The organism is Stenotrophomonas maltophilia, assembly GCF_025642255.1.
Lineage (GTDB): Bacteria > Pseudomonadota > Gammaproteobacteria > Xanthomonadales > Xanthomonadaceae > Stenotrophomonas > Stenotrophomonas maltophilia_P.
On record NZ_CP106759.1, the window covers coordinates 620,735 to 1,068,154 of the forward strand.

The window sequence follows — 447,420 nt, forward strand, 5'->3', positions numbered from 1 at the left end:
TCAACGAAGTGGACGAGGAAGGCTTCGAGGTCGCGCTGATCCCGCATACCGTGGCCAACACCGCCTTCTCCGCCTCCGGCGTGGGCAGTGCGGTGAACCTGGAAATCGACCTGGTCGCCCGTTATGTCGAACGTCTTGTTGGCGGGCACCTGCAGGGAGGCGCAGCATGAACTTCGCGCCGATCCCCGAGATCCTGGAAGACATCCGCCAGGGCCGCATGGTCGTCATCGTCGATGACGAGGACCGCGAGAACGAAGGCGACCTGATCATGGCTGCCGAGCTGGTCAAGGCCAGCGACATCAACTTCATGGTTACCCATGGCCGTGGCCTGGTGTGCCTGCCGTTGACCCGCACCCGCGCCGCCGACCTGGGCCTGGCGCCGATGGTGCAGGCCAACACCGCGCAGTTCCAGACCAATTTCACCGTCAGCATCGAAGCGGCTGAGGGCGTGACCACCGGCATCTCCGCCCATGACCGCGCGCATACCATCCGCACCGCGGTGAAGCCCAACGCGCGGCCGTCGGACCTGCACCAGCCCGGCCACATCTTCCCGCTGATCGCCCAGCCGGGCGGCGTGCTGACCCGCGCCGGCCACACCGAGGCGGGCGTGGACCTGGCCATGCTGGCTGGGCTGGAACCGGCCGGCGTGCTGGTGGAGATCCTCAACCCGGACGGCAGCATGGCGCGTCGCCCGGAGCTGGAAGTGTTCGCCCGCGAGCACGGCCTGAAGATGGGCTCCATCGCCGACCTGATCGCCTACCGCCTGGCCACCGAGAAGACGGTCGAGCGCGTTGATGAGCGCGACATCGATACCGAGTTCGGCCCGTTCAGGCTGGTGACCTACCGCGACCGCATCGCCCACGACCTGCACTTCGCCCTGGTCCGCGGCACTCCCGACGCTGGCACGCCTACGCTGGTGCGCGTGCAGGTGGAGAATCCGCTGGCCGACCTGCTGCACTGGCGTCGTGACGATTTCGGCGTGGCCGCCACCGACGCGCTGCGTGCGATCGCCGCCGAAGGTGCCGGCGTGATGGTGGTGCTGTCGGCGCCGCGCGATGGCGAGGCGCTGCTCGCGCGCCTGCGCCAGCAGCCCGCACCGGTGGTGCCGGGCAAGGACAAGGATGTGGGCCAGTGGCGCCGCAATGGCGCCGGTGCGCAGATCCTGTCCGATCTGGGTCTGGGCAAGCTGCGCGTGCTGGGCACGCCGCGCCGGCAGATCGGCCTGGCCGGCTATGGCCTGGAAGTGGTGGAGACGGTGGCCCTGTAACGGTCGCCCCGTGGGGTCGGAGCCCGCGGTGCGGGATCCGACCCCGGTAGCGCCGGGCCATGCCCGGCGGATGCCAGGCCCCCGCCAACCACGGCCGGGGCCCATCCACGCTAGAATTACCCCTTAATCGAGTCCCCCAAGCCGCATATGAGCCACTACGAAGGCGATCTTCGCACTCCCGAGTCGGCGCGCTTTGCCATCCTGGCCAGCCGCTGGAACGCCCGCATCACCGATACGCTGGTGGCCGGCGCGCGCCAGAGCCTGGCCGGCAACGGCATCACCGAAGCCAACATCGACGTGATCCGGGTGCCGGGCGCCTGGGAACTGCCGCTGGTCGCCGCACGCCTGGCCGCCGCCCATGAACACGCCGCCATCCTCACCCTCGGCTGTGTGATCCGCGGCGACACCCGTCATTACGAACACGTGGCCGACCGCTGCGCCGAAGGCCTGATGCGCGTGCAGCTGGATTTCGGCGTGCCGGTACTGAACGGCGTGCTGGCGGTGGAACGCGTGGAAGATGCCGAGGCCCGCGCCGGCGGCAGCCACGGCAACAAGGGCGAGGAAGTCGCACTCGCCGCATTGGAAATGGTCAATCTTCTGGAGCAGCTGCCATGAACAAGAACACCCAGGGCAAGCCCTCCGGTAAACCCGTCCGCCGCGATGGCATTGATCCGGTGCTGCGCTCGCGCGCGCGCCGTCGTGCCGTGCAGGCCGTCTACGCGTGGCAGATCTCCGGCGGCAACGCACAGTCGCTGATCGCCCAGTTCGCGCATGAGCAGGCCCGCGAGATCGCCGATCTGGCGTACTTCGAGGCGCTGATGCACGGCGTGCTCGACAACCGCACCGACATCGACGAAGCGCTGGGCCCGTATCTGGACCGTGGCATCGAGGAAGTCGATGCCATCGAACGCGCGGTGCTGCGCCTGGCCGCGTACGAGCTGCGCTACCGCCTGGACGTGCCGTACCGCGTGGTGATCAACGAGGCCATCGAATCGGCCAAGCGCTTCGGCTCCGAACACGGCCACACCTACGTCAACGGTGTGCTGGACCGCGCCGCCGTGGAATGGCGCAAGGTCGAATCGGGCCACTGACCCGATCGCTGTAGAGCCGTGCCCTGCCTGGCTTGCCGCGCAGGGCAGGGCTGCGTCCGGTAGTGTGGCGCGTGATCGAACTGCAGCCGCGCATGGCCCGGCTGCTACATAAGAGCAGAACGCCCCATGTCCCTGGCCGAATTCGCCCTCATCGACCGTATCCGCGCCCGCACCGCCGAGCGCGATGACGTGCTGCTCGGCATCGGTGACGATGCCGCGCTGCTGCAGCCGCGCGCGAATGAACAGCTGGTGGTGACCGCCGATACACTCAACAGTGGCGTGCACTTCCCGGTGGAGACGCCGGCCTTCGATATCGGCTGGAAGACGCTGGCGGTCAATCTTTCCGATCTTGCGTCGATGGGCGCGCGACCGGCCTGGTGCACCCTGGCGCTGTCATTGCCGGAAACGTCCGAAGACTGGATCGAGGCATTCGCCGATGGCTTCTTCGCATTGGCCGACCAGCATGACGTCGCGCTGATCGGGGGTGACACCACGCGCGGACCGCTGTCGTTGTCTGTCACCGCAATGGGCCAGGTGGGCCGTGGTCAGGCCCTGCGCCGCGACCGTGCACAGGCCGGCGATGACATATGGGTCAGTGGCACGCTGGGGGATGCGGCAGGTGCGCTGCGCCTGTGGCAACAGGGGGCGCTGAACGTGGCCACGGCCACGTTGCTGGCCGATTACGAACGCCTGCGCGTGCGCCTGCTGCGGCCGACGCCGCGTGTCACCCTCGGCCTGCGCCTGCGTGCCTTCGCGCATGCGGCAGTGGATGTGTCCGACGGACTGCTGGCCGATCTGGGCCACATCGCCCGCCGCAGTGACGTGGCAGCGCATGTCGATACCGATGCGTTGCCGATCTCGCACGCGCTGCGTGAGCTGCTCGGCCGCGATGGCGCGCGCGACTGTGCATTGCGTGGCGGAGACGACTACGAGCTGTGCTTCACCGCGGCCGCCGATCAGCGCGACGCACTGCATTACCTCGCCGAATCGCTGGACCTGCCGCTCACCCGCATTGGCCGCATCGCCGAAGGGCAGGGCGTGCACGTGGATGGCGAAGTGGCCGACGGTGGTTATCAGCACTTCGCCTGACGAATGAGAACGCCGGGCATGGCCCGGCGCTACCGTCCTGACACGGACGGCGTTCATGCACAGGGCGGCGCCTCATGCAGGAGGCAGCACCTTGCCCGGGTTGAGGATGCCATCCGGGTCCAGCGTGGCCTTGATCGCGCGCATGGTCGCCAGCGTGGCGGGAGTGAACGCCTGCGCCATGAAATCGCGCTTGGCCAGGCCAATGCCATGTTCACCGGACAGTGTGCCGCCCAGCGCCAGCGTCAGCGCGAAGATCTTCGGCAGCGCCGCATGCGCTCGCGCGCTCTCATCGGCATCGTCCGGGTGGTACAGGATGTTGACATGCAGGTTGCCGTTGCCGGCATGGCCGAAGGTGACGATGGTCAGGCTGTACTCGCCTGCCAGCGCCTGTACCCCGGCAACCAGGTCGGGAATGCGCGATACCGGCACCACCACGTCTTCGTTGATCTTGCCGGGTGCAACGCTGCGCAGCGCGGGCGACAGTGCCTTGCGCGCCGCCCACAGCTGGTCGCGTGCGCGGCCCTCCATCGCTACGTCCAGTTCCATCATGCCGTCGCCTTCGGCAGCGCTGGCCAGCGCCTGCAGCAGGTAGGGCAGGGTGTCGTGGTCGCCATCGGCCTCGACCAGCAGCATCGCGCCGGCCTCCGGTACGTCGGCGCCATTGAGGCGCAGCAGCTCCAGGCTGCGCGCGTCCATGAACTCCAGGCGGGTCGGTACCACTGGCTGCGACATCAGCCGCGATACCGCGGCGGCGGCGGCATCGGCATCGCGGTACAGCACGCGCAGTCCGGCCTGCGCGACCGGCAGCGGCGTCAGCTTCAAGGTAGCTTCCACGATCAGCGCCAGGGTGCCCTCGCTACCCACCAGCAGGTGGGTCAGGTCGTAGCCGGTGGCATCCTTGGTATAGGCACCACCGCAGCGGATCACCTCGCCGGTGCCGGTGACCGCGACCAGCCCCAGTACGTTGTCTCGGCTGGTGCCGTACTTCACCGCGCGTGGGCCACCGGCATTGCAGGCGAGATTGCCGCCGACGCTGCAGATCTCCGCGCTGGACGGGTCCGGCGCCCAGAACAGCCCATGCGGTGTCAGCGCCTGCTGCAGGGCGCCGTTGAGCACGCCAGGCTGCACCACCGCGCAGCGATCACCGGCACGGATCTCGACGATGCGATCCATGCGGGTGAACGACAGCACGATGCTGCCCGGCAGGGGCACCGCCGCCCCGGTGGTGCCGGTGCCCGCGCCACGCGCGACCAGGGCCACGCCGTGCACGCGGCAGGCGCGGACCAGCGCCTGCACCTGTTCGGTGTCGGCCGGCAGCGCGACGGCGGCGGGGCGTTGCCGGCGCCATGAGTTGTCCTGCGCATTCGCCTCCAGCGCGGTGTCATCCATGCGCCAGCCCTCCGTGCCCAGCAGGGCGGACAGTTCGGCAACCAGGGCAGCGGGCAGGGCAGGGCTCATGTTGGATCTCGTGGAACAACCGGTACGGAGTGGATGGCCTTACAGGCGGCTTCTGCGCCGGGCATCGGCACGGCAGCGTGGGTGATGATCGAGGGCATCAGCAGTCGTCCAGCCGGAATGCGTCGCGCAGCCAGTGCAGCTGTGGCGGTTCGCCGCTGGCCTCGACCACGTCGAAGCGGCAGGGCGCATCGGCCAGTGCAGGATGCGCCTGCAGGTACAACTGTGCGGCCTGTACCAGGCGCCGGCATTTGCGGGGGTCGACCGAGGCGGCAGCGCCGCCGAAGTCGCTGCGCGCGCGGTACCGCACCTCCACGAAAACCACGGTACCGGCGTCGTCCATCACCAGGTCCAGTTCACCGCTTCGATAACGGACATTGCGCGCGCGTGGCTGCAGCCCGGCCTGTTGCAGGTGCAGCTCGGCGGCGGTTTCCATCGCCGAGCCCCGCTGCGTGCGCTCAGCGACCACCGACGATCGGCATCGGCCGGCCGCCGCTGAAGGTCGACCACGCCGGCTGGCGCAGGATGTTGCCATTGCCATCGAGGAACAGGGTGCCGGTGGCGCCTTCCAGGCCGCCTTCGTTGGCCAGCTTGTCCAGATAGCTGCTGATCTTCCACGCGTCGGCGCCGAAGGCGAACAGGCGGCCGGCGGCACCGCGCGCGCTGGGCAGCGTGCTGGCGACCTGGCTGGCCGACGGCAGGCCGGAGACACTGCGCACGTTCCAGGCTTCATTCGGGTAGACGATGCCGTCCAGTGCCACGTCTTCCTCCACCTTGCCGCTGCCGATGGTCAGCTGGGACGTACCGACGCGGGTGGCGCCGCCGACACCGGCCAGCGCCAGCTGCGGCGCAAGCAGCCGCGCCTGCGGAGCGCGCACGGCGAGAAACACAGCGTCGACCTGGCCGGCATTGCGCACCTGGGCGCCGACATCGCCCACCGCTTCAGGGACCGATACCGTGGCGGCCACCTGGCCACCGCGCTGGGTGAAACGCTGGGAGAAGGCCGCGGCGGCGCGGCGGCCGGTATCGTCGCTGCTGCTGATGACCAGGGCGCGATTGCGCTCACGGCCGCGCAGGTATTCGGCGGCGACGATGCCGTCGTCTTCCGGGGCGAGCGAGAAGCCGGCGCTGCCGGCCGGCGGTGAATCCTTGCCACGGTTCAGTGCCAGCACCGGCACCTGCAGCGGCTGGCGGCCGTATACCGCATCCACTTCATCGCGGCCCAGCGGGCCGACGACGAAGTCGGCACCGGAGGCCACTGCCTTGTCGTAAGCAGCCAATGCACCGGCCGGCGTGCCGGCGGTATCGAAGAAATTGATGTCCGGGCGGCGGCGCGATTCGCCGTAATAGGCGGCGAGCAGGCCATCGCGCACCGGCTGTGCCGCGGTGGCAAGGCGGCCACTGAGTGGCAGCAGCACGGCCAGCTTCGCCGGCGGGCGGTAGCCATCGCTCATTGCCGGCGGGCGCTTGCTGGTATCGAACTGGGCGGCACCGTCGCGGTCGAACGGACGCGGAAGCGGCAGGCCGCGGGCGATCAACGCACGGCCGGCGAAGTTGTACAGCGGATCGTTGGCCGGCAGCGCGGCGGCACGGCTGCGCAGGGTGGCATCGTCGAGGGTGCCGAGCAGGCCTGAAATGGCCGCCTGGTTCTCGTTGCGCGCGCTGCCGGTGAGGCCGGCCTGCGCGCGTGCGCGGTCGCTGGCGGCGCCGAAGGCATCGCCAGTGGCCTGCAGGGCCTGGGCACGGGCGAGCAGCCAGCGCGTGCGCAGGCCGGGTGCGACGTTGTCGCCATTGTCCTTGAGCAGGGCCAACGCCTGTGCGGGTTGCTTGTCAGCCAGTGCCAGCTCGGCGCCGGTCAGCTGGTAACGCTGCAGGCTGGCACCGGACAGCTGGCGGGCGCTGAGCTGCCCCAACAGGCTGCGCGCGCGGGTGCTGTCGCCGGCCAGGTGCCACGCCCAGGCTGCATCCGCCAGGGCATTGCTGCGCGCGCTGCCGCGCAGGGTGGCCGCCAGGCCCTCCAGCTGCATCGCGGCGTCGCGCGGCTTGCCCTGTTCGATCAGCGCCAGCGCCTGGCTCTGGGCCGGCGATTCGGGCGCGCTGGTGAAGCTGGTGGTGGCACAGCCGGCCAGGAGCATCAGCGACAACGAAAGGGCGGAGATGCGTGCGGCGGGCTTGTTCATGATCGGGTCCATGCGATGAGGGCAGCGGCCTTGGCCAGGTACACGCTAGGATTCTACCCTTGCCCCGTGAGTACCGCTGAAATGAGTGTCCCCACCCTGTATGTCGTCGCCACGCCGATCGGCAACCTGGCCGATCTGAGTCCGCGCGCACAGGAGGTGCTGCGTTCGGTAGCGGCGATCTGTGCCGAAGACACGCGGCGCAGCGGCCAGCTGTTGTCCCATTTCGGCATCCAGCAGCCGCTGGTGGCGCTGCACGAGCACAACGAAGACGCCCTGGCGCAGCGACTGGTCTCGCGCCTGCAGGCGGGCGAATCGCTGGCGCTGGTCAGCGATGCCGGCACGCCGCTGGTCAGCGATCCCGGCTTCCGCCTGGTACGGGCCGCGCGCGCGGCGGGCATCCGGGTCAGCCCGGTTCCGGGTGCCTGTGCCGCCATTGCCGCGCTCAGCGTGGCCGGCCTGCCCAGCGATCGCTTCAGTTTCGAGGGATTCCTGCCGGCCAAGGCCAGCGGGCGCCGCGACCGGCTGCAGGCGCTCGCCGGCGAGGTGCGCACGATGGTGTTCTACGAATCCTCGCACCGGATCGCCGAGTCCCTGGCGGACATGGCGGCGATCTTCGGCGGTGAGCGGCCTGCGGTGCTGGCGCGGGAGCTGACCAAGCTGTTCGAGACCGTGCTGGATGGCGATCTGGCGGCCTTGCTGGCAACGGTCGAAGCCGACGAGAACCAGCGCAAGGGCGAGTTTGTGGTGATGGTGCAGGGGGCCGGCGACGACGAGGAAGCGCAGCTGGCCCATGGCCGTCGCGTCTACGCCACATTGAGCGAGCACCTGCCGCCGTCGACCGCCGCCAAGCTGGCCGCCGAGCTGACCGGCGCACCGCGCAAGGCGTTGTACGGCCGGTAGCGCCGGGCCATGCCCGGCGTGCGCGTCGCGCGGCATCGAACAGCCACCGGGCAGGAACCACCCGCGTACGGTAGAATGCGCGCTGGCGGAGCCGGCCAGACAGTCGCGTCATCCCTTGCGGGGTGCCGAGGAAAGTCCGGGCTCCACAGGGCAAGGTGCCAGGTAACGCCTGGGCGGCGCAAGCCGACGGAAAGTGCAACAGAAAGATACCGCCTACGTCTTCTTCGGAAGGCCGGTAAGGGTGAAATGGTGCGGTAAGAGCGCACCGCGAGTCTGGTAACAGACCGGCACGGCAAACCCCACCTGGAGCAAGACCAAATAGGGATCCTTTGGCGCGGCCCGCGTTGGATCCGGGTAGGTTGCTTGAGCGTTGCGGTGACGTAACGCCTAGAGGAATGACTGTCCACGACAGAACCCGGCTTATCGGCCGGCTCCGCCTCCATTCACTTTTGTAGCGCCAGGCCATGCCCGGCGGCATCCTGCCCGCCGCTCAGAAGTCGATGCGGCTTCCGGCAACAAGTACGCCCTGCGGCCCGAAGCGGCGTTCATGGATCTGCCCGTGGCCATCACCATCGATCAGCAGCACGGTGCTGGCACGGGTGCCGTAGTCGTCGCCGCGGATGAAGGCCGGGCTCAACCAGCGCTCGCGTTCCAGTCCGATGCCGGTGTCCGGCAGGTCACTGTCGGCAGGCCGGTGTTCGTCGGCCAGCGCGGTCCATAGCGGGGTCAGGTCCGGGGTCAGATCCCTTTCGCTTTGCGAAGGAGATCTGACCCCGTCTTCTTCCAGCCAGGCCGTCAGCGCGGCCATCAGCCGCTGTGTCTTCGGCCAGGGGGCATCCAGTGCACCGTTGGACATGCCATGCACGCCCGGCCCCAGGCGCTGCCGTTCGGCAGGGTGGTTGCCCAGATACTCCAGGCTGTCGCTATCGGCCAGCAGCAGGTTGAACGGGGCGTAGGCGCCGGCCACGGCCGCCAAGCGGTCGATATGCACTGCGGCCGGGTCGCGGCCACGCAGGAAGTCGGCCACCAGCGCGCCACGCGAGGGACCGGTCTGGGCGGCCAGCGGATCGCGCACATTGGTGACCACCGCCATCCGGCCGCCGGCACCGACGCCGGCCCAGCCTCCTCCGGAGCGGAGGTCGCGCCCGCCGATGACGGAGGTCTCATCCTGCCAGCGGGCCAGCGCCGCAGTGGGGCGGGCGTGGAACTCATCACGGTTGCCGGTCATCACCAGCCGCCAGCGCGGATGGTGCATCCAGCCAAGAGCAAGCAGGCACATGACGTCATTGTGCCCGGTTTGCGCAGTCTGGCGCCGCTTTCAGCCAGTTCCCGATGAATGCGGGGGCGATGTTTCACGCCCCCTGCACAGGCCTGAACTTCCGTTCAATCTCAAAAATTGAGACGGATCAGCAACTTGTGGATAAGCCTTGAACAATTCTCTAAAGGTTGCTGCAAGCCATTGATGTGGCTGGCGATTTCCCTGCGGAAAAGTTGTTGACAACCCTTCGCTCGCTGCTAAGGTGGGCATCAGAGGGAAATCCGGGTGTTTTGTGGGTTTTCGTGGTTCAATGTTTCACCGGGCGAAGGACAAGGTGCAGGCGTCGTGTTTCAGGGCGAGACGGCCATCACAGTTGACGACAAGGGGCGCATGGCGGTTCCCACCGCTTACCGCGACCTCGTCGCGCGCGCCAGCAACAACCGTCTCGTGTTGACCTACAACCCGTTCGAAGCCGGCTGCCTGTGGCTGTATGCCGAGTCCGAATGGGAGCGGGTCCGCGACGATGTCATGTCCAAGCCCAATACCCAGCGCGTCGTGCGCCTGTTGCAGCAGAAGCTGGTCGGCTCGGCCGCCCACCTGGAGCTGGACGGCAACGGTCGTATCAGCATTCCCGCCAGCCACCGCGGTGCGGTGGGCATAGAAAAGAAGGCGGTATTGCTCGGTATGGGCGACAAGTTCGAATTGTGGAGCGAGCAGGCGCATCGTGCCCTGATCCAGCAGACGTTGTCTGACGAGGATCTGGGCGATGGGTTGCTCGACCTGAAGTTGTGAGCCGGGGTGCCCGGATGCGCCCAGAAGCGCAGGCCGGTCACCTTCCGGTGTCGCAGTCGCCGGCGGTGCACCTGCCGGTCCTGTACACCCAGGTCCTGGACGGCCTGAGGGTGATCGAAAACGGACGTTATCTGGATGGCACGTTCGGTCGTGGCGGTCACGCACGTGGCGTGCTCACCCAGTTGGGGCCGGAGGGACGCCTGCTGGTCATGGACAAGGATCCGGAAGCCATCGCTGTGGCCGAGCGCGACTTCGCGCCGGACCCGCGCGTGTCGATTTTCCGTGGCAGCTTCGCCCAGCTGCTGCAGTGGAACGAGACCGCCGAAGGCCTGGATGGCGTGCTGTTCGATCTCGGCGTGTCCTCGCCGCAGCTGGACGTGGCCGAACGTGGTTTCAGCTTCGGCAAGGACGGCCCGCTGGACATGCGCATGGATCCGGACAGCGGCGAAAGTGCCGCGCAGTGGATCAACCGCGTCGAAGAGCGCGAGATCGCCGACGTGCTGTGGACCTACGGCGAAGAGCGGCAGAGCCGGCGCATCGCCCGCGCCATCGTTGCCCGCCGCGAGAAGCAGCCGTTCTCCCGCACCGCCGAACTGGCCGAACTGATCGCGTCGGTGATGCCCCGCGGCAAGGACAAGATCCATCCGGCCACTCGCAGTTTCCAGGCCATCCGCATCCACATCAACCGCGAGCTGGCCGATCTGGAGGCCGGGCTCGACGCGGCGGTGGAACGGCTCAAGCCCGGCGGCCGGCTGGCGGTCATCAGCTTCCATTCGCTGGAAGACCGTATCGTCAAGCAGTACATGAACCGTCTGGCCAAGGCGCCGCCTGCCAACCGCCGCCTGCCTGAAGCGGTCGCGTTCGTGCCGACCCTGGACCTGATCGGCGGGGCCATCAAGGCCACGGACGACGAACTGGCCGCCAACCCGCGCGCGCGCAGCGCCGTGCTGCGCGTGGCCCAGAAGCGGGAGGCCGACGCATGAGCCGCCTGCTGCTGATCATTCTGCTGGCCTCCACCGTGGCCTCGGCGATCGGCGTGGTGTTCGTGCGCCACCGCCACCGGCAGACGTTCATCGAGCTGTCGCGCGCCGAGCGTGCGCGCGATGACCTGAACATCGAATTCGGCCGCCTGCAGCTGGAACAGGCCACTCTGGCCGAAGCCAACCGCGTCGACCGCATCGCCCGTGAAAAGCTGGGCATGAAGTTCCCCGAAGCCGCCGACGTAGTGGTGGTGCGCCCATGAGCAAGACCGGCCGCAACCGTCCACGCAACGCCTTCAACCTGCGCCAGCGCCTGCGCTGGGTGGCGCTGGCGCTTGGCCTGTGTTCGGTGTCGTTGGTCGGCCGCGCGGCCTACGTGCAGATCATCAACAGCGATTTCTACCAGCGCCAGGGCGAGGCCCGCTACCTGCGCGAGCTGCCGATCAAAACCTCGCGCGGCATGATCACCGACCGCAACGGCGAACCGCTGGCGGTCTCCACCCCGGTGGCCTCGATCTGGGTGAACCCGCAGGACCTGCTGCGCGCGCCTGACCGCATTCCGGAATTGGCGCAGGCCGTGGGCATGTCGGTGGACGAGCTGAGCAGCCGCCTGTCGCAGAAGTCGGACAAGGAATTCATGTACCTGCGTCGCCGGATCAATCCGGATGAGGCAGAAAAGGTGGTCGCGCTGAAGATTCCAGGCGTGGCCGCGCAGCGCGAGTTCCGCCGCTTCTACCCGCAGGGCGAAGCGATGGCGCATGTGCTGGGTTTCACCAACATCGACGACCGCGGCCAGGAAGGCCTGGAACTGGCGTTCGACGAATGGCTGCGCGGCAAGCCGGGCGCGAAGCGGGTGATCCGCAACCGCAAGGGCGAGACCGTCGAGAGCGATCTGCTGCGTGCCGCCGAACCGGGCAAGGACCTGACCCTCAGCATCGATCGCCGCATCCAGTACCTGGCCTTCAAGGAACTGCGCAATGCGCTGGTGGCCAACAAGGCGGCCGGCGGTTCGATGGTCATCATGGACGTGACCACAGGCGAGATCCTGGCCATGGTCAACCTGCCGACCTACAACCCGAACTCGCTGACCGGTGCGTTGCCCGATTCGCGCCGCAATCGCGCGGTGACCGATCTGGTCGAACCGGGCTCGACGATGAAGCCGTTGACCATCGCCACCGCGCTGCAGGCAGGCGTGGTGACCAAGGACACCATCGTCGACACCAATCCGGGTTACATGACCCTGGGCCGCTTCACCATCCGCGACGTGCCGCGCAACAACGGGGTACTGAACGTGACCGGCGTAATCACCCGCAGCTCCAACGTGGGTGCCGCCAAGGTCGCGGCGAAGATGCCTGACCAGACCTTCTATGACGGTGTGCGGCGCTTCGGCTACGGCTCGGTACCGCACAGCGGTTTCCCGGGTGAGTCCGGAGGTGTGGTGATGCGTCCGGGCCGTTGGTCGGGAACCACCAAGACCACCATGTCCTATGGCTACGGCCTGTCGGTCACGCCGTTGCAGATCGCCACCGCGTACTCGGCGCTGGCCAACGGTGGTCGCCTGATTGCACCGACCTTCGTCAAGGGGCAGCGCAACGAAGGCCAGCAGATCATCGACGAGAACGTCGCCAAGCAGGTGGTGGCGATGATGGAAACGGTGGTCACCCAGGGCGGCGCCAAGCAGGCGGCGGTCCTGGGCTACCACGTCGCCGGCAAGACCGGTACTGCGCGCAAGGCCGGCCCCGGCGGCTACGAGCGCGGTCACTACAACGCGCTGTTCGCCGGCGTGGTGCCCGCCACCAACCCGCGCTTCGCCACTGTCATCGTCATCAATGATCCGCAGGCCGGCAAGTTCTACGGCGGCCTGGTGTCGGCGCCGGTCTATCACAACGTGATGGAAGGCACTCTGCGCCTGATGGATGTGCCGCTGGACGACCTGCAGTCGTGGCTGGCCGCGCAGCAGTCCGGAAAGATGGGGCACTCGGCCTCGATCCTGCCGGCCCCGCCGGCCGAGACCGCGCTGCCGGTCGATGCCGCCGCCGAATTCGATGCCGCGCTGCCCAGCGCGCAGGTCCAGACGCCGCCCGCCACGGGAGGCACGCAATGAGCCCTTCGATGTTGCTTTCGCAGTTGCTTCCGGACGTGGCCCTGGCGGGCCATGATCCCGTTCTGACCGGCCTGGTGCTGGACAGCCGTGCCGTACTCCCCGGCAATGCCTTCGTGGCCATCGCCGGCTTCGGCGCACATGGCCTGGGCTTCGTCGATCAGGCGCGCGCGGCGGGCGCCGGCGCGATCCTGTTCGAGCCACCGGCACCGGACGATCTGCCCGCACCGGCCGATGCCATCGCGGTGCCGGGCCTGCGCGCACGCATGGGCGCAATGGCTGACCAGTTCCACGGTGCACCGTCGCGGGCAATGGCGATGGTGGGTGTCACCGGTACCAACGGCAAAACGTCCACCGTGCAGCTGCTGGCCCAGGCCTGGCATCTGCTGGGAACGCCCAGTGGCAGTATCGGCACGCTGGGTGCCGGACTTTACGGCGCGGTCGAGCCGACCGGTTTCACCACGCCGCTGGTGCTGCAGATGCATGCCCTGCTGGCGCAGCTGCGCGACCAGGGTGCGCGTGCGGTGGCGATGGAAGTCAGTTCACATGCGCTGGACCAGGGCCGCGTCGATGCCGTGCATTACGACGTGGCCGTGTTCACCAACCTCACCCGCGACCATCTCGATTACCACGGCGACATGGCCAGCTACGGCGCGGCCAAGGCCCGCCTGTTCCATCGTCCTGGCCTGAAGGCCGCGGTGATCAACCTCGACGACGCGTTCGGTCGCCAGCTGTTCGCCGACCTGCCGGCCGGCGTGCTGCCGATCGGCCTGAGCTCGCGCGATACCGACGGCGCCGTCGTGCTCGCCGACGCGCTGCAGCTTGATGGCCGTGGCATCGCCTTCGACCTGGTGATCGAAGGACAGCGCGCAGCTGTCCGATCGCCGCTGCTGGGCCGCTTCAACGTCGACAACCTGCTGGCCGTGGCCGGCACCCTGCACGCACAGGGCCAGTCACTGCCGCGTATCGCCGAGGTACTGTCGGCGCTGCAGCCGATCCGCGGCCGCATGAACCGCCTTGGCGGCGAGCAGGGCCTGCCGACCGTGGTCATCGACTACGCGCACACGCCGGATGCACTGGAACAGGCACTGGACAGCCTGCACGGGCATCTGCAGGGCACGCTGTACTGTGTGTTCGGCTGCGGCGGTGAACGTGACACCGGCAAGCGCCCGCAGATGGCGGCCATTGCCGAGCGGCTGGCCAACCAGGTCATCGTGACCGATGACAACCCGCGTGGCGAGGACGGTGACCGCATCGTCGCCGACATCCTTGCAGGATTTACCGATGCCGGCGCGGTGACGGTGCAGCGCAACCGTGCGCGCGCGATCGGCCTGGCCGTGAAGCGCGCCGGTGCCGGCGACATCATCCTGATCGCCGGCAAGGGCCATGAGCCCTACCAGGAGATCAAGGGCGTACGCCACGACTTCGACGACACCGAAGTGGCGGCCGCTGCACTGGCTGCCAAGGCCGGTGTGTTGGCGGCGGAGGGTGCACGATGAAGCGCACCCTGCTGTCGCTGATCGCGCACTGGGCCGGCGGCGAGATCCACGGCGACGATGTCGCCATCGATGCCATCAGCAACGATACCCGCAGTCTTGGCCCGGGCAGCCTGTACGTGGCCCTGCGTGGCGAGCGCTTCGATGGCCATGACTTCGCCGCCGACGCGCAGGCCCGTGGCGCCAGCGCGCTGCTGGTCGAGCGCCTGCTGCCGGTCGAGCTGCCGCAGGTGCTGGTCGCCGACAGCGAACTGGCGCTGGCGAAGATCGCCACGGGCATGCAGCGCGACCGCAGCACCGAGGTCTTCGCGATCACCGGCAGCAACGGCAAGACCAGCGTGAAGAGCCTGCTGCTGGCCATCCTGCACCAGGTGGCACAGCACGCGCACAAGGTGGTCTATGCCAACCCGGGCAACCGCAACAACGAGATCGGCCTGCCACTGGCGGTGATCGATGCGCCGGAAGATGCCGACTACGCCGTCTACGAGATGGGCGCCGGCAAGCCGGGCGACATCGCCTACCTGACCGATATCGCCCGCCCGCGCTATGCGCTGGTCAACAACATCGCGCCTGCGCATCTCGAGCGGATGGGCAGTCTGCTCGGCGTGGCCACCACCAAAGGCGCCATCTACGCCGCACTGCCGGCCGACGGCGTGGCGGTGATCAATGCCGATGATGCCTACGGACGCTGGTTCGAGCAGCACTTCGTCGGCGTTCCGCCGCGCTGCCGCGTGCTGCGTTACGGCCTGGAACACACTGCCGACATCACCGCGCGTGACATCCGCGCCGGTGCGCAGGGCAGCCAGTTCACGCTGGTCTCGCCGATGGGCGAAGCACGCGTGGTGCTGGGCCTGCCGGGCCGCCACAACGTCAGCAATGCGCTTGCTGCCGCCAGCCTGGCGCTGGCTGCCGGCATCGACCTGGCATGGGTCGCCGCCGGCCTGGCCGACGCACAGCCGGTGCCCGGACGCCAGATCGCCCACCAGCTGCGCAATGGTGCGGTGCTGGTGGACGACAGCTACAACGCCAATCCCGGTTCGCTGGCCGCCGCCATCGATGCGCTGGCGGCCGCCCCGGAAGAGGGCTGGCTGGTGCTGGGTGACATGCGTGAGCTTGGCCCGGATGCGCAGTCGCTGCACGCGCAGGCCGGCGTCCGCGCGCGCGCCGCAGGGCTGAAGCGCCTGTATGCGCTCGGTCCGCTCAGTGCCGCCGCCGCCGCCGCGTTCGGCGAAGGCGGCCGCCAATTCGCCACCCATGACGCGCTGTCGCAGGCGTTGAAGGACGAGCTGCACGCCGGCGTGCGCTGCCTGGTCAAGGGTTCCCGTGGCAGCGCCATGGACACGATCGTCAAAGCGCTGCTGGCGCAAGGAGAGGAATCCCCGCATGTTGTATGAACTGGCTCGATGGTTGCAGCAGTTGGAGAGCCTGTTCGGGCTGTTCAACTACCAGACGTTCCGCGCCATCCTTGCCGCGTTGACGGCCCTGTTCCTGTCGCTGTGGCTCGGCCCGGCGATGATCCGCAAGCTTGCCCAGTTCAAGGGCGGCCAGCCGATCCGCAAGGACGGCCCGCAGACCCATTTCTCCAAGGCCGGCACGCCGACCATGGGCGGTTCGCTGATCCTGCTGACCGTCACCCTGTCGGTGCTGATGTGGGCCGACCTGCGCAACCGCTACGTCTGGCTGGTGCTGGCGGTGATGCTGTGCTTCGGCGCGATCGGCTGGTACGACGACTGGATCAAGATCGTCCGCCGCGACCCGAACGGCTTGAAGTCGCGCTGGAAGTACCTGCTGCAGTCGATCTTCGGACTGGCCGCCGGCCTGTTCCTGTTCTATACCGCCGATGTACCTGCCGCACTGACCTTCTACATTCCGATGTTCAAGTCGGTGGCGCTGCCGCTGGCCGGAATCGGCTTCGTGACCATCGCCTACTTCTGGATCGTCGGCTTCTCCAACGCGGTCAACCTGACCGATGGCCTGGACGGCCTGGCGATCATGCCCACCGTGCTGGTCGCCTGCGCGCTGGGCGTGTTCGCCTACGCCTCCGGCAACGTGGTGTTCGCCAACTACCTGCAGATCCCGCAGATTCCCGGTGCCGGTGAGCTGGTCATCATCTGCGCCGCCATCGCGGGCGCCGGGCTGGGCTTCCTGTGGTTCAACACCTATCCGGCGATGGTCTTCATGGGCGACATCGGCGCGCTGGCGCTGGGCGCGGTGCTGGGCACGATCGCGGTGATCACCCGCCAGGAACTGGTGCTGGTGATCATGGGCGGCGTATTCGTCATCGAGACCCTGTCGGTGATGATCCAGGTCGCCTCGTTCAAGCTGACCGGCAAGCGCGTGTTCCGCATGGCGCCGATCCACCACCATTTCGAACTGAAGGGCTGGCCGGAGCCGCGGGTGATCGTGCGCTTCTGGATCATCTCCGTCGTGCTCGTGCTGATCGGCCTGGCCACGTTGAAGGTGCGCTGACGATGAACGACCTGTCCCGCCAGGCAACACGCCTCGAAGCCATCGAAGGCAGCTACGACAAGTGGCTGCTGGGTGCGATGCTCGCGCTCACCGGGCTGGGCGTGGTGATGGTGGCGTCGAGCTCGATCGCGTTGATGAGCAGCCCGTTCTACTACCTCAACCGCCACCTGGTGTTCCTGGCGATCGGCATCGTGCTGGCGGCCATTGCCGCGCGTACCGAGCTGAAGTCCATCGAGCAGTACAACCAGGTGCTGCTGCTGGGCTGCTTCGCACTGCTGCTGGTGGTGTTCATTCCCGGTCTGGGCAGCAGCGTCAATGGTGCCCGCCGCTGGATCAACCTGGGGGTCTCCAAGTTCCAGACCGTGGAAGCGGTGAAGGTGCTGTACATCGTCTGGCTGTCCAGCTACCTGGTGCGCTTCCGCGACGAGGTCAACGCGACCTGGCCGGCGATGCTCAAGCCGCTGGGCGTGGCCGGTGCGCTGGTGGTGCTGCTGCTGCTGCAGCCCGACTTCGGTTCGTCGACCCTGCTGCTGGCGATCACGGCCGGCATGCTGGTGCTGGGCGGAGTCAACATGCCGCGCATGTCGATGCCGGTGATCATCGGCCTGGTCGGCATGAGCGCGCTGGCGATCATCGAGCCGTACCGCATGCGCCGCATCACCTCGTTCCTGGACCCGTGGGCCGACCAGCAGGGCGACGGCTACCAGCTGTCCAACGCGCTGATGGCGGTGGGGCGCGGCGAGTGGACCGGCGTCGGCCTCGGCAATTCGGTACAGAAGCTGTACTACCTGCCCGAAGCACATACCGACTTCATCTTCTCGGTGACCGCCGAGGAATTCGGCTTCATGGGCACCTGCGTCATCATCGCCCTGTTCGCGCTGCTGGTCGGCCGCACCTTCTGGCTGGGCATGCGCTGCGTGGAAATGAAGCGCCACTTCTCCGGCTACATCGCCTTCGGCATCGGCCTGTGGATCAGCATGCAGACCTTCGTTTCGATCGGCGTGAACCTGGGCATCCTGCCGACCAAGGGCCTGACCCTGCCGCTGATCTCCTCGGGCGGTTCGTCGGTCCTGATGACCTGCGTGGCGATGGGCCTGCTGCTGCGCGTGTCCTACGAGCTGAAGCGTGCCGAGCGCCGCCAGGCCGTGCGCATCGGCGGCGGCGACGATGCTGCCACCGCACCGGCCGAAGAGCCGTCCGCCCCGTCCGCGGGGGCGCTGCCGATGGGCGCGGACGCGCCTGCCGGCGCGGGCCCTGCCGTGCGTGGCACCAGCCGCCTGCAGTCCCGCGTCGAACCGACTTTCGGGAGGCTCGGATGAGCGCTGCCGACCACAACGTTCGCCCGGTGATGATCCTGGCCGGTGGTACCGGCGGGCATATCTTCCCGGGGCTGGCCGTGGCCCGCGTGCTGCGCGAGCGTGGCGTGCCGGTCACCTGGATGGGCGCCGAAGGCGCGATGGAAACCCGGTTGGTGCCGCAGCACGACATTCCGATCGACACGCTGTCCATCACCGGCCTGCGTGGCAAGGGCAAGCTGGCACTGCTGGGCGCACCGTGGCGGCTGATGCGCGCGTTGCGTGCGGCCGGCATGATCATCCGCCGTCGCCAGCCGCGTGCGGTGATTGCCTTCGGCGGATTCGCCTCGGGACCCGGTGGCATGGCCACCCGCCTGCATGGGCTGCCACTGCTGGTGCACGAGCAGAACCGCGCACCCGGCATGACCAACCGCATCCTGTCGCGCTACTCGCGCCGCCTGCTGACCGGGTTCCCGGGCACCTTCGCCAAGGGTGAAGAAGCGGTGGGCAATCCAGTGCGTGCGGAGATCGCCGCGATCGCGCCGCCGGAACAGCGTTTCGCCGATCGCCACGGTCCGTTGCGCGTGCTGGTGGTGGGTGGCAGCCAGGGTGCGCGCGCACTCAACAGCGGCGTGCCGCAGGCCATCGCAGCGCTCGGTGCCGAAGTGCCGGTGCAGGTGCGCCATCAGAGCGGCGAGAAGCTGCACGCCGAAGCGGTCGAGGCCTATGCCAAGGCGGGCGTGCAGGCGCAGATCACGCCGTTCATCGCGGACATGGCCGAGGCATTCGCGTGGGCCGACCTGGTCGTGTGCCGTGCCGGGGCATCGACCCTGGCCGAGTTGTGCGCGGTCGGTGTCGGCAGCGTGCTGGTGCCATTCCCCGCCGCCGTCGACGATCACCAGACCCGCAACGCGGAGTATCTGGTCGAGCGCGGCGCGGCGGTTTTGCTGAAGCAGGACGGAACGCTGGCAGACGGCATTGCCGCACTGCTGCGCGATCTGTCCGAAAATCCCGGCCGCCGCATGCAGATGGCGCAAGCCGCGCGTGCCCTGGCCAAGGTCGATGCCGCCGAGCGCATCGCCGATATCATTCTCGAGGAAGCTGTATGAAGAAGGCATGCCAGCGCGCCTGCCCTGCGCGAGGCCGCGCATGATCCGTCGCCTGCACGACACCAACGACCTGGTGCGCGCCTTCCCGCGCGTGCACTTCGTCGGCATCGGCGGCACCGGCATGAGCGGCATCGCCGAAGTGATGCTGACGCTGGGTTATGAAGTGTCCGGTTCGGACAATGCCGACAATGCGGCCACCCGCCGCCTGGCCGGCCTGGGCGCACGCATCATGCGTGGCCATTCGGCGGCCAATGTGCTGGGCACCGACTGCGTGGTGGTGTCCAGCGCGATCCGCGAAGACAACCCGGAGCTGATGGAGGCGCGCAGCCAGCGCATTCCGATCATGCCGCGTGCGGCGATGCTGGCCGAGCTGATGCGCTTCCGGCGTGGCATCGCCGTGGCCGGCACCCATGGCAAGACCACCACCACCAGCCTGACGGCAGCGGTGCTGAGCGAGGGCGGCCTGGACCCGACCTTCGTGATCGGTGGCCAGCTGCTGGCCGCCGGCGCCAACGCCAAGCTCGGCGGTGGGCAGTGGCTGGTGGCAGAGGCCGATGAGAGCGATGGCAGCTTCCTGCGCCTGAATCCGCTGATGTCGATCATCACCAACATCGATGCGGACCACCTGGAGAACTACGGCAACGACTTCGCCCGGGTGCAGGCCGCATTCGCCGAATTCCTGCAGCGCCTTCCGTTCTACGGGCTGGCGGTGCTGTGCATCGACGATCCGGAAGTGGCTGCACTGGCCGCCAGGACGCCGCGCCACGTCATGAGCTACGGCATGAGCCCGCAGGCCGACGTGCGCGCCGAGAACGTGGTGCAGGAGGGCTCGCGCATGCGCTTCACCCTGCGCCTGCCGCAGGGCACCAGCCAGGAAGTGGTGCTGGCACTGCCGGGCCGGCACAACGTGCTCAACGCGCTGGCCGCCGCTGCGGTCGGTTGGCAGCTGGGCGTGGCACCGGATGCAATTGCCCGTGCGCTGGAGGCCTTCGCCGGCGTCGGCCGTCGCTTCAATGACCTGGGCGAAGTAGCCACCGCCAGCGGTGCCAGGGTGCGGATCATCGATGATTACGGTCATCACCCGAGCGAACTGGAGGCGGTGTTCGCCGCTGCCCGCGGCGGCTGGGCCGACAAGCGCCTGGTGGTCGCGTTCCAGCCCCACCGCTACAGCCGCACCCGCGACCAGTTCGACAAGTTCGCTGCAGTGCTGTCCAGCGTCGACGCGCTGGTACTGAGCGAGGTCTACCCGGCCGGCGAGGAGCCGATCGCAGGTGCCGATTCGCATGCGCTGGCACGCGCCATCCGCGCCCGCGGCCGCAGCGAGCCGGTGGTGGTGGGCAAGGCCGCCGAGCTGGCGAGCGTGCTGCCGGACGTGCTGCAGGATGGTGACCTGCTGCTGATGATGGGGGCCGGCGATATCGGCGCCGTCGCCACCCACATCGCAGTGGAAGGCTTCAAGGCGGAGGGCGAGGCGTGAGCACGCTGACCTTCCCGCCGCTGCGCAGTACCGACCCGGCCGCGTTCGGTCGCGTCGCCGTGCTGCTCGGCGGTACCTCCAGCGAGCGCGAGGTGTCGCTGGATTCCGGCCGCAACGTGCTGGAGGCGCTGCAGTCGCGCGGCGTCGATGCGTTCGCCGTGGACGGCATTCCGGCCCTGGCCCGGGCATTGGCCGGCGGCGGCATCGATCGCGTGTTCAACATCCTGCACGGCCACAACGGTGGCGGAGAGGATGGCATCGTGCAGGGCCTGATGGACGCCTTCGGCGTGCCGTATACCGGCTCGGACGTGCTGGGTTCGGCATTGAGCATGGACAAGATCCGCACCAAGCAGGTATGGCTGTCGGTCGGTTTACCCACCCCGCAGTACCGGAAGGTCACTGCCGAGACCGTCCACGCACAGGCGCGCGAGCTGGGCCTGCCGGTGGTGGTCAAGCCGGCCAACGAAGGCTCCAGCGTGGGCATCAGCCGTGTGACCGACGAAGCAGGCCTGGACGAGGCGGTGGCGTTGGCCGCGCGCTACGACGGCCAGCTGCTGATGGAGCAGATGGTGGTCGGCGACGAGCTGACCGTCGCCATCCTTGGCGACGTCGCACTGCCGTCGATCCGCATCGTGCCCAAGGGCCAGTGGTACGACTACAACGCCAAGTACATCGCAGAAGATACCCAGTACCTGTGCCCGGGCCTGGACGGCGAGGCCGAGGACGAGCTCCGTCGCATCGCGCTGGCCGCGTTCCGCGCCGCCGGCTGCCGTGGCTGGGGGCGCGTGGACGTGATGCGTGACCGGGCCAGTGGCCGCTTCTTCCTGCTGGAAGTGAACACCGCGCCGGGCATGACCAGCCACTCGCTGGTGCCCAAGGCGGCCCGCCAGGCCGGCATCGGCTTCGAGGAGCTGGTATGGCGCGTGCTTGAACAGACCCTGGAGGCTGGCCACGCATGAACGCGGTGCTGCGCATCTTCGTCTGGCTTCTGGCGCTGTCGGTGGTGGCACTGCCGGTGGTGGCCGTTGTCAATGGCTGGGTCGGCGCCGAGCGCTGGCCGCTGGCGAAGCTGCGCGTGCACGGTGAATTCAAGCGCGTGCCGGCCGAGCAGCTGCAGCAGGTGCTGTTGCCGTATGCGCGTGCCGGGTTCTTCGCGGTCAAGCTGCAGGATGCGCAGGACGCACTGGAGAAGCTGCCGTGGGTGGAAAGCGCGCAGGTGCGCAAGCAGTGGCCTGACGTGCTGGAAGTGACCCTGGTCGAGCACAAGCCTTTCGCCCGCTGGGGCGAGGGTCGCCTGCTGTCCGAGCAGGGCAAGCTGTTCCCCACGCCGAAGAAGCTGGCCGACCTGCAGCTGCCCGAGCTGGATGGCCCCGACAGCCAGACCGAGGAAGTGGTCAAGCTGTACAACGATTCACGCGCGCTGTTCGCGCCTGCCGGCGTCGACGTGCGCCGGCTGACCATGGATGCGCGCGGCAGCTGGTCGCTGGTGCTGAGCAACGGCACCGAAGTGGTGGTCGGGCGCGATGACGCCCGTTCGCGCCTGCAGCGCTTCGTGCGCGTGCTGCCACAACTGGCCAACCAGGCTGCGCCGATCGAGCGCGCCGATCTCCGCTACACCAATGGTTTCACGCTGAGCTGGGGCACCCCGGCCGCGCCGGCTGACGCGCCGGCGACCCCGGCAAGAAGGACGCAGGAAAGGACATGAATCGCAAGGGTGACAAATCGCTGATCGTCGGCCTGGATATCGGCACCTCCAAGGTGGTGGCGCTGGTGGGCGAGTATTCGCCGGGCAATCCGATCGAAGTGATCGGCATCGGATCGCACGAGTCGCGCGGCCTCAAGCGCGGCGTGGTGGTGGACATCGAATCGACCGTGCAGTCGATCCAGCGTGCGGTCGAAGAGGCCGAGCTGATGGCCGGCTGCGAGATCCGTTCGGTCTACGCCTCGATCTCCGGCAACCACGTGCAGTGCAAGAACTCGCCGGGAATCGTGCCGATCCGCGATGGCGAGGTGACCTGGGGCGACCTGGACCGCGTGCTCGACGCTGCCAAGGCGGTGGCGATTCCGGCTGACCAGAAGATCCTGCATGCGATCCCGCGCGAGTACGTGCTGGATGATTCGCAGGAAGGCATCCGCAACCCGGTGGGCATGACCGGTGTGCGCCTGGAAGTGCATGCACACCTGGTGGTGTGCGCGCAGTCCGCCGCCGCCAACATCAGCAAGTGCGTGCAGCGCTGCGGCCTGCAGGTGGATGATCTGGTGCTGTCCTCGCTGGCCTCCAGCGTGGCGGTGCTGACCGCCGACGAACGCGAGCTGGGCGTGGTGCTGGTCGACATGGGCGCAGGCACCACCGACATCGCGGTGTTCGTGCAGGGCGCGATCTGCCACACCGCATCGCTGCCGATTGCCGGCGACCACGTCACCAACGACATCGCGCACATGCTGCGCACGCCGACCCCGGAAGCCGAGCAGATCAAGGTGCGCTACGCCTGCGCCCTGGCCCAGCTGGCCACTGCCGAGGAGAGCATCCAGGTGCCGTCGGTGGGTGATCGCCCACCGCGGCGCATGCCGCGCCATTCGCTGGCGCAGGCAGTGCAGGGCCGCTACGAGGAAATCTTCGAGATGGTGCAGGCCGAACTGCGTCGCTCCGGCTTCGAAGAGCTGGTGCGCGCGGGCATGGTGCTCACCGGCGGTGCATCGAAGATGGAAGGCGTGGTCGAGCTGGCTGAAGAGATGCTGCAGATGCCGGTGCGCGTGGGAATTCCGCAGCACGTCACCGGCCTGGGCGAAGTGGTCGGCAACCCGGTGCACGCCACCGGCGTGGGCCTGCTGCTGATGGGCAGCCAGATCGAGCATCCGCGCCGGCCATCGCTGCCGACCGGGCGCGCCGGCAGCATGTTCAAGAAACTCAAGACCTGGTTCCGCGGCGAGTTCTGACGCGGAACCCTTAACGCCGGGCATCGCCCGGATGCAACACCCGCAACACAACGCAACACCGGCAACACACAACCCACACAGCCGCAACGGCGGCATGCAGCAGGACGGCAGGACGCCCGAATGCCCATGCCATCGAAAGCGGATACAACGAGGACACGGACATGGCGCATTTTGAACTGATCGAAAAGATGGCACCCAATGCGGTGATCAAGGTGGTTGGCGTGGGCGGCGGCGGCGGCAATGCCGTGGCGCACATGGTCAACTCGGCGGTGGACGGCGTGGAGTTCATCACCGCCAACACCGACTCGCAGGCCATCAAGAATTGCGGTGCGAAGCTGCAGCTGCAGCTGGGCACCAACGTGACCAAGGGCCTGGGCGCAGGCGCGAACCCGGAAGTGGGCCGCCAGGCCGCCCTGGAAGACCGTGAGCGCATCATGGACGCCCTGCAGGGCGCCGATATGGTGTTCATCACCGCCGGCATGGGCGGTGGCACCGGCACCGGTGCGGCGCCGGTGGTGGCGCAGCTGGCCAAGGAAATGGGCATCCTGACCGTGGCCGTGGTCACCAAGCCGTTCCCGTTCGAAGGCCGTCGCCGCATGCAGGTTGCGCTGAAGGGCATCGAGGAACTGAGCCAGCACTGCGACTCGCTGATCACGATTCCGAACGAGAAGCTGATCACCGTGCTGGGCCGCAACGCCACCATGATCCAGGCGTTCCGTGCTGCCAATGACGTGCTGCAGGGCGCCGTGCAGGGCATCGCTGACCTGATCGTGCGTCCGGGCCTGATCAACGTCGACTTCGCCGACGTGCGCACCGTCATGTCCGAAATGGGCCTGGCGATGATGGGTACCGGCACCGCCCGTGGCGATGACCGTGCCCAGGCTGCCGCCGAAGCGGCGATCCAGAACCCGCTGCTGGACGATGTGAACCTGGCCGGTGCCAACGGCATCCTGGTCAACATCACCGCCGGCGCCGACTTCACCATGGCCGAGTTCGACGAGATCGGCCGCACCATCGATGGCTTCGCGTCCGAAGATGCCACCGTGGTGGTCGGTACCGTGCTGGATCCGGACATGCAGGACGAAGTGCGCGTGACGGTGGTGGCTACCGGCCTGAACCGCGTGTCGGCCAGCAAGAGCCAGCGTCCGGGCGAGCGTGCGCCGATCAAGCTGGTGCGCAATGCCACCACCGGCCAGCCGGAGTTCGGCGAGTTCGACACGGGTGGCGACGCGGTCTCCAAGGCCGTGGGCGGCATGGGCCTGGGCCTGCGTCGTGCCAGCAGCGATACCGCGGCAGCCTCCACCGCGTCGGCCCCGGCCTCTTCGGCCCCGGCGGCGGCGGAACTGCCGAACGATTACCTGGACATCCCGGCGTTCCTGCGCCGCCAGGCGGACTGAGCGGAGCTGCCCGGGGCTTGTCCTCCCCGGGTCGCGCCACCATGTCCTGAAGTGCGGGCGCCGGGCCAGGATAGGCCCGGCGGCCCTTCACGCGTGTCCCACCCGCGCGCCGGTGTGTCCTGCCGCCGTTTCAGCCGGGGTAGGGGAGTGCGCGTGTTAATCTAAGGTGTCACTTCCGGTCTGCCCCCATGATCCAGCAACGCACCCTCAAGAACACGATCCGCGCCACCGGCGTTGGCCTGCACAGCGGTGACAAGGTCTACATGACCCTGCGCCCGGCACCGGTCAACCACGGCATCGTGTTCCGCCGCGTGGATCTGGATCCGGTGGTGGAAGTGCCGGCCAAGGCGGAGCTGGTCACCGAAGTGACCCTGTGCACCGGCCTGACCTGCAACGACGCCAAGGTCCAGACCGTTGAACACCTGATGTCGGCTCTGGCCGGCCTGGGTGTGGACAACATCATCGTTGAGCTGTCCTCGGCAGAGCTGCCGATCATGGACGGTTCGGCCGGCCCGTTCGTGTTCCTGCTGCAGTCGGCAGGCATCGTGGAACAGGATGCGCCCAAGCGCTTCATCCGCGTGCTCAAGACCGTGGAAGTGACCGAGGGTGACAAGGTGGCCCGCTTCACGCCCTACGAGGGGTACAAGCTGGGCTTCACCATCCAGTTCGACCACCCGATGATCCCGGCCAAGCAGTCACGCCAGGAAATCGAATTCTCCACGCTGGCGTACACCAAGGAAATCTCCCGCGCGCGCACCTTCGGCTTCATGCGCGACCTGGAGTACATGCGTGAACGCAATCTGGGCCTGGGCGGGTCGATGGACAACGCCATCGTGCTTGACGAGTTCCGCGTGCTCAACGAAGACGGGCTGCGATACGCCGACGAATTCGTGCGCCACAAGATTCTTGATGCGATCGGCGACCTCTACCTCGCCGGTGGCCAGGTGCTGGGCGCCTACGAGGGCTTCAAGTCCGGTCACGCGCTCAACAACAAGCTGGTGCGCGCGCTGATGGCCGATGCCAGCGCGTGGGAGTGGGTCAGCTATGACTCGCCGGCGGTACCGGATCCGGTCGAGTACGCCACCCCGGCCTACGCCTGATCCACATAACGTTTTGAATTGAAAGGAAAAAACGCCGCCTCTCAGGGCGGCGTCCGCATTTCTGGAGGCTGCGATGGATACGACGCAGCAGGTGACGCGACTGTCGGTCTGTCGTCACGGTTTCGTGAACCTGTTGGATCGGAAGCCTGAATTTAACGTTGTTTTAACAACAATCTAACGACAGGTCCACCGGGGACCGCTAGGATGCGACCCGGCCCCCGAAATGTTTCACGCTGCGGTGACACGCGCGACGGGGAGCGGAGCAGGAGGCTCCGTTGTCCTCAGGACCGCTTCTTCGGCTTCGAAGGAACATCCTGCAGGGCTGCCAAGGCGTCGCGTAGCCCTTTGTGCGTGGCGGCTGAAACTGCGTGGGGGCCATTCCGGTTGTCGATCGCTGGGGAGCGTGAGGGAGTGGTGGACGCAGTCTTGATGGTCACCCTGGTGGCCTTCAGCCCGATGGACCGGGCCGCGTCGAGAAGCTGGGCCTCGGCAAGCCGGAACTTGGCATGCCAGACCGGGGACTCGACGAGAAAAACGAGGTGTTCCCCGTCCACATTGGCCAGCCGGCAACGGCTGCGCAGAGGTGGCGGCAACTGGGGGCGCAACTGACGGTCCAGCGCGTCGAGCCACAAGGCACGCCGCAGCGGGTTCCCGCTTTTGTCCGCCATTACCGCATCCAGTGCCGGTTTCGGCACGGAAGCGGGGCGAACGCTGGATTTCGGCTCAGACATGAAAACTCACTGATGGCATTCAAAAAGATCGTAATCAAAACGCGTGAAGGTCAGGCCAAATCGGCGCTCACGCGTTTGCGGTTCTATTTCGAGGACCGCCCCCGTGCCCTGCTGGGCAGCGTGCTCGGGGTAGGCTGCATTATCGGCTTTGCAGGCGGAATCGGCGCCAACGCGTTCAACGATTCGCGGCTGCAGGCCAAGGTCGACCGCCAGGAGGCTGAACTGGCCAAGGTCCAGCGCGATGCGCAGACCCAGGTCAACGCGTTGGCGGCCCGCCTCGGCGAGCTGCAGGCGCAGGCCACCCGCCTCAACGCCCTGGGCGAACGGCTGACCCAGATGGGCAAGCTGGAAGATGGCGAGTTCGACTTCAACGAAACTCCCGGCCTGGGTGACGGCGATGCCGGCGGCCCGACCTCGGACATCCCGGTCAAGGATGTCAACGCCGACTTACAGGTGCTGGAGCAGCGTTTCGCTGCTTCAGGCCGCCAGCTGTCGGTGATGGAATCGCTGATGTTCGATCACCAGCTGCAGCAGAACGCCGTGCCTTCGCGCATGCCGATCCGCAACAGCTATGTCACGTCCGGCTTCGGCACCCGTGCCGACCCCTTCGGCCGCGGTGCCGCCACCCACAAGGGCATGGACTTCCACGCCCGGGTCGGCGATCCGGTCATGGCCGTGGCCGATGGCGTGGTCAGCTTCTCCGGCGTCAAGGGCGGCTACGGCAACGTCGTCGATGTCGACCATGGCAACGGCTACGTCACCCGCTACGCGCACAATTCGCGCCTGGTCGTGAAGGTCGGCGATCTGGTCCGTGCCGGCCAGGAAGTGGCCAAGGCCGGTTCCACCGGTCGCTCCACCGGCGCCCACGTGCACTTCGAGGTGTGGGAAAACGGCAACGTGGTCAACCCGCGCAAGTTCCTCGGCGACGGCGGCAACACGCCGGTCGGCCGTATCAGCCGCGGCTGATTCCAGCGCCGGGCATGGCCCGGCGCCACCCTCCTTGGGGTCAGATCCTTTCGCCACGGCGAAAGGGATCCGACCCCTTTGCTCAACCCCGGTTTGCCGGATCCGGGCCGATCACGCCGCACGGGACGCTTGAAACCCCTCCCGGCCGTCCCAAGCTACAATGGGTGTTGCCATCGACAGGGCGCCAAGCGCCCTGTTTCGTTTGCGGCGGACGGATTCCCCAGGGAAGGCCGGGCGTCGTGTCCATCCAACCCGGTTCCTTCAATGATCAACAGCCTGCTTACCCGCGTATTTGGCAGTCGTAACGAACGACAGCTGCGCCAGCTCAACCGCATCGTCGCCAAGATCAATGCGCTGGAGCCGGAGATCGAGAAGCTTTCCGACGAGCAGCTGCAGGCCAAGACGCCGGAGTTCAAGCAGCGCATCGCCGGCGGTGAGGCCCTGGACAAGGTCCTGCCGGAAGCATTCGCGGTCTGCCGCGAAGCCGGTCGCCGCGTGCTCGGCATGCGCCACTACGACGTGCAGCTGATCGGCGGCATGGTCCTGCACCTGGGCAAGATCGCCGAAATGCGTACCGGTGAAGGCAAGACCCTGGTGGCCACGCTGCCGGTGTACCTCAACGCGCTGGAAGGCAAGGGCGTGCACGTGGTCACCGTGAACGACTACCTGGCCCGCCGCGATGCCGCGCAGATGGGCAAGCTGTACAACTGGCTGGGCCTGAGCGTGGGCGTGGTGTATCCGGGCATGCCGCACAGCGACAAGCGCGAAGCCTATTCCGCCGACATCACCTACGGCACCAACAACGAATTCGGTTTCGACTACCTGCGCGACAACATGGCGCTGTCCAAGGCCGATCGCTACCAGCGCGGCCTGCATTACGCCATCGTCGACGAAGTCGACTCCATCCTGATCGACGAAGCACGCACCCCGCTGATCATCTCCGGCCCGGCCGACGATTCCCCGGAGCTGTACATCCGCGTCAACCGCATCGTGCCGAACCTGGTCAAGCAGGAAGTGGAAGACGGCGAGGGCGACTTCTGGGTCGACGAGAAGGGCAAGCAGGTGCACCTGTCCGAAGCGGGCATGGAGCACGCCGAACAGCTGCTGGTCGAGGCCGGCATCCTCAACGGCGACACCGAAGGCCTGTACGCGGCGCAGAACCTGACCGTGGTCCACCACCTCAACGCCGCCCTGCGCGCGCACGCCATCTACCAGCGTGACGTGGACTACATCGTGCGCGATGGTGAAGTGGTGATCGTGGACGAGTTCACCGGCCGTACCCTGGCCGGTCGCCGCTGGTCCGACGGCCTGCACCAGGCGGTGGAGGCGAAGGAAGGCGTGCCGGTGCAGCGTGAGAACCAGACGCTGGCCAGCATTACCTTCCAGAACCTGTTCCGCATGTACAAGAAGCTGTCCGGCATGACCGGTACGGCCGATACCGAAGCATTCGAGTTCCAGAGCATCTACGGCCTGGAAGTGGTGGTGATCCCGACCAACCGCCCGACCATCCGCAAGGACAGCCCGGACCAGGTGTTCCTCAACCGCAAGGGCAAGTTCAACGCGGTGCTGGCCGACATCGAGGAATGCGCCAAGCGCGGCCAGCCGGTGCTGGTCGGTACCACCTCGATCGAAACCTCGGAAATGCTGTCCGAGCACCTGCGCAAGGCGGGCGTGAAGCACGAAGTGCTCAACGCCAAGCAGCACGACCGCGAAGCGACCATCGTCGCCAATGCCGGTCGTCCCGGCGCGGTGACCATCGCCACCAACATGGCCGGTCGTGGTACCGACATCGTGCTCGGTGGTTCGCTGGAAGCCGAGCTGCATGCGCTGGGCGAAGATGCCACCGATGAACAGAAGGCGGCGATCAAGGCCGACTGGCAGCAGCGCCACGAAGCAGTGAAGGCGGCAGGCGGCCTGCACATCGTCGGCACCGAGCGCCATGAATCGCGTCGTATCGACAACCAGCTGCGTGGCCGTTCGGGCCGCCAGGGCGACCCGGGTTCGTCCCGCTTCTACCTGTCGCTGGAAGACAACCTGATGCGCATCTTCGCCTCCGACTGGGTGCAGAAGGCCATGCGCATGATGGGCATGAAGGAAGACGACGTCATCGAAGACCGCCTGGTCAGCCGCCAGATCGAGAAGGCGCAGCGCAAGGTCGAGGCCCACAACTTCGACATCCGCAAGAACCTGCTGGACTTCGACGACGTCAACAACGACCAGCGCAAGGTCATCTACGCCCAGCGCGATGAACTGCTGGACGCCGAATCGGTGAAGGAGAACGTCGATGGCATCCGCGACGACGTCGTCTTCGACATCGTTGCGCGCTTCGTGCCGCCGAACTCGGTGGACGAGCAGTGGGACCTGCGTGGCCTGGAAGCGACCCTGGAGTCGGAGTTCGGCCTGCAGATGTCGCTGACCGACCTGGTCAAGTCGCACGAGGAACTGGACGCCGAAACCATCGCCGCCAAGGTGCAGGAGCGCGTCAACCAGCACTTCGCCGAGAAGGAAGCCAGCGTCGGCGACGAGACCATGCGCGCGCTGGAAAAGCACGTGATGCTGACTGTGCTGGACCAGAGCTGGAAGGAGCACCTGGCACGCATGGACTACCTGCGCCAGGGCATCTACCTGCGGGGTTACGCGCAGAAGCAGCCGAAGCAGGAGTACAAGAAGGAAGCCTTCGAGCTGTTCTCGGACATGCTGGAGAACGTCAAGCGCGAAGTGGTGACCCTGCTCGCCCGCGTGCGCATCCGCAGCGACGAGGAAGTGCAGGCACTGGAAGCGGCCGAGCGCCAGCAGGTCGAGGCACGCCTGCGCCAGTCGCAGTTCCAGCACCAGGACGCCGGCGGCTACAGCGCCGACGAGGAAGCGGCGCAGGTGCAGGCCGCGCAGCAGGGCGTGGCCCAGGTGCAGCGCGAAGAAGCCAAGATCGGCCGCAACGATCCGTGCCCGTGCGGCAGTGGCAAGAAGTACAAGCACTGCCACGGCCAGCTGAGCTGACCGGCCACAGAGCCCCGCGAAAGCGGGGCTCTCCCGTTCTGGGGCAGGAAAGTACGCGATCCGCGATTGCGCCGGTCCCCCTGTTGTAGGCATGCTCCCTGCATGCCTTCCCCCACCCGATCGATCCATGTCGTGGCGGCCGTCATCACCGACGCCCGTGGCCGCGTGCTGCTCAACCGTCGTACCGAGAACCGCGACATGGCCGGCCTGTGGGAGTTCCCCGGCGGCAAGCGCGAAGCGGGCGAAACCTCCGCGCAGGCCCTCGTGCGTGAACTGCGCGAGGAACTGGGCATCGAAGCCGAGGTCGGCGACTGGATCATGGACGTGCCACAGCGGTACCCGGACAAGCACCTGACGCTGGAGGTGCGGCACGTCCGCAGTTGGAAGGGCACGCCGCGCGGTCGCGAAGGCCAGGCCATCACCTGGGTCGCGCAGGACAAGCTCGGACGCTACTCGATGCCGCCGGCCGACCTGCCGGTGGTGGCGGCACTGCGCGAGCCCGACTGCTATCTGGTCACCCCTGCACCGGGTGAGGACGAGGCCGGTCAACGGCAGTGGCAGGAACGGCTGCAGCGCGCGGTCAGTGGCGGCCAGCAGCGCATCCAGCTGCGCCTGCCGCTGCAGCATCCTCGCCGTCAGGCCCTGATCGAGCAGGCGCTGCGTGCGCACCGGCGCGGGGTGCAGTGGCTGCTGAACCGCGATATCGAACTGGCGCGCTCGCTGGGTGTCGGCGTGCATCTGGGCAGCGAACAGCTGTTGTCCCTGCAGGCGCGACCGTTGCCGGATGGGCAGCTGGTGGGAGCCTCCTGCCACGATCTTGAGCAGCTGCAGGCCGCACAACGGCTGGGATGCGACTTCGCCGTGCTTGGGCCGGTGCAGGCGACCGCCAGCCATCCCGAGGCAACGCCGCTGGGCTGGGATGCGTTTGCCGCCCTGCGTGCACAGGTATCGCTGCCCATCTACGCGCTGGGTGGGATGGCACGCGGCCAGGTCGCTGAGGCGCGCCGCCATGGTGGGCAGGGCATCGCCGCCATCCGCAGCCTGTGGCCGGAGTAGAGCACGCTCGCGGGGTCAGATCCCCGCGCAGCCGGGCTCTGACCCCATTGCCGGGATCGGACCCCTAGCGATCACAATGTGATCCAGAAACAGCCGTACTGACGTCGCAGTCCCAGCACCGTCGCGGCGCGGGTGGCGCTGCCAGGCAGCGTCTGCTCAAGCCGCAGGCCTACGGGATGGCGCGACGTGGAGGGCTCGGTCGCGGATCCGGCCAGTGCAGGATCCTCGTCCTGGAGAAGGGCCTGTGCCTGCTGCGGATAGACCGGCACGACGTCCACCAGTGGCCGCCGCGCCAGCGACTCCAGCTGGCCGAGGATGCGCTGCGCGCCCGCGTCGGACACCGCCCCCCAGAGATAGAGTGAGGACAAGCGGTTCACGTCGTTGCCGGTGATGCCGGTGCGCAGGGCCTGTACCAGCTCGCTCAGGCGGCGCGGGCAGCGCGCCCCCAGCGAGTCCTGCGGCAGGTGGTTGCCGGCAGGAGCGGGAGGTGGCAGCCGTGATCGCGCGCCGATGCTGTCGCAGGGCCGGTCGGTGTAGACGCTCTGGCCTTGTGCATCGGTGCAGCGGTTCAGGCGCGAGGCCTGGCCGTGGGCAACGCCGGGCGCAGCGGACAGCAGCAGCGGCAGCAGCAGGAGTGAAATGGATCTCATCGACGCAGGGTAGCGCCGAATGCACGCGTGCAGCGTGCTTTCAGCCCCGCAGCAGTTTCAACACGGCCGTTGTCGGCTTGGCCAGGTTCAGTGTGTAGAAGTGCAGGCCCGGCGCGCCGCCTTCGATCAGGCGCTGGCACAGCTTGGCCACCACTTCGGCGCCGAATGCACGCACCGATGCCGCGTCATCGCCGTAGGCCTGCATCTTGCGGCCGATCCAGCGCGGGATCTCGGCACCGCATTGCTCGGAGAAGCGGCGCAGCTGGCTGAAGTTGGCGATCGGCATGATGCCGGGCGTGATCGGCACGTCCACGCCAAGCCGGCGCACTTCATCCACGAAGTGGAAGTAGGCGTCGGGGTTGAAGAAGTACTGGGTGATCGCCGCGTCGGCGCCGGCATCGATCTTGGCCTTGAAGTGCTTCAGGTCGGCCAGGGCATCGGAGGCCTGCGGATGTGTTTCGGGGTAGGCACCGACCTCGATGCGGAAGGCATTGCCATGTTCGGCACGGATGAAGGCGATCAGTTCGGCGGCGTAGCGCAGGTCGCCAGGAAAGCCCATGCCCGAGGGCAGGTCACCCCGCAGTGCGACCAGCCGGCGGCAGCCGATGGCGCGGTACAGCTTGAGCAGCTCGCGGATTTCCTGGCGGGTGCCGCCGACACAGGAGAGATGAGGCGCCGCCTCGAAGCCGTGGTGCTGGTTGAGATGGCGCACGGTCTCTGAGGTGTAGCTCAGGGTCGAGCCACCGGCGCCGAACGTACAGGACACGTACTCGGGCGCGTAGTCCTTCAGCTTCGCCGCGGCACGGTCGAGCTGGCTGCGCTGTTCGTCGGTCTTGGGCGGATAGAACTCGAAGCTGATGGCGGTCATGGCACGGGCGATGGCGGCGGGTGCGAACCAGTATATCGCTTCATCAAGATGGATGTGCAATGAATGTGTGAAGCGCCTGCCGCGAAGGGGGAAGGGCGGGTACCCTGTGCCACTGAATTCCTGATCACGCCGCACACCATGTCCATCGTCCTTACCGATTTCGCCCGTCCCCGCCTGTTCCCGCGCGTGCCGCGCGGCAACACCATCCAGGACTGCACTGCCGAGCAGTTCGAGGCGTATCTCAACGCACACGCACCGCTGAAGGTGCTCGACGGCTACGCGCCGTTCTGCAAGCTGTTCGTCTACGAGAACTGGACCAGCACGCGCTGCCTGACCGTGCCGGTCACCGATGCCAACCGCCACCTGCTGCGCAGCGGCTACGAAGCGCGCAACCGCGATGAGCTCCCGGTGCTGGTGCGTTGGTTCGAAGGCGTCGAATCGCCGCGTGCGAACTACCTGGTGGTGATCCTGTACAGCGCCGAGCAGCTGGCCAAAGAGGGCTCACCGATCGATGCGGACTGGGGCATCGTCGGCTGCATCTACACTGCCGAACCGGAGGAGGTGCCGATGGCGCCGATCACGATGATGCGCAATGCGCTCGGTGTGGAGGAGGGGGGTTCCGGCGTGCCGCTGGACCGTGAGGCCTACCAGCGTTCGGTGGCGTTCTGGGAGAACAACGCCAACTGGCGGCCGTAAGCCCGGTCACGTGCGTCCGGCCGCGCTCAGCCGGAAAGCCATTCCCACCACGGGTAATGGTATTCGCGGTCGATTGCCTGCCAGTGCTGGCCGCAGTGTGCACAGGCGACCATGTGGCAATCGCCCCAACCATCCTCGGCCTCCTGCAACGAGAGCAGCTGCATGTGGCTTTGTTCAATCAGGCGCCGGGGATCGAAGAACGGGTAGGTGGGGTTGAGCGCGCACAGGCAACCCTCGTGCGCCTTCCAGTAGCGCAATCGTCGCAGCGCCGCCTTCAGGTGCGCCTGGTTGCTGACCAGCATGCCGCCGAGTTCGACGGGCTGGCAGTGTCGCTCGATCAGGTCGGCGTGCGATGCCAGAGCTTCCAGCGAGGAGGGGGTGAACAACCGTGCAACCGTACGCGCGGCGTCGGTGATGCGGCTGGCGTCGCGCGACAGCAGATCCTGCAGCAGCACGTCGGCCTGTGCATCGTCGAGCCGGGGTATCGGCGCTGCGGACCACGGCCAGCGCATCAGCGGGCCTTGCCGATGGCGGCGTAATGGCCGGCCGTAAGGCGCAGCAGGTCGGCCGGCGCCAGTTCCACTTCCAGTCCACGACGCCCGGCGCTGACATGCAGGCTGGGCAACACCTGCGCACTGGCATCCAGGAACGTGCGCAGGCGCTTCTTCTGCCCGAGCGGGCTGATGCCACCGACCACGTAGCCGGTGGCGCGCTGGGCGGCGTCGGCAGCGGCCATCTCACACTTCCGGCAGCCGGCTGCTTCCGCCAACGCCTTCAGGTCCAACTGGCCGGCCACCGGCACGATCGCCACCAGCAGCTCGTGGGTTTCGGTGCTGGCCAGCAGGGTCTTGAATACCTGTGCCGGATCGAGGCCCAGCTTGTCGACGGCCTCGCCACCATACGATTCGGCGTGGGCATCGTGCACGTAGCTGCGTACGGTGTGGGCGATCTTCTCGCGCTTGAGCAGGGTGATGGCCGGAGTCATGGGCGCATCGTAGCGTGGGGCGACGCGGCTGCCTTGACCGAGGCTGTTGCCATGATCTGGTAGCGCCGGACCATGCCCGGTGGCGTGGAGATCGTATTGCCTGCGTGTCGATGAGCAGGCGCCCTGTACCCGCCGGGCATGGCCCGGCGCTACCGGCGTGCCGAATGCAGAACGGGCGCCCGAAGGCGCCCGTTCTTTCTGCTTCCGTTACCCCGGGCGCGGCATCAGTAGCGGTAGTGGTCCGGCTTGAACGGGCCTTCCACCGGCACGCCGATGTAGTCGGCCTGTTCCTGGGTCAGGGTGGTCAGCTTCACGCCGATCTTCTCCAGGTGCAGGCGTGCCACTTCCTCGTCCAGCTTCTTCGGCAGCAGGTAGACCTTCTTCTCGTAGCTGTCCTTGTTCGCCCACAGGTCGATCTGTGCCAGGGTCTGGTTGGCGAAGCTGTTGGACATCACGAAGCTCGGGTGGCCGGTGGCACAGCCCAGGTTCACCAGGCGGCCCTCGGCCAGCAGGAAGATCGCATTGCCGTTCGGGAAGACGTACTTGTCGACCTGCGGCTTGATGTTCACGTGCTTGATGCCCGGGTAGGACACCAGCGCATCGACCTGGATCTCGTTGTCGAAGTGGCCGATGTTGCAGACGATCGCCTGGTCCTTCATCGCGCTCAGGTGCTCGATGCGGATGATGTCCTTGTTGCCGGTGGTGGTGACGTACAGGTCGGCACGGCCCAGGGTCGATTCGATGGTGTTGACTTCATAGCCTTCCATCGCTGCCTGCAGGGCGCAGATCGGATCGATTTCGGTCACGACCACGCGTGCGCCGTAGGCACGCAGCGAGGCGGCGCAGCCCTTGCCGACGTCACCGTAACCGCAGACCACGGCCAGCTTGCCGGCCAGCATCACGTCCATGGCACGCTTCAGGCCATCGGCCAGCGACTCGCGGCAGCCGTACAGGTTGTCGAACTTGCTCTTGGTGACCGAATCGTTGACGTTGATCGCCGGAATCAGCAGGGTGCCGGCCTGGGCCAGCTGGTACAGGCGGTGCACGCCGGTGGTGGTCTCTTCGGAGACGCCCTTCCAGTCCTTGACCACGCGGCCCCAGTAACCCGGGCGCTCCTTGGCCACGCGCTTGAGCAGGTTCTTGATGACCTGTTCCTCGTGCGAGGAGGAGGCGGTGTTGACCCAGTCACTGCCGTTTTCCAGCTCGTAGCCCTTGTGGATCAGCAGGGTGACGTCGCCACCGTCATCGACCACCAGCTCCGGACCGGTCAGGGTGCCGTCGGCCAGGGTGAAGGTGAGCGCGTCCAGGGTGCAGTCCCAGTACTCTTCCAGGGTCTCGCCCTTCCAGGCGAACACCGGGGTGCCGGTGGCGGCGATGGCCGCAGCCGCATGGTCCTGGGTCGAGAAGATGTTGCACGAGGCCCAGCGCACGTCGGCGCCGATGTCCTTCAGCGTTTCGATCAGCACCGCGGTCTGGATGGTCATGTGCAGCGAGCCGGTCACGCGCACGCCCTTCAGCGGCAGCTCGGCCTGGTACTTGCGGCGGATCGACATCAGGCCCGGCATTTCATGCTCGGCGATGTCCAGTTCCTTGCGGCCCCAGTCGGCCAGGGTGATGTCGCGGATCTTGTAATCGCCTTCGGTGGAGAAGGTCTTGGCAACAGCGTTCATGCAGTAGCTCCGGTTGTGGGCGAGCGGGTGCTCGCATCTAGCCGGGCGCCGTTGTTACAGAGCCACCTCACCGAGCCTGGCCGGCCTCATGGGGGTCCGGTCGCAGCGCCCCTCGGGAGGGGAGAACGGCCATTATATCGCGCGCCCGGTGTTTCATCGGCGTGACCCAACCATCGGCAGATGGGCGCCTGTGCACGGACTGTTAAGGTCGGGTTTTAACGCACCCTCAGGTGGAACGATGAGCACGCATGTACGCCGCAACCGGCGCTTGACCGGCCTGGTCCTGTCCATGGCCCTGTTGGCGGTGGCCCCGCTGGCCTGGGCGGCAGCGCCGCAGCCTGCGGCGGCCCAGGCCCAGGGGGCAAACGGCTACGAGCTGCCCTCGGCCGAGCTGCAGGCGGTGGTCGACGCCCCGCGTGCGCCCTCGCTGTACCTGTCGCCGCGCCGCGATGTGGCCGCGCTGATGCAGATGCCGTCGCTGCCGTCGATCCAGGTGGTGGCCCAGCCGGAACTGAAGCTGGCAGGCCTGCGCATCAACCCGCGCACGTTCTCCGACAGCCGTTTCAGCTTCGGCGAGAAGCTGTGGCTGATGAGCGTGGCCGACGGCAGGGAGCGGCAGATCAGCGGCCTGCCGGGCACGCTGTCGATTGCCAGCCTGGCATGGTCGCCGGACCAGAAGTGGCTGGCCTTCAACCAGGTCGACGCCGCCAGCGGCGCCAACGAACTATGGCTGGTGGATGTGGCCGCCGGCAGCGCCCGTCGCCTGGTCGCCGGCCTGAACACGGTGATCGGCAGCGGCTACCAGTGGCTGCCGGACAGCCGTGGTCTGGTGGTGTTCACCCGCCCGGCCAACCTCGGCGCCGCCCCGGCCGCCGACGGCATTCCCACCGGCCCCGCCGTGCAGCAGACCAGCCAGGGCGGCGGCGTGGTGTCGATCCGTACCTATCAGGACCTGCTGAAGAACGAGGCCGACGCGCGCCAGTTCGACTACTACGCCACCACCCAGCCGATGGAAGTCAGCCTGGATGGCCGCACCCGCGCGATCGGCGCGGCGGGCATCTTCATGGGCTTCTCGGTGTCGCCGGATGGCCGCTTCGTGCTGCGCCAGCCGGTGCAGCGGCCGTACTCCTATGTGGTGCCGGTCAGCAGCTTCCCGCGCCGCATTGAAGTGATCGACCGTGCCAGCGGCCAACTGGTGCACACCGTGGCCGTGCGCCCGCTGGTGGAAGGCCTGCCGACCGGCAACGACGCCGAAGTGACCGGCGTGCGCGACATCAGCTGGCGCGGCGATGCCGATGCCACACTGGTCTGGGCCGAAGCCCAGGACGGTGGTGATCCGAACCGCGACGCCAAGGTGCGCGACGCGGTGCTGATGCAGGCCGCCCCGTTCGACAGGCCGCCGGTGACGCTGGCCCAGCTCGGCAGCCGTCTGGCCGGCATCAGCTGGGGCCGTGGCGACCTGGCCCTGCTCACCGAGTCGTGGTGGAAGACCCGCAGGACCAAGACCTGGTTGATTGCCCCGGACAACGCCGGTGCCGAGCCGCGCCTGCTGTGGGATCGTGATGCGCAGGACCGCTATTCCGATCCTGGCCGGCCCCAGCTGTCCAGCGACGATCGCGGCCGCTCGCTGCTGCAGACCAGCCCCGATGGTGGCAGCCTGTATCTGGTTGGTGCCGGTGCTTCGCCGGAAGGTGACCGTCCGTTCGTGGACCGCTTCGACATCGCCAGCGGAAAGGCCATCCGCCTGTTCCACTCGCAGGCGCCGAACTATTCGGTGCCGGTGGCATTGCTGGACAACCAGGGCAGCTCGCTGCTGCTGAGCCGTGAAAGCCCGGACGAGCCGACCAACTTCCATGTGCAGTCGCTCACCGATGCCGGCGCGGCATCGCGCGCGCTGACCCACTTCCCGCATCCGCTGCCGCAGCTCAAGGGCGTGCAGAAGGAGCAGATCCGCTACAAGCGTGCCGACGGCGTGGACCTCACGGCCACGCTGCTGCTGCCGCCGGGCTACGATCCCACGCGCGACGGCCCGCGCCCGCTGCTGATGTGGGCCTACCCGGGCGAGTTCAAGAGCGCCGCGGCCGCCAGCCAGGTCACCGATTCGCCGTACCGTTTCAACGCGATCAGCTACTGGGGCCCGCAGGCCTTCCTGGCCAAGGGCTATGTGGTGCTGGCAAGTCCTTCGATGCCGATCATCGGCGAGGGCGACAAGGAACCCAACGACACCTATATCGAACAGCTGGTGGCCAATGCCCAGGCTGCGGTGGACGAAGTGGTGCGCCGTGGCGTGACCGACCGCGACCATATCGCCATCGGCGGCCATTCCTACGGTGCGTTCATGACCGCGAACCTGCTTGCGCATACGCGCCTGTTCAAGGCCGGCATCGCCCGCAGTGGTGCCTACAACCGTACGCTGACGCCGTTCGGCTTCCAGGCCGAAGAGCGCAACTACTGGCAGGCGCAGGACGTGTATCAGAAGATGGCGCCGTTCAACTATGCGGACCGGATCAAGGATCCGATCCTGTTCATTCACGGCGTGGATGACAACAATTCCGGCACCTTCCCGATGCAGAGCGAGCGCATGTTCGCCGCGGTGAAGGGACTCGGAGGGACGGCGCGCCTGGTGATGCTGCCGAACGAATCACACGCCTATCGTGCACGCGAATCGATCATGACCATGCTGGCCGAGAGCGAGCGCTGGCTGGAGCAGACCATCGGCCCGGCAGCCTCGGGCAAGGCGAAGAAGAAGCGCTGACACGTGCATGCCGGCGGCCCCTGCGAGGGGGCCGCCCCGACGCGGTTGCATTCCACATCGGCAGCGCTGGCGTTGCATGCAGATGAAACCATTTCTGCATCGCAGCACAGCCCCCGATCTGGGATAGGCTTGGATCCAGGATCCGTTGACCGAGGCCCGTGCGTCGCCGATGAACGAGTACCGCAGCAGCATCGAGTTTGCTTCTCCCGATCTTCCGCTCCGCGATGACGTGCGCCGGCTCGGCGCGCTGGTCGGCGACCTGCTGGTCGAGCAGGTTTCGGCAACCTTCCTCGACGATGTCGAGGATGTGCGCACGCGGGCCATCGCCCGCCGCGAAAACCAGGCGCCGCTGTCGGAGCTGGCCGATGGCCTGGCCGGTCGTACGCCGCAGCAGGCCGAGACGATGGTGCGGGCATTCAGCACCTACTTCCAGGTGGTCAACATTGCCGAGCGCGTGCACCGCATCCGCCGCCGCCGCGACTACCAGCGCGCCGGTACTGCCGCGCCGCAGCCGGATGGCCTGCAGGATGCGCTGCAGCACCTGAAGGCGCAGGGCGTGACGCTGGATGAGTTGGCGCAGTGGCTGCCGCGCATCGATATCGAACCGGTGTTCACTGCGCATCCGACCGAAGCCGTGCGCCGCGCACTGCTGGAGAAAGAGCAGCTGATGGTGGCCAGCCTGGTCGACAACCTCGACGGCCAGCGCACGCCGGGCGAGGCGGCAGCGGATGCTGCACGCTTCCGCATGGCGCTGACCGCTTCCTGGCAGACCACCGACTCCTCGCCGGTGCGGCCGACGGTCGATGACGAGCGCGAGCATGTCGGCTTCTATCTGGTGCAGGTGCTGTACCGGGTGATACCCGTGCTGTACGAATCCCTGCAGCAGGCGCTGCGTGATACCTATGGCGAAGAACTGGCGCTGCCGCGCCTGCTGCGTTTCGGCACATGGGTGGGCGGCGACATGGACGGCAACCCGAACGTGGACGCCCGCACCATCCGCAGCACGCTCGATGCCCAGCGACAGGCAGTGCTGGGGCGCTACCAGAAGGAACTGCTGCAGCTGGCCAGCCTGCTCAGCCAGTCCACCGAGCGGGTGGGCGTGAGCGATGCGCTGCAGGCGCGCGTGTCGCACTACCAGCAGCTGTTGCCGAAGGTGCAGTCGCGCCCGCGGCACGCCGACATGCCGTACCGGCTGCTCAACGACCGCATGCGTGCGCGCCTGCAGGCCACCCTGGACGATGCAGAGGGAGCCTATGCAGGCCCGGACGAGCTGATCGACGATCTGCAGCTGATCCTCGACAGCCTGCGTGCCAACCGTGGCGAGCATGCCGGCGGATTCGCCGTGCAGCGACTGTTGTGGCGGGTGAAGACGTTCGGCTTCCATCTGGCGCGGCTGGACGTGCGGCAGGAATCGAGCGTGCATGCGCGCGCGCTGGCGGCGGTGCTGGGCGGCGAAGCGGCCTGGGAAGGATTGGATCCATTGGCCCGCGCAGGCCTGCTCGGCCCACACGCCAGCGGCGAGCAGCCGCTGCCGGTGGGTGACGACGAGGGCAACCAGCGACTGGATGCGGTGTTCGCGGCGCTGGCCGACGCGCGCGCGCGGCATGGCAGCGAGGCGCTGGGCAGCTACATCATCTCGATGGCACATGATCGCAGCGATGTGCTGGCCGTGCTTGCGCTGGCGCGCCGTGGCGGATTGGCTGACGAGGACGGCGCGGTGCCGCTGGACATCGCACCGCTGTTCGAGACGGTGGACGATCTCAAGCGCGGTACCGCGACGCTGCGCGACCTGCTGGCCGATCCGGTCTATCGCGCTCATCTGCGGGCACGCGGTGATGTGCAGATGGTGATGCTGGGTTACTCCGACAGCAGCAAGGACGGCGGCATCGCCGCCTCGCGCTGGGGCCTGCAGCGTGCGCAGGTGGAACTGCTGGACGTGGCGGCGGAGGCCGGCATCCGCCTGACCTTCTTCCACGGCCGTGGTGGTTCGATCAGCCGGGGCGGTGGCAAGACCACGCACGCGGTGGACGCGTCGCCACGTGGCAGCATCGATGGTCGCCTGCGCGTGACCGAGCAGGGCGAGGTGATCCACCGCAAGTACGGCATCCGCGCGCTGGCGCTGCGATCGCTCGAGCAGGCCACCGGTGCGGTGCTGCGGGCCAGTCTGCGTCCGCGTGCCGCGGAACCTCGCGAGGAGGGCTGGCGACCGGTGATGGACGTGGTCGCCGCCGCCAGCAGCGAGGTCTATCGCGCCTTCGTCGGCCAGGCCGGTTTCATGGATTACTTCCGAACGGCGACGCCGATCGATGTGATCGAGCGGATGACGCTGGGTTCACGGCCGTCGCGTCGTCTCGGCCAGGATGCGGCACTGGGCAACCTGCGTGCGATCCCGTGGGTATTCGCCTGGAGCCAGGCCCGCGCGGTGATTCCCGGCTGGTATGGCGTGGGCAGCGGCCTGCAGGCGGCGGTGGATGCCGGCCATGAACCTGTCCTGCGCGACATGGCGCGCGACTGGCCGTTCTTCCGCACCTTCCTGGACGACATCGCAATGGTGCTGTCCAAGGGCGATATCACCATCGCCGAACAGTTCTCGCGTCTCTCCGGTGACCTGCACGGGCGCTTTTTCCCGCAGATCCAGCACGAACTGGCGCTGACCCGCCGCTGGCTGCTGGCACTGATGGACCAGCAGACCTTGCTGGAGCACGATGCGCGACTGGCGCTGTCGATCCGCCTGCGCAATCCCTATGTCGATCCGATCAGCGTGCTGCAGGTGGACCTGCTGCAGCGCTGGCGCACAAGCGGGCGGGAGGACGAAGAACTGCTGCGCGCGCTGGTGGCCTGCGTGAATGGTGTTTCGCAGGGCGTGCAGAATACCGGGTGAGTGCATCCGCCGGGCATGGCCCGGCGCTACCCGCTTCGGTGGGTGCGGGGCTTGCCCCGCACGCTCTCATTCTTCAGGCGAAGGCGGATTGGACGCCAGCAGTTCCAGGTGCCGTTGCTCCATTTCCTGCCGCAGCTGGCGCCGGATCAGCGCGGCGGCCTGCCGGCGCTTTTCGTCCGAACTGGCGGGCTGCAGCGGGGGGACAGGCGTTGGCCGCCCCTCTTCGTCCACCGCCACCATGGTGAAGAAACAGCTGTTGGCGTGGCGCACGCTGCGCTTGAGGATGTCCTCGGCCACCACCTTGATGCCGATCTCCATCGACGAGGTGCCGGTGTAGTTCACCGAGGCCAGGAACGTCACCAGTTCGCCCACCGCGATCGGTTGGCGGAACATCACCTGGTCCACCGACAGGGTGACCACGTAGCTGCCGGCGTAGCGGCTGGCACAGGCGTAGGCAACCTGGTCGAGCAGGCGCAGGATTGCGCCGCCGTGGACCTTGCCGGAGAAGTTGGCCATCTCCGGCGACATCAGCACGGTCATGGACAGCTGGTGGGTTTTGAGTTCGGTCGACATGCACCGATTGTATCGGCGTGGCGCAGCTCGTGTAGAGCCGAGCCCGTGCTCGGCTGCTCTCGGCGCAGGCAAAAGAAAGCCGAGCATGGGCTCGGCTCTACAGAAAGCAGAAGGGCCGCTTGCGCGGCCCTTCGTGTTTCTTACTTCAGCTTCGCATCGGCGCGCAGGGCGGCGGCACGATCGGTCTTCTCCCAGGAGAAGGCCGTGGCGTTGACCGTCTCGCCGGCACCGTTGAGGTAGCTGAACTCCTTCGGCTTGCGGCCGAAGTGGCCATAGGCCGCAGTCTGCTGGTACATCGGGTGGATCAGGTCCAGCATCTTGATGATGCCGTACGGGCGCAGGTCGAAGTGCTTGCGGATCAGCTTCTCGATCTTGTCGTCGCTGATCTTGCCGGTGCCGAAGGTGGTGACCGAGATCGAAGTCGGCTCGGCCACGCCGATGGCGTAGGAGACCTGCACTTCGCAGCGGTCGGCCAGGCCGGCGGCAACCACGTTCTTGGCGACGTAGCGGGCAGCGTAGGCGGCCGAGCGGTCAACCTTGGACGGATCCTTGCCGGAGAACGCGCCGCCACCGTGACGGGCCCAGCCGCCGTAGGTGTCGACGATGATCTTGCGGCCGGTCAGGCCGCAGTCGCCCACCGGGCCGCCGATCTCGAACTTGCCGGTCGGGTTGATGTGGAACTTGGTGCCCTTGTGCAGCCACTTGGCCGGCAGCACCGGCTTAATGATCTCTTCGCGGACGGCCTCGATCAGGTCCTTCTGCTTGATGCCCGGGGCGTGCTGGGTGGACAGCACCACCGCGTCGATGGCGGCCACTTCGCCGTTCTCGTAGCGCAGGGTGACCTGGCTCTTGGCGTCCGGGCGCAGCCACGACAGCGGCGAGTTCTTCTTCTTGCGGATCTTGGCCTGCTGCTCGACCAGGCGGTGCGACAGGTGGATCGCGGCCGGCATGTAGCTGTCGGTCTCGTTGGTGGCGTAGCCGAACATCAGGCCCTGGTCGCCCGCGCCCATTTCTTCCGGCTTCTTGCGGTCCACGCCCTGGGCGATGTGCGGCGACTGCTTGCCGATCAGGTTCAGCACGCCGCAGGTGGCGCCGTCGAAGCCGACGTCGGAGCTGTCATAGCCGATGTCCAGGATGACCTTGCGGGTCAGCGCTTCGAGGTCGATCCAGGCGCTGGTGGTGATCTCACCGGCAACAATGGCCACACCGGTCTTGACCATGGTCTCGCAGGCCACGCGGGCGCGCTGGTCCTGGGTCAGGATCGCGTCCAGCACCGCGTCGGAGATCTGGTCGGCAATCTTGTCCGGATGGCCTTCGGAGACCGATTCGGAGGTGAACAGGTAGCTGGACATCAGGCTTAATATCCCTTGATTCGGATGGAAAGATGGGCGCGCATCATACACGGGGTGCGCCGCCTGTGCATTGTGAACCCGTACGGGTTGCCGGTGGTTAAGGTGACGTGCCCTCTGGCACAAGGCTTGGCGGGCGTCTGCAGGACACGGTGCGCAGGCAGTGTTCCACTGGCGTGCCCATTGCCGCAAGGCCGTGTTGCGGGGGGGAAGGGGCGGTTCCGGCGTTGCCGGAGCGGGACCGGCCGTCATCGTTCTGCCCCGAAACCGCCATCTGCCTGCCGCGTGCCAGGCGCAGGCTGTCGGCCAATCCGGCCGCCGGGTATCAGTGAGCACGCCATGCAGGAACTCGAACAGCGTCTGCAGCAACGCTTTCCGGAGTGGTTCCACGGCCGCCGCGGCCAGCTCGCGCGGCCACTGCTGCGCAGTGTCGGTCGCTGGTCGCGGCTGGACCGGGTGGAGGACTTCCTGCGGCGCAACGCGGACGTGCGCGGATTCGGCTTCGTGGCCGCCGGACTGGAGTTCCTGGACGGCCAGTACCAGGTGGATCCGGCCGCCCTGGCTCGCATTCCGGCCACGGGCCGTCTGCTGATCGTGGCCAATCATCCTTCCGGTGCACTCGACGCGCTGGCGCTGCTGGACGCGGTCGGCCGCATCCGCCGCGATGTGCGGATCGTGGCCAACGATCTGCTGGGCGCCATCGGCCCCCTGCAGGACCTGCTGCTGCCGGTCCGCATCCTCGGCGGCAAGGTCCAGCGCGGCAGCCTGCAGGCGGTGGAGCAGGCGCTGGCCGCCGAGCAGTGCGTGATCGTGTTTCCGGCCGGCGAGGTATCCCGGCTGTCGTTGCGCGGCATCCGTGATGGTCGCTGGCAGCGCGGGTTCGTCAGGTTCGCCCGGGCCGCCGGCGCCCCGGTGTTGCCGGTGAGGGTGGAGGCACGCAATTCGGCCCTGTTCTACGGCGCCTCGACCCTGTTCAAGCCAGCCGGCACCGCGCTGCTGGCGCGCGAGATGTTCGCGCGGCGTGGTCGGCCGCTGCGGTTGCGCGTCGGTGAACCGATGCAGCTGGGACAGGGCGACCCGGGCGAACAGCTGCTGGCGGTACGGCGCGCGGTGTATGCGCTGGGCCGCGACCTGCGCCCCGGCGAGACTGCCGGTGCCGGCCCCGAACCACTGGCCGCACCGGTGCCGCCGTCGCAGGTGGCGGCCGCCATCGCTGGCGCTGTCCGGCTCGGACAGACCGCCGACGGCAAGCAGATCCTGCTGGCCAGTTGCAGCGCCGACTCGCCGCTGCTGCTGGAACTGGGACGCCTGCGCGAGCTGACGTTCCGCCAGGTGGGCGAGGGTACCGGCCACAGCCGCGACCTGGACGCCTTCGATCCGCAGTACGAGCACATCGTGATCTGGGACGCTGCCGCGCAGCGCATCGCGGGCGCGTACCGCATCATGCGGGGCGCGCACGCGCTGGCCCGGCGCGGACTGGCAGGGCTCTACAGCGCGTCGCTGTTCCGCTATTCCGACGATGCCATCACCCATATCGCCGAGGGGCTGGAGCTGGGCCGCAGCTTCGTGGTGCCCGATTACTGGGGCAGCCGCAGCCTGGACTACCTGTGGCAGGGAATCGGCGCCTACCTGCAGTGCCGGCCCGGCATCCGCTACCTGTTCGGTGCGGTATCGATCAGTGCGGCGCTGCCGCGCGATGCGCGCGAGCAACTGGTGGCCTACTACCAGCGCTACTACGGCGGCATCGCCGGCCTGGCCGAGTCGAACCGGCCCTTCCAGTACTTCGCGGCACCGCCCAGTTTCGGCGAACTGGATGCGGGCGCAGCCTTCGATGTCCTGAGGGCCAACCTGGCCGCACTCGGGACCGGCGTGCCGACCCTGTACCGCCAGTACACCGACCTGTGCGAGCCCGGTGGCGCGCGCTTCCTTGCGTTCGGTGTCGACCCGGCGTTCAGCGACTCGATCGACGGTCTGATCGAGGTGGACCTGTGCGCGATCCGACCGCACAAGCGCAAGCGCTACCTGCGTGATGCCGGAGCGCAGGCATGAGCGCGCTGGCGACGTTGTCGCCACACCGTCGCGCCGTGTTCGTCTCCGACGTGCATCTGGGGTCGCGCCATTGCCATGCGGCCGAACTGGCCGTGTTTCTCGCCCAGCTGCGCTGTGAACGGTTGTACCTGGTCGGTGACATCATCGACCTGTGGTGGATGGCGCATCACCGCGCCAACTGGCGGCAGTCGCACAGCGACGTCATCCAGGCGCTGCATGCACTGCGTCGCAACGGTACCGAGATCATCTACATCCCCGGCAATCACGATGCCTCGCTGCGCCATGTCTGCGGGCTGATGCTGCCGGCGATGCAGGTGCGCCGTCGCGCGATCCACGTGACCGCCGACGGGCGACGGTTGCTGGTCGCCCATGGTGACGACTACGACGGTGTCACCCATTTCGGCGGCCTGCAGGAAAAGTTCGGCGACTGGCTGTACTACCGCATCCTGACCGGCAACCAGGCGCTCAACGCGGTACGCCGCCGGCTGGGCATGCGCTACTGGTCGCTGTCGGAATTCCTCAAGAAGCGCAGTGGTGCGGCCGAGCGCTACATCGAGCGCTTCGTGCAGGCCGGGCTGGACGACGTGCGCCGGCGCGGCCTGGACGGCATCATCTGCGGGCACATCCACCGTGCGGCGCTGGTCGAGCGCGATGGCCTGGTCTACGCCAACGACGGCGACTGGGTGGAGAGCCTGACCGCGCTGGCCGAAGATCATGACGGCGCGCTGCGCCTGCTCGATCACCATGGGCGGACGCTGGTGGAGCTGCCCGGCGCAGCCCGGCGCGCGGCGGCTGCCTGAGCCCAGCGGCACCGGCCACCGTCCGGGCTCTGCTGTCGCCCGGCAAAGCCGTTAGCATCGGGCCATGGATTCCTTGACCCAGATCGTTCTCGGCGGCGCCGTTGCCGCTGCCATCGCCCCGCCCGGACATCGCCGCGCGGCCCTGCTGGCCGGTGCTGCACTTGGCACCTTGCCGGATCTGGATGCCTTGTGGCTGGGCTTCACAGCCGAGGATCCCGTAGCGGTGATGGTCGACCACCGCAGCTTCAGCCATTCGCTGCTGGTGCTGCCCTGGGTGGCAGCGCTGATCTGGTGGCTGTTCAAGCGCTACGGCCGGGGGCGGGTGGCGCAGTCGCCGCTGCGCTGGTTCTGGGCCATCCAGCTGGCGCTGGTCACCCATCCACTGCTGGATGCGTTCACCGTCTACGGGACCCAGCTGTGGTGGCCACTGCGGCCACACCCGACCATGGGCTCGAGTGTTTTCATCATCGACCCGGCGTACACGGTATGGCTGCTGCTGGGCTGCGTGGTGGCGTGGTTCGGGCGCGCGCGGCCCTGGGCCGGCAAGGTACTCGGGGTTGCCCTCGTGCTCAGCACCGGCTACCTGGGATGGGGCCTGCTGGCCAAGGCGCAGGTCGACCGTGCCGCCCAGCAGAGCCTTGCGGCCATGGGGCTGGGCGATGCGCCACGATTCTCGGTGCCGATGCCGTTCAACACCCTGCTGTGGCGGGTGGTGGCGATGACCCCGAACGGTTACGTGGTCGGCGATCGCTCGCTGGTGGCCGACCGCGGCCCGATGCAGTTCGAAGGCCACCCGTCCAATGTGCAGGCCCTGCGTGAAGCGCAGTCGATTCCGGCGGTTCAACGCCTGCAGTGGTTCAACCGTGGCTTCATGCGTGCGCAGATAGTGGACGGAATGCTGGTGCTGAGTGATCTGCGCATGGGCCTGGAGCCGGATTACACCTTCAACTTCGCGGTAGCACGGCAGGTCGATGGGCGCTGGCAGGCGATCGTGCCCGAGCAGCGGCGCACGGATTACAGCAGCCCAGCGGCGCGCGCCGATGTCGGCGTCAGGCTGGCCGCGATGTGGCAGCGGATCTGGCATGCGCCGGCAGCGACGGGCGCCACCGGCGGGAGTGCCCCGGTGCACGCGGGCGATTGATCGGCAGGCGGGGATGCTGTGCCGGCGTCAGGCCGGCGGTGCTGTGCGGTTGAGCTGGATCGAGCGATGCAGGACCTGGCGCGGCGCATTGGCGATGTCGAAGCCGACGAATGCCAGCAGGAACTGCAGACCTGAAATCAGCGAAACCATGACGATCATGAGCGTACCGACCGGCGTCGCAACCTCCGCCGATGCCGATGCGATCCAGTGGTACGCGCCGAACACGCCACCGAAGGCGAGCAGTCCCAGCCCGGCGATCAGCTCCAGCGAGGCGATGGTCAGGTCGCGCAGGAAATAGTTGTAGCCGACACGCTTGAGCGTGTTGCGCACGTGCTTGAAGGCGAACTCGCCCAGTACCCGGCTGATGCGCAGGTTGCTGGTCTCGTCGGCATAGCGCGCGTCCATCGCCACGTCCTGCACCACGGCACGCACCGTGTTGAGGCGGAACAGCATGTCGGTCTCGAAGAAGTAGCGGTCGCTGATCGCATCCAGGGGCAGGTGGCTGGCAACGCGGGCGTGGATGGCGGTGTAGCCGTTGGTCGGGTCGAACACCTGCCAGTAGCCGGAAGACGCCTTGCTCATGAACGACAGCGCGAGGTTGCCGATCCGCCGCAGCAGCGGCATGCGACGGATGTGGCTGAGGTTCCAGAAGCGGTTGCCCTTGGTGTAGTCGGCGTTGCCCTCGGCGATGGGAGCGACGAAGTCCATCAGCAGTGTGGGATCCATCTGGCCGTCGCCATCGACCTTCACCAGGATGTCCATGCCCTCGGCGATGGCCGCGCGGTAGCCGGTCTTGATCGCACCACCGACGCCGCGGTTCTGCGCATGGAACAGCACCCTGACCCGGGGATCGCGCGTGCTGTCCTGGACCATCCGGCCGCTGCCATCCGGGCAGGCATCATCAACGCAGTAGATGGCGGTGACCGCATCGTCGATCGCTGCGAGCACGCCGAGCACGTGGCGGGTCACCCGGTAGCAGGGAATGATGACGGCGATCTTCGGTGGCGTGGCCGGGCGCGCGTAGGCGTTCATCTGCATCGTCCTCAGGGCTGCGGCGGTGCCGGCGGCTGCGCGGGCGCGGCCAGCATCGCGGCTGCGGGCACTTCCACCAGGTCGGCGTACATCGAACGGGGTTCGGCGACGTCGCTGACCATCACATGGTGATAGCGGTTGAACGTGGTGTTGAAGCGGTCTTCGGGCATGTCCGGGAAGCGCGCGCGGAAGTACGCCAGCTGCGGGAAATACAGCGTGTGGTTGACTGCCGGGATACCGACGCCGGACAGCAGCGCACCGTAGCGCCCTTCGACCACCAGCGCTCCGTCCGCAGCCTGCCGTGCACCGCGCGCCTGCATCGACGCCAGCACGGCGCTGCGGTCCATGTCGAAGATCGGCCGGGCCGACTGCACCGGATTGAACAGCCCGTTGGTCAGCACGTTGCCGAGCGCGGCCACCGCCAGCACCAGCGCCACCGGATGCCCGGCGAACCGCGGGCGGCGCGCGGCGAAGGCCAGCACGCCCACGCACAGCAGTGGCCATGCATCGGCCGTGGCATGCAGCCGGCTGAAACTGCCCTGGCCGAAGGCGAACTTCAGCAGGCATCCCGCCAGCAGCAGGGCCGCGAGCAGCAGCAGGCGGCCGCGTCCCAGGCGCACCCCGCCGCGCACCAGCACGATCGCGCAGCCGATGTTCAGCAGCAGGCCCAATGCCAGCAACGCACGGGTGGGCGGCACCATCGACAGTCCGGTCAGCTGGCCGATCCGCAGCGGCACCGGCAGGAAGATCCAGCAGGCGACCAGCGCGATGCCGGCGGCCAGCACCCCCAGCGACAGCCGGTGGCCGCGCGCCCAGCGCAGCACCTGCGTCCAGTCGGCGAGGACGGCGGTGAACAGCGGCAGCAGGCTGCTGAACACTGCGATCTCGCAGGCGTTGGACGGCTCGAACGCAGGCAGCGGATAGAACCCGCGCGTCATCAGGTTGGGGAACCCGTGGGTGAGCAGCGCGACCGGGCTGACGCCGCCGCCGGCGCTCTCGCGCTGGCCGGGATAGACGGTGTTGCGGACGATCTCGATCGCTTCGTGGAAATAGCCCAGGAACGCCAGCAGCGCCAGGCCGCCGGCGACCGCCGCATCGAGCAGGCGTGCCACTGTCAACGCATCGCGGCGGAAGGCCAGCACCAGCACGCCCATGGCCAGCAGCGCTGAAATGATGAAGGGCGGATAGGCCACGGCCAGCAGCCAGACCACAAGTGCGTAGGCGCTGGCGAGGATGCGCAGCCAGCGGTTGTCGATCCGCAGCCAGGCCACGGCTACCCACGGGGCCAGCGCGAACGCGCCCCAGTTGGTCGTCCACCACACCTGCACGTAGGGCGAGAAGTACAGGGTCAGCGCGACCAGCACGGCCGCCAGTGGCGGAACCCGCAGCTGGCGCAGGAACAGCGCCCAGCCGCACAGGAACGCCATCGCCATGAACATGAAGAAGAACGAGTAGGCGTTGGCCGGTGGCAGGATGAAGAAGGCCCAGTGGTACGGCTTGAACAGCAGGCCCCAGTCCAGCAGCGGAAGCGCCTGGAACGAGCGCAGCGTCTCGTGGTACGGCGAAAACGCGTTGGTCGCGCCGAAGTCGTTGGCCACCGCGATCTGCACGTAAGGGGTGTAGACCATCCACTCGTCCATGCGGATGCCCCGCGCCTTGCCGAGCAGGGGCTCGATCGGTGCCAGCCCCAGGTACTGGCTGGCCATCGCATACGACGAGGGCGTCAGTGCAAATGCGACATACAGCAGGCACAGCACCGCCACGATGCCCAGGCACAGACGGGCCTGGCGGGAGTCGAGGCCATCCAGCAGGCCGCCTTCCCGGGCGGCGAGGGGCAGCGTGCTACCCGGAGTCGTTGCGCGTGCTGTCATCAGGAATCCCTTCAGGCGCGGAGCTCGGTGGTCCCGTTGCCGCGCACGCGGAAGGGGCCGGGTCCAGCGCGCGCCCGTCCTCGACGCCAGCCCGCGACGATTCTAGCGGGTTGCCAGCCATGCGGCGCGTGGCACCGCCGCAGCGCAGCGGTACAGGCGCCGGTCAATACACCGTCGCGCGGCCCTGCACGAACGAGAAGAAGAACACGGCATTGGGATCGTTCTGCACCAACCGGAACTCGCGACGCATGCCCTCCACCGTATCCTCGTCCACGGTGCCGGCCTGCAGCAGCTGCTCGGCGGCCGACAGCAGCAGCTGCTCCCAGAACGCGATCATCGTCTTGCGCCGCGCCGGCTCGCGGTTGTCCAGGTGGATCGTCTTGATCTCGGTATGCACATCGCGGAAACCACCGGCCAGCAGCAGGTTGCCGAGCTTGGCGCCGACGAAGGGATCGCCGCCGTGGTCGTACTGGAAATCATTGAATGCCATCCAGTAACGCCAGATGTGCGGCGAATACGGATCGAGCAGGAACGATGCGTTCATCACTTCGGTGATGTAGACCGGCGATCCCGGTGCGAGTACGCGGCGCACCTCGCTGAGCACGCGGGCCGGCGAAGGTACATGCTCCAGCACCCAGCACAGGAATGCCGAATCGAAGCTGCGTGCCTCGAACGGCAGCTCGCCTGCATCGGCCTGCTGCAGGGTGTAGCGATCGCTGCACCACGGCGTGCGCGCGAGGTTCTCGCGCGCGGTCGCCAGCTGCGTTTCGCTCAGGTCCACGCCGGTCACGTGCAGGTCCGGGAAGCGGCGCAGCAGGATCTCGGTCTGCGCGCCGACGCCGCTGCCGACTTCCAGCAGGCGTCGTGCGCTGCCGTAGTCGATCTGGCCGAAGATGCTCGATTCCAGCAGGCGGGCCTGGGTCATCAGGCGCTGCTGTTCGGTGCCGGAGAACCCGTGCAGGTAGGTGGGGGAGGAAATCGGCGGTGTCATGGTCGCGGGCTCGTGGTGCGTCGTGCAGGGTCGACTGCGGGGCGTGCGGGGTCAGGCAGCCGACGGCAGCGCCGGTTGCCCGGCGATCAGTCGGTCGAAGTACTCGGTGGTCAGCGTGATCTGGCTCTGCGGATCTTCGGCGCGGTTGACCACGGCGCGGAACGCCGCATTCTCGGGCCGGTCCTTGGCGTACCAGCCCAGGTGCTTGCGCGCGATGCGCACGCCCTGCGGCTCGCCATAGAAGGCATGCAGGGCGTGCAGGTGGCCAAGCAGGATATCGCGCACTTCGGCCAGTGACGGCGGGGCCAGTTCCTCGCCGGTGGCCAGGTAGTGCGCCACCTCGCGGAAGATCCACGGCCGGCCCTGCGCCGCGCGACCGATCATCACTGCGTCCACGCCGGTCTGCTGCAGGACGAAGGCGGCCTTGCGCGGCGAATCGATGTCTCCATTGGCGATCACCGGAATGCGCAGCGCTGCCTTGATCTCGCCGATCGTGGCGTACTCGGCCTGGCCGGTGTAGTGCTGATCGCGGGTGCGGCCGTGCACGGCCAGGGCGGCGATGCCACTGTCCTCGGCGATGCGCGCGATCAGCGGCCCATTGCGGTGGTCGCAGTCCCAGCCGGTGCGGATCTTCAGCGTGACCGGCACATCGACCGCGTTGACCACGGCAGCAAGAATGCGCGCCACCAGCGATTCATCACGCATCAGCGCCGAACCGGCCCAGGCATTGCAGACCTTCTTGGCCGGGCAGCCCATGTTGATGTCGATGATCTGCGCACCATGGTCGACGTTGTAACGCGCCGCCTCGGCCAGCTGCTGCGGCTCGGTGCCGGCGATCTGCACGCTGATCGGTGCCGGTTCACCCTCATGGTCCATGCGGTGGATCGACTTGCGCGTGTTCCAGAAGCGCGGGTCGCTGATGGTCATCTCGGAGGCGGCCAGGCCCGCGCCCAGCCGTTTGCACAGCAGGCGGAACGGCTTGTCGGTGACGCCGGCCATGGGCGCCAGCACGACGTTGGGAGCAATGGTGTAGGGGCCGATCTGCATGCGCCCATTGTAGGCCGCAGGCGGTCACATGGCCGGGTCGGCGAGGCGCCGGTTCAGGCCGATCCGGACCGACCTCATGCCGTACGGGCATCAGCAGATGCTTGACGGTTGCTTCCGCCGCCCCCAGTGGCGGGTCATCGTGGGCGGCTGGGGCAGGGCTGCGTGCCCTGCATGGGCGCAGGCAGAAAAAGGCCCGGGCACCTGCGCGCCCGGGCCGGTTCATGCAGCTGCGGCGTGGACCTACCGGATTTCCACGTCGGCCGGGGTCAGCCGTGGCATCGCCGCTGCGGCGCCTTCCTTCTCGGTCGAGCGGCCCGCGAACTGGTTGGCGAAGCGCACATGGCGTGCGAACGGCGCCTCCGGCAGCTGGGCAAGGGAGGCGGCCAGCGCGCCGTTGAAGGCGTCGCCGGCACCGGTGGTATCGATCGCCTGCACCTGCTCGGCACCCACGCGGTAGTACGGCTGGGTGTCGCCGCGCAGGTTCTCATCGGCATGCGAAACGAACACGCCCACCGAGCCCAGGGTCACCACCACGGTACCGTTGCCGACCAGCTTGCGGCACAGCGCATGCAGGCTGGCACCATCCAGCGCGGCCACGTCGTTGGCATCCACGCGCTCGCCGACATGGCGGCCCAGCAGGGCGGCGAACTCGGTCTCGTTCGGGGTGATCACATCGGCCAGCTTGAGCAGGCCGATGGTCGAGGGGGCGTCGGCCGGTGCGGTGTTGAGCACGGTGGTGACACCGGCCTCGCGGGCGGCAGCCAGTGCCGCTTCGATGGTCTGCACCGGCGACTCCAGCTGCACCAGCACCACCCGGGCACCGGTCAGCAGCGCCTGTTGCTGCTGCAGGAAATCGGTGCTCAGGGCGGCATTGGCGCCCGGGCCAATCACGATGGTGTTGCGACCCCGTGCATCGACATAGATGCCGGCGGTGCCGGTCGGTTCGCTGCTGGCTTCGGCGATCAGCGCGAAACCGTCCTGGCCGGCGAGGTCGCGGGCGGTGGCACCGCCGGCGTCATCACCCAGGGCGCACACGAAGTGGGTGTCGGCGCCCGCGCGGCATGCGGCCACGGCCTGGTTGAAGCCCTTGCCACCGGGGCCGGTGCTGTAGCGGCCGGCAATGGTCGCGCCCGGTGCCGGCAGCGACTCGCACCGCCACACGTGATCGACATTGAAGGAACCGACGACAACGACACTGCTGCTCATAGGGAATCTTTTCTCGAACTAGGGTTCAACTGAAATGCGTCAGCACGCCGGCGATGGTCGCCGTCATGAAGGTGGCGATGGTACCGCCCAGTACCGCGCGCAGGCCGAACTTGGCCAGGTCGTGGCGACGTTCCGGGGCCAGGCCACCGATGCCGCCGATCTGGATTGCGATCGAGCTGAAGTTGGCGAAGCCGCACAGCGCATAGGTGGCGATCAGGCGACCTTCATTGGACAGGGTCACGCCGGCGACCTGGCCGTTCACGATCTGCGACAGCTCGGTATAGGCGACGAATTCGTTGATCACGACCTTCTGTCCGATCAGCGACCCCACGGTGGTGGCGTCGGCCCACGGAGTGCCGATCACCCAGGCGATCGGTGCCAGCAGGTAGCCGAAGATGGTCGACAGGTTGGTCGGCTTGCCGATCTGTGCGGCCAGGCCGGTCACTTCGCCGAGCCAGGTCAGCGGGGCGTTCAGCAGGGCGATCAGGGCGATGAAGGCCAGCAGCATCGCGCCGATGTTCAGCGCCAGCTTCAGGCCGTCGCCGGCGCCGGCCGCCGCCGCGTCGATGATGTTGCTGGAGGTCTTCTCCACTTCCATCTTCACCGTGCCGCGGGTCAGCGGGGTGCCGGTTTCCGGGATCAGCAGCTTGGCCACCACCAGCGTGGCCGGTGCGGCCATGATGCTGGCCGCCAGCAGATGCTTGGCGTAGAACGCCTGCTGGGTCGGGTCGCCCCCGCCGAGCATGCCCACGTAGGCCGCCAGCACGCCGCCAGCGATGTGGGCCATGCCACCGATCATCATGGTCAGCAGCTCGGACTGGGTCATCTTGGCGATGTACGGGCGCACGGTCAGCGGCGCCTCGGTCTGGCCGATGAAGACGCTGGCGCAGACGCTGGTGGTTTCGGCACCGGACACGCGCATCACCTTGGTGATCGCCCACGCCATCACCCGGACGATCGCCTGCATGACGTTCAGGTGGTACATCACGCCCATCAGCGCGGAGAAGAAGATGATGGTCGGCAGCACCTGGAAGGCGAAGATGAAGCCGTAGTTCTGGACGTCCATCAGCGAGCCGAAGATGAACTTCGAGCCCTCGTTGACGAAGCTCAGGACCTTCACGAAGCCGTGGCCGAGCGCATCGAACACGTCGCGGCCGCCGGGGACCAGGATCACCAGCGCCGCAAAGGCGATCTGCAGGGTGATGCCGGTGGCGACGAGCTTCCAGTCCACCGCGCGCTTGTTGTTGGAAAACAACCAGGTGATGCCGATCAGCACCGCCAACCCGAACAGGCCGAAGCCGATCCTGCCCAAACCTTCGACCATGTGAGTGACTCCCCTGGGGCGTCGCGAAAAACGGGAAGCCTAGTGCAGGGCAGGGGCCGGGGCAAGGAAAAGCAGCGTGCGCGCGGCCATCGGCACCGATCGGGCCAGCAACGGCAAGGGGTTGCGGTCGGCACGACGGGTAGAATGGGGCTCGATTCCGGCCCGGATGCGGGCCCGCAGCAGGAGATTCGCATGCATTACCGCCGCCTGGGCTCCACCGGCCTGCCGATATCCGCCCTGTCCTTCGGCGCCTGGGTGACCTTCGGTGACCAGATTCCGCGCGACGAGGCCCGCAACCTGGTTGCCGCGGCCTGGGACCATGGCATCAACTTCTTCGACAATGCCGAGGGGTATGCCAATGGCCGCGCCGAGCAGGTGATGGGCGATGTGATCGCCGACCTGCGCCTGCCGCGCGATGGGTTCTGCGTGTCCAGCAAGGTGTTCTTCGGCAGTGCCAAGGATCCGCGACCGACCCAGCGCGGCCTGTCGCGCAAGCACGTCACCGATGCCTGCCATGCCGCGCTCAAGCGCCTGCGGGTGGACTATCTGGACCTTTATTACTGCCACCGCCCGGATCCCGACGCGCCGATCGCCGAGACCGTGCACGCGATGGATACCCTGATACGGCAGGGCAAGGTGCTCTACTGGGGCACGTCCGAGTGGTCGGCGGCACAGATCCAGCAGGCGCTGGACATTGCCGCGCGACACAACCTGCAGGGGCCATCGATGGAGCAGCCGCAGTACAACCTGCTGCACCGCGAGCGGGTGGAAACCGAGTACGCCCCGCTGTACGCGGGGGCCGGCCTGGGCACCACCATCTTCTCGCCGTTGGCGTCCGGCCTGCTCAGTGGCAAGTACGACCGTGGCATTCCGGCCGACGCCCGGCTGGGCCGCGAGGGCATGGAGTGGCTGCAGGATCTGGTTCTGGGCGCCGATGCACAGGCGCGCCTGGCCCAGGTCCGTCATTTCAGCGCGGTGGCACGCGAGCTTGGCCACGCCCCGGCCAGCGTGGCCATCGCCTGGTGCCTGCGCAATCCACAGGTGTCCAGCGTGATCCTGGGCGCCAGCCGGGTCGAGCAGCTGCTGCAGAACCTGCAGGCCCTGGAAGTGCTGGAGCAGATCGACGCCGCCGGCTGGGCCCGGATCGAAGCCGCCTTCGTCTGACCCGCAGCATTTTCCCGCCGGGGAGTCGAGCTGTGCTCGACCCCAGGGTCGCCGCCACCCACCATTCGATTCACAAAATCTATCGAATTTTGGATTTCGATCATTAATCTCATCAATCAAATTGAGAATGGTTGTTGATTGTCAACTGAGAATCATTATCATTTAACTCGTCCCTCGCACGAGTCCAGATGCTCATGAACGCTCAACCTGTACTGCTGCGCCCTGAAACACTGACCCTCCGCGATCGTCCGGTCCGCGTCGTTCCGCCGGAAGAGGTCATCGACAGCGAAGCCCTGCTCAAGGGCCGTCGTGAAATCCTGATCCAGCACGGCGATCGCTTCTATCGCCTGCGGCACACCAGCAACGACAAGCTGATCCTGACCAAGTAACGCGGCCTGGTCGCCCGCCTCCCTCCCTCCTGCCGGGCGCCGCCCGCAGGGTGGGCGACCCGACCGCTCCCGCTCTCTCCCCCTCGGTCTACCGCGTACGCTCCGGCGTGCCGGTGGCCGGGGGTTCCCCTGCCTGACCGAACGAACCCGATGACCCGCCATACCGCCCTTTGCCTTGCTGTCTGGATGGCGCTGCCGCTGTCCGCCCACGCTGCCACCGCCGCCAGCGCCGCCAGCGCCGCGCCCGATGCGCGCGAATTCGATCGCGTGCAGGTCACCGCCACGCGCACCGAGCGCGCAGTGAGTGACGTCGCCGCGACGGTGGACGTGATCGACCGCGAGCAGATGGACCGGCACCTGGTCCAGGACATCAAGGATCTGCTGCGCTACGAGCCGGGCCTGTCGGTCAGCCGCAGCGCCGCGCGCTTCGGCCTGGGCAGCATCCGTATCCGTGGCCTGGACGGCAACCGTGTGCGGGTGCAGACCGATGGCATCGCGATGCCGACCAGCTTCAACATTGGTTCGTTCTCCAACGCCAACCGCAACTTCACCGATCTGGACACGCTCAAGCGCGTGGAGATCGTGCGCGGCCCGGCCAGCTCGCTGTACGGTTCCGATGCGCTGGGCGGCGTGGTCGCCTTCGTCACCAAGGATCCGGCCGATTACCTGAAGGATGGCAAGGACAGCTACGTCGGCCTGAAGTTCGGCTACGACGGTGAATGGAAGGGCCTGCTCGGCGGTGTCACCACGGCGTTCGGCGGCGAACACTGGAGCGGCATGGTCAACATCAACCATCGCCAGGGCCAGGAAACCGACAACAAGGGTGACGTGCGCAGCAACGACAACACCCGCACCGCCCCCAACCCGCAGGACCGCGACGGTCGCAGCGGCCTGGCCAAGCTGGTCTATGCACCGAGCGAGGACCAGCGCTTCCGCCTGACGGTGGAAGGCAACGAAGACAAGACCGAGACCAACGTGCTGTCTTCGATCGACCGTACCACCACCACCGGCATGAAGGCGCGCGACAAGCAGAACCGCACCCGCGTGTCGTTCGCGCATGAAATGGATGCGCTGGACAAAGGCTTCGCCGACAGCCTGCACTGGCAGCTGTATACCCAGCACAGCGAAACCACCCAGATCACCGATGAGGACCGTGCCAACCGCAGCCGTCGCCACCGCGAGTTCAACTTCGACCAGCGTGTGTACGGCCTGCAGGCGCAGTTCAACAAGGCCTTCAGCACCGGCAGCGTCGAGCACGCGCTGACCTATGGCTTCGAGGGTGCACGCACCGAGATCCGCCAGAAGCGCGATGGTTTCCAGGTACTGGCCAACGGCCAGACCAGCACCACCATCCTGCCCGATGCGTTCCCGGTACGCGATTTCCCGATCAGCAAGACCACCGAGCTGGGCCTGTATGCGCAGGATGAAATGCGCATGGCTGGCGGCAAGCTGTCGCTGGTGCCGGGCGTGCGCGTGGACCGCTACGAGCTGAAGCCGGAAGTGGACAACATCTTCGCCGAGGACAATCCCGGCGTGGCGGTGGCGAAGCTGACCAAGACCAGCGTCTCGCCCAAGCTTGGCATGGTCTATCGCTTCACCGACGAATGGTCGCTGTTTGCCGGTTACTCGCACGGCTTCCGCTCGCCGCCGTACAACGACGTCAATCTCGGCTTCACCAACTTCGCCTTCGGCTACACGGCCATTCCCAATCCGGACCTGAAGCCGGAAACCAGTGATGGCATGGAACTGGGCCTGCGCTTCCTGTCGCCGGCTGCCTACGTCAGCGTCAGCGGCTACTACAACGAGTACAAGGACTTCATCGAGTCGCAGTCGCTGGTCGGCACCAATGCGCAGGGCCTGATGGTGTTCCAGTCGCGCAACATCGCCGACGCCCGCATCTACGGCGCTGAACTGAAGGCCGGCGTCGACTTCGGCCAGATCAGCCCGACCCTGCAGGGCTGGGCACTGCGCAGTTCCGTGGCCTGGTCGCGCGGCGACAACAAGACCGAGGACACCCCGCTGGATTCGGTCGACCCGCTGCGCGGCACCGTCGGCCTGATGTACGACACCGATGCCTGGGGTGTCGAACTGGCCGGCACGTTCGTCAAGCGCAAGGACCGCGTCGCCTCGGCCACGGTGTACCGCCCGGCCGGCTATGGCGTGGCCGACCTGATGGCACATTGGAACTTCGCCCCGGGTGCGACCTTCAACGTAGGCGTGTTCAACCTGGGCGACAAACGCTACATCGATTGGTCCAACGTGGGTACGACGCTGTCGCCGACCAGCCGCGTGCTGGATCGCTACACCAGCCCGGGTCGTACCTTCTCCGCCAGCCTTGCCGTGTCCTGGTGACCTCATGAGCCGAGCCTTGTCCGCACGCAGGAATGACTCCATCGCCGCGCCACACCGCGCGGCATGGCCGACCCCGGCACAGCTGGCCACGCTTGGCACCGTGTTGTGTCTCTACCACGCCGACGGCAACGAGCTTGGCGGCTGGCGCCAGGCGGTGCGCGTGCATGCCTGCCAGGGCGTGGACAGCGAGGGCCTGCGCGAAAGCCTGTGCTTCCTTGACGGCCGTGGCCGCTGCGTGTGGCGCCTGTACCTGCTGCCGGACAGCGATTTCCTGGCCTGGGACCGGTTGGTGGCCGCGCTGCCGCCGGGCCCACAGCACGACAGCGACGGCAGTGTCGGTGAACGCCTGTGGCGGCGCCTGGCTGGTCATCTCGGCGGCCAGCGTTGGCGCCTGTGTGCGCTGCGCCTGCATGCCGCCGATGATGGCCGCACTCTGGCGGCCAGCCTGTCGACGCTGTCGTCGCTGGGCGCGGCCACCGCACGCCGCATCGCGCGCCTGGAAGGCGCCGAGGGCGAGCTGGCCATCGACGACTGCTGCTGTGCCGACGCCGCGCGCCGGCCGGCACCACGGATTCCCGGCGACCTGCCGCTGATCCGCCTCTGATCTGTTCCTGATGGAACGCCCGACGGCCACGGATGGCCTCTCAACGAACCTGCAACCCCGAAGGAAGATCCCGATGAAATTCCAGACAGCCAGCGTCCTGCTGTTGCTCGCCGGCAGCGGCGTGGCCAGCGCGCAGCCCTCCGACATCGCCCGCGACCACGACAGCATCCTGGCCATGCAGGGTGAGTACACCGTGGATTTCGCCTTCGACGAAACCGTGCTGCTGAAGCCGGGCTACGAGCGCGCGCCGGCGATGCGCAGCGGCGGCAATGAAATGGTCATCGTGGTCGAGGACAGCCCGAAGCGCATCGTGCTGCAACACCTGCTGCTGGACGAGAAGAGCGGCCACATCACCAAGCACTGGCGCCAGGACTGGGTCTACGAGGCCCCGAACCGCTTCGAGTTCAGTGCCGACCAGACCTGGCGGGTGCGCAGCATCCCGGCGGCGGTGAACCAGGGCGCCTGGACCCAGTGCGTGTATGAAGTGAGCGATGCACCGCGCTACTGCGGCACCGGCAAATGGACCTACACCAACAACGTGCCGAGCTGGACCAGCGACCTGAGCTGGCGCCCGCTGCCGCGCCGTGAGTACACCAAGCGCAGCGACTACAACGCGCTGGCGGTGGTCAACCGCCACACGCTCACCCCGAACGGCTGGACCCACGAGCAGTTCAACACCAAGGTGCAGCGCAACACCGACGGCAGCCAGGTGGAGATCGCGCGTGAGTTCGGCTTCAACGACTACGTGAAGACCACCGAGATCGACTTCACCCCGGCGCGCGATTACTGGAAGGCCACCGCCGGCTACTGGGCCAAGGTCCGCCAGCGCTGGGACGGTTTCCTGACCCAGGCTCCGGGCGTGCACCTGAAGACCAAGCTGGATGGGATGGCGATGATCATTCCGCTGTTCACCCAGGCGCAGGACCTGCAGGACGGCAAGCAGGTGAAGGACGCGCAGATCGACGAAGTGTTCGCCAGGTACGTGGAAAAGGCCCAGTAGGGTCGAGCCCTGCTCGAGGCCACAGCCGGATCCACGCATGGCGTGGATCTACCGCAAGGAAGGGTGCCGGGCTTGCCCGGCACGCCTCCCGGCGCGCGCCTGCGTCAGGCTTCGCGCAGGGCCAGGGCGGGCGGGGTATGCAGGATGCGCCGGGTGCCCCACCAGCCCGCCAGCAGGCTCAGCCCGATGCCGACCACGCCGCCCAGCAGCAGGCCCGGCCACGGCGGCAGCAGCGGCAGCTCGAACACCTTCTGCGACACCACCAGCCCGATCACGGCCGTGGCGCCCACCGCCAGCAGCGCGGCGAGCGTGCCCAGTGCTCCGAACTCGACCAGCACCGCACCGCGCAGCTGGCGCCGGGTCGCGCCCAGCGTGCGCAGTACCGCGCTGTCGTAGCGGCGCTCGCCGGCCGTGGCCTGCAGGGCAGCCAGCAGGACCAGCACGCCGGCCAGCAGGCTGAACACCATCACCAGCTGCACCGCCTGTGCCACCCGTTCCATCACGTCGCGCACCTGCGAGATCACCGCATCCACGTCCAGCAGCGACAGGTTCGGCTGTGCACGCACCAGTTCGCCCAGCCCGGCTGCCTGGCCGGCCGGCAGGTGGAATGCCGAGAGCAGGTTGTGCGGGGTGTCGCCCACGGCGTTCGGATTCAACAGCACGAAGAAGTTCGGCCGGAACGTGTTCCAGTCCGCCTTGCGCACGCTGGTCACGGTGAACTCGCGCTGCTGCTCGCCCACGGAAATGCCGATACGGTCGCCGGTCGAGACGCCGTAGCGTTTGGCCCAGCCGGTTTCCACCGAGGCTTCGGGCGCAGTGCTGTCCGCCTTCCAGAAGTGGCCCTCAAGCAGCGTATTGGCCGGCGGGAAAGTGCTGCGCCAGCTGAAGTTCAGTGGCCGGTTCTCGTCGTCGTCCTCGCGCGGGCCGTTTTCCCGCCCCTGGCCGTCCTGCGCCTGGTCCACGCGCACCGGGGGCTTGCCGTTGATCGCGATCAGGCGGCCGGTGGCCATCGGTTCGATGCTGGCATCGGCAGCACCCAGCGCGCGCAATGCTGCCAGCACGCCGTCGCGTTGTTCGGGCTGGATGTTGATCAGGAAGTAGTTCGGCGTGTTCTCCGGCAGGCGCTCGCGCCACTGCTGCAGCAGCCCCGGCCCGGTCACGGCCAGCAGCAGCAGCGCGCACAGCGACAGCGACAGGCCCACCAGTTGCATCACCGCCAGCATCCGGCGGCGGGTCAGGGCGGCCAATCCCAGCCGCCAGTTGCCGTGCAGGCGGTGCTGCAGGCTGCGCAGCACCTGCAGCAGCACAAAGCCGCCCAGGCCCGCCGCTGCGGCGAGAGCGGCCAGGCCACCCAGCACCCACAGGGCCAGCTTCAGGTCGCCGGTCACCTGCACGGCCAGCACCAGGCTGGCCAGCAGGGCGGCGACGTAGGCCAGCAGCGAGGCGGGCGGCAGTGCAGCGAAGGAGCGGTTGAGTACGCGCATCGGCGGCACTTCGCGCAGGCGCAGCAGCGGCGGCAGGCCGAAGCCGAACAGCAGCAACAGACCGATGCCTGCACCGGTCAGCGCCGGTGTTGCCTGTGGCAGCGGCAGGCGCTGCGGTATCAGGCTGCCCAGCACCTGTACCAGGCTTTCCTGCGCGGCCATGCCCAGTCCAATGCCGAGCAGGCAGGCCGGAACGGCCAGCATCAGCAGCTGCAGTGCCAGGCCCAGCAGGATGTCGCGCTGGCGTGCTCCCAGGCAACGCAGGATCGCCACCTGGTCGATGCGGCGCAGGGCGAAGCGGTTGGCGGCCAGCGCGGTGGCAACGCCGGCCAGCAGCACCGCCAGCAGCGCGCTCAGGCCGAGGAAGCGCCCGGCCAGATCGAAGGCCTGGCGCACGCCGCGCTGGGTGTCATCCACGCTCAGCAGGCGCATGCCCTTCACCTGTGGCTGCAGCCATTGCCGGAACGCCGCGATCCGGTCGGCCGGCCCGGCGAACATCAGCCGGTAGCTGATGCGGCTGCCGGGACCGAGCAGGCCGGTGCCGTCGACATCAGCGCGATTGACCAGCAACGTCGGCGACAGCGTGAGGAGGTCGCCGCCGGCATCCGGTTCGGCCTCGATGATGCCGGCGATGCGCAGCGTACCGGCGCCGAACTCGAGGTCATCGCCGGCCTTCAACCCCAGCGCCTGCAGCAGGCGGGGATCGGCATAGGCCTGGCCCTGCGGCGGCATGCCGGCATCGTCGATCAGCGCACCACCGGGCGTGCTGCGTACCCGCAGCGTCCCCCGCAGCGGATAGCCGGCCTGTACCGCCTTGATGCTGGCCATCTGGCTGGCATCGCCCTGGAACAGCACGGTGCCGAAACTGGCCATGCGGGTGGATGCCAGTCCCCGCTGCCTGGCCTCTTCGGCGAAGGCGGCCGGCGGGTCGTCACGACCGGCGACGCCGAGGTCGCCGCCGAGCATCTCCGCAGCGCTGCTGGTCAGTGCCAGGTTGACCCGGTTCACCAGCGTGCCGACCGCGGTCATCACCGCCACGCCCAGTACCAGCGCGGCGAACACGGTCAGCAGGTCGCCGGCCAGGGCTTCGCGGCGCAGCGCGCGCCACGCATGCCGCAGCAGGTTCATGCGCGGGCCTCGTGCGCGACCGCCTGCAGGCGGCCGTTGTCGATGCGGTGGATGTGCTGGCAGCGCTGGGCCAGGCGCAGATCGTGGGTGACCAGCACCAGCGTGGTGCCGCTGCCGGCGTTGAGCTCGAACAGCAGGTCGCTGATGTGCTGGCCGGTGCTCTGGTCCAGCGAGCCGGTCGGCTCGTCAGCGAACAGGATGCGCGGCCGGGTGACGAAGGCACGCGCCAATGCCACGCGCTGCTGTTCGCCGCCGGACAGCTGGCGCGGGTAATGGCGGGCGCGATGGGCCAGCCCGACCTGGTCCAGCACGGCGTCCACCCGCGCGCGATCCTCGCGCCCGCCCAGCTCCAGTGGCAGGGCGACGTTCTCGGCGGCGGTCAGCGCCGGCAGCAGGTGGAAGCTCTGGAAGACGAAGCCGACCTCGCGAGCACGCAGCTGCGCGCGGGCTTCCTCATCCAGGCTGGACAGTTCGTGCCCGGCCAGAGCGATGCGACCGCGGCTGGGCAGGTCCAGCCCGGCGAGCAGGCCGAGCAGGGTGGTTTTGCCGGAGCCGGAGGCGCCGACGATGGCCACGCTGGTGCCTTCATGGACCGTCAAAGTGATGTTGTCCAGTATGTGGACTTCACCCTCCGGGCCATGCACGGATTTGCCGACCTGGTCGACGGCGATGGCGACGGGCGCGCTGCGGGGGGACAGGCTGTCGATGAGGAGACTCCAATGCGCAAGACGGGATGGAGCCGGCGAGCCGGCATGATGATGGTGCTGTTGCTAGGGTTCCTGCTGTTGCCCGGGCTGGCCTGTGCCAAAGGTCCGGCCGGTACCGTCCTGGTGCTCGGCGACAGCCTCAGTGCTGCCCACAATATCCCTGCCGATGCCGGCTGGGTCAGCCTGCTGCAGCAGCGGGTCAGGCAGCAGTCGAAAACGCCGGCGCGGATCGTCAACGCCAGCATGAGCGGCGAGACCACCGCCGGCGCCCTGACCCGGCTGCCGGGCCTGCTGGCGAAGGAGAAGCCGGACGTGGTGGTGATCGCTCTGGGGGGCAACGACGCCCTGCGCGGGCTGACCCCGGCGCAGGTGCAGGGCAATCTGGAAAAGATGGTGCAGGCCAGCCAGAAGGCGGGCGCCAAGGTGCTGCTGCTGGGCATCGATGTGCCACCGAATTACGGCCCGGCGTACCGCCAGCGGCTGGCGGCCGCCTACCGCGCGCTGGCCGACCGCTACGCTGTGCCGCTGCTGCCGTTCCTGCTGGAGGGGGTGGCCCTGCAGCCGGGGATGATGCAGGCCGACGGTCTGCACCCCACCGCCCAGGCCCAGCCGAAGGTGCTCGACAACGTCTGGCCCCTGCTCAAGCCGCTGCTCTGAGCAGCGGATCGGATCTCTTGACGGAACTTCACATTGCCTCCACCGTCGATCCGGCATGTTTCACAAAGCTGAAGTTAGAGGGAATCACATGCGTCAGACGAAGGAGACTTCCGGCTTGGTGCTGGTGGTCGAAGACAACCGCAACATCTCCGAGATGATCGGCGAATACCTGGAAGGTCGTGGCTTCGAAGTCGACTATGCACAGGATGGCCTGGACGGCTACCGGCTTGCGGCGGAGAACAGCTATGACGTGGTGGTGCTGGACCTGATGCTGCCGCGGCTGGATGGCATCGAAGTCTGCCGGCGGCTGCGCAACGACGCGCGCAAATCGACGCCGGTGCTGATGCTGACCGCGCGCGATACGCTGGACGACAAGCTCACCGGCCTGGGGTTCGGTGCCGATGACTACCTGACCAAGCCGTTCGCGATCCAGGAACTGGAAGCACGCCTGCGCGCGCTGATCCGCCGTGAACGCCGCCAGGTGGGTTCGGAAGTGCTCAAGGTCGCCGACCTGGTGCTCGATCCGGTCAGCATGCGCGCCACCCGCGCCGGCACCGAACTGCAGCTGTCGCCGATCGGCCTGCGCCTGTTGACGATTCTGATGCGCGAATCGCCGCGGGTGGTCACCCGCCAGGAAATCGAGCGCGAGATCTGGGGCAACGGGTTGCCGGATTCGGACACCCTGCGCAGCCATCTGTACAACCTGCGCAAGATCATCGACAAGCCGTTCGATCGCCCGCTGCTGCATACCGTGCAGAGCGCCGGCTATCGCATTGCCGACATCGCCCAGCCGATGGCCTGAGCAGGGACCGTGCCGGTGCAGCTGCAGGCCCGGTGCGGTAGCGGACGGGCAACAGGGCAGGGGATGACCGACCGGCAGTGTCGGCGGTCATCATCCCTGCACGACCACGGCGCGGTGCGCTGCCTATAATCGCAGCGCTCTGACCGGGACCCCGCAATGCCGCACGGCCTGCCGCGCAAGATCCGTATCGCCTTCATCCTGCAGGCAGTGCTGGCCAGCCTGGGCATCCTGCTGGGCGCATGGCTGGTGTCGCTGGTCATCAAGCACAGCCTGGTCGGTGCAGCGCTGCGCGAGGAAGCGGCGTATTACTGGACGCTGCACGACGCGTCCCCCGCACAGCCTCCCCCCAATACGCAGAACATCCGCGGCTACCTGCTGGAAAGCGGCCAGTCCGCGTTGTCGCTGCCGGCCAACCTGCGCGACCTGGAGCCCGGTTTCCACGAACTGCCGGCGGATGACCAGCTGGTCCTGGTCGATGTGCGGCCGGCCGGCCGCCTGTATCTGGTATTCCTGCGCTCACGCGCGGAAATGCTGGCGTTCTGGTTCGGCATCGTGCCGGTGTTGCTGACCCTGCTGGCGGTGTATGGCGCCAGCTGGATCACCTATCGCGCGTCCAAGCGTCTGGTATCGCCGGTGAACTGGCTGGCGCGGCGCGTGTCGCGCTGGGATCCCGGTCACCCCGAGGCAGCCGATCTGGAACCGAACAAACTGCCGGCGGACATGCAGGGCGAGACCCGGCAGCTCGCCGCGGCCCTGCATTCGCTGGCCAACCGGGTCAGCGCGCATGTCGCCCGCGAACGCAACTTCACCCGCGATGCCAGCCATGAACTGCGCACGCCGTTGACGGTGATCCGCGTGGCCAGCGACATGGCGCTGGGGGATGATTCCCTGCAGCCGCGCCTGCGCCGCAGCCTGCAGCGCATCCAGCGTGCCGGGCGTGACATGGAAGCGGTGATCGACGCCTTCCTGATCCTTGCCCGCGAGGCGGATGTCGAGCCGCAGGTCGAGCTGTTCGATGTCAACGACATCGTCCGTCACGAGGTGGACAACGCCAACGAACTGCTGGGTACGCGCCCGGTCGTGGTGCACCTGCACAGCGACGGACCGGTGAATCTGCATGCGCCGCCGCGGGTGCTGCAGGTGGTGGTCAGCAACCTGGTGCGCAACGCCTGCAGCTATACCGACGAAGGCCGCATCGACGTGCATGTGCGCGACGACCGGGTGGTGGTGCGCGACACCGGCATCGGCATGTCTGCCGAAGCCCTGTCGCGCGCGTTCGAGCCGTTCTACCGCGCCGAACCCAGTCGCCCGCAGGGCACCGGACTGGGCCTGTCGATCGTGCGCCGGCTGTGCGATCGCTTCGGCTGGAAGGTCAGCCTCTCCAGCGAACCCGGGCAGGGAACCGAAGCCACGGTGATCTTCCGCTAGAGGGCTTTTGCCGGATCAGAAGCGGGCATTCCGCGGAATGCCCGGGCGGTAGCGCCGGGCCATGCCCGGCGTGCGCAGTGCCTCAGTCGCAGGTCACCTTCGGTGCCAGCGCGCGGGTCCAGATGGCATATCCGGCGGGTGTCATGTGCAGCATGTCCTCACGGAACAGCGCGCGATCAGGCTGGCCGTCGGCGCCCAGCATCGGCGTGTAGATGTCGGTGAAGCCGGTGTTGGGCAGCCTGGCCAGCGCCGCCTTGACCAGCGTGTTGGCCTCGTTGATCGCCGGCAGCAGGTGCGCCCGTGACGGGCTGGGCTTGATCGACACGTATTCCACCCGGGTCTTGGGCAGGTCGCGATGCACGCGCTGCACGAAGGCGACCACATCGTCGCGCACCTGCACGGCGCTGCGGCCGCTGTTGAGGTCGTTGTCGCCGGCGTACAGGAAGACCTTGCACGGCGCGTACGGGATCACGATCTGTCCGGCATACCAGGTGCTGTCCCGGACTTCCGAGCCGCCGAAGCCCCGGTTGAACACCGGCTGGCCGGCGAAATCGGCCGCCAGGCTGTCCCACATCCGGAATGACGAACTGCCGATGAACTCGATGCCACCACGAGGCGGCGGGGCGACCTTGTCGGCGGCGGCGAAGGCGGCCATGTCGGCGGCCCAGGCCACGTTGGAGACCTGCTCGGGAACGCGGGGCGACGGCGAGGGAACGCGTGCCAGCGCCAGCGGCGCAAGGGTCAGCAGGCCCAGCATCAGCAGAGCGGGACGGCGGTGGGACATCGTGCACTCCAGGCAGGAAGGAGGGAGCCATCATAGGAGGCGGGCGCGGCCCGCGCTTGTCCCCGGCAGGCCATTCGGCCCGGCCGCGCGGAGTATGGCCGGCGGCCTTGTGGCAAAATGGCGACTGTCTGCCCATCCCTGTGCACCCATGACTCCCTGCCGTGCGTCTGAGCGGTCGCTGCGCCGCGCCCCCGTTGCTGGATGCTCCACCCGTGGCTGACCAGTTCGGCCACATGCCGCGCGGCCCGCGCCGCATCTTCCAGGCCGCGCGCTGGTCCTGGCAGGGCCTGCGGGCTGCCTGGCTGCATGAGTCCTCGTTCCGGCTGGAGGTCTACCTGCTGGTCCTGCTGACCCCGGTGGCGATCTGGCTCGGCCAGACCCCGGTGGAGCGCGCGCTGCTGATCGGCTCGATGCTGCTGGTGCTGGCGATGGAACTGGCCAACTCCGCCATCGAGGCCGTGATCGAGCGCTACGGCAGCGAGATCCACGAGCTGGCCGGGCGCGCCAAGGACATGGGTTCGGCCGCCGTGTTCGTGCTGATGATGAACGTGCTGCTGTGCTGGGCCCTGGTCGTGGTCCCGCATGCACTGGCCGGCCGCTACGGCTGAACCCCCATTCCCCCACTGCCTTGAAGAGTTTCCATGTCCTTTGAGTTCCTCGCCGACCCCAACGCCTGGGTGACCCTGTTCACCCTGAGCGCACTGGAAATCGTGCTCGGCATCGACAATTTGGTGTTCATCTCCATCGCGGTCAGCAAGCTGCCGGAAGAGCGCCGTCCCTTTGCGCGCAAGCTCGGCATCGCCGTGGCCTGCATCACCCGTATCGCACTGCTGGTGTCGCTGGCCTACCTGGCCCACATGTCCGCCAACCTGTTCACCGTGGCCGGCATGGGCATCTCCATCCGCGACCTGGTGCTGATCGTGGGTGGCCTGTTCCTGATCATCAAGGGTTACATGGAGATCAAGGAACTGATCACCGGTGGCGAAGACGAGAATCCGGCCACCAGCAAGGCGTCGGGCGTGTTCGGCATGGTCATCCTGCAGATCGCCATCATCGATATCGTGTTCTCGCTGGACTCGGTGATCACGGCCGTCGGAATCGCCGACCACATCCCGGTGATGGTCGCTGCCATCCTGCTGTCGGTGCTGGTCATGCTGCTGGCGGCCAATCCGCTGGGGCGCTTCATCGACGCCAACCCGACGGTGAAGATGCTGGCGCTGGCCTTCATCCTGCTGATCGGCGCGGTGCTGATCCTGGACGGCCTCGACGTGCATGTGCCCAAGCCGTACATCTACGCCGCGATGGGCTTCTCGGTGCTGGTGGAATGGTTGAACCTGCTGATGCGCCGTCGCGCGCGCGACCACCACGTGCCGGGCGCCGGCGACTGGTAAAGCGTATGACCTCGAACCCCCGGCCCGGCCGGGGGTTCTGCTTTGCGGGCCACCGCGTCCGCCGGGCCATGCCCGGCGGGGGCTTTTGCCTGCAATGCCGGCGTACACCTTCACTTGTGAACCCGCATCAACAGTGTTTTCCCCGGACAAGGCTTAATCCGGTGCGGCAAAGCGCGCAGGCTACGCGCTCCCGATTCCCGCCCCCAGGAAGTCCCCCATGAAGTCCAGAGCCGCATTGCTGGCGCTTGCCGTCGGCGCCTTCGCCATCGGCACCACCGAGTTCGCCCCGATGGGCCTGCTGCCGGTCATCGCCGACGGCGTAGGGGTTGGCATTCCCACCGCCGGCATGCTGATCACGGCCTACGCCATGGGCGTGATGCTGGGCGCGCCGGTGATGACGCTGCTGATGGGACGCTTCGGCAAGCGCACCGCGCTGATGCTGCTGATGTCGATCTTCGTGGTCGGCAACCTGCTGTCGGCGCTGGCGCCGAACTATGGCCTGCTGCTGTTGTCGCGGCTGGTCACCAGCCTCAACCACGGTGCCTTCTTCGGTATCGGTGCGGTGGTCGCCGCCAGCCTGGTACCGAAGGACAAGCAGGCGGCGGCGGTGGCCACGATGTTCATGGGCCTGACCATCGCCAACATCGGCGGCGTGCCGCTGGCAACCTGGGTCGGCCAGCAGCTGGGCTGGCGCCTGTCCTTCGCCGGCACCGCAGTGCTGGGCGTGGTGGCGATCATCGCGCTCGGCCTGGCCCTGCCGGCCTCGGCACCGGGTCCGCGCCCGGACGTGCGCCGTGAACTGAAGGCGATCCTGCAGCCGCAGGTGCTGCTGGCCATGGCCACCACGGTGCTGGGCGCCGGTGCCATGTTCACCTTGTACACCTACGTGGCGCCGGTGCTGACCGAGCTGACCGGTGCCTCCAATGCCTTCATCGCGATGTCACTGGCGCTGATCGGTATCGGTTTCACCATCGGCAATGGCATCGGCGGGCGCATGGCCGACTGGTCGCTGGATGGCGCTACGCGGATCCTGCTGGCGGCGCTGGCGGTGTTGATGTTCGTGCTGCCGCTGGCCTTCATGAATCCCGTGACCGCAGCGCTGGGTGTACTGCTGTTCGGCGCGGCGACTTTCGCCATCGTGCCGCCGCTGCAGATCCGGGTGATGGAAGCGGCCACCGAGGCGCCGGGCCTGGCGTCGTCGATCAACGTGGGCGCGTTCAACCTCGGCAATGCCGTGGGTGCGGCGCTCGGCGGTGCGGTGATCAGCTCGGGCCTGGGCTACGCGGCCATTCCGGTGGCCGGCGGCCTGCTGGCGGCATCGGGCCTGCTGCTGGCGTGGCTGGGGCGTCCCCGCACTGCGGTGGCCGAAGCCTGCTGAGGGGTGTTGGATTCCGGCAGGGCTTGCAGCCCTGCACCCGCCGGATCAACGTCAACGTCAACGGCAAAAGCCTGCATTCCGTGGGTTGGCGGGGTGGGTCCGGTTGAGGGGGACGCTGTAAGTACCCCTGCGGGGCCCGGCCCATTCCCGCGATCTGTCGCAACGGCGTTCCTCTCTGGTAGGTGTCGACCTTGGTCGACACGAATGCCTGAAGAACCGGCTTTTGCTTTTGATTTTTTTCTTTTGATCTTCCCGCGGTGCGCAGGAAACCGTATGAGGCCGGGCGGGTGGGCGTGGCGGGGGTATCCGCGCCATGGATGGCGCGGCTAAGCCTCCCGGGACGGATTCACGGCGTCCCCCGCCATGCCCACCCGCCCGGACTACTCAGGCGATCCCTGAGCATGGCCACCGCGGAGGGGGCGGCGCCCGATGGCCGGTCTTTCACCCGAACCATGGCATGCTCGGCGCCAAGCCCACCCGGAACCTCCGCCATGCGCCTGTTCACCCGTGTCCTGCCCCTGATGCTGCTGGCCTCCCTGCTGTCCGGCTGCGGCTACAACGCGATCCAGCAGAAGGATGAAGCGGTCAAGGCCAGCTGGTCCGAAGTGCTCAACCAGTACAAGCGCCGTGCCGACCTCGTGCCCAACCTGGTACAGACCGTGAAGGGCTTCGCCAGCCAGGAAGAGCGCGTGCTGACCGAAGTCACCAACGCCCGCTCGCGTGTCGGCCAGATCAACGTCAACGCCGATGACGAAGCCTCGCTCAAGCAGTTCCAGCAGGCCCAGGGCGAACTGGGCAGCGCGCTGTCGCGGCTGCTGGTGGTGACCGAGAACTATCCGGTACTGAAGTCCGACCAGAACTTCCGCGACCTGCAGGCCCAGCTGGAAGGCACCGAAAACCGGATCACGGTTGCGCGTGGTCGTTACATCCAGCAGGTGCAGGACTACAACACCTACATCCGCTCGTTCCCGCAGGTGATCACCGCAAAGCTGTTCGGCTACAAGACCAAGCCGAACTTCACCGTGGACAACGAAGCGCAGATCTCCAACGCACCGGCCGTCGATTTCGGCAACGCGCCGCAGCAGCAGCCGGCGCCGCAGCCGGGCCACTGACCGATGCGCCTGGCCAATGCGCTGTTGGCCCTGCTGCTGTGGCTGCCGCTGGCGGCGCAGGCCCAGCAGCTGGCGCCGATTCCGGCGCTGGATTCGCCGGTGGTCGACACCACCGGCACGCTGGATGCCGCGCAGAAGCAGGCGCTGGTGCAGCAGGCGCTGGACCTGCAACAGCGCAAGGGCAGCCAGCTGCAGGTGCTGGTGGTGCCCACGACGCAGCCGGAGGACATCGCGCAGTACACGACGCGGGTCTTCGACCAGTGGCAGATCGGCCGCAAGGGTGTGGATGACGGCGTGCTGCTGGTGGTGGCCAAGGATGACCGGCGTGTGCGCATCGAGCCGGGCTATGGTCTTGAAGGCGCCATCCCCGATGCCATCGCCAACCGCGTCATCCAGGAATATCTGGTGCCACGCTTCCGCAGTGGCGACTACGCCGGCGGCATCACCGATGCCACCGCCGTACTGGTCGGGCTGATCGACGGCGAGTCGCTGCCGGCGCCGGTCAGTGGCCAGCGCGGGCGGGAGGCCGACGGCGGTGGCGATACCTGGATCCTGGCGTTGTTCATCGGCGTGTTCGCAGGCACGGTGCTGCGGGGCGTGTTCTCGCGGGTGCCGCGGCCGGTGCGCGGGCTGCTCGGAGGTGCGGGTGCGGCGGTTGCTGCCTTCCTGTTCACCTCCACCCTGCTGGCCAGTGGCCTGGCCGGCGTTGTCGGGCTGGTGGTGGCGATGCTGTCCGGTCATCCCGGCCGCTTTGCCGCGGCGGCAGTGGCTGGGGCGGCGGCAGCTGGGGCGGTGGGGGCGGGTTCGGGGGCGGCGGTGGTTTCGGCGGCGGTGGCGGCTGGGGTGGCGGCGGTGGCCGTTCCGGCGGCGGTGGTGCTTCGGGAGGTTGGTGATGATCCGTCGTCTTTGCCGTCATCTGTTCTCGCCCTCGGTACGACGGGCGTTTCCCCCCGCGACGCTGCAGGCGATCACCGCGGCCATCGCTGCCGGTGAGCAGCGCCACGGCGGCCAGGTGATGTTCGCTGTCGAAGCCGACCTGCCGCTGCACGCGGTCTGGCGCGGAATCACGCCGCGCCAGGCGGCGGAGCAGGCATTCGCCCACCTGCGCACCTGGGATACCCGGCACAACAACGGCGTACTGATCTACCTGCTGCTGGCCGACCACGCCATCGAGATCGTCGCCGACCGGGGCCTGAGCGACCGGGTCAGCGCGGCGCAGTGGCAGCGGGTGTGCACCCACCTGCGCGAAGGCCTGCGCGGCGCCAGTCCGGTGGATGCGCTGCGCGATGCGATCGACGAAGTCTCCAGCCTGGTGGAAGGGCACTTTCCGGCCTCGACGCGGTCGGAGGATGACGCGCTCCCGAATGCGCCGCAGATCCTGGGCTGAGCCCCGGTCCCGGGCCGGGTCGGGGCGCTAAAATACCCGTACTCCTGCCAGGCGTCTTCCATGATCTATTTCCACGACATCGACCCCATCGCCCTCTCGCTGGGGCCGATCAAGGTGCATTGGTACGGCATCATGTACCTGCTGGGTTTCACCGCCGCCTGGCTGCTCGGTCGTCGCCGGATCGCCGCCGGGCGCCTGCCCGGCGTCGATGCCAACGGATTCTCCGACCTGTTGTTCTACGCCATGCTGGGCGTCGTGCTGGGCGGGCGCATCGGTTACATGCTGTTCTACGCGCTGGGCGATTTCCTGCACAACCCGCTGCTGCTGTTCAAGGTATGGGACGGCGGCATGAGCTTCCACGGTGGCCTGCTGGGCGTGCTCGGCGCCTGCTGGTGGTGGTCGCGCAAGCACAGGCTGCACTTCTTCGACACCATGGACTTCATGGCGCCGCTGGTGCCACTGGGCCTGGGTTTTGGCCGCATCGGCAACTTCATCGGCGCAGAGCTGTGGGGCAAGTACACCGACGGCAGCTGGGGCGTGGTGTTTCCGTCCGGCCTGCCGGCTCCGCTGAACCAGCTTGACCACGCGACCCTGCAGGCGCAGTTCGCGACCGGCGCGCTGAACCAGTACGCACGCCACCCCTCGCAGCTGTATGAAGCCTTCCTCGAAGGGCTGGTGATGTTCGTGGTGCTGTGGGCGGTGTCGGCGAAGCCACGCCATCGCTATCTGGTGGGGGGGCTGTTCGCGCTGATGTACGGTGTCTTCCGCTTCGCGGTGGAATTCGTGCGCATGCCCGACAACGGCATCTACGTAGCGTTCGACTGGCTCACCCGCGGCCAGATCCTCAGCCTGCCGCTGATCGCGCTGGGCCTGGTGCTGCTGGCGATGTCGCGCCGCGCACCGGTACTGCAGCCGCAGCCGCAGCCGCTGGCGGTGGAGGGCAAGGCATGAAGGCCTACCTGGACCTGCTCTCGCACGTGCTGGAGCACGGGACGGAGAAGAGCGACCGCACCGGTACCGGCACCCGCAGCGTGTTCGGCTGGCAGATGCGCTTCGACCTCAACGAAGGTTTCCCGCTGGTCACCACCAAGAAACTGCACCTGCGCTCGATCATCCACGAGCTGCTGTGGTTCCTGAAAGGCGATACCAACATCGGCTACCTGAAGGACAACCAGGTAAGGATCTGGGACGAATGGGCCGACGGCAACGGTGATCTTGGCCCGGTGTACGGCAAGCAGTGGCGCAGCTGGGCCACCGCCGATGGTCGCGAGATCGACCAGATGCAGTGGCTGGTGGACGAGATCAGGCGCAACCCCGATTCGCGGCGGCTGGTGGTCAGCGCCTGGAACGTGGGCGAGCTCTCGCAGATGGCGCTGATGCCCTGCCACAACCTGTTCCAGTTCTACGTGGCCGATGGCAGGCTCAGTTGCCAGTTGTACCAGCGCAGCGGCGACATCTTCCTCGGCGTGCCGTTCAACATCGCCAGCTATGCGCTGCTGACCCATATGGTTGCGCAGGCGACCGGCCTGGGCGTCGGCGATTTCGTGCACACGCTGGGCGACGCGCACCTGTATTCGAACCATTTCGAGCAGGCCCGCGAGCAGCTCTCGCGCTCGCCGCGAGCGCTGCCGAAGCTGTGGTTGAACCCGGAGGTGACCGATCTGTTCGGCTTCCAGTTCGACGACATCCGCATCGACGGATACGATCCACATCCGGCGATCAAGGCGCCGGTGGCGGTGTGAGCGCGATGAAGCTTTCGATGATCGTGGCGCTGGATCGCAACCGTGGCATCGGCCAGGGCAATGCCATGCCCTGGCACCTGCCGGATGACTTCAAGCACTTCAAGGCGCTCACCCTGGGCAAGCCGATCCTGATGGGGCGCAGGACGGCCGAGTCGATCGGCCGCGTGCTGCCGGGGCGGACCAACCTGGTGCTGACCCGCAGCGGTCAGGTACCGTTCGAGGGCATGCGCGCGGTGGCCTCGCTGGACGAAGCGAAGGCGATCGCTGAAGGCGAAGGGGCCAGTGAGCTGTGTGTCATCGGAGGCGGCGAGATCTTCCGCCAGCTGCTGGACCAGGCCAGTGACCTGTACCTGACCTGGGTCGATGCCGAAGTGCCGGCCGACACCCATTTCCCGCAGGTGGACCCGCGGCTGTGGCAGGAAACAAGCAGTGAGCCGCATCCGGCCGACGAACGTCACGTCTACGCGTTCCGCTTCGTGCATTACGTGCGCCGCTGATCGCCGCACCTGTAGAGCCGAGCCATGCTCGGCTCCCTGAGGGCTCAGCCCTGCGGCGGTGTGCTGGTGCTGCTGCCGCCACCCGTACCGCCACCACCACCACCACCGCGCCGACGGCGGCGACGTGGGCCGCGGTTGCCCGGGTTGGCAGCGGTGTTTCCGCCGCCCTGTTCCTTGCCCTGTGCCGCAGCGGTAGACCGCTCGTGGGCCGGTCGCGCCGGCGGCCGGGCATTCGGAACCGGAGCAGGTACATCGCGGCCGGGCACCTGCACCACGCGCAGCTCATCGGTATCGAGCTGGATCGCGGTCAGCTTGCCGCCCCACACCGCGCCGGTGTCGATGGCGTGCACGCCCTGGGTGATGGTCAGGCCCAGCGCCGACCAATGGCCACATACGACCTTCAGGTCGCGCTCGACCCGGCCGGGCACTTCAAACCACGGATACAGTCCCTGTTCCTGCGTGCCCGGCGTGCCCTTGTCCTCGATGCCGATGCGTCCGCGCGGAGTGCAGTAGCGCATGCGGGTGAGCACGTTGATGATCGCCCGCGAACGGTCGTAGCCGGACAGGTTCGGTGCCCAGCTTGGCTTGTCGCCATACATGTTGCGGAACAGCTTGCGGTAGCCCGCGCCGTGCAGTTGCACTTCGACTTCGGCCGCATGCTTTTCGGCCATCTGCGTGGTCCATTTCGGCGCAAGGCCGGCGTGCACCATCATCCAGCCCATCTCGCGGTCCACATGCACCAGCTTCTGCAGGCGCAACCAGTCCAGAAGTTCGTCGCGGTCCTCGGCCTGCACGATGCGCAGCAGGTCCGGATTGACCTTGCGCTGCTCTTCCTCGGTGCGTGCACCGACCGCCAGCAGCGAAAGATCGTGATTGCCCAGTACGACCACGCTGTGCTCGCGCAGCGAATGCACCAGCCGCAGCGTTTCCAGGGATTGACCACCGCGGTTGACCAGGTCGCCGCAGAACCACAGGGTGTCCTGCGCGGGGTCGAAGCGGAGCTTCTCCAGCAGTCGCTGGGTCACGTCATAGCAGCCCTGCAGGTCGCCGATCGCCCACACACTCATCGTCCGGCCTCCGTGTCAGTGCAGGGTACGTGGGATGGCCAGCACGAACGGTGCGACCGGCGCGGCGAATTCGGTGCCGTCATCGGCGACCATGTCGTAGTGGCCCTGCATGGTCCCGTGATCGGTCGCCAGCATGACACCGGACGTGTAGTGGAAGTCTTCACCGGGACGCAGCCGCGGCTGCTCACCGATCACACCTTCGCCATCGACGTGCTCGACGCGGCCGTTGGCATCGGTGATGCGCCAGTGGCGCGCGACCAGCCGCGCGGCCACCCGGCCCTGGTTGTGGATGCGGATCGTATAGGCGAACGCATAGCGGCCGTCCTCCGGCACGGACTGGTCATCGAGGAATCGCGGTGCGACCTCGACGGAAATGGCGTAAACGTCAGCGTCTTCCATACCGGCAGTGTAATCAGGAGGCATTGGCCAAGGCGATGAATTCGGCCACGTCCAGCTGTTCGGCACGGGCATCGGGGCGCACGCCGGCAGCGGCGAACTGGTCGGCCGACACCACGTTGTTCAGTGCGTTGCGCAGGGTCTTGCGGCGCTGGCCGAAGGCGGCCTTGACCACTTCGGCGAAGCGGGCATGGTCACGGATGCCGACCGTGGCCGGATCATGCGGCACCAGCCGCACCACGGCCGAATCGACCTTCGGCGGTGGCCGGAACGCACCCGGCGGCACCACGAACAGCGAGGTGACTGTGCAGTAGGCCTGCAGCATCACGCTGAGGCGGCCGTAGACCTTGCTGCCGGGGCCGGCTGCCATGCGGTCGACCACTTCCTTCTGCAGCATGAAGTGCATGTCCCGGACCACGGCGGCATGCTCGAGCGCATGGAACAGGATAGGCGAGGAGATGTTGTACGGCAGGTTGCCGACCAGACGGATCGGCTGTCCGGCCGCCAGTTCGGTGAAGTCCACGCGCAGCACGTCGCGGTGGACGATGGTCAGCTCGCCCAGCGGCTCGGCGGCAGCGGTCAGCGGCGCGATCAGGTCGCGGTCGAACTCGATCACCGTCAGTGACGGATGCACGCGCAGCAGCGGCAGCGTGATCGCTCCCTGGCCGGGGCCGATCTCGACCAGGCGGTCACCGTCCTTGGGATTGACCGCCATCACGATCTTGTCGATGTAGTGGCGATCGGCCAGGAAATGCTGGCCAAGCTGCTTCTTGGCCGGGGCGGTGAACACCGGGCCGGAGGGGGAATGCGGGGAATTCATGCGCTCAGTGTACGTTGCCGCGCAAGCTGCGCACACAGCGTCGTTGCCGCCTGCAGGCTGGATGGATCGGCAATGCCGCGGCCGGCCAGGTCCAGCGCGGTACCGTGATCGACAGCGACGCGCGGGTAGGGCAGGCCCAGGGTCAGGTTCACGGCCTGCTCGAAGCCGGAGTACTTCAGCACCGGCAGGCCCTGGTCGTGGTACATGGCCAGGACCGTATCGAAACCTGCCAGCTTGCCTGGCAGGAACGCGGTGTCGGCCGGCAGCGGCCCGACCAGATCCATGCCTTCAGCGCGCAGGCGCTGCAGCAGCGGGATGACCAGATCCAGTTCCTCGCGGCCGAGGTGACCGTCTTCACCGGCGTGCGGGTTCAGGCCGAGCACGGCGATGCGCGGCGATGCCAGCCCGAACTCGCGGCGCAGCGCGGCGTGCACGGTGCGCAGGGTGTGCTCCAGGCCGGGTGCGGTGATCGCATCGGCGACCTCACGCAGCGGCAGGTGGGTGGTGGCCAGGGCCACGCGCACGATGTGATTGGCCAGCATCATCACCACCTTCACCCCGGCCTGGTCGGCCAGCAGTTCGGTGGTGCCGCTGTAGGCGATGCCGCCCTCATTGATGACCGCCTTGTGCACCGGGCCGGTGACCACGCCGTGCAGCTCGCCCGACAGGCAGGCCTGGCCGGCGCCGAGCAGGGCGCCGATGACCGCGCCGGCATTGGCCGGATCGGCGTGGCCGAAGCGGCTCGGGACGGCATTGGCCACGACGCGCAGACGCAGGTCGCCCGGGAAGCGGGCTTCTGCTTCCTCGGGCAGCAGTTGCAGGGGCAGGTCCAGCGCGGCGGCGGCTGCGCGCAGGGTATCCGGGTCGGCGAAAGCCAGCAGCCGGCAATCATCGCGCGGCTGCTGGATCAGGCGGATGCACAGCTCCGGGCCGATCCCGGCGGGCTCGCCCGGTACCAGAGCGAGCTCGGGGCGCATCGGTCAGGACTGCGGCGGCGTCGCGGTGTTTTCCGCGCGGTCACCGCTGCGGAAGCTGACGTAGGCTTCGCCACGCAGCTCCTGCAGGAAACGGTTGTATTCGTCTTCCAGCTTGCGGCGGCCGATGGTTTCGCGGACCTGCGCACGCTGGTTGTCGTTGGTCACGTCGGTCTGGCGGGTCGCCACGCGCTGCACGATGTGCCAACCGGCGTCGGTGCGGAACGGCTGGCTGACACCGCCGTCCTGCACGCTCTGGACCTGCTGGCCGAAGGCCGGACCGAACGCATCGGCCGGGAACCAGCCCAGATCGCCGCCCTGGCCCTTGCTGTTGTTGTCCTCGGACGACTCCCTGGCCACCGTCTGGAAGTCGGCGCCGCCGGCAATGCGGGCACGCAGGGTGTCGATCTTGGCCTTGGCGGCCGCATCGGTCTGGTTGTCGTCCACGCGCACCAGGATGTGGCGGCCGTGGAACTCGGTGACGGTATGGGTGCCGGCAGCGGCGCTGGAATCGCGCACTTCCACCAGCTTCAGCAGCTGGAAGCCGCTCGGACCACGGATCGGGCCAACCACGTCACCGGCATTCATCTTTTCCATCAGCTGCGCGAACGCGGCCGGGATCTCGTCCATGCTGCGCCAGCCCAGGTCGCCGCCTTCCAGTGCATTGGGGCTGTCCGAGTAACGTACGGCGGCGGCATTGAAGTCCAGCTCACCCTTGTCCAGCAGGGCCTTCACGCCGTCGGCCTTCTTCTGGCCGGTGGCGATCTGCTCGGCATTGGCGCCGTCGGGCAGGGCGATCAGGATGTGCGCCAGGTGGTACTGGTTGCCGGCGGTGGCCTGCTGCTTCAACGCGGCATCGACTTCGCCCTCGCTGACGCTGATGCGGCTCTGCGCGAAGCTCTGGCGCAGGCGCTGCACGGTGATCTCGTCACGCACCGAGGCGCGGAAGTCGTTGAAATCGATGCCGTCACTTGCCAGGCGCTGGCGCAGCGCGTCCAGATTGGAACCATTCTGCTGGGCGATGGCATTCATCGCCTGGTTCAGCTCCTGGTCGCTGACGCGGATGCCGCTGCCCTGCGCACGGGCCACCTGCAGCTTGACCAGCACCAGGCGCTCGAGCACCTGCCGGCTGAGTACGTCATCCGGCGGCAGCTGGGCCTCGCGGCCGGCGTACTGCGCCTTGATGTTGGCGATGGCGCGCTGGAGTTCGCTCTGCAGGATCACGTCCTCATCGACGACAGCGGCGATGCGGTCCAGCGGCTGCGCCTCCTGGGCAAGTACCTGCAGGGGGGCGGACACGCTGGACACCGCCAGCAGCGAGGCGAGAAGAACGGGGAAGCGCTTGGTCATGGGATCAGATTCGGATCGTAGTCGTCCCGGGTCGTCCCGGTATTGCTGGGGGGCACGAGATAGAGGTCGTCGCGGTTGTAGCCGAGGATAGCACGGCGCAGGGTGCGGTCCGTGTCCTGGCCCAGGGAGCTGAGGCCCTTCAGCACGAACTCCAGCTGGATGGAATTGTTCAGCTCGCCCTCGCGGTTGCGCACGTAGCGGCGGGCCACCGCGCGCACGGCCAGGCAGCAGCTGTCCCACTGGACGCCACCGATGATTTCCAGCGGCTTCTTGTCTTCCAGCGAGTAGTAGTAGCGGCCGACCAGGCTCCAGCGGGGGTTCAGCGGGTACAGGAACGACAGGTCGGCCTGCTTCAGCAGGTCGGTGCCGTCCGGGTTGATGCGGTGGCGGTAGGTCAGGTTGACCACGCCATCGTTGGGCATCAGGTAACGGGCGCGGAAGCTGGCCAGGTCCTCACGCTTGTATTTGGGGTCCCACTGGTAGGTCGCGCTGAGGGTCCAGCGGTCGTTGACCATGTAGTTGGCATCGGCGATCCAGGCCGACTTGCCCTTTTCCACCGGCGGGCCACCCGGCACGGCGGTCACCCGCGATTCGTCGAAGTACTGGATCTGGCCGATGGCCGCCGAGAACCGCTCGCGGCCGGTGGTCTGGTCGATGAAGCGGGTGCCCAGCGCCATGGTCAGCTGGTTGGCGTCGTTCTGGCGGTCGGCGCCGGTATAGCGCGAGTCGCGGAACAGCTGGCCCCAGCTGAAGGTGAAGTCGCGGGTATCGAAGATCGGCAGCTCGTCCTGGTTGCGGTAGGGCGTGCGCAGGTAGAACAGGCGCGGTTCCAGGGTGTGCAGGAACGAGCGGCCGCCGATGGTGGTCTCGCGGTCGAAGAACAGGCCGGCATCGATGCTGCCGATCGGCAGGCTGCGGCTGGGCGAGGTGTTGCCGCGCAGCTGCTCGGGGGTAGCGGTGGCCGGATCAACGCCCTGCGAAACCAGCACGTTGCGGCGGATGCTGTCGGCCAGCTGCCGGTCCAGGTCGTAGGCGGTGTAGCGGTAGGCCAGGGTCGGGGTCACGTACCAGGCCGCACCGCTGAACGGCAGCGACACATAGGGTTTCAGGTCCAGGCGTGCCCCGCCGTACATCCGCTGGGTCTGGCCGGTACGGGTGTACTCGAGGTCCGGTCCGGCCTCGGGGCCGTACTTGAAGTTGATGTCTTCATGGGTGAAGCGCACGGCTTCGGCGTACACGCCGGTTTCCAGCCACGACAGGACCGGCTTGTCCCAGTTGAAGTACAGGCGCGGCTGGCGGTTGTAGGCCAGCGCGCTCTCGTTGAGCGTGTAGTCGGTCAGCTGCCAGCGGTCGGCCATGATTCCGGCCGTCCAGTTCTGGCCGGTGCCGTACAGGCCAACGGTGCTCTGCAGGTTCGAGGCGGTCACGCCCACCAGGCGGTTGGCGAAGTCCTCGACGTAGCGCTCGTCGCTCACCCAGGCCAAGTTGGCACGTGCCTGCCAGTGGCTGTCCACGTTGTGGTAGCCGCTGAACATGACACGGCCGCGATCGCGGTCGCGCAGCTTGTCGTTGGGGATGTAGGCGGTCAGCAGTTCGCCGCGGCCGCCGTTGTAGAGGTAGCGGAACTCGTTGTCGAGCATCAGGCCGCGCCGGCTCATGTAGCGCGGCATCAGCGTGTCGTCGTAGTTCGGTGCCAGGTTCAGGTAGATCGGCTGGGTGTAGTCGAACCCGTTGCGCCCGGACATGCCCAGCTGCGGGAACAGCAGGCCGGTCTTGCGCCGGTCGTCGATCGGGAACTTGAAGTACGGTGCCCACAGCACCGGCACCTTGCCGATGCGCAGCACGGCATTGCGCGCCGTGCCGAAGCCCTCGTCGTTGTCCACTTCGATCTGCGGCGCCGACAGCTTCCACACCGGCTGCGACGGGTCGCAGGTGGTGTAGGTGGAGCGGTGCATCTGCCCGACCGCGCCCTGCAGGTCGACCGATTCGGCGTCGCCGTTGCCACGGCGGGACACCAGCTGGTACTGGATGTCGGTGATCTTGTGGGTGTCGCTTTCCTGGTTGCCCTCGGCGCGCTTGGCGACCATGCGGATCGACGCGTCCTGGTAGCGGACATTGCCATCGGCGATGTAGTTGCCGGACTCGGTGTCGAAGCTGAGCTTGTCGGTGCCGACGAACTGGTCGCCGCGACGCAGGGCGACGTTGCCCTCGTACTGCGGCACCGTGGTGGTACCCAGCAGCTGATCGCCCTCGATATCGGTCGGCTGCTGCTCGCGCGCGGCGCTGGCGGCGGCCTTGTCCTGGCCCGGAACCGGGGTCGGGGCGTCGGTGAACGCGGGAATGACGTCGGTTGCCGGGCACAGGCCCCAGTTGAGCGGCTTATCATCGGCCATCGCCGGCAGGCAGACGGCGATGCTCAGAGGCAGGGGAAGCAGGCGGAGGGCTCGGCGCACGCGGTTCGGATTCGGGCGAAAACGGACGGTAGCTTGCCCCATCCCTTGCATAGGGGCAATGAAGGCGGCCCGGTCGCACCGGTTCGGGTTCATCCAGCCGGGGGGGACGCCGCCGGCGACATCAGGGCCTGCACGTGGGCCACGCTGCATTCGGCCAGGGCCTGCAGGTCGTAGCCGCCCTCCAGCATCGACACCACCCGGCCGGCCGCATGGCGACGCGCCAGCGCATGCAGTTCGCGGGTGATCCAGGCGAAATCCTCGGTCTCCAGCATCAGATCCGCCTGCGGGTCGCGCAGATGGGCGTCGAAGCCTGCCGAGATCAGCATCAGCTGCGGGCGGAAGTCGTCGATGGCCGGCAGCATCTCGTCGGCCCAGACATTGCGGAAGCGGAATCCGCCACTGCCCGGCGGCAGCAGGATGTTCATCAGATTGCCCGCGCCACGGTCACGGCGCAGGCCGGAGTTGGGGAACAGGCCGGCCTGGTGGGTGCTGTAATACGACACCCGTGCGTCGTGCTGGAAGATGTCCTGGGTGCCGTTGCCATGGTGGACGTCGAAGTCGACCACCGCGATCCGCTCCAGCCCGTGGCGGTCGCGCGCGTAGGCTGCGGCGATGGCGATGTTGTTGAGCAGGCAGAAGCCCATGGCCGTGCTGCTGGTGGCATGGTGACCCGGCGGGCGCACCGCGCAGAACGCCAGCGGGTCCGCGCCCAGCATCACCGCATCCACCGCGGCCACACCGGCACCGGCAGCATGCACCGCCGCGCTGGCCGAGCCGGGCGAGGTCCAGGTGTCCATGTCCAGCTGGCGCAGGGGCACGGTCTGCGGTTGCAGCACGAAGTCGAGCAGGGCGCTGTCGTGGACCCGGCTCAACTCGCCGAACTTGGCGGGTGGGGCCTCGCGCCAGTCCAGCTGGCCGGGGAATGCGCCGCGCAGGGCGTCGAGCACGCCCTGCAGCCGTTGCGGGCATTCGGGATGGCCCGGACCGGGATCGTGCAGCAGGCAGGACGGATGGGTGAAGACCAGCATCGTACGGACTCAGCCCTGCCGGTGCTGGGGCTGCCAGAGCGCCTCGCCCTGCCCATCGGCGCGGGCCAGCACCCGGGCCAGCACGAACAGCAGGTCCGACAGCCGGTTGAGATACTGCAGCGCTTCGCTGCGCACGTTCTCATGGCGGGACAGCATCACCGTCTCGCGCTCGGCGCGGCGGACGATGGTCCGTGCCAGGTGGCAGCGTGCGGCGGCTTCGCCACCGGCGGGCAGGATGAACTCCTTCAGCATCGGCAGCGTGGCGTTGTAGTGGTCCAGCTGCTGTTCCAGTGCCGAGACATCGGCGGCATGGATCGCGGCATGGCCGGGGATGCACAGCTCGGCGCCCAGGTCGAACAGCTGGTGCTGCAGATGGACCACCAGCGCGCGCACGTCGTCCGGAAGCGGTGCGGCCAGCAGCAGGCCCAGCGCCGCGTTGGCTTCGTCGACGGTGCCGTAGGAGGCGACGCGGGCATCGTCCTTGGCTACGCGCTGGCCATCGCCCAGTCCGGTGCTGCCGTCGTCACCGGTGCGGGTGTAGATGCGCGAGAGGCGATGGCCCATGGCGCAGCTCAGTGCCGGATGTCGCGACGGGCCTGCTGGAGCTTGAGCACCTGCTCCACGGCCAGTTGCAGGGCGGCGGCCAGCGCCACGTAGATCGCCGTGGTCCGCAGGTAGGGGCCGAACCACTGTGCGTAGTTCTGCGCCCAGCCCGCCAGCGTCGGCTCGGCAACGTTGCGGGTGGTCCAGTAGAAGCCCCCCTGCGCAAGCAGGTGGCACAGCGCCACCGAGGCCACCAGCAGGAGCGCACCCTTGGCCAGCACCGGCCAGCGCGCGCCGCGGTAGTTGTGGCCCAGCAGCATGCCGCCGGCCCACAGCGAGAAGTACGCCGGCAGCAGCAGCCAGTAGCCGGGCGACACGCAGTAGTGCTGCCAGAAATCCAGCCCCGCGCTGCGGATCACGATCCAGTCGACCAGCACCGCGAACAGCATCAGCAGCGGAAAGGCCCAGCGCGTCCAGCGCGCCAGGTAGAAACCGCCGATGAAGAACACCGCCCAGGAGGCATCGGGGATCGCCGCGAAGTGGTTGACCCGGGTCGCCGCCAGCAAAAGCACGAGCACGGACAGGACGAAGGCGCGATTGGCGGTGTCGGACATGGCGGCGGGCCCGGAGCGGATTCAGCTTTCATTCTAGCCCGCCGCGCGGGTTGGCGCAGGCAGCGTCGCGTTCGGTGTACAGCCGGGGCGAGCGCGTATCATGAACGCCATGAGTGAACGACATGACGTGCTGATCGTCGGCGGCGGACTGGTGGGTGCCAGCCTCGCCATCGCCTTGGACCGCCTGGGCCGCGACGTGGGCCTGATCGAGGCCAGCCCTGCCGGTGGACTGCCGGCGGTGTTCGACCAGCGCAACCTCAGTTTCGCCGCCGCCACCGTCAACGCGCTGACCGCGCTGGGGGTAATGCGGAAGCTGGCGATGGCGCCGGGACCGATCCGTCGCATCCATGTCAGCCGCGCCGGCGACTTTGGCCGGGTGCAGCTCGATGCGGCCGATTACAACCGGCCGTGGTTCGGCCAGGTGGTGGTCGCACGTGACTTCGGTCATGCGCTTGAGGCACGCCTGCAGGAACTGCCGCGGCTGCGGCGTTACCGGCCGATGCGTTTCCTCGGCCTGGGCGGGGTGGTGGAGGGCTGTCGCCAGGTGCATGTGGCCGACGACGCCGGCGAGCGCACGCTGCTGGCACGGCTGGTGGTCGGTGCCGATGGCACGGCCAGTGCGGTGCGGGAGGCGCTGGCCATCGAGGTCGACCGCCACGATTTCCAGCAGACCCTGTTCGTGGCCCGCGTGCGCAGCCAGCGCGCGCCCGACGGCACGGCCTGGGAGCGCTTCACCGATACCGGCCCGACGGCCCTGCTGCCGCGTGGCGACCGCCATTTCGGCACGGTGCATGGGGTGGCGCGCGAAGACGCCGACGCGGTGATGGCGCTGGACGACGCAGCGTGGCTGCAGCGCCTGCAGCATGCCATCGGCTGGCGTGCCGGGCGTCTGCTGGAGTCGGGTCCGCGCAGTGCCTACCCGCTGATCCAGGTGCTGGCGCGCGCCCTGGCAGGCGAGCGCGCGGTGCTGCTCGGCAATGCCGCACAGACCATCCATCCGTTGGGCGCGCAAGGCTTCAACCTGGGCCTGCGCGATGCGCTGACCCTGGCCGAACTGCTGGAAGACGATGCAGGCGATGCCGGCAGTGATGCGCTGCTGCGTGCGTATGTGGCCCGTCGGGAAGAGGATCGCCAGCAGACGGTGGCGTTCTCCGGAGGACTGGCGCGCCTGACCAGCAATCCTGCGCCGTTGATGCGCCCGTTGCGCAGTCTCGGCCTGGTGGCCGCGCAGCGCGGTTCGGTGCAGTCGATGCTGGTCGGCGGGGCGATGGGTTTCCGTGGCGTCGTGCCGCGACTGTGCCGCGGAGAAGCCGCATGAACCGCCGCGCGCGCCTGGACGTGGTCATCGTGGGAGGCGGCGTGGTCGGTGCCGCGTGTGCACTGGCGCTGGCCGATGCGGGGCTGGCCGTCGCCCTGGTGGAGGGCCGTGAGCCCGCGCCCTGGCAGGCATCGCAGCCGGACCTGCGCGTGTTCGCCTTCGCGGCTGACAACGTGCAGCTGCTGGACCGTCTCGGCGTGTGGCCTGCGATCGTACAGGCGCGGGCCTGGCCGTATCGCCGAATGCAGGTATGGGATGCCGCGGGAGGCGAGGACCTGCTGTTCGACGCCGACCGCCTGGGGCGTCGCGAGCTGGGCTTCATCGTCGAGAACGGGCTGTTGCAGGATCGCCTGTGGGCGGCACTGCCGGCGGCCGGGGTGCAGCTGCATTGCCCGGCACGGGTGGAGGCGCTGGAGCAGGACGAGGAGGGGGTGCGACTGCGCCTGGATGACGGACGCAGGCTGGAAGCGGCCCTCGCCGTGGCCGCCGATGGTGCCGAGTCGACGCTGCGCGAGCTGGCGGGCATCGACGTGGTGCGCCACGACTATCACCAGCGTGGCGTGGTGGCCTACGTCGACAGCGAGCTGCCCAACCAGGCTACGGCCTGGCAGCGTTTCCTGCCGACCGGTCCGCTGGCGCTGCTGCCGGTGGCCGAGCGCCGCAGCTCGATCGTGTGGACCTTGCCTGACGAAGAGGCGGTGCGCGTGCTGGCGCTGGAGGAGGAGGCATTCAATCGCGAACTGACCCGCGCCTTCGCCGCACGGCTGGGCGAACTGCGCCTGGTGTCGCCGCGCGCCGCGTTCCCGCTGCGCCGCCAGCTGGCCCGCCACTATGTGGCCGGCCGCGTGCTCGCACTCGGCGACGCCGCGCATGTGGTGCATCCCCTGGCCGGGCAGGGCGTGAACCTGGGGCTGCGGGATGTCGCTGCCCTGCGGCAATGGCTGGCGCCTTCAGCCGAGCGCCGTGGCCAGCCGCGCCTGTCGCCGCAGCGCCTGCAGCGCTGGGCCCGCGAGCGGCGTAGCGACAACCAGGTGGCCGCCTACAGTTTCGATGCGATCAACCGCCTCTTCTCCAACGACGAGATGCACCTGACCCTGGCCCGTGGCCGCGCGCTGGGCTGCGTCGGCAAGTGGCCGCCACTGGTTCAGGCGTTCTGGAAGCGCGCCGCCGGCGTGTGACGACCCCGTTTGGCGGTTGATCCGCCGGTAGCGCCGGGCCATGCCCGGCGAGCGCGCAGCGCGGTTCACCGGTCCCGCCGGGCATGGCCCGTCGTTACCAGCAGCGGATCAATCAATCAGTGCGCCGGCCAGATCGGCGCTATCCAGCGCGGCAACGGGACGCCGTTCGGCGGATCATCAGGCCGGTAGCGCCGGGCCATGCCCGGCGGGATCCGTGAACCGGATCAATCAATCAGCCAGCCGGCCAGGTCGGCACGATCCAGCTTGCCGCGGCGCTTGCTGTCCAGCGCGGTGAACTCATCGGCCAGTGCAGGATTGGCCTGGGCCTCCGCACGGCTGATGAAGCCATCACCGTCGGTATCCAGCGCGGCAAAGTGGATGCGGTACTGGCCGGTCACGCTGCTGGGTTCAACCGAGCGCACCGTGACCTGGGCCTCCCCTGCGGGCATCGGGATATCGACGCTGCCGGTGACCCGTCCGGCATTCAAAGGCTGCTGGCGGATGGCTCCGCCGGTCGGACCCAGCGGTTGGCTCTGCGCGGGTGTGGGCGGCAGCTGCTGCGCCAGCACGGGTGACGTGGCCAGCAGGACAGCCAGCAGCACGGGCAAACGCGGACGGTACATGACGGACTCCTGGCAGGCGTTGACGGAAGCGTACCCGCGGCATCCTGTGCGGGCGATGACCCTGCCGCGCATCACCGCATCGGCGACGCCAGCACGGTGATCTCTTCGCGGTCGTGATAGAGCTGCTTGGCACGCACTTCCAGCGACGTGCCAGCCTGCTCCTGGAACAGGTCCAGGCACAGCCGGGTCTCGTCCCAGCGCTTCTTCATCGGCAGTTTCAGATTGAAGATGGCATGCCTGCACCAGCCTTCGCGGAACCAGGTGGCCATGCGTTCGGCAACGCGACGCGGTTGCTCGACCATGTCGCACACCATCCAGTCCAGCGGCTGCTCCGGGTGCCAATGGAAGCCATCCGCGCGCAGGTGCTCGACCAGGCCGGTATCCAGTACGTGCTGGCGCAGGGGGCCGTTGTCGATGCTCAGCACCTGCATGTGCTGGCGGGTCAACACCCAGGTCCAGCCGCCCGGTGCCGCCCCCAGGTCGGCCGCGCGCATGCCGGGTTTCACCAGTGCCTCGCGTTCTTCCGGCGCCAGCAGCGTCAGCAGGGCTTCGTCCAGCTTCAGCGCCGAACGCGAGGGGGCCTCCGGCAGCAGTTTCAGGCGCGGAATGCCCAGTGCCCACGGTGCGCTGTCGGCGGGGGCGGCCACGCAGATGAAGGCGTGGGTGCCGTCGACGAACACCACGTGCAGGCGTGGCAGCCGTGCATTGGGCTTGTCGCTGAGCTTGCCGGCCTTGCGCAGCGCCGGGCGCAATGCGTTGCCGAAAGCACGGGCGAGCCCGGACAGCGGCTTGCCGGCATCCGAATCCGGATGTTCGACCCACAGATCACCAAAGCGTGGCGCATCGGCCAGCACCTCCAGCATCGGCGTGATGCGATCGGCCGGATCCAGCTGCGGCAGTTCAGCCAGCACCACCAGCTTCTGCCGCGCGAAGATCAGGCCGCGCCACGGCAACCGCGGTGCCAGCGCGGCCGCTTCGTCGCACATGAACAACACATAGCCGTCATTGCGCTGGGTACGTGCGTAGCCGGCGAAGCCTGCCTCACCGGCGCGGAACTGCAGTTCGCCGGCCAGCTCCGGCTCGAAGCCCTGGCGGCACAGGCACAGCAGGCCGATGCCGGCCTCAGTAACGGGCGCCATCGCCTTCCCCATAGGAGCGCAGCACACTGCGCGCAGCGTCGCGGTTCAGGCCCTGCACCACCTCGATGCCGCGCTTGTTGAGCTCGCCCACCCAGTCGGCTGGCAGCGGGCCTTCGTCGAACGGGGTCAGTTCCTCTACATCGGCGGCACTGGCGCCGATCAGCAGGCGGTCGATGCCGGCCCACACCGTAGCGCCGTAACACTGGCAGCACGGCTGCGAGCTGGTGGCCAGGGTGACCGGCGACAGCACGGCATTCAGGCGCGGCGTCTGCAGGCGCTGCTGGGCCAGCATGTAGGCCATGTTCTCGGCATGTGCCAACGAGGTGGCATGCGGCATCACCCGGTTCACGCCGGCGGCGATCACCTTGTCGTCCGGACCGAACACCACGGCGCCGAACGGGCCGCCGCTGGCGTGCGCGACGTTCTGGCGCGACAGCTCGATGGCCAGCGCGACCTTGGCCTCATCGCCGGGATATCGACGATCCAGGTCGATCTGGTCGTGGATCCAGGCGGGAAGGGTCAGGTGGACTTGCGCATACAGCATCGCGGGGGTGCCTCGTGTGGGGAATCAGGAAAGGACGGCGCGCAGTGTAGCCCGCCCCTGCCTGTATCGGGTGTGGGCGAGGGTCAGCCCGGCCTGTGGCCAGCTCGCCGCACAGGCGCGCAGCGGGTGCAGGATGGGGGCGAAAGCGTGGCCGTTGACCCTGCAATCGGCTCGCACGGGCGATCGGCATTGCGTAGCGCAAACAGGCGAATGGCCAGGAATGAGCGCGCCTTCAGCAGGTCGTCGAAGGCTTCGATGCTTCGGGTGAACAGGCAGCACGGGCACGAGCTGTCGTCGTCATCGCTGCGGATGGATGCATCCACCCGCAGCGCGTTTGTGCGCCAACGGCTCCAGCATCATGGTGCGCTTGGTGTTCAGAAACACGCAAAGCGCCGGTCTGGCCCGAACTAGTCAAGGTAGCTTGTTCCGGGAGTCGCTTTGTCCTGTTTGACGAGCTTCACCTTCAGCTCCCAGCCTTCAACGCACTCCCTCCTGCCGCTGAACAGATAAAGAACTTCGCCTGCCGAAGCGTATTTCCTCATTATCGCGTTGTCTTCCAGATAGATCTGGCTGACAAAGACCATGGGGACATCATCGATGAAGCGCCAACTGGGTCCTTGCAGCCATCGAGGAGCTTCGTCCATCGAGAGAAAATGGGTGGCGATTGTTTCGATCATCCACTCCCGGGTCGGCGCGGGGACGGAGTCGATCCACTTTATGTCCGGCCTTGGATGAGGCGTCGAGAGATACTCGCCATAGACCTTCAGCATGAAGGGCTCGGACTCTCTCCCTTGTATGCCGACGCTCTTTTCCCGTTCAGCGATCCCGGAGAACGCCGCGCAGAAGATCATGAAATCCCGATCCATCTTCATGAGTGATTCCTATCAACCAAACTTCACACTGTCCTCGCCCGCCTCGTTGAGGAAGGCAGCGCTGAGGAAGTGGCCGGGGAAGACGTCGAGCATCGCCAGCGGGAAGACCATGATGGCTTAGCCTACGAGACCAGCCCGGCCAACTCCATCGCCGAAATGAACTTCAGCAGCGGGTGCTGCGTCAGAAACCAGAGCAGGGGGGAAGGGCGGTGATCATCGTTGGGGGCGCGCGGACGCCGTATCGGCGCCCGCGCGGTCGGCTCAGGCCGACCAGGTATCGCGCAGCGTCACGCTGCGGTTGAACACCGGCTTGGCTTCGGTGTGGTCGCGGCGGTCGGCAACGAAGTAGCCGGTGCGCTCGAACTGGAACGACTGCTCCGGCGCGGCGCTGGCCGCGGCCGGCTCGACATAGCCGGTGACGGTGCGGCGCGATTCCGGATTGAGGTAGTCGCGGTAGGTCCTGCCTTCCGACTCGTCGTCCGGGTTCGGCACCGAGAACAGCCGGTCGTACAGGCGGATCTCGGCCGGAACGCCGTGCACGGCGCTGACCCAGTGAATGGTGCCCTTGACCTTGCGGTTGGCCCCTTCCATGCCGGGGCGCGACTCCGGATCCAGCCAGCCGCGCAGCTCGGTGATGGTGCCGTCGGCATCCTTGATCACCTCATCGCAGCGGATGATGCCGGCACCACGCAGGCGCACTTCGCCGCCCGGGACCAGGCGCTTCCAGCCCTTCGGCGGTACTTCGGCGAAGTCCTCGCGGTCGATCCAGACCTCGCGCGCGAACGGCACCTGACGGCTGCCGAAGCTCTCGTCCTTCGGATGGTTGCTGAAGGTGAGCTGTTCTTCATGGCCTTCGGGCAGGTTGGTCAGTACCAGCTTGAGCGGGTCGACCACGGCCATGCGGCGCGGTGCGGCGCCATCGAGGTCTTCGCGCAGCGCGCCTTCCAGCACGCTGAAGTCGATCAGCGAGTTCTGCTTGCTGATGCCCACGCGTTCGGCGAACAGGCGCATTGCCGCCGGGGTGTAGCCGCGGCGACGCAGTCCCTGCAGGGTCGGCATGCGCGGGTCCTCCCAGCCGTCCACCAGCTGCTCGGTGACCAGCGCCATCAGCTTGCGCTTGCTCATCACCGTGTAGTTGATGTTCAGGCGCGAGAATTCGATCTGGCGCGGCTTGGCAGCTTCGCGCGGCAGGCCGGCATCGACCAGCGGCTGGGTCAGTGCGTCGTCATGGGCGAAATCGACGTTGTCCACGCACCAGTCGTAGAGCGGGCGATGGTCCTCGAATTCCAGGGTGCACAGCGAGTGGGTGATGCCCTCGATCGAATCGCCCAGCGCATGCGCGAAGTCGTACATCGGGTAGATCGGCCACGCATTGCCGGTGTTCTGGTGCTCGACATGCTTGATGCGGTACAGCGCCGGATCGCGCAGGTTGATGTTGCCGCTGGCCATGTCGATCTTCGCGCGCAGGGTGCGCGCACCGTCCGGGAATTCACCGGCACGCATGCGGCGGAACAGGTCGAGGTTCTCCTGGACACTGCGGTCGCGCCACGGCGAGGGACGGCCCGGCTCGGTCAGGGTGCCACGGTAGGCACGCACTTCCTCGGCCGACAGGTCACACACATAGGCCTTGCCCTGCTCGATCAGCTTCTCGGCGGCGAGATAGTAGGCCTGGAAGTAATCGGAGGCGTGGCGCAGCTCGTTCCACTCGAACCCCAGCCAACGGACATCATCCTGGATGGCGGCCACGTACTCCGGGTCTTCCTTGGCCGGATTGGTGTCGTCGAAGCGCAGGTTGCATACGCCGCTGAACTCGCCGGCAATGCCGAAGTTCAGGCAGATCGACTTGGCATGGCCGATGTGCAGGTAGCCGTTCGGCTCCGGCGGAAACCGGGTCTTGATCGCCTGGTGCTTTCCGCTGGCCAGGTCCTCGCGCACGATCTGGCGGATGAAATCGCGCTTTTCGTGGCTGTCGGCGGGGGTCTCGGGGCTGGCGGGGGTGTGCTCGGACATGAGGCTGGGCGAAAAAGGGCAGAAAGACCAACAGTCTAGCGCGTAAGGGGAAGGGCTGCCGGGGTTGCGCCCGCGCTACCGGGCGCAGGGGGGCCAGGGGTAGCGCCGGGCCATGCCCGGCGAGCGCAGCGGCGGCATTCAGCGCCCGGGCGTATGCTGGAGGCCTCTCCCGTGGAGCCGCCCCATGCACATCGTGTACAAGGCCGACAATCTGTTCGACGCCCACCTGGTGAAGCACGCGCTGGAAGATGCCGGCATTCCTGCCTTCGTGTTTGGCGAGCAGCTGCTGGGGGGCATGGGCGAACTGCCGCTGTTTGGTGTATTGAGGGTCGGCATCCCCGACGCCGCGCGGGCCGAGGCTGAAGGCATCGTCGCCGGCCTGGACTTGGGCCACGCCGCCGACGCCCCCATTTCCGATGCAGACGACATTGCCGGCCTTCCGGCGTAGGAGCGCATCATGTTGGGAATCGGACAGGGCATCCTGGGCATCGGCGCCTTCAAGCAGCGCCTGCCGCGCCCGGAAGAGGCGCTGCCAGGGCGTGATCAGCCACTGCCGCTGCACAGCAACCAGCACTTCGTGAACAGTCACCCGCTGAAGGACCGCTTTGCCGGCCTGCAGCAGATCCGTTTCGCGCTTGGCTGCTTCTGGGGAGCCGAGCGCAAATTCTGGTCGGAGCCGGGCGTGTACAGCACGTCGGTCGGCTATGCCGGCGGCGTCACGCCGAATCCCACCTATGAAGAAGTCTGCTCCGGCCTCACCGGCCACACCGAAGTGGTGCAGGTGGTGTTCGATCCGAAGGTGGTGAGCCTGGAACGGCTGCTGCAGCTGTTCTGGGAAAGCCACGACCCGACCCAGGGCATGCGCCAGGGCAACGACACCGGCACCCAGTACCGTTCGGCGATCCATGCCACCGACGAAACGCAGTCCGCCGCTGCGCTGGCCAGCCGCGAGGCCTACCAGGCGCAGCTGGACGCGGCCGGCTACGGCCCTATTACCACTGAGATCGTGTTCCCGGCGCCGGAGTACTACTACGCCGAGGACTATCACCAGCAGTACCTGGCGAAGAACCCGAACGGTTACTGCGGCATCGGCGGCACCGGGGTGAGCTGCCCGATCGGGCTGGATGTGGAGGCGCCGCGCTGACGCGCGGTGGTCCGCCTGCGGCGGGCAGAAGCGGAAAGCAACTGCCGAAGCAAAAGCCAGAGCCAAAGCCAAAGCCAAAGCGGCTCTGGGTTGCTGTGAGTAGGGCGGGGCGGTGTGGGTCGGCAGGACACGCCGTGAACCCATCCATGGGGGCTCGATGGCGCCATCCATGGCGCCAACGGTCCTGCCAACCCACACCACCCCACCTCCGACAGTTTCCCGGTGACGGTGGGCAAGAGCGTGGGTTACTGACGAACTGAAGGAAAACAAGAAGGACGCGGCCTTCGCCGCGTCCTTTTTGTTTGATCCTGCGGTGTCTTTTGTAGAGCGGAGCCATGCTCCGCTCCGAGCAAGCGAAGCGCGCGACCCGCTGTTGCTCTTCCTTCTTCCTTCCGTGGAGGGCAGCCACAGGAAACTGTCAGAGGGCGGGCGGGTCGGGTTCGCGGGAGTGTCCGCGGCATGGATGCCGCGGCCAAGCCTCCAGGGACGGATTCACGGCGTCTCCCGCGAACCCGACCCGCCCGACCCAGCGCGGCGGTTGCTTCATGCCTTTCGCGACCAAGCCCCCGCCACGAGGGGCTCAGCCGTTGGCTGGAACCCTTACAGCGCCGCGCGGATCCGCTCGCGCAGCGCTTCCAGATCCTTGGCGAACGCCTCGATACCGGTCGCCAGCTTCTCGGTCGCCATCGGATCGGCAGCCAGATCCGCCGCAAACGTCGCCGCATCGATCGGGGTCACCGCCACGCCGTTACCCTCACCGGGCACCAGCTTGCGCGGCAGCTCGCCGTGATCGGCGTCCAGCTTCTCCAGCAGATCCGGCGAAATGGTCAGGCGGTCGCAGCCGGCCAGCGCCTCGATCTGTGCGGTGGAACGGAACGAGGCGCCCATCACCACGGTCGGCGAACCACGGCGCTTGAACTCCGCATATACGCTGCGCACGAACTTCACGCCCGGGTCCTCATCGATGTTGGCCGGGGTCTGGCCGTTGGCCACGTACCAGTCAAGGATGCGGCCGACGAACGGCGAGATCAGGAACGCGCCCGCTTCGCTGCAGGCCAGCGCCTGGGTCGGGTTGAAGATCAGCGTCAGGTTGCAGTCGATGCCCTCGGCCTGCAGGATCCGCGCCGCTTCCACGCCTTCCCAGGTCGCGGCGATCTTGATCAGGATCTTCTCGCGCGGTACGCCGGCATCGGCGTACATCTGGATGAACTGGCGGGCCTTGGCCACGGTGGCGGCGGTGTCGTACGCCTGGTCAGCATCCACCTCGGTGGACACGCGGCCCGGCACCAGCGTGCTGAGCAGCGCGCCGACGCCGATGGTCAGCCGATCGGCCACCGCATGCACCACGGCCTCGCGGTCGCCGCTCTGCTGACGGCCCCAGGCCAGTTCGCGCTCGATCAGATCGGCATAGACCGGCAGGTCCAGTGCCTTCTTCACCAGGGTCGGGTTGGTGGTGCAGTCCACCGGCTGCAGGCGCTTGATCGCCTCGTAGTCACCGGTATCGGCAACGACCACGGACAGTTCGCGCAGCTGGGACAGTTTGGACGAGGTACTCATTACGGCTCCTGGTACGGGGAATCGGATCGCGCGCAGTGCGCAGCGGAGATCAGGGACGGTCGTTGTGCACTGCGGTCACGCGCAGGCGCAGCTTGCGACCACCGGGTGCAGTCCAGTCGATGCTCTGGCCGACCGACAGGCCGAGCAGGGCACTGCCGACCGGGGCCAGCACGGAAACCTTGCCTTCATCGACGTTGGCTTCGCGGGGGAAGACCAGGGTCAGGACGTGCTTCTCGCCTGAGACCCCATCTTCGCACTCCACGCGGGAATGCATCATGACGATGCCTTTGGGAATCTGGTCCGGCGCCAGCACGGTGGCCCGGTTGAGTTCTTCGGCAAGCGCGAGCGCGGCAGGCGTCTGGCTCAGCGCAGGGGCTTCGAGCATGGCCTCCAGGCGGTCCATGTCGAAGGTTGAGACAGTGATCGACGGCGGCAGGCCGCTGGCGGTGTTCATGTAAAACTCCTTGGTTGAAAACCATGCAAAAGGCGGCGCCTGCTGGCGCCGCCTGTCTGTATTGTGGGGACAAATGCGACCGGAATCGACTCCTGCCGCTCGAGGCCGGGGAGGCCGGGGTGTCAGCCGTTCAGCGCGGGGCCGGGAAGGCTGGCCGGATCGGCGGCCGTGCCATTGGCGGCTTCCAGCGTGAACAGCGCATGCGGCAGGCGCTTGAACTGGCTGGCCAGCTCCATCAGGAAGTCGTTCATCGCCGAGCTGCGGCGCCAGACCATCGCAATACGGCGGCTGGGCCGGCCCTCACCGATGAAATCGAGCAGGCGGATGTTGTTCGAGCGCGGGACGGGGGGCTGCACCGACAGGCTTGGCAGCAATGTGATGCCGACATCGGCGGCCACCATCTGCCGCAATGTTTCCAGGCTGGTGGCGCGGAACTCGGATTTCTCGTTGGCGCCGAACAGCCGGCACACTTCCAGCGCCTGGTCGCGCAGGCAATGGCCGTCTTCCAGCAGCAGCAGCTTCTGCGTGGCCAGTTCCTGCACATCCAGATGGGCGCGCTGGGCAAGCGGATGGCGACCGGAAACGGCCAACAGGAACGGCTCCTCGAACAGGAACTCGGCGTGCAGCTGGTCGTCGATCACCGGCAGTGCCAGCAGCGCGGCATCGAGCTTGCCTTCGCGCAGGCGCTCCAGCAGCACATCGCTCTTCTCTTCGACCAGCAGCAGTTCCAGTTCCGGGAAACGTTCGCGGATGCGCGGGATCACATGCGGCAGCAGGTACGGGCCCAGGGTCGGGAAGATTCCCAGGCGCACCGTGCCGGCTTCCGGATCGCGGCTGCGCCGTGCCGCTTCCTTCAGCTGCTCCACCTCGGACACGATCACCCGCGCCCGTGCAGCGGCTTCCTGGCCGGCCGGGGTCAGCATCACCTTGCGGGGGGCCCGCTCGACCAGCGGCAGGCCCAGCTCTTCTTCCAGCTTGCGGATCTGGGTGGACAACGTGGGCTGGCTGACGAAGCACGACGCGGCAGCCCGACCGAAATGCTTGTGGTCGGCCAGGGCTACCAGGTACTTCAGATCGCGTAGATTCATCCTCACATCCCAGGGATAACGGACCGGCTGGCGGCGTGGTCACCCCGCAGCTGACAATGCTCCCGGCAACCCGGGAGCAGTGGATCAGGCAGCTTCGGCAACGGCTCCGCTGCTCTTGCTCACCGACGAGCGGATCAGATGATCGAACGCGCTCAGTGCGGCGGTCGAGCCGGCGCCCATGGCGATGATGATCTGCTTGTAGGGTACCGTCGTGCAATCACCTGCGGCGAACACGCCGGGCACACTGGTCTGGCCACGGTCGTCGATGACGATCTCGCCGCGCGGCGACAGCGCCACGGTGTCCTTCAGCCACTCGGTGTTGGGCAGCAGGCCGATCTGCACGAAGATGCCTTCCAGCTCCACGCGGTGGGCGTCGCCACCGATGCGGTCCTTGTAGACCAGCCCGGTGACCCGGCTGCCATCGCCCAGCACTTCGGTGGTCTGGGCGCTGGTCAGCACGGTCACATTGCCGAGGCTGCGAAGCTTCTTCTGCAGCACCTCATCGGCGCGCAGGCTGGAATCGAATTCCAGCAGGGTTACATGCGACACGATGCCGGCCAGATCGATGGCAGCTTCAACGCCGGAGTTGCCACCACCGATCACCGCCACGCGCTTGCCCTTGAACAGCGGGCCATCGCAGTGCGGGCAGTAGGCCACACCCTTGTTGCGGTACTGCTCTTCGCCCGGCACATTCATCTGCCGCCAGCGCGCACCGGTGGACAGGATCACCGAACGTGACTTCAGCACCGCGCCGTTTTCCAGCTGCACCTGTACCAGCCCATCGTCGCCGGCCGGCACCAGCGCGGTCGCGCGCTGCAGATCCATGATGTCCACGTCGTACTCGCGCACATGCTGCTCCAGCGCGGTAGCGAGCTTCGGGCCTTCGGTCTCCTTGACCGAGATGAAGTTCTCGATGGCCATGGTGTCCAGTACCTGGCCGCCGAAGCGCTCGGCGGCGATGCCGGTGCGGATGCCCTTGCGCGCGGCGTAGATCGCTGCGGCCGCGCCAGCCGGGCCGCCGCCCACCACCAGCACGTCGAAGGCCTGCTTGGCGGCGATCTTCTCGGCGTCGCGCTTGCTGGCGTTGGTATCCAGCTTGGCCACGATCTGTTCGAGCGTCATCCGGCCCTGGTCGAAGACTTCACCGTTGAGATACACGGTCGGCACCGACATGATCTCGCGCTTCTCCACTTCCTCCTGGAACAGCGCGCCGTCGATGGCCACGTGCTGGATGCGCGGGTTGAGCACCGCGGCCAGGTTCAGCGCCTGCACCACGTCCGGGCAGTTCTGGCAGGACAGGGAGAAATAGGTCTCGAACCGGTACTCGCCTTCCAGGCTCTGCACCTGCTCGATCAGCTCGGCAGTGGCCTTGGACGGATGACCGCCCACCTGCAGCAGCGCCAGCACCAGCGAGGTGAATTCATGACCCATCGGCAGGCCGGCGAAGGTCAGGTGGATGTCCTGGCCGGGCGTGCCCAGGTCGAACGAAGGCACGCGGCCCTGGCCATCACGCAGCACCTGCAGCGAGATGCTGTCGGACAGGCTTTCCAGGGTCTGCAGCAGTTCCAGCATTTCCTGCGACTTGGCGCCGTCGTCGGCATGCGCGGTGATCTGGATGGGGCGGGTCACGCGCTCCAGATAGGTCTTCAGCTGCGACTGCAGGTTGGCGTCCAACATCGGGTCTTCTCCTGGCTTCAGGCAAACAGGGGGCGTGGCACCGCTGTAGAAGGTAGCGGACCAGCAGGGGGTAGGGGTGAACCCAAGACAGCGACCGTGGAAGGGGCTGGCTGGCCGCGACGGGCCGGCGATGGCTGTCTTGGGTTCACCCCCACGCCGGCGATGCCGCCGGCATGGAGATGGGCCTGCCGTGGCATGGGGCCACGGCGTGCCGGTGCTGCGTTAGATCTTGCCGACCAGGTCCAGCGACGGGGTCAGGGTCTTCTCGCCTTCCTTCCACTTCGCCGGGCACACCTGGTTCGGGTTGGCGGCGGTGAACTGGGCGGCCTTCAGCTTGCGCAGGGTCTCGGAGACGTCGCGGGCGATCTCGTTGGAGTGGATCTCCAGGGTCTTGATCACGCCTTCCGGATTGATGATGAAGGTGCCGCGCAGGGCCAGGCCCTCTTCCGGAATGTGCACGCCGAAGGCGTTGGTCAGCTGGTGGGTCGGGTCGCCGACCAGCGGGAACTGGGCCTTGCCGACGGCCGGCGAGGTTTCGTGCCACACCTTGTGCGAGAAGTGCGTGTCGGTGGTGACGATGTAGACCTCAGCGCCAGCCTTCTTGAACTCGGCGTAGTGGTCGGCGGCGTCTTCGATCTCGGTCGGGCAGTTGAAGGTGAATGCAGCCGGCATGAAGATCAGGACGGACCACTGGCCCTTCAGGCTGGCATCGGAAACCTTGATGAACTCGCCGTTGTGGTAGGCGTTGGCTTCAAACGGCTGGATCTGGGTATTGATGAGGGACATCATTTTTCCTCTGGGTGAAGGGAGTGGGTGAATCGACAGGAGCTAGGTTACCGGCTCAGTTGCGATAAGAACAATCCATTGATTGCATCTATTTGATAGATGCAGCCTATCAAATTGCCATGAGCCCGCACTGAACCTTGCGTCCCTCATCCTGCAACTGCCTGTGTGACAAGGAAAATCGCCAGGGACGCGTGAAGAGGGCTGATAGCCCCTCCTTATGCCCTCGGGCGAAACCTGAACGGATTCCAGCTTTTGTAGAGCCGAGCCCACGCCCGGCTGTGGATCCATGGAGCCGAGCCCACGCTCGACCGCGGATCTGTAGAGCCGAGCCCATGCTCGGCTGTTCCAGAAGCAGCCGAGCATGGGCTCGGCTCTACAATTGCGGAATGTCTTCCCCAACCCAACCCTCCCTGCGCCAGGTGGTGGCCGACGCCAGCGCCCGCCTGGGCGGCATCGACGCCCGCCACGAAGCCGAACTGCTGCTGCTGCATGTGCTGGAGCGTCCACGCAGCTGGCTGTTCGCCCATGCGACCGATCCGCTGCCGGCAACGGCGCAGGCTGCCTTCGAGGCGCTGCTGGCGCGTCGCGCCGCCGGTGAGCCGGTGGCCTACCTGACCGGCCGGCGCGGGTTCTGGACGCTTGATCTGCGGGTCGATGCGGCGACCCTCATCCCGCGTCCGGAAACCGAACTGCTGGTGGAGCTGGCGCTGGAACGCCTGCCATCGGACCGCCCGCTGTCCGTGGCCGACCTCGGGACCGGCAGTGGTGCGATCGCCCTGGCCCTGGCCAGCGAGCGGCCGCTGGCACAGGTGCTGGCCACCGATGCCAGCCCCGGTGCACTGGCCATGGCTGCGCGCAATGCCGCCCACCATGAACTGCGCAACGTGCGTTTCGCTGAAGGTGGACAGGACTGGTACGCACCGCTGCAGGGCGCGCGCTTTGCACTGATTGCCAGCAATCCGCCCTACATCGCCAGCGAAGATCCGCATCTGCAGCAGGGCGACCTGAGGTTCGAGCCGGCCAGCGCGCTGGCGTCCGGCATCGACGGACTGGACGATATCCGCCGCATCGTTGCAGGCGCGCCCGAACACCTGCAGCCGGCGGGCTGGCTGCTGGTCGAGCACGGCTGGGACCAGGGCGCGGCGATCCGCACGCTGTTCGATGCGGCCGGTTTCGCCGACGTGCAGACCCAGCAGGACCTTGAGCAGCGTGATCGGGTCACCCTCGGCCGGCGACCGGCCTAGAATGTGGGTTCTCCTGCCCCGGCAGGGCATCACCCTGGAGCTGCAAGCATGCGTACGCTGTACCCCGCCATCACCCCCTATGACGTCGGCACCCTGAAGGTCGACGACCGCCACACGCTGTACTTCGAGCAGTGCGGCAATCCGGATGGCAAGCCGGTGGTGATGCTGCACGGCGGTCCGGGCGGCGGTTGCAGCGACAAGATGCGCCAGTTCCATGACCCGGCGAAGTACCGCATCATCCTGTTCGACCAGCGCGGTGCCGGCCGTTCCACGCCGCATGCGGATCTGGTGGACAACACCACCTGGGACCTCGTCGCCGATATCGAGCGGCTGCGCGAGCATCTGAACGTCGACCGCTGGCAGGTGTTCGGTGGTAGCTGGGGGTCAACCCTGGCGCTGGCCTACGCCGAAACCCATCCGCAGCGCGTCACCGAACTGGTTCTGCGCGGCATCTTCATGCTCCGCCGCTGGGAGCTGGAGTGGTTCTACCAGGAAGGCGCCAACCGCCTGTTCCCCGATGCATGGGAGCACTATCTGAAGCCCATTCCGGTGGTTGAACGCCATGACCTGATCTCGGCGTTCCACCGTCGCCTGACCAGTGAAGACGAGGCGACCCGCCTGGAAGCAGCCAAGGCCTGGGCCGTGTGGGAGGGTGCGACCAGCTTCCTGCATGTGGATGACGACTTCATCAACAGCCACGAAGACCCGCATTTCGCGCTGGCCTTTGCCCGTATCGAGAACCACTACTTCGTCAATGGTGGCTTCTTCGAGGTGGAAGACCAGCTGCTGCGCGACGCGCACCGCATCGCCGACATCCCGGGCGTGATCGTGCATGGCCGCTACGACGTGGTGTGCCCGCTCGCCAATGCCTGGGACCTGACCAAGGTGTGGCCGAAGGCGAAGCTGGAAATCACCCCGGCATCGGGCCACTCCGCGTTCGAAGCGGAGAATGTCGACGCGCTGGTGCGCGCCACGGACAGCTTCGCGTAACGCGCCGGTAGCGCCGGGCCACGCCCGGCGGCGTTGCGATCTGTTGCCGCGGTTCGGACTCGCCGGGCATGGCCCGGTGCTACCCGTTCCCCACCTGCAGCAGACGTTGCTCCGGTAGCGCCGGGCCACGCCCGGCGGCGTTGCGATCTGTTGCCGCGGTTTGACTCGCCGGGCATGGCCCGGTGCTACCAGTCCCCTGCAAGCAGCGCGTCGGCCAGCACCTGCAGCTTCGGCGAGTGCTGGCGCGAAGGTGGGTAGATCAAAGAGAGTTCGCGGCTGCGGCCTTCATACGGTTGCAGCACGCGCAGCAGACGGCCGTCGGCCAAGGCGTCGGCCACGGCGAAATCCATTACCTGCACGATGCCGATGCCGGCGATGGCGGCTTCCACCAATGGGTCGCCGCTGTCGAACACCATCCGCGTCGGTGGCGTGAACTCGCGTAGCTGGCCGTCCTGAAGGAACTGCCAGTCCACCAGGCGGCCACTGCGCAGGTTGCGCACGGCCAGGCAGGCATGCCCCGCCAGTGCGGCCACATCGCCCGGTGCACCGCGCCGGGCGAGGTAGTCCGGGCTGGCGACGGTCACCCAGCGCAGCGGTCGCAGGGGCCGGGCGACGATGCGCTGGTCGGCGATGGTGCCGGTACGCAGCGCGGCGTCGAACCCCTCTTCGACCAGGTCGACCAGGCGATCGCTGAGCACGGCTTCGACCTGCAGTTGTGAATGGCGCTCCAGCAGCGGCGCCAGCAGGGGCACCAGCACCTTGCGGCCGAACATCGACGGCGCACTGATCTTCAGCGTGCCCGACGGCGTGCAGGGGCGATCGGCAAGCTGCCGTTCCGCGTCCTCCAGTCCGCACAGCAGTGGCGCGACCTGTTCCACAAACTGGCGCCCATCCGGGGTCAATGCCACGTTGCGCGTGTTCCGCTGCAGCAGCTTCACGCCCAGGTCCACCTCGAGCCGGCTGATCGCACGCGACAGCCCGGATTGGCTCAGGCCGAGCTGGCCGGCAGCGACGGTGAAGCTGCGTGCTTCGGCCACCTGCACCAGCATGCGCACCGCGTTGAGGTCCATCGATGATCCACTCATGCAGAAAATCATGACAGATATGGCGGGTGAGGGGTTTATTGATTCCGCTGCATCAATGAGACTGCGCTCCCCCTTCAGTCCAGACCACCGATGCCTCCCCTCAAATACCCGCGCTGGGCACTGACCCTGCTGGCCACCGCCCAGCTGATCATCGCCCTGGATGCCACCATCATCTTTGTCGCGCTGCATGACATGGGCCGCGCGCTGCAGATCAACGCGCAGCAGCTGCAATGGGTGGTCAGTGCCTACACCGTGGCCTTCGGCGGCAGCCTGCTGCTGGGCGGGCGTGCCGCCGACCTGATCGGTCGCCGCCGCTTCTACCGCCTGGGCATGCTGTTGTTCGCGGTGGCATCGCTGCTCGGCGCGCTGGCGCCGAATGCGGGCCTGTTGATCATCGCGCGCGCAGCGCAGGGCATCGGTGCCGCGCTGCTGTTCCCGGCAACGCTGGCCCTGATCAACACGCTGTATGAAGAAGGCCCGGCCCGCAACCGCGCGCTGGCGATCTGGAGCATGGCCAGTGCAGTGGGTCTTGCCTTGGGTACGCTGCTCGGTGGCGTACTCACCCAGGCCTTTGGCTGGCCGGCGGTGCTGGCGGTGATCGTGCCGCTGGCCACCGCGTGCGCGCTTGCCGCCGGTGCGTGGCTGCCGCCCGATGCTTCGCGCCCGCAGGGCCGTTCGTTCGATCTGGCCGGCTGCATCACCGTGACCCTGGGAGGCAGCCTGCTGGTGACCACGCTGGTACAGGGCCCCGAATGGGGGTGGGCGGCGCCCGTCACGCTGGGCTGCCTGGTGCTGTCGATACTGATCCTGTTCGCGTTCGTGCAGATCGAGTTGCGCAGCCGCGATCCACTGATGCAGTTCGCGCTGCTGCGCCTGCCGGGCCTTCGTGCCGCCCTGGGCCTGACCTTCGCGTTCATGAGCAGCTACGGTGTGCAGTACTACTTCATGGCGCTGTACTTCCAGGACGGCTACGGCTGGAGTCCGCTGCAGGCCGGCCTGGCATTCCTGCCGGCCACGGCGGTGTGCACCGTGGGCATCCAGCTTGCCGAGTGGACGCTGCAGCGCTGGAGCGCGCGCAGGGTGCTGGTGATCGGCAACCTGGCCGGTGCCGTCGGCATCGCCTGGGTGGCGGCGGCACTGCCGCATGCCTCGAATTTCTGGCCATTGCTGCCGGGCGTGGTGGTGTTGAGCATCGGCCAGGGCATGACCTGGACCGCGATGTGGATCGTGGCGGGTCAGGGCGTGCCGGCGGCGCAGCAGGGCGTGGCGTCGGGCATGGCGGCCACCGCACAGCAGATCGGCGGTGCGCTGGGCCTGGCGGTACTGGTGATGGTGGCCAACGCCGACGTGGCAGCTGCCGGCTCTCCGGATGCGCTGGCCGGGCTGGTGCGTGCGGAGTACGGCGCCGCAGTGTTTGCACTGCTCGGCGTGGTCATCGCGCTGGCCCTGCGCCCGGCGCCGGTCGCCCCGGCGGTCCCCGCCTGCCTGGCCAACGACGCATGATCGACCTGCAGGATGACCCGGTAGCGCCGGGCCATCCCCGGCGAGGCGCAACGCGACGGTGAATCCTCCAGTGCCGCCGGGCATGGCCCGGCGCTACCGGGCCCGGATGGCGTTACACCGATGCCAGCAGCCGTGGCTGCAACGCGCTGAAGATCCGCGCCAGCCGCTCGGCCCACGCCTGCTGCCCGGCCGCGTCGGCGATCAGGTCCTGACGGATCTCCAGTTCCACGTGCACCAGGCCGCGCCCTTCGCCGTGCACCGGTACCGCGTAGTCGCTGGTATTGCTTACCGAATACGGTTCGTTGTCACCGACCACCAGATCGCCTTCGTCGCGCAGTGCCTGCAGCAGGGCGTGGGCAAAGCGCGTGTCCTGGTGGTACAGCACGCCGGCATGCCATGGCCGCAGCGTGCCGTTCATGGAGGGAGTGAAGCTGTGCATCATCACCAGCAGGGTCGGGCGGCCGGCTTCGCGGCGCGCATCCAGTTCCGCTTCGATGCGGGCGTGATAGGGCGCGTGGATCGCGTCGATGCGCTGCTGCCGTTGTGCGGCCGACAGGCCGGCGTTGCCCGGTACCACGGTGTGATCGCTTGCTTCCGGAATCAGGGTCGGCGATGCCAGCGGACGGTTGCAGTCGATCAGCAGGCGCGAATAGGTCTGCTCGATGGCCCAGGCATCCAGCCGTTCGGCCAATGCACGCGTGGTGCCGGCGATGCCGATGTCCCAGCCGATATGGCGGTCAAGTTCGCGCTGCGGCAGGCCGAGGCCGGCCAGTGCGCGCGGTACCTGCTGCCCGGCGTGATCGGCCAGCAGCAGGTACGGCGAAGCGCCCTGCGGCCGGTGGATGGTGTAGATCGCCGGGTCGTCAGCGCCCAGCAATGCCGGCAAGGTGTGCAGGTCGGCGTCAGCCACGCGGGCGCCCGTCCAGGTGATGTTCGATCATCCACAGCCCGGCCCAGAGCTTGGCATCGAGCTCGTAGCCTTCGCCCATCTTCTGCACCAGCCACGCGGCAGCCTGCTTGAGCGGGACCTCGTGCACCGTGATGTCCTCGCTGTCATCGCCGCCGCCTTCGCCGATCCGGCGCAGGCCGGTGGCGCGCACGAAGGCGATCTTCTCGCTGCTGGCGCCTGAGGAGGTCGGGCCGATCATCAGCACTTCGGCGTGCTCGGCGGTCCAGCCGGTCTCTTCTTCCAGTTCGCGTACCGCCGAGACTTCGATCGACTCGCCGGCATGGATGTCACCGACCAGCCCGGCCGGCATCTCGATGGTCGATGCCTGCAGGGGCACGCGGAACTGCTCGACGAACAGCACCTTGTCCTCGGGGGTGACGGCGATGATGATCGCCGCCAGGCCACCGGCGTGGGTGCGTTCGCTGTACTCCCAGGTGCCGCGTACCAGCATGCGCTGGTACTTGCCTTCATAGACGACACGCGGGGCTTCGGTATTGCGCTGGCTCATGCGGGCTCGCCGGAATTGGAAAAGGAGGGAGTGGGAAGCGGGTCGGCCATGCCGGCGGCGTTGAACAGCCGGCGGCGGGTCATCGGGCCGAAGCGCAGGGTCTGGCACAGGCCGCCGAGCAGCTCCGGGTCGGCCGTCTGCCGCAGCAGGCCGGGCTGGCAGCCTTCCAGCGGCGCGTCCAGCGCGATGGTGGTCAGCTGTCGCCAGAGCAGGGCATGCTCGCGCTGCTCGCGCAGGCGCACTGCCATCTGCGCTGCGCCGCGCAGGCGCAGGAAGGGCACTTCGTCCAGGCGCTCGTACAGCACATCCAGGCTGCCGAAGTGGGCCAGCAGGACCGCCGCGGACTTGCTGCCGACGCCGCTGATGCCGGGGATGTTGTCCACCGCATCGCCGCACAGTGCCAGGTAGTCGGCGATCTGGTGCGCATGCACGCCATGCCGCGCTTTCACCCCGGCCACGCTCCAGCGCTGGTTGCGCGCATAGTCCCACTGCTCGTCGTGGTCCAGCAGCAGCTGCGACAGGTCCTTGTCGGCGGAAATGATGACACCGCGGTGGCTGCCGCGGTGCACATGCAGGGCGCTGCCGATCAGGTCGTCGGCCTCGTAGTCGTGATGGGCAAGCACGGCCAGACCGAGCGCCGCGCACAGTGCCTTGCAATGCACGAACTGGCGCTTCAGCGCCTCCGGAGCCGGATCGCGGTTGGCCTTGTACGCCGGATACAGGCGATGGCGGAAGCCGCTGTCCAGCGCCTCGTCAAAGGCGATGGCGATGTGCTGCGGACGCTCGCGTTCGAGCAGGTCCAGCAGGAAGCGCGCGAAGCCGTGCACGGCATTGGTCGGCCAGCCCTGCGCATCCTGGAACTGGTCGGGCAGCGAGTGCCAGGCACGGAACACGTAGATGCTGGCGTCGACCAGGTACAGCGCCGGCGCCGGTGCCGGCAAGGTCATGCCGGTGGCGTCCAGTCGCGCAGCAGGGCGGCTGGATCCGGACGCTCGCGCTCGGGCACGTCGGCGCGGGCGGTGCCGATATGGATGAAACCGGCGATGCGCTCGCCGTCGGCCAGCCCCAGATGGGCGTGTACGGCCGGGTCGAACGCCATCCACGCCGTCAGCCACTGGGCGCCGAAGCCCAGCGCCTGTGCGGCCTGCAGCAGGGCAAAGCAGACGCATCCAGCGGTCATCAGCTGCTCCTGCTCGGGCACCTTCGGGTCGGGGCGGGGGCTGGCCACCACCACGATCACCAGCGGCGCATGGCTGAAACGCTGGCGATCCTTCTCGAACACGGCCTCGCCGGCAGTGGGATCGCGCTGGCGGCTGCGCTCGGCCAGGAACGCGCCCAGAGTGTGACGCGCATCGCCGGCAATCTTCAGGAACCGGAACGGCACCCGCTTGCCGTGGTCGGGCACCCGCACCGCCGAGGAGAGCATGCGCAGCAGGGTCTGCGGGTCCGGCCCGGGCTCGCCCAGCTGCCGCGAGGGCACCGAGCGGCGGGCATCGAGGGCAAGCAGGGCGGCGGGGTCGGGCATGGCGTCTGAACCGGTCATCACGGGCATTTGATTATAGTCGCGGTGGTCGATGACGCCGTGGCTGCGGCGTCTGTCCCCTCACTATCAAACTGTGATGAACATCATGCCACTGGCGGCAATCGGACGCCGGCTTCCTCTCGCCTCGCGGGCCTTGCACGGCTTACGATATCCCTCTTGCCGGGCCGTGGGTCACGAGGTTTGAAGTGAGGACTGTTTCACTGTCCGTGAGGGGCGGGCCGGCCTACCATCGACGTATCGGTACATGGGGTGTGCCGGTCGTCGCGATGTCCATGTTGTCTGTCGCACCAGAGAAGGTGGGGAGCCTTCCCGAATGATGAGCGCGCCCACACCGTTGGGAACGTCGGGTCGTGACCCGGCCCAGTTCCAGCTTGCCCGTGACGCCGTCCTGCCCGCGCTGTGCCAGGCCTTCGGGGCGGCACTGGCGCGCTTCGACGACGCCCTGTTCGACCGTGCCGGCAATGCCGGCGCCTCGCAGCTGCTGTTCCTTGATGCGATGCGCGAGCTGCGCCGGCGGCGCGAGGAGATAGCGGCGGCCTTTGCCGGCCATCTGCAACGCGCCTGGGCGGCTCTGGTTGCCGGAGAGCCACTGTCGGCGGATGCGACCCTGTCCGGCCCGGCCGAGGATGGCCTGAGCCTGCTGGCCGAGCACGTGCTCGAATCGCGGCTGGCGGTGCGCAACTTCGCCACGGTGCTGCTGCGTGATTTCAAGCCGGTTCTGGCGCGGCTGGACCGCCGCCTGGGCTGGCTGGCCGGCGATGTGCCGCTGGATGCCGACCTGAACCCGATCAGCCCGGAACATCTGGGCGTGGCCATCCACGAGGCCTTCGCCGGCTGCGAACTGGCGCCGGAAGTCCACCTGGTGCTGATCAAGCTGTGCGAGCGCGACCTGCGCGCGCCGGTCGGCCGGATCTACGACAAGCTGGACGAGCAGCTCGCGGCGGCCGGCGTGATGTCGCAGATGGGCGCGGTGCGCCGCACCCCGGCGGCATCGGGCCCGCGTTCACCGCAGGGGCTGGACGATCTGGTCGAACAGCGCCCGGTGCCGGGGTTCGACAGCGATTTCAGCGATGACGAGCAGGCCGCACCGGCGTGGGCGCAGCGCTTCGCCGCGCGCTGGTCCGAGCGCCGAGGCCACCTTCAGCAGGCCGGTGGGGACGGTCCCGGCGCCGCCGGCAGCGAGGCCTATGGCCAGCAGGGGATGTTGCTGGAAGCGCTGCAGGAACTGCTGCAGCAGACGCGCCACGTGCGTGAGGACGCAACATCGGCCGCGCAGGTGGCCGTGGGCCAGCAGCGCCCGTTGAGCCAGCGCGAGATGATGTCGGTGCTGTCGCTGCTGCAGGCGACCCCCAGCGCCACGCTGCGTGCGGCGATCGGTGAGGATGGTGAGTCGCTCGCGCAGCGCCTGAAGAGCGAGGTGTTGTCCAGCGCCACCCGGCTGGGCGTCGACCCGGGCCAGACCCGCCTGGATCCGCAGGACGAGGACGCGATCGACCTGGTCGGCATGCTGTTCGACGTCATGCTGGATGAACGCGAACTGGAGGGTCGCTCGCGCGAACTGATCGGCCGCCTGGTGGTGCCCTTCGTCAAGGTCGCCATGCTCGACCGCCGCATGTTCGTGCAGAAGACCCATCCGGCGCGCAAGCTGCTCAATTCGTTGGCCGAGGCCTGCGAAGGCAACACCGGCGAGAGCCAGGCCGAGCGCATGCTGATGGCCAAGGTGGAGGAGATCATCGAGCGCCTGGTCGCCGAGTTCAACGAGAACCTGGCCATCTTCCTCACCCTGGAAGAGGAGTTCCGCGACTTCCTGGTGCAGCACCGTCGCCGCGTCGAGATTGCCGAGCGGCGCGCAGCCGAAACGCAGCGCGGCCAGGAAAAGCTGGAAATGGCCCGCACGCGCGCGGCCACCGAGCTGGATCGCCGCATAGGCGATGCCACCCTGCCACCGGCCATCGCCGAGTTCCTGCGCCAGCCGTGGCAGCACCACCTGACCCTGGCGCTGCTGCGCGAGGGCGAAGACGGTGCATCGGTCGCCGAAGCCCTGGCCCTGGGCGATGGCCTGCTGGAGGAAGTGGCCGAAGCGCGCCGGCAGATCATCGGCAAGCCCTGGCTGCAAGCCTGGCAGCCGGTGCTGGCCAAGGTGTTCGCCAGTGTCGGCGTACACGGCGATGCGGCAACCTCGGCCATCGATGCACTGCATGACACCCTGCAGGGCATCGCCGAGTCACGGCCGGAGCTGGAACGTGCGCTGCCGGAGCTGCCGCAGGTTGTCCTGCCCATGCCGCCGGTTGCGGACTCGCCGACGGTCGAACTGGGCAGCCAGGTGGATACCGACGATTTCGACAATGCCGATGCCGATCGCTTCCGCCGGATGGAGATCGGCAGTTGGCTGGACTTCGTCGACAAGGACGGCAAGGTGCAGGCCGGCAAGCTGTCCTGGGTGAGCCCGATTTCTTCCCGGCTGCTGTTCGTCAACCGGCGTGGCGTGCGCTTCTGCGTGGCTTCGCCGGAGGAACTGGCGGTGATGGTGCGGCTGGGCCGCCTGCGTGCGCATGTCGACGATGGCGCCTTCGACAGCGCCATGCAGGGCGTGATCGACCGCCTCGACCCGGGCAACGCCACCCTGCACTGAGCGGGAGCCGCCTGCTAGGATCGGGAAAACTCACCGATCAGCGGGGACCTGCATGGCCGTGGCGTTGCTGGGGATCAAGGAGACCGCGCCGGGCGAACGGCGCGTAGCGTTGACGCCGGAGACCGCGCGCAAGCTCGCCGCACTGGGCGTCACCGTCTGGTACGAAACCGGTGCGGGCGAGGCCGCCGGTTTTCCCGACGCCGCCTATCAGGACGCGGGCGCACGTGCATTCGATGACGGTCGCTGGGGCGAGATCGACATTCTTCTATGCGTGCAGGCGCCGCCGGCGCAGGTGCTGGCCCGGCTCAAGCCCGGCGCAGCCGTGGTCGGCCTGCTGACGCCGGCCAGCGATCCGACACTGGCGGCGCTGGCCAGCGAGGACCGCCTGCTGCTGTTCCCGCTGCAGCTGTTGCCGCGCACCACCCGTGCGCAGGCGATGGATGTGCTCAGTTCGCAGGCCGGCATGGCGGGCTACAAGGCTGCGCTCATCGCAGCCGAGCGTGCACCGCGCTTCTTCCCGATGCTGACCACCGCGGCCGGTACCGTGCGTCCGGCCAAGGTGCTGGTGATCGGCGCCGGCGTTGCAGGATTGCAGGCGATCGCTACTGCGCGCCGCCTCGGCGCCCAGGTGGAAGGATTCGATGTGCGGCCGGAAACGCGCGAGCAGATCCAGTCGCTGGGCGCACGCTTCCTCGACCTGGGCGTCAGCGCGGCGGGCGAGGGCGGCTACGCGCGGGCGCTGACCGAGGAAGAACGGGCCGAGCAGCAGCGGCGGCTGGCCGACCATCTGCGCAGCGTCGATGTAGTGATCTGTACCGCAGCCGTGCCGGGCCGTCCGGCACCGACCATCGTTACTGCGGCGATGGTGGAAGGCATGGCGGCGGGCAGTGTGATCGTCGATCTGGCGGCCGAGAGCGGCGGCAACTGCGCGCTGACCCAGCCGGGGCAGTGCATTGAACACCAGGGCGTGACCATCGATGGACCGCTGGGCCTGGCCAGCCGGGGTGCGACCCAGGCCAGCGAGATGTATGCGCGCAACCTGCTCAATTTCGTTGCCCTGTTCGTACGCGAAGGGCAGCTGAGCTTCGACTGGGAAGACGAACTGCTGGCAAAGACGCGCTGGCAGGCGTGAATGACATGGGGTCAGATCCCTTTGCCTCTGGCAAAGGGATCTGACCCCTGTATCCCGAAGGCCTACCGCGGCTTTGCCGGTGGCGGGTTGTCCCGCACCCAGTCGCGACGCTCCTCCGGCGTCATCCGGGACCAGCGATCGCGCAGGGCGTCGCGCTGGGCAGGGGGCAGCTGGCGCATCTGCCCGAACAGTGCGCGTGCCTGTTCACGCTGTTCCGGGCTCATGTGCTCGAACCGGCGCAGGCCACGGCGGGCCTTGTCGCGCTCTTCCGGGCTCATGGACTGCCAGCGCTGGCCATGGGCCAGCATGCGCTGGCGCTGACCGGCATCGGCGCCGTTCCAGCGGTCGCGCAGCGGGGCCAGCACCGCCTCGCGCTGGGCGGGGCTGAGCTGATCCCAGGCAGGCAGTGGAGCACCGGGAGCGGGCGGCGCGGGCGCATGGGTCTGCGCCAGCGCCGGTGCTGCAGGCAGCAGCGCCAGGGCGATCAGCAGGGGCAGGGAGAGATGTCGCAGCATGATTCACTCCATCGCCAGGTCGGTGTCGCCCAGCCACAGGTACAGATCGGGATTCTCGTCGTACAGCGCGCTGTTGTCTTCCACTGCGGCAACGGTCGGTACCGGCGCTGGCCGCGTCGGCACGTCCGGACCGGTGAACTGCACGCCGATCCCCAGCGCCACCACCAGCGAGCAGGCGCTGGCCAGCCACCAGCGCCAGCGCCCACGATGGGCTGCATGGGCGCCCTGGCGGGCCTGGCGCAAGCGCGACAGCGTTGCCGGCGACAGCGCCTGCAGAGAATGCGCATGCAGTCGCCGCAAGGCGTCATCGGAGGGCAGGGAGCGGTTCACGGGGGGTTCTCCAGATAATCCTGCAGCGCCTGCCGGGCGCGTGCGAGATGGGTCTTTACCGCGCCTTCGCTGCAGCCCATGGCGCGGGCGGTGGTGGCGCCGTCCAGTTCCTGCAGCACGCGCAGGGTGAACGCTTCGCGCTGGCGGGCGGGCAGCGTACGCAGCGCCTGCACCAGCTGCTGGTACTGCTGGTGCTGCTCGTGCGCCTGCGCCGGGGTAGGGCCGGGGTCGGCCCAGTCGATGTCGGCACCGTCGGCATCCTGGTTGTCGCGCCAGAACGGGAGGCGGAAGCGGCGTCGGCGCTGCAGGTCGATCACCCGCCGGCGCAGGATGCTCCAGAACAGGGGCGCCCATTCGCTGGCGGGCTTGTCGGCATAGTCCAGCATGCGCAGCAGGGCATCCTGCACGGCGTCCAGGGCATCCTCGCGCTGGCGCAGGCCGGCCTCGGCGAAGCGGAACGCGCGCGGGCCGATGCTCGCCAGGAACGCTTCCAGCGACGCCGGCAGGGCATCGGTGTCGGCGGTCGGGGGGACGGGGCTGCTCACCAGCACAGGGTACGGTTCCTTGCTCGGGGTCACCATCGACAACGCGTGAGCGCGGCCCCGGTTGACGAGGATGCGCGCCGGGTTCAGCCCATGGTTATGATGGGCCGACGAAGACAGAGCGGGAGCGTTGCTGATGAGTGACGGGTTCGTGGCGCTGTACATCTTCATGCTGGCCGCCATCGCCGGCCACGTGATCATTTCGCGGGTGCCGGTGATCCTGCACACCCCGCTGATGTCGGGTTCCAATTTCATCCACGGCATCGTGCTGATCGGCGCGATGGTGGTGCTCGGCCACGCACAGACGCCGCTGGAAAAGGCCTTGGGCTTCATCGCCGTGGTGCTCGGTGCCGGTAACGCCGCCGGCGGCTACGTGGTCACCGCGCGCATGCTGGAGATGTTCAGGCCGAGCGCGCCGCGGGCAGGCAAGGACGAACCGAAGGAGCCGCAGGCTTGAACATCAGCACCGTCGAACTGCTCGATTGGCTGGTCAAGGCCAGCTACCTGGTGGCCGCCACGCTCTTCCTGCTCGGCCTGCAGCGGATGGCCTCGCCGCTGACCGCGCGCAGCGGCATCCGCTGGGCCGGGCTGGGCATGCTGCTGGCCACCGCGGCCACCTTCTTCCTGCCCGACCTGCACAACGTGCCGCTTATCCTGGTCGCGCTGCTGCTGGGTGCCGGCCTGGCCTGGTGGTCGGCCGGCAAGGTCGCGGTCACCGACATGCCGCAGATGGTGGCGCTGTACAACGGCATGGGCGGTGGTTCGGCGGCGGCGATCGGTGCGGTCGAACTGCTGCGCTACGCCTTCCTGGCCCATCGCGATACCACCCATTGGAGCGAACAGGCGCTGGCCGACCTTGCCGCGCGCCAGCCTTCCACCACCGTGCTGCTGCTGGCGGTGGTCGGCGCCGCGATCGGCGCGGTGTCGCTGTCCGGCTCCGTGATCGCCTGGGCCAAGCTGGATGGCCGCCTCGACAAGCGGGTCACCTGGCCAGGGCAGCAGGCGTTGAACCTGGTGGTGGCGCTGGCGGTGGTGGTGCTGGCCATCGTCGCGGCCAGCACGCTCAGCACCTGGGCGATCATCGCCTTCTTCGTGCTGGCACTGGCACTGGGCGTGCTGATGACGCTGCCGATCGGTGGCGCCGACATGCCGGTGGTGATCTCGCTGTACAACGCATTCACCGGTCTGGCGGTGTCCTTCGAGGGCTACGTGCTGGGCAACGAGGCCTTGATCATCGCCGGCATGATGGTCGGCGCGGCGGGCATCCTGCTGACCCGCCTGATGGCCAAGGCGATGAACCGGCCTATCCGCAACGTGCTGTTCTCCAATTTCGGGGGGGGTGCAGGCGGAGAGGCACAGGCGATCACCGGCGCGCAGAAGCCGATCGAGGCGGCCGATGTGGCGGCAATGATGGCCTTCGCCGAGCGCGTGGTGATCGTGCCCGGTTACGGCATGGCCGTGGCCCAGGCCCAGCACAAGATCTGGGAACTGGCACAGCGGTTGGGGCAGCGCGGGGTCAAGGTGAAGTTCGCCATCCATCCGGTCGCCGGGCGCATGCCCGGGCACATGAACGTGCTGCTGGCCGAGGCCGGTGTGCCGTACGACCTGATCGCCGACATGGACGACATCAATCCCGAGTTCACCAGTACCGATGTGGTGCTGGTGATCGGCGCCAACGACGTGGTCAATCCGGTCGCACGTACCGATCCGGCCAGTCCGATCTACGGCATGCCGGTGCTGGACGTGATCAACGCACGCAACGTGGTGGTGATCAAGCGCGGTCGCGGGACCGGCTTTGCCGGGATCGAGAATGCGCTGTTCTACGCCGACAACACGCGCATGCTGTACGGGGACGGCGCTGAGGCGGCAGCGTCGCTGGTCAGCGAGCTGAAGGCACTCGACGGCGGGCATTGAGCTGTACCGGCAGCGCCGGGCCATGCCCGGCGCCTGCTGCGCGGGCCGCTGCGTTCGCCGGGCATGGCCCGGCGCTACCCGAATCAGGTGCGATCAGCGCGCCAGCCAGGCGCCGACGGCCACGCCGATCGCCAGCCACAGCCATTCCATCGCGCCATTGGCCAGGTTGATCAGCGTCCAGGCCAGATGCGGGCCCATGCGCAGCGAGGCGTCCCAGGGGTTGAGTCCCATCGAGCCGCCCATCCAGGCGCTGGCGATCGCCCAGTTCGCCACCGCCGCCACCAGCAGCGTGCCGGCCACCACCAGGGCCACGCGAAGACGGCCGGGACCGAGTGTGCCCAGACGCAGCATGAACACCAGTTCCAGAGCGGTCAGCACTGCCATCCAGCCGACCTGGCGGCCGGTCATCAGGGCCAGCAGCATCCAGGCGAGGGGAGCAACAACCAGGCCCAGCAGCAGCATGAAGGGCCAGAGCCAGGTCACGGTCCTGGCACGCGCGGCATTGGAGGACATCGAAGCTTCCTGAAAGTCACCCACAGGATACTGTGGTTTGCCGCGGTGCACCGGCGGGCGCAGGACGGCTGGGCTAGAATGCCGTCTTGCGTGGCCATGGCCACGGCCCCATATCGGTCCCCATGTATTCCCGTAGCAGCGAACCTGTCCACTTCGAACGCGATTGCGAGGCCGTGATGGTCCCGCAGGGCGACACCGTGACCCTGCCCGCCGGCAGCTATGGGTACATCACCCAGGCGCTGGGCGGCAGCTATTCGGTATTCGTCGAAGGCAACCTGTTCCGCATCGCCGGCAAGGATGGCGACGCCATCGGCAAGGAAGCACCCGCTCCGCTGGAACTGCCGGCCGACGCCACCGACGAACAGGTGGAGCAACTGGTATGGCAGCAGCTTCGCACCTGCTTCGATCCGGAAATTCCGGTGAACATCGTCGAACTGGGCCTCGTCTACGAGGTCGAGATCAAGCATCTGGACGAGGGCCAGCGCGAGATCGACGTGAAGATGACCCTGACCGCGCCCGCATGCGGCATGGGTGACATCCTGGTCGACGACGTGCGCAGCAAGCTGGAAATGATCCCGACCGTGGCCGAGGCCGACGTCGAGCTGGTGTTCGATCCGCCATGGAACCAGCACATGATGTCCGAGGCGGCCCGTCTCGAGACCGGCATGCTTTGACCCAGGGCCCGCAGTGACGCGGGCCCGGCACTACCCGCAACCAGAACAGGAATCCTCCGGTGTCCCAGTCCATCCCCAGCTTCGCCGTCACCCGTTCGGACCACCCGCGCAGCGCTGAAGAGCGCGCCACGATTCTGGAGAAGCCGGGTTTCGGCCTGCACTTCACCGACCACATGGTGGAAGTGCGGTGGGACAAGGACACCGGCTGGCACAACGCCAACGTGCGTGCCTATGGCCCGTTGCAGCTGGACCCGGCAGCGGCCGTGCTGCATTACGGCCAGGAGATCTTCGAAGGCATCAAGGCCTACCGTCATGCCGACGGCTCGATCTGGACCTTCCGTCCGGACGCCAACGGCCGTCGCCTGCAGCGCTCGGCACAGCGCCTGGCGCTGCCGGAACTGCCGGTGGAGATCTTCGTCGAGTCGCTGAAACAGCTGATCGCCGTGGACAGCGCCTGGGTGCCGTCGGCGGATGAGTCCAGCCTGTACTTCCGCCCGTTCATGATTGGCGACGAGGCCTTCCTCGGCGTGCGTGGCGCGCACAAGGCCGGCTATTACGTCATCGCCAGCCCGGCCGGTCCGTACTTCGCCAAGGGCGTGGCACCGGTGTCGATCTGGCTGTCCACCGAATATGCGCGTGCGGCCAAGGGCGGCACCGGCGCGGCCAAGTGCGGTGGCAATTACGCCGCCTCGCTGCTGCCGCAGCAGAAGGCCCAGGCGCAGGGCTGCTCGCAGGTGCTGTTCCTCGACCCGGTCGAGGGCAAGTACCTGGAGGAACTGGGCGGCATGAACGTCTTCCTGGTCTACAAGGACGGCACCCTGGTCACGCCGCAGCTGTCGGGCAGCATCCTGGAAGGCATCACCCGCGAGAGCATCCTGCAGCTGGCCCGCGACCGCGGCATGAAGGTCGAGGAGCGCAAGGTCAGCATCGACGAGTGGAAGGACGGCGTTGCATCCGGTGCGATCAGCGAGGTGTTCGCCTGCGGCACCGCTGCGGTGGTGACTCCGATCGGCCAGCTCAAGGGCGAAGGCTTCTCGGTGGGCGACCTCAACGCGCCGGCCGGCGAAGTGACCATGTCGCTGCGCAAGGAACTGACCGACATCCAGTACGGCCGCCTCCCGGACCGTCACAACTGGCTGGTCAGGCTGGGCTGATCCTCCCGCTAGGCTGTAGCGCCGGGCCCATGCCCGGCGGCGCTGTTCCCCGAAGGCCCGTCCCCGCGACGGGCCTTCGTCGTTTACAGGGAAGGCCGGCCGCCGATGTCGGCAAAGTCATCGGTGGACAGGACATCTGCCCAGTCAGGTTCGTGCGCGTGGCGCGAAAGTTCCTTCATCTTCACAAACCCTCGACCCGGAAAGTCTCAGATCGAACATTTCATGTTCCTGAAAAGACACTGAAAATATTGTGGTGTCCGGTTTAGGCCATTAGCGTCATCGGCACGGCGGATCGTAAGGGGGATCCGCTGGCTCGCCGGACTCCGGACCTCGCCAACGCAAGCCAGCCCATGGTTCGGGCCGGTGTTTCTGCCGATTCCGGCATTCACACCACTAGAAAGGGAAATACGATGTCCCAGGTAACGCAACCGCGTGTGCGTCGAGTGTGGGTGGTCCTTGGTGCTTCCGTTCTTTCATCGCTGCTGCTGGCCACGCCTGCGCTGGCCGGTGATGTCCAGCTCAGCGGGCTGCAGTCCGCGCCGACGCACCAGCGTTTCATCGTCAAGTATCGCGACGGCAGTGCGCCGGTGGCCAACACCACCGCCCTGGCATCGTCGCTGAAGACAGCGGCTGCGGGCCTTGCCAGCAGCCAGGGCCGCGCGCTGGGCCTGCAGCAGGTCCGCAAGCTGGCCGTCGGCCCAACCCTGGTCAGGACCGATCGTCCGCTGGACCAGGCCGAATCCGAGCTGCTGATGCGCAAGCTCGCTGCCGACCCCAACGTCGAATACGTGGAAGTCGACCAGATCATGCGCGCGACGCTGACGCCGAACGACACCCGCTTCAGCGAACAGTGGGGGTTCGGTACGTCCAACGCCTCGATCAACGTGCGCCCGGCCTGGGACAAGGCCACCGGCACCGGCGTGGTCGTCGCGGTGATCGACACCGGCATCACCAACCACCCCGATCTGAACGCCAACATCCTGCCCGGCTATGACTTCATCAGCGACGCGGCAATGGCACGCGACGGCGGTGGCCGCGACAGCAATCCCAACGACGAGGGTGACTGGTACGCCGCCAACGAATGTGGCGCAGGCTACCCGGCCTCCAACTCCAGCTGGCACGGCACCCACGTTGCCGGCACCGTCGCAGCGGTGACCAACAACAGCACCGGCGTGGCGGGTACTGCCTTCAATGCCAAGGTCGTGCCGGTGCGCGTGCTCGGCAAGTGCGGTGGCTACACCTCCGACATCGCCGACGCCATCGTGTGGGCCTCCGGCGGCAGTGTCAGCGGCGTGCCGGCCAATGCCAATCCGGCCGAGGTCATCAACCTCTCGCTGGGTGGTGGCGGCAGCTGCTCGACCACCTACCAGAACGCGATCAACGGCGCCGTCGGCCGTGGCACCACGGTCGTGGTGGCCGCAGGCAACAGCAACACCAACGTGTCTTCATCGGTACCGGCCAACTGCCCGAACGTGATCGCGGTGGCGGCCACCACGTCGGCGGGCGCACGTGCCAGCTTCTCCAACTACGGCACGGGCATCGACATCTCCGCGCCGGGCCAGGGCATCCTGTCCACTCTCAACACCGGCACCACCACGCCGGGCAGCGCCAGCTATGCCTCGTACAACGGCACCTCGATGGCAGCACCGCACGTGGCCGGCGTGGTCGCGCTGATGCAGTCGGTCGCACCGAGCCCGCTGAGCCCGGCCCAGGTGGAAAGCATCATCAAGAGCACCGCTCGGCCGCTGCCGGGTGCCTGTTCGGGTGGCTGTGGCGCCGGCATCATCGACGCCGATGCTGCAGTGGCGGCAGCGATCAATGGCGGTGGCAACCCGAACCCGGGCGGCACCGTGCTGCAGAACAACGTACCGGTGAGCGGACTGGGTGCCGCATCGGGCGCTTCGCTGAACTACACCGTCAATGTCCCGTCCGGCAGCAGCCAGCTGCGGGTGACGATCAGCGGCGGCAGCGGTGATGCCGACCTGTACCTGCGGCAGGGCAGCGCGCCGACCGATACCGCCTACACGTGCCGTCCGTACCTGAGCGGCAACAGCGAAACCTGCACGGTCAACAGCCCCGCTGCCGGTACCTGGTACGTACGGGTGAAGGCCTACAGCACCTTCTCGGGCGTGACCCTCAACGCCCAGTACTGAGCCCAAGACCCTCTCCTAGGGCACGCCCTGGCTTCGGCCGGGGCGTTTTTGCATGGGGCCGCGCGGTGGTGCGTGCCGCCGCGTCGTGGTGGGTGCCGACCTTGGTCGGCACTCCGTTCCTCAAACCGATTCGAAGCGGTTTGCGGCAACGTTCTTGCGCACGTGCTGCGGGTCGAAAATCCGCCCGTTCATCGCGATGTAGACGCCGGCCGGCAGCGACTGTACCGCGCCGATCGCGCAGCCGATGTTGAACTCCGCGTCCGAACCGCGGAAACGTGCCGGACTGAGCGCGCCGGTCATCACGATGGTCTTGTCCGCGATCGTCGCCAGCACCTTGCCGGTCTGCACCATCGAATCGGTGCCATGGGTCACCAGCACATGCCGGGTCGGCTGCGCCGCGATGGTGGCCCGGATCAGCTCGCGGTCCTCATCGTTGATGTGCAGCGAGTCCTTGCGCAGGATCGGAATCACGTTGAAGCGGAACGTCACCCCCAGCTCGCGCAGGATCATGCCGATCTGCGGATCGCCGATCTGGTAGTCCGACTTGTCGTCGAAGTAGATCTTGTCGATCGTGCCACCGGTGGTGACGACCAGGAGCTCTTCCATCATGTGCATGCGCGAAACCAGGACAGGTGCAGCGGCGCGGGGCCGGGAACGCAGATGATACGGCCCGGGAGGCGCAGCGTCAGCGTCGCCTGCCGAAGCGCGCACGCAGGCCCGGCAGGCTGGCGGCGAAGATCACGGTCAGTGCCAGGGCAATCTCGAGCAAGGCCAGCCAGCGCGTTTCCGGGTGGCTCCAGGCGCTCATCACGCCATGGCTGAACCAGCCCAGCGCCAGCACGGAGGCCCAGAACCCTGCCTTGCGCCAGCCCAGGCGCAGGGCGATGGCCAGTGCAAGCGGTGGGGCGGTGAACACCAGCTGGGTGGCCAGCCAGTGCTTGTCGTTGATGAACCAGCCTGCAAACAGCGCGGCCAGGCCCATCAGGGCCAGCAGCAGAACCGTACGCGGCGCGGCGTTCATCGGGCCAGCCGCTGCGCGATATCGGCGACGCGACGGCCCAGCGCCCGCGCCAGCACCGCCTCATCATCGGTCGGCTGCGGGTCGTCGGCCGCTCCCGCCACATGGCTGGCGCCGTAGGGCGTGCCGCCGCTGGTGGTGTGGCTCAAACCCGGTTCGGTGAACGGAATGCCGACGATCAGGCAGCCGTGATGCAGCAACGGCACCTGCATGGTCAGCAGGGTCGATTCCTGCCCGCCGTGCATTGATGCGGTCGAGGTGAACACGCCGGCGGGCTTACCCGCAAGCGTGCCATTGACCCATTCAGCACCGAGTCCATCGAGGAAGTGCTTGACCGGCGCGGCCATGTTGCCGAACCGCGTCGGACTGCCCAGCAGCAGCCCCTGGCAGTCGGCCAGATCCTGCACGCTCACGTAGGGGGCGCCATCGTCGGGCACCGGCGGCTGTGCGGTCTGGGTCACGGCCGCCACCGGCGGCACCGTGCGCAGCCGCGCCACCATTCCCGGCACCTCGCCGATTCCCCGCGCGATCTGGCGCGCCAGCCGTGCCACCGAGCCACCGCGGCTGTAGTAAAGCACCAGGATCTCGCCCATCGTGCCCAGGTCTCCTCATCGTGTGGACGCCAGTATGGCTATCCTGCGTGCATTCCGCATCGGGTACCCTTGCGCCGATGGAACCTCTGGATACGCTCAACCTATGGATGGAACGCGCGCGCGATCGTGCGCGTGCCGCCAGCTTCGGCCGCTTCCTGTGGCACCGCTTTCTCGATGACCGCCTGTTCCAGGCGGCCGCCGCACTGGCCTACACCACGGTATTCGCCCTGGTTCCGCTGGCGATCGTGGTGTTCGGCGTGCTTTCGGCCTTCCCGGTCTTCGACCGCTGGAGCGACCAGCTCAGCGACTATGTCTTCTCCAACTTCGTGCCCAATGCCGCACGCGCCGCCGAAGGCTACCTGCGGCAGTTCTCGGCCAGCGCTGGCCAGCTCACCGCGGCCGGCTTCATCGCCCTGGTCGTCTCGCTGCTGATCACCCTCAACAGCGTGGAAGAGACGTTCAACAAGATCTGGCGGGTCGGATCGACCCGGCCCAAGCTGACCCGCTTCCTGGTCTACTGGACCGTGCTGACCCTGGGCGCGATGCTTGCCGCCGCCTCGCTGGCAGTGTCGGCACGGGTACTGGCAATGCCGCTGTTCGGGACCCAGGAGGGGCGCTGGCTGGCCGACCTGTCGCTGCGGCTGGCACCGGTGCTGATCGAATTCGTCTGCATCAGCCTGATGTTCCGGGTCGTGCCGCACCATACGGTGAAATGGCGGCACGCCGTCCCCGGCGCGATCCTGGCGGCGGTGATCCTGGAGCTGGTGAAGTGGGGCATCGGTGCCTACCTGGGCAGTTTCCAGTCCTACCAGAAGCTCTATGGCACGGTCGCGTTCGTGCCGATCCTGCTGCTGTGGATCTATCTGTGCTGGGTGGCGGTGCTGCTTGGCGCATCGCTGGCATCGTCGATGGCGGCGTTCCGCTACCAGCCGGTCGAGCTGCGCCTGCCGCAGGGCTATGAATTCTATGGGCTGCTGCGCCTGCTCGGCCGCTTCCACCAGGCACGTGCCCGGGGCAGGGGGCTGGCCGATGACGAGATCCTGCGGCTGGAGCCGATGCTGACCGACTCGCTGCTGCAGGACCTGGCCTGCAAACTGGAGGCCATCGGCCTGCTGCGCCGCGACGAGCGGGGTGAATGGCTGCTCGCGCGCGACCTGGACCAGGTCAGCCTGGCCGATCTGTACGAATGCACCCAACTGCGCATCCCGGTGGCGGAGCAGCATCTGCCCTACCGCGAAGACAGCCTGGGCCAGGCCGCGCTGGCGGCGCTGGATGAACTGCGCCTGCCTCTGCGTGAGCGCCTCAAGCGTCGCGTGAGCGATATCTATCCCGATTCCGGAGACACCCCATGACCCGCACGACTCCGCTGCTGCTGGCAGTTCCATTGGCCGTGGCGCTTGCCCTGGCGGCCTGCAAGCCTGCGCAGGACACGACCCCGGCCAGCAGCCAGCCACCGGCCCAGGCTCCCGCACCGGCGGCACCGCCTGCGGCCGAGGACACGCCGGCCGAGCGTGTCACGGCCGAGTTCCCCACGTTGAAGATGAAGGCCGTCGATGGCAGCGATTACGACCTGGCGGCCCATCGGGGCAAGTGGGTGGTGGTGAATTTCTGGGCCACGTGGTGCGCACCATGCCGCAAGGAGATGCCGGAGTTGTCCGCGCTGCACGCCATGCGCAGCAACATCGAAGTGGTCGGCCTGGCCTATGAGGACATCGAGGTGCCGGAGATGCAGTCGTTCCTGACCAAGCATCCGGTGACCTATCCGATCGTGATCGTCGATCCGTTCGATCCGCCGGCGGACTTCGCTACGCCGCGGGGGCTGCCGCTGACGCATCTGATCGATCCGCAGGGCCGGGTGGCCCACAGCTTCCTCGGCCCGGTTACGGCGGCCGACATCGAGAAGCAGATCGCGGCTGCGAAGTAGTGGGTGTGCCGGCAGGGCCTGCGGCCCTGCACCCGCTACGCGCAACAGCAACAGCAACAGCAACGGCAGACATACCGTGGGGTGGCGGGGCGGTGTCGGAGTGCGGGGACGCCGCAAGTACGTCCCTGTAGGCTTGGCAGCCGCATCCATGCGGCTGACACCCCGCACTCCGACACCGCCCCACCTCTGACAGATATCTGCAATCTGATAGATCGACGCCATGCGTGGATCTACTGAAGCTCGCAGGAAACTGTCGAAGGCGGGGTGGGTCCGGTGGCGGGGGTGTCCGCGGCATGGATGCCGCGGCCAAGCCCCCATGGATGGGTTTACGGCGTCCCCCGCAACCGGGCCCACCCCGCCATCCCTCAGGAAACCTGCTTCTGCTTCTGCCGTTGCTCGTAGCGGGTGCAGGGCCGCAGGCCCTGCAGACAACCTCTACTCCTCGACCGGGAAGTCCTCGATCGGCTTCAGCACATCGTAGTGCTCGCGATGCAGCTTGCCCTTCAGATTCGGCAGCTCCGGCAGAGGCGCGTCCACGCGGGTGTCGGGCAACCGGTCCAGCAGGTTGCGTACCAGGGTCAGCCTGCCCAGCCGCTGGTCGTTGAAGTCCACCAGGGTCCACGGCGCACCTTCGCGATGGGTGGCACGCAGCATGGCCTCCCGTGCTTCGGTATAGGCGCTGTACTTGCTGCGCGATTTCAGGTCGACCGGTGACAGCTTCCAGCCCTTGAGGGGATCGATATGGCGCTCGGCGAAGCGCTTCTCCTGCTGCTCCTGGTCCACGCACAGCCAGTACTTGAACAACAGGATGCCGTCATCCACCAGCAGCTGCTCGAACACCGGGGCCTGGCGCAGGAACTGCTGGTACTCGCTCTCGCTGCAGTAGCCCATGACCCGCTCGACACCTGCGCGGTTGTACCAGCTTCGATCCATCAGCACGATCTCACCCGCCGCCGGAAGGTGCCCGACGTAGCGCTGGAAGTACCACTGTGTCGCCTCGCGGTCGGTCGGCTTGGGCAGCGCCACCACCCGGCACTGGCGCGGATTGAGGTGCTGGCTGATGGCCTGGATCGCGCCGCCCTTGCCGGCGGTGTCGCGGCCTTCGAACAGCACCAGCAACCGCTGCCCGCTGTGCTGCACCCAGCGGGCCATCGCGGTCAGTTCCAGCTGCAACGGCAGCAGAAGTTCGTCGTAGTCCTTGCGTTTGAGCTTGCCCATCGTCATGCCGCGCGGAAAGGAGGGCCCAGCCTAGCGCAGCGGTTGCTCAGGCGCCGTCGACGCCCTGCCAGCCCTGCTCGTGCGCCAGCTGCTGCAGCAGTGCCGAAAGGTCGCGGGCGAAACCGGCCATGTCGAACACGCCGCTACGCGCGCGGGCCTGTGCCAGTTCGGCGCGCAGTGCGGCCAGCGCTGCCGGATCGTTGCCGAGCGCACGGGCGGTGGCGATGAACGCCGCATCGTCGGCAACGTTCATCCGTGCCAGGCCCAGGTGATGGTTGAGGCTGCCGGCCACGCGCGCGGCGAAGGTCTCGCCCGGGCAGGTGAGTACCGGGCAGCCCGCCCACAGTGCGTCGGAGGCCGTGGTGTGCGCGTTGTACGGGTGTGTATCCAGGAACAGATCGGCCAGTTGATAGCGGGCCAGATACTGTGGATGCGGCAGCTTGGGCATGAACACCAGCCGCGCCGGGTCCAGACCCGCTGCCTGCGCCGCTGCCCGCAGGCGCGCATCGGCCTGGCCGGGGCCGGACAACAGCCATAGAACGCTGCCAGGCACCGCCGCCAGGACGGCGAACGCCCGCCCCATGCTGCGCGGGTTGAGCTTGTAGCTGTTGTTGAAGCAGCAGAACACCACGCCGTGTCCGGGCAGGCCGCACGCGGCGCGATCCGGTGCCGGCTCGAGCGCGCGGGTGTTGTCCGAGGGCTGGAACGCGCGCGGCAGGTACACCACGCGCTCGCTGTGGTGGGGCGCCAACGCCGCTGGCAGGACGAACGCATCGGCGATCACCGCATCCAGCCACGGTGCGCCGGATGTGCCGGGATAGGCCAGCCAGTTGAGTTGCAGCGGGGCAGGGCGCAGCGCCAGCACTTCCGGCGCGCCGCCACCGCCCCAGCCACGCAGGTCGAACAGCAGGTCGATGCCCTGTGCACGGATGGCGGCAGCGATGTCGGCATGGCGGCGCCCCGCCAGATCGTGCAGCCGGGTTGCCGCCTGCAGCCGCTGGCGGATGCGGCTGCCATCGTCCCGGTTCAGTGCGAACAGATGCAGCTGCAGTTCCGGGTGGCGGCCCAGCTGCTCGAGCAGGGCAACGGTCAACAACCCGGTCGGATGTGCGCCGAAGCCGTTGGAGAGGAAGCCGATCCGCAGGGCTCCCTGCGTCCGTACCTTCACAGCGGGCATCGGCCGCACCGATGCGGCCACGGCTGCGGCGCGCGTGCGGGCGCAGGCCAGTTGCTCGGCGGCGCTGGCGTCTTCGCTGAGGAAGGCAAAGGGCTCGATCGCGCCCTGCCCGGTCGCGACCGCGCCGCGCACCTGCGCGGCCAGGGCCTCCACGTCCTGCCAGTCGCACAGGCGGCGTTGCCATGCCAGTCGCTGGGCGGCGATATAGGGTTCGTCGGGCATCAGCCCATGTGCACGCCGGTACGCGGCCGCCGCGCCCTCGGGGTCGCCGGCATCTTCCAGGGCATGGCCCAGCCACAGCGCGATGCCGGGATGCTCCGGAGCGCGCGCTGAAGCCTGTCCCAGCAGCGTCGCAGCGTCGGCGTGCGCACCGGCCATCCATGCCACGCGACCCAGCCGGGCCAGTGCCTCGGGATGGTCCGGCCGCAGCTGCAGTGCACGCCGCGCGGCCTGCTCGCCTGCGCCGATGTCGCCGGCTTCCAGTTCCAGATCGGCCAGCATCACCCAGGCGACGAAGTCACCGGGCTGGCGCGCGATCGCCTGCTGCAGTTGTTGCCGCTGCTGCCAGGCCGACACGTCAGCCCGCCGACAGCTGGGCCAGGGCATCCACCTGGTGCTCGTGGCTGAGGCGCTGCAGCAGCGGGTCCAGATCGCCGGCGAGGATGTTGGGCAGGTCATACAGGGTCAGGCCTTCCACGCGATGATCGGTGATCCGCCCCTGCGGGAAATTGTAGGTGCGGATGCGCTGGCTGCGATCGCCACTGCCGACCTGCAGGCGGCGCGATTCGGCCTGCGCGGCGTCCTGGCGCTGGCGCTCGGCGTCGAGCAGCTGCGCCTTCAGGCGTTTCATCGCCTTGTCGCGGTTCGCGTGCTGGCTGCGTTCGGTCTGGCATTCGACCACCACGCCGGTCGGCACGTGGGTGATGCGGATCGCCGACTCGGTCTTGTTGACGTGCTGGCCACCGGCACCGGATGAGCGGAAGGTGTCGACCTTCAGGTCGGCGGGGTTGATGACGATGTCATCGACTTCGTCCGCTTCCGGAATGATCGCCACGGTGGCCGCCGAGGTGTGGATGCGGCCCTGCGATTCGGTGGCGGGCACGCGCTGCACGCGATGCGTGCCGGATTCGAATTTCAGCCGCGAGAAGGCGCCACGGCCGACCACGCGCGCCACCACTTCCTTGTAGCCGCCGTGCTCGCCGGGGTTGTCGGACTCGATCTCGACTTTCCAGCCCTGGCGCTCGGCATAGCGCGCGTACATGCGGAACAGGTCGCCGGCGAAGATCGCTGCTTCGTCGCCACCGGTACCGGCGCGGACTTCCAGGAACAGATTGCCCTCGTCACGTGGGTCGCGGGGCACCAGCAGCAAGGCCAGCTCCTGCTCCAGTTCCTGCAGGCGCGCCTGGGCCGAGGCGATTTCCTCATCGGCCAGCTCGCGCAGGTCCGGATCGGCGCGCATGCCCTCGGCGGCGGCCAGGTCGGCCTTGGCGCGCGCCTCGTCGGCCAGTGCGGTGGCGACCGGTTCAAGTTGGGCGAATTCGCGCGAAAGGTCGCGGAAACGGGTGTTGTCGGCGACCACGTCGGGTTCGGCGAGCAGGCGTTCCAGTTCTTCGCGGCGCTCGGCCAGCGCTTCCAGCTTACGGCGCAGGGTCGGCGTCATCGGTTCTCACGGGTGGGTGGCGGTAACCCGGCGTTGCCGGGAACAGGCGCTCGGCGGCGCGGGTCAGGTCGGCATCGCCGCTCAGCGCGGCCGCGCGCAACGCAGCGGTCGGGGGGTGCAGGAGCCGGTTGGTCAGGCCGTGGGCCAGCAGTTCCATGACCTCTTCGGCCGGCTTGCCGTTGGCCAGCTGCTGACGGGCACGTTCGAGCAGCTCGGCGCGGGTGGCATCGCCGAAGGCACGCAGTTGCCGCAGGGGCGCGTGGTGGGCGCCGGCCTGCAGGGTCTCGACGAAGCGCGATACCTGCAGGTCGATGATCGCTTCGGCTTCGGCGGCCGCCTCGCGACGGCCGCGTCGATTGTCTTCCACCGCGCGTTCCAGATCGTCCACGGTGTACAGGAAGGCATCGTTGAGCGTGCCGACCTCAGCCTCGATGTCGCGTGGCACGGCCAGATCGAACAGCAGCATCGGCTTGTGCCGGCGTGCACGCAGTGCATTGGCCACGGTCTCGCGGTGGATCACCGGTTCGCGTGCGGCGGTGGCCGAGAACACGATGTCGGCCTCGGCCAGATGGCGTTCAAGCTCGGTCAGCGGCAGGGCCACGCCGCCATGACGGCTGGCCAGTTCCTGCGCATGGGCGAGCGTGCGGTTGGCGATCAGCAGCCGCCGCACCTTGCCTTCGCTGAGGTGGCGGGCGGCCAGCTCGATGGTTTCCCCCGCACCGACCAGCAGCACGGTGGAATCATCCAGGCGGGCAAAGGCATTCTGCGCCAGGCGCACCGCGGCCGAGGCGACCGACACCGGGTTGGCGCCGACCTGGGTATCGGTGCGCGCACGCTTGGCCACGGAGAACGTCTGCTGGAACAGCCGGTCCAGGCGCTGGCCAAGCAGACCGTGGTCGCGCGCGGTTGACCAGGCATCCTTCACTTGGCCCAGGATCTGCGGTTCACCCAGCACCATCGAGTCCAGGCCCGTCGCGACCCGGAACAGGTGGCGCACGGCGTCGGCATCAGCATGCTGGTACAGGTAGCCCTGCAGGTCGCCGGCCTGGCTGCGCAGCCACTGGTCCAGCGCCTGCGCCGAATCGGCCACCGCGTACAGTTCCGTGCGGTTGCAGGTGGACAGCAGCACCGCCTCGGCGATCTGCGGGGTGTCGCGCAGCGAACCGAGCGCGCGCGGCAAGGCATCGCCGGCGAAGGCCGCGCGCTCGCGCAGTTCCACCGGCGCGGTCTGGTGATTCAGTCCGAGCACCCACAGGGTCATTGTTCAGTTGCTTGCGATAAGCTGCTGGCCATTGGACGACATTTTAAGGCCCCGATGCCGACGATGCCCGCATTGATTCGCATCCCCAGTGTTCTGCTGCTGTCCCTGGCGTGCAGCCAGGCCCTGTCGGCGGCGCCCGCCAAGCCCCCGGCGCGGGGCGCCGCCACCGAGGAACTGGCACTGGAGCCGGTGATGGCCGGCGAGTTCGCCCTGCAGGCCGGCAAGCTGGCCGAGGCGGCGCGCTGGTACCTGCAGGCCGCCCAGCGCAGCGACGGCGATGCCGGCCTGGCCGAGCGCGCGACCCGTATTTCCATGCTGGCCAACGACGATGCCAGCGCCGCCCAGGGCCTGGCCCTGTGGCAGCAGCGCGCGCCACGCTCGCTGGCCATGCGCAGCGCGGCCGGTGCGCTGGCGATGCGCCAGGGCGACGTGAAGGCGGCCCGCAGCGAGCTGCAGAGCCTGCTGCAGGACAGCGATGACCGCGGCTGGAAGTTTGCCCTGGCCGCGCTGGTCGGCGGTGGACGCGATCCGGCCGTGCCGGCGCAGGTGCTGGGCGAGCTGGTCGATGCCAACGCCATCCCGCCGAAGATCGAGGCCTGGCAGGAATTCGGTCGCCTGGCGCTGCGGATGGAAAAGCCGGAGCTGGCACGGCGCATGATCGATGAGGTGGTCAAGCGCTTCCCGGAAGAGCCGCGCGTGGCGTTGCTGCGCGCCAGCCAGCTGCAGCAGGCGGGGCAGACCGATCGCGCGCTGGCGCTGCTGCGCGAGGTCGAACCGAAGACCCGCCAGGATCCGGAACTGCGCAACGCGGTGGCCATTGCCTACGACAGCCTGAACCAGCCGGCCGCCGCCGAGCGGGTGCTGGCGGTAGGGCCGCAGGACGTGCAGACCTGGGGAATGCGGGCGTCGCTGCTGGCCAAGCAGGGAGACAAGGCGGCCCTTTCCAACCTGTACAGCGAGCTGTCGCGGCAGGCCGCCAAACCGGACCCGGCGCAGCGCCTGCTGCTGGGCAAGATCGCGGAGTATCTGAAGCGTTATCCGGAAGCGGTGCAGTGGTATCACAGCGTGCCGGGCGGCGACGAACTGAGCGAGGCCCGCCTGCGGGCGGCGAGCGCACAGGCGCTTGCCGGGCGCCAGAGCCTGGCGCTGGACGAGGTACACGCGATCCAGTCCGATGCCGGCGTGGACGATGAGGTGCGCCGCGACGCCTATCTGCTGGAAGCGGAACTGCGGCAGCGCGCCAGCGACGATGCAGGTGAACTGGATGCGCTGGCCCGCGGTCTGGCCGCTTACCCGGACGAGAATGCACTGCTGTACGCGCGTGCGTTGGCCTGGGAACGCCGTGATGATATTGCCCGTGCCGAGGCCGACCTGCGCAAGATCCTGATCACCGAGCCGGAGAACGTGCCGGCGCTGAATGCGCTGGGCTACACCCTGGCCGATCGCACCGGTCGCTACCAGGAGGCGCTGGAACTGATCGACCGTGCCCGCGTGGCCGAGCCGGACAATGCCGCCATCGTCGACAGCTATGGCTGGGTGCTGTATCGCCTGGGCCGCAACGAAGAGGCGCTGGTGCAGCTGCGTCGTGCGTGGACCCTGGCCAAGGATCCGGAGATCGCCGCACACGTCGGCGAAGTGCTGTGGGTGCTCGGCCGGCATGACGAGGCCCGCCACTTCTTCGAGGAAGCGGCCAGGCTCGACCCCGACAACCGCGCGCTGCAGCGTGCCCGCGAGAAATTCAATCCATGAGTGTTTCCCTGTTCCGGCCGCTGCTGTTGGCAGTGGCGACCGTCGCCATGACTGCCTGTACGTCGCTGGGCACCCAGAAGACACCGGCGCCGGCCGTGGTCGAGACCGTGTCGGCGGAAGCGGCACAGGCCGAAGCCGCTCGGGTAGCGGCGCTGCAGGCGCAGCCGGAGTGGTCCTTCCAGGGCCGGGTAGCGGTCAGCAAGGGCAAGGACGGTGGCAGTGGACGCATCGACTGGCAGCAGGCCGGGCGGCGCTACGTGATCGAGCTCAGTGCACCCGTGACCCGTCAGAGCTGGAAGCTGACCGGCGACAGCCAGCATGGAGGCGGTCGCCTGGAGGGACTGGCCGGCGGCCCGCGTGAAGGCGAGGACGCGCAGCAGCTGCTGCTGGAGGCCACGGGCTGGGAAATCCCGGTCAACTCCCTGCCCGAGTGGGTGCGTGGGCTGGCGGTTGCCGATCCCGCCGGCGCGGGCAAGGTCGAGCGTGATGGCGAAGGCCGCCCGCGCCGCATGCAGCAGATGGGCTGGCAGATCCAGTACCTGGACTGGTACCCCGCCGAAGCCGGGCGCCCGTCCCTGCCGCGCCGGATCGAAGCCAGCAGCGGAGACGCCAAGGTCCGCCTGCTGGTGGACCAGTGGGGGCAGGGCGCGCCATGAGCGCGGGTGCGGAGGATGCGGGCTGGTCCTGGTGGCCGGCCCCGGCCAAGCTGAACCTGTTCCTTCATATCACCGGCCGCCGCGCCGACGGCTATCACGAGCTGCAGACCGTGTTCCGCCTGCTGGATTGGGGGGACCGCATCGGCCTGCGCCTGCGTGAAGACGGCCAGGTACGTCGGCAGGGTGAGGGATTGCCGGGTGTGGACGAGGCCGACGATTTGGCCGTACGTGCCGCCCGCATGCTGAAAGAGGTCGCCAACATCGACCAAGGTGTCGACATCATCGTCGAAAAGCATATTTCGGCCGGTGGTGGGTTCGGCGGTGGGTCATCCGACGCTGCCACCGTGCTGGTGGCACTGAACCGGCTCTGGAACGCCGCTCTGGACGAGGACGCGTTGGCCGCGCTGGGCCTGCGCCTCGGCGCGGATGTGCCGGTGTTCGTGCGTGGCCGTAACGCCTGGGCCGAAGGTGTGGGAGAGCGGCTGCAGCCGATCACCCTGGCACCGGCCTGGTATGTGGTGGTCGAGCCCGGCGTTCATGTTCCGACCCCGGTCCTGTTCGCAGCCCCGGATTTGACGCGCGACAGCCCAGTGGCGAAAATAGACGACTTCGCTTCCGGGGCCTTGGTCGGGAACGCGTTCGAACCGGTGCTGCGCCGCCGCGAGCCTGCCGTCGAGGCAGCACTTGCCGCGTTGAGCGACATCGGTACCGCGCGACTGACCGGTTCTGGAAGTGGTTGTTTCGTCGAATTCGCATCGCAGACTGCCGCACAGCAGGGGCGGGCGAAGTTGCCGAAGGAGTTGCGGGCCAGGGTGGCTGCGGGCGTTGCGCGTTCGCCGCTGCTGGATGCACTCGAGCAACACTGATTTCAAATGCAGGGGCGTCGCCAAGAGGCCCAAGGCACCAGGTTTTGATCCTGGCATTCGTAGGTTCGAATCCTACCGCCCCTGCCAATGCGGCTGTGTCCGCGCCTTCAGCGCATCATCCGCGCGGGACGTGGAAACAACCGCGGTGTTGTCAGCAGCAAGGGTCCGGCATGGTCCTTGCCGCCACCGGATCCCCGCCACTCGTCCCCGCCCGAGACAATCATGATGCAAGAGTCCCCGAACCTGCTGGTCTTTTCCGGCAACGCCAACAAACGTCTGGCGCAGAACATCTGCAAGGAACTGGGGGTTCGCCCGGGCAAGGCGCTGGTCTCTCATTTCTCCGATGGAGAAGTGCAGGTGGAGATCGAAGAGAACGTCCGCAAGCAGGACGTGTTCGTGATCCAGCCGACCTGCGCACCGAGCGCGGAAAACCTGATGGAACTGCTGGTGCTGATCGACGCGCTCAAGCGCGCATCGGTAAACAGCGTGACCGCCGTGGTGCCGTACTTCGGTTACTCGCGCCAGGATCGCCGCATGCGTTCCTCGCGTGTGCCGATCACCGCCAAGCTGGCGGCGAAGATGTTCAGCACCGCTGGCGCTGATCGCGTGCTGACGGTCGACCTGCACGCCGACCAGATCCAGGGCTTCTTTGATATTCCGGTCGACAACGTTTATGCCTCCCCGCTGCTGCTGGCCGACATCTGGCGCGCCTACGGCACGGAAAACCTGATCGTGGTGTCGCCGGACGTGGGCGGCGTGGTCCGCGCCCGTGCCGTGGCCAAGCGCCTGGATGATGCCGACCTGGCGATCATCGACAAGCGCCGTCCGCGTGCCAACGTCTCCACCGTGATGAACATCATCGGTGACGTCGAAGGCAAGACCTGCGTGATGGTCGATGACATCGTCGACACCGCCGGCACCCTGTGCGCCGCTGCCGCTGCCCTGAAGGCGCGCGGTGCGCTCAAGGTCGCCGCCTACTGCACCCACGCGGTGCTGTCGGGCCCGGCGGTGGACAACATCACCAATTCCCAGCTCGACGAGCTGGTGGTGACCGATACCATCCCGCTGAAGGACGCAGCGCGGGTGTGCAGCAAGATCCGCCAGCTGAGCGTGGCGGAGATGCTGGCCGAAACGATGCGCCGCATCGCCTTCGGCGAGTCGGTCAGCTCGCTGTACGTGGACTGAGTTTTTCGTCCCTGCCGGCAACGGCAAGGACTTCCCCGGATGCTTCTGGTCGCGGAAGCATCTTCAATCGCCAAGCCGCAGGGCAAGGCAACAACCTGAGTAGTCGAAAATGTCGAAGACCCATGAAATCAAGGTCACCAAGCGTGAACTGCAGCGTAAGGGTGCGAGCCGCCGCCTGCGTCACGCCGGTGTGATCCCGGCCATCGTGTACGGCGGCAACGCCGAGCCGGTCGCCATCAGCCTGGACCACAACGAAATCTGGCTGGCCCAGCAGAACGAGTGGTTCTATGCCTCGATCCTGGACCTGAACCTGGACGGCCAGGTGCAGAAGGTCCTGCTGCGTGACATGCAGCGCCATCCGTACAAGCAGCTGATCATGCACCTGGACTTCCAGCGCGTGAACGAGAACGAAGCCCTGACCGCTTCGGTCCCGCTGCACTTCATCAACGAAGACACCTCGCCGGCTGGCAAGGCTGCCGACGTCGTGGTCACCCACGAACTGAAGGAAGTGACCATCAGCTGCCTGCCGAAGGACCTGCCGGAGTCGATCGAAGTCGACCTGGCCGACCTGGCTGCTGGCGACGTGGTGTACCTGTCCAACATCAAGCTGCCGAAGGGCGTGGAAATCCCGGCCCTGGCGCTGGGCAAGGACCACGACGACGCGATCGTCACCGCCAAGCACGGCAAGGAAGACGCTGCCGACGCTGAAGAAGCACCGGCCGCCGAGTAATGCCCCCGCGGCGCCTGCTCCGGCAGGCGCCGCCCCGGCATCTACAGGAAGATCCAATGGCAGGACTGCGACTGATCGTCGGTCTGGGCAATCCCGGATCGGAGCACGCCCGGACCCGGCACAATGCCGGGTTTCATTTCGTTGAGGCCCTGGCGGAAAAGGCAGGGGCGCGATGGAACGTGGACAGCAAGCTGTTCGGCGAGACCGCCAAGGTCGAGATCGCCGGGCAGACGGTATGGCTGCTCAAGCCTGCCACTTTCATGAACCTCAGTGGCAAATCGGTCACCGCCGCGCAGCGGTTCTGGAAGATCGAGCCCGAGGAAACCCTGTTGGCGCATGATGAACTGGACCTCCCGCCCGGTGTGGCGCGGCTCAAGTTCGACGGCGGTCATGGCGGCCAGAATGGCCTGCGTGACACCATCCGCCTGCTGGGTCACGGCAAGTTCCATCGCCTGCGCGTGGGCATCGGCCATCCCGGCCACAAGGATCGCGTGGTGGGCTGGGTGCTGGGCCGCCCGTCCAAGGACGACGACCTGCTGATCGCGCGCGCCATCGACGATGCGATCGACGTGATGCCGCTGGCCGTACAGGGCGATTTCAATGAAGCGATGAAGCGCCTGAACACCCCGAAGTAGCTGCCAACCCCGGTTGGCACCCGCAATGATCGATTGAAACAGCTTGGGAAAGCGGCGCGCGCGCTGTTTTCCCAATCAATTTCACCCCAGAGGTTGTCAAAGATGGGTATCAAATGCGGCATCGTCGGCCTGCCCAACGTCGGCAAGTCGACCCTGTTCAACGCGCTGACCAAGGCGGGCATCGCCGCGGCGAACTTCCCGTTCTGCACCATCGAACCGAACGTCGGCATCGTGCCGGTGCCGGACCCGCGCCTGAACGAGCTGGCAGCGATCATCAACCCGCAGAAGGTCATTCCGACCGCCGTGGAATTCGTCGACATCGCCGGCCTGGTCGCCGGTGCTGCCAGCGGCGAAGGACTGGGCAACAAGTTCCTCGCGCACATCCGCGAAGTCGATGCGATCACCCACGTGGTGCGCTGCTTCGAGAACGCCGACGTCATCCATGTCAACAACAAGGTCGATCCCATTTCGGATATCGAAACCATCGATACCGAACTGGCCCTGGCTGATCTGGACAGCGTCGAGAAGGCGCTGAACCGCGCCGAGCGCGCTGCCAAGGGTGGCGACAAGGAGGCCGCCGCGCGCAAGCCGGTGCTGGCCAAGCTGCAGGCTGCGCTGTCTGACGGCAAGTCCGGCCGTTCGGTGGGTCTGGACGAGGAAGAGAAGGCGCTGGTGCGCGACCTGTTCCTGCTGACCCTGAAGCCGGTGATGTACATCGCCAACGTGCTGGAGGACGGGTTCGAGAACAACCCGCACCTGGAAGCCGTGCGCGCGCACGCTGCTGCCGAGGGCGCGCAGGTGGTACCGGTGTCTGCCGCGATCGAGGAAGAACTGTCGCAGCTTGACGATGAGGATCGCGACACGTTCCTGGCCGACCTGGGCCTGAGCGAGCCGGGCCTGAACCGCGTGATCAACGCGGCCTACAGCCTGCTGGGCCTGCAGACCTACTTCACTGCCGGCGTGAAGGAAGTCCGCGCCTGGACCGTGCGCAAGGGTGCCACTGCCCCGCAGGCCGCCGCGGTCATCCACACCGACTTCGAGAAGGGCTTCATCCGCGCCGAAACCATCGCGTATGACGACTTCATCAAGTACAAGGGCGAAGCCGGTGCCAAGGAAGCCGGTCGCCTGCGCCTGGAAGGCAAGGAATACCGCGTGCAGGAAGGCGACGTGCTGCACTTCCGCTTCAACGTCTGATCCAGCGGCATCGGATCGACCCCGGACGCCCCGCCCCGAGCGGGGCGTCCGCGTTTCCGGCATCCGTCCCTGCGCTGGACAAAAATTGACCATGCTCTGAAACGCCTGCAGCGCAACGTTCGCACACACTTGTCCACATCAAACCCCCACCGCTTTCCACGCGCGGTGTGGAAAACCCAGCGTGCCGCTGTAGAGCCGAGCCCATGCCCGGCTGATGCCAGCCGAAGCCGAGCATGGGCTCGACTCTACAGAAGCTTGTCCGCGCAGCGTGGATAAATTTTCGCCACGCTTCGAAACGCCTGCGCGACAACGCTCTTACCCACTTGTCCACATCAAGTTCCCATTGCCTTCCACGCTGCGTGTGGAAAACAATCGCAGTCGTGGACAAAAAATCACCACGCATGGAAACGCCTGAGGCGCAAGGCTCTCGCCTACTTGTCCACACCAAGCCCCCATCGCTTTCCACGCGTGGTGTGGAAAACCACGGCCAACAGCAGATTCCGATTTCGGACTTGTTGCATGGTGCGCGGCGCGGTGCTGCTTCAGGCTGGCCTCTGACCCTTCCACTGACACGGTCGGCATCATGCCTGTGCGCGACCCGGAGAGTTGCTATGACGACGCGAACGTATGGGTGGGTAGTGGCGATCGCGGCCCTCGGGTTGCTTCTGGCCTACGGCTGCCAATACATGGTCGTGCGGCCTGCACGAGGGAGTGCATCAGCCCCGGAGTGCACTGCCGTCAGCCTGTTGAGTGCCATGCGCGAGCGGTTGCGACCCGAAGCGGACTTCAGCGAAAGCGGAGGTATCTACCTGGACTCTGTTGACCCGGAGGATCCAGAGGCACTGATCGCCTATGCAGCACTGGGCCGTATCTGCCGGGAGCCAGCAGGACGACGCACCGATGAGGGGCAGGCCCTTGCCAGACGGCTTGCCCGGATCGCATCCAGCTTCATCGTCGGGGGAAGGCTTGAGCCCGGTCGCTACGTCCTGACCGCGGCCACGACTGGCTCCCGGGGCGATGAAGTGGTGGCAGTGTCACCGGAACACCTTGCACTGCTGCGAAGCATGAACACCCGCACGCTGGGGAGAGCAGTGATGCTGATGGACAGCAAGCGTCCCTACGGTGATATGCATTACCTCTACATCGACATGGCCCGCGCGCTGGGGGAGCCGGTTCCGCTGGACGCGAATGGTAATGCGACGTTCGCGCCGGGGGTGATTGCCCGGTACGACGAACTGCATGGACAGATGCTTGATGTGGTCCGTGTCTTCTGGCGCTTTGCGGAGCCGGCGCAGTCTACGTCCTGAGCGGAACTGCACGCGGAAGGGGACGGAGGCCTGCGCCCCCGTCTTCCCGCCTGAGTTCAATGCAGCGGCACGCCTTACAGCGCGCTGCCGCCGAACTTGTGCGTGTACTGCAGATTGATCGTGCGGCCCACGCTGTCGAACCAGGAGACGTCGTAGTACGGGTACGCCGTGTATGTAGCGTCCTTCGGCGGCATCTTGTTGAACACGTTGACCACAGACAGAGACAGGCGCGAGTGGTCGTCGAAGCGATACTGTACCGACGCGTTGTAGCGGTACGTGGCCCTGATGTACGGGTTGTCGCCGCTGTCCCAGTCGAACACCTGGTCGTAGCTGTCCGAGGTGGGCAGCTTGCCCAGTCGCGAACCGTACACGGTGGCCGACCACGCATCTTTTTCCCACGTCACACTGACGCTGCTCTTGGTGCGCGGGATGTCGAAGCCGCTGTTCACCGCGAACTGGTCCTCGATCGCATCGCCGGTGTAGCGCTGGAAATCGTGCTTCTTCACCCAGGTGTGGCTGCCGTTGAAGATGAAGTCACCGATACCGGTCTGCAGGCGGTAGCGCAGGCCCGCATCGATGCCTGAGGTCGACTCGCGTGCCACGTTGATCGGATTCACGTGCACCCCGTACAGGCGGCCGTCGGCGGTCCGGGTCACCCGCGCCAGTGCGTCCACGCAGGTTGGTGACGTGATGTCGGCGTCGCCCAGGCGGCAGTTCGCTTCACTGGCCAGGATCGTGCGCACGTCCATGTCCTGCACCTGCCTGCGCATGTCGATGTCGAACCAATCCACCGAAAGATCCAGCCCTGCGGCCGGCGACCAGACGAAGCCTGCGCTCCACGAGGTGCTGGTCTCCGGGTCCAGCTCGCGGTTGCCGCTGCGGCTGCGGATGACGTTGCGCTCGTAGTCCGAGCAGTCGTTGGCCTGTTCGGCGCGGCAGCTGTACAGGTCCTCGGCGCTGGTCTCGTCGTTGCCGGGGCCGGCAAACACGTAGTGCAGGTCCGGGGCGCGGAAGGCCGTGCCGTACGAGCCGCGCACCAGCAGGCTCTCGACCGGGCGCCACTCAAGGCCGCCGCTCCAGGTCGCCTTGCCGATCGTGTGGCCGGAGTAGCGGTACTGGTCATAGCGACCGGCCACGCTCAGGTTGATCGTCTCGTGCAGCGGCATGCGCAGCTCGGCGGCCGTTGCCCAGCGGTTGCGCGAACCCTTGCCGTCGGAATCCTTCCAGCTGTAGTAGTAGTACTGGGTCGCCAGCGGATCGGGATTCAGCGCGTAGGCCTGCTGGCCCACTTCCACGGTCGCGGCAAAACCGGCATCGCCGCCGGGCAGGGCGAACAGCGAGCCGTTGGTCAGGGTGAGGGCGGCCGTCTCGGTGCGGGACTTCGGGGTATAGGTGGTGCGTGCGGCGATCGCGTCGTACTCGGCGCGGGTCAGCGGGCGGTACAGCCGCGACGGGTCAGCGTTGTAGATCGGGAAGCCGTCATCGTCCTCGCCCAGCTGCGGGCCCAGGAACAGGTCGTTGGCCCTGCCGGCGATGATCTGCGGCCAGCTGATCCGCGACTGGTACTGCGAATGGCTCAACGCCGCTTCGTAATCCCAGTTGCCGGCCAGGTTGCCCTTGAAGCCGGTGGTCACGCTGAAGGTCTTCTGCGTGCTGCGCACCATCGCGTTGCGCAGGCCACCCATTTCCTCGGGCGAGAACTGACGCTGCCAGAACTCGATTTCGCCGGTGGCTTCGTTGCTGAAGTAGCCCGACTCGTCGCCGTCGGCGGCCATCCGGCCCCACGACGTCACGTCGCGCATCAGCGCCAGCGTGTGGTAACCCATCTGCACGTCGGCGAACCACTGCTGGCCGTTGTCGAAGTCATAGCTCAGCGAGGCATAGCCGTTGGCGCCGCGGCGCTTGCTGAGGATGGTGCCGTAGCCGATCGACGCGTCGCTGCCGCAGTAGTAGCCGTAGCGGGGGCGGAAGGCATGGTAGGTGCTGCCCTGGTTCTGTCCGCTCAGGGCATCGCAGGTGGCCGCGCCCGGATCCAGGTAGTCATCGTTGTAGTCGGTGCGCAGGTAGGCACGGCGGGCGATGCGCGAGCCCTCGGTCGGCCCGTCCTGGGTCGAATCCTGGATGTCGCGCTCATAGGCCCACAGCGGCGTCTGCGACTGCAGCTCCACGCTGTACACCGCATTGAAGCGGCCCGCGCTGAACCCGCTGGACAGACTCATGTCGAAGGAATCGCCACCGCCCTCACTGGTGGTACCCATGCGCACGTCGACCGTGGTGCCGTCGGCCTTCTTCTTGAGGATGAAGTTGACCACGCCGGCGATCGCGTCCGAACCATAGATGGCCGAGGCGCTGCCGGTCAGCACTTCGATGCGGTCGATCATGCCCAGCGGAATGTTGGACACGTCGGTGAAGTTGCTGCGGCCCTGGAACGGCATCGGGAAATCGGCGATGCGGCGGCCGTTGACCAGCACCAGGGTGTGGTTGGGTCCCAGCCCGCGCAGGTCGACCTGCTGTGCACCCGGCGAGAAGTCGGCGCCGCTGGAGGATTGCTGGCTCTGCGTCTCGCCACCGTTCTGGGTCATTGCCCGCAGCACGTCCGGCACGGTGGTGAAGCCGCTGGAACGGATCTGTTCGGCGTCGATCACCGTGATCGGGGCAGGGCCCTCGACCTGGGCGCGCGGAATGCGTGAGCCGGTGACCTGCACCGCATCGAGCTGCCGTACCGGAGAGGAGGCTGGAGCCTGGGCCGCCGCAGAAGCAGCAAGCCCCATCAACGCCAGCTGGATCGACCACGCCATCGCCTGTCTACGCATGAGAAGTTCCCGGAAGTAATGCCGGCCCGCAGAGGAGGGGCCCATCCCCCATTCAGATTTCCGCAATGGGCGCCGGCATTTAACGCCTTTTTCATGCCCTTGACTACTGATGCCCCATCTGGCAAAGAGTGAAAACGCTTGCAGGTCGTTTCTGTTCAGGGAGATCAAGATGCGACGGTTCCATCGAAGGCTGCGTCACGTGCTTGCCGGCCTGGCAGTGCTGGTTCTCCTGGGCTCGCCGCTGGCCGCACCCGCGCAGGACCTGCAGGGGCCGGGATTCACCTATTACGAGACCGGCGATCTCGATGCCCCGCGACCGGGGCCGAGGGCGCCGGCGATGATGCTGATGGGCGGCGGAGAGTGGGTGCCGGAGGCGTTCCAGTGGTGGTTGAAGCAGGCCGGCAATGGCCGCGTGCTGATCCTGCGCGCCTCCGGCAGCGACGAGCTGCAGGAGCGTCTGCACCATGACATCGGCGGCACCACCGCCGTGCAGACCCTGGTGTTCGACAGCCGTCGTGGCGCCGACGACCCGGCCGTGCTGCGGGTGGTGGCCGCGGCCGACGCCATCTTCATCGCCGGCGGCGACCAGTCGCGCTACATCCGCTTCTGGAAGGGGACCGCACTCAACCGCGCGCTCAATGCCCACGTCCGTGCCGGCAAACCGATCGCCGGCACCAGTGCCGGACTGGCGATCCTCGGTGGCTATGCCTACGGCGCGCTTGACGGTGGCAGCGTCACCTCCGCCGCCGCGCTGGCCGACCCGATGGGCAGCGCGGTGACGATGGACAGTGGCTTCCTGCAGATGCCCTATCTGCAGCGGGTGGTCACCGACACGCACTTCGACCGGCGTGATCGTCTCGGTCGCCTGATCGTGTTCGTCGCCCGTGCCGCGCAGGACAGTGGCGACCCGGACATGATCGGCATCGGCGTGGACGAAGACACCGCGCTGTGCGTGGAGCCTGACGGACGCGCGCAGGTCTACAGCGCCGATGGTCATGGCAGGGTCTGGGTGGTCCGCCCGGGCCGTGGCGCGGACCGGCTCACGCAGGGCGAACCGCTGCGTTTCCACGCTGTGCCGGTTACCGTGGTGGCAAGCGGTGGCCGCATGCGGCTGGACGACTTCCAGGCCGACGCCGACTATCACGCAGCGGTCGATGTTGACGGTGGCCGGATTGAACTGATCCGTCGCTGACCGCTGCTGCCGGCCGCGCGCCGGCGCTTCCCTTCAGGCATCTCGTCGAGCCTGCTCGATGCCATCGCTTCCATTTCCGGAGATATCGATGAAGCTTCATCTGGCGCTGTCTGCGCTGCTGTCCCTGCCGTTGCTCGCCCATGCTGCGCCGGATGCGTCGCCCCTGCTGGTCATCCATGGCGGTGCCGGCGTCGAGCGCAAGGATCTGTCCGCCGCCGAGGAGAAGGCGGCACGTGCGGCACTCCGTGCGGCGCTGCTGAAGGGACATGCCGAGCTGGCAGCCGGTCGCCCTGCACTGGCGGCGGTCACCGCAGCGATCACCGTTCTCGAGGACGATCCCACGTTCAATGCCGGCAAAGGCGCGGTGTTCACCCACGACGGGCGCAACGAGCTGGACGCGGCCGTGATGGATGGCGCCACCCAGGCGGCCGGCGCGGTGGCCGGCGTGCAGCGCGTACGCAACCCGATCCTGCTGGCAACGGCCGTGATGCAGGGATCGAAACACGTGATGATGGTCGGGCAGGGCGCTGAGGCGTTCGCCGTCGAGCAGGGCATGACCCTGGTCGATCCTTCGTACTTCCGCACCGACAAGCGCTGGCAGCAGCTGCAGCGCGCACTGAAGGAGGAGGCCGGCGGCCAGGCCCACGCCGACCTGGAAACGGCCCGGCACTTCGGCACGGTCGGTGCGGTTGCGCTGGATGCGCAGGGGCGCCTGGCAGCGGGCACCTCCACCGGAGGAATGACCAACAAGCGCTACGGGCGTGTCGGCGATTCGCCGATCATCGGCGCCGGCACCTGGGCCGATGCACGCTGTGCGGTGTCGGGGACCGGGTGGGGCGAGTACTACATCCGCACCGCTGCCGCGCACGAGATCTGCGCGCGTATCCGCTACCAGGGCCAGTCGCCGGCGGAGGCGGGCAGGGGCGTGATCAACGAGGCGATTCCGCAGATGGGTGGGGATGGCGGTGCGATCGTGCTCTCCGCCGATGGAAAAGCGGCCACGCCGTTCAACACCGAGGGCATGTATCGCGGCTGGATCGGTGCCGACGGCGTTCCGCATGTGGCGATCTTCGCCGACGAGGCCTTGGCACTGCCCGGGCAATAGGCTTGCGTATCAAAGGGTTTGCGACGCATGTGAAAAAAAGTGAAAAAAAGCGTTGACAGGCCCCCGCTTCATCTCCAGAATTGCGGGCTCACCACCACACACCGCAACGCTTCGGCGGCACGGGATGGGGTTGAAACGGAGGGATACCCAAGCGGCCAACGGGGGCAGACTGTAAATCTGCTGGCTTACGCCTTCGGTGGTTCGAATCCACCTCCCTCCACCAGCTTCACGTTGTGGCACTTCCCGGTGCGGGAGTAGTTCAATGGTAGAACCTCAGCCTTCCAAGCTGATGGTGCGGGTTCGATTCCCGTCTCCCGCTCCATTGAATGAACTTTGAATATTATCGAGTTCATGCCATAATGCAAAACTCGCTCACGTAGCTCAGTCGGTAGAGCACTTCCTTGGTAAGGAAGAGGTCGAAGGTTCGATTCCTTTCGTGAGCACCATCTTCAGCACCACACCAGACGAATTCGAGATAAGCAGCCATGGCCAAGGGTAAGTTCGAGCGCACCAAGCCGCACGTCAACGTCGGCACCATCGGTCACGTCGACCACGGCAAGACCACGCTGACCGCCGCGCTGACCAAGATCGGCGCCGAGCGCTTCGGTGGCGAGTTCAAGGCGTATGACGCCATCGACGCCGCACCGGAAGAAAAGGCTCGTGGCATCACGATCTCGACCGCGCACGTCGAATACGAATCCCCGACCCGTCACTACGCCCACGTTGACTGCCCGGGCCACGCTGACTACGTCAAGAACATGATCACCGGTGCCGCCCAGATGGACGGCGCGATCCTGGTGTGCTCGGCCGCTGACGGCCCGATGCCGCAGACCCGCGAGCACATCCTGCTGTCGCGTCAGGTCGGCGTGCCGTACATCGTGGTGTTCCTGAACAAGGCTGACATGGTCGACGACGCCGAGCTGCTCGAGCTGGTCGAAATGGAAGTGCGCGAACTGCTGAGCAAGTACGAGTTCCCGGGCGACGACACCCCGATCATCTCGGGTTCGGCCCGCCTGGCGCTGGAAGGCGACCAGAGCGAGATCGGCGTGCCGGCGATCCTGAAGCTGGTCGACGCGCTGGACACCTGGATTCCGGAGCCGGAGCGTGCGATCGACAAGCCGTTCCTGATGCCGGTGGAAGACGTGTTCTCGATCTCGGGCCGCGGCACCGTGGTGACCGGTCGTATCGAGCGCGGCGTGATCAAGGTCGGTGACGAAATCGAAATCGTCGGTATCCGTCCGACCCAGAAGACCACCGTGACCGGCGTGGAAATGTTCCGCAAGCTGCTGGACCAGGGCCAGGCAGGCGACAACGCCGGTCTGCTGCTGCGCGGCACCAAGCGTGACGACGTCGAGCGCGGCCAGGTTCTGGCCAAGCCGGGTTCGATCACCCCGCACACCGAGTTCGAAGGCGAAGTGTACGTGCTGTCGAAGGACGAGGGCGGCCGTCACACCCCGTTCTTCAACGGCTACCGCCCGCAGTTCTACTTCCGCACCACCGATATCACCGGCGCTGCCAAGCTGCCGGAAGGCGTGGAAATGGTGATGCCGGGTGACAACGTCAAGATGACCGTGACCCTGATCAACCCGGTCGCGATGGACGAAGGCCTGCGCTTCGCCATCCGCGAAGGTGGCCGCACCGTCGGCGCCGGCGTGGTCTCGAAGATCATCAAGTAAGCCTGCAGTACCGGCGGTTGCATAGCGCTGCCGGTCGCGCGAGTGGCGGGCCGGGAACCTCGGTCCGCCTTCGCCGTCTAAGGGAAGGCAAGTTTCAAAACGTACGCCAGTAGCTCAATTGGCAGAGCAGCGGTCTCCAAAACCGCAGGTTGGGGGTTCGAGTCCCTCCTGGCGTGCCATCTGCCCACCTTATCCAGCGGCTCTTGCCGCTAAAGCAGACACACCGGATGAATAGCAAGATCGAACATTCCAAGGACACCTCCGCCAGCGGTGGAGATATCGTCAAGTACGTTGCCGCATCCCTGCTGGTGCTGGCGGGTCTGTTCGTCTGGTTCTGGTTCTCCGCCGACTCCGGTCGCGCCGCCCAGCTGGGCGCGTGGGCGGGTCAGCTGCGTGCGTTGGCGGTCGTGGTCGGTCTGGTTGGCGGTATCGGCGTGTTCATGCTGACCGGCAAGGGGCGCGACACCCGCGAATTCCTCTCCGAGTCGCGCTTCGAACTGCGCAAGGTGGTCTGGCCGACGCGCCAGGAAGCCGTTCGCATGACCTGGGTCGTGATTGTCGTGGTGCTCATCCTCAGCCTGCTGCTGGGTGGCTTCGACTTCCTGATCCAGAAACTGACTCAGTGGTTCCTGAGCCGCTAAGGAGAATTGCATGAAGCGTTGGTACGTCGTTCACGCCTATTCGGGCTTCGAGAAGTCGGTGGCGCAGGCTCTGCGTGATCGCATCGTCCGTGATGGCATGGAAGAGCGCTTCGGCGACGTCCTGGTTCCGACCGAGGAAGTGATCGAGATGCGCGCCGGCCAGAAGCGCCGGTCCGAGCGCAAGTTCTTCCCGGGTTACGTGCTGGTCCAGATCGAGACCCACGAAGAGGCCGGTATTCCGCGCATCGACAACGAAAGCTGGCACCTGGTCAAGGAAACCCCGCGCGTGATGGGCTTCATCGGCGGTACCGCCGATCGTCCGCTGCCGATCGCCGATTCCGAAGCCGAGTCCATCCTGAACCGCGTTCAGGAAGGTGTCGAGAAGCCGCGTCCGAAGGTGCTGTTCGAGCCGGGCCAGATGGTCCGCGTCACCGATGGCCCGTTCAACGATTTCAATGGTGTGGTCGAAGAAGTCAACTACGAGAAGAGCCGTCTGCGCGTCTCGGTGCTGATCTTCGGTCGTGCCACCCCGGTCGAGCTCGAGTTCGGCCAGGTCGAGAAGCAGACCGGCTGATGCCCGGTGATGCTGCCGGCCACGGGCTGGCAGCCTTCAGGTCGCCCTCCCTGTTCAGACAGGGCGCCCAAAATCTGATATAGTGCGCGGCTCCCCGCTGGGAAGCCAGCAGGACGAGGCCACCGAAAGGTGGCCTTCGGCATGATTTCAAAACGCGATGCCGGGACGCGTGATTCCCGGTCCGATGGGGAGCCTGTTGTCGAAAGGCGCTAGCACCCGGAGAGTACTCACATGGCAAAGAAAGTTGTCGGTTACATCAAGCTGCAGGTGAAGGCCGGTCAGGCCAACCCCTCGCCGCCGGTCGGTCCTGCGCTGGGTCAGCGCGGCCTGAACATCATGGAATTCTGCAAGGCGTTCAACGCTGCCACGCAGAAGCTCGAGCCGGGTCTGCCGGTTCCGGTGATCATCACGGCCTACTCGGACCGTACGTTCACCTTCATCACCAAGAGCACCCCGGCCACCACCCTGCTGAAGAAGGCCGCTGGCATCTCGTCGGGCTCCAAGCGCCCGAACACCGAGAAGGTCGGCAAGGTCACCCGTAAGCAGCTGGAAGAGATCGCCAAGGCGAAGGAACCGGATCTGACTGCCGCCGACCTGGACGCCGCCGTGCGTACCATCGCTGGCTCTGCCCGTTCCATGGGCCTCGTGGTGGAGGGTTAAGAAGATGGCACAGACCAAGCGTGAGAAGGCCATCAAGGCCGCCGTCGTTCCGGGCAAGGCTTACGCCTTCGAGGACGCGATCAACATCCTGAAGAGCGCCACCAAGGCCAAGTTCGTCGAGTCGATCGACGTTGCTGTGCGCCTGGGCGTCGACGCGAAGAAGTCCGACCAGCAGGTCCGTGGCTCCACCGTCCTGCCGGCCGGTACCGGCAAGTCGGTCCGCGTTGCCGTGTTCGCTCCGGCCGGTGCCAAGGCTGATGAAGCCCTGGCCGCTGGCGCCGAAGCCGTCGGCATGGATGACCTGGCCGAGAAGATGCAGGCCGGCGATCTGAACTACGACGTCGTCATCGCGACCCCGGACGCCATGCGCGTTGTCGGTAAGCTGGGCACCGTGCTGGGCCCGCGCGGCCTGATGCCGAACCCGAAGGTCGGCACCGTTTCCCCGAACCCGGGTGAAGCCGTGAAGAACGCCAAGTCGGGCCAGGTCCGTTACCGCACCGACAAGGCTGGCATCATCCACTGCACCATCGGCAAGGCCGACTTCGCCGAAGACGCGCTGAAGTCGAACCTGACCGCGCTGCTGCTGGACCTGATCAAGGCCAAGCCGGCCACCTCGAAGGGCACCTACCTGCAGAAGGTTTCGGTCAGCTCGACGATGGGCCCGGGCGTCACCGTCGACCAGTCGTCGCTGACCCTGAAGTAATTGTTTCAAGCGGTCACGGTACTTTCGGGTGCCGTGACCGTGACATTTGAAGGCATCGCAGGCAGCCCACCGCCTGCGGTAGCCGTCAAAGACCGCAGGCGCGGTCGTGGCAGGGCCGGCGACGGGCACGGAAGCTCGATATGGCAGGGAGTCGCCGCCGGAACAGTCATGAACGCTTAATCGATTCCCCGGAATCACCCTGCGTAGATGGTGCCCTTCTGGAGTTTTTCTGGTTCACGCACGTCTGGGTTTCCCAGGTTGGCCCACTCCAGGTCTAGAACGGCCCACCCCCCCGGAACATCATCCTGGTGTTCCCGGCGTCCAGGACGGATGCCGCACAGGACCGCACACGGCAGGAGCCGTAAGCGGAGTTCAATTGGAGGAGTGCAATGGCTCTCAATCTGTCCCAGAAGCAAGAAGTAGTCGCCGAGCTGGCAGACGTCGCCGCCAAGGCCCACTCCTTGATCGCAGCCGAATACGCTGGCACCACGGTCGCCCAGATGACCGCGATGCGCAAGCAGGCTCGTGAAACCGGTGTTTTCTTGAAGGTTGTCAAGAACACCCTGGCTTCGCGCGCCGTTGAAGGCACCGAGTTCGCCGTGGCCCAGGACCAGATGGTTGGTCCGCTGCTGTACGCGTTCTCGCTCGAGGAGCCCGGCGCTGCCGGTCGCCTGATCAAGGAAGCCGCCAAGGGCAACGACAAGCTGAAGGCTAAGGTCGTCGCCATCGGTGGCGAAGTGTTCCCGGCAAGCCACGTCGACGTGCTGGCCTCGCTGCCGACCCGCGATCAGGCCCTGGCCATGCTGGCCCGCGTCCTGACCGAGCCGGTCACGATGTTCGCCCGCGCCATCAAGGCTGTTGGCGAGAAGCAGGGTGGTGGCGAAACCGCCGCTGCCGAGCCGGCCGCCGAGACCGCCTGAGTTTCGACTTACCGTGGTTCCTGACGGAACCTCAACCCAGAAAATCATCCAAAGGTATTAATCATGTCCCTTACCAACGAACAGATCGTCGACGCCATCGCCGAGAAGTCCCTGATGGAAGTGATGGAGCTGGTCAAGGCCATCGAAGAGAAGTTCGGCGTCTCCGCCGCTGCTCCGGTTGCCGTGGCTGCTGCCGCTGGCCCGGCCGCTGCTGTTGAAGAGCAGACCGAGTTCACCGTCACCCTGAAGTCGGCCGGCGAGAAGAAGGTCGAAGTCATCAAGGCCGTCCGCGCCATCACCGGCCTGGGCCTGAAGGAAGCGAAGGACCTGGCCGAAGCCGGTGGCGTCCTGAAGGAAGGCGCTTCGAAGGACGACGCCGAGAAGATGAAGAAGGACCTGGAAGCTGCTGGCGCGACTGTCGAAGTCAAGTAAGCACTTCCTTTGCATCGTCATCGATTCTCGGCGATGCAGCCAAGGCTGGGGGCGTAAGCCCCCGGCCTTTGGTCGTTGTTGCAGGCCCGCGTACTGCGCGGGTGGAATCAGGCGGTAGAAAGCCCAACACGGGCTGCGGTCAAATCCCGGCACGCCCGCGCATCGCGCGGCAGCAGGGAAGTAGATGCAGACGAGTTGGCAGTTGGAAGTAGCGGGAGAAGGCGTGCTGGTGCCGGCAATACCAGCGACTTCCAACTGACAATTTCAAAGTTCCCTTCAGGGTCGTGGACGCACGGCCCGCACAACAAGGTGGAAGACCTCATGACGTCCTATTCGTTCACCGAAAAGAAGCGTATCCGCAAGGATTTCGGCAAGCAGCGCTCGATTCTCGAAGTGCCGTTCCTGCTCGCGATCCAGGTGGATTCCTACCGTGATTTCCTGCAGGAGAACATCGATCCGGCCAAGCGTGCCGATCATGGCCTGCACGCCGCGCTGAAGTCGGTCTTCCCGATCGCCAGCTACAGCGGCAATGCCGCCCTGGAGTACGTCGGCTACAAGCTGGGCGAGCCGGTCTTCGACGAACGTGAATGCCGCCAGCGCGGCATGAGCTACGGCGCCCCGCTGCGCGTGACCGTGCGCCTGGTGATCTACGACCGCGAGTCGTCGACCAAGGCCATCAAGTACGTGAAGGAGCAGGAGGTCTATCTGGGCGAAATCCCGCTGATGACCGAGAACGGCACCTTCATCGTCAACGGCACCGAGCGCGTCATCGTCTCGCAGCTGCACCGCTCGCCGGGCGTGTTCTTCGACCACGACCGCGGCAAGACCCACAGCTCGGGCAAGCTGCTGTACAGCGCCCGCATCATTCCCTACCGCGGTTCCTGGCTGGACTTCGAGTTCGACCCGAAGGACGCGCTGTTCACCCGTATCGACCGCCGCCGCAAGCTGCCGGTGTCGATCCTGCTGCGCGCGCTTGGCTACAGCAACGAAGAGATGCTGGCCGAGTTCTTCGAGATCAACACCTTCCACATCAACCCGGATGAAGGCGTCCAGCTGGAGCTGGTGCCGGAGCGCCTGCGTGGCGAAACCCTGGGCTTTGACCTCGCCGACGGCGACAAGGTCATCGTGGAAGCCGGCAAGCGCATCACCGCGCGCCACATCAAGCAGCTGGAAGCCTCGGGCATCGCGGCCCTGGCCGTGCCGGACGACTACCTGGTCGGCCGCATCCTGTCGCACGACGTGGTTGATGCCTCGACCGGCGAACTGCTGGCCCAGGCCAATGACGAGATCAGCGAAGAGCAGCTGCAGAACTTCCGCAAGGCAGGCGTCGATGCGGTCGGTACCCTGTGGGTGAACGACCTGGATCGTGGTCCGTACCTGTCCAACACCCTGCGCATCGATCCGACCAAGACCCAGCTGGAAGCACTGGTCGAGATCTACCGCATGATGCGTCCGGGCGAGCCGCCGACCAAGGACGCCGCGCAGAACCTGTTCCACAACCTGTTCTTCACCTTCGAGCGCTACGACCTGTCCGCGGTCGGCCGCATGAAGTTCAACCGTCGCGTGGGCCGCAAGGAAACCACCGGCGAAGCCGTGCTGTACGACAGCAAGTACTTCGGTGAGCGCAACGACGAAGAGTCCAAGCGCCTGGTCGCTGCCCATGGCGACAGCTCCGACATCCTGGACGTGATCAAGGTCCTGACCGAGATCCGCAATGGTCGCGGCGTGGTCGACGACATCGATCACCTGGGCAACCGTCGCGTGCGTTCGGTCGGTGAAATGGCCGAGAACGTGTTCCGCGTCGGCCTGGTCCGCGTCGAGCGCGCGGTCAAGGAACGCCTGTCGATGGCCGAGTCCGAAGGCCTGACGCCGCAGGAACTGATCAACGCCAAGCCGGTCGCTGCCGCCATCAAGGAGTTCTTCGGCTCCTCGCAGCTGTCGCAGTTCATGGATCAGAACAACCCGCTGTCGGAAGTGACCCACAAGCGTCGCGTCTCGGCCCTGGGCCCGGGCGGCCTGACCCGTGAGCGCGCCGGCTTCGAAGTGCGCGACGTGCACCCGACCCACTACGGCCGCGTCTGCACCATCGAAACGCCGGAAGGCCCGAACATCGGCCTGATCAACTCGCTGGCCGTGTACGCCCGCACCAACCAGTACGGTTTCCTCGAGACCCCGTACCGCAAGGTCGTGGACGGCAAGGTCTCCGACGAGATCGAGTTCCTGTCGGCGATCGAGGAAAACGAGTACGTCATCGCCCAGGCCAACGCCCTGACCGATGCCAAGAGCATGCTGACCGAGCAGTTCGTGCCGTGCCGCTACCAAGGCGAGTCGCTGCTGAAGCCGCCGGCGGAGGTCCACTTCATGGACGTCTCGCCGATGCAGACCGTGTCGATCGCGGCCGCGCTGGTGCCGTTCCTGGAGCACGATGACGCCAACCGCGCACTGATGGGCGCGAACATGCAGCGTCAGGCCGTGCCGACCCTGCGTTCGCAGAAGCCGCTGGTCGGCACCGGCATCGAGCGCGCCGTGGCGCGTGACTCCGGTGTGACCGTGAACGCCCGTCGTGGCGGTGAGATCGTGCAGATCGACGCTGCCCGCATCGTGGTCAAGGTGGTCGAGGAAGAGATCGTCGGTGCCACCGACGCCGGCGTCGACATCTACAACCTGGTCAAGTACACCCGTTCCAACCAGAACACCTGCATCAACCAGCGTCCGCTGGTCCAGGTGGGTGACGTCATCGCCCGCGGCGACGTGCTGGCCGACGGTCCGTCCACCGACATCGGCGAACTGGCCCTGGGCCAGAACATGCTGATCGCGTTCATGCCGTGGAACGGCTACAACTTCGAAGACTCCATCTTGCTCTCCGAACGCGTGGTGGAAGAGGATCGCTACACCACGATCCACATCGAAGAGCTGACCTGCGTCGCGCGCGACACCAAGCTGGGGCCGGAGGAAATCTCCGCCGACATCCCGAACGTTTCCGAGCAGGCGCTGAACCGCCTGGACGAGAGCGGCGTGGTGTACATCGGTGCGGAAGTCCGCGCCGGCGACATCCTGGTCGGCAAGGTCACGCCGAAGGGCGAGAGCCAGCTGACCCCGGAAGAGAAGCTGCTGCGCGCGATCTTCGGCGAGAAGGCTTCGGACGTTAAGGACAGCTCGCTGCGCGTTCCGCCGGGCATGGACGGCACCGTCATCGACGTGCAGGTCTTCACCCGCGACGGCATCGAGAAGGACAAGCGTGCGCGCCAGATCGAAGAGTCGGAGATCAAGCGCGTCAAGAAGGACTTCGACGACCAGTTCCGCATCCTGGAAGCCGCCATCTACATGCGTCTGCGTTCGCAGATCGTCGGCAAGGTGGTCAACGGCGGTGCCGGCCTGAAGAAGGGTGACGTCATCACCGACGCGTACCTGGACGGCCTGAAGAAGGCTGACTGGTTCGTGCTGCGCATGAAGGACGAGGACGCTTCGGAAGCCATCGAGCGCGCCCAGAAGCAGATCCAGGCGCACGAGAAGGAATTCGAGCGTCGCTTCGCCGACAAGCGCGGCAAGATCACCGCAGGCGACGACCTGGCTCCGGGCGTGCTGAAGATGGTCAAGGTGTTCCTGGCCGTGAAGCGCCGCATCCAGCCGGGCGACAAGATGGCGGGTCGCCACGGCAACAAGGGCGTGGTGTCCAACGTGGTGCCGGTCGAGGACATGCCGTACATGGCCTCGGGCGAAACCGTGGACATCGTGCTGAACCCGCTGGGCGTGCCGTCGCGTATGAACATCGGCCAGATCCTGGAAGTGCACCTGGGCTGGGCCGCCAAGGGCCTGGGCCGCAAGATCCAGGCAATGCTGGAAGCCCAGGCGGCCGTTGCCGACCTGCGCCGGTTCCTGGACGACATCTACAACCACGATGACACCAACGTGGCCAACCGTGTCGACCTGTCGCAGTTCAGCGACGAGGAGCTGCTGCGCCTGGCCCGTAACCTCACCGACGGCGTGCCGATGGCCACCCCGGTGTTCGACGGTGCCACCGAAGCGGAAATCAAGCGCATGCTGGAACTGGCCGATCTGCCGAGCAGTGGCCAGACCCAGCTGTACGACGGCCGCACCGGTGAAGCGTTCGATCGCCACACCACCGTGGGTTACATGCACTACCTGAAGCTGAACCACCTGGTCGACGACAAGATGCACGCGCGTTCGACCGGTCCGTACTCGCTCGTCACCCAGCAGCCGCTGGGCGGCAAGGCGCAGTTCGGTGGCCAGCGCTTCGGTGAAATGGAAGTCTGGGCGCTGGAAGCCTACGGCGCGGCCTACACCCTGCAGGAAATGCTGACGGTGAAGTCCGATGACGTGCAGGGCCGCAACCAGATGTACAAGAACATCGTCGACGGTGAGCACGAGATGGTCGCGGGCATGCCGGAATCCTTCAACGTGCTCGTGAAGGAAATCCGCTCGCTGGCCATCAACATGGAACTGGAAGACAACTGATCCATGCCGGCGCGGCGGCTCTCTCCGCCGCGCCGCTGGCAGTGACCTGAAAGCCCATCGACACAGCATTCCTCCTTCTGGAGAACACCATGAAAGACCTGCTCAATCTCTTCAACCAGCAGCGCCAGACGCTGGACTTCGACGCGATCAAGATCGCGCTGGCTTCGCCGGACCTGATCCGCTCGTGGTCCTTCGGCGAAGTGAAGAAGCCGGAAACCATCAACTACCGTACCTTCAAGCCGGAACGCGACGGCCTGTTCTGCGCCGCCATCTTCGGCCCGGTCAAGGACTACGAGTGCCTGTGCGGCAAGTACAAGCGCATGAAGCACCGCGGCGTGGTCTGCGAGAAGTGCGGCACTGAAGTGACCCTGGCCAAGGTGCGCCGCGAGCGCATGGGCCACATCGACCTGGCCTCGCCGGTCGCGCACATCTGGTTCCTCAAGTCGCTGCCGTCGCGCATCGGCCTGATGCTGGACATGACCCTGCGCGACATCGAGCGCGTGCTGTACTTCGAAGCCTACGTGGTGACCGAGCCGGGCCTGACCGCCCTGGAGCGCCGCCAGCTGCTGACCGAAGAACAGTACCTGCAGGCCCGCCAGGAGCACGGTGACGACTTCGACGCCGCCATGGGCGCCGAGGCCGTGTACGAACTGCTGCGCACGATCGACCTGCAGTCGGAGATGACCCGCCTGCGCGAGGAGATCGCCGCGACCGGTTCGGAAACCAAGCTGAAGCGACTGACCAAGCGCATCAAGCTGATCGAGGCCTTCCTGGAGTCGGGCAACCGTCCGGAATGGATGGTGATGACCGTGCTGCCGGTGCTGCCGCCGGACCTGCGTCCGCTGGTGCCGCTGGACGGTGGCCGCTTCGCGACCTCCGACCTGAACGACCTGTACCGCCGCGTCATCAACCGCAACAACCGCCTGCGCCGCCTGCTCGAACTGAGCGCGCCGGACATCATCGTGCGCAATGAAAAGCGCATGCTGCAGGAATCGGTCGATGCGCTGCTGGACAACGGTCGCCGTGGCCGTGCCATCACCGGCACCAACAAGCGCCCGCTGAAGTCGCTGGCCGACATGATCAAGGGCAAGCAGGGTCGCTTCCGTCAGAACCTGCTGGGCAAGCGCGTGGACTACTCGGGCCGTTCGGTCATCGTGGTCGGTCCGTACCTGCGCCTGCACCAGTGCGGCCTGCCGAAGAAGATGGCGCTGGAGCTGTTCAAGCCGTTCGTGTTCGCCAAGCTGCAGCGTCGTGGCCTGGCCACCACCATCAAGGCCGCCAAGAAGCTGGTCGAGCGCGAAGAAGCCGAAGTCTGGGACATCCTGGAAGAGGTCATCCGCGAGCATCCGGTGATGCTGAACCGCGCGCCGACCCTGCACCGTCTGGGCATCCAGGCGTTCGAGCCGGTGCTGATCGAAGGCAAGGCCATCCAGCTGCATCCGCTGGTCTGCACCGCGTTCAACGCCGACTTCGACGGTGACCAGATGGCCGTCCACGTGCCGCTCTCGCTGGAAGCCCAGCTGGAAGCGCGTGCGCTGATGATGTCGACCAACAACATCCTGTCGCCGGCCAACGGCGAGCCGATCATCGTGCCGTCGCAGGACGTCGTGCTGGGTCTGTACTACATGACCCGCTCGCTGGAAAACAAGAAGGGCGAGGGCATGGCCTTCGCCAACATCGCTGAAGTCAAGCGCGCCTACGACAACCGCGTGGTGGAACTGCACGCCAAGGTCAAGGTCCGCATCACCGAAGTGGTGACCGACGAGGAAGGCAACAAGCAGAACAAGACCTCGATCGTGGATACCACGATCGGTCGCGCCCTGCTGGCTGAAATCCTGCCGGAAGGCTTGCCGTTCGCGCTGGCCAACACCGAGCTGACCAAGAAGAACATCTCGCGCCTGATCAACTCCAGCTACCGTCAGCTGGGTCTGAAGGACACGGTCGTGTTCGCCGACAAGCTGATGTACACCGGCTTCGCCTACGCAACCCGCGCCGGCGTGTCGATCGGTATCGACGACATGCTGATCCCGGACGAAAAGCGCGGCATCCTCACCGAGGCCGAAGCCGAAGTGCTGGAAATCCAGGAGCAGTACCAGTCGGGTCTGGTCACCGCTGGCGAGCGCTACAACAAGGTGGTCGACATCTGGTCGCGCACCAACGAGCGCATCGCCAAGGCGATGATGGACACCATCGGTACCGAGAAGGTCGTCAATGCCAAGGGTGAGACCATCGATCAGAAGTCGATGAACTCGCTGTACATCATGGCCGACTCCGGTGCACGAGGCAGCCAGGCGCAGATCCGTCAGCTGGCCGGCATGCGCGGCCTGATGGCCCGCCCGGACGGCTCGATCATCGAGACGCCCATCAAGGCGAACTTCCGCGAAGGCCTGAACGTGCAGGAGTACTTCAACTCCACCCACGGTGCCCGTAAGGGTCTGGCCGATACCGCGCTGAAGACCGCGAACTCGGGTTACCTGACCCGTCGACTGGTCGACGTGGCGCAGGACGTGGTGATCACCGAGGTGGATTGCGGTACCACCGAAGGCCTGATCATGACCCCGATCGTGGAAGGCGGTGACGTGGTCGAGCCGCTGAAGGACCGCGTGCTGGGTCGCGTGGTTGCCGAGGACGTGTTCCTGCCGGGCAACGACGAAGATCCGATCGTCACCCGCAACACCCTGCTGGACGAGCAGTGGGTCGCCAAGCTGGAAGATGCCGGCGTGCAGAGCATCAAGGTGCGTTCGACGATTTCGTGCGAATCGGCCTTCGGTGTCTGCGCTCGCTGCTACGGCCGCGATCTGGCCCGTGGCCATCTGGTCAACATCGGTGAAGCGGTCGGCGTCATCGCCGCCCAGTCCATCGGTGAGCCGGGTACCCAGCTGACCATGCGTACCTTCCACATCGGTGGTGCGGCGTCGCGAGCTGCTGCGGTCGACAACATCACCGTCAAGACCACCGGCTCGGTCAAGTTCAGCAACCTCAAGTCGGTCGAGCATGCCAACGGCTCGCTGGTGGCAGTGTCGCGCTCGGGCGAAATCTCGGTGCTCGATGCCCACGGCCGTGAGCGTGAGCGTTACAAGCTGCCGTACGGTGCGACCATCACGTCCAAGGACGGCGATGCGATCAAGGCTGGCCAGACCGTGGCCAACTGGGATCCGCATAACCACCCGATCGTGTCGGAAGTGGCCGGCTTCATCCGCTTCATCGACTTCGTCGACGGCATCACCGTCATCGAGAAGACCGACGAGCTGACCGGCCTGGCCTCGCGCGAAATCACCGATCCGAAGCGTCGTGGTACCCAGGCCAAGGACCTGCGCCCGATCGTGCGCATCGTCGACGCCAAGGGCAACGACCTGTCGATCCCGGGCACCGATCTGCCGGCGCAGTACCTGCTGCCGCCGCGCTCGATCGTCAACCTGCAGGATGGCGCCCCGGTGGGCGTGGGCGACGTCGTCGCCAAGATCCCGCAGGAAGCCTCCAAGACCCGCGACATCACCGGTGGTCTGCCGCGCGTGGCCGACCTCTTCGAAGCGCGCAAGCCGAAGGATCCGGCGGTGCTGGCCGAGCGTTCGGGCATCATCAGCTTCGGCAAGGACACCAAGGGCAAGCAGCGCCTGATCATCAAGGACACCGATGGTTCGGAGCACGAAGAGCTGATTCCGAAGTACCGCCAGGTCATCGTGTTCGAAGGCGAGCATGTCACCAAGGGTGAAACCATCGTGGACGGCGAGCCGAGCCCGCAGGACATCCTGCGCCTGCTGGGTGTCGAGCCGCTGGCGGCCTACCTGGTCAAGGAAATCCAGGACGTGTACCGCCTGCAGGGCGTGAAGATCAACGACAAGCACATCGAGGTGATCACCCGCCAGATGCTGCGCAAGGTCGAGATCACCGATCAGGGCAGCAGCAAGTTCCTGAACGGCGAGCAGGTCGAACGCCAGCGCGTTATCGAGGAGAATGCCCGCCTGTCGACCCGCAACGAGCTGCCGGCGCGGTTCGATCCGGTCCTGCTGGGCATCACCAAGGCCTCGCTGGCCACCGAGTCGTTCATCTCGGCGGCGTCGTTCCAGGAGACCACCCGCGTGCTGACCGAAGCGGCCGTGCGCGGCACCTCGGACAACCTGCGTGGCCTGAAGGAAAACGTCATCGTCGGCCGTCTGATTCCGGCCGGTACCGGTCTGGCGTACCACAGCCAGCGCCGTCGTGGCGCGTCCGGCCTCACCGAGTCGGAGATGCAGACCCTGGCCGGCACCCCGGCGGCGGTCGAGGCTCCGGCAGTGGAAGCCGAGACCGAACAGGCTGCGGGCGAGGAATGAGGTGACCGGTCCGGCCGCAAGGCCGGACCCACCTTTGCGGTAACGCCCGGGGACATGCCCGGGCGGGCTTGAAGGGCAGGGCGGCGCAGGCCGTCCGACCTGGCTGTAGCGGCAGGCGGCTCCATCCGTGGAGGGCCGGTCGAACCTGAACGGGGTACATGGAGGCCCCCCAGTAACGTTCCGGGATCAGGGACGGGCTTGACAGGACGCGTTTGACGTCGTTCCTGGCAGGTTGCTACAATCGTCTGTCTCAGCAGGCCAGAATTTTGGCCTGCTTTAACATTTCCGCATCTCTGGCCGGATTTTCCGGCCACCAATCAGAAGAACCTACTGATGGCGACGATCAACCAGCTGGTCCGCAAGCCGCGGCAAGCGACCACCTACAAGAGTGCCTCGCCGGCGCTCGACAAGTGCCCGCAGCGCCGTGGCGTCTGCACCCGTGTCTACACCACCACTCCGAAGAAGCCGAACTCGGCCCTTCGCAAGGTTGCCAAGGTCCGCCTGACCAACCAGGAAGAAGTGATTTCCTACATCGGTGGTGAAGGCCACAACCTGCAGGAGCACTCCGTGGTCCTGATCCGCGGCGGTCGCGTCAAGGACCTGCCGGGTGTGCGTTACCACACCGTTCGTGGCTCGCTCGACGCCGCCGGCGTTGCCAAGCGTCGCCAGGCCCGTTCCAAGTACGGCGCCAAGCGTCCGAAGGCCTAAGGAGAGAGCACTATGTCGCGTAAGGGTAATACTCCGCAGCGTTCCGTCCTGCCCGATCCGAAGCACGGAAGCGAAACCATCGCCCGCTTCATCAACATGGTCATGCAGAGCGGCAAGAAGTCCGTCGCCGAAAAGATCGTGTACGGCGCCATGGACGTGATCACCGAGAAGAACAGCAGCGCCAACGCCATCGAGCTGGTGCAGAAGGCGCTGGACAACGTCGCTCCGGCGGTCGAAGTCAAGTCGCGTCGCGTCGGCGGTGCCACCTACCAGGTGCCGGTCGAAGTGCGTGCCTCGCGCAAGATGGCTCTGGCCATGCGCTGGCTGATCGACTCCGCGCGCAAGCGTGGTGAGAACACCATGCCGAAGAAGCTGGCTGCTGAACTGATCGACGCCTCGGAAAACCGTGGTGGCGCCATCAAGAAGCGCGAAGAAACCCACCGCATGGCCGAAGCCAACAAGGCATTCGCCCACTACCGCTGGTGAGTTTGACGGCCTTGCAAAACAGGCAGGGCAGCACCACCTAGGTGCTGCCTCGCGGTCCCAGAAGGACTGCGCCAACCCGAAGGCCGCCGAAAGGCGGCGTTCGGCCATCCGAAATCCAAGAAATCTGAGAGGCTCCCCGTGGCCCGTTCCACTCCCATCGAGCGTTACCGTAACTTCGGCATCATGGCTCACATCGATGCCGGCAAGACCACCACGTCCGAGCGCATCCTGTTCTACACCGGCAAGAGCCACAAGATCGGTGAAGTGCATGACGGCGCCGCCACCATGGACTGGATGGAGCAGGAGCAGGAGCGTGGCATCACGATCCAGTCCGCTGCCACCACCGCGTTCTGGAAGGGCATGGACAAGTCCCTGCCGGAGCATCGCTTCAACATCATCGACACCCCCGGGCACGTCGACTTCACCATCGAAGTGGAGCGCTCGCTGCGCGTGCTCGACGGTGCGGTGTTCGTGCTGTGTGCCGTCGGTGGCGTGCAGCCGCAGTCGGAAACCGTGTGGCGCCAGGCCAACAAGTACCACGTGCCGCGCATCGCGTTCGTCAACAAGATGGACCGTACCGGTGCCAACTTCCAGAAGGTCGTCGGCCAGCTGAAGGCCAAGCTGGGCGCGGTTGCCGTGCCGATGCAGCTGCCGATCGGCGCTGAAGACAACTTCAAGGGCGTCGTCGACCTGCTGAAGATGAAGGCCATCCACTGGGATGAAGCCTCGCAGGGCATGAAGTTCGAGTACAGCGACATCCCGGCTGAACTGCAGGCGGCTGCTGAAGAAGCCCGCCAGTTCATGGTCGAGACCGCTGCCGAAGCCAGCGAAGAGCTGATGGAGAAGTACCTGGGCGGCGAAGAGCTGGCCGAGGCTGAAATCATCAACGCGCTGCGTACCCGCACCCTGGCCACCGAGATCGTGCCGATGTACTGCGGCTCGGCGTTCAAGAACAAGGGCGTGCAGGCCATGCTGGACGGCGTGATCCAGCTGCTGCCGTCGCCGGTCGATGTGCCGGACGTGAAGGGCGTGGACGTCGACGACGATACCATCGAGATGACCCGCAAGTCGGATGACAAGGCGCCGTTCTCGTCGCTGGCCTTCAAGATCATCACCGACCCGTTCGTCGGCGCGCTGACCTTCTTCCGCGTCTACTCGGGCACGCTGAACGGTGGTGACACCGTGCTGAACTCGGTGAAGGGCAAGAAGGAGCGCATCGGCCGCATCCTGCAGATGCACTCGAACAACCGCGAGGAAATCAAGGAAGTTCTGGCGGGTGACATCGCTGCGGCCGTGGGCCTGAAGGACACCACCACCGGTGACACCCTGTGCGCCGTGGACGCCCCGATCATCCTGGAGCGCATGACGTTCCCGGAGCCGGTGATCTCGATGGCCGTCGAGCCGAAGACCAAGTCGGACCAGGAAAAGATGGGTCTGGCCCTGGGTCGTCTGGCTCAGGAAGATCCGTCGTTCCGCGTCAAGACCGACGAAGAATCCGGCCAGACCATCATCTCGGGCATGGGCGAGCTGCACCTGGACATCATCGTCGACCGCCTGAAGCGCGAGTTCAACGTTGAAGCCAACGTCGGTGCGCCGCAGGTGGCCTACCGCGAAACGATCACCCTGGCCGACGTCAAGTCGGACTACAAGCACGCCAAGCAGTCCGGTGGTAAGGGTCAGTACGGTCACGTCGTGATCGAGCTGTCGCCGATCACCGCTGAAGACCGTGCCGATCCGAAGCTGGCTCCGGCCATCAAGGACGACTTCCTGTTCATCAACGACATCACCGGCGGCGTGATCCCGAAGGAATTCATTCCGTCGGTCGAGAAGGGCCTGCGCGAAACCATCACCAGCGGCCCGCTGGCTGGCTTCCCGGTCGTGGACGTCAAGGTGAAGCTGGTGTTCGGTTCGTACCACGACGTCGACTCCTCGGAAATGGCGTTCAAGCTGGCTTCGTCGATGGCCTTCAAGCAGGGCTTCGCCAAGGCCAAGCCGGTGCTGCTGGAGCCGATCATGAAGGTCGAGATCGTGACCCCGGAGGATTACCAGGGTGACGTGATGGGCGACGTCAGCCGTCGTCGCGGCGTGCTGCAGGGTTCCGACACCACCGGTGACGGTTCGGCCAGCATCATCAACGCGATGATCCCGCTGGGTGAAATGTTCGGCTACGCCACTGCGCTGCGTTCGCAGACCCAGGGCCGCGCCACCTTCACCATGGAATTCGATCACTACGAGCCGGCTCCGACCAACATCGCCGAAGCCGTCATGAAGAAGGGCTGAGCCTCGCTCAGCCTCTCTTGAAACCACTTACGAACAATCAAGGTATATAACAATGGCAAAGGGTAAGTTCGAGCGCACCAAGCCGCACGTCAACGTCGGCACCATCGGTCACGTCGACCACGGCAAGACCACGCTGACCGCCGCGCTGACCAAGATCGGCGCCGAGCGCTTCGGTGGCGAGTTCAAGGCGTATGACGCCATCGACGCCGCACCGGAAGAAAAGGCTCGTGGCATCACGATCTCGACCGCGCACGTCGAATACGAATCCCCGACCCGTCACTACGCCCACGTTGACTGCCCGGGCCACGCTGACTACGTCAAGAACATGATCACCGGTGCCGCCCAGATGGACGGCGCGATCCTGGTGTGCTCGGCCGCTGACGGCCCGATGCCGCAGACCCGCGAGCACATCCTGCTGTCGCGTCAGGTCGGCGTGCCGTACATCGTGGTGTTCCTGAACAAGGCTGACATGGTCGACGACGCCGAGCTGCTCGAGCTGGTCGAAATGGAAGTGCGCGAACTGCTGAGCAAGTACGAGTTCCCGGGCGACGACACCCCGATCATCTCGGGTTCGGCCCGCCTGGCGCTGGAAGGCGACCAGAGCGAGATCGGCGTGCCGGCGATCCTGAAGCTGGTCGACGCGCTGGACACCTGGATTCCGGAGCCGGAGCGTGCGATCGACAAGCCGTTCCTGATGCCGGTGGAAGACGTGTTCTCGATCTCGGGCCGCGGCACCGTGGTGACCGGTCGTATCGAGCGCGGCGTGATCAAGGTCGGTGACGAAATCGAAATCGTCGGTATCCGTCCGACCCAGAAGACCACCGTGACCGGCGTGGAAATGTTCCGCAAGCTGCTGGACCAGGGCCAGGCAGGCGACAACGCCGGTCTGCTGCTGCGCGGCACCAAGCGTGACGACGTCGAGCGCGGCCAGGTTCTGGCCAAGCCGGGTTCGATCACCCCGCACACCGAGTTCGAAGGCGAAGTGTACGTGCTGTCGAAGGACGAGGGCGGCCGTCACACCCCGTTCTTCAACGGCTACCGCCCGCAGTTCTACTTCCGCACCACCGATATCACCGGCGCTGCCAAGCTGCCGGAAGGCGTGGAAATGGTGATGCCGGGTGACAACGTCAAGATGACCGTGACCCTGATCAACCCGGTCGCGATGGACGAAGGCCTGCGCTTCGCCATCCGCGAAGGTGGCCGCACCGTCGGCGCCGGCGTGGTCTCGAAGATCATCAAGTAATCTGTTAGACTCTGCGCCCCGATGTTGCCTGGGTAGGGCATCGGGGCGTATCAAAATGGGAAAGCAGGCACAGGATGTGCCTTGTGTTCCCCGGACCAGGAAGGGTCAAGGCCATTCAGGCGGCGTCAACAGGAGACTGTTGACAGCTGCCTGGCGTGCCATTATGCTTCTACGTCTGGGCAGGCCGGGAAACTGGTCTGCCTACGTTTTTGAGGTCTACGGATTGACCTTGTCGGCCTGCAGGAGTGCGGGCCGTCCGTATGCAGGAATTTCATGGGGCAAAGCAACCCAGAGGCTTTGTCTGTCGCTCTTTTAACGAAGGAACCTACCGCCATGGCGGACCAAAAGATCCGGATCCGGCTGAAAGCGTTCGATCATCGTCTGATCGACCGTTCGGCCAGCGAGATCGTTGAAACGGCAAAGCGGACCGGCGCGCAAGTGCGTGGCCCGATCCCGCTGCCGACCAAGATCGAGCGTTACACCGTTCTCGTTTCCCCGCACGTCGACAAGGACGCGCGTGACCAGTACGAGACCCGCACGCACAAGCGCGTGCTCGATATCGTTGACCCGAATGACAAGACCGTGGACGCGCTGATGAAGCTCGAACTGGCTGCCGGCGTCGACGTTCAGATCAAGCTGACCTGAGGACTACGACCATGACGAAGAAGTATTCGTTGGGCTTCGTGGGCCGCAAGGCCGGCATGAGCCGCGTGTTCACCGAAGATGGTCGTTCCATCCCGGTGACCCTGATCGAAGCCACCCCGAACCGCATCGCGCAGATCAAGACCGTCGAAACCGACGGCTACAGCGCCGTGCAGGTGACCGTCGGCGCGCGTCGCGCTGCCCTGGTCAACAAGCCGGAAGCCGGCCACTTCGCCAAGGCGAAGGTGGAAGCGGGTCGTGGCCTGTGGGAATTCCGCGTTGAAGACGCGCAGCTCGGCGATTTCGCCGTCGGCGGCGAAGTCAAGGCGGACATCTTCGAAGTCGGCCAGATCGTCGACGTCCAGGGTGTCACCAAGGGTAAGGGTTTCCAGGGCACCATCAAGCGCCACAACTTCCGTATGGGCGATGCAACCCACGGTAACTCGCTGTCGCATCGCGCGCCGGGTTCGCTGGGTCAGCGCCAGACCCCGGGTCGCGTTTTCCCGGGCAAGAAGATGTCGGGCCACATGGGCGCGGTGCAGCAGAGCACCCAGAACCTGGAAGTGGTCAAGGTCGACGTCGAGCGCGGTCTGATTGCGGTTCGCGGCGCCGTTCCTGGCGCGGCGGGTGGCGATGTGATCGTCCGTCCGGCGAGCAAGGCATAAGGAGAGATGACGATGGAACTCGTTATCACGGGTAGCAACAACAAGGTCTCGGTCTCCGACGCCGTGTTCGGTCGCGATTTCAGCGAAGATCTGGTCCACCAGGTCGTCGTTGCTTACCGCAACGCCGGTCGCGCCGGCACCAAGGCACAGAAGACTCGCTCCGAAGTGGCTGGTACCACCAAGAAGTCGAAGAAGCAGAAGGGCGGCGGCGCGCGTCATGGCGCACTGACGGCTCCGATCTTCGTCGGCGGCGGTGTCACCTTCGCGGCCAAGCCGCGCAGCTTCGAGCAGAAGGTCAATCGTAAGCAGTACCGTGCCGCCATGTGCGCGATCCTGTCCGAGCTGAACCGTCAGGGCCGTCTGACCATCGTGGAGGCCTTCGATGTCGAAGCGACCAGCACGAAGGGTCTGATCGCCAAGCTGGCCGGCCTGGAAGTGGGCAAGCGCCCGCTGATCGTCACCGAGGAAGCCTCCGAGCACCTGTACCTGTCCGCCCGCAATCTGCCGTACGTGCAGGTGCGTGACGTGCAGGGCCTGGACCCGGTGTCGCTGGTCGGTGCCGACACGGTCGTCATCACCGCTGACGCGGTCAAGAAGGTCGAGGAGTGGCTGGCATGAACAGCAACGAAAAAATCTTCAGCGTGCTGCGTGCCCCGCGTGTCTCCGAAAAGACCGCGCGCCTGCAGGAACTCTCCAACCAGTATGTCTTCGAAGTTTCGAACGAAGCCACCAAGGCCGATGTAAAGGCCGCGGTTGAGCAGCTGTTCGACGTCAAGGTCGAAGCCGTCAACGTGGTCAACGTCAAGGGCAAGAACAAGTCCTTCCGTAACCGTGCTGGCCGCCGCGGCGATTGGCGCAAGGCGTACGTTCGCCTGGCCGATGGCCAGTCGATCGATGTAACGGCCAAGGCCTGAGGTACATCCCATGCCATTGATGAAATTCAAGCCCACTTCCCCCGGCCGCCGTTCGGCCGTGCGCGTGGTTACGCCCGACCTGCACAAGGGTGCTCCGCACGCTGCGCTGGTCGAGTCGCAGAGCCGCTCGGGTGGTCGTAACCACCACGGCCGCATCACCACCCGTCACGTCGGTGGTGGCCACAAGCAGCACTACCGCATCATCGACTTCAAGCGCAACAAGCTGGGCATCCCGGCGCGCGTGGAACGCATCGAATACGATCCGAACCGCACCGCCCATATCGCCCTGCTGTGCTACGTCGACGGCGAGCGTCGCTACATCATCGCCCCGAAGGGCCTGAAGGCCGGTGATCAGGTGATCGCTGGTTCGGATGCCCCGATCAAGGCGGGCAACACCCTGCCGCTGCGCAACATCCCGGTCGGTACCACCATCCACTGCATCGAGCTGAAGCCGGGCAAGGGCGCTCAGATCGCCCGCGCTGCAGGTGCTGCCGTGCAGCTGGTCGCCCGTGAAGGCGTCTACGCCACCCTGCGTCTGCGCTCGGGTGAAATGCGTAAGGTTCCGGTCGAGTGCTGCGCCACCATCGGCGAAGTCGGCAACGACGAGCACAGCCTGGAAAAGCTGGGCAAGGCCGGTGCCAAGCGCTGGCGCGGCGTCCGCCCGACCGTTCGTGGTGCTGCCATGAACCCGGTTGACCACCCGCACGGTGGTGGTGAGGCCAAGGCCGGCCAGGGTAACCCGCATCCGGTCACCCCGTGGGGTGTCCCGACCAAGGGTTACAAGACGCGCCATAACAAGCGCACTCAGCAGTTCATCGTCCGCGATCGTAGGGGCTAATCGACCATGGCACGTTCACTCAAGAAGGGCCCGTTCGTCGATCACCACCTCGTCAAGAAGGTGGAGGCCGCTGCGGGCAGCAAGAAGCCGATCAAGACCTGGTCGCGCCGTTCGATGATCCTGCCTGACATGGTAGGCATCACCATTGCCGTGCATAACGGCAAGAACCACATCCCGGTTCTCGTCAACGAGAACATGGTCGGCCACAAGCTCGGCGAATTTGCCATCACCCGGACCTTCAAGGGTCACGGTGGTGACAAGAAGTCGGGCAAGTAAGGAGAGATGACAATGGAAGCGAAAGCCATCCTGCGCACTGCGCGCATCTCCCCGCAGAAGGCTCGCCTGGTCGCTGACCAGGTGCGCGGTCTGCCGGCCGAACGTGCGGTCAATCTGCTGAAGTTCTCGGACAAGAAGGCTGCCCACCTGATCAAGAAGGTGGTGGAGTCGGCTATTGCCAACGCCGAGAACAACCAGGGCGCCGACGTCGACGAGCTGAAGGTTCAGACCATCATGGTTGATGAAGGTCCGACCCTGAAGCGTTTCATGGCGCGGGCGAAAGGCCGCGGTACCCGCATCCTCAAGCGCACCAGCCACATCACTGTGGTTGTGGGCGCCGGCAAGTAAGCGGATAAGGAAAAGACCATGGGTCATAAAGTTCATCCGATTGGTATCCGTCTCGGTATTTCCAAGGACTGGAACTCCAAGTGGTACGCCAACAAGGCCGAGTTCGCTGGTTACCTGGCAGCCGACCTGAAAGTTCGCGAAATGCTGCGCAAGAAGCTGGCTCAGGCCGGCATCAGCAAGATCCTGATCGAGCGTCCGGCCAAGACCGCGCGCGTGACGATCCACACCGCCCGTCCGGGCGTGGTGATCGGCAAGCGTGGTGAGGACATCGAGAAGCTGCGCAAGGAAGTGAGCGAGATGATGGGCGTTCCGGCGCACATCAACGTCACCGAAGTGCGCAAGCCGGAACTGGACGCGCAGCTCGTTGCCGAGTCGATCGCCCAGCAGCTGGAGCGTCGCATCATGTTCCGCCGCGCAATGAAGCGCTCGGTGGGCAACGCGATGCGCCTGGGTGCCCTGGGCATCAAGGTCAACGTGGGTGGCCGCCTCAACGGTGCTGAAATCGCCCGTTCGGAGTGGTACCGCGAAGGCCGCGTGCCGCTGCACACCCTGCGTGCCGACATCGACTATGGCTTCGCTGAAGCCAAGACGACCTACGGCATCATCGGCATCAAGGTCTGGATCTACAAGGGCGAGGTCTTCGATTTCTCCCAGGTTGGCCAGGAAAAGCAGGACGACACCCCGTCGCGCAACGATCGTCACGATCGCGGCGACCGTGGTGACCGTCAGCGCCCGGCCCGTGAAGCGAGGTAACGACAATGTTGCAACCCAAGCGAACCAAGTACCGCAAGGTACACAAGGGCCGTAACGAAGGCCTGAGCTGGAGCGCCAACGCTGTCAGCTTCGGCGAATACGGCCTGAAGGCAACCGCACACGGTCAGCTGACCGCGCGTCAGATCGAAGCGGCTCGCCGCTCGATCAGCCGCTACGTCAAGCGCGGCGGCAAGATGTGGATCCGCGTGTTCCCCGACAAGCCCATCACCAAGAAGCCCATCGAAGTTCGAATGGGTTCGGGTAAGGGTAACGTGGAATACTGGGTGGCCCAGATCCAGCCCGGCCGCATGATCTATGAAATCGAGGGTGTTTCCGAGGAAGTGGCTCGCGAGGCGTTCCGCCTGGCCGCCGCCAAGCTCTCGGTCACCACCACTTTCGTGACCCGTACGGTGCGCTGATGGATATCAAAACTCTCCGTGAAAAGTCGGCTGACGAACTCAAGGCCCACCTGATCGACCTGCGTAAGGAACAGTTCTCTGTCCGTATGCAGCAGGTCACCGGCCAGCTGCCGAAGACCCACGACATCCGCCGGGTCCGTCGCGAGATTGCTCGCGTCAAGACCCTGCTCGGCAGCACGAAGTAAGGATGGCCGCTATGAGCGACAATACTGAAAACAAGACGCTGCGCACGGTCGAAGGCCGTGTCGTCAGCAACAAGATGGACAAGACGGTTACCGTCCTGGTTGAGCGTCAGGTCAAGCACGCACTGTACGGCAAGTACATCAAGCGCTCGACGAAGCTGCACGCCCACGATGCCGACAACGCCTGCAAGGAAGGCGATGTCGTCCGCGTGACCGAGATTGCTCCGATGTCCAAGACCAAGAACTGGCGCGTGGTGGAAGTCATCACGCGTGCGGCTGAATAAGGAGTCTGAATCATGATCCAGATGCAGAGCTACCTTGACGTCGCGGACAATTCGGGTGCCAAGCAGGTGATGTGCTTCAAGGTGCTGGGTGGTTCCAAGCGCCGTTACGCCGGCATCGGCGACATCATCAAGGTCACCGTGAAGGATGCGATTCCGCGCGGCAAGGTCAAGAAGGGTGAAGTGTATGACGCCGTCGTGGTGCGTACCCGCAAGGGTGTGCGTCGCGCCGACGGCTCGCTGATCCGCTTCGACGGCAACGCTGCCGTCCTGCTGAACAACAAGCAGGAGCCGATCGGTACCCGTATCTTCGGGCCGGTGACCCGTGAACTTCGTTCGGAGAAGTTCATGAAGATCGTCTCGCTCGCTCCCGAAGTGCTGTGAGCGACAGGAGATAATCATGGCTAACCGTATCAAGAAGGGCGACCAGGTCGTCGTCAACACCGGCAAGGACAAGGGCAAGCAGGGCGAAGTCGTCCGCGTCGACGGCGACCGTGTGGTCGTCGCCAACGTGAACATCGTCAAGCGCCACACCAAGCCGAACCCGCAGGCAGGCGTTGCCGGCGGCGTGGTCGAGCGTGAAGCTTCGATCCATATCTCCAACGTGAATGTGCTGAACCCGGCTTCGGGCAAGGGCGAACGCGTTGGCTTCAAGGTGCTGGAGGATGGACGCAAACTGCGTGTGTTCCGCTCCAGCGGTGAGGCGCTCGACGCCTGAGGAATGAGAAGATGACTTCCCGTCTCGAAAAGTTCTACAAGGACGAAGTGGTGCCGGCGCTGATGAAGCAGTTCGGCTACACCAATCCGATGGAAGTGCCGAAGCTCGTCAAGGTCACCCTGAACATGGGTGTCGGCGAAGCGGCCACCAACAAGAAGATCCTGGAAAACGCCGTCGGCGACATGACCAAGATTTCCGGCCAGAAGCCGGTTGTCACCAAGTCGCGTATTTCGGTTGCGTCGTTCAAGATCCGTGATGGTTGGCCGATCGGCTGCAAGACCACGCTGCGTCGCCACAAGATGTACGAGTTCCTGGATCGCCTGATCAACATCTCGCTGCCGCGCGTGCGCGACTTCCGTGGTGTCTCCGGTCGTTCCTTCGACGGTCGCGGCAACTTCAACATGGGTGTGAAGGAACAGATCATCTTCCCGGAAATCGACTTCGACGCTGTCGACGCGATCCGCGGTATGGATATCGCCATCACCACCACTGCGAAGACCGACGCGGAAGCGAAGGCGCTGCTGGCAGCGTTCAAGTTCCCGTTCCGTAACTGATCCGTCGAGGAAACCGAAATGGCAAAGACCTCCATGGTCAACCGCGACATCAAGCGGGAAAAGCTGGCCAAGAAGTACGCTGAGAAGCGTGCTGCTCTGAAGAAGATCGTGTCCTCGGTGGACGCGAGCTACGACGAGAAGATCGAAGCTGCTGCCAAGCTGGCCAAGCTGCCGCGCGATTCGTCGCCGAGCCGCCAGCGCAACCGCTGCGAACTGTCCGGCCGTCCGCGTGGCGTCTACAGCAAGTTCGGCCTGGGCCGCAACAAGCTGCGTGAAGCCACCATGCGTGGCGACGTCCCGGGTCTGCGCAAGGCCAGCTGGTAATCCCAGCCGGTCCTGCGATCAGGCGCCCCCCCCGGGGGTTCCTGAACCGGGGAGGGGAGGCATTCAGCCTCCCTTTCGCAAAAAACCCGAAGAGCCCGACGCAAGTCGGGCTCTTTTGGCGTATACTCCCGCGTCTTGCCCTGTGCAGACGGGGTTGTAGGGCGGGCCACAGGTCCGCTGCATCAAGGGACCTGGCCCGTTTCCAGGAGACAACAGATTTTCGCGAAAGCGGATATCGGTGCACTCAAAGGTACTCATATGAGCATGACTGATCCCATCGCCGACCTGCTGGTCCGCATCAAGAATGCGGCCGCGGTTGGCAAGCAGACGGTGAAAGCCCCGTCGTCCAAGATCAAGGTTGCGATCGCCCAGGTCCTGAAGGACGAGGGTTACATCACCGACCTGCGCGTTACCCAGCTGGAGAACAACAAGGCCGAGCTGGAAATCGTGCTGAAGTATTTCGAAGGCAAGCCGGTCATCGCGACCCTGAAGCGCTTCTCGCGTTCGGGTCTGCGCCAGTACCGCGGCAAGAGCGAGCTGCCGAAGGTCATGAACGGCCTGGGCATCTCCATCATTTCCACCTCCAAGGGCATCATGACTGATGCGCAGGCGCGCCAGCTGGGCGTCGGCGGCGAAGTCCTGTGCTTCGTGGCCTAAGGCGAAAGGAGTAGAACTATGTCCCGCGTAGCCAAGAAGCCGATCGACCTGGGTAAGGTTGAACTGAACGTCCAGTCGGAAAGCGTCACCGCCAAGGGCCCGAAGGGCACCCTGTCGCTGGCCAAGCCGGCCGGTATTGCCATCAACGTCGACAACGGCGTTGCCACCCTGAGCACCGAGAACGTCGAACTGGTCGCACTGACCGGTACCGTGCGTGCGATCCTGGCCAACATGGTCAAGGGCGTGTCCGAAGGCTTCGAGCGCAAGCTGGAGCTGGTCGGCGTGGGTTACCGCGCTGCCATGCAGGGCAAGGACCTGAGCCTGTCGCTGGGCTTCTCGCACCCGGTCGTGTTCGTGGCGCCGGAAGGCATCACGCTGTCCACCCCGACCCAGACCGAGATCCTGGTCCAGGGCGCGGACAAGCAGGCCGTCGGTGAAGTTGCCGCCAAGATCCGTGCGTTCCGCAAGCCGGAGCCGTACAAGGGCAAGGGCGTGAAGTACTCCGACGAAGTCATCATCCGTAAGGAAGCCAAGAAGGCCTAATAGGCGCTTCCGCTTTCATAGGAAAAACATCATGAACAAGAACATCGCCCGCCTGCGTCGCGCCAAGTCGACCCGCGCCCACATCCGTGAGCTCGGCGTCGCCCGCCTGTCGGTGCTGCGCACCGGCCAGCACCTGTATGCCCAGGTCTTCACCGCCGACGGTTCCAAGGTGCTGGCTGCCGCCAACACCACCCAGACCGACGTCAAGGAAGGCCTGAAGAGCGGCAAGAATGTCGATGCCGCCGCCAAGGTTGGCCGCATCGTCGCTGAGCGTGCCAAGGCCGCCGGCGTCGAGAAGGTTGCCTTCGATCGTTCGGGTTACCGTTACCACGGCCGTATCAAGGCCCTGGCAGAGGCTGCCCGCGAAGCCGGCCTGCAGTTCTAAGGGATCGGGGCAGGGGGCCGATGGCCCCCTGTTCGCCTGCTCGCCAGCCTGAGCGAGGCTGGACGGCGCCATTCTTCTGTAGTGGCCCACCGGAACGACGCGTCATTCCACAACCATAAGCGGCCCTGAGCCGTACATACCCAACAACCAAGGAATCAACATGGCAGAAGAGCGTCAGCAGCGGGGTCGCGATCGCGACCGTAACCGCGAAGAGAAGATCGACGACGGCATGATCGAAAAGCTGGTCGCGGTCAACCGCGTCAGCAAGACCGTCAAGGGTGGTCGCCAGTTCACCTTCACCGCCCTGACCGTGGTCGGCGACGGCGAAGGCAAGGTCGGTTTCGGTTATGGCAAGGCCCGCGAAGTGCCGGTCGCCATCCAGAAGTCGATGGAACAGGCCCGCAAGAACCTGGTCAGCGTTGACCTGAACAACGGCACCCTGTGGCACACCATCAAGGATGGTCATGGCGCAGCCCGCGTGTTCATGCAGCCGGCTTCGGAAGGTACCGGCGTCATCGCCGGTGGTGCCATGCGCGCCGTCCTGGAAGCGGTTGGCGTGAAGAACGTGCTGGCCAAGGCCACCGGTTCGCGCAACCCGATCAACCTGGTGCGTGCCACCGTGAAGGGCCTGTCTGCAGCGCAGTCGCCGGCCCGCATCGCGGCCAAGCGCGGCAAGAAGGTGGAGGAACTCAACCATGGCTAATGAGTCCAACAAGACTGTGAAGGTGCGCCTGGTGCGCGGCCTGCGTGGTGCTCAGTCGCGTCACCGCCTGTCGGTGCGTGCCCTGGGTCTGAACAAGCTCAACGATGTGCGTGAACTGAAGGACAGCCCGCAGGTTCGCGGCCTGATCAATACCGTTCACTACCTCGTCAAGGTTGAGGAGTAATCGATCATGACTCTGCGTCTCAATGAACTGAGCCCGGCACCGGGCGCCCGTACCGAGCGCACCCGCGTCGGTCGCGGTATCGGCTCGGGCCTGGGCAAGACTGCCGGCCGCGGCCACAAGGGTTCGTTCGCCCGCAAGGGTGGCGGCAAGATCAAGGCCGGCTTCGAAGGCGGCCAGACCCCCATGCAGCGTCGTCTGCCGAAGATCGGCTTCCGTTCGCCGATCGCCAAGGACACCGCTGAAGTGCTGCTGTACCAGCTGGACAAGCTGCCGGCCGGCGAGATCGACTTCGCCGCCCTGCGTGCCGCCAAGCTGGTCCCGAGCACTGCCAAGAAGGCCAAGGTCGTCGTCAAGGGCGAAGTGACCAAGGCGTTCACCCTGAAGGGTGTTGCTGCCACGGCCGGTGCCAAGGCTGCGATCGAAGCTGCCGGCGGCAGCGTAACGGAGTAAGAAAATCATGGCGCAAGCTGGCATCGGTAACCTCGCGGGCGGAATGGGCAAGTTCACTGAACTTCGCCAACGTTTGCTGTTCGTCGTCGGGGCTTTGATCGTCTATCGCATCGGCTGCTACGTGCCGGTGCCGGGCGTCAATCCCGATGCCATGCTTGCCATGATGCAACAGCAGGGCGGCGGCATCGTGGACATGTTCAACATGTTCTCGGGCGGCGCCCTGCACCGTTTCAGCATCTTCGCGCTGAACGTGATGCCGTACATCTCGGCATCGATCGTGATGCAGCTGGCCGTGCACATCTTCCCCGCCCTGAAGGCGATGCAGAAGGAAGGTGAGTCCGGTCGCCGCAAGATCACCCAGTATTCGCGCATCGGCGCCGTGCTGCTGGCAGTGGTGCAGGGCGGTTCGATCGCTCTGGCCCTGCAGGGCCAGGTCTCGCCGTCGGGCGCTCCGGTCGTGTACGCGCCGGGCATGGGCTTCGTGCTCACCGCCGTGGTCGCGCTGACCGCCGGCACCATGTTCCTGATGTGGGTCGGTGAGCAGGTCACCGAGCGCGGCATCGGCAACGGCGTGTCGCTGATCATCTTCGCCGGTATCGTGGCGGGCCTGCCGGGCGCGGTCATCCATACCTTCGATGCCTACCGCGACGGCAACATCCAGTTCATCCAGCTGCTGCTGATCGCCATCGTCGTTCTCGCCTTCACCTTCTTCGTGGTGTTCGTCGAGCGCGGCCAGCGCCGGATCACGGTCAATTACGCGCGCCGCCAGGGCGGTCGCAATGCGTACATGAACCAGACCTCGTTCCTGCCGCTGAAGCTCAACATGGCCGGCGTCATCCCGGCGATCTTCGCCTCAAGCCTGCTGGCCTTCCCGGCCACCCTGGCCATGTGGTCCGGCCAGGCGGCCAACCAGAGCAGCTTCGGCCAGGTCCTGCAGAAGGTCGCCAACGCGCTGGGTCCCGGCGAGCCGCTGCACATGATCGTGTTCGCTGCGCTGATCACCGGTTTCGCGTTCTTCTATACCGCGCTGGTGTTCAACTCGCAGGAAACCGCCGACAACCTGAAGAAGTCGGGCGCGCTGATTCCGGGCATCCGTCCGGGTAAGGCCACTGCCGATTACATCGACGGCGTGCTGACCCGCCTGACCGCAGCCGGCTCGGCCTACCTGGTGATCGTCTGCCTGCTGCCGGAACTGATGCGCACGCAGCTGAACGCCTCGTTCTACTTTGGCGGTACCTCACTGCTGATCGTGGTGGTGGTGGTGATGGACTTCATCGCCCAGGTGCAGGCGCACCTGATGTCCCACCAGTACGAGAGCCTGCTGAAGAAGGCCAACCTGAAGGGTGGCAACCGCGGCGGTTTTGCCCGCGGCTGATTCGCCTGTTATACTTTCGTCTTCCTGACGTGATGGTCCCTCCGCTTCGCGGACTCCGGCCACACAAACGAAGGGCGGCCCCCGCAGCGGTTCCGGGTGGGGGTGTGATGAGGTGGTCCCGCGCAGGAGTAGCGCGGGCGGCCCCGGGAGACCTCCCGGGATCAACCCCATCCGGCGCCGGAGCCTGGGCACACTCCCCAGGCCGGGTTCATGAAACCTCTGGTTTCACGGGCTTCCATGTAAACCGGAACCTTGTTAGTATCGCTAGTTCACTTTTTTGATCCATCCTGCCGGATTGGCGTGCCCGAGGCGCGCTGTCGGCCATCACTCAGCTGGAGAACCGCGTCATGGCGCGTATTGCAGGCGTCAACCTGCCAGCCCAGAAGCATGTCTGGGTCGGGTTGCAAAGCATTTACGGCATCGGCCGTACCCGTTCGAAGAAGGTCTGCGAAGTCGCAGGCGTCGCTTCGACCACCAAGATCCGCGATCTGTCGGAGCCGGAAATCGAGCGCCTGCGCGCCGAAGTCGGCAAGTACATCGTGGAAGGCGATCTGCGCCGTGAGATCGGCATCGCGATCAAGCGCCTGATGGACCTGGGCTGCTACCGCGGCCTGCGTCACCGTCGTGGCCTCCCGCTGCGTGGCCAGCGCACCCGTACCAACGCCCGCACCCGCAAGGGTCCGCGCAAGGCGATCAAGAAGTAAGGGACTGAGAAATGGCTAAGCCCGCTGCTAAGACCAAGAAGAAGATCAAGCGCGTCGTCACTGACGGCGTTGCCCACGTCCACGCTTCGTTCAACAACACCATCGTCACCATCACCGACCGCCAGGGCAATGCTCTGTCGTGGGCGACCTCCGGTGGCGCTGGCTTCCGCGGTTCGCGCAAGTCGACCCCGTTCGCTGCCCAGGTGGCTGCCGAGAAGGCCGGTCGTGCTGCGCTGGACTACGGCGTGAAGTCGCTGGAAGTCCGCATCAAGGGCCCGGGTCCGGGCCGTGAGTCGGCCGTGCGTTCGTTGAACAACGTCGGCTACAAGATCACCAACATCATCGACGTGACGCCCATCCCGCACAACGGGTGCCGTCCGCCGAAGAAGCGTCGCGTCTAAAGGGAGCGATAAGAAATGGCTCGTTATATCGGTCCTACCTGTAAGCTCGCCCGCCGCGAAGGCGCCGACCTGTCCCTGAAGAGCCCGGCGCGTGCGCTGGACTCCAAGTGCAAGCTGGAGCAGAAGCCCGGCCAGCATGGCGCCACTGCCCGCAAGGGCAAGCTGTCCGACTACGCCACCCAGCTGCGTGAAAAGCAGAAGGTCAAGCGTATCTACGGCCTGCTGGAGCGTCAGTTCCGCAACTACTACAAGAAGGCCTCGACCAAGAAGGGCAACACCGGCGAGAACCTGCTGCAGCTGCTGGAAACCCGCCTGGACAACGTCGTCTACCGCATGGGCTTCGCCGTGACCCGTCCGGCTGCCCGCCAGCTGGTGTCGCACCGCGGCGTCACCGTGAATGGCAAGTCGGTCAACCTGGCTTCGTACCAGGTCAAGGCTGGCGATGCCATCGCGCTGTCCGAGAAGGCTGCCAAGCAGCTGCGCGTCCAGGAAGCCCTGACCGTCGCCGCACAGCATGACCTGAGCCCGTCGTGGGTTGAAGTGGATTCCGGCAAGTTCACCGGCATCTTCAAGGCGGTTCCGGATCGTTCGGATCTGCCTGCGGACATCAACGAAGCGCTGATCGTCGAGCTGTATTCGAAGTAATTCACATTGGAGAGCCCCCGGCGACGGCCGGGGGTTCACTAGGAGAACCCGCAACATGACGGTTACCGCCAACCAGGTTCTGCGTCCTCGCGGTCCGCAGATCGAACGCCTTACCGACACCCGTGCAAAGGTCGTTATCGAACCTTTGGAGCGGGGTTACGGGCATACGCTGGGCAACGCCCTGCGTCGCGTGCTGCTGTCGTCCATCCCGGGCTTCGCCATCACGGAAGTCGAAATCGACGGCGTGTTGCATGAGTACACCACGGTCGAAGGTCTGCAGGAGGACGTGCTCGAAGTCCTGCTGAACCTGAAGGACGTGGCCATCCGTATGCACTCCGGCGACAGCGCCACCCTGTCCCTGTCCAAGCAGGGCCCGGGCGTTGTCACCGCTGCCGATATCAAGGTCGACCACAATGTGGAGATCCTGAACGGCGACCATGTGATCTGCCACCTGACCAAGGATACGGCAGTGAACATGCGTCTGAAGATCGAGCGTGGTTTCGGCTACCAGCCGGCTGCTGCGCGTCGTCGTCCGGACGAAGAAACCCGTGCCATCGGCCGCCTGGTCCTGGATGCCTCGTTCTCGCCGGTCCGCCGCGTCGCCTATGCCGTGGAAGCGGCCCGCGTCGAACAGCGTACCGACCTGGACAAGCTGGTCATCGATATCGAGACCAACGGCACCATCGATGCCGAGGAAGCCGTGCGCACCGCCGCCGACATCCTCAGCGATCAGCTGTCGGTGTTCGGTGACTTCACCCACCGCGACCGCGGTGCGGCCAAGCCGGCCAACAACGGCGTGGATCCGGTGCTGCTGCGCCCGATCGACGATCTGGAGCTGACCGTGCGTTCGGCCAACTGCCTGAAGGCTGAAAGCATCTACTACATCGGCGATCTGATCCAGAAGACCGAAGTGGAGCTGCTGAAGACCCCGAACCTGGGCAAGAAGTCGCTCACCGAGATCAAGGAAGTGCTGGCCCAGCGTGGCCTGTCGCTTGGCATGAAGCTGGAGAACTGGCCGCCGGCCGGCGTCGCCAGCCACGGCATGCTGGGCTGATAAAGCCTCCTGCTGTACCCGAAGGCTCCACCGTCAGCGGTGGAGCCTTCACCGCAAGATGCCATGACGAACCGCAGGTTCGCGGGCAGGTCGTCCAGGACGGGCGGCCAGGACCATCCGCAGTCCGTGCAGCAACGCCAGGATGGCGACAACGATCCACACAGCCACATCATTAACCAAGGAACATCACCATGCGTCACCAGAAGTCTGGCCGTAAGTTCAGCCGTACCAGCGCCCATCGCGAAGCGATGTTCAAGAACATGGCCGCCTCGCTGTTCAAGCACGAGCTGATCAAGACCACCCTGCCGAAGGCCAAGGAACTGCGCCGCGTCGCCGAGCCGCTGATCACCCTGGCCAAGGTCGATTCCGTTGCCAACCGCCGTCTGGCCTTTGCCCGCCTGCGTGACAACGAAGCCGTGGGCAACCTGTTCACCATCCTGGGCCCGCGCTACGCGAACCGTCCGGGTGGCTACCTGCGTCTGCTGAAGTGCGGCTTCCGCGCCGGCGACAATGCTCCGATGGCCTACGTCGAGCTGGTCGACCGTCCGGCCGTGGCCGAGGAAGTGGCCGAGTAATCGGACCGCTCCAACGCGACACAGTGAAAGCCCGGCATCTGCCGGGCTTTTGCGTTCTGGTAGCGCCGGGCGATGCCCGGCGTTTACGTTTCCGCTGCACTCGCCGGGCATGGCCCGGCGCTACCTGCGAAGGGAAGTGGCCCGCACCGTTCCGACGAGCGTCACCGGCAGCGGTTCGAATGGCAGGCGCGGTCGGTTACGCTTGGCGCCTGATCCATTCGAGCATTCACGATGAATCCTCTGCGCTGGCCCTTCCGCGCCCAGTTCCTGCTGGGCTTCCTGATCTGCGTGGGCCTGCTGGGCTATGCGATTTTCCTGCAGCTGAAGATGGGGCTGGAGCCGTGCCCGCTGTGCATCTTCCAGCGGCTGGCCTTTGCCGCGCTCGGCCTGCTGTTCCTGCTGGGCGCACTGCACGGCCCGTCGAACCGGCCGGGACGGGTGACGTACGGCATCCTTGCCTTCATTGCGGCAGCCGTCGGCGTCGGCATCGCCGCGCGCCATGTCTACGTGCAGATGCTGCCGCCGGAAATGGGTGCCACCTGTGGTCCGCCGCTGAGCTTCCTGCGCGAGACCATGGGCCCGTTCGAGGTGTTCCGCACGGTGCTGACCGGTACCGGCAACTGCGGCAACATCGACTGGACCTTCCTCGGACTGACCATGCCGATGTGGTCGGGCGTGTGGTTCGTGCTGCTGGGGCTGTGGGCACTGCTGGTGCCGCTGCGCAGGGTCAGGCGCTGAGTAACTGACGCGCCCCAGCAGAGCCGGGCATGGGCTCGGCTCTGCCGGGGGGCGGCGACATCGATCAGAAATCCTGTTGCAGGCTGAGATAGGCGCCGCGTCGCGGCCCCCACTGGGGGGCGAACACGCCTACGCCGCCGCCATCGCGCAGCTGATAGCTGCGATCCAGCGCGTTGACCAACGCCAGCTGTGCATGCAGCGGATGGCCGCTGTCGGGGTTGAAATCGTGGCCAGCACTGAGGTTCACCTGCAGGTAGGACGGCAGCTCGCCCCCATTGGGTACGCTTTCGGTGTCCGAGCGCAGGCCACTGCCGAACACGTAGTTGGCACCGATCCGGTTGTGTCCGGCGAAGGCATAGCTGACACCGCCCGACGAGGTCAGCTTCTGGTCGTGGTCCAGGTGGATCCAATGGTCGGCCACGTAGGCCAGGGCGTCCGGGTCGAGGTTGTACTGGCCGGTGATCACCTGGGTGCCGATCGCCTTGTTGTATGCAGCGTTGAAGTAAGCGCTGAACGGTCCGTCGCTATAGTCGGCGCTGAACTCCAGGCCGCGGATGTGGCCGCGACGATAGTTGAACGTTGAATAGAGGTAGGCGGCGCCGAACTGGCCTTCATCCTGCAGGCGGGCGACACGCCGGTCATACGCATCCACGCCGAGTGTCAGGTGCTCGCCGATCTGCTGCGAGATGCCGAGGTCGTAGTAGTCACTGCGCTCGGCCAGTGGCGTGGCGTTGCCATCACTGGGCTGCTGGTTGCTGGTGCCGTCGTACAGCGCGATGTCGTCGGAGGCGATCAGCTCGCTGGCCGGTGGTGTGAAGTAGCGCGCATAGCCTGCGTGCAGGGTGGTGCTGTCGCCGGCATTCCAGACCACGCCCAGGCGCGGGCTGAGCTGGCCTTCGGTCCGCCCGAAGGCCGTGTAGCGGTCGCCGCGCAGACCATAGTTGACCGTCCAGTTGTCTCCGATCTTCCACTCGTCCTGCACGTAGAGCGCCAGCGTGCTGGCGTGGAAAGCACTGCGGTCGGGAATCAGCAGGGGCGTGGTGCTGGCCTGCTGGCCGGCGTCGTCAACCGGGAACACCCAGCTGCTGCTGTGGGCCCGCGCGGTCTCATGATTGCCGTACAGGCCATAGCGCAGCGTGTGATCGCTGCCCAGCGGGGTGGAAATGTCGGCCTGCACGGTGTTGGCGCGGTTGCTGCGCTGGACCTGTGAAGCAACACCGCTGAACACCAGATCGCCCGCGACATCGGGATTGAACCCGACATCGCTGTAGCGTTGGCCGGCCGACAGCTGGTACGCGCTGGCGCCCAGCGTCCCCTGCAGCACCAGCATGCCGAAGCGCGTGGTCTCGCGCTGGGTCTCATCCAGCTGGCTGGAGTCGAACGTGGAGGTATCGAGGTAGCCGAACTGCGGTGTCTGGCCCGGGTTCACCGGAATCTGGAAGCGGTTGTTGGCAACGCCGGCGAACACGCTCACGCGCGTGTTCTCGTCCAGCAGATAGGTGAGGTCGGCGAACGCCTTGCCCTGGTGGGTGTCGTCGTGCAGCGGCCGGCGCGAGTTGGTCGGGTTCTCCAGGCCGACCTCGTTCTGGTCGTAGTTGCCGGTCAGGAACCAGCTCCAGCGTCCCTGGTTGCCCCACCAGGAGGCGTTGGGATTGACCTTGCCGAACGACCCGGCAGTCAGTCCGACGCTGCCGCCGTTGCCCAGTTCGGCGCCACTGCGGGTGGTGATGTCCACCACTGCGGCGGTGCGTTCGCCGAACTGCGCCGGCAGTGCGCCATCCATCAGCCGGATGCTCCTGATGGTGCGCGCATCCAGGGTCTGGCCGAAGCCGGAGATCGATTCGGGCAGCAGCACGCCGTTGATGCGGTACTGCAGGTTGGCGTGATCACCACGCACATGGACACCGCCGTAGGAGTCCTGGACCACGCCCGGGGCCTGCAGCAGCACCTGGCTGAGTGCGGCGGAGGCGCCGAGCGGCTGCTTCTGGATGTCCTCGGCGGTGATCTGGTACTGGCTGCTGCCGATGTCCGGCGACAGCGCGTTGCGGGCCTGATCGAGGTGGGCGCTGACGGTGACCGCATCCAGGTTTTTCACTGCGGGCCCGGCGTCATCCGTGGCTGCGGCAAGGGGGGGCGTGCTGGCCAGGGCCAGGGCGAAGGTGATGCTGGTAGCGAGGCGTGAGGGCTTCATGGGAAAGAGCAGGGCCTGGGGCGTGGAGGGGGCCGGTCCATGACGGTGAGTGTTACTCCGTAACAGATCATGCGCCTCTGGCGGTGCCGCCGACCATGCGGTCTGTGGCTGCTCGGCGCGTGCTTTCCCTGGCGTTCAGGCATCGGGCCGGGAGGGCTGGCCCTTTGCGGCGGCGGCCGGCTCTGCGACCATGACCGTCCCCCACCCCGGAAGTCTGCAATGAGCCTGTCCGCCGTTTCACCGGTTCCTGATCCTGCCGCAACCGCTGCGGGTGCTGCCTGGTCGCCGGAGAGCTGGCGCGGCAAGACCGCACTGCAGATGCCGACCTATCCCGACCCGGTGGCGCTGGATGCTGCCCTGCATGAGCTGAAGCGGCTACCCCCTCTGGTGACCTCGTGGGAGATCCTGGCGCTGAAGCAGCAGCTGGCGGAGGCGCAGGAGGGCAAGCGCTTCCTGCTGCAGGGCGGCGATTGCGCCGAGAACTTCAGCGACTGTGAGTCCGGCACCATCTCCAATCGGCTGAAGGTGCTGCTGCAGATGAGCCTGGTACTGGTGCATGGCCTGCGCCAGCCGGTGATCCGCGTCGGCCGCTTCGCCGGCCAGTACGCCAAGCCACGCTCGGCTGATACCGAGACCCGTGATGGGGTGACGCTGCCCAGCTACCGGGGCGATGTGATCAATGCGCCGGCCTTCACCGAAGCCGCGCGCCTGCCCGACCCGAAGCGGATGCTGCAGGCCCACGCACATTCGGCGATGACGATGAACTTCGTGCGGGCGCTGATCGATGGCGGCTTCGCCGACCTGCACCACCCCGAGTACTGGAACCTGGACTGGGTGCGGCATTCGCCGCTCGCCGCCGAGTACCAGAAGATGGTGGCATCGATCGGCGATGCCGTGCACTTCATGGAAACCCTGGCCGGTGCCCGGGTGCACAACCTCAACCGCATCGACTTCTACACATCGCACGAAGCCCTGCTGCTGCCCTACGAGCAGGCGCTGACCCGGCAGGTGCCGCGCCAGCAGGGCTGGTTGAACCTGAGCACGCACTATCCCTGGATCGGCATGCGCACGGCTGCGCTCGACGGCGCGCACGTGGAGTACCTGCGGGGCGTGCGCAATCCGATCGCGATCAAGGTGGGGCCGTCGGTTTCGCCGGACCAGCTGCTGCGCCTGATCGATGTACTCAATCCGGACGACGAGCCCGGGCGCCTGACCTTCATTCACCGCATGGGCGCGACGCAGATAGCCGAAAAGCTGCCGTCGCTGTTGGAAGCGGTCAAGCGCGACGGCCGCCGCGTGCTGTGGGTGTGCGATGCCATGCACGGCAACACCGAGAGCACCGCCAATGGCTTCAAGACGCGCCGCTTTGACAACGTGCGCCGCGAGGTGGAGTTGTCGTTCGATCTGCACGCCGCGGCAGGTACGCGCCTGGGCGGCGTGCACCTGGAGCTGACCGGCGAGGACGTGACCGAATGCACCGGTGGCGCGCGCGAGCTCACCGAGCGTGATCTTGAGCGCGCGTACCGTTCCACGGTCGATCCGCGGCTGAACTACGAGCAGTCGCTGGAGATCGCGATGGCGATCGTGCGCAAGCAGGAACAGGTGCGCTAAGGGTTTTTCGGCAGGGCTTGCAGCCCTGCACCTGCGGAGTCAACGTCGACGTCAAATGCGGGCATTCCTTGGGATGGCGGGGCAGTGTCGGAGTGCGGGGACGCCGTGAATCCGTCCATGGAGGCTTGGCAGCCGCATCCATGCGGCTGACACCCCGCACTCCGACACCGCCCCACCTCTGGCAGACGTCCACGGCTGTTGGATCCACGCCATGCGTGGATAAATCTCTGTCCGACGTCGAAATCAATCTGGGGTCAGATCCGTTTTCCGCAGGAAAACGGATCTGACCCCAAGAGCCATTCCGACAGATCCCGAGAATATGTCGAAGGCGGGGTGGGTCCGGTTGCGGGGGCGTAAGCCGCATGGATGCGGCGACCGAGCCTCCATGGATGGATTCACGGCGTCCCCCGCAACCGGACCCACCCCGCCATCCCACATGAAATCCGCTTCTGCTTCGGCTGTTGCAGTTGCAGTTGCAGTTGCTCCAGCCCGCAGCAGGTGCAGGGCTGCAAGCCCTGCAGACCAACACCCTGCTTACGAACGGCTGACGTGACGCTCATGCGCCATGCGCGAGGCTGTCCGCTGCTGTTCGAGTGGAGGTGGCAACCGTGCACTGGCAAAGCGCACAGGCATATGCATGGCCGCTGGGTCTGGCGGCACTGGTAGGCGGCATCGGCGCCTGGCTGATCCTGTGGATCTATCACCGGCTGAAAGGGCGTGATCGCCGGCGCGCGCGCATCGGTCGTGTGCTCGGTCTGCCAATGGCGACCGCATGGCCCTTGCTGCTGCTGATCCCGGCGCTGCAGGCCACGCCACTGCAGGAGCCTCTGCTGGGGCATCTGCAGCACGGGCTGCACATCGCGCTGACGGCCTGTTTCATCTGGCTGCTGGTGCGCGCGGTGGCCGCCGGCGAGCGTGCGATCCTGCGCAGTCATCCCATCGACGTCTCGGACAATCTGGAAGCCCGTCGCATCCAGACCCAGACGCGGGTGCTGAGCCGCGTGCTGATGGGCGGCATCATCGTGCTCGGTGCATCGCTGGTGCTGCTGACATTCCCGATGGTGCAGAAGATCGGCGCCGCCCTGCTGGCCTCGGCCGGTCTGATCGGGCTGGTCGCGGGCATCGCCGCCAAGCCGGTGTTCGGCAACCTCATCGCCGGCCTGCAGATCGCAGTGACCCAGCCGATCCGGCTGGATGATGTGGTGATCGTTGAAGGCGAGTGGGGGCGCGTGGAGGAGATCGGCAGCAGCTATGTGGTGGTACGCATCTGGGACGAGCGGCGGATGGTGGTGCCGCTGACCTGGTTCATCGAGAACCCCTTCCAGAACTGGACCCGGCGCAGCGCCGATCTGCTCGGCACGGCATTCCTGTGGCTGGACTACCGTGCGCCGATCGCGGCGATCCGCAGTGAACTGGAGCGCATCTGCCGCGGCGAGGCGCTGTGGGATGGACGGGTCTGCGTGACCCAGGTGACCGAAACCAGCGAGCGGGCAATCCAGGTGCGCCTGCTGGTCAGTGCACGCAGCTCCGGCGATGCCTTCGATCTTCGCTGCCTGGTGCGCGAGCGCATGCTGGATTTCCTGGCGCGCGAGCATCCGCAATCACTGCCGCAGCTGCGCGCGCGGTTGCAGCGCGAGGATGAGCTGGACATGCCACGCGCACCGCGTGCACGTACGGCAGATGTGCGTTCACCCGGGGCGGAGGACGGCGAGGCCGCGATCGCGCCGGTGGAACCGGACCCCGACCGCTAGCGCCGGGACGTGCCCGGCGAGCGCAGCGGTACCCCTCGGTCCACCGGGCAGCCCGGGGCCGATCAAGGCTCGCCAGTGTCGATCAGGGTGTCGGTTTCGAAATGAGGCGGACGACGCGCACGTGTGCGTTGCTCGTAGGCGTAGGCCATTTCGATCAGTTTCGGCTCGCTCCAGGCTGTGCCCATGAACAGCAGGCCGACCGGCAGGCCGTTGATCTGTCCCATCGGCACGCTCAGGCTGGGGTAACCCGCGACCGCTGCCACGCTGTAGCTCTCACCCGGGAAATCGTCGCCTTCGCGGCGGATGGGCCAGGCTGTGCCGGTGGTCGGTGCAACCAGCGCATCCAGCTGGTAGGCAGCCAGGACGGCGTCGATGCCTTCCGGCCCGGCCAGGCGCCGCGCATCGCTGCGCGCACGGATGTAGGCAGGGTCGGCCAGTCCGGCAGTGGCGTTGGCCTCCAGCAGCAGTTCCTGGCCGAACAGGCCCAGTTCCTGCGGCGCCTGGGCCTGGTTGAAGGCGATGAGTTCGCCAAGACTGCGCAGGGGCGCGCGGTAGGTCTTGAAGTAGCGCTCCAGCCCGGCCTTGAACTCATGCAGCAGCACGACCCGCTCGGCTTCGGCCCAGGCACCCGGGTCGGGCAGTTCCACCGGCACCACCACCGCGCCCGCACGGCGCATTTCGGCGGCGGCCTGATCGATCAGCGGTGCCATGCCACGGTATGTCAGCAGAGGGGTCTGCAGCAGGCCGATGCGTTTGCCGCGCAGGCCTTCGGGGTCCAGGCGCGCGGTGTAGTCGTAGACCGCGCGGCCGGGCATGGTGGCCGTGGCGGGGTCGGCATCGTCCCGGCCCGCGATCGCCGTCAGTACGGCCGCGGCGTCGGCGACGCTGCGCGTCATCGGCCCGGCGGTGTCCTGGCTGAAGGAGATCGGGATGATGCCTTCGCGGCTGACCAGGCCGACCGTCGGTTTCAGGCCGACGATGCCGTTGATCGCGGCCGGGCAGACGATGCTGCCGTCGGTCTCGGTGCCGATCGCCACACTGGCCAGATTGGCGGCCACCGCTACCGCGCTGCCGCTGCTGGAGCCACAGGGCGAATGGCTGAGACGGTACGGATTGCGGGTCTGGCCACCGCGCGCGCTCCAGCCCGACACCGAATCGTTGCCGCGGAAGTTGGCCCACTCGCTGAGATTGGTCTTGCCCAGCACGACCGCGCCGGCCTCGCGCAGGCGTCTTACCAGATAGGCATCGGCGGGGCGGAAACCCTGCAGCGCGAGCGATCCGGCGCTGGTGGTCATGGGCGCGGCGTTGATGTTGTCCTTCAGCAGGACCGGAATGCCATGCAGCGGCCCGCGCAGATGGCCGTCCCGGCGCTCGCGATCGCGTTCACCGGCTTCCCGCAGGGCATCCGGGTTGAGTTCGATGACGGCACGCAGGCGCGGCCCGGCGCGATCCAGCGCAGCGATGCGCTGCAGGTAGGCGTGGGTCAGCGTGGTGCTGTCCAGTTCGCCGGCCACCATGCGCGCCTGCAGGTCGGCCAGGTCGGTCTCGGCGTAGGGGAAGGGCACGTTGCGGCTCGCGGGTTCGGCGGCGTGGGCGCTGGTCGTGGCCGGGCTGCAGCCAACAATGAACAACGCGGGCAGCGCGATGAGCAGGCAGGTCAGCAGAGGCGGCAAGGACGGGCGCATGGGGCGGCTTGGTCGGCTCCAATGCCCAGTGTAGCTGCTGCTCAGTGGTGGCGCTTGCGCAGGTCGCGGGCCAGGACGTAGACCACGAGCAGGTTGATCGCCAGGATCGTCCAGGAGGGCCAGCCGGGGTGGCGGACGATGGCGAAGACATCGAAGGGCAGATACAGCGCGGCGGTCAGGCAGCCCAGCCAGGAGGCCCAGGCCCTGGCCCGCCAGAGGCCCCAGGCTTCCACCAGGTGCAGCAGACCGTAGCCGATCATCGCCGCCGCCGCCAGGTGCACGGCGTCGGGATTGATCATGTTCAGGAGGGAGGGCAGGGTGCCGTGATCCGGGTCCAGGCTGAAACGCCGGATCAGGGCATTGACCCCATCGCGGAGCGGCTGCGGACCGAGCACTTCAAGCCCGGTCGCAGCCAGCAACGCCAGCACCGCCTTGCTCGCTTCGAGCAGGGCGATGACGTGGAGGCCCGGATGCCGGTGTGGATCCGGGTTGTAGCCGCTCTGGCTCACGGTCCGGCTCAGCCGCCGCGCGAAGCCTTCTTGCGGTCGCTTTCGGTCAGGAACTTCTTGCGCAGCCGGATTTCCTTCGGAGTGATCTCGACCAGCTCGTCGTCCTCGATGAAGTCCAGCGCCTGTTCCAGCGAGTACTTGATCGCCGGGGTCAGCTGGATCGCATCGTCCTTGCCCGAAGCGCGCATGTTGGTCAGCGGCTTGGTCTTGATGGCGTTGACGGTCAGGTCGTTGTCCTTGGAGTGGATGCCGACCAGCTGGCCTTCATACACATTGTCGCCTTCAGCAGCGAACAGCTTGCCGCGTTCCTGCAGCGGGCCCAAGGAGTAGGCCGGAGTCACGCCTGGGGCGTTGGCGATCATGACGCCGTTGATGCGCTTGGCGATTGCGCCCTGTTCCTTCGGACCGTAATGGTCGAACACGTGGAACAGCAGGCCCGAACCCTGGGTCAGGGTCTTGAATTCGTTCTGGAAGCCGATCAGGCCACGGGCCGGGATCGAGTATTCCAGGCGCACGCGGCCCTTGCCGTCCGGTTCCATGTTCTTCAGCTGGCCCTTGCGGGTGCCCAGCTTTTCCATCACGCCGCCCTGGTGCACTTCTTCCACGTCCACCACCAGCTGTTCGATCGGCTCCATCTGCTGGCCGTCGATTTCCTTGATGATCACTTCCGGACGCGACACGGCCAGTTCGTAGCCTTCACGACGCATGTTCTCGATCAGCACCGACAGGTGCAGTTCGCCACGGCCGGAGACCAGGAACTTGTCGGCGTCCTCCAGCTGTTCGACCTTCAGCGCCACGTTGTGGACCTTTTCACGGTCCAGGCGGTCCTTGATCTGGCGGCTGGTCAGGAACTTGCCACCGGACAGGTCCTTGTTGCCCGCGAACGGCGAGTTGTTGACCTGGAAGGTCATCGAGATGGTCGGCTCGTCCACGGTCAGCGCCGGCAGCGCTTCGGGGGTGTCCGGGTGACAGAGGGTGTCGGAGATGGTCAGCTCCGGAATGCCCGAGATCGCCACGATGTCGCCGGCTTCAGCGGTGTCCTGCTCGATGCGCTCCAGGCCCAGGAAGCCCAGCACCTGCGCGACCTTGCCGTTGCGCTTCTTGCCTTCACGATCGATCACCGTGACCTGCATGTTCTTCTTCAGGGTGCCACGCTGGATGCGGCCGATGCCGATCACGCCCACGAAGTTGTTGTAGTCCAGCTGGCTGATGCGCATCTGGAAGGCACCTTCCGGATCCACTTCGGGCTTCGGCGCGTGCTTCATGATCGCTTCGTAGAGCGGGGTCATGTCGCCATCGCGGACGGTGTCTTCCAGGCCGGCATAGCCGTTCAGGGCCGACGCGTAGACGATCGGGAAGTCCAGCTGCTCGTTGGTCGCGCCGAGCTTGTCGAACAGATCGAACACCTGGTCGATCACCCAGTCCGGACGCGCGCCCGGACGGTCGATCTTGTTGACCACCACGATCGGCTTGAAGCCCATCGCGAAGGCCTTCTGGGTGACGAAGCGGGTCTGCGGCATCGGGCCGTCCATCGCGTCGACCAGGATCAGCACGGTGTCGACCATCGACAGCACGCGCTCGACCTCACCGCCGAAGTCGGCGTGGCCGGGGGTGTCGACGATGTTGATCCGGTTCTTGATGCCGGTCTTCTTGTCTTCCCAGGTGATGGCCGTGTTCTTGGCCAGGATGGTGATGCCGCGTTCCTTTTCCTGGTCGTTGCTGTCCATCACGCGCTCGGCGAGGACGGTACGCTCGGACAGGGTGCCGGACTGCTTCAGCAGCTGGTCGACCAGGGTGGTCTTGCCATGGTCGACGTGGGCGACGATGGCGATGTTGCGAAGATTTTCGATGGACATACGAAAGGGGGCCAGTCGGCGCCGGATTTGGAAAAAGAAGTCCAACATTATACGTCGAACTTGACGATTCGCGAAAAGCTGGATTCCGGCTCGCCCGGGAGCCCCATTCAGCTGGCCGTCGGGGCCCCGCCGGCGGCGACCCTCCAAAGCCTGAAGCGTCGCCCTGCGCCGATGGTCGAAGCCGCCGCCGCCACGAGCCGGGTGTAAACTAGGTGGCTAGACGCCTTTCCCTTTGCAACAAGGATCTTCATGTCCCTCATCGCCACTTTCGACACCACCCAGGGCCCGATCAAGGTCGAGCTGTTCGCTGACAAGGCGCCGCTGACCGTTGCCAACTTCGTGAACCTGGTCAAGCACGGCTTCTATGACGGCCTGATCTTCCACCGCGTGATCGCCGACTTCATGATCCAGGGCGGTTGCCCGCAGGGCCGTGGTACCGGTGGCCCGGGCTACAAGTTCGAAGACGAGAAGAACGGCGTGAAGCATGAGGTCGGCTCGCTGTCGATGGCCAACGCCGGCCCGAACACCAATGGCAGCCAGTTCTTCATCACCCACATCAAGACCGATTGGCTGGATGGCCGCCACACCGTGTTCGGCAAGGTTCTGGAAGGCCAGGCCATCGTCGATTCGGTCAAGCAGGGCGACGTGATCCATTCGATCACCCTGGAAGGCGACGTCGACGCCGCGCTGGCCGCACAGGCCGACCGCGTGGCCGAGTGGAACAAGATCCTCGCCGCCTGACCCCCTTCCGAGACGGCCACCCACGGGTGGCCGTTTCCCTGTTCTCCGCCGCCTGCCAGGCCCGCCGGGCCACGCCCGCGGCGTCCCATCAAACGCTTGCAAGCAAGAGGAAACCCCCATGAAAGCACCCGTTCGTGTTGCCGTGACCGGCGCCGCCGGCCAGATCGGTTATGCCCTGCTGTTCCGCATCGCCTCCGGCGAAATGCTGGGCAAGGACCAGCCGGTCATCCTGCAGCTGCTGGAGCTGCCGGTGGACAAGGCCCAGGCCGCCCTGAAGGGCGTGATGATGGAACTGGAAGACTGCGCCTTCCCGCTGCTGGCCGGCATGGTCGGCACCGACGACGCTGAAGTGGCGTTCAAGGATGCCGACATCGCCCTGCTGGTCGGCGCGCGTCCGCGCGGCCCGGGCATGGAGCGCAAGGACCTGCTGCTGGAAAACGCCAAGATCTTCACCGCGCAGGGCGCGGCGCTGAACAAGGTCGCCAGCCGTGACGTGAAGGTGCTGGTGGTCGGCAACCCGGCCAACACCAACGCCTACATCGCCATGAAGTCGGCACCGGACCTGAAGCCGGAGAACTTCACCGCCATGCTGCGCCTGGACCACAACCGTGCCCTGAGCCAGCTGTCGGCCAAGCTCGGCAAGCCGGTCGGTGGCATGGAAAAGCTGGTGGTGTGGGGCAACCACAGCCCGACCATGTACCCGGACTACCGTTTCGCCACCGCCGATGGTGCTTCGATCGCCGATGCGATCAACGACCAGGAGTGGAATGCCAACACCTTCATTCCGACCGTCGGCAAGCGCGGCGCGGCGATCATCGAAGCCCGTGGCTCGTCCTCGGCGGCTTCGGCGGCCAATGCCGCGATCGACCACGTGCGTGACTGGGTGCTGGGCAGCAACGGCAAGTGGGTCACCATGGGCGTGCCGTCCGATGGTTCCTACGGCATCCCGGAAGGCGTGATCTTCGGCTTCGCCGTGACCACCGAGAACGGCAAGTACACCCTGGTCAAGGATCTGCCGATCGACGACTTCAGCCAGAAGTACATCGACAAGACCCTGGCCGAGCTGGAAGAAGAACGCGCCGGCGTTGCCCACCTGCTGGGCTGATGCCGCGGGTGCCGGTCTGGCCGGCACGCAGCTGACAGAAACGGGGAAGCTTCGGCTTCCCCGTTTTCATATGGAGTTCCGCAGAACCGCATGATCCACCTGCATTACATCGATGACGCGCTGCTGGTGGTGGAAAAGCCCGCTGGCCTGCTGTCCGTGCCTGGCCGTAGCGCGGAGAACCAGGACTGCGTGGTGGCCCGCCTGCAGGTGCTGTACCCGGACGCGCTGACCGTGCATCGGCTGGACCAGGTCACCTCCGGTCTGCTGCTGCATGCACGGGGCAAGACGACGCAGGCCGCGTTGTCGATGCAGTTCGAGCAGCGCAGGGTGGGCAAGTGCTACGAAGCCGTCGTGCAGGGTGTGATCGAAGGTGATGCCGGTGAAGTGGATCTGCCGCTGATCGTGGACTGGCCGAACCGGCCGAAACAGAAGGTCGACCATGAACACGGCAAGCCGGCGCTGACGCGCTGGCGCGTGCTGGCCCGCGATGTTGAAGCGCAGCGCACGCGCGTGGCGCTGGAGCCGGTGACCGGGCGCAGCCATCAGTTGCGCCTGCACATGGCCAGCCTGGGTCATCCGATCGTCGGCGATGTGCTGTATGGCGCCGCACCGGCGCAGCGCGTGCATCTGCATGCGCGCAGCCTGCACTTCACCCACCCGGTGACGGGCGACGTGCTGGCGTTCGAGTCCGCCACTCCGTTCTAAGCAGGGCAAGGGGGGCGGCAGGGCTGCGCCCTGCACCTGCTACGAGCCAGGGCAACGTCAGATTCAACGTCAAAAGCGCGCTGTCCGTGGGGTGGCGGGGCGGTGTCGGAGTGCGGGGACGCCGCAAGTACGTCCCTGTAGGCTTGGCCGCGGCATCCATGCCGCGGACACCCCGCACTCCGACACCGCCCCACCTTCGGCAGAATGCCGCGATCTGATGGATTCACGCCACGTGTGGATGAAATCTGTCAGATATTGGAATAGATATTGGGTCGGATCGTTCCGACAGATCGCAGGAAACTGTCGAAGGCGGGGTGGGTCCGGTGGCGGGAGTGTCCGCGGCATGGATGCCGCGGCCAAGCCCCCATGAACGGGTTTACGGCGTCTCCCGCAACCGGACCCACCCCGCCATCCCTCAATAGTCCAGCTGTTGACGTTGCCTCTGCAGGTGCAGGGCGGCAGCCCTGCATGGAAAACCCACCCCCCTACCAAGGTAGGGCGGAACGCGCGGCAACGCGGCACTATGCTCGAACCCATGACTTCGTCTGGGAGGGCTGCGTCATGAACTACGAGGAAACCTACCGCCGCTCGATCGACGAGCCGGAGGCGTTCTGGGGCGAGGAAGCCAAGCGCATCCATTGGCACAAGCCGCCGCAACAGGTGCTCGACTACAGCAACCCGCCGTTCCGGCGCTGGTATGTGGGCGGCGAAACCAACCTCTGTTACAACGCGGTCGATCGCCATCTGGACACTCGGCCCGACCAGCTCGCGCTGGTGGCCATTTCCACCGAAACCAACAGCACCCGCGAGATCACCTACCGCCAGCTGTACCGTGAAGTGAACGACTTCGCTGCTGTGCTCCTGCGCCTGGGCGTCGGCCATGGCGACCGCGTGGTCATCTACATGCCGAACATGGCCGAAGCCGTGTTCGCGATGCTGGCCTGCGCGCGCATCGGGGCCGTGCACTCGGTGGTGTTCGGTGGTTTCGCCGCGCACAACCTTGCCCTGCGCATCGACGATGCCAGACCCAAGCTGCTGATCGCGGCCGATGCCGGCATGCGCGGAGGCAAGCTCATTCCCTACAAGCCGATGGTGGACGCCGCCTGTGCGGAAGCCGGGCATCCACCGCCGCACGTGCTGATCGTTTCGCGCGGGCTGGATCCGGCCGAGCCGCGCATCGAGGGCCGCGACGTCGAGTACGCGACGCTGCGCGCGGAAGTCGGTGCCGTCGATGTTCCGGTGCAGTGGCTGGAAGCGAGCGAGCCGAGCTATCTGCTGTATACCTCCGGCACCACCGGCAAGCCCAAGGGCGTGCAGCGTGATGTGGGCGGATACGCGGTGGCGATGGCACAGTCGATGGAGACCGTCTTCGACTGCAAGCCGGGGCAGGTGATGTTCTCCACCTCCGATGTCGGCTGGGCCGTAGGACATTCCTACAACGTGTATGGACCGCTGATCGGCGGTTGCACATCGCTGTTGTACGAAGGCCTGCCGACCCATCCGGATCCGGGCATCTGGTGGGCCCTGTGCGAGCAGTACAACGTGCGCACGATGTTCTCCTCTCCCACCGCGATCCGCGTGCTGAAGAAGCACGACGCGGATTTCATCCATCGCCACGACCTGCGCGCGTTGAAGTACCTGTTCCTGGCCGGCGAACCGCTGGATGAGCCGACCGCGCACTGGATCAATGAAGCGCTGGGCAAACCGATCATCGACAACTACTGGCAGACTGAAACCGGCTGGCCGGCCTTGACCCTGTTGCCGGGCCTGGAGATGAAGCCGGTGCGCTTTGGTTCGCCGGGCTTCCCCAACCTCGGTTACCGCATGAAGGTGATCGACGAGAACACCGGCGAAGAAGTCGCACCCGGGCAGAAGGGAGTCCTGGTGGTCACCCCGCCATTGCCGCCGGGCTGCATGAGCACGGTGTGGAACGACGACAGCCGCTTCCTGCAGAGCTACTTCAGCCATTTCAAGGAGCTGCTGTACAGCTCGCTGGACTGGGCGATCCGCGACGATGACGGCTACACCTTCATCCTCGGCCGTACCGACGATGTCATCAACGTCGCCGGGCATCGCCTGGGGACACGTGAGATCGAGGAAGCCATCTCCAGCCACCCGCGTGTGGCCGAGGCCGCGGTGATCGGCGTGAAGGATGAACTGAAGGGACAGGTGCCGCTGGTCTTCGTCACCCTCAAGCAGGGGCTGGGGGGCGAAGACCCTGCACCGGTGGTGGCGGAGATGATGGCAACGGTGACCACGTCGCTGGGGGCGGTTGCACGGCCGGCGCACGTGCACGTGGTCAACGCATTGCCGAAGACGCGCTCGGGCAAACTGCTGCGGCGCTCGCTGCAGGCGCTGGCCGAGCAGCGCGATCCCGGCGATCTGTCGACCCTCGATGACCCGGCCGCCCTGGAGGAAATCCGCCGCGCGCTGGGACGCTAGACCGGTCCTGTATTGCCGGGGCCGCGTGCAGCGGGCCGAGGCAAGGGATGCAGCGGTGCTGCACCGCAGCGTTCACCGTACCAGCGGTGCGTTAAGCTCGATGCCGGGGAGCGCGTCCGTCAGGGCGCGCAGGCATGCGCATCATGGAACGGGGGAGCTATGGCACTGCTGCACGCCAAGACGGCCGCTGGCCGCCAGGAAATCGAGGATCGTGCGCGGCGCCTGCCGGCCGCGCTGCGCTCGATCCTGCTGATGGTCGATGGTCGCCGCGATGACACCGAACTGCGCAGCCTGCTCGAAGGACTGCGGGCGCCACCCGATGCGCTGGAACAGCTGGCCGCGATGGAGCTGATCGAAGTGGTGGGGGGCAGCGCCGATGCGGTGCCGGTCGCTGGCCTCAGCAATGGCCGCGAACAGGACCCGGCGCTGTATCAGCAGCTGTACGAGGCGATGAGCGAAGCCGTGCGGCGCCACCTCGGGCTGAAGGGCTACTTCATGCAGTTGAAGATCGAGCGCTGCACCGATGCCTCGGCCCTGGAGCGCCTGTGCCCGGAACTGCTGGCGGCGGTAGGCAAGGCACGCAGCCCGGCACTGGCACAGCGCTGGTGGCAGGAAACGCAGGCATCGCTGGCAGCCGGCGATCGCGGAGTCGTGCAGGCCTGACGCAGCGCGTAGAGTGGATGGTTTCATTCCCATCAGGAGCCTCTCGTGCAGGACGACCACGACGACACCGACACCCCGGGCTGGGACGCGATCAATGCGGCGTTGGCGCCGCTGTACGCGGGCCAGGAGCCCCTGCATTTCGGAACGGCGTTGCCGTACACGCTGGGCGGCCAGGATCCCCTCGATGGCATCAGTGTCTACCGGGCGGAGGCGCCGGTACCGCACTGGCACTACATCACCTATGGCCTGTCCGAGCTGTACGCCAAGGAGAGCAGTGACGCCGAAGCAAGCGGCTACGGATTCGAGCTGACCTTCCGTCTGGCAGCAGGCGAGAGCGTGCACGCCGAACAGGCACCGCCGACATGGCCGATGAACCTGCTGCAGAACCTGGCGCGCTACGTGTTCGGCAGCGGCAACGTGTTCGAGGATGGCCACCACCTTGACGCGAACGGCCCGATTGCCCTCGAGTCCGACACCCGCCTGCGCCATCTGGCTTTCATCGCCGACCCGCAGTTGCCGGCGCGCGAGACCGCCAACGGCCGCCTGCAGTTCCTGCAGCTGGTCGGGCTGACGGATGGGGAAATGGCTGCAGTGAAACGCTGGTCGACCCGCGGGGTGCTGCACGTGCTGGAGCCGGCGATGCCCCTGTGGATCACCGATCTGCATCGGGGCGACTTGCTGGATGATCCGGCACTGGCGGCGCAGGTGCAGGCGGGCAGTGCGCGGGAGGGTTCCAGCACCGGCATGTTGTTCATTGAAACGCTGGACTGGCGACAGGTCTCGGGCGTGACCACGCTGGTGCTCGGCGCCGGCCAGGTGCCGAGCGTGCGTGAGCTGCTGCCGCTGCGCCTGCACCATGGCGCATCACTGGTGCTGGTCAGCCGTGAGCGCCAATGGGAGTTCACCCCGGCTGCGGGCGGCGGCGCCAACGACGTCGATGCCGACAGCGCGCGCTGGGCATTGGATGCACAGGGGGTCCAGGCGTGGCAGGACGTGCGTGCCGAGCGCGGGATCTACCCGCTGGGCGGCCAGTTGCAGGTCGAGGTGGTGCCGACGTTGCTGCGTGACGCCAAGGGTGCCGTGATCCGCCAGATCGGTTGAATGGTGGACACGGGGCGCCGGCGATGCCCGGCGCGGGGCCGGGACGCCGGATCGGAGCCGCCTGCGCTGCCGGCGGCTCCGTGTGCGGTCAGGCCAGGCCTTCGGCCTTCAGTGCGGCCTGCACGCCGGCATCGGCGTCCATGCGCGCCTTGTAGGCGGCCAGATGATCCAGCCCCGCCAGGTCGACCTTGGCGCCGGCTGCCCAGCGCAGGGTGATGTAGAAGTACGGATCGGCGAAGCTGCGGAATCCGGCCAGCCACGGCTTGTCCGCCAGCTGCCGGTCGGCCGTCTCGAACAGGCCACGCAGGCGCTTGCGGGCGGCCGCGCGGATCGCGTCGTACTGGCTCTCATCGCCGATGAACTTGCCCGGTGCGAACAGCGGCGAGAACGCCGGGTGCACATCGGAGTTGACGAAGGCCAGCCAGCGGGTGGCCTCGGCACGCTGGCGCGGGCTGCCGTCGCCGGCCAGGCCGGCCTGCGGGAAGCGGTCGGCGATGTAGCCCATGATGGCCGCGTTCTGCAGCAGGATGAAGTCGCCATCGACCAGCGCCGGAACCGAGCCGGCCGGGTTGATCTTGAGGAATTCCGGCCCCTTCAGGGTGTCCTTGTCGAGCAGTTCGACCTCGAACGGCTGGCCGGTCCACTGCAGGGCGATGTGGTCGGCGGTGGAGCAGGCACCGGGCTTGCTGTACAGCTTCATGGGAACTCCAGGCGGGGTGTGCGGGAATCGCCCACTATCCCAGAGCCTGCCGGCGCGCGGCAACGCTGCCGCCGGCAACAGTTTGTTACGACTGCCGGGGCTTGAGGTTCTGCACCTTATAGAAGGTGTGATCACCGATGGTGGCCACCTGGTAGGCATTGCGCCAGTTCGGGCTGGCGATGGCCAGGGCGGCGAAATGGCTGGCACCGGGAACGATCTCGCGGCGCTCGCCGGCCGGCAGCGCCCAGTTGCGCTCCGCATCGAAGGCCACGCTCATGGCCTCGCTCCAGGCCGCGTCGTTGCCCAGCTGGGTGCCGGGGGAGACGATGGTCGGGGCGAACTGCTTGCGTGCGGTCACCACCTGGCACATCGAGTCGCCCCACAGGCCGCTGTCGAGGCGGCGCAGTGCCACCTCGGCCACGGCCTGCTGGCCGCGCAGGGTCTGGTCGCGGGCTTCCAGGTATACGGTGGTGCTCAAACACAATGAATCAGCCGCCGGCTGGGGCAGCAACTGCGACAGCCAGAGAATCCAGGCCAGTTTCATATAACTCCTTGCTCCGTATGGGCCGCACCACGGGGTTCCGGCCGAAGAGAGGGCAGGAGGCGGGGTACGACTTGGCGTCATGGGGAGGCGGCCATCGGGGCCGCCCCGTGGGCGGCCCGGGAAAAGAGGATCGATGAACGATCCGGGAGGGCCGCACCGGCTCACCGGAAACTGGGTGGTGAGCGGAAAGTTGGCGCAAGGTAGGGGGGGCTGGCCGAACGCATCATGAATCGCCCGGCTTGACATTCAGCTTTGAGGTGGGTGACGGAAATCACAGTCCCGCCGCCCATTCAGGTCTGGATCAAAGGGCGGCCGCCACCCGGCTCCCCTGATCGATGGCGCGTTTGGCGTCCAGTTCGGCGGCCACATCGGCACCGCCGATCAGCTGTGCGCTGATGCCCGCCGCCTGCAGTTCGGCCTGCAGCGCGCGGTTCGGTTCCTGCCCCGCGCAGATCACCACATGATCCACCGGCAGCAGCTGTTCGCTGCCCTCCACGCGGATGCGCAGCCCCTGGTCGTCCACGCCGAGATACTCGACGCCGCCCAGCATCCGCACGCCCTTGGCCTTCAGCGTGGCGCGATGGATCCAACCGGTGGTCTTGCCCAGGCGCGCACCCGGCTTGCCGGGGCTGCGCTGCAGCAGCCACAGCCGGCGTGGCGAAGCGTCCACCTGCGGGCGGGCCAGCGAGCCGCGGGCCTCGAAGGTGGCGTCCACCCCCCATTCGGCCATCCAGCGCTGCGGGTCCAGCGACGGCGATGGGCCCTCGTGGCTGAGGAATTCCCCGACATCGAAGCCGATGCCGCCGGCACCGATGATGGCCGCGCTGGCGCCCACCTCGACCCGGCCCTGCAGTACGTCCAGGTAGCTGACGACCTTGGCGTGGTCCGCGCCGGGGAAGTCGACCCGGCGCGGCGTGATGCCGGTCGCCAGCACGACCTCGTCGAAGCCGGCCAGGCAGGTCGCGTCTGCCCGGGTACCCAGGCGCAGCTGCACGCCCGTGTCCTGCAGCTTGTGGCGGAAATAGCGCAGCGTCTCGTGGAACTCTTCCTTGCCCGGGATGCGCTTGGCCACATTGAACTGGCCGCCGATCTCGTCGCTGGCGTCGAACAGGGTGACCTGGTGACCGCGCTCGGCGGCCACCGTGGCACAGGCCAAGCCGGCCGGGCCCGCGCCCACCACCGCCACCCGCTTCGGTGTGGACGTCGGGCGGTAGACCAGTTCGGTTTCGTGCGCGGCCCGCGGATTGACCAGGCAACTGGCCAGCTTGTTCTCGAAGACGTGGTCCAGGCATGCCTGGTTGCAGGCGATGCACGTGTTGATCGTGTCGGCCCGGCCGGCGCGCGCCTTGTTCGGCCATTGCGGGTCGGCCAGCAGCGGACGCGCCAGCGACACCATGTCCGCACCGCCGTCGGCGAGAATGCGCTCGGCAACCTCGGGCATGTTGATGCGGTTGGTCGCTACCAGCGGCACCGTCACATGCGGTTTCAGCTTGGCGGTGACCCCGGCGAAGGCGGCGCGGGGCACCGAGGTGGCGATGGTGGGAATGCGCGCCTCGTGCCAGCCGATGCCGGAATTGATGATCGTCGCGCCCGCGGCCTCGATGGCCTGCGCCTGCTGCACGATTTCCTCCCAGTTGCTGCCGTCCTCAACCAGATCCACCAGTGACAGCCGGTAGATGATGATGAAATCCGGGCCGCAGGCTTCGCGGATGCGGCGCACGATCTCCACTGCGAAGCGCATGCGCTGGGAGGCATCACCGCCCCAGCGGTCCGTGCGCGTGTTGGTGCGCGGGGCGATGAACTCGTTGATGAGGTATCCCTCCGAGCCCATCACTTCGACACCGTCGTAGCCGGCTTCGCGTGCCAGCCTGGCGCTGCGTGCGTAATCGGCGATGTGCCGTTCGACGCCGCTGGCCGACAGCGCGCGCGGGGTGAACGGATTGATCGGCGCCTTGTGCTTCGAGGGCGCCACCGACAGGGGGTGGTAGGCATAGCGGCCGGCGTGCAGCAGCTGCAGACAGATCTTCGCGCCATGCTGGTGGGCGGCGGCCGTCAGCTGCCGGTGCGGACGCACTTCCCAGGGCCAGGACAGCTTGCCGCCGAAGGGTTTGAGCCAGCCGACCACGTTGGGGGCGAAGCCGCCGGTGACGATCAGGCCGACGCCGCCTTCGGCGCGCTCGGCGAAGTAGGCGGCCAGGCGCGGGAAATCGCGTGCGCGATCTTCCAGCCCGGTGTGCATCGAACCCATCAGCACCCGGTTGCGCAGCTGGGTGAAGCCCAGATCGAGCGGGGCGAACAGGTGGGGATAGGCGCTTTCGTTGGCTGGCGACATGGTCGATACGCTTGCGTACGGAAGCGCGAAGCGTGCCGCGAAACGGCGGTCGGGGCAAGGGGCGGGCGAATCGGTAGCGCCGGGCCATGCCCGGCGATGCGGCTACCCGTGGCCGCGCTGCGCGCTCGCCGGGCGTGGCCCGGCGCCACCCGCCGGCAGGGGCCGGCCGATGCCGAACCAGCCCAGCGTCACCCCGCACAGCGGGCCGATCAGCAGCGCAAAGGCCAGGGTGCCGACGCCCACGTTGCCTCCCAGCCACCAGCCCAGCAGCAGGACGCTGCCTTCGATCAGGCTGCGCACCTTCCAGATCGGCCAGCCGGTGCGGGCATGCAGGCCGGTCATCAGCCCGTCGCGCGGGCCGGGGCCGAGCCGCGCGCCGATGTACAGGCCGGTGGCCAGTGCCACCAGCAGCATGCCGGCACCGAACATCGCCACCTGCCAGACCAGGCCGACAGCCGGCGGCAACAGCCACAGGCCGAACTGCGCGGACGGACCGATCAGCAGCACGTTGAGCACGGTGCCGACACCCGGCTTCTGCCGCAGGGGCCACCACAGCAGCAGGACCAGCGCGCCGATCACGTTCGTGGCCAGGCCGAAGGACAGCGGGGTCTGCGCCGCGATGCCCTGCGACAGCACGTCCCAGGGCGCGACACCGATCGCGGCACGGATCATCAGCGAGGCGCCGAAGCCATACAGGAACAGGCCGACGATCAATTGCAGCAGGCGCAGGGGCAGGGCAGTGGGCATGGGAGCGCTCGGGGGGGGGGGAATCTGTCTCCACCGTAATCCCGAATCGCCAGCTTCCATAGATACAGATCCCGGTGAATCCCGCGCCACAGCGCGCGCGTCAGTCGTCCCAGCCTGCCAGTGCCAGCTTGCCGAGCGTGCGGCCGCTGGCCAGCCGCTCGTGCGCCGCCTGCAGGTTGGCGGCATTGATCGTGCCGAGTGTCTCGCTGAGCGTGCCACGCAGCTGGCCTGCATCGATCATGCTCGCGGCGCGGCTCAGGATGCGGTGCTGCTCGATGCGGTCGGCGGTACCGAAGCGCGATCGCGCGAACATGAATTCCCAGTGGATGCCGATGCATTTGGCCTTGTACGGGTCGCCGATGCGCAGCGCGCCGCGGGGTTCGACGATCAGCCCGACATGCCCCTGCGGCGCCAGCAGCTGGCCCAGTTCATCCCAGTAGTGATCGGTGTCGGCCAGGTTGAGCGCGATCTGCACGGCGCTGATGCCCAGTGCCTGCAGCTGCGGCTGCAATGGCTGGCGATGGTCGATCACGTGATGCGCGCCCATCTGCCGGCACCAGTCGGCCGACTGCTCGCGGGAGGCGGTGGCAATGACCGTGAAGCCGGCATGGCGGGCCAGTTGGATGGCCATCGAACCGACGCCGCCGGCGCCGCCGATCACCAGCAGGTGCTGGCCGGCGTGGCGGTGGTCGTCCAGATGCAGCGGCATGCGCTCGAACAGCAGCTCCCATGCGGTCAGCGTGGTCAGCGGCAGCGCCGCTGCCTCGGCAAAATCCAGCGTGGTGGGCTTGCGTGCGACCAGCCGCTCATCCACCAGCTGATACTGGGCATTGCAGCCGGGGCGGGTGACATCGCCGGCGTAGTAGACCTCGTCGCCGGAGGCGAACAGGCAGGCGTCCTCGCCGATGGCCTCGACCACGCCCGCCGCATCCCAGCCGAGCACCCGCGGCGTGTCCAGCGTGGCCGGATCGGTGGCGGCACGCTGCTTGCCGTCGACCGGATTGATCGAAACCGCCTGCACGCGGACCAGCAGATCGCGGCCGGCTGGCGGCAGCGGCGGCGGCAGCCGGAGATCCTGCAGGGCGGGGGCGGATTCACGACTCAGGGCGACGGCTTTCATCTCGGCTCCGGCTCGGTTTCCCGTTTCATCATAAGGTTCCTCACGTTTCCGGGGGCGCGCTGAATCTCCTTCGCCGCGCGTTCGACAGAATGTCGCCTCCGTTGCCTAAACACCGTCAAACCCTTATGGGGTGAGGGTCTTGCGGATTTTCATCATCCTGTATAGGGTTTCAACGTCGGACCGGTGGCCGGTCGGGCGCAACACTTCACATGTTACGGGACTGTTAACATGGCCTTCACCCGCCTGAGCATAATGTTCGCGGCGGTGGCGTGCTGAATCGGCTGTCTGAACATCGACGCAGTAGTGCTGGCCCATGCCTCTACCGGTTTCATACCCCCGAAATAGGAGCTGTACTCAATGAACAAGAAGATCCTTACTGCCGCGCTGCTGGGTGGTCTGGCTTTCGCCCAGGCTGCTTCTGCGCAGGAGTTCGATGACCGCTGGTACCTGACCGGTTCGGCCGGCTTCAACTTCCAGGACAGCGACCGTCTGACCAACGACGCTCCGTTCGTGACCCTGGGCCTGGGTAAGTTCATCAGCCCGAACTGGTCGCTGGACGGTGAGCTGAACTACCAGAACCCGAACTTCGACAGCAATCAGGACCTGAACTGGTCGCAGTACGGCATCTCGCTGGACCTGCGTCGCCACTTCATCAAGGAAGGCCGCGGCTGGAACCCGTACATCGTCGGTGGCCTGGGCTACCAGAAGTCGGAAGAAGAGTACCCGGCCAACAGCCTGAATGGTCCGCGTGAGCGCAAGGACGGCAACGTTGCCGCCAAGCTCGGCGTCGGCCTGCAGACCACCTTCGACAAGCGCGTTGCTGTCCGCGCCGAAGTGGCCTACCGCGCTGACTTCGACGACAAGAGCTACCACGCTGCCAGCGAAGACTGGTTCGGCGACGTGCTGGCTTCGGTCGGCGTCGTGATCCCGCTGGGCCCGGCTCCGGTCGCGGCTGCTCCGGCTCCGGCTCCGGTTGCCCCGAGCTGCGCCGACCTGGATGACGACGGTGACGGCGTCAACAACTGCGACGACAAGTGCCCGAACTCGCAGCCGGGTCAGACCATCGGTCCGGACGGTTGCCCGGTGCCGGTCTCGATCGACCTGAAGGGCGTGAACTTCGACTTCGACAAGTCGAACCTGCGTCCGGACGCCGTGGCCATCCTGAGCGAAGCCACCGAGATCCTGAAGCGTTACCCGGATCTGCGCGTTGAAGTCGCCGGTCACACCGACTCGAAGGGTACCGACGCTTACAACCAGAAGCTGTCGGAGCGCCGCGCCACCGCGGTGTACAACTACCTGACCAAGAACGGCGTGGACGCTTCGCGTCTGGTCGGCCCGATCGGCTACGGCGAGAGCCGTCCGATTGCTCCGAACACCAACCCGGATGGTTCGGACAATCCGGAAGGTCGTGCCAAGAACCGTCGTACCGAGCTGAACGTCCAGAACTAAGTTCTGACGTTTCGCCCGCAAGACACAGCAGGACCCGGCTTCGGCCGGGTCTTGTTGTTTCTGCGGCGGGAAAAGCCGGAACGGGCCTCGATGGATCGACCGTTTGTCGGCTTTTTGTCCAAAAAACCAATGAGTTGGCGCATTCATTGAAAGTGGCGCTTGAAAGCTGTCGCCGCATTGCTACACTCGCCGCGTCACCTTCCTTCCGTGGATGCCTCTCATGCTGCGCTCTGCATCGGCCGCCGTCCTGGCGCTGGCCCTGGTTCCTGCCGCTCACGCTGCGGTCGATTGCTCGGTCAACACCAGCGCTTCGCCGCTGCCGCTGCCGGCCACGACCATCGCGCCGGTGGCCGACGAGCTGTACATCCGTGGCAACCAGCTGGGCATGCCGGCCGGTGTGCTGAGCAGCAGCTACGATCCTTCGCAGTCGCTGGACCAGGTGCTGCAGCGCCTGCGCATCGACGGCTGCCAGAACATCGCCAAGGCGATTCCGAGCGCGCCGGCGGTGAAGCCGAACGATCCGGCGGCGTACAAGCCGCAGACCGAATTCGACAATACGCCGTGGCGCTTCGACATGAGCCAGAACGGCAAGCGCATGACCGCCGAGGAATTCGATGCCTGGATGAAGGCGCGTGGCGTCCGCGTGGTCAAGGCGCGCCCGGCACCGGTGGCCACCCCGGCCGCGGCCGAAGCACCGGCTGAGACCAAGCCGGTCGATAAGAAGTAACCGTCGCGGGGAGCAGAGGCTTGCGTACGCGCCGCCCACCTGCCGCCCCCGCCGCCCGCTCCCACGTCCTGCGTGGGCGCGCGGATCCGGATGCATCCAAGGGTGTGCGCCATGGCCTGGCGCGTGTGCTCTCCAAGGCCGGCGTGTGCTCGCGCAGCGAAGCCGCGCGCTGGATCGCCGAGGGCCGCGTGCGCGTCTCCGGCCGTATCGTCCGTGACCCGGAGTTTCCGATCGGCAGCCCGGCACCTCCCATCGAGGTCGATGGCCTGCCGCTGGCGCCGCCGCAGCGGCTTTACCTGATGCTCAACAAGCCGCGCGGGGTGGTGACCACCGCGCAGGACGAGCGCGGCCGTGACACCGTATACCGCTGCTTCGACGGCGCCGGCCTGCCCTGGATCGCGCCGGTCGGCCGGCTGGACAAGGCCAGTGAGGGCCTGTTGCTGTTCAGCAACGATCCGCAGTGGGCGGCGCGCCTGACCGATCCGCAGACCGGGCCGGACAAGACCTACCACGTGCAGATCGATCGGCTGCCCGATGCGGCCACGCTGGCGGCGCTGCAGGCCGGGGTGGACGACGAGGGGGAATTCCTGGCCGCCCGGGCCGTGCGCGTGCTGCGCAGCGGCGACAAGACCGCGTGGCTGGAGGTGGTCCTCGACGAGGGCCGCAACCGCCACATCCGCCGCCTGCTGGCGGCCTTCGACCTGCAGGTGCTGCGCCTGGTCCGGGTCGCGATCGGCGACCTGGCGCTCGACGATCTCGGCAAGGGCCAGTGGCGGATGCTGGAGGTCAATGACCAGCAGCGGCTGGGGGCCGCTGCACCGGGCTGAGCGTCATGCCCGCGGCCGGCGGATGCCGGTCACCGTTCCAGGCGTAGGGGGCGCCTGGTCGTCGAAATCCCGAACGGAGCCTGCCCATGTACCACTTGTCCCTCAACCGAACCCTGCGCTGTGCCGGCCTGCTGCTGCCGATCGTGCTGCTGGCCGCCTGCAGTGGCCACAAGAAAATGGCCAAGACGGAAACGCCTGCCGAAACCCCGGTGGTGGAAGTGAAAACCCCGGAACTGGATGGTCGCGGCAGTTACCGCTTCCTGATGAGCGACGGGGACAGGAAGATGACCGCCGACGAGTTCGATGCATGGATGAAGGCCAATGGCATCCGCGTCGCCCGTGGCAATGCCCAGGACGCTGCCGCCAAGCCGGTCGTGGTGGCCAGCAAGGATGAGCCGAAGGACAAGAAGAAAAAGAAATGACGCGCATGGCGCGTCATTCCGGTAGCGCCGGGCCGTGCCCGGCGAGCGCATGGCGCGGCTGTCGGGAAACCGCCGGGCATGGCCCGGCGCTGCCCTCCGGGGCGATCAACCCTTGATCACGCCCAGCTCGACGCCGATGCGGGAGAAGGCGTCGATCGCGCGGTCCAGCTGCTCGCGGCTGTGCGCGGCGCTGATCTGGGTGCGGATACGTGCCTGTCCCTTGGGCACCACCGGGAAGAAGAAGCCGATCGCATAGATGCCTTCCTCTAGCAGGCGCTCGGCGAACTTCTGCGCCAACGGTGCGTCGTACAGCATCACCGGGCTGATCGGATGCACGCCCGGCTTCACGTCGAAGCCGGCGGCGGTCATCTTCCCGCGGAAGTACGCGGTGTTCTCGGCCAACCGGTCGCGCAGGTCGTCGGCGGCAGCCAGCATCTCGAAGGCCTTGATGCCGGCGGCGACCACATGCGGCGGCAGCGAGTTGGAGAACAGGTACGGGCGCGAGCGCTGGCGCAGCAGTTCGATCACTTCGGCGCTGGCGCAGGTGAAGCCGCCCAGTGCGCCCCCCATGGCCTTGCCCAAAGTGCCGGTGATGATGTCGATCTTTTCCAGCACACCCTTCACTTCGGCCGAGCCACGACCGGTGGCGCCCAGGAAACCCGTGGCATGGCATTCGTCGATGTGCACCAGCGCGTTGTACTTCTTCGCGAGCGCGGTGATCTCGTCCAGCGGTGCAATGAAGCCGTCCATCGAGAACACGCCGTCGGTGGTGATCAGCTTGGTCCTGCAGCCGGCGGCGTCGGCGGCCTGCAGCTGCGCTTCCAGGTCGGCCATGTCGCAGTTGGCGTAGCGGAAGCGCTTGGCCTTGCACAGGCGCACACCGTCGATGATCGATGCGTGGTTCAGTGCGTCCGAGATGATCGCATCGTTCTCGCCGAGCAGCGGCTCGAACAGGCCGCCGTTCGCATCGAAACAGGCCGCATACAGGATGGTGTCCTGCTTGCCGAAGAAATCGGCGATCTGTTTCTCAAGCTGCTTGTGCAGGTCCTGGGTGCCGCAGATGAAGCGCACCGAGGCCATGCCGAAGCCGTGGGTATCCAGAGCATCCTTGGCGGCCTGGATCAGGTCGGGATGATCGGCCAGGCCCAGGTAGTTGTTGGCGCAGAAGTTCAGCACCTTGCGGCCATCGGCCAGCGTGATCTCGGCCGATTGCGGACTGGTGATGATCCGCTCGGACTTGAACAGGCCCTGGGCGCGGATGGCGTCCAGTTCCTCGGCATAGTGGCGGGTCAGGGCGGAGGAGGCGTCGGTCATGGCGTGGGCACGGCTCAGCACGGGAAACCGACGATTCTACCGGGCATCGATGGCTGGCGACCGGCGGCAGGCAGGCACCGCCATGGCCGGCACATGTTGCAATGCAATAGCAAACGGGTTAAAAAATCGTGAACCGGCCCGTTCTGGCTCCGGTTTCCCGCAACTGCCCTGCACGCCACCGCCCCCCACCGGAGACGACCATGAAGCACGCTCGTGCCTGCCTCGCCCTTGCCGCCGCCCTGACCTTGGCCCCGTTTGCCGCCAGCGCCCAGGACAGCGAATCGCCGTACAGCTGGAACGTTACCGCCGTGTCGGATTACCTGTTCCGTGGTGTGTCGCAGACCGATGAGGATCCCACCCTGCAGGCCGGTTTCACCTATACCAGCCCGGTTGGTCTGTATGCCGGTGTCTGGGGATCGGGCGTGGACTTCGGCCCGGGCGACCCGAGCGTCGAAGTGGATTACCAGATCGGCTACGGCGTCGACGCCACCGAGCGCGTGAACTTCGATGTGCTGCTGAACCGCTACACCTACCCCGGCGCCAGCGAGCTGAACTACAACGAGCTGATCACCACCACCACGCTGGATGACACCTACAAGCTGACGGTGGCCTACAGCAACGACGTGTGGAACAGCAGCACCGATGGCTGGTATTACGCGCTGGGCGGCGAGTGGGGCCTGCCGCAGGATTTCACGCTGAGCGCCAGCGTCGGCCGCAGCACCTTCGAAAAGGGCATTGCCAAGGATTACACCGACTGGAACGTTGGCGTGGCCCGTACCTGGGGTCTGTTCACCCTCGGCCTGGGCTACTACGGCACCGACGGCAACGGCCGCGACAACAGCGGCAAGCTGGCCGACAACCGGGTGGTGTTCACGGTGGCGGTAGGCCAGTAAGCGGCGCATGACATCACACGAAAAAGGCACCCCTGGAGGTGCCTTTTTCGTGTCTGGCGTCGGGCACTCTGTGGGCCGGCCAACGGCCGGGGACAAAGTGAGATGCGGGGGAATCAGGCAGTCGCGCCGGAGGCACGAGTGATCAATTCCAGCTCAGTACCACCTTGCCGGCCTTGCCTTCTTCCATCAGGTCGAAGCCCTTCTGGAAGTCGTCGATCGGCAGCTGGTGGGTCATCACCTTGCCGAGCGGGAAACCGGACAGCACCAGCTGCGTCATCTTGTACCAGGTCTCGTACATCTTGCGGCCGTAGATGCCCTGCACGGTCAGGCCCTTGAAGATGATCTTGTCCCAGTCGCAGCCGGCACCCTTGGGCATGATGCCGAGCATGGCGATCTTGCCGCCGTGGTACATGCAGTCGAGCATGTCGTTGAAGGCGCGCGGATTGCCGCTCATTTCCAGGCCCACGTCGAAGCCCTCCATGTGCAGTTCCTTCATCACGTCCTTCAGCGAGGTGTTGGTGACATTGACCACGCGCGTCGCGCCCATGTCGGCGGCCAGCTTCAGGCGGAAGTCGTTGACGTCGGTCACCACCACGTTGCGCGCACCGATGTGCTTGCAGATGCCCGCGGCGATGATGCCGATCGGGCCGGCGCCGGTGATCAGCACGTCCTCGCCGATCACGTCGAACTCCAGCGCGCAGTGCGCGGCGTTGCCGTACGGGTCGAAGAAGGCCGCCAGTTCGGACGGAATCTGGTCGGGGATCGGCCACAGGTTGCTGGCGGGCATCACCATGTACTCGGCGAAGGCGCCATTGACGTTCACGCCGATGCCGACGGTGTTCGGGCACAGGTGCGGGCGGCCGCCACGGCAGTTGCGGCAGTGGCCGCAGACGATGTGGCCTTCGGCCGAGACGCGCTGGCCAACCTCATAGCCGGTCACCGCCGAGCCAAGCGCGGCGATGCGACCGACGAATTCGTGGCCGATGGTCAGGCCCGGCTTGATGGTGCGCTGGCTCCACTCGTCCCACAGGTAGATGTGCAGGTCTGTACCGCAGATGGCGGTCTTTTCCAGCTTGATCAGGACCTCGTTCGGGCCCGGGGTCGGCACCGGGACCTCTTCGAGCCAGATGCCCTTGGCCGCTTCGCGCTTGACCAGGGCCTTCATCGTTTGCTGCGCCATCGGGGTGGAACTCATCAGGGGGAAAGCGCGGATTATAGAGGTCTGCACGGAATTCCAATGTTGCGCTGCGGGCGCGCTGGCGGAACGAAAGGCGTGCGCCGGCGGGCCGGGGGCCATGACTTCCGGGGTTCGGGACAGGGCAGGGGGGCGGGCTACAATCGAAGGTTCCACTACCAGGGGCCGCTCCATGCGCTCGAACCTGCTTGCATTCTCCGTCGTCGCCAGCCTTGGGCTGGTCCAGGTCGCCCATGCCGCCGAAGGCATGTGGGTACCGCAGCAGCTGCCGGAGATCGCCGGCCCGCTGCAGAAGGCCGGCCTGAAACTGTCGCCGGAACAGCTGTCCGACCTGACCGGCGACCCGATGGGCGCGGTGGTGGCGCTGGGCGGCTGCACCGCCAGCTTCGTTTCCCCGCAGGGCCTGGTGGTCACCAACCACCATTGTGCCTACGGCGCGATCCAGCTCAACTCCACCGCCGAGAAGAACCTGATCAAGGAGGGTTTCAACGCGCCGACCCTGAAGGACGAACTCAGCGCCGGTCCCAACGCCCGCGTGTTCGTGCTGGACCGGATCACCGACGTCACCGACCAGGCCAAGGCCGCCATCGCCGCCGCCGGCAAGGACCCGCTGGCCCGCACCCGTGCGCTGGAAGCGTTCGACAAGGCCCAGACCGCCGCCTGTGAAGCCGACGCCGGTTTCCGCTGCCGTCTGTACAGCTTCTCCGGCGGCAATACCTACCGCCTGTTCCGCAACATGGAAATCAAGGACGTGCGCCTGGTCTATGCGCCCCCGGGCAGCGTCGGCAAGTTCGGCGGCGACGTCGACAACTGGATGTGGCCGCGCCACACCGGCGACTTCTCGTTCTATCGCGCCTACGTGGGCAAGGATGGCAAGCCGGCCGCGTTCTCGGCCGACAATGTTCCGTACCAGCCGAAGCACTTCCTGAAGTTCGCCGACCAGCCGCTGGGCGCGGACGACTTCGTGATGGTGGCCGGCTACCCGGGCCGCACCAACCGCTATGCGCTGGCCGGCGAATTCAATGAAACCGCCGAGTTCACCTACCCGACCATCGCCCGCCATTACAACGAAGTGCTGGCGCTGATCGACAAGGCCGGCAAGGCCGACGCCGACGTCAAGGTCAAGTACGCCAACACGGCGGCCAGCATGAACAACGTGGCCAAGAACTACGTCGGCCAGCTGGAAGGCTTCAAGCGCATCGACGCGGCCGGGCAGAAGCGGGCCGAAGAGGCCGCCGTGCTGGCCTGGCTGAAGCAGCAGGGCGCAGCCGGCAAGCCGGCCCTGGCCGCACACGCCCAGCTGCTCAAGCACCTGGATACCAGCAAGAGTACCCGCGAGCGCGATCTGTTCGTCGGCCAGTTCAACAACACCTCGGCCGTGGGCGCCGCGCTGTCGCTGTACCGTCTGTCGATCGAACGCGCCAAGCCGGACGCCGAGCGTGAAGCCGGTTATCAGGAGCGCGACCTGCCGACCCTGGAAGGCAATCTGCGCCAGATGGACCGTCGCTACGTCGCCAGCATGGACCAGCAGCTGCAGCAGTACTGGCTGGACCAGTACGTCGCGCTGCCGGCGGCACAGCGCAACAACGAGGTTCTCAACCAGTGGCTGGGCGGCAGCGATGCCGGGGCCGTCAACGGCCTGGTGAAGAAGCTGGCCGGCACCGGGCTGGGCAGCCTCGATGCACGCCTGAAGTGGTTCAAGGCCGACCGTGCCGCCTTCGAGGCCAGCACCGATCCGGCCATCCAGTACGCCGTGGCCGTGATGCCGGCCCTGCTGAAGCAGGAAGAACAGAGGAAGATCCGCGAAGGTGAATCGCTGACGGCCCGTCCGCTGTACCTGCAGGCGGTGGCGGACTACAAGAAGAGCAAGGGCGAGTTCGTCTATCCCGATGCCAACCTGTCGCTGCGCATCACCTTCGGCAATGTCATGGGCTATGGCAAGGACGGTGTCCAGTACACCCCGTTCACCACGCTGGAAGGCGTTGCGGCGAAGGAAACCGGCGTCGATCCGTTCGACTCGCCGAAGGCACTGCTGGATGCGGTCAAGGCCAAGCGATATGGCGGCCTGGAGGACAAGCGGATCGGCTCGGTGCCGGTGAACTTCCTGTCCAACCTGGACATCACCGGTGGCAACTCCGGTTCGCCGGTGCTCGATGCGCACGGCAAGCTGGTCGGCCTGGCCTTCGACGGCAACTGGGAATCGGTCAGCTCCAACTGGGTATTCGACCCGGTGATGACCCGCATGATCGCGGTGGACAGCCGCTACATGCAGTGGATCATGCAGGAAGTGGCCCCCGCGCCGCAGCTGCTGAAGGAATTGAACCTGGCGCAGTAAGGTTCATGCTGGCGCCGCCGGGCCATGCCCGGCGGAATCCGTCTGCAATCCCGAAACCCCGCGATCCCCGTCGCGGGGTTTTTTCATGTCCCGACCGGTGCGATGCGCCGAACAGGTATCATCCCTGTTCCGCGTACTTCACAGGATGTGAACGAAACGCGGCCATCTCCTCCCCCCAGGACTCCTTGCACGCATGCGCATCCTGCTTGCCCGCCACGGCGAAACCCCGTGGAACGCCGAAGGCCGCTACCAGGGCCAGATCGACATCCCGCTTTCGCCCATCGGCGAAGCCCAGGCCCAGGCGCTGGGCGCCCGCCTGGCATCCGTGGACATCACCCGTGCGGTGGCCTCGCCGCTGTCACGCGCCCAGCGCACCGCCCAGCTGGCCCTCGGCGCCGACCGTGCCGGCACGCTGCAGACCGAACCGGATCTGCAGGAAATCGCCCATGGCGAGTGGGAAGGCCTGCTGGCCAGCGAGATCAACGAGAAGGACCCGTCGCGGTTGAAGGCGTGGCGTGAGGAACCCGATACCGTGCTGATGCCGGGCGGCGAGTCGCTGCGTCTGGTGCTCGAGCGCAGCTGGCGCGGCCTGGCACGCGCCAGCGAGGGCCTCGGGGAGCACGACACGCTGCTGGTGGTCGCACACGATGCCGTCAACCGGGTGATCCTGTGCAGGGTGCTGGGCCTGCCGCTGTCGCGGCTGTGGACCTTCCGCCAGGCACCGACCACGTTGAACCTGCTTGAAGGTCCGGACCTGGAGAGCCTGGAGGTCGTGCGCCTCAACGACTGCGCCCACCACACCCCGTTCTTCGGCGAAGCCAAGCACCGCGCCCTCTGATCCCTGTCCACATCGAACCACCCTGCTTCTGCTGGAACCGCTGCCGTGACGAACCTGCCGACCACCCTGGCCGAATGGCTGGATTACATTGAACGCCAGCACCCGGCGACGATCGACATGGGCCTGGAGCGCGTCCGCGCCGTGGCCACGAGGATGGGACTGGGCGCGCCGGCCAAGCGCACCATCGTGGTCGGTGGGACCAACGGCAAGGGCTCCACGGTCGCCTTCATCGAGGCCATCGGCCGCGCTGCAGGCTGGAAGGTGGGGGCCTACACGTCGCCGCACCTGCTGCGCTACAACGAACGCGTGCGCATCGATGGGCAGGATGCGGAGGATGCCGCTCTGGTGGCGGCATTCAACGCCGTCGAAGCTGCGCGTGGCGACATCACCCTGACCTACTTCGAGTACGGCACGCTGGCCGCCCTGCAGCTGTTCGCGGGGGCAGCGCTGGACCTGGCGGTACTGGAAGTCGGGCTGGGAGGGCGCCTGGATGCGGTCAACATCGTCGACGCCGACGTGGCCGTGATCACCACGGTGGACATCGACCATGCCGAGTGGCTGGGCGAGGACCGTGAAGCGATCGGTGCGGAAAAGGCCGGCATCATCCGCGGCTGGAAACCGGTGATCCTGGGCGAGACCGACCCGCCGTCGAGCGTGTTGGCACGGGCCTATCTGCTGGGCGCGAACGCCATCCGCGGCGGCAGCGACTACTTCTACGAGCCGATCGATGCCCAGCGCTGGCGCTGGCGCGATGTCGGCCTGCGCATGGAACTGCCGACCCCCGCGCTGGCCGGTCCGATCCAGCTGGCCAATGCGGGTGCGGCCATTGCCGCGCTGCGCGCGCTGGACCGGCCGCTGCCACGCGCGGCGTGGGCGGCTGGCATCGCCGCGGCCCGCATCAACGGTCGCCTGCAGGCATTCGATCGTGATGGGGTGCAGGTGCGGGTCGATGTGGGTCACAACCCGCAGGCGGCCGGCCAGCTGGCACGCGCGCTGAAGGCCGAAGCTGTCCCGGGCCGGACCCTGGCGGTCTATGCCGCGTTGCAGGACAAGGATGCGGAAGGCGTGGTGCAGGCGCTGCAGGAGGTGGTGGACGAGTGGACGCTGGCTGGCCTGGAAGGTCCGCGCGGACAGAGTGCGCAGCAGCTGCAGGCACGTCTGCATGGCACCGCTGCGGTCACCGCACGGGTGGCCGGCACTGTCGAGCAGGCACTGACGCAGGTGCTGGCACAGGCCCAGCCAGGCGACCGCGTACTGGTATTCGGTTCGTTCCACACGGCCGCTGCGGCCCTGCAGTGGTTGCAGCCCGCGCCCTGATCCACGTTCAGCCAACGCCGACGCCGTCCGGTCCGGCACCCGTATAATCGACCGCAACCCCCGGACAGTTGCCTGCCTCACGTGGATACGCCTCTGAAACAGCGATTGATTGGTGCCATCGTGCTGGTGGCACTCGCCGTGATCTTCCTGCCGATGCTGGTGAAGGGGCCGGCGCCGGACAGTGGCGTCGCCAGTGTGCCGATCGCAGCGCCCAATGCGCCCGCCGACGGCCAGTTCGAGACCCGTGAGCTGCCGCTGGTCGCCCCGGCCGGGGGTGCCACCGGCCTGCAGAGTGGCCAGGCCGCACCGCTGCAGGACGCAGCCGCGCCCGCCACGCCGCCGACCGTGGACACCTCGCCGGCGGTGGCTGCCGGCAACTATGCGGTGACATTCGGCGCCTATGGCAGCAAGGCCGACGCCGATGCGGTGATCGCCTATCTGAAGCGTTCGCAGCTGCCGGGCTTTGCCGAGGCGGCGACCATCAACGGCCGGCAGGCGTGGCGCGTGCGCGTCGGACCGTATGCCGATCGCGCCCAGGCCGAGGCGGCCCGCCTGCAGGCGGTGAAGATCCGCTCCGACGTCCATGCCGAGGTGATCACGCTGGATGCGCCCGCAGCTGCGGCTGCACCGGCCGCCGCTGCTGCGGCGCCGGCGGCACCGTCGGCCAGCACCCCGGCGGCGGCGTCCACGCCGTCGGCCACGGGCAACCCGGTGCGCAGCGAGAGCCTGCCGCCCAGCACGCCGGTCGCCAAGCCTGAAGCACCGAAGGCAACGGCGACGCCGGAGGCGACGAAGCCGGTCGCCAAGCCCGAGCCAAAGCCGCAACCGCAAACCCCGGCCGCGCCGGCGGCGGGCGGTGTTGGTTTCGCGGTCCAGCTGGGGGCGTTCGGCCAGGCCAACGACGCCAACGCGCTGCGCGACAAGGTGCGCGCTGCCGGATTCAGTGCCTTTGTCGAGCAGGTCCGCACCGAAAAGGGCACCCTGCATCGCGTGCGCGTCGGGCCGGTGGCCAACCGCGCCGATGCCGAGCAGCTGAAGGCCCAGGTGGCGGCCAAGGTCGGCGTGGCCGGCATGGTCCGACCGCACCCGTGATCACGCGCGCTGTCCGCCGCTGTCGTCGGCAGGAGCGGGCAGCGTGATCGACATCGTGCTGGGCGTGCTGATCGGTGCGTCGGTGCTGTTCGGCTTCATCCGCGGTTTCATCGGCACGGTGGTCGCGCTGGTGTCCTGGCTGCTGGCCGGCTGGATGGCGTTCACCTTCGGCAATGAGGCATCGCACTGGTGGGCGGCGCCGCAGCCACCCGGCACGGGTCACTATCTGGCCGGCTATCTGGGGGTGTTCGTGCTCACCGTGGTGGCGGTCGGGCTGGTCGGGCTGTTGCTGAAGGCAGCGATCAAACTGACCCTGTTGGGCGGCGTGGATCGCCTGCTGGGCGGTGCCCTGGGCCTGGTCCGCGGCCTGTTCTTCGCCAGCGTGCTGTTGCTGCTGGCCGGTTTCACCGCGTTGCCGGCTGAGCCGGCATGGCAGCAGTCGCAGGTGCGGCCGTTGCTGCAGCCGGCGGTGGCCTGGATGCAGGCCCAGCTGCCGCAGCTGGACGGCATGCTGCCACAGGCGCTGCCGCTGGACGGCCTGCTGCCGGGGGCACTGCCCTTGCCCCTGCTCGAGAATGCCCCCACCTCCTCGCAGGTATTGGGCAAGCCGGCGCCGACAGGCGATAATGGCGTTCTCAACGAGGTAGTGGCGGGCGGCGGATGGCCGCGGCCCGTGGACGTGGAGCGGGAGCCCCGGCCGGCCCCCACACTGCCCAGCAACATCGAGCCGGCGCCCGCGCGTCCGGCCCGGCCCGCGCCTGCCGCGGGCGGGACCCCAGGCCAGGCACGGCCACCTTCCTTGTAACTGGGCACAGCCCAGCGGAGACCTCGCACCATGTGTGGCATCGTCGGAATCGTCGGCAACCAGAACGTCGCCGGGCAGTTGTATGACGGCTTGACCGTCCTCCAGCATCGCGGCCAGGACGCGGCAGGCATCGCCACCGCCAACGGCAGCCGCCTGCGGGTGCAGAAGGCCAACGGCCTGGTCCGCGACGTGTTCGACGCACGCACCATGTCCACCCTGGAGGGCAGCGTCGGTATCGCCCACGTGCGGTATCCCACGGCCGGTTCGGAAGGCATGGACGAGGCGCAGCCGTTCTACGTCAATTCGCCGTATGGCATCGCCCTGGCGCACAACGGCAACCTCATCAACACCGAGGCTCTGCGCCAGCAGGTGTTCGAGCAGGACCGCCGCAACGTCAACACCGATTCGGACAGCGAAGTGCTGCTGAACGTGTTCGCCTACGAACTGGAACAGCAGCGCCAGCTCAGTCCGGAAGCCGCCATCCGCGCGGTGGCCGGGGTGCATCGTCGCTGCAAGGGCGGCTACGCGGTGGTCAGCGTGGTGCTGGGCCTGGGACTGGTTGCCTTCCGCGATCCGCATGGCATCCGTCCGCTGGTGCTGGGCAAGCGCAGCCATGCCGAGGGCGACGAGTACATCGTCGCTTCCGAATCGGCCGCACTGGACGTGCTCGGCTTCCAGCGCGTGCGCGACGTGCAGCCGGGCGAAGCGCTGGTCATCACCGCGCGTGGCGAGCTGTTCTCGGAAATCTGCGCCGAACCGGCCGAGCATACGCCGTGCATCTTCGAGTACGTGTACTTCGCCCGCCCGGATTCGATGATCGACAATGTCTCGGTGCACAAGGCGCGCATGCGCATGGGCATCAAGCTGGGCGAGAAGATCCTGCGCCTGCGCCCGGACCACGACATCGACACCATCATCCCGATTCCGGATACCTCGCGCGATGCCGCGCTGGAAATCTCCAATGTGCTCGGGGTGAAGTACCGCGAAGGCTTCATCAAGAACCGCTATATCGGCCGCACCTTCATCATGCCGGGGCAGGGTGAGCGGGTGAAGTCGGTGCGGCGCAAGCTCAACCCGATCCACCTGGAGTTCCGCAACCGGGTGGTGCTGCTGGTGGACGACTCGATCGTGCGTGGCACCACCAGCCAGCAGATCGTGCAGATGGCCCGTGATGCGGGCGCACGCAAGGTCTACCTGGCCAGTGCCGCGCCGCCGGTGCGCTTCCCGAACATCTACGGCATCGACATGCCGGCCGCCGAAGAACTGGTCGCGCACAACCGCAGCGTTGAAGAAATCGAGGCCCACCTGGGCTGCGACTGGCTGATCTACCAGGATCTGGAAGACATGGAAGCGGCCGTGAGCGAGGGCAACCCCGCACTGCGCAACTTCGACTCGTCCTGCTTCAACGGCCACTATCCCACCGGCATCGAACCGGGCTACTTCGAGCGCATCCAGCAGCTGCGTTCGGACGACGCCAAGCACAAGCGCCGCGCCTGAGGCCAAGGGCGTGGTCGAGCTGGCCGACGTCGGTGGCGACCTGCTGCGTGCCGCGCAGCAGTGCCTTGCAGAAGCCGATCCGCTGCGCAAGGTGGCCTTGACCCAGGCTCATGCCGCGGCATTCCGCGCGGGGCGGCTGAAGGTGGCGGTGGATGCGCCGCCACCGGAGCCGATCCGGATGCCGGGCAGGCCGGACCGCCTGGTACTGGTCCATCCGCGCGAGGTGCCGCGGCGTGGCCTCGGTGGCGTGGAAGGGCGCGCCGCGTTCATCCATGCCATCGCCCACATCGAACTCAATGCGATCGATCTGGCCTGGGATGCCGTGTATCGCTTCCGCGGCCTGCCCGCAGCCTTCCATGCCGACTGGGTCAGTTGTGCCGATGACGAGTCGCGGCATTTCATGCTGTTGCGTGAGCGCCTGCTGGCACATGGCCACGACTACGCCGACTTCCCTGCGCATAACGGCCTGTGGGAGATGTGCGAGAAGACCGCACATGACGGCCTGGCACGCATGGCGCTGGTGCCCCGCGTACTGGAAGCGCGTGGCCTGGACGTGACACCGGGCATGATCGACAAGCTGCGCAACGTCGGCGATGGCGAGACCGCGGATGTGCTGGAGATCATTCTGCGCGAGGAAGTGGCGCACGTCGCCGCAGGTTCGCGCTGGTATCGCTGGTACTGCGAACGTGCCGGCGTCGAACCGCGCGCACGCTTCAAGGCACTGCTGGTCGAGTTCGCAGGCGGTTACCTGCACGGTCCGTTCAACCTGGAAGCCCGCCTGCTGGCCGGTTTCGATGCCGACGAACTGGCCAACCTGGTCGAACAGGCCGGCTGACCGGCAACGCGGGAGCCCAGTCCCGCCCTGCGCGGGTGCGTCTCATGTGTTCGGCAGCACCACCCGCTTGCCATCCACGGTGGGGCGGTTGATGTAGAACAGGCCGGGACCGGGTCGATACGGCAGCTCGCTCACGCCGGCATCGGCCGCATAGGTCAGCGCGGTATCGCCCAGAGCGTCGAAATTCCAGTGTGCCGACTGCATCAGGTAGCGCCTGCGCAGCAGTGCTTCCTGGGCCGGGGTGAGGGCCTGGCCGGCCATCAGCCGGCGCGCGATCGGCAGCAGTGCTTCGGGCAGTTCCCAGCCGGCAACCGCGTTGGCATCTGCGCGCCAGCGTACGCCGGCGGCGATGGCCTGCTGCTGCATCACCTGCAGGGCCACCAGCTGGTAACGCCAGTCGATGCGCCGACGCAGCACCACTGCCGCGGTGACGTACAACACCGGCGACAGCAGCACGCTGCGGCTGCCGGCGCGGCGTTGCTGCTGCCACTGGTGCCAGACATCGACCCACACTTCCTTTTCCCCCAGCCCGAGCTGCTGCCGCCAGCGTTCGGCATCCGCCTGCGCCTCGGCGTACACCGTCGTGGCCTGAAGCTGTGCCAGCGGGGGGACCTGGTAGTCGGCCACGCCTGGCCGACGCAGCTGCTGCCGGCGTGGGCGACTGAGCAGCTTCGGTCCTTCCTCTGTCTGGTTGTAGCCACCGCCGATGTTGGCGTGCACGCCGGGCAGTGCGATCTCCACGTGCGCTGCGGCCACCCGCGTGAGCGGGTAGTGCTGGCGATGTTCGTCGCGCGCGACCAGCTGCACGACACGTCCGGCGATGTCGGCGGCGAGGGCGACGCATGGTCGCTCATCGGCTCTTCCCCCGCTTACGGCGACGACCGTGTCGAACAGGCCGATGAAGCGCAGCAGCGGCCGTGCCGGCGCGAAGCCGGCGGCGCACGCCAGCCCCGCGTCCTGCAGCAGTTGCTGCCAGCGGGCCGTATCCCAGGCCTGCAAGCGGTTGGCGGCATCGCGCGCCGCCGCCGCCCCGCGCGAGTATCCGAACAGATCCAGCTGCACGGCCTGCACGGGCCTGTGCCAGCGCGCGGACATGCTGGTCAATGCTGCCGGCAACAGCTCGTTGAGCGCGCGCTCGACCTTGGCACGCACACCGCTGGCGCCGATGCCGAAGGCCAGTCCCAGCAGATCGTCTTCGGCATCATCGCGGGTGCCCACCCCTTCCACGTAGATGGCCAGCGAGGGGAACGGCAGCGTCTCCTTGCGGCTGTCCGGATACAACCGGTGCAGCCGTGCGACGTTGGTCAGGCCATTGTCGTAGCTGCTGGTCAGCCGGCTCTGATAGGTCGAATCATCGTCGGCGCGCAGCACGGCAGGGCGGGGTTGCGGCACCTGGACGTGTCCGCGCGCCAGGTTGTGCGCGTTGTTGCGGGTGCCATCGAAGAACAGACCAATCCGCAGCACGGCGGCATCGTCATGGGTGTCCTGCGCTGGTGCCATGTGCATTCCCCGTCGTGGCTACGTCACGGTAGCGCGAAAGCGGCGTGTTGGCGAAGTGTAGCGACGCTGTTGACCTGACTGAACGCAGATGCGATCGATCACAGATCCAGATTCTCATTCCCACCGCCTATTGAATTCACACGACCTGCGCAGGCCAGATGGCCGGACCCGACACAACGGGTCGTGCTGCATCACTGCTGTTCACTTCATTCAAGGAGCGACGAAATGATGTCCAGATCGATTGGCAAGACGGCGGGTGGCCTGTTGCTGGGAATGTCGGTGGTTGCGGCCGCCGGTGCTGCACCGTTGTTCGAGCCGGTGACGGTACTCAGTCGTGCATCGGCAAGCAGTGAACCTGCGCTGGGCCGGTTGCTGGCGACGCCGTCCACGGCCGCCGTGCAGGAGGTGCGGGTCGATGCCGCTGCCACCGCGCAGCCGCAGCTGGAGTTCGAGCTGCTTGGCCAGCGGGTGCAGGCGGTACGCAGCAAGGTCGAAACGCTGCCCGACGGCGGCTCTGTCTGGTACGGCCAGCTCCGCTCCGCGTCGGGCAGGCTGCAGGCGGCCACCTCCAATGGACAGGATGACCCTGGCAATTCGGTGATCCTGGTCCGCTCCGGCGACACGCTGACCGGCTCGATCCGCAAGGACGGCAAACTCTACCGGTTGCGTCCGCTCGGCAACCGCCACGTCCTGGTGGAAGTGGATGAATCGCGGATGCCGGCCGACCACCCGGCCGACTACAACCAGTTGCCGAAGATTCCGCTGCCGGCCGATGACCGCATCGGCATTGCCCAGGCGTCTTCGGGAACGCCGGCGACCATCCGCGTACTGGTGGTGGCCACCAATGCCGCCGTCGCCGCCTATGGCGGCAACATGCAGTCGCTGGTGCAGCTGGCGGTCGCCGAGTCGAACCAGGGCTACACCAACAGCAATGTCGGCCTGACGCTGCAGCTGGCCCGCTACGAGACCACCAGTTACAGCGAATCCGGCGACTTCAATACCGATCTGGCACGTTTCCGCGGCACCAGCGACGGCTACATGGACAGCATCCACAGCAGCCGCAATACCTACACGGCCGATGTCGGCGTGCTGCTGATCAACAACGCGTCGTACTGCGGCCTGGCCTCGGGCATCGGCTCAAGCGCATCCACCGCATTCGCGGCGGTGTACTGGGATTGCGCGACCGGCTACTACTCGTTCGCCCACGAGATCGGCCACCTGCAGAGCGCGCGGCACGATCTCGCCAACGATCCGAGCACGTCGCCGTACGCCTATGGCCATGGCTATCGCTATGAGCCGTCCAGCGGTACCGGCTGGCGCACCATCATGGCGTACAACTGCACCCGCAGCTGCCCGCGCCTGAATTACTGGTCCAATCCGAACATCAGCTACAGCGGCATCCCGATGGGCACTGCCAGCACCGCCGACAACCAGCGCGTGCTGGTCAATACCAAGCACACCATCGCCGGCTTCCGGTAACCGGTACTCGGGGCGCACGACCCGGGGTCGTGCGCTGCCTTGGATGGACGGGCCTCAGGTCAGCGAATCCAGCGTCCAGCCCTGTGGGGTCACGCGCAGTACCGAGCCCTGCTCGTACCAGTCACCCAGAACGATGCGGGTGCAGCTGCGTCCGCCGGCCTGCAGCGCATGGATTGCAGGGCGGTGGGTGTGGCCGTGGATCATGGTGTCCACGCCGTGACGGATGAAGGTGGCCTCCACTTCGGCCGGGGCCACGTCGGTTACTGTCTCGAACTGCACGCGGTCGCCCTGTTTCATTTCCGACTGCCGTGCCTGGCTCGCTTCACGGGCCTTCTGTGCGAAGGCAATGCGTGCGGCCAGCGGTTGCGAGAGGAACTGCGCCTGGAAGGCCGGATCGCGCGTCTGTGCGCGGAACTGCTGGTAGGGAATGTCGTCGGTGCACAGCAGATCGCCGTGCTGCAGCAGCACGGCACGGCCGTACAGCTCGATCACGCAGGGGTCGGGCAGGATGCGCAGGCCGGCGCGGCGTGCGTAGTCTTCGCCAAGCAGGAAATCGCGGTTGCCGCGGATGAAGTACACCGGCACGCCGCTGTCGGCGAGCGTCCTCAATGCGTCCGCCACCGCATCGGCGGCGGGTGAGGGCGTGTCGTCGCCGATCCAGGCCTCGAACAGATCGCCCAGGATGTACAGCGCGTCCGCGCCGGGCGCCTGTTCGCGCAGGAAACGCAGGAACAGGTCGGTGATTTCCGGACGGCTCGGGTCCAGGTGCAGGTCGGAAATGAACAGCGTGGTCATGCCGGCATTCTAGGTCATCCCGGATGCCGGTAGCGCCGGGCCATGGCCCGCCAGCGCGGCGGCAGTGACCCTCACACCGGCAGCGGCAGCCAGGCCAGGCTGGCCGACGCCAGCAGTGCGGCGATGCCGGTGGCGGCCAGCACATCGCTGGGGTAATGCAGGCCCAGCACGACCCGCGACAGGCCCACGCCGAGGGTGAACGGCACCAGCAGCGGCGCCAGCCAGGGGTAATAGGCCAACGCCACGATGGTGAACGACACCGCGTGCAGGGTATGCCCGGACGGGAAACTGAACTCGTCCAGGGGGGCCACCCAGGCCCGGATGCGCAGATCCGCGGCATACGGGCGGGGGCGCCGGGTCCAGCGCTTGAGGCCCTTGTACAGCAGCAGCGCGGCCAGGCCGGTGGCGGCCATGTGCACCGATGCGCGCAGCCCGTCAAAGCCATCGATCGCCACCAGTACACCCATCAGCACGTACCAGAACACGCCGTCGCCGAGCCGGCTGATGATCGAGAACAGACGGCGCACGCGGCGGCGCCGGCAATAGTGGTTCGCCCGCCGGCACAGGCGTGTTTCGCTGCCGCGCAGCAGTTCAAGCGGCGTGGTGCGCATGGCCAGTCCTCCGGGTGTTCGCCAGCTCGGCCAGCAGCGCATCGAACTCGGCCACCACCTGCTGCGGATGCAGCCGCTTCATCGCCCGTGCGGCCTGGCTGCCCAGTTCGCGGCGCAGCGTGTCATCGCTGGCCAGCTGCACGGCCGCTTCGACGAATTGCTCGTCGTTGTCCACGGCGGCACCGTTCTCGCCGTTGCGCAGGTACTCACGCGCCGCGCCGTAATCGAAGGCCACCGTGGCCAGGCCGCTGGCCATGCTTTCCAGGGTCACGTTGCCGAAGGTCTCGCTGCGGCTGGGGAACAGGAACAGATCGCCGCTGGCGAAATGGCGGGCCAGCGCTTCGCCGCGCTGGATGCCGCAGAAGATGAAGTCGGGGTTCTCATGCGCCAGCTTCTCCCGTGCGGGCCCGTCGCCGACCCAGACGAAGCGTGCCTTCGGCCGTATCTGCTGCAGGCGGCGGAACGCCTTCACGGCCAGTCCGAGGTTCTTCTCGGCGGCGATGCGGCCAACGTAGATCGCTGCCAGGCCGTTGCCGTCGATGCCCCATTCCTCGCGCAGGGTGGGGTCACGCCGGCCCGGGTCGAACTGCTGGCTGTCGACCGCGCGGGCCAGCAGCCGGACGCGCTCGAAGCCCTGTTCGGCAAGGAACTGTTGGAGCTCGCGGGTGGGCACGAGGGTGGCGTCGGCCTGGTTGTGGAAGCGGCGCATCCAGCGCATCGCAGCGGCCTGCAGCCAGGCGACCCCGTAGTCGGGCAGATACTCGTCGAAGCGGGTGTGAAAGCCACTGGCTACCGGGATGCCGAGGCGCCGCGCGGTACGCAGCGCCGACCAGCCCAGCGGGCCTTCGGTAGCGACATAGATCGCATCCGGGCGCTGCTGCTGCCAGTGGCGACCGAGCCGGATCGGGGCCGGCAGGCCGAACCGCAACCCGGGATAGCGGGGCAGGGCGGCGCCGGGCACCAGCAGGGTACCGGGAGCGGAATCCAGCGCTTCACTGGCCTGGCGTGGCCGGATCAGGTCGATCTCGTGCCCGGCCGTCCGCAGGCCCTGTTCCAGTCCCTGCACGGTCAGTGCGACGCCGTTGACTTCCGGCGGATACGTCTCGGTGACGATGGCATAGCGCATGGCGGGCCTCCGGTTTCCCGGCATGCTCGGGCCTGGCGATGTAGCCGACATGACGGCTTGGCGACACAGGCATGACAGACGCGCAGGAGTGCCGGCGGCGGGGCCGGGGCCAGAAAAAACCACGGCCCCGAAGGGCCGTGGTCGTGGAGCGTCGCAGTGCGATCGATCAGAAGCGCTGCTGGTACTTCATGTAGATGAAACGACCGATGTCGTAGCCACCGTAGTACGAGAACGCGGAGTTCGGCTTGCTGTACATGATCGGGCCGGACTTCTCGAACACGTTGTTGGCGCCGACGGCGACGGTCGCATCCCACGGCAGGTTGTAGCGGAACTGCACGTCGTGGAAGGTCACCGAACCACGCTCGTTGTAGTTGCGCGAGCCCTTGTACCACGGTGCATACACGCCCGGATCGGAGCACTCGTCCGGATACAGACCGATGTTGGAGCAGGTCTCCTTCACGCCCGAGTAGTAGCGCGCGGTCCAGGTCACCCCGAAGTCACCCAGATCGTAGCCCAGCGCCAGGTTCGAGCGGACGCGGAAGGCGCTGCCGATGCCGTTGGTGACGATCGGAACGATCGAGCTGTCGTTCGAGGTGCGGTAGGTCGCACTGGACACGTAGGTGGTGGCCGAATTCACGTTGAACTTGCCGAACCGGGTGTCCAGACGGTAGCTCACATCCAGGTCGTAACCTTCGGTTTCCATGAAGCCCGCATTGCGGTTGCCGAACTTCAGGTTGGTCACGATGCCGGTCACCGGGTCACGCTGGAAGCGCGTGCAGCGCGAATCGATGCCTGCTTCGTAGCAGTCCTGCAGGATCTGGGTCGGCGTATCGGCAATGATCGTGTTGTCGATGCGGATCTTCCACCAGTCCAGCGAGGCGTTGAAGCCCTGGATGAAGCTCGGGCTCCAGACCAGGCCCAGCGTCTTGCTGGTCGAGGTTTCCGGAGTCAGCTGCGGATTGGAGCCGGAGGTGAATGGCACCGGCGTGGCATCGGTGGAGGTGTTCACCGGAGTGCCGCCCTGGCGCAGCTGGCGGAAGGTATCGGCATTGGCGATGTCACGCGCGCAACGCGCACGGACTTCGGCGCTGGAGGCCGAGGAACCGAAGCGGGTGTCGCACGGATCGCTGAACTGCGCGAAGGTCTCGGAGCCACCACCGAACAGATCGTTGATGGTCGGGGCGCGGAAGCCCTCCGCCCAGGTGCCACGCACCATCAGCGAGTCGATCGGCTTCCACTTGAAGCCGAACTTGCTGTTGAGGGTGTTGCCGAAGGTGTTGTAGTCCGAGAAACGGGTAGCACCGTTGAAGCTCAGTTCCTTCGCGCCCGGCAGATCGGCCAGCACCGGAACGTTCACTTCCAGGTAGGCTTCATTGACGGTGTAGTCGCCACCGGTCGGGCCAGCCGCGAGGTTGGTGGTGGCGCCGGTCTGGGCCAGGGCATCCGGGGTGTACTTGCCTTCTTCCTTGCGGCTTTCCACGCCGAAGGCGAAGCCGAGGTCACCGGCCGGCAGGGTCACGATGCTGCCCGCGATGCTGGCGAAGAAGTTCTTGGAGGTGGTGCGGCCCTTGGTGATCTCATCCGGGAACAGCCACGCCTGCAGTTCTTCGTTGCCATAGATGCCATCGGCAGCGGTGGTGCCGTACGGAACCAGCGGGTTCCACGGCTTGCAGACGTCGTAGGAGATCGGAGCAGCGGCAGTGCCGCACTGCACCTTGCCGGTGGCAGCGTTGAAGAAGGACGGACCTACGCCGGCCGCGACGCGACCCTTGTGCAGGTTGCCGGTCGCCACCGATTCCAGCTCGTTGCGGTTGTACTGGTAGCCCACTTCCCAGTCGAAGTAACGCTCGCCGATGTCGAACGAGCCGTCGAACGAGGCCACCGCGCGGTAGGTCTTCAGCTCGCTGGTGGTCACGCGCGGCACTTCCCAGGTGCGGCGGTTCCAGGCCACCGCAGTCGGGGTGGCGAAGCCGTGCTGGTTGCCGAACGGGTTGAAGTAGCTGTCGATCGACATGGAGCCGACACCGGCGGTGCTCGACTGCAGCGGATAGCCCGCGATCTGGCGGGTGGACTCGCGCTGGTTGTAGCCCAGCTCGGTGCGGAAGTTGACGTTGTCGGTGATCTTGAACCGGCCGTCGAAGTAGATCGAGTCGCGCTTGACCGGGTACATCACGTGCATCTGGTCGTTGGCGTTGCTCACGTCACCGGTGAAGGGTGTGGTGCTGGTGAGGTGGTAATTGGCCGGATTGGTCGGGTCCGTGCCACGGTTGAGCGAGTAGCCACAGCCTGCCGGAGGCGTCGCATTGCAGCCGGGACCGCGCACGCCGGTGAACTGGCCGTACTGGCTGATGGTGGTCCAGTTGCTGCTGTCGTTCGGGTGGCGATCGGTCATGCCGTACTGGCTGAAGCCGCGGTCACGTGCCCACACGCCCTTCTCTTCTGCATGCTCGGCCGACAGGGTCAGCGAGATGCGGTCGTTGTTCCAGCCGGCGACCACGTCGAAGCGGTCGCGCGCGCCGTCGCCCTCGCTGTACTGGCCGTGGTAGACGTTGGCGGTCACGCCGGTGACGTTGGAGCGGGTGATGATGTTGACCACGCCAGCCATGGCATCCGAACCATAGATCGCAGAAGCGCCGTCCTTCAGCACCTCGATGCGCTCCACTGCCGACACCGGCAGGGAGGAAACGTCCTGGTAGCCGGACGTGCTGATGCCCAGGCGCTTGCCGTTGACCAGCACCAGCGTGCGCTGCGTGCCCAGGTTGCGCATGTCGATGTAGGTGCCGCCCGCGTTCTCGCCTGCGGTCAGCGCGTTGGCGCGGCTGATTGCCGGGCTGCCCATCGCGGTGACGTTCTGCAGGATGTCGGCAACCGAGCTGAAGCCCTGGCGCTCGATATCGTTGCGGCTGATCGCGAACACCGGCTGGGCGGTTTCCACGTCGACCTGACGGATACGCGAACCGGTGATCTCGATACGGTCCAGGTTGGTCGGCGAAGCAGTGCTTTCGCTCTGGGCGAACGCGGGCAGTGCCGCCAGCGTTGCAGTGGTAGCCAGGGCATAGCGGATCGCCTGCCCCAGGGCGGTGGTGCGTGAAGTCATACGAGCTCTCTCTCTCAGGTCGTGCAACGGACGCCAAAAAGGGCGTCGAAGAAGCCGGAAGGTCGTGCGACCGGACCAGCGACCCGATAGTAGTCTCGTTGGTTAATGCTGTGTAAAGAGGGTGTGTCGAACAAATTAACGCTTTGCCACAAATATTCACAAAACATGAACAAAAGCAATCGCTTACGATGCCGTCGCGGATGGACCGCCAACGACGGGCTGACGCGATGCAACAGGAAAAGCCGCCAGATTGCGCAAAGTGTCACCGAATGTAACGCCGAGGCGCGCGTATTCAGGCAACGAAGGGACGGAACTGGATGCCGAGGCCGGCGATGCCGTCGGTCTCGCCGATCAGGTCGGCGCGCAGCAGCGGCCGGGCGTCGATGAACGCCTGCGGCACGATCAGCGACAACCGGTTGTCATCGGCGGTCAGTTCCAGCGGCGGCAGCGGAGCGTCCTCATGGGCACGGTTGAGCAGCACCGCCAGGCGCAGCAGCGCGGCCAGCCGCCGCGCGGTCAGCAGCAGGCGCTCGGGCAGGGCGTCGAACGCGGTCTTGCCCACGCTGCGGCGATGGCTGCGGACCAGGGCCGCCAGCATCTGCTGCTCCTGCCGCGAGAAGCCGGCGATGTCCGAGTGTTCCAGCACGTAGCTGCCATGCACGTGATAGCCGCTGTGGGCGATCATCAGCCCCAGCTCATGCAGGCGTGCCGCCCAGCCGAGCATGCGGGCATCGTCAGCGTCGAGCTTCCAGCGTTCCTGCACCTGCTCCAGCAGCGACAGGGCGGTGTCCTGCACGCGGTCGGCCTGGACGGTGTCGATGCCGTAACGGTGGGTGAGCGCAGCGACCGATTCGTCGCGCAGGTCGTTCTCGCCGGCACGGCCGACAATGTCGTAAAGGATGCCTTCGCGCATCGCGGCCTTGCTGACCAGCAGCTTCTGCAGGCCCAATGCCTGGAAGGCCGCCTCCAGCACCAGGATGCCGCCCGCGATGATCGGGCGGCGATCGCTGGACAGGCCCGGCAGCACGATGTCGTCGATCTTCTTGGCCTTGAGCAGCTCGTCGCGCAGCTGTGGCAGGGCTTCGGCGGTGATCGCCCCCTTGCTCAGCTTCATCGTCGCGCAGATCTCGCTGATCGCCTTGTGGGTGCCCGAAGAACCCAGTGCCTCCTGCCAGCCCAGCGCACGGTACTTGCTGGCGAAGGGCTGGAACTCGCGACCGATCTCGGCCAGTGCATCCTTCCAGCGCTTCTTGCTGAGCTTGCCGCCCGGAAAGAAGCGGCGGGTGCTGGCAATGCAGCCGGCCTGCAGGCTCTCGCGCTCGAGGGTCTGCATGCCCATGCCGATGATGAACTCGGTCGAGCCACCGCCGATGTCGATCACCAGCCGGCGCTCGCCCGGTTTGGGCGGCTGGGCATGGGCGACGCCCAGGTAGATCAGGCGCGCCTCCTCGCGGCCGCTCACCACTTCAATGGCATGGCCAAGCGCGGTTTCGGCGGGAACCAGGAACGACTGCGGTGAACGCAGCTGCCGCACGGTATTGGTGGCCAGTGCACGCACGCGGTGCGACGGGACATTGCGGATGCGCTGGCCGAAGCGGGCCAGGCATTCCAGTGCGCGTTGCCGTGCCGCAGCCGACAGGCCCCCCTTGCCATCCAGACCGTCGGCCATGCGCACGGTTTCGCGCAGGCGGTCGATCACCCGCAGCTGGCCGAGCGTGTAGCGCGCGATGACCATGTGGAAACTGTTGGAGCCAAGGTCGATGGCGGCCAGCAGGTCGCCATCCTGCAATGCGGGCGGAGTCGTGGTGGTATGCGGCATGGGCGAATGTTAGCCGAAGGGGCGGTGTGCTCGTCACCGCATGGCCTTCACATTTTGTCGGGGGGCGTTCGGTAGTGCCGGCCGCTGGCCGGCAAGGTCAACGTCAACGTCAAAAGCGGGTTTTCTGAGGGATGGCGGGGCGGGTCCGGTTGAGGGGGACGCCGTAAACCCATCCATGGGGGCTTGGTCGCGGCATCCATGCCGCTCACACCCCCTCAACCGGACCCACCCCGCCTTCGAAAGTTGGCCGCGGTCTGCCGGAACGACACGGGCTCTGACCCCGGTGTTCTACATTGGACGCATTGTGCCGACCAAGGCCGGCACCTACCGGGTCAGAGACCCTGCATCAACGCCATCTGCGCCGAATGCGGGGCCTCGTCGTGGGCCGGGGCACGCTTGTGATAGATGCCATCGGCATCCAGTTCCCAGGCGTTGAGGTTGTCGTCCAGGTAGTTCTGCAGGACTTCGCGGTAGACCCGCTTGGCCAGCGTCGGATCCAGGATCGGGAAGCAGGTCTCGACCCGCCGCAGCAGGTTGCGCTCCAGCCAGTCGGCGCTCGCGCAGTACAGTTCGGGCGCACCATCGTTGCCGAACCAGTAGACCCGGCTGTGTTCCAGGAAGCGGCCGACGATGGAGCGGACACGGATGTTGTCGGACACGCCCGGGACGCCGGGACGCAGGGTGCAGGCGCCACGGATGATCAGGTCGATCTGCACTCCGGCCTGCGAGGCGGCGTACAGCGCGCGGATTACCTGGGCCTCGTTGAGGGCGTTCATCTTGGCGATGATGCGTGCCGGGCGGCCCGCGGCCGCGATGCGCGTCTCGCGCTCGATCCGCGACAGGATGCCGGTATGCAGGGTGAAGGGCGACTGCAGCAGGCGCTTGAGCTTCATCTTCGAGGCCAGCCCGGACAGCTGCTGGAACAGCAGGTGCACATCATTGCCGATGTCCGCGTCGGCGGTGATCAGGCTGATGTCGGTGTACGCGCGCGCCGTACCGCTGTGGTAGTTGCCGGTGCCCAGGTGCACGTAACGGCGCAGCTTGCGGCCTTCGCGACGCACGATCAGCAGCATCTTGGCATGGGTCTTGTAGCCGACCACGCCATACACCACCTGTACGCCGGCTTCCTGCAGGCGATCGGCCAGCCCGAGGTTGGCCTCTTCATCGAAGCGTGCGCGCAGCTCGACCACCACGGTCACATCCTTGCCGGCACGTGCAGCCTGGATCAGCGCATCGACGATCAGCGAATCCTTGCCCGTGCGGTACAGGGTCTGCTTGATCGCCAGCACGTTCGGATCCAGCGCCGCCTGGCGGATCAGGTCGAGTACGGCGGCGAACGCATCGAAGGGATGGTGCAGCAGCAGGTCCTGGCGCGCCACGGTCTCGAAGATGCCATCGGTGTCGCGCAGCGTGCGCGGCGTCATCGGCGGATATTTCAGGTCTGGCTGCGCGATGAGGTCGTACAGCTGGATGATGCGGTTGAGGTTGACCGGGCCGTCGATGCGATACACCGCGTTCTCGGTCAGGCCGAAGTTCTGCAGCAGGGTACGCACGATCTCGCGCGGCATGTCATGAGCGATTTCCAGCCGCACCGCCGGCCGGTAGCCGCGGTCGACCAGTTCATCGCGCAGTGCCAGCGCCAGGTTCTCCACTTCCTCCTCGTCCACCACCAGCTCGGAATTGCGGGTCACGCGGAACTGGTAGGCGCCCTGGACTTCCATGCCCGGGAACAGTTCATCCACGAAGGTGGACAGCACCGAGGACAGGAACACGAAGTTCTGCGAGCCACCGAGTTTTTCCGGCAGCTGGATGATGCGCGGCAGCGAGCGCGGTGCGCGCACGATGGCCAGGTGGCCGGCGCGGCCGAATGCATCGGTGCCCTTCAGCACGACGACGATGTTCAGCGACTTGTTGAGGATCTTCGGGAACGGATGCACCGGATCCAGACCCAGCGGCGACAGCACCGGCATGATCTCGTTGCGGAAGTAGGCCCGCAGCCAGCGCTTCTGCCGGTGGTTCCACGAATGGCGGCCGAGCACGCCGATGCCGGCATCCATCAGGGCCGGGCGCAGTGTCTCGTTCCAGCAGCGGTACTGCTGGTCCACCAGTTCGGCGGCGCGTTCATGGATGGCGTTGAGGATGGCCTGCGGACTCATGCCGTCCGGAGCCGGCGGCAGGCCGTATTCCTGCGCGTGGCGGACGGCGGCGGCCCGGATCTCGAAGAATTCGTCGAGGTTGGTGCAGGAAATGCACATGAAGCGCAGGCGCTCCAGCAGGGGCACCTGCGGGTCCATGGCCTGGGCCAGCACGCGGAAGTTGAAATCCAGCTGCGACAGTTCGCGGTTGATGTACAGCGCCGGATCGCGCAGCGGATCGTTGTCCGGGCTCACGGGGAGAGGGAGGGATCCGAGGCTGCTCATGGCTTCATTCTTCGACGGAGGTCAGGGGGGCGGACTCGCGCGGGCGCACGTGGTCGGCATCGAAATGACAGGAGAACACCGATCCTTTGCCGACCTCGCTTTCGATCTCCAGCCGCGCATGGTGCAGGCCGAGGATGTGCTTGACGATGGACAGGCCGAGGCCGGTGCCGCCGCTCTCGCGCGAGCGGCTGCTGGAAACGCGGTAGAAGCGCTCGGTCAGCCGCGGCAGGTGGGTTGCCGGGATGCCATAGCCGGTATCGCGCACGGCCAGCACCGCGCCGTCGCCTTCGCGACGGAACTCTACGGTGATGCGGCCGTCGGCCGGCGTGTAGCGCACTGCATTGGTGACCAGATTGGAGAAGGCGCTGTGCAGCTCCTTGGTCGAGCCCTGCAGGTCGACACCGGCAAGGTCTTCGATGCTGATCTGGTGGCGACCCTGGCTGTGGGCCTCGGCTTCGCGACGCAGCGTGGCCAGCATCGGCTGCATGGCCACGACTTCCTCTTCGGTGTGCTCCTGCGACTCCAGCCGCGACAGGGTCAGCAGGTCTTCCACCAGCTGGGCCATGCGCTGGCTCTGCTTGCGCATTTCTTCAAGCATCGGGCCGGTGCCGGGGAAATCCTCCGGATCCATCATGTCCAGGTAGCCGTGCACCACGGTGAGAGGGGTGCGCAGCTCATGTGAAACATTGGCGACGAAATCGCGGCGGACCTGCTCCAGGCGCAGCAGCTTGCTGACATCACGGGCGATCAGCAGCCAGTAGTCCGACGAATACGGAATCAGGCGGAGGTTCAGGCGGATCGCTGGATCGACCGGCGAGGGCACGTCCAGGATCGGCTCGGCGTTGCGACCACCGGCCAGCCAGTGGGCCAGCGGCATCGGCTGCAACCGCTCGACAAGGGCCTCGCCCAGGTCGCCCGGGTGGTGCAGGCCAAGCAGGGCGGTGGCCGCTTCGTTGAACCACTGCACGCGCTGGCTGTTGCGGTCGAGCACCACCACTGCGTCGGGCAGCGCGGCGGCCGCGGCGCGGTAGCTGCGCAGCATGTCCAGCAGGCGCCGCTTGCGCACGCGCATTTCGACCTGGTTGCGGTACAGCAGGCGATCCAGTTCATTCCACACACCCGTGCCTTCGGCGGTATCCCAGCGCTGGCGCGCGGTCAGCCGGCGCAGCACGCTGCGCAACCGCCAGTAATGCCAGGCCAGCGTCGCCAGCGCGCCCAGTGCGACGCACAACCACAGATGGCCCGTGAACCATCCCACCAGTCCGGCGAACAGCAGTACCGCGGCGACGGTAGCCAGCGTCTTCAACCAGGCAGAGCGGATGTGGCGGGGCATTGCGGTCTCGTCGATGAGGTGCGGTGGTTCACTGCAATGAACCAAGGGTTATAGCAGAGTTGCCGGCACCGGCACCCGTGGTGCGCGATGCCGGCACGACGGGACTCAGGTGGCGGTCGAGAAGCGGTAACCCGCGCCGCGCACGGTCTGCACCATGTTCTCGGCATTGAACGGTTCCAGCGTCTTGCGCAGGCGGCGGATGTGCACGTCGATGGTGCGCTCCTCCACGTACACGCTGCCGCCCCACACGTGGTCCAGCAGCTGGGCGCGGGTGTACACGCGCTCGGGGTGGGTCATGAAGAAGTGCAGCAGGCGGTACTCGGTCGGGCCGATCGGCACCGGCTGTTCGTTGGCGAACACGCGATGCGCGGCACCGTCGATGCGGATCGGACCGACCGCCACGCTGCCGTCCTCGTCGTCTTCGCGGGCGCGGCGCATGACCGCACGGATGCGGGCCAGCAGCTCCCGGGCCGAGAACGGCTTGACCACGTAATCGTCGACGCCGGCTTCCAGGCCGCCGACACGGTCGTTCTCCTCGCCACGCGCGGTCAGCATGATGATGGGCACCTCGCGGGTCAGCGTCTCCTTGCGCCAGCGGCGCGCCAGATCCAGGCCGCTGGTGCCGGGCAGCATCCAGTCCAGCAGGATCAGGTCGGGAACACGGTCGGCGATCGCGGTCTGGGCTTCGCGGGCATCACCGGCGTGGACCGGCTCGTAGTCACCCTTGCGCAGGGCGAAGGCGACCATTTCGCGGATCGCGGGCTCGTCATCGACGATCAGGATACGTTTCTGCACGAGGGCACCGTAGGGCTCGGTTACTGGACGGGTGCCAGTAGACTACGGTTTGATGACATGTTTGTGACCATCGGGCAGGAACCGCTCCCGATTGCCACGGACCGGTCATGCAGCGCTCAGCGGCGGTCCAGATCGGGGTCCTGCACGCCCTGCCGGCGCAGCTCCAGCACGGTCGGGGTGATCGATTCGATGCGCGCGTCGACCCGGGCCCGTCCCACGTAGTCCAGTGCGGGATTGCGCTTGAGCGCCTGCAGCTGCATCAGCGCCTGCTCCGGCCGGCCGCTGAGGAAGGCGGCCTCGGCGTAGGCCTCGCTGGCACGGACGCTGTCCCCGGCCAGCTCGCTGGCACGGGCGTAGCGCTGCTGGAACACCGGATCGTTACCACTTTGCGACAGCAGCGGCCGCAGCATGGCCTGCGCGCGCTGCCCCGCCTCGCGGTTGCCCTGTTCGTTGAGGATCTCGGCGTAGGTCAGCGCGACGGGCCGACTGTTGGGATGCTCACGCAGCAGCTGCTCGAAACGGGCATTGGCCTGCGTGGCCTGGCCCGAGCGCGATTCGGCCTCGGCCAGGGCCAGGGCTACCCACAGGCTGTCCGGATGGGCCTGCAGCAGGCCGTTCAGGGTCTGCCGCGCCTCGCCGGCACCGCTGCGTCCCCCCCGCATGACCGCCAGGGCCTGGCCGTAGCGCTGGGCATCGTTCAATCCACTCTTCTGGCGTTTGCCCAGGTCGGCGTACTCGCGCTCCACCTCGCCGGTGGAGTCGGCACTGAGCACCCGCAACCGTTCACGTGCCCAGTCGAAGTCGCCGCTGGGGCCCCGGCTGAGCTGGCCAACCGGCACCCGCAGCACACTGCTTGGCAGCAGCGGGTTGCTGCCGCGCAGCAGCGGTTCGGACAGGGTCGGGTCGGCCGGGTCCACCCGTTCCCTGCGCTCGCCGCTGGGCGTGGTGGTGGTCAGCAGCACCGTGTCCTTCTTCATCTGCTCGGCGCGGGCCTTCGCTTCGCTGATGCGGGTGATGTTGACCGGGTGCGTGCGCAGGAACTCCGGCACGCTGTAGCCGCCCTCGTTGCCGCGCATGGCCGTCGACATCCGCTCGAAGAAGCCGGCCATCGCGTCCACGTCGTAACCGCTGCGTGACAGGGTGCGTATGCCCAGCCGATCGGCTTCCGATTCGTTGGAGCGGGTGTAGTTGATCTGCCGCTGCTGCATCAGGCCCATGCCCGAGCTGATCGCGGCCATGGTCGCATTGCCTGAAGAGGTGCTGTTGCTGGCCTGTGCCGCCACCACCGCCGCCAGCATGCCCAGCAGGATCGGGATCTGGTCGCGCTGGGCGCGCTCGACCCCGCGCAGCACGTGCTGCTGGGTGACGTGGGCGATTTCGTGTGACAGCACCGCGGCAACCTCGTCTTCGCGTTCGGCCGTCAGCACCAGCCCGGCGTTGACCCCGATGTAGCCGCCCAGGGTCGCGAAGGCGTTGATCTGGCGGTCCTTCATCACGAAGAAGGTGTAGGGCTGGCGCGGCTGGTCGCTGTTGGACCCCAGGCGGGTGCCCATGGTCTGCAGCCAGTCATTGACCAGCGGATCGTCCAGCAGGTAGCCATAGTTGCGCAGCTCGCGCAGCATCATCGCGCCGTACTCGGCCTGGCGGGCCGGGGTCAGCAGCTCGCCGGCCGAGGAGCCGATGTCGGGCAGCTTCTCCTGGGCCTGGGCCAGCGGCATGGCCAGGGCGAAGGTGACGGCGGTCGAAAGCAGCAGGGCTCGCAAGCGGGAGGTCCTCGGGCGGGGCGCGCCAAGCGTGGCAGGGCAGGGGGCAACCATTCGTTAATCCACAGTGTTGCGGTGGTAGCGTGGAAATTCCAGCGCACCGGTACCATATGTAGACCGTCGATCCATCGTGGAGTTTCCCGTGACAGCCCAGACCGCCGGCGGTGCCCCCGCCATCACCATCTATTCCACTGCCGTCTGCCCGTACTGCGTGGCCGCCAAGAACTTCCTCAAGAGCAAGGGCCAGCAGTGGACCGAGGTCCGCATCGACCTGGACCCGGCCGAACGCGAGAAGATGATGGCGCTGACCCGCCGCACCAGCGTGCCGCAGATCTTCGTCGGCGACCTCCATGTCGGTGGCTATGACGACATGATGGCGCTGCACCGTGAAGGCAAGCTTGAGCCGCTGCTGGCCGGGCAGGGCCAGGCATGAGCGCGGCCGACGACGGCAGCAAGGACCGCATCGCCGAGTTCACCGCGTTCCGCAAGCGCATGAACGAGCGCATCCTGGGCGAGCCGAACCAGGTGGTGCGCCGGTTCTTCGCGCTGGATACGCAGACCTACCAGGCCGGCGCGCTGGATGTGAAGACCAAGGAGCTGCTGGGGCTGGTGGCCTCGATGGTGCTGCGCTGCGACGACTGCATCAGCTACCACGTGGCCCAGTGCAAGGAGGCCGGGGTGACCCGCGAGGAGTTCTTCGAGACCTTCTCGGTCGGCCTGGTGGTCGGCGGCTCGATCGTGATCCCGCACCTGCGCCGCGCGGTCGATTTCCTCGACCAGCTCGAAGGCGGTGCCGCCGCCCCGGAAGCCCACGAGCACTGAGGGTAACGCCGGGCCATGCCCGGCGAATGACCGGACGCCCACCCGCCGGGCATGGCCCGGCGCTACCGGAATACGCGGGCAATTCTGCCTGAGCCGGGGACTGGGACCATGGTCTATTTGGGACCTCGGCCCCGGCTCAGGCATAATTGCCGGTGAAACTTCCTTTGCGCCGGCGTTTCCGGGCACGTCCGGACGGCGTTTTTTCCCCCTGTTCGGAACATCGATCAATGACGCAGAAAATTACGGTCATCCGCGGCGACGGCATCGGCCCGGAGATCATGGACGCCACCCTGTACGTGCTCGACCAGCTCAATGCCGGCCTGGAGTATGAAGAGGCCGACGCCGGCCTGGCGGCGCTGGAGAAGCACGGCGACCTGATGCCGGCGGTCACCCTGGACTCGATCGCGCGTAACAAGGTTGCCCTGAAGAGCCCGCTGACCACGCCGGTCGGTGGTGGCTTCACCTCGATCAATGTCAGCCTGCGCCGCCATTTCGACCTGTACGCCAACGTGCGTCCGGCCCACACCTTCCCGAACACCAAGTCGCGTTTCGACAACGTCGACCTGATCACCGTGCGTGAGAACACCGAAGGCGCCTACCTGGCCGAAGGCCAGGAAGTGTCGGCCGACGGCGAGACTGCCTTCTCCGGCACCCGCATCACCCGCAAGGGCTCGGAGCGCATCGTGCGCTACGCCTTCGAACTGGCCCGCAGCGTCGGCCGCAAGAAGGTCACCGCCGTGCACAAGGCCAACATCATCAAGTCGACCTCGGGCCTGTTCCTGAACGTCGCCCGTGAAGTGGCCGCGCAGTATCCGGACATCGAGTTCCAGGAAATGATCGTCGACAACACCTGCATGCAGCTGGTGATGCGCCCGGAACAGTTCGATGTGATCGTCACCACCAACCTGTTCGGCGACATCATTTCCGATCTCTGCGCCGGCCTGGTCGGCGGCCTGGGCCTGGCCCCGGGTGCCAACATCGGCAAGGACGCGGCGATCTTCGAAGCGGTGCACGGCACCGCGCCGGACATCGCGGGCCAGGGCAAGGCCAATCCCTGCGCGCTGCTGCTGGCGGCGGCACAGATGCTGGATCATATCGGCCAGCCGCAGAATGCCGAGCGCCTGCGCAAGGCCATCGTGGCGACCATGGAAGCCAAGGACTCGCTGACCGGCGACCTGGGCGGCACCGGCACCACCATGAGCTTCGCCAAGGCCATCGCCACGCGCCTGTAAGCGGTGGCTGGACCTTGTCTGGATTTCCAGCGGGGCGCCTTCGGGCGCCCCGTTGCGTTTGGGTGCCTGCGCATGCTCTGCGCAGCTTATGTGGTGTGGCGGCACCGAAAGTGCGCGCGCTGGTCGGGTACCTTGCCACGCACTACGCTGCCCAGGCCGGCGTGGCAGCGTAGCCACGGGGTCGCAGCGAGGTGATGATGGATTCGGTGTATCTGCTGGTCGCGCTTGGAGCGATCGTGGCGGGATTCGTGCAGGGACTGTCCGGCTTTGCGTTCGGAATGGTCGCCATGTCGTTCTGGGCGTGGGGGCTGGAGCCACGCCTGGCGGCTACGCTGTCGGTGTTCGGCGCGCTGGTGGGTCAGCTGGTGGCCGTGTTCACCGTGCGGCGCGGATTCAATCTGCGTCTGCTGCTGCCCTTCGTCTTCGGTGGCCTGGCGGGCATTCCGCTGGGCGTGATGGTATTGCCGCAGCTGGACATGGACTGGTTCAAGGCCCTGCTGGGCGGCTTCCTTGCACTGTGGTGCCCGGTGATGCTGATGGCCCGTTCGCTGCCGCCGATCACCACGGGCGGGCGCATCGGCGACACCGTGGCGGGCATGGCCGGTGGCGTGCTCAGCGGCATCGGCGGCTTCGCAGGTCCCGTGCCCACGCTGTGGAGCACGCTGCGTGGTTTCGGCAAGGAGGAGCAGCGCGCGGTCATCCAGAACTTCAACCTGGCGATGCTGTCGGTCACCATGGCCACCTACGTCGGCAGTGGCCTGGTCACCCGGCAGATGTTGCCGTACTTCGCTGTCGTCGCCCCGGCCATGCTGCTTCCGGCGCTGCTGGGCGCGCGGGTCTACATCGGCATCAGCGAGGCGCGGTTCCGCCAGATCGTATTGAGCCTGCTGACGCTGTCGGGCATCGCGCTGCTCGCCTCGTCGCTGCCGGCCCTGTTGGCGCGCCCGGTTGCCGGCTGAGATTCAGGCCGGCCGGAACATGCGGAAACGCTGCTCGGCACTGACGCGGAAATAGTCGGCCGGTCCACCGCCGCGCAGGATCGGGTCGGCGGCTGCAGTGTCGTAGATGCCATCGACCAGCAGTCGTGCCTCGATATGTACGGCGACCACCTCGCCGAGCACCAGCCAGCCGTTGGTGTCCTGTCCGGCGGCGTCGCGCAGGCGGACGATCTGGGTGCAGCGGCATTCCATGCTGACCGGGCTTTCTGCAACACGCGGCGGCTTGACCTGCCCGGAAGCCAACGGCGTCAAGCCGGCCAGCGTGAACTCGTCGACGTCCGGCGCGACCGCCCGGCAGCTCTCGTTCATGGCTTCGGCCAGGTCGAAAGTGGCCAGGTTCCAGACGAACTCGCCCGTCGCTTCGATGTTGTGCAGCGAGTCCTTGCGGCCCTGGCTGGAGAAACCAATGATCGGCGGTGTGTAGTTGAAGGCGTTGAAGAAGCTGTAGGGCGCCAGGTTCAACGCGCCGTCGGCAGCGCAGCTGGAAATCCAGCCGATCGGGCGGGGTCCGATGATGGCGTTGAACGGGTCATGCGGCAGGCGATGGCCGTCAGCGGGACGATAGCTGTGGAAGAGGGCAGGCATGGCGGGGTCGAAAGGGGGAGGGGAACAGAAAGGGCGCCACGAAGGCGCCCTTTGTCGTTTTCAGCCTGACCGGAATCAGCGCTGCTGAATCTTTGACAGCAGGCGCAGGAACTCGACGTACAGCCAGACCAGGGTCACCATCAGGCCGAATGCGCCATACCACTCCATGTACTTGGGCGCGCGCTGGGCCACACCGCTCTCAATGAAATCGAAATCCAGCACCAGGTTCAGCGCGGCGACCACGACCACGAACAGGCTGAAGGCAATGCCCCAGCCGCTGGAGGAGTGGATCAGCGGGACTTCGATGTTGAAGAACGACAGCACGAACGACGCCAGGTAGAGCAGGGCGATGCCACCGGTGGCGGCGACCACGCCGAGCTTGAAATTCTCGGTGGCCTTGATGACGCCGGTGCGGTAGGCCACCAGCAGGGCAGCCAGCGTGCCGAAGGTCAGCAGCACGGCCTGGAATACGATGCCCGGGAACCGCAGCTCGAACACGGCGGAAATGGCGCCGAGGAACAGGCCTTCCACCAGCGCGTACAGCGGTGCGGTGACCGGCGACCATTGCTTCTTGAACACGGTGACCAGCGCCAGCACCAGGCCGCCGATCGCGCCGCCCATGGCATACAGCTTGGCGGCCGGCAGCACCTGGCCGAAGGCCACGGTCTGGTTCCAGGCGAAGGCTGCGGTCAGCACGGTCAGCAGCAACAGGATGCCGGTCTTGTTGACGGTGCCGTTGAGGGTCATCGCCTGGTCGGGGCGGGTCACCACCGAGCCGTTGGCGAGGTCGAGGAAAGTCGACTCGGAAAGAGCCGGGTTGCCGCTGCGCATGCGCGTTCTCCGTGCGAATGAGGGATCAGGAAGGCCATCCGGCCGACGATGTCGAGCATAGCCGATGGCCACTGCCACTGCCGTGACCGCGCGCCCGGGACAGATCGCTGCGTTGACAGTTCGCCGCGTGCTTGGCGACAATGACCAACTCCCCGGGCCTGGCTCGAGGGGATTGCAAGACCGGGGTATAGCGCAGTCTGGTAGCGCGCCTGCTTTGGGAGCAGGATGTCGGGGGTTCGAATCCCTCTACCCCGACCAATCCCACGCCACGTCGGATTGGACGCCGTTCCGGTTCGGGCGCCCGTAGCTCAACTGGATAGAGCACCGGCCTTCTAAGCCGGCGGTTACAGGTTCGATTCCTGTCGGGCGCGCCATTGGCGAAGCACCGGGACCGCATCGGCGGATGTGAAGAAAGGCTTGCAAAAGCGTGAGGACTCCACCAGAATATCGGACTCGCTTCGGTGGCCCGAACTTCGGTGACGGTCTCCAGGCAAGGCTTCAAAGCTCCAGCGCCGGCAGCATCGGCGATGAAGCGAATGTTTCAGTGGTGGCTGTAGCTCAGTTGGTTAGAGTACCGGATTGTGATTCCGGTGGTCGGGGGTTCGAATCCCCTCAGCCACCCCACTGATTCAACCGCATCGGCACAGCCGACACGGTGTTGCAATAAACAGAATGCACGCTATAATGTGCGTCTGAGTTTCACGGGCCGTTAGCTCAGTTGGTAGAGCAGTTGACTCTTAATCAATAGGTCCAAGGTTCGAATCCTTGACGGCCCACCAAGACAGAAGCCACCTGGTACCCCAGGTGGCTTTTTTCTTGCCTGCAGGCCGCGCAAAGCGCATGCGAAGCACCTTGGGTCGTGGCACGCATGCATCGATCAACGATGTTGAAAAAAAGCTTGCACCCCGTGTGCGCATCAGGTCATAATTCGCGCCCCGATTTCGGGCTGTTAGCTCAGTTGGTAGAGCAGTTGACTCTTAATCAATAGGTCCAAGGTTCGAATCCTTGACAGCCCACCAGACGAAAGCCACTTGGTCCTCCAGGTGGCTTTTTTCTTGGGTGTTCAGCGGCTGCCGGACGGCTCTGCGAGTGTGCCGATGGACACCAGGCGCCTTCCTGCTTCATGCACCAGCAACGGCAGGGCCCAGCTCAGCACCAGCAGGCTCGGCACCATCACCAGGGGCGATGCCAGCTGCATGAGCGCAGGCACCAGCAGCGACAGGCGGAACACCGCGGGTGACAGCGTCACCAGGTAGCTGCGCAGCATCCATCGCCGGTGCTGCTCGACGTCGCCACGCCGGATGCTGCGATAGCCGCAGAATGATGTGACCAACCACGCCAGGCCGGTCGCAGCGAACGCCATTTTCAGTGCCAGCCAGCCCTGGGTGGTGGCGATCAGGCCGGCGACAGCGGCGCTCCCCAGCAGGATGCCGGCCAGGTAGATCCGTCCCAGCCAGCGATGCAGCCGGGGACGGTGTCGCCGCAGGGGACCGATGAACTGCGTGGCGCCGGCCAGCATGGCCAGGCTGCCGCCGGCGACATGCAGCCACAGCCAGTTGCGACGCTCCCAGAACATGCCATAGGCCTCGGCGCTGACCTGCCCGTAGCGCTGTGCGGTGACCCACAGGAAGTGCAGCGCGACTGCAAGACCGAGCAGCCAGACGAGTGTGGACCAGCCGGGCATCCGGGCCTGCAGGGGCGTGCGGAGTGGGGTGCGTTCCATCGGGGCAGACCGGGTGGCGGCAACGGCACGAGTCTACGCGCACGTGCCGGCGCCTGCGCGTGGGCGTCCGGGCTACGTATTCAGGTTTGTCATGCCTTCCGCTTTGTGCACCCGCCTGCGACAATGACCGCCTGTGCCGGCCACGCGAAAGTGGCGGAATTGGTAGACGCCCTGGATTTAGGTTCCAGTGCCGCAAGGCGTGGGGGTTCGAGTCCCCCCTTTCGCACCAGTGCCGGCCTGCCTCCGCCCCCCGCCGGGCGTTCCCGAGGCGCTTGCCCGGCCTGCGCTGGCAGTGCACGCCGAATTGGGCGAAACTAAAGGGCTGCGGCAAGCAGGCGCGTCCCGGACGCCGTCACCTTACAACCGTTTCATCCATCATCGAGCCGGAGGCCAGAGCGCCACCGGTGGCAGGAGTCAACATGCAAGCTTCGATCGAATCCATCGGCAACCTGGAACGCCGCCTGAGCTTCTCGCTGCCGGAAGACCGTCTGCAGAGCCACATCAACGGCCGCCTGGGCGAAATCGCCCGTACCACCCGCATCAAGGGTTTCCGTCCGGGCAAGGTGCCGGCCAAGGTGATCGAGCAGCGCTTCGGCGCGCAGGTCCGTGGCGAGGCGCTGGACGGCCTGCTGCGCGAAACCTTCGACGCGGCCGTGCGCGAGCACGACCTGCGCATCGTCGGCAGCCCGCGCATCGACAAGGGCGACGAGGGTGAGTTCTCCTTCGTGGCCACCGTGGAGGTGGTGCCGGACTTCGGTGACATCGACGTCAGCAAGCTGACCGTGGTGCGCCACACCGCCGAGATCACCGACGCCGACATCGACCAGATGATCGAGAACCTGCAGAACCAGCGCCGCACCTGGGCACCGGTTGCGCGTGGTGCGCAGGATGGCGACCTGGTCGCGGTCGAAACCTGGTCCCAGGCCGGCGAAGAGCGCCTGCCGGCCGAAGGCACCGAGAAGGGTTCGATCGTGCTCGGCCAGGGCATGATGTTCGAGACCATCGAAAAGGGCCTGGTCGGCCTGGCCAAGGGCGAGGAAAAGACGCTGGACGTCGATTTCCCGGCCGACTGGCGCGTGCCGGTGCTGGCCGGCAAGACCGTGCAGGTCACCGTCAAGGTTGCCGAAGTGTCCGAGCCGGTGGTGCCGGCGGTCGATGAGGCCTTCATCAAGAGCTTCGGCGTGAAGGGCGGTGATGTCGAGCAGTTCCGCAGCGACATCCGCGCCAACCTGGAGCGCGAGCTCAAGGGCGCGCTGATGAACCGCCTGCGCCGTGAAGTGGGCGAGCAGCTGATCGCCGCCTATTCCTCGGTGGAAATGCCGCCGCGCCTGGTCGAGAACGAAGCCCGCGCGATGCTGGCCCAGCAGGTCGAGCAGATCCGCCGCAGCGGCCGCAACCCGGGCGAGATCCCGGCCGATGCCCACGAAGGTTTCAAGGACGCCGCCGCCAAGCGCGTGCTGGTCGGCCTGCTGGTCGGCGAAGTGGCGCGCACCAACGATCTGCGCCTGGAGCCCAAGCGCCTGAACGAAACGCTGCGTCTGATCGCCTCGACCTACGAAGAGCCGGAGCAGGTCATTGAGATGTACCGCAACGACCCCCAGCTGATGTCTGGTCTGCAGAACCGTGTGATGGAAGAGCAGGTGATCGACTGGATCGCCGAGCGCGCCCAGCACACCGAAGAGAAGCTGTCGTTCCAGGACGCGATCCGCCAGTAAGTCCGGGCGGATCACCGTATGCCCCGCGCCCCTGCCGGCGCGGGGTTGTTTCCCCCCAAGATAGGTACCTCACGTAATGGACAACCGAACCAAAGCCCTGAACCTGGTTCCGATGGTGGTCGAGCAGACCAGCCGCGGCGAGCGTGCCTACGACATCTATTCGCGCCTGTTGAAGGAGCGCCTGATCTTCCTCGTGGGCCCGATCGACGATCACATGGCCAACGTGGTGGTGGCGCAGTTGCTGTTCCTGGAATCGGAGAACCCGGAAAAGGACATCAACATCTACATCAACTCGCCGGGTGGCGTGGTCACCGCCGGTATGGCGATCTACGACACCATGCAGTACATCAAGCCGAATGTGAGCACCACCTGCATCGGCCAGGCGGCCTCGATGGGTGCCCTCCTGCTGGCTGCAGGTGAAGCCGGCAAGCGCTATGCGCTGCCGAATTCGCGCGTGATGATCCACCAGCCGCTGGGGGGTTACCAGGGCCAGGCGACGGACATCGACATCCACGCGCGCGAGATCCTGACGCTGCGTTCGCGCCTGAATGAGATCCTGGCCCGCCACACCGGCCAGTCGCTGGAAACGATCGCTCGCGATACCGAGCGCGACAACTTCAAGAGTGCGGTCGAAGCGCAGGCCTACGGCCTGGTCGACCAGGTCCTGGAGCGTCGCCCGGATGAGTCGGTCCAGGCGGGTTGAGCCGCCTTCACGGGGCCAGGCAGGCCTCGTTCCTGCAGGGTCGGGCGGGACTGGTGTCCCTCCGGCCCTGTGCTATTCTCGAATCGAACCCCCGTTCAGCGGGTGGGGTAACTGGGTAAGCGAAGCATGAGCGAAGACCGCCAAGGTCGTTCCACGGACACCGGCAAGATCCTCTACTGCTCTTTCTGCGGCAAGAGCCAGCATGAAGTGCGCAAGCTGATTGCGGGTCCGAGCGTGTTCATCTGCGATGAATGCGTGGAGCTGTGCAACGACATCATCCGCGAAGAACTTGAGGAGAAGGCGCAGTCGGCGCGCAGCTCGCTGCCGAAGCCGCGCGAGATCCTCGAGGTCCTCGACCAGTACGTGATCGGCCAGAACCGCGCCAAGCGCACCCTGGCCGTGGCCGTGTACAACCACTACAAGCGCATCGAGAGCCGGCAGAAGAACGACGACGTCGAGCTGGCGAAGTCGAACATCCTGCTGGTCGGTCCGACCGGTTCGGGCAAGACCCTGCTGGCCGAAACCCTGGCCCGCCTGCTCAACGTGCCGTTCACCATGGCCGACGCCACCACGCTGACCGAAGCCGGTTACGTGGGCGAGGACGTGGAGAACATCATCCAGAAGCTGCTGCAGAAGTGCGACTACGACGTCGAGAAGGCGCAGCAGGGCATCGTCTACATCGATGAGATCGACAAGATCTCGCGCAAGAGCGAGAACCCGTCGATCACCCGCGACGTGTCCGGCGAAGGCGTACAGCAGGCCCTGCTGAAGCTGATCGAAGGTACCGTGGCCAGCGTGCCGCCGCAGGGCGGTCGCAAGCATCCGCAGCAGGAGTTCCTGCAGGTGGACACCAAGAACATCCTGTTCATCTGCGGCGGCGCGTTCGCCGGCCTGGACAAGGTGATCCAGGCCCGTTCCACCGACGTGGGCAGCATCGGCTTCGGCGCCAAGGTGAAGAGCGCCGAGCGCAAGCAGGAAGTGGGCAAGCTGCTGGCGGAAGTCGAGCCGGAAGATCTGATCAAGTTCGGCCTGATTCCCGAGTTCGTCGGCCGCCTGCCGGTGGTGGCGACCCTGGAGGAGCTGGACGAGCCGGCCCTGATCAAGATCCTGACCGAACCGAAGAACGCCATCACCAAGCAGTTCAAGAAGCTGTTCGAGATGGAGAACGTCGAACTGGAGTTCCGTCCGGACGCCCTGTCGGCCATCGCCCGCAAGGCGCTCAAGCGCAAGACCGGCGCCCGTGGCCTGCGCACCATCGTCGAATCGGTGCTGCTGGACACCATGTACGACCTGCCTTCGCAGGAAAACGTCAGCAAGGTGGTGGTGGACGAATCGGTGATCGAGCACAAGTCCGAGCCGTACCTGATCTACCAGACCCCGGCGGCCCCTGAACAGAAGGCCGCAGGCGCCGAGTGATTCTTCCAAGTTGTTGATTGGAAAGAATTTTAAAGGAATGCCTTGCATCTGAAAGCCGATGGCCCCATAACGGGGCCATCGGCTTTTTTTGTCTCCGGAAGATGTCCTCCCGGAGGCGGTTTTCCCCTTCCCTGGAGCCCCCATGGCCCGTTCCCCAAGTGAAACCCTCGACCTGCCGGTCCTGCCGCTGCGCGACGTAGTGGTGTTCCCGCACATGGTCATCCCGCTGTTCGTCGGCCGTGACAAGTCCATGCACGCGCTCGAACAGGCAATGGAGGCAGACAAGCGCATCCTGCTGCTCGCGCAGAAGTCCGCCGAGACCGACGACCCGCATGCGGCCGATCTCTACCAGGTCGGTACGCTGGCGCAGGTGCTGCAGCTGCTGAAGCTGCCCGATGGCACGATCAAGGTGCTGGTCGAAGGCCTCTCGCGCGTGCAGGTGACCCATGTCGACGAACGCAACGGTTCGCTGCACGGCCAGGCCGTGGAGATCGACGCTGCGGACGAGCGCGAGCCGCGCGAGATCGAGGCGATCGCCCGCTCGCTGATGTCGCTGTTCGAGCAGTACGTGAAAACCAACCGCAAGCTGCCGCCGGAGCTGCTGCAGACCCTGGCCGGGATCGACGAGCCTGCGCGCCTGGCCGATACCATCGCCGCCCACATCAGCGTGCGCTTGGCCGACAAGCAGCGCCTGCTGGAAACGCTGGCCGTCGGCGAGCGCCTGGAGATGCTGGTCGGCCTGGTTGACGGCGAGATCGACGTGCAGCAGATGGAAAAGCGCATCCGCGGCCGCGTGAAGTCGCAGATGGAGAAGAGCCAGCGCGAGTACTACCTCAACGAACAGATGAAGGCCATCCAGAAGGAACTGGGTGACCTCGACGACGCGCCGGGCGAGCTGGAAGAGCTGGCCCGCAAGATCGCCGAAGCGGGCATGCCGAAGGCCGTGGAAGCCAAGGCGCGCAACGAACTGAACAAGCTCAAGCAGATGTCGCCGATGTCCGCTGAGGCGGCGGTCGTGCGCAATTACCTGGAGTGGCTGCTGGGCGTGCCGTGGAAGAAGCGCACCAAAGTGCGCAAGGACCTGAAGGCTGCGCAGGACACACTCGATGCCGACCATTACGGCCTGGAGAAGGTCAAGGAGCGCATCCTTGAATACCTGGCGGTGCAGTCGCGGGTGAAGCAGATGAAGGGCCCGATCCTGTGCCTGGTCGGGCCGCCGGGCGTGGGCAAGACTTCGCTCGGCCAGTCCATCGCCAAGGCCACCAACCGCAAGTTCGTGCGCATGTCGCTGGGCGGCGTGCGTGATGAGGCCGAGATCCGTGGCCACCGTCGCACCTACGTCGGCTCCATGCCGGGCCGCATCGTGCAGAACCTCAACAAGGTCGGCAGCAAGAACCCGCTGTTCGTGCTCGACGAGATCGACAAGATGTCGATGGACTTCCGTGGTGATCCCTCTTCGGCGCTGCTGGAAGTGCTCGATCCGGAGCAGAACAACGCATTCAACGATCACTACCTGGAAGTGGACCTGGATCTGTCGGAAGTGATGTTCGTGGCCACCTCGAACTCGCTCAACATTCCGGGCCCGCTGCTGGACCGCATGGAAGTGATCCGCATCCCCGGTTACACCGAGGATGAGAAGCTCAACATCGCGACCCGCTACCTGGTGCCCAAGCAGATCAAGGCCAATGGCCTGAAGCCGGAGGAACTGGAAATCGGCAGCGATGCGATCCAGGACATCGTGCGCTACTACACCCGCGAGTCGGGCGTGCGCAATCTGGAACGCGAGATCGCCAAGATCTGCCGCAAGGTGGTGAAGGAGATCGCGCTGGCAGGCCCGCAGCCGGTGAAGGCCAGGAAGGGCGCGAAGAAGGCCAAGGCGCTGGTCACGGTGACCGGCAAGAACCTGGACAAGTACCTGGGCGTGCGCCGCTTTGATTTTGGCCGCGCCGAGGAAGAGAACGAGATCGGCCTGGTCACCGGCCTGGCCTGGACCGAAGTCGGTGGCGACCTGCTGCAGATCGAATCGACGCTGGTGCCAGGCAAGGGCCAGTTGATCCTGACCGGCCAGCTCGGCAACGTGATGAAGGAATCGGCTTCGGCGGCGTTGTCGGTCGTGCGTTCGCGCGCCGATCGTTTCGGCATCGACAGCGACTTCCTGCAGAAGCACGACGTGCACCTGCATGTTCCGGACGGTGCCACGCCGAAGGACGGCCCGAGCGCCGGCGCGGCGATGGTGACCTCCCTGGTCTCGATGCTGACCAGGGTGCCGGTGCGTGCCGATGTGGCGATGACCGGCGAAATCACGCTGCGTGGGCGGGTCACCGCCATCGGTGGACTGAAGGAGAAGCTGCTGGCTGCACTGCGTGGCGGTATCCGCACGGTCATCATTCCCGAAGAGAACCGCAAGGATCTGGCCGACATCCCGGCCAACGTCACCCGTGATCTGAAGATCGTGCCGGTGAAGTACATCGAAGAAGTGCTTGATCTGGCATTGGAGCGTCCGCTGGCACCGAAGAAGGCGCGCAAGAGTGCGCAGCGCGTCACGGTACGTAGCAAGGCGAAACCGAGTGGAAACGCGCGCGTCAAGCACTGACGCGCGTTGCCGAATGGCCTGAAACCCGCGTCGTTGCTGGCTTTCCAGCTTGCGTGGGGGTAGGGCCACTGGTATAAAAGCAGCACTCGCAAATGAGTGATCGCTGTTGGCGATCTCTGAATCGGCGAACCGTTTCCACATGGCGATCGCGCGCAGATGGCGTGCGGTTGCTTCCCTGTCGAATCCGCGGAACCCACCGCCAAAGGAGTTGTAGAGAATGAACAAGACCGAATTGATCGACGCCGTTGCTGAAGCTGCCGACCTGACCAAGGCCGAGTCCAGCCGCGCTGTCGATGCCGTCGTTGCTGCCATCACCAAGGCGCTGAAGGACGGCGATGCGGTCACCCTGGTTGGCTTCGGTACCTTCCAGGTCCGCGACCGTGCAGCCCGCACCGGCCGCAACCCGAAGACCGGCGACACCATCAAGATCGCTGCTTCGAAGAATCCGTCCTTCAAGGCTGGCAAGGCCCTTAAGGATGCTGTAAACTAAGCGGCTCGCTGGGGTGCTTAGCTCAGCGGTAGAGCGTCTCCTTTACACGGAGAGGGTCGGGGGTTCGAAACCCTCAGCACCCACCACAGCACCGCGGTAAAAGTTTGAGTGTGGAGCGGTAGTTCAGCTGGTTAGAATGCTGGCCTGTCACGCCGGAGGTCGCGGGTTCGAGTCCCGTCCGCTCCGCCACTTCAACGAGGCCTCCGGCCAAAAGCTGGAGGCTTTGTTTTCTCCCTGATCCTGATCGGGAAGAGAACACAAGCAGTACAACGCGGAGCGGTAGTTCAGCTGGTTAGAATGCTGGCCTGTCACGCCGGAGGTCGCGGGTTCGAGTCCCGTCCGCTCCGCCATTACATCGAGGCCCCCGGCCCAAAGCTGGGGGCCTTGTCTTCTCCCCGGCCTGTCCGGGACGAAGGCAGAAGGGTTGTCGCAAGCACGGAGCGGTAGTTCAGCTGGTTAGAATGCTGGCCTGTCACGCCGGAGGTCGCGGGTTCGAGTCCCGTCCGCTCCGCCATTGCGAAGTTCTTAAGTCCCCGTGAAAAAACTTTGAAAAAAGTGTTCATCGGGCTGGGTTTCCAGGGTGTCTTCGGATATACTGGGCGCCTGCAAAGTTTCAAGCGCGGAGCGGTAGTTCAGCTGGTTAGAATGCTGGCCTGTCACGCCGGAGGTCGCGGGTTCGAGTCCCGTCCGCTCCGCCAACTTTCAAAAGCCCTCGGCGAATGCCGGGGGCTTTTTCTTTGCGCGCATGTCGCCCTTGGCGTTTTTGGTCCCTGCGACGAAGCGGGTTACACTGCCGGGCTCGCCAATCAGGCCTTGTGATTCCTCACCATGCTGCAGAAACTCCGCGACAAGACCTCAGGCTGGATCGTCACCGTGATCCTGGGGCTGCTGATGATTCCGTTCCTGTTCGTGATCGACAACAGCTACCTGGGTGGCGTTGGCGCACAGAACGTGGCCAAGGTTTCCGCACCGCCGACCTGGTGGCGTTCCGCGCCGTCGTGGTGGCCGGTACGCATGCTGTGGCAGCACCATGAGATCAGCGCGCAGGATTTCCGCACCCGTTTCGAGCAGGAGCGCATGCGTGAGCGCCAGCAGCAGGGCGACAACTTCGACCCGCGCGCGTTCGAAAGCACCGAGAACAAGCTGGCGGTCCTGGATCAGCTGATCGACGAGCAGGTCGTGCGCCTGGTCGGCGAGCAGGCGGGTGTGGTGATTGGCGATGGCGCCGTGCGCGAGTACATCACGTCCATGCCGGCGTTCCAGGGGCCGGATGGCAAGTTCAACGAAAACAGCTACCGCCTGGCGCTGGCCGGCGGCAATCCTCCGCGTACTCCGACCCAGTTCCAGGAACTGGTGCGTGAGAGCCTGCAGCAGTCGGTGATTCCGGCCGGACTGCAGAACTCCGGTTTTGTCACCCAGGCCGAGACCGAACGCCTGTTGAAGCTGCTGGGCGAAACCCGTGATGTCGAGCTGGCTGCGCTGCCGCCGGTGCCGGCTGACACGGCCCCGGTGACCGATGCGCAGATCAAGCAGTGGTACGACAGCCATGGCAAGGATTTCCGCCAGGCCGAAACCGTTTCGCTGGAGTATGTCGAGGTCAACGGTGCCAACCTGCCGGCGCCGACGCCGGCCGACGAAGCCACCCTGCGCAAGCGCTACGAGGAAGAAAAGGCCAAGTTCACCTCTCCGGAGCAGCGCCAGGCCGCCCACATCCTGATTACCGGCGACGGTGCTGAGGCCAAGGCGAACAAGCTGGCGGCCGAGGCAAAGGCGGCCGGTGCCGACTTCGCAGCCCTGGCCAAGGCCAACTCCGAGGATCCAGGCTCCAAGGACCAGGGCGGTGACCTGGGCTGGGTGGAGCGTGGCGCGATGGTCAAGCCGTTTGAAGACGCCCTGTTCGCGGCCAAGGCCGGCGACGTGATCGGTCCGGTCAAGACCGAATACGGATACCACATCATCAAGGTGGCCGCGGTACGCGGCGGCGAAGGCAAGTCGTTCGAGGACGTGCGCGATACGCTGGCCGCCGAACAGCTCAAGGCCGACGGTGAGCGCGGTTTCAACGAGCTGGCCGGCCGTCTGGTCGATGCCATCAACAAGAGCCCGAGCGACCTGGCTGCCGCAGCCAAGGAAGTGGGGCTGCCGCTGCAGACCCTGGGACCGATCACCCGCGCTACCGCCAGCGGCATCGCCAGCGACCCGGCCGTGCTGCGCGCCGCGTTCTCGGACGTGCTGGTGCAGGACGGGACCGCCAGCGATCCGATCGCCCTGGGAGGCGCCACCAACCACAGCGTCGTGATCCGCGTCGCGGCCCACACGCCGGAGCAGGCGCTGCCGCTGGAGAAGGCCCGCGAGCAGGTGATCGCCGCGATCCGTGCCGACCGCCAGCGCCAGGCCAGCGACAAGGCGGCCGAAGCGCTGCTGGCCAAGTTGAAGGGCGGTGCCACCCTGCAGTCGCTGGCTGCCAGCGAAAAGCTGCAGCTGAGCCCGATGCCGGGCCTGCCGCGTGGCCAGCCGGTGCCGACCCCGGAAATCAACAGCGCGATCTTCAGCGCGCCGGTACCCACCGCAGGCAAGCCGACCTACGGCAAGGTCGACGTCAACGGCCGTGCGCTGGTGTTCGCGGTGAACAAGGTCAATCCGGGCGACATCAAGGACGTGACCGCCGAGCAGCAGAAGCAGCTGAAGGAACAGTTGAGCCAGATCGACGGCATGGCCGCAGCCAAGGCCTACATCGACGCGATGCGCAAGAAGTTCGTGGTGCAGACCACCGAAGCGAATCTGTAAGCCCACGGCGGGCAGAACGTAAAGGCCCGGCATTGCCGGGCCTTTTTCGTGGGCGGGTGCCCGGTAGCAGGAGGATCGCGCGGTGCTGCTGTGCGCCGGTCAGTCTTCCAGACGAAGCACCGCGCCCGGCTTGAGCACGCTGCTGCCACTCAGGCCATTCAGCGACAGCAGCGCCTTGACCGGCATGCCGTAGCGACGGGCAATGGTCCAGGCCGACTCGCCGTTGCGCACCGTATGCCGACGGCTGCGCGGACGGTCGACAGCGGCGGCGACGGTGCGGGCAACCTGCGGCGCTGGCGAGGCAGCGGGGGCAGAGGCGGGCGAAACCGAGGCCGCCAGCGCCGTCGTGCTGTCCACCACGTCGGCGGTCGCCGCTGCGACAGGGGCCAGCACCCGGGTGGTGCCCGTGGGGCGGCCACCGGCGGCCAGGGCGGGATTCAGGCGGGCGATGCGTGCCGGGTCCAGTGAGCGCTGGGCGGCCCACTGCTGGACGCTGGTGCCGGCCGGAAGGGCATGATCCTTCAGCACCGGCACGGTGCGGTCCAGCGAGGCCATGACGCCCGGCTGTTCTTCCACGTCTTCCAGCACGCACGCCAGGGCGTGAAGCTTCTCGACGTAGGCATAGGTGACCGGCGACAGTCCGGGCAGGGCCGATGGCGTGGCGTTCTGCGCATTCATGCCTGCCTTGCGCAGCGCCTGCAGCACGCGATATTCGCCAGCGTTGTAGGCCATGGTGGCCAGCCGCCAGTCGCCGCCGAACATGCCGTGCAGGGTTTTCAGGTAGCGCACCGCGGCCTGGGTCGAATCCACCGCCGACAGGCGGCCGTCGTAGCCGTTGGCCATCGGCACGCGATGGTTGCGGGCGGTGGTGGCGATGAACTGCCACAACCCGGTCGGTCCGCTGCCATTGCGGGCATTGGGCCGGTAGCCGCTTTCCACGAAGGGAATCAGCGCGAATTCGGTCGGCAGGTTGGCCTTGCGCAGTTCTTCGACCACATAGCCGAACAGGACCAGTGCATCGTCATCCTGGTTGGCCAGGCGCGAAGGGGCGTGCGCGAACTGCTTCTGCCAGCGCGGGCTGGTGGCCTCGGCGTCGCAGGTGGGTTCAGCCAGGCCATCGCGGAAGCTGGAGAAGATCTCCTGGCCATTGCGCACCGATGCAGGTGGCAGCGAAGAGGCGTCCAGGGGCAACGCAGCAGCGGCGGTGAGATTCTGGCCGATGCCAGCGCCCAGCGACTGCGCGCCTGCGGTTCCAGCCAGCCCCAGAGCGATGCCCAGGGCCAGCGGCAGACTTCGGCGCATCATGCGCGGAAGCCGTCTTTCCAATGCCGGAGACCGGCCATGACATCGACATCGTCAACGACGTCGCGCCCCAGGTGCGCCGACACCGCCGCGCGGATCGGCGCGGTGTGCACACGCAGGAACGGATTGCAGTCCAGTTCGTTGGCCAGGGTTACCGGCAGGGTGGAACGGTCATCGCGGCGCATGGCCAAAGCCTCCTCTTGGCGCTGCCGCAGGGCAGCGTTGGCGGGGTCGACATGCCGCGCGAAGACGGCATTTGACACGGTGTACTCATGGGCACAACAAAGCAGCAGTCGTGCAGGCAAGGTACCCAGCGTGCGCATCGATGCCAGCAGCTGGGACGGCGTACCTTCGAACAGGCGTCCACAGCCCAGGCTGAACAACGAATCTCCGCTGAAAAGATGTTCAGCAGTGTGAAACGCGATGTGGCTGCGGGTATGCCCGGGCACGGATAGTACGTGGAACGTCCGGCCCAGTGCCTGAACGCGTTCACCTTCGCCGACGCGTTCGGTGGCGGTGGTGATGCGTTCCTCCACCGGTGCGACCACCCGCGCGCCGGGAAAACGGGCACGCAGGGCCGGCACGCCACCGATGTGGTCGTCGTGATGGTGGGTCAGCAGGATGGTATCCACGCGCAGGCCCTGTTCGGCCAGCGCGAGCACCGGCGCGGCATCACCGGGATCGACGACGATGGCAGCGCCTTCATCATCGATCAGCACCCAGATGTAATTGTCCGCAAATGCGGGCAGGGCAGTCAGTCGCATAGAATTGGACCATGCCCGCGCTGCAGAGCACCCGTCAAGCGAGCCTGGCCCCGTGGTTCGACAGCGAGCCGGCGGCGGCCCTGCGCGTGCTGGAGCGGCAACTGCTGTTGCCACAGCTGTCGGTGCTGCCCGCACAGCCCTGGATGTGGATCGCGCCGAGCGCTGCCTGGCTGGAAGATGCGCAGCCGGGCGGGCGCGGCCTGCGCCTGTACCGCAATGGCGGCCGCTATGCCGGCGATGCGTGCTGCGGTCTGCCGCTGCCGCTGGCCACCGAAAGCGTCAATGCCATCGTGCTGCAGCACGTGACGGCCGCTGATGCCGACCAGCTGCTTGACGAGTGCGAGCGGGTGCTGATGCCCGGCGGCCATCTGTGGTTGAGCAGCCTTAATCCGTTCAGTCCGTTCCGCACCCACTGGCGCCAGCATGGCCTGACGGTGCGTACGCCGCAGCGGATCCGCCAGCTGCTGGGTCGTCACGGGCTGGACTGCGACGACATGCGCTACCTGGGCCCGCTCTGGCAGGGCGCCGGCAGTCGTGGCCGCGGGGGTTGGGCCCCGCTGCGCGCGGCCTGCCTGTTCCATGCCGAAAAACGTACGTTGGCCCTGCCCGGGCCGACACCGCTGCCGGTGCGCTGGCATGGCACCGTTGCTACCTGATTCTGGAGCTGTATTGAAAACCATCGAAATCCATACCGACGGATCCTGCCTCGGCAATCCCGGTCCCGGCGGCTGGGCCGCGTTGCTGCGCTACAAGGACCACGAGCGTGAACTGAGCGGCGGCGAAGCGCATACCACCAACAACCGGATGGAACTGATGGCGGCCATTTCCGGCCTGGAGGCGCTGACCGAGCCCTGCAACATCGTGCTGTTCACCGACTCCCAGTATGTGCGGCAGGGCCTGACCCAATGGATGCCGGGCTGGATCCGCAAGAACTGGAAGACCGCCGGCGGTGATCCGGTGAAGAACCGCGAGCTGTGGGAGCGGCTGCATGCGGCCACGCTGCGGCACCAGATCGACTGGCGCTGGGTGAAGGGGCATTCCGGCGATCCGGACAATGAACGCGTCGATACGCTGGCGCGCAATGCCGCCATCCAGATCCGCGATGCCAGCCCGGTAAACTGAGCCCATGCGTCAGATCATTCTCGATACCGAAACCACCGGCCTGGAGTGGAAGAAGGGCAACCGCATCGTCGAAATCGGCTGCGTGGAGCTGTTCAAGCGTCGCCCCACCGGCAACAACTATCACCAGTACATCAAGCCGGACTGTGAGTTCGAACAGGGCGCGCAGGAGGTCACCGGCCTGACCCTGGACTTCCTGGCCGACAAGCCCGAGTTCGCGCAGATCGCCGATGAGTTCCTGGCGTTCATCGACGGTGCCGAGCTGATCATCCATAACGCGGCATTCGACCTGGGCTTCCTCGACAACGAGCTGTCCCTGCTGGGGCCGCAGTACGGGAAGATCACTGATCGCTGCACCGTGATCGATACCCTGGCGATGGCGCGCGAGCGTTTCCCGGGCCAGCGCAACTCGCTGGACGCGCTGTGCAAGCGGCTGGGCGTGGACAATTCGCACCGTGCACTGCACGGCGGCCTGCTCGATGCGCAGATCCTGGGCGATGTCTACATCGCGCTGACGTCAGGGCAGGAAGAGATCGGCTTCGGTCTGGGCGAGGACGAGGCCGGCGCGGGTGGCGCGGTGCTGCAGGCGTTCGATGCTGCCAAGCTGCTGCCGCGTCCGCGCGTGGTCGCCACCGCATCGGAACGTGAAGCGCACGCCGCGCGACTGGAACGCCTGCGCAAGAAGGCCGGTCACGCGCTGTGGGACGGCCCGAAAGTGGAAGAGCCCGCCAGCGCGTAGACCCTCGGCGCAGGGCGCGCCTGCGGTCCGCTGGCTCAGTGGCAGCGGACCAGGATCACGCTGATGTTGTCGCGGCCGCCGCCATCAAGCGCGGCGGCGACGAGCGTATCCACGCATTCCTGTGCGCTGGCGTCGTCGAAGGCCAGCGTGCGGGCGATGCCACGATCATCGACTTCCTCGGTCAGGCCATCGCTGCACAGCAGCAGCTGCATGCCGGGACGAAGTTCGCCACGGGTGGTGGCCACGTTCAGGTGCGCCGGATCGGTCACACCCAGCGCCTGGGTGACCACATTGCGGTGCGGATGCGCGCGCGCCTGCTCCGCGGTCAGGTTGCCCTGCGTGACCAGTTCCTGCACCACGCTGTGATCCTGGCTGAGCTGGGCCAGCTGGCCGTCGCGCCACAGGTAGGCCCGGCTGTCACCGACCCAGGCCACTTCGTAGCGATTGCCCTGCACGCGCGCGGCGACCACGGTGGTGCCCATCGGCAGCGTATCGTTGCGTCGCCGCGAAGCGCGGATGATCTCTTCGTCGGCCGTGCGGATGGCCTGCTCCAGCGACGCGCCGCGGCGGATCTCGCGGACGATGGCTTCGCGCGCCAGCGCGCTGGCGACCTCGCCGCAGGCGTGCCCGCCCATGCCATCGGCCACCAGCCACACGCCCAGCTCGCTGTCACCGTAATAGGTGTCCTCGTTGAGCTCGCGGCGCAGGCCGGGATGGGTGAGATGTCCGAATTCGATCATGGTGTGCGGGGCGGAGTAGCGCGGGGGAGAGGGCATCATCACGGCGTGACCGGCATCCGGCAAGGCATGGCGGCAGGAAAATTGCGCCGCAGGCCCCAGGAGACTTGTCGGCAGCCTCACTTCCTCGTATGATGCGCGTCCCCGGTTCGCCGGGGACCACCCGGAGAGGTGGCAGAGTGGTTGAATGTACCTGACTCGAAATCAGGCAGGCGTTTATAGCGCCTCGGGGGTTCGAATCCCCCCCTCTCCGCCAGATGAAGAAGAAAGCCGCCCCCCGGGCGGCTTTTTTCGTTGTCCGGCTGGCCGCGCGCGTTGCGGGGCGGCAATGGATCTCCCCTCGGGGTGCTGCGGGTTAACATGTACGCATCACCTGCTGGAGCTCCCCCATGACTGCTGAAATCCTCGTTCCCGTGTCCTTTGGCGAACTGCTCGACAAGATTTCGATCCTGCAGATCAAGTCCGAGCGGATCAGCGACGAGGGCAAGCTGGCCAACGTGCGCAAGGAGCTGTCGGCGCTGGAGCAGACCTGGATGGCGCACCCGGCCGCGGTCAAGGACATCGCCAAGCTGCGCGGTGAACTCAAGGCCGTCAACGAGCAGTTGTGGGACATCGAGGACGACATCCGCCTGAAGGAGAAGGCGCAGGCGTTCGACCAGGGCTTCATCGACCTTGCACGCAGTGTGTATCTGCGCAACGACGAGCGTGCGCGCATCAAGAAGGCGATCAACCTGGCACTGGGCTCTGCCTACGTGGAAGAGAAGTCGTACCAGGATTACGCACAGCGCGGGTGAGATGGATCCGCCGGGCGTGGCCCGGCGCTACCGATGATCCATCGACTCAGGTGAGGTGGTCGGTCACGTAACGTTCGAAGGCGGCGATGCCGTCCTCGACCGTGATCAGTTCCATCACATCATCGAACTCGATCTTGGTGCCCCACTTGAGGTCGGCGGCCTGCTTGCCGAGATACTTGCGTGCGGCGTCGTCATAGCGGTCCACGCAATAGCGGCGATCCGAATACGGGCCGCTGCGGTGCGGGTTGCTGGCCGCGTGCAGGCCAAGCACCTTCGCTCCCATGGCATTGGCGATATGCATCGGTCCCGAATCGGGTGTCATCACCAGATTGGCGCGTGCCAGCAGCGCAGGCAGCTGCTTGAGCGTGTCCTTGCCGACCAGGTCCAGTGCCGGCGTGTGCAGCTGGGCCTGGATCGCGTCGGCCATGCTGCGTTCCAGTTCACTGCGGCCACCGCACAGCACCACCTGCCAGCCGCGCTGCGTGGCATGGTTGGCGACGGCCGCGTAGCGGTCGGCGTACCAGTTGCGGCGGACGTGGCTGGAGCAGGGCGAAATCATCAGTACCGGCCGGCCATCATCCTGCCACTGCGCCGCGGCCCACTCGAAGGCGGACTGCGGCACGGCCAGGTCCCAGCTCACGTCGGTCTGGTGCAGGCCCAGCGGCTCGCAGAAGCTGCCGATCGCATCCAGCACGTGGATGCCGGGGCGGTCCGGAATACGTTCGTTGATGAACAACCCATGCAGGTCCTTCGAGCGGCTGCGGTCGTATCCGATGCGGCGTTCGGCCGGGATGAACGCCGACAGCAGGTTCGCGCGGAAGGCCACCTGCATCTGCAGCAGCGCCTCGAAGCGCCCCGGTGGCAGCTGCTTGCGCAGCTCCTTGACGCCGGCCATGCCGCTCTTCTTGTCGTAGGCATGGAAGGTCACGCCCGGCAGACCCTCGAGCAGCTTCTGCCCGGCCTTGTCGATGATCCAGTGGATCGGCGTGTCCGGGCGTGCGGCCTGCAGCGTACGCACCAGGGGCACCACGTGGGTGACATCGCCGAGTGCGGACAGGCGCAGAAGGCACAAGGATGAGGACGCTGATGCCATGTGTTGTTAGACTCAAAGAAATGGTCGCATTCGACGCCAATGAAGCGCTGACGCCATGCCGCGAGGGTCGCGGCATCGGGGCCATTCTGTTCGACCGCGAGCGCCTGCGGCAAGCCGACATCGGCCTGTTCGCTCCCCAGCACTGGGGCAGCCGGGCCCGGCCGGTGGGCGAGGGGGGGCGTGGCAGCGCCTGGTTCGTCGACGCGCCGTTCGGCCCCAGCGTGCTGCGCCACTATCTGCGCGGTGGCCTGGTGGCCAGGATCAGCCACGACCAGTACCTGTGGCGGGGCGCCGACCGGACCCGCAGTTTTGCCGAGTTCCGGCTGATGCGGGCCCTGCGCGCGCTGAAGCTGCCGGTTCCCCGGCCGGTGGCGGCTTTCTACATGCGGCAGGGCATGCGCTACCGGGCGGCGATCCTGATGGAACGGATCGAAGGGGTGCGTTCGCTGGCCGACCGCGCGCTGGTTGCCGGACGTGGCGCGCCGTGGGAGGAGACCGGTCGGCTGATCGCCCGCTTCCACCGTGCCGGCCTGGACCATGCCGACCTCAACGCGCACAACATCCTGTTCGACAGCAACGGCCATGGCTGGCTGATCGACTTCGATCGTGGCGTCATCCGCATTCCAGCCACCGCCTGGCGGGAGCGCAACCTCAAGCGCCTGCTGCGCTCGTTGATCAAGCTGCGCGGCGAGCGCAGCGTAGAGGACGTGCAGAAGGACTACGCGCGGCTGCGCCGCGCCTATGACATGGCCTGGAACCGGGGCACCTGATGGACTGGTCGTTGCGTTTCCTCGGCGTCGGCAATGCGTCGGCGGTCGAGTTGGGATCACCGATGTCGGTGATCGAGCGCGAAGGGCGGCCGTGGTTGACGATCGACTGTGGCGGGGAAGGCCTGACCGCCTTCAAGGCGCACTACGGCCACATGCCGCAGGCGCTGTTCATCACGCATGTCCACCTGGACCATGTGGCCGGTTTCGAGCGGCTGTTCGTGGATACCTACTTCAACGCGCAGCGGCGTGGGAAGGTGCGCCTGTATGTGCCGGCCACCGTGGTGCCGCTGCTGCACAGGCGCATCGGCGATTACCCCAATGTGCTGGCCGAGGGCGGTGCCAACTTCTGGGATGCGTTCCAGCTGGTCGTGGTCGGCGACGCGTTCTGGCATGAAGGCGTGCGCCTGGAAGTATTCCCGGCACGCCACCACTGGCCGGAGACCGCCTATGGGCTGCGCCTGCAGGGCGCGCTGACCTGGAGCGGTGATACCCGGCCGATCCCGGAGATGCTGGCACGGTACGCCAGTGACAACGAGCTGATCGCCCACGACTGCGGCCTGCACGGCAATCCATCGCATACCGGGGTCGATGATCTGGAGCGCGAGTACAGCGCTGAGCTGCAGGCGCGGATGATGCTGTACCACTACGCCAGCGTGGCCGATGGTGCTGCGCTGGCCGCGCGCGGACACCGCGTGGCACAGCCAGGCCAGTGCGTGCCGTTGGCAACCCCGACCGCGCCGCACGTGCTGGCGCAGGATCCGCCGTGAATACCTCTGGCCAGCCTGCCGACGCGGCGCTGGCGGCCGAGCTGGAACATCTGGAACGCGCGCTGCACACCCCGCAGGTCCGTGGTGATCGCGCGCGGCTGTCGGAACTGCTGGATGAGGATTTCAGCGAGATCGGCAGCTCCGGCCAGTGCTACGGCCGTGCGGCTGCGCTGGCGGAGATTCCGCTGGAGCGGGCGCAGGTGCAGATCGAATCGGAGCAGTACGCCGTCTCGTTGCTGACACCAGACCTGGCCCAGGTGCGTTATCGCAGCCGCTACCACCTGGATGGCCAGCCGCAGCGCTGGGTGCTGCGCAGTTCGTTGTGGCGCAGGCATGGGCAGGGATGGCGGGTGGTATTCCATCAAGGGACGCCCGAAGCACGGTAGCGCCGGGCCACGCCCGGCGAGGGGGCCAACCAGGGTTGACCTCTTACCAGAGCGCGGCACTGCCAGAAAGGCGATGGCCCCGCCGGCTGACCTCGGCGCCCGCGTCGATCGATACCGTTGCTGCCTTCCGGCCCTGGCGGGGTTTTCGACCTAGCGTCGCGAGGGGCCGACGGGGCCACCATAGAGACGTTGGCCGCCCGGAGGCGGCCTGTTCACGGATCAGGGGAAGCAGCGCAGGGTGCGCCGGAGACCACAGCCGGACTGCACATCGGCTGGCCGATGGCAGGCGCGCATTCTAGCGCAGGCATGCGTATCGACGCCAGCGCCATGCGCTGAATCTGCTGTAACCCGCGGCGCGTATTCGCGGCCGGGCGGCGCGGGCGTTGCTAGAATCCCGGGCCAGGAGGAACGACCTCCCCCGCATCGGGAATCAATGACCAGGACGGCCTGGCCCTGCCAAGAGGAGGGCCGTCATGGCCTGGATCTATCTGTTGTTCGCTGGCCTGCTGGAAATCGTCTGGGCCGTGTCGATGAAGCAATCGGAAGGCTTCACCAGGCTCACTCCCACCCTGGTCACTCTCGCCGGCATGATCGCCAGTTTCTGGCTGCTGGCCGTGGCCATGCGCAGCCTGCCGCTGGGAACGGCTTACACGATCTGGACAGGCATCGGCGCGGTCGGTGCCTTCGTGGTCGGCATCGTGTTCCTGGGTGAACAGGTCAGCCCGATGCGGATCGGCGCGGCGGTGTTGATCGTGTCGGGGCTGGTGCTGATGAAGCTGTCCAGCAGTTGAGGCTGGGGGCAGTTTCCTGGACAACCGACTGCCCACCAAATAAAAAAGCCGCCCGATGGGCGGCTTTTTCATTCATCTGGCGGAGAGAGGGGGATTGTCGGGTGCATCCCTGCACCCGATCCCTGCGCGCGCTGCGCTTCGGGACCCGCCTTCGGCGGTCCGGATCTGCTCCTGCAGATCCGTCGAACCCCGGCGAGGCGTCTCACCCCGATGCTCTCCACCAGACAAATAAAAAAGCCGCCCGTTGGGCGGCTTTTTCATTCATCTGGCGGAGAGAGGGGGATTCGAACCCCCGAAGCGCGGTTTAGACGCTTACACACTTTCCAGGCGTGCTCCTTCAACCACTCGGACACCTCTCCGGATCCCTGCCATCGGCAAACGCCTCAGCAGGGGCGCAGATTCTAGCGGGCGGCGCGGCAGGACACAAGCACCCATTCAGGGCGCGTCGCAGGCGGAGGGGGATGGACAGGCGTGGCACAATGGAGCATCCGATGGAAGACGGTGGCCTGATGTCCTATCTCGTCCTTGCCCGCAAGTGGCGTCCGAAGCGTTTTGCCGAGCTGGTGGGCCAGGAACACGTGGTCCGTGCGCTCAGCAATGCGCTGGACAGTGGCCGGGTCCACCACGCGTTCCTGTTCACCGGTACCCGCGGTGTGGGCAAGACCACCATCGCGCGCATCTTCGCCAAGTCGCTGAACTGCGAGCAGGGCACCAGCGCCGATCCGTGCGGCCAGTGCCCGGCCTGCCTGGACATCGATGCCGGTCGTTACATCGACCTGCTGGAGATCGACGCCGCGTCCAATACCGGCGTGGATGACGTCCGCGAGGTGATCGAGAACGCGCAGTACATGCCCTCGCGCGGCAAGTACAAGGTCTACCTGATCGACGAAGTGCACATGCTCTCGAAGGCGGCGTTCAACGCGCTGCTGAAGACGCTGGAAGAGCCGCCGGAGCACGTCAAGTTCCTGCTGGCCACCACCGATCCGCAGAAGCTGCCGGTCACCGTGCTCAGCCGCTGCCTGCAGTTCAACCTCAAGCGCCTGGATGAGGACCAGATCCAGGGCCAGATGACCCGCATCCTGGCGGCCGAGGAAATCGAAGCCGACGGCAGTGCCATCGTGCAGCTGGCCAAGGCCGCCGACGGCAGTTTGCGCGACGGTCTGTCGCTGCTGGACCAGGCCATCGCCTACGCCGGTGGTGCGCTGCGCGACGATGTGGTGCGCACCATGCTGGGGACCGTCGATCGCACCCAGGTGGCAGCGATGCTCGATGCCCTCGCCGAAGGTGACGGGTCGCGCCTGTTGCAGGTGGTGGCGGCACTGGCGGAATTCTCGCCCGACTGGAGTGGCGTGCTGGAGGCCTTGGCCGAAGGCCTGCATCGCATCCAGGTGCAGCAGTTGGTACCCGGTGTTGCCGCCGCGGCTGAAGGCCTGGACGCGGCAGCGTTCGCCGGGCGGCTGCGTCCGGAGGTGGTGCAGCTCTGGTATCAGATGGCCCTGAACGGCCGTCGCGACCTGTCGCTGGCGCCGAGCCCGCGCGCGGGCTTTGAAATGGCCGTGCTGCGCATGCTGGCGTTCCGCCCGGCAGCGTCGGTGCCGCCGGTGCCGCGTTCGGTGGATGCCGCCGGCGGTGCCGCCGGGGGGCGATGCCCGGTGGTGGGGCGGGTGCTGGCAGCCAGGAAACGGCCCCGGTGGCCGCCGCTGCCGCGATCCCGGCCCGCGTGCCTGCGCAGACCGCCCCACGCGAACCCGACCCGGAGCCCGAGCCGGCGCCCGAACCCGAACCTGATCCGGCGCCTGAGCCGAAGCCGGTTCCGGTCGAAGAACCGGTGTCGCCGCCGCCGGTCAAGGCCGACGGCATCCCGGTGCCGGTGGCCGTCGATGATCTTCCGCCGTGGGCCACGGACGAGGCCGAGGCCCGCGACCAGGCACTGGCTGCGGATGTCGCCACGCCGGACGCGGCCATGGTCGCGCCCTGGCCTGAGGCGTCGCCCCCGGTCGCTGCATCGGCCGCGCCCGAGCGTCCGTTCCGTTCCGAGGGCATCGTCATCGCTCCACCTGCGCCCGTCGCGTCGGCGGAGACGGGCGCGCGGGCTGACATCGGCGAGCTGGCGACAGCGGAAGACTGGCTGGACCTGGTCGCCAACAGCGGCCTGAGCGGGCCTTCACGGCAGCTTGCGGCCAATGCCGCCTTCATCTCCTGCCGGCAGGGGACCTTGAAACTGGGGCTTTCGCCCGGATTTGAGTACCTGCGCTCGGAACGCGCGCTGGCCGCTCTTGGCGAAATGCTGGAAAAGGCCTTGGGGCACGCGCTGAAGATCGTGGTCGAGACCGTGGAAACCGAACACGTTCCGGCCGAGACCCTGCACCAGCGCGCCGATCGCCAGCGCGGCGAGCGGCAACAGGTGGCAGAGGCTGTTTTCATGGACGATCCGGAAGTGCAGGTGCTGATCCAGCAACACGGCGCCCGGATCGTTTCCGATTCCATCCGTTCTTTTGACGAGTAAGACACTATGCGCGGCAACATCGCCCAACTGATGCAGCAGGCCCAGAAGATGCAGGAGAACCTGCAGAAGGCCCAGGAAGAAATCGCCAGGATCGAAGTGACCGGCAGTGCCGGCGGTGGCATGGTCAGCGTGACGCTGACCGGTGCCAAGGAGTGCCGCAAGGTGCGCATCGACCCGTCGCTGGCCAGTGACCCGGAGATGCTGGAAGACCTGATCGCCGCAGCGTTCAACGATGCCTCCAACAAGATCGATGCCGAATCGAAGTCGAAGATGGGCTCGGCTACCGCCGGCATGCAGCTTCCGCCGGGCATGAAGCTGCCGTTCTGATCATCGGCGCGGCGCCCGCGTTGCCGGGTGCCGCGCACACCCACAAAGCCAGAAGCTGCCGTGTCCGCACCCCTGCTTGAACAATTGATCGACGCGCTGCGGGTGCTGCCTGGCGTGGGCCAGAAGACCGCGCAGCGCATGGCCTACCACCTGCTGGAACGCGAACGCGACGGCGGCCAGCGTCTGGCCGAGGTGTTGGCGCTGGCCGTAGAGCGCATCGGCCACTGCGCGCAGTGCCGCGATTTCAGTGAAACCGAACTGTGCCCGACCTGCGCCAACGGCAGCCGCGAGCGCAGCCAGCTGTGCGTGGTGGAATCGCCCGCCGACCGCCTTGCCATCGAGAATGCCACCGGCTTCCGGGGTGTCTACTTCGTGCTGCAGGGGCGTCTGTCGCCGCTCGACGGCATCGGTCCGCGCAACCTGGGCCTGGAGCAGCTGGAGCAGCGCCTTGGCGAAGGCGAAGTGCAGGAGCTGATCATCGCCACCAGCGCCACCGTCGAGGGAGAGGCCACCGCGCATTATCTGGCGCAGCTGGCGCGGGCCCGCCAGGTCCGGCCGAGCCGGTTGGCGCAGGGGCTGCCGCTGGGGGGCGAACTGGAATACGTGGATCGCGGCACGCTGTCGCACGCGTTCGGCACCCGCAGCGAATTCCGCGATTGACGGCCTGGCCCTTTGAAGGGCGGGGGTTGCCTACAATGCAGGCGACATTTCACCGAGGCCGACCATGAGCAACGAAACCCTTTTCAGCAGGATCATCCGTCGCGAGATTCCGGCCACCATCGTCTATGAAGACGAAGACGTGCTGGGCTTCAAGGACATCGCGCCGCAGGCGCCGGTGCACGTGCTGTTCATTCCGAAGAATGAAATCATTCCGACCCTGGACGACCTGCAGCCTTCGCAGGCGCACCTGATCGGCAAGCTGGCCCTGGCGGCGGCCGACTATGCGCGCCGCGAGGGCTTTGCCGAGCAGGGCTACCGCATCGTGATGAACTGCCGTGAGGATGCGGGGCAGACCGTGTTCCACATCCACATGCATCTGCTGGCCGGCGCGCCGCTGGGCCATTTCGGCGCGCCCGGGAAGTAAGCGCCCGCCGGTGCGATGCCGTGCAAGCAGAAGGCCGCCCGGTGGGCGGCCTTCTGCGTCATGCGTACCGGAGGGGTGTTACCACCAGCCCCAGCGGCCGTAGCCCCAGTACGGGCCATACGGGCCCGGGCCCCAGGGGCCATAGGGGTAGGGCACGACGTCGACCTGGCGCTGCTCCGGCCACAGGTAGATCACATCGGCCGACAGCTTCGGCAGGCGATAGTCGTACTCGCCGATGCGGGTGTTCTGGTAGCCGTCGATCTTGCCGATGAAGGTCACGTCACGGCCGGGCTCAAACACCGCCGGATCGTAGAAGCCGGAGCGGCAGGCGATGAAGCGGCCGTCGCTGGCATCGGACGAGGTGGTGTTCGGGCGGCCGGAGGCGTTGAGCGGGCGCGAGATCATCTGGAAGCAGGTCTCGCCCTGGCCGGGCTTGGTTTCGATGATGCGGCCGCCCCAGCGCACGGGCGTGCCGACCTGCTGGGTGGCGACTGAATCGCGCGGGGAGACCATGCTGAACTGTCCCTGCAGCGGCTTTGGGGCCGTGGCGCAGGCCGACAGGGCCAGCGTGGCCACAGCGGTGAGAAGGAACTTGGTGTTCATGGGGAGGCTCCGGAAGTCGGGCGATGCCTGCGCAGGTCCCGCAATAATGAAGCGAGGTCGGTGCAAGTTCCAGCGTAGCGCGCGTCGGCGAAACGCTGGCTGAGTGCCAGCAGGGCCGGATCGGGCCGGCACGCATGGACGCGACGGGCCCAGAGCAGTGCCGGCTCGTGCGGTTCGCGGGCCAGGCCGAGCCGGGCGTAGCGCCGGCCCAGGCGGTGCCAGGCGCGCAGCAGCGGGTCGCGTTCGCGCTCGCCCCGGGCCAGCAGCCATGCCATCCACAGCACGGCTGCCAACGCGGCCATCACGAAGCCTGACAGCAACTGTCCCGGCGCGATGTCGTCCAGACCCAGGGGCTTGAACAGCTGCTGCTGGCGGCGCGCATCGAAGGACAGCACCAGGTCGTTCCAGCCACGGCGCAGCCAGTCGCCCATCTGCCCCAACTGCAGCCAGCGCTGCTGCAGCGGATTGCCGGCGTCTGCCAGCAGGCGATCGTCGAGGGTGTCCAGGATGCGTTCGGGGGCGACGGCCGCCGTGGGATCGACCCGCACCCAGCCCCGTTGCGGCAGCCAGACCTCGGCCCAGGCGTGGGCATCCATCCGCCGCACAACCCAGTAGTCGCCCACCCGGTTGCGCGTGCCGCCGGCGAAGCCGGTCACCACGCGGGCCGGAATGCCTGCATTGCGCATCAGCACCACGAAGGCCGAACTGAAGTGCTCGCAGAAGCCTGCCTTGTAGCCGAACAGGAATTCATCGATGGGGTCGCGGCCGGCCACGGGCGTGTCCAGCGTGTAGGAGAAATCGGTGGTGATCCACTGCAGTGCGCGACGTACCACGGCCTCATCGTTGCTGCCCGCCTCCTGCCGCCACTGCCGGGCGAGGGTGGCGGTGCGTGGATTGAAGCCGGCCGGCAACTGCAGCGCTGCGCGTCGCAGGTAGGGGGGGAGCGCGCTGTCGAAGTGCTGCGGCGGCGCCGAGTGCAGGCGCCACCGGCTCAGCGCCGACAGCGTGCGGTCGCTGAGCAGGCTCATGTCCGCATCCAGCGTGCTGCCTTCCGGCGCACGGGTGGGCAGATCCAGTGCCACCAGCTGGCGGCGGTCGGTCGGTTCGTAGTCGATCTGGTAGTCCCAGCCGCGCGCACCGGCATCGACGATCGCGGGTGGGCGCTGCGTGCGGGCACGGTCACGGGTCCAGCGTCGGCCATCGAAGTCGGTCAACACCGGTCCTCGCCAGTAGCGCTGGTCCGGCTCGGGTACGGCGCCGAAGAACTGCACCCGCAGCGCAGGTGTGTCGTCGGCCATCAGGTCCAGCCACTGCCCCGGCTCCATGCTGTCGGACAGGCCCGGCGTGCTGACCGCGCGTTCGGGTACGCCCCACAGCGGCGTGGACAGACGCGGAAACAGCCAGAACGACGCCAGCGCCAGTGGCAGGCCCAGCGCCAGCAGCCGGCCGACGCCCTTCAGCTGGCCGCGCAACGGCAAGGCGTCGGCGTGGCCCTCGCCCTGTGCCAGGCGCTGCAGGGCCAGCAGTGCACAAAGGCCGGCCAGCGCCGCCAGCAGCGTGGTCAGCGGGCCCTGGTCCAGCAGGAAGGCGGCGAATGGCGAGAACAGCGCAAAGCCCAGCAGGCTGCGTGCATCGCGCAGGCTGCGCAGCTCGCTGGACTTGATTGCAAGCATCGCGGCGAGCAGTGCGCAGCCGGTATCGCGTCCGGGGCGGACCAGGCCCATCTGCCAGACGATGGCGGCCAGCATGCCCAGCACGAGCAGCAGGCGCACCGGCATCGGCAACACGCGTCGCCACGACAGCGCGGCCGTCAGCAGCGCAGCCAGCGCGATCACCGTGGCCAGCATCGGCGGCAACTGCAGCAGCAACGGCAGCAGCGCAAGCGCAGCGCTGGCCAGGGTCCAGGTGCGGGCGTTGCGGTCGAGCGTGGGCGCGGCGTCAGTCATGCGGCATCAGCGCCAACGCGCGCAGGCAGAGATGGTGATGGCTGGCGCCCTGTCCCGGCCCCAGTGGCGGATGCGAGGGCAGCAGCAGGGTGTAGCGGCGACCTCCGCGTTCGGCCATGTCGATCCAGCGCGCCAGGCGTGCGATGCGCGCTTCGGTCGGCAGTGGCGCCAGCGTGTGCCAGTCCAGCACGACCTCGATGCCGACCGGCTTTTCGTACTCACGGACCAGCAGGCTGTCGCGGCGCGCGGAGTGCTTCCAGGCAATGCTGCGTGGCGCGTCTCCGGCGCGGTAGGGGCGCAGCTGGTGCAGCTCTTCGCCGCTGGCGTGGGCGCGGGTGTGCAATGGATCGTTGCCGCGCTCCGGCAGCGCGGGGGCCAACGCTTCGGCCAGGGGATACACCAGCAATGGCTGTTCCGGCCACACCCACGACCACGCACGGACCAGGCCCAACGGTTGCGTGGTGGACAGGCGGATGCGCGACAGCTCCCGCCAGCCGCGACGTTCGCTGGGGACGTCCAGCTCCACTTCGCCGCGCCCCTGTGCCGGCAGCGAGGTCCAGGCCTGGCTGTCGCCCAGTTGCAGGTGCAGCCCCTGTCGTGGCCGCGGATCACGCAGCGACAGGTCCACGCGCAGCCGCAGCGGCTGGCCGGCAGGCACCGGCTCGGCGGAGATCGCATCGATCTGCACGCCCGACAACTGCAGGTGCGCGGCAATGGCGCTGGCGATTGCCGCCGCCGCCAGCAGCAACGCCAGCAGCAACGCGGGGTTGTTGTTGTAGTTCAGCGCACCCAGCAGCATCGCCGACAGCAGCGTGGCGACGAACAGGCCGAAGCGTGTAGGCAGCACGTAGATGCGGTGGCGGTTCAACCGCTGCGGCAGTGCTTCCGGCGCACGCGGGCGTGCCAGCAGCTGCAGCCGCGCCCAGCGCGAGGCCACGCTCAGTCCACCGTGACGGTCTGCAGGATCGCGCGTGCCAGCGCAGGCCCTGAGCTGGACTCGGCTTCGGCCACCAGTCGATGCCCCGCCACCGCCACGAACAGCGTCTGCACGTCTTCGGGAATGACATGGCTGCGGCCGAGCAGCAGCGCATGCGCCCGGGCTGCACGCAGCAGCGCCAGTCCGGCACGAGGCGACAGCCCTACGCGCACGCCTGCATGCTGGCGGCTGCGTGTCAGCAGGGCCTGCACGTAGTCGACCAGCGCGTCGCTGGCGTGGACCTGGCCTACGGCCTCACGCAATGCCCGCACCTGCACTTCGTCCAGTTTCGGCATCGCACGTGCGATCAGGTCGCGGCGATCGGTGCCGCGCAGCAGCTCGCGCTCGGCCTGCGGGCTGGGATAGCCCATCGCCAGCCGCAGCAGGAAACGGTCCAGCTGCGAGTCGGGCAAGGGGAACGTGCCCGACAGGTCCACCGGATTCTGGGTGGCGATCACGAAGAAGGGGTCCGGCAGCGCATGCGTCTGTCCATCCAGTGTCACCTGCTGTTCGGCCATGGCCTCCAGCAGCGCGCTCTGCGTGCGTGGTGGCGCGCGGTTGATTTCATCGGCCAGCAGCACATGGGTGAACACCGGGCCGGGATGGAACTGGAACTGGCGACTGCCTGCCTCATACACCGATACGCCAAGCACATCGGCCGGCAACAGGTCCGAGGTGAACTGCACGCGCTGGAAGCCCAGGCCCAGACTGCTGGCCAGCGCGTGGGCCAGCGTGGTCTTGCCGAGGCCGGGCAGGTCCTCGATCAGCAGATGTCCACCGGACAGCAGAGCGACGAAGGCGAGCCGCACTTCCGGAACCTTGCCCAGCACCAGCGCGTTGACCTGATCCTGGGCCTCCCGCAGGGACTGGCGCAGTTGATCGGTTAGCATGCTGGGACTGGGGGACGAAGCTGGCATGATCGTCTCTGATCTGGAATCTCCTCGATTATCCATAGAGCAATGCAGGGCGAACAGCGCGCACGGACGATTTTTCTCTGGTTATGGACGCTGGTCACAGCGGCCAAGCTGGTGGTGGCCGCGCGCCTGCCACTGTTCGTCGATGAAGCGTTCTACTGGCAGGAAGGCCAGCACCTGGCGGCGGCCTATTCCGATCTGCCGGGCCTGACCGCGTGGATGGCGCGGCTGGGCGTGGAGATCGGTGGTCATCACGTGCTGGCCCTGCGCCTGCCGTTCCTGGCGATAGGTGCGTTGCTGCCCTGGCTGGTTTCGCGCATCGCCACGCACTGGTTCGGTGCCGTGGCCGGTTGGCAGGCAGGCAGCCTTACTCTGCTGATGCCACTGTCGGCCACGCTGGGGCTGCTGGCGGTGCCGGACGTACCCATGGCGCTGGCGGCCGTGCTGTGCCTGCACGCGGGTGCGCGCCTGCTGCACAACGTGGACGCATCATCGGCGATGAAGCTGGCGTTGGGCCTGCTGATCGGTGCGCTCAGCCACTATCGCTTCATCGGCGTGATCGGCGTCGGCTTCATCGCGTTGCTGGCGTTGCCGCAGGGCCGGCGCATGCTGGCCGATCCGCGGGTCTGGGTCGCGCTGGCCATCGGTGTACTGGCCTGGTTGCCGTTGCTGGCGTGGAATGCGGACAACCACGATGCCGGGCTGAAGTTCCAGGTGGTCGAGCGCCATCCCTGGGCGTTCGAGTGGGGTGGGCTGTGGTTCCTGGTGATCCAGCCGATGCTGGTCACCCCCATCCTGTGCATCGCGATGTGGAAGGTGGCGCTGGCCGGCACGCGCAGCGGTGGTGGTGCGCGCGTGCAGTGGCGCTACTTCGGGCTGGTGGGCGGCGTATCGACGCTGGGCATCTTCCTGCTGGGGTTCTTCACCGATGTCGAGCGCATCAGTTTCCACTGGCCGCTGCCGGGCTACCTGGCGCTGCTGGTCGCGGTACCGGTGGTGCTCAATGGATGGCCGCGCTGGCTGCGCAGGACAGGGTGGTGGCTGGCAGGGCTGGGCATGGTGCTGGCGTTCGGCTACTACCTGATGGCATCCACGCCGGCACTGCGCGAGCAGATGGCCGGCAGCAAGTACTACCCGCGCAATTTCGCCGGCTGGGAGCCGTTGGCCACGGCGGTCCGCGAGGAACTGCAGCAGATGCCGGAAGGCACGCGTGTCCTGGCCGGCAACTTCAAGGTGGGGGCCGAGCTGGGCTTCCAGCTGGGCGATGGCGATATCGAAGTGTTGCCGCACCCGCTCAACGACAAGCATGGCCGCACGGCGCAGCTGGCGCAGTGGAACCTGGTGCATGCCGGTGAGCGCACCGCGCCCATGCTGCTGGTGCTGTCACCCAGCGACCAGCGGTACCGCGAGCTGCTGGACCGCTATCACGCGGTCTGCGAACAGGTGGGGCCGCTGCCGGCACCACGGATTGTCAGCAGTGACCACGGCTTCCAGCGCTTCCTGCTGTTCCGCCTGCCGGCGCAGCGCGCGCCGGGGCCCTGCGTGACGCCGGCGATGGCGTGGCTGGATGCGCCGTCCAATGGCGAGAAGGTGTCCGGCACGCTGGCGATCCGGGGCTGGGCCTTCAAGGATGGCGTCGGCCTGGCGCGCGTGGAGGTGCTGGTCGATGGCCGTTCGATCGGCGATGCACGCTACGGTCGCGAGTTCGACCTGCGCCCGGCCTGGCCGGACAGCACCGATCCGCAGCATCCGGCCGTGGGCTTCGATGCCAGCCTCGATACCTCCGTGCTGGCACCGGGCAAGCACTGGCTGGGCCTGCGCCTGTACGGCCACGACGGCAGCGTGGAAGCATGGCAGGAGCAGCCGTTCGTGGTGGAGAAGCGCTGAAGGCGCTACCCGGGGCTCAGGGCACCCGGAATCCGGCCCTGCGCAGCAGGCCGCACAGAGCGATCAGGGGCAGGCCGACCAGCGCAGTGGGATCGCGGCTGTCGATGGCTTCGAACAGGCTGATGCCCAGTCCTTCGCATTTGAAGCTGCCGGCACAGTCAAGGGGCTGCTCGGCAGCGACATAACGGGCGATTTCCGCGGCATCAAGATGACGGAAGCGCACTTCGGTCAGATCCAGCGCTGCGAAAGATTCTCCGTCCCGTGTGAGATTGAGGGCGGTGTGGAAGCGTACGGTGCGTCCGGCCATGGCCGCCAACTGCGCACAGGCGGCATCGACCGTGCCTGGCTTGCCCAGCGGCCGGCCTTCCAGATCGGCGACCTGGTCCGAGCCGATCACCCAGGCGCCCGGGTGGCGGGCGGCCACATCGGCCGCCTTGGCCGCGGCCAGGCGTACCGCCAGATCCAGCGGGGCTTCACCGCTCAACGGCGTTTCATCCACCTCCGGGCGCGCGCACTCGAACGGCAGGGCCAGCCGCTGCAGCAGTTCGCGGCGGTAACGGGAGGTGGAGGCCAGGACCAGGGTCATGCAACAATACCGGGGCAGGGTGCGGCAGTCTGGCCCGGCCTGACTGCCAGCGGCAAGCCTCATGTGGCGGGCATTTGACAGCCGCCTCCCGGATCCTTAGTATTCAGCGGCTTATGTCCGCGAACGTGCCCGAAACGCTGGATGCCTGGCGGATGGTTGTAGCGCGAAGGCGCTTCGACGGTCAGGTGTCCCTGGCTGAATTGACCCGCCTGCAGGGGTTGGTCGCAGATACCGACGGCGAGTGCGTGTACTCGCTTGAGTTCGGTCGCGACGACGTCTTGCGGGTATCCTATGTGGAACTGACCATCGACACCGCGCTGCCGCTGACCTGTCAGCGCAGCATGCAGCGATTCCTGTTGCCGGTGAAGGTGACCCAGAGGCTTGGCCTGATCCGCGACGAGGACGAGGAATCGTCCCTGCCGGAGGAATACGAGGCGTTGCTGGTGCCGGAAGATGGCCAGCTGCGTCCGCTGGACCTGGTCGAGGACGAACTGGTGCTGGCGGTGCCGGTGGTACCGCTGTCACCCGACGGTGAAGCAGTCGACAAGGACTGGGCACCGAGCGAAGAAGAAACGAAGAAGGCCAACCCGTTCGCGGCGTTGGCGGCGTTGAAGAAACAATAGCAGCCGGTTGTCGTCGGCGGCTGCGGCGAAAGCGAAAAGTGTGCTGGGCGCTGGCGTCCTGTGCGACGAAACGACGAAGCAAAACGAACCGAGTTTGGAGCAATCCCATGGCTGTCCAGAAATCCCGTGTTACCCCGTCCCGTCGCGGCCAGCGTCGTTCGCATGACGCCCTGAGCGCCAAGCAGCTGTCGACCGACCCGACCACCGGTGAAGTGCATCTGCGTCACCACATCACTGCCGACGGTTTCTACCGTGGCAAGAAGGTCATCCAGACCAAGACCTCGGCCGTCGAAGAAGATTGATGTGCCGGGAAGGCCGCTGCCCGACGGGCAGCGGCCTTTGCCTTCTTTCCCCGGGCGTGCCGGTGATCGGCGGCCCGCGCAACAGGAAACATGATGAGCAAGCGGATCTACTCGAGGATCGCGGGCACCGGCAGCTATTTGCCGGAAAAAGTCCTGACCAACGCCGACCTGGAAAAAATGGTCGAAACCTCGGACGAGTGGATCCAGACGCGCACCGGTATTCGTGAGCGGCACATTGCGGCCGAAGGCGAGACCACCAGCGATCTCGGCTACCAGGCTGCGCTGCGTGCGCTTGAAGCGGCGGGCATCGACGCTTCCCAGCTCGACATGATCGTGGTCGGCACGACCACGCCTGATCTGATTTTCCCGTCCACCGCGTGCCTCATCCAGGCCAAGCTCGGTGTGGCCGGTTGCCCCGCCTTCGACGTCAACGCGGCCTGCTCGGGCTTCGTGTTCGCGCTGAGCGTGGCCGACAAGTTCATCCGTTCCGGCGACTGCAGGCACGTGCTGGTGATCGGCGCGGAAACCCTGACCCGCATCGTCGACTGGAACGACCGCACCACCTGCGTGCTGTTCGGTGATGGTGCTGGCGCCGTCGTGCTCAAGGCCGACGAGGAAACCGGCATCCTCAGCACGCATCTGCACTCTGATGGCAGCAAGAAGGAACTGCTGTGGAATCCGGTCGGCGTTTCGGCCGGTTTCAAGGACGGCGCCAATGGCGGCGGCACCATCAACATGAAGGGCAACGACGTGTTCAAGTACGCCGTCAAGGCGCTGGACTCGGTCGTGGACGAGACCCTGGCCGCCAATGGCCTGGACAAGTCGGACCTGGACTGGCTGATCCCGCACCAGGCCAACCTGCGCATCATCGAAGCCACCGCCAAGCGGCTGGAAATGTCGATGGACCAGGTCGTGGTCACCGTCGACCAGCATGGCAACACCTCGTCCGGCTCGGTGCCGCTGGCGCTGGACGCTGCGGTCCGCTCGGGCCGCGTCGAGCGCGGTCAGCTGCTGCTGCTGGAAGCCTTTGGTGGCGGCTTCACGTGGGGTTCGGCCCTGTTGCGCTATTGATAGTGCAAGTTACGACAACGTGAAGTCTGTCGTTGCGGCCCTTCGGGGCCGTAACGCGTTTAAGGAGGTCCTGTCATGGTTGAGCCCATCGTCATCGACGGGCAGCGCGCCTGGCTGAAGCAGTACGGCAAGGGAAGCCGGGCCATGGCCCTGGGTCTGCTCAACTTCGTCGCCCACCGGTTCCAGCTGGACGCGCTGCGTCCGCCACCGCACCGGGGCGGTGACGCCGCACGCGAGGTCGAGGCCCGCCGCCTGGGTGAACTGCAGGCACAAGGGGTGAACGTGCCCGACGTGATCGGCAGCGGCCATGCCGCGCTGGTGATCGGGGACAACGGCAGCTCGTTCAACACCTGCCTGCGCGAGGCCGACGACGCCGGGCGGGACCGGCTGGTGATGGCCGCAATGCGGGCACTTGCCGAAGCACACAGCCGTGGCGCCTATTTCGGCCAGCCGCTGCCGCGCAATCTCACCTGGGATGGCGAGCGGGTCGGTTTCATCGACTTCGAGGAAGATCCGCTGGAAGTGATGGATCTGGCCGAAGCCCAGGCGCGCGACTGGCTGATGTTCGGCTATGGCGTGGCCAAGTACTACGCCGACCGGCCCGACTGCCTGCAGGCGATGATGGCCGAGGCGATCGGCACCGTGCAGGCGCCGGTACGCGAGCACGTGCACGCTGTGAGCGGCCGCCTGCAGCGCCTGGCCCGGGTCTGCATGAAGCTCGGACGCTCGGCGCGCACGCTGGCCCATTCGATCTTCATCGCGCACGGCGCCACCACCATGGGGGTGCTGATGGTGGTCGGGCTGTGCATGGACTTCTTTGCCGATGGCGAGCTGGACATTCTGCAGTTGTTCTGCTGATTGCATCCGCCGGGCATGGCCCGGCGCTACCGGAATCGTTCGCCGGGCATGGATCGGCGTTGCCGGGACCGTTCGCCGGCCCGGCATTGCCGGCGCGCTCCATACGCCCTGCATACGCGCACGTACAGACGACACGGCGGATTCACCCTTATCATGGCCCGCTTCGATTGCAACAAGCGGATGACCGCGTGACCGTATCCACCCTCGCTTTTGTCTTCCCCGGCCAGGGCTCGCAGTCTGTGGGCATGGTGGCCGAGCTGGCCGAGCTGCACCCGCAGGTGCGTGAGGCCTTCACCGAGGCATCCGATGGTGCCGGCGTCGACCTGTGGGCGCTGTCCCAGGGTGGCCCGGAGGAAATGCTCAACCGTACCGAATACACGCAGCCGGCCCTGCTGGCGGCGAGCATCGGCGTTTGGCGCGCCTGGAACGCCGTGGGTGGTCCGCGCCCGTCGGTGCTGGCCGGCCACAGCCTGGGCGAGTACACGGCGCTGGTCGCCGCTGGCGCGCTGAGCCTGCATGACGGTGCGCACCTGGTGCGCCTGCGCGGCCAGCTGATGCAGGACGCGGCTCCGGCCGGCGTGGGCGCCATGGCCGCCGTGCTCGGCGCCGAAGACCAGCTGGTGCTGGACGTCTGCGCCGAAGCAGCGGGCAGCCAGGTGGTGGTACCGGCCAACTTCAACTCGCCCGGCCAGATCGTGATCGGTGGCGATGCGGCAGCAGTCGACCGCGCGCTGGCGTTGCTGGCCGACAAGGGCGTGCGCAAGGCAGTGAAGCTGGCCGTCAGCGTGCCCTCGCATACCCCGTTGATGCGCGAGGCCGCCAACCGTCTGGCCGAAGTGATGGCCGGGCTGTCCTGGCAGGCTCCGCAGCTGCCGGTGGTACAGAACGTCGATGCCCAGGTGCACGACGGCGTGGATGCCATCCGCACCGCGCTGGTCCAGCAGCTGTACCAGCCGGTGCAGTGGACCGGTTGCGTGCAGGCCCTGGCCGCCCGTGGCATCACCCAGGTTGCCGAATGTGGCCCGGGCAAGGTGCTGACCGGCCTGGTCAAGCGCATCGACAAGGCCATCGACGGCCGTTCGCTGGCCACCCCGGGCGACTTTGAAAGCGCCCGCGAGGCATGGTCGGCCTGATCGCCCCTGTTCCTGCCGACCCTGCCAGTGGCCGCTGCACGCGGCGCGGGTGGGGCGGCTGCCCCCGTCTGAGGAAACCATCATGAGCAAGCCCCTGCAGGGTGAAATCGCACTGGTCACCGGCGCCAGCCGTGGCATCGGTGCCGCCATTGCCGATCTGCTGGCCGCCCAGGGCGCCACCGTCATCGGCACCGCCACCACCGAGTCCGGCGCTGCGGCGATCGGCGAGCGCCTGGCGGCCCACGGTGGTCACGGCCGCGCGCTGAACGTCACCGATGCCGCCGCACTGGACAGCGTGCTGGATGGCATCGCCAAGGAATTCGGCCCGATCTCGATCCTGGTCAACAACGCCGGCATCACCCGCGACAATCTGCTGATGCGCATGAAGGACGATGACTGGGCCTCGATCATCGACACCAACCTGACCAGCGTGTTCCGCACCAGCAAGGCGGTCATGCGCGGCATGATGAAGGCACGCAAGGGCCGCATCATCAACATCGCCTCGGTGGTGGGCGTGACCGGCAATGCCGGCCAGGCCAACTACGCGGCCGCCAAGGCCGGCATCATCGGCTTCAGCAAGTCGCTGGCCAAGGAGATCGGCTCGCGTGGCGTCACCGTCAACGTGGTCGCGCCGGGCTTCATCGACACCGACATGACCAAGGCACTGCCGGAAGAAGCGCGCACCGCGCTGATCAACGACATCGCCCTCGAACGCCTAGGTTCACCGGAAGACATCGCCCATGCGGTGGCCTTCCTGGCCAGCCCGGCTGCCGGCTACATCACCGGCGAAACCCTCCATGTGAACGGCGGCATGTACATGCCGTAAGCAAGGGGCGCACGGATTGCGCCGCAAGTGGTTGATCTGCGTGGATTTTTGCTGCAATGCAAGGGCGCGCCGGTTTCCACTACACTATCCCACGGCCATCGCCCTTGATGGCGACCACTTTTGAACCACAACTCCATCTGGAGCGAGATCCCATGAGCACCATCGAAGAACGCGTCAAGAAAATCGTCGTCGAACAGCTTGGCGTCAAGGAAGAAGAAGTCACCACCAGCGCATCGTTCGTCGATGACCTGGGCGCTGACTCGCTGGACACCGTCGAGCTGGTGATGGCGCTGGAAGAAGAATTCGAGTGCGAAATCCCGGACGAAGAAGCCGAGAAGATCAGCACCGTGCAGGCCGCCATCGACTACATCAAGGCCCACGTCAAGGCCTGATGTCAGACGGCAGTGCGCGTGCGGGCATCCGCCCGGCGCGCACCGCACCCCATGGGGCCGCTGTTGCGGCCCCGTGTGTTTGCGCATCACACCGAAGCAAACCGCGTTGCCCGAAAGCATCTTCGGGTCAGGAGAATCAGCAATGAAGCGTCGCGTCGTCGTAACCGGCCTGGGTATCGTCTCGCCGTTGGGCAATGATCTGGCCAGCAGCTGGGAAGGTATCACCCATGGTCGTTCGGGCATCGGTCCGCTGACCAACGTCGCCGATTCCTACCTGGAACGGTTCACCACCAAGATTGCAGGTGAGGTCAAGGGCTTCGACATCACCGCCGACAATGCACTGTTCGGCAAGTATCGGGTCAGCGGCAAGGATGCCAAGAAGATGGACCCGTTCATCCATTACGGCCTCGGTGCCTCGTTCATGGCCCTGCATGATTCGGGCCTGGAGATCACCGACGCCAATGCCGAGCGCATCGGCGCCATCGTCGGCGCCGGCATCGGCGGCCTGCTCGGCATCGAAGAGCAGACCATCGAATTCCACGAGGGCAAGAAGATCTCGCCCTTCTACGTGCCCAAGACCATCATCAACATGCTGCCGGGCCAGCTGAGCATCATCACCGGCCTGAAGGGCCCGTCGTTCTCGGCGGTTTCGGCCTGCGCCACCTCGAACCACTCGATCGGCACCGCCATGCGCATGATCCAGTACGGCGATGCGGACGTGATGGTGGTGGGCGGCGCCGAGCGCGGCTCCTCGCCGACCGCCGTGGGCGGCTTCTGCGCGATGAAGGCCATGTCCACCCGCAACGACGCACCGGAACAGGCCTCGCGCCCCTGGGACAAGGACCGCGACGGCTTCGTGCTGGGCGACGGTGCCGGCATCCTGATCCTGGAAGAGTACGAGCACGCCAAGGCCCGTGGCGCGAAGATCTATTGCGAGCTGGCCGGCTTCGGCGCCAGCTCCGACGCGTACCACATGACCGCGCCGAGCGAGAACGGCGAAGGCGCTGCCCGCTGCATGACCATGGCGTTGAAGGACGCTGGCCTGAATCCGGAACAGGTGGGTTACCTCAACGCACATGGCACCTCCACGCCGCTGGGCGACCTCGGCGAAACCATGGCGATGAAGACGGCCTTCGGCGACCACGCCTACAAGATGATGGTCAGCTCCACCAAGTCGATGACCGGCCACCTGCTCGGCGCGGCCGGCGGTGTGGAGGCGATCTTCTCGGTGATGGCGCTGCAGGACAACGTCATCCCGCCGACCATCAACCTGCATGAGCCGGGCGAAGGCTGTGACCTGGACTACGTCCCCAATGAAGCGCGCCAGGCCAAGGTCGACGTGGTGATGTCCAATGGCTTCGGCTTCGGCGGCACCAACGGCACGCTGATCTTCAAGCGCGTCTGACCGGGTTGTAGCGTCGGGCCGTGCTCGACCGGACGTGCTCCACGCACCAGGAAGCCGCCGCAAGGCGGCTTCCGTGTATCTGAATTCCCCTGCAGGCCACCATGACCCACGCCCCGCTGATCCACCCGCTGCCGCATCCGATCGATCTGCTGGCCCTGCAGCAGCAGGCGCCGGAACGTTTCCCGCTGCTGATGGAGTCCACCGCTTCCGGCACCGCGCAGGGGCGCTGGAGCCTGCTGTTGGCCGCACAGGGCGACACGCTGCGCCTGGATGCCGATGGTTGCGTGCGCGACCAGCAGGATACGGTGCAGCCCGGCAGCTTCCTGCAGGCGCTGGACCGCGCCTGGCAGCAGGCACGGCTGCCGCACGATGGCAGTCACAGCCTGCCGTTCCGCGGCGGCTGGGCCTTGATGCTCGACTACGAAGTGGCCAGCCAGATCGAGCCGGTGCTGCCGGCGCGTGCGCGCGATGATGGCCGGCCGACGGCACTGGCGCTGCGCTGCCCGGCGGCCGTGCTGCACGATCACCAGAACCACGCCAGCTTCGTCATCGCCGAAGCGGGCGAGCAGGCGCTGCTGGACTCGCTGGTGGCGCTGGCCGCGCAGGCGCTGCCGGAGGCGGGGCAGGGCTGGCAGCCGCCGCAGTCGGTCGGCGAAGACGCGCCGCAGCGCTTCACCGACGGCGTGCGCCGGGTGATCGACTACCTGCGCGCCGGCGATGTGTTCCAGGTGAACCTGTCGCGGCGCTGGAGCGCGCAGTTCGCCACGCCGGTCAGCCCGCAGGCCCTGTACGCACAGCTGCGCCGCGCCAACCCCGCACCGTTTGCCGGCCTGTTCAGTGCGTTTGGGCGGCACGTGGTCAGCTCCTCGCCGGAGCGGCTGGTATCGGTGCATGCCGGCCACGCGCAGACCCGGCCGATCGCGGGCACGCGCCCACGTTTCGAGGCTGACGATGATGCCGCGCGCATCCAGGAGCTGGTCGGGCACCCGAAGGAGCGCGCCGAGCACGTGATGCTGATTGACCTCGAGCGCAACGATCTGGGCCGCATCTGCCTGCCCGGCACCGTGGTGGTCGATGAATTGATGACGGTGGAGAGCTACGCCCATGTGCACCACATCGTCAGCAACGTCAGCGGCCATCTGCGCCCGGAGGTCACCCCCGGCGAAGTGATCGCCGCAACGTTCCCCGGCGGCACCATCACCGGCTGCCCGAAGGTGCGCTGCATGCAGATCATCAGCGAGCTGGAGCAGGTGCCGCGCGGTGCCTATACCGGGGCGTTCGGCTGGCTGAACCGCGATGGCGACCTGGACCTGAACATCCTGATCCGTACCGCCGAGGTGGACGGCCACGAGGTCAGTTTCCGCACCGGTGCCGGCATCGTGGTCGATTCGGACCCGGACAAGGAGCTGGACGAGACCCGCGCCAAAGCGCGTGGCCTGCTGCGCGCCCTGGGCCAGCAAGGGTAGGCGATCGCCCCCCGGCGGGCATGGCCCGGCGCTACCGATGCATCACCGCCGGGCCATGCCCGGCGAGCGAAGCGGGGTTGAGCGCCTCATCCGGCCATGACCCCACACCACCGGCACGGTATCCTGCACGACGGAATCGAGTTCTGAGGTAATCCATGGCGGGAGCCAAGCGCGGGTGTCTGTTCGTGGTAACGCTGCTGGTGGTGCTGATCGCGGTCGTGGCCGGCGCGGGCGCGTGGTTCTTCTACAAGCAGACCCAGTTCGCCGATGCCCGGATCTCCCCCTCCGCAGAGACCGTGGTGATCGCCAGCGGCGATGGCCTGAACACCGTGCTGCGCAAGCTGCGCGAGGCGGGCGTGGACGAAGGCCAGGACGCACAGTGGCAGCTGCTGGCACGCCAGCTCGACGCCGCCGGCAAGCTGAAGGTGGGTGAGTACGCGCTGGACAACCAGCTGACCCCGCGCGAGCTGCTGCTGCGCATGCGCGCCGGCAAGGTCCTGCAGCACCGCGTCACCATCATCGAAGGCTGGAACATCCGCCAGCTGCGCGCGGCGCTGAAGCGTGCCGATCCACTGCTGCACACCACCGATGATCTTGATGATGCGGCACTGATGCAGCGCCTGGGTTTCGGCGGCCAGCATCCGGAAGGCCGGTTCCTGCCGGAGACCTACATCTACCAGCGCGGTGACAGCGACGTGGATGTGCTCAAGCGTGCGCATGCGGCAATGGAAAAGGCGCTGGACGAGGCCTGGCAGAGCCGTGCACCGGACCTGCCGATCAACACGCCGTACGAGCTGCTGACGCTGGCATCGATCATCGAGAAGGAAACCGCGCTGGCCAGCGAGCGCCCGCAGATTGCCGGCGTGTTCATGCGCCGCCTGCAGATCGGCATGCGCCTGCAGACCGATCCCACCGTGATCTATGGCATCGGCGCGGCCTATGACGGCAACATCCGCCGCCGCGACCTGACCACCGATACGCCTTACAACACCTATACCCGTGCGGGCCTGACCCCGACCCCCATCGCCATGCCCAGCCGCGACGCCCTGATGGCCGCGGCACAGCCGGCAGCGGGGGATGCACTGTATTTCGTCGCCGTTGGCGATGGCAGTGGCGCGCACGTGTTCTCGTCCAGCCTGGACCAGCACAACGCTGCGGTAGCGCGCTACCTGCAGCAGCTGCGCCAGCAACGCACCCAGGAGACCCCGGCGCAATGAGTCCCGCGCTGCTACGCCACCCGCGTTTCGTCAGCCTGGAAGGCGGCGAAGGCGCCGGCAAGACCACTGCGATCAATGCCATCCGCGCGTGCCTGCGCCAGCATGGCCATGAGGTCGTGTTGACGCGTGAACCGGGTGGCACGCCGCTGGCCGAGCGCATCCGCAGCCTGATACTGAAGCCCGATGCCGAGATCGCCGCCGAGCCGCTCAGTGCCGAGGCCGAACTGCTGCTGGTGTTCGCCGCCCGCGCGCAGCACGTGCGGGAGGTGATCCAGCCGGCCCTGCAGCGCGGTGCCTACGTGCTGAGTGATCGCTTCACCGATTCCAGCTACGCCTACCAGGGAGGGGGCCGTGGCCTGGACCCGCAGTGGATTGCCGAGCTGGAGCGCCGTGCCGTTGGCCTGTTGCCGGGCCTGACCCTGCTGCTGGATGTGGACGTGGCGGTCGGTCGTGCGCGCGCCAATGGCCGCGACCTGTGGCCGGACCGCATCGAGAGCGAGCAGGACGATTTCTTCCAGCGCGTGCGTGAAGTGTTCCGCAGCCGCGCCCAGCAGGACCCACAGCGCTTCGCCGTGATCGACGCGGGCCAGGTGCAGGAACGCGTGGCCGCCGACGTGATCGCGCAGGTCGAGCGCTGGCTGCAGGAAGGAAAGGGCGCATGAGCACCTTCTCGCCCTGGCAGCAGCGCGCATTCGATCAGACCGTGGCCGCGCTCGACGCGGGCCGGCTGGGGCATGGCCTGTTGATCTGCGGCCCGGCCGGGCTGGGCAAGCGCGAGGTTGCACTGGCGCTGGCCGACCACGTGCTGGCGCAGGGCGATGCCGCGCACGCCACGCGCACCCGCCACCTGATCGCTGCCGGTACCCACCCGGACCTGCAGCTGGTGAGCTTCATTCCGAACAAGAGCGGCGACAAGCTGCGTACCGAGATCGTCATCGAGCAGGTGCGCGAGATCACCGACAAACTGGCATTGACCCCGCAGTACGGTGTGGCCCAGGTGGTGATCGTCGATCCGGCCGATGCGATCAACCGCTCCGCGGCCAATGCACTGCTCAAGACGCTGGAAGAACCGCAGCCCGGCCGCTACCTGTGGCTGATCAGCAGCGACCCGGCACGCCTGCCGCAGACCATCCGCAGCCGGTGCCAGCGCCTGGAGTTCAAGCTGCCGCCGCACGAGGAAGCGCTGGCCTGGTTGCAGCAGCAGGGCCACAGCGACGCCTCCGCACGCGAGGCGCTGGACGCCGCGCGCGGCCATCCCGGCCAGGCCGACAACTGGCTGCGCGAGGACGGGCTGAGCCTGCGCCGTGAGGTGGCCCGCGACCTGGAGCAGCTGGCCACCGGCAGGACCGGCGCGGTGGAGCTGGCGCAGAAATGGTGCGGTGATGACAACGCGGCGCTGCGCCTGCGCTTCGCCGCCGACCTGGCGCTGGCCCAGGCCAGCACGGACGCCTTGACCGCGCCGGAGCGATTGCACAAGCTGGCAGCCTGGTTCGACGCTGCCAACCGCACCCGCGACCTGCTGCGCACCACGGTGCGTGCAGACCTTGCGGTGGTCGAGTTGCTGCTGGCCTGGAACAAGGTGAACGAGCGGCCTGCCGCAAGGGGAAATCGATGAGTGCCAGCAACGCCCGCCAAGGCATCCTGTCCCTGGCCGTGAAGGACAAAGCCGCGCTGTACAGCGCGTACATGCCGTTCGTGAAGAATGGCGGCATTTTCGTGCCCACGCCCAAGCGCTACTTCCTCGGCGACGAGGTGTTCCTGCTGCTGACCCTGCCCGATTCCAGCGAGCGCCTGCCGGTGGCCGGCAAGGTGATCTGGGTGACCCCGGCAGGCGCGCAGGGCAACCGTACCGCAGGCATCGGCGTGCAGCTGGCAGACGGCGCTGAAGGGGAGGGCGTGCGCCACAAGATCGAGACCCAGCTGGCCGGCCTGACCAGCTCGGACAAGCCTACCCACACGATGTGAGGCAGCGCCGGGCCACGCCCGGCGGCACGCCTCGAAAACACACGTGAAGACGGATGTGAAAACTGTTGACGGCCTCTGAAAAGTTCCTATAATGAGCGGCTCAGCAACACACCGGGCGGTTAGCTCAGCGGTAGAGCATTGCCTTCACACGGCAAGGGTCACAGGTTCGATCCCTGTACCGCCCACCATGTTGCAGAACGAAAAAAGCCTCCAGCAATGGGGGCTTTTTTGCTATCTGATGATGCGTGCCAGCGTCGCTGCTGCGGCTGCCATCAGCCGTGCTGATCCAGCAGATCCCGCGCGATCATCGCCGTCGCATCCAACAGGTCGTGGCCGCTGCCGGCCTGCACCACCACCGCCAACAGACCACGGCCCACCTCGGCATTGCCGCTGGTCAGTTCCATCTCGCCTTCAAAGCACAGATCGGCCAGCCACTCGTGCGCCTGTTGAAGCCCGCGCTTGCGGGTGCGGCGAAACTCCGCCAGCAGCTTCGCCTGGCCCGCACCGTGCTCGCCGTCAGCGAGCAGGCCAATGGCGCCGCCGTGCGCAGCGCGCCACACCTCGGGCAAAGGCCGGCCGTGCTCATCCAGCATCTCGGGTGCAAACTGTGCGCAGTACATCTCGTAGCGTTTGCCTGCTGTGCTGGCCGGCACGATACCTGCCTCGGCAAGCAGGCGTTCGGCTTCGTCGAGCTGATTGAACTTCAGGCGCAGCAGAGCGGGGCGGCTCAGTTGTCGAGCCAGCGCGTGCTGGTTGGCGGCGAACCACACGGTCCAGCCCACGGTCGCGCGGCCCTCCAGTGCGGCCTTGAAGTAGTCCAGATGTTCGGCGTCCATTGCGGCCTCCTGCGTTCCCTGCGCGATTGTAGCGGGAGGGCATCCGGGCCGGTCAGTCAGCGCCGGAGAGGCAATGATTCGCCTCGCGCACCAGCTGTCGTGCGGCCACGATCAGTCCGTCGATATGGAAGGCGCCCAGCTGTTCGTCCGGGCCGCCTTCGTTGCGTGCACGATCGGCAGCCTGCAGCAGATCGAGCAATGCGGTAAGCCCAGACATCGAGCGGCGCAGCGAGGCGTGATTGCTGGCAACGAGGGTGAGGCTGTTGCACGGCTGTCCGTCATCGCCGTCGGCGCGGCTGATGGCATTGAGGTACGTGAAGAAGGCAGGCGACTGCACGGGCAGACTCTGTTCGTGCAAGGCGCACTCGATCTCGCGTGCGAGGTCCTCGGGCACGTCGGCGGCGATGTCGCCGATCAGGGCGTGCAGGCGGGGATGGACAGCGGTGCGGTTGGTCATGGCGAAACCCTCACTGGCGTGGGGCCACCTTCCGAAGCGAAGGTGGCGGACGGTGCGGGTTGGCGTACCAAGGCAAACAAACTTCAAGGGAGAAGAACGCCTGGCGGATCTTGCGATCCCCACGCACCGTCCGCCATTGACGGCAGTCGGTGCATTCTCTCAGCTGCGATTGATTTCGCAGGCCTTGAAGCTTGTTCGTTTATTCGAGACGCCAATCCCGGCCAAGGCAACTGCCCCGGCGCGGTGATCATCCGGCTGCGCAATCACATCGGTCTGTAAGGAAAATTCCCTTTCATGCCAATGCGGAGGAGGGAGATTTCGATCTGTGCGTCAGTGCACGGGCGCGCTGCGAGCAACGTCACTTCCGATGCGACGCGCTGCACGGGCTGTCGGTGCACTTCGCGACAACGCGGTACGCGCCGCGGGTTGTTTGCGTCACGCTGCGCACGATGCCCGGATCACTCGAGCAGCGTCGGGTCGGTGATATCCAGCAGCCCGGCATTCGCCATCCGCAGCTCAACCTGATGCACGCGCCTCAGATGTTCCGGGTTGCGCAGATCGAAGGGTTCGTCCAGCGCTACGATCATCGTTCCCTTGCCTTTCACGACCTCCATGGACGCCGCTTCAGGAATGAATTTCTTCGGCACGAGGTGGGGTACAAATCCCATCCAGCCCAGCCAGCGTCGATGGGGAAACAGTTGATGGAAGTGTGCGTAGGTTTCATATCCCTCTCCGTCCGGGAGTGGGGACGTAACGTCTGTCGCAACGAACACGGCGTCCAAACGGGTTGCAATGCTTCGGACGCAGGATCGAATGATTCCGGATGTGCCATCCGGACCAAACGCCTGGACGGGGGCGTTGATGCTCAGGGTAACCCTGCCGAACCACGGCCTGTAATCCAGCGTAGGACAGCCAGGTTGATCATGAGCTTTCTGGCTCAAGGCGGGAGTAATGGAAGCGCCGGCACCGCCTGAATTGGCCGCAGTTGGGTACTTTCTATGGTAGTAGGCGGCGTTCTCGGCGACTGCATCGATGAACCTTGTCTTGTCGCTTAGAGGTACCGGTCTGCCAGAGGAATCACGAAGCGCCCAGTTCTGGAAAAGGTGATGTATCTCGCCAAGCTCTTCGGTAAGTTGCAACAGTTGTCGATAGGCCGCCTCAGCACTCAGCACCTCCACCGGCACAGTTGTATCTATGAATGCGTTGTACATCTCGGGCATTGTGATTTTCTAGGGGGATGTTGGATCAACGCAGGTGCAAGTTCGCAGATCTCGTCCTTTCCGCATGATGCGGGATGCACGATCCTTCTCACCATTCCTTGTACTTCGGCTAATGCTCATCGCGACAGCAGCACAAGTGGCAGGTCAGCTACATTGCATTGTGCACGGATGCCCGAATCACTCGAGCAGCGTCGGATCGGTGATGTCCAGCAGCCCGGCATTCGCCATCCGCAGTTCAACCTGATGCACGCGCCTCAGATGTTCCGGGTTGCGCAGATCGAAGGGTTCGTCCAGCGCTACGATCATCGTTCCTTTGCCTTTCACGACCTCCATGGACGCCGCTTCAGGAATGAATTTCTTCGGCACGAGGTGGGGTACAAATCCCATCCAGCCCAGCCAGCGTCGATGGGGGAAGAGGCGATGATTGGCATAGTAGGTGTCATAGCCCTTGCCGGTTGGAAGGGGACATACAACGTCTGTAGCTACATGATCAGCAAGCATGGCGGTTGATAGCGCCGCAACGCACTGGCGTACCACCGAAGTGGCGCCTTCCGCAGAGAATGCTTCGATGGGCCTGAAGATCGTCATCGTCAGTCGTCCTGCCCATGGGTAATACTCGATGGAAGCCCTTCCAGGGGTTTTCCACTCCCTGGCGGTCATGGCAGTGGTGAGGTTGGCGCCCGCGCCACCGGCATCCGGATCATCAGGGAATTCCTGTCCGTCCTGCTCGGCATGGGACGCCAGCATCTGGACGAAGCGCTCTTCATCAGAATATGGAATTGCCCCATTCGAGCGTGAATGCTCAATCCAGCGGTGGAACGCAGGATGCACGTCCTGGAGCAATCGAACGAGCGGTTGGAGCCGGCCATAGACAGTTTGCGCGTCAAGCGTTTCAGTGGCGATCCACGCGTCTACGACAGTTCTGAACATGGGCGTCATGGTGAGTGCCTGCAGCAGAAGGAATCATCTTTGAACAGCCTGACCGCGATGTCGAAGCACTCGATCTCAAGGAAGTGCCATTCCAGCTTTGCAGGTCGGCCAAGCGCGAGAACATGTGCGCGCTGTCTATGAAACTGTCTGAGCCAGCTCTCCAGGATGGTGGGTCGAGTTCGATCAAGCTGGGCCCAGAAGCGCAACTCGCCATCATCTTCAAAGAACTGCTTGTAGTGGCCCTTGGTCTCTACCACAGTGCACTGAGCGCGCCAGAATCCATCACGTTTAGATATCGGACCTGTCACTTATGGCACTTCATGCAGCGGCTGATTGTGATCGCTTCTCCCGTTTCTGCTGGAGAAACAAGAGCTTTCCAGAAATTTGGGGTCGCGGGATTCAGTCAATGAGGGCAGGGACGTGGTCTGCGGGACGCTGCGTTGATGAGTTCAGAAACCTGCGAGAAGCGACATGCACCCTAGTAATCAGAGAACGAACGCGGAGCGGCAGGGAAGCTGAGAAGTGCGCCCTCCTGGGGGAGGAAATTGCAGGGCTCTGAACGGGACGCGCGTTCGCGCGACATTTCACACAGAAATCTAGCAGCCCGGCGCATCGTCTCCCAACCCTCCACCCGGGAGCCCCACCATGCCGCTCGCCCGCATCGATCTCCGCAAAGGCCAATCCGCCGACTACCTGCAGCGCGTCGGCGAGGCCATCTACCAGGCCATGCGCGCTGTCGGCGTGCCCGAGAACGACCGCTTCCAGATTTTCCAGGAGCACGACGCCGCCACCCTGGTCTACGACCCCAGTTACCTGGGTGTGCAGCGCTCCGACGATTTCATCTGCATCCAGATCACCTGGAACGAGGGCCGCACCCTGGAGCAGAAGAAGGCGCTGTACGCGGGCATTGCTGACGGCCTGCATTCGGCAGTGGGCATCCGCCGCGAGGACGTGTTCATCAATCTGGTGGAAGTGAAGAAGGAGAACTGGTCGTTCGGGCATGGCGTTGCCCAGTACGCGACGTGAGGCACCTGCGTCACCCTGTCGCAGGGGCAAAACCCTGAACGCGGTCCAAGGTTGCGGCGCCGCGCCGTAGAATGCCCGGGTGCACCGCCCCCGATTCCACCGCCGGTTCCAGGCCCTGGCATGGCTCGCCCTGCTGCTGGTGCTGCTTGCCCCGCTGGTGAGCCGCTGGGTGGCGCATGGCCGCGTGGCAGCGGCGGCGCCGGTGGCGGCGATGGATCATTCGCTGCATGCGCAGCACACGATGGAAGGCCATCACGACCATCATGCGATGGCGACGCCGCACGGTGAGGCCGCGAAGAATCCGCCCGCCGATCCACACGCCGACCATGAAATGGGCGTGGATTGCGATTACTGCCTGATCGCGGCGCGGTTGATCACCCTGCTGGTGGCGGCGTTCCTGCTGCTGGTGCCCTTGGCGCCGGTCTGCCGGGCGCGGCTGGGCGCTGTGCTGGCAGTGCCCGCGCGCCTGGCGGGAACCCTCGGGGCGCGGGGACCACCGGCGGCATTGGCGGGCTGAGCCGCGCGCGCGGCCGTGCATTCCCTCTGATGGAAGCCGCCAGGCATGGCCTGGCGCTACCGCGTGCGCTTTCCTTCCTGCTGCCCCGCGGTGCGGGGTGGCATTGCATGCCGTGAAAAAATGAAAAGACATCCGAAGCGCGTTGCCCTGCGTTGGGCGACGCTGCCGGCGCTGTGCGCCTGCGCCCTGCCTGTTGCACCTGCCCGTGCCGAAGCGGCGGGCCCGACCACCCTGGACACCGTACGCGTAGTCGATACCCGGCACGGTGCGCTGTCGGCCACCCCCGGCGCAGGTTCCGCGCTCGGCCTGAACGTGCTGCAGACACCTGCGGCGCTCACCGTGATCGACCGCGACCAGCTGGAGCAGCGCGGCGACAGCAACCTCAACGATGCGATCAGCCGCGCGGGTGCGATCAGCGCGATGCCGCATCCGGGCAACGGCCTCAGCGCGCTGTCCAGCCGGGGCTTCACTGATGGGGCGTCGGTGATGCGCCTGTACGATGGCCTGCGCCAGTACGGGGGCGTCGGCATCACGTTCCCGTTCGATACCTGGTCCATCGAGCGCATCGAAGTGCTGCGCGGGCCGGCCTCGGTGATCCACGGCGACGGTGCGATCGGCGGTGTGATCAACATCGTGCCGAAGAAGCCTTCGCGCGGTGCCGTCGAGAACGAGATCAGTGTGACGGTGGGCAGCGAGGACATCGCGCGCCTGGGCTTCGGCAGCGGTGGCGCGCTGACGCCCGAGCTGGCCTACCGGCTGGATGTGAGCGGCAACTACAGCGGCGGCTGGGTGGACCGTGGCCGCAACAGTGACGCGACTTTCTCCGGGGCATTGCTGTGGCAGCCGCGTACCGACCTGCAGCTGACGCTCACCCATGGGCAGGGCTACCAGCAGCCGATGCGCTACTTCGGCACGCCGCTGGTGGATGGCCGACAGTTGGACGCACTGCGCCACCGCAACTACAACGTGGAAGACAGTGACATCCGATTCCGTGACCGCTGGACGCAGCTCGATGCGCTGTGGACGCCGAACGCGAAGATGGAGTGGCGCACCCGCGTCTACCAGATCGACAGCCAGCGCGATTGGCGCAACGCCGAGGCCTATGTCTACAACCCGCGCACTGGCCTGATTGACCGCTCGGGCAACACCCAGATCACCCACAACCAGGACCAGACCGGGCTGACCTCGACGCTGCGCGTGCAGGGTGAGGTGGGCGGTCTTGCCAACAGTTTCGCGCTGGGGATGGATGCCAACCGTGCGCATTTCAAGCACACCAACAATACCTATGCCGGCAGTTCCGGTCCGGTCGATCCGTTCCATCCGGTGCCGGGGCAGTTTGCCAGCGATGCGCCGAACCTGCCGCGCTACCGCAACAGTGCCGAGCAGTACGCTCTGTTCGTGGAAGACCGGCTGGCCCTGAACGAGCGCTGGTCGGTACTGGGCGGGCTGCGCCACGACCGCGCGCGCATCGATCGTACCGATCTGATCAGCGGCCAGAAGGCATTCTCGAAGACCTACAGCAGCACCGGCTGGCGAGCAGGTACGGTATTCGCGCTGCAGCCGACGCTGAGCCTGTACGCGCAGTATTCGCAGGCGGCCGACCCGGTCAGCGGCCTGTTGATGATCAGCCCGGCCAACGGTGCCTTCGACCTGGCCAAGGGGCGTCAGGTCGAAGTCGGCCTGAAGCAGGCCTTCGACGGTGGCGAGTGGACGCTGGCGGCGTACCGGATCCGCAAGACCGGGCTGCTCAGCCGTGATCCGCTGCTCCCGGATCGTCGGGTGCAGGTGGGCGCGCAGACTTCGCGCGGAATCGAGGCGTCCTTGAACTGGAATTTCGCGCCGCAATGGACGCTCGATGCCAACGCGACGGTTCTGAAGGCCGAGTTCGAGGACTTCCTGGAAGCCACCGGTTCGCCGGCTGTGCTGGTCTCGCGCGATGGCAATGTGCCGCCGAACGTGGCAGAGCGGCTGGCCAATGTATGGGTGAGCTGGCAGTTCCTGCCCGACTGGAGCGCGGCCGCAGGTGTGCGTTACGTCGGCAAGCGTTACGCCGACAACGCCAACACCCTGGAGCTGCCGGGCTACAGCACCACCGATCTGGCGCTGACCTGGCAGGCGGCACCGCGCACGCGGGTGACAGCCCGTGTGTTCAACGTGTTCGACAAGGCGTACTACGCCACGGCGTACTACACCAGCACGCAGTGGCTGCTGGGTGCGGACCGCCGCGTCGAGTTCACCCTCGATCACCGCTTCTGAGGACGCACGCCATGTCGCTGCGATCCACTGCCAAGCGCTGGACCTACCTGGTGCACCGTTGGCTGGGCATCGGCGGATGCCTGCTGATGCTGCTGTGGTTCGTCAGCGGCATGGTGATGCTGTTCGTCGGCTACCCGAAGCTGACGCCCGGCGAGCGGCTGGCGGCGTTGCCGGTGCTGGGAGACGCGCATGGGCTGCTTGGACTGTCGGCGTTGCCAGCGGCCGTGCAGGCTGAGCCGGAAAGCGTGGCGCTGACCACGCTGCGCGGCGAGCCCGCCTATGTGGTGCGTAGTGGCAGCCACGTGGGAGCCTGGTCGGCGCGTACCGGGCAGGTCCTGCTGCCGGTATCGGCACAGCGCGCCGAAGCTTCGGCGGCGCAGTTTGCCGGCGGCCCGGCATTCGTGGGTGCGATGCGCGTGGATGAGGACCGCTGGACGCATTCGCGTGCGCTGGATGCGCATCGGCCGCTGTACCGGGTCGAGGTGGGCGGTGCGCGGCCGGGTGACCTGTATGTGTCTTCGCGCACCGGCGAGGTGGTGCTGGATGCACCGCATGTGCAGCAGCGCTGGAACTATGTGGGCGCTTGGCTGCACTGGCTGTACTTCCTGCGCATGCAGTCGGTGGACCCGGTGTGGACGTGGGTGGTGATCGTGCTGTCAGCACTGTGCACGGTGGCGGCGGTGAGCGGCATCGTGGTGGGGGTGTGGCGCTGGCGCTTCGCTGGCCACTATCGTTCCGGTGCGAAGACGCCGTACGTCGAGCCGTGGATGCGCTGGCATCATCTGATCGGTCTGGCGGCTGCGGCGTTCGTGTTCACCTGGATCTTCAGCGGGCTGATGTCGATGAATCCGCTGGGCGTATTCAGCAGTACGCGCGCGGCGATCAACACGGCGCAGTATCGCGGCGATGCGGTGGCAGTGAACGGCGCACTGGGCGAACCAGCAGCGCTGCTGGCTGCGGCCCATGATGGGCTGTTCATGCCGGTGGAGATCCAGTGGCGGCGCATCGGCGGTGAGCTGTTCGCGCTGTTGCTGGACGGGCAGGGCGATACGCGCATCGTATCCGCAGACGAAGGGCATCTCCGGATGATGCAGCTGCTGCCGGTGGCATGGCTGCAGCAGAAGGCGCAGGCGATGTCTGCCGCACCGATGCATCGGTTCGCGCTGCTGCATGCAGCGGATGCCTATTTCTATCCACGTGCGCCGGAGGCGATGAACGGCGCGGCGGTGCGCCGCTTCCCGGTGGCGGTGGCGGACTTCGGTGATGCCGAGGCGACGCGCGTCTACTTCGATCTGGCCAGCGGCGATCCACTGCTGACCCTGGGGCATCGTGAGCGTGTCGGGCGCTGGCTGTTCTACTTCCTGCACAGCTGGGACCTGTCGGCGATGCTGCGGCAGGAGACGGCCCGGCTGGGCGTGCTGCTGCTGTTGAGCACCGCCGGCACCGCGCTGTGCGCGACGGCTACGGTGATCGGTTATCGACGATTGCGGATGAAGGTCCGGCGTCGGCGCCGTTGATGCCGCGCGCTACACCCGCAGCCAGCGCGTGGACACCGCCACCAGCAGCAGCGCGATGGCCACACCGATGAATGCAGCGATCAGGCCGAAATGATTGGCGGCGAAGCCGATGAGTGCCGGGCCGGCAAGAATGCCGGCAAAGCCCAGCGTGGACACGGCGGTGATCGCCAGCGCGCCGGGCATGCGGGTCTGGTGGCCGGCCAGCGAGAACAGCGCCGGCGCGATGTTGGCGCAGCCGAGGCCGACCAGCACATAACCGGCCAGTGAGACCTGCCAGGGCGTGACAAGCGTCAGCACCAGCACGCCACTGGCCGCGAGCAGGCCACCGAACACGATGGCGCGTTCGCGTCCCACCCGCGCCACCAGTGCATCGCCGAGCAGGCGGGCCACGGTCATGGTCAGGGTGAAGATCACATAGCCGATGCCAGCCATGCGCGCATCGACGCTGCGCACGTCACTGAGAAAGACCGCGCTCCAGTCCAGCATCGCGCCTTCGCCGAGGAACGCGACGAAGGCCAGCACGCCGATGAACAGCACGATGCCGTGCGGCATGGCCAGCATCGGCGTGTCCTGCGGCATGCGCTCGCGGTGCCAGTACGACGCCGACAGCAGCATCGCCAGCAGCATCGCGGCCACGCCGATCAGCACCGATGCCAGCGGTGGCAGCTGCAGGGACAGCAGCACGGTCATCATTGCCGCGCCCAGGAAGCCGCCGATGCTGAAGAAGGCGTGGAAGCCGGACATCATCACACGTCGCGCTTCGCGCTCGACCGCCACGGCCTGCACGTTCATCGTGCAGTCCATCGCGCCTACCGCGGCACCGAACACGAACAGCACCAGGCCCAGCAGCCACGCTGAACCGGCCAGGGCCAGGCCCGGCACGGTGAGGCAGATCAACAGCGTACTGGCCACCATCACCCGGCGGCAGCCCAGCCGCGCGGCCAGAACGCCCGCCACTGGCATCGCCAGCAGCGAACCGGCACCCAGGCAGAGCAGCACCAGGCCGAGCGTGGCGTCGTTGAGGTCCGCGCGTGCCTTGGCGAACGGTACCAGCGTCGCCCACAGTGCCGTGGCGAAACCGGGAATGAAGAATGCAGCGCGGGTCGCGTGCTGTTCGGCACGCGCGCGGTAGGCAACGGACATGGGCGGTTCGGTCAGGGCGGGGTGGGGTGCACCGCAATACCGGCAGCGAGGAAGCGCGCTGCCAGTGCGGGCGGGGCTGATGTGGTCAGCACCAGGTCGTCGATCTCGTCGAGGCCGGCGATCTGCCAGTGGCCACGGGCACCGAGTTTTTCGGTGGTGGCGGCGACAATGACGCGGCTGCTGCAGGCCACCATGGCGCGCTTCAAGGTGGCTTCTTCGGCATCCATCGCCCACACACCCGTGTCGCCGTCCACCGCGCACGGGCCGGGCAGGTACACGTCGGCGCGCAGGCGCTGCACCTGGGCCAGTGCTTCAGCACCGACCGCCCCGCCGCCGCTGGCCAGGCGGCCGCCGATCAGCTGCACGGAAGTGCCTTCATGCACGCTGGCGGCGGTGGCGATCTGCGGCGCGTTGGTAATCACCGTCAGTGCCAGTTCGGGCGGCAACTGCTGGGCGATGGCCAGGTTGGTCGAACCGGCATCGAGCAGCACCACCTGGCCAGGTTGCAGCAGGGCACAGACGCGCGCGGCCAGTTCGGCCTTGTCGCCACGATCGCGGGTCAGGCGCTCGCGCAGCGGGCGCTCCTTCGGCGGCGGCAGCACGGCGCCGCCGTACACGCGCTGGCACAGGCCTTGGGCGGCCAGTTCACGCAGGTCGCGGCGGATCGAATCTTCGGAGACGGCATAGCGGCGCGCCAGTTCCGCAGCGATCACGCGGCCCTGCTGGCGCAGTTCTTCGAGGATCTGCCGGGTACGTTCGGCGGGGAGGGGGCTGGAATCGGCGTTCATGGGGTAAGTGTGCATATTCGTGCATGAACATGCAACAGCATGCATTCGGGTCGACGCACGGGAGCCCCTTCTCCCGGACGGCCCTGGAAAAGTGCGAGGTACGAGGCTTGGCCGGGCGAGCGCCGGCTCTGCAGGTTCATCACGCCGCGTAGGCGACCCAGCCCTTGAAGGTGAATCCGGCGTAGAACAGCTCGATGTCCTTGAAGCCTGCCTCCTGCAGCACCTCCACCTCCTGTTCAGGTGACAGCAGCGGCAGGCGCTCGGCGATGGCGGTGATCGCGCGCTGTGCATCCGCACGGGCAATGCCGGAGGCCTCGCCGAAGGCCGCGTAGCGCCTCAACCAGCGCAGCTTCGCCTCCGGCTCCTGCGGGACGCTGTGGTGGGCCACCACCAATGGCGCGCCCGGACGCAGCCGCCTGCGCAGTTCGCGCAGGGTATGCCGGCGCTGGTCGATATCGAGGAAGTGCAGGGTCAGCAGGCAGCTGGCGCCATCGAAGATCGTGGCCGGGGCATCCTCGATGTAGCCCTCCAGCAGCTCCACGTGGTTCATCCGTGTGTCGAGCGTTTCGCGGGCCAGCGCCAGCATCGGGCCGGCCGGATCGACTCCGAGCATGCGCCAGTGCGGGTGGGCGTCAGCGAAGGCCTTCAGCTCGAGGCCGCCACCGGCGCCGAGCACCAGCACGTGGCCGTGCTCGGGCACGTGCTCGGCCAGCAGCAGGTGGGCCATCTGTTGCAGACCGAGGAATCCAGGTACCTGCCGCAGCGGTCCCTCGTGATAGCGGGCCGCAGCCTGGGGATCGGAGAACGAAGGCATCCGGAGGCGACCTGCAGCAGGAGGGGAATTGTCACTGTAGCGCAGGCGTCAAGAGGTGCCGCCCAGTCCGCGATGCGGCTGCGGCGTGGTGCGCGCGCAGGGCTTCGCCGCCTGTCATCGTGGTGTCGTCGATGCCTCACGCCGGCTATGCAGGCCAGCGTCCACGCTTGATCGTCCCCGCCCCCACGGAGACCGACCATGTGGCTGCTTGATCATCTCTGGACTGCACGCCGGCCCGCGCCTCCGCCGCGCCCCGTTCAAGCAGAGTCCGCGCCACGCCGGCCCTGGCGCAAACGCCCCGCGCGGGCCGGCCGCAGCGGCATGGCGCCCTGGCAGAAGGTCACCGCGCCGACACGCCGTACCCGGCACTAGGCCGGGCGGTCGGCCGGATGGTTCACGCCATCGCTGACCGGGATCACGCCCAGCGCGAAGGGATCGATGCCCTCCAGGCAGGCGACGTTGTAGCCGTACTGGTCGGGGTTCGAACGCCGACGGTGGTGGGTGTAGATGCCGCACACATCGCAGAAGTAGTGCTCGGCCACATGCGTGTTGAACTGGTACAGCCGCAGATGGTCCCGCCCTCGCACCACCTGCAGCCCTGCGAGGGCGACGCTGGCGGCGATGGCGCCGCGGCGGCGGCACATCGAACAGTCGCAGCGGCGCGGGTCGACGATGCCGTCCGGCAGGTCCAGCAGCAGTTCGACCGTACCGCAATGACAGCGGGCGCTGTGCTGGGGTTGGACCGCAACACCGGCCACGGAGGTAATGCCCATCGATGCTCCTGGAAGAGGGAACGGTATGTGGAAAACGGCGTTGCAGACGGTGCACCCAGCAGCCTGAACGGGCCGTAGATGCCAGGGCGAACCCGCTTGTGGCTAACTATGCGCCCCCGGGACCACGACAGGACGCCAGTGAAAGCCGCAGGACGTTGGATGACAGGAAGTGTGATGGCACTGCTGGCACTGTGGGTGGCTGGCCTGCTGCTCTATCAGCTGCCGGGGCCGGGCTGGCTGGCGTCGGCCGTGGCGGTACTGTGGGTGCTGTCCGCCCTGTGGGCGTCCTGGCGGGTTGCCCGTGGCCATGGCACGCGACGGCTCGGCATGGCCTTCGGCGTGGCGCTGGCCCTGGCGCTGGGGTGGTGGATGCTGCTGACCCCGCGCCAGGATCGCGTCTGGGCCGATGACGTAGCGCAACGCCTGCACGTGGTCTCCTTCGATGGGCGGCATGTGGTGCTGGACAACGTGCGCGATTTCACCTGGCGCAGCGAAACCGACTATGACGCGCGCTGGGTGCGCCGCACGTACGACCTGGACCAGCTGCGTTCGGCCGACCTGGTGCTTTCGTACTGGATGGGGCCGGCGATCGCCCACACGCTGATCTCGTTCGGCTTCGACGATGGCCGCCATGTCGTGTTCTCGCTGGAGATCCGCAAGGAACGCGGGGAATCGTTCTCGGCACTGGGGGGATTCTTCCGCAAGTTCGAGATGACCCTGGTGGCCTCCGAAGAGACCGACATCATCCGCACGCGTACCAACGCGCGTGGCGAGGATGTCTATCTGTACCGCCTGCATGGCATGGACCGCGCACAGTTGAAGGAACTGTTCGCTGCCTACATCGCGCAGGCACGCGAGCTGGATGCAAAGCCCGGCTTCTACAACACGCTGACCAGCAACTGCACCACCATCGTCTTCGATCTGGCCAGGCATATCGCGCCGCGGTTGCCGCTGGACTACCGCCTGCTGCTGTCCGGCTATCTGGCCGAGTACGCGCAGGAGGTCGGGGCATTGACGCCGGGGGTGCCGTACGCAGTGCTGCATGCCAAGGGCCGGATCACCCAGCGCGCGCTGGACCTGGGTGACGGCGGCAACTTTTCCACCGTGATCCGCCAGGGCGTGCCCGGCACCGAGCAGGACCCGCAGTGATGCTCATGTCCATACTTTCCCGCTGGCAGCGCGTGCTGCCGGCGTCGCTGGCGATCTTCATGCTGCTGGCCGGCAGCGGCTGCGCGATGGTCACCGTCAAGCAGGTGAAATCCAGTGACTCGCTGGTCAACAAGCGTGCCGATGTGCTCAACACCGGCAGGCTCAGCCCGGCGGCCCGGGAAACGCTGAGTGCAGCCGGGCTGGATGAGTCGCAGTGCGAGAAGGACTTCGTGGTCTGTCGCAGCACGCTGTTGATGACCGACGATCTCAACGTCGAACAGCGGCTGTCCGCGTTGTCGGAGCTGTGGGTGAAGGCAGCGTTGGCGCTGACCCCGAAGAAGACGGCGGCGGGCGATCCACCGATGAGCGATGCCGCACTGGATGCATGGCTGGAAGCGGCGCGCTATGCCTACGCCTACCTGTTCTACAGCGGCCGTTCGCCGTCCGATCGGGCGTTCGAGGACCGGCAGACGCAGGTGCGCGACTACTACAACTATGCAGCCGAGAAGGCCGCGGTGGTTCTGTTCGTGCGGGCGCGCGCCGCCGCGCTCGCCGGCGAGGACTATACGAAGCCGATCACGGTCGGCAGCTGGTCGCTGGCCTCCAACTACCAGCAGCTGGCCCTGAAGAGCATTCCGGCGCAGCTGGTACCCGCTGGCACGGTCAGCTTCGTCGGCCTGCGCAGTACCTATCGACGCGACGGTTTCGGTGCGGAGCTGGTGATGGTGATGGACCCGCCGAAGCTGGTTGCTCCGGCGGTCTCCGCAGATGGCCCGAAGGCGGACGACGGGCAGGACGACGACAGCGATGCGCGTCGTGGTCGCCGCCATCGCCATGATGATGCGGTGCCGGAGTTCAGCGAGATGTCCTCGATCAACGTCACCGCGCTGCTGCGCTTCGAGGGCAGCACGCTGGAGGACGTGATGCGTACCCGCCGGGTCGAGCTGGACGCTTATTCGCCCGAAGCGACCGAGCGCATCACCCTGCACGGCGAGCAGGTGCCGCTGGCCGGCAACTTCACTGCCGCCTACGGCCTGTGGCTGGCGCAGAGTGGCTTCGCCCGGCAATCGCTGCGCACGCTGTTCGGCATGAGCGAGGGTATCGGTGAGCCGCACATCTACCTGATGCAGCCGTGGGATCCGAACCGCCGCATCATCTTCATGCTGCATGGCCTGGCCAGCAGCCCGGAAGCGTGGGTGAACCTGGCCAACGAGATCATGGGCGATCCCGAGCTGCGCCAGCAGTTCCAGGTGTGGCAGGTGTATTACCCGACCAACGCGCCGATCGCGCTGAACCGCTATGAGATCGCTACTGCATTCAACGACACGCTGAAGCATTTCGACCCGGATGGCAGCACGCGCGCCTCGAAGGACATGGTCTACATCGGTCACAGCATGGGCGGCGTGTTGGCCCGCCTGCTGGTGAGCGACTCGGGCGACGTGCTGTGGAACGACCTGCTGGCCAACTATGACCTGAAGGGTGAACGACTGAAGCGGGTGCAGAACAAGCTGGGCCCGCTGCTGCACTTCAAGGCGCAGCCGAATGTGGAACGGGCGATCTTCATCGCCGCCCCGCATCAGGGCACCGACATCGCCGGCAACAGGGTCGGCCGCCTGATCGGCCGTCTGGTGCGCCTGCCGCTGACCATCCTGGGCAAATTCGAGGATGTGTTCCTGGCGCTGGCGCAGGCCGAGCAGCAGGTTGACGGCACCGCCAAGCCGAAGATTCCCAACAGCATCGACAACCTCAAGGCCAGCGATCCGTTCGTGAAGGCGGCCGCACAGCTGCCGATCGAAGCGGGCCTGAAGTACCACTCGATCATCGCCCAGCGCAAACCGGAACTGCCGTTGGAGAAATCCGACGATGGGCTGGTGCCGTATTGGAGCGCGCACCTGCCGGGGGCGCTGTCGGAGAAGGTCATCATCTCCGGACACAGCGTGCAGGAATCGCCGCAGGCCGTGCTGGAGGTGCGCCGCATCCTGCACCGGGACATCGATGACGTGGACGCGGCGGCCACGCCATGACTGCACTGATCGCCGGGCCACGCCCGGCCGAATCAACCGGTGGCGTTACACCCGGCGTGCAATCAGCGTGGACAGCAGAGCCAGGCCCAGGGTGATCGCCAGGCACAGCACGTAGCCGATGTGCGGCCTGTCGTCCACGAACAGGGCAAACAGCGCGCCGGAGACGGCCAGTGCGGTGGTGACCGCCAGCGCCTCGCTCAACTGCAGCGCCGAGGTGTTGGCTCCCTGTTCGTGCGGTGCCGAAAGGGACAGGGTCAGTACCGAAAGACTGGCGTAGATCATGCCCATGCCGAAGCCGGTCAGCGTCCAGCCGATCAGAGCCACCGGCAGCGGTACCGTGCGGAACAGCACCGCCAGCGTGGCCGCGATACCGATCGCCATCAGCGGCGTTCCCGCGCGCAGCAGCTGCTGGCGTGACCAGCCATTGCGCTGGTGGCCCTGCAGCCACGACCCGGCGAACCAGCCCAATGCCCCCAGGCTCAACACCGCGCCGGCCCCGCTGGGTGACAGCCCGCGCTCGCGCTGCAGCAGCAGTGGCAGGTAGGCCTCGCAGGCGAAGAATGCCGCAGCGGCGATGCCGCGCAGGGCGATCACACTGGGCAGGCCGCGATGCACGCGCAAGGTGCCGGCGGGCAGCAGCCGCTGCACGCAGAACAGCAGCGCAAGCATCGCCACAGCGATGCACAGCACTGCCGCCATCCCTTGCTGCTGCCCGCCGAGATACAACAGCAGCGCTGCCAGCGACGCGCCGCTGGCCCAGCGCACCACCCGGCTGCGATTGCCGCTGTCGCCCGCAGGCGAGGGCTGCAGGCGTGACAGTGCAGGTCGCAGCAGCAATGCAGCGGGTAGCGCCAGCAGCGGCACGGCCAGGAACACCCACCGCCAGCCCAGGTGCTGCACGATGAGCCCGCTCGCAGCCGGGCCGATCATCGACGGCACCACCCAGCCAGCGGAGAATGCTGCGAACACCTTCGGCCGCAGCGGTTCGGGGTAGGTACGGCCGACCATCACATACAGCGAGACCGAGATCGCACCCGCGCCCAGGCCCTGCAGCAGCCGCCCGGCCACCAGTATCCCCATGTGCGTGGCCAGGCCGGCCAGCAGCAGGCCCAGTACGAAGCACGCCAGGCCCCACCACAGCGGCCGCGCGGGCCCGTGCCGGTCGGCCCAGAGGCCAGCGAGTGTCATGCCGATGACGCTGGTGGCGAGGGTCCCGCCGAAGGCCAGCGCGTACAGGCGGAGCCCGTCGAGTGCGGCGGCGACGGTGGGCATGGCTGCGGCCACCGCCAGCGCTTCGAAGGCGTGCAGCGAAACCAGGGCGACCATGCCGAGGGTGGTCGCACGATAGCGCGCGGAGAGGATGGAGGTTTCGGCAGGAGGGGCGGCGTCGGCAGCAGGTGGAGTCGGGGTCATGCGGAAAGTCTGGGAGGCCGCGCTTGTCATCCGGCGGCGAAGACCGCAGCATGACACCTGAACTATAGTTGAGGTCAAGCAATGGTGTCGCAGGAACTGAGTGTGGGTGAGGTGTCGCAGCGCAGCGGCGTGGCCGTATCCGCACTGCACTTCTATGAGCGCAAGGGCCTGATCAGCAGCCTGCGTACCTCGGGCAACCAGCGCCGCTTCAGCCGCGACGTGCTGCGCCGGCTGGCGGTGATACGCGTTGCACAGCGCGTGGGCATGCCGCTGGAGGCGGTGGCGCGTGCTTTCGAAAGCCTGCCGCAGGGCAGGGCACCGACCAAGGCCGACTGGGCCACGCTGTCCGCACGCTGGCGGACCGAGCTGGATGAGCGCATCCACATGCTGCAGCTGCTGCGTGACGAACTGACCGGGTGCATCGGTTGCGGCTGCCTGTCACTGAAGCGCTGCCGGCTGGCCAACCCAGAAGATGTCCTCGGGGAACGGGGTGACGGTCCGATGCGCTGGGGCTGAGGCCCCGGCACATCGGAGGGCACGCCAGGCTGGATCATGCATCACCAGACGGTGATCGTTTCACCGCTCAGGATGCCTTCCACCGCGCGCTGGTACGCCAGTGCCGCGCGCTGGGCGGTGACCGCTTCAAAGCCGGGGAAGTAGGGCGCGTAGGCATCCATTGATTCGACCAGCACATTCGGGCTGACGACATTGATGCGCAGCCCGCGGGGCAGCAGCTCCAGGGCCGCTGCGCGCACGAATCCTTCCAGCGCGGCGTTCACCGAGGTTGCATTGACGCCGTCGCGGATCGGCTGGGCACTGACGATGCCGCTGGTCAGGGTGATCGAGCCACCGGCGGTGAGGTGATGCTGGGCGGCCAGTGCCAGCCGTACCTGACCGAGCAGCTTGTCCTGCAGGCCGACGTTGAACCGTTCGGGCGTCATGTCACGCAGAGGACCAAAATGCAGTTTGCCTGCGGTGGAAATCACCGCATCGACCGCGCCGGTGCGGGCAAACAGTTCGTTGACGCTGGCATCGTCGGTCAGATCGACGCGCAGCGTGCCGCTGCTGCGCCCTGCGTCCAGGATCTGGTGCTGCTGACCGAGCTGGCGCGCGACGGCCTGGCCGAGCGTGCCGGTGGCGCCCACGAGAAGAATCTTCATGACGGTTCCTTGCTTGGGGGAGATGAAGCGCAGTCTGCGCCGTGACGACGCGGTTTGGTAAGCCGCGTATGATTTGCTGATTACTAATCAGGACTTAGCAATGGACATGCTGCGCTGCATGCAGGCCTTCGTCGCCGTGGCCGAGCGCGGGAGTTTCGCCGCTGCCGCCGAGCACCTGCAGGTGTCTGCGGTGATGGTGGGCAAGTACATCCAGCAGCTGGAAAGCCACCTCGGCACCGCGCTGTTGCAGCGGAACACGCGGCGGCAGCGCCTGACCGAAGCGGGTAGCGCCTATCTGGCCGGTTGCCGGCAGGTGCTGGAACAGGTGCAGCAGGCCGAGGCGGACGTGGCCGGCCTGCAGTTGCAGCCGCGCGGTGTGTTGCGGGTCAGTGCTCCCACCACCTGGGGCAGCTGCGTGCTGGCGCCCCGGTTGGCCGAACTGCTGCGTGCACAGCCGCTGCTGAACATCGAACTGGATCTGAGCAATCGGCGGGTGGACCTGATCGAAGACGGCTTCGACGCGGCGATCCGGGTCGGTCCGCTGCCCTCGGCGGACATCGTGGCGCGTCCGCTGCCTCCCTATGCGATGAGCCTGTGCGCAGCGCCGTCGTACCTTCGCCGTCGAGGCACGCCGCGGACGCCCGCGGATCTGCAGGGGCACGATTGCCTGAGCCACCTGGCGTGGCGTGGCGGGCACGGTTGGCAGCTGGCCAGTGGCGAGCATGTGGACTGGGAGGCACGGCTCACCAGCAATGACGGCTTCGCGCTGCGCGAGGCTGCCGTGGCGGGTGCCGGATTGATTCTGCAACCGACGGCGCTGCTGGCCACTGAGATCGCTGCGGGCCGGCTGAAACCGCTGCTGCGCGACCATCTGCCGGCGCCGCGGCCGATGCACCTGATCTATCTGCCGGACCGTCGCCCGCGCCCGCGCCTGCAGTGCTTCGTCGACTTCGTCATGACCACGTTGGGGCAATGAGCATCGGGGGAGATGGGGTCAGATCCCTTTGCCCCGGCAGAGGGATCTGACCCCAAGGAATCAGTCGTTTGCCGCTGACAGTTCCTGGCCGCGCACCTGTGCGGCGCGCAGCGCGGCATCCACCAGTGCCTCGAAGCCGCCGGCCTGGAAGCTTTCGATCGCAGCCTGGGTGGTGCCGTTGGGCGAGGTCACGCGGCGGCGCAGCTCGGCGGGACTTTCGCCCGCTTCATCGAGCATGCGTGAGGCGCCCAGCAGCGTCTGCACCACCAGCGTGCGTGCGGCGTCGGCGGGCAGACCCTGGGCGATGCCTGCCGCTTCCATCGCTTCGGCGAGCAGGAACACATAGGCCGGACCGCTGCCGGAGACAGCGGTGACCGAATCCATCAACGGCTCGCTGTCGATCCATACCGTGCGTCCAGCACTGGCCAGCAGGTGCTCGGCCTGGGCCCGCTGCGGTGCATCCACTGCCGGTGTTGCGTACAGGCCGGTGACGCCGGCACCGAGCAGCGCGGGCGTGTTGGGCATCGCGCGCACCACCGGCAACGTGCCGCCCAGCCAGCGCTGCAGCTGCGTGCTGGTGATGCCGGCGGCGATCGAGACCACCAGCGGTCGGTTGTCCTGCGCCAGCGGCTGCAGCGACTGGCAGACGTCGCGCAGTACCTGTGGCTTGACCGCCAGCAGCCAGGTCTGGCCCTGCGCGGCGGCCGCGCTGGCGCTGTCGTGGGTATGCACGCCGAAGTCGCTGGCAAGCGCATCGCGCACGGCGGCGACCGGCTCGGCCACGTGGATGCGCGTGGCAGGCACGCCCTGGCGGATCAGGCCGGCGATCAGGCTGCGTGCCATGTTGCCGCCGCCGATGAAGGTGATGGAATCTGCTGCCATGGAAGTCTCCTCGGAATGTCAGGCCGGCCGCGGACGGGCGCCGAACAGGGCGGTGCCGATGCGCACCAGGGTGGCGCCTTCGGCGATGGCCTCGGTGTAGTCGCTGCTCATGCCCATCGAAAGGGTATCGACCTGGGGGAAGCGGTCGGCCAGTGTCTGGAAAAGTGTGCGCATGCGCACGAATGCGTCGCGGCGGCGTTCCGCCTCCGGCCACGGCGCCGGGATCGCCATCAGACCCCGCAACCGCAGGCCAGGCTCGGCGGCGATGGCCTCGGCCAGGGCCTGGACGTCCTCTGGCGCGCAGCCGTGCTTGCTCGATTCATCATCGATGTTGACCTGGATCAGCACGTTCAGCGCTCCGCGCGCCGCCGGTCGATGGCGGGCCAGCGCAGTCACCAGCTTGGGACGGTCCACGCTCTGCACCCAGTCGAAATGCGTGGCCACCGCTTCGGCCTTGTTGGACTGCAGATGGCCGATCAGGTGCCATTCCAGGTCGAGGTGCTGCAGCGCCTGCATCTTGGCCAGCGCCTCCTGCACGTAGTTTTCGCCGAAGGCGCGCTGGCCCTGTGCAGCAAGGGCGGCCACGGCCTCGGCCGGTTGGGTCTTGGAGACCGCCAGCAGGCGCGGCGGCGCACGTCCGGCGGCCTCCGCCGCAGCGTGCAGGGTGCTCAGGATCTGGGGCAGGGCAGTGGCCACGTAACGCGTTCCAATCGATCAGGAGGCTATACTGCCGCCCGGGGAAAGATCCTTCCAGTCGAAGCCGTTATTGGGGAGTAGCCGCTCATGGATATCGCCGAGCTGTTGGCGTTTTCCGTAAAGAACAAAGCGTCCGACCTGCACCTGTCCGCAGGCCTGCCGCCGATGATCCGCGTGGACGGCGACGTTCGCCGCATCAACATCCCGGCACTGGACCACAAGCAGGTCCATGCGCTGGTGTACGACATCATGTCCGACAAGCAGCGCCGCGACTACGAGGAATTCCTCGAAGTGGACTTCTCGTTCGAGATCCCGTCGCTGGCACGTTTCCGCGTGAATGCGTTCAACCAGAACCGGGGTGCGGGCGCGGTGTTCCGTACCATTCCGTCGGAGGTTCTGACGCTGGAGGATCTGGCCTGCCCGCCGATCTTCCGCGAACTGATCCAGCAGCCGCAGGGCCTGATCCTGGTGACCGGCCCGACCGGTTCGGGCAAGTCGACCACGCTGGCCGCGATGATCGACTACATCAACAAGAGCGAATACGGCCACATCCTCACTGTCGAGGATCCGATCGAGTTCGTGCACACCTCGCAGAAGTGCCTGATCAACCAGCGCGAAGTACACCGTGATACGCATGGCTTCAACGAGGCACTGCGCTCGGCACTGCGAGAAGACCCGGACATCATCCTGGTCGGCGAACTGCGCGACCTGGAAACCATCCGCCTGGCACTGACCGCCGCGGAGACCGGCCACCTGGTGTTCGGCACCCTGCACACCAGTTCGGCGGCCAAGACCATCGACCGCATCATCGACGTGTTCCCGGCCGGCGAGAAGCCGATGGTGCGCTCGATGCTGTCCGAGTCGCTGCGCGCGGTGATCTCGCAGGCACTGTTGAAGAAGGTGGGCGGCGGCCGTACCGCAGCGTGGGAGATCATGGTGGGCACGCCGGCCATCCGCAATCTGATCCGCGAAGACAAGGTGGCGCAGATGTACTCGGCGATCCAGACCGGTCAGCAGCAGGGCATGATGACGCTCGACCAGCACCTGCAGGACCTGGTCAAGCGCAGCCTGATCACCCGCAACCAGGCGCGCGAGTACGCCAAGGACAAGCGACTGTTCGAGTAAGGCAAGGCAGAAGCGGGCCCCGGCGCGCGACCGCGCCGGCGACTCCGCGATGTTCCGACCATCGACTGAAGCCTGGCACATGCCTCCTGGGAGCCTGCCGTGAACACCACCGCCACCACCATCGATTTCACCTCCTTCCTCAAGCTGATGGCGCACCAGCGCGCCTCGGACCTGTTCATCACCGCGGGCATGCCGCCGGCGATGAAGGTCAATGGCAAGATCGCGCCGATCACGCAGACACCCCTGACGCCGCAGCAGAGCCGCGACCTGGTGCTGAACGTGATGACGCCGGCACAGCGCGAAGAGTTCGAGAAGACCCACGAATGCAACTTCGCCATCGGCCTGTCCGGTGTCGGCCGTTTCCGCGTGAGCTGCTTCTATCAGCGCAACCAGGTGGGCATGGTGCTGCGTCGCATCGAGACGCGCATCCCGACCGTGGAAGAACTGAGCCTGCCGCCGATCATCAAGACGCTGGCGATGACCAAGCGCGGCATCATCCTGTTCGTCGGTGCGACCGGCACCGGCAAGTCGACGTCGCTGGCAGCGATGATCGGTTATCGCAACCAGAATTCCACCGGCCACATCATCACCATCGAGGATCCGATCGAGTTCGTGCACAAGCACGAGGGCTGCATCATCACCCAGCGCGAAGTGGGCATCGATACCGACAGCTGGGAGGCCGCGCTGAAGAACACGCTGCGCCAGGCGCCGGACGTGATCATGATTGGTGAGGTGCGTACCCGCGAAGGCATGGACCACGCCATCGCCTTCGCCGAGACCGGCCACCTGGTGCTGGCGACTCTGCATGCCAACAACGCCAACCAGGCGATGGACCGCATCATCAACTTCTTCCCGGAAGACCGTCGCAACCAGCTGCTGATGGACCTCTCGCTGAACCTCAAGGGCGTAGTCGCCCAGCAGCTGGTGCCGTCCCCCGATGGCCGCTCGCGCAAGGTTGCGATGGAGATCCTGCTGGGCACGCCGCTGGTGCAGGACTACATCCGCGACGGCGAGATCCACAAGCTGAAGGAAGTGATGAAGGAATCGGTCCAGCTGGGCATGAAGACCTTCGACCAGAGCCTGTTCGAGCTGTACCAGGCCGGTGAGATCAGCTACGAGGATGCACTGCGGTACGCCGATTCGCAGAACGAAGTGCGGCTGCGCATCAAGCTGAGCCAGGGCGGTGACGCGCGCACCCTGTCGCAGGGCCTGGACGGCGTGGAAATCTCCGAGATCCGCTGAAGCAGCAGAGGACGGCAGCCGGGCGTCGCCCGGCGCCGCGGAAGATCACCGGGACGGCCGGATTCATGAAATCCAGTCATGACCGACTGCGGCGCAGCCGGTTCAATCCGATGGGGCCGCAGGCGTATCGTCAGCGCTCCCCCTCTGGAGCATGACAATGCAGACACGTGAACTCGGCCGCAGCGGCCTGAAGGTTTCCGCCCTCGGCCTGGGCTGCATGGGCCTGAGCCACAGCTACGGCAAGCCCGTGGAACTGGAGCAGGGCGTCGCGCTGCTGCACGCAGCCGTGGAGCGCGGGGTCACCTTCTTCGACACGGCCGAGGTGTATGGCCCGTACACCAACGAGGCCCTGCTGGGCAGGGCGCTGGCGCCGCATCGGGACCGGCTGGTGATCGCCACCAAGTTCGGTTTCAGGAATGCCCAGGCCGATACCGGGCTGGACAGCCGCCCGGAGAACATCCGTGCCGTGGCCGAAGCCAGCCTCAAGCGCCTGCGTACCGACCACATCGATCTGTTCTACCAGCACCGTGTCGATCCCAACGTGCCGATCGAGGACGTCGCCGGTACCGTGCGCGACCTGATTGCCGAAGGCAAGGTCGGCCACTTCGGGCTCTCCGAAGCGAGTGCCGCCACCGTGCGCCGCGCACATGCCGTGCAGCCGGTGGCTGCGGTGCAGAGCGAGTACTCGCTGTGGTGGCGCGAGCCGGAGCGCGAACTGCTGCCGACCCTGCAGGAGCTGGGCATCGGCTTCGTACCGTTCAGTCCGCTGGGCCGGGGCTTCCTGACCGGTACGATCAATGCAGAGACCACGTTCGAGGCCGACGATTTCCGCAACACCGTGCCGCGGTTTGCAGTCGAAGCGCGCCGGGCGAACCAGGCGCTGGTGGACCGGATCGGCGCCATTGCCGCCGCCCGCGGTGCCACCCCGGCACAGGTGGCATTGGCCTGGCTGCTGGCGCAGGCGGACTGGATCGTGCCGATTCCGGGTACCACCAAGGTGCATCGCCTGGAAGAGAACCTGGGAGCGGTGGACCTGCAGCTGTCGAGCGAAGAACGGCAGCGCATCGCGCAGGCGCTGGATGAAGTGTCGATCGTCGGCGAGCGCTACAACGCCCAGCGTGCGGCGCAGGTCAAGGGCTGATCGTGGTGGGTGCGGGCCTTGGGCCCGCACTCATCGGTCCATCATCGGCCCGCGCAGGGCATCGAGCACCGTGCGCATCGCCAGGGTCACGTGGTGGCGCGAGGGGTAGTACGCGTAGTAGCCATCGAACGGCGGGCACCAGTCGTCCAGCACCGATTGCAGGCGGCCATCGTCCAGCATCGGCAGGACCTGGTCTTCCGGCAGCCAGGCCAGCCCGCTGCCGGCCAGTGCTGCGCTGCGGGTCATGCCCATCGTGTTGAAGGTCCACTGCCCGCTCACGCGTACGCTCAGTTCGTGGCCATCCTGGCCGAAGTCCCATGGCATCAGTCCGCCATGGGTGGGCAGGCGCAGGGTGATGCAGTTGTGGCTGGCCAGGTCGTGCGGATGCGCGGGGGCGGCGTGCTGACGGAAATAACCCGGGGCACCGACCACACGCATCCGCAGCGGCGGGCTGATGGGCACGGCGATCATGTCGCGTGCCAGGCGCTCGCCGAGTCGGATGCCGATGTCATAGCGCTCGGCGACGATGTCGGCCAGGCCATAGTCGGTGGTCAATTCGATCTTCAGGTCGGGGAAGCGCTGCAGCAGGGGGGCCAGCCGTGGCCACGCCAGATACTCAGCGGCGTGGCCGGTGGCGTTGATGCGGATGGTCCCGGCGGGGCGGTCGCGGTACTCGGCCAACGCGGCCAGTTCGTGCTCGATCTCGGCCAGGCGTGGTGCCAGCGTGGCGAGCAGGCGGGCGCCAGCCTCCGTGGTGGAGACGCTGCGGGTGGTCCGGGTCAGCAGGCGCACCCCGAGCCGCTCTTCGAGGCCGCGCATGGCGTGGCTGAGCGCGGACTGGGAGACACCCAGCTGGGCGGCCGCGCGGGTGAAGCTGCCCTCGCGGGCGACGTGGACAAAGGCCTGCAGGTCGTTGAGGTTTTCGCGCGGCATGCGGGAATGATACGGCGCCGCTGCTGCCCGCTGCCGCGCAGGCTGATGCTTTCCGGGGAGCCCTCAGGCAGGGCGGCGCATCCAGCTGAACGATTTCATCTGCAACTGTCATGCGGATCGTGTCTAATACCGCCTCCCCCGCTGTCCCCCCACCCGCATGTCCCATCCTTCCCATGGCCCCGCGCCGTGCGACGACGCTGACGGCCACCTGGTCACCGCCGGTCCGTTGACTCCGCCGCCGGACAGCGCCGGTACCACCGCCGACGAGAAAGCGCTGCGCCACTCGGTGGCCGAGGACGTGCAGGGCATGGTGCTGGCGACGATGGTGGCCTCGCTGGGCCTGGCCATCTTTGCCAAGGGCGGGCTGATGATCGGCGGCATGGCCGGCATGGCCTTCCTGCTGCACTACTCCATGGGCTGGAACTTCGGGCTGGTGTTCGTGCTGGTCAATCTGCCCTTCTACTGGGTGGCGCTGCGGCGCATGGGCTGGGAGTTCACTCTGAAGACCTTTGCCGCGGTTACCGCCTGCGGCGTACTGACCGATCTGCTGCCGCACTGGATCGATTTCTCGCATATCCATCCGCTGTATTCGGCGATCGTCGGCGGCGCGCTGTCGGGGCTGGGCATCCTGTTCTTCATCCGCCACCGCGCCAGCCTGGGCGGCATCGGCATCCTGGCGGTCTACCTGCAGCGGACCCGTGGCTGGAGCGCCGGCAAGGTGCAGATGTCCTACGATGCCTGCCTGATGATCGCCGCGTTCTTCGTGCTTTCGCCGTCCAAGGTGATGTATTCGGCGATCGGCGCGGTGGTGCTCAGCCTGGTGCTGATGTTCAACCACCGGCCCGGCCGTTACATGGGCGTGTAAGCGCGCATTCCGCGTTCGCCGGGCATGGCCCGGCGCTACCGGAACCGGTACGTGGTAGCGCCGGGCCACGCCCGGCGGGTCCGGTTCAGCGGGCGACGGCCTGCAGCCAGGGCGGTGACAGCTTCAGCAGCCGCGCATGCACCGGGCAGTCTGCGGCGTGCGCACCCGGCAGGTAGCCCAGGCTCATCAGGAATTCGCCGGTGATCTCGCCGCCGGTGAAGCGGAAGGTCTTCTTGAACAGCTTCACCCAGTCAGCCTTGCTGCGTGGGTGATGCGCGTCCAGCCAGGCGGCGAAGCTGCCGTGGTCCGCACGCAGCTGCTGGATCACCTGTGCGTTGTGGATCGCGGCAAGCACCTTCAGGCGGTTGCGGATGATGCCCGGGTCCGAGAGCAGGCGCTCGATGTCCTGCTCGGCATAGGCCGCGACCCGGTCCACGTCGAAGGCATCGTAGGCTGCGCGGAATCCTTCCCGCTTCTTCAGGATGGTCTCCCAGCTCAGGCCGGCCTGGTTGATCTCCAGCACCAGCCGCTCGAACAGCTCGCGTTCGTCGCGCTGCGGGAAGCCGTACTCGTGCGCGTGGTAGTAGTCGTGCACCGGGTGGCCGGGGGCGATCAGGCAATATCCGGACAAGGCGAACTCCTGCGGTACGGGGTGGTCATTATGCGCGCCGTGACCGGCAGGTGCAGGCATCGGGGGCGGCCAGCGGCTAGAATGGCGGCATGCCCGCAACTCCCACTTCCCTTGCCGATCACCTGCTCGTCGCGCTGCCGTCGCTGCTCGACGCGACCTTTGCCCGCAGCGTCGCGCTGATCTGCCAGCACGACGAGAACGGGGCGATGGGCGTGCTGGTCAACCAGCCGTCCGAGTACACGCTGGGCGAGGTGCTGTCGCAGATGGACATCGCCACCAGCGATGGCGACCTGCAGGCGCGCATGGTGCTTAACGGCGGGCCGGTACATCCCGAGCGCGGGTTCGTCATCCACGACGATGCGCGGCCCTGGGATTCCAGCCTGACGGTGGGCGAAGGCCTGTACCTGACCACGTCGCGCGACATTCTCGAAGCAATGGCCCGCGGCGAAGGCCCGGCCAATGCCGTGGTGACCCTTGGCTGCGCCGGATGGGGCGCCGGGCAGCTGGAAAGCGAGCTTTCCGAGAACAGCTGGCTGACCGTGCCGGCCGACGCCGAACTGGTGTTCCAGCTGCCGCTGGAGCAGCGCTGGCAGGGCGCGGCCTCGCGCATCGGCGTGGATCTGTTCCGGCTCACCGATTACAGCGGCCATGTCTGAGCCGGCCGCCCTCCGTCGCGATGGCACCGTGCTCGGCTTCGATGTCGGCGCGCGACGGATCGGCGTGGCCATCGGCAGTGCCTTCGCCGCGCACGCGCGTGCCGTGGCCGTGGTCGACGTGCACGGCAACGGCCCGGACTGGGCGGCGATCGAACGCCTCATCAAGGAATGGAAGCCCGATGGCCTGGTGGTCGGCGATCCGCTGACGCTCGACGGCCAGGACCAACCCAACCGCAAGCGCGCGCAGGGCTTTGCCCGCCAGCTGCGGGAACGATTCAAGCTGCCGGTGGTGATGATCGACGAGCGCTCAAGCTCGGTGGAAGCCGCCCGCCGCTTCGCCGTCGAGCGCGCCGAAGGGCGCAAGCGCCGCCGTGATGCGGCCGCGCTTGATGCGGTGGCTGCGGCGGTGATCATCGACCGCTGGCTGTCCTCGCCGGACGACGCCACTCCCATTCCCTGACTGCACGATTCCCGCCATGACCGCCCAGCAACTCGATGCCTCCGGCCGCCTGCGCCACCTGCTGACTCTTGAGGGCCTGCCCCGCGACACCCTGCTGCAGCTGCTCGACCGCGCGGGGCAGATCCGCGACGCGGCGGTCGGCCGCGTCGGCAACAAGCGGCACGTGCTGGCCGGTTCCGCGGTGTGCACGCTGTTCTTCGAACCGTCCACCCGCACGCGCAGCTCGTTCCAGCTGGCCGCGCAGCGCCTGGGCGCCGACGTGCTGAACTTCGATGCGTCGACCTCGTCCACGCGCAAGGGCGAAACCGCCTGCGACACGCTGCGCAACCTGGAAGCGATGGGCGTGCGCGGTTTCGTGGTGCGCCATCCCGATGATGGTGCCGTGGCCGCCCTGGCCGAAGCGGCGGGCGAGGGCACCGCCCTCGTCAACGCCGGCGATGGGCGCAGTTCGCACCCCACCCAGGGCCTGCTGGACATGCTGACCCTGCGCCAGGCCAAGGGCCCGGATTTCTCGAAGCTGAAGGTGGTGATCGTCGGCGACGTGAAGCACTCGCGCGTGGCCCGCACCGACCTGCACGCACTGCGCACGTTGGGCGTGGGCGAGATCCGCGTGTGTGGCCCGCAGTCGCTGCTGCCGGACGACGAAACCCTGAAGGGCTGCGTGGTGGGCGAGGATTTCGACGCGATGCTGGAAGGGGTCGACGCACTGATGATGCTGCGCCTGCAGCGCGAGCGCATGGAAGAAGGGCTGGTGCCGTCGCTGGAGCAGTATCACGACCAGTACGGCCTGACCCGCGAACGCCTAGCCCGCGCCGGCAAGGACGCCGCGGTGCTGCACCCCGGCCCGATCAACCGCGGCGTGGAAGTGACCGGCGATGTGGCCGATGGCCCACAGTCGTGGGTGCTGCGCCAGGTCGCCAACGGCGTCGCCGTGCGCATGGCCGTGCTGGAAACCCTGCTGGGCTGAACCCCGCTCTGGCAGGTGCCAACCTTGGTTGGCATTGCTGTTGTGGTAGGTGCCAACCTTGGTTGGCACTAGCCCACCCCTGCGAAGGTGATTTCCCTATGTTCAGGGAACATGCGCCGGCCCATGCTCTTCTGCATGAACAGCACCCGCCTCCTGCTAGGCCGTCATTCCCGTGTCGGCCAGAGCTACATACTCACGACGAACGTGCATGGCCGGGCGGCACTGTTCGCCAATGAAGCCGTTGCGGTTGCCGCCATGCAGGAGTTCCAGCGTCTGGATCTGGAAGGTCTGACCCATTCGATCGCCTACGTGGTCATGCCGGATCACGTTCACTGGTTAATGCAGCTGCGCGCGGCATCGCTCGACGTTGTCATGAAGCGCTTCAAGTCGCGTACGGCCGTGCACGCAAACCGGGTACTGGGCAGGGTGGGGCGCTTCTGGCAGTCCTGCTATCACGATCATGCGATCCGCTCTGATGAATCGCTGTTCCGGCACGCAATGTATGTGATGGCGAATCCGATCAGGGCGGGGCTGGCAACGCAGCTGGGTGAGTACCCGCATGCGTGGTGTGAGTGGGAACTCGAAGGTTCCTGTGCCAAGGCGGAGTTCATGGGCGCGGACAGATAGTGCCAACCAAGGTTGGCACCCACCGGAACCTGCCTTCAACCCAGAGTGGCAACTACCAGGAGCTGCAACTCATCGCTTCTGCGCGAACAACCACGCCCACATTGCCGGGTCGGCGTAGGTGGCATCCCAGGCGTTGTGGTTACCTTGCGGATACTCGGTGTAGCGTACGTCGGCGGCGCCGGTGGCCTGGAACGCGGCGTGCAGGCGGCGGTCGTCGTCTGGTGGCACCACATCGTCAAGCGCACCATGGAAGATCCAGATCGGCGTGTGCCGCAGGCGCTGTGCAATCGCGGCATACGGATCGGCTTCGTTGGCGACCTGCTCCACGAACAGGGTCGGCCGCACCGCGCGGGGGGCCAGCACCGCGCCGCAGAGCGGCACGATCGCCGCGAAACGGCGCGGGTCATCCAGTGCGATGTTCCAGCTGCCGTAGCCGCCCATCGACATGCCGGTCAGGTACTGCCGGGCCGGGTCGGCACCGAACTCGGCGAGGGTGGCGTCGAGTGCGGCCAGGGCCACCCGGTTGTTGCGGCCGATCCATTCCTCGTGCCCGGGAACCTGTGGGAACACCACCAGCGCCGGGAAGTCGCGGTGGTCGCGCAGGTACGGGCCGAGCCCGGCGTGGGTCTGCTTCACGCCATCGCCGCCGCGCTCGCCAGAGCCGTGCAGGAACAGGATGACGGGCACATCGACCGGCGCGGCACCCTGCTGCGCCGGACCACGCGGCTGCAGGCCCGCGGGAATGAACACCTGGTAATAGGCCGTCCGGCCATCCACCTTCACCGCACGCGCCTCGAAGCGTCCGTGCGTCCGTTCGGCGGTGCTGGCGCAGCCTCCTGCCATCAGGACCAGCAGCAGCGGCAACCAGCGTGCAAGCAGACGAACCATGAGCGCGTTTCCTGATCTGGAATCGTTTTCATGGTAGTCCAGTCGCGCCTGGCCAGCATCGTGCAGCGCGTCACTCGGGCCGGGGGGCGCTGGCGACGATGTCCAGCTGCTCCTGCGCTTCAGCGTTGCCTTCGGCGGCGGCGGCCCGTACCTGTGCCAGATCCGGGTGCAGCACCACCAGCAGCGGGTTCTCGCACACCGGGCAGTCGTACTCGGTGGCGTCCTCGTCCAGCTCCATCACCATTGCCCGCGAACTGCCCTTCCATTCGCACGCGGCACAGGTATGCAGCTGGTCGCGCCAACCCGGCTGGAAGTAGTTTTCGATCGTGGTTGCCATGGGGTGTTCCAGTGGGAATGGACCCCGCGCCCCGACTGGGGGCAGGGCACAGGTCGGTCAGTGCAGCAGCACCAGGGTGGCCAGGCCGAGGAAGGTGAAGAAGCCCATCGAATCGGTCACGGCGGTCAGGAAAATACCGCTGGCCAAGGCCGGATCGAAGCCGAAACGTTTCAGGGTCAGCGGCACCAGCACACCGGCCAGCGCGGCGAACAGCAGGTTGAAGGTCAGCGCGATGGCGATCACCGCCGACAACCCCGGCGAATGGAACCAGGCCAGCACGATCAGGCCCAGCACGGAACCCAGCAACAGGCCGTTGAGCAGTGCCACCCGCACTTCCTTCCACAGCAGGGTGCGTGCATTGGATGCGCCCACCTGGCCCAGCGCCAGGCCGCGCACCATCAACGCCAGCACCTGCGTGCCTGCGTTGCCGCCGAGGCCGGCGACGATGGGCATGAGCACCGCCAGCGCCACCAGCTTGTCGATCGTGCCTTCGAAGTGACCGACCACGCTGGAGGCGAGGAAGGCGGTACACAGGTTCACCGACAGCCACATCAGGCGACGGCGCATCGCGCGCCACACCGGGCTGAACAGATCCTCGTCCTCGTCCAGGCCGGCGGCGCCCAGCGCCTGGTGCTCGGCCTGGCCACGGATGATGTCGACCACGTCATCGATGGTGATGCGGCCGACCAGAATGTTGTTGTCGTCCACCACCGGCGCGGAAATCCAGTCATGGTCGGAGAACTGGCGGGCGACCTCCTGGTCGCTCTCGCCGACATCGATCGCTGGCTGTTCGTCGTCGATCAACCGGTTGATCGGCGTGGTGTCTTCATGGGTGACCAGCGCTGCAAGCGAGACACGGCCAAGATACTGATGGCGGCGGCTGACCACGAACAGGTGGTCGGTATGGTCCGGAAGTTCGCCGCGCAGGCGCAGGTAGCGCAGCACCACGTCGACGTTGACGTCGGCGCGCACGGTCACCACGTCCGGGTTCATCAGGCGGCCAGCGCTGTCCTCGGGGTAGGACAGGACCTGCTCGAGGCGCTCGCGGTTCTCGCGGTCCATCGACTTGAGGACTTCGTCGATGACCGTGTCCGGCAGGTCCTCGACCAGATCGGCCAGGTCGTCAATGTCCAGGTCTTCGACCGCGGCGATGATCTCGTCCGGGTCCATGTCCGCGAGCAGGCTCTCGCGCACGTCGTCGCCGACGTGGACCAGCACCTCGCCGTCATCTTCCGGATCGACCAGGCCCCACACGACTTCGCGCTTTCCCGGCGGCAGCGATTCGAGCAGGTTGCCGATCTCGGCGGGGGCCAGAGTATTGACCAGGCGACGCACCGGTCCCAGCCGGCCACTGTCCAGTGCATCGGACAGCATCCGCAGTTGGCGCGCAGTCTTGTCGTGGCGTACAGCTTCAGCCATCGCAGCTCCCGCGGGATAAGAAAAGCCGCGATCCTGGCAAGGATGCGGCAACAACGGTGTTCAGCGCGTCATTATCGCAAGGGGATGTTTCAACGCATACCCCGGTGTCTGCGGCCAGCGGGGTCCATGAATTCCGCCGGGCATGGCCCGGCGCTACCGGGAAGGTACACGCGGTGGTGCGCCGGGCCATGCCCGGCGAGCGGGATGCACGGTGGTAGCGCCGGGCCACGCCCGGCGAGCGGGATGCATGCGATGGTAGCGCCGGGCCACGCCCGGCGAGCGGGATGCATGCGATGGTAGCGCCGGGCCACGCCCGGCGAGCGGGATGCATGCGATGGTAGCGCCGGGCACGCCCGGCGAGCGGAATGCACGCGGTGGTAGCGCCGGGCCATGCCCGGCGAGCGGAATGCACGCGGTGGTAGCGCCGGGCCATGCCCGGCGAGCGGAATGCACGCGGTGGTAGCGCCGGGCCACGCCCGGCGAGCGGAATGCACGGTGGTAGCGCCGGGCCATGCCCGGCGAGCGCGCAGCGCGGCCGTCAGGGCGTATCGGCCACCAGTGCCAGCCAGCGCTCGATGCCGCGACGGTCGCGCGCGGCCAGCAGCTTCGGAGCGCGGGCGCGCAGGGATGCCAGGTCGGCCTCGCGGATCGCGCGGCGGACTTCCAGCAGCGTGCCCGGATGCAGGCTGAACTCGGTCAGGCCCAGTGCCAGCAGCAGCGGCGCCATGCGTGCGTCCCCCGCGATCTCGCCGCACACCGCCACCGGCACACGATGGCGTGCGCCGGTCTCGATCACCATCTGCAGCAGGCGCAGCACCGCCGGGTGCAGCGGCGAGTAGAGTTCGCCCAGTGCCTCGTTGTTGCGGTCGGCCGCGAGCAGGTACTGCACCAGGTCATTGGTGCCGATCGACAGGAAGTCGACCAGGTCGATGAAGCTCTCCAGCGCCAGAGCAGCGGCGGGTACTTCGATCATCGCCCCCAGCGGCACGTGGTCGGCCACCATGTGCCCTTCCGCGCGCAGTTGTTCGGACAGCTTGAGCATGCGCCGGCGCACGGCCAGCAGCTCTTCGCGCGTGCTGATCATGGGCACCAGCACCCGCAGCTTGCCATAGGCCGAAGCACGCAGAATCGCCCGCAGCTGGGTGTCGGCCACTTTCGGCCGTGCCAGCGACAGGCGCACGCCCCGCAGGCCAAGCGCCGGGTTCTCTTCGTTGCTCAGGGTCAGGCCGGTACGATCCGCTTTGTCCGCACCCAGATCGAGGGTGCGGATGGTCACCGGCCGCCCGCTCATGCCCAGCGCGGCGTCGCGGTAGGTCCGGAACTGTTCTTCCTCGTCCGGCAGTTCGTTGCGCTGCAGGAACAGGAATTCCGTGCGGTACAGACCCAGTCCCTGCGCGCCGAGGGCGTGGGCCTGGGTTACGTCCTCCAGCGATTCGGCGTTGGCCAGCAGGGCGATGTCGACCTGGTCGCGGGTACGGCTGGGTTTGCTGCGCAGGCGCCCGAGCTCCCGCTGCTCGCGGGCGTGTTCCTTCAGCCGTGCGCGATAGTCACGCAGGTTGTCGGCCTGCGGGTTGACGGTGATGCTGCCGTCGGCGCCATCGACGATCAGCACGTCGCCATCGGCAACGCGGCTGAGCAGCTGCGGAACGTTGACGATCAGTGGCAGGTGCAGACTGCGGGCGAGGATGGCGCTGTGCGACAGCGCGCTGCCGGCGGCGGTGACGATGCCTACGACGCCCTGTGCCTGCAGCTGTGCCAGCTCGGACGGCGCGATGTTGTCGCAGACCAGGATCTCGCCGGCCAGCCCCTTCATCACCGGCGCACGCTCCGGCTGCAGGAAGGCGTGAATGCGGCCGATCACATGATCCAGATCGTCCATGCGGCTCTTCAGGTAGGCATCGTCCATGCCATCGAAGACCTTGGCCAGGCGGTCGCGCTGCAGGCGCAGGGCGTATCCGGCGCTGTACGGGCCGCTGCGGATCAGCTCATCCAGGCCGAACAGCAGCTCCGGGTCGTCCAGCAGCAGCGCGTGCAGATCGAGGAATTCGCCTACTTCCTGGTTCAGTGCGCCGTGCAGGCGCTGCCGAAGCTCATGCATCTCCGCGCGCGCGGCATCCACGGCGTGATGCAGGCGCGTCAGCTCGGTTTCGATCTGCTGCGGTGCCACGCGCTGTTCGGCAACGTCCAGCGCATGCGGCAGGCGCACGCGTGCACGCCCCATCGCCGAACCCCGCGCAGCGCCATGACCAGCCAGCAGCTGGACCGGCCGTTGGCCGGAAGGGAGCTGGCCGGCGCGGGCACGCGGCACGATCAGCTGTCCTCGTCGAAGCGGCGTTCGAACAGGTCGACCACCGCGTCCATCGCGGCGGCTTCGTCTTCGCCACTGATGCGCACGGTGACCGGGGTGCCCTGGCCGGCAGCGAGCAGCATCACGCCCATGATGCTCTTGGCGTTGATCTCGCGGCCCTTGGCAGCCATGGTCACGTTGCACCGGAACGGTGCCAGGGTCTGCACCAGCTTGGCGGTGGCCCGGGCATGCAGGCCCAGGCGGTTGCTGACGGTGAGTTCTCGTTCAAGCATCGTCGACTATCGCTCCATTACGGGTACCCGCCGCAGCGGTGGCGGGCAGTTGATCCAGTGCCTGTTCCGGATAATTCATCACCCGCAGCAACATCGGCAGGCTCAGCGCCGACACCCGGCGAACCGGGGTCCCCAGCCGGGCCAGCTGCCCAGCAAGGTTGGCGGGGCTGGCGCCGTACAGGTCGGTCAGGATCAGCACGCCTTCTCCACCATCTACCCGCCGCAGCGCGGCCGAGGCGAGGGGGAGCAGAGCATCCAGGTCTGCGTCGAACGGTACTTCGAAAGCTTCGGTCTTCAACGGCAGCTGCCGCAGGAGCCGGGTCGCCACGCCAAGCAGGGCGGCGCCGACCCCGGGATGTGTTACGAGGAGAATGCCACAGGTCATTACTGCACGTTAACAGGTCAAGGTGAATTGGCGATAGCCGCAGATGAGGGGCACTGTGTCCCGTATTCAGCGTCCCCCGCCTGCCGGCCCATGCCGCCTCTCCGCGGGGCGGTCGGGCGCACCCCGGCCGGGCCTCTCAATCCTGCTCGCGGTGATAGGTGGCCACGTCTTCCCAGCCCATTTCGCGGGCATGCCGGGCCATCCGTTCGGCCAGATAGACCGAGCGGTGCTTGCCGCCGGTGCAGCCGAAGGCCACGGTCACGTAGCTGCGGGTGCCGTCGCCCAGCTTCGGCAGCCAGGTGTCGAGAAACCCCATCAGCTGTGCGAGGTAGCACTGCACGTCCGGCTGGGCTTCCAGGTAGTCGCGCACGCCCGGCTCGCGGCCACTGAGCGCACGCAGCTCGGGATCCCAGTGCGGATTGGGCAGCACCCGCGCATCGAAGACGAAATCCGCTTCGGCCGGCACGCCACGCTTGTAGGCGAACGATTCGAACAGCAGCGACAGGCGGGTTGCATGGTCCAGCGTGAACTCGGTGATGATCCGGCGGCGCAGCTGGTGCACGTTGAGCGCGCTGGTGTCGATGATGGCGTCGGCCTCCTGGCGCAGCGGTGCGATCAGTTCGCGCTCGCGGGCGATCGCTTCCGGCAATGACAGACCGAGCTGGCTGAGTGGATGGCGGCGACGGGTGTCGGCATAGCGCTTGAGCACCGCCTCGTCGCTGGCTTCAAAGAACAGCACCTTGGTTTCCACGCCAGCATCGGTGGCCAGTTGCCGCCAGTTGGCCAGCTGGCTCAGATCGGCCTGGCCGCGCACGTCGATGCCGACCGCCAGCCGGCGCGGCGCGGCGCCGTCATGGTGGGCCAGCAGGCTGCGCACGAAGTCCGGCAGCAGCTGGATCGGCAGGTTGTCCGAGCAGTAGTAGTCCTGGTCCTCGAACGTCTTCAGGGCGACGGATTTACCCGAGCCGGACAGGCCGCTGACGATGATCAGGGTCGGGGCGGTGGGGGCAGCGGTGCTCATGGACAGACTCTTCGAAGGCCAGGGAAATCAGGGTGTTCGCCGTTCCAGCAGGTTGCTGTGGCGCGCGATGAACATCGCGGCCGGGTCGATGCCCTTGGTCCGCAGGATATGCAGGCGGGTGGCCGCCTCGGTCAGCACGGCCAGGTTGCGGCCGGGCATCACCGGCAGCGTGATCAGCGGCACGTCCAGGTCCAGCACATGGCGGGTACCGGAATCGCCGGTCAGGCGTTCGTAGCCATGCGGAGTGGGCTCGGTCATCGGCTTGGTTAGGTGGACGATCAGCCGAAGGTACTTGTTCTTCTTTACAGCCGTGTCGCCGAACATCTCGCGCACGTTCAGCACGCCCAGGCCGCGTACTTCCAGCAGGTCCTGCAGCAGTTCCGGGCAGGTGCCGTCGAGCACGTCCGGCGCGATCTGGGTGAATTCAGGTGCATCATCTGCCACCAGGCGGTGGCCACGGCTGAGCAGTTCCAGCGCCAGCTCGCTCTTGCCCGACCCGGCTTCGCCGGTGATCAGCACGCCGATGGAGTAGATCTCCATGAACACGCCGTGCAGGATCACGCGCGGCGCCAGCGTGCGTGCCAGGTGGTAGGAAAGATGATTGAGCAGTTCGTGGCCGCGCTTGGGAGATACCCACAGCGGCGTGCCCGACTCGTCGGCGGCCGCGCGCAGGTCTTCCGGACAGGGCTGGTTGCGGGTAATCACCAGCGCCAGCGGGTGCGACTGCATGAGCTTTTCGATCGTCTCCCAGCGCTGGCGCGGTTCCAGCGCGTCCAGCCAGGACAGTTCCTCGGTGCCCAGGATCTGCACCTTGTTGGGGTAGATCGCATTGAGGTAGCCCGCCAGCGAGGGCCGGCGGGAGACGGTGTTGCCGGCCTCGAGCTCGCGCTTCTCGCCGGATTTTCCCGCCACCCAGCGCAGGCCCAGGCGTTCGCGCTGCTGTTCGAACAGTTCGCGTGCGGTGATGCTGGTATTCATGCGGCACTCGCCGGGGGCGTGAGATCCAGGGCCTGACGCAGTGCCCGCGCGTCGCCGGCGGCGCGCAGCGCCTCGCGGATGGCGGGGGCGGAGAACAGTTCGGCCAGTTCGGACAGCAGCATCAGGTGCTGATGGGTGTAGTGGGCCGGAACGGCCATCGCGAACACCAGGTCGACCGGCTCGTCGCCCCCGAAGTCGACGGGGGTCTCCAGTCGCAGCAGGGCGCCGCGTGGGCGGTCCAGGGTCGGCGCGCGGCCATGCGGAATGGCGATGCCGCAACCGATCGCGGTGCTGCCCAGCGCCTCACGCTGGCACAGGTTCAGATAGATCTGTTCGGCATTGGCCTGGCGGCAGGCCAGCAACCCGGCCGCGGCCTTGAGGACGCTGTCGCGGTCGGTGGCCGTGCAGAGCTGGGTCTGCACGGCCGCCAGGAGGTCAGTCAGGGGCATGTCTGCGGGGAACGGTGGCGATCAGCCGCCATTGTCACCCACCGGCAGCGGTGCGTGCTGCTGTTTTTTCTCCTTGTGCTTGATCACCAGGCGGTCAAGCTTGTCCGCCAGCAGGTCGATCGCGGCATACATGGTCTGGCCGCCGGCCTCGGCGTGCAGGGTCTGGCCGGGAATGTTGAGGCTGGCGTCGACATGGTGTTCGGTCTTCTGCAGCTTGAGGGTCACCCGCGCTTCGCAGTGCTGGTCGAAGTGCTTTCCGATCCGGGCCAGCTTCTCCTCTACATAGGACTGCAGGGCCGGGGTGACTTCGACGTCTTTGCCAAACGTTTCGATGCGCATCGGGTTTCTCCTGTGTTCGGATGTGCCAATGAACCTCTCCGCCGGGCGCGGCGGTGCGTCAAGCGATTCTGACCCTTTCGTGCGAGGCGGAAATGTTCATGGCTTCACGATACTTCGCCACGGTGCGTCGCGCCACTGGAATTCCCGACGATTTGAGCAGGTCAGCCAGCTTGGCGTCAGAAAGGGGCTTGCGCGGGTTTTCGTCATCGATCAGGCGCCGGATCATTGCCTGGATGGCGGTGCTGGATGCCTCACCGCCGCCTTCGGTATCGATGCCCGACGCGAAGAAGGCGCGCAGCGGCAGGGTGCCGCGTGGGGTCCGGACATGCTTGCGGGCGATCGCCCGCGAAATGGTGGATTCGTGCAGGCCCAGTTCGGCGGCGATCTCACGCAGGGTGAGCGGGCGCAGTGCCTGTTCGCCGAACTCCAGGAAGCCGGACTGCTGCAGGATCAGGCAGCGCACCACCCGCAGCAGGGTCTCGCCACGCTGCTGCAGACCTTTCAGCAGCCAGCGCGCCTCCTGCAGCTGGGCGCGCAGGTAGCCGGCGTCGGCCTCACCGCAGCGGCGGATCATCTGTTCGTAACCGCGGTGGATGACCACCTTCGGCCCGGCATGGCCGGCCAGCGCGGCGCGCCACACGCCGTTCTGCCGCCAGACGACTACGTCCGGCACCACGTAGGTGTCCTGCGACAGCGGCGCGATCTGGGTGCCCGGGCGCGGGTCCAGCGACCGCAGCAGGGCCACGGCGGTCTCGACATCGGCCAGGGGCTGCCGGAGTTCGTGCGCCAGCCCAACCACGCCGCTGCGCGGCAGCCGCTCCAGCGGCCCGGCAGCGACCTGGCGTGCCAGGGCAAGGCCAGGTGTGTCGGCCGCCAGTACGTCCAGTTGCAGCTGCAGGCATTCGCCCAAGCTGCGTGCCGCTACTCCGACCGGATCGAAGCGCTGGATCTGGTGCAGTACGGTGAGGATCTCGTCCTCGCCGGCGTGGATCGCCGGCAGCAGGGTTTCGGCGATGGTGGACAGCGGTTCGCGCAGGTAGCCATCGTCGTCCAGGGCGTCGATCAGGGCAGCCCCGATGCTGCGGTCGCGTGCGGACAGATGCGACAGGTGCAGCTGCCACAGCAGGTGGTCGGCCAGGGTCTCGGTTTCGGCCACGCGTTCGGCCGCGCTGCCGCTGTCGTCATCGTCGTCGAAGCTGCCGCCGCTGCCGGCGGTGCTCCAGTCCGGTTCCGCCGTTGCCCAGTCGTCCTCCTGGCCGGCGTCGGCGCGTTCGGGCGGGGCGTCATCGCCGTTGCCATCGTCGCCGGCAGCGGCATCGCTCTCGTTGCCTTCGGCCCAGTCCAGCAGCGGATTGCTCTCCACCGCCTGGGCGATCTCCAGTTCCAGCTCGGTGCTGGACATCTGCAGCAGCTTGATCGCCTGCTGCAGCTGGGGCGTGAGCACCAGCTGCTGTCCCAACGATGTCTGCAGCCGAGTCTTCATGCCTGTGCCGAAGAGGGGGAATGGAACCCGGCAGCTGCGGTCACAGCTTGAACGAGTCCCCAAGGTAGACGCGACGTACGTCGGCATTGTCCAGGATCGATTCCGGCGAACCCTGGGCCAGTACGGTGCCCTCGGCGAGGATATACGCGCGGTCGCAGATTCCCAAGGTCTCGCGCACGTTGTGGTCGGTGATCAGCACACCGATGCCGCGCTGCTTGAGGTGGGTGACGATGCGCTGGATCTCGCCGACCGAGATCGGATCGACACCGGCAAACGGTTCGTCGAGCAGGATCAGCCGGGGTTGCGCCGCCAGCGCGCGGGCGATTTCGCAGCGGCGGCGCTCGCCGCCGGACAGGCTGGCGCCAAGCTGTTCGGACACATGGCCCAGCTGCAGTTCGTCCAGCAGGCTGCTCAACTCGCGCTCGCGGCCCGCCGAGTCCAGATCCTCGCGCAGTTCCAGCACCAGGCGGATGTTGTCGGCCACGGTCAGCTTGCGGAACACCGAAGGCTCCTGCGGCAGGTAGCCCACGCCCTGCTTGGCACGGGTGTACATCGGATCGCCGGTGATGTCCTTGCCATCGAGCACGATGCTGCCGGCATCGGCGGCAACCAGGCCGACGATCATGTAGAAGCAGGTGGTCTTGCCGGCACCGTTGGGGCCGAGCAGGCCTACCACTTCGCCCGCTTCGAGGGTGAGCCCGAAGTCCTTGACGACCTCACGTTGCTTATAGCGCTTGCGCAGGCCCTTGGCGACGAGCATTACTTCCGGCTCCCGGCCGGCTGCGCCGGCGTGGTGGTGGCGGCAGGCGCCTTGTTCTTGGGCGGGATAACCGTGCGCACGCGGCTGCCGTCGCCGCCGGAGTTCATCTCGCCGGTACGGGTGTTGTAGACCATGCGCTGGCCGGCGTTGGTGCCGCGCGCGCTGGTGACCTTGTAGTTGCCGGTGAGGGTGATGATCTCGGTCTTGATGTCGTAGTCGATGCGGTCGGCGAGCGCATCCATCCAGGTGCCGTCATCGAGCTGCTGCTTCAACTTCGCCTGCTTGCCGGTGAACACCACACGCACCGGCTCGCCGTCCTTGAGATAGATCTCCGCTTCGGACGAGCGCAGGTCCAGCGTGCCCTGGGTGATGATCACGCCCTGCGACAGCACGGTTTTGCCGTCGCCGGTGAGCATGCCGTTCTGTGCACCGGCATCGATGTTCATGGGCTCGTTGCGGTCGGTCGACTTCGCCTGCGCGAGGGCGGGGACAAGAAGACTGAGTGCGAGCATGGCTGCAAAGGGGATCTTCATCGGGGTCCGTTCTGCCGGTGGTGGCTGCCCGGTCAGGAGGGCAGCAGCGGGTGGGGGCTGCCGGCGCCGCGCCTGTCCAGGGACGTCGCGGGCCGGGCGGCGGAATCAGCGTCTGGGCGTGTAGCGACCCTTGGACTGGCTGAGGAAATGATACGTGTTGTTCTTCGAATCCACCTCGAACCCGACGCCGGACTGCTCCATGCCGGGGCGGGTCATGGTCACCAGGGCGTCGGTCCGGGCCCGGCTCTCCTTGGGGAACACGTCCAGGTGGTCGGTGCGGAAGGTGGTCGGCACGACGCCGGGGGCAGCCGGACTGTCACCCGCCACCTTGCCGCGCAGCTTCAGTTCGTCACCCTTGGCGCTCAGCCAGCCGGTCTCCGCGCGCAGTGTCCAGTGCCTGCCGTCCTTGTCGGGCATCTCGAACAGTGGCGTGGCGATGTTGATGGTCTGGTCGCCGCGCTGCCGCTCCAGCCGCGGCGCGCGCAGGGTGGTCGATTCCTTGCCCTGCTCGTCCAGGGCGACGATCTGGAAGTCGTGCAGGATGTAATCCACGCCGACTTCCTGGCCGCTCTGGGCCGGGCCCTTGTCGCGGTTGCGCAGCGCGGCCCAGCTGCTGAGCAGGGCCGCCAGCAGCAGGCCGATGCCGAGCACGGTGCGCCAGTTCACGGTCGGTGCGTTCATGCGCCATACCTCGCCAGGACCGACGCGACATGACCCTGCGCGGCCAGCAGAACGTCGCACAGCTCACGCGCCGCGCCGCGCCCGCCTTCGGAACGGGTCTGCCAGTGCACGCGTTCGGCGATCCACGGATGGGCATTGGCCGGCGCCACGGCCAGGCCGACCGCACCCAGGGGCGCCAGATCCGGCAGGTCATCGCCGAGGAAGGCGACCTGTTCCAGGCCGATGCCGCGCTGGGCACACAGGGCCCGCACGCTGGCCAGCTTGTCGCCCACGGCGATGTGGGTATCAATGCCGAGATCGGCACCGCGCCTGAGCGCGGACTGGCTGTTGCGCGCGGTGATCAGCACGGGGTGGATGCCGTGCTGCTGCAGCAGTTTCAGGCCCAGGCCATCCTGCACGAAATACGCCTTGCTCTCGTTGCCGTCCTGGTCGTAGTACAGCCGACCGTCGGTGAGGGTGCCGTCCACGTCGAAGCAGGCCATGCGGATCCGCGCCGCAGCGGCATGCAGGTGGGCGGGGAAGGCGGGCAGGGGGGACCAGGGCATCAGGACGTTGAACTCGATCAGGGCAGGTGTGGGGTTACAGACTGAATGGGGTCTACGGACTGTCGGTTAAACCACCCGGGCCCGCAACAGGTCATGAATGTTCAGGGCGCCGACGGCGCGGCCCTGGTCATCGACCACGATCAGGCCGTTGATCTGCTGGGTTTCCATCTGGCGGGCGGCCTCCACCGCCAACTGGTCGGCTCCGATGGTGCGGGGGTTGCGCGTCATCACATCGGCGATCTTTGCCGTGCGCACGTCCAGCGCACTGTCCAGTGCCCGGCGCAGGTCACCGTCAGTGAACAGGCCGATCAGCACGCCCTCGGCATCGACCACGGCGGTCATGCCCAGGCGCTTGCGGCTCATCTCCACCAGGGCCTCGCTGAGGCTGGCGCCGGCATCGACCCTGGGCAGATCGGCACCGGTATGCATGACGTCGGTGATATGCAGCAGCAGGCGACGGCCAAGGCTGCCGGCCGGATGCGAGCGGGCGAAATCGTCAGCGGTGAAGCCGCGCGCGTCCAGCAGGGCCACCGCCAGCGCGTCGCCCATCGCCAGCGAGGCGGTGGTGCTCGAGGTCGGAGCCAGCGCCAGCGGGCAGGCCTCGGCCGGCACGCTGACGTCCAGGTGAACGTCGGAGGCGGTCGCCAGGCTGGACTGCGGGCGGCCGGTCATGGAGATCAACACGTTGCCCTGGCGCTTGAGCACCGGCAGCAGCATCAGCACTTCGTCCGATTCGCCCGAATAGGACAGGGCCAGTACCACGTCGGCTTCGGTGATCATGCCCAGGTCGCCATGGCCGGCCTCGCCCGGGTGCACGTAGAACGCCGGGGTACCGGTGGACGCCAGGGTTGCGGCGATCTTGCGCGCCACATGGCCTGACTTGCCCATGCCGGTGGCGACCACCCGCCCGCGGCTGCCCAGGATCACCTGGCAGGCCTTCTGGAACGGCTCGCCCAGGCGCTCGGCGACCGCCTGCAGTGCCTGCTGCTCGATCTCGAACACGCGGCGGCCGCTGGCCACCAGGGCGGCCGGCTCGACGGAACGGGGGGCGGGAGGGACTCGGCCATGCGGACGCCACGCAGCGGAAGTAGAATGAGGGTTCATTTTATTAGGAAAGCCCGTTGGACGCCGACACCATCCGCAACCTGATCGAAACCGGCCTGCCTGGCGCCCGCGCCGATGTGCGGGGCGACGATGGCGTGCATTTCGAAGCGACCGTGGTCTGCGACGCCTTTGCCGGCAAGATGCCGCTGGCCCGCCACCGCATGGTCTATGCCACGCTGGGCGACCTGATGGGCGGCGCGATCCACGCGCTGGCGCTGAAAACCGTGACCCCGGCCGAAGCCGGCTGAACCGCAGAAGATCCCGAACCCCATGGCCAAGATCGTTGTGACCGGCGGCGCTGCGCTGCACGGTGAAGTGAGCATCTCCGGCGCCAAGAACGCCGTCCTCCCCATCCTCTGCGCGACCCTGCTGGCCGATGAGCCGGTGGAGATCACCAACGTGCCCCACCTGCACGATGTGGTCACCACGGTGAAGCTGCTGGGCGAACTGGGCGCCAAGGTCACCATCGACCAGGGCACGCTGTCGCGCGGCAGCGCGATCGTGGTCGACCCGCGTGCGGTGAACCAGCATGTGGCGCCGTACGAACTGGTCAAGACCATGCGTGCGTCGATCCTGGTGCTGGGTCCGCTGCTGGCCCGTTTCGGTGCGGCCGAAGTGTCGCTGCCCGGTGGCTGTGCCATCGGCTCGCGTCCGGTCGACCAGCACATCAAGGGCCTGCAGGCGCTTGGTGCCGACATCGTGGTCGAGAACGGATTCATCAAGGCTTCGGCCAAGCGCTTGAAGGGTGGCCACTTCACCTTCGACATGGTGAGCGTGACCGGGACCGAGAACGTGCTGATGGGCGCGGTGCTGGCCGAAGGCACCACCATCCTCGACAACTGCGCGATGGAGCCGGAGGTGACCGATCTGGCCCATTGCCTGATCGCTCTGGGTGCGAAGATCGAAGGCCTCGGCACCGCCCGCCTGGTGATCGAAGGCGTGGAGCGCCTCTCCGGTGGCCGTCATGAAGTGCTGCCCGACCGCATCGAGACAGGCACCTTCCTGGTGGCCGCCGCGATGACCGGCGGCAAGGTCACGGTCAACCGCGCACGTCCGAACACCATGGACGCGGTGCTGTCCAAGCTGGTCGAGGCGGGCGCCCGGATCGAGACCACCGAGGACAGCATCACCCTGGACATGCAGGGCAAGCGGCCGAAGGCGGTGAACCTGACCACCGCGCCGTATCCGGCATTCCCGACCGACATGCAGGCGCAGTTCATGGCGCTCAACTGCGTGGCCGACGGCGTTGGCGTGATCAACGAAACGATCTTCGAGAACCGTTTCATGCACGTCAACGAGCTGCTGCGCCTGGGCGCGGACATCCAGGTCGAAGGCCATACCGCGATCGTGCGTGGCAGCGAGCACCTGAGCGGCGCGCCGGTCATGGCCACCGACCTGCGTGCATCGGCATCGCTGATCCTGGCCGGCCTGATGGCCAGCGGCGATACCACCATCGATCGCATCTACCACCTCGATCGCGGCTACGAGAACATCGAAGAGAAGCTGTCTTCGCTCGGTGCCACCATCCGGCGCGTGCCATGATCCTTCGCGGAAAATTCAGCCCGCGTCGCAAGGCGCTGCTGGCGCTGGTGCTGATCGTGCTGGCGTGGCTGGGGTATGCCTGGTACGCCGATATCGCCATCACCCGCGGCATCGAGCAGAAGGACATGGACTGGAACGGTGACGGCACGGTATCGCGTGACGAGATCATCCAGTCGTTCTATGCCGTGTCGGTGAACGACAGCCAGGAAGGCAACCGCCATTGCCGCACCTTCGTCTGGCGCGGAAGCGGTGAGCAGATCCGGGTGGACTGCCGCACCGAGTTCAAACCGGCCGAAGAGAAGAAATGAAAAACGCCCGCGCAAGCGGGCGTTTTCCTTGTGCGGGGCCCGGGGTCAGAGCCCATCCCCGAGGGGATGGGATCCGACCCCGGCACTCAGTTCATCGATCGGATGGTCAGGTCCAGCGCGTCGCGGCCGCTTTCCCGCTGCAGCATGCGCGCCGGCACCGGAAACTCCGGCACGATCCAGGCGATCAGCTCCTTGTTGCCATCGGCACGCGACACCTTGGTCGCCTCGTAGCTCTTGCCGCCCACGGTGATCGATTCCTTGCCGATCACACGGTAGGTCATGTTCTTGATCCGGCCCTCGTCGACCATGCGGTAGGTCAACGGCTTGCCGGCTGCCAGGTCGCGGGCGATGGCCAGATTGATCAGCAGCGCATCCATGTCGCCGGCCTTCAGGGCGATCGGTCCGGCGCGGTCCGGCTTGATGTCGCCGGTCCAGGTGGCCTGGTTGCTGGCCCAGTTGTAGTTGGCCTGCACGTTGCGCTTCTTCACCAGCAGCGCCGAGCGGTCCTGGCTGCTGAGCGGACGCAGCTGGCCGCGCACTTCCTCGAACACGGTGCTCTGGCTCAGGTCGGCCAGCTGGTTTTTCACCTGCAGGCTGTAGCGCCACTTGTTGCTGCCTTCACTGGCCAGCGTCATGGTGCCGTTGGCCTGCATGCCCATGTAGCTGGCCAGATAGTCGGCCTTGAACGGCTCCAGGGCCATCGCCGGCAGGCTGGCCATCGACAGGGTGGCAGCGGCGATCCACGTCAGGGGGCGGGAGAGGGTGTTCATGCTCAGACTCCTTGGTATTCGATCAGGCGGAGATCGACGCGGTCTTCGCCATCTTCGCGTTGCAGGATGCGCACCGGGGTGGGGACACCGTTGGCGATCCAGAGAATGGTTTCGTTGTTGCCGCCGTTGCTGCGGTATACCCGCAGCGCGTTGTAGGACAGGTCGCCGACCTCGACGTTCTCGGTCTGCGGCGCGGCTTGGTAGTCGTGCTGGCGCACCTTGCCCATGTCGACGTAGCGGTAGTGCATGGCCACGCCCGGGCGGGCATCACGCATGATCGCCAGGTTGATCAGCAGGGCGCTCTGATCGCCGGCCTGCAGCGGAATGGGCTGCGCGCGATCCTTTTTCACATCGCCGGTCCACTGCGCGGTGCCGGCCTGCCAGTTATAGGTGCCGACGGCCTTCTTGCCCAGGAACAGGCCCTTGCGCACCGTGCTCTGGCTCAGCGGCGCATAGACGCCGCCGCGCTCCTCGAACACCGTGCTCTGCTCGATGTTCAGGCCGAGCACGCTGGCAAAGCCGCGGCGGCCCACCACCTGCATGTCCACCCGCCACTGGTTGCCGCCGGTATGGGTGACCTGCATGGTGGCATCGCCGGCTTCCTTGCCCTTGTAGAAGGCCTGGTAGGTAGCGGTGAACGGTTGCAGCGGCGGCGGTTCCCAGGCCAGCGCGGGCAGCATGGGCACGGCCGGTGCGGCTGGGGCCTGCGACGGAGCTGCCGGGTCGGCAGAGGGCTGTGCCTGGCCCCAGCCGACGCCAGGCAACACGGCAAGCGACAACAGCAGGGGCGTGCACAGCAGCGTCGTGGTCTTCATGGGGGACAGGGGCCGCAGGAGTGGGGCAGGATGCCAGCCCCGCAGTCAGCGGGGCGTGTGCAGAACGTTATCGGTTCAGGTTTCCGGCGGAATCTAGGGCCAGCGGCCTAAACAGGGGGTGACCGTCGAAGATCGCCTGTCCCTCCCGTTCAGCCAGCCGGCCATCGCACAGCAGCTGCAGGCTGGCGATCAGCAGCGGGTGTTCCACTGCCAGCACGCGCTCGGCAAGGCTCTGTGCGTCGTCGCCCGCCAGCACCGGCACGCGCGCCTGCGCAAGCACCGTACCCGCGTCGAGCTCCGGCACCACCAGATGCACGCTTGCGCCATGCTCGGCATCGCCGGCTTCCAGCGCCCGGGCGTGCGTATGCAGGCCCTTGTACAGCGGCAGCAGCGACGGGTGGATGTTGACCAGGCGACCGTTGAAGCGCTGCACGAAGCCAGCGCCGAGAATGCGCATGTAGCCGGCGCAGACGATCCAGTCCGGAGCGGAGGCGGCAACCGCGTCGCCCAGCGCCAGCTCGTAGGCGGCACGATCGCTGAATTCCTTCGGTGCATGCGCCCAGCGCCGGGAAGGATCGACCCGCTGCAGGGCCGCGGCATCGGGGCGGTCGGAGAACACGCCCACCACGTCGGCCGGCAGGCGGCCCGACGCGATGGCATCCAGGATGGCCTGCAGGTTGCTGCCGCGCCCGGAGGCGAGCACGGCGATGCGGCGGGGTGCGTTCATTACCGGCAACCCAGGCGGCTCAAATGCTTGCCGACGGAGTGTCGAACACGGCTTTCACCTGGGGGCGTAGCAGGGCGATCAGGGTGAACACCCCCAGCACCGTGCCCACCGGGGTGAACAGGCAGGACAGGCCCGCGACCACCAGGCACAGCACGTAACGGCGGCGCTGCGCCAGGCAGCGCCCGGCGTAGGCGACGAAGGCGCCCAGGGTGACGCCGCCCACCACGATCACGCTGCCGATGATGGTGAACATCCAGCCGAACATCCGCTGCTCGGCGGGCGATGAGGGCTGCCCCTCCGAGCTCAGCGGCAATGCCCCGGTCAGGGCGCTCACGCCCAGCACGATGTGGATGATGAAGATCAGCGAGAACAGTGCGATGAGCGCACCAACCACGTAGTGGCCGATGGACAGCGCCCGCAGATGGCTGGCGTCCTGCGGGCCGAATACGGGTGCCGTCAGCAGCGGCGGCGGCACCGGGTTCGAGGGGGATGGGGGCATTGCGTCCATGCGGGCTCCTCTGCAGGGGTCAGGCGATGCGGACGCGCTCGGCGCCTTCGGTGGTGACGACCTGGCCGATGGTCCAGTGATCCAGGCCCTGGGCCGTGACCGCGGCGGACACCGCCTCGACCTGGTCCGGCGCGACGATCAGCACGAAGCCGATGCCGCAGTTGAAGGTGCGCCACATTTCGCTGTCGGCGACCGCGCCTTCCTTCTGCAGCCACTGGAACACCGGCGGCAGCGTCCACGAGGCCGCCTGGATGTCCAGGCCGAGGCCGTCCGGGACCACCCGGATGATGTTCTCGGTCAGTCCGCCACCGGTGATGTGGGCCATGCCATGGATGGCATCGCCGTGCGACTTCAGCAGCGACAGGATCGGCTTGACGTACAACCGGGTCGGTGCCATCAGCGCGTCGACCAGCTTCACGCCGCCTTCCAGCTCAAGATCGGCCGGACGCCCGGCGCGGTCGTAGATGCGGCGGACCAGCGAGTAGCCGTTGGAGTGCGGGCCGGACGAGGCGATGCCGATCAGCACATCGCCGGCCGCCACGCTGGCGCCATCCTTCAGTTCGCTCTTTTCCACCGCGGCCACGGTGAAGCCGGCCAGATCGTACTCGCCCGGGGCATACATGTCGGGCATTTCAGCGGTCTCGCCGCCGATCAGTGCGCAGCCGGCCTCGGTGCAGCCGTTGGCGATGCCGCCCACGACCGCCGCGGCGGTATCCACGTCCAGCTTGCCGGTGGCGAAGTAGTCCAGGAAGAACAGCGGCTCGGCGCCCTGCACCAGCACGTCGTTCACGCACATCGCGACCAGATCGATGCCGATCGTATCGTGGCGGTTCAGCTGGTGGGCCAGCTTCAGCTTGGTGCCGACACCGTCGGTACCCGACACCAGCACCGGTTCGCGGTACTTGTTGGACAGGTCGAACAGGGCGCCGAAACCGCCCAGGCCGCCCATCACTTCCGGACGGAAGCTGCGCTTGACCAGGGGCTTGATCCGCTCGACCAGCTCGTTGCCGGCGTCGATGTCGACGCCCGCGTCACGGTAGGTGAGGGGGGAGGGGGCGGAAGACGGGGTGTTGGTCACGGGCGTCGGCGCTGGCAGGGGTTGAACGGGCGATTTTAACAGGCCGCATTGGCGCACAGGCCGTATTCGGGCAACAATTCCCCCCGGATACGTCGAGCCAATGGATGTCCTGATGCGCCGCAGCCTGATTCTCACCCTGCTTCTTGCGTTGAGCCTGCCGGTGGCCACGATGGCCCAGAGCGGCCTGCGCACCGAGGGGGATGTCGCCACCGCCAGTGGGGCCTACGAGGCCGAAGTGCCGGTCAACAGCCAGGCCGAGGCCGACCGCAATGGCGGGCTGGCACGCGCCCTGAGCGTAGTGCTGGGCAAGCTGTCGGGCGACCGCAGCGTGATGTCCCGGCCCGGCGTGGTGCAGGCCCTGCGCAATGCCAAGGATTACGTGGCCAGCTACGACTACAAGCAGGACCAGAGCGTCAGCGCCAGCGGTGCGCCCAGTTTCCGCACCCTGCTGGTGGCCCGTTTCCGCGAGGATGACGTCGATTCGCTGGTCGCCGCGCTGGGCCTGCCGCTGTGGCCGCAGCCCCGACCGAAGCCGGTGCTGTGGCTGGCCGTCGATGACGGCAGCGGCCCGCGCCTGGTCAGCGTGCAGCAGGCCAATGCCGCGCGCCCGCTGCTGAACCGCGCCATCGAGCGCGGCTACAAGCTGGGCCTGCCCAGTGGGGGCGCTGCCGAACAGGCGCTGGCCGGTGCCATCTGGCGCCAGGACAGCGCCGCCGTGGCCCGGGCCTCTTCGCGCTACTCGCCGCCGATGCAGCTGATCGGCAAGCTCTACCGTGCCAATGGCGGCTGGCAGGCGGACTGGGTGTTCGTCGACGATGGCCGTGAACTGAACAGATGGACCAGCAAGGACGCCAACGCCATGCGCGCGATGGCCGCGGGCGCCGATGGGGCGGCCGACGCGCTGGTCAAGCGTTATGCCAAGGCAGGTGTAGCCACCGGCCAGGCGGGCAGCTACCGGGTGGTGGTCACCGGCATCAACAGTGCCGATGACTACCTGCGACTGGCCGCAGGCCTGCGCGACGTGCCGGTGGTGCGCAATGTCACTCCGCTGCACGCCAGCGCGGGCCGGCTGGAGCTGACCGTGGAAATGACCACCGGCCTGGCCGGCTTCAACCGCATGCTGGGTGACAGCGGCGTGCTGGTTCCGAACGCCCCGCTGCCTGCCCTTCCGACACCGATCGATGACACCACCGGCGTGCCGGTGCAGGCGCCGGTCAGCAACGAGTACCGACTGCGATGACCCTGACGCCGGAAGCTGAAATCGCGCAGTTCCTGCGCCGGGTCAAATACATCCTGCTTGCCGGCCTGATCGGCTGGATCGTGTGGCTGCTGGCGCCGATCCTGACGCCGTTCGTGCTGGCGCTGGCGCTGGCCTGGCTGGGTGATCCGCTGGTGGACCGCATCGAGGCCACCGGGCGCTCGCGCATGACCGGCGTGGTGCTGGTGTTCGTGGCCATGGTGCTGGTGATCGTCGCCGCGCTGCTGGTGCTGGTGCCGATGATCGAAAAGCAGATCACCACCCTGGTGGCGGCCGTGCCGCAGGCGCAGGCCTGGCTGATGCAGACCGGCATTCCGTGGTTCGAGCAGAAGACCGGCCTGGAGGTGATGCAGTGGCTGGACCCGGATCGCCTGATCGAATGGGTGCGCAGCCATTGGCAGCAGGCGGGCGGCTTCGCCAAGACCTTCATGGGATATGTCTCGCGCTCGGGCTTCACGATGGTGACCTGGGTGGTCAACATCCTGCTGCTGCCGATCCTGGCGTTCTACTTCCTGCGCGACTGGGACAAGCTGGTGGAGCGGGTCGCCTCGGTCATTCCGCGCAACCACATCGGCACCATCACGGCGCTGGCGCGCGAATCCAACGAGGTGCTGGGCGCCTTCATCCGCGGCCAGTTCCTGGTGATGCTGGCGCTGGGCGTGATCTATGCGGGCGGCCTGTCGCTGGTGGGGCTGAAGCTGGGGCTGCTGATCGGCATGATCGCGGGCCTGATCAGCTTCATTCCGTACCTGGGCGCGACCACCGGCATCCTGATGGCGATCATCGCCGCGCTGGTGCAGGCGCAGGGCTTCGACCTGAAACTGCTGATACTGGTCGGCGTGGTGTTCACGGTCGGCCAGTTGCTGGAGAGTTATGTACTGACGCCGCGCATCGTCGGCGACAAGATCGGCCTGCATCCGGTGGCGGTGATCTTCGCGGTGATGGCAGGCGGCCAGCTGTTCGGCTTCCTCGGCATGCTGCTGGCGCTGCCGGTGGCTGCCGTGTCCAACGTGCTGCTGCGCTATGCGCACCAGCGCTATCGGCAGAGCGATCTTTACGCGGGTGAGAAATCGGCGATCGTGCTTGACGGTGTGGTCGAGCCGCCCCACATCATCCTCGACACGAACGACAAGGGCCCCGACCTGAAGTGATGGGTGTGCCGCAATTGCCGCTGGCCCTGCACTACCCGCGGGACCAGCGCCTGGAGACCTTCATCGGCGCACCGGATGGTGCGCTGGCGCAGCTGCGCGCGATCGCGGTCGGTGCCAGCCACGACTGGGTCTACCTGGAAGGCGCGGCAGGCACGGGCAAGACGCATCAGGCGCTGGCGATGTGTTCCAGCGCCGAGCAGGCCGGGCGGCTGCCGACCTATGTGCCGCTGGCCAGTGCGGCCGGCCGTGTGCGGGCAGCGCTGGAGGGGCTGGAGGCGCGCGAGCTGGTCGCGCTGGACGGACTGGACGAGATTGCCGGCAACCGTGAGGACGAGATTGCCCTGTTCGATTTCCATAACCGTGCGCGCGCTGCCGGCGTGACCGTGCTCTACACGGCGCAGAAGGCGCCGGGCGAACTCGGACTGGTGCTGCCGGACCTGCGCTCGCGGCTGGGCCAGTGCGTGCGGGTGCTGCTGCAGCCGCTGGACGAGGAAGGACGCGCGGCGGTGCTGCGCGAGCGCGCGCTGCGACGGGGGCTGGCCATCGACGAGGCCGCGATCGAGTGGCTGCTGTCGCACACCGGGCGCGAGCTGGGCGGGCTGATCACGCTGCTGGACTGGCTGGACCGCGAATCGCTGGCGGCCAAGCGTCGGATCACCGTGCCGTTCCTGCGCCAGGTGCTGGAAGAAGGCCGCCCTCGCTACTGAGGTTGGGGTTTGTTTTGCAGGGCTGCCGCCCTGCACCCGCCGAAGCCAGTGCCGAAGCCGGAGCAACGTCAACGTCAAACGCTGGCTTCCTCAGGGGAGGCGGGGTGGCTCAGGTTGCGGGGGACGGCGCAAGTACGTCCATGTAGCCTCGGTCGCGCCATCCATGGCGCTCACGCCCCCGCAACCTGAGCCACCCCGCCTTCGACAGGTTCCCGCAATCTGCCGGGATTGCGTACTGCACTGCTGTTGGTGGGTGTCGACCTTGGTCGACACGGTAGAGCCACGCTACGCGTGGATGCGCTTTCGCTTCGTGAGCGAAGCAACCTGCTTCTGCTTTTCTTTACTCTCTTCCGTGGCTGGACGCGCACGGAAACTGTCAGCCGCCCGGCCAGGCACGGCTTTGATTGGAGCGACCAACCACGAGGGGCTCAGCCGTTCGCGGCCAACTCAACATCCAGCGCGCGCAGGCGATCCACCGTGCCGACGTCGGTCCAGCGCCCGCGATGGTGCTGCCCCGTCATCAACCCCTGCGCCATGAAGTGCTTCTGCAGTGGCACCACCGAGAACTTCGGCGGCAGCCGCTCGCTGCCCGGCGCATCACCAATCACCGTGCGCCAGTCGGCCACGATTGAAGGGCGGTACACGCCGATGCCGGCATAGGTCAGGCACGGTCCTTCGCGGTCATGGTGCAGCAGGCCCTGTGTGTCCAGCCGGTAATCACCGTGCGGATGCTGCGTGGGGTTGTCGACCAGCACCAGATGCGCCTGGCCCCGCGGCTCGCGCGGTAGTGTGGCGAAATCGAAATCGGTCCAGATGTCGCCGTTGACCACCAGGAACGGATCCTCACCCAGTGCCGGCAGAGCATTGAGAATGCCTCCGCCGGTCTCCAGCGGGGTATCGCCTTCATGCATGAAGTGCAGGCGCACACCCCATCGGCTGCCATCGCCGAGCATCGCCGGGAATTGTTCCGCCAGCCACGCGGTATTGACCACGATATCGCGCACGCCGCAGGCGGCCAGGCGCTCCAGGTGCCAGACGATCAGCGGCTTGCCGGCCACTGCGAGCAGCGGCTTGGGTGTGTGCAGGGTCAGCGGGCGCATACGCTCGCCCAGACCGGCGGCGAAGATCAGCGCCTTCATCGGGCCATGCGCATCGGTGCGCCGAGCTCGGCCAGCGCCGGCTTGATGCGTGTGTCCAGCAGCTGCCGCAGGGGGGTCAGCTCGCGGTAGCGCGGCAGTACTTCGTCCAGATAGGTGATGAAGCGCGGCGCATCGTCCAGGTAATGACCCTTGTTGTCCCGATAACGCAGGCGGCAGAACAGGCCCAGGATCTTCACGTGGCGCTGGATGCCCATCCAGTCCGCGTCACGCAGGAAGGTCGCACGGTCGGGCACCGGCAGGCCCGCAGCGTGCGCGCGCGCGTGGTACTGCGCGAGCCACTCGTCCACACGCTGCAGCGGCCAGCTCAGGAACGCGTCCTTGAACAGGCTCACGGCATCGTAGGCGATCGGGCCCCGCACCAGATCCTGGAAATCCAGCACGGCCGGACCGTCGGCAACGGGCATCAGATTGCGCGGCATGTAGTCGCGGTGGGTCATCAGCTGCGCCTGGCCCAGTGCGTTGTCCATCAACCGGCGATGGACCAGCTGCAGGCCCTCGACCTCGCCGCAGTCCAGCTGCAGGTTGAGATGGCGCTGCAGGAACCATTCGTCGAACAGGCCGGCATCACGCTGCAGCAGGGCTTCGCCGAACTGGCCGAAGTCGGCCGGCACCGGGATCGCCTGCAGGCGCAGCAGCTGATCGATGGCGCGGCCGAACCATTCGTCGGCGTTGCGCTCGTCGAGGATTCTCGCCAGGGTCGGACCGCCGAGATCCTCCAGCAGCAGGAAGCCGGCGTCCAGATCCTGCGCAAGCAGGGCCGGCACACGCAGGCCATGGTCGTGCAGCAGGCCGCGCATGCGCAGCCAGGGGCGGGGGTCTTCCAGTCCCGGCGGAGCATCCATCACGATGTGGCTGCCGCGTGTACCGGTGACGCGCCAGTAGCTGCGCATGCCCGCATCGACCGACGCACGTTCAACCACGGCCTGTGCATCGCCAAGCTGGATACGGGCCCACTGCAGTCGCTGCGCGCTGCGCTGGGGATCGGAGGCGGGTTCGGTCATGCGGGCATATCCGGGCGCGCGGGGCGCGCCGACGTCGGGGACAGGAGGGAAAGGTGGGGCCGTTTCAGCGGCGACCGCTGAACAGGCGCAGGATCGCCAGCACGGCCACCGCGCCGACCACGGCACCGAGGAATCCAGCCGGTTCGCCTGGGGCGTACCAGCCCATGTACTGACCAAACCAGCCGGCCAGCAGGGCACCGAGGATGCCCAGCACGATGGTCAGCAGGCAGCCCATGCGGTTGTTGCCCGGCATGACGAAGCGCCCGAGCAGGCCGACGAAGAAGCCGACCAGCAGGATGTACAGCCAGCTGCTGCTGCCGAACAGACCATTCATGCGTGTGCGTTCCGCTTGAGAAGAACGCAGCCTAGCAAGGCCGGGCTGCGTCCGTCACGGTGTGCCGGATCAGCAGCAGCCGTGGTCGCCATGGCGCGTGCCGCTGTCGGCGGCCACCGGCGAACCACTGGTCTCGCCACGCAGGCTGGCGGCGTAGTGCTCGCTGATCACCTTGGACACGCAGGCGGTGACCTTCTTGCCCATCGGAATGTGCAGGAACTCGTTCGGGCCATGCGCGTTCGAGTGCGGGCCAAGCACGCCGGTGATCATGAACTGGGCACCGGGGAACTTCTCGCCCAGCATGCCCATGAACGGAATCGAGCCGCCTTCGCCCATGTACATCGCCGGCTTGCCGAAGAAGGTCTGGCTGGCTTCGTCGATGGCCTTGGTCAGCCACGGCGCCATGGCCGGGGCATTCCAGCCGGTGGAGGCCTTTTCCAGATCCAGGGTGACCTGCGCGCCGTTCGGAGGATCGCGCAGCAGCGCTTCTTTCAGCAGCTCGCCGCAGGTCTTGCCATCGGCGGTGGGCGGCAGGCGCAGCGACAGCTTCACCGAGGTCTGCGGGCGCAGCACGTTGCCGGCCGATTCCAGCGGCGGCATGCCGCCGATTCCGGTGACCGACAACGCCGGGCGCCAGGTGCGGTTGAGCACCAGCTCGGTGAGGTCTTCGTTCATCGGGCGCAGGCCATCGACCAGCGGGAACTTCTCGAAGATGGCCGTATCGACCACTTCGGCGGCACGCTTGGCCTGTTCCTGGCGCTCGGCCGGGATTTCCACGTTCATGCCGTCGATCAGGATGCGGCCGGTGTCCTGGTCCTCGATGCGCGACAGCAGCTGGCGCAGCAGGCGGAAGCTGGACGGCACCACGCCGGAGGCATCGCCGGAATGCACGCCTTCGTTGAGCACCTTGACGGTGAAGTTGCCCCCGGTGAGGCCGCGCAGCGACGTGGTGCACCACAGCTGGTCGTAGTTGGCGCAGCCCGAATCCAGGCAGACCACCAGCGACGGCTTGCCGATGCGGTCGGCCAGATGGTCCACGTAGGCGGGCAGGTCGTAACTGCCGGACTCTTCACAGGCTTCGATCAGGACCACGCAGCGCGCGTGCGGCAGGCCCTGGGCCTGCAGGGCCAGCACGGCGGCCAGCGAACCGAAGATCGCGTAGCCATCGTCGGCGCCGCCGCGGCCATAGAGCTTGTCGCCACGCAGGACCGGGGTCCACGGGCCCAGGTCGTCGTCCCAGCCGGTCATTTCCGGCTGCTTGTCCAGGTGCCCGTAGAGCAGGATGGTGTCGTCGCCGGTTTCACTGCCGGTGGCGGGAATTTCCAGAAGAATCAGCGGGGTACGGCCTTCCAGGCGGACCACTTCGACCTTCAGGCCCGGCAGCTCCTGTGCCTTGGCCCAGGTCTCCATCAGGGTGACCGCCTGTTCCATGTAGCCGTTCTGCACCCAATTGGCGTCGAACATCGGCGACTTGTTGGGAATGCGGATGTAGTCGACCAACTGCGGGACGATTTCGCTGTCCCACTTGTCATTCACGAATTGGCCGAGCTTGGCGCTGTCCATCTGAAACTCCGGTTGCATGGCTGATCCAGCCATTCTACGCCTGCGCCGGGGGTAGGGTTTTTCCTACATCACGTCGGGTATTTGGCTGGCTTTTAGAAATCCACGAAACCGATAGTCTGTGTGTATGTGGTGACGGACACTGTTCCTACCGACGGGATTGCCGGTCGGGGCGGCCAGAACCACAAGGAGTTATACGTCGTGCCTTGGTTAGTCGTGTTGAGGGCACTGGTACTGGCAATGGGGATCGCAGGGGCGCATGCCGCCGAACCGATCGACATCAACCGGGCCGATGTCCAGGCGCTGCAGCAGGGATTGACGATGGTCGGAGCCAGGAAGGCTGCGGCGATCGTCGAGCACCGGCGCAGACACGGGCCCTTCAAGCGCGTCGAGGATCTGACGCAGGTGAAGGGGATAGGGACAGTGATCGTCGAACGGAATCGACAGCGGATCACCGTAGGCGACAGGCTGTTGCCCGCGGATCCGGTACCCGGATCGGTACCGGTGCGGACCGTACCAAGGCGTTGACAACAGGAATCGTCGGGACCCGCAGGAGGCCGGTCCACCGGGCACCGCCAGGGAGGCTGTGTTCACCGACCGTCGCAGGATGCGGCACCAATCACCAGGACGGTGGCATCACAGACCTGTGGAAGGGGCTGAGATACAAGCAGGACAGACGCGGCCGCGTGCAGGATGCAACGCCACCCCCACTTCGCAGGACGCGCGGGGGAGGCAGCAGGCCGACAAGGACGTGACGATTGCCCGGTACGACACAGGGTTGTGTCGCCGGGCATTCTCTTTTGGCGCGTTCGCTACGGCGCGATGGTGTACGGTGACCGCTTCGCATGGAATGGAACCTCCGCTGGATGCGTCTGCACCGTCCGTCCCTGATGCTCTCCCTTGTCCTGGCACTGCCGCTGACCGTGCAGGCCGGGCCGCCGTCTTCGCACTCGACCGACCCGTCCGGGCCGGTGGCCGCCGAACGCGGGCCTACTGATCTCAAGCCGGGCGAATTCCTCTGGCATCCGGAGATTTCCCCGGCCGGCCCGATCGTGCTGGTCGTCAGTCTGGACGAGCAGCGCGCCTACGTGTATCGCAACGGGATCGCCATCGGGCTGACCACGATCAGTTCGGGCAAGGCGGGACACGAGACGCCGACCGGGGTGTTCACGATCCTGCAGAAGGACAAGGACCACCGCTCCAACCTCTATAACAGCGCACCGATGCCGTACATGCAGCGGCTGACCTGGGACGGCATCGCCCTGCATGGCGGCAGCCTGCCGGGGCATCCGGCCTCGCACGGCTGCGTACGGCTGCCGCAGGCATTCGCGCAGAAGCTGTTCAGCGAGACCCGGCGCGGCGATACGGTAGTGGTGGCCGATGCCAAGAGCGCGCCGATGACGTTGGCCTATCCCGCCGTACTGGCGCCGGTCAACGCGCGCGGCGAGGCCCTGCCCGAGACCGGCGACGGCAGTGTGGCGGCGGCCTGGTGGAACGACAGCGCGGCGCCGGCCGGGCAGGTCGGCATCCTGGTCAGCCTGCACGACCAGCGGCTGTACGTCCTGCGCGACGGCGTGATGATTGGCGAATCGCCGCTCAAAGCCGACGCGCTGCCAGCCTTCCAGGGCACCACGCTGTTCGTGATGGGGCAGGGCTACAGCGATGTTCCCAGCCCGCTCGATGCGAAGCAGCGCTTGCATCAATGGACGGCCTATCCGTTGCTGGGCCAGGACCGTGCGCAGGCGACCCCGGACCTGTTGGCCACGCCGTCGCTGCCATTGGCGCTGCCGGCCGATTTCGCCCGGCAGCTGTACCAGGTGCTGGTGCCGGGCACGACGCTGCTGGTGACCTCGCTGCCCGCCGTGCGCCCAAGCCCGGCTGAATCCGGCCTGCAGCCGGTCTTGGAATCCGAGCCGGCAGGGTCCACTCTCACAGGCAACTGAGTCCTGTGTCCCGTCCATGACCGCATCCCGCCTGTGCCGGCTGGCCACGCTTGGCCTGCTTGCAACCTCGGCCAGCGCACCCGCGTTGGCGCAGACGCCCGCCATCGCGACCCGTGCCGAGGATCTGGCCGCCCTGCTGGCACGTACCGCGCCGAAGGCCGATCGCCATGTGCTGCAGCTGGCGGCGCAGGCCATGCGCTGCGCCCTGTTGCGACCGGAGCTGGGCATCAGCGGCGAACGCCTGAGCGTGATCGACTATTCGCGGCCCTCCACCGAGCCGCGCCTGTGGGTGTTCGACCTGGCGCACCAGCGGCTGTTGTTCGAGGAATGGGTGGCGCACGGCCGCAACAGTGGTGAGAACCGGACCGAGCATTTTTCCAATCGCGACGGCAGTTACATGTCCAGCCTCGGTGTGTTCACCGCGCAGGAAACCTACATGGGCGGCAACGGCTACTCATTGCGGCTGGCCGGGCTGGAACCGGGCTTCAACGACCGCGCGCGCGAGCGTGCGATCGTCATCCATGGCGCCCCCTACGTGAATCCGGCGACCGCCCAGCTGCAGGGTCGGCTGGGCCGCAGCCTGGGGTGTCCGGCGGTGCGGCTGTCGGTGGCCAGGCCGCTGATCGACGCGTTGCGTGGTGGCACGATGGTGTTCGCCTATTACCCCGACCAGGACTGGCTGAAGCATTCGCAGCTGCTGGGTGGCCAGTGCGGCGCGCAGGGTACGGTCGCCACGCGCTGATGCGCGATTGCACGTGGCGTGGTGCAATGCAGGCATGGATATCGATGCGCTGCTGAAGACTCCGAGCCAGGTGATTGCCCGCCTGGATTACCGCCGCGAACGCTGGCGCAATGGCCTGGGCTGGACCCGCGAAATCCTGCGGCTGCCGGCGCACGGGGACGACTGGGCCCTGCGCCTGTCCGTGGCGGAGATCGAGCAGGATGCCGCGTTCTCCGCATTTCCGGGCGTGGAGCGCGAACTGGTACTGCTGCAGGGCAACGGTGTGCGCCTGCGCTTCGCCGATGGCCGGGTGGCGGAGGTGCTGCCGCCGCATGGTCGCGTGCGCTTTGCCGGCGAGGAGGCACTGCACGGCGAACTGGTCGATGGCACCACCCATGATTTCAACCTGATGTGGAAGCGCGGGCAGTTGCACGCCGAGCTGCTGCACCGGCCGCTGGTGGGGTCGATGTTCTTCTTCTGCGAGCCAGGCGTGGCCTGGGCGCTGCACCTGCTGGCGGGTGAGGCCGGCTTTGCCGAGGACAGTGGCTTGCCGCCGATGCAGGCAGGCGACACTGCATGGCTGGCGGCCGGCGAGCGCCAGCGGCATGCGCTGCAGGGCAGTGGCGAGCTGCTGGCGATACGGGTGAGCGCCGCGGACTGATGATTCGCATGCGCCGATGGGCATCATCCGCGCATGCGCTGGGCGCTGCCTGGGCTAATACACATCACGGCGGTAACGGCCGGCCAGCAGCAGTGCCTCCTTGCCGTCGGTACCCAGCACCTGCTCGATGACCGCATCCACGGCTGGCGCCATGCCCTGCAGGCTGCCGCAGACCAGGATCGTGGCACCTTCATCGACCCATTGCCGCAGCGTTGCCGCCTCCGCCAGCAGGCGGTCCTGCACGTAGCGGTGGCTGCCGCCGTCACGGCTGAACACCGTATCCAGACGCTGCAGCGTGCCGGCCGCCAGCATCGCCCGCAGTTCGTCACCGAAATGGAAGTCGTGCGCGGCCGAGCGCTCGCCGAACAGCAGCCAGGTGCGGTGCGCGCCGACGGCCGCGCGCTCATGCAGGTGTGCACGCAGGCCGGCGATGCCCGTGCCATTGCCGATCAGCAGCAGCGGCGCCGCAACGGCGGCACCGTGGAAGTTGTCGTTGCGGCGCAGGCGCAGTTGTACCGGCTCGCCGATGACGGCGTGGTCGCACAGCCAGGCACTGCCGATGCCGGGCGTGCCATCGGCACGCAGCTGCCGGCGCACCAGCAGTTCCACCGCACCATCGTCCATCACCGAAGCGATGGAGTACTCACGATGCGGCAGCGGCTGCAGGGCCGCCAGCAGGGCGGGCAGATCACCCGGTGGCACCAGTGAGGGCAGGTGCGAGCGTTCGACACGGGCCAGCAGCGTCTGGCCGTCCTCGAGCACCGTCTGCGGATCGAAACCCTGTGATTCCAGCCAGGCCCGCGCGCTGTGCCGCGCGTGCTGCGGGCCGATCTCGGCAATGTCGCCGGCCTGCCAGCGCACGCCGTCGATGGCAGGCGCCTGCAGGCGCAGCCAGTACACCGGTCCGCCCTGGCTGCCGGGATTGAGGTGCCGGCGTTGCAGCAGCGTCCACGGCTGATATTCGGCCGGGCTCCAGTCGGGCAGTTCGCTGGCCCCACCGGCAAGTTGTCCGAGCAGTTGCTGCCAGTGCCGCAGTGCAGCGGGATCGGCGTTGTCGACCTCGATGGCGTCGAACAGGGCATGTGCGCCGTGCTGGCGCAGCCAGTCGTCGAGCTGGTGACCGAAGGCGCAGAAGTGACCGTAGCTGCGATCACCCAGGGCGAGAACGCCGTACGAAAGATGCTGCAGCGATGACGGCAGGGCCATCACATGGCGCAGGAAGGGCACTGCATGATCGGGCGGGTCGCCTTCGCCGGTGGTACTGGCGATGAACAGTGCACGCTGGCTGCCGGCCAGCAAGGTGGCGTCGACCTCATGCAGACCGCGCACACGCACCGGCACGCCGGCACCACGCAATGCCTCGGCACTGCGTTCGGCCAGTTCGCGGGCGAAGCCGGTCTGGCTGGACCAGACCAGCAGGATCGGCGCGACGTCGCCAGAGGCAGCATCGTCGCGCGGTCGCCCACGCCACCACAGTGCGGTGCAGACCAGTGCATAGAGCGCGGTGGAGATGATGGCGATCTGCGATTGCCGCGCCGGCGGTGCGCCCTGCCACCAGGCTTCGCCGAGATGCAGTCGCAGCAGCGCCCAGCCGATCAGCGCCAGCAGGATCAGTACAAGCGCGTTGCCGAGCAGCGCGCGCGACGGCCGTGCGCTCATGCGTCCCGCTCGTCGAGCAGGCGCTGGAAGGCGCTGCTGAGAAACTCGTGCGGGCCATCCGCTGCGCGATGCAGGTAGCGTGCGGCCAGTCCTTCGCGTTCGGCCAGCGCCATGCCGTGCTCGCGGCCGAGTACGGTGAGTGCGGTGGCCCAGGCATCAGCATGCATCGCGTCGTCGGCGACCACCGTCACCGCCGCTGCAACCTGGCGTACCGGCCTGCCGGTGCGCGGGTCGAGGCTGTGGCTGTAGGCCTCGCCATCGGCCTGATAGTGATGCCAGCGATCGCCGGAGGTAGCGACCGCCTTGCCGTCCAGCGCCAGCACCCGCGGTGGTGTTTTGGCGTGCGCGTCTTCTTCCGGCGCCGATTCCACCAGCACGCGCCACCGTTGGCCATCGGGCTTGCGGCCGTAGCCGGCCAGTTCGCCACCGACCTCGATCAGTGCAGCAGCGATGCCCTGATCGCGCAGCCACGCGGCCACGTGATCGACGCCGAACCCCTTGGCGATCGCAGAGAGATCCAGTTCCAGTCCGCCGGGTTGCAGCAGCGCATCGCCGCGCCATTGCAACCGCTGCCAACCGCAGCGCTCGCGCGTGGCCTGCACGGCGGCGGCATCGGGTTGGCGGCGTTCGCCGGCATGTGCACCGAAACCCCACAGTGCCACCAGCGGGCCGATGGTGGGATCGAACGCACCGTCGCTGGCGGCGGCGATGGACTGCGCGCAGGACAGGACGTGACGGGTTTCGGCAGGCAGGGTGCACCACTGGCCTGCATCGGCGCTGTTGTAGCGGCTGAGGTCCGAGCCGGCGTCCCACGTACTCATCTGCGCGACCACATCATCCAGGCGCGCCTGGATGCCGGCGTGCAGCGGGTGCAGGTCGCGCTGGCGCGGCGCGACCAGCGACACGCTCCAGGTGGTGCCCATGGTGGTGCCGCCGAGGCGGGCGATGTCGAGCAGGGAATCGGTCATGACGGGGCGTGGCGGCTGCGATGCCGGGGCGTGCCCGGCATCGCGGTCCCCATTACTGCGGCAGCACTTCCAGCGTGGCCACGTAGCTCAGGCGACGCTTGGCGGCCTGCTTCACCGAGGTCTTGTTGTCTTCAGTGCCGGTTTCCAGCCAGTACATGCCGGCTTCCGGCCAGGTCACCTTGATTTCGCCCTTGGCGTCGCTGGTCACCTTCAGTTCGTCCTGCGCGTTGCGGTAGCGGGTGGCGCCGCGCACGATCTCGAAGGCAAGGCCAGCCGTCGGCTTGCCGTCGACCAGCACGCGGAAAGTGGCTTCCTCGCCGGCGAACAGGTCGTTCGGGTGACCGACCGCAACCAGCTCGATGCCGCGGTTGGTCGGCTTCAGTGCGGTATCGTTCGGCGCGCCATTGGTCACGAACGTCTCCACGCGGCCGACCGACTGGCTCACTTCCAGCTTCTCCGCGTCCTTGGGCAGTTCGCCGAAGGTGGCGGCGGTACCGCGCCAGCGCTTGCGCTCGCCGTTCTGTTCGTAGGTGGCGAACAGGCCGTCATTGACCGAAGCGATGCGGTAAGTGCCCTGCTGCTTCAGCTCCAGATCGAACACGCTGCGGTACTTGCCGGTCGAGGCGTTCTGCGGCTGCACGGTGCTGCCGTCCGGCGCGGTGATCACCAGCGATTCCAGGCGCAGCGGCACGTGGTTGAAGTAGAACAGGTCGTTGGAGACCGCACCATCAACAGTGATCCACGGCGCATTGCCGGCGATCACGGTCTGCGAAGGCAGCAGCCAGGCCTTGTGGGCGAGTGCGGAAAAGGGAAGGGCAGCGGCCAGAGCGGCGGCGAGGACGAGCGTGCGCTTCATGCGGAAGACTCCAGGGACGTTGGATGGGTGGGGTCAGAGCCCTTCCTGCGGAAGGGATCCGACCCCGGAGTCAAATCCCCTTCCAACGGAAAGGGCTCTGACCCCGGCTCAGGCGGTTACGGTTTGATGGCGAGGGTCACCTGGCCCAGTTCGGTGGCGCCCTGCGCCTTGCCGTTCTGTGCGGCGGTGGCCGGCCAGGTGAAGGGGATCTTCAGCAGTTCGCGGCCACCGACTTCGCGCACCGCTTCCACCACCAGGGTGTAGTTGCCCGGGGCCAGCTGCTTCAGCGCCGGCTGCTTGTCGTTGAACGACAGCGCGTGCTTGCCGGCCGGGCGGGTTGGGCCGGTCACGCCGTCCACCGGCACCTGCAGGGTGCGGCCGCTCTTGCGCCACCACTGGCGCAGGTCGGGCAGCCACTTGGTGCCATGGCCTTCGTTGTTGCTGGTCTGCTGGTACCAGACCGACAGGTTGGCCGCGACTTTCTGGTCGGCGCCTTCCAGCCACACCGCTACGTAGGGACGGTGATACTCGGCGACATTGAGCTTGGGCACCTCGACGTTGATGTCGAGCGTGGCGGCATAGGCCGGCGAGGTGGCCAGCAGGCCGCTGAGGGCGATGGTCAGGGTGACGCGCATGGGGCGGCTCCGGTGAAGGGGATTCGATGGTTCAGTGGATCAGCAGCAGGGCGATCAACAGCGGGATCATCAGGCCGAGGCCGACCAGCGGCCAGGTCATGCGCCGCTGCCGTGCATGCAGGTGCAGCAGGAACAGGCCGGTGATGCAGAACACCAGGCAGGCCACGGCGAACAGGTCCAGGAACCAGCCCCACGCCGGGCCCGCGTTGCGCCCCTTGTGCAGGTCGTTGAGGTAGGACACCACGCCGCGGGAGGTTGATTCGTATTCCACCGCGCCGGTTTCGCGATCGATGCTGAGCCAGGCGTCGCCGCCGGGTCGCGGCAACGACAAGTAGATCTCCTCGGCCGACCACTCGGCCGGGCGACCGCCGATGGCGATGCCCAGCTGCGTATCCAGCCATTGCCGGGCCGGGCGGGGGATCGGCGCGTGGCCGTCCTCGCGCGTGCCGAGCTGGCCGAGCAGATCGGCCGGCAGTTGCAGCTGCTGGTTCTGCACCTCGGGCTTGGCCTCGATCTTCGCTGCATGGTTGAGGGTCAACCCGGTCACCGCGAACAGCAGCATGCCGATCAGGCACACCGCCGAGCTGATCCAGTGCCACTGGTGCAGCGTCCGCAGCCAGAAGCCGCGGCTCTGTTGCTGTTGCACGTTGGAGGGAGCGGAACGGCTCACGACGGGATTCAGGACGGATGCGGACTGCGCATTACATCATTGATGAGAATAGCTCGCAATTGCGTATCGTTCTGTATCCCGGTACCGGCCAAGGCCGGCACCGGGCAGGGTCGCCTCAGAACTTCGCGTTGAGCGAGATCCAGTAGCTGCGGCGCTGGTCCTTGGTCGCGTAATCGTCCACGCAGCTGAACTCGCTCTGGCTGATCAGCAGGCACGACTGCGAGACGAAGTCCTTGTCGAGCAGGTTGTTGACGCGTGCGTTGACGGTCAGCCATGCGTTGGCCTTCCAGCTGCCGCCGAGGTGGAAGATCGTGTAGTCCTCGTAGACGCGGTCGTGGCTGTTGCCGGCCGCATCGAGGATCGTATCGCGGTAGCGGTCGTAGCGGCCTTCGCCGATCAGCGACAGACTGACCGCGTCGCTGACCTGCCAGTTGAGGCTGGCGTTGGCCATATGCCGGGCCGGCATGGTGCCACTGATCGGCAGTCCCTTCTGCGGGCCACTGGTCTGTTCGCTGCGGGTCCAGGTGTAGTTGCCCCGCAGCTGCAGGGTTTCCAGCAGATCGACGTGCGCGGCCAGTTCGGCGCCACGGGTTTCGGCCTTGTCGATGTTCACGCTCTGGGTGAAGGTGCTGTAGCCCAGCGAGGCCCAGCCCGGCCCGATGTCCACGCAGTAGCCGCTGCCGGCCGGAGCCACTTCGCAGTTCGGGAAGGTGCCGCCGCTGGCGATCTTGTCTTCGAACCGGTTGAAGAAGCCGGTGACGTTGAAGCCCCAGCGCTGGCCTTCGTAGTAGGCAGCCAGCTCGTAGTTGGTGCTGGTTTCCGGCTTGAGGTTCGGCGAACCCACCAGCGGCAGCACGCCCTGCCCACCGAAGCCGGTGATGCCCGGGAACAGCTGGTCCGGGCGCGGGGTCTTGTAGCCGGTGCTGACACCGCCCTTGAAGGTCCATGCGTCGCTCGCATTCCACACCAGGTAGCCGCGCGGGCTGACATGGCTGCCGAACACGTTGTGGTCGTCGTAGCGCAGGCCGAAGGTCGCCGTGAGGGTATCGGTCAGTGCCCAGTTGTCCTCCGCGAACAGGGCCCACATGCGGTGCTTCTGCCGGGTGTTGCTGCGGTAGCCGGCGCCATCCATGCCGAACACCCCGTCGACCATGTCGGTGTCGTTGTACTGTCCGCCAACGGTCAGCTTGTGCGCGCCGAAATCGAGGTCGAGCATCGTGTCGAGCACGTAACCCTCAAGCTCCATCGTGCGCAGCGGACGTGGCAAGAACGCCTGCAGGCGCGCCATCTCGCTCGGGTCGAGGGCCGACAGTGCATTGCCACGACCGGCCGCACAGTTGTTGGCGGCGCCGGTGCGGCGGCAGACGTCATTCCACAGCGTCTGCAGGTTGGCGCGCTCGTCCAGGGTCAGTGGCAGCGAACGGCCGAGGTTGCTGCTCTTGCTGTGGGTCAGCGAGGTCTGCCAGGTGCCGAAGCTGTAGCGGCCCTGATGGGTCAGCGATACCTGGTCACGCTCATAGCGCTGGTAGGCGGTGTAGCCCACGCGCGGCTGCACCACGCGGCGGGTGATGGTGCCGCCGCCATCCGGATCGGGGATGACCGCATTGCCGACGCGCCACAGGCTGGCCAGGCTGTCGAGCGTGCCGGTCTGGCCCTCGCTGTTGTCGTACTTCTGCCGCGACACGTCGTAGTCCAGCCACAGTTCGTGGTCGTCATTGACGTGGACGTTCAGGCGCACGCCCGTGTTCCAGTTGGTGTTGGCCACCGACTTGCCGCCACCTCCGAAGCCGATGCTGCGTTCCCACAGGGTGCCATCGGGCAACGGCAGCGCATCCCATTCCGGATTGGACGCCTTCGCATCGTAGTAGCTGCCGCGCACGGACAGGCCCAGGCGGTCCTTCAGCAGCGGACCACTCAGGTACACGTCGGTGCTGCGGGCATCGCCGAACTGGTCGTCCTGCTGCACGGTGAAGCCCTGGGTCAGCGCGCCGTGCCAGCTGTCCTGGTTGCGGCGGGTGATGATGTTGATGACACCGCCCATCGCATCCGAGCCGTACAGCGTGGACATCGGGCCGCGCACCACTTCGATGCGCTCGATCGCATCCAGCGGCGGCAGGTAGGAGAACTGTCCGCCACCGAAGTTGTTGGGATACAGCTGGCCGACGTTGCTCTGGCGGCGGCCGTCGATCAGTACCAGGGTGTATTCCGAGGGCAGGCCACGCATGGAGACGGTGGCGCGGCCATTCTTGTCGGTGGCTTCCAGGCCGACGTCGATGCCTTCCACATCGCGCAGCGCATCGACCAGGCTGGTGTAGGGGCGCTTGCTCAGTTCCTCGCGGCTGACCACGCTGATGCTGGCCGGGGCATCGGTGATCTTCTGTTCGAAGCCGGAGGCGGTGACGACGACCTTGTCCAGGGTCTGCGGCGCACCGGCGATCTCTGCATGGGCGAAAGCAGGGGCCGCCATCGCTGCCAGCACGGCGCTGGTCAGCAGGGGGCGGGACAGGGACGAACGGACACGATGGCGCTGGGCCATGGCAGATACCTCGAAAGATGCAGAGAGGTGCGATGCCGGGCGCGGAGCGCGCACGGCAGGCAGGGAAAGCCCGGTCAGGGGCGGCAGGGATGAAGCAGGCAGCGGCGTGTGGACGCGACCGCGCAGGCGGTCACGTCGGGCCGTGGATCAGGCGAGCGGCGGCGCCTGGCCGCGTTGCTGGCGACGCCCGGGCGCGTCGGCCCAGGGCGTGTCCGGAGCGGCCAGCGGCCAGTCCGGGCGCACACCGGGCATGGCCGGCGTGGCGGGTACGAGTTCAAGTTCGGTACGCAGCCACTGGCTGGCCAGCAGCAGCGGCGGCGCCTTCTCGGCCGCTTTTACCGGGGCGGAGGCACAGCGGCGCAGCTTGGCCGGGGCTTCTTCCTGCAACGGGCCTTCGCCGCCACGTTCTTCCAGCGGCATCTGCAAGGTCATCGCTGTGGCCGGGTGCGGCAGCAGCGGCAGAGTGCCCAGCAGCAACGCCAGCATCGCCACCCATGCCAGCAGGCTGGCCAGCGCGGGACGCTGGCCGCGCATGGCGGTGCCCATCTTGCGATGGATGAGTGGGCGAGGGCGGAGCGGGCGCAGCAAGCGGGGGTCCCCAGATGGTTTGCCGGCAACGGCCAGCATCAACGGGGCGTGATTGTAATGAGAGCTGTTAGCGGATGCAAATGAGAATGATTGCTAAAATGTAGGGGCGCGGACTGGAGTGGCTCAGACCTCGCTCCAGCGTCGCAGCAGGTTGTGATACACGCCGGTCAGCTGCAGCACCGCATCAGCGTCGCCTCCGGTCTGTCGCAGGCGCTCGATGGACGTGTCCATTTCCCACAGCAGGCGACGCTGTACATCGTCGCGGATCATGCTCTGCACCCAGAAGAACGACGCCACGCGTGCGCCCCGGGTAACAGGATTGACCTGGTGCAGGCTGCTGGAGGGATAGACGATCAGGTCGCCGGCTGGCAGCCTCACCTCGTGCTCGCCGTAGGTGTCGCTGATGATCAGCTCGCCGCCGTCGTACTCGTCCGGCGCCGACAGGAACAGGGTGCAGGAGATGTCCGAGCGCAGCTGCTCGCCGTTGCCCAGGTTCATCACTGCGCCATCGACGTGGAAGCCGTAGGTGCCGCCGCCGCGGTAGCGGTTGAAGCGTGGGGGGAGGATCTTCAACGGCAGTGCCGCAGCGAAGAACAGCGGGCTGCGCCGCAGTGCGGCGAGCACGCCGGCACCCAGCTCGGCTTTCACTGGTGACGCGTCCGGCAGCTGTTCGTTGTGCTTCACCTGCGCACCCTGGGCACCCACGGTCTCGCGGCCATCGGTCCAGTCGGCGGTGTCCAGTTGCTGGCGGACCTGTGCCACTTCATCAGCGGTGAGCACGTTGGGAATGTGCAGCAGCATGGTGTTGCCTCGTCGTTGCGCGGGGGAGCCGGGCTCCCCCGCGCCAGGACATCAGAAGCGGATGTCCGCGCTGAGCAGGAAGGTGCGCGGGGCACCCGGGGTGTAACGGTAGCCGCTCTTGTTGATGCTGGCCACGTAGGCCTTGTCGAACAGGTTGTAGCCGTTCAAGCGCAGCGAGATGTTCTCGTTGACCGCCCACGACACCACGGCGTCGTACACCACATAGGACTTGGTGAATGACGGCGTGCCGACAGCACCGTCGGTGCCACGATGCATGCCGGCGGCGTAGCGCACGCCACCCCCGACGGTGATGCCGTGGGCCAGCGTGTAGCTGGTCCAGCCGGTGAACGTATCGTCCGGCGTGTACGTCAGGTTGGTGGTGCCGTCGGCAGCGACCTTGGCGCCTTCCTTCACTTCGGTGTCGAGGTGGCTGAAACCGGCCGACACCGACCAGTTGTCGGTCAGGCGGCCCACGGCGGACAGCTCCACGCCCTTCACGCGCTTGCTGCCGGTCTGGGTCGGGTTGCCGGCCTCGTCGAGCACGGTGGTATTGATCTCGTTGTCGACGTCGGTCTGGAACAACGCCAGGTTGACGGCCAGTGCATCCTCCAGGAATGCCCACTTGCTGCCGACCTCGAAGGTCTTGGCCTTCTGCGGGTCCAGCTTGGGGTTGTCGGCGCTGCTGGTCGAGCTGCTCAGCTGGAAGTTGGCACCGCCCGGGGGCTGCTGCGAGATCGCGTAGTTGGCATACACGCTGACCGTGTCGCCCACCTTGTACAGCGCGCCCAGCTTCCAGTTCAACAGAGTGTCGGAGGCCTCCAGCGTGGGGTTGCGCAGCACGGTGCCGGCCGGATTGCTGCCGCAGGCGGGACCACTCCGGCCGCCGCAGACCGAGGCGCTGGCGTACTCGGTCTTGTAGTGGTCGGCACGCACGCCGGCAGTCAGCAGGAAGCTGTCGCCGAATGCCAGCGTGTCGAACAGATACGCCGAGGACGTGGTGGTCTTGCCGTGGGCATCGGCGCCGTTATGCGCCCAGGTCAGCCCGGTCACGTTCCAGTCCGGGTCGTACAGGTTCGCGGCAGGCCAGCTGGTGCCGCCGGTGGCCGCCTGGCCGTAGCTGTCCAGTTCTTCGCGGGTGAACTCCAGGCCTGCGCTCAGGGCATGGCCGATGGCGCCGGTGCTGAAGTCGGCCCGCAGGTTCAACTGGTCGGTCAGGATGGTGTTGCGCTGGTCCTTGAAGGTCGGCAGGCTGCGCGCGATCGTGTAGGTCGAACGGTCGGCGGGGTTGGTGTAGCCGATGTTGCCGGTCGGACGACCATTGGCGCCGAGCGCGCCGGTACCCATGAAGGCGGTGAGCAGGTAGTCCTGCTCGGTGCGGCCCCAACGCGCGGTATTGGTCAGGCGCACGCTGTCGTTGAAATCATGTTCGAAGCGGAACGTGGCCATCTTCGCGGTCACGTCGTCGTGGTCGGCACGGGTGCCGTAGAAGTTCTCCGGATCCACCGGATGCCCGGCCAGCGCTTCGAGCGTCGGCTGCGGCGTCCAGCCCGGCAGCCCCAGGGTCGGCACGCCGCCGTCGGGGACGTTGTCCTGCTTCACGTACAGCAGGTTGAGGTAGTAGCGGGTGGCCGTGCCCAGGCCGAACGCCAGCGACGGGGCCAGGCCCCAGCGCTTGTTCTGCACGTGATCGCGTCCGGGCTGGTCGCTGTCCTGCCACATCGCGTTGACGCGCAGCGCACTGGTCGCACCCAGCGACTGGTTCCAGTCACCGGTCGTCCGGCGTTGGTGGTCACTGCCCAGCGAAACGCTGGCCGACGTGGCGTCCTGCAGGGTCGCCTGCTTGCTCACCAGGTTGATGGCACCGGTCGGCGCCGAGCGACCATTGTCGGTCCCTGCCGGCCCCTTGGTCACTTCCACCTGTTCGATGTTGAACACGTCGCGCGAGATCGAGCCGAGGTCGCGCACGCCATCGACGAACAGGCTGTTGGAGGTGTCGAAGCCGCGCATGAACAGCGCATCGCCGGTGGTGGTGTTGCCGTTCTCGCCGGCATAGAAGGTGCCCACGCCCGGGCTGTTGCGCAGCGCTTCGGTCAGGGTGGTGGCGCCCTGCTGGTTGAACAGGTCGCTGGTGATGACCTGGATGGTCTGCGGGGTGTCCTGCAGCCGCTGGGTGAACTTCGGCGAGGCGACCTTGTCGGCCTTGTAGCCATGTGTGGCGTGCACGTCGATCTTGTCCAGCGTGCGGGCATTGTCGGTCGCTTCGGCGTGGGCCAGCGCGGGCAGCGTGGCCAGGCCGAGGCCGGCGGCCAGGCTGGCGGTCGCCAACGGCAGGTTGCGGAGTGGGGAGGCGTGCTTGCGGCTCTTGATCGGGTTCATGGGTCTGGGTGGGTAGCGGGACAGGAACGATCCGCCGGTGCCGGATGACGGCGCGGCAGGCAGGATCGGAAGCGGACTCGAAGCGGGATCGGAGGTGGAGGTCCGGCAAGCGCCGGACGCCCGGGCGCGGCCGGGGAGAGCGTCAGCTCAGCAGGGACGGAGGCGCCTGGCCGGGGGGGTAGTGGTAGCGCGACGGGAGCGCAGGGGCCGGGTAGGGTGACGGCGCGGTTGCCGGCACCGGTGGCGGCACCGGAAGCGGGCCACACAACCGCCGCAGCAGCGGGGACTTGATGCTCCGACTGTCATCGGGCTCGGCTTCCACCCGCGGCATGGCCTGCTCGCGGGAAGGCGTGCCAAAAGGCGCTGCGGGCAGGCTGTCCTGCGCCTGCAGCGCCGGCGTGGTGACCAGCGAGTTGCGCGACCCTTCATGCAGCGCCGACCATCCCAGCAGCAGTGCCAGCAGCAGCGCAGCCAACAGCGGCCCGCCCTTGCGGGCAAGCTGGCAGAGCGTAGCGATGGGCGCGGGCGAGGCCATGGCGCGGCGGTGGGCATTACGAAGATGTTACGTAGAGTAACAGCAACGATAATGATTCGCATCTTCGGTGTTGCGGGAGGCCCGTGTCTGGCTCCTCGCGGCCCTGTGCGCGCCTGCAGGGGCCTTCCCGGGGGCGGGTGTCGTCCCGGTCAGTCTCGGTCGTCGCGGGTCCAGATGGCGTCGTGCTCGCGCTTGACCGGGAACTTGGGGACCGGGCTGTACGCGGGGGCACACAGGGCACGGCCATCACGCACGTCGAAGCGGGCACCGTGCAGCACGCACTCGACGCTGCCTTCGGTGGTGTTGAACTCGCCGGAGGACAACTCGAATTCCTCGTGCGTGCACTGGTCTTCCAGGGCATACAGCTCGCCGTCGAGGTTGAACACCACGATCGGCGTACCGGTAACCTCGTCGAACACGCTCTTCATTTCACCCGGCAGCAGGTCGCTGCCGGCGCAGACGAAGGTCCACGCGTCGCTCATGCGGGGGCTCCCACCAGCGGCTTTTCCAGGATCTCGAAGCGCAGATCGTCGCGCTTGGGAATGCCGAAGCGCTCGTCGCCGTAGGGGAACGGCTTCTTGATGCCGGTGCGGCGGTAGCCACGGCGCTCATAGAAGGCGATCAGTTCGTCGCGCACGTCGATCACGGTCATCTGCATCACCGGCACGCCCCATTCGCGCGCGGCGTGGGCTTCGGCCGCATCCATCAGCTGCTTGCCGACGCCGCCACCCTGCTGGGCCGGATCGACCGAGAACATGCCGAAGTAGCCCTTGCCGTCGACATCGGCGACGTGGGCGCAGGCCACGAGGCGGTCCTCGCGCTCCGCCAGCAGGATGGTCGAGCGGGGCCGGTCGAGGTCGGTCTGGATGCCTTCGGCATCGATGCGGGCGCCGTCCAGCAGGTCGGCTTCGGTGGTCCAGCCGGCCCGGCTGGCGTCACCCCGGTAGGCGGAGGTCACCAGCGAGATGAGGGCGGGGATATCGGCCGACGTAGCGGCGCGGAAGGTCAGGGTGCTCATGGCGCCATTCTAGGTGGGGCGTGGGCCAGGCCGCACGCCCTTCTGCACTGGCGATGCGAGCCGGGGATTCGACCGCCGATGGAAGCACTGTCGTGAACGGAGCCTTGACGCCTTTCGATTCAGTGCGGCCCGGATTGCGCCAATTGTCCTCGTGCCGACCAATCATATTATGGAGAATCAAAATGGAGCGCGAATCACTATAAGGGATGAGGATGCGGTACCAGGTAACGATACGACGCCTCGGAATCGACAATGGGTTCTGACGGGTTGAAGGACAACCTGATGCGAGGCGTGTTGATGAACAACTTCCGGGAAAGTGACTGAAGCAGGGATTTCGATGAATACTGGATTTTTTCTGTCTGCTGTAGTGTCGCTACCGCTTCTGGCCTCTTGCGTGCAGGATCAGGATTGTGTGCTCAAGGTTGCCAATCAGGATCACGATAGTTCTGCATCTCAGAAAATACATGCTGAGATGGATAAAATCATTCGGTCCCGCCCTGTCGCTGGAAAGGGTGAGGTCAACGCGGAATTGGTGGTGTCGCAGCTCGAGCTCTCCCGGGACGGTCGAAGGGATAGAAGGATTTTCTACGTACTAACGGGTGGTGGCGGAAGTTTCTTGGCTGCTTCGACGTGTGATGCTGACGAAGGTCAGTGTGCTTCGGTCATTGTGGAGAGAATGATCGGATTCTGTGAAAGAACATAAATGTGGTGTGCGAAGTCTCGGGAGCGATTCCAGTGAGAAATTCCCCTGTGCTTGGTGGCTTTGGAAGACTGGTCGGTATTCTTGTGGCCGTGCTTTGCCTGTCAGGACTCGCAGCCTGCGATGGAAGGGAGGGGGAGGGGAGTAGGGTCATAAATAACGACCCGGGAAATGTGAGGATAAATCGATATGCGGCGTTGCTTGAGTCCGATTTCGAGGCTTCCGAAAGTGTGCCGGAAACTCAACTCTGTAGGGTGCATTTGATCGACGCTAGGCCATCATTTGATCAGGCGGGGAACGAGAAGCTGAGGATCTATTTCGTCTTGACCAACCATCAAGGTGTCGTCATGTCAGCGGACACCTGTGGACTTCCAGTCGACGAGTGTGTGGCTCTGATCTCCCGGAGGTCAAGGGAGGAATGCCGATTGCCTGATCGTTGGGCGATAGACTGAGCCCGAAGGTGATAATGACCCTCCCGCGATAACAGGGCGATACGATTTTTAGAGAACCCATGCGAGCGGCATTTGGGATTGCCGCTAAGAACGCATTACTCTGGAATTTCCGTGCCAGAGCCATTGCTTGGAGGGCAGTAAGATGTTTCCTATTACCACGGCTTTCCTAATGCTTGTTGCGACTGGCGTGGGATGCGATTGCAGATCCGGTGGCTGGGCACAAGTGGTTCAGAAGACTGAAGCGCTCGTTTTGCACAGGGAGTCATTTAGGGTGTCGAGAGATCCAGTGGGGTCTGAATACGAAGCCGCCTGTGTCAGAATTCGATTCCAGATTGATAAGCGTGGGGAGCCGATCAATGTCAGCATTGACAAGAGCTCTAGAAATAGGGCGATCGATGTTGCTGCTAGAGAAACATTGAAGAAGTTCAGGTTTGAGTTGCCTCAAAGCGATTCTGAGGGAGAATTTGCATTGGTGTTTGACTATCCGTCGAGAGATGCTCCATAAATCGAAAGTCGGAAAGTGATCCAAGATTGGCCCTTGACAGCCTATGGAATACCAGGCCACACATTGCGGGCCTTGTCCTCATTGCGGAGATCGGGTGGATTATCGCCCAGCATGCGCCGACAGCGAGTCCGGAACCTCGCTCACCATCTTCTGCTTGGCCTTCGGCAGCTCGCTGATTCACTCCAACTGCTGCTGCAGCACGGTTGGGGTCATGTTGCTACCGACGGCTGTACATCACTGTGCGTCGAATCCGCTCATGCCTGGCAGCTGTGGTCATTTCACTGGGGCTGCAAGGTTGTGATTGGTTGTCGGATCCTGTGATCGTTGTAAAGAATGTTGGAAGGGACGTGATCCACGACATCAGCTTGGAGGTCGGCGGTGGTGCGATTGATCTCGGAACAATTCCTGCCAGTGAAAGCAGGGCTGCAAAACCGGAGATCGCTGCTGATTCCTCGCTTGTTGTAACGTACTACGAGAATAATGCCCGTGTGGCTTGCTATGGAGACGTGTATTTTACGAACAATCTCTATGTCAAGGTTGAGGCGGATGGGGGTGGAGGGGTTTGCCGTATAGCGGAAGTTGCGGATTGATGTGAGCGGTGGAGTGTGTCTGGAGAATTTTTATAGTGCAGTGTCAACGTGAGGGGCGATGAAAAGCCTTGTTGAGAGTTACCCCGTTTGGGCTTCCATCATTCTAGGTGCCATGTGGATAAACGCATTTGCGGCTCACAGGATGTTGCTGAAAATCGAGCGCGAACGACCAGAAGTACTTGCTGCAGCCGGAATCATCAAGGTTGATTGGTGGCTTGGGTGCTTGCGTGGTATCGCAGTGCTTGCCCTCACTTCCAAAGGGAAGGCGCTCCATCACGGTGAACGGTGGGTGTTGAGGGGCGTCGTGATGACGTACGTCTTCTTGATTGCTTCCGGGGTATCCATGCTCGTTGGCATGTGAAAGGCGAGGTCTCAAGGCCGCTGATGGTGGAATGGTTCGGCATTACGATGAGATTGCCCGTTCCTGGCATCACTCGGCATTTCCCAGTTTCACCTCTACTGGCTTGCTTCCCACGAGCAATAAAAAACGCCGCAGTCCCCTGCGGCGTTCCCGTATTTCCCTGGCTCTGGCGAATCCTCAGCCGAGCAACTTACGTACCTTGGTCAGCGCGGTCATGAACCGCTCGATCTCTTCGTGCGTGTTGTAGAACGCCAGCGAGGCACGGCAGGTGGCTGCGACGCCGAAGTATTGCAGCAACGGATGTGCGCAGTGCTGGCCGGAACGCACGGCCACGCCTTCCAGGTCGAGCAGGGTGGCCAGGTCGTGTGCATGCGCGCCGTCGATCAGGAACGAGACCACGGCCGCCTTCTCCGGCGCTTCACCGATGATGCGCAGGCCCTCGACGCGGCGCAGCTCTTCGGTGAAGTGGGCGAGCAGCTCGGCTTCCCGCGCCTCCACGTGCTCCTGGCCGATGTCCTGCAGGTAGTCGGCGGCCACGCCCAGCCCGATGAAGCCGGCGATGTTCGGGGTGCCGGCCTCGAACTTGTGCGGGGCATCGTTGAACACGGTGCCGTCAAAGCTGACTTCCTTGATCATCTCGCCACCGCCGAGGAACGGCGGCATCGCGTCCAGATGCTCGCGGCGTGCCCACAGGGCGCCGGTGCCGGTCGGTCCGCACATCTTGTGGCCGGTGATGGCATAGAAGTCGCAGCCGATCGCGGCGACGTCGACCTTGCGGTGTGGCGCGGCCTGCGAACCGTCCACCACGGTGATGATGCCGCGCTTGCGCGCCTCACGGCAGATCTCGCGCACCGGGTTGACCGTGCCGAGCACATTGGACACGTGGGTGACCGCCAGCAGCTTGACCTCGGGGGTCATGGCCGCACGCAGCGCATCAAGGTCGAGCGCGCCATCCGGGGTGATCTCGGCCACGCGGATGGTGGCGCCGGTACGCTGCGCGACCAGCTGCCACGGCACGATGTTGGCGTGGTGCTCCATGCGCGAGACCAGGATTACATCACCGGACTTCAATCGCGGCAGCGCCCACGAGTATGCCACCAGGTTGATGGCGAAGGTGGTGCCGCTGCACAGCACCAGATCGCTGGGGCGCACGTTGAGGAAGCGCGCCAGTTTGTTGCGCGCACCTTCGTAGGCATCGGTGGCTTCACTGCCCAGGGCATGCACCGCGCGGCTGACGTTGGCGTTGTAGCGGCGATAGAACTCATCCACCGCGCCGATCACCTGCACCGGTTTCTGGCCGGTGTTGGCGTTGTCGAAATAGACCAGCGGCTTGCCATGCACTTCACGCATCAGCAGCGGGAAGTCGAGACGCACGCGATCCCAGTCAGGGGCGCTGGCGCGTTCTTCGATCGGGCGCGGGGTGGAGAGATTCATGCCACACCCGCCTCGGCCAGGGCCTTGTCCAGGCGGCGTGCCAGCTGCTCGCGCAGCGCGTCCGGCAGTACCTTCAGCGGCTCATGGCAGAACGCGGCACTCAGCAGTGCCTGCGCCTGTGCCTGCGGCAGGCCACGCGAGCGCAGGTAGAACAGCGCGTTCGCGTCGAGCTGGCCGACGGTCGCACCGTGTGCGGCTTTCACTTCGTCGGCATCGATCACCAGCACCGGCTGGGTGTCGATCTCGGCGTCGGCCGACAGCAGCAGGTTCTTGTTGGACAGGTTCGCGTCGGTGCCGTCGGCGCCTTCGCGGATCTGGATGCCACCATGGAACACCACGCGGCTGCGGTTGGCGGCCACGCCGCGCCACAGCAGCTCGCTACGGGTATCGCGGGCGATGTGGTCGATGCCCAGGCGGGTATCGACGTGGCGGCGGCCATTGCCGAGCAGCACCCCATTGGCGGTCAGCTGCGCGTTGTCGCCCTCCAGCCGTACGTTCAGTTCGTGGCGGCTGAGCGCGGCGCCCAGTTCCAGGTCCACGCGGTGATACTGCGCGTCACGGGCCAGCACCGCGTCGGTGCGCAGGATGCTGGTCTGGCGTGCACTGCCGGCCTGTACGCGCGCATGCTTGAGCACGGCATCGCGCGCAACGTGGACGTGCAGCACGGTGTTGTCCAGGTGGGCGGAGTCACCGACGCTGAAGCGGTGTTCGACCACGCCCAGGCTGGCGCCGGCACGCAGTTCGATCAGGTGGCGGTGGTGCCAGGCCAGATCGGTGTCACCGGCGACGCTGGCGAACACCAGCTGCAGCGGTGCCTCGACCTGCACGCCGTCGTCCACGCGCAGCACCGCGCCTTCATCGGCCAGGGCGGCATTCAGGCGGGCGAACACTTCGTCGCTGCGCTCGTAGCGGCGGCCGAGGAAACGCGCGGCATCCTCACCGGCGGCCAGCGCCGAGGACAGCGGTTCCAGCTGCACGCCGGCCGGCAGGCCGTGGGTGTCGCTCAGTGCGTCGCTGAGGCGGCCGTTGACGAACACCAGGCGCGGCGCGGGGATGTCTTCCAGCACGGCCACATCCAGCACCGGCGGCGACAGCGGCGCGGCGGCGAAGGCACGGCGCTCCAGCTGGCGCAGCGAGGTGTACTTCCAGGCTTCGTTGCGGGCGGCCGGCAGGCCATCACGCAGGGCCGCATCCAGCACTTCGCGGCGCGCATCGCTGCCGCAGAAGGCCTGGGCCATGGAATCAAGCAGGGCGCTCATCAGACCGCCGCCTCGGGCACGACCCGGTCCTTCAGGAAGTCATAGCCGTGCGCTTCCAGTTCCAGCGCCAGTTCCGGGCCACCGCTCTTGACGATGCGGCCGTCGGCCAGCACGTGCACCACGTCCGGCTTGATGTAGTCCAGCAGGCGCTGGTAGTGGGTGATGACCAGGAACGAACGGTCGGCGGCGCGCAGCGCATTGACGCCGTCGGCCACGCTCTTCAGCGCATCGATGTCCAGGCCCGAATCGGTTTCGTCGAGGATCGCCAGCTTCGGTTCCAGCACGGCCAGCTGGAAGATCTCGTTGCGCTTCTTCTCGCCACCGGAGAAGCCTTCGTTGACGCCACGGTGCAGCAGTTCGTCCTTCAGGTGCAGCACGGCCAGCTTCTGCCGTACCAGCTTGAGGAACTGCATGGAATCGAGTTCGTCCTCGCCGCGTGCCTTGCGCTGTGCGTTCAGTGCCGCGCGCAGGAAGTAGGTGTTGTTCACGCCCGGGATTTCCACCGGATACTGGAACGCCAGGAACAGGCCGGCAGCGGCGCGCGCTTCCGGGTCCTGGTCGAGCAGATCGACCCCGTCGAACCGGACGCTGCCCTCGGTCACTTCATAGCCGTCGCGGCCCGCCAGGACGTTGCCCAGGGTGGACTTGCCGGCGCCGTTCGGGCCCATGATGGCGTGCACCTGGCCGGGCTGGACGTCCAGCGAAAGGCCCTTGAGGATTTCCTTGTCGCCGATGCGGGCGTGGAGGTTTTCGATCTTCAGCATGGTGGGAATTTCCGTGAGGCGGGCCGCAGCCCGCCGATAAAAAGAATGCGTTGCGAGGGCAGGGCTCAGCCCACCGAACCTTCCAGCGAGACTTCCAGCAGCTTCTTGGCCTCCACTGCGAATTCCATCGGCAGTTCGCGGAACACCTGCTTGCAGAAGCCGTCGACGATCATCGACACCGCGTCTTCCTGGCTGATGCCACGGGCGCGGCAGTAGAACAGCTGGTCATCGGAAATCTTGGAGGTGGTGGCCTCGTGCTCGACGGTGGCGCCCGGGTTCTTCACCTCGATGTAGGGGAAGGTGTGGGCGCCGCACTGCTTGCCGATCAGCAGCGAATCGCACTGGGTGTAGTTGCGTGCGCCCTCGGCATTGCGGTCGACCTTGACCAGCCCGCGGTAGGTGTTCTGGCCGCGGCCGGCGCTGATGCCCTTGCTGACGATCTTGCTCTTGGTGCGCTTGCCGACGTGGATCATCTTGGTGCCGGTGTCGGCCTGCTGGCGATGGTGGGTCAGCGCGACGGAGTGGAATTCGCCGACCGAGTCATCGCCCAGCAGCACGCAGGAGGGATACTTCCAGGTGATTGCCGAGCCGGTCTCGACCTGGGTCCAGGTGACCTTGCTGCGTGCACCGCGGCACTCGGCGCGCTTGGTGACGAAGTTGTAGATGCCACCGACGCCGTTCTCGTCGCCCGGATACCAGTTCTGCACCGTGGAGTACTTGATCTCCGCATCTTCCAGCGCCACCAGCTCGACCACCGCGGCGTGCAGCTGGTTCTCGTCGCGCATCGGCGCGGTGCAGCCTTCCAGGTAGGACACGTAGGCCTTGTCCTCGCACACGATCAGGGTGCGCTCGAACTGGCCGGTGTGGCCGGCGTTGATGCGGAAGTAGGTGCTCAGCTCCATCGGGCAGCGCACGCCCCTGGGAATGAACACGAAGCTGCCATCGGAGAACACCGCCGAGTTGAGCGCGGCGAAGTAGTTGTCACCGACCGGCACCACGGTGCCCAGGTACTGGCGCACCAGTTCCGGATGTTCCTTGATGGCTTCGGACATCGAACAGAAGATGATGCCCTTCTCGGCCAGCTCCTTGCGGAACGTGGTGCCGACCGAGACCGAGTCGAACACCGCGTCCACCGCCACGCCGGCCAGCTTGGCGCGCTCGTGCAGCGGCACGCCCAGCTTGTCGTAGGTATCGAGCAGTTCCTTGGGCACGTCATCCAGCGAGGCGTACTTCGGGCCCTTCGGTGCCGAGTAATAGCTGAGCGCCTGCAGGTCGATCGGGGCGATCTGCAGCTTGGCCCAGTTCGGCATCGGCATCGTCAGGAAGTGGCGGTAGGCGTCCAGGCGCCACTGCGTCATCCATTCCGGCTCGTCCTTCTTGGCGGACAGCGCACGGATGGTGTCCTCGTCCAGGCCCGGGGGCAGCGAGTCCGATTCGATGTCCGTGACGAAGCCGGCCGAGTACTTGCGGCCGAGCTGCTCATGGATCTCGCGGTTGGGGGTGTCGTCGTGGGCGACGGTTTCGATGGTTTCGGTGGCCATGGGGGGCTGCCTACGGATCAGGAGACGACGTCGACAGCGATGGTGCGGCGCTGTTCGTCATCGACAAGGGGAAGAGGGGGCAGGATCTGCGCCAGGCTGACATCGCGCAGGGCCTCGGAGACCACGTCGTTGATCAGCCGCCAGCTGCTGCGCGCGCCGCACTTGGGCGCCATGCCGCACTGGTGGTGGTCGTGGCTGCACTCGGTCAGGGCCAGCGGCCCTTCCATTGCTTCCACCACTTCGAACAGCGAGACCTCCACGGCGGGCCGGGTCAGCCGATAGCCGCCGCGGACGCCGCGCAGGCCCTCGACCAGGCCGGCCTGTGCCAGCGGCTTGAGGACCTTGCTGACGGTGGGCGGCTCCAGGCCGGTGAATTCGGCCAGCTCGGTGGCGCTGAGCACTTCGCCCGGACGGGCGGCGAGCACGGTCAGCACGACGGTGGCGTAATCGGTGAGTTTGGTGACGCGCAACATGGGGGATGCGAGCGGTTCTTAAAGCGGACTGAAATTGTACGCTTTTCTTCGCCGGCATCCAACCCGGGCATTCAGCCGGCGCTGGGAGACCCTGGCCGGGGCCGTTCACCCGCGGTCACGATCGGGGCGACATGCTGGAGCATCGGGACGATTTTCGCAATTGCCCGGAATGGGCGAGAATCCGGGTTCCTTTCGCTGCAAACAGCCCGTGCCGATGCCGAAGAAGATCCAAGCCCGCAAGTCCGCCATCCATGGCAACGGTGTGTTCGCCGTGGCCCCGATCAAGCAGGGCGAGCGCGTGATCCAGTACAAGGGCCTGCTGCGCAGCCATGGCGACGTCGATGCCGATGACAGCGGTGACGTCGAAAGCGGCCACACCTTCCTGTTCACCCTCAACGACGACTGGGTGATCGATGCCAATTACAAAGGCAACGATGCGCGCTGGATCAACCACAGCTGCGACCCCAACTGCGAGGCGGTGATCGAGGAAGATGCGGACGGCGACAGCCGTGGTGACAAGGTGTTCATCGAAGCGCTGCGCGATATCGCCGCCGGTGAGGAGCTGACCTACAACTACGGCATCGTCCTGGCCGAGCGCCATACGGCCAAGCTGAAGAAGATCTGGGAGTGCCGCTGCGGTTCCCCCAAGTGCACCGGCACCATGCTGCAGCCCAAGCGCTGACCGGCACCGGGTACGGCCGGCCGATCGCCGGCCGCATCGCGGACATGCACCTGCCATCGACACGCGGGTCACTCCGCTTCAATGTACGTTGCCGCACGCTGGGTACTCATCCTCACCAACGGGAGTGCACCCATGGCCCAGCGCCTCAAAGGCAGACAGATCGCCATCCTGGCCACCCACGGCTTCGAGCAGTCCGAACTGATTGAACCCAAGCGCCTGCTCGAAGCGGAAGGCGCCCGGGTCAGCGTGATATCGCCGGCGAAGGAAGCCACCATCAAAGGCTGGAAAGAGAAGGACTGGGGCGAGGCGGTGGCGGTGGACATCCCCCTGAGCGAAGCCGACGCGGCAGGGTTCGACGCGCTGGTATTGCCCGGTGGCGTGATCAATCCGGACACGCTTCGCACGGATCAGGCCGCCGTGGACTTCATCCGCGACGTGGCGGCGGCCGGCAAGCCGGTCGCGGCGATCTGCCACGGCCCCTGGCTGTTGATCAACAGTGATCTGGCCAACGGCCGCGAGGTCACCTCGTGGCCGTCACTGCAGCAGGATCTGCTCAACGCCGGTGCGCGCTGGCAGGATGCCGAAGTGGTGGTGGACGGCAATCTGATCACCAGCCGCAAGCCCGACGACATTCCCGCTTTCAGCGAGGCCGTCGTCCGCGCGCTGGCTGCCTGACGATCTGCCGCTGTGTCACACCCGTGCCCGGCCGCTGGAGGCCGGGCATGGTGCTGCAGCTCGGCTCAGTTGCCGAGCAGGCCCGCAGGTACCAGGTTGCCGAGGTTCTGGTTGAAGGTGACGACCAGCTTGCCGTTCTTCACCTGTGCCGATTGCACCTGCAGCGCACCGAGCATGCCGGCCACGGCCGGATCAAGCTTGTAGATCGGTTCACGCTGCGCATAGTCGCTCAGCCAGGCATTGAGCAGCCCACGGGTACGTGAATCGAGGCGGCCGCCCTGATTGGCCGGGGTGAAATCGTCCACGCTCGGCTGCTGCAGGTGGAAGCCCTGGGTCTGGGCGTCATAACGCAGGCCGCTGCTGAGCTTGACCGTACCGAGCTTGGCCGGACTGCCGCCGGCGGTCGCAAGCGCCACGTCCATGCCCAGGTTCAGGCGTTCGCCTGCGGGAAGGCTCAGTTGCGGATGGCTCATCGTCAGCGCGATCAGGCCGCCAAGTGCATCCTGGGTACGCGGGAAACTGCCGTCCAGGTACTGCTGCACGTCGCTGGCGCCAACCGAGAGTTCGCGGCCGGAAATCGAAGGTGCGGCCTGCGCGCCGATCGCAGCGGCGATCAGGACGGTGGCGGCGGCGAGGCGGGTCATCAGGGGACGCAGGCGCATGGCGGTGACCGGAAAGGGCGGGGTGGCTACAGAGTAGCTTTGCAGGCTGAATCGAGCGTGCATGCCGTTGCAGCGGTTCAGTCCAAAGAGGGCCGCAGCTGCGCCGACTGGATCTGCCAGGCACTGCCGTCGGCGTTGGGCTGCACGCGATACCAGCCACCAAAGCGGAAGGTGCCGTCGGCGGTCACCGCGCGGACCTGCACCGGAACTTCCAGCAGCTGCGGCGGAAGCTTGCCGTCGACGGCGACCGGCGTCTGGCTGCGCAGGCGCAGGGCGCGCACGTTGTCCAGCTGGCGCAGCGCGGCGTCATCCGCCCGCCGCGGGTCGGCGGGTGGGAAGGTCCAGGCAGCGTCGCTCGCGGCGTGGTCGCGATTGAGCAGGTCGGTCATGTACCGGCTGAGCATGTCCCCGGGCGGTTCAGCGTCGTCGGCCACTGCGGCCAGCAACGGGAGGACGGTGGGTGGCCGCAGCGATGCAGCCTCATCGTCCGCGGCCGTCGGTTGCCGGTGTGCATCATCCGGTCTGGTGGCGACCGGGGCGGTGATATCCACTGCGGGGGGCGGCCGGGAACAGCCCAGCACGACCAGCGGCATCAGCAACAGCAGGGTCCTGCGCATGGTGCCTCCTCCCCGAGGCGACCTGGAGGACGGCAGTGTATCGACTACGGGGCCTTCAGCGGGAGGAGGGCAGCTGATCCAGCGCATCCAGCGCCGGCAGGACCTGGGCGGCGAGTGCGGCCAGTGCATGACCGTCGGTGTCGGCATGACGCTGCACGATGTCGCGCAGCAACTGGGTGGCGACCACCAGCGTGGCGCGCTCGTCGCCACTGAGCCCTGCGGTGCGCGGTGCCGCTTCGAGCAGTCGCATCAGGTCGCGACTGGCGCGATGTTCCAGTTCGATGGTGCAGCGCCCGGTGCACTGCAACCCGTCCTTTTCGATCGGAGTCACCGAGATCCGGTAGCGGGTGGAGGGGCTGGCCATGAGAGGTGCTCGCCGTTGCTGTGGGGGAATGTGCCCACCATAGGCAAGGCCGCCGCCGGCGGCGACGGCCGGCGCTGCACGCAGTGTTCCACCCGGTTGGACGAAGTGCGGGGGAAGCGTGGCCGCAGCCTTTGGTGGCGGGCCTGGGAGGCCGATTGCGCTGCTGGGGCAACGCTGTGTTGCGATGCCCGGCGCCGTGCCCGGAAGATGGTCGCTGCCTGCGCGGAACCGCCGGGGGCGCCAAAAAAAACGGGACGGCCTGGGCCGTCCCGTCATGCATCCGCCGAATGGCGCGCGCTTACAGCGCGGCGTCCTTCAGCTTCTTGAGCGGACGAACCTTCAGCTTGGTGGTGGCCGGCTTGGCGGCGAACCACTGCTCTTCCTTGGTGAACGGGTTGATGCCCTTGCGCTTCGGCTTGGCCGGCACATTGACGGTGGTGATCTTCAGCAGGCCCGGCAGGGTGAAGGAGCCAGCGCCCTTCTTGTGCACCGAAGAGGCGACAGCGCCTTCCAGCGAGGCCAGCACAGCGCGCACGTCCTTGGCGACAACGCCGGAGGCTTCAGCGATGTGTGCAACCAGGCCGGACTTGGTCAGCACTTCCTTGATCGGCTTCGGAGCGGCCGGCTTGGCGGCAGCCTTCGTCGCGACTTTCTTCACTGCCTTCTTCGGGGCAGCCTTCTTAGCGGTCTTTGCCATGGTTTCCTGTTCCGTGAACGGTTGGTTGTTTGGTCGGCGCCGAACCCCGTCGGCAAGCGCAATGTAGGGCAACTCTCGGGCGCCGCCAATAGCCCGGAGCGCGGAAAGTGCATGTTTTTTCATATCCAGGCCGATTCAGTACATGGCCGGCGGTAGGGGGCAGGGGCACCCGGAGGGGCAGGAAAGCGCCGGCCCTTTCGCCGGGTGGAAGTGCGAAACCGCTGAAAACAAGGGAAAAACGGCATGGCGCGGAGCTGGCGCGAAGCAACCGGAGCACGCGTGCCGGGCACGCTGCAATGCGGCAGAGCGACGCAGGCATAACGTGCGCCATGCGAGGGTGACCGTTCATCACCGCCACACAGGAGCAGCAAATGGGAATCTCGCGACACGCCACCGCGCACTGGGAAGGCGATCTGAAGTCCGGCAAGGGACAGTTGAGCACGCCGCAGAGCGGCCTGCTGGACAAGACCCGCTATGGGTTCAACAGCCGTTTCGGCGAGGAGAAGGGCACCAACCCGGAAGAGCTGATCGCCGCCGCGCACGCCGGCTGCTTCACCATGGCGCTGTCGGCCAAGCTCGGCGAGGCCGGTTTCACTCCGACGTCGCTGGATACCGAGGCGAAGGTGGATCTGTCGATGGAAGGCGGCCCACAGCTTTCGCAGATCCGGCTGAAAGTGAAGGCCGTGGTGCCGGGGATCGATGCGACGCAGTTCCGTGCCATCGCCGACGATGCCAAGCAGAACTGCCCGGTGTCCAAGGCACTGAGCGCGGTGCCCATCAGCCTGGAGGCCGAGCTGGGCTGAGGTCGGTAGCGCCGGGCCATGCCCGGCGTCCCAGGGCAACCACCCATCACCAATCAAGGGTGCCGGCGATCACCGTCTGCACCTGACCGCCGGACCAGACCTCGCCGGCCTCGTCCACGCGCAGGGTCAGGCGTGCGTCATGCCCGACCTCCCGGCCCTGGCTGACGTCGAATGCCTCGCGGCCCCGCGGCAGGGCGCCGCGCAGGTCCAGCCATGCCGCCAGCACGGCGTTGGCGGCGCCGGAGGCGGCATCCTCGAAGCGGCGCCCGTTGCCGACGAACGCGCGCACGGCCAGATCGAAGCCTTCGTTGCCGTCGGCGAATGCATAGGCGAACACGCCCATGCTGTCGGTGGATTCGGCCAGCGCAGCCACCGCGTCCCAGTCCGGGCGCAGCGCGCGCAGGGCCGATTCATCGGCAACCTGGACCACCCACCAGCTGCGCCCGCCCTGCATGCGTGCGGGCGGCAACCGACCCAGTGGCCAGCCCTTCAGGGCCGCCTGCAGGCGCGGATCGTCCGCCCGCGCGGTTTCGGCCAGCTGCGCGCGCGGGGTGCGGATGGCAATGCGCTGCTGCGCGCCTTCGCCGCTGACCCGCAGCGGCAGCGCACCGGCAATCCCGTCCTGCACCAGCAGGCCATCCACCGCCTCCGCCAGGCCCGCCTGCAGCACAGCATGCGCGGTGCCTACGCTGGGGTGGCCGGCAAACGGGACTTCCTTCTGCGGACTGAACATGCGCAGGCGATAGCTGGTTCCCGCCGTCTGCGGCAGGAACACGAAGGTCGTCTCGGGCAACCGCGTCCAGCGGGCGATGGCCTGCATGGTGTCGTCGTCGAGTCCGTCGGCATCCAGCACCACGGCCAGCGGATTGCCGGCACCGGCGCGGGGGGAGAACACATCCAGTTGCAGGAAACGGCGTGCGGACATCAGTGACAACTCCAGGAAACAATGGGACGGTGGCGCGGGGCCATGCTCCGCGAGCGCGCAGCGCGGCGAGTCGCCGGGCATGGCCCGGCGCTACCGGCAAGGCGGCATAGGGTAGCGCGGGGGGCTACCAGTGAATCTGCCCATCGATCACCGGCTGCACCTGGCCGCCGATCCACACCGTGCCCTGCGCATCGACCTGGACCTGGACCTCACCATCGCGGCCCACTTCGCGGCCCTGGCTGGCCACGTAGCCGGCGTCCGTGCCCGGCAGCGCGCTGCGTTGCCGCAGCCAGGCGCCAATCAGCGCATTGGCGCTGCCGGTCACTGGATCCTCGGGAACGTTCACGGCATCGCCGGGGCAGAAAGCGCGCACCACGAGCGCGTGCGCAGCAGCCTGTTCCGGTGCGAACACGGCCACGCCGGTGGCGCCGGTGGCATTGGTCCAGTCGCGCACGGCGGCCATGTCCGGCGCCAGGGAGCGCACGCTGGCGGCATCACGCAGGGGCAGCAGCCACCATCGTGGACCGTTGTCCCACAACTCGGCCACATGGCCCTCGGCGGCCTGGGCCAACAGCGCTTCCGGCACCGCCCCGGGAGCGGTATCCAGGTGCCGTGCTGCGGGGCTGGCGAGCTGGATCGTCGGTGCGGCAGCCGGGCCGGACACGCGCACCGGCAACAGCCCGGCGGCGCACTGCTGTACCAGGGCACCGTCGCGCGGCACGGCCAGGCCGCTGGTCACCGCTGCCCAGGCGGCACCGACACTGGGGTGGCCGGCGAACGGCAGCTCGCTGCCCGGGGTGAAAATGCGTACGTGGTAGTCGGCACCGGGCGCGGTGGGGCGGATGAAGAACACTGTCTCGGACAGGTTCAGCCAGGCGGCCAGCGCCTGCATGCGGTCGCTGGAAAGCCCGTCAGCGTCAAATACGACACCCAGTGGGTTGCCCGTGCCGGGACGGGGAGCAAAGACATCGAGCTGCAGGTAACGATAGGCGGTCATGGCGGGGATATTGGGCTTAGAATCGAAGGTTCCGCCCCCAGGGGCGGCTTCCCCACAATACACATAGCCAATCCATGTCAGCTTCCCCCCTTGTCGATCGTTGGATCGTACTGAAGTTCGGCGGCACCTCGGTGTCGCGTCGCCATCGCTGGGACACGATCGGGAAGCTGGCGAAAAAACGCGCGGAAGAGACCGGCTCGCGCGTGCTGGTGGTGGTTTCGGCGCTGTCCGGGGTGACCAACGAGCTGACCGCGATCGCCGACGGTGCGGCGGACAGCCGTGATCGCGTCGCCGCGCTGGTCGAACGCCACGAGGCATTCCTGGTCGAGCTGGGCCTCGGCCGCGAAGTGCTGGCCGAGCGTCTGGCCGCCCTGCAGGGCCTGCTGGACGATCCGCGCGCGGCCACCCGGCCGCTGGACTGGCAGGCCGACGTGCTGGGCCAGGGTGAACTGCTGTCCTCGACCGTGGGCGCGGCATACCTGCGCGCGTCCGGGCTGGACATGGGCTGGATGGATGCCCGGCACTGGCTGGATGCACTGCCGCCGCAGCCGAACCAGAGCGACTGGTCGCAACGCCTGTCGGTGAACTGCCAGTGGCGCTCGGACGCGGACTGGGCGCAGCGCTTCCGTGCGCAGCCGACCCGCCTTCTGATCACCCAGGGCTTCATTTCGCGGCACGCGGACGGTGGCACTGCCATCCTCGGCCGTGGCGGTTCGGACACCTCGGCGGCGTACTTCGGTGCGCTGCTCGGTGCCAGCCGGGTGGAAATCTGGACCGACGTGCCGGGCATGTTCAGCGCCAATCCCAAGGATGTGCCGGACGCGCGCCTGTTGACCCGCCTGGATTACTACGAGGCGCAGGAAATCGCCACCACGGGTGCCAAGGTGCTGCATCCGCGCTCGATCAAGCCGTGCCGCGATGCCGGTGTACCGATGGCGATCCTCGACACCGAGCGCCCCGAGCTTCCAGGTACCAGCATCGACGGCAATGCCGCGCCGGTACCGGGCGTGAAGGCAATCAGTCGTCGCAACGGCATCGTGCTGGTGTCGATGGAAGGCATCGGCATGTGGCAACAGGTCGGCTTCCTGGCCGATGTGTTCGCCCTGTTCAAGAAGCACGGCCTGTCGGTGGACCTGATCGGTTCGGCCGAAACCAATGTCACCGTGTCTCTGGATCCGTCGGAGAACCTGGTCAACACCGATGTGCTGGCCGCGCTGTCGGCCGACCTGTCGCAGGTGTGCAAGGTCAAGGTGATCGTGCCCTGTGCGGCGATCACCCTGGTCGGGCTGGGCATGCGCTCGCTGCTGCACAAGCTGTCGGATGTGTGGGCCACGTTCGGCCGTGAGCGCGTGCACATGATCTCGCAGTCGTCCAACGACCTGAACCTGACCTTCGTCATCGATGAGGCCGATGCCGATGGCCTGCTGCCGATCCTGCATGCGGAACTGATCGACAGCGGCGCCATGCCGGTGGAGGAAACCGAGGTGTTCGGCCCGCGCTGGCGCGAGATCGCCGGCACGGTTCGCCCGCGCGGCACGCCCTGGTGGCGCGGCCAGCGGGCACACCTGCTGCAGCTCGCCGACGCGGGCACCCCGCGCTACGTCTATCACCTGCCGACCGTGCGGGCGCGTGCCCGCGCGCTGGCTGCGATCAAGCCGATCGACCAGCGTTACTACGCGATCAAGGCCAACAGCCACCCGGCCATCCTGCAGTTGCTGGAGTCGGAGGGTTTCGGCCTGGAGTGCGTTTCGCATGGCGAGCTGAAGCATGTGTTCCAGCACCTGCCGGAACTTTCGCCCAGGCGTGTGCTGTTCACCCCCAGCTTCTGCCCGCGCAGTGAGTACGAGGCCGCGTTCGCACTGGGCGTGACCGTCACCGTCGACAACGTCGAAGCCCTGCAGCGCTGGCCGGACCTGTTCCGCAACCGCGAGCTGTGGTTGCGCGTGGACCTGGGGCGCGGCGAAGGCCACCACGCCAAGGTCCGCACCGGCGGCAAGGAGTCCAAGTTCGGCCTGCCGATCGCCCGCGTCGATGAGTTCGTCCGTGCCGCCACCGAACTGGGCAGCCGGGTGGTCGGCCTGCACGCCCACCTGGGCAGCGGCGTGGAAACCCCGCAGCATTGGCGCCTGATGTGCGATGAGCTGGCAGGCTTCGCCCGCCGCATCGGCAGCGTGCAGACGATCGACATCGGCGGTGGCCTGCCGATTCCGTACAGCGACGAGGACGAGCCCTTCGATCTGGACGCGTGGGCTGCCGGCCTGGCCGAGGTCAAGGCGTTGCACCCCGCATTCCGCCTGGCCATCGAGCCGGGGCGCTACCTGGTGGCCGAGTCCGGCGTGCTGCTGACCCATGCCACCCAGGTGGTGGAGAAGGACGGCGTGCGCCGCGTCGGCCTGGATGCCGGCATGAATACGCTGATGCGTCCGGCCCTGTACGACGCTTGGCACGACATCGAGAACCTCAGCCGCCAGGGCGGGTACGCCGAGGCGGCATTCGATGTCGTCGGCCCGATCTGCGAGTCCAGCGATGTGTTCGGCAAGCGGCGCAAGCTGCCGGTGTCCACCGCGCCGGACGACGTGATGCTGATTGCTGACGCTGGCGCCTATGGCTACGTGATGTCCAACACCTACAACCAGCGGGCGCTGCCGCGCGAGGATGTGATCGAGTGATCGCCCTGCGCGCGCTGCACCCGCCCACCGACACGCCCCGCGCCACCGCGCGGGTCCGTGCCTGACCGGATACACCATGACTGCTTTCGACAAACACCAGGTCTCCCGTTTCCGCTTCGTCCGCTGCGAATTTGCCGCGGACAGCGGCGTGGCACGTCTGGTCTACGCCTTCGATGATGGCCCCGAGATGGTGGAAACCATCACCGTTCCCGGCGCCCCGTTCGTCCTCGACCCGGCGCGCGCCGCTGCCGTGCAGCGAGCGCTGCAGCTGCTGCACCTGATCGCCGGCGTCAGCTACTACAAGGCCGGCGTGCCGGAGATCGTCAGCATCGACAGCTACGCCATCGATGCCGATACCGCGGCGCTGGTGGAAGCGATCTACCTCAACGGCCTGGGCGAGTTCGCCTACCGCAACGGCCTCAACCTGCGTGGCCGCTTCCGCCTGCCGGTGCAGGGCGAGCCGGTGCAGGCACCGGAGGTGGGCCTGCAGCCGCATGCGCTGGTCGCCATCGGTGGCGGCAAGGATTCGCTGGTCAGCATCGAAGCGCTGCGACGGGCGGGTGTGGACGAGACGGTCACCTGGATCGGCGGTTCGCAGCTGATCCGTGCCTGCGCCGAACGCACCGGCCTGCCGACGCTGAACCTGGGCCGCGCGCTGGCGCCGGAGCTGTTCGAGCTCAACCGCCAAGGGGCGTGGAACGGCCATATCCCGGTGACCGCGGTGAACTCGGCGATCATGGTGCTGGCAGCCCTGCTGCAGGGCGTGGACCAGGTGGTGTTCTCCAACGAACGCTCGGCCAGCTACGGCAGCCAGATTCCGGGCACCGGCGAGGTGAACCACCAGTGGTCCAAGGGCTGGGCGTTCGAGCAGGCCTTCGGCAGCCATGTGCAGGCGCACGTGGCCGCAGACCTGCAGTACTACTCGCTGCTGCGACCGATGTCGGAACTGGCGGTGGCCCGCCAGTTCGCCAAGAGCGACTTCTACGACGCGCATTTCTCCAGCTGCAACCGCAACTTCCATATCCTCGGCGAGCGCCCGGTGAACCGTTGGTGTGGCGTCTGCCCGAAGTGCCATTTCGTGTTTCTGGCGCTGGCCCCGTTCATGCCCAAGACCCGCCTCGTGCGCATCTTCGGTCGCAATCTGCTGGACGATGTCGAGCAGGCCGGTGGCTTCGACGCGCTGCTGGAGTTCCAGGATCACAAGCCGTTCGAGTGCGTGGGCGAAGGTCGTGAATCGCGTGCAGCGATGGCGACCCTGGCGCAGCGACCGGAGTGGAAGGAAGATGCGCTGGTGAAGCGCTTCTGCAACGAGATCCAGCCGCAGCTCGACGCGGCCGAACTGGAGCTGGCGCCGATGCTGCAGCTGCAGGGCGAGCACCGCATTCCGGCTGCGCTGTGGGAACGGGTGCGTGAAGATTTCTCAGCTTGAAGGAAAGCGCGTCGCGCTGTGGGGCTGGGGGCGTGAGGGCCGTGCCGCATTCGCGGTGCTGCGTGCACGCCTGCCGGCGTTGCCGCTGAGCCTGTTCTGTCCGGCCGCCGAAGCCGATGCGGCGCGCGCGGAAACGCAGGGGTCACTGGAGGTGCATGGCGAGCCTTCGGCCGAGGCGCTGGCCGCGTTCGACGTGGTGATCAAGTCACCCGGCATCAGTCCCTACCAGCCGATCGCGGTGGCCGCGGCGGCACGGGGCACGCGTTTCATCGGGGGCACCGCGCTCTGGTTCGCCGAGCATGCCGCTGACGACGGCATCGTCCATGACACCGTGTGCGTGACCGGTACCAAGGGCAAAAGCACCACCAGCGCGCTGGTCGCGCACCTGCTGCGTGCGGCCGGTCATCGCACCGGCCTGGTCGGCAACATCGGCCTGCCGCTGCTGGAAGTGCTGGACCCGCAGCCGGCGCCTGAGTATTGGGCGGTGGAACTGTCCAGCTACCAGACCGGCGAAGTGGCGCGCAGTGGCGCGCGACCGCAGGTGGCGGTGGTGCTGAACCTGTTCCCCGAACATCTGGACTGGCATGGCAGCGAACAGCGCTATATCGAGGACAAGCTGCAGCTGGTCACCGATGCCGCTCCGTGCATCGCCGTGCTCAATGCCGCCGATCCGCATCTGGCGGAACTGACGCTGCCGCACAGCCAGGTGGTCTGGTTCAACCAGCCGCAGGGTTGGCACATGCGTGGCGACATCGTGCATCGTGGCGAACAGGCGGTGTTCGATACACGCAATACGCCGCTGCCGGGCCGCCACAACCGCGGCAACCTGTGTGCGGTGCTGGCCGCGCTGGAAGCGCTGGGCCTGGACGCGGCGGCGCTGGCGCCGGCCGTGCAGGATTTCCGTCCGCTGCCCAACCGGCTGCAGCGCATCGGCGTGGCCGATGGGCTGACCTACATCAACGATTCGATCAGCACCACGCCGCACGCCAGTCTGGCGGCGCTGGAGTGCTTCAGCGGCCAGCGCATCGCGCTGCTGGTGGGCGGGCATGACCGCGGCCTGGACTGGACCGATTTCATGCAGCACATGGCGCACGATGTGCCGCCGGTGGAGATCGTGACCATGGGCAGCAACGGCCCGCGCATCCACGCGATGCTGCAGCCGCTGGCCGATGCAGGTCGATTCGGGCTGCATGCGGCCGTCGACCTGCCGGAGGCCATGGCGCTGGCACGCGCTGCGCTGGGCCAGCAGGGCGGGGTGGTGCTGTTGTCACCGGGCGCGCCGAGTTTTGGGGCCTACCGCGATTACGTTGCGCGCGGACGTCACTTCGCCGAGCTGGCCGGATTCGATCCGGACAGCATCAGCGCGATTCCGGGCCTGGGCATCGCCTGAGGGGGGGCGGATCCCTTTCCGCAGGAAAGGGCTCTGACCCCGGCGGGATCCCGGCCGGCAACCCGCCGGCAAATTCATCCACGCAGGCGTGGATCTACGCTTCCTCGATGAACGCGTAGTCGCCGTCAATCAACCGCTGCAGATACGCATCGAAGCCGGGCGCGATGACCGCATAGCTGTCCGGATCATGCAGGTAGCGCACCACCTGGCCGACGGAGCCACCCGGTGCCGGGTCGAAATCCAGGTACAGCATCGAGGTGCCGCCGTTGTTCATGCAGTGCGAGAAGCACAGGCGGCGATTCATCGGTACATCGGCATCGATGCCGTCGCCGAGAATCTCCGGTTCGTCGTCCAGCCATTCTTCGTAGATCGAGCGGATGCTGTCGTCCCAGTGCCGCTGATCCTCGAAGATCTGTGCGACCGAGCGCAGGTAGTAGGGGTATCCGCCGCCTTCCACGTCCGAGCCGAGCATCAGCACGCAGACCTCGCCCTCGGGATACCGGCGGAAATGCGTGCCATCCACGCGCGACAGCAGCGCAACCAGACTGTCAGGTACCTGCGGCCACTGCGCACGCAGGCGTTGCAGGTCTCCGGCGCTGGCGCCCTGGACATGCGCCCATTGCGCAGCATCGTCGGCGGGCAGGCGCGGCATCAGGCCGGACAGGAATTGATCGACAAGGTTCATTCGCAAACAGGGGCTGGGCGGAATCAGGGCGTATCCAACCACACCTGCGTCACGCCGCCAATGCAGAATGCGGACGGGAGGGGGACATCAGGCGACCCCTCTGTTTCCTTTTCTCTGGAGCAGGCGCATGAATGCATGGCGTTGCGGTGTGGCGATGGTCCTGGGTCTGGCGGCGCTGCCGGCGTGGGCGGCGATGAAGACCCAGCCGGTGGAGTGGACGCACCAGGGCACGACCTTCAGCGGGGTGCTGGTCTATGACGACGGGGACAGTGACAAGCGCCCCGGACTGGTGATGGTGCCGAACTGGAAGGGTGTGAACGCATCGGCGGTCGAGAAGGCCAAGCAGCTGGCCGGCGATGATTACGTGGTGCTGGTGGCCGATGTCTATGGCAAGGGTGTGCGGCCGAAGACCGATGCCGAGGCAGGGCCGGTCGCCACCGCGTTGCGCAACGACCGGCCGCTGCTGCGTGCGCGTGCGCTGGAGGCGGTGAATGTGCTCAAGGCACAGGCCGGCAAGGTGCCGCTGGATGCCAGCCGCATCGGTGCGGTCGGCTTCTGCTTCGGCGGTACCACCGTTCTGGAGCTGGCCCGCGCGGGCGCGCCGCTGGCCGGCGTGGTCAGCCTGCATGGTGGGCTGGGCTCGCCGCTGCCGGCGCAGGCCGGTGGAGCGCATCCCTCGGTGCTGGTACTCAATGGTGCCGATGACAGGAGCGTGACCGCGGCCGACATCGCCAGCTTCCAGAACGAGATGAATGCCGCCAAGGTCGACTGGGAATTCACCAACTACAGCGGTGCCGTGCATTGCTTTGCCGAGCGTGATGCCAACAATCCGCCGGGGTGCCAGTACAACGAACGGGCGGCGAAGCGCGCGTGGAAGGCACTGGATGAGTTCTTCGAGGAGCGCTTCGAGAAGCGCTGAGGCACCGGGTTCGCCGGGCATGGCCCGGCGCTACCACAGCACACCGCTCACGCAGGGCGCAGCGGCACCCGGTAGCGCCGGGCCATGCCCGGCGAGCGCGGTCAATGCGTGCGCTGCACCGCGTAGCGGGCCAGTCCACGCAGAGCGGCGACGGCATCATTGTCGCCCAGCCCGTCGAGCGCACGCTCGGCGCGCTCTGCGTATTCCTCGGCCCGGCGGCGACTGTAGTCCAGGCCGCCGGTGGCGTGGATCGCGGCCAGCACTTCCGGCATTGCCGACGCATCGCCTTCCTGCACGATGGTGCGCAGGCGCTCGCGGGTGGCGTCGTCGGAGTGGGCCATGGCATGGATCAGCGGCAGCGTTGCCTTGCCTTCGGCGAGGTCGTCGCCCAGATTCTTGCCCAGCTCCTCGGCGTTGGCCGAGTAATCCAGCACGTCATCGGCGATCTGGAAGGCGTAGCCCAGATGCATGCCGTAGTCGTACAGCGCCTGCTGGGTGGCTTCGTCCACGCCGCTGGCCAGCGCGCCCAGGCGGGTGCCGGCAGCGAACAGCACGGCGGTCTTGCGCTCGATCACGCGCAGGTAGGCCGCTTCGTCGGTATCCGGGTTATGCACGTGCAGCAGCTGCAGCACTTCGCCTTCGGCGATGCGATTGGTGGTGTCGGCCAGGATCCGCATCACCGGCATGCGGTCCAGCTCGACCATCAGCTGGAAACTGCGCGAGTACAGGAAGTCGCCAACCAGCACGCTCGGTGCGTTGCCCCACAGGGCATTGGCGGTGCTGCGGCCGCGCCGCAGGCTGGATTCGTCCACTACGTCATCGTGCAGCAGGGTGGAGGTGTGGATGAACTCGATGATCGCCGCCAGCTGGTGGTGCTCGGGGCCGGCATGGCCGACCGCATGACCGGCCAGCATCACCAGCATCGGCCGCAGGCGCTTGCCGCCGGCGGAAATGATGTGGTCCGCGATCTGGTTGATCAGCACGACGTCCGAGGACAGCCGGCGCCGGATCAGGGCGTCGACGGCGGCCATGTCGGCCGCAGCAAGCGACTGGATCTGGGGCAGGCCCAGGGCGGGGCGGGTGTCTTCGGTGATGGTCATGCGATCAGGCTTTCAGGCTCGTCGATGATTATAGGCGCTGCCCGTGAATTCGGGCGCAAACCGGCCTGCGGGCCTGATCTCCCCGGCCGTCCGTGACTGCCTGGCGTGAATACGTATGCAGGTGGCGCCATCCCCGGGGAGGCACCGCTAAGCTTGCGGGACTTGGTTTTCGGCCCGCTTCCGGCGGGTCCCGCATGCCCGGAGGGGGGCTGTCGATGTCGCACTATCCATGGTGGCGCGGAGCCGTCATCTACCAGATCTATCCGCGCAGTTTCCTTGACGCCAACGGCGACGGGGTCGGTGACCTGCCAGGGATCATCCAGCGCCTGGACCACATCGCCACGCTGGGTGTGGATGCCATCTGGATCTCGCCGTTCTTCAAGTCGCCGATGGCCGATTTCGGCTATGACATCGCCGATTACCGCGACGTCGACCCGCTGTTCGGCAGCCTGGAGGACTTCGACCGCCTGCTGGCCAAGGCCCACGGCCTGGGGCTGAAGGTGATGATCGACCAGGTCCTCAGCCATACGTCGATCGAGCACGCGTGGTTCCGCGAGAGCCGCCAGGATCGCAGCAATCCGAAGGCCGACTGGTACGTCTGGGCCGACCCGCGTGAGGACGGCACGCCGCCCAACAACTGGCTGTCGCTGTTCGGCGGCTGCGCCTGGCAGTGGGAACCGCGCCGCGAACAGTACTATCTGCACAATTTCCTGGTCGACCAGCCGGACCTGAACTTCCACAATCCGCAGGTGCAGCAGGCCACGCTGGACAACGTGCGGTTCTGGCTGGACCGTGGCGTGGATGGCTTCCGCCTGGATGCGATCAACTTCTGCTTCCATGACGCGAAGCTGCGCGACAACCCGGCCAAGCCCGCTGACAAGCGCGTTGGCCGAGGCTTCAGCCCGGACAACCCGTACGCATACCAGTACCACTACTTCAACAACACGCAGCCGGAGAACCTGCCGTTCCTGGAGCGGCTGCGCGCGCTGCTCGACCAGTACCCCGGTGCGGTCAGCCTGGGTGAGATCTCCTCGGAGGATTCGCTGGCCACCACCGCCGAGTACACCCGCGATGGCCGCCTGCACATGGGTTACAGCTTTGAACTGCTGGTGGACGACTACAGCGCGGCCTACATCCGCGAGACTGTCTCGCGCCTGGAAGCCGCGATGACTGAAGGCTGGCCGTGCTGGGCGGTGTCCAACCACGATGTGGAGCGCGCGGTCACCCGCTGGGGCGGCCATCCGGCCGATCCGCGCCTGGCGCGCATGCTGGTGGCGCTGCTGAGTTGCCTGCGCGGCTCGGTCTGCCTGTACCAGGGCGAGGAACTGGGCCTGGCCGAGGCCGAGGTGCCGTTCGAGGCGCTGCAGGATCCCTACGGCATCACCTTCTGGCCGAACTTCAAGGGCCGCGATGGCTGCCGCACTCCGATGCCGTGGACGGATGCGCCACTGGCCGGTTTCACTACCGGCCAGCCGTGGTTGCCGATTCCGGCCGGGCACCGGGCAGCGGCCGTCGCGGTGCAGGACGCTGACCCGCAGTCGGTGCTGGCGGCCTTCCGGGCGTTCCTGGGCTGGCGTCGCCATCAGCCCGTCCTGCAGCATGGCAGCATCCGGTTCCTTGACAGCAGTGAGCCAGTGCTGCTGTTCGAGCGTATGCTTGCAGATGAAACCCTCCTGCTGGCCTTCAACCTGTCGGGCGAGGCGGTGACCCATCCGCTGCCGGCCGGCCGTTGGCAGCAGATGGATGTGCCGGGCCCGGATGCGGGCACGGTGCAGGGTGGCGAACTCCAGCTGCCGCCGCGTGCGGTGTTCTGCGCACGACGCAGCTGATCGATTTCTCCGGTGGCGGTACTTGCGGGGACGGGGCCGAAGCGCCCCGTCCCTTTTTTATGGGCGGTGCCGTGGCTGGCGGGTCGCGCCCAAAAGAAAACCCGCTGCAGATGCGCAGCGGGTTTCCGGTCATGCCTGCGGTCCTCGCCGCCGGGCATGGCCCGGCGCTACCGATGGAGCGGTTGCCGGGCAGCGTCCGGCATTCGATGGGCGGTTGCCGGCCTGGGGCCGGCATTGCCCGGTGAGGGTCAGAACTTGTAGTTCACACCCAGCACGTAGGTGCGGCCCCACTCGATGTATTCCAGCGGGCGATCCTTGGTGCCGGCGTAGGTGCGGTACGGCTCGTTGGTCAGGTTGCTTCCCTGCAGCAGCAGGGTCAGCCCGCGCAGGGCGCTGCTGTCGCTGAAGGTGTAGCTGATCTGCGCATCGGTCACGTTCTCGCCCACCACATAACGCAGGGTGCGGTTGCCGTTGAAGTTGCCGATCTCACCGATGAAGTCCGAACGACGGCGCTGGCTCACGCGGGCCTCGAAACCATTGCGCTCGAAGTACGCGGTGAAGTTGTACACACGCTTGGACAGGCCCGGGAGGCTGATGGGATCGGTACCCACGCTGGAGGCGCTTTCCGGGTCGAGGATCTTGATGTCGCTGTCGTTGAACGTGGCACTGGCCTGCACGCCGAAGCCGCGCAGGCTGTCGGTGAGCATCTCCAGCGGGAACGAACCGGTCAGCTCGAGGCCGCGCAGGGTACCGCCCTCACCGTTCACCGGCGTGGAGAAGGTGCCGGTCGGCAGCACGGGCACCACCATGCCCGGCGGCGGCACGTAGTTGCCGAGCAGCCCGCTGAAGTCGTAGTTGTCCACCGACTGCGTGTAGACGTAGCTCTTCAGGTCCTTGTAGAAGATCGCCGCAGCGACGTAGGCCTTCTCGCCGAAGTACTTCTCATAGGACAGATCCAGCGCGGTGGCGCGCCACGGGTCCAGCCGCGGATTGCCGCCGCTGCCGCCGGGGCGACCGGTGGAGGTATCCACGCCGAACTCCAGGCCGGCGCGCATCTGGTCCACGCGTGGGCGCGCGACCTGCTTGGCTGCCGCGAAGCGCAGGGTCTGTTCGTGCGGGAACATGAAGGCCAGATTCAGGCTCGGCAGCCAGTCGTTGTACTTGCGGCCGTCGGAGTAGGGCTGCACGTTGCTGCCGGCGGGCTGCGACGCGTCCCAGTAGCGGGAGTCCGAACTCTGATCGGTGCGCTGCATCTGCACGCCGATGTTGCCGCGCACGCCGACCACGCCGATGTCGGTGTTGATGTTCAGGCGCGCCCAGGCGGTGGTGATCTTCTCCTGCACCGTCCACGACTTGGGAATCAGGTAGTCCAGGTTGTCGACCGGATCGAAGGTCATGTAGCGGGCGACCGCCGCCGGTACGTTCCAGGCCGGGATGGTACCGAGGCCGGCAAAGCCCAGGTTCACCGGATCGTACTGCAGGTCCGCCGCGATGTTGGCATCGCCCTGGGCACCGAGCAGGATGTTGCCCTCGGACTGGGTCTTGACCTTGCGGCGATCGGCATAGTTCACGCCGATGTCCAGGTCCGGTGCCCACGACGCCATCGCTTCGGGCAGGGCGATGGTCGCCGCCAGCTTGCCGCCCTTCAGGCGATCTTCCACCTTCGGCACCTTGCCGTAGCCGGACCCATAGATGGTGTTGGTCAGGAACAGGGCATCGGGATTGGAGTAGTTCAGCCCCGGGCTGATCTGCGAGAAGCCGTTCTGGCGGATCTGCACGCCGACCGTATCCAGCTGCGGCATGGGCGTGAGCTGCAGATTGTTCTCCAGGTTCAGCTCGTCACGCGTGGCCTTGGAGTAGTTCAGGTCGGCGACCAGCTTGACGCTGCCGAAGTTGAATTCGTTGTTCCAGCCGAACGCGTCGATCTTGTCCTTGCGCTTGTTGTACATGCCGCGCACCAGCGGGTACACGCCGCTGGCGGTACCACCGGTGAAGGTGCCATCGGCGTTGATCTGCGGATTGCTGATCAGCAGGCCCGGCAGGTAATTGCCGTTGTAGTTGCTGAGGTTCAGTTCGAACTGGTTGGCGGTGTCGATCTGCTCGGCTTCGGTGTGGAATGCATCGAAGGTGCTGCTCCAGCTGTTGTTGGGCCGGAACTGGATCGTGGCCATCACGCCATCGCGCTTGTTGTTGCCGGTACGGCGCAGCGCCTTGATGCCGTCGGAGAAATAGGTGCCTGCAGCAACGCCGGGACGTTTTCCGTCCGTGGTGTACTGGGTGGTCCACGGCTCGTACAGGCCGACCTGGTTTTCCTGGATCGGGTTGTCGCTGTGCGCGTAACCGATGGCGATGCCCAGGGTCTTGTCGAAGAACTGGTCGATGTAGCTGGCGCTGAAGCGGTTGCCGAACTCATCGACGTTGGCCGCATCGCCGAGCGAGCTCTTCTGCAGGCGCCCGCTGACGGCGATCACCCGGTCGGGGAAGCTGAGCGGACGGGCGGTCTGCATGTCGATGGTGCCCGACAGGCCCTGGCCGACCAGTGCCGCATCGGGCGTCTTGTACACCGTCACGCCGTTGACCAGCTCGGATGGATACTGGTCGAACTCGACGCCACGGTTGTCGCCGGTGCTGACGACCTCACGGCCGTTGAGCAGGGTGGTGGCGAAGTCCGGGGACAGGCCGCGCACGCTGATCACCTGTGCACGCCCGGCGACGCGCTGCGCGGCCAGGCCGGGCAGGCGCGAGATGGATTCGGCAATGCTGACGTCGGGCAGCTTGCCGATGTCCTCGGCGGAGATCGCTTCCACCACCGAGGTGGCGTCCTGCTTGATCGCGATCGCGTTCTCGATGCCGCGGCGGATACCGGTGACCTGCACCGTATCCAGGTTGGTGGCGGCGGTGCCGGCCGGCGTGGTGGTGCTCTGCGTGGTCTGTGCTGCCGCCAGTGACGGCGCCAGGACAACGGCCAGCGCGATGCTCAGCGCGCTGCGCTTGTGGTTCAACATTTTCCCCTCCCAGGCAATGTTGTTGTTCATTTCGAGGTCGTTCCGGCAACGCCGTGAACGTGCGACGCGGTGGCCGCTGTCGTCGCCGCTATGGTAGGCAGCGGGTTCTCCGCGGGAATCACCCTGCATACGTATTCAATGACGTTTGCAGGGTTGTAATCGCTTTCAGATCCCCGCCACGGTAGCGCCGGGCCATGCCCGGCGAACGTCACGCGGGGGCATTCATCACTCCAATGGCGTGAACCGAATGGCCTGCCCGCCGCCCGGCGCCAGCATCAGGGTCAGTGCATCGGCGCTGGTCACTTCACGCGTCTGCCGCGTGAACGCGAACGGATTGCTGCGGTAGTCCGCACCGTCGCCATCGCGATAGATTTCCGCGCGGTAGCGCACGCCCGGCTCCAGGAAGCCCAGCGACACCGGCAGCACGCGGCCATGCTCGTCGGTGATGCTGCCCAGGAACCAGTCACGGCTGTTGCGGTCGCGGCGCACGATCGTCACGTAGTCGCCCACTTCACCATCGAGCACGCGGCTCTGCTCCCAGTCCACCGCCACGTCTTCGATGAAGCGGAACGCCTCCCGATGCTGCAGGTAGTGTTCGGGCAGATCGGCGGCCATCTGGATCGGGCTGTACAGCACCACGTACAGCGCCAGCTGACGTGCCAGGGTACTGGGGATGGCCTGGCCGTGGCGGCCCTTCAGGCTGAGGATGCCGGGGGTGTAATCCATCGGTCCGGCCAGCATCCGGGTGAACACCAGATTGACTTCGTGTTCGGGCGGGTTCGGCGGCTGGCCCCAGGCGTTGTACTCCATGCCGCGCGCGCCTTCGCGGGAGATCCAGTTGGGATAGGTGCGGCGCAGGCCGGTGTCCTTGATCGGCTCGTGCGGATTCACCGACAGGTGCCGGCGCGCGGCTTCCTGCACGACATGCAGGTGGTGGCGCGCCATGAACTGGCCGTCGTGCCACTCTCGCCACAGCGGGCCACCCGACGGGTTGCGGCGGTCGACCTGGCCGTCGTCGCAGACGTAGCCGGTCTTGAACTGGTCCACGCCCAGCCGCGCATACAGGTCCAGCGCGGCGTCGAGCTGCGCCTCATAGTGTTCGATGGCACAGCCGGTTTCATGGTGGCCGATCAGGTGCACGCCCTTCTTCAGTCCATATGCCGAAAGCGCTTCAATGTCGAAATCGGGCGTGGCGCGAGTGAAGTCGAAGTCGTAGCCATTGCCCACCCACATGCCGTCCCAGCCGGGATTCCAGCCCTCCACCAGGACGCCACGGAAGCCGTGCGCGGCGGCGAAATCGATCACCTTCCTGGTCTTGGCGGTGGTCGCCGCATGCTTCGGTCCGGTCGCCCAGCTTTCGTTGTCCAGGTGCATCGACCACCACACGCCCAGGTACTTGGCCGGCTTCACCCAGCTCACATCGCCCAGTGCATTGGGCTCGTTGAGATTGAGGATCAGGTCGGACTCGACCAGGCTGCCGGCGCGGTCGGCGATCTGCAGCGTGCGCCAGGGCGTGACGAAGGGCAGGGCACGGCGCACCTTCCACCCTTCGGCCGAGGGCGAGAGCTGCGCGCGCAGGCGCTGGCCGTCGGTGCGGCGCAGCCACATGCCGGCGTAGTCCACCAGCGCAGCCTCATGGATCGCAACGTGCAGGCCATCGCGGCTGCGCAGCGTCATCGGCGTGTGCACCAGCGGGATCTCGCGCAGCGGCGTACGCTGGTAGAGATACTCGTAGTGGATCGGTTCGCCGGCGGGGATCCACCATGCTGTGGAGTCTGCCGCGATGGCGAATTCGGTCAGCTCGTCATCGATGATCGCTTCGCGCAGGTTCGGTTGCTCAGGGAACACATAGCGGAAGCCCAGGCCGTCGTCGTAGACGCGGAACACCACATCCAGCCGGCGCTTGCTGCCGGTGGTTTCGGCCAGCTGCACGGTCAGCTCGTTGAAGTGGTTGCGGGTGAGGCGGCGTTCCCCCCACGGCTGTTCCCACGTCTCATCGACGCTGCGTCGTTGCTGCCCGAGCAGGATGAAATCCCGGTCCAGGCGGCCATCGCGCAGTTCGAAGCCAAGCCTGGAATCCTCCACTACGGCTTCACCGAAGCGCTCCACCCGGTAGCGGGCGGTGCCGCCGTCCAGCACCAGGCTGACCTTGAGCACGTCGCCGGGCGATTGGACGCTGGTGATCTGGGGGGCGGCCTGCGCCAGCGTGGCCAGGCCCAGCAGCGCAACGCCCATGATTCGCGCGAACACCGCACGTACAACACTGGATGACATCGGCATTTCCCCTCCCAAGGCGCCGTTGGCAGACCCGGACCATAAGCCAGCCCGGCGGGCGTACTGCCGCGTCGGTGCATGAATACGTATGCAGCTGGACGCAGGCGACAGCCCCGCGTCTACCATGGGCCCAAGGCACCTTGAGGGAGGCGCCGCGCCCGCGCGCCGGTCACGGCTGCGCGGACCTATAAACGGTGCAGAGAGGGAGGGAGGTCGACGGGCGCAAGCCGGTCTGCCGCTTCGATGCTGAAGATCATTTGCCTGACCGCTGCCCTGGGGGCAGCGCTGGGGACGACCGCGCATGCGGCCGACCTGGAATTCGACGGCCGCCATGCGCGTGCCGAAGCGGCTGCCAAGGGCAGCTTCGTGCTGCACACGCCGAACGGCGCTGTGCCGATTGCCGCCGCGCCGATGCGCAGCCAGACCGGAAGCGTGATGTTCGACGCGCTGTTCGCGCTGGCCCAGCAGGAGATGGCGCAGGACCGGGTCGATGCGATCCGCGACCCCGCCTTTGACGAAGGACGGCCGGTGCCATGCGACTGCTTCCAGACCGGCGCCCGCTGGCCCTACGTGTGGACCCGCGATGTCAGCTTCGCCGCTGACCTTGCGTTGGCGCGGCTGGATCCGCAGCGCACGCGTCAGTCGCTGCAGTTCAAGTTGTCGGCTGCCCGTGATGGGCGCACGCCCGGCCTGTTCGTCGCGCAGGATACCGGCTCCGGCGGCAGCTGGCCGATCAGCAGCGACCGTGTGGTGTGGTTCCTGGCCGCACGCCACCTGCTGGATGATCCTGCTTTTGCCGAACAGGTCTGGCAGGCGCTGCAGGGCACGCTGGCGCAGGACCGGGCGATGGTGTTCGACCCACAGATGGGCCTCTATCGCGGCGAAACCTCGTTCCTCGACTGGCGTGAACAGACGTATCCGGACTGGACCCGGGAGAACGTGCGCTTCATCGGTGATTCCTACGCGCTGTCCACCAACGTCCTGCACTACCAGGCACTGCGGCTGGCAGAGCAGATGGCCGCGCAGCGGGGCGATGATCGCCGTGCGCAGTACAAGGCGTGGGCCGATGAACTGGCGGTACGGATCGATGCGCGCTTCTGGCGCGACGACATGGGCCAGTACATGAGCTACATCGGTGAGGCGGCGCATCCGGTGCCCTACGCCAAGGTCGACCTGCTGGGCCTGTCGCTGGGCATCCTGGCCGACGTGCTGCCCGAGGCGCGGGCGCGCCGCGCGCTGGCGAACTACCCGATGGGGCCGGCCGGCAGCCCGGTGGTGTGGCCACAGGAAGCCCAGCAGCCGATCTACCACAACCGTGCGATCTGGCCGTTCGTCAGTGCGTATTCGCTGCGTGCTGCGCGACAGCTGGACGACGCGCCGCGCATCGCCGCCGAGATCCGCTCGCTGATGCAGGGGGCGGCACTGGCCGGTTCCAACATGGAAAACTACGAGCTGGTCAGCCAGGCCGTGCATGTGGACGAAGGCGCGCTGAGCGGGCCGGTGGTCAATTCAGAGCGCCAGCTGTGGTCGGTGGCCGGCTATCTGGCCATGGTCACCGAAGGCGTGTTCGGCGTGCAGGACGATGGCCGCGTGCAGCCCAAGCTGCCGGCCGCGCTGGTGCCGGAACTGTTCGGCACACATCCCCGTATCACGTTGGAAGCCAACGGCAAGCGCTATGTGCTGGAGCGCCCGCAGAACGTGGGCGATGGCCTGCTGGTGGCCGGCAGAACCACCACGCGTGGCAGCACCACGACGGTGCAGCTGGTCGCCGCCCCGGCAGCAACCGGTTTCGCTGCCACGACTGCGGATGCCAACATGCGTGCGCCGGCCACGCCGGTTGCGCCGCAGGCCCTGCGCAAGGGCGCGGGCTGGAACGTTCCGGTGGCAGCCGATCAGGTGCTGTGGAAGGACGGCAAGGCGGTCACCGACAGCAAGGGCGTGGCGCGCATCAGCGACGATGGCCTACAGCATTGCCTCAGCCTGACCCGGCGCGCAGGCACGTTGGAATCGCTGCACAGCCCGATGCTCTGCGTCGGTCCGCAGCAGGTGCTGAAGGGCGAGGAACGCTGGCAGTTCACCTCGGCCAAGGCCGGGCAGGTGCGCCTGCGCCTGCAGTACCGCAACCCGAACGGGCCGATCAACACCGGCGTCACGGCTGCGGTCAAGCAACTGGTGCTGCAGTGCCCGGGCCAGCCATTGCAGCGGCATACGGTTGCGATGCCGCACAGCGTGGCCGTGCAGGACTCGACCTCGGCAACGTTCGCTGTGCCCAAGGGGCCGTGCACGGTCGCGCTTGAAGAAGGCTTCAACATGAGCGCGCTGCAGCATTTCGCGCACTACACCGGCGGAAAGGGCGGGCGCGAAGGCGTGCTCAACCAGGCGCAGGTGAAGGCGCTGACGCTGGCGCCGGTCGCCACGGCGGAGGACGCACGATGAACCGCCCTGCCAAACCGCAGCTGTCGTTCTGGCAGATCTGGAACATGTGTTTCGGCTTCCTCGGCATCCAGTTCGGTTTTGCCCTGCAGAACGCCAACGCCAGCCGCATCTTCGAGACGCTTGGCGCGGACATGGAGTCGGTGCCCGGGCTGTGGATCGCCGCACCGTTGACCGGCCTGCTGGTGCAACCGGTGATCGGTTATCTCTCCGACCGCACGTGGACGCGCTGGGGCCGGCGTCGCCCGTTCTTCATGATCGGTGCGGTGCTGACAACGCTGGCCCTGCTGGTGATGCCCAACTCACCTGCCTTGTGGATCGCGGCGGGCACGTTGTGGGTGCTGGATGCTTCGATCAACGTATCGATGGAACCGTTCCGGGCCTTCGTGGGCGACCAGCTGGCACCGCGGCAGCGACCGGCCGGTTACGCGATGCAGAGCTTCTTCATCGGTGTCGGTGCCATCGTCGCCAGCTTCCTGCCGTTCATCCTGGCCCACTTCGGCGTGGCCAACACCGCCGCTGCCGGCGAGGTGCCGCATACAGTGCGCTACGCGTTCTATTTCGGTGCGGCAGTGCTGCTGGCGGCGATCACCTGGACCGTGGTCAGTACCCGCGAGTATTCACCGGCAGAACTGGCCGGGTTCGATGACGCCGAGCCGCCGGCGCACCATGCCGCCGCCGCTGCGAGTGGCCCCGCACCGTGGGCGCAGGTGGCGCTGTGGCTGGGTGCAGGCGTGCTGCTGGCCGCTGTGATCGCCGCGCGCCAGGGCGACAGGATGCTCTACGTGCTGGCGGGTCTCTGCGCGGGCTATGGTGTGCTTCTTGCGCTGGCCCGTACGCTGCCGCAGGCGCACATGCTGGCGGCGATCGTGGGTGATCTGCGGGCGATGCCGGTGACCATGCGCCGGTTGGCCTGGGTGCAGTTCTTCTCGTGGTTTGCGTTGTTTGCGATGTGGATCTACACCACCGCAGCGGTGGCCGGCACGCATTTCGGCTCCACCGACCCGCAGTCGGCGGCGTACAACGAGGGTGCCAACTGGGTCGGTGTGCTGTTCGGCGCCTACAACGGCTTCGCCGCACTGGCCGCCTTGCTGATCCCGCCGATGGTGCGCGCCATCGGCCTGCGCTGGAGCCACCTGGTGAACCTGTGGCTCGGCGGGCTGGGCCTGATCTCGCTGATGTTCATCAAGGACCCCACCTGGCTGCTGCTGTCCATGGCCGGCGTCGGCTTCGCCTGGGCCTCGATCCTGTCGCTGCCGTACGCCCTGCTGTCCGACAGCGTGCCGGCGGCGAAGATGGGCATCTACATGGGCCTGTTCAATTTCTTCATCGTCATTCCGCAGCTGGTCGCCGCCAGCGCGCTGGGCTTCGCACTGCGCGAGTGGCTGGGCGGAAATCCCCTGCACGTGCTGGTGCTGGGTGGAGTGAGTCTGTTCATTGCCGGGCTGTGCGTGCTTCGCGTGCCGGCCCATCAGGAGAGTGCGTGATGCATGTGTATTCCAGAATGTCGCTGGGGCTGTCGCTGGCCCTGCTCGCCACGGCGGTACAGGCCGCATCGCGCCCGGACTACGTGGGCACGCTCGAACCGTTCGCCAGCGATGCCGTGTACTTCGTGGTGACCGATCGTTTCGTCAACGGTGATCCGTCCAACGATCATCGCGATCAGGGGGGCAGCCACCGCACGTTCGACATTCCAGTGCCCTGCCCGGACAAGGTGGACGGCAACATCGGCTACCTCGGCGGCGACTTCAGGGGCGTGCTCGACAACGCCGACTACATCCGTCAGCTCGGCTTCGGTGCGGTGTGGATCACGCCGATCGTCGACAATCCGGATGAGGCGTTCACCGGCAGCAAGCCGATCAGCTGCACCAGCACGCTGACCGACCGCGGCAAGACCGGCTACCACGGTTACTGGGGCATCAACTTCTACAAACTCGACGAGCACCTGCCCAGCAAGGACCTGGACTTTGCAGGCCTGACCAAGGGCCTGCATGGTGCCGGCCTGAAGGTGGTGCTGGACATCGTCGGCAACCACGGTTCGCCGGCCTGGACCATGCCGACGCGGCAGCCGCAGTTCGGCCAGATCTTCGACAAGGATGGAAAGCTGATCGCCGACCACCAGAACCTGCCCCCGCAGAAGCTGGATCCAAAGCACAACCCGCTGCACGCGTTCTACAACACCATCGGCCCGGTCGACAGCAAGGAAGGCTCGATCTTCGATGGCAACCTGGCCGAGCTGTCCGACTTCAACCAGAACAACCCGGCGGTGATGGACTACCTCGTCGGCGCGTACCTGCAGTGGACCGCGCAGGGCGTGGACGCACTGCGCATCGATACCATCGGCTGGCTGCCGCACCCGTGGTGGCACGAGTTCGTGAACCGCATCCGTGCCGAGCATCCGAACATGTTCATGTTCGGCGAGGCCTTCGATTACGACGCCAGCAGGATTGCCGAGCACACCTGGCCGCGCAACGCCAATGTGAGCGTGCTCGACTTCCCGCTGCGTGGCGCGCTGGAACAGACCTTCGGTACCGCCGGCAAGGGCTTCGAGACGCTGGCCGAGCCGCTGCACCTGACCGGCGGCCCCTATGCCAATCCGTACGAGCTGATGAGCTTCTACGACAACCACGACATGCCACGCCTGCAGGCCAGCGACAACGGTTTCATCGACGCGCACAACTGGCTGTTCACCGCCCGTGGTATCCCGGTGGTCTACTACGGCTCGGAAACCGGCTTCATGCGGGGCCGTGCCGAGCATGCCGGCAACCGTGCCTACTTCGGCCAGGCGCGGGTGGATGCCGCACCGCAGAGCCCGATCTTCGCGCCACTGCGGCGCATCGCCCAGCTGCGCCAGGCCACCCCGGCGCTGCAGCGCGGCCTGCAGGTGAACGAGCGCCTGCGTGGCAATGAGGCGGTGTTCTTCCGTGTGCTGCAGCAGGGGGATGTGGCACAGACCGCATTGGTGCTGTTGAACAAGGGCGACAAGGCGACGGTTTTCCAGGTGGAGCGCTACCTGCAGGCGGGCCGCTGGCGCGACGCGCTGGACGGCGGTTTGTTGCAGGTGGATGCCTCCCTGAAGGCCGAAGTGCCCGCGCATGGCGTGAAGGTGTACGTGCTGGATGCCTCCGTGCAGCAGCCAGCGCTGCAGGCAGAGCTGGACAGGGCGATGGCCGACCAGAAGGCTCGGGACCAGCGTCTGGGACGGTGAGGGCGCCGCCGGGCGTGGCCCGGCGCTACCGCTCTGGTGGGTGCCAACCTCGGTTGGCACTCCCGCTCTGGTAGGTGCCAACCTTGGTTGGCACGCTCTTCGAGCAGGCTCGACCCTACAATAGGCACCCCTCACGCCGCGCCGTACCGCCATGTCCGACCTCGCCCCGCAGACCCCGATCGAAACCCTGCTGAAGGCGGCCATGGACGGGGCGGTGCCGATCCGCGCCTTCATGGAGGCCTTCGTCGCCTCCGAGGTGCTGCTGCTGACCGGCAGCCTGGTCACCCCCGACGGCAGCGGCTTCGACCCACTGCTGTTCGACAAGCAGGGCACGCTGCACGTGGCCGTGTTCACCGATCCATCGCGGGTGGGCATCTACAGCCAGCAGGCCGAACACCAGATCCGCTGGCTGATGCTGGACGTGCTGCGCCGCGTGCCGGGGGGCTACGGCGTGGTGATCAACCCGGGTACCTCGCTGGGCTTCGAGATTTCGCCCAGTGGCGTCGGCGAGATCCTGAAGGACTTCGCCCAGGGCTGAGGCCACCCGACGGGGCCGTCCACCTGCGGGCCTTGCGGCACCCGGTCCGGTGCCCGCAGGCCGGGTTCACTGCGTAGTCCCGTCCGATCACGTCCGCTGTTTCAGCCGCGCAGCGATGATTCCCGCACCACCAGCTTCACCGGGATGCTCTGGCTCTCCACCGGCTGCCGGCTGATCGAGGCCAGCAGCCGTTCCACCAGCAGCTGCCCGGCCTGCTTGGTGTCCTGCTGCACGGTGGTCAATGCCGGCGATACAGATGCGGCCAGCGGGATGTCATCGAACCCGGTGACCGCCACGTCCTGCGGCACCCGCAGCCCGGCCTCGCGCAGTGCACGGATCGCACCGATGGCGATCAGGTCGCTGGCGGCGCAGATCGCATCGATGTGTTCGCCTCGCGCGAGCAGCGCCTGGCAGGCTTCCTGGCCGGACGCTTCGGTGGTGATGGCATCGTGCTGCAGGGCCGGTTCGGCATGCAGCCCGTGATCGCGCAGGGCTGCCACGTGACCGCGATAGCGCTCCTCGAATTCCGGGTAATGGCTGGAGGCGTGGCCGAGGAAGGCAATGCGCCGACAGCCCTGCTGCAGAAGATGGGTGGTGATGTCGTGCCCGCCCTGGAAGTTGTCGCTGCCGATCGATACCCCGGGCTGGCCGGGCAGGGCCGCACCCCAGCGCACGAAGTGGGTGCCCTGTTCGACCAGCCGCTGCAGGCGGTCGCGCGATTCGTGGTAGTCGCCATAGCCCAGCAGGATGATGCCGTCGGCCTTGTTGCTGTCCTCGTAGTCGGCCTGCCAGTCGGTCGACAGCTGCTGGAACGACACCAGCAGATCCTGCCCGTGCAGCGCGCAGGCGCGGGTGATCGAACCCAGCATCGAGTGGAAGAACGGGTTGATCAGCGAATCGTCGTTGGTCGGGTCCTCGAAGAACAGCAGGGCCAGCGTGCCGGCATTGCGCAGGCGCAGGCTGGAGGCGTTCTTGTCCACCTTGTAGTTCAGCTCGCGGGCGATGCGCAGGATGCGTTCTCGGGTCTCCGCATTGACCATCGGGCTGCCGCGCAGGGCCCGCGACACCGTCGGCTGGGAGACGCCGGCCAGATGGGCGATGTCCAGGGAGGTGGCTTTGCCTTTGATGGTCATGGGGGAAGCGCGCGAACGAATGAGTAGATGCCCCGGCATGATGCCATGGGGGCGCCATCGCAGCGCCGGCCGTCACTGCGGCCGGCCGCGCCGGGGTGTCCGGCCCGGACGGCTAAGTCATTGCCTTACAAGGATTTCAGTAGGATCTTTCGGTGTCTTTCGTCGCTTCTGGCCGGGCACGGAGCGGCGGCAGTGCTAAGATGCGGTGTTCTTGCATTCCCCCAAATTCATCGGGGGCGGCCCAGTGTCCTGCACCCCCGGCCGGGGCTGTGCTATCACTGGTCGACTGCCCCTGGACAACGGACGAAGGTACCTATGGCGCGCGGCATCAATAAAGTCATCCTGGTCGGCAATCTCGGCAACGACCCGGACGTGAAGTACACCCAGAGCGGCATGGCGATCACCCGCATCAGCCTGGCCACCACCAGCGTCCGCAAGGACAAGGATGGCAACCAGCAGGAACGCACCGAATGGCACCGCGTGGTGTTCTTCGGCAAGCTCGGCGAGATCGCCGGCGAGTACCTGCGCAAGGGCAGCTCGGTCTACGTCGAAGGCAGCCTGCGTTACGACAAGTACACCGGCCAGGACGGCGTGGAGAAGTACTCCACCGATATCGTCGCCGATGAGATGCAGATGCTGGGCGGCCGCGGTGAAGGCGGTGGTGGCGGTGGCGGCAACTACGGCGGTGATCGTCCGCAGCGCCAGCAGGCACCGCGCCAGGAGTACGGCGGTGGTGGCCAGCGTGGTGGACAGGGCGGTGGCTATGGCAACCAGGGCGGCAACCAGGGTGGCGGTTACGGCAACCAGGGCGGCAACCCGCGCCCGCAGCCGCAGCAGTCGGCGCCGCCGATGGACGATTTTGCTGACGACGACATTCCGTTCTGATCGGACGCGCGTCCGCAGGAAACAGAAAGCCCCGCCGATGCGGGGCTTTTCTTTTTTCCACGGCAGGCCGGCGTTGTGCCGCGCAGCATGGATTTTTCGTGCACCGCGTCTTGCAAAAAAAAGAATTCCTCCCTTATGGTGCAATCGATTGCATTGCTGTGAATCGTTGCGTTTGATACCGGTTGGGAGGCCGGCAGATGGATGTCCATCCATTCGATCGGACCGGCATCGGGGCTTACGCGGCGCGATGCGTTGCGCATGGCGTTCGCTGGCGGCCTTGGCCTGGCTGCGGCAGCCGTGCTGCCCTCGTTCGCCGCCCAGGCCCCACTCAAGGGCAACCTGAAGCATTCCGTCGCCCGCTGGACGTTCCCGCAGCAGTCGGTCGCCCAGCTCTGCCAGACGGTGAAGGATATCGGCTTCGCCGCCATCGATCTGGTGGGGCCGGCGGACTGGCCCACACTGAAGGCGCATGGCGTCTACAGCTCCATGTGCAACGGCGCCGAGATCAGCCTGACCAAAGGCTTTGCCGGCCGCCAGTATCACGATGCACTGGTGGAGCGCTACGCGCGGCACATCGATCTGGTGGCCGATGCCGGCTACCGCAACCTCATCTGCTTCTCCGGCAATCGTGACGGCATGGATCCGCGGGAAGGCCTGGAGAATGCCGAAGCCGGGCTGAAGCGCATCCTCGGCCATGCCGAGAAGCGTGGTGTCGTGCTGGTGATGGAGCTGCTGAACTCCAGGGTCGATCATCCCGATTACCTGTGCGATCACTCCGCATGGGGCGTCGAGCTGTGCCAGCGGCTCGGATCGGACAATTTCGGCCTGCTGTACGACATCTATCACATGCAGATCATGGAGGGCGACATCATCGCCACCATCGGCAGGCATCACCGCTTCTTCAAGCACTACCACACCGCAGGTGTGCCAGGCCGGCACGAGATCGGTGACCAGCAGGAACTGCATTATCCGGCCATCTGTCGCGCGATCCGCGACACCGGCTTCGAGGGGTATCTGGCGCAGGAGTTCATGCCTGCGGCACCCGATCCCGTCGGCTCGCTGCGCGAGGCGATCCGCCTCTGCGACGTCTGAAACGATATCCACCCAGGTGAAGTAGACCCATGGCAGACAATCATTACGACGCCATCGTTGTTGGCTCGGGAATCAGTGGCGGTTGGGCGGCGAAGGAACTGACCGAGAAGGGCCTGAAGGTCCTGATGCTGGAACGCGGGCGCAACATCGAGCACGTCAAGGACTACGTCAATGCGATGAAGGAGGCGTGGGATTTCCCGCACCGCAACCGGCCGACACAGGCGATGAAGGCCGCCTTTCCCGTATTGATGCGTGACTACGGCCTGGCCGAGAACCTGGAAGGGATGTGGGCCAATGAGCAGGAATCGCCGTACGTCGAGACCAAGCGCTTCGACTGGTTCCGTGGCTACCACGTAGGCGGCCGTTCGCTGATGTGGGGGCGGCAGAGCTACCGCTTCTCCGACCTGGATTTCGAAGCCAACCTCAAGGACGGCATTGCTACTGACTGGCCGATCCGCTACGCCGACATCGCACCCTGGTACGACCATGTGGAGAAGTTCGCCGGTATCGCCGGTACGCGCGAGGGACTGGACGTGCTGCCGGACGGTGAATTTCTGCCGCCGATCCCGCTGAACATCGTCGAGAAGGATGTGGCCGCGCGGATCAGGAAGGCGTTTGGCGGAACGCGGCACATGATCCACTCGCGTACCGCCAACATCACCCAGCCCATGCCCGAGCAGGGGCGCGTCAACTGCCAGTACCGCAACAAGTGCATCCTGGGCTGTCCCTTCGGTGCCTACTTCTCGACCCAGGCGGCGACGCTGCCGGCGGCGATGAAAACGGGCAATCTGACATTGCGGCCCTTCTCGATCGTCAAGGAAGTGCTGTACGACAAGGACCGCAAGCGCGCGCGCGGTGTGGAGGTCATCGATGCCGAGACCGGGTTGACCTATCAGTACACGGCCAAGGTCATTTTCCTCAACGCATCCTCCTTCAACTCGACCTGGATGCTGATGAACTCGGCCACCGATGTCTGGGAGGGCGGTCTGGGGTCGTCATCCGGCGAGCTGGGGCACAACGTGATGGACCATCATTTTGGTGCCGGTGCCTCCGGCCGGGTCGAGGGTTACGACGACAAGTACTACTTCGGTCGCCGCCCCTGCGGCTTCTACATTCCACGCTTCCGCAACGTCGCTGCGGACAAGCGCAGCTACCTGCGCGGATTCGGCTACCAGGGCGGTGCCAGCCGCACCGGGTGGTCGCGCGAGATCGCCGAGCTGAACATCGGTGCCGACCTGAAGGAGACCCTGACCCTGCCGGGCGACTGGCGCATCGGCATGACCGGATTCGGCGAGATGCTGCCGCACCACGACAACACGATCCGCCTGGATCCGCAGCGCAAGGACAAGTGGGGGCTGCCGGTGCTGGCGATGGACGTTTCGATGCGCTCGAACGAACTGGCGATGCGCAAGGACATGGCGGCCGATGCTGCCGAGATGCTGGAGGCAGCCGGCGTCAAGGACGTGGAGATGCACGACAACGACTACGCCCCGGGCAAGGGCATCCATGAAATGGGCACGGCCCGCATGGGCCGCGATCGCAGAAGCTCCGTGCTCAACCAGCACAATCAGGTCTGGGATGCGCCGAATGTCTATGTGACTGATGGCGCCTGCATGACCTCCAGCGCGTGCGTGAATCCATCGCTGACGTACATGGCGCTGACGGCACGGGCCGCCGACCATGCCGTACGCGAACTGAAAGCGGGGAACCTGTGATGGACCGTCGCGAACTGTTGAAGATGATCGTCGCCGCCACCGGCGCGGCCATGGTGGGCGTGCCCGCACTGGCCGCAGGGCAGAGCGCGACGACAGGATCGAAGGCCGCGTTCTCTGCCGCTGACATCAGCATGCTGGACGAGATCGCTGAAACCATCCTGCCGCGAACCACAACGCCGGGCGCGAAGGATGCCGGCGCGGGCCCGTTCATGGCGCTGTTCGTCACCGATTGCTACACCCCCCGGCAGCAGGCGATATTCCGCGCCGGCCTGGTCGATATCGACAAGCGTGCCGGTGGCCGCTTCGTGTCGCTCCCCTCGCAGGCCCGCAGCGAACTGTTGCGCACCCTGGATGCGGAAGCCCGGGCGCACGTCGTCGAGGTCACCGAGACCGGTGCCGCGGAAGAGGGGGAGGCTGCGCCGCACTACTTCACGATGATCAAGCAGCTGGTCATCTTCGGCTTCTTCACCTCGAAGGTCGGTGCGACCGAAGTGCTGAAGTACGTTGCGGTGCCGGGTCGCTATGACGGCGATCTTGCCTATACGCCCGGCACGCCGGCGTGGGGGACCAGCTGATGGGCCTCCACGCCTCGACCCTCCACCTTGATCCGGAAGCACGATGAACCGACCTCTCCTGACAGTGGCCTGCCTGCTGGGCACCGCACCCGTGTTCGCGCAGGACGGCGGCGACCCTGCGCGCGATCCGGCGAAGACCGAAGCGTGGACGCCGGTTCCCGCGGTCGTAGCGACGCCGCCAGGCCGTGCCCCCTCCGATGCGATCGTGCTGTTCGATGGCAAGGATCTGTCGCGCTGGGAGTCGGAGCAGGGCGGACCCGTGCCCTGGACCGTCGCCGATGGCGCGCTGACCGTGGTGCCCGGCAGCAAGGGCATCCGCACCAGGCAGCGCTTCTGCGATGTCCAGCTGCATGTCGAGTGGCGCACGCCCACCGCGACCGCCGGATTCGACGGCCAGCACCGCGGCAACAGTGGCATCTTCCTGCAGGAGGTGTACGAACTGCAGGTGCTCGACAGCTACAACAATCCCACCTATGCCAACGGCCAGGCCGGATCGATGTACAAGCAGGCCATTCCGTTGGTGAATGCCTCGCGTGCGCCCGGCGAGTGGCAGGCCTACGACATCATCTGGAAGGCCCCGCGCTTCTCGGCAGGCGGCGGGCTCACCTCGCCGGCCCGCATCACCGTGCTGCACAACGGTGTGCTGGTGCAGGACGACACGGTGCTGGCGGGCAAGACCGAGTACATCGGCGCGCCTTCCTACGCGCCACATGCCTGTGCGCCGCTGTACCTGCAGGAGCACGACGCCAGGGTGAGCTACCGCAACATCTGGGTGCGCGAGCTGTAGCGCACCCTCATGCCTACTTCGCCAGGTAGCTGGCGATGTTGTCGATCTCCTGCTGCGACAGCTGCGGGAAGGGGGGCATCAAGCCGCCGCCCTGCTTGATCTTGTCCTTGATCTGCGCAGGCTGAAGCCGTTTGCTGACGTCGGTGAGCGCAGGGAACGTCGGTGGCACGCCGGCGCGCTCCGCACCGTGGCAGGCCACGCAGTGCGTTGCGTAGAGCTGCGCTCCGGCAGCAGGGTCTTCCTTGCACCACGCCGCAGCGGCCAGCAGGGTGCCGCACAGCGCGACAGTCACTTTCAGAATCGTTTTCAAGCTGGGCTCCTTCGCGGGCTAGCGCTGTGCACCGGCAGGCACGCGGGCAGTCAGGTGTTCACGCAGATAGTCCGCACCGGTGCGGATGACGGTGGCTGGATCGCGGGGTTGGTCATGCTCGAGGATGTACCACTGCACGCCGGCCGTGGCGGCGGCGGGCAGGATGGCTTTCCAGTCCAGGACGCCCTGGCCCACGGCGGCGAAGCCGCCTTCATCCTCAGCCTGGCCCTTCGGGGCATTGTCCTTGGCGTGCACCGCGAACAGGCGGCCTTTGAATCTGCCCAGCATCACCACCGGGTCATGGCCGGCCCGTGCGACCCAGGCCAGGTCCAGCTCGGTCTGCAGATCGGGGCCGGCCGCGGCGAACAGCAGTTCCAGTCCGGTCGTGCCATTGACGTCGACCAGCTCGAAGTCGTGGTTGTGATAGGCCAGGCGCATGCCCTTGGCACGGGCCTGCTTCGAGAGCTGGCCCAGTTCCTTGCCCAGCGCCGTCCAGCCGGCAGCGTCGGTGGGGCGGTCTTTCTCGGCCAGATAGGGCACCACCAGCGTGGTGTTGCCGATGGCCCGGTTGAAGGCGACCACGCCATCCAGGTCACTGCGCAGATCGGCCAGCTGCGTGTGCGAGGAAATCGCCTTGATCGAATACTTGTCGAGCAGCTGCTTGAGTTCGGCAGCGCTGACATTCTGCGTACCGACTGTTTCCACGGCGCGCACGCCGGCGTCGTGGACGATCTTCAGCTGCTGGTCGAGCGAGCCGGCATTGCGCAACGTGTACATCTGCACCGCGATGGGCGTGTGCAGGTCGCTGGCATCGCGCGCGAAGGCGGGCAGGGCAACGAGCAGCAGCAGTGCAAGGCTTGCGGTCCTGCGGATACGGATGTTCATCAGGCAGTCCTCCGGGAATTCAATCGATGGCCGTCCAGGCACGTGACCTGGCGGATGCGATGACACGTGTGACGATCCGCGCCGAGCGCAGGCCGTCATCGAAGGTGGGCAGGCCCTCCGGCTGCTCGCCTGCAATGGCACGGTAGGTGTCGGCGACAAACGCTTCGAAGCAGTTGCCATAGCCCTGCGCGTGTCCGGCCGGCAAGACCGACAATCTGCGTTGTTCGGCGCTGCCGGCACCGGGCCCGCGCACGAAGCTATCCTCGCGCTGGTCGGGCCGGCCGATCCACAGCCGCTCGGCATCTTCCTGGTTGAAGGCCACGCTGGCCCTGGCGCCGTCGATCTCGAACCACAGCCGGTTGTGGCGTCCGGCCGAAACCTGGCTGACCGTCAACGAGGCGAGCGTACCCGCACTCGTGCGCAACATCGCCGTGGCGACATCCTCGCTGGAAACGGCCTGCGTCGTGCTGCCGGCGGCCGGCGTGGTGAAGCTCTGCCCGGTGACCGCGCCGCGCTCGGCGATGACGGTGGCGAACGCGGCACTGACCTCGGCGAAGCGTTCGCCGCTGACCCATTCCACAAGGTCGCACCAGTGCGAGCCGATATCGGCGAACACGCGCGAGGTGCCGCCCAGCGAGGGGTCGACACGCCAGTTGTTGCTGGCCGGATCCAGCAGCCAGTCCTGCAGGTAGCTGCCGTGGATCAGGTGCAGTGGCCCCAGCTCGCCCTGCGCGATGCGTGCGCGTGCCTCGCGGACCACCGGGTGATAGCGGTAGACGAAGGGGACCGTAGCGACCAGACCGGTCCTGGCGGCCAACGCGGCCAATGCCTGGGCGTCGTCCAGGGTGGTGGCCAGTGGCTTCTCGCAGATCACGTGCTTGCCGGCTTCCAGCGCGGCCTGCGCCATGGCGCGGTGCAGATGGTTGGGCGTGCACACATGCACGACCTGCACCTGCGGATCGCTGACCACCTCCTCGATATCGCGGTAGGCATGCGCGACGTTCCACGCCTGCGCCACCTCCTGCGCGCGCTGCGGGGAAGAGGCCGCCACGCCGCGGACCTCGGCCCCGGCCAGCAGTGCCGCGCGGCGATGCACCGCACCGATCATGCCCGTGCCGACGATGGCGATTCCAAGCTTGGACATCCGATGGGTTCCTCAGGGTGCGGTGGGAGCGGGCGCGACAGCGGGGCGGTCGCGGAACAGCAGCAGGAAGGCGATCAGCACCACCAGTGCGACGCCGGCCGGGAACAGCCAGATCTGCTGCCAGTCCGGACCCGCCGCCGTGGTGAAGTGCTCCACCACCGCACCGGACAGGAACGTGCCGATCAGCATGCCTACGCCGTACGTCGCCAGGGTGATGAAGCCCTGCGCGCTGCTGCGCGCGTCGGGGCCGGCGTGTGCGTCGGTATAGATCTGGCCGGTGACGAAGAAGAAGTCGTAGCAGATGCCGTGCAGCACGATGCCGATCACCAGCAGGGAGAACGCACCGCCCGCATCGCCGAAGGCGAACATGACATAGCGCACCACCCACGCGGCCATGCCCACCGCCAGCATCGTCTTGACCCCCAGGCGGAGGAACAGGAACGGCATGGCCAGCATCAGCAGCACTTCCGAGACCTGGCCCAGCGACTGCAGGCCGGCCGCGCCGCGCACGCCCAGGTCGTTGAGATACGGATTGGTGAAGTTGTAGTAGAACGCCAACGGAATGCAGATGGCGATGGAGGCGAGGAAGAACACCAGGTAGGAGCGCGACTTCAGCAGCCGCAGCGAGTCCAGGCCCAGGATCTGCCCCAGTCCCGCATCGCGCTGCCTGGCCAGCGGCGGTGTGTGCGGCAGGGTAAAGGCATACAGACCCAGGGCCAGCGACGCCATCGCCGCCATGCGGAAGGTCAGTTCGAGCCGATGCGCCTGCTCCCAGCCCAGCCAGCCGATCAGCACGCCGGCCACGATCCAGCCGACACTGCCGGCCACGCGCACCAGCGGGAACTGCTTCTCAGGCGACTGCATATGGCGCATCGCCACGCTGTTGGCCAGGGCCAGCGTCGGCATGAAAAGCAGCATGTAACCCATGACACAAGCGAAGAACGTGTTGAAGTCCGTCGCCGTGGATGCGAACCACATCAGCACCGCACCGGCCAGGTGCAGCACCCCGAGAATGCGCTGCGCCGCAAAGTAGCGATCGGCTATCAGGCCGACCAGGAACGGGGCGACGATGGCACCGATGGACTGGCTGAGGAAGGCGGTGGCCACCTGGCTGGCGCTGGCCTGCAGCGGGCCCTGCACCAGATACGTCCCCAGGGTCACGAACCACGCGCCCCAGATGAAGAACTGCAGGAACATCATCGCGCCCAAGCGCGACATGGCGTGCGTCATGGCTTGCCCTCCCGGGGCGGTAGTGGCTCAGAGTCCCAGCATGCGGCGCAGTGATTCCGGCGGCGTGCCGCTGCCGGCGAAGTCGTCGAAGGCATGTTCGGTCACGCGGATGATGTGGTCACGGACGAAGGCGGCTCCCTCGCGTGCGCCGTCCTCCGGGTGCTTCAGGCAGCACTCCCACTCCACGACCGCCCAGCCCGGGAAATCGTACTGCGCGAACCGGGAGAAGATCGCCTTGAAGTCGATCTGGCCGTCGCCGAGCGAGCGGAAGCGCCCCGGCCGGTCGATCCAGTCTTGGTAACCGCCATAGACGCCGCTGCGCGCGCTGGGCCGGAATTCCGCGTCCTTGACGTGGAAGATGCCGATGCGATCGTGATACCGGTCGATGAAGCCCAGGTAGTCGATCTGCTGCAGCAGCAGGTGGCTGGGGTCGTACAGCATCTTCGCGCGTGGGTGGTGGTCCACCACATCGAGGAAGCGCTCGAAGGTGGCACCGTCGTGCAGATCCTCACCCGGGTGGATCTCGAAGCACAGGTCCACGCCGCTGGCGTCGAACGCCTCCAGGATGGGACGCCAGCGCCGGCCGAGTTCGGCGAAGGCTTCTTCCACCAGTCCCGGTGGGCGTTGCGGCCAGGGATAGAAGTAGGGCCAGGCCAGCGCGCCGGAGAACGTGGCATGCGCGGTCAATCCCAGGCGTTGGCTGGCGCGGGCGGCCAGCTTCAACTGTTCCACCGCCCAGGCTTGGCGCGCGGCGGGGTTGCCGCGCTTGTCCACCGGCGCGAAGCCGTCGAACAGGCTGTCGTAGGCGGGGTGGACGGCGACCAGCTGTCCCTGCAGATGGGTGGACAGCTCGGTGATCTGCAGGCCATGGTCGGCCAGCATGCCGCTGATGTCGTCGCAGTACGCCTGGCTGCGCGCGGCCTCGGCCAGATCGAACAGATGCGGCGCGTTCGTCGGCACTTGTACGCCACAATAGCCCAGGCCCGCAGCCCAGCCGGCCAGCGTGTCCAGCCGATCAAAAGGAGGTGTTTCGCTGATGAACTGCGCCAGGAACAGCGCCGGACCCTTGAGCGTCTTCAACGTGGTTCGCCCGCGATGCAATCGATTGCATTACCCTAGCAGGGTCTCCCGCAAACCCTGTTGTGCACTGCACAGCGGAAACAAGAACTGACGCCATGGCCACCATCTACGACATCGCCAAGCACGTCGGCGTCTCCGCCGGTACGGTGTCGCGGGCGCTGTCCCGGCCGGACAAGGTGCTGCCGGCGACGCGCACGCGCATCGAACAGGCCGCCGCCGCGCTGGGCTATGTGCCCAATACGGTTGCCCGCACGCTGAAGACGCAGCGCAGCGGCAAGATCCTGGTGACCGTGCCGGACATTGCCAACCCGTTCTTCGCACAGATCCTGCAGGGTGCCGAAGACGCGGCCCAGGCCGTCGGCTACGCGGTCCTGCTGGGCGACACCCAGCATCGACCCGACCGCGAGGAGCGCTATGCGCAGATGCTCCGTCGCAACGAGGCCGATGGCCTGATCGTACTGGGCCATCGCCTGCCGCCTACCGCGCGCGCGATCGTCGAGCAGCAGGGCGCCGCCGCGCCGGTGGTCAACGGCTGTGAATTCGACCCCGCGCTGGGCCTCCCCAGTGTCCACATCGACAACGCTGCCGCCGCGCGTGCGGTGATGGAGCACCTGTACGGACTGGGACATGAGCGGATCGCCGTGGTGGGCGGGCCCCCCGACAACCCCCTGCACCAGCAGCGGCTGGAAGGGGCACGGGCGGCGGGCAGGGCGCGCGGCCGACTGCGCCAGTTGAGTGTTGTGCCGGGTGACTTCTCCGTCGAATCCGGCCATGCGGCGGCGACGGCACTGCTGGCCGCCGCGTCGGCGCCGACCGCGATCTTCTGCTTCAGTGACCAGATGGCACTGGGAACCCTGGCGGCCTGCCGGGAACTGGGCGTCCGCGTGCCCGAGGAGCTGTCCATCGTCGGTTTCGACGACCTGGCGTCGTCGCGTTACCTCACGCCGCCGTTGACGACCATCCGGCAGCCCATGCGGGAGATCGGCGACCGCGCAGTCAAACTGCTGCTCGCCATCATCGAAGGTGTCGATGTCCCGCTTCAGCAGACGCTGGACTTCAGTCTGATGCTGCGTGGCTCGACAGCGTCGCCCGGGCACAGGTGAAGGCAGCAGGCAGGAACCCCGGCAGGCCTGCGCCTGCCGGGGACGTTTCATTGCCTGTGATCGCAAGCGCTGGCCCCAACTCCATTCATTTCGGTGTCCGGAGCGTTCCACTACCATGGGCCACCCCGCCCGGACTCATGCCATGCAAGACGCCCTCGTTGCCCAGCCCCGGCCTCCCGTTGCAAGGATCGCGGCCTGGTCATTGATGCTGCTGGGGATGTGGCTGGTACTGAAGCTGGGCCTGGTGGTGACGCTGCTGTCGGGCCTGCTGGTGTTCCAGTTGACCCACCTGCTGGCGTCGACAGTGGAGCGGCGCCTGCCGCCCGGGCGCGCGCGTGCGATCGCGGTGATCGTGCTTTCGGCCGTCATCATCGGCGTGCTCGTGCTGGCCGGCATCGGCGTGGCGTCCTTCTTCCGCACCGAAACCGGCGGGCCGGATGCGCTGCTGGCGCGCCTGATGGACATCCTCAACACCTCGCGTCACCAGGTGCCGGCGCTGCTGCAGCCCTATATTCCCGAGGACATGCCGGCACTGCGTGCGGCATTGAACGAGTGGGCGGCAGAGCATCAGCGGCAGCTGGGCGTCGCCGGCACATCGGCGGTGCAGATCGGCGTGCGCGTGCTGATCGGCATGGTGCTGGGGGCGATGATCGCGCTGTACGACGAGCTTCCGCTGCCGACGATGGGGCCGCTGGCGCAGGAACTGATCGGCCGTACTGGCCGCCTGGCGACCGCATTCCGCCAGGTGGTGTTCGCGCAGGTGAAGATCTCCCTGCTCAATACCGTGTTCACCGCGATTTTCCTGCTGGGGGTGCTGCCGCTGTTCGGCGTGCACCTGCCCCTGTCGAAGACGCTGGTACTGATCACGTTCATCGCCGGCCTGCTGCCCGTGGTGGGCAACATCATCTCCAATACCGTCATCACCATCGTTGCCCTGTCGGTATCGTTCTACGTTGCGGTGGTGGCGCTGCTGTACCTGGTGGTGATCCACAAACTCGAGTACTTCCTCAATGCCCGCATCGTCGGTGGCGAGATCCAGGCCCGTGCGTGGGAACTGCTGCTGTCGATGCTGGTGATGGAAGCCGCCTTCGGCCTGCCGGGGCTGGTCGCTGCGCCGGTGTTCTATGCCTATGTGAAACGGGAACTGGTGGACCAGCGCTGGATCTGACAGTTGCCGGTGCCAGCGGGCGCCACTGCAGCGCCACGGTGGACGCTTGTGGGTGCCGCCAGCCGGCAGCTACAGTGGTCCGCACTTCAGGGGAATGGTGAATGGCCCGCAAGGTGTCGCCGATCGGGTTGCGGACCTGGGTCTGGATCCTGGCCGGGCTGTTCGTGGTGTGCACGCTGCCCTTGATGGCCATCGCCCTGGTCCAGGGCACGCTGCGCTACACCGATGCGGAGGACAACCTCCGCAGTCTGCGCCGGTTGCGGCAGACCTTTGATCTGGCCAATCTGGCCTCGGCCGAGCGCGGGCCAGCCAACAGCCTGCTCGGCAGCGATTGCGCCGATGCCGGCGAACGCGCGCGGCTGGCGGGATGGCTGGCACAGGCGCGAAGGCGGGTCGACATGGCGATGACGCAGATGGATGCCGTGATCCTGTCCGGGCCGTCCCTGCCTGACGAGCGTCGCACCCTGTTCGAGGCCCAGCATCAGCTCCGCCAGGCGCGCGGGGCGGTGGACCGGGTCGCGGCCAAGCCGGCAGACGCGCGGACGGTCGACGACGTGGAGCATGCGATCAACAGCATGTTCATGGTGACCGATCGCCTGCATCGCCTGGGTTCGGCGCAGATCAACGTGCTGGTGGCCACCGGGCGCGAAGCGGCGATTCCGGCGATCCAGGGCCAGATCCTGATGGACCTGCGCGAGCATGGCGGCCGACTGGCGTCGAATGTGATGGCACCGGTGGCGGTTCCCGGGGCCTGGCACGTCCGGCAGGTACGCGCGGCGCAGCAGACCGAGGGCCGCCTGCTCGAGCTGTGGCGACTGGCAGCCAGCCACGAGTCGGTGTTCCGCAGTGATCCCGAGCTGTCCTGGCACTGGGACATGGCACGCCGGCAGTTCTTCTCCGAGTCGCTGCCGATGATCGAACAGCTGATCGAGGACGGTCGCCGTGGACGGCCTCCGCCGTGGAGCACCGCGAAATTCACTGCGCGCTATGTTCCGACGCTGCAGTCACTGGAGGCGCTGCGCGACGGCTACCTGAGCATGTCCATCGGTCGCTTCGAACAGGCGCGGAATCGTGAGGCGACACGGCTGGCCGTGTTGTGGGCCACCGCGCTGGGCACGCTGGCGGTGCTGGGCGTGGCCCTGCGCATAGCCCACCGGCAGATCCTCAGGCCGCTGCTGCAGGCACAGGAACAGGTGGTGCAGATTGCGTCCGACGCGCCGGGCCCCGCGCAGCACGTCACTCATCCATTGGCAGAGATGCAGCGGCTGTTCGACGCGATTGAAGTGCTGCGCGAGACCTCACGTGAACGTTCCGCACTGACCAGCGAACTGCGCCAGCTGGCCGGCACCGATGCGCTGACCGGGTTGCTCAATCGGCGCGCGCTGGACGAACACGTGCAGCAGCGGCACGCCGCAGGCAACGGCATGGCGGTGGTGATCCTGCTCGACGTCGATCATTTCAAGGCAATCAACGACGGCCAAGGCCACGCCGCAGGCGACGAGGTACTGGTGCAGGTTGCGCAGCTGCTGCGCAGGTACCTGCGGCACACCGACAGCATCGCCCGCTACGGTGGCGAGGAGTTCCTTGTGCTGCTGGCGGATGGGGATCTCGGCGCGGGTGGCCGGTTGGCCGAATCGCTGCGCGTCGCACTGCAGCAGTCGGATATCGTGCTGGGCAATGGCAACGTGCTGCGTGTAACTGCCAGTTTCGGTGTGGCCGAGGGCAGTACCGATGCACTGGGCTGGCGTTCCCTGCTGCGTGCTGCCGATGCCGCCATGTATCGGGCCAAGGCGCAGGGACGCGATCGGGTAGGGATTGCCGGTGCACGCTGAGTGCCACGGCGCTGGCGACGCCGGTCATGGCGGTACATCAGGGGCAGCATGCCCCCTTGCGCCGCACTTCATCTGCATCGCACAGGGCGCGGCCTAGACTTGCAGCCTGACACTGCAGGAGCCCGCCATGTCCGTCGATCCCGCCTTGGCCAGCGCGCAGCCGGCGTCCGTGCTGGCGCGCACCGACGCCGATGCGCCACGCCCTCCGTCGCTGCGGCGCCGCGGTGATGGTCGTGTGGCTGTGCAGTGAGATCGGCCGTGGCGATGCTGGAGATTCCCACGCTGCATACCGCACGGTTGCGCCTGCGCCCGCAACGGCTGGAGGATTTCAACACCTATGCGAGCTTTCTTGCATCGCCCCGTGCGCGCGGCATGGGCGGTCCATTTGGTGAGGTCGCGGCCTGGGGACAGTTCTGTCACGACCTGGCCAGCTGGCCCTTGTTCGGCCACGGCGCGCTGATGATCGAACGGCGCGACAGCGGCGCCTGCATTGGACAGGTCGGCATCAATCACGGCCCGTTGTTTCCGGAAAAGGAACTGGGCTGGCTGTTGTACGACGGCCACGAAGGGCAGGGCTTCGCCAGCGAGGCCGCGGCCGCCCTGCGCGACTGGGCGTTCACATCGCTGCAGTTGCCGACGCTGGTGAGCTACATGGCGCCGGACAACCTCGCGTCGCAGGCCGTGGCCCGGCGGCTGGGCGGGGTGCTGGATGCGGACGCGCTGCGCAACGATCCGGACGATCTGGTGTTCCGCTACGCGCGTTGAGTTCGGACAGTAAACCCCTCGGCAGTTTGCGGAACACGGCAACGGCGTTTCATCCCGCCTTCTATGGACTCAGCGAAGCGAGGCTTCACCGGTCCAGGCACCGGGAACCGCCAGTTCGGGCGCGAGCGCATGTTCGACTGCGCGCCGCAGCAGTGCAGGGGCGATGTAATGCCGGTGCACGCCATCGATCAACGCCATGTAGACACGCCCGAAGATGTTGCGGGTCTGCACACGCGTGCCAAGGCTGATATCGATGCGGCCGTCGGTATGCCGCTGCACGCGGACACTGCTGCGGAAGCGCAGGTGGCGATCGTCGGCGCCCAGCAGTACTTCGGCATAGCGGCCATGTGCATCGACCTGTGAATCCAACACGGGATAGCGGCCCGCAAAGAGCTGCGTGTGATCGCTGCATGCCAGCGACGAGACCGGGCAGCCCAGCCGCGCGGTGCGCAGCCCCAAGGGAGCCACCAGCCAGTTGCGCACCGCCATCAGCTGGCTGACGCCGCCCGGTGGGTTGCACAGGAAGCCTTCCAGCACGTTTGCCAGCAACTGCGAAACAGGTGGCTGCTGCAATTGAGCACCGTCCAGCCGGAGCACCGTCAGATCATGGTAGTTGCTGGACTGCAGTGCTTTACCCAGCAGTCCGTCATCGCTGGGCGCGCGGGACTCGAGGGTAAATGGAAGGGGGGCACGTTCGACGAAGCCACGCAGTGGACGCAGATTGATCCGTCGCAGCGGGCCGAGCAACGCCCGGGTACGGGCGCACAGGGACGCGCACAGGCTGGGAGGTGCGGCCTGCAGCGAGAGACGCAGCAGCGGGGTGGCCGCCAACGTGGCCATGGTGGGCCAGTGCACCTCGGGAAGCACCTCAGTCAAGCTGGGAATATCAGCACCGTTGCATTGCACCTGCGCTCTTGTTTCAGCGCTCATCGCACCGGCCAGTTCGTTGCTGTGGCAAGACAGTGCGAACAGGGCAGGGTGGCCAGGATGGTTCGATACAAACTGGTGCCAGGTACCTCCGCCAAATCGAACGGTGAAAAGGCAGTCCGGTGGGATCTGGACGCGACGCAGCGAGCGCAGGAGCGCGACGGGATCGATTGCGAGCTGTGCATCGGAGGCCATCGCGAAACGCAGCTCAGCGCCTGCGCTGCCGGCGATGGCGGTGAACATGCGTGGGCCGGCGTGGCGATGGAACGGATGTCCGCCTTCGCCGACCATGAAACTGTACAGCGAGGACGCATCGCCGTACTGCAGATGCATGCCACCGAGCCGTGCAGAGGGCTCATCGAGTGCATCGATGAAGGCGGGGTGGTGGCGCTGACGCTGGCTGGCATCAGCCACCAGCGCGTCTCCGGCACCGATGCCGAGCTGTGCGATCAGTGTGACTTCAACGGGGCCGCCGCCCTCCTGAGCCGCAAGCTGTACACCTGGAAACGAGCGGCTGTCGTGGGTCGGTCCAGGCATCGGGCGGCTCCTCAGGGGGCGGGTGACTTGCGGCGTGCGCGCGCTTCGCGCTTGAGTGGGCCGCCCACCGGGCAGACTTCGGCAGCCCACGAGAACAAGGTGTTGGCAAGCCGGTCGGGCACCTGTCGGAAGTACACGTACTGGCCACGCTTCTCGCGTTCGATCAGACCTGCCTCTTCAAGGATGCGCAGATGGTTGGACAGTGCCGGCTTGCTGAAATCGAAGCGCTCGGACAGTTCGCCCGCACTGAGTTCACCGGCGCTGAGATAGGCCAGGACCTGCCGCCGGGCGGTTGAGGCGAGTGCTTCGAAGATGCGATCCATGAGAATGTGATTAACTAATTAGTTAATTAATAATCAAATCGTCACTGGGGTGTCAAGTGCGGAGGCGGGTTCGAAGCTCGCGTGCAACAGCGCCGACGTTCAGCCTTTCACTTCGGGATGTGGTATATCGTTTATCGATAAATCCACCCCGGGGCGGCAGGGCCACCCCAATACCGGAGGCCGCTTGACCGCTCGTCCCGCCCGCGCCAGACCCGCGCGAGGCTTGTTCACCCTGGCCCAGACCGCCGTGCAGGCCGTGCGGGCCATGTGCTGGCTGGGCATCCTGGCCGCACTGCTGGCCGTGCCGCTGGTCGCCTACGACCGCCGCTGGCTGCTGGATGCCGTGCATGATGCACGTACTGCCGCCGCCCACGGAGGCGATCTGTTCCTGCACTTCTGCATCGGCCTGGGCACCATCGTTGCCCTGCTGGTGCTGTGCCTGGTGTTCCTTCGACACCTCGCGCGGATGCTGAGGTCCGCTGCCCGCGAACGCCCCTTCACCCATGCCAATGCCCGGCGCCTGCAGCGCATGGCCTGGTTGATGCTGGCGATGGAACTGCTGTCGATCGTGATCGGCCTCTACGCTGCCTGGATGGGGCCTGATTTCGCCTGGATGGAGGTGGGCGGAGGCATGTCCATCACCGGTCTGGTCGCGGTACTGATGCTGTTCGTGCTGGCGCGCGTGTTCGCGGTCGGCGCGGCGATGCGCGACGACCTGGATGGCCTGATCTGATGGACCTGACCTGATGGCCGTAGTGATCACGTTGGACCGCATGCTGCAGGCGCGTGGCATGACCCTGTCCGAGCTGGCGGGGCGCATCGACATCACGCTGGCCAATCTGTCCATCCTGAAAACCGGCAAGGCCCGCGCCATCCGCTTTTCCACGCTGGATGCCATCTGCCGGGAGCTGCAATGCACACCCGGCGACCTGCTCGGCTACGACCCGACGCAGGCGCACGATGGCGGCTGAAGCTTTTGTTTTTCCCCCTGACCTACTGACGAAACGGACCCGAAATGGAATGGTTGGCTGACCCCTCGATATGGATGGGACTTGCAACCCTGGTAGTGCTCGAGATCGTGCTCGGCATCGACAACCTGGTGTTCATCGCGATCCTTGCCGACAAACTGCCGCCGCACCAGCGCGACCGTGCGCGGGTGATCGGCCTGACGCTGGCGCTGCTGATGCGGCTGGTGCTGCTGGCCGCGCTGGCGTGGATCATGAAGCTGACCGAGCCGCTGGTCACGCTGTTCGGTCACAGCTTCTCCGGACGCGACCTGATCCTGCTGGGCGGTGGCCTGTTCCTGCTGTTCAAGGGCACCATGGAGCTGCATGAGCGGCTGGAGGGCCGCAGTCACCAGGAAGACGGCAAGAAGGTCTACGCCAGCTTTGCCATGGTGGTGGCACAGATCGTAGTGCTGGACGCCGTGTTCTCGCTGGACTCGGTGATCACTGCCGTGGGCATGGTCGACAACCTGGGCGTGATGTATGCCGCGGTGACCATCGCGATGGCACTGATGCTGGTGGCCAGCAAGCCGCTGACCCGCTTCGTCAACAAGCATCCCACGGTGGTGGTGCTGTGCCTGGGCTTCCTGTTGATGATCGGCTTCAGCCTGGTCGCCGAGGGGCTGGGTTACAAGATTCCAAAGGGCTACCTGTACGCGGCGATCGCGTTCTCGATCCTGGTGGAAGCCTTCAACCAGTGGGTGCGCTTCAACCGCGAGCGCAACGAGCGTCGCCAGCCGTTCCGTCAGCGCACTGCCGATGCCGTGCTGCGCCTGCTGGGCGCCCGTCCGGCCAATGGCCACGACGATGCCAGCGAAGAAGACCACGGTGATCCGGAGGAACGCCTGCAGCCGGCCGAACACGAGATGATCCGCAGCGTGCTGGGCCTGGCTGACCGGCCTGTGTCCAGTGTGATGACCGTGCGCGCCGACGTGCAGTGGATCGATCTGGCGCGCGGCCAGGACGACGTGGTGGCGCGCCTGGTGGCGTCGCCGCACACGCGCCTGCTCGTGGGCGAGGGTGATCTGGACAGCCTGCGTGGTGTGGTGCAGAGCCGCGACCTGCTGGCCGACCTGCTGCAGGGCAGGCCGCTGCAGCTGGAAGCCAACCTGCGCCAGCCGCAGTACGTGCTGTCCAGCGCCAGCGCGTTGCAGGCGCTTGAACTGATCCGCCTGCACCCGGTACCGCTGGCGGTAGCGGTGGACGAGTACGGCAGTGTGGAAGGCCTGGTGACCGCCAATGACCTGCTGGCGGCGATCGCGGGCGATCTGGTCGATACCCAGGACGAGCGTTACGGCGTAGTGGCGCTGGACGAGGGCCAATGGGAGGCCGACGGCGCGTTGACGCTGGATGACCTGCAACGGCTGGCCGGCGTGTCGCTGCCCCGCAGTGCCGACTACATGACCATCTCCGGCCTGGTGCTGGACCAGCTTGGCCGCCTGCCGGATGTGGGCGATGCGGTCGAAGTAGCGGATGCCCGCATCACCGTACTGGCCATGGAGAAGCGGCGCATTGTCCGCCTGCGGGTGGAGCGCCTCGGGCTTCCGTAGCGTCCAGCGTGCTCGACTGCGAACTGAGCAGCCGGGCATGGCCCGGCTCTACACAACGCTGTCCGCAGCCGTCACCATGGCGGGCTCTTGTCTTCGTCCAGGAACGTCGCAGTGCTGAGTACGATTGGTTTGCTGATGGGCGTGTATGTGGCCCTTCGCCTGTTCTGGCCGCTGCGCCTGCCCGTGTGGTTGAAGGTACTGCTGTCCCTGCTGCTGGTCGCCATCGCCGTCCAGCTGCGGATCGTGGCCACGTTCTGGGGCACGATGGCCTCGCCGGAAATCCCCAAGCTGGCCATCGCCGTGCTCGCCACCGGCTCCACTGCGGTACTGCTGCTGGCACTGGTGATGCTGGTAATGGACGTGGGCCTGCTTGGCGCGTGGGTTCTGCGCAGGCCCCGTGTGACCGCAGCGCTGCGCGCGCCGTGGCTGCGCCCGGGCGCAGGCCTGCTGGCTCTGCTGGTCAGTGCCTGGGGCGTGAGCCAGGGCATGGCGGTGCCCAAGACCCGACAGATCGAGGTGGCCATTGCCGGCCTGCCTGCCGCGTTCGAGGGTTACCGCGTACTGCAGCTTACCGACATCCACGCCAGCCGCCTGCTGACCGGCGACTGGGTGCGTCAGGTCGTGGCCGAAAGCAATGCCCTGGCGCCCGACCTGGTCGTCATCACCGGCGACCTGATCGATGGCACCGTGCAGGCACGGCGCAATGACTTCCGGCCCCTGGGTGAACTGAGGGCGCCGGACGGGGTGATCGCCATCACCGGCAATCACGAGTACTACGCCCAGTACAGCGAATGGATGCAGGCGTTCCGTGCGCTGCACATGCAGGTGCTGGAGAACAGCCACGTGCAGGTGCGGCGTGGGGATGCGGCGATGACGATCGCCGGTGTCACCGATCCGGTGGCCGCGCGCTATGGCCTGCCGCTGCCCGATCTGGAGGCGGCGCTGGCGGGTGCGGATCCGGCCGCCCCGGTGATTCTGCTCGACCACCGCCCACGCAATGCGAAGGACGCGGCCGCACGCGGGGTCAAGCTGCAGCTGTCCGGCCATACCCATGGCGGCCAGATCCTCGGCATGGACCAGCTGGTGAAGCGTGCCAACGGCGGTTTCGTCTCCGGACGGTACCGCGTCGATGACATGACGCTGTATGTGAGCAACGGTGCGGGACTGTGGGCCGGCTTCCCGGCACGCATCGGCGTGCCCTCGGAGATCACCCTGATCACCCTGCGCCGCGCACCCTGAGCCGTCTGCGGTCCGCGCCCGTCGTGCAGCGGGTCCACCGTGCCGTCACCCGCGTGGTGGCACCCTGCGCACGGACCGCAGACAGGGAAACGATGGTGGCGAAGGCGAACAGGCGATGAGTGCGACACAGCAGCGCTCGATGTGGGTCGCCGGCCTGTCCACCGTGGTGGAGTGGTACGACTTTACCCTGTACCTCTATTTCGCCACGGTGCTGTCGCGGGTGTTTTTCGGCGGCGGCGAACAGGCGATGCTGGTCACCCTTGCGGGATTTGCCGTGTCCTACCTGATGCGCCCACTCGGCGCGCTGTGCTTCGGTCACCTCGGTGACCGCTTGGGGCGGCGCTGGATGCTGCTGGCCTCGATGGCGCTGATGGCTGCAGCCATGCTGGCCACCGCGCTGCTGCCTACCGCCGCGACGGCGGGCACGACGGCGGGTGTGCTGCTGCTGGTGCTGCGGTGCGTGATGGCATTCTCGGTGGGCGGTGAATACACGGGCGTAGTCGCCTATCTGCTGGAAAGCGCTCCGGCACGCCGGCGTGGATTGGTGACCTCGTTGGCCTCGGCGGCCAGCGAAGTGGGCGCGCTGCTGGCGGTGGCGATCTCCGCACTGACGGTCGCGCTGCTGCCGCAGGTACAACTGGACAGCTGGGGATGGCGCATTCCGTTCTTCGTCGGTGCTGCACTGGCGCTGGTCATCCTGATCGCGCGTTCGGGCATGCATGAATCGCCGGAGTTCGAGCGGCAGCGTCGCGAGGGCAGCATTCCTGCCACGCCGCTGCGCCACGTGCTGCGCCACCATCCGCAGGCGGTAGCGCGCACCTTCGCCATTTCCGCGCTGGGCTCGATCACCTACTACGTCGGCATCACCTATGTGCCCGCGTTCCTGCACGCACAGGGGCACGACGAGGGCGATGCCCTGTGGCTGTCGACGATCGCGGCGGTGGCCGTGATCGCCATCACTCCCTTGTGCGGTGCGTTGTCCGATCGCTTCGGCCGGCGCCCGCTGCTGTTGGGCCTGACGGTACTGGCGGCGTTGCTGCCGCTGTCGTTGTTCGGCTGGATGGCGCATACCACGCCGTTGGGTATCGCCGTTGCTGCGGTGCTGCTGGCCTGCGTGGCCGGTGGCGTGAGCGCGGTCGCGGCACCGGCCACGGCCGAGCAGTTTCCGGGCGAGGGCCGGGTAAGCGGGCTGGCACTGGGCGTGACCATGGCCACGGCGGTCTTCGGCGGTGCGACACCGTGGCTGGCGCAGTGGTGGGTGGAGCGCAGCGGCTGGGCGGCGGCACCGGGCGCGATGATCGCGCTGGTCGCATTGCTGGTGTTGCCGGTGCTGTGGACGCTGCCGGAAACGGCATCGACGCGGAAGACCCGCCCTGGCAAGCAGGGCGGATCCTAGCCGGTCACACCTTCAGCGTCTGCTCGATGTCGGCCAGCACGGCGGCGGCATCCACGCCAATGGCAATCGACTGCACCACGTGGCCGTCCCATACGCTGGGGCCGAATGCCAGGCCTTCAGGCTTGGGAATGGTCATGCCACGGGCGACGCCGTCGGTGGCCACGCGCACGCTTGCGCGCTCGAAGCGGAACAGCTCCGGGCGGGTGAGCGCGATGCAGGCGCAGCAATCGTGCACGACCATGCCCTTGTGGCCGGCCTGCAGGTAGAAGTCCACGTAATCCTGCGACAGCGCACGCACCAGTTCGGCATCGGTACCCCCGACCGCAGCCAGTTTGTCCAGGCCGTCACGGTCCATCTCGACGCGGGTGGTGACATCCAGGCCGATCGCGGTGACCGGCCATTGTGCGGTGAACACCACGTCGGCGGCTTCCGCATCGCCCCAGATATTGGCCTCGGCGGCCGGGGTGATGTTGCCGTTGACGTGGAAGGCGCCCCCCATGATGACCACGCCACGCACCAGGCCGGCGATCTCCGGTGCCTGCTGCAGGGCCAGGGCCAGGTTGGTCATGCGGCCGACCGCGACCAGCGTGACCTCGCCTGGATGGGCCCGCACCAGATCGATGATCAACTGGTGCGCAGGACGAGCGTCGGCGGTCACGTCCAGCTGTGCAGGTACCGGGTGATTGCCCAGGCCATTGTGGCCGTGGATGTGCACCGGCCAGGCTTCCGGAGTGGCATCGGGCTGCAGGGGACCCGCGGCGCCACGCGCGACCGGCGCAGTCAGCGCCCAGGCCTGCTTCAGGTACAGCGCGTTGTGGGTGGTGGACTCCACCGAGGCGTTGCCGAAGGTGGTGGTAACGCCGATCAGGTCGATCTGCGGATGCTTGTGCAGGTACAGCAGGGCCAGGGCGTCGTCGACGCCCGGGTCGGTATCGAAAATGACTTTCAGCATGTTGTTGTTCTTCTTCTTCCGTGTGGTGCGGGGGGCCCGGCGGCCAGGAGGCAGGCCGGCGCGCGCTACATTGTCCCATCTTCATGACAGGCAGGGCCATTGGCGGGGCGGCGGGCCATAATGGCGTCGATATCCATGCCGGGAGACGCCTGGTGCTGATCGTGACCCTTCTGCTGGTCCTGCTGGTGCTGGGCCTGAATCTGCTGGCGAGCTGGGTGATTCTGCGTCGGCAGGAATTGTCGTCGGGCAACCGGGCCGCGCAGGTGCTGGTGATCTGGCTGCTGCCGCTGATCGGCGCCGTCGTCTGCCTGCTGGTGGCAGCCGCCGAGGGCCCGCTCGGACTGCAGGCACGCAGCCAGGACGGCGCGATCTGGGCCAGCGATGGCGCCCACGAGGGCAATGCCCCCTCTGCGGACTGTGGCAGCGACGGCGGCAGCTGCGGCGATTGACGCCACAGGAACAGGGTCAGCCACCGCCCGCAATGCGGGCCACGCCCGGCGGGGCGACAGCTCGCTCAGGCACCGCCTTCGGTCGGCAGCGGCGCCGGTACGTTCAGCAGGCCCCCGGCCGCCACGTAGGCGGCCAGTGCCTGGCCCTGGCTGAGCAGGTGCCGTTCCATCGTGCGCTCTGCCGCGTCGGCATCACGGCGACGGAAGCACTCCATCAGCTCGCGGTGCTCGGCCAGCGACTGCGCAGTGCGTCCGGGCGTCAGCAGCTGCCGGCCGCGATGCATCTTCAGGATGCGGTGCAGGTCGTGGGTGATGCGGATCAGCCACGGATTGCCGGCATAGTGCTGCACGGTTTCGTGGATGAGGTAGTTGTTGCGGTAATACTCGGCGATGTTGCCGTCAGCCGCCGCCGCTTCCATCGCGGCATGCAGGGATTCCAGCTGGGCCACGCCCGCATCATCGATATGCCTGACCGCCTCATGCGCGCAGCGGCCCTCCAGCATGGCCATCACCGGGAACAGCTGGTTGAGGTCCTCCAGCGTCAGCCGGGTTACCCGGCTGCCGCGCCCGGCGTCGATCTGCACCAGGCCTTCGGCTGCCAGCAGCTTCAGCGCCTCGCGCAGCGGGGTGCGGCTGATGCCCAGTTCACTGCACAGCGCAGGCTCGTCGATCCATTCGCCGGGGGGCAGGCGATAGTCATAGATGCGCTCACGCACATGTTCGGCGACCTCCTCGTACAGAGGGGCGCGCTTCTTCGGGGACCGTGGAGCAGGGGCGATGGCCATTGGCAGAGTGTACCCGCTGGCGGTAGTGCCGGCCGTCAGCCGGCACGACCGGTCATCGCCTACATCCAGCCCGGCACCACGAACACCAGCCAGGCCAGCAGCGGCCCCAATGCCACCACCAGGCCGCTGTAGACCAGGAAGCGGCGGAACAGCGTCTCGCGTTCTTCCTTCGCCGCCGATGCCACGACCAGTGCACCGTTGGTGGAGAAGGGGCTGACATCGACGATGGTGGACGACACTGCCAGTGCGCAGATCACGCCGGCTGCACCCAGGTGCCCCTGCATCAGGAACGGCACCGCCAGTGGAATCGTTGCGCCGAGCACCGCCGCGGATGATGCGAATGCGGAGACGATACCGCCGACGTAGCACACCAGCAGAGCGCCCAGCAGCGGAATGCCGATGTTGGAGACCCCGTTGCCGATGAAGTCGACCGCGCCCGCATGCTCCAGCACGCCGATATAGGTCACCACGCCACAGATCAACAGAACGGTCGACCAGCTGATGCCATCCACCGCACCCTTCTGGCTCTGCGGCGAGAGCAGTGCCAGCGCCACTGCGACGGTGATCGACACCAGGCCGACGTTGAGGTTGTAGATCAGTGCCGCCACGCCCAGGCCGAGCAGGCCGACCAGGGTGAACAACCGCTCCCGGGTCAGACCCACTGCATCCAGCGCCGCCGGATCGTTGCTCAGGGTGCCGCCGCCGGCCGCCACCAGCGCGCCATGGCCTTCGATGGCGAACTGCCGCGACGACGCCTGCGGACTACCGGCCATTGCCAGTTCCGCACCGCCCGCGGTAATCGAGCCACGTCGCATCAGCGCGATGCCGCCGAAGGCGAGGAAGCAGATGATCGCCATCATGAAGTTGAAGCCGAGGCTGGTCAGGAACACTGCCATCTCGGTGACCTCCAGCCCGGCCTTCTGCACCACGCCATTGGTGATGCTGCCGTACACGCTGATCGGCGAGAAGCCGCCGGCCTGCGCACCGTGGATGACCAGCAGGCCCATCATCAACGGGTTGATGTTGTACTGCTTGGCGAAGCGCAGCGCGACCGGACCGATGATCGCCACCGCTGCCGGGCCGAGGGCGCCGAAGGCGGTCAGCACCGCGGTGACCACGAACATCACCCACGGAATGGCCACGATGTGGCCGCGCACCGCGCGTACCGCCCAGTGCACCAGCAGGTCGATGGTGCCGTTCTTCTGCGCGATGGCGAACAGGTAGGTGATGCCGACCAGGGTCAGGAACAGATCGCCGGGAAAGCCGGCGAGGACTTCCTTGCCCCCCATGCCGACCCAGACACCACCGATGATGAAGGCCAGTGCGAAGGCCACTGCGCCCATGTTGATCGGCAGTGCGGTGGCGACGATGAACATGATCACCAGACCGATGATCGTTGCGATTTGTGGACTCATGCGCCCTCCCAGACACGTGGCTCACGTACAGCGCGGATGGAGACCCGCCATCCCCGGGGTAAGGCGACGTACTGCAGTGTTGCGTGATACGTACTGCTCGAACCCGTTACTGCAGGCGCTGCAGCGCACTGCGGACCCATGCCGCAGCGCCATGCAGGCTCTGGAACTCTTCCACCGCGCGGAACTCGCAGCAGGGATAGGACGGCGCGACCATGCGTGCGAGCGCATTGCCCGGGCCCAGCTGCAGGAACACCCGCGCACCGCGCTCGAAGGCCTGCCGCATCACCTGTGCCCACTCGATGGTCTGTGCCAGCTGTGCCGACAGGCTGTGCACCGCCGTTGCGGCATCGCGCACGGGCCGTGCATCGATGCCCGCCAGCAGCGGCAGGCGGGGTGCCCGCATGCCCGAGCGCTCCAGCGCGGCGGCGAAGGGCGCCACCGCAGCCGCCAGCAGGGGCGTGTGGGCAGCGACGTGGACCGGCAACGGACGCACCTGCGCACCGAGCGCGTGCGCCGCATCGGCCAGCGGCTGCAGGGTGTGCCGGATGCCTCCCACAATGAAGTGATCCTCGCCGTTGACGATGGCGATGTGGGTACCCTGCGCATCGCACAGCGCTTGCAACGTCGTACGATCCAGGCCCAGCACCGCCAGCATGCCGGCGCCTGCCGCGCTGGCACCGTCCATCAGATGCGCGCGCTGTGCCGACAGGGCCAGGCAGCTGCCAGCGTCGAAGGTGCCGGCAATGGCATGCGCCGCCAGTTCGCCGATGCTGTAGCCGGCCACCACGGTCGGCACCGGCAATGCATCGCGCAGGGCGTGCCACTGCGCCAGACTGGCCGCGCACAGCAGCGGTTGTGCCTGCGCATTGTCGAACCGGTCCTCGGCCGCAGCAGCGGTGAACACGTCGCGCTGCAGCACCTCGCTGGCGGCGAGCAGCACGCCATGCGCGGCGTTGTTGCCGCGCACGTGATCGAACATCGCAGCATGCTGGGCACCTTGTCCCGGACAGAGCAGGGCCAGCATCACGCCTGCTCCTGCAACAGCAGGAAGACGCTGCAGGCCAGCAGATCGGCGCTGCCACCCGGGCTGAGCCGGCGTGCGACGAAGGCATCGCCGATGTCCTGCAGGCGGGGTTGCCAGCCGGCGGCAAAGGCACCGCCGGCGTCGAGGAATCCGCGTGCCTGCTGCTGGGCCCAGCGCAGTCCGGCAACACCGCCCCGATGCAGCAGGTTCAGATCCTCGACCTCTGCGACCAGATGCATCAGGGTATGGGCCAGTGCAGCTTCGCGTGGCAGCCCTGCGCCCAGCGCATGGCGCAGTGCCGGCAGGGCCAGCCCACGCAGCAGGGGATATCCAGCGGCCGCCTGCTCGCGTACGCCGGGCACGCCGTGACGGGCGCGCGCGCGCTGCCCCGGACTGTTCACATCCAGGGGCGAGGTGGCGAAGGCGTCCGCCCATTGGCAGACCGCCTGGCATACCTGTTCACCTGTCGCGGCTCGGCCCAGACGCGTGCGGCACGAGGCTGACGCTGCCACCAGCAAGCCCAGGCTGAAGATCGCTCCGCGGTGGGTGTTGACGCCGCCGGTGGCGCGCAGCATCGCCGCTTCGGCGGCCAGGCCGTGGTCGCGCAGCCGATGGAACGGCGCTTCGGCGGCGCCATCGCGGGCAACCGCAGTGAAATAGTGGCGCAGGGCAAACAGGCTGCGCAGGAACGTACCGGCATCCATGTCGTCATGGCTGCCGCTGTCGAACGGCGTGACCAGGCCGGGCTTGGGCGCACAGGCCAGCTCGGCATGCAGCGCGGCGATCGCCATGCGGCCTAGGCGTGCACTGTCGGGCGCGGTGCTGCGGCCGGCAAGGCGCGGCGCGACGGCGTTCATGCGGCCACCCCGCTGCCCTCGAATAGACGGTGGCGTGCTTCCAGGGCTGCGCCGTCAAGGCGTTTGACCAGCAGTTGACGGCTGCTGCCGGCGTACTCGCGCCAGTTCACCGCAGCGCCACGGGCCAGGCACAGCTCGCCGTCGACCCGCTGCGGATGCTGCGCTTCCCACGCCCGCAGCCGAGTCACCAGCGCATCGGCCCGTGCCGCATCCGGGACCTCCCAGAGCAGGTCGATATCGGAACGGTCATGCACATAGGGCAGGCCAGTAACGTGCTGCCAGGCGAATGCGCCGAACACACGGGCCGGCGCGAGCGTGGCGAGAGCGTGCAACGGTGCCTGCCAGGCGGGGCATACGCCTGCCGCGAGGATGTCGCTCAGTGCCGGCGGCGCCTGCCGACGCTGTACATCCTCCAGCGGCACCCGCAGTGCAAGCCGCTGTTTGCCTTCGCCCGGTGGCAACGGCACACCCAGCCGCAGGCGGGAATCGGGGTCGTCTGCCGCGCGTCGCGCGACCATTGCCGGCAATCCCTGCGCGAACCATGCGGCGAGCCGCGGTTCCTGCGCAGCCACATCGGCCAGCCAGTCGGCGTGGGCCGACAACCAGACCAGCGTGTGGCGGGCCAGACGCTCAGGCATCGCCGTTGGCCACCGCGCCCGCGACGGCAGCCGCCTGCAGGCGGCCCCCCCGTTCGGCACCCAGTGCGGCACGGTGGTCGCCGTCGGCCGGCGCGCGCAGGGCATCCAGCAAGGCCTGCGCCAGCTCGCCCGACCACAGCGACCGTACCGCACCCATCGCCACGTAGTTTTCCACTCCGGGTGCGAACACCGGCGAAGTCAGGCTCAGCGCCTGCAGCTTTTCCAGCGGTTGCTTGGTTACGCGAGCCATCGCCCGCAGGTCCATCACCCGAACCTGGGCATCCGGCAGCGCATGGATCGTGTCCGCCATCAGGCCGAACGATAGGAAGCCACCGCTGACCGACTCGCCATGGACCAGGGTCACCAGCCGTGCGCCGCGTCGCCGCGCCACGTCCAGGCATTGCGCGAGGTGGGCGAAGTAACCGTTGATGCCGAGCAGTTCGTCGCGGCGCGAAAGGCGTTGGCCTGCGGTATCCACCAGCATCACGATCGGTCGCTGCGGATGTGCGGCGGTGCTGGCGAGTACTGTTGCCGCCAGTGCCAGCGCATGATCGACACCGACTTCCAGCTTGTCAGTGGTGCCGATGACCGTGACCTCGCCATCTTCGGTACTGGCGCTTCCCGTCAGCACGGAATCGTGCACGGTTACGTCGTGGCCGCGCGGGAACAGCGCGTCAAGCAGGGGCTGCAGCGGCGCGGTCATGGCAGTTTCCTGTGGGCGGTGGCGGCGAGGAACGCGTCGGTGTCCAGCAGCGGCAGGCGCTCGGGATCATCGATTCCCTGGCGTGCCCAGATCTCCAGACCATCGCGGCAGTCCCCCCAGGCCTCTGCCCGGGCCTGCAGGGCGGCATGTCGCTGCTGCAGCGCGGCCAGCGCGGCATCGGCGTCTGCGCTGGCGGCGTCTGGCTGCAGCGCCTCGAATGCGGCCTGGGCGAATGCGTCGATGGCATCGGGAACCAGAACCTGCGCCTGGTCGATGAGGTAGCGGTGCTTGCCGCCTGTCACCCGCCATACGAGGGCACGGTCACGCGAGTCGAACTCCTCTACGCCGCGCACGGTCTCGATCACTTCCGGCCCGGACAGCGACAGTCGCCCTTCCTCGGACATGATCACCGTGGTGCAGCAGCGGGCGACGATGCCCATGCCGCCGAAGGCGCCGTTGCCGCTGCCGATGAGGGCCACCACCGGCACGCCGGTGGCGCGCGCGTCCAGGGTCGCGCGCATGATCTCGGAGATGGCGATCAGGCCCGCATTGGCTTCATGCAGGCGCACGCCGCCGGTGTCGAGCAGCAGCAGCACACCGTCGGGCCTGTGTTGCGCGGCCCGGCGCAGCAGGCCGGTCAGCTTGGCGCCATGTACTTCGCCGACACCGCCCCCCATGAATTCGCCCTGCTGTGCAGCAATCAGCACGCGCCTGCCACGCAGCGAGGCCGCACCGACCACGATGCCATCGTCGAACGCGGCGGGTTGGTCCAGCTGTGCCAGGTGCGGGCTCATGGCGCGCCGGGCCGGCCCGAGATACTCGGTGAACGATCCGGCATCGACCAGCCCGGCGATACGGGCACGGGCATCGGCCTCGTGGTAGCTGCGTCGTGGCATCGGATTCATCGCGGTTCTCCGGCGAGCAGTGTCTCCACCGCCTGGTCCAGGCGCAGGCTGACCACCGCTGGGGTGGCACCGGCATCGTTGATCGATACGCGCACGTCGCGCAGCGGATGCCGCCGGGCGAAATCACCGATGACCGCCTGCCAGATGGTGCCGAAGCCCTGCGCGGCGGTGACGACATGTACGGTCATTGCGCCGTCCTGCGCGGCAGGTTCCAGCAGGACTTCCAGATTGCCGGACGCTAGCACGCCCACCAGCACCGCGTCGTGCGGGAACCGCACCGGGGTTCTTCCGTCGAATCGATAGTCGAGGGTTTCCATCGCGTGCCCCTTACCAGTTGCGGAAGCGCTTGGGCGGGTCGTAGAGACCGCCGGACCAGCGCACCAGGTCTTTCACCGAGCGCGCGGCCAGCAGGTCACGACTGGCGTCGCGCACCGAAATGCCAAGATCTTCCGGTCGCCGGATCACGCCCCGGTCGCGCAGGTTCTCCACCATCGCGCGATCGCGGCCCAGACCGACCGTGGTGTAACCGGCCACGCCGCGGATCGCCTGTTCGCGCTCCTCCGCGGTGCGGCACAGCAGCAGGTTGGCGATGCCTTCCTCGGTCAGCACATGGCTCACGTCATCGCCGTAGATCATCACCGGTGGCAGTGGCATGCCAGCGCGTTCGGCCAGCGCCCACGCATCGAGGCGGTCAACGAACGCGGGTGCCATGTGTTCGCGGAAGGTCTCCACCATCTGTACCACCAGCTTGCGCCCGCGTGGCATCTCGCCCGGGCGTGCGGCCTGCTGGCCGGCCTTGATCCAGGCGTCGCTGGCATGACGGCGGCCGCGCGCATCCGAGCCCATGTTCGGCGCGCCACCGAAGCCGGCGATGCGGTCGCGGGTGGCGGTGGAGCTGTTGCCCTGCAGGTCGACCTGCAGCGTCGAGCCGATGAACATGTCGCACGCATACAGGCCGGCGGTCTGCGAGAACGCGCGGTTGGAGCGCATCGAGCCATCGGCGCCGGTGAAGAACACATCACCGCGCGCGGCGATGTACTTCTCCATGCCCAGTTCCGAACCGAACGAGTGCACGGACTTCACGAAACCCGACTCGATCGCGGGAATCAGCGCCGGATGCGGATTGAGCGCCCAGTGCTGGCAGATCTTGCCCTTCAGGCCCAGCGATTCGGCATAGGTCGGCAGCAGCAGTTCGATCGCGGCCGTGTCGAAGCCGATGCCGTGATTGAGCCGGTTCACACCGTATTCGGCGTAAATGCCCTTGATCGCCATCATCGCCATCAGCACCTGGATCTCGGAGATCTGTGCCGGGTCGCGGGTGAACAGGGGTTCGATGTGGTTCGGGCGCGGTGCCTGCACGACGAAGTTGACCCAGTCGGCGGGGATATCGACGCGGGGGAGGGTGTCGACGATCTCGTTGACCTGGGCGATGACGATGCCCCCACGGAAGGCGGTCGCCTCGACGATCACCGGCGTGTCTTCGGTGTTCGGCCCGGTGTAGAGGTTGCCGTCGCGGTCGGCGGCCTGCGCTGCGACCAGGGCCACGCGCGGCGTGAGGTCGATGAAGTAGCGGCCGAACAGTTCCAGGTAGGTGTGGATGGCCCCGATCTGGATCCGCCCTTCGGCTACCAGGTTGGCCAGTCGCACCGATTGCGGGCCTGAGAAGGAAAAGTCCAGCTTCGAGGCAATGCCCCGCTCGAACACGTCCAGATGCGAGGGCAGCGACAGCACCGACTGCACCATGTGCAGATCATGCACGCGGGCGGGGTCCAGCCCGGCAAGGCATTCGGCCAGGAAGTCGGCCTGCTTCTGGTTGTTGCCCTCGAGGCAGACCTTGTCGCCGGGTTCAAGCAGGGCGTGCAGCAGCTCGCCCACATCGTCGGCGGCCACTGCACGGCCTCTGCTCCAGGGCGCAGCCCGCTGCAGACGTGCCTGGCGGCTGCGTTCCAGCGTGTCCCAGCTCGGGTTCATCGACCGGCTTCCGATTGGCGTTGAGATAATTACGCCATAATTACGGAAGGCGACGCAACCTGCACCGCAGCAAAAAGAAGGGCCCGCCAATGGCGGGCCCGTTCAGGTTGCAGGCTTTCAGCGGGTCGTTCTCAGAACTTCCAGCGCAGGCTGGCGGCGACGAAGCGCGGTTCGCCGTAGTTGTTGTAGTCCAGGTTCGCCCAGTAGGTCTTGTCCAGCGCGTTGCGCACGCTCAGCGTTGCCGTCCAGTTGTCGCTGATGCGGTAGTTGGCGTTGAACTGCACGAGCGTGTAGGCCGGCTGGTTCACGGTTACCGTGCCGCCCAGCGGGTAGGGGATGTTGTAGCCCTGCACCTTGCTCTGCCATTGCACGCCGGCGCCCAGGCTCAGGCGTTCCAGTGCACCGCGCAGGCGCACCTGCGTGTTGAGCTGCAGCAGGTCTTCGGGCGGGTTGGCGTACAGCAGGTCGGTGGCGGCGCGGGTCACTTTGACATGGGTGAAGCCGGCGTTGACCGTCCAGCCCGGCAGGATCTCGCCGTTGACGTCCATTTCCCAGCCACGCGACTTGGTGCCGTTGACGCCGATGTAGGCCGAGGTGCCATCGCTGAGCGAGCCTTCCGGCACTCCCATGTCGCGCACGGCATAGTTGTCCTGCTTGGCCTCGAACACAGCGGCGTTGGCGGTCAGTCGCCCATCGAACCACTGCGTCTTGATGCCCGCTTCCAGATTCGAGCCCTGCACCGGCGCCAGCAGGTTCTCGTTGCGGTCCTTGAAGTTCTGCGGGTTGAAGATCTCGGTGTAGCTGGCATAGACCGAGAACTGCGGCGTGACGTCGTAGACCAGTCCCACGTACGGGGTCACTTCATCACTGACCTTGTAGGCCCCGCTGGTCCCGGTATACGCACCGGCCACGCTGTAGGAGCGGCTGAGGGTTTCCCAGCGGCTCAGGCGCGCACCCGCGATCAACGACAGCGGATCGGCCAAGCGCAGGCGCGCGGCCAGGTAGACGCCGCTCTGCGTGGTCTTCTGCACGCGGCGCGCGCCGGTACGGGTGTAGGTCACCTCGGAGATGTCGCCGTTCCAGTCGTACACGTTGGGGATGTAGTAGCAGCGCTCGCGGCCGCAGGTGGCCCAGTCGCGCGGGTAGTTCAGGGCAACGGTGTGGGTGGTGCCTTCCAGGTCGGACCACTGGGCACCCAGGGTGACGTCATGCTCGCGGCCGAACAGCGGGAACGTGCCGGTCAGGTAGGCATCGATGTTGCGGCGGGTGTCCTCGGAGTCGCCAGCGGCAGTGCGCAGGTAGATGCCCGCACCGGTGGCCGGATCGGGATTGCCGGTGCCGTACAGGCGCATGTTCTGCACATTGCCACGGGTGTGGGCGGTGTTGATCTTCAGCAGCCAGTCCTCGCCGAAGCGCTGCTCCAGGTTGGCGAACACCGTGCTGGTCTCGCGCTGCCAGTAGCTCCATTTCGGTGCCAGGTTGGTCGAGCGCGGCAGGTGCGCGAAGTCGCCGCGGCTGTCGAAGAACGGCACGGTACCCCAGGTCGAACCGACCGGGTTGTTGTCCTGGGTCTGGTAGCCGAGGGTGACCGTGGTGCTGTCGGTCAGGTCGCCCTCCAGCACCGCCATGCCGGCCATCTTGTTCTCCTTGTAGCGGTCGTAATAGAAATCACGATCGGTATAGGCGGCGACCACGCGGCTGCGGAACCGGCCATCTGCGGTCAGCGGCGCGGTGACGTCGGCCTCCATGCGCCGGTAGTCCCAGCTGCCGGCGCTCACCGAGAACGAGGCGTCGAAGTCCTTGCCGGGGCGCTTGCGCAGCAGGTTGACCGTGGCCGAAGGCACCCCCGCGCCGCTGAGCAGGCCGTTGGCACCGCGGATCACTTCGATGCGGTCATAGAAGGCGGTGTCGTATTCCTGGTTGGTGGAGCCGCTGTAGGTCGGAATGCCATCGACCTGGAAGTCCGTGATGGCAAAGCCGCGGGCGTAGTACAGCGGGCGCTGGGTGTCATAGAAGGACACGCTGACGCCGGTGACGTTGCGCAGCACGTCGTTGATGCTGAACAGCGATTCGTCCTGCAGGCGCTGCAGGCTGATGGCCGTGGCCGACTGCGGCGTTTCCTGCAGGGTGATCGGCAGGCGGGTGCTGCTTGAGGGCGGCGCAGCCTGGTCGGCGCGCACGCTGACGCGGTCCAGGGTCTTGGCATCGGCTGCGGCATCGGCTGCGGCATCGCCGGCGGCGAACGCTGACGGTGTCGACAGGGCCAGGGATGCGAGCAGCGCGGCCGGCAGCAGCGCGCGACGGAGCGGGCGGGTAGGGGAGTGCAGGGACATCTTGGTGGGCTCGATGCGGGAGAGTCGGAAGGGCGGCAACAGCCGGGCGGTACCCGGGGCGGCGGCTTCGGGCTGGGTCAGGTCCGTCTGGTGAGCGCGGGCGGTCCGCGCGAGGCGCAAATGTAAATCGTTCTTAACAACATTACAATTCGCCCGTGCTGGTCGATGCCTGGGACACGCACCGCGAGCCCCGGCAGAGCCGAGCTCCCTGAATGCGAACGGCCACCCGAAGGTGGCCGTCCGTAGGTGTCATCGAAGACCCGGGCTCAGAGCGCCTGCAGTTCCTCGTTGGCGTTGCGCTTTTCCTTGCCCGGCGTCGGCGCCGGCGGTGTGGCCGGTGCAGCCGTGGCATCGGCCGGCACTTCCAGGTAGGGCAGCTTCAGGGTCTGGCTGGTCATCGAACGAATCTCGTTGACCAGTGCCGCACTGTCGTTGAGCTTGCGCCCGTAGGAGGGCACGATCTCACGCAGGCGGGCTTCCCAGCCGGCCTTCATCTGCTCGGGGAAGGCCTTGGCCATCAGATCCAGCATGATCGGCGGCGACGTCGAGGCACCGGGCGAAGCGCCCAGCAGCGCAGCGATGGTGTGGTCCTTGTCGGTCACGATCTCGGTACCGAACTGCAGCACCGCACCCTTCAACGGGTCGCGCTTGATGATCTGCACGCGCTGGCCTGCGGTGACCAGCTTCCAGTCGCCCGGCTTGGCATTGGGGAAGTATTTGACCAGTTCGGCCTGGCGGTCGGCATCATTCAGCCGCGCCTGGCTCATCAGGTACTGCACCAGGTCCAGGTTGTCCTTGCCCACTTCCAGCATCGGCGCAACGTTGTTGTGGGTCACCGACGAGTACAGGTCCCACCACGAGCCGTGCTTGAGGAACTTGGTGCTGTACAGCGCGAACGGTCCGAACAGGACCACCGGCTTGCCGTCCAGCTTGCGCGCATCCAGGTGCGGCACCGACATCGGCGGCGAACCGGTCTCGGCCATGCCATAGGCCTTGACGCCATGGCGCGAGGTCACGTCCTGGCCCTGGAAGGCGAGGAACTGGCCGCCCACCGGGAAGCCGGCGTAGTCCTTTGACTCGGGAATGCCTGACATCTGCAGCAGCTTCAGCGCGGCGCCGCCGGCACCGATGAACACGAAGCGGGCGTGGGTGGTGCTCTCGGTGCCGGCCTTGAGGTCCTTCACCGTGACGTTCCAGCTCTTGTCCGCGTTCTGCCGCAGTGCCGAGACTTCGTGGTTCAGGTGCAGGCTGAAGTTCGGACTGCGCTGCAGGCCGGCGGTCAACTGGCGGGTGATCACGCCGAAGTTGACGTCGGTACCCAGTGGCATCCAGGTCGCAGCGACCTTCTGCTTCGGATCGCGGCCTTCCATCATCAGCGGAGCCCACTGCCGGATCTGTGCCGGGTCTTCCGAGTACTGCATGCCGTAGAACAGCGGGTTCTTCACCAGCGCCTGCTGGCGCTTATGCAGGTAGGCGATGTTGTCATCGCCCCAGACGAAGCTCATGTGCGGCGTGGGGTTGATGAAGTCGCTGGGCTCGCTGAGCCGGCCTTCCTTCACCTGGTGCGACCAGAACTGGCGCGAGACCTCGAACGATTCGGCGATGCCGACCGCACGCTTGGTCTCGATGCTGCCGTCGGGCAGTTCCGGGGTGTAGTTCAGCTCGGCGAATGCCGAGTGGCCGGTGCCGGCGTTGTTCCAGCCGTCGGAGCTTTCACCGGCGACGCCGTCGAGGCGTTCATAGACCTGGATGTTCCAGTCCGGCTGCAGTTCCTGCAGGTAGGTGGCCAGGGTGATGCTCATGATGCCGGCGCCGACCAGCACAACGTCGACAGGCTTGTCGTTGCTGGCGGCGGGTACGGAGCGCTGGGTCAGCGGCCAGTACAGGAACACGGCGGCAGCCAGCAGGAACAGCACGAGCAGGGCGAGCAGGGCCTTGCCAAATTTCTTCATGGGGGCGGGATCGTTGGCGGAGGGGAGGAGATCAGGATGCGCGCTGGGCAGGGGAAGGGCGTGAAGAAACAACGCCTTGCAGCATCCTTGCAGAGGATTCTACCCGGAACGGGTCCGGTTTTTGTGCAATGCATCATCCTGCCGGCGGTCGCTCCGGGGTAGACTTGTCGGCTGATTCCAGAACGACCACCGGCCACGGAGGGGCCGCGCAACGATGTCACGGATGCTGATCGTGGTGGGTGACGCCCTGCAGACGGGCGGTTCGGTCCTTACAGGTTCCCCGCATACCGATATCGAAGGGCGCGCCGTGGCGCGTGTCGGCGACCGTGTCATCTGTGCACGCCATGGTCCGGGTTCGATCGTTTCCGGCGATGCCACCCTGGTCATCGATGGCCAGCCGGTCGCCCGCGATGGCGACAGGGCCAGCTGCGGTTGCGCACTGGTATCGGGCAAGCAGCAGCGCGCCCACGTGGTGGCCGGCGGTGGAGGGCGCGCAGGTGCAGGCGCCGGAGTGGCGGCGATCGCAGCGATCGTCGCGCCGTTGTTGAAGCCGACCCTGCAGACACCCCCCTTCGCAGCGCCCGGCACCGCCGTGCGCGACGAGGACGCGCCGCAGTGCTGGGTGGCGGACCATGATGCGCAGATCGACCGTGACGTGGACGGGCGCTACTACGAAGCCTATGACGTCAATGGCGACAAGCATGACTATCCTTTCCAGGTCAGCTACCGCATCGATGTTCCGCTGCAGGCCCAGGGCGAGGTGGTGGTGTCGATCAAGGTGCAGGTGATGCCCAAGCCCGGCGTCACCGCTGCCGAGGTGGCGGCGGTCAAGGCGCGCATGGAGCGCGGCATCGATCAGTTCTGGAACGGCCGGTTCACGCTGGACGTCCATGATCCCGCGTGCGGCACCCGCAGCTTCCCGATCCGCTACGAGGTGCGGTGGGTGCAGGGCGGCAGCGACTACAGGCTGATCGTTCATCGCACCTATGACCGGGAGCAGGTGGAATTCCCGGATATCGATGTCTCCGTGTCGACCACGGCCTGGACATTCGCCCACGAGTTCGCCCACACCCTGGGCGTGCCGGACGAGTATTCGTATAACGACCCGGACGAAGAGACCGTGCGTTACGTCCGGCCCGATGGCACTCTGGATCCGGAGGTGCTGGTTGCCGTTCCGGATTCCCGTGAGCTGACCGATCCGGCGGCGACCATCATGAATTCCGTGGACTGCGCGGTGACCCGGCCGCGTCATGCCTGGAACATCGCGCGGGAAGTACGTGAACTGCTGAGCCGGGAAATCGGCCGGGAGATAACATGCACCGTCAAGTGATTTCGTTGATTGCCACTTTTGCCGCTGCCGCAGCGCTGCCGGCCCACAGCAAGGAGCTTCCTCCCATGATCGAACTTCATGCGCGCTGCGTGGACGATGCCCAGTGCCGTTTCCGTGGCGACACCCTCAACGTCGAACTGGAACTGCGCAACAGCGGCAGCGAGCCTGTGTCGCTGCCGCTGGAGTACATCCGCAGCCGTGGCCCGTCGGTCAGGGTGAAGGACAACCACTCCGAGAAGACCACGGCGTTGCGCAGCGGCATGGCCGCGGCCGCGCTGCGGCAGCAGATGCAGGAGCTGCGCGCGGGCCAGTCCCTGCGCATCGGTTTCCCGATCAAGCCGCAGGAGCTGACACGCTTCGCCCTGCGCCCGATGGATGTGACCCTGCAGTTCTCGATCAATCTGACACCCGGTTCCACCGGCGCCGAGGCGCAGGTGGTCCAGGCGCAGCTGCACGTGGTCGACGCCGACTGACCGCAGCGGCCAGCACTCCGCTTGGGGTCAACGCAGTTCGAGAATCTCGTCGCCGGTTTCGTCGATCTCGCCCGTCGGGCACCAGCCGAGATGGCGGTAGAAGCCATGCGAGCGCGAGCGCGGGTCGGCCGAGCACGCAAGGAACAGCCGGTGGTGACCGGCATCCCGGGCCAGGCTGACCACATCCTGCAGCAGACGTCGGCCGATGCCCAGATTCTCGTACTCCGGCAGCAGGGCCAGAACCAGCACCTCGCCGCTTTCGCGGTCGGCAAACCCGTAGCCGGCCATGCGCTCGCCGTCGCAGGCGATGCGTCCGATGAAATCTCCGTTGCAGATGCCTTCGGCCCAGCTCTGCGTCGTGATGCCCAGCTCGGCCAGCTGCGCGGCACTGAAGGCATTCTCGCGGGTACGCCCGCGCAGGTCGATGCAGGCGGCGGCATCGTCGGGATGGGCATCGCGGTAACGGATGGTCATGGCACTCCTTGTGACCGGGCGCTGAAGGAACTGCCCGTCTCGTTCAATCGTTGCCGATTGTGAAGTATTCGGCGGTGAAATAGCCGATCTGGTAGAGCAGGGTGGCCGCGGCCAGTCGCAGCTGTGCCCGGCTGGAGTGCAGTTTCCAGCCCAGCAGGACCACCAGCAGCATCAGCAGGGTGTGGGCCGGATACGCCGCGCCCAGCAGATGCCATCGGCTTGTGCCCTTGATCGCGGTGTCCACCAGATCCAGCAGCGTCAGCGCGCCGATCACGCCGAATATCCAGCGTCTGCGCTGCATCAGGTAATTGCCGTAGCTGCCGTAGTCGCGCAGGTCATCCGGGAACAACAGGGCGCAGAGCAGGAACCTGGTCGCGCAGTAGCAGATCACGAACAGATAGGTCTCGAACGTCCACCGGTGGACTTCGATCAGGCGGAACTCCCACCACCAGAAGGTGACCAGCGACACCAGCGTCCATGCCACCCAGCACAGATGGAGTGCCGAGCAGCCGCGTCGCTGCGGATGCTCGATGATCTGCGCAATCCCTTTCAGCAGGGTCGTGATCGACAGGCCCAGGATGATGCCCATCACCACGCGGATATGCAGGAACAGCGGATCGGTCTGCATCGGCCCGTCCTGTCATCGGATTCCGCACAGTAGAGGCATGCCCGCTGTGGACGGGATGCATACGGTGTCAGCGCCTGCGCCGCACCAGCGTCGAGGATGCCTCCAGCACCGCGCGGGTCAGCAGGGCCATGGTCTGTACATCGCCCTTCCAGTGCTGCCAGTACAGCGGCACGTCCTCCCACGCGCGCTGTCGCACGTAGACCAGGCGGCCGGCATCCAGGTGCCGCTTGACCAGCGGCAGGGGGTTCATGGTCCAGCCCATGCCGCCCAGGTTGGCCTGCACGAAGGCACGGGTGGAGGGAATCCACCAGGTCGGCGCGGTGCTGGGCAGATCGTCGCCGGCCATGCGCCGGGCAAAGCGCGATTGCATTTCGTCCTTGCGGTTGAACACCAGTACCGGTGCCTGTGCCAGCGCCTGCGCGGTCACGCCCTTGGCGAAGTGCCGTTCGCGGAACTCCGGCGTGCAGGTGGCCGCGTAACGGATGCTGCCGAGTGCATGGATCTGGCAGCCCTGCACCGGCTCGTCCAGGGTGGTCACCGCGCCGAGCACCGTGCCTTGCCGCAGCAGCTCCACGGTATGGTCCTGGTCTTCCACGCGCAGGTCGAGCGTGGTGCCGGTACCCAGTGCGAACTGCTGCGCCGCCTGCGGAAACCAGGTTTCCAGGCTGTCGTGGTTCACCGCCACCGGAATGCTGGCCTGGGGCAGATCCTCATCGGCCAGGCCCATCCGGTGCAGGGCGTCATGCTCGAGCAGGGCCGTCTGCTCGGCCAGCTGCACCAGCACCTGGCCTTCGGTGGTGGCAGTGGCGGGGGCGCCACGCTTCACCAGAAGGCGTCCGACACGATCCTCCAGCGCCTTGACCCGCTGCGAGATGGCCGAGGGGGTGACATTCAGCGACTGCGCCGCGCGATCAAAGCTGCCTTCGCGGATCACGGCGGCGAGCGCGCGCAGCTGGGCATGGTCGATGCGCATGGTATTAAGTTCCGCTAATGTTGGTTTAGTAAGTTTAGCTCGTCTTTTCTATGTTGCGGCGCGACAATGGCGCCCGTACCCGGTGCTGTCCGCCTTCGCGAGGCACCGTCCCCCCAGCAAGACAAGGCAGTGAATCCCATGTTTTCGGTCATCTCCGCCGGCACCGGCCTCGGTGCCTGGTTCTCTGGTGCAGCCACCGGCATCGGCCTGTTCGCCGTGGTCGGTGCCCAGAGCGCCTTCATCCTGCGCCAGGGCATCCTGCGCAAGCACATCGTGCCGGTGGTCGCCACCTGCGCGGCCATCGATGCGTTCTTCATCTTCGCCAGCGTGGCCGGCCTGCGCACGTTGACCTCGGCGCTGCCGTGGCTGACCTCGGCCGTGCTGTGGACCGGCGTGGCTTTCCTGGCCTGGTACGCGATGAAGTCGGCGCGCCGCGCCATTGCCGGTGGCGGTGGCATGGGTGAAGCCGACAGCGACGACGGCAGCCGCCGCGCGGTGCTGATGGCGGCGGTCGGCTTTTCGCTGATCAACCCGCACTTCTGGCTGGACATGATGGTCATCGGCTCCATTGCCGAGAACTTCGGCCACGCACGCATGGCCTTCGCGGCCGGCGTGGTCACCGCGAGCTGCCTGTGGCTGACCGCGCAGGGCCTCGGTGCACGCCTGCTGGCGCCGCTGTTCACCAAGCCCAGCACCTGGCGTGTGCTTGACGGCACCATCGCGGTGATCCTCAGCATCCTGGCCCTCACCCTGGCGGTGCGCGGGGTCCACTGACCCGGCGCACGCCCCCGAACCCACGTCCTGACTCTCTCTCCAAGGCAGTGGCAACGACGGCACCGGCAACGGTGCCGTCGTCTTTTCCGGCTCTGGCGGGACAGACGGCGCCTGCCTAGAATCCGTGTACAGGACAAGGTGTCCATCGGAGCAGGGGGAAGGATGCGCAGGACGATGTTGACGGCCGCACTGGTCGTCGTGGGTAGCGTTGCCGCGGGCAGCGCATGGGCGGTGGATCTGACGCAGTTCCTGCGCCAGGAGACCTTCACCGACATCAAGATATCGCCGGGGGGCGAGTATGTCGCTGCCACCGTGCCGATGGAGGACAGCACCGCGATCGCGGTGATGCGGCTGGCCGACAAGCAGCTCGTGGGCAGCTTCCGCCCGCCGCAGAAGAATCACGCCTACGAATTCGACTGGGTCAGCAACGAACGGCTGTTGATCGGCCTGGCCGAGAAGTGGGGCGCGCTGGATAAGCCCAATCCCACCGGCGAGCTCTACGCCATCGATGCCAACGGCAATCGCGGCGAGCTGCTGGTCGGTTACCGCGTCGAAAGCAAGGGCCCGGGTACCCGCATCCAGCCGAAGAAAGTCGAGGCGGTCGCGGCGTTCCTGGCCGATGATCTGCCCGGCGACGAACGCAACGTGCTGGTGACGGTATGGCCGTTCGCGGAGGATCCGTTCACCCGCGTCGAACGCATGGACGTGGCCAGCGGCAGGCGTGTGCGCATGGCCTCCTCGCCGGTGCGGCGCGGTGAGTTCACCACCGATGGCCAGGGCGAAGTCCGTTTCGTCCACGGGTCCGGCAGCGACAATGTCAACAAGCTGTACTACCGCGAGCGATCGGGCGACAGCTGGAAGATGATCAACGATGAGGCGGTGAGCACGCGCATCGAGACCGCGATCGGCTTCTCCGCCGATGGCAGCCTGGCGTACCTGCAGGCCGAGCAGGCGCAGGGGCCGGATGCCATCGTCAGCTGGAATCCGCAGACCGGCGAGCGCGCTGTCGTGCTGCGCGACGAGGTGGTCGATCCGTACCGCATCATCCGCCGGCCCGGCACCCATGTGCCGGTGGGCGCCCTGTTTATGGGCGACACACCACGGACCCGGTTCTTCGACGAGAAGTCGCCGGAGGCGCGCCTGTACCGCAGCCTGGAGGCGGCCTTCGGGGGGCCGGTCTACATCACCTCCAGTACCCGGGATGGCCGCGTGGTGCTGGTGGAGACCTGGTCAGGCACCAATCCCGGCGACTTCTATGTGTACGACACGGAGGCCCGCAAGGCTGATCACCTGATCAGCCGCAGCGACTGGATCGACATCGATCGCAGTGCAACGGTGCGTCCGGTGGCACTCAAGGCGCGCGACGGATTGCCGCTGCACGGCTTCCTCACCGTGCCCTCCGGCAGCGACGGACGCAACCTGCCGATGGTGGTGATGCCGCACGGTGGGCCGTTCCACGTGTTCGACAATGGCCAGTACGACCGCGAGACGCAGATATTGGCCGCTGCCGGCTACGCCGTGCTGCAGGTCAACTTCCGTGGCTCGGGGAACTATGGCCGTGCGCATGCCCAGGCCGGCGCCCAGCAATGGGGAGCCGCGATGCAGGATGACGTCACCGACGCCACCCGCTGGGCGATCGCGCAGGGGATCGCCGATGCCAGACGCATCTGCATCTACGGTGCCAGTTACGGGGCCTACGCCGCGATGATGGGCGCTGCCCGCGAGCAGGGGCTGTACCAGTGCGCGGCCGGCTATGTCGGCGTGTACGACCTGCCGCTGATGTTCGCCCGCGGCGATGTGCAGGAGCGTGACTCGGGCGTGACCTTCCTGCGCGAATGGCTGGGTGATCCGGCCAAGCTGGGCGCGGTTTCGCCGGTGAACCTGGCCACGCAGATCAAGGTGCCGGTGTTCCTCGCGGCCGGTGGCGAAGACAAGCGTGCGCCGATCCAGCACACCGAGCGCATGGAAGCGGCACTGAAGCGTGCCGGGACGCCGGTGGAAAGCCTGTACTACAAGACCGAGGGGCACGGCTTCTACACCCTGGCCCATCGCACCGAGTACTACGACAAGCTGCTCGCATTCCTGTCGCGCAGCCTGGGAGGCAAGACCGCCCAGGCATCGGCGCCGGCAGGGAAGGGCAAGGCGCCGTAAACGCAGAGCGGCGGCGGATCCACGATCCGCCGCCGCGCAGTGCAGTTACCTGACCCCGTGCATCATCCGCTTCAGCAGCGGCGCGGCGATGAAGGCCAGCAGGGCGCAGCCCAGGCCGATCCACATCAGCAGCCAGAACAGGTGCGCATACGCACCGGCCGCCGCCGCCATGTCCAGCGTGCCGCCTTCGGGCACATCGATGGCCGCCAGCTTGCCGAACAGCGCGGCAAGCGTCTCGGAGAAGGCTGTGGCCAGGAACCAGGTGCCCATCATCAGGCTCATCACCCGCGGCACGGCCAGCTGCGTTACGGCCGATAGGCCCACCGGCGACAGGCACATCTCACCACTGGCCAACAGGAAGTAGGCCAGGACCAGCCACCAGACGCTGGCCATCTCGCCGGTGGCGCCGACCTGCTGTGCGGCCAATGCGAGCGGGACGAACGAGAGCGCGCCGATCACCAGGCCCCAGGCGGATTTGACCGGCTTGCCCGGCTCCCAGCCGCGACGGTCCATCCAGGTCCAGAGGGCGGCGAAGGCCGGCGCCAGCAGCACCAGGAACAGTCCGCCCAGATAGGTCAGGGAGCCGGCGGTCTGCGGAATCACCAGGCAGTCGCGCACCAGCAGGACCAGCATCAGCGCGACGATGGCAATGAAGAACCGGCGCGGCGCGGCCGACCCCGGTCGACGCTCGGTCAGGCGCGCGCTGACCACGAAGCCCAGCGGCGCCAGCAGCAACGACAGGATCGACCAGGGCAGCGGCGTGCCGTCAGTGATCACCAGCGAGGGAACGATGTCCTTGGTCAGCAGGCGATCGGTGAACGTCACCCACGAGCCATAGGACTGCTCGTACAGGGTGAAGAACACCAGCGCCAGGAAAATCAGCACCATCAGCGCGATCATCTGCTGGCGCTGCACCGGCGTGCACTGGCTGCCGGTGAACCAGGCGAACCAGACCAGCACGCCTCCCAGCACCACCAGCATCAGCATCAACGCCAGGCTGATTTCGCCGCCCAGAGCGAACGCACCGTTACCGGCGGCCCACATCAGCCACGCCAGTGGCAGCACCGCGAGCACCGCGCACAGATAGATCAGCCATTCACGCGGCAGGCCCAGCACCCGCTGTTTCAGCGCGGCCGGCTGTGGCGGCTCGGCATGCCCGTGCAGGTACTTCTGCCCCCACAGGAACATCGCCAGCCCGGCCAGCATGCCGATGCCCGCCGCGCCGAAGCCATACTTCCAGCCATAGGCCTCGCCGAGGAAGCCGCACACCAGCGACGAGAACAGCGCCCCGAGGTTGATGCCGGCATAGAACAGCGAGAAGCCCGAGTCGCGGCGCGGATCGTCCTTGGCGTACAGCTTGCCGACGATGGTGGAGATGTTCGGCTTGAGGAAGCCCACGCCCATGATGATCAGCGCCAGCGACAGATAGGTCACCGCCAGCGCCGAGGTGTCGCGCACCACTTCACCGTTGACCCGGTATGCCGCGTGGCCTTCGAAGGCCATGCCGAGATGGCCCAGCACCAGCAGGATGCCGCCGAACAGCACTGCACGGCGCATGCCCAGCCAGCGGTCGGCCAGCATGCCGCCGAACACCGGGATGCAGTACACCAGGCCACCGTAGGCGCCAAGCAGGTCCAGTCCGGCCTTGTCGCCGAACAGGTGGTACTTGGTCAGGTACAGCAGCAGCAGCGCCTTCATGCCATAGAAGGAGAAGCGCTCCCACATTTCGGTGAAGAAGCAGACGTAGACGCCCTTGGGGTGGCCAAGGAAGTCGTCGGAAGCGGGAGCGGCAACGGTCATCGACGGCGGGCACTGCGGAAAGGGCGCGATTATAGGCCCGCCGCCGCGCCCGTGGCGGGCAGCATCAGGCCGCGCCCGGCGAGCGGGGTCACAGGTATCGCAGCCAGCCCAGGTCGCGCCGACGCGCCTTGAACCGCGCGAATGCCCGCGTCGGCGGGTACAGCACCACCGCCAATGCACAGGCCACCAGGATCAGGCCGGCGACCGAATCGAGAGCGTACAGGCTGCCGTGGGTCGGCCCCCAGAACCCGAGCGCCGCCAGATACAGCAGCTTCAGCAGATACAGATGCAGCAGGTAGAAGAACATCGGAGCCGCGCCGATGTCTGCCAGCGGCCTCAACGCCCGTGCCATCGCAGGCCACTCAAACAGGCGCAGCCACAGCAGGCCAACGCCCAGGGTCAGCAACAGGAACTGCAGTGATGGCGGATACTTGGTCACGTTGAACACGCTCATCCAGGTGCGCAGCGCGTCCTGCTGGAACTGCCAGGGCGTATCGCCATAGCCGTTGCCGAACCGCAGCAGGGCGAACATGCCCAGCGCTGCCAGCCCAGCCCACACCAGCCAGCGGTGACGCTGCGCTGGCATGCGGTCCGCCGCGAACCAGGGCCCCATCAGATAGCCGAGCGCGATCACCCCGATCCACGGCAGCACCGGATAGGACGTGCGCAGCCGGAGTGCACCGGCCTCGATCCAGTCCCGCTGGTGCAGCACCTTCCACAGCACCGGCAGCACACCGTCGCCTGCCACGCGCACGCCGTCGAGCAGGTTGTGGCCGGCCACCAGCAGTACCGCCAGCGCCAGCAGCGCCGCGCGTGGCAGCCACAGCAGGCCGGCCAGCGCGACCATGCTCAGGCCGATCGCCCAGATCACCTGCAGGTACACGGTGTCCGGAGGCAGCTGGAAGGTCCAGGCGAAATTCACCAGGGTCAGTTCCAGCACCACCAGGAACAGCCCGCGTTTGAGCAGGAACGCGGCCGTGGCCCGGCGCGGATCCGCCTGGCGCTGGCCATACAGCCAGGCCGACAGGCCGGTCAGCAGCACGAACACCGGTGCGCACAGGTGGGCCAGCAGGCGGCACGCGAACAGCGCGGGGGAGACCGTGGATACGTCCATCGGGTCGCTGACCTGGTGCTGCAGGAAAAAGGTCTCGCGCACGTGGTCGAGCAGCATCAACAGCATGACGGTGCCGCGCAGCTGGTCGATGGAGGTGAGGCGGGCCGGTGGCGGAGAGGGCATGCGGACGGCGATGTCGTTCAATCGAAAAGATATAACATATCGTTTGCGGAATGCCCAGCCGGAATGTGCCGGATGCGTCTGCTGCCTGTGCCTGATCCGTGTCCTGCCTGATCCGCTGGCGCTTGTCATGCTGCGGTGTGCTGGACTTGCCGTCCCCTGAACGCTAGCGTGGCAGGGATTTTTTGCCAGCAGGGGCTCCCATGAACCACGACGCTGCGCCCAAGCAGCTCACCTTCCGCGCAGTGGCCCTGGCCATCGTGCTGGCGGTGGTGCTGTCCGCGGCCAACGCCTACCTCGGTCTGTTCGCAGGCCTGACCATCGCCACCGCGATTCCCGCCGCAGTCATTTCCATGGGCGTGCTGCGCCTGCTGGGCGGTGGCTCGATCCTCGAGAACAACATCGTGCAGACCGGCGCCTCGGCCGGTTCCTCGATCGCCGCCGGTGTCATCTTCACCATCCCCGCGCTGGTGATCATGGGCTACTGGCCGGACTTCAAGTACTGGTGGGTGCTGGGTATTGCCGGCCTGGGCGGCCTGCTGGGCGTGCTGTTCTCGGTGCCGCTGCGCCGCTCGATGATCGTCGAAGATCCGCTGCCCTTCCCGGAAGGCAAGGCGGCGGCGGAAGTGCTCAAGGCCGGTGAGAACCCGGGTCCGGGCCTGAAGATCCTGGGCCTGTCGGCGGTGATCGGCGCCTTCGTCAAGCTGGCCGCGGAAAGCGGCATGCGCCTGATTCCCGATGCCTGGGCCACCTCGGCCTACGTGGGCAGTTCCAAGGTCACCGCGTTCATCGGCACCAACCTGTCGCCGGCGCTGCTGGGCGTGGGCTACATCGTCGGCCTCAACGTCGGCATCGTGGTGGTGTCTGGTTCGATCCTGACCTGGCACATCGCCATCCCGCTCTACCAGGCGTTCTTCATGAACACCGACCCGGCCCTGGCCGCGTCGGTGGCCGCTGCGTCCTCCACCGAGGCCGCATTCGCCATCTGGGGCGCGAAGATGCGCTACCTGGGTGTCGGCGCAATGCTGATCGGTGGCATCTGGACCCTGATTTCGCTGCGCAAGTCGCTGCTCAACGGCGTCAAGAGCGGTTTTGCCGCCGCCCGCAAGAGCGGCGGACCGGTGCTGGCGCACACCGAGCGCGACCTGCCGATGAAGTGGATGCTGGTCGCCCTGGTGGTCTTCGTGCTGCCGCTGCTGGCCCTGTACCAGGCCATCGTCGGCCAGTGGCACGTGTCGATCCCGATGACCATCATCATGATCGTCGCCGGCTTCCTGTTCGTGTCGGTCTCGGCCTACCTGGCCGGCCTGATCGGTTCGTCCAACAACCCGGTCTCGGGCATCACCATTTCCACCATCCTGTTCGCCTCGGCGGTACTGGTCGTGCTGCTGGGTGCCGATGGCCTCAAGCCGGTCGGTACCGGCGGTGCACCGCTGGGTGCGGTGGCGGCGATCATGATCGGCGCGGTGGTGTGCTGCGCTGCCGCCGTCGGTGGTGACAATCTGCAGGACCTCAAGGCCGGTTACATCGTCGGCGCTACGCCGTGGAAGCAGCAGCTGATGCTGGGCATCGGTGCGTTCTCCTGCGCGCTGATCATGGCCCCGGTGCTGAACCTGCTGGCCACCGCCTATGGCATCGGCGTGAAGACCGAGCTGCACCCGAACGCGCTGGCTGCGCCGCAGGCCAACCTGATGGCGTCGGTGGCCAAGGGCCTGTTCGGTGGCGAGCTGCCGTGGACCTTCATCGGCATCGGTGCCGTGGTCGGCGCCGTCATCATTGCCTTCGACAGCTGGCTGAAGGCGCGCAACGCGCGCTTCCGGGTGCCGGTGCTGGCGGCCGCCATCGGCATCTACCTGCCGCTGGAGCTGATGGTGCCGATCTTCCTCGGCGGCCTGATCGCTTACCTGGTCGAGCGCTTCCACAAGGTGCGTGCCGATGATGAAGAGGGCCGCGACCGCGTGCACAAGCCGGGCGTGCTGTTCGCCGCCGGCCTGATCACCGGCGAGGCGCTGATGGGCATCGCCATCGCCATTCCGATCGTGGTCAGCAGCCGCGCCGACGTGCTGGCCGTGCCGTTCCATCTGCCGGCCGCGCAGTGGATCGGCCTGGCCGTGCTGTTCCTGGTGGGCTGGCTGATCTACCGCACCGGCAAGTACGCCAAGGCGTAAGTGATGGGTCGGATCCCTTCCCGTCGGGAAGGGCTCTGACCCCGGTTTGCCGGCGGTGGCCGGGCGGGGTCAGAGCCGATTCCTGCGGAATCGGATCCGACCCCGGGTCCACCCACAAACCGCGCTACGGCGCGGTTTGCTGTTTCTGGCGGCTGCCCGATCACGGCCATGACCGATGGCCTTGGCAGCCCCGGGCTGCGGGGCCTACCATCGCCTTTTTGCCGTCCTGCGGAGATCCCGATGAAACTGCGTCATGCCCTGCTGCCACTGAGCCTGCTGGCCGCTCTGCCCAGCGTCGCCGCTGCCCGTGGCCTGGAGATCCGCGACATGGTAGCCATGGATCGCGTTTCCGCGCCGGTGCTGAGCGCCGATGGCGGCACCGTGGTGTTCGCCAAGCGCAGCACCGACGCCAACCTCAAGGCCAGCACCGCCCTGTACGCACGCAACCTGCGCACGCGTGATGCGGCACCGCCGAAGCAGATCACCCCGGCTGGCTGGAACGTCAATTCCGCCTCGCTGTCGGCGGACGGCCAGACGGTGTACTTCCTCAGTGCCAAGAACGGCAGCCAGCAGCTGTACGCACAGGCGATCAACGGCGGCGCCCCGCGCCAGCTGACCGATTTCCCGGTGGATGTGGACAGCTACCACGTCTCGCCACAGGACGACCGCGTGCTGTTCAGCGCCGGCGTGTTCCAGGCCTGCGCGTCGGACCTGGCCTGCACCGAGAAGAAGCTGAAAGAGAAGAAGGACGCCAAGGCCAGTGGCCAGGTCTGGGATTCGATGTTCGTGCGCCATTGGGATACCTGGAACGACGGCCGTCGCAACACCCTGTTCGTCGCGCCGCTGCCGGGTGCCCAGGCCGGCCCGGTCAAGGGGGCTTCAGCGCTGAGCGCCACCCTCGATGGCGATGCGCCGTCCAAGCCATTCGGTGGCAATGATGACTTCGTGTGGTCGCCGGACGGCAGCAGCGTGGTCGCCAGCATCCGCGTGGCGGGCCGCGAGGAACCGTGGTCGACCAACTTCGACCTCTATCGCTTCGATGCTGCCGGTCGTCAGGCACCGGTGAACCTGACCGCCTCCAACCCGGCATGGGACGCGGGTCCGGTGTTCAGTGCCGATGGCAAGACGCTGTTCTACCGTGCGATGAAGCGCCCCGGCTTTGAAGCTGATCGCTTCGGCCTGATGGCGATGGATCTGGCCAGCGGCAAGAGCCGTGAGATCGCCCCGCAGTGGGATCGCTCGGCGGGTGGCATCGTGCTGTCCGCCGATGGCGCCAGCATCTATACCACCGCCGATGATCTGGGCGAGCACCCGCTGTTCCAGATCGATGTCGCCACCGGCAAGGCCACCCGCCTGATCGGCGATGGCAGCGTGACCGCCGTCGATGTGGCCGGCACCAGCGTGGCGATCACCCGCAACAGCCTGAAGAGCAACGACCAGGTGCTGGTCGGCCTGCTGCCAGCCGCCGGCCAGCCGATGGGCGAGCTGCGTGCGCTGACACCGTCTGCCGGCGACGTGCTGAAGGACGTCAGTTTCGGCGATTTCGAGCAGTTCTCGTTCAAGGGCTGGAACAACGACACCGTGCACGGCTATGTGGTCAAGCCGCACAACTACCAGGAAGGCAAGTCCTACCCGGTCGCGTTCCTGATCCATGGCGGTCCGCAGGGCAGTTTCGGCAACGGCTGGAGCTACCGCTGGAATCCGCAGACCTATGCGGGCCAGGGCTACGCGGTGGTGATGATCGATTTCCACGGCTCCACCGGTTACGGTCAGGCATTCACCGATGCGATCAGCCAGCACTGGGGTGATCGTCCGCTGGAAGACCTGCAGAAGGGCTGGGACGCGGCACTGAAGAAGTATTCGTTCCTCAACGGTGACAAGGCCTGTGCTCTGGGCGCCAGCTATGGCGGCTTCATGGTCAACTGGATCGCCGGCAACTGGAACGGCCCGTTCAAGTGCCTGGTCAACCACGATGGCGTGTTCGACCAGCGCATGATGGGCTACGCCACCGAGGAGCTGTGGTTCACCGAGTGGGAGCAGGGCGGCACGCCGTACCAGAAGGCGGCGAACTACGAGAAGTTCAACCCGGTCAACCACGTGGCGGACTGGAAGAAGCCGATCCTGATCATCCATGGCCAGCAGGACTTCCGCATTCCGGTCGAGCAGGGCCTGGCGGCATTCACGGCGGCGCAGCGGCAGGGGATCGAGTCGAAGTTCCTGTACTTCCCGGACGAGAACCACTGGGTGCTCAAGCCGCACAACAGCATCCTGTGGCATGACACGGTCAACGGCTGGCTGAAGCAGCATATCGGCGAATAAGCCGGTCCGGCGCCGCCCCCCCCAGGGCGGCGCTCTGCTTTTTGTAGAGCCGAGCCATGCTCGGCTGCTCTGTGCCTCCTTTCCCGCCAACAGCAGCCGAGCATGGCTCGGCTCTACCCGAGCGCCCGCATGACTTCGAACGCCCTGATCCAGAACGACATCGTGGTCTTCGGCCTGATCGCCGCCACTTTGGGGGCCGTGTTCTGGACCGCCTCGCGGGAGCAGGGGCCGTGGAAGCGCTTCTACACCTTCGTGCCGGCGTTGCTGCTGTGTTATCTCATTCCTGGCATCTACAACACCGTCGGCCTGATCGACGGGCAGAACACCGCGCTGTACAACCCGGTCGCGCGTGACATCCTGCTGCCGGCGGCGCTGGTGCTGCTGACCCTGGCCGTGGACATCAAGGGCATCCTGCGGCTGGGGCCGAAGCTGGTACTGATGTACCTGGGCGCCTCCGCCAGCATCATGCTCGGTGCCGTGGTCGCCTTCCTGCTGATGCGCGCGCTGCACCCGGAAACCGTTGCCGGCGACACCTGGGCCGGCATGGCCGCACTGGCCGGCAGCTGGATCGGCGGTGGCGCCAACATGCTGGCGATGCGCGAAGTATTCGACGTCAACGCCACCACCTTCGGCCAGTTCGCCGTGGTCGACGTGGGTGTCGGCTACGTCTGGATGGCGGTACTGATCTTCCTCGCCGGGCGCGCCGCGAAGATCGACGCACGCAGCGGTGCCGATACCTCGGCCATCGACGAACTGAAGGAACGCATCGCGCGCTTCCAGGCCGAACACGAGCGCATTCCCAGCCTGACCGATCTGATGCTGATCGTCGCCGTTGCGTTCGGTGGCGTCGGTCTGGCGCATGCAATCGGCGCGCCGCTGGCGGCCTGGTTCAAGGCCCATGTCGGCTGGGCATCGCAGTTCAGCCTGGATGCTCCCTTCGTCTGGGTGGTGGTGCTGTCGACCACGCTGGGCCTGGGCCTGAGTTTCACCCGCGCGCGCACGCTGGAGGGAGCGGGAGCGTCACGTCTGGGGTCGCTGCTGCTGTACTTCCTGATCGCCTGCATCGGCATGCAGATGGATCTGCTGGCATTGCTGGACCGTCCGTGGCTGTTCCTGCTCGGCCTGATCTGGATCGCCGTGCACATCGTGCTGCTGTGGTGCCTGGGCCGGTTGCTGAAGGTGCCGTTCTTCTATTTCGCCATCGGCTCGCAGTCGAACATCGGCGGTCCGGCCTCGGCGCCCGTGGTGGCCGCCGCCTTCCATCCTGCATTGGCACCGGTAGGCGTGCTGCTGGGAACAATGGGCTACGCCACCGGGACCTACCTGGCGTACATCGTCGGCATTACCCTGCGTGCGCTGGCAGGGCAGGGGTGATGGGGTCAGATCCCTTTTGCGCAGCAAAAGGGATCTGACCCCGTTTCGCGGCGCGTCACGCTACCGGCAATCCACGTTCGATCAGCCAGGCTCTCGCGTCTTCGGCGTCCTGCTCGAACCGCGCCGAGTGAAAAGAAGGGCGCCGCAGGGTTCGGCGCGTCGCCACGCGCCCGTGGCCAACCGCGCCCGCGGCCTCACGCCACTGGCAACCCGCGTTCGATCAACCACGCCTTCGCGTCTTCGGCGTCCTGCTCGAACCGCGCCGAGTGAAAAAAGGGGCGCCGCAGGGTTCGGCGCGTCGCCACGCGCCCGTGGCCAACCGCGCCCGCGGCCTTACGCCACTGGCAACCCGCGTTCGATCAACCACGCCTTCGCGTCTTCGGCGTCCTGCTCGAACCACGCTCTCGTCGATCCCAATCGGTACGTATACCCCCACGCATCCATGTCGGCCATCAGCCGTGCGCTGCCGACACCGGGCAGCTGCGCGGCCAGCACGATCTGCAGGTAGCACGTGGCATCTTCCTCGGCGACCGAATCAGTGGCATCGGTATGCACCTGCGCGCGCCGCTCCGGCGGCAGCACGATCAGATGGCAGGCCTCGTGCAGCATCGAATGCACGGGCGTGTCGTCGCGCACATACACGTTGCTGGCGATGATGCCTGCTTCAGGTTCGCCCCAGTAGCTGCCGGGAATCGGCTCGCCGGCGGCGACGTGGTGCAGCTCCAGCCCATGCGCGGCAAGCAGGCGCTGTGCATCGGCGAAGGCGATATCGCCCACGCAGGTGATGTCCACGGCGGTTGTCGTGTCAGTCATGCGGAATCGTGCAGCCCCGCCCATGCAGGCACGGGCGGGGCAGGGGGTCAGGGCTTTTCCGGGCCTTCCGGCAGCGCCACGGAGATGTCCAGCACGTCGTGCTGGCCATCCTTGACCAGGTCGACCTTCACCGCGTCGACGTCGATGTTGACGTACTTCTTGATCACTTCCAGCAGCTCGCGCTGCAGCAGCGGCAGGTAGTCCGGGCCACCGCGATGGCTGCGCTCCTGCGCGATGATGATCTGCAGGCGGTTCTTGGCGGTTTCGGCGGTGGTCTTCTTCGCTTTGAGGAAATCAAACAGGCCCATGCTTACCCTCCGAACAGCTTGCTGAAGAAGCCCTTCTTCTCCACGGTGGTGAAGCGCATCGGCCGCTCCTCGCCCAGGATGCGGCTCACCGCATCGTCATACGCCTGGCCAGCGATCGATTCGCCGTCGAGGATCACCGGCTCGCCCTTGTTGGAGGCGTTCAGCACGTCACCCGATTCGGGGATCACGCCGATCGCCTTCAGGCCCAGCACTTCCTCCACGTCGACGATGCTCAGCATCTCGCCGGTTTCCACGCGCGACGGGCTGTAGCGGGTCAGCAGCAGGAAGGCCGGCACGTCCTGGCCGGATTCGGCCTTGTGTGTCTTCGAGTCCAGCAGGCCGATGATGCGGTCAGAGTCGCGCACCGAGGACACTTCCGGGTTCACCACCACCACCGCGCGGTCGGCGAAGTACATGGCCAGGAAGGCACCCTTCTCGATACCGGCCGGGGAGTCGCAGATCACGAAGTCGAAACCGTCGGCGGCCAGGTCCTTCAGCACCTTGCCCACGCCCTCCTGGGTCAGCGCGTCCTTGTCGCGGGTCTGCGAGGCAGCCAGCACGTACAGGTTGTCGAAGCGCTTGTCCTTGATCAGGGCCTGCTTGAGGGTGGCTTCGCCGTGCACGACGTTGACGAAGTCGTACACCACGCGGCGTTCGCAGCCCATGATCAGGTCGAGGTTGCGCAGGCCGACGTCGAAGTCGATCACCGCCACCTTCTTGCCGCGCCGTGCCAGGCCGCAGGCCAGGCTCGCGCTGGTAGTGGTCTTGCCGACGCCGCCCTTGCCGGAGGTGACTACGATGATTTCAGCCAAAGGACTTCTCCTGGTTCTGCATGATGTTGGGGCTGCGTCAGTCCAGCGCAGCGATCTTGACCTGGTCCTGTTCCAGCCACACCTGCACGGCCTTGCCGCGCAGGTTGTCCGGGACATCGTCCAGTACCTTGTAGTGGCCGGCAATGGCCACCAGTTCCGCATGGAAATCACGGCAGAAGATGCGTGCCGCGGTGTTGCCCTGGGCACCTGCCAGCGCGCGGCCGCGCAGGGTGCCGTAGATATGGATGCTGCCGTCGGCGATGACCTCGGCACCGGCGCCGACAGTCGCCATGACCGTCAGGTCGCAGTTCTCCGCGTACAGCTGCTGGCCGGAACGTACGTTGCCGAGCTGCATGCGGCCCGGTTGCGGTGCCGAGCCCTCGGCCACCCTGGCCACCGGAGCGGCCGGGGCCGGCTTCGGTTCAGCGCGGGCGGCGCGGCGCGGCTCCGGCGCAGGCACAGGCGGCGGGGCCGGCTCGGTCTCGACACGCTCGTACTGGGCGCGGAACTTGGCCAGCAGCGGCAGGCCGAGCTGCTGCGAGAGCTGGTCGACCGCGCTGGTGCCATAGGCCAGCGCCACCGGCAGCACGCCGGCGCTGCGCAGGCCATCGACCAGCGCCTGGGCGGTGGCCACGTCCGGTACCTGGCTGAGGCCGCCGAAGTCCAGGATCACCGCGGCACGGCCGAACAGTTTCGGGGCGCGGGTCACCCGTTCGCGCATTTCCTGCACGAGCCGTTCGACATCGAGGGTCCGCACGCGCAGGTTGGCGATGCCGACCTGGCCGATCTTCAGTTCACCTGCCTGTTCGTAATCGAAATTCACCGCCACGCTCAGGTCCCCGTCGGCCGCTGTGCCTGCGCCGGCAGCTGCCGGTCGCGTGTCCATGCCACATCCGGCAGCTTGCCGCCGTAGGTCTCCTGTACCCACGGGTAGCTGCACAGTTCCTTGGCCAGCATGCTGGCACGCACATCGACCTGCGGCATGGTGTTCTGGCCCAGCTCGCGGAAGCCGAAGCTGCCGTGGAACAGCAGGGCGGCATCGGCACCATGGTCGAGGAAGACTTCGCAGGTCATCTGCGGGTAGCGCAGCTCGGCGAAGCTCTGCGCATCGGCGTAGAACGCCCGGCCGACGCCACCACCGCGGCGGCGGCTGGCGACCACGATGCGGTCGATATAGAAGAACGGGGTGTCCAGCTGCTGCTTGAACCAGGCGAAGTTGCTGCTGTCGTGCTGGCTGTCGCTGCCGAAGCCGATCAGGAACCCGGCCAGGTTGCCGTCGCGCTCGGCGACGCGGAAGTACTCAGCGGTTTCATAGAACAGGCGCAGGCGTGCGGCATCCAGCGGAAGGATGGCCAGGCCAGCGTTGTTGTTCAAAGCCAGGACGGAATCGAGCTCGTGCTCGCGCACGTCGCGGATGACAATCGACATTGTGACTCCGTGGGGTAACGCGGTTGGTCCTGCAACGGACCCTGCGCACGATTATTGCATGGGTGGCTGGCGGGGGCACGCCCGTCGCCATGACTTCTGCCCGGGGGCAAGAGCGCTGGTTCAGCCTAAGATGCCTCCATGTTGGGATATCTCAGCCAAATCCGAGTCCTGCGCCTGGCCGGCCTGTTCACCTGGGTCATGGTCGGCCTGCCCGTGGTGTATTCCCAATACGAGTCGATGCTGCGGCACGGCGGCAGCGGCATCGACAGCTGGTCCCTGTGGCTGTTTGCCGCCTACCTGTTCTTCGGCGCCGGCTACTTCTGGCTGACCCGTGGCCTGCGCGACAGCAGCCAGGCCGCCTGGTACGACCGGGTGGTGCTGGTGGTACTGACCGGCTCGGCCCTGGGCGTCAGCTACCTGAGCGGTTCGGGCCTGGGCAGCATCCTGATGATGGTGGCCGCCGGGGTGATCCCGTGGATGCTGCCCGTGCGCAGTGGCGTGATCTGGTTGCTGCTCAGCCAGCTGGCGGTGCTGCCGGTCTACTATCTGATTCTCGACATGCCGTTGTTCGAGGCACTCATGCAGTCGCTGCTGTATGGCGGCTTCTCCATGTTCATGTTCGTGACCAGCCTGGTCGCACGGCAGCAGACCGACGCCCGCGACGAGCAGCGCCGGCTGAATGCGGAGCTGAGGGCGACCCGCGCCCTGCTGGCCGAGAGCGCACGGGTCAACGAGCGCACCCGCATCTCGCGCGAGCTTCATGACCTGCTGGGGCATCAGTTGACCGCGCTGACCCTGAACCTGGAAGTGGCCGGCCATCTGGCCGAAGGCAAGGCGCTGGACCACGTGAAACGGTCGCACACGCTGGCCAAGCTGCTGCTGGGCAATGTGCGCGAAGTGGTCAGCCAACTGCGCGAGACCAGTGCCATCGACCTGGCTGCCGCGCTGCGCCCGCTGACCGAGAACGTGCCCTCGCTGGACATCCAGCTGGACATCGAGGACCCCCTGAACGTGGAGGATCCGCAGCGGGCCCACGTGCTGCTGCGCTGCACCCAGGAGATCATCACCAATACGGTGCGCCACTCCGGGGCCCGCCATCTGTGGATCCGGGTGTACCGTGAGGCACCGGACCGGGTGGTGGTCGAGGCGCGCGACGACGGTGTCGGTGCGGAAATGGTCAATGTGGGCAATGGCTTGCGCGGGATGCGCGAGCGCCTGCAACAATGCGGTGGCCAGCTGCAGGTGGAAACCCGCCCCGGCGAAGGCTTCTGCCTGCGTGCGACGGTGCCGGCAACCGTGCTGGTGGCCGCCCTTACCAAGGTTCCTGAAGGAGTGCGTTGATGATTCGCGTCTGCCTGGTCGACGACCAAACCCTGGTGCGGCAGGGAATCCGCTCGCTGCTGGCGCTGGACGACGGCATCGAGGTGGTGGCCGAGGCCGGCGACGGCCGGCAGGCGGTCGAACTGGTGCCCCAGGTCCGTCCGGATGTGGTCCTGATGGACATGCGCATGCCGGTGATGTCCGGGCTGGAGGCGCTGCAGGTCCTGTCGCGGCTGGAGCAGCTGCCGCCGACCATCATCCTGACCACCTTCGACGACGACCAGCTGGTGCTGGCGGGCCTGAAGGCCGGCGCCAAGGGGTATCTGCTCAAGGACGTGACCCTGGACCAGCTGGTGGGCGCCATCCGCACCGTGGCCGACGGCGGATCGCTGGTGCAGCCGGCGGTGACCCAGCGGCTGCTGTCCGGGCTGGAACACATGCGCAATGATTTCGTCAGCCTGGACCGGCCGGACCCGCTGACCGACCGCGAGACGGAGATCCTGCGGCTGATGGCCAGCGGGTTCTCCAACAAGGAGATCGCCAATTCGCTGGGCGTGGCCGAGGGCACCATCAAGAACCATGTGTCCAACATCCTGTCCAAACTGGGCGTGCGCGACCGCACGCGGGCCGTCCTGAAGGCGTTCGAACTGCAGCTGGTCTGACGAAAAGCCTTCTCCGGCAAAGGTTTGGCCGGCATTCCCGGGCCCCGGGGCGGGTTGCCCCCTACATGTGGGGCGGCCGGATGCGCTACCCTGCCAATCCTTTGTCCATACAAATACGCAGCCGGCAGGGAAACCGGTGCGCCAATCCCGATAAACAATGCCCGCGAAGCCTGCTAGGATTGGCGCTTCGCTTCAATCAACCCGGCCGTGGGATCGGCCCCGGAGACTCCTGAATGACCCGTATTATCGAGTTCCTGATCGCCTTGGGGATCGTGGCTGGCCTGTTCGTCATCATTGGCGTATGTCTGCCGGGCGAGCGCCACATCACCGAAAGCATCGAGACCAACCGCAAGATGACGATCGTGTACGACACGGTCAGCAGCCTGCGCCGCTTCAAGGACTGGAACCCGCTGGTACTGCGCGATCCCGCCGTTGAACTGAAGCTGTCCGGCCCGGCCTCCGGCGTCGGTGCCACCCTCGACTTCTCCTCCAAGGACCTGGGCAACGGTTCCTGGAAGGTGACCGAGGCCGAAGAGAACAAGCGTGTTGTGATCGCCATCGAAGACCCGACCAAGGGTCACGACAAGGTCACCACCTTCAATCTGGAGCCGACCGGCAAGGGTGGTCGCAACGTCAAGATCACCCAGGACTACTCGGTGAAGTACGGCTTCGACCTGTTCGGTCGCTACGCCGGCCTGTATGTCAGCCGCCAGATCGGCGACGACATCAAGCTGGGCCTGTCGCGCATGGCGAACATGCTGGCCACCGTGCCGAACGTCGACTACCGCACCCCGGAAGCGCCGCTGACCGATCTGGGTATCGTGCAGGTGCCGGCCGAAGACCTGCTGGTCGTCAACGCCGGCAACGTCGACCGCGGCCAGGACACCATCACCAAGTCCATCAAGGACAACCAGGAGTGGATCAAGCGCGTGATGGAGGCCAATGGCCTTGAAGCCGCCGGTCCGTTCCGCATCATCACCACCGATTTCGGTGCCGAGAAGTACGCCTTCGACATCGCACAGCCGGTGAAGAAGAAGGGTACCGAAGGTGCCACCGGTGAGGAGCTGACCGTCAAGATCGACGGTGGTGCCCCGGTCAAGTACGTGCATGTCGCCCCGCATCGTTCGGCGCATGCGGCCTACACCGGTCACATGGCCGGCCTGGACGTGGCCCGCAACGGCCTGCGTGCGTGGGCAGTGACCTCGGGCAACGAAGTCATCGACCGTCCGTACGAATCGTGGAAGGACGGCGTGGACAAGTCGTTCACCCAGGAAGGCACCTACGACATCTACTGGGCCGTCAAGTAAGCGCTGGCTGACCCATGTAGTGTTGGACACGAAAACGCGCCGCTTCCTGCGGCGCGTTTTTTTTCATCCCGCGTCCGCCGCCGGGCGGGCGCCGCGCAAGGAGCAGTCATGTTCAATCTGGAACGACGTGCGCGTAAGCCCTCGCTGCTGGCCTGCATCGGTGCGCTGTTGGCGGCCGCTTCGATCGGCCTGTCGGCCTATGCCTCGCATGGCGTGTCCGATCCGCAGGCGCAGCAGCATCTGAACATGGCGGCGCTGTATGCGTTCGCCCATGGTGCCGTGCTGGTTGCAGTGGGACGGCGCGCGCAGGGCGTGATCGCACATCTGGCGCTGTACGTGCTGCTGCTGGGCGTCGTGCTGTTCTCCGGCAGCCTGGTGGGCAGCGCGCTCTGGCAGTGGCCTACCCGGCTGGCGCCTGTGGGCGGCACCAGCCTGATGATGGGATGGGTGCTGCTGGCGATCGACGCCCTGCGGCGGTGAGGGCAGTGCGGGGAGGGGCTCAGCCGTTGGCCGGTCTCCAGCACCAGTGCCAGGGCTCGTAGACGATCCCGTGCGGGTTGCCGCGCGGGTAGCTCAGGTGGAATCCATGCCCGCGGGCGTGCGCCTGCAGCCACGCGAACGCATCGGTACGCTCGAACGATTCCTCTGCAGGTGCATCGCCCGGGGTGCCGATATCCAGTGCGTGCCCGCTGTGGTGCTCGCTGAAGCCCGGCGCGGCGTTGACCTTCAGGATCTCCGCCACGCTCAGGCCGCGGCCGCGCTTCCGCTCGAAGATTCCCAACTGGTACGCATGGCTGCGGAAGCCGGAAATGGCATCCAGGGCAACGCCATCGCGGGCCGCGTGCAGGCGCATCCGCCGCCACCCCTGCGCCGCGTCGCGGCGCAACCACAGGGGCCGCGAAAAGCGATCGCGGCCGGCGAAATGCAGCAGGCACGGCTCGGCTTCCAGCGGCAGCCCGGTGTCATCCGCGTAACCCTGCGCATCCAGGCCAAGGTGCTGCAGGCGTTGCTGCAAGCCCGCCAGGGGCAGCCATCGCTGCTCCAGTGCCGCAGCGACAGGGCGTGACGCGCGGGCATCCAGCAGTGCCAGCGCCTCCTCCACGCCAGGCTCGTGCGGCAGACGCGGCACCAGCGAATGAACGCCCTGCGTCAGCACGGCGGCCAGATAGCGGCCATCGCGCTTGCGCCGCAGCACCCAGCGGGCCCGCGCCAGCAGGCGTGCATCGAGGTTGCTGCGCGCGCGCAGCAGATCGGCCGGCCACAGTTCGATGGCCTCGGTGTTCAGCAGCAGCGGTCGGCGATGCATGTCCGCAGCTTACTGCCGTGGCGCGGCTGCGGCCACCTTGCGCAGGGCGTCAAGCAATGCCTGTGGGCGTTCCATGCTCAGCAGCAGGGTGCTGCCGCCGCGCACCGGGATCGCCAGCGTGCGGTGACGGTCGGTGACCAGGGCGAAGCCCTTGCCGCCGCCCTGCAGCCGCATATGCCCGGAATAGAAGCCGGGCATCGAGTAGCCGTTGGTCTTGAAGCGGATGCCATAGCGGCGGTCCTGCGCCAGGTCCACCACCTCGGCCTGGTCCAGCAGCATGTCGCGCACCGGTGTACGCCGTCGGTACAGCGTCGAGCGCACATCCAGCACGCCACCCACCAGCTCCACGCGGCGGCGGAAGAACGAAGTACCCAGGCCCACGCCGATCAGCACCAGCACGGCGATGCTCCATGCCGCGCTGCCGTTCATCAGGAAGAACGGCGGCGACAGGGTGACTTCCATCCATGGTGCAGGCGCACGCGTGCGGCTGAACTGCACGTACACGCTGATGACCAGCACGGCCAGCACCGGCAACAGCACCCACAGCACGCGCAGGGGTGAACTGCCAGCCAGCTCGAACGGACGGGCTTCATTGGGGCTCATCGTTGTGCCTCCACCCATCGGGCGATGTCATCGATCAACCCCGCATCGACATGGCCGGGCCGGGTGTACTCCTTCAACGAACTCGGGCCGCTGCCAGCGATGCCGATGTGGTTCAGCGCCGGATAGGTCCGCCACTGCACATCGTCGCGCCGGGCGAGGGCCTTCTGCCAGAGTGCCCAGTCGGCATCGGGAACCTGGAAATCGCGCCCGCCATGCAGCATCAGCAGCGGTGCGCGCAGCCGCTGTGCATCGGCGCGGGCATCTACGGCTTCGATGCTCTTCCAGAAGGACTGCGGAACGCCGAGTGGCAGTTCGCTGGCGGGTACCGGCGTGCTGCCACGTGCTGCGGCGATCTGGCTGTCCAGTTTGTCCAGTAGCGCCTGACCGGCCGCGCTGATGTCGCCGTCCAGGCTCAGCAGGTAGCGGTTCTGTTCCGGCAGCAGGTCCAGCAGCGTGCGCGCGGGAGCGGCCCACAGGATGGCGCCACGCGCCTGTGGCCAGCGGCTGGCGATGCGTGGCGCAAGCATGCCGCCCTGGCTGTGGCCGAGCACGAACACGCGGCGGCCGTCGATGCGCGGGTCGCTGGCGACGGCCTCCAGTGCCGCCACCGCATCGTCGGTGGATTCGTCATCGACAGTGAAGGTGCCGCTCTGGAAATCCTGGGGCCGGGCGAGAGTGCGCTTGTCGTAGCGCAGTACCGCGATTCCGTGCGCGGCGAGGCCACGGGCGATATCGAGGAAGGGACGGTTGCCGCCGATGGTTTCGTCACGGTCCTGCGGGCCCGAGCCGTGCACCAGCACCACTGCCGGGAACGGGCCTTTGCCCTTGGGCAGCGCCAGCGTGCCGGGCAGCGCACCGCGTGTCTGCGGCACACTGAAATCAACTTCGCTGTAGGTCGCATCGGCCGGCGGCGGCGGTGCCTTGGCCGCGGGGGCGGGGCGCAGCAGCAGGCCGGCGACCTTGTCCTGTGCATCCACGGCCACCTGCGCGATCACCGCGCCACCGGTGAACTGCAGCGGAACTTCCACCAGGTGCAGGCCCTGCTGCTCGCTGCTGCGGGCCTGGCCGCGCTGCTGCAGTTCGCCCAGGGACCGCCACACGCTGTCGAGCTTCTCGGCGGGAACGGCACGGGCCATCTGCGGGGTCAGCATCGCCTCCGCATCGGCGATGCGGCCGGCCTGCAGGTGGTCCAGCAACCGGGCGGCAACCTGCTGCGGTTCGGCGGCGAATGCGCCACCGCTCAGCAGCGCCAGTGAAAGGGCGAACAGCGAACGGCGGGTCTGCATGGTCAGAGCTCCTTCTTGAAGACCAGCACCGCTGCGCTCATCGGCGCGGGGATCACGATGTTGACCAGCTCCCAGCCAAGCTGGCCCTGCTTGTTCAACGCCTCCTGCACGGCTTCGGTCTTCATGCTGCCCATCAGCGTCGAGGGCACTTCCAGGGTCTGGTACGTCCAGCGCTTGCTCATTCCTTCTCCTCCTGAGGTGGCTTGGGATGCGGCAGCCTGCCGGCCTTGCGCAGCGCGTCGCGCAGCAGGTACTCGATCTGCGCGTTGAGGCTGCGCAGTTCGTCGTCGGCCCAGCGCTGCGCCGCGGCCAGGACGTCGGCGTTGATGCGCAGTGGATAGGCTTTCTTCTCGCTCATGGATGCTCCTGGCGGGGCGGTGGGGCGCCCCGTTGCGAGGGTGATTCAGTACAGCGAACCGGCGTTGACGATCGGCTGCGTGCCCCGGTCCGAACACAGCACGGTCAACAGGTTGCTGACCATGTGCGCCTTGCGTTCCTCGTCCAGCTGCACCACGCC

At 66.8% G+C, this 447,420-nt stretch carries 430 protein-coding genes, 19 tRNA genes, 2 other RNA genes, 2 pseudogenes and 1 riboswitch (2 of these 454 only partly in view); of the genes and pseudogenes, 258 read left to right on the forward strand and 195 right to left on the reverse strand.

Annotated features, from left to right (window positions below):
- The 5 genes from N8888_RS02765 to thiL all read left to right on the forward strand — a co-directional run.
- Positions 1-170: the 3' portion of a riboflavin synthase gene (locus N8888_RS02765; RefSeq protein ID WP_111186317.1), read on the forward strand. It extends 442 nt beyond the left edge of the window; 170 of the gene's 612 nt are visible here — the last part of the coding sequence; its start codon lies beyond the left edge, outside the window; the stop codon is at positions 168-170.
- Positions 167-1,267: a 3,4-dihydroxy-2-butanone-4-phosphate synthase gene (gene ribB, locus N8888_RS02770; RefSeq protein WP_053516472.1), complete on the forward strand. Its 1,101-nt coding sequence runs from the start codon at positions 167-169 to the stop codon at positions 1,265-1,267. The genes N8888_RS02765 and ribB overlap by 4 nt, the downstream gene beginning before the upstream one ends.
- A gap of 147 nt (positions 1,268-1,414) precedes the next feature.
- Complete coding sequence (ribH, locus tag N8888_RS02775) at positions 1,415-1,882, forward strand: 6,7-dimethyl-8-ribityllumazine synthase (protein WP_010481977.1); 468 nt, start codon at positions 1,415-1,417, stop codon at positions 1,880-1,882.
- Positions 1,879-2,358: a transcription antitermination factor NusB gene (gene nusB / locus N8888_RS02780; RefSeq protein WP_053516471.1), complete on the forward strand. Its 480-nt coding sequence runs from the start codon at positions 1,879-1,881 to the stop codon at positions 2,356-2,358. The genes ribH and nusB overlap by 4 nt, the downstream gene beginning before the upstream one ends.
- A gap of 126 nt (positions 2,359-2,484) precedes the next feature.
- On the forward strand, positions 2,485-3,447 hold the full coding sequence (gene thiL, locus N8888_RS02785; protein WP_164151686.1) for a thiamine-phosphate kinase: 963 nt from the start codon (positions 2,485-2,487) through the stop codon (positions 3,445-3,447).
- Between the two features lie 72 nt (positions 3,448-3,519).
- Here the strand turns inward: thiL and N8888_RS02790 are convergent, their stop codons facing one another.
- The 3 genes from N8888_RS02790 to N8888_RS02800 form a co-directional block, all read right to left on the reverse strand.
- Complete coding sequence (locus N8888_RS02790) at positions 3,520-4,905, reverse strand: FAD-binding oxidoreductase (protein WP_263177332.1); 1,386 nt, start codon at positions 4,903-4,905, stop codon at positions 3,520-3,522.
- A gap of 97 nt (positions 4,906-5,002) precedes the next feature.
- A complete protein-coding gene (locus tag N8888_RS02795) occupies positions 5,003-5,371 on the reverse strand; it encodes a YraN family protein (RefSeq protein ID WP_253119413.1) in 369 nt (122 codons plus the stop codon).
- Positions 5,361-7,082, reverse strand: a complete 1,722-nt coding sequence (locus N8888_RS02800) for a penicillin-binding protein activator (protein ID WP_128989130.1) — start codon at positions 7,080-7,082, stop codon at positions 5,361-5,363. The genes N8888_RS02795 and N8888_RS02800 overlap by 11 nt, the downstream gene beginning before the upstream one ends.
- Before the next feature lie 81 nt (positions 7,083-7,163).
- On the opposite strand from N8888_RS02800, the gene rsmI reads away from it, so the two are divergent.
- Together rsmI and rnpB are read left to right on the forward strand one after the other, a co-directional pair.
- On the forward strand, positions 7,164-7,982 hold the full coding sequence (gene rsmI, locus N8888_RS02805; protein WP_053516466.1) for a 16S rRNA (cytidine(1402)-2'-O)-methyltransferase: 819 nt from the start codon (positions 7,164-7,166) through the stop codon (positions 7,980-7,982).
- Positions 7,983-8,069: 87 nt separating this feature from the next.
- An RNA gene (rnpB, locus tag N8888_RS02810) (RNase P RNA component class A) lies at positions 8,070-8,421 on the forward strand.
- 51 nt (positions 8,422-8,472) lie between these two features.
- On the opposite strand, the gene N8888_RS02815 is transcribed toward rnpB, so the two are convergent.
- On the reverse strand, positions 8,473-9,261 hold the full coding sequence (locus tag N8888_RS02815; protein ID WP_263177335.1) for an NRDE family protein: 789 nt from the start codon (positions 9,259-9,261) through the stop codon (positions 8,473-8,475).
- Between the two features lie 369 nt (positions 9,262-9,630).
- On the opposite strand from N8888_RS02815, the gene N8888_RS02820 reads away from it, so the two are divergent.
- The 15 genes from N8888_RS02820 to lpxC all read left to right on the forward strand — a co-directional run bounded on the left by N8888_RS02820 (position 9,631) and on the right by lpxC (position 26,393).
- Positions 9,631-10,032, forward strand: coding sequence for a division/cell wall cluster transcriptional repressor MraZ (locus tag N8888_RS02820; RefSeq protein WP_008266948.1), 402 nt, complete (start codon positions 9,631-9,633; stop codon positions 10,030-10,032).
- A gap of 14 nt (positions 10,033-10,046) precedes the next feature.
- Positions 10,047-11,015: a 16S rRNA (cytosine(1402)-N(4))-methyltransferase RsmH gene (gene rsmH, locus N8888_RS02825; RefSeq protein ID WP_053516464.1), complete on the forward strand. Its 969-nt coding sequence runs from the start codon at positions 10,047-10,049 to the stop codon at positions 11,013-11,015.
- A complete protein-coding gene (ftsL, locus tag N8888_RS02830; protein WP_053516463.1) occupies positions 11,012-11,275 on the forward strand; it encodes a cell division protein FtsL in 264 nt (87 codons plus the stop codon). The genes rsmH and ftsL overlap by 4 nt, the downstream gene beginning before the upstream one ends.
- Positions 11,272-13,116: a peptidoglycan D,D-transpeptidase FtsI family protein gene (locus N8888_RS02835; protein WP_065182805.1), complete on the forward strand. Its 1,845-nt coding sequence runs from the start codon at positions 11,272-11,274 to the stop codon at positions 13,114-13,116. Before ftsL ends, N8888_RS02835 begins: the two co-directional genes overlap by 4 nt.
- Positions 13,113-14,612 carry a UDP-N-acetylmuramoyl-L-alanyl-D-glutamate--2,6-diaminopimelate ligase gene (locus tag N8888_RS02840; RefSeq protein WP_263177344.1) on the forward strand — a complete coding sequence of 500 codons (1,500 nt, stop codon included), beginning with the start codon at positions 13,113-13,115 and terminating at the stop codon, positions 14,610-14,612. Before N8888_RS02835 ends, N8888_RS02840 begins: the two co-directional genes overlap by 4 nt.
- Entirely contained in the window at positions 14,609-16,003 is a 1,395-nt protein-coding gene (locus N8888_RS02845; protein ID WP_193396214.1) for a UDP-N-acetylmuramoyl-tripeptide--D-alanyl-D-alanine ligase, read from the forward strand. Before N8888_RS02840 ends, N8888_RS02845 begins: the two co-directional genes overlap by 4 nt.
- Positions 15,993-17,078 (forward strand): phospho-N-acetylmuramoyl-pentapeptide-transferase, encoded by a 1,086-nt coding sequence (mraY, locus tag N8888_RS02850; RefSeq protein ID WP_053516457.1) that lies wholly within the window; start codon positions 15,993-15,995, stop codon positions 17,076-17,078. Before N8888_RS02845 ends, mraY begins: the two co-directional genes overlap by 11 nt.
- A 2-nt stretch (positions 17,079-17,080) precedes the next feature.
- Positions 17,081-18,397 (forward strand): putative lipid II flippase FtsW, encoded by a 1,317-nt coding sequence (ftsW, locus tag N8888_RS02855; RefSeq protein WP_263177347.1) that lies wholly within the window; start codon positions 17,081-17,083, stop codon positions 18,395-18,397.
- A complete protein-coding gene (gene murG, locus N8888_RS02860) occupies positions 18,394-19,482 on the forward strand; it encodes an undecaprenyldiphospho-muramoylpentapeptide beta-N-acetylglucosaminyltransferase (RefSeq protein ID WP_065175811.1) in 1,089 nt (362 codons plus the stop codon). Before ftsW ends, murG begins: the two co-directional genes overlap by 4 nt.
- Positions 19,483-19,522: 40 nt before the next feature.
- A complete protein-coding gene (gene murC / locus N8888_RS02865; RefSeq protein WP_263177350.1) occupies positions 19,523-20,959 on the forward strand; it encodes a UDP-N-acetylmuramate--L-alanine ligase in 1,437 nt (478 codons plus the stop codon).
- Complete coding sequence (locus N8888_RS02870) at positions 20,956-21,918, forward strand: D-alanine--D-alanine ligase (RefSeq protein WP_263177351.1); 963 nt, start codon at positions 20,956-20,958, stop codon at positions 21,916-21,918. The genes murC and N8888_RS02870 overlap by 4 nt, the downstream gene beginning before the upstream one ends.
- Positions 21,915-22,664 (forward strand): cell division protein FtsQ/DivIB, encoded by a 750-nt coding sequence (locus N8888_RS02875; RefSeq protein WP_053516451.1) that lies wholly within the window; start codon positions 21,915-21,917, stop codon positions 22,662-22,664. The genes N8888_RS02870 and N8888_RS02875 overlap by 4 nt, the downstream gene beginning before the upstream one ends.
- Complete coding sequence (gene ftsA, locus N8888_RS02880; protein ID WP_005408083.1) at positions 22,661-23,896, forward strand: cell division protein FtsA; 1,236 nt, start codon at positions 22,661-22,663, stop codon at positions 23,894-23,896. Before N8888_RS02875 ends, ftsA begins: the two co-directional genes overlap by 4 nt.
- Before the next feature lie 161 nt (positions 23,897-24,057).
- Positions 24,058-25,293: a cell division protein FtsZ gene (gene ftsZ / locus N8888_RS02885; RefSeq protein WP_053516450.1), complete on the forward strand. Its 1,236-nt coding sequence runs from the start codon at positions 24,058-24,060 to the stop codon at positions 25,291-25,293.
- A 188-nt stretch (positions 25,294-25,481) separates the two neighbouring features.
- Complete coding sequence (lpxC, locus tag N8888_RS02890; RefSeq protein ID WP_053516449.1) at positions 25,482-26,393, forward strand: UDP-3-O-acyl-N-acetylglucosamine deacetylase; 912 nt, start codon at positions 25,482-25,484, stop codon at positions 26,391-26,393.
- A 281-nt stretch (positions 26,394-26,674) separates the two neighbouring features.
- Here the strand turns inward: lpxC and N8888_RS02895 are convergent, their stop codons facing one another.
- Positions 26,675-27,124, reverse strand: a complete 450-nt coding sequence (locus N8888_RS02895) for a DciA family protein (protein WP_053516447.1) — start codon at positions 27,122-27,124, stop codon at positions 26,675-26,677.
- A 12-nt stretch (positions 27,125-27,136) separates the two neighbouring features.
- Between N8888_RS02895 and N8888_RS02900 the strand changes: the two genes are divergently transcribed.
- The 3 genes from N8888_RS02900 (at position 27,137) to N8888_RS02910 (ending at position 32,143) form a co-directional block, all read left to right on the forward strand.
- The gene (locus tag N8888_RS02900; RefSeq protein WP_053516446.1) at positions 27,137-28,090 is read left to right on the forward strand and encodes a M23 family metallopeptidase; all 954 of its coding nucleotides are present in this window, start codon (positions 27,137-27,139) and stop codon (positions 28,088-28,090) included.
- Positions 28,091-28,354: 264 nt separating this feature from the next.
- A complete protein-coding gene (gene secA, locus N8888_RS02905) occupies positions 28,355-31,087 on the forward strand; it encodes a preprotein translocase subunit SecA (RefSeq protein ID WP_053516445.1) in 2,733 nt (910 codons plus the stop codon).
- A 102-nt stretch (positions 31,088-31,189) separates the two neighbouring features.
- Entirely contained in the window at positions 31,190-32,143 is a 954-nt protein-coding gene (locus N8888_RS02910; protein ID WP_053516444.1) for a Nudix family hydrolase, read from the forward strand.
- 71 nt (positions 32,144-32,214) lie between these two features.
- On the opposite strand, the gene N8888_RS02915 is transcribed toward N8888_RS02910, so the two are convergent.
- Both N8888_RS02915 and metF read right to left on the reverse strand, forming a co-directional pair.
- On the reverse strand, positions 32,215-32,793 hold the full coding sequence (locus tag N8888_RS02915; RefSeq protein WP_111186308.1) for a DUF4124 domain-containing protein: 579 nt from the start codon (positions 32,791-32,793) through the stop codon (positions 32,215-32,217).
- A 40-nt stretch (positions 32,794-32,833) separates the two neighbouring features.
- Entirely contained in the window at positions 32,834-33,661 is an 828-nt protein-coding gene (gene metF, locus N8888_RS02920; RefSeq protein ID WP_111186343.1) for a methylenetetrahydrofolate reductase [NAD(P)H], read from the reverse strand.
- Positions 33,662-33,799: 138 nt separating this feature from the next.
- Between metF and N8888_RS02925 the strand changes: the two genes are divergently transcribed.
- On the forward strand, positions 33,800-34,357 hold the full coding sequence (locus tag N8888_RS02925; RefSeq protein ID WP_065175850.1) for a DUF3228 family protein: 558 nt from the start codon (positions 33,800-33,802) through the stop codon (positions 34,355-34,357).
- Positions 34,358-34,383: 26 nt separating this feature from the next.
- On the opposite strand, the gene N8888_RS02930 is transcribed toward N8888_RS02925, so the two are convergent.
- From N8888_RS02930 to ahcY, 3 genes are all read right to left on the reverse strand, one after another.
- On the reverse strand, positions 34,384-34,869 hold the full coding sequence (locus tag N8888_RS02930; protein WP_262217945.1) for a hypothetical protein: 486 nt from the start codon (positions 34,867-34,869) through the stop codon (positions 34,384-34,386).
- The gene (gene ybaK, locus N8888_RS02935) at positions 34,869-35,342 is read right to left on the reverse strand and encodes a Cys-tRNA(Pro) deacylase (protein ID WP_053516440.1); all 474 of its coding nucleotides are present in this window, start codon (positions 35,340-35,342) and stop codon (positions 34,869-34,871) included. Before ybaK ends, N8888_RS02930 begins: the two co-directional genes overlap by 1 nt.
- A 224-nt stretch (positions 35,343-35,566) precedes the next feature.
- The gene (ahcY, locus tag N8888_RS02940; RefSeq protein WP_065182797.1) at positions 35,567-37,012 is read right to left on the reverse strand and encodes an adenosylhomocysteinase; all 1,446 of its coding nucleotides are present in this window, start codon (positions 37,010-37,012) and stop codon (positions 35,567-35,569) included.
- A gap of 36 nt (positions 37,013-37,048) precedes the next feature.
- Positions 37,049-37,132, reverse strand: a riboswitch (S-adenosyl-L-homocysteine riboswitch).
- Between the two features lie 118 nt (positions 37,133-37,250).
- On the opposite strand from ahcY, the gene N8888_RS02945 reads away from it, so the two are divergent.
- Together N8888_RS02945 and ppc are read left to right on the forward strand one after the other, a co-directional pair.
- Positions 37,251-39,767 carry a S9 family peptidase gene (locus N8888_RS02945; RefSeq protein ID WP_263177391.1) on the forward strand — a complete coding sequence of 839 codons (2,517 nt, stop codon included), beginning with the start codon at positions 37,251-37,253 and terminating at the stop codon, positions 39,765-39,767.
- A gap of 169 nt (positions 39,768-39,936) precedes the next feature.
- Entirely contained in the window at positions 39,937-42,648 is a 2,712-nt protein-coding gene (gene ppc / locus N8888_RS02950) for a phosphoenolpyruvate carboxylase (protein ID WP_263178329.1), read from the forward strand.
- A gap of 66 nt (positions 42,649-42,714) precedes the next feature.
- Here ppc and N8888_RS02955 read toward each other — a convergent pair whose 3' ends face one another.
- Together N8888_RS02955 and metK are read right to left on the reverse strand one after the other, a co-directional pair.
- Positions 42,715-43,221, reverse strand: a complete 507-nt coding sequence (locus N8888_RS02955; RefSeq protein WP_053516435.1) for an acyl-CoA thioesterase — start codon at positions 43,219-43,221, stop codon at positions 42,715-42,717.
- A 140-nt stretch (positions 43,222-43,361) separates the two neighbouring features.
- Positions 43,362-44,573 carry a methionine adenosyltransferase gene (gene metK / locus N8888_RS02960; RefSeq protein ID WP_053516433.1) on the reverse strand — a complete coding sequence of 404 codons (1,212 nt, stop codon included), beginning with the start codon at positions 44,571-44,573 and terminating at the stop codon, positions 43,362-43,364.
- Between the two features lie 336 nt (positions 44,574-44,909).
- Between metK and N8888_RS02965 the strand changes: the two genes are divergently transcribed.
- The 3 genes from N8888_RS02965 (at position 44,910) to N8888_RS02975 (ending at position 48,560) form a co-directional block, all read left to right on the forward strand.
- Entirely contained in the window at positions 44,910-46,619 is a 1,710-nt protein-coding gene (locus N8888_RS02965; RefSeq protein WP_263177393.1) for a bifunctional ornithine lipid synthase OlsF, read from the forward strand.
- Positions 46,616-47,419 (forward strand): UDP-2,3-diacylglucosamine diphosphatase, encoded by an 804-nt coding sequence (locus N8888_RS02970; RefSeq protein ID WP_074901785.1) that lies wholly within the window; start codon positions 46,616-46,618, stop codon positions 47,417-47,419. Before N8888_RS02965 ends, N8888_RS02970 begins: the two co-directional genes overlap by 4 nt.
- Before the next feature lie 64 nt (positions 47,420-47,483).
- Positions 47,484-48,560 carry a metal-dependent hydrolase gene (locus N8888_RS02975; protein ID WP_263177395.1) on the forward strand — a complete coding sequence of 359 codons (1,077 nt, stop codon included), beginning with the start codon at positions 47,484-47,486 and terminating at the stop codon, positions 48,558-48,560.
- Positions 48,561-48,587: 27 nt separating this feature from the next.
- On the opposite strand, the gene N8888_RS02980 is transcribed toward N8888_RS02975, so the two are convergent.
- From N8888_RS02980 to N8888_RS03005, 6 genes are all read right to left on the reverse strand, one after another.
- On the reverse strand, positions 48,588-49,592 hold the full coding sequence (locus N8888_RS02980) for a glycosyltransferase (RefSeq protein ID WP_053516476.1): 1,005 nt from the start codon (positions 49,590-49,592) through the stop codon (positions 48,588-48,590).
- An 11-nt stretch (positions 49,593-49,603) separates the two neighbouring features.
- Entirely contained in the window at positions 49,604-51,463 is a 1,860-nt protein-coding gene (locus N8888_RS02985) for a DUF7657 domain-containing protein (RefSeq protein WP_263177398.1), read from the reverse strand.
- Positions 51,464-51,626: 163 nt separating this feature from the next.
- Positions 51,627-52,454, reverse strand: a complete 828-nt coding sequence (locus tag N8888_RS02990) for a methyltransferase domain-containing protein (RefSeq protein WP_053516428.1) — start codon at positions 52,452-52,454, stop codon at positions 51,627-51,629.
- Between the two features lie 51 nt (positions 52,455-52,505).
- Positions 52,506-53,501 (reverse strand): tRNA dihydrouridine synthase DusB, encoded by a 996-nt coding sequence (gene dusB, locus N8888_RS02995; protein WP_053516426.1) that lies wholly within the window; start codon positions 53,499-53,501, stop codon positions 52,506-52,508.
- A 240-nt stretch (positions 53,502-53,741) separates the two neighbouring features.
- Positions 53,742-54,707 (reverse strand): ribokinase, encoded by a 966-nt coding sequence (locus tag N8888_RS03000; RefSeq protein ID WP_053516425.1) that lies wholly within the window; start codon positions 54,705-54,707, stop codon positions 53,742-53,744.
- Between the two features lie 25 nt (positions 54,708-54,732).
- A complete protein-coding gene (locus N8888_RS03005) occupies positions 54,733-56,031 on the reverse strand; it encodes a NupC/NupG family nucleoside CNT transporter (protein WP_053516424.1) in 1,299 nt (432 codons plus the stop codon).
- Between the two features lie 192 nt (positions 56,032-56,223).
- On the opposite strand from N8888_RS03005, the gene N8888_RS03010 reads away from it, so the two are divergent.
- The 5 genes from N8888_RS03010 (at position 56,224) to N8888_RS03030 (ending at position 61,540) form a co-directional block, all read left to right on the forward strand.
- Positions 56,224-57,195, forward strand: a complete 972-nt coding sequence (locus N8888_RS03010) for a potassium channel beta subunit family protein (protein ID WP_053516475.1) — start codon at positions 56,224-56,226, stop codon at positions 57,193-57,195.
- Positions 57,196-57,389: 194 nt separating this feature from the next.
- Entirely contained in the window at positions 57,390-57,584 is a 195-nt protein-coding gene (hemP, locus tag N8888_RS03015; RefSeq protein WP_005412278.1) for a hemin uptake protein HemP, read from the forward strand.
- Between the two features lie 150 nt (positions 57,585-57,734).
- Positions 57,735-59,936 carry a TonB-dependent hemoglobin/transferrin/lactoferrin family receptor gene (locus N8888_RS03020; protein WP_429001038.1) on the forward strand — a complete coding sequence of 734 codons (2,202 nt, stop codon included), beginning with the start codon at positions 57,735-57,737 and terminating at the stop codon, positions 59,934-59,936.
- A 4-nt stretch (positions 59,937-59,940) separates the two neighbouring features.
- Positions 59,941-60,540 carry a ChuX/HutX family heme-like substrate-binding protein gene (locus N8888_RS03025; protein ID WP_106550134.1) on the forward strand — a complete coding sequence of 200 codons (600 nt, stop codon included), beginning with the start codon at positions 59,941-59,943 and terminating at the stop codon, positions 60,538-60,540.
- Positions 60,541-60,613: 73 nt separating this feature from the next.
- Positions 60,614-61,540, forward strand: coding sequence for a DUF6607 family protein (locus N8888_RS03030; protein ID WP_263177418.1), 927 nt, complete (start codon positions 60,614-60,616; stop codon positions 61,538-61,540).
- A gap of 104 nt (positions 61,541-61,644) precedes the next feature.
- Here N8888_RS03030 and N8888_RS03035 read toward each other — a convergent pair whose 3' ends face one another.
- Both N8888_RS03035 and N8888_RS03040 read right to left on the reverse strand, forming a co-directional pair.
- On the reverse strand, positions 61,645-64,152 hold the full coding sequence (locus N8888_RS03035) for an ABC transporter permease (protein WP_263177420.1): 2,508 nt from the start codon (positions 64,150-64,152) through the stop codon (positions 61,645-61,647).
- Positions 64,149-64,796: an ABC transporter ATP-binding protein gene (locus tag N8888_RS03040; RefSeq protein WP_080375229.1), complete on the reverse strand. Its 648-nt coding sequence runs from the start codon at positions 64,794-64,796 to the stop codon at positions 64,149-64,151. Before N8888_RS03040 ends, N8888_RS03035 begins: the two co-directional genes overlap by 4 nt.
- Positions 64,797-64,871: 75 nt before the next feature.
- Here N8888_RS03040 and N8888_RS03045 point away from each other — a divergent pair, with 75 nt between their 5' ends.
- From N8888_RS03045 to N8888_RS03055, 3 genes are all read left to right on the forward strand, one after another.
- Complete coding sequence (locus N8888_RS03045) at positions 64,872-65,516, forward strand: arylesterase (RefSeq protein WP_053516417.1); 645 nt, start codon at positions 64,872-64,874, stop codon at positions 65,514-65,516.
- 88 nt (positions 65,517-65,604) lie between these two features.
- Positions 65,605-66,318: a response regulator transcription factor gene (locus tag N8888_RS03050; RefSeq protein ID WP_002811889.1), complete on the forward strand. Its 714-nt coding sequence runs from the start codon at positions 65,605-65,607 to the stop codon at positions 66,316-66,318.
- 156 nt (positions 66,319-66,474) lie between these two features.
- Positions 66,475-67,746, forward strand: a complete 1,272-nt coding sequence (locus N8888_RS03055) for a sensor histidine kinase (protein WP_053516416.1) — start codon at positions 66,475-66,477, stop codon at positions 67,744-67,746.
- An 82-nt stretch (positions 67,747-67,828) separates the two neighbouring features.
- On the opposite strand, the gene N8888_RS03060 is transcribed toward N8888_RS03055, so the two are convergent.
- Positions 67,829-68,530, reverse strand: a complete 702-nt coding sequence (locus N8888_RS03060; RefSeq protein ID WP_065182787.1) for an SGNH/GDSL hydrolase family protein — start codon at positions 68,528-68,530, stop codon at positions 67,829-67,831.
- A gap of 212 nt (positions 68,531-68,742) precedes the next feature.
- Between N8888_RS03060 and N8888_RS03065 the strand changes: the two genes are divergently transcribed.
- From N8888_RS03065 to N8888_RS03105, 9 genes and pseudogenes are all read left to right on the forward strand, one after another.
- Entirely contained in the window at positions 68,743-69,138 is a 396-nt protein-coding gene (locus N8888_RS03065; protein ID WP_053516413.1) for a diacylglycerol kinase, read from the forward strand.
- A gap of 33 nt (positions 69,139-69,171) precedes the next feature.
- The gene (locus N8888_RS03070) at positions 69,172-69,921 is read left to right on the forward strand and encodes a TerC family protein (RefSeq protein ID WP_004144462.1); all 750 of its coding nucleotides are present in this window, start codon (positions 69,172-69,174) and stop codon (positions 69,919-69,921) included.
- Positions 69,922-70,138: 217 nt separating this feature from the next.
- Positions 70,139-71,299 (forward strand): MFS transporter, encoded by a 1,161-nt coding sequence (locus N8888_RS03075; RefSeq protein ID WP_053516410.1) that lies wholly within the window; start codon positions 70,139-70,141, stop codon positions 71,297-71,299.
- Positions 71,300-71,790: 491 nt separating this feature from the next.
- Positions 71,791-72,411 carry a LemA family protein gene (locus N8888_RS03080; protein WP_100471327.1) on the forward strand — a complete coding sequence of 207 codons (621 nt, stop codon included), beginning with the start codon at positions 71,791-71,793 and terminating at the stop codon, positions 72,409-72,411.
- Between the two features lie 3 nt (positions 72,412-72,414).
- A pseudogene (locus N8888_RS03085) lies at positions 72,415-73,304 on the forward strand (TPM domain-containing protein).
- A complete protein-coding gene (locus N8888_RS03090; protein ID WP_065182836.1) occupies positions 73,304-73,798 on the forward strand; it encodes a TPM domain-containing protein in 495 nt (164 codons plus the stop codon). The pseudogene N8888_RS03085 and the gene N8888_RS03090 overlap by 1 nt, the downstream one beginning before the upstream one ends.
- A 60-nt stretch (positions 73,799-73,858) precedes the next feature.
- Positions 73,859-74,749 (forward strand): prolipoprotein diacylglyceryl transferase, encoded by an 891-nt coding sequence (gene lgt, locus N8888_RS03095; protein WP_263177491.1) that lies wholly within the window; start codon positions 73,859-73,861, stop codon positions 74,747-74,749.
- Complete coding sequence (locus N8888_RS03100) at positions 74,746-75,540, forward strand: thymidylate synthase (RefSeq protein ID WP_253119360.1); 795 nt, start codon at positions 74,746-74,748, stop codon at positions 75,538-75,540. Before lgt ends, N8888_RS03100 begins: the two co-directional genes overlap by 4 nt.
- A gap of 5 nt (positions 75,541-75,545) precedes the next feature.
- On the forward strand, positions 75,546-76,037 hold the full coding sequence (locus tag N8888_RS03105) for a dihydrofolate reductase (RefSeq protein ID WP_263177494.1): 492 nt from the start codon (positions 75,546-75,548) through the stop codon (positions 76,035-76,037).
- Positions 76,038-76,081: 44 nt separating this feature from the next.
- Here N8888_RS03105 and N8888_RS03110 read toward each other — a convergent pair whose 3' ends face one another.
- The 9 genes from N8888_RS03110 to N8888_RS03150 all read right to left on the reverse strand — a co-directional run bounded on the left by N8888_RS03110 (position 76,082) and on the right by N8888_RS03150 (position 85,282).
- Positions 76,082-77,104 (reverse strand): symmetrical bis(5'-nucleosyl)-tetraphosphatase, encoded by a 1,023-nt coding sequence (locus N8888_RS03110; protein ID WP_263177496.1) that lies wholly within the window; start codon positions 77,102-77,104, stop codon positions 76,082-76,084.
- 15 nt (positions 77,105-77,119) lie between these two features.
- Entirely contained in the window at positions 77,120-77,503 is a 384-nt protein-coding gene (gene apaG, locus N8888_RS03115; protein ID WP_053519676.1) for a Co2+/Mg2+ efflux facilitator ApaG/CorD, read from the reverse strand.
- A gap of 13 nt (positions 77,504-77,516) precedes the next feature.
- The gene (gene rsmA / locus N8888_RS03120) at positions 77,517-78,320 is read right to left on the reverse strand and encodes a 16S rRNA (adenine(1518)-N(6)/adenine(1519)-N(6))-dimethyltransferase RsmA (protein ID WP_164153073.1); all 804 of its coding nucleotides are present in this window, start codon (positions 78,318-78,320) and stop codon (positions 77,517-77,519) included.
- Positions 78,317-79,297: a 4-hydroxythreonine-4-phosphate dehydrogenase PdxA gene (gene pdxA / locus N8888_RS03125; protein WP_253119352.1), complete on the reverse strand. Its 981-nt coding sequence runs from the start codon at positions 79,295-79,297 to the stop codon at positions 78,317-78,319. Before pdxA ends, rsmA begins: the two co-directional genes overlap by 4 nt.
- Before the next feature lie 3 nt (positions 79,298-79,300).
- Positions 79,301-80,644 carry a peptidylprolyl isomerase gene (locus tag N8888_RS03130; protein WP_053519673.1) on the reverse strand — a complete coding sequence of 448 codons (1,344 nt, stop codon included), beginning with the start codon at positions 80,642-80,644 and terminating at the stop codon, positions 79,301-79,303.
- A complete protein-coding gene (gene lptD, locus N8888_RS03135; RefSeq protein WP_080375337.1) occupies positions 80,641-83,097 on the reverse strand; it encodes an LPS-assembly protein LptD in 2,457 nt (818 codons plus the stop codon). Before lptD ends, N8888_RS03130 begins: the two co-directional genes overlap by 4 nt.
- 89 nt (positions 83,098-83,186) lie before the next feature.
- A complete protein-coding gene (locus tag N8888_RS03140) occupies positions 83,187-84,125 on the reverse strand; it encodes a histone deacetylase family protein (RefSeq protein ID WP_065176230.1) in 939 nt (312 codons plus the stop codon).
- Between the two features lie 9 nt (positions 84,126-84,134).
- Positions 84,135-84,689 carry a cob(I)yrinic acid a,c-diamide adenosyltransferase gene (locus tag N8888_RS03145; RefSeq protein ID WP_263177502.1) on the reverse strand — a complete coding sequence of 185 codons (555 nt, stop codon included), beginning with the start codon at positions 84,687-84,689 and terminating at the stop codon, positions 84,135-84,137.
- 8 nt (positions 84,690-84,697) lie between these two features.
- Positions 84,698-85,282, reverse strand: coding sequence for a hypothetical protein (locus tag N8888_RS03150; RefSeq protein ID WP_053519669.1), 585 nt, complete (start codon positions 85,280-85,282; stop codon positions 84,698-84,700).
- A 109-nt stretch (positions 85,283-85,391) separates the two neighbouring features.
- On the opposite strand from N8888_RS03150, the gene ubiH reads away from it, so the two are divergent.
- Complete coding sequence (ubiH, locus tag N8888_RS03155; RefSeq protein WP_263177503.1) at positions 85,392-86,600, forward strand: 2-octaprenyl-6-methoxyphenyl hydroxylase; 1,209 nt, start codon at positions 85,392-85,394, stop codon at positions 86,598-86,600.
- The gene (locus N8888_RS03160) at positions 86,597-87,778 is read left to right on the forward strand and encodes a UbiH/UbiF family hydroxylase (RefSeq protein WP_065176233.1); all 1,182 of its coding nucleotides are present in this window, start codon (positions 86,597-86,599) and stop codon (positions 87,776-87,778) included. The genes ubiH and N8888_RS03160 overlap by 4 nt, the downstream gene beginning before the upstream one ends.
- Before the next feature lie 224 nt (positions 87,779-88,002).
- Here N8888_RS03160 and N8888_RS03165 read toward each other — a convergent pair whose 3' ends face one another.
- The 5 genes from N8888_RS03165 to N8888_RS03185 all read right to left on the reverse strand — a co-directional run bounded on the left by N8888_RS03165 (position 88,003) and on the right by N8888_RS03185 (position 92,966).
- Positions 88,003-88,401, reverse strand: coding sequence for an EF-hand domain-containing protein (locus N8888_RS03165; RefSeq protein ID WP_053519666.1), 399 nt, complete (start codon positions 88,399-88,401; stop codon positions 88,003-88,005).
- Between the two features lie 71 nt (positions 88,402-88,472).
- Positions 88,473-89,540: a 23S rRNA (cytidine(2498)-2'-O)-methyltransferase RlmM gene (rlmM, locus tag N8888_RS03170; RefSeq protein ID WP_263177506.1), complete on the reverse strand. Its 1,068-nt coding sequence runs from the start codon at positions 89,538-89,540 to the stop codon at positions 88,473-88,475.
- A complete protein-coding gene (locus N8888_RS03175) occupies positions 89,524-90,084 on the reverse strand; it encodes a nucleoside deaminase (protein ID WP_263177507.1) in 561 nt (186 codons plus the stop codon). The genes rlmM and N8888_RS03175 overlap by 17 nt, the downstream gene beginning before the upstream one ends.
- 407 nt (positions 90,085-90,491) lie before the next feature.
- Positions 90,492-90,956: a hypothetical protein gene (locus tag N8888_RS03180; RefSeq protein ID WP_263177509.1), complete on the reverse strand. Its 465-nt coding sequence runs from the start codon at positions 90,954-90,956 to the stop codon at positions 90,492-90,494.
- Between the two features lie 261 nt (positions 90,957-91,217).
- On the reverse strand, positions 91,218-92,966 hold the full coding sequence (locus tag N8888_RS03185; RefSeq protein ID WP_263177510.1) for a glutamine--tRNA ligase/YqeY domain fusion protein: 1,749 nt from the start codon (positions 92,964-92,966) through the stop codon (positions 91,218-91,220).
- A 184-nt stretch (positions 92,967-93,150) separates the two neighbouring features.
- On the opposite strand from N8888_RS03185, the gene N8888_RS03190 reads away from it, so the two are divergent.
- Entirely contained in the window at positions 93,151-93,414 is a 264-nt protein-coding gene (locus tag N8888_RS03190; RefSeq protein WP_053519109.1) for a putative signal transducing protein, read from the forward strand.
- A gap of 30 nt (positions 93,415-93,444) precedes the next feature.
- Positions 93,445-94,110 (forward strand): peptide-methionine (S)-S-oxide reductase MsrA, encoded by a 666-nt coding sequence (gene msrA, locus N8888_RS03195; protein ID WP_263178332.1) that lies wholly within the window; start codon positions 93,445-93,447, stop codon positions 94,108-94,110.
- 600 nt (positions 94,111-94,710) lie between these two features.
- On the opposite strand, the gene N8888_RS03200 is transcribed toward msrA, so the two are convergent.
- The 5 genes from N8888_RS03200 to ahpC form a co-directional block, all read right to left on the reverse strand.
- A complete protein-coding gene (locus N8888_RS03200) occupies positions 94,711-95,667 on the reverse strand; it encodes a transaldolase (protein ID WP_065182848.1) in 957 nt (318 codons plus the stop codon).
- Positions 95,668-95,716: 49 nt separating this feature from the next.
- On the reverse strand, positions 95,717-96,121 hold the full coding sequence (gene rnk, locus N8888_RS03205) for a nucleoside diphosphate kinase regulator (RefSeq protein ID WP_263177513.1): 405 nt from the start codon (positions 96,119-96,121) through the stop codon (positions 95,717-95,719).
- 122 nt (positions 96,122-96,243) lie between these two features.
- On the reverse strand, positions 96,244-97,209 hold the full coding sequence (locus N8888_RS03210) for a LysR substrate-binding domain-containing protein (RefSeq protein WP_263177515.1): 966 nt from the start codon (positions 97,207-97,209) through the stop codon (positions 96,244-96,246).
- An 84-nt stretch (positions 97,210-97,293) separates the two neighbouring features.
- Positions 97,294-98,886, reverse strand: a complete 1,593-nt coding sequence (gene ahpF / locus N8888_RS03215; RefSeq protein ID WP_193396234.1) for an alkyl hydroperoxide reductase subunit F — start codon at positions 98,884-98,886, stop codon at positions 97,294-97,296.
- Positions 98,887-99,108: 222 nt separating this feature from the next.
- Entirely contained in the window at positions 99,109-99,672 is a 564-nt protein-coding gene (gene ahpC / locus N8888_RS03220; RefSeq protein ID WP_005408159.1) for an alkyl hydroperoxide reductase subunit C, read from the reverse strand.
- A gap of 386 nt (positions 99,673-100,058) precedes the next feature.
- Between ahpC and prmC the strand changes: the two genes are divergently transcribed.
- A complete protein-coding gene (gene prmC, locus N8888_RS03225; protein WP_263177530.1) occupies positions 100,059-100,916 on the forward strand; it encodes a peptide chain release factor N(5)-glutamine methyltransferase in 858 nt (285 codons plus the stop codon).
- Between the two features lie 48 nt (positions 100,917-100,964).
- Positions 100,965-101,906, forward strand: coding sequence for a prolyl aminopeptidase (gene pip, locus N8888_RS03230; protein WP_065175985.1), 942 nt, complete (start codon positions 100,965-100,967; stop codon positions 101,904-101,906).
- Positions 101,907-102,091: 185 nt separating this feature from the next.
- On the opposite strand, the gene N8888_RS03235 is transcribed toward pip, so the two are convergent.
- Positions 102,092-102,976, reverse strand: a complete 885-nt coding sequence (locus N8888_RS03235) for a LysR family transcriptional regulator (RefSeq protein WP_065182851.1) — start codon at positions 102,974-102,976, stop codon at positions 102,092-102,094.
- Between the two features lie 105 nt (positions 102,977-103,081).
- Between N8888_RS03235 and N8888_RS03240 the strand changes: the two genes are divergently transcribed.
- On the forward strand, positions 103,082-104,494 hold the full coding sequence (locus tag N8888_RS03240; protein ID WP_053519124.1) for an MFS transporter: 1,413 nt from the start codon (positions 103,082-103,084) through the stop codon (positions 104,492-104,494).
- 112 nt (positions 104,495-104,606) lie between these two features.
- On the opposite strand, the gene N8888_RS03245 is transcribed toward N8888_RS03240, so the two are convergent.
- Genes N8888_RS03245 through N8888_RS03260 form a run of 4 tightly spaced genes read right to left on the reverse strand, consistent with a single transcriptional unit; the run spans position 104,607 to position 107,476 of the window.
- Entirely contained in the window at positions 104,607-105,404 is a 798-nt protein-coding gene (locus N8888_RS03245) for an N-formylglutamate amidohydrolase (RefSeq protein ID WP_065175988.1), read from the reverse strand.
- Positions 105,397-105,951 (reverse strand): NUDIX hydrolase, encoded by a 555-nt coding sequence (locus tag N8888_RS03250; protein WP_053519128.1) that lies wholly within the window; start codon positions 105,949-105,951, stop codon positions 105,397-105,399. The genes N8888_RS03245 and N8888_RS03250 overlap by 8 nt, the downstream gene beginning before the upstream one ends.
- Positions 105,948-106,898, reverse strand: coding sequence for a 5'-3' exonuclease (locus N8888_RS03255; protein WP_065175990.1), 951 nt, complete (start codon positions 106,896-106,898; stop codon positions 105,948-105,950). The genes N8888_RS03250 and N8888_RS03255 overlap by 4 nt, the downstream gene beginning before the upstream one ends.
- Positions 106,895-107,476, reverse strand: a complete 582-nt coding sequence (locus N8888_RS03260; RefSeq protein ID WP_065176012.1) for a nitroreductase family protein — start codon at positions 107,474-107,476, stop codon at positions 106,895-106,897. The genes N8888_RS03255 and N8888_RS03260 overlap by 4 nt, the downstream gene beginning before the upstream one ends.
- A gap of 331 nt (positions 107,477-107,807) precedes the next feature.
- Between N8888_RS03260 and N8888_RS03265 the strand changes: the two genes are divergently transcribed.
- Positions 107,808-110,126 (forward strand): PacR family protein, encoded by a 2,319-nt coding sequence (locus N8888_RS03265; RefSeq protein WP_262217990.1) that lies wholly within the window; start codon positions 107,808-107,810, stop codon positions 110,124-110,126.
- 52 nt (positions 110,127-110,178) lie between these two features.
- Positions 110,179-111,258, forward strand: coding sequence for an NAD(P) transhydrogenase subunit alpha (locus N8888_RS03270; RefSeq protein WP_111186078.1), 1,080 nt, complete (start codon positions 110,179-110,181; stop codon positions 111,256-111,258).
- 62 nt (positions 111,259-111,320) lie between these two features.
- On the opposite strand, the gene N8888_RS03275 is transcribed toward N8888_RS03270, so the two are convergent.
- Genes N8888_RS03275 through N8888_RS03285 form a run of 3 tightly spaced genes read right to left on the reverse strand, consistent with a single transcriptional unit; the run spans position 111,321 to position 112,684 of the window.
- Positions 111,321-111,773 (reverse strand): DUF3106 domain-containing protein, encoded by a 453-nt coding sequence (locus N8888_RS03275; RefSeq protein ID WP_197572412.1) that lies wholly within the window; start codon positions 111,771-111,773, stop codon positions 111,321-111,323.
- A gap of 3 nt (positions 111,774-111,776) precedes the next feature.
- The gene (locus N8888_RS03280; protein ID WP_053519138.1) at positions 111,777-112,103 is read right to left on the reverse strand and encodes a hypothetical protein; all 327 of its coding nucleotides are present in this window, start codon (positions 112,101-112,103) and stop codon (positions 111,777-111,779) included.
- On the reverse strand, positions 112,100-112,684 hold the full coding sequence (locus N8888_RS03285; protein ID WP_081284450.1) for an RNA polymerase sigma factor: 585 nt from the start codon (positions 112,682-112,684) through the stop codon (positions 112,100-112,102). Before N8888_RS03285 ends, N8888_RS03280 begins: the two co-directional genes overlap by 4 nt.
- 97 nt (positions 112,685-112,781) lie before the next feature.
- On the opposite strand from N8888_RS03285, the gene N8888_RS03290 reads away from it, so the two are divergent.
- Complete coding sequence (locus tag N8888_RS03290; RefSeq protein ID WP_053519142.1) at positions 112,782-113,102, forward strand: NAD(P) transhydrogenase subunit alpha part 2; 321 nt, start codon at positions 112,782-112,784, stop codon at positions 113,100-113,102.
- Positions 113,099-114,559 carry an NAD(P)(+) transhydrogenase (Re/Si-specific) subunit beta gene (locus tag N8888_RS03295; RefSeq protein ID WP_193396238.1) on the forward strand — a complete coding sequence of 487 codons (1,461 nt, stop codon included), beginning with the start codon at positions 113,099-113,101 and terminating at the stop codon, positions 114,557-114,559. Before N8888_RS03290 ends, N8888_RS03295 begins: the two co-directional genes overlap by 4 nt.
- Positions 114,560-114,652: 93 nt before the next feature.
- Here N8888_RS03295 and N8888_RS03300 read toward each other — a convergent pair whose 3' ends face one another.
- Entirely contained in the window at positions 114,653-115,072 is a 420-nt protein-coding gene (locus tag N8888_RS03300) for a hypothetical protein (protein WP_053519146.1), read from the reverse strand.
- 122 nt (positions 115,073-115,194) lie between these two features.
- Between N8888_RS03300 and sufT the strand changes: the two genes are divergently transcribed.
- The 3 genes from sufT (at position 115,195) to N8888_RS03315 (ending at position 119,053) form a co-directional block, all read left to right on the forward strand.
- Entirely contained in the window at positions 115,195-115,746 is a 552-nt protein-coding gene (gene sufT / locus N8888_RS03305; protein WP_004144911.1) for a putative Fe-S cluster assembly protein SufT, read from the forward strand.
- Positions 115,747-115,805: 59 nt separating this feature from the next.
- On the forward strand, positions 115,806-116,900 hold the full coding sequence (locus N8888_RS03310; RefSeq protein WP_053519148.1) for a branched-chain amino acid aminotransferase: 1,095 nt from the start codon (positions 115,806-115,808) through the stop codon (positions 116,898-116,900).
- A 410-nt stretch (positions 116,901-117,310) separates the two neighbouring features.
- Positions 117,311-119,053, forward strand: coding sequence for a serine protease ExpR (locus tag N8888_RS03315; protein WP_053519150.1), 1,743 nt, complete (start codon positions 117,311-117,313; stop codon positions 119,051-119,053).
- A gap of 120 nt (positions 119,054-119,173) precedes the next feature.
- Here the strand turns inward: N8888_RS03315 and N8888_RS03320 are convergent, their stop codons facing one another.
- The 3 genes from N8888_RS03320 to wrbA all read right to left on the reverse strand — a co-directional run bounded on the left by N8888_RS03320 (position 119,174) and on the right by wrbA (position 120,664).
- Positions 119,174-119,659: an asparaginase domain-containing protein gene (locus tag N8888_RS03320; protein ID WP_053519164.1), complete on the reverse strand. Its 486-nt coding sequence runs from the start codon at positions 119,657-119,659 to the stop codon at positions 119,174-119,176.
- 79 nt (positions 119,660-119,738) lie between these two features.
- The gene (locus N8888_RS03325; protein ID WP_065175995.1) at positions 119,739-120,074 is read right to left on the reverse strand and encodes a DUF2069 domain-containing protein; all 336 of its coding nucleotides are present in this window, start codon (positions 120,072-120,074) and stop codon (positions 119,739-119,741) included.
- A complete protein-coding gene (gene wrbA, locus N8888_RS03330) occupies positions 120,071-120,664 on the reverse strand; it encodes an NAD(P)H:quinone oxidoreductase (RefSeq protein WP_053519154.1) in 594 nt (197 codons plus the stop codon). Before wrbA ends, N8888_RS03325 begins: the two co-directional genes overlap by 4 nt.
- A gap of 77 nt (positions 120,665-120,741) precedes the next feature.
- Here wrbA and N8888_RS03335 point away from each other — a divergent pair, with 77 nt between their 5' ends.
- Both N8888_RS03335 and N8888_RS03340 read left to right on the forward strand, forming a co-directional pair.
- Positions 120,742-122,016 carry a YihY family inner membrane protein gene (locus N8888_RS03335; RefSeq protein WP_053519156.1) on the forward strand — a complete coding sequence of 425 codons (1,275 nt, stop codon included), beginning with the start codon at positions 120,742-120,744 and terminating at the stop codon, positions 122,014-122,016.
- A complete protein-coding gene (locus tag N8888_RS03340; protein ID WP_263177551.1) occupies positions 122,013-122,588 on the forward strand; it encodes a TlpA family protein disulfide reductase in 576 nt (191 codons plus the stop codon). The genes N8888_RS03335 and N8888_RS03340 overlap by 4 nt, the downstream gene beginning before the upstream one ends.
- A gap of 435 nt (positions 122,589-123,023) precedes the next feature.
- Here the strand turns inward: N8888_RS03340 and ppk2 are convergent, their stop codons facing one another.
- Genes ppk2 through hemA form a run of 4 tightly spaced genes read right to left on the reverse strand, consistent with a single transcriptional unit; the run spans position 123,024 to position 127,904 of the window.
- Positions 123,024-123,806 (reverse strand): polyphosphate kinase 2, encoded by a 783-nt coding sequence (gene ppk2, locus N8888_RS03345; protein WP_263177554.1) that lies wholly within the window; start codon positions 123,804-123,806, stop codon positions 123,024-123,026.
- Between the two features lie 46 nt (positions 123,807-123,852).
- Entirely contained in the window at positions 123,853-125,559 is a 1,707-nt protein-coding gene (locus N8888_RS03350) for an O-linked N-acetylglucosamine transferase, SPINDLY family protein (RefSeq protein WP_263177556.1), read from the reverse strand.
- Position 125,560: 1 nt separating this feature from the next.
- Positions 125,561-126,643, reverse strand: a complete 1,083-nt coding sequence (prfA, locus tag N8888_RS03355) for a peptide chain release factor 1 (protein WP_053520283.1) — start codon at positions 126,641-126,643, stop codon at positions 125,561-125,563.
- Entirely contained in the window at positions 126,621-127,904 is a 1,284-nt protein-coding gene (gene hemA, locus N8888_RS03360; protein WP_053520284.1) for a glutamyl-tRNA reductase, read from the reverse strand. The genes prfA and hemA overlap by 23 nt, the downstream gene beginning before the upstream one ends.
- Positions 127,905-127,967: 63 nt before the next feature.
- Between hemA and N8888_RS03365 the strand changes: the two genes are divergently transcribed.
- From N8888_RS03365 to N8888_RS03405, 9 genes are all read left to right on the forward strand, one after another.
- A complete protein-coding gene (locus N8888_RS03365; protein ID WP_180875739.1) occupies positions 127,968-129,653 on the forward strand; it encodes a tetratricopeptide repeat protein in 1,686 nt (561 codons plus the stop codon).
- Positions 129,650-130,309: a lipoprotein insertase outer membrane protein LolB gene (lolB, locus tag N8888_RS03370; protein ID WP_065182863.1), complete on the forward strand. Its 660-nt coding sequence runs from the start codon at positions 129,650-129,652 to the stop codon at positions 130,307-130,309. The genes N8888_RS03365 and lolB overlap by 4 nt, the downstream gene beginning before the upstream one ends.
- Entirely contained in the window at positions 130,306-131,175 is an 870-nt protein-coding gene (gene ispE / locus N8888_RS03375) for a 4-(cytidine 5'-diphospho)-2-C-methyl-D-erythritol kinase (protein ID WP_053520287.1), read from the forward strand. Before lolB ends, ispE begins: the two co-directional genes overlap by 4 nt.
- A 10-nt stretch (positions 131,176-131,185) precedes the next feature.
- Positions 131,186-131,262 (forward strand) — tRNA-Gln (locus tag N8888_RS03380).
- Between the two features lie 138 nt (positions 131,263-131,400).
- A complete protein-coding gene (locus tag N8888_RS03385) occupies positions 131,401-132,360 on the forward strand; it encodes a ribose-phosphate diphosphokinase (protein WP_053520289.1) in 960 nt (319 codons plus the stop codon).
- A 109-nt stretch (positions 132,361-132,469) separates the two neighbouring features.
- On the forward strand, positions 132,470-133,090 hold the full coding sequence (locus N8888_RS03390) for a 50S ribosomal protein L25/general stress protein Ctc (protein ID WP_053520288.1): 621 nt from the start codon (positions 132,470-132,472) through the stop codon (positions 133,088-133,090).
- 56 nt (positions 133,091-133,146) lie between these two features.
- Positions 133,147-133,725 (forward strand): aminoacyl-tRNA hydrolase, encoded by a 579-nt coding sequence (pth, locus tag N8888_RS03395; protein ID WP_053520316.1) that lies wholly within the window; start codon positions 133,147-133,149, stop codon positions 133,723-133,725.
- Positions 133,726-133,827: 102 nt separating this feature from the next.
- Positions 133,828-134,919, forward strand: a complete 1,092-nt coding sequence (gene ychF, locus N8888_RS03400) for a redox-regulated ATPase YchF (protein ID WP_053520317.1) — start codon at positions 133,828-133,830, stop codon at positions 134,917-134,919.
- A 755-nt stretch (positions 134,920-135,674) separates the two neighbouring features.
- The gene (locus N8888_RS03405; protein ID WP_263177569.1) at positions 135,675-136,226 is read left to right on the forward strand and encodes a hypothetical protein; all 552 of its coding nucleotides are present in this window, start codon (positions 135,675-135,677) and stop codon (positions 136,224-136,226) included.
- A gap of 74 nt (positions 136,227-136,300) precedes the next feature.
- Here the strand turns inward: N8888_RS03405 and N8888_RS03410 are convergent, their stop codons facing one another.
- Positions 136,301-139,039, reverse strand: a complete 2,739-nt coding sequence (locus tag N8888_RS03410; RefSeq protein ID WP_263177570.1) for a TonB-dependent receptor plug domain-containing protein — start codon at positions 139,037-139,039, stop codon at positions 136,301-136,303.
- Between the two features lie 169 nt (positions 139,040-139,208).
- Here N8888_RS03410 and N8888_RS03415 point away from each other — a divergent pair, with 169 nt between their 5' ends.
- The 47 genes from N8888_RS03415 to N8888_RS03645 all read left to right on the forward strand — a co-directional run bounded on the left by N8888_RS03415 (position 139,209) and on the right by N8888_RS03645 (position 175,776).
- The gene (locus N8888_RS03415) at positions 139,209-140,231 is read left to right on the forward strand and encodes a cyanophycinase (protein WP_263177571.1); all 1,023 of its coding nucleotides are present in this window, start codon (positions 139,209-139,211) and stop codon (positions 140,229-140,231) included.
- A gap of 88 nt (positions 140,232-140,319) precedes the next feature.
- Complete coding sequence (locus N8888_RS03420; RefSeq protein WP_263177573.1) at positions 140,320-141,336, forward strand: isoaspartyl peptidase/L-asparaginase family protein; 1,017 nt, start codon at positions 140,320-140,322, stop codon at positions 141,334-141,336.
- Between the two features lie 137 nt (positions 141,337-141,473).
- Positions 141,474-141,559, forward strand: a tRNA-Tyr gene (locus N8888_RS03425).
- A 25-nt stretch (positions 141,560-141,584) separates the two neighbouring features.
- Positions 141,585-141,658: transfer RNA gene (locus tag N8888_RS03430), tRNA-Gly, on the forward strand.
- 48 nt (positions 141,659-141,706) lie between these two features.
- Positions 141,707-141,782 (forward strand) — tRNA-Thr (locus N8888_RS03435).
- 39 nt (positions 141,783-141,821) lie between these two features.
- Entirely contained in the window at positions 141,822-143,012 is a 1,191-nt protein-coding gene (tuf, locus tag N8888_RS03440) for an elongation factor Tu (protein WP_065176003.1), read from the forward strand.
- A 103-nt stretch (positions 143,013-143,115) separates the two neighbouring features.
- Positions 143,116-143,191 (forward strand) — tRNA-Trp (locus N8888_RS03445).
- Positions 143,192-143,239: 48 nt separating this feature from the next.
- Entirely contained in the window at positions 143,240-143,653 is a 414-nt protein-coding gene (gene secE, locus N8888_RS03450) for a preprotein translocase subunit SecE (RefSeq protein WP_053519951.1), read from the forward strand.
- Positions 143,654-143,663: 10 nt separating this feature from the next.
- A complete protein-coding gene (nusG, locus tag N8888_RS03455; RefSeq protein ID WP_053519952.1) occupies positions 143,664-144,227 on the forward strand; it encodes a transcription termination/antitermination protein NusG in 564 nt (187 codons plus the stop codon).
- A gap of 231 nt (positions 144,228-144,458) precedes the next feature.
- Positions 144,459-144,887, forward strand: a complete 429-nt coding sequence (gene rplK, locus N8888_RS03460; protein WP_004145248.1) for a 50S ribosomal protein L11 — start codon at positions 144,459-144,461, stop codon at positions 144,885-144,887.
- A 4-nt stretch (positions 144,888-144,891) separates the two neighbouring features.
- Complete coding sequence (rplA, locus tag N8888_RS03465) at positions 144,892-145,590, forward strand: 50S ribosomal protein L1 (RefSeq protein WP_004154350.1); 699 nt, start codon at positions 144,892-144,894, stop codon at positions 145,588-145,590.
- A gap of 389 nt (positions 145,591-145,979) precedes the next feature.
- Entirely contained in the window at positions 145,980-146,510 is a 531-nt protein-coding gene (rplJ, locus tag N8888_RS03470) for a 50S ribosomal protein L10 (protein ID WP_053519953.1), read from the forward strand.
- 63 nt (positions 146,511-146,573) lie between these two features.
- Positions 146,574-146,942, forward strand: a complete 369-nt coding sequence (gene rplL, locus N8888_RS03475; RefSeq protein WP_053519954.1) for a 50S ribosomal protein L7/L12 — start codon at positions 146,574-146,576, stop codon at positions 146,940-146,942.
- A gap of 321 nt (positions 146,943-147,263) precedes the next feature.
- Positions 147,264-151,418 carry a DNA-directed RNA polymerase subunit beta gene (gene rpoB, locus N8888_RS03480; protein WP_053519955.1) on the forward strand — a complete coding sequence of 1,385 codons (4,155 nt, stop codon included), beginning with the start codon at positions 147,264-147,266 and terminating at the stop codon, positions 151,416-151,418.
- A gap of 89 nt (positions 151,419-151,507) precedes the next feature.
- Positions 151,508-155,731, forward strand: a complete 4,224-nt coding sequence (rpoC, locus tag N8888_RS03485; RefSeq protein WP_053519956.1) for a DNA-directed RNA polymerase subunit beta' — start codon at positions 151,508-151,510, stop codon at positions 155,729-155,731.
- Between the two features lie 333 nt (positions 155,732-156,064).
- Positions 156,065-156,439, forward strand: a complete 375-nt coding sequence (gene rpsL, locus N8888_RS03490) for a 30S ribosomal protein S12 (RefSeq protein WP_004145320.1) — start codon at positions 156,065-156,067, stop codon at positions 156,437-156,439.
- A 12-nt stretch (positions 156,440-156,451) separates the two neighbouring features.
- Complete coding sequence (gene rpsG, locus N8888_RS03495; RefSeq protein ID WP_053519957.1) at positions 156,452-156,925, forward strand: 30S ribosomal protein S7; 474 nt, start codon at positions 156,452-156,454, stop codon at positions 156,923-156,925.
- Between the two features lie 138 nt (positions 156,926-157,063).
- Positions 157,064-159,205 (forward strand): elongation factor G, encoded by a 2,142-nt coding sequence (fusA, locus tag N8888_RS03500; RefSeq protein ID WP_263177616.1) that lies wholly within the window; start codon positions 157,064-157,066, stop codon positions 159,203-159,205.
- 52 nt (positions 159,206-159,257) lie between these two features.
- Positions 159,258-160,448, forward strand: a complete 1,191-nt coding sequence (tuf, locus tag N8888_RS03505) for an elongation factor Tu (protein WP_065176003.1) — start codon at positions 159,258-159,260, stop codon at positions 160,446-160,448.
- A 333-nt stretch (positions 160,449-160,781) separates the two neighbouring features.
- Positions 160,782-161,093, forward strand: a complete 312-nt coding sequence (gene rpsJ / locus N8888_RS03510; RefSeq protein WP_005408208.1) for a 30S ribosomal protein S10 — start codon at positions 160,782-160,784, stop codon at positions 161,091-161,093.
- Positions 161,094-161,104: 11 nt separating this feature from the next.
- Entirely contained in the window at positions 161,105-161,755 is a 651-nt protein-coding gene (gene rplC / locus N8888_RS03515) for a 50S ribosomal protein L3 (protein ID WP_004145336.1), read from the forward strand.
- A 12-nt stretch (positions 161,756-161,767) separates the two neighbouring features.
- The gene (gene rplD / locus N8888_RS03520; RefSeq protein WP_053519740.1) at positions 161,768-162,373 is read left to right on the forward strand and encodes a 50S ribosomal protein L4; all 606 of its coding nucleotides are present in this window, start codon (positions 161,768-161,770) and stop codon (positions 162,371-162,373) included.
- Complete coding sequence (gene rplW / locus N8888_RS03525; protein WP_004145338.1) at positions 162,370-162,669, forward strand: 50S ribosomal protein L23; 300 nt, start codon at positions 162,370-162,372, stop codon at positions 162,667-162,669. The genes rplD and rplW overlap by 4 nt, the downstream gene beginning before the upstream one ends.
- Positions 162,670-162,679: 10 nt before the next feature.
- Complete coding sequence (rplB, locus tag N8888_RS03530) at positions 162,680-163,507, forward strand: 50S ribosomal protein L2 (RefSeq protein WP_065182869.1); 828 nt, start codon at positions 162,680-162,682, stop codon at positions 163,505-163,507.
- Positions 163,508-163,513: 6 nt separating this feature from the next.
- Positions 163,514-163,783 (forward strand): 30S ribosomal protein S19, encoded by a 270-nt coding sequence (gene rpsS, locus N8888_RS03535; RefSeq protein WP_005415413.1) that lies wholly within the window; start codon positions 163,514-163,516, stop codon positions 163,781-163,783.
- Positions 163,784-163,795: 12 nt separating this feature from the next.
- A complete protein-coding gene (rplV, locus tag N8888_RS03540) occupies positions 163,796-164,131 on the forward strand; it encodes a 50S ribosomal protein L22 (RefSeq protein WP_080375339.1) in 336 nt (111 codons plus the stop codon).
- 18 nt (positions 164,132-164,149) lie between these two features.
- Positions 164,150-164,884 carry a 30S ribosomal protein S3 gene (gene rpsC, locus N8888_RS03545; RefSeq protein WP_004145350.1) on the forward strand — a complete coding sequence of 245 codons (735 nt, stop codon included), beginning with the start codon at positions 164,150-164,152 and terminating at the stop codon, positions 164,882-164,884.
- A 5-nt stretch (positions 164,885-164,889) separates the two neighbouring features.
- Positions 164,890-165,303 (forward strand): 50S ribosomal protein L16, encoded by a 414-nt coding sequence (gene rplP, locus N8888_RS03550; RefSeq protein WP_053519743.1) that lies wholly within the window; start codon positions 164,890-164,892, stop codon positions 165,301-165,303.
- Positions 165,303-165,488: a 50S ribosomal protein L29 gene (rpmC, locus tag N8888_RS03555; RefSeq protein ID WP_004154487.1), complete on the forward strand. Its 186-nt coding sequence runs from the start codon at positions 165,303-165,305 to the stop codon at positions 165,486-165,488. Before rplP ends, rpmC begins: the two co-directional genes overlap by 1 nt.
- An 11-nt stretch (positions 165,489-165,499) precedes the next feature.
- Positions 165,500-165,769 (forward strand): 30S ribosomal protein S17, encoded by a 270-nt coding sequence (gene rpsQ, locus N8888_RS03560; RefSeq protein ID WP_053519744.1) that lies wholly within the window; start codon positions 165,500-165,502, stop codon positions 165,767-165,769.
- Positions 165,770-165,781: 12 nt separating this feature from the next.
- On the forward strand, positions 165,782-166,150 hold the full coding sequence (rplN, locus tag N8888_RS03565; protein ID WP_010483978.1) for a 50S ribosomal protein L14: 369 nt from the start codon (positions 165,782-165,784) through the stop codon (positions 166,148-166,150).
- A gap of 16 nt (positions 166,151-166,166) precedes the next feature.
- Positions 166,167-166,484, forward strand: coding sequence for a 50S ribosomal protein L24 (gene rplX, locus N8888_RS03570; RefSeq protein WP_053519745.1), 318 nt, complete (start codon positions 166,167-166,169; stop codon positions 166,482-166,484).
- 11 nt (positions 166,485-166,495) lie between these two features.
- Entirely contained in the window at positions 166,496-167,038 is a 543-nt protein-coding gene (gene rplE, locus N8888_RS03575; protein ID WP_053519746.1) for a 50S ribosomal protein L5, read from the forward strand.
- Positions 167,039-167,056: 18 nt separating this feature from the next.
- The gene (gene rpsN / locus N8888_RS03580; RefSeq protein ID WP_053519747.1) at positions 167,057-167,362 is read left to right on the forward strand and encodes a 30S ribosomal protein S14; all 306 of its coding nucleotides are present in this window, start codon (positions 167,057-167,059) and stop codon (positions 167,360-167,362) included.
- Between the two features lie 258 nt (positions 167,363-167,620).
- On the forward strand, positions 167,621-168,019 hold the full coding sequence (gene rpsH / locus N8888_RS03585; protein WP_005415417.1) for a 30S ribosomal protein S8: 399 nt from the start codon (positions 167,621-167,623) through the stop codon (positions 168,017-168,019).
- Positions 168,020-168,037: 18 nt separating this feature from the next.
- Positions 168,038-168,562: a 50S ribosomal protein L6 gene (rplF, locus tag N8888_RS03590; RefSeq protein ID WP_053519748.1), complete on the forward strand. Its 525-nt coding sequence runs from the start codon at positions 168,038-168,040 to the stop codon at positions 168,560-168,562.
- Between the two features lie 31 nt (positions 168,563-168,593).
- Entirely contained in the window at positions 168,594-168,947 is a 354-nt protein-coding gene (rplR, locus tag N8888_RS03595; protein WP_053519749.1) for a 50S ribosomal protein L18, read from the forward strand.
- 160 nt (positions 168,948-169,107) lie between these two features.
- Positions 169,108-169,650, forward strand: a complete 543-nt coding sequence (rpsE, locus tag N8888_RS03600) for a 30S ribosomal protein S5 (protein WP_005408213.1) — start codon at positions 169,108-169,110, stop codon at positions 169,648-169,650.
- A complete protein-coding gene (gene rpmD, locus N8888_RS03605; protein WP_004145412.1) occupies positions 169,643-169,834 on the forward strand; it encodes a 50S ribosomal protein L30 in 192 nt (63 codons plus the stop codon). Before rpsE ends, rpmD begins: the two co-directional genes overlap by 8 nt.
- 6 nt (positions 169,835-169,840) lie before the next feature.
- Positions 169,841-170,284 (forward strand): 50S ribosomal protein L15, encoded by a 444-nt coding sequence (gene rplO / locus N8888_RS03610; protein WP_053519751.1) that lies wholly within the window; start codon positions 169,841-169,843, stop codon positions 170,282-170,284.
- A gap of 7 nt (positions 170,285-170,291) precedes the next feature.
- Positions 170,292-171,659 carry a preprotein translocase subunit SecY gene (gene secY, locus N8888_RS03615; RefSeq protein WP_005415420.1) on the forward strand — a complete coding sequence of 456 codons (1,368 nt, stop codon included), beginning with the start codon at positions 170,292-170,294 and terminating at the stop codon, positions 171,657-171,659.
- A gap of 347 nt (positions 171,660-172,006) precedes the next feature.
- Positions 172,007-172,363 (forward strand): 30S ribosomal protein S13, encoded by a 357-nt coding sequence (gene rpsM / locus N8888_RS03620; protein WP_004154500.1) that lies wholly within the window; start codon positions 172,007-172,009, stop codon positions 172,361-172,363.
- 11 nt (positions 172,364-172,374) lie between these two features.
- On the forward strand, positions 172,375-172,764 hold the full coding sequence (rpsK, locus tag N8888_RS03625; protein ID WP_004145443.1) for a 30S ribosomal protein S11: 390 nt from the start codon (positions 172,375-172,377) through the stop codon (positions 172,762-172,764).
- Positions 172,765-172,779: 15 nt separating this feature from the next.
- Positions 172,780-173,409, forward strand: a complete 630-nt coding sequence (gene rpsD, locus N8888_RS03630) for a 30S ribosomal protein S4 (protein WP_004145446.1) — start codon at positions 172,780-172,782, stop codon at positions 173,407-173,409.
- Positions 173,410-173,464: 55 nt separating this feature from the next.
- Positions 173,465-174,463, forward strand: coding sequence for a DNA-directed RNA polymerase subunit alpha (locus N8888_RS03635; RefSeq protein ID WP_004145453.1), 999 nt, complete (start codon positions 173,465-173,467; stop codon positions 174,461-174,463).
- Between the two features lie 191 nt (positions 174,464-174,654).
- Positions 174,655-175,038, forward strand: a complete 384-nt coding sequence (rplQ, locus tag N8888_RS03640; protein ID WP_053519752.1) for a 50S ribosomal protein L17 — start codon at positions 174,655-174,657, stop codon at positions 175,036-175,038.
- A 231-nt stretch (positions 175,039-175,269) separates the two neighbouring features.
- On the forward strand, positions 175,270-175,776 hold the full coding sequence (locus N8888_RS03645) for a disulfide bond formation protein B (protein WP_053519753.1): 507 nt from the start codon (positions 175,270-175,272) through the stop codon (positions 175,774-175,776).
- 64 nt (positions 175,777-175,840) lie between these two features.
- On the opposite strand, the gene N8888_RS03650 is transcribed toward N8888_RS03645, so the two are convergent.
- Entirely contained in the window at positions 175,841-177,967 is a 2,127-nt protein-coding gene (locus N8888_RS03650) for a TonB-dependent receptor (RefSeq protein ID WP_197601238.1), read from the reverse strand.
- 219 nt (positions 177,968-178,186) lie between these two features.
- Here N8888_RS03650 and N8888_RS03655 point away from each other — a divergent pair, with 219 nt between their 5' ends.
- Both N8888_RS03655 and N8888_RS03660 read left to right on the forward strand, forming a co-directional pair.
- Complete coding sequence (locus tag N8888_RS03655) at positions 178,187-179,578, forward strand: class II 3-deoxy-7-phosphoheptulonate synthase (RefSeq protein WP_053519755.1); 1,392 nt, start codon at positions 178,187-178,189, stop codon at positions 179,576-179,578.
- A 608-nt stretch (positions 179,579-180,186) separates the two neighbouring features.
- Positions 180,187-181,329: a mechanosensitive ion channel family protein gene (locus N8888_RS03660; RefSeq protein ID WP_053520335.1), complete on the forward strand. Its 1,143-nt coding sequence runs from the start codon at positions 180,187-180,189 to the stop codon at positions 181,327-181,329.
- Between the two features lie 62 nt (positions 181,330-181,391).
- On the opposite strand, the gene N8888_RS03665 is transcribed toward N8888_RS03660, so the two are convergent.
- From N8888_RS03665 to typA, 3 genes are read right to left on the reverse strand one after another with little or no spacing between them, the layout of a single operon-like run.
- Positions 181,392-183,014, reverse strand: coding sequence for an amidase (locus N8888_RS03665; RefSeq protein ID WP_197601236.1), 1,623 nt, complete (start codon positions 183,012-183,014; stop codon positions 181,392-181,394).
- A gap of 41 nt (positions 183,015-183,055) precedes the next feature.
- Positions 183,056-183,523: a DUF2127 domain-containing protein gene (locus N8888_RS03670; protein ID WP_065176006.1), complete on the reverse strand. Its 468-nt coding sequence runs from the start codon at positions 183,521-183,523 to the stop codon at positions 183,056-183,058.
- An 8-nt stretch (positions 183,524-183,531) separates the two neighbouring features.
- On the reverse strand, positions 183,532-185,379 hold the full coding sequence (typA, locus tag N8888_RS03675) for a translational GTPase TypA (protein ID WP_053520332.1): 1,848 nt from the start codon (positions 185,377-185,379) through the stop codon (positions 183,532-183,534).
- Between the two features lie 249 nt (positions 185,380-185,628).
- Here typA and N8888_RS03680 point away from each other — a divergent pair, with 249 nt between their 5' ends.
- The 6 genes from N8888_RS03680 to N8888_RS03705 all read left to right on the forward strand — a co-directional run bounded on the left by N8888_RS03680 (position 185,629) and on the right by N8888_RS03705 (position 192,136).
- The gene (locus tag N8888_RS03680) at positions 185,629-186,120 is read left to right on the forward strand and encodes a peptidylprolyl isomerase (RefSeq protein ID WP_053520333.1); all 492 of its coding nucleotides are present in this window, start codon (positions 185,629-185,631) and stop codon (positions 186,118-186,120) included.
- A 118-nt stretch (positions 186,121-186,238) separates the two neighbouring features.
- The gene (locus N8888_RS03685) at positions 186,239-187,225 is read left to right on the forward strand and encodes a malate dehydrogenase (protein ID WP_005415428.1); all 987 of its coding nucleotides are present in this window, start codon (positions 186,239-186,241) and stop codon (positions 187,223-187,225) included.
- Between the two features lie 90 nt (positions 187,226-187,315).
- Positions 187,316-187,930, forward strand: coding sequence for an RluA family pseudouridine synthase (locus N8888_RS03690; protein WP_053520334.1), 615 nt, complete (start codon positions 187,316-187,318; stop codon positions 187,928-187,930).
- Between the two features lie 561 nt (positions 187,931-188,491).
- The gene (prpE, locus tag N8888_RS03695; RefSeq protein WP_180875745.1) at positions 188,492-190,372 is read left to right on the forward strand and encodes a propionate--CoA ligase; all 1,881 of its coding nucleotides are present in this window, start codon (positions 188,492-188,494) and stop codon (positions 190,370-190,372) included.
- A gap of 159 nt (positions 190,373-190,531) precedes the next feature.
- Positions 190,532-191,035, forward strand: a complete 504-nt coding sequence (locus N8888_RS03700) for a hypothetical protein (RefSeq protein ID WP_053520034.1) — start codon at positions 190,532-190,534, stop codon at positions 191,033-191,035.
- 45 nt (positions 191,036-191,080) lie between these two features.
- A complete protein-coding gene (locus N8888_RS03705) occupies positions 191,081-192,136 on the forward strand; it encodes a suppressor of fused domain protein (protein WP_065182873.1) in 1,056 nt (351 codons plus the stop codon).
- A gap of 88 nt (positions 192,137-192,224) precedes the next feature.
- On the opposite strand, the gene N8888_RS03710 is transcribed toward N8888_RS03705, so the two are convergent.
- The 5 genes from N8888_RS03710 to N8888_RS03730 form a co-directional block, all read right to left on the reverse strand.
- A complete protein-coding gene (locus N8888_RS03710; RefSeq protein WP_065182874.1) occupies positions 192,225-192,836 on the reverse strand; it encodes a glutathione S-transferase N-terminal domain-containing protein in 612 nt (203 codons plus the stop codon).
- Between the two features lie 85 nt (positions 192,837-192,921).
- Positions 192,922-193,380, reverse strand: a complete 459-nt coding sequence (locus N8888_RS03715) for a cell wall hydrolase (RefSeq protein ID WP_053520031.1) — start codon at positions 193,378-193,380, stop codon at positions 192,922-192,924.
- A 301-nt stretch (positions 193,381-193,681) separates the two neighbouring features.
- Positions 193,682-195,712 carry an NADPH-dependent 2,4-dienoyl-CoA reductase gene (locus tag N8888_RS03720; protein WP_263177680.1) on the reverse strand — a complete coding sequence of 677 codons (2,031 nt, stop codon included), beginning with the start codon at positions 195,710-195,712 and terminating at the stop codon, positions 193,682-193,684.
- A gap of 102 nt (positions 195,713-195,814) precedes the next feature.
- Complete coding sequence (locus tag N8888_RS03725; RefSeq protein WP_263177681.1) at positions 195,815-196,459, reverse strand: membrane protein YczE; 645 nt, start codon at positions 196,457-196,459, stop codon at positions 195,815-195,817.
- 100 nt (positions 196,460-196,559) lie between these two features.
- Positions 196,560-197,579, reverse strand: a complete 1,020-nt coding sequence (locus tag N8888_RS03730; RefSeq protein ID WP_263177682.1) for a zinc-binding alcohol dehydrogenase family protein — start codon at positions 197,577-197,579, stop codon at positions 196,560-196,562.
- 357 nt (positions 197,580-197,936) lie between these two features.
- Between N8888_RS03730 and N8888_RS03735 the strand changes: the two genes are divergently transcribed.
- The 4 genes from N8888_RS03735 to N8888_RS03750 all read left to right on the forward strand — a co-directional run bounded on the left by N8888_RS03735 (position 197,937) and on the right by N8888_RS03750 (position 201,004).
- Positions 197,937-199,028 (forward strand): OmpA family protein, encoded by a 1,092-nt coding sequence (locus tag N8888_RS03735; RefSeq protein WP_164153140.1) that lies wholly within the window; start codon positions 197,937-197,939, stop codon positions 199,026-199,028.
- A 220-nt stretch (positions 199,029-199,248) separates the two neighbouring features.
- Positions 199,249-199,755 (forward strand): hypothetical protein, encoded by a 507-nt coding sequence (locus N8888_RS03740; RefSeq protein WP_065182879.1) that lies wholly within the window; start codon positions 199,249-199,251, stop codon positions 199,753-199,755.
- Positions 199,756-199,775: 20 nt separating this feature from the next.
- Positions 199,776-200,582 (forward strand): pseudouridine synthase, encoded by an 807-nt coding sequence (locus tag N8888_RS03745; protein ID WP_414488243.1) that lies wholly within the window; start codon positions 199,776-199,778, stop codon positions 200,580-200,582.
- Positions 200,583-200,668: 86 nt separating this feature from the next.
- Positions 200,669-201,004, forward strand: coding sequence for a hypothetical protein (locus N8888_RS03750; protein ID WP_263177688.1), 336 nt, complete (start codon positions 200,669-200,671; stop codon positions 201,002-201,004).
- A gap of 105 nt (positions 201,005-201,109) precedes the next feature.
- Here N8888_RS03750 and kbl read toward each other — a convergent pair whose 3' ends face one another.
- Complete coding sequence (gene kbl, locus N8888_RS03755; protein WP_065175932.1) at positions 201,110-202,318, reverse strand: glycine C-acetyltransferase; 1,209 nt, start codon at positions 202,316-202,318, stop codon at positions 201,110-201,112.
- A gap of 200 nt (positions 202,319-202,518) precedes the next feature.
- On the opposite strand from kbl, the gene N8888_RS03760 reads away from it, so the two are divergent.
- Positions 202,519-203,211, forward strand: a complete 693-nt coding sequence (locus tag N8888_RS03760) for a TorF family putative porin (RefSeq protein WP_053520023.1) — start codon at positions 202,519-202,521, stop codon at positions 203,209-203,211.
- Positions 203,212-203,353: 142 nt separating this feature from the next.
- Here N8888_RS03760 and tdh read toward each other — a convergent pair whose 3' ends face one another.
- Positions 203,354-204,376, reverse strand: a complete 1,023-nt coding sequence (tdh, locus tag N8888_RS03765; RefSeq protein WP_053520036.1) for an L-threonine 3-dehydrogenase — start codon at positions 204,374-204,376, stop codon at positions 203,354-203,356.
- 202 nt (positions 204,377-204,578) lie between these two features.
- Here tdh and N8888_RS03770 point away from each other — a divergent pair, with 202 nt between their 5' ends.
- The 7 genes from N8888_RS03770 (at position 204,579) to N8888_RS03800 (ending at position 213,125) form a co-directional block, all read left to right on the forward strand.
- Positions 204,579-206,741, forward strand: a complete 2,163-nt coding sequence (locus tag N8888_RS03770; RefSeq protein WP_263177690.1) for a S46 family peptidase — start codon at positions 204,579-204,581, stop codon at positions 206,739-206,741.
- Positions 206,742-206,934: 193 nt separating this feature from the next.
- A complete protein-coding gene (locus N8888_RS03775) occupies positions 206,935-207,579 on the forward strand; it encodes a histidine phosphatase family protein (RefSeq protein ID WP_053519451.1) in 645 nt (214 codons plus the stop codon).
- Between the two features lie 45 nt (positions 207,580-207,624).
- The gene (folC, locus tag N8888_RS03780; protein ID WP_263177691.1) at positions 207,625-208,896 is read left to right on the forward strand and encodes a bifunctional tetrahydrofolate synthase/dihydrofolate synthase; all 1,272 of its coding nucleotides are present in this window, start codon (positions 207,625-207,627) and stop codon (positions 208,894-208,896) included.
- A gap of 81 nt (positions 208,897-208,977) precedes the next feature.
- Positions 208,978-209,988, forward strand: coding sequence for an SPOR domain-containing protein (locus tag N8888_RS03785; protein ID WP_111186889.1), 1,011 nt, complete (start codon positions 208,978-208,980; stop codon positions 209,986-209,988).
- A 43-nt stretch (positions 209,989-210,031) separates the two neighbouring features.
- The gene (locus N8888_RS03790) at positions 210,032-210,793 is read left to right on the forward strand and encodes a CvpA family protein (protein WP_111186888.1); all 762 of its coding nucleotides are present in this window, start codon (positions 210,032-210,034) and stop codon (positions 210,791-210,793) included.
- Between the two features lie 30 nt (positions 210,794-210,823).
- Positions 210,824-212,290, forward strand: coding sequence for an amidophosphoribosyltransferase (gene purF / locus N8888_RS03795; RefSeq protein ID WP_065175938.1), 1,467 nt, complete (start codon positions 210,824-210,826; stop codon positions 212,288-212,290).
- A 10-nt stretch (positions 212,291-212,300) separates the two neighbouring features.
- Positions 212,301-213,125 (forward strand): ferritin-like domain-containing protein, encoded by an 825-nt coding sequence (locus tag N8888_RS03800; protein WP_065175939.1) that lies wholly within the window; start codon positions 212,301-212,303, stop codon positions 213,123-213,125.
- A 42-nt stretch (positions 213,126-213,167) separates the two neighbouring features.
- Here N8888_RS03800 and N8888_RS03805 read toward each other — a convergent pair whose 3' ends face one another.
- Entirely contained in the window at positions 213,168-214,625 is a 1,458-nt protein-coding gene (locus N8888_RS03805) for a T6SS phospholipase effector Tle1-like catalytic domain-containing protein (RefSeq protein ID WP_263177694.1), read from the reverse strand.
- A 225-nt stretch (positions 214,626-214,850) separates the two neighbouring features.
- Here N8888_RS03805 and N8888_RS03810 point away from each other — a divergent pair, with 225 nt between their 5' ends.
- Positions 214,851-216,104, forward strand: coding sequence for a M12 family metallo-peptidase (locus N8888_RS03810; protein WP_263177696.1), 1,254 nt, complete (start codon positions 214,851-214,853; stop codon positions 216,102-216,104).
- A gap of 54 nt (positions 216,105-216,158) precedes the next feature.
- Here the strand turns inward: N8888_RS03810 and lpxH are convergent, their stop codons facing one another.
- The 9 genes from lpxH to N8888_RS03855 form a co-directional block, all read right to left on the reverse strand.
- The gene (gene lpxH, locus N8888_RS03815) at positions 216,159-216,899 is read right to left on the reverse strand and encodes a UDP-2,3-diacylglucosamine diphosphatase (protein ID WP_197572237.1); all 741 of its coding nucleotides are present in this window, start codon (positions 216,897-216,899) and stop codon (positions 216,159-216,161) included.
- Positions 216,900-216,970: 71 nt separating this feature from the next.
- The gene (locus N8888_RS03820; RefSeq protein WP_053519442.1) at positions 216,971-217,510 is read right to left on the reverse strand and encodes a phosphatase PAP2 family protein; all 540 of its coding nucleotides are present in this window, start codon (positions 217,508-217,510) and stop codon (positions 216,971-216,973) included.
- Positions 217,491-218,636, reverse strand: coding sequence for a glycosyltransferase family 4 protein (locus N8888_RS03825; protein WP_065182471.1), 1,146 nt, complete (start codon positions 218,634-218,636; stop codon positions 217,491-217,493). Before N8888_RS03825 ends, N8888_RS03820 begins: the two co-directional genes overlap by 20 nt.
- Positions 218,637-218,802: 166 nt before the next feature.
- A complete protein-coding gene (locus tag N8888_RS03830) occupies positions 218,803-221,733 on the reverse strand; it encodes a TonB-dependent receptor domain-containing protein (RefSeq protein ID WP_263177698.1) in 2,931 nt (976 codons plus the stop codon).
- Positions 221,734-222,025: 292 nt separating this feature from the next.
- Complete coding sequence (gene ppx / locus N8888_RS03835) at positions 222,026-223,552, reverse strand: exopolyphosphatase (RefSeq protein ID WP_053519439.1); 1,527 nt, start codon at positions 223,550-223,552, stop codon at positions 222,026-222,028.
- A 332-nt stretch (positions 223,553-223,884) separates the two neighbouring features.
- Positions 223,885-225,972, reverse strand: coding sequence for a polyphosphate kinase 1 (gene ppk1 / locus N8888_RS03840; RefSeq protein WP_263177700.1), 2,088 nt, complete (start codon positions 225,970-225,972; stop codon positions 223,885-223,887).
- Between the two features lie 4 nt (positions 225,973-225,976).
- Positions 225,977-227,305, reverse strand: coding sequence for a phosphate regulon sensor histidine kinase PhoR (gene phoR, locus N8888_RS03845; protein WP_053519437.1), 1,329 nt, complete (start codon positions 227,303-227,305; stop codon positions 225,977-225,979).
- 105 nt (positions 227,306-227,410) lie between these two features.
- The gene (phoB, locus tag N8888_RS03850) at positions 227,411-228,100 is read right to left on the reverse strand and encodes a phosphate regulon transcriptional regulator PhoB (RefSeq protein WP_053519436.1); all 690 of its coding nucleotides are present in this window, start codon (positions 228,098-228,100) and stop codon (positions 227,411-227,413) included.
- A 116-nt stretch (positions 228,101-228,216) separates the two neighbouring features.
- Positions 228,217-229,917, reverse strand: a complete 1,701-nt coding sequence (locus N8888_RS03855) for a M48 family metalloprotease (RefSeq protein ID WP_180875756.1) — start codon at positions 229,915-229,917, stop codon at positions 228,217-228,219.
- Between the two features lie 88 nt (positions 229,918-230,005).
- On the opposite strand from N8888_RS03855, the gene grxC reads away from it, so the two are divergent.
- The 4 genes from grxC (at position 230,006) to N8888_RS03875 (ending at position 232,876) form a co-directional block, all read left to right on the forward strand.
- A complete protein-coding gene (gene grxC, locus N8888_RS03860) occupies positions 230,006-230,296 on the forward strand; it encodes a glutaredoxin 3 (protein ID WP_253118867.1) in 291 nt (96 codons plus the stop codon).
- A complete protein-coding gene (locus N8888_RS03865) occupies positions 230,293-230,685 on the forward strand; it encodes a carboxymuconolactone decarboxylase family protein (protein ID WP_053519434.1) in 393 nt (130 codons plus the stop codon). Before grxC ends, N8888_RS03865 begins: the two co-directional genes overlap by 4 nt.
- A gap of 227 nt (positions 230,686-230,912) precedes the next feature.
- Positions 230,913-231,917, forward strand: coding sequence for an isocitrate dehydrogenase (locus N8888_RS03870; protein ID WP_053520418.1), 1,005 nt, complete (start codon positions 230,913-230,915; stop codon positions 231,915-231,917).
- Between the two features lie 197 nt (positions 231,918-232,114).
- Positions 232,115-232,876, forward strand: coding sequence for a sulfite exporter TauE/SafE family protein (locus tag N8888_RS03875; RefSeq protein WP_263178339.1), 762 nt, complete (start codon positions 232,115-232,117; stop codon positions 232,874-232,876).
- Positions 232,877-232,879: 3 nt separating this feature from the next.
- Here the strand turns inward: N8888_RS03875 and N8888_RS03880 are convergent, their stop codons facing one another.
- Together N8888_RS03880 and N8888_RS03885 are read right to left on the reverse strand one after the other, a co-directional pair.
- Complete coding sequence (locus N8888_RS03880; RefSeq protein ID WP_053520417.1) at positions 232,880-233,500, reverse strand: flavin reductase family protein; 621 nt, start codon at positions 233,498-233,500, stop codon at positions 232,880-232,882.
- Between the two features lie 75 nt (positions 233,501-233,575).
- Positions 233,576-234,331 (reverse strand): Bax inhibitor-1/YccA family protein, encoded by a 756-nt coding sequence (locus tag N8888_RS03885; protein ID WP_053520416.1) that lies wholly within the window; start codon positions 234,329-234,331, stop codon positions 233,576-233,578.
- A gap of 181 nt (positions 234,332-234,512) precedes the next feature.
- On the opposite strand from N8888_RS03885, the gene N8888_RS03890 reads away from it, so the two are divergent.
- The 5 genes from N8888_RS03890 (at position 234,513) to N8888_RS03910 (ending at position 235,350) form a co-directional block, all read left to right on the forward strand.
- Positions 234,513-234,589: transfer RNA gene (locus N8888_RS03890), tRNA-Pro, on the forward strand.
- A 39-nt stretch (positions 234,590-234,628) separates the two neighbouring features.
- Positions 234,629-234,705, forward strand: a tRNA-Arg gene (locus tag N8888_RS03895).
- Between the two features lie 173 nt (positions 234,706-234,878).
- Positions 234,879-234,955 (forward strand) — tRNA-His (locus N8888_RS03900).
- A gap of 79 nt (positions 234,956-235,034) precedes the next feature.
- Positions 235,035-235,110, forward strand: a tRNA-Lys gene (locus N8888_RS03905).
- Positions 235,111-235,274: 164 nt separating this feature from the next.
- A tRNA-Lys gene (locus tag N8888_RS03910) sits at positions 235,275-235,350 on the forward strand.
- Between the two features lie 44 nt (positions 235,351-235,394).
- Here the strand turns inward: N8888_RS03910 and N8888_RS03915 are convergent.
- Entirely contained in the window at positions 235,395-236,054 is a 660-nt protein-coding gene (locus tag N8888_RS03915; protein WP_081279789.1) for a DUF2306 domain-containing protein, read from the reverse strand.
- Positions 236,055-236,198: 144 nt separating this feature from the next.
- On the opposite strand from N8888_RS03915, the gene N8888_RS03920 reads away from it, so the two are divergent.
- The 12 genes from N8888_RS03920 to N8888_RS03975 all read left to right on the forward strand — a co-directional run bounded on the left by N8888_RS03920 (position 236,199) and on the right by N8888_RS03975 (position 245,755).
- A tRNA-Leu gene (locus N8888_RS03920) sits at positions 236,199-236,283 on the forward strand.
- Between the two features lie 190 nt (positions 236,284-236,473).
- Entirely contained in the window at positions 236,474-237,769 is a 1,296-nt protein-coding gene (gene tig, locus N8888_RS03925; RefSeq protein ID WP_053520350.1) for a trigger factor, read from the forward strand.
- 76 nt (positions 237,770-237,845) lie between these two features.
- Positions 237,846-238,472, forward strand: coding sequence for an ATP-dependent Clp endopeptidase proteolytic subunit ClpP (clpP, locus tag N8888_RS03930; RefSeq protein ID WP_053520351.1), 627 nt, complete (start codon positions 237,846-237,848; stop codon positions 238,470-238,472).
- A gap of 126 nt (positions 238,473-238,598) precedes the next feature.
- Positions 238,599-239,888, forward strand: coding sequence for an ATP-dependent Clp protease ATP-binding subunit ClpX (clpX, locus tag N8888_RS03935; RefSeq protein WP_053520352.1), 1,290 nt, complete (start codon positions 238,599-238,601; stop codon positions 239,886-239,888).
- A gap of 142 nt (positions 239,889-240,030) precedes the next feature.
- Positions 240,031-242,481: an endopeptidase La gene (lon, locus tag N8888_RS03940; RefSeq protein ID WP_053520353.1), complete on the forward strand. Its 2,451-nt coding sequence runs from the start codon at positions 240,031-240,033 to the stop codon at positions 242,479-242,481.
- 217 nt (positions 242,482-242,698) lie between these two features.
- Positions 242,699-242,971: a non-specific DNA-binding protein Hbs gene (locus tag N8888_RS03945; protein WP_005408270.1), complete on the forward strand. Its 273-nt coding sequence runs from the start codon at positions 242,699-242,701 to the stop codon at positions 242,969-242,971.
- A gap of 11 nt (positions 242,972-242,982) precedes the next feature.
- Positions 242,983-243,057, forward strand: a tRNA-Val gene (locus tag N8888_RS03950).
- 26 nt (positions 243,058-243,083) lie between these two features.
- Positions 243,084-243,160: transfer RNA gene (locus N8888_RS03955), tRNA-Asp, on the forward strand.
- Between the two features lie 84 nt (positions 243,161-243,244).
- Positions 243,245-243,321: transfer RNA gene (locus N8888_RS03960), tRNA-Asp, on the forward strand.
- Between the two features lie 87 nt (positions 243,322-243,408).
- Positions 243,409-243,485 (forward strand) — tRNA-Asp (locus N8888_RS03965).
- Between the two features lie 107 nt (positions 243,486-243,592).
- Positions 243,593-243,669, forward strand: a tRNA-Asp gene (locus N8888_RS03970).
- A 130-nt stretch (positions 243,670-243,799) separates the two neighbouring features.
- Positions 243,800-245,755, forward strand: a complete 1,956-nt coding sequence (locus tag N8888_RS03975; protein WP_263177705.1) for a peptidyl-prolyl cis-trans isomerase — start codon at positions 243,800-243,802, stop codon at positions 245,753-245,755.
- A gap of 99 nt (positions 245,756-245,854) precedes the next feature.
- Here the strand turns inward: N8888_RS03975 and N8888_RS03980 are convergent, their stop codons facing one another.
- Both N8888_RS03980 and gloB read right to left on the reverse strand, forming a co-directional pair.
- A complete protein-coding gene (locus N8888_RS03980; protein WP_065182465.1) occupies positions 245,855-247,060 on the reverse strand; it encodes a lytic transglycosylase domain-containing protein in 1,206 nt (401 codons plus the stop codon).
- Entirely contained in the window at positions 247,057-247,821 is a 765-nt protein-coding gene (gloB, locus tag N8888_RS03985; protein WP_053519052.1) for a hydroxyacylglutathione hydrolase, read from the reverse strand. Before gloB ends, N8888_RS03980 begins: the two co-directional genes overlap by 4 nt.
- An 11-nt stretch (positions 247,822-247,832) precedes the next feature.
- Here gloB and N8888_RS03990 point away from each other — a divergent pair, with 11 nt between their 5' ends.
- Genes N8888_RS03990 through dnaQ form a run of 3 tightly spaced genes read left to right on the forward strand, consistent with a single transcriptional unit; the run spans position 247,833 to position 249,679 of the window.
- Positions 247,833-248,477 (forward strand): methyltransferase domain-containing protein, encoded by a 645-nt coding sequence (locus N8888_RS03990; RefSeq protein WP_053519054.1) that lies wholly within the window; start codon positions 247,833-247,835, stop codon positions 248,475-248,477.
- A gap of 13 nt (positions 248,478-248,490) precedes the next feature.
- Positions 248,491-248,943, forward strand: coding sequence for a ribonuclease HI (gene rnhA, locus N8888_RS03995; protein WP_053519056.1), 453 nt, complete (start codon positions 248,491-248,493; stop codon positions 248,941-248,943).
- A 4-nt stretch (positions 248,944-248,947) separates the two neighbouring features.
- Positions 248,948-249,679 (forward strand): DNA polymerase III subunit epsilon, encoded by a 732-nt coding sequence (gene dnaQ, locus N8888_RS04000; RefSeq protein ID WP_053519058.1) that lies wholly within the window; start codon positions 248,948-248,950, stop codon positions 249,677-249,679.
- Positions 249,680-249,714: 35 nt separating this feature from the next.
- On the opposite strand, the gene N8888_RS04005 is transcribed toward dnaQ, so the two are convergent.
- Entirely contained in the window at positions 249,715-250,419 is a 705-nt protein-coding gene (locus N8888_RS04005; RefSeq protein ID WP_053519060.1) for a PP2C family protein-serine/threonine phosphatase, read from the reverse strand.
- Between the two features lie 162 nt (positions 250,420-250,581).
- Here N8888_RS04005 and N8888_RS04010 point away from each other — a divergent pair.
- Positions 250,582-250,672 (forward strand) — tRNA-Ser (locus tag N8888_RS04010).
- A gap of 133 nt (positions 250,673-250,805) precedes the next feature.
- A complete protein-coding gene (locus tag N8888_RS04015; protein ID WP_053519062.1) occupies positions 250,806-251,210 on the forward strand; it encodes a DUF6165 family protein in 405 nt (134 codons plus the stop codon).
- 46 nt (positions 251,211-251,256) lie between these two features.
- Here the strand turns inward: N8888_RS04015 and N8888_RS04020 are convergent, their stop codons facing one another.
- Positions 251,257-252,303 carry a glycosyltransferase family 9 protein gene (locus N8888_RS04020; protein WP_111187162.1) on the reverse strand — a complete coding sequence of 349 codons (1,047 nt, stop codon included), beginning with the start codon at positions 252,301-252,303 and terminating at the stop codon, positions 251,257-251,259.
- A gap of 20 nt (positions 252,304-252,323) precedes the next feature.
- On the opposite strand from N8888_RS04020, the gene N8888_RS04025 reads away from it, so the two are divergent.
- Genes N8888_RS04025 through N8888_RS04035 form a run of 3 tightly spaced genes read left to right on the forward strand, consistent with a single transcriptional unit; the run spans position 252,324 to position 254,226 of the window.
- Complete coding sequence (locus N8888_RS04025) at positions 252,324-253,073, forward strand: 3-deoxy-D-manno-octulosonic acid kinase (protein WP_263177706.1); 750 nt, start codon at positions 252,324-252,326, stop codon at positions 253,071-253,073.
- On the forward strand, positions 253,073-253,840 hold the full coding sequence (locus N8888_RS04030; protein WP_065175949.1) for an MBL fold metallo-hydrolase: 768 nt from the start codon (positions 253,073-253,075) through the stop codon (positions 253,838-253,840). Before N8888_RS04025 ends, N8888_RS04030 begins: the two co-directional genes overlap by 1 nt.
- A complete protein-coding gene (locus tag N8888_RS04035; protein WP_263177708.1) occupies positions 253,837-254,226 on the forward strand; it encodes a nuclear transport factor 2 family protein in 390 nt (129 codons plus the stop codon). Before N8888_RS04030 ends, N8888_RS04035 begins: the two co-directional genes overlap by 4 nt.
- 76 nt (positions 254,227-254,302) lie before the next feature.
- Here the strand turns inward: N8888_RS04035 and ffs are convergent.
- An RNA gene (ffs, locus tag N8888_RS04040) (signal recognition particle sRNA small type) lies at positions 254,303-254,399 on the reverse strand.
- Positions 254,400-254,699: 300 nt separating this feature from the next.
- Here ffs and N8888_RS04045 point away from each other — a divergent pair.
- A complete protein-coding gene (locus tag N8888_RS04045) occupies positions 254,700-255,017 on the forward strand; it encodes a DMT family transporter (protein WP_053519073.1) in 318 nt (105 codons plus the stop codon).
- Between the two features lie 266 nt (positions 255,018-255,283).
- Here the strand turns inward: N8888_RS04045 and N8888_RS04050 are convergent.
- Positions 255,284-255,376, reverse strand: a tRNA-Ser gene (locus N8888_RS04050).
- 150 nt (positions 255,377-255,526) lie between these two features.
- Between N8888_RS04050 and dnaX the strand changes: the two are divergent.
- The 4 genes and pseudogenes from dnaX (at position 255,527) to N8888_RS04070 (ending at position 258,934) form a co-directional block, all read left to right on the forward strand.
- Positions 255,527-257,523 (forward strand): annotated as a pseudogene (dnaX, locus tag N8888_RS04055) (DNA polymerase III subunit gamma/tau).
- Between the two features lie 6 nt (positions 257,524-257,529).
- Complete coding sequence (locus N8888_RS04060) at positions 257,530-257,850, forward strand: YbaB/EbfC family nucleoid-associated protein (protein WP_010483846.1); 321 nt, start codon at positions 257,530-257,532, stop codon at positions 257,848-257,850.
- A 60-nt stretch (positions 257,851-257,910) separates the two neighbouring features.
- Positions 257,911-258,510, forward strand: coding sequence for a recombination mediator RecR (recR, locus tag N8888_RS04065; protein WP_263177711.1), 600 nt, complete (start codon positions 257,911-257,913; stop codon positions 258,508-258,510).
- Positions 258,511-258,574: 64 nt separating this feature from the next.
- Positions 258,575-258,934, forward strand: a complete 360-nt coding sequence (locus N8888_RS04070) for a histidine triad nucleotide-binding protein (RefSeq protein WP_053519079.1) — start codon at positions 258,575-258,577, stop codon at positions 258,932-258,934.
- Positions 258,935-259,012: 78 nt separating this feature from the next.
- Here N8888_RS04070 and N8888_RS04075 read toward each other — a convergent pair whose 3' ends face one another.
- From N8888_RS04075 to N8888_RS04090, 4 genes are read right to left on the reverse strand one after another with little or no spacing between them, the layout of a single operon-like run.
- Complete coding sequence (locus tag N8888_RS04075) at positions 259,013-259,537, reverse strand: Slp family lipoprotein (protein WP_053519081.1); 525 nt, start codon at positions 259,535-259,537, stop codon at positions 259,013-259,015.
- Positions 259,534-261,483, reverse strand: a complete 1,950-nt coding sequence (locus N8888_RS04080) for a transglutaminase TgpA family protein (RefSeq protein ID WP_263177713.1) — start codon at positions 261,481-261,483, stop codon at positions 259,534-259,536. The genes N8888_RS04075 and N8888_RS04080 overlap by 4 nt, the downstream gene beginning before the upstream one ends.
- Entirely contained in the window at positions 261,476-262,420 is a 945-nt protein-coding gene (locus N8888_RS04085) for a DUF58 domain-containing protein (RefSeq protein ID WP_053519085.1), read from the reverse strand. Before N8888_RS04085 ends, N8888_RS04080 begins: the two co-directional genes overlap by 8 nt.
- Positions 262,421-262,422: 2 nt before the next feature.
- Positions 262,423-263,376, reverse strand: a complete 954-nt coding sequence (locus N8888_RS04090) for an AAA family ATPase (RefSeq protein WP_065175954.1) — start codon at positions 263,374-263,376, stop codon at positions 262,423-262,425.
- 42 nt (positions 263,377-263,418) lie between these two features.
- On the opposite strand from N8888_RS04090, the gene N8888_RS04095 reads away from it, so the two are divergent.
- Positions 263,419-265,260, forward strand: a complete 1,842-nt coding sequence (locus N8888_RS04095; protein ID WP_263177715.1) for a glycosyltransferase family 39 protein — start codon at positions 263,419-263,421, stop codon at positions 265,258-265,260.
- A 16-nt stretch (positions 265,261-265,276) separates the two neighbouring features.
- Here N8888_RS04095 and N8888_RS04100 read toward each other — a convergent pair whose 3' ends face one another.
- Complete coding sequence (locus N8888_RS04100; protein WP_253118875.1) at positions 265,277-265,846, reverse strand: Maf family protein; 570 nt, start codon at positions 265,844-265,846, stop codon at positions 265,277-265,279.
- A gap of 113 nt (positions 265,847-265,959) precedes the next feature.
- Here N8888_RS04100 and N8888_RS04105 point away from each other — a divergent pair, with 113 nt between their 5' ends.
- The 14 genes from N8888_RS04105 to N8888_RS04170 all read left to right on the forward strand — a co-directional run bounded on the left by N8888_RS04105 (position 265,960) and on the right by N8888_RS04170 (position 277,292).
- Complete coding sequence (locus tag N8888_RS04105; RefSeq protein WP_049404889.1) at positions 265,960-266,469, forward strand: YceD family protein; 510 nt, start codon at positions 265,960-265,962, stop codon at positions 266,467-266,469.
- 107 nt (positions 266,470-266,576) lie between these two features.
- A complete protein-coding gene (gene rpmF / locus N8888_RS04110; RefSeq protein WP_005408308.1) occupies positions 266,577-266,771 on the forward strand; it encodes a 50S ribosomal protein L32 in 195 nt (64 codons plus the stop codon).
- 93 nt (positions 266,772-266,864) lie between these two features.
- The gene (locus tag N8888_RS04115) at positions 266,865-267,842 is read left to right on the forward strand and encodes a beta-ketoacyl-ACP synthase III (protein ID WP_053519093.1); all 978 of its coding nucleotides are present in this window, start codon (positions 266,865-266,867) and stop codon (positions 267,840-267,842) included.
- A gap of 75 nt (positions 267,843-267,917) precedes the next feature.
- On the forward strand, positions 267,918-268,700 hold the full coding sequence (locus tag N8888_RS04120; protein ID WP_053519095.1) for a BUD32 family EKC/KEOPS complex subunit: 783 nt from the start codon (positions 267,918-267,920) through the stop codon (positions 268,698-268,700).
- 188 nt (positions 268,701-268,888) lie between these two features.
- Complete coding sequence (gene fabD, locus N8888_RS04125; protein WP_263177719.1) at positions 268,889-269,833, forward strand: ACP S-malonyltransferase; 945 nt, start codon at positions 268,889-268,891, stop codon at positions 269,831-269,833.
- A gap of 82 nt (positions 269,834-269,915) precedes the next feature.
- Positions 269,916-270,659, forward strand: a complete 744-nt coding sequence (fabG, locus tag N8888_RS04130) for a 3-oxoacyl-ACP reductase FabG (protein WP_053519099.1) — start codon at positions 269,916-269,918, stop codon at positions 270,657-270,659.
- Positions 270,660-270,811: 152 nt separating this feature from the next.
- Positions 270,812-271,051: an acyl carrier protein gene (gene acpP / locus N8888_RS04135; protein ID WP_053519101.1), complete on the forward strand. Its 240-nt coding sequence runs from the start codon at positions 270,812-270,814 to the stop codon at positions 271,049-271,051.
- A gap of 142 nt (positions 271,052-271,193) precedes the next feature.
- Positions 271,194-272,456 (forward strand): beta-ketoacyl-ACP synthase II, encoded by a 1,263-nt coding sequence (gene fabF / locus N8888_RS04140; protein WP_263177722.1) that lies wholly within the window; start codon positions 271,194-271,196, stop codon positions 272,454-272,456.
- A 101-nt stretch (positions 272,457-272,557) separates the two neighbouring features.
- The gene (locus N8888_RS04145) at positions 272,558-273,922 is read left to right on the forward strand and encodes an aminodeoxychorismate synthase component I (protein WP_263177723.1); all 1,365 of its coding nucleotides are present in this window, start codon (positions 272,558-272,560) and stop codon (positions 273,920-273,922) included.
- Positions 273,923-274,077: 155 nt separating this feature from the next.
- Complete coding sequence (gene mltG, locus N8888_RS04150; protein ID WP_065182456.1) at positions 274,078-275,139, forward strand: endolytic transglycosylase MltG; 1,062 nt, start codon at positions 274,078-274,080, stop codon at positions 275,137-275,139.
- Positions 275,136-275,801, forward strand: a complete 666-nt coding sequence (gene tmk, locus N8888_RS04155) for a dTMP kinase (protein WP_065182455.1) — start codon at positions 275,136-275,138, stop codon at positions 275,799-275,801. Before mltG ends, tmk begins: the two co-directional genes overlap by 4 nt.
- Complete coding sequence (locus tag N8888_RS04160; RefSeq protein ID WP_111187151.1) at positions 275,798-276,754, forward strand: DNA polymerase III subunit delta'; 957 nt, start codon at positions 275,798-275,800, stop codon at positions 276,752-276,754. The genes tmk and N8888_RS04160 overlap by 4 nt, the downstream gene beginning before the upstream one ends.
- A complete protein-coding gene (locus N8888_RS04165) occupies positions 276,751-277,104 on the forward strand; it encodes a PilZ domain-containing protein (RefSeq protein ID WP_053520428.1) in 354 nt (117 codons plus the stop codon). The genes N8888_RS04160 and N8888_RS04165 overlap by 4 nt, the downstream gene beginning before the upstream one ends.
- 113 nt (positions 277,105-277,217) lie before the next feature.
- Positions 277,218-277,292, forward strand: a tRNA-Val gene (locus N8888_RS04170).
- An 84-nt stretch (positions 277,293-277,376) separates the two neighbouring features.
- On the opposite strand, the gene N8888_RS04175 is transcribed toward N8888_RS04170, so the two are convergent.
- The 5 genes from N8888_RS04175 to N8888_RS18795 form a co-directional block, all read right to left on the reverse strand.
- Positions 277,377-277,940, reverse strand: coding sequence for a hypothetical protein (locus N8888_RS04175; protein ID WP_197572469.1), 564 nt, complete (start codon positions 277,938-277,940; stop codon positions 277,377-277,379).
- Between the two features lie 52 nt (positions 277,941-277,992).
- On the reverse strand, positions 277,993-278,397 hold the full coding sequence (locus N8888_RS04180) for a hypothetical protein (RefSeq protein ID WP_197572470.1): 405 nt from the start codon (positions 278,395-278,397) through the stop codon (positions 277,993-277,995).
- Positions 278,398-278,855: 458 nt separating this feature from the next.
- A complete protein-coding gene (locus N8888_RS04185; RefSeq protein ID WP_263177724.1) occupies positions 278,856-279,617 on the reverse strand; it encodes an Imm52 family immunity protein in 762 nt (253 codons plus the stop codon).
- A gap of 177 nt (positions 279,618-279,794) precedes the next feature.
- Positions 279,795-280,556 carry an Imm52 family immunity protein gene (locus tag N8888_RS04190; protein ID WP_263177725.1) on the reverse strand — a complete coding sequence of 254 codons (762 nt, stop codon included), beginning with the start codon at positions 280,554-280,556 and terminating at the stop codon, positions 279,795-279,797.
- A complete protein-coding gene (locus N8888_RS18795) occupies positions 280,553-280,855 on the reverse strand; it encodes a Tox-REase-5 domain-containing protein (RefSeq protein ID WP_080375321.1) in 303 nt (100 codons plus the stop codon). The genes N8888_RS04190 and N8888_RS18795 overlap by 4 nt, the downstream gene beginning before the upstream one ends.
- 337 nt (positions 280,856-281,192) lie before the next feature.
- Between N8888_RS18795 and N8888_RS04200 the strand changes: the two genes are divergently transcribed.
- The 4 genes from N8888_RS04200 (at position 281,193) to N8888_RS04215 (ending at position 285,863) form a co-directional block, all read left to right on the forward strand.
- A complete protein-coding gene (locus tag N8888_RS04200) occupies positions 281,193-281,573 on the forward strand; it encodes a tautomerase family protein (protein WP_074900404.1) in 381 nt (126 codons plus the stop codon).
- A gap of 130 nt (positions 281,574-281,703) precedes the next feature.
- The gene (locus N8888_RS04205; RefSeq protein WP_053519267.1) at positions 281,704-282,090 is read left to right on the forward strand and encodes a DUF2946 family protein; all 387 of its coding nucleotides are present in this window, start codon (positions 281,704-281,706) and stop codon (positions 282,088-282,090) included.
- Between the two features lie 120 nt (positions 282,091-282,210).
- A complete protein-coding gene (locus N8888_RS04210) occupies positions 282,211-284,346 on the forward strand; it encodes a TonB-dependent receptor (RefSeq protein WP_263177727.1) in 2,136 nt (711 codons plus the stop codon).
- An 11-nt stretch (positions 284,347-284,357) separates the two neighbouring features.
- Positions 284,358-285,863 (forward strand): PepSY domain-containing protein, encoded by a 1,506-nt coding sequence (locus tag N8888_RS04215; RefSeq protein ID WP_263177728.1) that lies wholly within the window; start codon positions 284,358-284,360, stop codon positions 285,861-285,863.
- A gap of 9 nt (positions 285,864-285,872) precedes the next feature.
- Here the strand turns inward: N8888_RS04215 and N8888_RS04220 are convergent, their stop codons facing one another.
- The 4 genes from N8888_RS04220 to N8888_RS04235 form a co-directional block, all read right to left on the reverse strand.
- A complete protein-coding gene (locus tag N8888_RS04220; RefSeq protein WP_263177729.1) occupies positions 285,873-287,006 on the reverse strand; it encodes an MFS transporter in 1,134 nt (377 codons plus the stop codon).
- A gap of 11 nt (positions 287,007-287,017) precedes the next feature.
- Positions 287,018-287,794, reverse strand: coding sequence for a DeoR/GlpR family DNA-binding transcription regulator (locus tag N8888_RS04225; protein WP_065175969.1), 777 nt, complete (start codon positions 287,792-287,794; stop codon positions 287,018-287,020).
- Positions 287,795-287,933: 139 nt separating this feature from the next.
- Positions 287,934-288,608 (reverse strand): class I SAM-dependent methyltransferase, encoded by a 675-nt coding sequence (locus tag N8888_RS04230; RefSeq protein WP_263177731.1) that lies wholly within the window; start codon positions 288,606-288,608, stop codon positions 287,934-287,936.
- A gap of 368 nt (positions 288,609-288,976) precedes the next feature.
- Positions 288,977-289,381: a GFA family protein gene (locus tag N8888_RS04235; protein ID WP_053519241.1), complete on the reverse strand. Its 405-nt coding sequence runs from the start codon at positions 289,379-289,381 to the stop codon at positions 288,977-288,979.
- 174 nt (positions 289,382-289,555) lie between these two features.
- On the opposite strand from N8888_RS04235, the gene N8888_RS04240 reads away from it, so the two are divergent.
- Together N8888_RS04240 and N8888_RS04245 are read left to right on the forward strand one after the other, a co-directional pair.
- A complete protein-coding gene (locus N8888_RS04240; RefSeq protein WP_053519243.1) occupies positions 289,556-290,530 on the forward strand; it encodes an Lnb N-terminal periplasmic domain-containing protein in 975 nt (324 codons plus the stop codon).
- Complete coding sequence (locus tag N8888_RS04245) at positions 290,530-292,554, forward strand: esterase/lipase family protein (protein WP_263177733.1); 2,025 nt, start codon at positions 290,530-290,532, stop codon at positions 292,552-292,554. Before N8888_RS04240 ends, N8888_RS04245 begins: the two co-directional genes overlap by 1 nt.
- A gap of 45 nt (positions 292,555-292,599) precedes the next feature.
- Here N8888_RS04245 and N8888_RS04250 read toward each other — a convergent pair whose 3' ends face one another.
- Positions 292,600-293,967, reverse strand: coding sequence for an MFS transporter (locus tag N8888_RS04250; RefSeq protein WP_263177734.1), 1,368 nt, complete (start codon positions 293,965-293,967; stop codon positions 292,600-292,602).
- Positions 293,968-294,048: 81 nt separating this feature from the next.
- Between N8888_RS04250 and soxR the strand changes: the two genes are divergently transcribed.
- Positions 294,049-294,483: a redox-sensitive transcriptional activator SoxR gene (soxR, locus tag N8888_RS04255; protein ID WP_053519250.1), complete on the forward strand. Its 435-nt coding sequence runs from the start codon at positions 294,049-294,051 to the stop codon at positions 294,481-294,483.
- A gap of 41 nt (positions 294,484-294,524) precedes the next feature.
- Here the strand turns inward: soxR and N8888_RS04260 are convergent, their stop codons facing one another.
- On the reverse strand, positions 294,525-295,127 hold the full coding sequence (locus N8888_RS04260) for a short chain dehydrogenase (protein WP_074900439.1): 603 nt from the start codon (positions 295,125-295,127) through the stop codon (positions 294,525-294,527).
- 100 nt (positions 295,128-295,227) lie between these two features.
- Here N8888_RS04260 and N8888_RS04265 point away from each other — a divergent pair, with 100 nt between their 5' ends.
- Positions 295,228-296,103: a LysR family transcriptional regulator gene (locus N8888_RS04265; protein ID WP_111187135.1), complete on the forward strand. Its 876-nt coding sequence runs from the start codon at positions 295,228-295,230 to the stop codon at positions 296,101-296,103.
- 60 nt (positions 296,104-296,163) lie between these two features.
- Here N8888_RS04265 and proC read toward each other — a convergent pair whose 3' ends face one another.
- Positions 296,164-296,985 carry a pyrroline-5-carboxylate reductase gene (gene proC, locus N8888_RS04270; protein WP_053519255.1) on the reverse strand — a complete coding sequence of 274 codons (822 nt, stop codon included), beginning with the start codon at positions 296,983-296,985 and terminating at the stop codon, positions 296,164-296,166.
- 18 nt (positions 296,986-297,003) lie between these two features.
- Complete coding sequence (locus tag N8888_RS04275; protein WP_128989763.1) at positions 297,004-297,681, reverse strand: YggS family pyridoxal phosphate-dependent enzyme; 678 nt, start codon at positions 297,679-297,681, stop codon at positions 297,004-297,006.
- A gap of 87 nt (positions 297,682-297,768) precedes the next feature.
- On the opposite strand from N8888_RS04275, the gene N8888_RS04280 reads away from it, so the two are divergent.
- From N8888_RS04280 to N8888_RS04290, 3 genes are all read left to right on the forward strand, one after another.
- The gene (locus N8888_RS04280; RefSeq protein WP_053519259.1) at positions 297,769-298,806 is read left to right on the forward strand and encodes a type IV pilus twitching motility protein PilT; all 1,038 of its coding nucleotides are present in this window, start codon (positions 297,769-297,771) and stop codon (positions 298,804-298,806) included.
- Positions 298,807-298,953: 147 nt separating this feature from the next.
- Positions 298,954-300,048 (forward strand): PilT/PilU family type 4a pilus ATPase, encoded by a 1,095-nt coding sequence (locus tag N8888_RS04285; RefSeq protein WP_053519270.1) that lies wholly within the window; start codon positions 298,954-298,956, stop codon positions 300,046-300,048.
- Positions 300,049-300,205: 157 nt separating this feature from the next.
- A complete protein-coding gene (locus N8888_RS04290) occupies positions 300,206-301,189 on the forward strand; it encodes an aldo/keto reductase (RefSeq protein ID WP_263177736.1) in 984 nt (327 codons plus the stop codon).
- 30 nt (positions 301,190-301,219) lie between these two features.
- Here the strand turns inward: N8888_RS04290 and N8888_RS04295 are convergent, their stop codons facing one another.
- Complete coding sequence (locus tag N8888_RS04295; protein WP_053519263.1) at positions 301,220-302,122, reverse strand: LysR family transcriptional regulator; 903 nt, start codon at positions 302,120-302,122, stop codon at positions 301,220-301,222.
- A 157-nt stretch (positions 302,123-302,279) separates the two neighbouring features.
- On the opposite strand from N8888_RS04295, the gene N8888_RS04300 reads away from it, so the two are divergent.
- Entirely contained in the window at positions 302,280-302,987 is a 708-nt protein-coding gene (locus tag N8888_RS04300; protein WP_263177737.1) for a YitT family protein, read from the forward strand.
- 85 nt (positions 302,988-303,072) lie between these two features.
- Here N8888_RS04300 and N8888_RS04305 read toward each other — a convergent pair whose 3' ends face one another.
- Complete coding sequence (locus tag N8888_RS04305; protein WP_053519397.1) at positions 303,073-303,618, reverse strand: DNA-3-methyladenine glycosylase I; 546 nt, start codon at positions 303,616-303,618, stop codon at positions 303,073-303,075.
- Between the two features lie 89 nt (positions 303,619-303,707).
- Between N8888_RS04305 and N8888_RS04310 the strand changes: the two genes are divergently transcribed.
- From N8888_RS04310 to N8888_RS04325, 4 genes are all read left to right on the forward strand, one after another.
- Positions 303,708-304,274: a YqgE/AlgH family protein gene (locus N8888_RS04310; protein ID WP_053519399.1), complete on the forward strand. Its 567-nt coding sequence runs from the start codon at positions 303,708-303,710 to the stop codon at positions 304,272-304,274.
- Positions 304,267-304,734 (forward strand): Holliday junction resolvase RuvX, encoded by a 468-nt coding sequence (gene ruvX / locus N8888_RS04315; protein ID WP_053519401.1) that lies wholly within the window; start codon positions 304,267-304,269, stop codon positions 304,732-304,734. The genes N8888_RS04310 and ruvX overlap by 8 nt, the downstream gene beginning before the upstream one ends.
- Positions 304,735-304,750: 16 nt before the next feature.
- Positions 304,751-305,701 (forward strand): aspartate carbamoyltransferase catalytic subunit, encoded by a 951-nt coding sequence (locus N8888_RS04320; RefSeq protein WP_263177739.1) that lies wholly within the window; start codon positions 304,751-304,753, stop codon positions 305,699-305,701.
- A 135-nt stretch (positions 305,702-305,836) separates the two neighbouring features.
- On the forward strand, positions 305,837-306,328 hold the full coding sequence (locus N8888_RS04325) for an REP-associated tyrosine transposase (RefSeq protein ID WP_263177740.1): 492 nt from the start codon (positions 305,837-305,839) through the stop codon (positions 306,326-306,328).
- Positions 306,329-306,397: 69 nt separating this feature from the next.
- On the opposite strand, the gene N8888_RS04330 is transcribed toward N8888_RS04325, so the two are convergent.
- The 16 genes from N8888_RS04330 to N8888_RS04405 all read right to left on the reverse strand — a co-directional run bounded on the left by N8888_RS04330 (position 306,398) and on the right by N8888_RS04405 (position 319,830).
- The gene (locus N8888_RS04330) at positions 306,398-307,216 is read right to left on the reverse strand and encodes a carboxylesterase family protein (protein WP_263177742.1); all 819 of its coding nucleotides are present in this window, start codon (positions 307,214-307,216) and stop codon (positions 306,398-306,400) included.
- A gap of 70 nt (positions 307,217-307,286) precedes the next feature.
- Positions 307,287-307,553, reverse strand: coding sequence for a hypothetical protein (locus N8888_RS04335; protein WP_053519409.1), 267 nt, complete (start codon positions 307,551-307,553; stop codon positions 307,287-307,289).
- 57 nt (positions 307,554-307,610) lie between these two features.
- The gene (gene mgtE / locus N8888_RS04340; protein ID WP_053519410.1) at positions 307,611-308,972 is read right to left on the reverse strand and encodes a magnesium transporter; all 1,362 of its coding nucleotides are present in this window, start codon (positions 308,970-308,972) and stop codon (positions 307,611-307,613) included.
- 538 nt (positions 308,973-309,510) lie between these two features.
- Positions 309,511-311,280: a phosphoenolpyruvate--protein phosphotransferase gene (gene ptsP, locus N8888_RS04345; protein ID WP_065174530.1), complete on the reverse strand. Its 1,770-nt coding sequence runs from the start codon at positions 311,278-311,280 to the stop codon at positions 309,511-309,513.
- A gap of 2 nt (positions 311,281-311,282) precedes the next feature.
- Positions 311,283-311,552 (reverse strand): HPr family phosphocarrier protein, encoded by a 270-nt coding sequence (locus N8888_RS04350; RefSeq protein ID WP_053519412.1) that lies wholly within the window; start codon positions 311,550-311,552, stop codon positions 311,283-311,285.
- Positions 311,545-311,937 carry a PTS sugar transporter subunit IIA gene (locus N8888_RS04355; RefSeq protein ID WP_263177743.1) on the reverse strand — a complete coding sequence of 131 codons (393 nt, stop codon included), beginning with the start codon at positions 311,935-311,937 and terminating at the stop codon, positions 311,545-311,547. Before N8888_RS04355 ends, N8888_RS04350 begins: the two co-directional genes overlap by 8 nt.
- Before the next feature lie 136 nt (positions 311,938-312,073).
- Positions 312,074-312,958 carry an RNase adapter RapZ gene (gene rapZ, locus N8888_RS04360; protein WP_053519414.1) on the reverse strand — a complete coding sequence of 295 codons (885 nt, stop codon included), beginning with the start codon at positions 312,956-312,958 and terminating at the stop codon, positions 312,074-312,076.
- 27 nt (positions 312,959-312,985) lie between these two features.
- Complete coding sequence (gene hprK, locus N8888_RS04365) at positions 312,986-313,936, reverse strand: HPr(Ser) kinase/phosphatase (protein WP_053519415.1); 951 nt, start codon at positions 313,934-313,936, stop codon at positions 312,986-312,988.
- Complete coding sequence (locus tag N8888_RS04370) at positions 313,933-314,385, reverse strand: PTS sugar transporter subunit IIA (protein WP_053519416.1); 453 nt, start codon at positions 314,383-314,385, stop codon at positions 313,933-313,935. The genes hprK and N8888_RS04370 overlap by 4 nt, the downstream gene beginning before the upstream one ends.
- 21 nt (positions 314,386-314,406) lie before the next feature.
- Entirely contained in the window at positions 314,407-314,724 is a 318-nt protein-coding gene (hpf, locus tag N8888_RS04375) for a ribosome hibernation-promoting factor, HPF/YfiA family (protein ID WP_005415556.1), read from the reverse strand.
- A 58-nt stretch (positions 314,725-314,782) separates the two neighbouring features.
- Positions 314,783-316,207, reverse strand: coding sequence for an RNA polymerase factor sigma-54 (locus tag N8888_RS04380; protein WP_263177746.1), 1,425 nt, complete (start codon positions 316,205-316,207; stop codon positions 314,783-314,785).
- A gap of 40 nt (positions 316,208-316,247) precedes the next feature.
- Complete coding sequence (gene lptB / locus N8888_RS04385; RefSeq protein ID WP_065174533.1) at positions 316,248-316,967, reverse strand: LPS export ABC transporter ATP-binding protein; 720 nt, start codon at positions 316,965-316,967, stop codon at positions 316,248-316,250.
- Positions 316,967-317,500 (reverse strand): lipopolysaccharide transport periplasmic protein LptA, encoded by a 534-nt coding sequence (gene lptA / locus N8888_RS04390; protein WP_197572244.1) that lies wholly within the window; start codon positions 317,498-317,500, stop codon positions 316,967-316,969. The genes lptB and lptA overlap by 1 nt, the downstream gene beginning before the upstream one ends.
- 105 nt (positions 317,501-317,605) lie before the next feature.
- Positions 317,606-318,181 (reverse strand): LPS export ABC transporter periplasmic protein LptC, encoded by a 576-nt coding sequence (lptC, locus tag N8888_RS04395; protein ID WP_053519420.1) that lies wholly within the window; start codon positions 318,179-318,181, stop codon positions 317,606-317,608.
- The gene (locus tag N8888_RS04400; protein ID WP_262219174.1) at positions 318,178-318,726 is read right to left on the reverse strand and encodes a KdsC family phosphatase; all 549 of its coding nucleotides are present in this window, start codon (positions 318,724-318,726) and stop codon (positions 318,178-318,180) included. Before N8888_RS04400 ends, lptC begins: the two co-directional genes overlap by 4 nt.
- Before the next feature lie 66 nt (positions 318,727-318,792).
- Positions 318,793-319,830 carry a KpsF/GutQ family sugar-phosphate isomerase gene (locus tag N8888_RS04405; protein WP_263177751.1) on the reverse strand — a complete coding sequence of 346 codons (1,038 nt, stop codon included), beginning with the start codon at positions 319,828-319,830 and terminating at the stop codon, positions 318,793-318,795.
- A 17-nt stretch (positions 319,831-319,847) separates the two neighbouring features.
- Here N8888_RS04405 and N8888_RS04410 point away from each other — a divergent pair, with 17 nt between their 5' ends.
- From N8888_RS04410 to N8888_RS04420, 3 genes are read left to right on the forward strand one after another with little or no spacing between them, the layout of a single operon-like run.
- A complete protein-coding gene (locus N8888_RS04410) occupies positions 319,848-320,078 on the forward strand; it encodes a BolA family protein (protein WP_053519423.1) in 231 nt (76 codons plus the stop codon).
- Between the two features lie 22 nt (positions 320,079-320,100).
- On the forward strand, positions 320,101-321,372 hold the full coding sequence (gene murA, locus N8888_RS04415; protein ID WP_053519424.1) for a UDP-N-acetylglucosamine 1-carboxyvinyltransferase: 1,272 nt from the start codon (positions 320,101-320,103) through the stop codon (positions 321,370-321,372).
- Positions 321,369-321,680 (forward strand): hypothetical protein, encoded by a 312-nt coding sequence (locus N8888_RS04420; RefSeq protein WP_053519425.1) that lies wholly within the window; start codon positions 321,369-321,371, stop codon positions 321,678-321,680. The genes murA and N8888_RS04420 overlap by 4 nt, the downstream gene beginning before the upstream one ends.
- A gap of 86 nt (positions 321,681-321,766) precedes the next feature.
- Here N8888_RS04420 and N8888_RS04425 read toward each other — a convergent pair whose 3' ends face one another.
- The 5 genes from N8888_RS04425 to purM form a co-directional block, all read right to left on the reverse strand.
- Positions 321,767-322,450, reverse strand: a complete 684-nt coding sequence (locus tag N8888_RS04425; RefSeq protein ID WP_262100181.1) for a DUF3108 domain-containing protein — start codon at positions 322,448-322,450, stop codon at positions 321,767-321,769.
- Between the two features lie 2 nt (positions 322,451-322,452).
- Positions 322,453-323,265: a DUF3108 domain-containing protein gene (locus N8888_RS04430; RefSeq protein WP_065174536.1), complete on the reverse strand. Its 813-nt coding sequence runs from the start codon at positions 323,263-323,265 to the stop codon at positions 322,453-322,455.
- Between the two features lie 67 nt (positions 323,266-323,332).
- On the reverse strand, positions 323,333-323,992 hold the full coding sequence (purN, locus tag N8888_RS04435; protein ID WP_253118896.1) for a phosphoribosylglycinamide formyltransferase: 660 nt from the start codon (positions 323,990-323,992) through the stop codon (positions 323,333-323,335).
- Between the two features lie 19 nt (positions 323,993-324,011).
- Positions 324,012-324,500 carry a hypothetical protein gene (locus N8888_RS04440; protein WP_253118897.1) on the reverse strand — a complete coding sequence of 163 codons (489 nt, stop codon included), beginning with the start codon at positions 324,498-324,500 and terminating at the stop codon, positions 324,012-324,014.
- 19 nt (positions 324,501-324,519) lie between these two features.
- Positions 324,520-325,578 carry a phosphoribosylformylglycinamidine cyclo-ligase gene (gene purM, locus N8888_RS04445; RefSeq protein WP_053519430.1) on the reverse strand — a complete coding sequence of 353 codons (1,059 nt, stop codon included), beginning with the start codon at positions 325,576-325,578 and terminating at the stop codon, positions 324,520-324,522.
- A 112-nt stretch (positions 325,579-325,690) separates the two neighbouring features.
- Here purM and N8888_RS04450 point away from each other — a divergent pair, with 112 nt between their 5' ends.
- The 3 genes from N8888_RS04450 to hda are packed head-to-tail and all read left to right on the forward strand — an operon-like array spanning position 325,691 to position 328,694.
- A complete protein-coding gene (locus tag N8888_RS04450; RefSeq protein ID WP_227255408.1) occupies positions 325,691-326,818 on the forward strand; it encodes a DUF2066 domain-containing protein in 1,128 nt (375 codons plus the stop codon).
- Positions 326,815-327,987, forward strand: a complete 1,173-nt coding sequence (locus N8888_RS04455; protein WP_065174539.1) for an AI-2E family transporter — start codon at positions 326,815-326,817, stop codon at positions 327,985-327,987. Before N8888_RS04450 ends, N8888_RS04455 begins: the two co-directional genes overlap by 4 nt.
- Positions 327,987-328,694 carry a DnaA regulatory inactivator Hda gene (gene hda, locus N8888_RS04460; protein WP_053519433.1) on the forward strand — a complete coding sequence of 236 codons (708 nt, stop codon included), beginning with the start codon at positions 327,987-327,989 and terminating at the stop codon, positions 328,692-328,694. The genes N8888_RS04455 and hda overlap by 1 nt, the downstream gene beginning before the upstream one ends.
- A 428-nt stretch (positions 328,695-329,122) precedes the next feature.
- Here hda and murU read toward each other — a convergent pair whose 3' ends face one another.
- From murU to N8888_RS04480, 4 genes are all read right to left on the reverse strand, one after another.
- Entirely contained in the window at positions 329,123-329,833 is a 711-nt protein-coding gene (gene murU, locus N8888_RS04465; RefSeq protein ID WP_053516627.1) for an N-acetylmuramate alpha-1-phosphate uridylyltransferase MurU, read from the reverse strand.
- Positions 329,830-330,855 (reverse strand): aminoglycoside phosphotransferase family protein, encoded by a 1,026-nt coding sequence (locus N8888_RS04470; RefSeq protein WP_111185994.1) that lies wholly within the window; start codon positions 330,853-330,855, stop codon positions 329,830-329,832. Before N8888_RS04470 ends, murU begins: the two co-directional genes overlap by 4 nt.
- A 64-nt stretch (positions 330,856-330,919) precedes the next feature.
- Entirely contained in the window at positions 330,920-331,189 is a 270-nt protein-coding gene (locus N8888_RS04475; protein WP_065174540.1) for a GlsB/YeaQ/YmgE family stress response membrane protein, read from the reverse strand.
- Between the two features lie 69 nt (positions 331,190-331,258).
- Positions 331,259-332,752, reverse strand: coding sequence for a M20 family metallopeptidase (locus tag N8888_RS04480; protein ID WP_053516630.1), 1,494 nt, complete (start codon positions 332,750-332,752; stop codon positions 331,259-331,261).
- A gap of 198 nt (positions 332,753-332,950) precedes the next feature.
- On the opposite strand from N8888_RS04480, the gene N8888_RS04485 reads away from it, so the two are divergent.
- The 4 genes from N8888_RS04485 (at position 332,951) to N8888_RS04500 (ending at position 336,074) form a co-directional block, all read left to right on the forward strand.
- Positions 332,951-333,277, forward strand: coding sequence for a ComEA family DNA-binding protein (locus N8888_RS04485; RefSeq protein ID WP_229765793.1), 327 nt, complete (start codon positions 332,951-332,953; stop codon positions 333,275-333,277).
- A gap of 338 nt (positions 333,278-333,615) precedes the next feature.
- A complete protein-coding gene (locus tag N8888_RS04490) occupies positions 333,616-334,692 on the forward strand; it encodes a L,D-transpeptidase (RefSeq protein ID WP_111185995.1) in 1,077 nt (358 codons plus the stop codon).
- A gap of 16 nt (positions 334,693-334,708) precedes the next feature.
- Positions 334,709-335,434 carry a murein L,D-transpeptidase catalytic domain family protein gene (locus N8888_RS04495; protein ID WP_053516633.1) on the forward strand — a complete coding sequence of 242 codons (726 nt, stop codon included), beginning with the start codon at positions 334,709-334,711 and terminating at the stop codon, positions 335,432-335,434.
- A gap of 34 nt (positions 335,435-335,468) precedes the next feature.
- Positions 335,469-336,074 (forward strand): HutD/Ves family protein, encoded by a 606-nt coding sequence (locus N8888_RS04500; RefSeq protein WP_253118901.1) that lies wholly within the window; start codon positions 335,469-335,471, stop codon positions 336,072-336,074.
- Between the two features lie 54 nt (positions 336,075-336,128).
- Here N8888_RS04500 and N8888_RS04505 read toward each other — a convergent pair whose 3' ends face one another.
- The 12 genes from N8888_RS04505 to N8888_RS04560 all read right to left on the reverse strand — a co-directional run bounded on the left by N8888_RS04505 (position 336,129) and on the right by N8888_RS04560 (position 348,716).
- A complete protein-coding gene (locus N8888_RS04505) occupies positions 336,129-337,733 on the reverse strand; it encodes a sulfite reductase subunit alpha (protein ID WP_263177757.1) in 1,605 nt (534 codons plus the stop codon).
- Positions 337,730-338,701 carry an FAD:protein FMN transferase gene (locus tag N8888_RS04510; RefSeq protein ID WP_065182425.1) on the reverse strand — a complete coding sequence of 324 codons (972 nt, stop codon included), beginning with the start codon at positions 338,699-338,701 and terminating at the stop codon, positions 337,730-337,732. Before N8888_RS04510 ends, N8888_RS04505 begins: the two co-directional genes overlap by 4 nt.
- 52 nt (positions 338,702-338,753) lie before the next feature.
- Positions 338,754-339,557, reverse strand: a complete 804-nt coding sequence (locus N8888_RS04515) for a DUF4198 domain-containing protein (RefSeq protein WP_111185997.1) — start codon at positions 339,555-339,557, stop codon at positions 338,754-338,756.
- A 116-nt stretch (positions 339,558-339,673) separates the two neighbouring features.
- Positions 339,674-340,192, reverse strand: a complete 519-nt coding sequence (locus N8888_RS04520) for a DUF2271 domain-containing protein (RefSeq protein ID WP_065174546.1) — start codon at positions 340,190-340,192, stop codon at positions 339,674-339,676.
- Positions 340,193-340,223: 31 nt separating this feature from the next.
- Positions 340,224-340,862 carry a PepSY-associated TM helix domain-containing protein gene (locus N8888_RS04525; RefSeq protein ID WP_180875378.1) on the reverse strand — a complete coding sequence of 213 codons (639 nt, stop codon included), beginning with the start codon at positions 340,860-340,862 and terminating at the stop codon, positions 340,224-340,226.
- A 115-nt stretch (positions 340,863-340,977) separates the two neighbouring features.
- Complete coding sequence (locus N8888_RS04530; protein WP_262219182.1) at positions 340,978-343,398, reverse strand: TonB-dependent receptor domain-containing protein; 2,421 nt, start codon at positions 343,396-343,398, stop codon at positions 340,978-340,980.
- A gap of 147 nt (positions 343,399-343,545) precedes the next feature.
- The gene (locus tag N8888_RS04535) at positions 343,546-343,944 is read right to left on the reverse strand and encodes a hypothetical protein (RefSeq protein ID WP_053516642.1); all 399 of its coding nucleotides are present in this window, start codon (positions 343,942-343,944) and stop codon (positions 343,546-343,548) included.
- Between the two features lie 165 nt (positions 343,945-344,109).
- Entirely contained in the window at positions 344,110-344,787 is a 678-nt protein-coding gene (locus N8888_RS04540; RefSeq protein ID WP_111185999.1) for a Fe2+-dependent dioxygenase, read from the reverse strand.
- A gap of 51 nt (positions 344,788-344,838) precedes the next feature.
- Positions 344,839-347,163, reverse strand: a complete 2,325-nt coding sequence (locus N8888_RS04545; protein ID WP_263177759.1) for a catecholate siderophore receptor Fiu — start codon at positions 347,161-347,163, stop codon at positions 344,839-344,841.
- Positions 347,164-347,305: 142 nt separating this feature from the next.
- The gene (locus tag N8888_RS04550) at positions 347,306-347,698 is read right to left on the reverse strand and encodes a hypothetical protein (RefSeq protein WP_263177761.1); all 393 of its coding nucleotides are present in this window, start codon (positions 347,696-347,698) and stop codon (positions 347,306-347,308) included.
- A 149-nt stretch (positions 347,699-347,847) separates the two neighbouring features.
- Complete coding sequence (locus N8888_RS04555; protein WP_053516647.1) at positions 347,848-348,180, reverse strand: non-heme iron oxygenase ferredoxin subunit; 333 nt, start codon at positions 348,178-348,180, stop codon at positions 347,848-347,850.
- On the reverse strand, positions 348,177-348,716 hold the full coding sequence (locus N8888_RS04560) for a GNAT family N-acetyltransferase (RefSeq protein ID WP_263177762.1): 540 nt from the start codon (positions 348,714-348,716) through the stop codon (positions 348,177-348,179). Before N8888_RS04560 ends, N8888_RS04555 begins: the two co-directional genes overlap by 4 nt.
- A 1,321-nt stretch (positions 348,717-350,037) precedes the next feature.
- Here N8888_RS04560 and N8888_RS18800 point away from each other — a divergent pair.
- The 3 genes from N8888_RS18800 to N8888_RS04570 all read left to right on the forward strand — a co-directional run bounded on the left by N8888_RS18800 (position 350,038) and on the right by N8888_RS04570 (position 351,324).
- Complete coding sequence (locus tag N8888_RS18800) at positions 350,038-350,373, forward strand: energy transducer TonB family protein (RefSeq protein ID WP_430542980.1); 336 nt, start codon at positions 350,038-350,040, stop codon at positions 350,371-350,373.
- A 347-nt stretch (positions 350,374-350,720) separates the two neighbouring features.
- Complete coding sequence (locus tag N8888_RS04565) at positions 350,721-350,963, forward strand: hypothetical protein (protein ID WP_263177763.1); 243 nt, start codon at positions 350,721-350,723, stop codon at positions 350,961-350,963.
- Between the two features lie 58 nt (positions 350,964-351,021).
- Positions 351,022-351,324 (forward strand): hypothetical protein, encoded by a 303-nt coding sequence (locus N8888_RS04570; protein ID WP_065174551.1) that lies wholly within the window; start codon positions 351,022-351,024, stop codon positions 351,322-351,324.
- 177 nt (positions 351,325-351,501) lie between these two features.
- Here the strand turns inward: N8888_RS04570 and N8888_RS04575 are convergent, their stop codons facing one another.
- From N8888_RS04575 to N8888_RS04595, 5 genes are all read right to left on the reverse strand, one after another.
- Positions 351,502-352,758, reverse strand: a complete 1,257-nt coding sequence (locus N8888_RS04575) for a cysteine desulfurase (protein ID WP_263177764.1) — start codon at positions 352,756-352,758, stop codon at positions 351,502-351,504.
- The gene (gene sufD / locus N8888_RS04580; protein ID WP_065182414.1) at positions 352,755-354,017 is read right to left on the reverse strand and encodes a Fe-S cluster assembly protein SufD; all 1,263 of its coding nucleotides are present in this window, start codon (positions 354,015-354,017) and stop codon (positions 352,755-352,757) included. Before sufD ends, N8888_RS04575 begins: the two co-directional genes overlap by 4 nt.
- Positions 354,017-354,781 (reverse strand): Fe-S cluster assembly ATPase SufC, encoded by a 765-nt coding sequence (gene sufC, locus N8888_RS04585; RefSeq protein ID WP_053516654.1) that lies wholly within the window; start codon positions 354,779-354,781, stop codon positions 354,017-354,019. The genes sufD and sufC overlap by 1 nt, the downstream gene beginning before the upstream one ends.
- Positions 354,782-354,846: 65 nt before the next feature.
- On the reverse strand, positions 354,847-356,322 hold the full coding sequence (gene sufB, locus N8888_RS04590; protein WP_065182413.1) for a Fe-S cluster assembly protein SufB: 1,476 nt from the start codon (positions 356,320-356,322) through the stop codon (positions 354,847-354,849).
- A gap of 17 nt (positions 356,323-356,339) precedes the next feature.
- Complete coding sequence (locus N8888_RS04595; RefSeq protein WP_053516656.1) at positions 356,340-356,795, reverse strand: SUF system Fe-S cluster assembly regulator; 456 nt, start codon at positions 356,793-356,795, stop codon at positions 356,340-356,342.
- Positions 356,796-357,009: 214 nt separating this feature from the next.
- Here N8888_RS04595 and N8888_RS04600 point away from each other — a divergent pair, with 214 nt between their 5' ends.
- Positions 357,010-357,477: an SET domain-containing protein gene (locus N8888_RS04600; protein ID WP_053516698.1), complete on the forward strand. Its 468-nt coding sequence runs from the start codon at positions 357,010-357,012 to the stop codon at positions 357,475-357,477.
- A 132-nt stretch (positions 357,478-357,609) separates the two neighbouring features.
- Positions 357,610-358,152: a type 1 glutamine amidotransferase domain-containing protein gene (locus N8888_RS04605; RefSeq protein ID WP_111186009.1), complete on the forward strand. Its 543-nt coding sequence runs from the start codon at positions 357,610-357,612 to the stop codon at positions 358,150-358,152.
- 65 nt (positions 358,153-358,217) lie between these two features.
- Here N8888_RS04605 and N8888_RS04610 read toward each other — a convergent pair whose 3' ends face one another.
- The 4 genes from N8888_RS04610 to N8888_RS04625 all read right to left on the reverse strand — a co-directional run bounded on the left by N8888_RS04610 (position 358,218) and on the right by N8888_RS04625 (position 360,492).
- Positions 358,218-358,814, reverse strand: coding sequence for a YceB family lipoprotein (locus tag N8888_RS04610; protein WP_065174554.1), 597 nt, complete (start codon positions 358,812-358,814; stop codon positions 358,218-358,220).
- A gap of 77 nt (positions 358,815-358,891) precedes the next feature.
- Positions 358,892-359,431 (reverse strand): hypothetical protein, encoded by a 540-nt coding sequence (locus tag N8888_RS04615; protein ID WP_128990361.1) that lies wholly within the window; start codon positions 359,429-359,431, stop codon positions 358,892-358,894.
- A gap of 55 nt (positions 359,432-359,486) precedes the next feature.
- Entirely contained in the window at positions 359,487-359,795 is a 309-nt protein-coding gene (locus N8888_RS04620) for a DUF3861 family protein (RefSeq protein ID WP_053516660.1), read from the reverse strand.
- Positions 359,796-360,093: 298 nt separating this feature from the next.
- Positions 360,094-360,492, reverse strand: coding sequence for an HU family DNA-binding protein (locus tag N8888_RS04625; RefSeq protein ID WP_053516661.1), 399 nt, complete (start codon positions 360,490-360,492; stop codon positions 360,094-360,096).
- Positions 360,493-360,863: 371 nt separating this feature from the next.
- On the opposite strand from N8888_RS04625, the gene N8888_RS04630 reads away from it, so the two are divergent.
- Positions 360,864-361,295 carry an OsmC family protein gene (locus tag N8888_RS04630; RefSeq protein WP_053516662.1) on the forward strand — a complete coding sequence of 144 codons (432 nt, stop codon included), beginning with the start codon at positions 360,864-360,866 and terminating at the stop codon, positions 361,293-361,295.
- Between the two features lie 46 nt (positions 361,296-361,341).
- On the opposite strand, the gene N8888_RS04635 is transcribed toward N8888_RS04630, so the two are convergent.
- Both N8888_RS04635 and N8888_RS04640 read right to left on the reverse strand, forming a co-directional pair.
- Positions 361,342-362,220, reverse strand: coding sequence for a PhzF family protein (locus N8888_RS04635; RefSeq protein WP_263177767.1), 879 nt, complete (start codon positions 362,218-362,220; stop codon positions 361,342-361,344).
- Between the two features lie 124 nt (positions 362,221-362,344).
- Positions 362,345-363,217, reverse strand: a complete 873-nt coding sequence (locus N8888_RS04640) for a PhzF family protein (RefSeq protein WP_111186011.1) — start codon at positions 363,215-363,217, stop codon at positions 362,345-362,347.
- Positions 363,218-363,291: 74 nt separating this feature from the next.
- Here N8888_RS04640 and N8888_RS04645 point away from each other — a divergent pair, with 74 nt between their 5' ends.
- The 3 genes from N8888_RS04645 (at position 363,292) to murD (ending at position 368,705) form a co-directional block, all read left to right on the forward strand.
- Positions 363,292-365,886: a bifunctional aspartate kinase/diaminopimelate decarboxylase gene (locus tag N8888_RS04645; protein WP_053516666.1), complete on the forward strand. Its 2,595-nt coding sequence runs from the start codon at positions 363,292-363,294 to the stop codon at positions 365,884-365,886.
- A gap of 76 nt (positions 365,887-365,962) precedes the next feature.
- A complete protein-coding gene (gene murL / locus N8888_RS04650) occupies positions 365,963-367,315 on the forward strand; it encodes a UDP-N-acetyl-alpha-D-muramoyl-L-alanyl-L-glutamate epimerase (protein WP_053516667.1) in 1,353 nt (450 codons plus the stop codon).
- Entirely contained in the window at positions 367,296-368,705 is a 1,410-nt protein-coding gene (gene murD, locus N8888_RS04655) for a UDP-N-acetylmuramoyl-L-alanine--D-glutamate ligase (RefSeq protein WP_263177769.1), read from the forward strand. Before murL ends, murD begins: the two co-directional genes overlap by 20 nt.
- A 94-nt stretch (positions 368,706-368,799) precedes the next feature.
- On the opposite strand, the gene N8888_RS04660 is transcribed toward murD, so the two are convergent.
- Complete coding sequence (locus tag N8888_RS04660; protein WP_111186013.1) at positions 368,800-369,390, reverse strand: SMI1/KNR4 family protein; 591 nt, start codon at positions 369,388-369,390, stop codon at positions 368,800-368,802.
- Between the two features lie 127 nt (positions 369,391-369,517).
- Between N8888_RS04660 and N8888_RS04665 the strand changes: the two genes are divergently transcribed.
- A complete protein-coding gene (locus N8888_RS04665) occupies positions 369,518-370,309 on the forward strand; it encodes a dienelactone hydrolase family protein (protein ID WP_111186014.1) in 792 nt (263 codons plus the stop codon).
- Positions 370,310-370,410: 101 nt separating this feature from the next.
- Here the strand turns inward: N8888_RS04665 and N8888_RS04670 are convergent, their stop codons facing one another.
- On the reverse strand, positions 370,411-371,409 hold the full coding sequence (locus N8888_RS04670) for a polyprenyl synthetase family protein (RefSeq protein WP_065174563.1): 999 nt from the start codon (positions 371,407-371,409) through the stop codon (positions 370,411-370,413).
- A gap of 215 nt (positions 371,410-371,624) precedes the next feature.
- Here N8888_RS04670 and N8888_RS04675 point away from each other — a divergent pair, with 215 nt between their 5' ends.
- Entirely contained in the window at positions 371,625-373,238 is a 1,614-nt protein-coding gene (locus N8888_RS04675) for an alpha-glucosidase family protein (protein WP_111186015.1), read from the forward strand.
- Positions 373,239-373,486: 248 nt separating this feature from the next.
- On the opposite strand, the gene N8888_RS04680 is transcribed toward N8888_RS04675, so the two are convergent.
- Together N8888_RS04680 and N8888_RS04685 are read right to left on the reverse strand one after the other, a co-directional pair.
- Positions 373,487-376,243, reverse strand: a complete 2,757-nt coding sequence (locus N8888_RS04680) for a TonB-dependent receptor (RefSeq protein ID WP_065174735.1) — start codon at positions 376,241-376,243, stop codon at positions 373,487-373,489.
- A 225-nt stretch (positions 376,244-376,468) separates the two neighbouring features.
- Positions 376,469-378,523, reverse strand: coding sequence for a glycoside hydrolase family 97 protein (locus N8888_RS04685; RefSeq protein WP_263177770.1), 2,055 nt, complete (start codon positions 378,521-378,523; stop codon positions 376,469-376,471).
- A 237-nt stretch (positions 378,524-378,760) separates the two neighbouring features.
- Between N8888_RS04685 and N8888_RS04690 the strand changes: the two genes are divergently transcribed.
- From N8888_RS04690 to N8888_RS04705, 4 genes are all read left to right on the forward strand, one after another.
- On the forward strand, positions 378,761-380,953 hold the full coding sequence (locus N8888_RS04690) for a glucosidase family protein (RefSeq protein WP_263177771.1): 2,193 nt from the start codon (positions 378,761-378,763) through the stop codon (positions 380,951-380,953).
- Positions 380,950-382,437 (forward strand): MFS transporter, encoded by a 1,488-nt coding sequence (locus N8888_RS04695; RefSeq protein WP_263177773.1) that lies wholly within the window; start codon positions 380,950-380,952, stop codon positions 382,435-382,437. Before N8888_RS04690 ends, N8888_RS04695 begins: the two co-directional genes overlap by 4 nt.
- The gene (locus tag N8888_RS04700) at positions 382,437-384,158 is read left to right on the forward strand and encodes an alpha-amylase family glycosyl hydrolase (protein ID WP_430542965.1); all 1,722 of its coding nucleotides are present in this window, start codon (positions 382,437-382,439) and stop codon (positions 384,156-384,158) included. The genes N8888_RS04695 and N8888_RS04700 overlap by 1 nt, the downstream gene beginning before the upstream one ends.
- Positions 384,159-384,309: 151 nt before the next feature.
- The gene (locus N8888_RS04705; protein WP_164151766.1) at positions 384,310-384,696 is read left to right on the forward strand and encodes an SseB family protein; all 387 of its coding nucleotides are present in this window, start codon (positions 384,310-384,312) and stop codon (positions 384,694-384,696) included.
- A 101-nt stretch (positions 384,697-384,797) separates the two neighbouring features.
- Here the strand turns inward: N8888_RS04705 and N8888_RS04710 are convergent, their stop codons facing one another.
- Complete coding sequence (locus N8888_RS04710; RefSeq protein WP_253118922.1) at positions 384,798-385,829, reverse strand: LacI family DNA-binding transcriptional regulator; 1,032 nt, start codon at positions 385,827-385,829, stop codon at positions 384,798-384,800.
- A gap of 315 nt (positions 385,830-386,144) precedes the next feature.
- On the opposite strand from N8888_RS04710, the gene N8888_RS04715 reads away from it, so the two are divergent.
- The 5 genes from N8888_RS04715 to N8888_RS04735 all read left to right on the forward strand — a co-directional run bounded on the left by N8888_RS04715 (position 386,145) and on the right by N8888_RS04735 (position 390,883).
- Positions 386,145-386,714, forward strand: coding sequence for a single-stranded DNA-binding protein (locus N8888_RS04715; protein WP_262219195.1), 570 nt, complete (start codon positions 386,145-386,147; stop codon positions 386,712-386,714).
- Between the two features lie 201 nt (positions 386,715-386,915).
- Positions 386,916-387,806, forward strand: coding sequence for a hydroxypyruvate isomerase family protein (locus N8888_RS04720; RefSeq protein ID WP_263177775.1), 891 nt, complete (start codon positions 386,916-386,918; stop codon positions 387,804-387,806).
- Positions 387,807-387,835: 29 nt separating this feature from the next.
- Positions 387,836-389,521, forward strand: coding sequence for a GMC oxidoreductase (locus tag N8888_RS04725; RefSeq protein ID WP_263177777.1), 1,686 nt, complete (start codon positions 387,836-387,838; stop codon positions 389,519-389,521).
- Positions 389,521-390,096, forward strand: coding sequence for a gluconate 2-dehydrogenase subunit 3 family protein (locus N8888_RS04730; protein WP_263177779.1), 576 nt, complete (start codon positions 389,521-389,523; stop codon positions 390,094-390,096). The genes N8888_RS04725 and N8888_RS04730 overlap by 1 nt, the downstream gene beginning before the upstream one ends.
- Before the next feature lie 43 nt (positions 390,097-390,139).
- Positions 390,140-390,883 (forward strand): 3-keto-disaccharide hydrolase, encoded by a 744-nt coding sequence (locus tag N8888_RS04735; protein ID WP_263177780.1) that lies wholly within the window; start codon positions 390,140-390,142, stop codon positions 390,881-390,883.
- A gap of 13 nt (positions 390,884-390,896) precedes the next feature.
- On the opposite strand, the gene N8888_RS04740 is transcribed toward N8888_RS04735, so the two are convergent.
- Genes N8888_RS04740 through N8888_RS04760 form a run of 5 tightly spaced genes read right to left on the reverse strand, consistent with a single transcriptional unit; the run spans position 390,897 to position 395,532 of the window.
- On the reverse strand, positions 390,897-391,193 hold the full coding sequence (locus N8888_RS04740; protein ID WP_053516691.1) for a c-type cytochrome: 297 nt from the start codon (positions 391,191-391,193) through the stop codon (positions 390,897-390,899).
- An 18-nt stretch (positions 391,194-391,211) separates the two neighbouring features.
- Positions 391,212-392,078 (reverse strand): sugar phosphate isomerase/epimerase family protein, encoded by an 867-nt coding sequence (locus tag N8888_RS04745; protein WP_263177781.1) that lies wholly within the window; start codon positions 392,076-392,078, stop codon positions 391,212-391,214.
- A 19-nt stretch (positions 392,079-392,097) separates the two neighbouring features.
- Entirely contained in the window at positions 392,098-393,222 is a 1,125-nt protein-coding gene (locus tag N8888_RS04750) for a Gfo/Idh/MocA family protein (protein ID WP_065182391.1), read from the reverse strand.
- Positions 393,223-393,234: 12 nt separating this feature from the next.
- Positions 393,235-394,452 (reverse strand): nucleoside permease, encoded by a 1,218-nt coding sequence (locus tag N8888_RS04755; protein ID WP_263177782.1) that lies wholly within the window; start codon positions 394,450-394,452, stop codon positions 393,235-393,237.
- Positions 394,453-394,479: 27 nt separating this feature from the next.
- Positions 394,480-395,532 (reverse strand): sugar phosphate isomerase/epimerase family protein, encoded by a 1,053-nt coding sequence (locus N8888_RS04760; protein ID WP_065174573.1) that lies wholly within the window; start codon positions 395,530-395,532, stop codon positions 394,480-394,482.
- 95 nt (positions 395,533-395,627) lie between these two features.
- Between N8888_RS04760 and N8888_RS04765 the strand changes: the two genes are divergently transcribed.
- The 5 genes from N8888_RS04765 (at position 395,628) to N8888_RS04785 (ending at position 400,400) form a co-directional block, all read left to right on the forward strand.
- Complete coding sequence (locus N8888_RS04765) at positions 395,628-396,635, forward strand: LacI family DNA-binding transcriptional regulator (RefSeq protein ID WP_111186026.1); 1,008 nt, start codon at positions 395,628-395,630, stop codon at positions 396,633-396,635.
- Between the two features lie 142 nt (positions 396,636-396,777).
- Complete coding sequence (locus N8888_RS04770; RefSeq protein WP_263177784.1) at positions 396,778-397,803, forward strand: AI-2E family transporter; 1,026 nt, start codon at positions 396,778-396,780, stop codon at positions 397,801-397,803.
- A 101-nt stretch (positions 397,804-397,904) separates the two neighbouring features.
- The gene (locus N8888_RS04775) at positions 397,905-399,635 is read left to right on the forward strand and encodes a GGDEF domain-containing protein (RefSeq protein WP_263177785.1); all 1,731 of its coding nucleotides are present in this window, start codon (positions 397,905-397,907) and stop codon (positions 399,633-399,635) included.
- Between the two features lie 127 nt (positions 399,636-399,762).
- Positions 399,763-399,885, forward strand: a complete 123-nt coding sequence (locus N8888_RS04780) for a hypothetical protein (RefSeq protein WP_258391157.1) — start codon at positions 399,763-399,765, stop codon at positions 399,883-399,885.
- Between the two features lie 14 nt (positions 399,886-399,899).
- The gene (locus tag N8888_RS04785; RefSeq protein ID WP_111186028.1) at positions 399,900-400,400 is read left to right on the forward strand and encodes a GNAT family N-acetyltransferase; all 501 of its coding nucleotides are present in this window, start codon (positions 399,900-399,902) and stop codon (positions 400,398-400,400) included.
- 69 nt (positions 400,401-400,469) lie between these two features.
- On the opposite strand, the gene N8888_RS04790 is transcribed toward N8888_RS04785, so the two are convergent.
- Positions 400,470-401,864: a DUF2867 domain-containing protein gene (locus tag N8888_RS04790; RefSeq protein ID WP_164151782.1), complete on the reverse strand. Its 1,395-nt coding sequence runs from the start codon at positions 401,862-401,864 to the stop codon at positions 400,470-400,472.
- Positions 401,865-401,875: 11 nt separating this feature from the next.
- Positions 401,876-402,193, reverse strand: coding sequence for an ArsR/SmtB family transcription factor (locus N8888_RS04795; protein ID WP_196768758.1), 318 nt, complete (start codon positions 402,191-402,193; stop codon positions 401,876-401,878).
- 259 nt (positions 402,194-402,452) lie between these two features.
- Between N8888_RS04795 and N8888_RS04800 the strand changes: the two genes are divergently transcribed.
- The 5 genes from N8888_RS04800 (at position 402,453) to N8888_RS04820 (ending at position 407,376) form a co-directional block, all read left to right on the forward strand.
- Positions 402,453-402,920, forward strand: a complete 468-nt coding sequence (locus tag N8888_RS04800; protein WP_065174736.1) for a DUF2975 domain-containing protein — start codon at positions 402,453-402,455, stop codon at positions 402,918-402,920.
- A 13-nt stretch (positions 402,921-402,933) separates the two neighbouring features.
- The gene (locus N8888_RS04805) at positions 402,934-403,158 is read left to right on the forward strand and encodes a helix-turn-helix domain-containing protein (RefSeq protein WP_065174577.1); all 225 of its coding nucleotides are present in this window, start codon (positions 402,934-402,936) and stop codon (positions 403,156-403,158) included.
- A 44-nt stretch (positions 403,159-403,202) separates the two neighbouring features.
- On the forward strand, positions 403,203-404,741 hold the full coding sequence (locus N8888_RS04810) for a TerC family protein (RefSeq protein WP_065174578.1): 1,539 nt from the start codon (positions 403,203-403,205) through the stop codon (positions 404,739-404,741).
- A gap of 111 nt (positions 404,742-404,852) precedes the next feature.
- Positions 404,853-405,980, forward strand: coding sequence for a metallophosphoesterase (locus tag N8888_RS04815; RefSeq protein WP_065182384.1), 1,128 nt, complete (start codon positions 404,853-404,855; stop codon positions 405,978-405,980).
- A gap of 115 nt (positions 405,981-406,095) precedes the next feature.
- Positions 406,096-407,376 (forward strand): MFS transporter, encoded by a 1,281-nt coding sequence (locus tag N8888_RS04820; protein WP_065182383.1) that lies wholly within the window; start codon positions 406,096-406,098, stop codon positions 407,374-407,376.
- Positions 407,377-407,380: 4 nt separating this feature from the next.
- Here the strand turns inward: N8888_RS04820 and N8888_RS04825 are convergent, their stop codons facing one another.
- Positions 407,381-408,328, reverse strand: a complete 948-nt coding sequence (locus tag N8888_RS04825) for a nucleoside hydrolase (RefSeq protein WP_164151785.1) — start codon at positions 408,326-408,328, stop codon at positions 407,381-407,383.
- Between the two features lie 152 nt (positions 408,329-408,480).
- Between N8888_RS04825 and N8888_RS04830 the strand changes: the two genes are divergently transcribed.
- A complete protein-coding gene (locus N8888_RS04830; protein ID WP_065174582.1) occupies positions 408,481-408,777 on the forward strand; it encodes a hypothetical protein in 297 nt (98 codons plus the stop codon).
- A gap of 65 nt (positions 408,778-408,842) precedes the next feature.
- On the opposite strand, the gene N8888_RS04835 is transcribed toward N8888_RS04830, so the two are convergent.
- The 11 genes from N8888_RS04835 to mqo all read right to left on the reverse strand — a co-directional run bounded on the left by N8888_RS04835 (position 408,843) and on the right by mqo (position 421,360).
- Complete coding sequence (locus tag N8888_RS04835) at positions 408,843-409,562, reverse strand: GntR family transcriptional regulator (RefSeq protein ID WP_065174583.1); 720 nt, start codon at positions 409,560-409,562, stop codon at positions 408,843-408,845.
- A 59-nt stretch (positions 409,563-409,621) separates the two neighbouring features.
- Positions 409,622-410,977, reverse strand: a complete 1,356-nt coding sequence (locus tag N8888_RS04840; RefSeq protein WP_263177787.1) for an SLC13 family permease — start codon at positions 410,975-410,977, stop codon at positions 409,622-409,624.
- A 106-nt stretch (positions 410,978-411,083) separates the two neighbouring features.
- Entirely contained in the window at positions 411,084-412,004 is a 921-nt protein-coding gene (mdcH, locus tag N8888_RS04845) for a malonate decarboxylase subunit epsilon (protein ID WP_197571092.1), read from the reverse strand.
- Positions 412,001-412,858, reverse strand: coding sequence for a triphosphoribosyl-dephospho-CoA synthase MdcB (mdcB, locus tag N8888_RS04850; protein ID WP_128989346.1), 858 nt, complete (start codon positions 412,856-412,858; stop codon positions 412,001-412,003). Before mdcB ends, mdcH begins: the two co-directional genes overlap by 4 nt.
- On the reverse strand, positions 412,855-413,496 hold the full coding sequence (gene mdcG / locus N8888_RS04855; RefSeq protein ID WP_197600823.1) for a malonate decarboxylase holo-[acyl-carrier-protein] synthase: 642 nt from the start codon (positions 413,494-413,496) through the stop codon (positions 412,855-412,857). Before mdcG ends, mdcB begins: the two co-directional genes overlap by 4 nt.
- The gene (gene mdcE, locus N8888_RS04860; RefSeq protein WP_053516205.1) at positions 413,489-414,199 is read right to left on the reverse strand and encodes a biotin-independent malonate decarboxylase subunit gamma; all 711 of its coding nucleotides are present in this window, start codon (positions 414,197-414,199) and stop codon (positions 413,489-413,491) included. The genes mdcG and mdcE overlap by 8 nt, the downstream gene beginning before the upstream one ends.
- Entirely contained in the window at positions 414,196-415,104 is a 909-nt protein-coding gene (locus N8888_RS04865; RefSeq protein ID WP_053516203.1) for a biotin-independent malonate decarboxylase subunit beta, read from the reverse strand. Before N8888_RS04865 ends, mdcE begins: the two co-directional genes overlap by 4 nt.
- Positions 415,101-415,421, reverse strand: coding sequence for a malonate decarboxylase acyl carrier protein (mdcC, locus tag N8888_RS04870; protein WP_053516201.1), 321 nt, complete (start codon positions 415,419-415,421; stop codon positions 415,101-415,103). Before mdcC ends, N8888_RS04865 begins: the two co-directional genes overlap by 4 nt.
- A 10-nt stretch (positions 415,422-415,431) precedes the next feature.
- Positions 415,432-417,075 (reverse strand): malonate decarboxylase subunit alpha, encoded by a 1,644-nt coding sequence (gene mdcA, locus N8888_RS04875; RefSeq protein WP_065174588.1) that lies wholly within the window; start codon positions 417,073-417,075, stop codon positions 415,432-415,434.
- Between the two features lie 131 nt (positions 417,076-417,206).
- A complete protein-coding gene (locus N8888_RS04880) occupies positions 417,207-419,408 on the reverse strand; it encodes a TonB-dependent siderophore receptor (protein ID WP_197600826.1) in 2,202 nt (733 codons plus the stop codon).
- A gap of 266 nt (positions 419,409-419,674) precedes the next feature.
- Positions 419,675-421,360 (reverse strand): malate dehydrogenase (quinone), encoded by a 1,686-nt coding sequence (gene mqo, locus N8888_RS04885; protein WP_197600827.1) that lies wholly within the window; start codon positions 421,358-421,360, stop codon positions 419,675-419,677.
- A 214-nt stretch (positions 421,361-421,574) separates the two neighbouring features.
- Here mqo and N8888_RS04890 point away from each other — a divergent pair, with 214 nt between their 5' ends.
- Complete coding sequence (locus tag N8888_RS04890; protein ID WP_263177788.1) at positions 421,575-422,690, forward strand: PAAR domain-containing protein; 1,116 nt, start codon at positions 421,575-421,577, stop codon at positions 422,688-422,690.
- Positions 422,691-422,755: 65 nt separating this feature from the next.
- Positions 422,756-423,163 (forward strand): hypothetical protein, encoded by a 408-nt coding sequence (locus N8888_RS04895; RefSeq protein ID WP_057496236.1) that lies wholly within the window; start codon positions 422,756-422,758, stop codon positions 423,161-423,163.
- Between the two features lie 27 nt (positions 423,164-423,190).
- Here the strand turns inward: N8888_RS04895 and N8888_RS04900 are convergent, their stop codons facing one another.
- From N8888_RS04900 to N8888_RS04910, 3 genes are all read right to left on the reverse strand, one after another.
- Positions 423,191-423,637 (reverse strand): GNAT family N-acetyltransferase, encoded by a 447-nt coding sequence (locus tag N8888_RS04900; RefSeq protein WP_065182375.1) that lies wholly within the window; start codon positions 423,635-423,637, stop codon positions 423,191-423,193.
- 43 nt (positions 423,638-423,680) lie between these two features.
- Positions 423,681-424,265, reverse strand: coding sequence for a hypothetical protein (locus N8888_RS04905; protein ID WP_263177789.1), 585 nt, complete (start codon positions 424,263-424,265; stop codon positions 423,681-423,683).
- Between the two features lie 67 nt (positions 424,266-424,332).
- Complete coding sequence (locus tag N8888_RS04910; protein WP_263177790.1) at positions 424,333-425,238, reverse strand: LysR family transcriptional regulator ArgP; 906 nt, start codon at positions 425,236-425,238, stop codon at positions 424,333-424,335.
- 138 nt (positions 425,239-425,376) lie between these two features.
- Here N8888_RS04910 and N8888_RS04915 point away from each other — a divergent pair, with 138 nt between their 5' ends.
- Together N8888_RS04915 and N8888_RS04920 are read left to right on the forward strand one after the other, a co-directional pair.
- Positions 425,377-426,012, forward strand: coding sequence for a LysE/ArgO family amino acid transporter (locus N8888_RS04915; protein WP_053516190.1), 636 nt, complete (start codon positions 425,377-425,379; stop codon positions 426,010-426,012).
- Positions 426,013-426,174: 162 nt separating this feature from the next.
- Positions 426,175-428,163, forward strand: a complete 1,989-nt coding sequence (locus tag N8888_RS04920; RefSeq protein ID WP_065182374.1) for an alpha/beta hydrolase family protein — start codon at positions 426,175-426,177, stop codon at positions 428,161-428,163.
- A 45-nt stretch (positions 428,164-428,208) separates the two neighbouring features.
- Here N8888_RS04920 and N8888_RS04925 read toward each other — a convergent pair whose 3' ends face one another.
- Together N8888_RS04925 and N8888_RS04930 are read right to left on the reverse strand one after the other, a co-directional pair.
- The gene (locus tag N8888_RS04925) at positions 428,209-429,963 is read right to left on the reverse strand and encodes a peptide MFS transporter (RefSeq protein WP_065174593.1); all 1,755 of its coding nucleotides are present in this window, start codon (positions 429,961-429,963) and stop codon (positions 428,209-428,211) included.
- Between the two features lie 88 nt (positions 429,964-430,051).
- Positions 430,052-431,200: an acetyltransferase domain-containing protein gene (locus N8888_RS04930; RefSeq protein WP_065182373.1), complete on the reverse strand. Its 1,149-nt coding sequence runs from the start codon at positions 431,198-431,200 to the stop codon at positions 430,052-430,054.
- Between the two features lie 200 nt (positions 431,201-431,400).
- Here N8888_RS04930 and N8888_RS04935 point away from each other — a divergent pair, with 200 nt between their 5' ends.
- The 3 genes from N8888_RS04935 (at position 431,401) to N8888_RS04945 (ending at position 437,058) form a co-directional block, all read left to right on the forward strand.
- Positions 431,401-433,365 (forward strand): OPT family oligopeptide transporter, encoded by a 1,965-nt coding sequence (locus N8888_RS04935; RefSeq protein WP_053516183.1) that lies wholly within the window; start codon positions 431,401-431,403, stop codon positions 433,363-433,365.
- A gap of 240 nt (positions 433,366-433,605) precedes the next feature.
- Complete coding sequence (locus tag N8888_RS04940; RefSeq protein ID WP_053516182.1) at positions 433,606-435,684, forward strand: alpha/beta hydrolase family protein; 2,079 nt, start codon at positions 433,606-433,608, stop codon at positions 435,682-435,684.
- Positions 435,685-435,813: 129 nt separating this feature from the next.
- Positions 435,814-437,058, forward strand: a complete 1,245-nt coding sequence (locus N8888_RS04945) for a DUF819 family protein (RefSeq protein ID WP_053516181.1) — start codon at positions 435,814-435,816, stop codon at positions 437,056-437,058.
- Positions 437,059-437,391: 333 nt separating this feature from the next.
- Here N8888_RS04945 and N8888_RS04950 read toward each other — a convergent pair whose 3' ends face one another.
- Genes N8888_RS04950 through N8888_RS04970 form a run of 5 tightly spaced genes read right to left on the reverse strand, consistent with a single transcriptional unit; the run spans position 437,392 to position 440,419 of the window.
- On the reverse strand, positions 437,392-437,871 hold the full coding sequence (locus N8888_RS04950) for a hypothetical protein (RefSeq protein ID WP_065182371.1): 480 nt from the start codon (positions 437,869-437,871) through the stop codon (positions 437,392-437,394).
- Between the two features lie 47 nt (positions 437,872-437,918).
- On the reverse strand, positions 437,919-438,179 hold the full coding sequence (gene minE / locus N8888_RS04955) for a cell division topological specificity factor MinE (protein WP_053516176.1): 261 nt from the start codon (positions 438,177-438,179) through the stop codon (positions 437,919-437,921).
- A gap of 2 nt (positions 438,180-438,181) precedes the next feature.
- The gene (gene minD / locus N8888_RS04960) at positions 438,182-438,991 is read right to left on the reverse strand and encodes a septum site-determining protein MinD (RefSeq protein WP_053516174.1); all 810 of its coding nucleotides are present in this window, start codon (positions 438,989-438,991) and stop codon (positions 438,182-438,184) included.
- A 37-nt stretch (positions 438,992-439,028) separates the two neighbouring features.
- Positions 439,029-439,877, reverse strand: coding sequence for a septum site-determining protein MinC (gene minC / locus N8888_RS04965; RefSeq protein ID WP_263177791.1), 849 nt, complete (start codon positions 439,875-439,877; stop codon positions 439,029-439,031).
- Positions 439,823-440,419 (reverse strand): GNAT family N-acetyltransferase, encoded by a 597-nt coding sequence (locus tag N8888_RS04970; RefSeq protein ID WP_053516169.1) that lies wholly within the window; start codon positions 440,417-440,419, stop codon positions 439,823-439,825. Before N8888_RS04970 ends, minC begins: the two co-directional genes overlap by 55 nt.
- Positions 440,420-440,557: 138 nt before the next feature.
- Between N8888_RS04970 and N8888_RS04975 the strand changes: the two genes are divergently transcribed.
- The 4 genes from N8888_RS04975 to N8888_RS04990 all read left to right on the forward strand — a co-directional run bounded on the left by N8888_RS04975 (position 440,558) and on the right by N8888_RS04990 (position 444,188).
- The gene (locus tag N8888_RS04975; protein ID WP_053516166.1) at positions 440,558-441,760 is read left to right on the forward strand and encodes a sensor histidine kinase; all 1,203 of its coding nucleotides are present in this window, start codon (positions 440,558-440,560) and stop codon (positions 441,758-441,760) included.
- Entirely contained in the window at positions 441,760-442,401 is a 642-nt protein-coding gene (locus tag N8888_RS04980; RefSeq protein WP_053516165.1) for a response regulator, read from the forward strand. Before N8888_RS04975 ends, N8888_RS04980 begins: the two co-directional genes overlap by 1 nt.
- 233 nt (positions 442,402-442,634) lie before the next feature.
- Complete coding sequence (locus N8888_RS04985) at positions 442,635-443,708, forward strand: polyketide cyclase (protein ID WP_053516163.1); 1,074 nt, start codon at positions 442,635-442,637, stop codon at positions 443,706-443,708.
- Positions 443,709-443,816: 108 nt separating this feature from the next.
- Complete coding sequence (locus N8888_RS04990) at positions 443,817-444,188, forward strand: DUF423 domain-containing protein (protein ID WP_053516162.1); 372 nt, start codon at positions 443,817-443,819, stop codon at positions 444,186-444,188.
- A gap of 19 nt (positions 444,189-444,207) precedes the next feature.
- Here the strand turns inward: N8888_RS04990 and N8888_RS04995 are convergent, their stop codons facing one another.
- The 6 genes in view from N8888_RS04995 to N8888_RS05020 are tightly spaced (at most 45 nt apart) and all read right to left on the reverse strand, a layout consistent with a single transcriptional unit that may run on beyond the window.
- Positions 444,208-445,014, reverse strand: a complete 807-nt coding sequence (locus N8888_RS04995) for a M15 family metallopeptidase (protein WP_263177792.1) — start codon at positions 445,012-445,014, stop codon at positions 444,208-444,210.
- Between the two features lie 9 nt (positions 445,015-445,023).
- Positions 445,024-445,617 (reverse strand): PH domain-containing protein, encoded by a 594-nt coding sequence (locus N8888_RS05000; RefSeq protein WP_053516158.1) that lies wholly within the window; start codon positions 445,615-445,617, stop codon positions 445,024-445,026.
- Positions 445,614-446,903, reverse strand: a complete 1,290-nt coding sequence (locus N8888_RS05005) for an alpha/beta hydrolase (protein ID WP_197600834.1) — start codon at positions 446,901-446,903, stop codon at positions 445,614-445,616. The genes N8888_RS05000 and N8888_RS05005 overlap by 4 nt, the downstream gene beginning before the upstream one ends.
- A gap of 2 nt (positions 446,904-446,905) precedes the next feature.
- Complete coding sequence (locus N8888_RS05010) at positions 446,906-447,085, reverse strand: DUF4177 domain-containing protein (protein WP_053516154.1); 180 nt, start codon at positions 447,083-447,085, stop codon at positions 446,906-446,908.
- The gene (locus tag N8888_RS05015; protein ID WP_053516152.1) at positions 447,082-447,261 is read right to left on the reverse strand and encodes a type II toxin-antitoxin system antitoxin; all 180 of its coding nucleotides are present in this window, start codon (positions 447,259-447,261) and stop codon (positions 447,082-447,084) included. The genes N8888_RS05010 and N8888_RS05015 overlap by 4 nt, the downstream gene beginning before the upstream one ends.
- 45 nt (positions 447,262-447,306) lie before the next feature.
- A protein-coding gene (locus tag N8888_RS05020; RefSeq protein WP_053516150.1) for an SPFH domain-containing protein crosses the window boundary here: on the reverse strand, positions 447,307-447,420 show its 3' portion. 768 nt of this gene lie beyond the right edge of the window; only the last 114 of its 882 coding nucleotides appear in the window; the start codon falls outside the window, past its right edge — the gene reads right to left on this strand; it ends in the stop codon at positions 447,307-447,309.

Coding starts and splice junctions, on each gene's coding strand:
- ribB (WP_053516472.1), top strand. CDS start 167: ATGAACTTCGCGCCGATCCCCGAGATCCTGGAAGACATCCGCCAGGGC.
- ribH (WP_010481977.1), top strand. CDS start 1,415: ATGAGCCACTACGAAGGCGATCTTCGCACTCCCGAGTCGGCGCGCTTT.
- nusB (WP_053516471.1), top strand. CDS start 1,879: ATGAACAAGAACACCCAGGGCAAGCCCTCCGGTAAACCCGTCCGCCGC.
- thiL (WP_164151686.1), top strand. CDS start 2,485: ATGTCCCTGGCCGAATTCGCCCTCATCGACCGTATCCGCGCCCGCACC.
- N8888_RS02790 (WP_263177332.1), bottom strand. CDS start 4,905: ATGAGCCCTGCCCTGCCCGCTGCCCTGGTTGCCGAACTGTCCGCCCTG.
- N8888_RS02800 (WP_128989130.1), bottom strand. CDS start 7,082: ATGAACAAGCCCGCCGCACGCATCTCCGCCCTTTCGTTGTCGCTGATG.
- rsmI (WP_053516466.1), top strand. CDS start 7,164: ATGAGTGTCCCCACCCTGTATGTCGTCGCCACGCCGATCGGCAACCTG.
- N8888_RS02815 (WP_263177335.1), bottom strand. CDS start 9,261: ATGTGCCTGCTTGCTCTTGGCTGGATGCACCATCCGCGCTGGCGGCTG.
- N8888_RS02820 (WP_008266948.1), top strand. CDS start 9,631: ATGGCGGTTCCCACCGCTTACCGCGACCTCGTCGCGCGCGCCAGCAAC.
- rsmH (WP_053516464.1), top strand. CDS start 10,047: ATGCGCCCAGAAGCGCAGGCCGGTCACCTTCCGGTGTCGCAGTCGCCG.
- ftsL (WP_053516463.1), top strand. CDS start 11,012: ATGAGCCGCCTGCTGCTGATCATTCTGCTGGCCTCCACCGTGGCCTCG.
- N8888_RS02835 (WP_065182805.1), top strand. CDS start 11,272: ATGAGCAAGACCGGCCGCAACCGTCCACGCAACGCCTTCAACCTGCGC.
- N8888_RS02840 (WP_263177344.1), top strand. CDS start 13,113: ATGAGCCCTTCGATGTTGCTTTCGCAGTTGCTTCCGGACGTGGCCCTG.
- N8888_RS02845 (WP_193396214.1), top strand. CDS start 14,609: ATGAAGCGCACCCTGCTGTCGCTGATCGCGCACTGGGCCGGCGGCGAG.
- mraY (WP_053516457.1), top strand. CDS start 15,993: ATGTTGTATGAACTGGCTCGATGGTTGCAGCAGTTGGAGAGCCTGTTC.
- ftsW (WP_263177347.1), top strand. CDS start 17,081: ATGAACGACCTGTCCCGCCAGGCAACACGCCTCGAAGCCATCGAAGGC.
- murG (WP_065175811.1), top strand. CDS start 18,394: ATGAGCGCTGCCGACCACAACGTTCGCCCGGTGATGATCCTGGCCGGT.
- murC (WP_263177350.1), top strand. CDS start 19,523: ATGATCCGTCGCCTGCACGACACCAACGACCTGGTGCGCGCCTTCCCG.
- N8888_RS02875 (WP_053516451.1), top strand. CDS start 21,915: ATGAACGCGGTGCTGCGCATCTTCGTCTGGCTTCTGGCGCTGTCGGTG.
- ftsA (WP_005408083.1), top strand. CDS start 22,661: ATGAATCGCAAGGGTGACAAATCGCTGATCGTCGGCCTGGATATCGGC.
- ftsZ (WP_053516450.1), top strand. CDS start 24,058: ATGGCGCATTTTGAACTGATCGAAAAGATGGCACCCAATGCGGTGATC.
- lpxC (WP_053516449.1), top strand. CDS start 25,482: ATGATCCAGCAACGCACCCTCAAGAACACGATCCGCGCCACCGGCGTT.
- N8888_RS02895 (WP_053516447.1), bottom strand. CDS start 27,124: ATGTCTGAGCCGAAATCCAGCGTTCGCCCCGCTTCCGTGCCGAAACCG.
- N8888_RS02900 (WP_053516446.1), top strand. CDS start 27,137: ATGGCATTCAAAAAGATCGTAATCAAAACGCGTGAAGGTCAGGCCAAA.
- secA (WP_053516445.1), top strand. CDS start 28,355: ATGATCAACAGCCTGCTTACCCGCGTATTTGGCAGTCGTAACGAACGA.
- N8888_RS02910 (WP_053516444.1), top strand. CDS start 31,190: ATGCCTTCCCCCACCCGATCGATCCATGTCGTGGCGGCCGTCATCACC.
- N8888_RS02915 (WP_111186308.1), bottom strand. CDS start 32,793: ATGAGATCCATTTCACTCCTGCTGCTGCCGCTGCTGCTGTCCGCTGCG.
- metF (WP_111186343.1), bottom strand. CDS start 33,661: ATGACCGCCATCAGCTTCGAGTTCTATCCGCCCAAGACCGACGAACAG.
- N8888_RS02925 (WP_065175850.1), top strand. CDS start 33,800: ATGTCCATCGTCCTTACCGATTTCGCCCGTCCCCGCCTGTTCCCGCGC.
- N8888_RS02930 (WP_262217945.1), bottom strand. CDS start 34,869: ATGCGCTGGCCGTGGTCCGCAGCGCCGATACCCCGGCTCGACGATGCA.
- ybaK (WP_053516440.1), bottom strand. CDS start 35,342: ATGACTCCGGCCATCACCCTGCTCAAGCGCGAGAAGATCGCCCACACC.
- ahcY (WP_065182797.1), bottom strand. CDS start 37,012: ATGAACGCTGTTGCCAAGACCTTCTCCACCGAAGGCGATTACAAGATC.
- N8888_RS02945 (WP_263177391.1), top strand. CDS start 37,251: ATGAGCACGCATGTACGCCGCAACCGGCGCTTGACCGGCCTGGTCCTG.
- ppc (WP_263178329.1), top strand. CDS start 39,937: ATGAACGAGTACCGCAGCAGCATCGAGTTTGCTTCTCCCGATCTTCCG.
- N8888_RS02955 (WP_053516435.1), bottom strand. CDS start 43,221: ATGTCGACCGAACTCAAAACCCACCAGCTGTCCATGACCGTGCTGATG.
- metK (WP_053516433.1), bottom strand. CDS start 44,573: ATGTCCAGCTACCTGTTCACCTCCGAATCGGTCTCCGAAGGCCATCCG.
- N8888_RS02965 (WP_263177393.1), top strand. CDS start 44,910: ATGCAGGAACTCGAACAGCGTCTGCAGCAACGCTTTCCGGAGTGGTTC.
- N8888_RS02970 (WP_074901785.1), top strand. CDS start 46,616: ATGAGCGCGCTGGCGACGTTGTCGCCACACCGTCGCGCCGTGTTCGTC.
- N8888_RS02975 (WP_263177395.1), top strand. CDS start 47,484: ATGGATTCCTTGACCCAGATCGTTCTCGGCGGCGCCGTTGCCGCTGCC.
- N8888_RS02980 (WP_053516476.1), bottom strand. CDS start 49,592: ATGAACGCCTACGCGCGCCCGGCCACGCCACCGAAGATCGCCGTCATC.
- N8888_RS02985 (WP_263177398.1), bottom strand. CDS start 51,463: ATGACAGCACGCGCAACGACTCCGGGTAGCACGCTGCCCCTCGCCGCC.
- N8888_RS02990 (WP_053516428.1), bottom strand. CDS start 52,454: ATGACACCGCCGATTTCCTCCCCCACCTACCTGCACGGGTTCTCCGGC.
- dusB (WP_053516426.1), bottom strand. CDS start 53,501: ATGCAGATCGGCCCCTACACCATTGCTCCCAACGTCGTGCTGGCGCCC.
- N8888_RS03000 (WP_053516425.1), bottom strand. CDS start 54,707: ATGAGCAGCAGTGTCGTTGTCGTCGGTTCCTTCAATGTCGATCACGTG.
- N8888_RS03005 (WP_053516424.1), bottom strand. CDS start 56,031: ATGGTCGAAGGTTTGGGCAGGATCGGCTTCGGCCTGTTCGGGTTGGCG.
- N8888_RS03010 (WP_053516475.1), top strand. CDS start 56,224: ATGCATTACCGCCGCCTGGGCTCCACCGGCCTGCCGATATCCGCCCTG.
- hemP (WP_005412278.1), top strand. CDS start 57,390: ATGAACGCTCAACCTGTACTGCTGCGCCCTGAAACACTGACCCTCCGC.
- N8888_RS03020 (WP_429001038.1), top strand. CDS start 57,735: ATGACCCGCCATACCGCCCTTTGCCTTGCTGTCTGGATGGCGCTGCCG.
- N8888_RS03025 (WP_106550134.1), top strand. CDS start 59,941: ATGAGCCGAGCCTTGTCCGCACGCAGGAATGACTCCATCGCCGCGCCA.
- N8888_RS03030 (WP_263177418.1), top strand. CDS start 60,614: ATGAAATTCCAGACAGCCAGCGTCCTGCTGTTGCTCGCCGGCAGCGGC.
- N8888_RS03035 (WP_263177420.1), bottom strand. CDS start 64,152: ATGAACCTGCTGCGGCATGCGTGGCGCGCGCTGCGCCGCGAAGCCCTG.
- N8888_RS03045 (WP_053516417.1), top strand. CDS start 64,872: ATGCGCAAGACGGGATGGAGCCGGCGAGCCGGCATGATGATGGTGCTG.
- N8888_RS03050 (WP_002811889.1), top strand. CDS start 65,605: ATGCGTCAGACGAAGGAGACTTCCGGCTTGGTGCTGGTGGTCGAAGAC.
- N8888_RS03055 (WP_053516416.1), top strand. CDS start 66,475: ATGCCGCACGGCCTGCCGCGCAAGATCCGTATCGCCTTCATCCTGCAG.
- N8888_RS03060 (WP_065182787.1), bottom strand. CDS start 68,530: ATGTCCCACCGCCGTCCCGCTCTGCTGATGCTGGGCCTGCTGACCCTT.
- N8888_RS03070 (WP_004144462.1), top strand. CDS start 69,172: ATGTCCTTTGAGTTCCTCGCCGACCCCAACGCCTGGGTGACCCTGTTC.
- N8888_RS03075 (WP_053516410.1), top strand. CDS start 70,139: ATGAAGTCCAGAGCCGCATTGCTGGCGCTTGCCGTCGGCGCCTTCGCC.
- N8888_RS03080 (WP_100471327.1), top strand. CDS start 71,791: ATGCGCCTGTTCACCCGTGTCCTGCCCCTGATGCTGCTGGCCTCCCTG.
- N8888_RS03090 (WP_065182836.1), top strand. CDS start 73,304: ATGATCCGTCGTCTTTGCCGTCATCTGTTCTCGCCCTCGGTACGACGG.
- lgt (WP_263177491.1), top strand. CDS start 73,859: ATGATCTATTTCCACGACATCGACCCCATCGCCCTCTCGCTGGGGCCG.
- N8888_RS03100 (WP_253119360.1), top strand. CDS start 74,746: ATGAAGGCCTACCTGGACCTGCTCTCGCACGTGCTGGAGCACGGGACG.
- N8888_RS03105 (WP_263177494.1), top strand. CDS start 75,546: ATGAAGCTTTCGATGATCGTGGCGCTGGATCGCAACCGTGGCATCGGC.
- N8888_RS03110 (WP_263177496.1), bottom strand. CDS start 77,104: ATGAGTGTGTGGGCGATCGGCGACCTGCAGGGCTGCTATGACGTGACC.
- apaG (WP_053519676.1), bottom strand. CDS start 77,503: ATGGAAGACGCTGACGTTTACGCCATTTCCGTCGAGGTCGCACCGCGA.
- rsmA (WP_164153073.1), bottom strand. CDS start 78,320: ATGAATTCCCCGCATTCCCCCTCCGGCCCGGTGTTCACCGCCCCGGCC.
- pdxA (WP_253119352.1), bottom strand. CDS start 79,297: ATGCGCCCCGAGCTCGCTCTGGTACCGGGCGAGCCCGCCGGGATCGGC.
- N8888_RS03130 (WP_053519673.1), bottom strand. CDS start 80,644: ATGACCAAGCGCTTCCCCGTTCTTCTCGCCTCGCTGCTGGCGGTGTCC.
- N8888_RS03140 (WP_065176230.1), bottom strand. CDS start 84,125: ATGCTGGTCTTCACCCATCCGTCCTGCCTGCTGCACGATCCCGGTCCG.
- N8888_RS03145 (WP_263177502.1), bottom strand. CDS start 84,689: ATGGGCCATCGCCTCTCGCGCATCTACACCCGCACCGGTGACGACGGC.
- N8888_RS03150 (WP_053519669.1), bottom strand. CDS start 85,282: ATGTCCGACACCGCCAATCGCGCCTTCGTCCTGTCCGTGCTCGTGCTT.
- ubiH (WP_263177503.1), top strand. CDS start 85,392: ATGAGTGAACGACATGACGTGCTGATCGTCGGCGGCGGACTGGTGGGT.
- N8888_RS03160 (WP_065176233.1), top strand. CDS start 86,597: ATGAACCGCCGCGCGCGCCTGGACGTGGTCATCGTGGGAGGCGGCGTG.
- N8888_RS03165 (WP_053519666.1), bottom strand. CDS start 88,401: ATGTACCGTCCGCGTTTGCCCGTGCTGCTGGCTGTCCTGCTGGCCACG.
- rlmM (WP_263177506.1), bottom strand. CDS start 89,540: ATGGCGCCCGTTACTGAGGCCGGCATCGGCCTGCTGTGCCTGTGCCGC.
- N8888_RS03175 (WP_263177507.1), bottom strand. CDS start 90,084: ATGCTGTATGCGCAAGTCCACCTGACCCTTCCCGCCTGGATCCACGAC.
- N8888_RS03180 (WP_263177509.1), bottom strand. CDS start 90,956: ATGAAGATGGATCGGGATTTCATGATCTTCTGCGCGGCGTTCTCCGGG.
- N8888_RS03185 (WP_263177510.1), bottom strand. CDS start 92,966: ATGTCCGAGCACACCCCCGCCAGCCCCGAGACCCCCGCCGACAGCCAC.
- N8888_RS03190 (WP_053519109.1), top strand. CDS start 93,151: ATGCACATCGTGTACAAGGCCGACAATCTGTTCGACGCCCACCTGGTG.
- N8888_RS03200 (WP_065182848.1), bottom strand. CDS start 95,667: ATGAGTACCTCGTCCAAACTGTCCCAGCTGCGCGAACTGTCCGTGGTC.
- rnk (WP_263177513.1), bottom strand. CDS start 96,121: ATGAACACCGCCAGCGGCCTGCCGCCGTCGATCACTGTCTCAACCTTC.
- N8888_RS03210 (WP_263177515.1), bottom strand. CDS start 97,209: ATGAATCTACGCGATCTGAAGTACCTGGTAGCCCTGGCCGACCACAAG.
- ahpF (WP_193396234.1), bottom strand. CDS start 98,886: ATGTTGGACGCCAACCTGCAGTCGCAGCTGAAGACCTATCTGGAGCGC.
- ahpC (WP_005408159.1), bottom strand. CDS start 99,672: ATGTCCCTCATCAATACCCAGATCCAGCCGTTTGAAGCCAACGCCTAC.
- prmC (WP_263177530.1), top strand. CDS start 100,059: ATGTCTTCCCCAACCCAACCCTCCCTGCGCCAGGTGGTGGCCGACGCC.
- pip (WP_065175985.1), top strand. CDS start 100,965: ATGCGTACGCTGTACCCCGCCATCACCCCCTATGACGTCGGCACCCTG.
- N8888_RS03235 (WP_065182851.1), bottom strand. CDS start 102,976: ATGGACCTCAACGCGGTGCGCATGCTGGTGCAGGTGGCCGAAGCACGC.
- N8888_RS03240 (WP_053519124.1), top strand. CDS start 103,082: ATGCCTCCCCTCAAATACCCGCGCTGGGCACTGACCCTGCTGGCCACC.
- N8888_RS03250 (WP_053519128.1), bottom strand. CDS start 105,951: ATGAGCCAGCGCAATACCGAAGCCCCGCGTGTCGTCTATGAAGGCAAG.
- N8888_RS03255 (WP_065175990.1), bottom strand. CDS start 106,898: ATGACCTTGCCGGCACCGGCGCCGGCGCTGTACCTGGTCGACGCCAGC.
- N8888_RS03260 (WP_065176012.1), bottom strand. CDS start 107,476: ATGCCCGACCCCGCCGCCCTGCTTGCCCTCGATGCCCGCCGCTCGGTG.
- N8888_RS03265 (WP_262217990.1), top strand. CDS start 107,808: ATGATGAGCGCGCCCACACCGTTGGGAACGTCGGGTCGTGACCCGGCC.
- N8888_RS03270 (WP_111186078.1), top strand. CDS start 110,179: ATGGCCGTGGCGTTGCTGGGGATCAAGGAGACCGCGCCGGGCGAACGG.
- N8888_RS03275 (WP_197572412.1), bottom strand. CDS start 111,773: ATGCTGCGACATCTCTCCCTGCCCCTGCTGATCGCCCTGGCGCTGCTG.
- N8888_RS03285 (WP_081284450.1), bottom strand. CDS start 112,684: ATGGTGACCCCGAGCAAGGAACCGTACCCTGTGCTGGTGAGCAGCCCC.
- N8888_RS03290 (WP_053519142.1), top strand. CDS start 112,782: ATGAGTGACGGGTTCGTGGCGCTGTACATCTTCATGCTGGCCGCCATC.
- N8888_RS03300 (WP_053519146.1), bottom strand. CDS start 115,072: ATGTCCTCCAATGCCGCGCGTGCCAGGACCGTGACCTGGCTCTGGCCC.
- sufT (WP_004144911.1), top strand. CDS start 115,195: ATGTATTCCCGTAGCAGCGAACCTGTCCACTTCGAACGCGATTGCGAG.
- N8888_RS03315 (WP_053519150.1), top strand. CDS start 117,311: ATGTCCCAGGTAACGCAACCGCGTGTGCGTCGAGTGTGGGTGGTCCTT.
- N8888_RS03320 (WP_053519164.1), bottom strand. CDS start 119,659: ATGGAAGAGCTCCTGGTCGTCACCACCGGTGGCACGATCGACAAGATC.
- N8888_RS03325 (WP_065175995.1), bottom strand. CDS start 120,074: ATGAACGCCGCGCCGCGTACGGTTCTGCTGCTGGCCCTGATGGGCCTG.
- wrbA (WP_053519154.1), bottom strand. CDS start 120,664: ATGGGCGAGATCCTGGTGCTTTACTACAGCCGCGGTGGCTCGGTGGCA.
- N8888_RS03335 (WP_053519156.1), top strand. CDS start 120,742: ATGGAACCTCTGGATACGCTCAACCTATGGATGGAACGCGCGCGCGAT.
- N8888_RS03340 (WP_263177551.1), top strand. CDS start 122,013: ATGACCCGCACGACTCCGCTGCTGCTGGCAGTTCCATTGGCCGTGGCG.
- ppk2 (WP_263177554.1), bottom strand. CDS start 123,806: ATGGGCAAGCTCAAACGCAAGGACTACGACGAACTTCTGCTGCCGTTG.
- prfA (WP_053520283.1), bottom strand. CDS start 126,643: ATGACGCCGACCCTGCGCCGTAAGCTGGAAGCGCTGGCCGAGCGCCGC.
- hemA (WP_053520284.1), bottom strand. CDS start 127,904: ATGACCCTGTGGGTGCTCGGACTGAATCACCAGACCGCGCCGGTGGAA.
- N8888_RS03365 (WP_180875739.1), top strand. CDS start 127,968: ATGCCCGCATTGATTCGCATCCCCAGTGTTCTGCTGCTGTCCCTGGCG.
- lolB (WP_065182863.1), top strand. CDS start 129,650: ATGAGTGTTTCCCTGTTCCGGCCGCTGCTGTTGGCAGTGGCGACCGTC.
- ispE (WP_053520287.1), top strand. CDS start 130,306: ATGAGCGCGGGTGCGGAGGATGCGGGCTGGTCCTGGTGGCCGGCCCCG.
- N8888_RS03385 (WP_053520289.1), top strand. CDS start 131,401: ATGCAAGAGTCCCCGAACCTGCTGGTCTTTTCCGGCAACGCCAACAAA.
- N8888_RS03390 (WP_053520288.1), top strand. CDS start 132,470: ATGTCGAAGACCCATGAAATCAAGGTCACCAAGCGTGAACTGCAGCGT.
- pth (WP_053520316.1), top strand. CDS start 133,147: ATGGCAGGACTGCGACTGATCGTCGGTCTGGGCAATCCCGGATCGGAG.
- ychF (WP_053520317.1), top strand. CDS start 133,828: ATGGGTATCAAATGCGGCATCGTCGGCCTGCCCAACGTCGGCAAGTCG.
- N8888_RS03405 (WP_263177569.1), top strand. CDS start 135,675: ATGCGCGAGCGGTTGCGACCCGAAGCGGACTTCAGCGAAAGCGGAGGT.
- N8888_RS03410 (WP_263177570.1), bottom strand. CDS start 139,039: ATGCGTAGACAGGCGATGGCGTGGTCGATCCAGCTGGCGTTGATGGGG.
- N8888_RS03415 (WP_263177571.1), top strand. CDS start 139,209: ATGCGACGGTTCCATCGAAGGCTGCGTCACGTGCTTGCCGGCCTGGCA.
- N8888_RS03420 (WP_263177573.1), top strand. CDS start 140,320: ATGAAGCTTCATCTGGCGCTGTCTGCGCTGCTGTCCCTGCCGTTGCTC.
- tuf (WP_065176003.1), top strand. CDS start 141,822: ATGGCCAAGGGTAAGTTCGAGCGCACCAAGCCGCACGTCAACGTCGGC.
- secE (WP_053519951.1), top strand. CDS start 143,240: ATGAATAGCAAGATCGAACATTCCAAGGACACCTCCGCCAGCGGTGGA.
- nusG (WP_053519952.1), top strand. CDS start 143,664: ATGAAGCGTTGGTACGTCGTTCACGCCTATTCGGGCTTCGAGAAGTCG.
- rplK (WP_004145248.1), top strand. CDS start 144,459: ATGGCAAAGAAAGTTGTCGGTTACATCAAGCTGCAGGTGAAGGCCGGT.
- rplA (WP_004154350.1), top strand. CDS start 144,892: ATGGCACAGACCAAGCGTGAGAAGGCCATCAAGGCCGCCGTCGTTCCG.
- rplJ (WP_053519953.1), top strand. CDS start 145,980: ATGGCTCTCAATCTGTCCCAGAAGCAAGAAGTAGTCGCCGAGCTGGCA.
- rplL (WP_053519954.1), top strand. CDS start 146,574: ATGTCCCTTACCAACGAACAGATCGTCGACGCCATCGCCGAGAAGTCC.
- rpoB (WP_053519955.1), top strand. CDS start 147,264: ATGACGTCCTATTCGTTCACCGAAAAGAAGCGTATCCGCAAGGATTTC.
- rpoC (WP_053519956.1), top strand. CDS start 151,508: ATGAAAGACCTGCTCAATCTCTTCAACCAGCAGCGCCAGACGCTGGAC.
- rpsL (WP_004145320.1), top strand. CDS start 156,065: ATGGCGACGATCAACCAGCTGGTCCGCAAGCCGCGGCAAGCGACCACC.
- rpsG (WP_053519957.1), top strand. CDS start 156,452: ATGTCGCGTAAGGGTAATACTCCGCAGCGTTCCGTCCTGCCCGATCCG.
- tuf (WP_065176003.1), top strand. CDS start 159,258: ATGGCAAAGGGTAAGTTCGAGCGCACCAAGCCGCACGTCAACGTCGGC.
- rpsJ (WP_005408208.1), top strand. CDS start 160,782: ATGGCGGACCAAAAGATCCGGATCCGGCTGAAAGCGTTCGATCATCGT.
- rplC (WP_004145336.1), top strand. CDS start 161,105: ATGACGAAGAAGTATTCGTTGGGCTTCGTGGGCCGCAAGGCCGGCATG.
- rplD (WP_053519740.1), top strand. CDS start 161,768: ATGGAACTCGTTATCACGGGTAGCAACAACAAGGTCTCGGTCTCCGAC.
- rplW (WP_004145338.1), top strand. CDS start 162,370: ATGAACAGCAACGAAAAAATCTTCAGCGTGCTGCGTGCCCCGCGTGTC.
- rplB (WP_065182869.1), top strand. CDS start 162,680: ATGCCATTGATGAAATTCAAGCCCACTTCCCCCGGCCGCCGTTCGGCC.
- rpsS (WP_005415413.1), top strand. CDS start 163,514: ATGGCACGTTCACTCAAGAAGGGCCCGTTCGTCGATCACCACCTCGTC.
- rplV (WP_080375339.1), top strand. CDS start 163,796: ATGGAAGCGAAAGCCATCCTGCGCACTGCGCGCATCTCCCCGCAGAAG.
- rpsC (WP_004145350.1), top strand. CDS start 164,150: ATGGGTCATAAAGTTCATCCGATTGGTATCCGTCTCGGTATTTCCAAG.
- rplP (WP_053519743.1), top strand. CDS start 164,890: ATGTTGCAACCCAAGCGAACCAAGTACCGCAAGGTACACAAGGGCCGT.
- rpmC (WP_004154487.1), top strand. CDS start 165,303: ATGGATATCAAAACTCTCCGTGAAAAGTCGGCTGACGAACTCAAGGCC.
- rpsQ (WP_053519744.1), top strand. CDS start 165,500: ATGAGCGACAATACTGAAAACAAGACGCTGCGCACGGTCGAAGGCCGT.
- rplN (WP_010483978.1), top strand. CDS start 165,782: ATGATCCAGATGCAGAGCTACCTTGACGTCGCGGACAATTCGGGTGCC.
- rplX (WP_053519745.1), top strand. CDS start 166,167: ATGGCTAACCGTATCAAGAAGGGCGACCAGGTCGTCGTCAACACCGGC.
- rplE (WP_053519746.1), top strand. CDS start 166,496: ATGACTTCCCGTCTCGAAAAGTTCTACAAGGACGAAGTGGTGCCGGCG.
- rpsN (WP_053519747.1), top strand. CDS start 167,057: ATGGCAAAGACCTCCATGGTCAACCGCGACATCAAGCGGGAAAAGCTG.
- rpsH (WP_005415417.1), top strand. CDS start 167,621: ATGAGCATGACTGATCCCATCGCCGACCTGCTGGTCCGCATCAAGAAT.
- rplF (WP_053519748.1), top strand. CDS start 168,038: ATGTCCCGCGTAGCCAAGAAGCCGATCGACCTGGGTAAGGTTGAACTG.
- rplR (WP_053519749.1), top strand. CDS start 168,594: ATGAACAAGAACATCGCCCGCCTGCGTCGCGCCAAGTCGACCCGCGCC.
- rpsE (WP_005408213.1), top strand. CDS start 169,108: ATGGCAGAAGAGCGTCAGCAGCGGGGTCGCGATCGCGACCGTAACCGC.
- rpmD (WP_004145412.1), top strand. CDS start 169,643: ATGGCTAATGAGTCCAACAAGACTGTGAAGGTGCGCCTGGTGCGCGGC.
- rplO (WP_053519751.1), top strand. CDS start 169,841: ATGACTCTGCGTCTCAATGAACTGAGCCCGGCACCGGGCGCCCGTACC.
- secY (WP_005415420.1), top strand. CDS start 170,292: ATGGCGCAAGCTGGCATCGGTAACCTCGCGGGCGGAATGGGCAAGTTC.
- rpsM (WP_004154500.1), top strand. CDS start 172,007: ATGGCGCGTATTGCAGGCGTCAACCTGCCAGCCCAGAAGCATGTCTGG.
- rpsK (WP_004145443.1), top strand. CDS start 172,375: ATGGCTAAGCCCGCTGCTAAGACCAAGAAGAAGATCAAGCGCGTCGTC.
- rpsD (WP_004145446.1), top strand. CDS start 172,780: ATGGCTCGTTATATCGGTCCTACCTGTAAGCTCGCCCGCCGCGAAGGC.
- N8888_RS03635 (WP_004145453.1), top strand. CDS start 173,465: ATGACGGTTACCGCCAACCAGGTTCTGCGTCCTCGCGGTCCGCAGATC.
- rplQ (WP_053519752.1), top strand. CDS start 174,655: ATGCGTCACCAGAAGTCTGGCCGTAAGTTCAGCCGTACCAGCGCCCAT.
- N8888_RS03645 (WP_053519753.1), top strand. CDS start 175,270: ATGAATCCTCTGCGCTGGCCCTTCCGCGCCCAGTTCCTGCTGGGCTTC.
- N8888_RS03650 (WP_197601238.1), bottom strand. CDS start 177,967: ATGAAGCCCTCACGCCTCGCTACCAGCATCACCTTCGCCCTGGCCCTG.
- N8888_RS03655 (WP_053519755.1), top strand. CDS start 178,187: ATGAGCCTGTCCGCCGTTTCACCGGTTCCTGATCCTGCCGCAACCGCT.
- N8888_RS03665 (WP_197601236.1), bottom strand. CDS start 183,014: ATGCGCCCGTCCTTGCCGCCTCTGCTGACCTGCCTGCTCATCGCGCTG.
- typA (WP_053520332.1), bottom strand. CDS start 185,379: ATGTCCATCGAAAATCTTCGCAACATCGCCATCGTCGCCCACGTCGAC.
- N8888_RS03680 (WP_053520333.1), top strand. CDS start 185,629: ATGTCCCTCATCGCCACTTTCGACACCACCCAGGGCCCGATCAAGGTC.
- N8888_RS03685 (WP_005415428.1), top strand. CDS start 186,239: ATGAAAGCACCCGTTCGTGTTGCCGTGACCGGCGCCGCCGGCCAGATC.
- N8888_RS03690 (WP_053520334.1), top strand. CDS start 187,316: ATGATCCACCTGCATTACATCGATGACGCGCTGCTGGTGGTGGAAAAG.
- prpE (WP_180875745.1), top strand. CDS start 188,492: ATGAACTACGAGGAAACCTACCGCCGCTCGATCGACGAGCCGGAGGCG.
- N8888_RS03700 (WP_053520034.1), top strand. CDS start 190,532: ATGGCACTGCTGCACGCCAAGACGGCCGCTGGCCGCCAGGAAATCGAG.
- N8888_RS03710 (WP_065182874.1), bottom strand. CDS start 192,836: ATGAAGCTGTACAGCAAGCCCGGTGCCTGCTCCACCGCCGACCACATC.
- N8888_RS03715 (WP_053520031.1), bottom strand. CDS start 193,380: ATGAAACTGGCCTGGATTCTCTGGCTGTCGCAGTTGCTGCCCCAGCCG.
- N8888_RS03720 (WP_263177680.1), bottom strand. CDS start 195,712: ATGTCGCCAGCCAACGAAAGCGCCTATCCCCACCTGTTCGCCCCGCTC.
- N8888_RS03725 (WP_263177681.1), bottom strand. CDS start 196,459: ATGCCCACTGCCCTGCCCCTGCGCCTGCTGCAATTGATCGTCGGCCTG.
- N8888_RS03730 (WP_263177682.1), bottom strand. CDS start 197,579: ATGAAAGCCGTCGCCCTGAGTCGTGAATCCGCCCCCGCCCTGCAGGAT.
- N8888_RS03735 (WP_164153140.1), top strand. CDS start 197,937: ATGAACAAGAAGATCCTTACTGCCGCGCTGCTGGGTGGTCTGGCTTTC.
- N8888_RS03740 (WP_065182879.1), top strand. CDS start 199,249: ATGCTGCGCTCTGCATCGGCCGCCGTCCTGGCGCTGGCCCTGGTTCCT.
- N8888_RS03750 (WP_263177688.1), top strand. CDS start 200,669: ATGTACCACTTGTCCCTCAACCGAACCCTGCGCTGTGCCGGCCTGCTG.
- kbl (WP_065175932.1), bottom strand. CDS start 202,318: ATGACCGACGCCTCCTCCGCCCTGACCCGCCACTATGCCGAGGAACTG.
- N8888_RS03760 (WP_053520023.1), top strand. CDS start 202,519: ATGAAGCACGCTCGTGCCTGCCTCGCCCTTGCCGCCGCCCTGACCTTG.
- tdh (WP_053520036.1), bottom strand. CDS start 204,376: ATGAAGGCCCTGGTCAAGCGCGAAGCGGCCAAGGGCATCTGGCTCGAA.
- N8888_RS03770 (WP_263177690.1), top strand. CDS start 204,579: ATGCGCTCGAACCTGCTTGCATTCTCCGTCGTCGCCAGCCTTGGGCTG.
- N8888_RS03775 (WP_053519451.1), top strand. CDS start 206,935: ATGCGCATCCTGCTTGCCCGCCACGGCGAAACCCCGTGGAACGCCGAA.
- purF (WP_065175938.1), top strand. CDS start 210,824: ATGTGTGGCATCGTCGGAATCGTCGGCAACCAGAACGTCGCCGGGCAG.
- N8888_RS03805 (WP_263177694.1), bottom strand. CDS start 214,625: ATGGCACCAGCGCAGGACACCCATGACGATGCCGCCGTGCTGCGGATT.
- N8888_RS03810 (WP_263177696.1), top strand. CDS start 214,851: ATGATGTCCAGATCGATTGGCAAGACGGCGGGTGGCCTGTTGCTGGGA.
- lpxH (WP_197572237.1), bottom strand. CDS start 216,899: ATGACCACGCTGTTCATTTCCGACCTGCACCTGGACCCGAGCCGTCCG.
- N8888_RS03820 (WP_053519442.1), bottom strand. CDS start 217,510: ATGCGCACCACGCCGCTTGAACTGCTGCGCGGCAGCGAAACACGCCTG.
- N8888_RS03825 (WP_065182471.1), bottom strand. CDS start 218,636: ATGCGCTATGCCATCGTCACCGAGACGTATCCGCCGGAAGTCAACGGC.
- N8888_RS03830 (WP_263177698.1), bottom strand. CDS start 221,733: ATGACTTCACGCACCACCGCCCTGGGGCAGGCGATCCGCTATGCCCTG.
- ppx (WP_053519439.1), bottom strand. CDS start 223,552: ATGCCGCATACCACCACGACTCCGCCCGCATTGCAGGATGGCGACCTG.
- ppk1 (WP_263177700.1), bottom strand. CDS start 225,972: ATGAGCAGCCTCGGATCCCTCCCTCTCCCCGTGAGCCCGGACAACGAT.
- phoR (WP_053519437.1), bottom strand. CDS start 227,305: ATGCCCCGCCACATCCGCTCTGCCTGGTTGAAGACGCTGGCTACCGTC.
- N8888_RS03855 (WP_180875756.1), bottom strand. CDS start 229,917: ATGGTTGCCCCCTGCCCTGCCACGCTTGGCGCGCCCCGCCCGAGGACC.
- N8888_RS03865 (WP_053519434.1), top strand. CDS start 230,293: ATGAGCGCGGCCGACGACGGCAGCAAGGACCGCATCGCCGAGTTCACC.
- N8888_RS03870 (WP_053520418.1), top strand. CDS start 230,913: ATGACGCAGAAAATTACGGTCATCCGCGGCGACGGCATCGGCCCGGAG.
- N8888_RS03875 (WP_263178339.1), top strand. CDS start 232,115: ATGGATTCGGTGTATCTGCTGGTCGCGCTTGGAGCGATCGTGGCGGGA.
- N8888_RS03880 (WP_053520417.1), bottom strand. CDS start 233,500: ATGCCTGCCCTCTTCCACAGCTATCGTCCCGCTGACGGCCATCGCCTG.
- N8888_RS03885 (WP_053520416.1), bottom strand. CDS start 234,331: ATGCGCAGCGGCAACCCGGCTCTTTCCGAGTCGACTTTCCTCGACCTC.
- N8888_RS03915 (WP_081279789.1), bottom strand. CDS start 236,054: ATGGAACGCACCCCACTCCGCACGCCCCTGCAGGCCCGGATGCCCGGC.
- tig (WP_053520350.1), top strand. CDS start 236,474: ATGCAAGCTTCGATCGAATCCATCGGCAACCTGGAACGCCGCCTGAGC.
- clpP (WP_053520351.1), top strand. CDS start 237,846: ATGGACAACCGAACCAAAGCCCTGAACCTGGTTCCGATGGTGGTCGAG.
- clpX (WP_053520352.1), top strand. CDS start 238,599: ATGAGCGAAGACCGCCAAGGTCGTTCCACGGACACCGGCAAGATCCTC.
- lon (WP_053520353.1), top strand. CDS start 240,031: ATGGCCCGTTCCCCAAGTGAAACCCTCGACCTGCCGGTCCTGCCGCTG.
- N8888_RS03945 (WP_005408270.1), top strand. CDS start 242,699: ATGAACAAGACCGAATTGATCGACGCCGTTGCTGAAGCTGCCGACCTG.
- N8888_RS03975 (WP_263177705.1), top strand. CDS start 243,800: ATGCTGCAGAAACTCCGCGACAAGACCTCAGGCTGGATCGTCACCGTG.
- N8888_RS03980 (WP_065182465.1), bottom strand. CDS start 247,060: ATGATGCGCCGAAGTCTGCCGCTGGCCCTGGGCATCGCTCTGGGGCTG.
- gloB (WP_053519052.1), bottom strand. CDS start 247,821: ATGCGACTGACTGCCCTGCCCGCATTTGCGGACAATTACATCTGGGTG.
- N8888_RS03990 (WP_053519054.1), top strand. CDS start 247,833: ATGCCCGCGCTGCAGAGCACCCGTCAAGCGAGCCTGGCCCCGTGGTTC.
- dnaQ (WP_053519058.1), top strand. CDS start 248,948: ATGCGTCAGATCATTCTCGATACCGAAACCACCGGCCTGGAGTGGAAG.
- N8888_RS04005 (WP_053519060.1), bottom strand. CDS start 250,419: ATGATCGAATTCGGACATCTCACCCATCCCGGCCTGCGCCGCGAGCTC.
- N8888_RS04015 (WP_053519062.1), top strand. CDS start 250,806: ATGACTGCTGAAATCCTCGTTCCCGTGTCCTTTGGCGAACTGCTCGAC.
- N8888_RS04020 (WP_111187162.1), bottom strand. CDS start 252,303: ATGGCATCAGCGTCCTCATCCTTGTGCCTTCTGCGCCTGTCCGCACTC.
- N8888_RS04025 (WP_263177706.1), top strand. CDS start 252,324: ATGGTCGCATTCGACGCCAATGAAGCGCTGACGCCATGCCGCGAGGGT.
- N8888_RS04030 (WP_065175949.1), top strand. CDS start 253,073: ATGGACTGGTCGTTGCGTTTCCTCGGCGTCGGCAATGCGTCGGCGGTC.
- N8888_RS04045 (WP_053519073.1), top strand. CDS start 254,700: ATGGCCTGGATCTATCTGTTGTTCGCTGGCCTGCTGGAAATCGTCTGG.
- N8888_RS04060 (WP_010483846.1), top strand. CDS start 257,530: ATGCGCGGCAACATCGCCCAACTGATGCAGCAGGCCCAGAAGATGCAG.
- N8888_RS04070 (WP_053519079.1), top strand. CDS start 258,575: ATGAGCAACGAAACCCTTTTCAGCAGGATCATCCGTCGCGAGATTCCG.
- N8888_RS04075 (WP_053519081.1), bottom strand. CDS start 259,537: ATGAACACCAAGTTCCTTCTCACCGCTGTGGCCACGCTGGCCCTGTCG.
- N8888_RS04080 (WP_263177713.1), bottom strand. CDS start 261,483: ATGACTGACGCCGCGCCCACGCTCGACCGCAACGCCCGCACCTGGACC.
- N8888_RS04090 (WP_065175954.1), bottom strand. CDS start 263,376: ATGCCAGCTTCGTCCCCCAGTCCCAGCATGCTAACCGATCAACTGCGC.
- N8888_RS04095 (WP_263177715.1), top strand. CDS start 263,419: ATGCAGGGCGAACAGCGCGCACGGACGATTTTTCTCTGGTTATGGACG.
- N8888_RS04100 (WP_253118875.1), bottom strand. CDS start 265,846: ATGACCCTGGTCCTGGCCTCCACCTCCCGTTACCGCCGCGAACTGCTG.
- N8888_RS04105 (WP_049404889.1), top strand. CDS start 265,960: ATGTCCGCGAACGTGCCCGAAACGCTGGATGCCTGGCGGATGGTTGTA.
- rpmF (WP_005408308.1), top strand. CDS start 266,577: ATGGCTGTCCAGAAATCCCGTGTTACCCCGTCCCGTCGCGGCCAGCGT.
- N8888_RS04115 (WP_053519093.1), top strand. CDS start 266,865: ATGAGCAAGCGGATCTACTCGAGGATCGCGGGCACCGGCAGCTATTTG.
- N8888_RS04120 (WP_053519095.1), top strand. CDS start 267,918: ATGGTTGAGCCCATCGTCATCGACGGGCAGCGCGCCTGGCTGAAGCAG.
- fabG (WP_053519099.1), top strand. CDS start 269,916: ATGAGCAAGCCCCTGCAGGGTGAAATCGCACTGGTCACCGGCGCCAGC.
- acpP (WP_053519101.1), top strand. CDS start 270,812: ATGAGCACCATCGAAGAACGCGTCAAGAAAATCGTCGTCGAACAGCTT.
- fabF (WP_263177722.1), top strand. CDS start 271,194: ATGAAGCGTCGCGTCGTCGTAACCGGCCTGGGTATCGTCTCGCCGTTG.
- N8888_RS04145 (WP_263177723.1), top strand. CDS start 272,558: ATGACCCACGCCCCGCTGATCCACCCGCTGCCGCATCCGATCGATCTG.
- mltG (WP_065182456.1), top strand. CDS start 274,078: ATGGCGGGAGCCAAGCGCGGGTGTCTGTTCGTGGTAACGCTGCTGGTG.
- tmk (WP_065182455.1), top strand. CDS start 275,136: ATGAGTCCCGCGCTGCTACGCCACCCGCGTTTCGTCAGCCTGGAAGGC.
- N8888_RS04160 (WP_111187151.1), top strand. CDS start 275,798: ATGAGCACCTTCTCGCCCTGGCAGCAGCGCGCATTCGATCAGACCGTG.
- N8888_RS04165 (WP_053520428.1), top strand. CDS start 276,751: ATGAGTGCCAGCAACGCCCGCCAAGGCATCCTGTCCCTGGCCGTGAAG.
- N8888_RS04175 (WP_197572469.1), bottom strand. CDS start 277,940: ATGGACGCCGAACATCTGGACTACTTCAAGGCCGCACTGGAGGGCCGC.
- N8888_RS04180 (WP_197572470.1), bottom strand. CDS start 278,397: ATGACCAACCGCACCGCTGTCCATCCCCGCCTGCACGCCCTGATCGGC.
- N8888_RS04185 (WP_263177724.1), bottom strand. CDS start 279,617: ATGCCCGAGATGTACAACGCATTCATAGATACAACTGTGCCGGTGGAG.
- N8888_RS04190 (WP_263177725.1), bottom strand. CDS start 280,556: ATGACGCCCATGTTCAGAACTGTCGTAGACGCGTGGATCGCCACTGAA.
- N8888_RS04200 (WP_074900404.1), top strand. CDS start 281,193: ATGCCGCTCGCCCGCATCGATCTCCGCAAAGGCCAATCCGCCGACTAC.
- N8888_RS04210 (WP_263177727.1), top strand. CDS start 282,211: ATGAAAAGACATCCGAAGCGCGTTGCCCTGCGTTGGGCGACGCTGCCG.
- N8888_RS04215 (WP_263177728.1), top strand. CDS start 284,358: ATGTCGCTGCGATCCACTGCCAAGCGCTGGACCTACCTGGTGCACCGT.
- N8888_RS04220 (WP_263177729.1), bottom strand. CDS start 287,006: ATGTCCGTTGCCTACCGCGCGCGTGCCGAACAGCACGCGACCCGCGCT.
- N8888_RS04225 (WP_065175969.1), bottom strand. CDS start 287,794: ATGAACGCCGATTCCAGCCCCCTCCCCGCCGAACGTACCCGGCAGATC.
- N8888_RS04230 (WP_263177731.1), bottom strand. CDS start 288,608: ATGCCTTCGTTCTCCGATCCCCAGGCTGCGGCCCGCTATCACGAGGGA.
- N8888_RS04235 (WP_053519241.1), bottom strand. CDS start 289,381: ATGGGCATTACCTCCGTGGCCGGTGTTGCGGTCCAACCCCAGCACAGC.
- N8888_RS04240 (WP_053519243.1), top strand. CDS start 289,556: ATGGCACTGCTGGCACTGTGGGTGGCTGGCCTGCTGCTCTATCAGCTG.
- N8888_RS04245 (WP_263177733.1), top strand. CDS start 290,530: ATGCTCATGTCCATACTTTCCCGCTGGCAGCGCGTGCTGCCGGCGTCG.
- N8888_RS04250 (WP_263177734.1), bottom strand. CDS start 293,967: ATGACCCCGACTCCACCTGCTGCCGACGCCGCCCCTCCTGCCGAAACC.
- soxR (WP_053519250.1), top strand. CDS start 294,049: ATGGTGTCGCAGGAACTGAGTGTGGGTGAGGTGTCGCAGCGCAGCGGC.
- N8888_RS04260 (WP_074900439.1), bottom strand. CDS start 295,127: ATGAAGATTCTTCTCGTGGGCGCCACCGGCACGCTCGGCCAGGCCGTC.
- N8888_RS04265 (WP_111187135.1), top strand. CDS start 295,228: ATGGACATGCTGCGCTGCATGCAGGCCTTCGTCGCCGTGGCCGAGCGC.
- proC (WP_053519255.1), bottom strand. CDS start 296,985: ATGGCAGCAGATTCCATCACCTTCATCGGCGGCGGCAACATGGCACGC.
- N8888_RS04280 (WP_053519259.1), top strand. CDS start 297,769: ATGGATATCGCCGAGCTGTTGGCGTTTTCCGTAAAGAACAAAGCGTCC.
- N8888_RS04285 (WP_053519270.1), top strand. CDS start 298,954: ATGGCGCACCAGCGCGCCTCGGACCTGTTCATCACCGCGGGCATGCCG.
- N8888_RS04290 (WP_263177736.1), top strand. CDS start 300,206: ATGCAGACACGTGAACTCGGCCGCAGCGGCCTGAAGGTTTCCGCCCTC.
- N8888_RS04295 (WP_053519263.1), bottom strand. CDS start 302,122: ATGCCGCGCGAAAACCTCAACGACCTGCAGGCCTTTGTCCACGTCGCC.
- N8888_RS04300 (WP_263177737.1), top strand. CDS start 302,280: ATGTCCCATCCTTCCCATGGCCCCGCGCCGTGCGACGACGCTGACGGC.
- N8888_RS04310 (WP_053519399.1), top strand. CDS start 303,708: ATGCCCGCAACTCCCACTTCCCTTGCCGATCACCTGCTCGTCGCGCTG.
- ruvX (WP_053519401.1), top strand. CDS start 304,267: ATGTCTGAGCCGGCCGCCCTCCGTCGCGATGGCACCGTGCTCGGCTTC.
- N8888_RS04320 (WP_263177739.1), top strand. CDS start 304,751: ATGACCGCCCAGCAACTCGATGCCTCCGGCCGCCTGCGCCACCTGCTG.
- N8888_RS04325 (WP_263177740.1), top strand. CDS start 305,837: ATGAACAGCACCCGCCTCCTGCTAGGCCGTCATTCCCGTGTCGGCCAG.
- N8888_RS04330 (WP_263177742.1), bottom strand. CDS start 307,216: ATGGTTCGTCTGCTTGCACGCTGGTTGCCGCTGCTGCTGGTCCTGATG.
- N8888_RS04335 (WP_053519409.1), bottom strand. CDS start 307,553: ATGGCAACCACGATCGAAAACTACTTCCAGCCGGGTTGGCGCGACCAG.
- mgtE (WP_053519410.1), bottom strand. CDS start 308,972: ATGGCTGAAGCTGTACGCCACGACAAGACTGCGCGCCAACTGCGGATG.
- N8888_RS04350 (WP_053519412.1), bottom strand. CDS start 311,552: ATGCTTGAACGAGAACTCACCGTCAGCAACCGCCTGGGCCTGCATGCC.
- N8888_RS04355 (WP_263177743.1), bottom strand. CDS start 311,937: ATGACCTGTGGCATTCTCCTCGTAACACATCCCGGGGTCGGCGCCGCC.
- rapZ (WP_053519414.1), bottom strand. CDS start 312,958: ATGAGCACCGCTGCCCCCACCGCCCCGACCCTGATCATCGTCAGCGGC.
- hprK (WP_053519415.1), bottom strand. CDS start 313,936: ATGAATACCAGCATCACCGCACGCGAACTGTTCGAACAGCAGCGCGAA.
- N8888_RS04370 (WP_053519416.1), bottom strand. CDS start 314,385: ATGCCCCTGACTGACCTCCTGGCGGCCGTGCAGACCCAGCTCTGCACG.
- hpf (WP_005415556.1), bottom strand. CDS start 314,724: ATGCGCATCGAAACGTTTGGCAAAGACGTCGAAGTCACCCCGGCCCTG.
- N8888_RS04380 (WP_263177746.1), bottom strand. CDS start 316,207: ATGAAGACTCGGCTGCAGACATCGTTGGGACAGCAGCTGGTGCTCACG.
- lptB (WP_065174533.1), bottom strand. CDS start 316,967: ATGCTCGTCGCCAAGGGCCTGCGCAAGCGCTATAAGCAACGTGAGGTC.
- lptA (WP_197572244.1), bottom strand. CDS start 317,500: ATGAAGATCCCCTTTGCAGCCATGCTCGCACTCAGTCTTCTTGTCCCC.
- lptC (WP_053519420.1), bottom strand. CDS start 318,181: ATGAACGCACCGACCGTGAACTGGCGCACCGTGCTCGGCATCGGCCTG.
- N8888_RS04400 (WP_262219174.1), bottom strand. CDS start 318,726: ATGCCCTGGTCCCCCCTGCCCGCCTTCCCCGCCCACCTGCATGCCGCT.
- N8888_RS04405 (WP_263177751.1), bottom strand. CDS start 319,830: ATGAACCCTCATTCTACTTCCGCTGCGTGGCGTCCGCATGGCCGAGTC.
- murA (WP_053519424.1), top strand. CDS start 320,101: ATGGCCAAGATCGTTGTGACCGGCGGCGCTGCGCTGCACGGTGAAGTG.
- N8888_RS04420 (WP_053519425.1), top strand. CDS start 321,369: ATGATCCTTCGCGGAAAATTCAGCCCGCGTCGCAAGGCGCTGCTGGCG.
- N8888_RS04425 (WP_262100181.1), bottom strand. CDS start 322,450: ATGAACACCCTCTCCCGCCCCCTGACGTGGATCGCCGCTGCCACCCTG.
- N8888_RS04430 (WP_065174536.1), bottom strand. CDS start 323,265: ATGAAGACCACGACGCTGCTGTGCACGCCCCTGCTGTTGTCGCTTGCC.
- purN (WP_253118896.1), bottom strand. CDS start 323,992: ATGAACGCACCCCGCCGCATCGCCGTGCTCGCCTCCGGGCGCGGCAGC.
- N8888_RS04440 (WP_253118897.1), bottom strand. CDS start 324,500: ATGGACGCAATGCCCCCATCCCCCTCGAACCCGGTGCCGCCGCCGCTG.
- N8888_RS04450 (WP_227255408.1), top strand. CDS start 325,691: ATGCGCCGCAGCCTGATTCTCACCCTGCTTCTTGCGTTGAGCCTGCCG.
- N8888_RS04455 (WP_065174539.1), top strand. CDS start 326,815: ATGACCCTGACGCCGGAAGCTGAAATCGCGCAGTTCCTGCGCCGGGTC.
- hda (WP_053519433.1), top strand. CDS start 327,987: ATGGGTGTGCCGCAATTGCCGCTGGCCCTGCACTACCCGCGGGACCAG.
- murU (WP_053516627.1), bottom strand. CDS start 329,833: ATGAAGGCGCTGATCTTCGCCGCCGGTCTGGGCGAGCGTATGCGCCCG.
- N8888_RS04470 (WP_111185994.1), bottom strand. CDS start 330,855: ATGACCGAACCCGCCTCCGATCCCCAGCGCAGCGCGCAGCGACTGCAG.
- N8888_RS04475 (WP_065174540.1), bottom strand. CDS start 331,189: ATGAATGGTCTGTTCGGCAGCAGCAGCTGGCTGTACATCCTGCTGGTC.
- N8888_RS04480 (WP_053516630.1), bottom strand. CDS start 332,752: ATGGACAGCGCCAAGCTCGGCCAATTCGTGAATGACAAGTGGGACAGC.
- N8888_RS04490 (WP_111185995.1), top strand. CDS start 333,616: ATGCGTCTGCACCGTCCGTCCCTGATGCTCTCCCTTGTCCTGGCACTG.
- N8888_RS04495 (WP_053516633.1), top strand. CDS start 334,709: ATGACCGCATCCCGCCTGTGCCGGCTGGCCACGCTTGGCCTGCTTGCA.
- N8888_RS04500 (WP_253118901.1), top strand. CDS start 335,469: ATGGATATCGATGCGCTGCTGAAGACTCCGAGCCAGGTGATTGCCCGC.
- N8888_RS04505 (WP_263177757.1), bottom strand. CDS start 337,733: ATGAGCGCACGGCCGTCGCGCGCGCTGCTCGGCAACGCGCTTGTACTG.
- N8888_RS04510 (WP_065182425.1), bottom strand. CDS start 338,701: ATGACCGATTCCCTGCTCGACATCGCCCGCCTCGGCGGCACCACCATG.
- N8888_RS04515 (WP_111185997.1), bottom strand. CDS start 339,557: ATGAAGCGCACGCTCGTCCTCGCCGCCGCTCTGGCCGCTGCCCTTCCC.
- N8888_RS04520 (WP_065174546.1), bottom strand. CDS start 340,192: ATGCGCGTCACCCTGACCATCGCCCTCAGCGGCCTGCTGGCCACCTCG.
- N8888_RS04530 (WP_262219182.1), bottom strand. CDS start 343,398: ATGGCCCAGCGCCATCGTGTCCGTTCGTCCCTGTCCCGCCCCCTGCTG.
- N8888_RS04535 (WP_053516642.1), bottom strand. CDS start 343,944: ATGGGCACCGCCATGCGCGGCCAGCGTCCCGCGCTGGCCAGCCTGCTG.
- N8888_RS04540 (WP_111185999.1), bottom strand. CDS start 344,787: ATGCTGCTGCACATTCCCAACGTGCTCACCGCTGATGAAGTGGCACAG.
- N8888_RS04545 (WP_263177759.1), bottom strand. CDS start 347,163: ATGAACCCGATCAAGAGCCGCAAGCACGCCTCCCCACTCCGCAACCTG.
- N8888_RS04550 (WP_263177761.1), bottom strand. CDS start 347,698: ATGGCCTCGCCCGCGCCCATCGCTACGCTCTGCCAGCTTGCCCGCAAG.
- N8888_RS04555 (WP_053516647.1), bottom strand. CDS start 348,180: ATGAGCGACGCGTGGACCTTCGTCTGCGCCGGCAGCGACCTGCTGCCG.
- N8888_RS04560 (WP_263177762.1), bottom strand. CDS start 348,716: ATGAGCACCCTGACCTTCCGCGCCGCTACGTCGGCCGATATCCCCGCC.
- N8888_RS18800 (WP_430542980.1), top strand. CDS start 350,038: ATGCTTGTTGCGACTGGCGTGGGATGCGATTGCAGATCCGGTGGCTGG.
- N8888_RS04570 (WP_065174551.1), top strand. CDS start 351,022: ATGAAAAGCCTTGTTGAGAGTTACCCCGTTTGGGCTTCCATCATTCTA.
- N8888_RS04575 (WP_263177764.1), bottom strand. CDS start 352,758: ATGAATCTCTCCACCCCGCGCCCGATCGAAGAACGCGCCAGCGCCCCT.
- sufD (WP_065182414.1), bottom strand. CDS start 354,017: ATGAGCGCCCTGCTTGATTCCATGGCCCAGGCCTTCTGCGGCAGCGAT.
- sufC (WP_053516654.1), bottom strand. CDS start 354,781: ATGCTGAAGATCGAAAACCTCCACGCCCGCATCGGCGACAAGGAAATC.
- sufB (WP_065182413.1), bottom strand. CDS start 356,322: ATGGCCACCGAAACCATCGAAACCGTCGCCCACGACGACACCCCCAAC.
- N8888_RS04595 (WP_053516656.1), bottom strand. CDS start 356,795: ATGTTGCGCGTCACCAAACTCACCGATTACGCCACCGTCGTGCTGACC.
- N8888_RS04600 (WP_053516698.1), top strand. CDS start 357,010: ATGCCGAAGAAGATCCAAGCCCGCAAGTCCGCCATCCATGGCAACGGT.
- N8888_RS04605 (WP_111186009.1), top strand. CDS start 357,610: ATGGCCCAGCGCCTCAAAGGCAGACAGATCGCCATCCTGGCCACCCAC.
- N8888_RS04610 (WP_065174554.1), bottom strand. CDS start 358,814: ATGCGCCTGCGTCCCCTGATGACCCGCCTCGCCGCCGCCACCGTCCTG.
- N8888_RS04615 (WP_128990361.1), bottom strand. CDS start 359,431: ATGCGCAGGACCCTGCTGTTGCTGATGCCGCTGGTCGTGCTGGGCTGT.
- N8888_RS04620 (WP_053516660.1), bottom strand. CDS start 359,795: ATGGCCAGCCCCTCCACCCGCTACCGGATCTCGGTGACTCCGATCGAA.
- N8888_RS04625 (WP_053516661.1), bottom strand. CDS start 360,492: ATGGCAAAGACCGCTAAGAAGGCTGCCCCGAAGAAGGCAGTGAAGAAA.
- N8888_RS04630 (WP_053516662.1), top strand. CDS start 360,864: ATGGGAATCTCGCGACACGCCACCGCGCACTGGGAAGGCGATCTGAAG.
- N8888_RS04635 (WP_263177767.1), bottom strand. CDS start 362,220: ATGTCCGCACGCCGTTTCCTGCAACTGGATGTGTTCTCCCCCCGCGCC.
- N8888_RS04640 (WP_111186011.1), bottom strand. CDS start 363,217: ATGACCGCCTATCGTTACCTGCAGCTCGATGTCTTTGCTCCCCGTCCC.
- N8888_RS04645 (WP_053516666.1), top strand. CDS start 363,292: ATGTCAGCTTCCCCCCTTGTCGATCGTTGGATCGTACTGAAGTTCGGC.
- murL (WP_053516667.1), top strand. CDS start 365,963: ATGACTGCTTTCGACAAACACCAGGTCTCCCGTTTCCGCTTCGTCCGC.
- N8888_RS04660 (WP_111186013.1), bottom strand. CDS start 369,390: ATGAACCTTGTCGATCAATTCCTGTCCGGCCTGATGCCGCGCCTGCCC.
- N8888_RS04665 (WP_111186014.1), top strand. CDS start 369,518: ATGAATGCATGGCGTTGCGGTGTGGCGATGGTCCTGGGTCTGGCGGCG.
- N8888_RS04670 (WP_065174563.1), bottom strand. CDS start 371,409: ATGACCATCACCGAAGACACCCGCCCCGCCCTGGGCCTGCCCCAGATC.
- N8888_RS04675 (WP_111186015.1), top strand. CDS start 371,625: ATGTCGCACTATCCATGGTGGCGCGGAGCCGTCATCTACCAGATCTAT.
- N8888_RS04680 (WP_065174735.1), bottom strand. CDS start 376,243: ATGTTGAACCACAAGCGCAGCGCGCTGAGCATCGCGCTGGCCGTTGTC.
- N8888_RS04685 (WP_263177770.1), bottom strand. CDS start 378,523: ATGCCGATGTCATCCAGTGTTGTACGTGCGGTGTTCGCGCGAATCATG.
- N8888_RS04690 (WP_263177771.1), top strand. CDS start 378,761: ATGCTGAAGATCATTTGCCTGACCGCTGCCCTGGGGGCAGCGCTGGGG.
- N8888_RS04695 (WP_263177773.1), top strand. CDS start 380,950: ATGAACCGCCCTGCCAAACCGCAGCTGTCGTTCTGGCAGATCTGGAAC.
- N8888_RS04700 (WP_430542965.1), top strand. CDS start 382,437: ATGCATGTGTATTCCAGAATGTCGCTGGGGCTGTCGCTGGCCCTGCTC.
- N8888_RS04705 (WP_164151766.1), top strand. CDS start 384,310: ATGTCCGACCTCGCCCCGCAGACCCCGATCGAAACCCTGCTGAAGGCG.
- N8888_RS04710 (WP_253118922.1), bottom strand. CDS start 385,829: ATGACCATCAAAGGCAAAGCCACCTCCCTGGACATCGCCCATCTGGCC.
- N8888_RS04715 (WP_262219195.1), top strand. CDS start 386,145: ATGGCGCGCGGCATCAATAAAGTCATCCTGGTCGGCAATCTCGGCAAC.
- N8888_RS04720 (WP_263177775.1), top strand. CDS start 386,916: ATGTCCATCCATTCGATCGGACCGGCATCGGGGCTTACGCGGCGCGAT.
- N8888_RS04725 (WP_263177777.1), top strand. CDS start 387,836: ATGGCAGACAATCATTACGACGCCATCGTTGTTGGCTCGGGAATCAGT.
- N8888_RS04730 (WP_263177779.1), top strand. CDS start 389,521: ATGGACCGTCGCGAACTGTTGAAGATGATCGTCGCCGCCACCGGCGCG.
- N8888_RS04735 (WP_263177780.1), top strand. CDS start 390,140: ATGAACCGACCTCTCCTGACAGTGGCCTGCCTGCTGGGCACCGCACCC.
- N8888_RS04745 (WP_263177781.1), bottom strand. CDS start 392,078: ATGAACATCCGTATCCGCAGGACCGCAAGCCTTGCACTGCTGCTGCTC.
- N8888_RS04750 (WP_065182391.1), bottom strand. CDS start 393,222: ATGTCCAAGCTTGGAATCGCCATCGTCGGCACGGGCATGATCGGTGCG.
- N8888_RS04755 (WP_263177782.1), bottom strand. CDS start 394,452: ATGACGCACGCCATGTCGCGCTTGGGCGCGATGATGTTCCTGCAGTTC.
- N8888_RS04765 (WP_111186026.1), top strand. CDS start 395,628: ATGGCCACCATCTACGACATCGCCAAGCACGTCGGCGTCTCCGCCGGT.
- N8888_RS04770 (WP_263177784.1), top strand. CDS start 396,778: ATGCAAGACGCCCTCGTTGCCCAGCCCCGGCCTCCCGTTGCAAGGATC.
- N8888_RS04775 (WP_263177785.1), top strand. CDS start 397,905: ATGGCCCGCAAGGTGTCGCCGATCGGGTTGCGGACCTGGGTCTGGATC.
- N8888_RS04780 (WP_258391157.1), top strand. CDS start 399,763: ATGTCCGTCGATCCCGCCTTGGCCAGCGCGCAGCCGGCGTCCGTGCTG.
- N8888_RS04785 (WP_111186028.1), top strand. CDS start 399,900: ATGCTGGAGATTCCCACGCTGCATACCGCACGGTTGCGCCTGCGCCCG.
- N8888_RS04790 (WP_164151782.1), bottom strand. CDS start 401,864: ATGCCTGGACCGACCCACGACAGCCGCTCGTTTCCAGGTGTACAGCTT.
- N8888_RS04800 (WP_065174736.1), top strand. CDS start 402,453: ATGTGCTGGCTGGGCATCCTGGCCGCACTGCTGGCCGTGCCGCTGGTC.
- N8888_RS04805 (WP_065174577.1), top strand. CDS start 402,934: ATGGCCGTAGTGATCACGTTGGACCGCATGCTGCAGGCGCGTGGCATG.
- N8888_RS04810 (WP_065174578.1), top strand. CDS start 403,203: ATGGAATGGTTGGCTGACCCCTCGATATGGATGGGACTTGCAACCCTG.
- N8888_RS04820 (WP_065182383.1), top strand. CDS start 406,096: ATGAGTGCGACACAGCAGCGCTCGATGTGGGTCGCCGGCCTGTCCACC.
- N8888_RS04825 (WP_164151785.1), bottom strand. CDS start 408,328: ATGCTGAAAGTCATTTTCGATACCGACCCGGGCGTCGACGACGCCCTG.
- N8888_RS04835 (WP_065174583.1), bottom strand. CDS start 409,562: ATGGCCATCGCCCCTGCTCCACGGTCCCCGAAGAAGCGCGCCCCTCTG.
- N8888_RS04840 (WP_263177787.1), bottom strand. CDS start 410,977: ATGAGTCCACAAATCGCAACGATCATCGGTCTGGTGATCATGTTCATC.
- mdcB (WP_128989346.1), bottom strand. CDS start 412,858: ATGAACGCCGTCGCGCCGCGCCTTGCCGGCCGCAGCACCGCGCCCGAC.
- mdcG (WP_197600823.1), bottom strand. CDS start 413,496: ATGCCTGAGCGTCTGGCCCGCCACACGCTGGTCTGGTTGTCGGCCCAC.
- mdcE (WP_053516205.1), bottom strand. CDS start 414,199: ATGACCGCGCCGCTGCAGCCCCTGCTTGACGCGCTGTTCCCGCGCGGC.
- N8888_RS04865 (WP_053516203.1), bottom strand. CDS start 415,104: ATGAATCCGATGCCACGACGCAGCTACCACGAGGCCGATGCCCGTGCC.
- mdcC (WP_053516201.1), bottom strand. CDS start 415,421: ATGGAAACCCTCGACTATCGATTCGACGGAAGAACCCCGGTGCGGTTC.
- mdcA (WP_065174588.1), bottom strand. CDS start 417,075: ATGAACCCGAGCTGGGACACGCTGGAACGCAGCCGCCAGGCACGTCTG.
- N8888_RS04880 (WP_197600826.1), bottom strand. CDS start 419,408: ATGTCCCTGCACTCCCCTACCCGCCCGCTCCGTCGCGCGCTGCTGCCG.
- mqo (WP_197600827.1), bottom strand. CDS start 421,360: ATGAAGAAATTTGGCAAGGCCCTGCTCGCCCTGCTCGTGCTGTTCCTG.
- N8888_RS04890 (WP_263177788.1), top strand. CDS start 421,575: ATGTCACGGATGCTGATCGTGGTGGGTGACGCCCTGCAGACGGGCGGT.
- N8888_RS04895 (WP_057496236.1), top strand. CDS start 422,756: ATGATCGAACTTCATGCGCGCTGCGTGGACGATGCCCAGTGCCGTTTC.
- N8888_RS04900 (WP_065182375.1), bottom strand. CDS start 423,637: ATGACCATCCGTTACCGCGATGCCCATCCCGACGATGCCGCCGCCTGC.
- N8888_RS04905 (WP_263177789.1), bottom strand. CDS start 424,265: ATGCAGACCGATCCGCTGTTCCTGCATATCCGCGTGGTGATGGGCATC.
- N8888_RS04910 (WP_263177790.1), bottom strand. CDS start 425,238: ATGCGCATCGACCATGCCCAGCTGCGCGCGCTCGCCGCCGTGATCCGC.
- N8888_RS04915 (WP_053516190.1), top strand. CDS start 425,377: ATGTTTTCGGTCATCTCCGCCGGCACCGGCCTCGGTGCCTGGTTCTCT.
- N8888_RS04920 (WP_065182374.1), top strand. CDS start 426,175: ATGCGCAGGACGATGTTGACGGCCGCACTGGTCGTCGTGGGTAGCGTT.
- N8888_RS04925 (WP_065174593.1), bottom strand. CDS start 429,963: ATGACCGTTGCCGCTCCCGCTTCCGACGACTTCCTTGGCCACCCCAAG.
- N8888_RS04930 (WP_065182373.1), bottom strand. CDS start 431,200: ATGCCCTCTCCGCCACCGGCCCGCCTCACCTCCATCGACCAGCTGCGC.
- N8888_RS04935 (WP_053516183.1), top strand. CDS start 431,401: ATGAACCACGACGCTGCGCCCAAGCAGCTCACCTTCCGCGCAGTGGCC.
- N8888_RS04940 (WP_053516182.1), top strand. CDS start 433,606: ATGAAACTGCGTCATGCCCTGCTGCCACTGAGCCTGCTGGCCGCTCTG.
- N8888_RS04945 (WP_053516181.1), top strand. CDS start 435,814: ATGACTTCGAACGCCCTGATCCAGAACGACATCGTGGTCTTCGGCCTG.
- N8888_RS04950 (WP_065182371.1), bottom strand. CDS start 437,871: ATGACTGACACGACAACCGCCGTGGACATCACCTGCGTGGGCGATATC.
- minE (WP_053516176.1), bottom strand. CDS start 438,179: ATGGGCCTGTTTGATTTCCTCAAAGCGAAGAAGACCACCGCCGAAACC.
- minC (WP_263177791.1), bottom strand. CDS start 439,877: ATGGACACGCGACCGGCAGCTGCCGGCGCAGGCACAGCGGCCGACGGG.
- N8888_RS04970 (WP_053516169.1), bottom strand. CDS start 440,419: ATGTCGATTGTCATCCGCGACGTGCGCGAGCACGAGCTCGATTCCGTC.
- N8888_RS04975 (WP_053516166.1), top strand. CDS start 440,558: ATGTTGGGATATCTCAGCCAAATCCGAGTCCTGCGCCTGGCCGGCCTG.
- N8888_RS04980 (WP_053516165.1), top strand. CDS start 441,760: ATGATTCGCGTCTGCCTGGTCGACGACCAAACCCTGGTGCGGCAGGGA.
- N8888_RS04985 (WP_053516163.1), top strand. CDS start 442,635: ATGACCCGTATTATCGAGTTCCTGATCGCCTTGGGGATCGTGGCTGGC.
- N8888_RS04990 (WP_053516162.1), top strand. CDS start 443,817: ATGTTCAATCTGGAACGACGTGCGCGTAAGCCCTCGCTGCTGGCCTGC.
- N8888_RS04995 (WP_263177792.1), bottom strand. CDS start 445,014: ATGCATCGCCGACCGCTGCTGCTGAACACCGAGGCCATCGAACTGTGG.
- N8888_RS05000 (WP_053516158.1), bottom strand. CDS start 445,617: ATGAGCCCCAATGAAGCCCGTCCGTTCGAGCTGGCTGGCAGTTCACCC.
- N8888_RS05005 (WP_197600834.1), bottom strand. CDS start 446,903: ATGCAGACCCGCCGTTCGCTGTTCGCCCTTTCACTGGCGCTGCTGAGC.
- N8888_RS05010 (WP_053516154.1), bottom strand. CDS start 447,085: ATGAGCAAGCGCTGGACGTACCAGACCCTGGAAGTGCCCTCGACGCTG.
- N8888_RS05015 (WP_053516152.1), bottom strand. CDS start 447,261: ATGAGCGAGAAGAAAGCCTATCCACTGCGCATCAACGCCGACGTCCTG.